This is a genomic window from Sphingomonas sp. GW821-FHT02B09 (assembly GCF_059421875.1).
This window is the reverse complement of sequence record NZ_JBWKVV010000001.1, coordinates 512,228-962,762: the sequence shown is the minus strand read 5'-3', so window position 1 is coordinate 962,762 and position 450,535 is coordinate 512,228. Positions and strand designations below refer to the sequence as shown.

Genomic DNA, 450,535 nt, shown 5'->3' with positions numbered 1-450,535 from the left:
CTGGCTCAATTTGTCGGACGACTATCAGCCGATGAAGGACGGCAGCCTGATCTGGCGTTCCGAGCGCGACGGCTACGGCCATCTCTATCGCTGGACGCCGGGCGGCAAGTGGACGCAGCTGACCAAGGGGCCGTGGGTGGTCACCGGGCTGGTCGGCGTCGACGAGCAGAAGGGGCGGCTGTATTTCACCGGGCTGAAGGACGACGTGCTCGAACAGCATCTCTATGCGGTCGACATCGCCAAACCCAATGCGATCGAACGGCTGACCGAGCGCGGCTGGACCAACAGCGCGACGATGGACAAGGCGGCGAGCCGCTTCATCGTGTCGCGGTCCAATTCCGCACAGCCGACGCAGGTCTATATGGCCGACACCAGCGGCAAGCGGATCGCGTGGATCAACGAGAATGCGGTGGTCGCGGGCCATCCCTATTTCCCGTTCCTCGCGCAGCATCAGCCGACCAAGTTCGGGACGATCAAGGCCACCGACGGCACGACGCTCTATTGGGAGATGATCACGCCGCCGCTCGTCGCCGGGAAGACGTACCCGGTGTTTTTCGAACATTATGGCGGCCCCGGCACCGGCCAGCAGGTGACGCGCGGCTGGCAGGGGGCGCTGCCGCAATATCTGGTCAGCCAGGGCTGGGTCTATTTCAAGATCGACAATCGCGGTTCGTACAATCGCGGTAAGGCGTTCGAGGACCAGATCTATCATGCGATGGGCACGGTCGAGGTCGAGGATCAGCTCGCCGGGGCGAATTACCTGAAGTCGCTGCCGTTCGTCGATGGCGGCAGGATCGCCACTTATGGCTGGTCGTATGGCGGCTATATGTCGCTCAAGATGCTCGAGAAGACGCCGGGGGTCTATGCCGCGGCGGTATCGGGCGCGCCGGTGACCGACTGGCAGCTGTACGACACGCATTACACCGAACGCTATCTCGGCGATCCGGCGAAGGACCCGCAGAGCTATGCGGGTTCGGCGGCGGTCGAGGAGGCGTCGAAGATCCGCGATCCGCTGCTGCTGATCCACGGCATGGCGGACGACAACGTCTTCCTCGACAATTCGACCAAGGTGGCGGCGCGGATGCAGGCGACCGCGACGCCGTTCGAGATGATGTTCTACCCCGGCTATACGCACCGCGTGGCGGGGCCGGGGGTGAGCCAGCATCTGTGGGGGACGATCCTCGAATTCCTCGACCGGAATGTGAAGAACAAGAAATAGGAGCGCGTCATTCCTCCCTCGCTCCGCGGGGGAGGAATGACTGGTGACATGATTTCGTCGTTTCGCCCCGCTACACGAGGCCGATGCGTTTCCTGACCCTCTTCCATCTCTGGCCGTTCCTCGACACGCTCGTCAGCTACGTCACCGCCTTCGTGCTCGGCACCGCGATCGGCGCCGAGCGGCAATATCGCCAGCGCACCGCGGGGCTGCGCACCAATGCGCTGGTCGCGATCGGCGCGGCGGCGTTCGTCGACCTCGGCCAGCGGCTGGGCGGCGATGTCGAGTCGATCCGCATCATCGCCTATGTCGTGTCGGGGATCGGCTTCCTCGGCGCCGGCGTGATCATGAAGGAGGGAATGAACGTCCGCGGGCTCAACACCGCGGCGACCTTGTGGTGTTCGGCGGCGGTCGGTGCGATCGCGGGATCGGACATGGTCGTCGAGGCGGTTCTGCTCACCGTCGTCGTGCTCGCCGCCAACACGCTGCTGCGACCACTGGTCGATGCGATCAACCGCATCCCGCTCGTCGGCCATTCGGTCGAGGCGACCTATACCGTGACGATCACCGTCGATCCGGCGCAGGCGGGGCCGATGGGCGATATGCTCGTCGCGCATCTCGAAAATGCGCAACTGCCCGTCGCCGAGCTGGACAGCGAGGCGCGCGGCGACGATCTGGTCGAGGTGACGGCGACGCTGGTCAGCACCAATGTGCCGGACAAGGAGCTGGACGCGCTGGTCGACCACCTCGCCCGCGTCCACGGCATCGGCCACGCGACGTGGCAGCTCAGCACGCACGATTAGCAAAGCCGATGGACGTGGCCACGCAACCGTATTAGGCGGCGCTGCAACGCAGCGGAGGGTTTCATGGGTTATCGGGTGGTGGTCGCGGGGGCGACGGGCAATGTCGGGCGCGAGATGGTGAACATCCTCGCCGAGCGCGAATTCCCCCTCGACGAGATCGCCGTGCTGGCGTCGAGCCGCAGCCAGGGCGAGCAGATCGAATATGGCGACACCGGCAAGATGCTCAAGGTGCAGAATATCGAGCATTTCGATCCCGCCGGCTGGGACATGGCGCTGTTCGCGATCGGCAGCGAGGCGACCAAGGTCTATGCGCCCAAGTTCGCCGCCGCCGGCTGTACGGTGATCGACAATTCGTCGCTCTACCGGATGGACCCCGACGTCCCGCTGATCGTGCCCGAGGTGAATGCCGCGGCGATCGACGGCTACAAGGCCAGGAACATCATCGCCAACCCGAACTGCTCGACCGCGCAGATGGTGGTGGCGCTCAAGCCGCTGCACGATGCCGCGACGATTACCCGCGTCGTCGTCTCGACCTATCAATCGGTGTCGGGCGCGGGCAAGGTCGGCATGGACGAACTGTTCGAGCAGAGCCGCAACATCTTCGTCGGCGACAGCGCCGAGGCGAAGAAGTTCACCAAGCAGATCGCTTTCAACGTCATCCCCCACATCGACAGCTTCCTCGACGACGGGTCGACCAAGGAAGAGTGGAAGATGGTGGTCGAGACCAAGAAGATCCTCGATTCGAAGATCAAGGTGACCGCGACCTGCGTGCGCGTGCCGGTGTTCGTCGGCCATTCGGAATCGATCAACATCGAATTCGCCAACGAACTGTCCGCCGACGACGCCAAGCGCATCCTGCGCGAGGCGCCCGGCGTCATGCTGATCGATAAGCACGAGGACGGCGGCTATATCACCCCGATCGAGGCGGCGGGCGACGATGCCACCTATGTCAGCCGCGTGCGCGAGGATCCGACGATCGAGAACGGCCTCAACCTGTGGTGCGTCAGCGACAATCTGCGCAAGGGTGCGGCGCTCAACGCGGTGCAGATCGCCGAACTGCTCGGCCGGCGGCACCTCAAGAAGGACGGTTGAGGGGCTGACGGGGCGATGATAGCATCGCCCCTATGGCGCAGGTGCTGATCCGGAACCTCGATGACGCCCTGCTTCGCGACTATCAGCGGGCAGCCGATGGCAACGGGCGGTCGCTCGAAGCCGAGCTGCGCGCGGCGTTGCAGCGGCTGCGGCCAGATGCTGGCGAGGGACATCGTGACGTGCGGGCGAGGCTCGCCGCGATCCGCGCGATGACGCCGGATGTGCCGCGGACGCCGGCCGAGCGGCTCGTCCGCGAGGATCGCGAGGGCTTTCGCGAGGCTTGACCTGGATCGTCGACACCAGCGTCGCCGTCAAATGGGCGGTCGCCGAGGAGAGCGCGGACCTTGCCGCGTCGTTCCTCGGTGGCGATGTGGTAGCACCGGATCTGTTGCGGAGCGAACTTGCCAACGCGCTCTGGAAAAAGGTGCGGCGCAACGAAATCGATGCATTGCAGGCGGTCGCCGGATTCACGGCGATCGAGGATACGCTGACATTTCTAGCGACCGATCGCCTTGCCGCCCGCGCGCTGGATATCGCGCTGGCGATCGCCCACCCGGTGTATGATTGCCTGTATCTGGCGCTGGCGGAATTCACCGGCATGCGAATCCCGACGGCCGACCGCAAGCTGATCGTCAATTGTCAGGGTACGCCCTACGGCAAATGGCTGGTATCGTTGGAGGAGGCCAGCGCCGCGGGCTAATGCCCGATATAGCGCCCCGGTCGGTGCCAGGCGATCAGGATGAGGCTCATCGCGGCGGCGCTGAGCGCCGACCAGGCGAGCTGCGTGCCGGTGATGACCGGCGCGGAGACGGCGAGAATCACCACGTCGATCGCGATCTGCGAGCGGCCGGCGTTCCAGCCGCGGGTGCGTTGCAGCCATAAGGTCAGCACGCCGGTGCCCCCGACGCCGGCCTGATGCCGGGCGAGCGACAATATCCCCATGCCGATCACCGTGCCGCCGACAACCGCGGCGAAGGCGGGGTGGATGTCGACGACGTGGATCGACGCGCGCGCGAGGGCGGACAGACCGGCGATACCGAGATTGACCAGCAACGACTTCACCGCGAAGCGCGCGCCCATCACCTTGTGCGCGAAGGCGAAGAACGGGATGTTGATCAGCGTGAACAGCACGCCCGCGGGCAACGGCACCTTGTAGGAGATCAACAGCGCGATACCGGCGACACCGCCGGTGACGAGACCGGCGGCCTTCAGGAAGATCAGCCCGACGACGATCAGGATACACCCGATCAGCAGAGCATAGGCGTCTTCGGCGACGCTGTGCGGGCGGCCGTGGGAGAAGGCAATGTCGCGGGACTGCATCGGACCTCATGCGTGATGGGTCAGGCGCCTCTCCCGGCGATACCGCTCTCGGGGACGGTATCGTGCGCTATACAGTTTCGGGCGGTGAACGGAAGACGGTCAGATCCGGCGGTGCTTGCCGCCATAGCGATGGCCGACGTAATCGCCGATCCGCGCCATCTCGCGCGCCGCGCCCTGCGTCGCCTCGGAACAGCAGGGCAGGGGATCGCGCTCCGCCTGTGCGGCCCGCATCGCGACGCGGTCGGTCAGTTCCTCGATATCGGCGCGGCTGAGCACGTTCTTCTCGCGCAACAGGCACAACAGGCTCTGGAGGATCACCAGGCTCTCGTCGCCCGCCGGCGTCATGCCGTGGGTTTGCAGACCATTGTCCATCATCGCTCTCCTACAAGCTTTGAAGGCAGAGTATGCCTGTTTCACCCCTTTGGAAAGATCGATTTTCGACGGTCTCGTCCGGCAATCCCGGTGCCCTCCGACCGCACCGGCGGCGATCGAGGCTGGACATCGCGTCGCCCGCAACCCAACGGGTATCGCCATTCCGTATCCGCAGCAGCAGGACCCTAGATCGTGGCCGACTCGCCGACCGACCCGCAGTATTTTGAAAGTTTCGACGGCACCCGCATCGCCTGGCGCGAGCTGGGCGAGGGGCGGCCCGCCGTGCTGATCCATGGCTATTTCTCGACCGCCGAGGTCAATTGGCTGAAATACGGTCATGCCGCCAAGCTCGCCGCGCGCGGCTTCCGGGTCATCATGCCCGACCTGCGCGGCCATGGCCTGAGCGACCGGCCGCATGACGTCGCCGCCTATCCGCCGGACGCGCTGATGCGCGACGGCATGGCGCTGATCGCGCATCTCGGTCTCACCGATTACGATCTTGGCGGCTATTCGCTCGGCGGGCGGACGACGATGCGGATGCTGGTCAATGGCGCGACGCCGCGGCGGGCGGTGATGGCCGGCATGGGACTGACCGGCATCCTCACCACCTCGGGCCGCGGCGACTATTTCCGCAAGGTGCTGACCAACCTCGGAAGTTTCGAGCGCGGCAGCAACGAATGGTTGACCGAGGCCTTCCTCAAGACGACCAAGGGCGATCCCGTCGCGCTGCTCAACGTGCTCGAGACGTTCGTGGATACGCCGCTGGACGCGGTCGAGGCGATCGCCGTGCCGGTCGCGGTCATCACCGGCGCGGAGGACGACGACAACGGTTCGGGTGCGGCACTCGCCGACGCCATCCCGCAGGCGGTCTTTCGCGAGATCCCCGGCGGCCATATGAGCGCGGTCGCCAAGCCCGAACTGGGGCAGGCGATCGCCGACTATCTCGCCGGCTGAGCGATGGCTTGACCCGCGGACGATGACGCGGCCATCCTGACGACAATCACAGGATCGTCAGGGGGTTTCCATCCATGCGTCTCGTTTCCACCGCCGCGCTCGCCGCGGCCCTGTTCGTCATGCCCGCCGCCGCCCAGACCGGCGCCAACACTGGCGCCAGGCCGACCGCGGCGGAGGCCGACGCCTATGTCGCCGCGGTCGAGAAGGAGGCCGCCGACCTCTCGGTGCCGGCGCAGCAGACCGCCTGGGTCAACGCCACCTATATCACCGACGACACCGACGCGCTCGCCGCTAAGTCCGGTGCCGAATTGACCGAGAAGGCGGTGCAATGGGCGAAGGGCGCGGCGCGGTTCAACGGCGTGTCCGGCGTGTCGTTCGACACGCGGCGCAAGCTCGACCTGATCAAGAACGGTGTCGGCCTGCCCGCGCCGACCACGCCGGGCGCCGCCACCGAACTCGCCACGCTGACCACGCGGATGTCGTCGAGCTACGGCAAGGGCAAGGGCACGCTCGACGGCAAGCCGATCAACGGCTCCGATATCGAGGCGGCGATGGGCACGTCGCGCGATCCCGCCAAGCTCAAGGAAATGTGGGTCAGCTGGAACGACAATGTCGGCGCGCCGATGCGCAAGGACTATACGCGGATGACCGCGATCTCCAATGCCGGTGCCAAGGAACTGGGCTTCGGCGACGTCGGCGCGATGTGGCGCTCGGGCTATGACATGACGCCCGCGCAGTTCGAGACGCTGACCGACCAGATCTGGAAGGAGGTCGAGCCGCTCTATTTGTCGCTGCACACCTATGTCCGCTGGAAGCTCAACGCGAAATACGGCGATGCGGTGCAGCCGAAGACGGGGCCGATCCGCAGCGACTTGCTCGGCAATATGTGGGCGCAGGAATGGGGCAATATCTACGACATCGTCGCGCCTAAGGGGGCGGGCGACGTCGGCTACGACACCGGCGAACTGCTTACCGCCAAGGGCTATGATCCCGTGCGGATGGTGAAACAGGGCGAGGCCTTCTATTCGTCGCTCGGCTTCGCGCCGCTGCCCAAAACCTTCTGGGAGCGGTCGCAGATCGTCAAGCCGGCCGACCGCGAGGTGATCTGCCACGCCTCCGCCTGGGATATCGACAATGCCGACGATATCCGCATCAAGATGTGCACCAAGGTGAACGGCGACGACTTCGTCACCATCCACCACGAACTCGGCCACAATTACTATCAGCGGGCGTACAAGGCGCAGCCCTATCTTTACAGGAACGGCGCCAACGACGGCTTCCACGAGGCGATCGGCGATACCGTCGCGCTGTCGATCACGCCCGATTACCTCGTCAAGATCGGCCTGCTCGCGCCGGCGCAGGTGCCGAGCGCGGACAAGGACATCGGTCTGCTGCTGCGTCAGGCGATGGACAAGGTGGCGTTCCTGCCGTTCGGCCTGCTGGTCGACAAATGGCGCTGGGACGTCTTCTCGGGCAGGATCGGCAGCGGCGATTACCAGAAGGGCTGGGATGCGCTGCGCCTGCGCTATCAGGGGATCACGCCGCCGGTGGCGCGCGACGAGAGCAAATTCGACGCCGGCGCCAAATATCATATCCCGGCGACGGTGCCCTATACGCGCTACTTCCTCGCGCGGGTGCTCCAGTTCCAGTTCTACAAGGCGGCGTGCGATCAGGCCGGCTGGAAGGGACCGCTGCACCGCTGTTCCTTCTACGACAACAAGGCGGTGGGGACGAAGCTCAACGCGATGCTGGCGATGGGCCAGTCGAAGCCATGGCCGGATGCGCTGCAGGTGATGACCGGATCGCGGCAGATGTCTGGCAAGGCGCTCGTCGACTATTTCGCGCCGCTGAAAACGTGGCTCGACCAGCAAAACAAGGGCAAGCCGTCGGGCTGGTGAGGGACAAGGGTTCTTCGCCCCTGCAAGAGCAGGGCTGTCGCATATGAGCGATCGGAATGTTGCAACTGCGCCTACATCACCGTCATGCCGGACTTGATCCGGCATCCCGCTTCTTCTCGCCCTCAAAAGAAGCGGGACCCCGGCGCAAGGCCGGGGTGACGGAGCGGGGTTGGCCACCCGCATACTCGGACCCTCGTTCGCGATAGCCCTCCCCCGCAAAGGGGAGGAATCGGGTCAAGTCTTGTCCGGGATCGTATTCTCGTCGGCGATGCCGGCTTCAAACGACTTGGAGGCGTCCTCGCCCGCCGGGCCGTGCGCCTTCTTGCCGTCCTTGGGCGTGCTGCCGCGCAACGACAGCAGCGCCGCCGCCGCCACCGCGCCGACCGTCGCGACGCCTGCACCGATCGCGGCGATACCCCATTTGCTGGTGCCGTCGGACTCGCGCTTCTTGGCGGCGGGCTTCTTCGTCGCGGCGCGGGGCGTGGCGCGCTTGGTCGACCGGGGCTTCACCGTCTTGGCGGCGGCGGAGACCGCGCCTTCGGCCTTGGTCACCGCGGCCTTGGCGCGGCGCGTCGTCTTGGCGGCGGCGTCGCTCACCGCAGTCTCGACCTTCTCGACCGCCGAGGGTTCGGCTGGCTTGGCACGCGGTCCGCGCGGCTTTGCCGGAGCCTTGGTCGCCGCCGCTCGGGTCGTGGTCGTCTTGCGCGGCGCACGGCGGCGCGGCGTCACCGCGGGCGTGTCGGACTTCGGCGTGTCGTCGGTTTCATCGGCCACGGCAGCAACTCCCTGATTGGTTCGCAAGCGTAACGCATTAGCCCGGGTTGGTTTCCGAGTCCGCTGACGACCCTGCTCGACTCAGCGGAACGGCGGCTCGTCGAAGGCGCGGAGCTTGCGGCTGTGCAGCTTGGCGCCTTCGAGGCGAAGCTGTTCGCAGGTCTCGATGCCGATCCGCATATGCTCGCTGATCGCCCGCTCGTAGAAGCGGTTGGCCTGACCGGGCAGCTTGAGTTCGCCGTGGAGCGGCTTGTCCGAAACGCAGAGCAACGTGCCGTAGGGCACGCGGAAGCGATAGCCCTGTGCCGCGATCGTCGCCGACTCCATGTCGATGCCGACCGCACGGCTGAGCGAGAAGCGCAACGCCGAGGCGGAATAGCGCAGCTCCCAGTTGCGATCGTCGGTGGTGACGATCGTGCCGGTGCGCAGCCGGCGCTTGAGTTCCTCGCCCGACTGGCCGCTGACGATCTCCGATGCGCGGGCGAGGGCCTGCTGCACCTCGGCGATCGCCGGTACGGGGATCTCGGGCGGCAAGACGTCGTCGAGGACGTGGTCGTCGCGCAGATAGGCATGGGCGAGGACATAGTCGCCGATCCGCTGGGACGGGCGCAGGCCGCCGCAATGGCCGATCATCAGCCACGCCTCGGGGCGCATCACCGCGAGATGGTCGCAGATCGTCTTGGCGTTGGACGGGCCGACGCCGATGTTGACGAGCGTGATGCCGGTGCGATCGTCCGCCATGAGGTGATAGGCGGGCATCTGGTGCCGCCGCCACGCGCTGTCGTTGACCAGTTTGTCGACGTCGCCGGGATGGTCGATGACGATATTGCCGGCGCCGGACAGCGCGGTGAAGCGGCTTTCCGGCCCGAGCTGCGACGCGCCCCAGCGGACGAATTCGTCGACATAGCGGTGGTAGTTGGTGAACAGCACGAAGCGCTGCGTATGTTCCGACGGCGTCCCCATATAATGGCGCAGCCGCGCGAGGCTGAAGTCGGTGCGCAAGGCGTCGAACAGCGCGAGCGGGCGCGTGCCGCCGTCCGAGATCCACAGGCCGTCGGCGATCTCGTCGCCGATATGCGCGAGCTCGGTGGCGGGGAAGTGACGCGACAATTCGGTCGCCGAGACGGTGTCGAGGCTCAGCGCATGACCCGGATCGAGGACATAGGGGAAGGGGATTTCCTGCCGGCCCGGCACCGCCTCGACCTCGACGTCATAATCCTCGAGCAGCAGCGTCAGCTGTTCGGTGAGATAGTCGGCGAACAGCGCCGGCTTGGTGACGCTGATCGTATAGTCGCCGGGCGAGACGAGCCGGCCGAACGAGCGCAGCGGCGCCGGTCGGTCGCCGACGCTGGCGTAGCGCAAATGGATGACGGGATAGGCGAACGACCCGTCGACCCGGCTTTCGGGCGAGGGCGGCGTACCGTCGGTCAGATAGGCGTTGAGTGCGGTCTGCAACCGTTCGACGGAGGCGCGGTAGAGGGTGTCGAGGTCGGCGACGATCCGGGATGCGAGTGTCATCCCGGATGGTTACGCGGCGGTGGTGACGCTGGCAAGACAATGGCATGCCCGCAGGCCCTCCCCCTTGGGGGCAGGCAGTCGCCTATGAGCGTCAGAGTGGTTCGGACGCATTCCAAACCCGATCCGTCACCCCGGACTTGATCCGGGGTCCCGCTTCTTCGGGCGGTGCCGAGAAGCGGGATGCCGGATAAAGTCCGGCATGACGGAGATATCAGGGCAGGTGCGATAACCCTCGCTGCCCCCTTTGCGGGGGAGGACGATGGGGTCAGAGTTCGCCGAGCAGATATTCCGCGCTGCTCACCTTGAACTCGCCGGGGGCCTCGACGTGGAGCTGCTTCACGACGCCATCCTCGACCAGCATCGTGTAGCGCTGGCTGCGCTTGCCCATCGCGAACTTGCTGCCGTCCATCGTCAGGCCGATCGCCTCGGCGAAATCGGCGTTGCCGTCGGCGAGCATCGTGATGCCCTCCGCATTCGCAGACTTCGCCCAGGCGCCCATCACGAAGGGGTCGTTGACCGAGATGCAGGCGATCTCGTCGATGCCCTTGGCGGCCAGTTCCTCGCGCTTGTCGACGAAGCCGGGCAGGTGCTTGGCCGAACAGGTCGGGGTGAAGGCGCCGGGCACGGCGAACAGCGCGACGGTGCGGCCGTCGAACAGCGCGTTGGTCGTGATCTGGTCCGGGCCATCGGAGGTGACCTTGGTCAGGGTGGCGGCCGGTATCTTGTCGCCGACGGTGATCGTCATCTTGGGTCTCCGATGCTGGAATGCGGGTGGTCGCCGGACGGCGCCACGCCGCGGGAGGTCGGGCATGACGGCGTTGATTTCAAGCATGGCAGAAGCCGTGGCGCAGCTTATGTTCGCCGCGATGCACTATCGACCCTTCCTTGCCGGCCAGTTCCTTCTCGCGATGCCGGGTATGCGCGACCCCAGCTTCGACCATGCGGTGATCGCGATGTGCGCGCACGACGCCGACGGCGCGATCGGCATCGGCGTCGGCGCGACGATCGAGGGGCTGAGCCTGCACGACCTGCTCGACCAGTTCGAGATTCCGCACGGCGTCGCGCCCGACGCGCCGGTGCATTTCGGCGGCCCGGTCGATCCGCGGCGCGGCTTCGTCGTCCATTCGAGCGACTGGAGCGGACAGGATACGATCGACGTCGCCGGCCGCTGGTCGCTGTCGAGCACCGTCGACGTGCTGCGCGCGATCGCCGAGGGCAGCGGTCCGACGCGCTATCTCGTCGCGCTCGGCTATGCCGGCTGGGGCGACGGGCAGCTCGAAGGCGAGCTGACCCGGCCGGGCTGGTTCCATGTCGCCGGCGACGAGGATCTGCTGTTCGACACCCCCGCCGGACGGCGCTGGACCGCGGCCTTCGGCAAGGCGGGGATCGACGCGCGACTGCTCGTCCCCGACGCCGGCACCGCCTGACCGCGCCGCGGCCGACGACATATAAAGATATCTTTATATTTGATCCGCGCGGCCGGAGCGGCTAAGGGGCCGGCATCCATCTTCTTCAGGAGCATGACACGTGGCTACTGCGCTCGCGGTCGAACAGAACGATTACGTCATCAAGGACATCGGCCTCGCCGATTTCGGCCGCGCCGAGATCCGCATCGCCGAGACCGAGATGCCCGGCCTGATGGCGCTGCGCGACGAGTTCGGCGCGAGCCAGCCGCTCAAGGGCGCGCGCATCACCGGTTCGCTGCACATGACCATCCAGACCGCGGTGCTGATCGAGACGCTGACCGCGCTCGGCGCCGACGTGCGCTGGGCGACCTGCAACATCTTCTCGACGCAGGACCATGCCGCCGCCGCGATCGCCGCGACCGGCGTGCCGGTGTTCGCGGTGAAGGGCGAGAGCCTGGCCGAATATTGGGATTATGTCGGCGACATCTTCTCGTGGGATCGTGACGTCGAGGGCCAGACCGCCAACATCATCCTCGACGACGGCGGCGACGCCACGATGTTCGCGCTCTGGGGTGCGAAGCTCGAGGCCGGCGCGACGCTCGGCGAGCCCGAGAATGAAGAAGAGGTCGAGTTCCAGCGCGCGCTCAAGGCGTTCATCGCCAAGAAGCCGGGCTATCTGACCGAGACGGTCAAGAACCTGAAGGGCGTGTCCGAAGAGACGACGACCGGTGTCCACCGCCTGTACGAGATCGCCAAGAAGGGCGAGCTGCCGTTCCCGGCGATCAACGTCAACGACAGCGTCACCAAGTCGAAGTTCGACAACCTCTACGGCTGCAAGGAATCGCTGGTCGACGCTATCCGTCGCGCCACCGACGTGATGCTCGCCGGCAAGGTCGCCGCCGTCGCCGGTTTCGGTGACGTCGGCAAGGGCTCGGCGCAGTCGCTGCGCAACGGCGGCGCCCGCGTCATGGTCACCGAGATCGATCCGATCTGCGCGCTGCAGGCGGCGATGGAGGGCTTCGAGGTCGTGACGATGGACGAGGCGGTCAAGCGCGCCGACATCTTCGTCACCGCGACCGGCAACGCCGACGTCATCACCGCCGATCACATGAAGGCGATGAAGCCGATGTCGATCGTCTGCAACATCGGCCATTTCGACAGCGAGATCCAGATCGCCGCGCTGTCGAATTACAAGTGGAGCGAAGTGAAGCCGGGCACCGACCTGGTTGAATTTCCCGACGGCAAGCAGATCATCGTCCTCGCCAAGGGCCGCCTGGTCAACCTCGGCTGCGCGACCGGCCACCCGTCGTTCGTGATGAGCGCGAGCTTCACCAACCAGACGCTCGCGCAGATCGAGCTGTGGACCGCGGGCGAGAAGTACAAGAACGAAGTGTACGTCCTGCCCAAGCATCTCGACGAAAAGGTGGCCGCGCTCCACCTCGAGAAACTCGGCGTCAAGCTGTCGAAGCTGTCCGAGAAGCAGGCGAGCTACATCGGCGTGCCGGTCGAGGGGCCGTTCAAGCCGGATCATTATCGCTATTGATCGTCCGCGATCGTGGTGGGAAGGGGCGGTGCCGAAAGGCGCCGCCTTTTTCTTTGCACGCGCCCCGGCGGAGACGCTGCCACCAACTCTCATTGCTGCTGCCGTAGGTTGCGTTCTACACTCGGGCCGTGCACGCCGTGTCGGGCGTGACGAGGGGTAAGCGTTGATCCAGCTTTCGGTGATGGCGGCAGTCCTGTGTGGCGCGGTGCTGGCGGCGCTGGTCGCCGCCGGCGGCTTCGCGCTGTTCGTCGGCTGGCGGCTGCGCGGCGAGGCCGCCGCGGTGATCGCGCGCAGCCGCGAGGCCGAGGTGTTGCGCAGCGTCTCGCCGGCGATGGCGATGCTGGTGCGCGCCGATGGGCGAATCGAGATGCCGCCGCGACTGGTGGAATGGCTGGGACTGTCCGTCGCGCCGCGCTTCCTGGGCGATCTTGCCGCGGAAGGGGCGGGGCTGCCCGCCGAGGAGGCCGAGGCGCTCGCCACCGACGTGCAGGCGGCGCAGCGCGCGGGACGCGGCTTCGTCCGGGCGCTGCATCCGATCGGCTCGGGCCGGGCGATCACGATCCGCGGCAGCCGTGCGCCGGGCGAACTCGGCGCGACCGGGGCGGTGGTCATCTGGACGCTCGACGCCACCGACAGCGAGGCGGAGATCACGCATTTGCGCGATCAGGTCGAGCAATTGTCGATCGCCTTCGAGGCGCTGACCGGGCTGATCGAGGCGGCGCCGTTGCCGATGTGGTATCGCAGCGGCGACATGCGGTTGGCGATGGTCAACAGCGCCTATGTCCGCGCGGTCGACGGCGTCGACGCCGCCGACGTCATCGGTCGCCAGCTCGAGCTGGTCGAGGGATCGGGGCGCGGCGGTCCGCGCGCCGGCGCCCATGCCGCGCGGGCATCGGGAGCGCCGCAACGCGAGGTCCTGCCCGCGACCATCGGTGGCGAGCGCCGCTCGCTCGAAGTGCACGACGTGCCCTTGCCGACCGGCGGGGTGGCGAGCTTCGCGGTCGACATCGAGGACCTCGAACAGTCGCGCGCGGGCGCCAAGCGCTTCGCCGACGCGCAGCGCGCCCTGCTCGACCGCCTCTCGGCCGGTGTCGCGCAATTCGGCCCCGACCGCGGCCTCGTCTTCTGCAACCAGCCGTTCCGGCGGATGTTCGCGATGCGCGCCGAATGGCTCGCCGATCGGCCCGAATTCGACCGCGTGCTCGAACGGATGCGCGAGGCGAGCCGCGTGCCCGAGGTGCGCGACTTCCCGAGCTGGAAGGCGGAACGGCGCGGCTGGTTCGTCCCCGGCGAGACGGCGAGCGAGGAGAATTGGCATCTGCCCGGCGGCACCCATCTGCGCGTCGTCGCGCAGCCGCTGCCCGACGGCGGCCTGCTGACGATCTTCGAGGACCGTACCGAGGAGGTGCAGCTCGCCAGCGCGCGCGACACGCTGCTGCGCGTGCGCACCGCCACCTTCGACAATCTGTTCGAGGCGCTGGCGGTGTTCGCCGCCGATGGCAAGTTGCAGCTCTGGAACAACCGCTTGCGCGCGGTCTGGGGGTTCGAGGAGGAATTCCTCGCCGGTCATCCGCGCGTTGATGCCTTCGCGGCCGCGGCGGCGTCGAAGCTCGCGACGCCCAATCGCGCCGCGCTGATCCCCGAGCTGGTCCGCTCCGCCACCACCGAACGCCAGCAGCGCGGCGGCCGCGTCGCCTTCGCCGACGGACGGCATTTCGCCTTTGCCGCGGTGCCGTTGCCCGACGGCAATGCGTTGCTGACGATGCTCGACATCACCGATAGCCGGCGCGCCGAGCAGGCGTTGCGCGACCGCGCCAATGCGCTGGAGGCGGCGGATCGCGTCAAGACGCAATTCGTCGCCAATATGAGCTACGAATTGCGCACCCCGCTGACCTCGATCAGCGGCTTCGCCGAGATGCTGCACGCGGGATTCGCCGGCAAGCTGACCGCGGACGCGGACGGCTATGTCGAGGCGATCCTGCAATCGGTCGAGCGGCTCGGGCTGCTGATCGACGACGTGCTCGATCTGACGCAGGGCGGCGACGATGCCGAGATCGAGCGGGTCGACGTCGACCTCGCCGCCACCTCGCGCGCCGCGGCGGAGACGATCCGGCCCGCGGCGAAGCGGCGCAAGCTCGACTTCGCGGTTGAGCTGGCGCGCTCGACCGGCCGGGTGCGCGGCGATCCCAAGCGGCTGAAGGAAGTGGTCGAGCATCTGCTGCGCCATGCGGTCGCCTCGACGCCGGAAGGCGGGCGCATCCTGCTGCACGCCGACGGCAGCGCGACGGGCGCGCGGATCGTCGTCTCCGACAATGGGTTCGGCATGGATGCGGAGAGTATCGCGCGTGCGTTCGACCGGTTCGGCGAGCCCGGCATGCAACCGACCGGCGAGCGTGCGCTGGGGCTGGGCCTGCCGCTCGCGCGCCAATTCGTCGAGGCGCATGGTGGGCGGATCGAGCTGGTCTCGCAGCCCGGCGAGGGCACGCTGGTGACGGTGGAGTTGCCGCGGCGATGAGGGGGCTGGGCGTGAGCACGACCGGCATCCGGTTTGCCGATCCGGCCGCGATGGAAGCGTTCGATGCGTCGTTTGCGGCTACCGTGTTCCTGCGAACGCAGGAACCCAGGGCCAAGCAGAGCAACGGGTGGCGGGTCGCGGGACTCCTGGGCTCCTGCGTTCGCAGGAGCACGGTGGAGTGGCGTACGACCCGGCTCGGTGCATTCCGGAGGTCGGCATGACCGGTATCCGGCTTGCCGATCCCGCCGCTACCGAGGCGTTCGGCGCCTCGCTCGCCGCGCGCGTCCGGCTCGGGGACGTCATCACGCTGCAAGGGGATCTCGGCATGGGCAAGACGAGCGTCGCGCGCGGCCTGCTCGCCGCGCTCGGCCTCGCCGGCGAGGCGCCGAGCCCCAGCTTCGCGATCGTCCAGCCCTATGAGCCGCCCGAGGTCCGTCTGCCGGTGCTGCACGTCGATCTCTACCGGATCGAGGATGCGGAGGAACTGGAGGAACTCGGGCTCGCCGAGGCGCTGACCGATACGCTGCTGCTGGTCGAATGGCCCGAGCGGGCGCCGGGCTATTGGCCGCAGGCGCTGGCGCTCACCTTGCAACCGGGGCCGGACGGCGGACGGATCTTGACAGCGGACGTCCCGGCGTCATGGAAGCCGCGATGGCCGATATGACCCCGCCCGCCGGCGCGCCGGCGTTCCTCGCTACGCATGGCTGGTCGGGGGACATATCCCCCGTCGCCGGCGACGCCTCGTTCCGCCGCTATTTCCGCGTCGCCAGCGCCGGGCGCAGCGCGATCCTGATGGACGCGCCGCCGCCGCACGAGGACCCGCGGCCGTTCATCCGCATCGCGCAATGGCTGACCGACCACGGCTTCGCCGCGCCCGCGATCCACGCCGCCGACCTTTCGCAGGGCCTCGTCCTGCTGGAGGATTTCGGCGACGTGCGGCTGCGCGAGACCGCCGATGCCGGCGAGGCGGCGGCGTTGCCGCATTATGCCGCGGCGATCGACCTGCTGGTGGCGCTGCGCGCGCATCCCGCCGGCGACCTGCCGCCATATGACCGCGCGGTGCTGCATCGCGAGGCGGGGCTGTTCGTCGACTGGTATTGCCCCGCGGTCGGGCTCACCGTCGACGAGCCGGGTTATCGCGCCGCCTGGGACGCGGTGTTCGACCACGCGCTGACCGAGTCGCCCGTCACCGTGCTGCGCGATTATCATGCCGAGAATCTGATGCTGGTCGGCGCGGAGCGGCGGCTCGGGCTGCTCGACTTCCAGGACGCGCTCGCCGGTCATCCCGCCTATGATCTCGTGTCGCTGCTGCAGGACGCGCGGCGCGACGTCGATCCGATGCTGGAGGCGGCGATGCTGACGCGCTACCGGAGCGCGACGGGGGCGGGCGACGATTTCCTCGCCGCCTATCACGTGCTCGGCGCGCAGCGGAACGCCAAGATCATCGGCATCTTCACCCGGCTGTGGAAGCGCGACGGCAAGCCGCGCTATCCGACCTTATGCCCGCGCGTCTGGCGCTATCTGGAGCGCGACCTGGCGCAACCGGCCCTGGCACCGGTGGCGCGCTGGTTCGATGCCAACGTGCCGCCTGCCTTGCGCGGCGATCCGGCGGCGTTGAGCGCATGACGCGGCAGCGCATCCTGCGTCCCGATCCCGGCGGCGTCGTGCCGGCCACGGCGATGGTGATGGCCGCGGGGCTCGGCAAGCGGATGCGGCCGCTGACCGCGACACGGCCCAAGCCGTTGGTCGAGGTCGCGGGCAAGCCGCTGATCGATCACGTTTTCGACCGGCTCGCCGCCGCCGGGGTGCAACGCGCCGTGGTCAACGTCCATTATCTCGCCGATACGCTCGAGGCGCATGTCACCAACCGCGACGACGGCATCGCGGTGGCGATCAGCGACGAGCGCGCGCAATTGATGGAGACCGGCGGCGGATTGGTGCAGGCGCGCGGCCTGCTCGGCGACGATCCGGTGCTGGTGATCAACAGCGACAATCTGTGGTTCGACGGACCGGTCGACACGCTGAAATTGCTCGCGTCGCGCTGGGACGATGCGACGATGGACGCCTTGCTGCTGGTGGTGCCCTATGCGCGTGCCAACAACCATCGGGGGCAGGGCGATTTCCGCATCGGCGCGGACGGCCGGATCATCGCGCGGCGCAAGGCGGCGACGGTCGCGCCCTTCGTCTATACCGGCATCCAGATTCTCCATCCGCGCCTGTTGCGCGACTGGCCGGAGGGGCCGTTCTCCACCAACCTGTTCTGGAACCGCGCGATCGAGGCGGGGCGCGCCTATGCGCAGGTCCATCAGGGGCTGTGGTTCGACGTCGGCACGCCCGCGGCGATCCCGAAGACCGAAGCGCTGATCGCCAATGGCTGAGGCGCGCAGGCCGCAGCTCTATTCGATTCCCTCGCACAAGGCGTTCGCCGACACGCTCGTCGCCGGGTTGCTGCGGCGGGCGGGGGGCGATGCGATGACATTGGCCCGCGGGCTGGTGCTGCTGCCCAACAATCGTGCGGTGCGCGCGGTGACGAGCGCCTTCGTCCGCGCGAGCGGTGGCGGGTTGCTGCTGCCGCGGCTGGTGACGCTCGGCAGCCCCGATCTCGGCGAGGCGGTCGGCGCGGCGCTTGATCCGGCGGACGAAGGCGCACCGCCGCCGCCCGCGGTCGCGCCGATGCAGCGGCGGATGATCCTCGCCCGGCTCGTCTTCGAGGAGCGCGCGCGCGCCGGTGCGGCGATCGACGCGGCGGAGGCGGTGCGCCTCGCGGGCGAGCTCTGCCATACGCTCGACCAGTTGCTGGTCGAGGAGGTGCCGCCGACGGCGCTGCGCGATATCGACCTCGCCCCCGAACTGACCGAACATTGGCAGCGCGCATTGTCGACCTTCACGATCGTGCTCGAACGCTGGCCCGCGGAACTGGCGCGGCTCGGGCTGATCGACGCAGCGACGCGGCGGCGGATGCTGCTCGACCGGGTCGCCGAGCGGTGGCGCCAGCAACCGCCGCAGGGGATCGTCTGCGCGGCGGGCGTCACTGATCCGGCGCCGGCGGTGGCGCGGCTGCTGCGCTGCGTCGCCGAGGCGCCGCAGGGCATGACGGTGTTCGCGGGGCTCGACCTGGCGATGCCGCAGGAGGAATGGGATGCGCTCGGGCCGCACCGGCCCGATCCCGTCACCGGCCACATCCGCCGCTCGCTCGAGACGCATCCGCAATATCACCTCAAGCTGATGCTGGAGCGGATGAGCGTCGGCCGCGGCGAGGTGGCCAATTGGCCCGGCACCGCGGGGCCGGATGCCGGCGCGGTGCGCGGGCGGGCGATCGCCAACGCACTCGCGCCCGCCGCCTTCACCGGCAAATGGACCGAGCTGAAGGCGGAGGACCGCCGGCTGACCGGCGTCGCCGCGGCCGAGCTGGCGACGCCGGCCGAGGAGGCACAGACGATCGCGCTCGCGCTGCGCGGCGCGCTGGAGGAAGAGGGGCGGACCGCGGCCTTGGTCACGCCCGACCGTGCGCTGGCGCGACGGGTGGCGGTGCATCTGCGCCGCTGGGGGATCGAGGCCAACGATTCGGCGGGGCGGCCCTTGTCGATCCTGCCGCCGGGGACGCTGCTGCTCGCGCTCGCCGAGGCGGCGGCGCAGCGTTTCGCGCCGATGGCGTTGCTCGCGCTGCTCAAACATCCGCTGGTCCGCAACGTGCCGGGCGACCGCGCCATCCGCGGCGCGTGGCTCGACGGCGTGCGCGGACTCGACCGTGGCCTGCGCGGGCCGCGACCGGCGGCGGGGCTCGACGGGATCATGGGCCATCTGATGACCAACAAACGCGATCGCGCCGCGGCGTGGTTCGCCGAGCCGGTCGGGTTGCTCAAGCCGATCGAACTGGTCTTCGAACAGGGTATGCAGCCGCTGCCGGCCTTGCTCGCGGTGCTGCGCGAGACGGCGCAGGCGCTGTGCGGCGACGATCTGTGGTCGGGGCCGGCGGGGCGTGCTGCCGCGGAGTTTCTCGACGCGCTCGAAGCCGATGCGCCCGCCGGGCCGCCGCGGATCGCGCCCGATGGACTGGCGCCACTGCTGCGCGGGTTGCTCGACGAGGTCGCGGTGCGGCCGGGGTCGGGCGTCGGCCATCCACGTATCGCCATCTATGGCCTGATCGAGGCGCGGTTGCAGACCGCCGACCTGATGGTGCTCGGCGGGCTCAACGAGGGCGTGTGGCCGGGGCGACCGGCGCCCGACCCGTGGCTGGCGCCGCGCATCCGCGCGACGTTGGGATTGCCGGGGCTGGAGCGCGCGGTCGGCGTCGCGGCGCATGAATTCGGCCAAGCGCTCGGCGCGCCGCAGGCGATCGTGACGCGGGCGCGCCGCGATGCCGCCTCGCCGGCGCTCGCGTCGCGATTGTGGCTGCGCCTGCAGGCGATGGCGGGCGAGCGCTTCGTCCGCGCCCACGATCTCGAACGCTGGGCGCATGCGCTCGACGATCCGCGCGAGCATCTCCCCGCCGACCGGCCGGCGCCGCTGCCCGATCCGGCGCGCCGCCCCAAGGCGATTTCGGTCACCGAGATCGACCGGCTCAAGGCCGACCCTTACGCCTTCTACGCGCGGCGGGTGCTCGGGCTGATGCCGCTCGAACCGGTCGATGCCGATCCGAGCGCGGCGTGGCGCGGCACCGCGGTACACGACATCCTCGAACAATGGTGGAAGCTCGACCGTTGCGCCGCCGACGCATTGCTGCCGCGCGCGACCGCGATGCTCGACGACGAGCGGACGCATCCGATGATGCGCGCGCTGTGGCGGCCGCGGCTGGTCGAGGCGATCGACTGGATCGCCAAGACGGTCGCCGCGCAGGACGCCGAAGGCCGCAAGGTCGCCTCGGCGGAGGGCAAGGGGCATATCGAGGTGGCGGGGGTGAAGCTGTCCGGCCGCTACGACCGCGTCGATCGCCTGCCCGACGGCAGCCTCGCGATCGTCGACTATAAGACTGGCAAGCCGCCGTCCGCCGCCGCGGTCAAGGCCGGCTACAGCCTCCAGCTCGGCCTGCTCGGCGCGATCGCCGAGCGTGGCGGGTTCGGCGACATCTCGGGCCGTGCGGGCGGTTTCGAATATTGGTCGCTCGGCAAGAAGCGCGATCAGTTCGGCTATATCGAATCCCCGGTCGACGCCGAGGGCAAGCGCGACCGGATCGTCACCACCGACTTCACCACGATCGCGATGAGCAACTTCATCGAGGCGGCAGGCCATTGGCTGACCGGCAATGCGCCGTTCACCGCCAAGCTCGTGCCGGAATATGCGCCTTATGCCGAATATGACCAACTGATGCGTCGGGACGAATGGTATGGCCGGGACTGACCTCGCCACTTTGCCGCGGCTGAAGGGCGCACAGGCGGCGGCGAGCGATCCGCGCGCGCACGTCTGGCTCTCCGCCTCCGCCGGCACCGGCAAGACGCAGGTGCTCGCCGCGCGCGTGTTCCGGCTGCTGCTGGGCGGTACCCAGCCGGCCGCGATCCTGTGCCTGACCTTCACCAAGGCGGGCGCGGCGGAGATGGCGCAGCGGATCAGCAACCGGCTCGCCGCCTGGGTCCGGATGCCGGGGCCGCAGCTCGCCGCCGATCTCGAAGCGCTCGGCGAGCGCGCGACGCCCGACTTGCAGGCGCGCGCGCGCACCTTGTTCGCCGGCGTGCTCGACGCGCCGGGCGGCGGCCTGCGCATCCAGACGATCCACGGCTTCTGCCAGAGCCTGCTCGCCGCCTTTCCGGTCGAGGCGGGGCTGACCCCCGGCTTCCGTCCGCTCGAAGCGCGCGAGGAGGCGGTGCTGGCGCGCGAGACGCTGGCGGCGCTGCTGGTCGAGGCGGAGCGCGACGGCCGCGTCCGACCGATCGAGACGATCGGCGCGCTGTCGTTGCGCCTAGGCGAGGGCGGGGCGGAGAGCTTCCTGCTCGCCTGCGCGCGCTCGCTGATCGCGCTGGAGGCGCTGCCGAGCGGCATCCAGCCGTGGCTGCGCCGCACGCTCGAGTTGCCGCAGGGCGATATCGGCGAGGCGCTGGCGTCCGGCTGCGACGCGATCGACGTCGAACTGGTGGAGCGGCTGGCGGCGGCGAACAAGGCGTGGGGCGCGGCGACGGGCCTCGGCCATGCCGAGACGCTCGACCGCTGGCTCGCCGCCGCGCCCGAGGCGCGTGCGGCGACCTTGCAGGAGCTGGCCGGCGTGGTGCTGACCGGCAAGAACGAGCCGCGCAAGGCGTCGAAGAAGCTGGTCGATGCCGAACCCGATTATCCCGAACTCGCCGCGGCGCTCGGCGACCATTGCCTCGATCTGCTGTCGCTGACGCAACGCGCGGCCTATGCCGATCTGCTCGCCGATGCGCTCGACGTCGGGCGTGACTATGCCCGCGCCTATGCCGCAGCGAAGCGGCGCAGCGGCGCGGTCGATTTCGACGATCTGATCGGCGTGACGGTGCGGCTGCTCGAACAACCCGGCATCGGCGAATGGGTGCGCTACAAGTTGGATCAGGCGACCGAGCATGTGCTGATCGACGAGGCGCAGGACACCAACCTCAACCAATGGCGGATCGTGACCGCGCTGGCGGGCGAGTTCTTCGTCGGCCGCGGCGTCCATGCGCCCTCGACGCGCACGCTGTTCACCGTCGGCGATTTCAAACAGGCGATCTTCGGCTTCCAGGGCACCGACCCGATCAACTTCCGCTGGGCGGAGGGCCATTTCGCCACCCGCGCCGCCGAGGTGGAGGGGACCGAGGACTGGCCCGAGTCCGAACGCGGCCTGCCGTTCCAGCGCCTGTCGCTGACCCATTCCTTCCGCTCGACGCGGCCGATTCTCGAATTCGTCGATGCCGCGGTCGCGGCGGCGGGCGAGCCGGGCCTCGGCGCGATCGGCGCGCTGGAGGATCATGCCAGCGAGGTGCCCGGCCCCGGCACGGTCGAGCTATGGCCGCCGGTGGTGGCGGGCGGCAGCGACGAGGACGAGGAAGCGTGGATCGACGACGCCGTCCGCGAACAGGCGGTGCGGATCGCGCGCGCGGTGCGCGACTGGATCGACGGCGGGCTGATGCTGGAGAGCAAGGGGCGGCCGCTGCGCCCCGAGGATGTGATGATCCTCGTCAAGCGGCGCGGCGATCTCGCATCGCTGATCGTCGCGCGCCTCTATGCCGAGGGCGTACCGGTGGCTGGCGTCGACCGGTTGCGGCTCAACGCGCCGCTGGCGGTGCAGGATCTGCTCGCCGCGGTGCGCTTCGCGTTGCAGCCGGAGGACGATCTGTCGCTGGCGTCGCTGCTGGTATCGCCGCTGATCGGCTGGACGCAGGACGAATTGATGCACGCCGCGCCGCGCGATCACGGCAGCCTGTGGCGGCATCTGACGCTCACCCAGTCGGACGAACGGCTGGCGCCGCTCCGCTCGATGCTGCTGCGTGCAGATATCGCCACGCCCTATCAGTTCCTCGAAGAGCTGTTGTCCGGTCCGCTCGACGGACGGCGCAAGCTGCTGCGCCGGCTGGGTGCCGAGGCGCGCGATCCGATCGAGGAATTACTCAACGCCGCGCTCGCCTTCGAGACGACCTCGACGCCGTCGATGCAGCGTTTCCTCGACTGGTTCGATCGTGGCGATGTCGAGATCGTCCGCGATCCTTCCGCGCCGCTCGACGCGGTGCGGGTGATGACCGCGCATGGCGCCAAGGGCTTGCAGGCGCCTTTGGTGATCCTCGCCGACGCGACGGTCGATCCGACCGCCGCGCCTCGCGCGCTGGTGCGCTGGTCGCCCGAGCCCGGCGCGCAGCCGATCCCGATCTTCCGCCCGCGCTCCGCCGAGCGCGGTGGGCCGCTCGACGTGGCGATCGGCGAGGTCGAGCGGCGCGAGCTGGAGGAACATTGGCGGCTGTTCTACGTCGCCGCGACCCGCGCCGAGGAACGGCTGGTGATCGGCGGTGCGCTCGGCCCGCGCGCCAAGGGCGAGCCGCCGGTGGCGAGCTGGTATGCCGCCGCGTCGCGCGCCTTCGATGCGCTGGGCGTCGCGGGGGAGGGGCCGCGCGTCTTCACCGGCCGGATCGTGCAGGCCCCGGTCAAACCGCGTGCCGCCGCCAAGGTCGAGCGCGTCGAGACCGTCGTCCTGCCCGACTGGGCGCAGCGCCCCGCGCCGATCGAAAGCCGGCCGTCGCGGCCGCTCGCGCCATCCGCGATCGGCGAGGACGAGGTCAGCGATCCGCCGCCCGGCCCGGCGCTACGCGCCGCCGCGGAGCGCGGGCGGCTGTTCCACGCGCTGTTCGAGCGTCTTCCGGCGGTCGCACCCGAGGCGCGCGCCGCCAGTGCCGAACGCTGGCTCGCCACCGCGGGCGGCGTCACCGACCCTGCGGTACGCGCGGAGATCGCCGCCGGCGTGCTCGCCGTGCTCGACGATGGGCGTTTCGTCGACCTGTTCGGCGGCGACGCGCTCACCGAGGCGCCGATCGCCGCGACGCTCGCCAACGGCCTCGTCGTGTCGGGGACGGTCGACCGGCTGCTGATCGCGCCGGATCATATCCGCGTCGTCGACTTCAAGACCGGCCGGCGCGTGCCGGACGCTGTCGCGGACATCCCGCTTTATCACCTCGATCAGATGGCGGCCTATGCCGCCGCGCTCGCCACCATCTTTCCCGAACGGCGGATCGAGGCGGCGTTGCTCTATACGAGCGGCCCCCGGCTGTTCGCGCTCGACCCGGCGCTGCTCGACGCGCACAAGCCGCGCTTTCGCCTCCGGGAGCAAAGCTAGGGCGCCGACGGTTGAGCCGGGGTCCGCGCCATCCTAGATGGGCTGCAAAGGAGATTGAAATGGCTACCAAGGCGATTACCGACGCGAGCTTCGACACAGACGTGCTCAAGGCCGACGGTCCGGTGCTGGTCGACTTCTGGGCGGAATGGTGCGGGCCGTGCAAGATGATCGGGCCGAGCCTCGAGGAACTGTCGGAAGAGCTCGGTGAGCAGGTGACGATCGCCAAGCTCAACATCGACGAGAACCCGGATGCGCCGGGCAAATATGGCGTGCGCGGCATCCCGACGATGATCCTGTTCAAGGGCGGCGCCCCGGCGGCGACCAAGGTCGGTGCCGAGCCCAAGGGCCGGCTGAAGGCCTGGCTGGAAGGCGCGCTGGCGTAAGCGATGCAAGTCCCTCCCCTTTGGGGGAGGGGTAGGGTTTGTATCACGGAGGCCTGTTCTTAGTGTCCTCCACCCCAACCCCTCCTCTGAAGAGGAGGGGCTTTTGCTATCCGAACAGCAGCTTCGCCGCTTGGTCCCACAAGGCGGGCGATGCGGCGGCGAGCATGCCGCGGCGCTGATCGCCGACCTGATAGTCCTCGCCATCCGGCCAGCGCACCACGCCGCCCGCCTCGCGCAGGAACAGCGAGCCCGGCGCATGATCCCACGGCAGCGTCTTCTGGAACAAGGCGACGTCGTTCGTCCCCAGCACCAGTCGCGGATATTGCTCCGCCGCGCAGCGCGGCATCGGTGCGACGGTGAACGCGCGCTCGGCGCGGGCGTAGAGTGCCGCGATCTCCGCCTCGCTCATATAATAGGTGGCGAGCACCGCCGACGGGCGCTCGCCGCCGCTCGGCCGCGCCTGCACGCGTACGTCGTCGATATAGGCGCCGCCGCCGCGCACGGCGTGGCAGAGCCGGTCGGCGACCGGATCGAGGATCCACCCCGCCTGCGTCCCGCCATCCTCGACCAGCGCGATCATGATCCCGAAGGTGGCGATGCCGCTCGCGTAATTGTTGGTGCCGTCGATCGGGTCGATGATCCACACCCGGCCGTGCTCGATGCCGTCGACCAGCGACGCATCCGCCGCGACCGCTTCCTCGCCGACGACGCGGATGCCGGGATCGAGCGCCGCCAGCCCCGCGGTCAGCGCCGCCTCGCTCTCGCGATCGGCGACGGTCACCATATCGTCGGCGGCCTTCTCCTCGATCTCGTCGGCGGCGAGATTGCGGAAGCGCGGCAGGACGATCTCCGCCGCCACCCGGCGCATCAGGGTGACGACCGAGTCGTGGTGCGGATGATGCATGTCAGCTCCGATAGTCGGCGTTGATCGAGATATAGCCGTGGGTGAGGTCGCAGGTCCAAACCGTCGCCACGCCGTCGCCGAGTCCGAGATCGACGCCGACCTCGATCTCCTGCCCCTTCAGATGCGCGGCGACCGGCGCCTCGTCATAGCCTTCGACCGCCAGCCCCTCGCGCGCGACCTGCGTCTCGCCAAAGCGGATCGACAATTTGTCGCGCTCGGCGGGCTCGCCGGCCTTGCCGACCGCCATGACGACGCGGCCCCAATTGGCGTCCTCGCCCGCGATCGCGGTCTTCACCAGCGGCGAATTGGCGATCGACTTGGCGATGCGATGCGCCGAGGCGTCGCTTTCCGCGCCGGTGACCGCGATCTCGATCAGCTTGGTCGCGCCCTCGCCGTCGCGCACGACCAGCAGCGCGAGCTGCGCGCAGAGGTCGGCGAGCGCCGCGGCGAAGGCGTCCGCACCGTCGCTGTCGGCATCGCCGAGCGGCGCATTGCCGGCCGCGCCGGTGGCGAAGGCGAGCACCGTGTCGCTGGTCGAGGTGTCGCCGTCGACAGTAATGCACGAGAAGGTGTTGCGGTTGGCGGCGTTGAGCGCGGCCTGCAGGAAGCCGGGCGTCACCGCCGCATCGGTGAAGACGAAGCCGAGCATCGTCGCCATGTCCGGCGCGATCATCCCCGAACCCTTGATGATGCCGACCAACGTCACCGTGCGACCATCGACGATGGCGGTCGTCATCGCACCCTTGGGATAGGTGTCGGTGGTGCCGATCGTCTCCGCCGCGGCGCGCCAGTCGCACGGCGTCGCCGCGAAGGCGGCGTCGAGCCCGGCCTCTGCCTTGTCGATCGGCAGCGGCACGCCGATCACCCCGGTCGAGGCGACGAACACGTCCGATGGCTGGCAACCGAGATGCTGCGCGGTGCGCGCCGCGATCGCCTCGACGGCAGCGCGGCCGCGATGGCCGGTGAAGGCGTTCGAATTGCCCGCGTTGACCACCAGCGCGCGCGCCGTGCCGAGGGTCAGCGCCTTGCGGCACCATTCGACCTCGGGCGAAGGGCATTTGCTCTGCGTGACGACGCCGGCGACGCTGGTCCCTTCGGCGAGCGTGACGAAGGTGAGATCGCAGCGGTCCCACGTCTTGTAGCGCGCGCGAGCGACGTGCGGCACCACGCCGGCGATCGCGGGCAGGGCGGGGAAGGGGGTGGCGAGCGGGGAGATGGACGAAGACATGGCGCTGCCATAGGCTGCTTCCAAGACAGGGCAAAGACGGATGATCGACGAACCCTCGCATGCTTGACCACCGGCACGTGCCGCGCCACCTATAGGTCATGGCGATGCACGTCCCTATCGGTGAGGCGAAGGCGCGGCTTCCGGAGCTGATCGCGGCGGCGATGCGTGGTGAGGATGTCGTGCTCGATAGTGTCGACGCACCCCAGGTTCGCCTCGTGATGGTCCCGCCGTCCGATGTGGAGCAACGTGCCGCGAAGCGGCGGTCCGCGATCGGGATGTTTGCAGATCTCGTCGGGGATCGTGACATCGACATCCGCTCTCTAAAGGCGGACGATCGTTGGAATGAACATTACGGGCGCAAATTTGGCGATCCTGATTGATACGCAGGCGCTCGTCTGGATCGCTACCCGTAGTCCGCGGCTCAGTTTGGCGGCGACGGCTGCGATCACCGATGGTGCTACGCCGCTGTGCATCAGTGCGGTAACCGCATATGAATTTGCCGATCTGAACCGCCGCGGCAGGTTTGGCGCTGATCTTCCGTTGGATTCGCTCGTCGCCCGCCTCGATGCCGAGATACTCGAATATCCGGCATCCGCGTGGCGGATCGTAGATACGCTGCCAGACCTGCACCGCGATCCGGTGGATCGCATGCTAATCGCCCATGCGCTGCATCTCGATGCGACGTTGGTCACCGCGGACGTCACGATGCGTCGCTATCCGGTACGTTGCTTGTGGTAATACAGCCGCTTCGCATGTGGACGCCCGCGGACCTTGTCCTTATGGCGAGGCTGCGATGAATTTGCTGCTGCTCCTGTCCGCGCTGCTGTCCGCCCTTACCGGCGGTGGTTCGGCGATGCGTACGCCGGCGGCAGCGCATGCGGTCGCGAGTGCGGCGGCCGTGGTCGAAGCGCAGGTGCGCCCCGCGGCCGTCGCCAGCCGGCCGCAACAGGCGCTGCCGACGCTGGTCGCGTCCGCGGCCTGGGGCCTCGCCGCCGCCGCTCCGGCCGTAGCGCCGGGCGAACCGCTCTACGCGCGCCGCCGGCGCGAATAGCGCCCGTCGCAGCCCGGCTGCGACCCACATCTTCGTGACCAACGACGCTGCGCGCCCCCGCATCCCTGGGGCCGCGCGCGCTTATCCAGGAACCATCCCTATGTTCGGCGGCTTCGCTAAATCGCTCTTCGGCTCGTCCAACGACCGCTACGTCAAATCGCTCAACCCGATCGTCCAGAAGATCGCCGCGTTCGAGCCGACGCTCCAGGCGCTCTCCGACGAGCAGCTCGCCGCGCAGACCGCCAAGTTCCGCGAGCAGCTCGCCAATGGCGCCAAGCTCGACGACCTGCTGCCCGAAGCGTTCGCGACGGTGCGCGAATCGGCGGTGCGCGTGCTCGGCATGCGCCATTTCGACGTGCAGATGATCGGCGGCATCGTCCTCCACCGCGGCGAGATTGCCGAGATGCGCACCGGCGAGGGCAAGACGCTCGTCGCGACGCTGGCGACCTATCTCAACGCGCTGCCCGGCGACGGCGTCCACGTCATCACCGTCAACGACTATCTCGCCGCGCGCGACGCCGAGTGGATGGGCCAGGTCTATCGCTTCCTCGGCCTGACCGTCGGCACGATCATCCCCAACCTCACCGACGAACAGCGTCGCGCCGCCTACAACAGCGACATCACCTACGGCACCAACAACGAATTCGGCTTCGACTATCTGCGCGACAACATGAAGTACGAGCGCAGCTCGATGGTGCAGCGTGCCTTCAGCATGGCGATCGTCGACGAGGTCGATTCGGTGCTGATCGACGAGGCGCGCACCCCGCTCATCATCTCCGGCCCGACCGACGACAAGTCGGAGCTGTACATGAGCGTCGACGCGATCGTGAAGCAGCTCGAGGCCGACGATTACGAGAAGGACGAGAAGCAGAAGTCGATCATCCTGACCGAAAGCGGCACCGAGCGGATCGAGCGGATGCTCGAGGCGGCGGGCCTGCTGGAGGGCGCCAACCTCTACGATTTCGAGAACACGCAGGTCGTCCACCACGTCAACCAATCGCTGCGCGCGAACATGATGTTCAAGGCGGACACCGATTACATCGTCAAGGATGGCAAGGTCATCATCATCGACGAATTCACCGGCCGCATGATGGACGGGCGCCGCTGGTCCGACGGCCTGCACCAGGCAGTCGAGGCGAAGGAGGGCGTGACGATCGAGCCCGAGAACCAGACGATGGCGTCGATCACCTTCCAGAATTATTTCCGCATGTACCCGAAGCTGTCGGGCATGACCGGCACCGCGGCGACCGAGGCGGCGGAATTCTACGACATCTACAAGATGAACGTCGTCACTATCCCAACCAACGTCGGCGTCCGCCGCGTCGACGAGGAGGACGAATTCTACAAGGACACCACCGACAAGTTCCGCGCGATCGCCAAGAAGATCCGCGAACATGCCGCGCTCGGCCAGCCGGTGCTGGTCGGCACCGTGTCGATCGAGAAGTCCGAGCTGCTCAGCGAATTCCTCACGCAGGAGGGCGTCGATCACAAGGTGCTCAACGCGCGCTACCACGAGATGGAGGCGCATATCGTCGCGCAGGCCGGTCGCAAGGCGGCGGTGACGATCGCCACCAACATGGCGGGCCGCGGCACCGACATCAAACTCGGCGGCAACCTCGAATTCCGCATGCTCGACGAGCATCCCGATCTCGTCGAGGGCACGCCCGAATATGAGACGGAGGCGGCACGGATCCGTGCCGAGATCGAGGTGGAGAAGCAGGAGGTGCTCGCCGCCGGCGGTCTGTTCGTGCTCGGCACCGAGCGGCACGAGAGCCGCCGCATCGACAACCAGCTCCGCGGCCGTTCGGGTCGTCAGGGCGATCCCGGCCTGTCGCGCTTCTACCTCAGCCTCGACGACGATCTGCTCCGCATCTTCGGCCCGGACACCTTGTTCGCCAAGATGATGCGCAACAATATCGAGGACGGCGAGGCGATCGGCAGCAAGTGGCTGTCGAAGGCGATCGAGACCGCGCAGAAGAAGGTTGAGGCGCGCAACTACGACATCCGCAAGCAGGTCGTCGAATATGACGACGTGATGAACGACCAGCGCAAGGTCATCTACGAACAGCGTGCCGACATCATGGACGCCGATGCGGTCGGCGATGTGGTCAGCGACATGCGCACCGAGACGGTCAACGTCATCGTCGGCGGCGCCTGCCCGCCCAACTCCTATCCCGAGCAATGGGATATCGCGGGGATGAAGGCGGGGCTGACCGAGATCCTCAATCTCGACCTGCCGGTCGACGACTGGCTGACCGAAGAGGCGATCGATCCCGAGATCGTTGAGGAGCGCGTCCGCGAGGCCGCCGATGCGGCGATCGCCACCAAGGCCGCCGAGCTCGAGCCGGAGACCTGGACACAGGTCGAGAAGTCGATCCTGCTCCAGAACCTCGATCATCACTGGAAGGAGCATCTCGCGACGCTCGACGCGCTGCGTCAGGTCGTCCACCTGCGCGCCTATGCGCAGAAGACGCCGATCAACGAGTATAAGCAGGAGGCGTTCTCGCTGTTCCAGCGCATGCTCGACTCGATCCGCGAGGACGTCACCAAGACGATCGCGCACGCACAATTCCAGATGCAGGAAGCACCCGACCTGCCCGAGCTGCCCGATTTCATTACGACGCACTTCGACCCGTTCACCGGCGAGGACAATTCGAACGATATCGATGCCGGGACGCTGGGCCGGATCACGACGCAGATCCCGCCGCTGCAGATGATGCAGCCGGATGCGGAGGCGATCCTCGGCGACAATCCGGAACATTGGGAAGGCCGCGTCAACCGCAACGCGCCATGCCCGTGCGGCTCGGGCCGAAAATATAAGCATTGCCACGGTGCCGTCACCGCCTGACGCTCCGGCGGCATTCCCACCCCCCGTCACCCCGGCCTTGCGCCGGGGTCCCGCTTCGTCTCCGCGACGGCTGACGAAGCGGGATGCCGGAGCGCACGGCAGCCGTCGCTGTCACCATCTCACGAAAAAGGCCGGATCACCGCAAGGTGACCCGGCCTTTTGTCGTTACGCGAACGGCACGTTACTTCGGCAGAACCACCGTCGGGCCGATGCTGTCGACCACCGCGCGGGCGTTGAACGCGCGCAGATTGTCGCGCGGGATCGGTCCCTTGCGCATCACGATCTCCGCGGTTGCCTCGTAGCGGTCGATCGTGCGGATGTCGAAATCGTTGCCCCACGGGCCGCCGCCGAAGCCGCCGCCGAACCACGGGTCCCAGCTGCGCCAGCCGAAACCGCGGCCGTAATAGCGCCACGACGGACCCCAATAGCCGCCGAAGCCGCCATAGCCCCAGCCGCCGCCGACTCCGGGCGTGCTGTACGTGCGCGACTGCAAATCGGTGTCGCGATTGGCCATGACGAAATAATCATAGCCGTTCTGCAGCGTCAGTTCGGCGGCGCGGAACAGCAGATAGCGTTCCACCGTATCGCGCGAGGTGACGCTGTTGCCGGCGAAGCTGACGAGATAGCGGTCGGGTTCGATCCGGCGATCGCTGTAGCCGGTGCGGTTGAAGCCCTGCCCGGTGGCGGGGCGATAGGTGGTCTCGGTCGCGCAGCCGGCGACCATCAGCGTGGAGGCAGCGAGTGCCGCGACCACGGCCTTGCGGCCCAGATGACTCATGACTCCAATACTCCATTCGCTCGCGGATGCGGCGAACCGTGCCGCCTATACATCGTCCGAGTGGAACGAGCGATGAACGACTTGGCTCCCGTCTGCAACGCTTCGCCGCGGTTCACGCGCCGATCAGGTGCAGCGCCAGGCTGCGCCGATGCGGACTGGTGCGATGTTCGAACAGATAGATGCCCTGCCACGTCCCCAGCGCAGGCGCGCCCTCGATGACCGGGATCGACAGCTGCACGCCGGTCAGTGCGGTGCGGAGATGCGCGGGCATGTCGTCCGGCCCCTCGTCGTCATGTTCATAATCGCGGCTTTCCGGCGCGAGGCGGGCGAAATAGGCCTCCATGTCGCGGCGCACCGCCGGCGCGGCATTTTCCTGGATCACGAGCGACGCCGACGTATGCCGGCAGAAAACCGTGAGCAGCCCGGTATCGATGTCCTGCGCCGCCACCCAGCGGATGACCTCGCCAGTCACCTCCAGCAGGCCCTGCCGCCGCGTCTCGACGCTCAAGGTAGTCGTGGCTTGCCGCATGTCAGCTCCCGTTCCGGTTCGGGCCACGCGGCCCGGCCGCCGCCCGCTCAGGCAAGCTTGGCGATCTCGGCGGCGTTGAGCGTGCGGCGGAGGTTGGGCTCGGGCCCCTCGAGCACGAGATAGGCCGACTCGCGTGCCGTCGAGTCGAGGCGCAGCCAGCGGTCGAGGCATTCGCGCACCGATGCGCGCCAGGGCTGGTGAATCGAGGCGACGAGCTGGGCGGTAACGGGGCAGGGCGAATCCACGATGAGGTCCTGTGCCAGGGTGGTGCGGTAGCGACCATCCTAGACCCAATTCGCGACGCATGCATTAACGCTGGTGACCCCGCCGCCGCGGGGCGGCGTTTATTCCGGTCTGGTCATCTTACGCTTGTCGGCCAGCGCGATGAAGACAGGCGTGGTCAGCAGCGCGAGACCGAGGGCGCCGATCGCGACTTCCAGGAAGATCATCATGCATCTCTCTCCGGCGGGAACGTGTCGTTCCTCATTCGGCTGGATGATGTCGCGTTCGCCATAGGGGTGCAAGTGCTATTATTGCCGGTGTATTTGGTGCGCTGCAATATAATTGCTTGGGATGACTGCTCCGACACATTCCTTATAGCGAAGATGGCACGTTCGCTGACCGGACGGGCGGCCGCCGCCCGATCGCCTATCTGCCGTAACGCTCACCGATCATGACGGACCAGCCAGTCTCGCACCCCTTGCAGGGTTCGGAACTGATCGACGGCACGGACGTGCGCGTCGGGTATCGCCGCGGATGCCATCTCGGCGAGGGCGGAGCCCGGGCCGAGGTCGAGGACCTGATCGACGCCGCGCTCGGCCAAAGCGTCGAGCAGCGCGGCCCAGTCGATCGTCGTCATGACCTGTCCGGCGAGGCCCGCAATGGCGCGGGCGGGCAGGCTGACGAGGCTCTGGTCCGTCGCGGTCATCAAGCGGAGCGTCGGCCGGGCCATCGCGATGGAACCCAGCATTTGCGAAAATGGCGCGACGGCGGCGGCGAGACGCGGCGTGTGCGAGGCGACGTGAACCGGCAGCGGGGCGGCGCTGACCGCACCATCGGCGAGTGCCGCCGCGCATAATGCTATGATAGCGTCGCGCGTGCCGCCGCAGACGAACAGGCGGCCGGGATTGACGATCGCGACGGCGCAGCCGAACCGGTCGGCCAGCGCGGCGACATCGTCGTGCGGCAGGCCACGGATATAGCCGAGCCCGTCATCCGGCCCGCTCGCGGCGTCCATCGCGACGGCGCGCGCATCGACGACGGCGAAGGTATCCGCCGGCGACCAGACGCGCGCGATCCCCCATGCCGCGATCTCCCCGACGCTATACCCCGCGACGATCGTATCCGCCGGTGCGCCATCCGGAAACAGCGCCTCCGCCACCGCCATCGCGCCGGCGACGCAGACGATCTGGCCGGCGCGATTGGCATGCAGATCGGCGTCCGACGCCGTCCGCACGAAATCGCGGACGTCGGTCCCCAGCGTCGCCGATGCGGCGGCCAGGACCGGGGTCGCGTGATCGGCGACGAGGTCGAACATCGCGCGATGCTGCCGTCCCTGACCCGAACAGAGCAAGGCGAGGCTCACCGCTCGACCGCTGCGACGAACAGCGCCATCGCGAGCAGATCGGCGCAGCCGCCGGGGCTCAGCCGCCGCGCGACGAACGCCGCGTGGATCGCGGCCGCGCGAGCGCGCCAGCCGGCGGCGCCAACCCCGCCATCGGCGAGAAAGGCGCTTGCCTGCCGCTGCGCGAAGGCGAGGCCGGCGGGGCCGCCGCGATAGAGGAGGTTGCTGTCCGCGACCCCGGCGATCAGCGCCATACACGCCTGTACGCGGGCGGCTTCGTCTCCGTCGGCGATCCGGCGCGCGTCGGCGAGCGCGGGCAGGGCGACGTCATAGACGGCGGGGAAGCCGGCCGCCGCTTCGGCGCGCGCGCCGCCCGCGCGATAGCGGCGCGCGACGACGCTGCCATGGCTGTGCAGATCGACGGGGCCGCCGAGAATGCCCGTACCCCAACGCGCCGCGACGATCCGTCCGAGCGGTGCCGCGACGCCGTACCGGGTGCGGAACCCTGCCGCTGCCGCGAGCAGGCCGAGCCCGAAGATCGCGCCGCGATGCGTGTTCACCCCGGCGGTCGCGGCCAGCATCGCTGCCTCCGCCGCCATGCCGATCGTGCGCAGCCGGTCCATGTCGCCCCCGGCCGCCCCGGCGGCGGCGAGATCGGCGAAATAGGGCGCGAGCACGCGGGCGCTACGGCGGAGCAGGTCGGCGTCCATGTCGTCGTGCGCGCCCTGGTCGACGTGGCTGACCAGTCCGGGCTTGGGCCAGGTCTCGACCTCGCGGATCAGGCAGTCTGCGGCGGCGTCGCCGATCGCCGCGGCGCTGCGATCCTCGCCGTGGCGGGCAACGGCGATCATCGGAAGATCGCCGCACGATCGACGAGGCGCGCCGCGTCGGGCGATTTCGCGAGCACGTCGGGCGCGCCCGACCGCCATTCGCGCCATTGCACGGCGGCGCCGTCGGCCGCGACCAGTTCGGCATCAATGCGCATCGGCGCATCGGCGGCGATCACCGCGAGCTGCGCCGCGCGGGCGTCCGCCTCCGCGGCGGTGGCGCAGGCGAGGATGAGGTCGATGTCCGAGCTTTCGCCGAGATAGGCTAGCCCGGTCAGATACTGCCACGCGAGGCTGCCGAAACAGCGCATCGCCGGATCGCACAGCAGCAGCGCGGCGATCGTCACCTGCCATTCGCGCGGCGCGGCGGCGGCCGCGTCGCGGAGCAGCGGCGGCGCCGCGGTGCGCAGGATCGCGTGCGGCGGGCAGCGCAGCGCCACGCGCCGCTTGCCGAGCGCGGGTGGCAGCGGCACGCCGAGCGGCACCGCGTCGCCATCGTCGCACAGCGTGCGCCGGACGATCGCCGGCCGCCCCGCCGCGGCCCAGTCGCGCAGTGCCGCCGGCTCGTCGGCGCCGATCATCGTCGCCCAGGCTTCGGGCGCGACATAAGCGAGCATATGGCGCGGCAGCTCAGCCATGCGCCAGCGCCAGCCGCTCCACCTCCGCCGCAATCGCCGCGGCCTTGGGCCGGCCGCCACGCGCGGCGCCGAGCCTGGCGCGCGCGTCGCCGGCCAGTGGTTCGGCGAGCAGGGCCGCGAGCTGGTACGAGAGCGGCCGGTCCGGGTCCCAGACCGCGGCGATGCCACCCGTGGCGACGATATTGTCGAGCCCCGGCGCGAACACCGGGGTCGCCGCCGCCTTCTCCTCCAGCACCGCGAGCGGCAGCTTGGTGACGCGCGCCATCGACGGCAGGTCCATCACCGCCGGATGCGCGCCGGGCAGCGCGACCAGCGTGTCGCAGGCGAGCGCGGTGGCGATGAACGCGCCCGCCGCGGTGCCGCCATAGAGCAGGCCGATCGTGCGATGGCCGCGCGCCGCCGCCAGCCGCAGCGCCTTGGCGAGATGCGCCAGCGTCTCGCTGAGCCCGAGCAGCTCGTCGCGGCGGCTCATCCGCTGGCTGCCGGAATCGAGCAGGAACAGGATCGGCGCGCCGTCGCCGCGCGCGGCGATGGCGAGCACGTCGCCTGCGAGCGCGACCGCCTCGTCGACGCCGGGAAAGGCGCCGTCGACGATGCCGAGGACATGGATGCGGCCGCCATCGCCGGCGCCGCGCAACAGCGCGCCGGTCGCCGTGACGTCATGGCCGGCGGGGAAAAGCGAGGCGAGGATATCAGCGGGCGTCATCGGCACTCTCCCGGTGGCCGGCGGCAGCGGCGAGGAAATCGTTGGTCGCCAGATCGGGGACGGTCGCCGCATCGGCGATGCCGAGTGCGGTCCACACGTCGCGACCGTCGGGCGCGTCGCCGAAGCGCGCCAGCCGGCGTTCGAGCCGCGCCTGTTCGGCCGCGAGCATGGTGGCGTCCAGCGTCGCGGGGCGAAGCAGCGCGTCCAGCGTCGCAGCACGGAAGGCCGCGGCATCGTCGTCGACGTACAGGTCCACCCCGCCGATCAGATAGCGATGCTTGCCGCCCATCGTCCGCCACACCAGCGCGCGGTCGCGCGAGTCGAATTCCTCGACGCCGCGATTGGTTTCGATCACCTCCGGCCCCGAGACGCTGAGCCGCCCCTGTTCGGAGATGACCAGCGCCGAGCAGCAGCCGGCGATCAGGCTGCCGCCGCCATAGCAGCCGGAGCGCCCGCCGATCAGCCCGACGACGCGTACGCCCGCCAGCCGTGCGTTGAGCACGGCGCGCATGATCTCGGCGATGGCGAGTTCGCCGGCATTGGCCTCCTGCAACCGCACGCCGCCGGTGTCGAAGGCGATCACCACGTCGCGGCGCAGCGTCGCGGCGGCGCGGAGCAGGCCGGTGAGCTTGGCGCCGTGCACCTCGCCGAACGCGCCGCCCATGAAGCGGCCCTCCTGCGCGGCGACCAGTATCGCCTTGCCGTCGATCGTCGCCGCGCCGACCGCGATGCCGTCGTCGAACTGGCGCGGCAGGTCGAAGATCGGCAGGTGCGGGCTGGTCTCGCGCCGCTCGGGACCGACGAACTCGACGAAACTGCCGGGGTCGACCAGCGCGTCGAGGCGTGCGCGGGCGCTTGCCTCATACCAGCTTTGGCGGAGATGGCTCATGCGACCGGCTCCTCGATCAGGCGAATGCCCTGCGCCAGCCGCAGCGCGACGGTATCGGGCCGCGCGCCGCCATCGTTGATCGCGATGCGCAGGCCGCCGCCGCCGCGCGCCGCGACCACGTCGGCGGTCACCGCCGCCCATAGCTCGGCGAAGCCATGCGCCGCGGTCGCGATCTCGATCGTGCAGCGATCGGGTGCGCCGCCGCGTTCGAGCAGCACCTCCAGATTGCCCGAGGCGACGACGCCGACCAGCGCGGTCTGCCGGTCGCCGCCGGCGGCGCGCGGCGCGGCGATATCGTAGCGAAGCGTTTCCATGTCCCGCGTCCCCTTACCAGTTCCGGAACCGGCTCGGCGGCCGGTAGAGCCCACCCGAGGCGAGCATCAGATCCTTGATCGAATGCGCGGCGAGCAGGCTGCGGTCGGCGTCGAGCGGATCGATGCCGAGATCCTGCGGCCGCTGGATGATCCGCCGTTCGCGCAGCCGCTCGACCATCGCCTTGTCGCGGCCGCGGCCGATGTCGGTATAGCCCGCGACGCCGCGGATCGCCTGTTCGCGCTCGTCCTTCGTCCGGCACAGCAGCAGATTGGCGATGCCCTCCTCGGTGACGATATGCGTGACGTCGTCGGCATAGACCATCACCGGCGCCAGATCGAGATCGAGCTTTTCGGCAAGGTCGAGCGCGGCCAGCCGCTCGACGAACATCGGCGTGTTGCCGTCGCCGAACGTCTCGCCGATCTGGACGACCAGCTTGCGCCCACGGCGCAGCGGGGCGGGGCCGTCAGGATCGGCCTCCGCCCCGGCGCGCAGCCAGGGTTCGCTCGGATGCCGCCGCCCGCGCGCGTCCGATCCCATATTGGGCGCGCCGCCAAAACCGGCGATGCGGTTGGCGGTGACGGTCGAGCTATGCCCCATCAGGTCGATCTGCAGCGTCGAGCCGATGAACATGTCGCAGGCATAGAGGCCAGCAGTCTGGCAGAAGGCGCGGTTCGAACGCAGCGAGCCGTCCGGGCCGGTGAAGAAGATATCGGGCCGGGCGCGGAGATAGTCCTCCATGCCGACCTCCGAGCCGAAGCAATGGACCTGCTCGACCCAGCCCGCCTCGATCGCCGGGATCAGCGTCGGATGCGGATTGAGCGCCCAATGCGTGCACACCTTGCCCTTGAGGCCGAGCCGCTCGCCATAGGTCGGCAGCAGCAATTCGATCGCGGCGGTGTTGAAGCCGATGCCGTGGTTGAGCCGGCGGATGCCATAGGGTTCGTACAGCCCCTTGATCGCCAGCATCGCGGTGAGGATCTGCGTCTCGGTGATCGCCGCCGGGTCGCGGGTGAAGAGCGGCTCGACATAGAAGGGCTTGGCGGCGTCGACGATGAAATGGACCTGATCGCCCGGGATATCGACGCGCGGCACCGTGTCGACGATCTCGCCGACCTGCGCGATCACCAGCCCGTTGCCGAAGGTCGTCGCCTCCACCACGGTCGGCGTGTCCTCGGTATTGGGGCCGGTGTAGAGATTGCCGTCGCGGTCGGCGCTGACCGCGGCGATCAGCGCGACCTGCGGCGTCAGGTCGATGAAATAGCGCGCGAACAGTTCGAGATAGGTGTGCACCGCGCCGAGCTCGATCGTGCCGCCGAACAGCATCTTGGCGATCCGCGCCGATTGCGGCCCCGAATAGGAGAAGTCGAGCCGCCGCGCGATGCCGCTGTCGAACAGGTCGAGATGCTCGGGCAGCACCACGCCCGACTGCACCATGTGCAGATCGTGGATGCGCGCCGGATCGACCGCGGCGAGCGCGCGGGCGATGACATCGGCCTGTTTCTGGTTGTCGCCCTCCAGGCAGACGCGGTCGCCGGGACGCAGCACCGCCTCGAGGAACGGCGTCAGGTCGGCGGGGGCGACCAGCTTGCCCGTGGCGAAACGGCTGCCCGCTTCGATCCGCGCCGTGCGCGCCGCTTGTTTGCTGTGCCAGTCGCGCATCGCCCGTCCGTATCCAAACATTGCTCCGAATGCCCTCTTTGTATTGCCTATTGCGTCGAATGCAAGAGTTTGCATACAATGCGATGTGCCGACGACAGATCGGCGTACATGGAAGGATGCGAAGCGTGACGATGCATACGCATGGGCCGATCTGCGCGTTCCCGCAGGTGCCGGCATGACGATCTCCGGCGTGGCGCTGCTCGCCATCTGCACGCTGATCGGCGTGTTCCTCGGCGATCTGCTCGGGGTCGCGCTGGGCGTGAAGGCCAATGTCGGCGGGGTCGGCATCGCGATGATCCTGTTGATCGCGGCGCGGCTGTGGCTCGGCGCGCGCGGGCTGATGAGCCATGGCCTCAAGCTCGGCGTCGAATTCTGGGGTGCGCTCTACATCCCGATCGTCGTCGCGATGGCGGCGCAGCAGAATGTCGTTGCCGCTGCCGAGGGCGGCCCGGTGGTGGTGATCGCCGCGGTCGGCGCGTTGCTGCTCTGCTTCGGCATGGTCGCGATCCTCAGCCGGCTGGGCGGCACCAACGAGACGATGGACGAGATCGAGGCGAGGAGCGCCACCGCGCGCGAGGCGGCGCGCGTCGCCGCGGGAGACCCCGCATGACCGCGATGCTCACCCATGTGTTCGCCGCCAATGCGCTGCTCACCGCCTTCGCGGTCGTCGGGCTGGTCATGTGGCTGTCCAATGCACTTTCGAAACATGTGACGCGTGGCCGCGTCCACGGCTCGGCGATCGCGATCATCATCGGTCTGGCCGGCGCCTTCGCCGCCGGACTGTGGACCGGCGGCGAGAAGGGCGTTGCCGATATCCCGATCCTCGCCGGCATCGGCCTGATGGGCGGCGCGATGCTGCGCGACTTCGCGATCGTCGCCACCGCCTTCGAGGTCGACGTCGTGCAGGCGAAGAAAGCCGGGCTGATCGGCGCGGTCGCCTTGGCGCTCGGCACGGTGATTCCGTTCGTGTTCGGCGCGCTGGTCGCCGCGGCGTTCGGCTATACCGATGCGGTGTCGATGACGACGATCGGCGCGGGTGCGGTCACCTATATAGTCGGTCCGGTCACCGGCGCGGCGCTGGGCGCCAGTTCGGCGGTGATCGCGCTGTCGATCGCCACCGGCGTGCTGAAAGCGGTGCTGGTAATGATCGGCACGCCGCTGGTGGCGCGCTTCATCGGCCTCGACAATCCGCGCAGCGCGATGGTGTTCGGCGGGCTGATGGGTACGGTGAGCGGCGTCTCCGGCGGGCTCGCCGCGACCGACCGGCGGCTGGTGCCTTATGGCGCCTTGACCGCGACCTTCCACACCGGTCTTGGCTGTCTGGTCGCGCCGTCGATCCTCTATCTGGCGGTGCGCGGGATCGTGGGGGGCTGACGATGGCGAGCGACGTGGACGAGCTGGGCGAGGAACGGACGTTGCTGTCCGACCGGATCCGCAACGCACTGACCGACGAGATCGCCAGCGGCGCGCTGCGTGCCGGCACGCAGCTCGACGAGCAGCAGCTCGCCGACCGGTTCGGCGCGTCGCGGACGCCGGTGCGCGAGGCGCTGCGCCAGCTTGCGGTCAGCGGCCTCGCCGAGATGCGCCCGCGCCGCGGCGTCGTCGTCACCCGGCTGACCCCCGAGCGGATCATGGACATGTTCGAGGCGATGGCGGAGATCGAGGCGATGTGCGTGCGGCTCGCCACCAACCGCATGACGCCGCTCGAGCGCAGCCGGCTGATCCAGCTCCACGATTCGTCGCTGGCGATGGTCGAGGCGGACGACGTCGACGCCTATGACACGTTCAACCGCGCCTTTCACGAGACGCTGTACCATGCGACGCACAACGCCTTCCTCGCCGAACAGGCGATCGCGACTCGCACCCGCCTCAACGCCTTCCGCCGCACGCAATTGCGCCAGGGCCGCCGCATCGTCCGCTCGCGCGAGGAGCATGACGGCGTGATGGCGGCGATCGCCGAGGGCGATGGCGAAACCGCGGCGCGCCGGATGCGCGCGCACATGCTCAACGCGGCGAGCGCGCTCGACCGCTATATCGCCGATCACGACGCGATCGGCTGAACGCCAAGGAGAGATGCCATGTCGACCGCCACCCCGCTCGCCGACCGTCAGGCCGTCCACGCCCGCTCGCTCGCCGATCCCGATGGCTTCTGGCTGGAGGCGGCGACCCGGCTCGACTGGATGACGGCGCCGACGCGTGCGGGCGACTGGTCGTTCGATCGCGACGATTTCCATATCCGCTGGTTCGAGGACGGCGTGCTCAACGTCGCCGCCAATTGCATCGACCGCCATCTCGCGACGCGCGGCGATCAGGTCGCGATCCTCTGGGAAGGCGACGATCCCGCCACCGCGCCACGCCGCATCACCTATGCCGAACTGCACCGCGAGGTGTCGCGCTTCGCCAACGTGCTCAAGGGGCTCGGCGCGGGGAAGGGCGACCGCATCACCCTCTATATGCCGATGATTCCGGAGGCGGCGTTCGCGATGCTCGCCTGCGCGCGGATCGGCGCGGTCCATTCGGTTGTGTTCGCCGGCTTTTCCGCCGAAGCGCTCGCCGGCCGGATCGCCGATTGCGACAGCCGGATCGTCATCACCGCCGACCAGGGCCGCCGCGGTGGCCGCACGATCGCGCTCAAGGCTTGCGTCGACGAGGCGCTGGCGATCGCGGGCGCCGTCGATCACGTCCTTGTCGTCCGCGCGACCGGCGCCGCGGTGCCTATGACCGCGGGCCGCGACGTCTGGTATCACGAGGCCGTCTTGGGCGTCGCCGCCCACTGCCCGCCCGAGCCGATGGCGGCGGAGGACCCCTTGTTCATCCTCTACACCAGCGGTTCGACCGGCAAGCCCAAGGGCGTCGTCCACAGCACCGGCGGCTATCTGCTGTGGGCGGCGATGACGCACGCCACGGTGTTCGATTATACCGCGCCCGACGTCTATTGGTGCGCCGCCGATATCGGCTGGGTCACCGGCCACAGCTATATCGTCTACGGCCCGCTCGCCAATGGCGCGACGACGCTGATGTACGAGGGCGTCCCCAACTGGCCGACCCCGGCGCGGATTTGGGAGGTGGTCGACCGGCATCGGGTGACGACGCTCTATACCGCGCCGACCGCGCTGCGCGCGCTGATGAAGGAGGGGGATGCCTATGTCACCGGCACCAGCCGCGCCTCGCTCAAGATGCTGGGCTCGGTCGGCGAGCCGATCAATCCCGAAGCGTGGCGCTGGTATCACGACGTCGTCGGCGGCGGCCGCTGCCCGGTGATGGACACCTGGTGGCAGACCGAGACCGGCGGCCATATGATCACGCCGCTACCCGGCACGCCGGCCAAGCCCGGCTCGGCGAGCCTGCCCTTTCACGGCGTCGATCCGCGCCTGCTCGACGCCGAGGGCCGCGAACTGGATGGCGCGGCGGAGGGCAATCTGGTCATCGCCGCTTCCTGGCCCGGTCAGATGCGCGGCCTGTGGGGCGATCCCGCCCGTTTCTTCGACGCCTATTTCAGCCTCTATCCGGGCGTCTACACCACCGGCGACGGGGCGCGGCGCGATGCGGACGGCTATTGGTGGATCACCGGCCGCGTCGACGACGTCATCAACGTCAGCGGTCATCGCATGGGGACCGCCGAGGTCGAGAGCGCGCTCGTCCTCCACGCCGATGTCGCCGAGGCGGCGGTGGTCGGCTTCCCGCACGACGTGAAGGGGCAGGGGATCTATGCCTATGTCACGCTGAACGCCGGCGTGGCCGCCGACGAGACGCTGCGCGCGGGCCTGCGCGACTGGGTGCGGCGCGAGATCGGCCCGATCGCGACCCCCGACGCGATCCAGTTCGCTCCCGGCCTGCCCAAGACCCGCTCAGGCAAGATCATGCGCCGCATCCTGCGCAAGATCGCCGAAGGGGATACGGCAAGCCTCGGCGATACCTCGACGCTCGCCGATCCCGGCGTGGTGAAGGCCCTCCTCTCCGAATCGCAGGCCAGAGTGTAGGGCTAGAAGCGCCAGCACTGGCTCGGGAAGGTGGGCTCTCCTATCTGCCGAATACCCATTGGCCTTTCTGCAAATGGCCATCTTTGACCCACGCGAGTATGAAGCGCTCCTTCTTCGCCGAGCTGAAACGGATGCAGTTGTCGACGGGCAGATGTTCGTTGGGCGACAGTTGCTCGATGGCCGCCCCGCCGCTCGCAGAGCGCCAGCATCTGCGGTTTGCGGTCGTCGGCCTCGCCGGCGCGCCAAACCTTGTTCTCGAACGTGACCCTCGCCCAGTCCCACGTCATCGGCACGAGCCGGCGGTGATGGTCCGCGAAAATCTCCACCGTCTCCTATGTCACCGCTTTCACGCCTAGCGAGAAAACCGGAGAAGCCCCAATAATCCAGGCCGAGTTGCGAAAAGCCGATGCGGTGCCGGCCGTGTGCCGCAACATCGGTGCACGGTTAGGAATGGGCGGGGTTCAAAGCGGTGCGGTGAGCAGGCCGGAATAGAGCGAGGTGGATGCAGGGTGGAGCACACAGCTCTAAACACCCACTTCGACACCCGGCAGCGGACCTAAAAAGGGCAATCATTTCTGCGGTGGAGAGTGGTAGACGCACTTGGGTTCGAACCAAGGACCCGCTGATTAAGAGTCCGTCATTGCACACTGATTTCATTGCATAAAGACTGTAAACTTCGATGCCCTACGTGCCGGGATATAACTAAGTTTCTGGTCAAGGTGTAAACCAGGTTTGAGGAACGAGAAATCCAGTTTTCTCCGACATCCCGTTGTCGAACTTTGGTGGAGAACGGTCCGACCGCTTTCGGGAGTTCCGTTGGCATAGGCAGCCCTTCGTTCAGGCTCACTTGGTCGACAGCTCGACGCCCCTCCTCGGTCATCCAGTTGGATTCGGGGTCATCCCGAAACCCGCCATTGGAAGCGCGTCCGTTGAGAAGCGCGATCGATCAATATGCGCGCAGTTCGCGCCAGCAATTCGAGGTGGGCAGCCGCCAACAGCCTTCACCGGCCTTCAGCCTGGTGCTGGAAGCGCTGCGGTATCGGACCTGACGCCGTAAAGATTTCGGATGCGTCAAATGCGGTTCGCTCTCAAATCCATCCAGGTGCAATCGTCAGATCCGTCTATCTGTGCAAAAGCTGTCTCCAGTGGCGCCGTGCTGAGCGAAGTGATCGCAACCTGACGTTACCTCGCCAAGAAGAAACAGTCTCGGAGACCGGCTTTGACTTTTCCTCGACGTAGCCTGTTGAAGGCAGCGCTAGCTGGTCCGCTGGTGCCTGCTATGTCTGCGATCCCCAGTGATCCTGCATACGCGGCAGCAGCCGAGAGCGGCAAGCGTTGGGGCGTCGGGTCTGACGGACAACGCAAGGCCGACCTCGGCAATGGCATGTTCCGCAATCCGATCGTGGCAGGCGACCATCCCGATCCCACCATCCTGAAGGATGGCGATGATTACTACATGACGTTTTCGTCTTTCTATTCCTATCCTGCCTTGGTCATCTGGCACTCGACCGACCTGGTGAATTGGGCGCCGATCGGCCCGGCGTTGCACGACAATCTCGGCGTGATCTGGGCGGTGGATCTGGTGAAGCACAATGGCCGCTACTTCATCTACATTCCCGCCGATCCCATGGGGAAGGGCTGGTCGATCTTCGTGATTTGGGCCGACGACATCCGCGGGCCGTGGAGCAAGCCCATTGACCTTGGTATAATGGGGCAGATCGATCCGGGGCACATTGTCGGCGAAGACGGCCGGCGCTACCTTTTTACCAATGGCGTGAAGCGGATCAGGCTGCGCGCCGATGGCCTGGCGACGGATGGCGTCCTCGAAGCCGCTTATGCGCCATGGCACTATCCGGATGACTGGGTGACGGAAAACTTCGCACCCGAAGGGCCCAAGCTGCTGCGACGGAATGGCTGGTTCTATCTCGTTACCGCTGTTGGTGGCACCGCCGGTCCGGCGACGGGGCATATGGTCATCGCGGCCCGATCCCGCTCCGTGAACGGACCGTGGGAACACTGCCCCCATAACCCCCTGGTGCGTACCACCTCGACGGACGAACCATGGTGGTCGCGCGGCCACGCCACGCTGGTAGAAGGGCCGGGTGGTGACTGGTGGATGGTCTATCACGGTTACGAGAACGGGTTCAGGACGCTGGGTCGTCAGACCTTGCTCGCGCCGATCGAATGGACCGCAGACGGCTGGTTCAGGGCAAAAGGCGGCGACTTGTCGCAACCCATGCCCAAGCCGTTGAAGGGGCAGGGTGGCCCTTCCACGCCGGCACTGACCGACGATTTTTCGCGTGATCGCATGGGCGTACAATGGAGCTTCCACGAGCCGGCCGCAGGCGAGGCTGGGCGCGCCCGATACGAGCCCGACGGTCTCCTCATCCGCGCGACGGGGGCGTCGCCTGGCGATTCATCGCCGCTGACCTGCATCGTGGGCGACCGCTCCTATGAAGCGGAGGTTTCCCTCGATCTCATCGGAGACGCGGAAGCGGGGCTATTGTTGTTCTACAACCACAAAGCATACGTCGGGATGGGGTTTACCGCCGACACGCTCAAGCTCTTCGAGTATTCGGATGAGCTTCGCTGGGCACGCAAACCGCATAAGACGCGGACGCTGCGCCTTCGTCTAAGCAATGACGAGCATGTCGTTACGCAATCCTACTCTACCGATGAAGGGCGGAACTGGACGCGGCACGACACGCGCATGGAGGTCTCGGGGTTCCACCATAATGTGTTCGGCAGCTTCCTCAGTCTGCGGCTCGGTATATATGCGGCCGGTAAAGGCGAGGTGCGCCTTCGCGACTTCCGCTATACGGCTGCGCTGGCGTAAGGATCGACCTTCGTCCCTGATACTCCGGTACCCGACGGGCGATGTCGGACCCTGCCATCTTTTCCAATGCCCGGCGGGTGTTGCTGCGGTGACGGCCTGAAGCAGCGCACGGAAGTGCGGTTCGCCGCTCGACTCCTCCAGTTCCCAATTCGACCCTTTCGCAGTCGATTGCAGAGAAATTTTTGACGTCTATGGATGAGGCTCGATGGGCATCGGAATGCGCACGAGGGGATACCGAAGGGGTAAGCGGCGTGGATGATACGAATGCTGCAATTCGTTCCGTTCTGATCGTCGGGGGTGGTACGGCCGGATGGATGACCGCCGCGGCATTGTCGCATGCCCTTGGCGAGCGGTGCCAAATCACTCTTGTCGAGTCCGATGAGATCGGGACCGTCGGCGTAGGTGAGGCGACGATCCCGCCGATCAGGCTGTTCAATGACACGCTTGGCATCGCGGAGGCGGACTTCCTTCGCGAGACCAAAGGTAGTTTCAAGCTCGGCATCGAGTTCGTTGATTGGGCCAAGCTGGGGCATCGTTATTTCCACCCCTTCGGTACGTTCGGCAAACCGTTCGATCTGGTCGCGGTGCATCAGCACTGGCTGGCGGCACGCGCGGCGGGATCCACGATCCCGCTCGATGATCTCTCGATGGCTTGGGCCGCCGCCAGCCGGGGGCGGTTCGCCGCGCCGATGACGGACCCGCGCAGCGTCGCCTCGACGTTCGATTACGCTTATCATTTCGATGCCGGCCTCTACGCCGCCCTCCTGCGCCGCTATGCCGAAGCACGTGGCGTCAGTCGCGTGGAGGGCAGGGTCGGCGACGTCGCGCTGCACGGGGAAACCGGCCATGTCGCGCACGTCAGTTTACGGGAGGGGCGGCGGATCGATGCGGATTTCTTTGTCGATTGCTCGGGCTTTCGAGGCCTGCTGATCGAAGGGGCGCTGGCCACAGGTTACGAGGACTGGACACATTGGCTGCCGTGCGACCGTGCGGTGGCCGTGCCTTGCGCCACAGGGGGTGACGGTATGACGCCCTATACACGATCCACCGCACGCGCGGCCGGATGGCAATGGCGTATCCCGCTCCAACATCGAACCGGCAATGGCTATGTCTATTGCAGCCGCCATATCTCCGACGACGAAGCCACGGCAACGCTCATGGCGAACCTCGACGGAGAGGCGCTGTCCGAGCCCCGCCTGCTGCGTTTCACCACCGGCCGCCGTCGCACGTTCTGGAACAGGAACGTGATAGCGATCGGACTGGCAAGCGGCTTCATGGAGCCGCTTGAGTCTACGAGCATACACCTCATTCAAACCGGTATCGCCAAACTGCTCGCCTATTTTCCAACACGAGATTTCAGTCCGCTACTGATCGACGAGTACAATCGCGTGGCTATCACCGAATATGAGCGGATCCGTGATTTCCTGATCCTGCATTACAAGCTGACGTCGCGTGACGATGCGCCGCTGTGGAGGGACTGCGCGGCGATGACGATACCCGATACGCTGGCACTGAAGATTGCTCATTTCCGGCAGGGCGGCCGTCTCATCGCCCGAGATATGGATCTATTCGGCCCCGCGAGTTGGCTGGCCGTCCACATCGGCCAATTGAACCATCCCCTTGGTTCCGACCCTCTGCTGGACAGTTCCAAAGCCGCGGCGGCAAGCACCACGTTTATCGGTCGCCTGTCGGAAGCAATGGCGACGATGGCACGGTCGATGCCGACCCATGAGAGCTACCTCCAGCGTCTTACGCGGTCGATGGCATAAAATGTGAGGCAAGCATGCTGCAATCCTTTGCACAATGTGTTGCAAACGATTGTGAAGCTGGTATGTGCGATTCCATAGCCCCCGGAGCGGGGCGTTCGAGGAGGGATTGCCATGAAGATGAAGGTTCTGCTGGCCTGCACGTCGCCGATCGCGATGCTGGCGGCGTCTCCTGCTTTTGCAGGGCAGACCGCCGATCCTCAGGCGACCAACTCCACCGCCAATCCCGTCGCCACCGGTGCGGACACCGTGACCCAGGCGGGCGATATCCCTGACGCGGGCCTGCAAAGCGACGACATCGTCGTCACTGCGACCAGCGGCGAACGCTCGCGGTTTCGCAGCTCAATCTCGGTATCGCAGATCAGCCAGGAAGCGATCCAGAACTTCACGCCGCGCTCCGAAGCCGAAGTGCTCCGCAACATCCCGGGCTTGCAGCCTTCGGATACCGCCGGTCCGGGCGGCAATGCCAATATCGGCGTACGCGGCATCCCGGTGTCGACCGGTGGTTCCGAATATGTCGCCTTGCAGGAGGACGGCCTGCCCGTCGTGCTGTTCGGTGACATGAACTTCGGTAACAACGATTACTGGCTGCGCTTCGACCAGAACGTCCAGCGCGTCGAGGCCGTCCGTGGCGGTTCCGCCTCGACCTTCTCCAGTCAGGCACCGGGCGCCGTCGTCAACTATCTCAGCAAGACCGGCGACAAGGCCGGCGGCCAGGTCGCGTACAGCAACGGCCTCGGTTATCGCGAACATCGCGTCGACTTCGATTACGGCGCTCCCATCGACGACACGACGCGCTTCCATATCGGTGGCTATGCCCGCAACGGCGGCGGGCTGACCAACGAGAATTTCAACATTCTTCGGGGTTACCAGATCAAGGCGAACCTCACCAAGGACTTTGCCGACAATCGCGGCTTCATCCGGCTGAACTTCAAGCGGCTCGACGAACAGGCACCGACCAACACCACGACGCCGTCGCTCGCAACCTATAGCGGCACGAAGATCACCGGGTTTTCACCGCTGCCGACCTTCGACGGTCGCGATGGTTCGTCCTATTCCATCTACAACCGCAGCTTCCAGTATCTCGATTACGATGGCGGCGGCGTGAAGAATGCCGAGGTGCAGGGCATCCACCCGCGCGTCACCGGCATGGGCGCGCAAATCCACTACGACCTGACCGACAATATCACGATCGACGACAGCATCCGCTATCAGTGGATCAACGGCAATTTCACCACCCAGTTCATCAACGTCGCGACCCGTACAGGCGCGGGCGGCGTGATCGGTTCGACCGTGAACGGCAGCACGGTGGGCTCGCTTCGCTATGCCGCGGGTCCGAACGTCGGACAGGTCTATACCGGCACCTACGTCAACACCAATCCGAACATCAACACGTTGATGAAGAACATGAACAACTTCGTCAACAACCTGACGTTGAACGGGAAGTTCGATGTTGGGCCGGGCAAGGCGACGGTGACGACCGGCGTGTTCCTGATGAAGCAAAACATCGTGCAGGACTGGCACGTCAATCGCCAGTACAGCGAGTTGAACGGCGAGAACGCCGCGCCGCTCGACCTGTTCTCGACCACCGGTACGCAGCTGACTGCCGCGGGCCAGGCCGGGTTCAACGACAATTGGGGCAGCTGCTGCGCGCGGCGCGTCGACCTGACCTATACCGACACCGCGCCGTTCCTGCAGGTCGGTTACGAGCTCGGCGGACTGAACCTCGATGCCAGCATCCGCTATGACAGTGTACATGGCGAGGGCACCGCGCAGGGTGGCGTCGCCGGGCCGACGACGCGTGTCGCCGATGCGCTGGGATCGGCGCTGATCCCGTCGCTGGTGCTGAGCAACACGGTCGAGAACATCGACTACACGGACCATTATGTCAGCTGGTCGCTGGGCGCGCTCTACGCCTTCGATACCAGCACCAGCGTGTTCGCGCGCGCCAGCCGCGGCGGCCGCTTCAACGCCGATCGCCGGGTACTGTCCGGCAATTTCAACGCCGACGGATCGCTGAACGCGCAAGGCCAATCGACGTCGGTCAATTTCCTCAATCAGCAGGAAATCGGGCTGAAGCAGCGTGGCGGAGTGTTCGGTGGATCCTATTCGGTTGAGATCACCGGCTTCCACTCCACGCTGACCGAGAACAATTACGACTTCACCCGCATCAGCCTGCCGGCCCCGAACAACGATCCGAACATCTCGAACGGCTATCGGTCTTACGGTATCGAATTTACCAGCCGGGTCACCGCGGGCAACTTCCACCTTGCCGCGGATGCGACCTATTCGAATTCCAAGATCACCAGCAGCGGCACGGCCGCGCTGGTCGGCAATCGTCCGGGCGGGCTTCCCGAATTCCTCTTCGTCGTTTCGCCATCGTACGACGCCGGGATCGTGGCCTTCGGCGTCAGCGTGAATGGTCAGACCAGCACCAAGTCGGACGATTTCAACCTCTACACGATCAAGGGGTCGACCTTCGTCAACGGCTTCGTGACGGTACGCCCGGTCGAGCGCGTCGAGCTGGGCCTCAACGTCAACAACCTGTTCGACAAGCTCGGCTTCCGTGGTGGCGGCAGCCTCAGCCCGATCCTGTCCTCCTCCAGCGCCGTATTCAGCAATACCGCTCTTTATGGCCGTACGGTCACGGGCTCGGTCCGTTACCGCTTCTGATCCTCCCCGGTGGACGGAGTGCGGCAACGCCGTGCTCCGTCCTTTTGTTTGGATTGTCGCCGGGTTAGTGCTGGCCACATGACGAAAGCAAAGCCCGGCGTCACCATTCGAACCCTTGCGGATCTCGCGCGTCTCGCCGGTGTCCACGCGGGTACGGTATCGCGCGCGCTCGCCGGCAGCACGGTGGTGAACGACGAAACGCGATTGCGGATCGAGGCGCTCGCGGCGCAGCACAACTTCCAACCCAATCAGATGGCTCGCCGGCTGCGAACGCAACGTACGGGTGTGATCGGCATCGCCGTGCCGCTCGGTCACGAACGCCGTCAGCATGTCTCCGACCCGTTTTTCCTGACGCTGTTCGGGCATCTTGCCGATGCGCTGACCGAGCGCGGCTATGACATCATGCTGTCGCGCATCATCCCCGATGCCGAAGACTGGCTAAGCCGAGTGGTCCGATCCGGGATGGTCGATGGCGTCCTGCTCATCGGGCAATCCGACCAGTTCGACGTCATCGAAGCCGTCGCACAGGATTACCAGCCGTTGGTCGTATGGGGCAGTCATGTGCCGGGCCAGCGGCACTGCGCGATCGGCGTCGACAACTTCGGTGGCGGCCGATTGGTCGGCGAGCATCTGATCGCCCGGGGCTCGACCCGCATCGCCTTCATGGGCGAAATCCGCACACTCGAGATTACGGAACGCCACCGCGGTTTATGTGCCGCGGCCCAAGCGGCGGGCATTGCGCCGCCGATCCAGCTGGACACGCACATGGCATCCGACGTGATGGGCGAAGAGATCGCCGCGAACCTCGACCGGGTTTCGGGAAAGATCGACGCGATCGCCTGTGCCTCCGATGTCATAGCGCGTCAGACGATCCGCACGTTGACCGAACGCGGCCTTTCCGTACCGGGCGACATCAGGGTCACCGGCTTCGACGATCTGCCCTTTACCGAACAGATGATCCCGTCGATCACGACGGTCCGCCAGGATCTCGCGATCGGCAGCACCGCCATGATCGACGCGCTTTTCGCGCGGATAAAGGGTGAAGACACACCGTCTCTGGAAATGACGCCTCGCCTGATTGTTCGCGACAGTGCCTAGGGTGCCGCCTCGAAAACGAAGGCCGCTCCCACGAAATCACCCTTGAGCGGCGCACGAATGCCCTGCGTCATCCAATAGCGTCCGCTAGCGATCGTGGGTATGCCTGCCGGCAGTGCACCGCCACCAAGCATCCGCACCCTGTAGCGCTGTTCAGGCGCCAGCCCCAACGGCAGGATCGCACCCGGGTTGTCGCGCCACATCGATGAATGCAGCATCTGGAACAGCACCGCCTGTCGCTGATCCCGGCCCACGTACATCGTCGCGGACGTCGAGACCGACGCATCGGGGCTTACCAAGCGATAGAGTTTTCCGCGCTGCACGGTCGGGCGAATGGTCTTGTAGGCAGCGATCCATTTCGTCGCGGTCGCAAAGTCCTCCGCCTGCCATTTGATCAAGTTCGCGCCGATCCCAAGCCCGCCCTGCATCGCGGACAGGAACCGATAGTCGAGCGAGGTGACACGCGTGTTCGCCCAATTGGGACTGTCGGTCACCCACGCCATCATCGTTGCCGGCGCATAGGCGCGGGTAAAGCCGTCCTGGATTGCGAGCCGGTCCGATGGATCGGTATTGTCCGATGGCCAAACCTCGTCGACCCGCGCCATCATCCCCAGATCGACGCGGCCGCCACCCCCCGCGCACCCCTCGATTTCCAGGCCCGGATGGCGCTGCCGCAGCGTATCGAGGATCGCGTACAGGTTGCGGACATAGTCCACGTAAAGCCTTTGCTGATCCTCGGGTGCCTGCCCGGGCCAGCCCGGTTCGGTCCAGCGGCGATTGACGTCCCATTTGAGGAAGGCGATGTCGTTCTCGCTCACCAGCCGGTCGAGCCAGCCGAGGACATGCGCGCGGACATCGGCACGCGCGAGGTTCAGGACGAGCTGGTTGCGCGCTTCGGTGCGGGGACGCCCGGGGAAGGCAATCACCCAATCGGGATGCCTTCGATACAGGTCACTGTCGGGATTGACCGACTCCGGTTCGACCCACAGGCCGAAATCCATACCGAGCGACTTCACCTTATCGATCAGCGGCTTCAGCCCATTGGGGAATTTGCGCGGGTTGACGGTCCAGTCGCCCAGTCCGGCGCGGTCGCTGTCGCGTGCGCCGAACCAGCCATCGTCCACCACAAACCGCTCGGCACCGATCGCCGCCGCCTTCTCCGCGAGCGCCATCTGCCCTGATTCCGTTACGTCGAACGCGGTCGCTTCCCAGCTGTTGTACAGCACCGGGCGCAGCTTCGCGCGGGCATGGTCCGGTAAAATATGTGCGAGTTGAAAATCGTGGAAGGTACGCGATGCGCCGCCCATGCCATGATCCGAATATCCGGCATAGAAGACCGGCGTCTCCAGCGTTTCGCCCGGTTTCAATCGCCACGCGAAATCATAAGGATTGTACCCCGCCGCAATCCTCACCCGACCAAGCACGTCTTGGGCGACGCTGATCCGGAACGAGCCTGACCAGGCGAGGGCGCCGAACCACACGGGACCGCTTTCCTCGGCGGTCTTGCCCTCTTTGCCGATCGCGAACCATGGGTTGTTGCCATGGCCGGTCAGGCCGCGCCGGCTTTCGATCGCCGTCAGGGCCGGCGTGACCGGCACCGTCTTCAACGTCCATTCCGCGGCATGCCGCCCGGTCAGATAGTTCAGACGATAATCGTCGCCGCTCGGCAGCGTGAACACCGCCGCGGCGAGCTGATCGACCCGCACCGGGCGACGGCTGCCGTTGTGGATGGTCGCCGAGCGCGCGAGGATGCCCGTGTCGGGATCGATCGTGTAGCGCAGGGTCGCCGTGAAGGGCTGCGCGATATCGGCCAGTTCGACCGTCAGCGTTTCGCCATCGACGCGGTGGCTGCGGTATTTGAGGACGAGGTCGCGATTGCCGTCCGCAAACGCAACTTTGACGCCCGGTTCGGTGACCAGCCCTTCGCCTTGCCCCGGAAACTCCTGCGCCGTCACGGTGGGTGTCGGATCGAAGCTCGACGGTTCGGTGACGATCGGCACGACGATGGGATCGCTCTTGGCTATGGCACCGCCCCAGTGGATCGATCGCAGATAGCCCTTGTCGTCGATACCGAGCGCATAGGTCACGCCGTTGCCATCGAGCCGGAACACCCGCGCGCCCGGCGCTGCCGTAACCCGCGCCTGCGCCGGTATCGCCAGAACCATGAACGGCAGGCCGAGCCACAGGCGTCGCATCACCGCGGCACCACGACGGTCGCCGTATCGCCCTGCAACGCCAGCCGGAACCAGGGCGCCGCCGTTCCGCCGAAATGCGCGCGGCGGACCGTCGCGTCATCCAGCGGCTTGCAGGCCAATCCCCAGAAATCGACGAAGCTGATGACGTCGCCTTCGCCCGTCACCCACCAGCAATAGCCCTGATACGGCTCCGCCGGCGGATTCGCGGCGACGAGGCCCGAACCGTTGAGCGGACGCCAGGGGCCCGACATGTCGGATGCGACCATGCCGTACAATCCGGTTGGCGCGCCAAGGCCATCGGCGAAGCGCTTCGCCTGGGTCGACCAGAACAGATAATACAGGCCGTCGCGGTGCACGATGTGCGGGCGTTCCAGCTCGCTATTGACGCCGATCGCTTCGACCAGCGGCGGTGCCAGCGTCCACGCATCGTCGCTGCTCGCCCGGCGCGCGACACCGACAACGCCATCATGCACGTCGTCGACCCGGCCCGCCGATCCGCTGAACAGCAGATATTCGGCGTTATCCGCAGGGTCGCGGAAATATCCGGGATCGCGGAAGCCCTTGATGCGGCCGTCCACTGCGTCCTCCTGGTCGGCGCGGAGGTACAATTCGCCATCCGCCGCGATGGACTCGACCGGCATACTCCAGTCGCCAACCCGCCCGTCGGCGAAGCGCCCGCGCGTTTCGAACAGCCGCTGTTCGAAGGTGCGCGGTCCGCCTTTGCGCCCCGATGCGGTGAAATACATCGTCAGCGTGACGCCATCGTCGTCCAGCACTGCCGACCCCGACCATTCGCGGCTGCCCGGCGTGAACCCGTCCGGAAAGGCATTTCCATGATCGCGCCAGCCGTCCGCGCCATGGCTGGTCAGCCGGATGCGCGCCGCGTCGTGCCGGTCGTCGGGATCGGCGAACCGCGGCGTCGCGAGGAAGAACCACCAGCTGCAGCCCTCGACGATCACCGTCCGGCCGTCGGCATCGGCGATCTGCCACATATCCCACAGGTCGTGACCGGCGATGATCGGAACGACATCGGCCGCCGTGATGACCGGAAGCGCCGCGGCGGGCTGGTCCGCCGCCCTTCGTGCCTGCGCCGCGGTCCAGGGCGTCGGGATTTCAGGATCATCGCGAAAAGCCGGGGAGGGAGCGGTCGGGATCATGGTGTCTCCAGTGCGAACAGCGCGACGCTCTCCGCCTTCATCATCGGGATCGGGAGACCGGCCTGTGCCAGCCAGTCGCCGTCGAACAGCACGCCCTCCGCCCGCATCCGGGCGAACAGAGGGGCATCGGGCGGCGGGTGTCCGTCTTCGCTCGCAAGGTCGATCAGGCGGACACGCACCGGCCCGGCACCGGCCAGCGGCGGCAGCGTCACCGCGGGCGGACGGCGGACGATCGTGGGATCGATCCGCGTCACGCTCAGCAACAGGTCGCCGATGTCACCATGCATCTGCCAGACCAGCCCGTCGGGTCCGTCGCCCAGCCAGACGCGGCCCGTGTGAAGCCGATCCCGTAGCGTCTTGTACCGCGAGATCGCCTCGCCGAGCACCGCCGCATCCCGATCGGTCAGCGTCGCGGGATCCAGCTCGACCCCGAAATGCCCGGGAAGCGCGACCGCAGCGCGGAACGCCATGCCCTGTCGCCGCCCGGTGGAATGTGCCGGGCTGGCGCCGACATGGCTGCCCATCATCTCCGGCGGCATGAAGTGCAGATACCCCCGCTGCATCCGCACCCTGCTGACCGCGTCGATACAATCGCTGGTCCAGAACCGGTGTGTCCGCGCCGCGATACCGGCGTCGATGCGCCCGCCGCCGCCTGCACAGGCCTCGATCTCTACTGCCGGATGCGCCACCCGCAGGCGGTCGAGCACGGCGTAGGCGCCGACGACCTGTGCATGATAGCCGGGCCGTCCGTCCGCGCCCCCCGCGGGTGCCAGGTCGCGGTTGTGATCCCATTTCAGATAAGCGATCGGTAGATCCCGCAGCAGGGCATCGATCGCCTCGAACAAATAGTTCCGCACCTCCGCCCGACCGAGATCCAGCACCAGCTGATGCCGCGACGTCAGCAACGGAACGCCATCCGCCTGCAATGCCCAATCGGGATGTGCCCGCGCCAGATCGCTGTCCGGGTTGACCATCTCCGGCTCGATCCACAGCCCGAACGTCATGCCGAGGGCCACGACGTGATTCGCCAGCGGCGCCAGTCCGTTCGGATATTTGGTGCGATCCGTCACCCAATCGCCCAACGCCGCGGTGTCGTCGTCGCGCCCCTTGAACCAGCCGTCGTCGAGCACGAACCGCTCGACGCCCAAGGCGGCGGAGCGATCCGCGAGCGCCATCAGCGCCGCCTCGTCATGGTCGAAGTAGAACCCTTCCCAGCTGTTCACATGCACGGCGCGTGGCGGCATACCCGTTGCCGGCCAGGGCGCACGGCCACGGATCGCCGTGTGAAAGCCCTGCATCGCTCCGTTCAGCCCGGCGACCGAACAGATCGCCAGCATGTCCGGCGTGTCGTAGCGCTCGCCCGGTGCGAGCCGGCATTCCCCCGGTGCCGGCGCCTCGCCCATCTGGAGCAGCCATACGCCATCGTCGTCGCGCTCGATCGACAGCCGGTGGTTGCCCGACCAGGCCAGTTGGGCCGCATGCACGCGGCCGCCGTGCCATCCCGCATCCGGTCCCATGACGAACAGGCCCGGTGGCCCGGCGTGCCCGGTCAGCCCGCGCCGGTTCTCGCGCAACCAGCCGTGCGACGGCATCGGTTCGACCTGCGGGACGAACTCGGCGTTGTGACGGCCCTGGAAGCTGCGGATGCCGGTGCAGTCGGCCGGCAGCGGCAGGGTTCCCGCGGCGAGCCATTCGACGTCGAGCACACCGTCGCCATCGTTGATCACGCTCGCCGAAAGCGTGATGCCGTCACCGTGGACGGAAATCCGCTGAACCACGGTGACACGCGCGGTCGGATCGACCAGCGTGACGACGATCCCGTCGTCCGTCGCCACGATCGACCGGGTCTCGAACCAGTGCGCGAAGGCCCGTCCCGCCCGATGCGCGCGCAGTGCCGGCGATCCGAACCAGCCGGAGCCGAACGCCGGCGTCACGGTCAGCGGCTGATCCACGTCGAGCGAGAAGGACGTCGGCGGACGGATGTCGGCAAGCGGCGGCAAGGCCGCGGCATCGACCTTTGGTCCCCACCACCGCCATACCGGCGGCCGATCGCCACGTGCTTCCAGCACCAGACTGGTGGTTGGTCCGTTGTGTACGATCATCGGGCGCTGGCTCCGACGGGGAGTCCCTGAGCATTGCGCTCGCGCACGCTCCAGACCGCTGCGGCTGCCGCGAACATGAGCACACCGCACAATGTCAGGACGTTCCGCGGGTCACTGCCGAGCAATCGGTCGTAGAACAGCCACATCGTACCCGAGAAGACCAGCATCGGGATTACGATCATCATGTTGAAGATGCCCATATAGACGCCGGTTCGTTCCGCCGGGATCGCCCCGGCCAGAATGACGTACGGATTGCCCATGATGCTGGCCCAGCCGATGCCGATGCCGATCGCGGGCAGAAACAGCATGGCTTTGTCCGTGACATGCGGCAGCCACAGCATGCCGGCACCCGCCAGGATCAGGCAGGCGGCATGCAGGCTCGCCGCGCCCATTCGCTTCGCCAGCGGCACCATCGCGAATGCCGCGACGAAGGCGACGCCGTTATACCACGCCGCCATCTCGCCGTTGGTCAGCACCGCGGAATGGAAGCCGGAGGATGTCGGTACGTCGGTGCGGTACACCGATCGCCCGACCGAATAGATGACATAGGCCCAGTATGCGGCCATCGCATACCACTGGAACAAGCTCATCAGCGCCAGCTTGCGCATGGCAACGGGCATGTCGTGGATCGCCGATCCGATCTCTGCCAGCATCGCGCCGAACCCTTTGGGCTCGGCGGCGATCCGAAGCTTCTCCTCCGCCGACAACGGCAGTTCGGGAACCCGGCGGATCGACCAAAGGATCGTCGTGAAGCTCAACGCCGCGCCGACCATGAAGGCGATCCGCGCCGTATAGGGGATGTTGTGCGCATCGACCCAGTCCTGGTTCATCCCCGCCCAGACCAGCAGCGACGGGGTAAGGAACGCCAGCATCTGCGCGAGGCCGGTGAAGGCGCTCTGCGTCAGGAACCCGATCTGGTGCTGGTCCTCGTTCAGCCGGTCGGAAACATAGGCACGATACGGCTCCATCGTGATGTTGTTGCCGGCATCGAGGATCCACAGCATCGACACCGCCATCAGCAGCGACGAACTCAGCGGCATGAAGAACAACCCTGCCGCGCAGAGCAGCGCTCCCATCAGGAAATACGGCGTTCGTCGCCCCCAGCGGCTGTCGGTCCGGTCGCTCATCGCACCGATCAGGGGCTGGACAAGCAGACCGGTCATCGGTCCCGCCAGTTGCAGGAGCGGCAGCGACGCCTCCGAAGCTCCTAGATAGCTGTAGATCGGCGCCATATTCCCCTGCTGCAGCCCGAACGAGAACTGAAGACCGAGGAAGCCGAGGTTCATCTCGAGGATTCGCGGTAGCGATAGGTGTGGCTTCGAACCGGGCAGGGGCATCGACATCCTCAATGGCTGATGCCCATCTTCGCAGGCGTTAGCGGGGCATATCAGCAATAAGCCAAGGTGCACAACAATCGATTGCGAAAAGTTTTAACCGGCATGTCCGGATCGTTTGGCGCACATGAGAAGAGGGTCTGGCGGGACTGCCAAGGCAGGATCGGTCTTCTCGATGCCGCCGGGGTCGGCCGTTTTCCGTAACCTGTTCCCGACTTCGTCGTCCTGAAGCGCGTGTCGGAGAGGGATCGGGAGGCAATGTGCAGGAAAGGTCCGCCTACGTGAGCAATCCTCACGAAGACGCGCGATAGCTGCGTGATTGCACTGCCCCCAATCTAAGCCGTTCCGCGTGGCCAATTGCGCTCCCGGGGGGGCTCCGCTCGCATAAATCGGCGGCAGGACTCGAGCAGCGAAAAAATGTGCTCGAATGGCCGGGATTGGGTGATGTTGACCGTAGACTGCGACGTACCTCATCAGTCGCGGCAGAGGCGCATCCAGGTTATCCCAGCGGTAGCGGCGCACACCGATGCGAAGATCCAGCGAGCACGCCATCGCCTTTCTGCGTCCGTGGCTCGTCAGGTGTCTGACCGACGGCGCTACTAACGCTGCATCCGTGTCGATGGTACTCTCGGCCATGACCTTCTTCGAGAGCCTGCTGGCACTGTTATTGGTTGCCATCCTCCTGCTGCAAATTGCTCGCCGCATCGGGCTACCGTACCCGGCGATGCTTGCCATTGCGGGCATGGCAGTGGCGTTTGTACCAGGGGTCGCGGCGATCCGACTGGATCCGGGCACCGCGCTGGCACTGTTTATCGCTCCGGTGCTGCTTGACGCGGCGTTCGACTTCCCGCTCGTGACGGCCGGGCGGCTGTGGCGCCCGCTGGTGATCCTGATCGTCGGCGCGGTACTCGCGACGACCGCGATAGTCGCATGGATCGGATGGGCGGTGGCCGGGCTGCCCATCGCAGCGGCTATCGTGCTCGGTGCGATCGTGGCGCCGCCCGATGCCGCGGCCGCGACCGCGGTGATCGGCGCGTTGGCGCTGCCGCGAACGACGGTGTCCGTCCTGAAAGGCGAGAGCCTGCTCAACGACGCCACCGCACTATTATTGTTCTCGGGCGCGCTCGCGTTTCAAATGGCGGAGGGATCGCCGGGGGCAATCGGACTGCACGTGGCGATTGCGGTACCCGGTGGGATCTTGCTCGGCGTGGTGCTCTCGTGGCCGGTACGGTGGATCCAGCGCTTCGCGGGCAAGACGCTCGGCGCCAACCTCCTCCAGTTCGTCACCGCCTGGGTGATCTGGCTGATCGCGGACCATCTCGATCTGTCGGCTGTGCTGGCAGTCGTCGCGTTCGCAGTGACGGCGGCCCATTCGCCAAACGCCGGCTCGTCGCCGCGGATGCGCGTTCACTCCTTCGCGGTCTGGGCAGCAGTGGTCTTCCTGCTCAACGTCACCGCGTTCCTGGTGATGGGAATGCAGGCGCGCTCGATCCTGGAGCGGCTGCCGGGCGACGGGATCTGGCCTGCACTACGGTTCTCAGGACTGGTCGTGCTGGCGGTGATCGCGACGCGCTTCGTCGTGGTGATGGCGTGGGGGCAGGTCGCTCGTCGATCGGAAAGCGCACGCGGCGCGCTGCCGCCCCCGACGATCGGGCAAAGCGTCCTTGTCGGCTGGTGCGGGATGCGCGGGCTTGTCACGCTGGCGACCGCCTTCGCCCTTCCCGCGACGTTTCCGCAGCGCGACCTCGTGGTGCTGACGGCGTTCTCGGTCGTGCTGGCGACCTTGGTAGGGCAGGGGCTGACGCTCGCACCGCTGATCCGCTGGCTGGGCTTGGACCGGATGGAGAATCCCGCGGACGAGATGTGGGCCGCCCGTACCCGGCTGGTCAATGTCGCGCTCGACGAGCTGCGGAGCCATCCCCAGGCGGAAGATCTCGCTCGGTTGTTCGAAGCCAAACGAGATAAGCGCGACCGTCCAGAGTTGCTGGACTGGATCAAGGGGCAGCACAGCGCCGGGCTTGCCGTGGTGTCGGCACAACGGGCCGAGCTGGCCCGGCTACTGGATGGCGAAGAAGTTGGGATAGATAGCTTCTACGTTCTGCAAGAGGAACTCGACTGGAGGGAGCTAACCTTATTGCCCGAGGAGGAGCGGCGGATCGCCGAGACATGAACGTCTCCCGTCATCGGGATGTATTGGATGCGGCCCACACGGGTCCACGCTTGAACGAATGGCCAGTTTCAAGGCTCATTGCGACGTCGTGAATGTCGTTTCTTGGGTCGACAGCGTCGAGCTGCTGAATGCGTCTACCGTATGGCAGCCAAGACGTCGTCGAGTTGCTCGATTTGTGGAAAGTGGCCGGCCGCTGCGATGGACTGCATCCGCGCGTGCGGGATCAAAGTTGCAAACTGCTGGCCATAAGCCGGGGTCACGATCCGGTCACTTTCCCCCCAGAGCACCAGTGTCGGAATGTTGACGCTGGAAAGGCGGCCTCGCAGCGATGGATCGTGCATGAACGGCTCGCCGGCATAGACGCGCAACGCACGTTGATTGTTCGCCATGGCCGTTGCCGCCGCGGCATCCCTCGGCACCAATGCGCGTGATGGGTCATGGAATGAGTGTGCAAGCAGCACGGCGGGCGGCAGTGTGGCGGGATCGACGATTCCACCGCCTTCGGGCGTCGGGTCGAGCCCCACAGCATCGATGATGACCTGCTCGGCGATGCGCGGACTGCGGCGAAGCCCTGTCTCGATCGCCAGCCATCCGCCAACCGAGTTACCGATCAAGCTGACATCGCCGATCTCGAGCCACTCGATCAGCGCGAGTGCCATGATCGCCAGATCGTCAATGCGGTGAAACCAACTAGGCCGAGGTTCACCGTCGAAACCTGGATAGACCGGGATGATAGCGCGCCTGCCCCGTGCGGCCAGGCCCGTGGCAAGGCCCATCATCGATCCTGGGCCGGCACCACCATGCAGGAGCAGCGTAGGACGCCCGCTTCCCATCTCGTACCAGGCGATCGGGAGCGCATCCGCAAACAGCGTAGTACGGGAGATCTCAATCATCGTTCGTCACCCTCACACTTCGACGTGATAGCTGTCGCGCGACACTGCTCTTGTCCAAAGCCGGCAGGGCAGGGGCAGCTTGATGCCGGCGTCGTACACTGCTCATCCGCAATTGTTCGTTGCGCAGCCATCAATCAATTTTGCCGCTGGCGATTGTCCTACCCTATTGGCGACCACCGTAACGTCGCAGCAGGAGTTCAGCGCTCCGCACTTTCGTCGCTTCGATCGAGTTCGCACGGTCCTGTCCAATTCGATCGCTCCGTCAGCGGTAACGCGACAACCAGGTTGTGCGCCGCCTGGTTTGCGTCGCCAGGCATCCGGGATGGTTCAACCTCTCGATCGTGCCCGCTCCGGGGGAGTTGTCGAGCGGGCAGGCCCGATCACGCTGTGCGATCCACGCGCGCTGCGACGCGCGCAATGCCGCCTGACGGGATGCGGGCAGTCGTTTCATGGTCTCCGCATAGGTAACGTTGAGCGTCGCATCGGCACGCTCGAAATCCGCGACGAAGCATGCCGCCATGTCCGTCGTCACGCCGCGTGCCGCTTCGCCGGTGTTGAGGCAACGGTCGAGTTCACCGGATGCGACAAGCGCGAAGGCGAGTAAGAGCATCGCAAATTCCTTCTATTGGTTGGCGGCGCCGAACATCGTGCGCCACTGCGGAACATACTGGCGGAGCTGCACGGTCGAGACGTGATAAGGATTGCCGTCATCCGGTGACTTGCCGGGTGGAAGTCCACCGTCGAACAGCAGGATGTGGTCTCTTGGTATACGCAGAGCGTCATAGGCGTTCGCGATCAGTCGCGTTGTATTCTCGCGAATGTGTCGCTCTGCCCACCAGCGTGCGGGCGGCGTTGCCGAGGCAGCGAAGAGCCACGGCGCGGGACGCTGATCCGGTCCGGTGACGTCCCAGGGACTCGAGAACAGCACGACCCGGCTGACGGGATATCGCTGCGCCATGAAGGCGGCCATGCCGGCGCCCTGCGACAGCCCTGACAGGATAATCCGCGGCCAGGCCGGACGGCCCTCCGCGTCTAAATATTCGCTCCATCCCGCGTCGGGATGGGTCCGTTGCAAATAGCGGAGCAGATCGCCCAGACGATTCGCGATGGCCTCCGGTGCGGGTGTCGCGACCGGCGGTCCGTCGCCCCCGAACGCACGACTTTCCCGGAAACGGGCCGAGCAGGCCGGGGGGCGTGAAGGGCACACCTGGGCAACGGCGGGCATGTCGTTGTAGGTCAGGAACACGACGCGATAACCCTGGCTCGCGATCGTATCGAGGAGCAGGCGCGGCGCTGTTTCCGAACGGCCGCTGGTGCCGGGCATGAACACGACGAGCGGCGCGTTGCGCGATGGCGCGCCCGCGTAGACGAGGTTGGGATCGTCATATTGTCGCACCTGCGGGTTGGCCGCCGACGGACGGACCAGTTCCTGCGCCGAGACGCCGGAAAGTGATAAGGCGGCGGCGGCTAACGCGGTGCCGAACTGCTTACAAGCCGTCTTCAGCATTCGCATCTACTCCATCATCCACGGCTCGACCGGTCGATCACAGCGCGATCTCGTTCGCCGCGATCTTGCGGTCCCGCTCGGCAAGTTCGTGGGCACTGGCGGGAAAGATGACTGCCATGCCCTCGGTCGCTGCCCGGGTTTGGACCTCTTCAACGAACGGACGCAGTCCGTCTTCGTACGCACGGAAGGCTGCGGCATGGTCGTCTGCGTGCTGCGCCAGCGCATCTGCGAGCCTGGCGGCACCGATGATCGCCATTGATCCGCCCATGCCCGCTATAGGGGACACGCAATAGCCCGCGTCGCCGACCAGCGCGGTGCGACCCTTCGACCAGTTCGGCATCCTGATCTGCGTCGCGCGGTCGAAATAGAAGTCTTCCTCGTCATCGACATGCGAGAGCATCTGCGGCACCTTCCATCCGAGCCCGTCGAAATGCTCGTGCACCAGACGTCGCAGCCGTGCCCGGTCGCGATAGTCGTACGCGATCTCGCTGTCGGCTCGGAACGCCAAGCAGATGTCGGTCCGATCGTCGTAGCCGTTCAGCATGGCAGTGCGCCCAGGCACACTGAACACCTCCGACGTGTCGGGGGGTAGCAGCCCGGTTTCCCGCACCACCTTGAGGTAGAAATAGCCGCCCATGAAGTAGGATGCGGCATCACAGTCACCGAATACCAGATTCCGGGTGTTCGAGCGGTTGCCATCGCAACCGAAGACCAGCGTTGCATCGTGCCGACTACCGTCGTTCAGGGTCGCGGACATTTGATCTGCATGTTCCTGCAGTCGAGCGATCGAACGATCGTAGATTATGTCGACGGAACCATCCACCGCGTCCAGCAACAGATCGAGAAGGTCGTCGCGATGGATCTCGAAGTCGTGCGGCCTGTCTGTCGGCGCCGTGTGATCGATGGCACCCAGCGTCTCATTATCGGCGCCCCGGAAGGTGAAGGCGCGGGGCGGCAGCCTCTTGGCCCAAGTCCGATCAAGCAGGCCCATCCGCTCAAGGATTCCGACCGTTTCGCCTTTTATGTCGACCGGAGTGCCGCCGCGACGAACTCCTGCCGCCGTCTCAACGATCGTAACGCGATAGCCCAGTCTCTTCAGCCAGAATGCGGTGGCAAGACCGGCAAAGCTAGCGCCGCTGACAAGCGCTGTCCGAAGTTCCGTATGCGTCATCGTAGTTGACTGAACGTCCATTGGTCCCTCTACCATCACCAACTATCCAATCGATATGCAGTCCATTTGTATACCGAGTATAGAATGCTGGATTGAGACGATCGTTCCAATGGTGGACAGACGGACACGCAAGCGACTGGCAACACGGCGGGCAATCTCCGACGCCGCGACGCGAATGATATTCGACAAGGGCTTCGACAACGTCACGATCGACGAGATCGCTCATGCCGCCGACGTGGGTCGCATGACGGTGTTCAACCACTTTTCGCGCAAGGAAGACCTGTTCCTCGATCGCGAGCAGGAAATCCACGACCTCGCCTTCGATGCTGTACGCACCCGGAGCGGCGGCACGTCTCCGATCGAGGCGCTGCGGCTCCTGGCGCATCGTCTTATCGAACAGCCGGACCCGCCGTTTCCGTTATTCGATGGGACCGAGCGATTTGTCGAAACGGTGCTTGAAAGCGAGGCTTTGAAGGCACGAGCCCGGCAGATGCGCGATGATTTCGTCCGTGCCTTGGCGGTGATCCTGGCGGAAGTCGCTGGCCGCCCCGAGCAGGATTCCGATGCGGCGTTCGCCGCGGCGCTTCTGGCAGCTGCCTGGGCCAGCGCATTCCTCCAAGCGCATGCGCTGCTGCTCAGGAGCCACGACGTCGTGGCCGCCAAGCGCCTGTTCCTCGATCTTGTCGATCGCGGTACGATCGGAACGAAGGCAGCGCTCTCCGGCACGGCCTATTGCTGAAGATAGCCAGCTACGATGGAAAACAGGGGGCGAGCGTCAAGCCGGTGCCGCTCCCTCCTGACTTGGGCAGCGTCGGGTCAGACGAAGTGCTGGTCGCCGGTCTGCGATCGGTGGGGTGCCGAACATCTCCTTATACTCCCGGCTGAACTGGGAACTGCTCGCGTAGCCTGAGGCAAAAGCCGTGCCGGTCACATCGGCCTCTCCGGAGACGATCATGCGTCTGGCCTCGAGCAGGCGGATGTAGCGTTGGTAGGCGAGCGGACTGCTCCCGGTCGCCGCCTTGAAGTGACGGTGGAACGAGGTGCCGCTCATTCCGGCTGCGTCCGCGAGATCGGCGACCCGCATCGGCTCGCGGGCATTCTGTCGGATCCAGGCGATCGCTTGTCTGATCCGGGCCGCACGAGTGCCCTTCTGGACGGTCTGACGAAGCGTGTCGCCCATCGGCCCCTGAAGCAGACGATAGCAGAGCTCGCGTTCGGCCTGTCCAGCCAGCGCCGGGATGTCATCGGGACGTTGTAGCAGGCGGACGAGGCGATCGACGGCGTCCATCACATCCTCGTTCAGCGGCGCGGTCACGAACGTCGGCGCGGTGGGCGTCTCTCCGGCCGATGCATCGCCCATCAGCGTGGCGATCACATCCGCATCGAGGTTGAGCTCCAGCCCTATGTACGGCGCCTCGTGCGTCGCCTCGATCACCTGGGTCGAGAAAGGCAGCCCGACCGCGGATATCGCGCAATCGCCGGCTCCGAACTCGAGATCCCTGCCACCGATCAGCAACCGTTTTCGGCCTTGTAGAAGCAGGTAGAACTTCGGTTCGAACAGCGCCAGTCTCGCGTCCGTCGGCATCCGGCTCGACCAGATCATCACGTGCGGGATCGCCGTTCTGATCGGCAAGCCTGGCGGCGATCGATCCGCAAGGCGCATCAGCGCGGCCACGGTCTCCTGGCGTATCATGGCCTGCCGGTCGGCGGCGGAGCGGACGTGAAGCTGGCAGGATCGGGCACGTCATTGGCAGGATTGCACATGGCTCGGCTCCGGTTTCGACTATCTTTCTCGCGTGTAATTGGGAGAATGTCGATGCCGAACTCAGACCGCCTGATCGCCCGCCTCGTGGACGAGGCCGCCATCCGCGACGCTACTGCCCGCTTTGCGGATGCTGGAACGTTTGGCGACTATGATGCCTTTCGCGACCTGTGGGCAGAGGATGGGGTCTGGGCCATCGGCAAGCCCTTCGAGGCACGCGCCGAAGGACCGGACGACATCGTCGCGATGTTCAAGAAGCTGAAGGAGCCGAAAGAGTTCTTCGTCCAGTTCGCGTTCCAGGGACCGATCGTGATCGACGGTGACATTGCGCGGGCTCGAACCCTGGTCCACGAGGAAGGACGAGGCCCCGGAGACACCGGCTTCCGCTGTCACAGCGTAACGAACGATCTGCTGCGCCGGACTGGCGATCGTTGGCTGTTCGTGCGCCGTGACTTCCAATATATCTGGCTCGACACCGCGAATTTCGCCGGCGACGTCTTCGAGGTCTCGCCAGCAGTATAGATGTGAGCGAACACTCGCTTCGAAGGAGCTTTCGGCGTGAGGGAAGATGATCCGGTCTGGCTCGATCGACGGCTGTTTCCCTATGACAGTCGTTTCGTCGACGTTGGCGGCCATCGTCTTCACTACATCGACGAAGGGTCGGGCCCGGTGTGCTGTTCCTGCACGGCAATCCGACTTGGTCGTTCCTATACCGGCACATCGTTCGGCGACTGTCGCCGCATTTTCGGTGTATCGCGGTCGATTATCCCGGCTTCGGCCTCAGTGTCGCGAGGCGTGGCTACGGCTTCACGCCTCGCGAACATTCGATGGCGATCGAGGGGTTCGTCGACGCGCTCGATCTTTCCCTGATGTCGATCATGGTTCAGGACTGGGGCGGCCCGATCGGATTGGGTTTTGCGGCGCGCCAGCCCGACCGCGTGCAATCGCTGATCATCGGCAATTCGTTCGCCTGGCCCGCGACGCCGAGGATGAAGGGGTTCTCCTACATCTTCGGCAACCCGTTCGCGCGTTACCTGATCCGGCGGACCAACGTCCTCGCACGCTGGCTGATCCCCGCAGGGATCAGCAGGACGTTGTCGGCGGCGGAACTCGCGGCGTGTCTCGGACCTTTCCCAACCCCTGCGTCGCGTCTGCCGACATGGATCTTCGCCCGCCACATTCGGGCGAGCGCGCCCTATCTGGCCGAGGTCGAAAGGGGCCTGAATAGGCTAAGCGACAAACCGGCGCTGATCCTTTGGGGCAGCGCCGACGGCGCGTTCCAGGCGGCGGATCGCGACCGCTTCGCGAGCCTGTTTGCCGACCGTCGCATCGTCGATCTCTTCGACGCCAAGCACTTCATCCAGGAGGACGCCGCGCCGGAAATCGCCGCGGCGATCCTCGATTGGCGTTCGCGCCTCATCGTGTCCGAGGAGGCGGTCCGGTGAACATTCCGCTCACCCTGGCGCTTCACCTCGGCATCGTGCTCATCGGCGTGATCGTCCTGCGGCTCGCGGGGGTACGGACGCGCCGCGAGCCATTACTCGCCGGGTTCGGCGTCGTGATCCTGTACTGGATCGTTTCTCCCCTCGGGCTCCGGCTTCAGGAGGCCGTCCCGATCTCTGCCGGGTTGCACTGGAACTGGCTCGGCAAGGTCTTTGCTTTGGCCGTCGCCCTATTCGTCTGGCGGCGATCGGGGCTGTCGCGCGACGACATCGGGCTGACGATGCGGCAGCAGGCGGGATCGCTGCTGCCGGCAGGTATCGTCGTCGTGCTGATCTGCGCCTTCGCGTGGACCTACGGGGCAATCAGGTCCGACGGGAGCAGTCTCTCGCCGGAACGACTGCTGTTCCAAGCCATCATGCCGGGGCTCGACGAGGAATTGGTCTTTCGCGGCCTGCTGTTCGCGTTCTTGATTCGCGCGTTCGGAAACGGCGGAGAGATGACACGGGCGTCGCTTTGGTGGGCAGGAACGGCGGTCACCTTCCTCTTCGCAGCCGGGCACGGACTGTTCGTTGTGGAAGGGGCGATCCAGGTGGACTGGCACGCACTCGTCGAAAGCGGCACGATCGGCGCGGGGCTGCTGTGGCTGCGTGTGAGGACCGGCTCACTGGTGATGCCGGTCCTCGCCCACAACCTCTCCAATTTCGGAGACTCGTTTTTCTAGCGGCTGTCTGCTGGACACGCGATCTGTCCGCGTGTCGGTCCAATGCCGGTTAGGCGACGCAAATGCCGGGCACTTCTATCTTGCGGAACAGGTGCGGGCTGACCGCGGCTTCGTCCGGGTAATCTGCCAGGCGCGCCTGAAATGCGGGACTGGCGAACGCCGCGCGAAAGTGGCCGACCGACTGCCAGACGGCGTAGTTCAGGAAAACGCCGCTTCCAGCAATGCCGCGGTGAAGCTGGGTCGAGATGAAACCCGGCTGTGCCTTCATGTGTCCGGCATCGCTCGACCACGCCGCCAGCAAAGCGTCGGCGAGACTCGGCGGAACCACGAAGGTGTTGATGAGGACCACGGCCTCGTCCTCGGACTTCAGTTGATCGGTCAGCGTGACGGCCTGATCCATCTCTACTAGTTTGGGCATTAGTTTACTCCACGAAGGTATTGCACGGTGGTTTCAGGGACCGATAGCGGTCCAGGACATTGAGAATGCTGCGCCACATCATGTCGCCCTGCTCCCAAGGCGTGGCATGTGAGCCGGAACACCGCCAGCCTTCAACAACATCGAACACAGTCGCATCGATGATATGACGCGCGAGCTTCTCACGTTGATTCATCGGCACCAGCTGATCGTCCGGACTCTGCTCGAGCAGGATTGTGGCAAGGCCGCCTAAACGACGCAGGCGGCTAGCTGTCGTACCCAACTCGAACCGAGCGGGACTGCCGGCCGCCCACACTTGTTCATCGGCCCCGAACGCAATGGTCAACAGGTCTCGGTACTCGGCCTCGAGATGCGCATGCGACGGGTCGAGGTGATGCACCAGGCCGGGCAGGTCGTATAGGCCGTTGACGCCGACTACGGCGGCCGGCGTCGGCGGTGCACATACGTCCAACAGCCCGAACTCGGCAGGCTCCGTCAGGACCGCTTCAAAAGCCAGGCAGGCGCCGCAACTATGGCCCGACAGGACGTATGATCCGTCGGACAGACCGAGAGATCGCAGCATCTCGAAGGCGCGAAGCACGTCGTCGAGATGCTGGGGGTGGACCGCTTCGCGGGCTGGATCCGAGTGACCGTCCACGCGCGGATCGTAGGAATCGCTCGGCGCGCTTGGGAACGGGGAGATGGTATAGTCGATCGAGGCGACCACCTTGAGCGGTGTATCGTCAGGCGTGGCGAACGCGCAGGCAACCGTCGGTTCGATCGACGCGGCCGTCACGTCGGGACTGCGCCAGGCGCCGCCGTGGATGTGCACGAGAGCGACCGGACAGCCCGAGTTCGTACCGAGGCAAGGTAGTTCACACACCGGCATACTAACCAGCGCCTCGGTTTCGTCCGTCTGGGGCAGGTATAGGCTGAGTGTCTGCAGTCGATTGCCATCGGCCCGGTAGGAAAGGTCGGTGGCGCAAATGACCGGGACGGGGTCGGGAAGCGCAGGGCTGATGACACACTTGCGTCGCCACTTCCCCGGCTGCTGATGACCATGATCCATGATATGCAGTTGGTTATCGCTGGCATTGATCACATCCATGATCCTGCCAATGACTTGCCTGATCCTGCCGTTGATGCCGCGATCGCTACGCTCGTTCGCCAGTGCTTCGACAACGGATCACCGCCTTGCTGGTGACGCCGGCAAGGTCGCGCGTCCGCGGGTGCAGCGTTACCGTTAGTCGCCACGGTCCGGCCCCGACCGTCCGCCGTCATGCCCGCAGGTCGAGGAAGCTCACGCTTGTTCTCCGGTTGCAGGAATGACTCGAACTGTCGAAATCGTACCGCCATCGACGGCGACGATCTCGACGGCGAAGTTGTCGAAGGCGACGTGGTCTCCTGCCCGGGGCAGTCGCCGCGTCCGTTCGATGACCAGCCCCGCGATCGTCTTGAATCCGCGATCGGGCGCGATGGCGAGGCCGAACTCCTCGATGAGGTCGTCGACCGGCTGGGCGCCGGGCATGACGATGCTGCCGTCGGATTCGTGACGGAAGCCCTGTATCTCGCAGTTGGCGGCTGCGGGATCGGCCGACGGGATGTCCCCGGCGATCGCTTCCAGCACGTCGGCGAAGGTGACGATCCCCAGCATCGAGCCGAGCTCGTCGGCGACCACCGCAACGCCGGCAGCATCCGCCTTCAGCGACGCGAGGGCGCCGAGGACGCTGGCGCGTTCGGCGACATAGTGGACCGGGGAGGCGAGCGCGAGCAGGTCGACGATTTAGTACCACAGAAGGCGCAGCAGCTTTACGGAGGCGTGCGCACCGACCTTGACCGCTTCGACGCCGATCTCAGCGTGCTACTCGCCGGCTGGGGCGAGCAGGCTGCGCGTAAGGCTCTCTCCGACCATTCGGGTATATTTGCAAACTATCCCGAGGGCAGCAGTGCCGTCGCGCCTGATGCTACGCAATCCGCGGTACTCGGAGCCGCTGGCAAGCGTGACCTCCGCACGGTTATGTCGGCGCAAGGGGACGCCGGCTGGGCGTGGGCGTTACGCGGGACTGTGTTGTCGCTGCTGTTCCTCTGCGTCGTCGTGCCGATCGGTTTGGCTGTCGCAACGGTCACGACGCTGGTGCAGAACGCACGCGCCGCAGAGCGAAAGGCGGCAGCCGTCGAGGCGGACGTAAAGCGCGACGATCTCATCGAAAGCTATAACAATGTCTACGGTGAGATTGCCAACGCCGTCGTGGATAACGACCTTTCCCGCATCAGGCGCATCCTTGCCCGAGAGCGTGCCGGCCTGTTCGCCAAGAAAGTCGCGGTGCAGGAGCGCGTCGCAGTTCTCGATGAGGCATCCGACACCCCGTCCACCACTACCGTCACTAGCCCGGTTGCCGCGGAAAGGGTCACCTTTCCGCAACGGGTCTTCATCCAGTTCGCGGGCACCTATACACGCGCGCAGATGACAGCTCTTAACGCCAGTCTGCGCGCTGCTGGCTGGGACATGCAGAGCACGAGCGGCGAACGAACTACAAAGGCCATAGGCGTGAACCAGGTCCGTTACGGCGACGGAGGCGCGGCGGCCGCTGATGCTTTGGTCAAGGCGCTCGCTGCAAGCACCGACACGCCAATCCGCGGTGTGGAGCCCAAATCCATGCGGTTCGTCGGCAACCGCAACTTGGAAATATGGATCAGCAACTAAGGCGCGAGCAAGCCACTGCCAGACGCACGTGGCTCGCGGCTGAGGTTCCTTGACGTTAACGAGTGACCGGAGTCGGGGAGTCGCTACACCCACCGGAGCGTCCAATTCCTGGTCGATCAGGACGTGGGGTGGCCGCAGAAAAGTTCTTGAGGAGCTGGTATAAGGCGAACTAGCGTGTCGGGATCTCTTTAACTGGCTTCACCCGTGTCGCCACCTACTGCTTGCCTGATCGTCTCGCCAAGCATTCGGAACTCGCTCGTACGTGGATGGCCGCGACGCCACACTAAGGCGATCTGCCGCTCCGCGCGGACGGTCTGCAGCGGATACGCCTCGACCCGGGTCCCCCCGAGGATGCCGGCATCAATCGCCATCTGCGGAATCAGGGTGTAGCCAAGTCCCGCGTCGACAAGTTGGACGAGCGTGTGCAGCGTGGATGCCACCAGCAGCCTTTCGGTCTCCGTGGCGGTACGGTGGCAGGCCGCGAGGGCATGCTCTTTGAGGCAGTGCCCGTCCTCTAGCAGGAGCAAGCGCTGGTCTTCCGCCTCACATAGCGGGGATGCGGACTGGTCCTGTCCCTTGGCGGTGACGAGGATCAGGCGATCGACCGCGACGTCAACCTTCTCGATATCGCCGCACTCCACCGGCAGAGCCAATAGCACGCAATCGATCTCGCCACGTCCGGTCGCGTCGCACGCAACGCTGGTCAGCATCTCGCGTACGTACAGCTTCAGCCGCGGCCAGTCCCGGGCGAGCACCGGCAGTATGCTGGATAGCACAAACGGTGCGATCGTTGGGATCGCCGCGAGCCGCAACGGCCCCACGAGCGGCTCGTGGGACCGTTGTGCGACGAGTTGGAGGTCCTCGGCGGCTTGTACCATCCGTCGGGCGCGGGACACGATCTCCTCTCCCAGCGGGGTGAAGCGCACATGGCGTTTTGAGCGCTCGACCAAGCTCGCCTCCAGCACCCGCTCGAGTTCAGCGATGCCCACCGAAAAGGCTGACTGCGAGACAAACAGGGCGGCAGCCGCACGCCCGAAGTTGCCATGCTCATGAAGCGCGAGGAGATATGACAACTGTCTGAGCGAGGGGATAGGCTTCATCGGTTCAGGTGATAGCAGAAATCGTTTCAATCCATTGGATAAATTTATCGGCCCCATTAGGGTACCCCGATAGCACAAGTGGAGTGAGAAGATGGCTGACGAAGATCCCAGCGAGCGCTGCCCGATGGGCAGGAATGGCGGTGGCGCAGGCACGGTCCGTTCGCTCCTCGGCCGTACCAACAAGGATTGGTGGCCCGACGTTCTGCCGGTCGAGATCCTGCATCAGCATGGCGTGTCGCCGAACCCCATGGGCGAGGATTACGATTATGCCGAAGCGTTCCGGACGCTCGACTACGCCGCGCTGAAAGCTGATCTCACGGCGTTGATGACCGATAGCAAGCCATGGTGGCCCGCCGATTATGGGCACTACGGTCCCTTTATGATCCGCATGGCCTGGCATGCTGCGGGCACTTACCGTGTTACCGACGGCCGTGGTGGTTCGTCCTCGGGCCAGCAGCGGTTCGAACCGCTCAACAGCTGGCCGGACAACGGCAACCTCGACAAGGCACGGCGCCTGCTGTGGCCGCTCAAGCAGAAGTACGGGAAGCACATCAGCTGGGCGGACCTGTTCATCCTGGCCGGCAACGTCGCCATCGAGAGCATGGGCGGCCCGACCTTCGGCTTCGCTGGCGGCCGTAAGGACGTTTATCAGTCGGAAGGCGACACCTATTGGGGCGCCGAGGAGCAATGGATCGGGCATGCGGAGCACAAGAGCCGCATTCGCCCCGACGAGGAGCTCGATCTGGAAGGTCCGCTCGCCGCGGATTCGATGGGCCTGATCTACGTGAACCCCGAAGGACCGGGCGGCAATCCCGATCCGCTCGGCTCGGCGCGCGACATGCGGGCGACCTTCTCGCGGATGGCGATGAACTCGGAGGAGACCGTCGCGCTCACCGCCGGTGGCCACGCGTTCGGCAAGACTCACGGGGCAAAGCCTGCGGAGAACTTCGGCAAGGAACCAGCCTCGGAAGCCGTGCACATGCAGGGTCTCGGCTGGCTCACGGACAGCGAGGAGATCGGCAAAGGCCATATCACCACGTCGGGGATCGAGGGTTCGTGGTCGAATAATCCGACGAAGTGGACCGGTGACTATTTCCGCCTGTTATTCAAGTACGAGTATGAGCTAACGTCCAGCCCGGCTGGTGCGAAGCAGTGGACCCCGATCAATCCCGAGTGGGAGGACATGGCACCCGACGCACGCGATCCCAACAAGCGCGTGCCGACGATCATGACGACCGCCGACATGGCGCTGAAGCTGGATCCCGAATTCCGCGCGATCTCCGAACGCTTCCGCGACGATCAGGCGGCGCTCGACGACGCCTTCGCACGCGCCTGGTTCAAGCTGACCCATCGCGACATGGGGCCGAAGGTCCGCTATCTCGGGCCAGAGGTGCCGGAGGAGACGCTCATCTGGCAGGATCCGGTGCCCGAGGGAACGGCGCCGAGCGATGCCGAAGTAGCGGCATTCGCAGACAGCGTACTGCGCTCCGGCCTCAGCATCGGTCAGCTCGTCAAGACCGCCTGGGCCTCCGCCTCGACCTACCGCAAGTCCGACCATCGCGGCGGAGCCAACGGTGCGCGTATCGCATTGGAGCCTCAGAAGAACTGGGCGATCAATGAACCCGCAGAACTGGAAACGGTGCTCGCCAAGCTCAACGAGCTTCGCGGAAGCATGTCGCTTGCTGACGCGATTGTCCTTGCAGGCTCGGTGGCGATTGAGAAGGCGGCGAAAGATGCCGGTTTCGAGGTCAAGGTACCGTTTACCGGTGGGCGCGGTGACGCGACGCAGGAATGGACCGATGTCGAGAGCTTCGCATGGATGGAGCCGCAGGCTGATGGCTTCCGCAACTACCTGCGGACGCGGCAGTCCGTGAAGACCGAGGAGCTGCTGCTCGACAAGGCGTCGCTGCTTGGTCTGTCGGCTCCGGAGATGACGGTGCTGCTGGGCGGGCTCCGCGTGCTGGGTGCCAATCAAGGCGACAAGCCCGAAGGAGTACTGACCGACCGCAAGGGTCAGCTGACCAACGACTTCTTCGTCAACCTCTTCGACAACGAGACCTTCTGGGAGCTCGTGGATCCGTCGAGCGACGAGGAGTTCATCGGTCATGATCGCGGCGGTAAGGGCGAGAAGTGGCGCGCCACCCGTACGGACCTGGTGTTCGGCTCGAACTCACAGCTGCGCGCGACGGCGGAAGTCTATGCCGAAAATGGCAATGAAGAGAAGTTCGTCAAGGACTTCGTCAAGGCCTGGGTAAAGGTCATGGATGCCGACCGCTTCGACGTGACTGACAAGCCGGTGACTTCGAACATCGCAACCTGACCAAGGTTCGTTTTCGAATAAAAGGCGGTCGCGAGAGCGATCGCCTTCTTTTTTAGAACGTCGAGCGCATCGCCTACAGGTCCGCTGATCCTTAGAACGGAAGGATTGTGAAGGACCTCCTTCTTTGATGCGAGATCATATATCCTCCGGCGTTATCGCGGCGGACATCGCTGGCGCGCAGATTCGCACTAGTCTTGCTGATAGCAGTGTCGGCTTCGTGCTTTATCTGACAAAAAAGCCATGATCCGGTCAGCCCTCGATCATTGAGACCGGCCCCCGAACATCATCCCCCATTGGGTGGAGCCGCATCAAGCTGAACCAACGGCTGAAGTTGGGAGGCAGGGAAGGGTGCCGGGACGACTGTATTTGGGTCGGCTCAGACCTCAGTGCGTTCGGCCAGTTCCAAAGCGTCCTCCACGTCAACGCCCAAGTAGCGGACCGTGCTGTCGATCTTGGCATGGCCGAGCAGGATCTGAACCGCGCGGAGATTGCCGGTCGCCTTGTAGATGATCGATGCTTTCGTGCGCCGAAGCGAGTGCGTCCCGTAATCCTGAGCCGGAAGGCCGATGCCGACCACCCACTCGTGCACGAGGCGGGCATATTGCCGCGTGCTCATGTGAGCCATGTAGTCGTTTCGGCTCGGGAAGATGAAGTCGTTCAGTGTGCCGCCGCGTCGCTCCAACCATGCCCGCATCGTCTTTCGTGCCGTATCCATCAGCTCGAACTGGACCGGTCTTTTGGTCTTCTGCTGAACCACGACGGCGCGGTCACGGACGCGCCCGCCGGAAACTACATCGCCGATCCGCACCTTGACCACATCACAGCCGCGCAGCTTGCTGTCGATGGCGAAGTCGAACAGCGCTCGGTCGCGCAATCGTCTATGCTGGTCGAGCCAGAAGCGAATGGCCCAGACCTGTTGCTGTTTCAACGCCCGCTTCGCACCGATAAGCCGGCCCTCGTTCCAGGGTCGAAGTTCGTGAAAGGCGGGGTCCATCGACGAGTGCCCCATCGATCATCTCCATCGGGACGGACCGGCCAATCGAGCGTACGCAGGCGCGGTAAACCGACGGTTCGGAAATGTGGTTGATCGGCCGTCGGTGATGCTGAACGAGCGGCCGGTTTCGCGCGGCGCCTCGTAGTCTCCGAGCGGCCCAAAGTGGGTCTCTGCGTCGGCATTGGTCATCCCAGAATCTCATGGGATTGCTCGCGGCTCGGATTGTCGTCACAGCGCCATAGCTGCCCCGGGTGCGGCGTGGAAGCGTTCGATGTCCATGCGAGGAGGCGCACCGAACAGTCGCCTGTATTCGCGGCTGAATTGCGACGGACTCTCGTAGCCGACTGCAAAGCCCGCCGTGCTCGCCGTGGCACCCCCCACCAGCATCAGTCGCCTGGCCTCCTGCAACCGCAACTGCTTCTGATATTCGAGCGGCGTCATGCGGGTAATCGCCTTGAAGTGCGCGTGCAGCGAGGAGGGGCTCATACCCGCTTCTGCTGCGACCTCCTCGATGCGGATCGGCGCATCGAAACGGCGGCGGATCGCCGCGATCGCCCGGCTGACCTGATTGATGTGGCTGCCTGCGGTCGCAACATGGCGTAGCATCGGCCCGTGCGGCCCGGTGAGCAGACGGAACAGGATCTCGCGCTCGATCAGTGGTGCCAGAACGCGGATGGTCTCGGGTCGGTCGAGCAGCCCGACCAGCCGGCACGCCGCGTCGATCAGGTCGGGATCGCTGGGGTAGACGCCGAGTACCGGCAGGTCGGTGCGCTGCATTGCGCCGCCCTCGCTCACCATGAGATCGGCTAGCATCGCGGGATCCAGATCGACCTTGCAGCACAGATAGGGCCGTTCGGGGCTTGCATCGAGGACGTGGCCGACCAGCGGCAGGTCGACCGATACGAGGAGATAATGGGCGGCGTCATAGACGACGCTGCGTTCGCCAATCGACACGCGCTTCGATCCTTGGGCGATCAGGCAAAGCGAAGCCTCGTAGACGGCAGGCGTGGAGGTGCTCGGCGCGTCGGCGCGGATCAGCGACACATGCGGCATTGTCGTCGTGCAAATGCCTGTGCCGACGACGTGCCGATCGATGACGGCGGCGAGTTCGGCGATCCGATCCATACCAGCTATCCTTCCTCAGCCGAACCGCGCAGGCAAGAATGCTGTTTCGATTTTGGAGGATCGTGCAAGCTACTTGGATGATCACTCTACCGTCCAGCGCTGTCCTCGGACCATCTGTCTGCCATCACTGCAACGAAAGGACTGCATCATGGCAGCAAGCATCGACAAGGTCGTCCTCATCACCGGCGCCTCGAGCGGAATCGGCGAGGCAACCGCGCGCGAATTGGCGAAAGCCGGCGCCCGGCTGTTCATCGGCGCGCGTCGCGGGGACCGTCTGGAGGCGCTGGCGGAGGCATTGGGCGAAAACGTCGCCTGGCGCGAACTTGACGTCACGGACGGCGACGACTTCGACGCGTTCGTCGCGGCTGCCGAAGCGCGGTTCGGGCGCATCGACGTGCTGGTCAACAATGCGGGCGTGATGCCGTTGTCGCCGCTTGCTGCGCTCAAGCGCGATGAGTGGAAGCGGATGGTCGACGTCAACATTCATGGCGTCCTCAACGGCATCGCTGCGGTCCTGCCGCGGTTCGTGGCGCAGCAGAGCGGGCATGTCGTCAACGTCGCGTCTGTCGCCGCGCACATGGTGATGCCGACGGCTGCCGTTTATTGCGGCACCAAACACGCGGTGCGCGCGATCACGGAGGGGTTGCGGCAGGAGCATGACGAGATCCGCTCGACGTTGATCTCGCCGGGCGTGGTTGCGACCGAGTTGGGCCATGACATCACCGATCCTGAAGTCGCAGCAGCACTGACGGGGTGGCGAAAGAAGTCGCTGACACCGGACGCGATCGCGCGGGCCGTCCGCTTTGCGCTGGAGCAGCCTGAGGGTGTCGACATCAACGAGGTGATCGTACGTCCGACCGCAGCGGACATGTGAGCGCGTGGGCGCGCCGGTGCTGGAGCCGGCGCGCCCACGCGGTCGGTCGGTCCACATGAACAAGCGGCAGGTGTCAGGCCGCTACAAGAGTGTCGGGAACGGCCGGAAGTGGGTCGCCTAGACGCACGGTCTCAACCGTGCGCTCAACAGCCACGTCCTGCTCCTATCATTTGGTAGGGAGTTCCAAAGGTCGGATGCGAAGCTCGCCCGGTAAGCGCTGCGGATGCCAAGGGCGCCCCTTCCCGGTGATGCCAAGCGTCAACAATTGCACTCGTGCATCGCGTTCCGTGTCAGAGAGCCAGCGTTTCAGCTTCGGCCCGCTGTCACCCCAAGCAAGTAGGACATCTCGCTCCTTCTCCTCGGGGTGCAAGCGCCCAAACACTCTCCTGAGCTGCTCGGTGTTGAGTGGGCCGTCCGGACGACCGGCACTGATCCATGCGCGCGAATCGGTCTCCATCTGGGCTGCGGAATTGACCCAGAAGAGACCACCGAACTGATTGTCACGCTGGACCGCGCGGATGACCCTGTTGACGGTGATATCGCCTTCCTGTTCGTCCGCTTTGCTCGGATTGAGGCCGATGCCGAACAGAAGCGGCAGGCTCTCGTCCCAGAGTGCCGAGAGCGAATAGCGGACCTTCTTGCCGCCTAAGGTTTGCCGATCGAATACTGCTCGCCCTTCACAGTCGGTATCGCGCCGGTGGCCTCTTCTGACCTCGACATCCATCGTTGGTGGAAGTTCGCAGAATTCGATTAATTCACGTGATCCGACCATCATCAGGCTGTAGCTTGGGCGGCCGGGAGAGGACACCATCAATCGGCCCGAGGCACGAAAACTCAACGCGGTATCGCGGCCAGTTTATTGGCGATGCTCCCCAACAAGTGAAGGCCATCTGGGGACGGCGCCTCAGTGCGGGATTAGTTCAATCGCCGAAGGTCTCTATGAGGAGGATGGGAAGGCCCTCTCCATCTTCGTCGGGGTCTTCCGAAGCCGCCCCATCGGGCGGTTCCTCGCCCGGATCCGGCCGGGATGGTAGGTCGCTGAAGGGATTTCCGGGATTGGGAATGGGAAGCGTTCCGTCTTGGAACGCCATGATGCCCCGACGCAGGCCGCCCCAACTCTGCATGGAATTCGCAACTCGTTTCGCCGTGATGTCGAGTAGCTCCTGGACCGTGATGTCGAGGTCTTGGCCAGATCCGAGGGTCGCGGCGGCTAGATTGAGGACTGGTGAGATGGCTTGGCCTCGTGCCGGGTAGGTCTCGAAGAGCATGCTGCTGAGAAAAGATCCGAGCATTTCCGAGCCGACCGTGGTCACCGGGTGTTGCTGCGGGTATGCCACGGACCAAGGTGGCCTCAGTTCCGCGAAATCACTCGGAAGAAGCAGCAGTCCGCTGCTCCGGGGGTGGTGAGAAAACACCCAGCGGCAGGTGTGCGCGTCATCGGCCACCAAAGCAAACCGCGCGAAGTCCTTCGCGGCACCGACGTCGCGCACGCCCTTTTTTAGGAGCGTGCTCTTGTAACCCGTGCGGCTCAGCGAAAATGGAGGAAGTCGACGGTAGAGGTCGTTCTGCACGGGGTCGGTTGCGGTGGCGCTGCCCCGATTTGTTCGCTTCGCCTGCAGGATCGCCGCGCGTCGGCGTGGCCGGTGCCCCAGATGATCGTGCACTACCAGCAGATCGCCTAGTTCGCATGTGTTCTTCTTACCGTTCACGTCGTCGAAGGTTGCCAGCGGCGTCTTGTGACAGAACACGCCCGTGATCCGCAACGCGATACCCCTTCGGGCAAAGACGGGCTGCCAGAGTTTCGCCAAGTGGCGGGTCGACCAGCGCATCAGGCGATAGGTGTGGTCGACCTCGTCGGGGGCGGCGGTGGCAGATATGCTTCGTCGCCAGCCCATGCATACGGCGGCTTCGGCCTGCCAGCGCAACTCCTCATGATCACTTGGCAACAGCATTCGACCCCTCCTCGGCGCTCGGGGTCCCCACGCGATCTGACATCACGTTGCCGACTGCCCCCAACTCGACCTTTCAATTCCTGCCGCCTAGGGTAGCGCGCCGAAGGCACGGTGCAAATCCGACATTTATCCGGTGGATGCGGCATAAGCACGCCAGCTTCCCGACAACCCGGGTGTCGTCCAATCGGCCTTCGTGAACGGAGAGGGATGGCGCGATGCTTACGATGAGTTCGGACCCGGTGGTCGTCGGCCGCGCCTTCGAGACATGGCGTTTGGCGCTTCTAGACGCCGGCATTAGGGACGGTGCTCTCTGGCGTCTGTCCGAGCAGCGCTCGTGTTCCGGAACCAGGCCGATAGTCGAAGCGATCTACTAGGCCGTCGAACCGCGCTCGGGACGGACCCGACCGGCGGCTACTGGGCCGTGCAGATCAACGAGGCGGACACGCCCGGTGACGCCAATGTCACATCCGGCATCGCTGTCGATGAGCAGGGAACGCCGTTTTTAATCAGGCAGGGGCGGCTCAACTCGCCCGTAGCAGGTAACCCGCCCATTCTAGAGGCCGAGTTCCGCCGCCTTACCGGCCTCGAACCCACGCCCATGCTGCGGGGGGACACGAGTGGAAAGAGGCGTGAGTGGCACGTCGTAACGCGCCTGGATGTCGGCGCGGAGCAAATTCGGGACGCGACCGGTCTTTTCGTCGATCGTTGTGCGTTGGCGCGGCTCCGCGACGCCGAGGCTGAGGGCGACCTGCCTGACACGGCTCCCGTCGAGGGGGTCGGGCGCGACGAGAATGCGGAAAGCTACACCGTTGGCCCCCGTGACGCTGTCGACGAAAGGGAGGTACGGCGGCTGCAAGGGGAGGTCTGGCAGCAGCTCGCGGTTCTTCTACGATCCGCGAGCATAGCGATCGACAAGCCGAGGCACGCCGCGGGCTATGAGGTCGACGCCGTCATCGCGGCGCCTGACGGTGCGCTCCTGGTTGAGATCAAGACGGGCAGCTCGGCCGCCGACGTCTACGGTGGGATGGGGCAGCTCCAGCTTTATCCGAGACTGTTGCCGCGATTAGGTGACCACGAGCTCGTGCTGCTGCTTCCCGCGCTTCCTCAGCCAGCGCTCGTGCGCGCGATCGGAGAGTGTGGCGTTCGTCTCCACACCTATCGTCGCTTGCCTTCTCAGGCAGATGCCGCGGTTAAGTTCGACGACGCGTTCCTGCGGCTGTGCGGTCTGAATTGAGAGGCTGCGCGACGTAGCCGGTGCAGCCTGGAAACCATTCTCGATTATCCATAAAACGGCGGGTAGGCGCAGCCTCGCGCTTGTCTTGGGCCTGAACGAATGACCGGGATTGGGAAACCGGCGGGGTGCCCTGAACGACCGTAAGTGGGTCTGCCCTCGGCAGTTCGGCCGCGGCAGCTCGCGATCAGACCCGGCCGTTCAGCTTGGCCACAGCGAACATCTGCTCATGATAGAAGCTGCCATGCGGTCGCCTGTCGCGCGGCACCAGCACTACTTATGCTATCTTGGCGCCATTTTCGGCGTCTGTGATCGCGACCCGAATGATCGGTCCTCTTCAGACTCGATCAACGCGCTTACGGTTCTGGCTGCCAAGTTATCCACCGGCGAGGTGTCTGTTGCGGTTTCGATCTGCGATGTGTTCAGCTAATGTTTTCGAGATGGACGAGGGTCCTCTTGACGTTGCCGAAGCGCGGCAAGCTGACACCAGCCTCAAGGTGCTAGCCTCGGCGCGCGCCAACAGGCGTGGACTCGAAAGCGCGAGGTCGGCGATTGCGTCGGTGCGGGTTGGTTTTGACTTCCCATGAAGCGCCTGGCGTTGCTCTTGCTGTCTGTTGCTACGATCCCGCTCGTCGCTATCGCGCAAACGATGCCGGAGACGTCTCGATCGCGCGATGACGACATCATTCTCGCCTTGAGCGTCGACGCTTCGATCACGACCGTGGCGCTTCAGAAAGCGAACCGCGTAGTCCGCGAAGCAAGGGACCGGCTCGTCGCAACGGAATACAGATTACGCCTGGCGCTCCGGCGTGTGTCGCTTGGCGAGCGAAAGCGCGCAACACTGAAAGCGGAGCTTGCGCGCGTACAGGTTGATGAGCGGCGGTTGATCGAAACGCTGCGCGTCAAGGACGTCGAATTTGCTGCGGCGCTTGCCGAATATCGCAATGGCTTGATGGGGCTTCTCAATCAGCGAGATCCCCGCATCACCGCCGGCTTGGAGCGTTACGCCGCTGGCCATGTCACAGCGCTCGACAATATCCAGGAGCTGACACGGATCATCCGACGCGCGCGAGAGATGGGTGCACGCGCCAATCTCGCCGCCCAAAACGCTCAAAGTGCAGCCGATCAGCGCACTTTCGCCAGGCTGATGCTCGATGCGGTCGGCAAGGGACAGAAGCGGATAGAGGATGCCCTTCATGCCTGGACCGAGGCGGCCGAGCTAGAGCCGGGCAATGCCGATCAGTGGCTGGAAATCGCCCGGCTGAAGCGCTCGCTCGGCGACACCGAAGGCATGATGAAGGCTGCCGTCGAATTTTTCGAGCTCGGAACGACGGATGAGCAACGCGCGAATGGGTGGGTGTTCTTCTCGTCTATGGGACAGATACCGACGCCCTCATCCCGGCAGGGCGGCGAAGGATACGGCGAGGCGCTCAAGCTGCTTCGGCGATTAGCAGAGCAGGATCCGCAAAACCTCGGCATCAAGATCACCATTCTCTCCGTGCTCGACGTGGCCGTCTCAAGCGAAATATCTGGGCTCGACGTCTACCCGACGACGCGGCGCGAAGCGGCGAAGAGCTTTGCGACCGGCAACGCCTTGAGGGCGGAAGGCGACGGCTATGCAGCGAGGCTGATCGAGAGTCATCCCACCGATGACAATGTGCTCAAGGCCGTCTGGCAGCATTGGCACACCGCAGCGCGCTTCACCTGCCGCTCGACGGACGCCGCGGCGAGCATTGCCCTCTATGAGAAATCGTTCGCGATTGCTCGGTCCCGCCGGGCTACCGCATCCGACAATCTGGCCCGTATTCTCGATGACGCCATCGAACTGGAGGACCGTGCCGAGGTCGCGCGCATGCGCAGCGATTATGCGATGATGCGGACATCTCTGCTTCGCGCTGCGATGCTAAGGCAGCAGCTCGCGAGAGCGGATCCCGGCAATGTCCTCATCCAACGGGATTTCTGGAAGGCAAACATTCGGGTTGCGATCGTCGCCACGGCATTCGAAGATTTAAGGACGGCCCTGGACGCGCTCGCCGCAGCCCTTGCGATCGGCAGGCAAGTCGTGCCGCCCCGCAACGGGGTCAGCGTCGAGACCCTCGCTCGCATCGCGCTGACCCAGGCGAGCACGGGAGATCTCAAGGCAGCGACCGTCACGCTTGGTCAAACAAAGGCCCTGCTGGACAACAACCGGCCGACTCCCGATTTTTTAGCCGGGGATGACGGCGCGGTGACGATGATGCTCGGCGATCTTGCTCTGTATCGCCACGAATATGACGATGCCGAACGCCTGTACTCGACGCTGACGACGGAGCCGGCACTACCCATCAGTCCTGTCGCAACGCTCATGGATCAAGCGAGCTCGCTCCGGCTGGCGGCGCGCATGCGGCTTGCAGAGCTGGCGCTGGAGCGCGGCCGGATCACCGCAGCGCGCGGCTATTACGAAGCTATCCGCGATGACGTGAGAGCACGGTCGGCGCTCGATGATGGCACTACGATCCTGTCGATGGTCGCGATCATGATCGGCCATCTCACACCGGGGTTTACCGGTTGGCAGGAGATCGCAGACAGTATCGACCGCGACCGTGGCTTGCCCGATGCACCTTATGCGCAGCAACCACAGCTCTCCGCGCTCTCCGGTTTGATCCACGCACTTGCCGCCGGGCCGCGCATCCCTGAACAACGCGAAAGCGCTTTTGCCCTCGCGTCGTTCGACGCTTCCGCGCAGATCGCCGGAAAGCTGGCTAACGATCGCCCGGACGACCGAGCGGCGGCGATGCTTGCAATTTCAATGAGCGTGGCACGGGCAAAGGCGAGGGGCGGCCACAATTGGACTGAGCCGCTTGCCGCTCTGAGGAAAGCGTCAGCGCGCGGCTGGATCTTGGACGACGTGCTTGCGGACGCGACCTTGCTAATGGTTCTGGCACGGACCTCCCCGGAGGCTAAAGGCTATCGCTAGTGCTTCGCGGGAGGACACTCGCGTGCTACATTCGCGACTTTGAAGCGACATGTCGCCGCCCCCGTGGTCTCGCAGACCCATCCTCCGCCGGCCTGAGAGCAGCGCGGCAGCCCGTTGGGCGTGAACACGCCGGGCAACGCCTCGCCATCAAAATTACGCGCGTTGCTGGAACACTGGGAGCGCGCATCGCGCGCTGCCGCGGTCCGCGCCTCTGCCTCCGCGTCCGCCTGAGAGATTCTCGGCGTGCGATCGAAATCCGGCACGAAGATCGGAAAGTTTACCCTGCGCTCGCCGCCGACCGGGATAGAAAGCTCAAGGCGCTGCCTGGCATCGGCCGAGTAAGCCGCATTTGGTCCGTGCGCTTCGAGATAGTCGTTGAAAGGCTTGCAGGCCTTTCCGGCCGCCGCGCGGTTCCAGTCCTGCTCCTCCTCACGTGTCGGCACACCGCTCCCCTCGAGATAGCGGCACGGTTCCCGTAGGATCGAAAACTTGCAGACGTTTTCGACACTGTTTGCGTAGTTAAGGCCGAATTCGAGCAACACGACAAAAAGAGCAACGACCGGCACGGCGACAAGCCAATGCCACCATGTTCGCGCGCCAACAGCCAAGCGTGAGAGCCAGTCGATCGCGCTCGCGGGTCCCGTCCAAAGCGTGCTCAACGCATCTTGCCCACGGGTTGCGAGCATCGTGTCCAGATCGGGGAGCGACCTCGCGTCCAATCCGGCGGGAGCAACAGTCCCGTCGAGCGAGATACCAAGATATCGATCGTCCTGCTGAAGCCGACGCGCGAGCGCGTGCAGCCGCGGATAGTCAAGCGAAACACTTGTGCACGACCAACAGACAGCGATCGGTGGCGGGCGCTGCCGATCGAGCGTAGGATTGGCGTCGCCGCCGCCCTTGGTCCACGGTGTTACGATGCTGTCGATGGCGTGACTCGCGAGCAGATCCCGAACCGCCCCCATCGCGGCCCGGTCACCATAGGCGCCGGTCAGATGGAGGACTGGCTTTCGAGAAAGTGGTCCGGTGGCGCTCACCGTCAGAGCATAGGCAGCACCAGTGCCAGATCAAGCGCGCCAGCCCAATTCTACAGCCGGCTCAGCTTCAGTCGCAACGCCACGCCGCGCAAACGAGCGCTGAACGTCGGCTTTTGACAAGAGCTCATACTCAATCTGCTGCATGGGAATGACGGGTTTGTCCTCATTTTGCCCACTCTAGTGGCTCTGTGGCGCAATCGCATACGACTGAATGAGCTTAGTCCGGCGAGGCGGGCTGCGCCGGCCAGTATTGCAAGGCATCTTTGCCGACAGCCCGGCCGCTGCCATGATGCCGTGATGGCTCACGCTACCGATCCGCTCACCATGTACGACGAAGACCTGTTCGATGCGGACTTGTCAGCCGCGCGGGCGTGGCTGCGGCGCGGCCGTGCCGCGACTGCCGGACAATACGCGGTGTTGGCCGCGTTCGGATCGTTCGCGTCTTGGATGGCGTTCGGCGCATACGCGGAAGTGTTCGGGCTGCTGTCCGGCGGCGGCGACTTTTCCAGCGACGCCCAACCCCTCTTCGGGCTCGCGATTTTTGGTACGCTCGCCATTGCGTGCGTCCTCGGCATGTTCGTGCTTCCGCGGTGGGAGCCTCAAATCGTGGGGAATGGCGCGACTCGTTACCTTACGCATGTGCGGGCGGCGGTCATTGCCACTGCGATCCTGATCGCACCCTGGTTCGACTTCAAGGTACCGCTCGCTCTCCTCGTTCCTCTGATTGTCGCTGGCGTCTATACGAAATCCGGAACCGAGGCCGGAGGCATTGATCCGGCCGCGTTCCTCCTGAACCTCGTGTGCCAGTCCACATGGGCTTTCCTTTCAATGACCTGGCTCGTGCTGTGGTGTGATATGTGGCTCCACATCGCTGATTTTCGGCTGCCGCAGGCCACTGCCGACGCTGCGCCTTTGATCATGGTCTTAATAGTCTTGTCTGGCTGCGTCGTGCAGTCCGTGATGCGGCTACGCGACCGCCGCTGGCCGTTGGCTGGCCTCGCATGTGTCGCCGCCGCGATCGGCCTCGCTAACCCCGGTGTATCGGGCCTCGTCGGCGTCATGCTGTACAAAATGGATGTAGGCGGGGGGGTCTTCGACGTCGGGGCGTCGGCGGTAGGGCAGCCGGTGTGCGACATGGGCGCACCCGGCCGACACTATTATATCCTCGCCGGCGACGAGGGCTGCACGTTGAAGAGGGCGAACCGCCTGCTGGGCACACTCCGAAGGATGCCCGATCGCGAACGCGTCGCCTTCCTGTTGGCCAACCGCGTCCAACCCGCACCTGCAACCCAATAGATGGTGTGTCGACGTTAAAAAGGAGGACGCGGGTGTCACGCGTCCGGTCTTCCCCGTTGCGAGTTCGTCCACGAAGGTTGATGATCGGCGTGCCGCACTTCGGACGCAATGGCCGTCACTTCAGTGGTATGTCGATCCTGTCGAAGAGGGCGTCCGCCCGCAGCCGTTCCGTCGAGTACGGATCGCTTAGCATGAGTTCGGCGATCAGCGGGCGCCTCGGTCAGCTAATGAACAACCTGTTGATGCTCCACATTTAGTCGGGTTCTGCGGTAACGTGGTGGAGTGTGGCAGCGTTTTTTGGCCTGTGGTGAACCAATGACCGAATTTGGGGTGACGAAAGCTGACCGTGAACGGCCGGAATTGGGTCTTTTACTAAAGAGCCAGCACATCCGATATTAGCGGATCACCACGACTTTCACGCCGGCATCGCTTGCAATATCCTTCCATGCCGTGTCCGCCGTGTAGGCAGGCGCGCCAAGGTGTTTCGCCAGCGCGAGACAAAACCGATCGCCCAGCGACAACCCGGCCGATGAGGTGGCAGCGCGCAGATTACCGGCTTCCCAGGCGAGCGCATCATCCGCCGCAACGATGGTATAGGGCAGGGCCGCCAGCATCGCCCGCACGTCGTCGAGCGGCGCGCCGAGATGGACGAAGTGGCTGATGACCTCGGCTTGGTTGATCGCGCACGCAGATGCATCCGCGATCACGCCGCCCACCTTGCTGGCCCCGCGCTCGCCTTTAAGCAATGCGAGGATCGCTGAGGCATCGAGAACGACATGGGTCATTCGCCGCTATCCTCGCGCCGTGCCGCCAAGAAGTCATCAACCGACGCACCGGGCTGCTGAGCGTACCGTTTGGCAATCGCCTGTGCCTTGGCCACGGCCTGCTCGACGGTTCGGAGAATAACACCATCAGGTGTTTCTTCGACCAGAACCGCACCGCCATCCTCAAGCCCCAGACGCTTGCGAATACCGACCGGCAGGCTCATGCGCCCGTTAGGTGTGATGTTAAGCTGTAGCGTCATATGACGGCATCCGCGTGAAATGGCATTGAAGGCCGGTTATGCCACAATGGCTGGCAAGAGGCGAGAGACAAGTGAATGCCGCCAACTAGCCCACAAGCCATAATGGTACTAGCGATAAGAGTCATTTCTACTACTACGACGCATTGATGAAATTGTGGTCGTAACGGAGGCGGAACGGTGATTGTTGATGTGCCGACGCCGGGTGAATTCCACACTGCCGGGGTCAACCAGCTCTACCTGGCGTGGAAGATTACCATCGGCGCGCAGCAGGCGCTAACGAGGATCGGCGCTGCGGCCGATGACCGGGAGGCGGCCGAGGATTATTGGCGCAGCGTCCAACCCGAATTGGCCAACGCCTACAGCCTGATCCAACAGGCAATGGAAATGGCGCTGAAGGGGCGGATTGCTTCGGTGTCGCCCTTCCTTCTGCTCGGCAATCCGGCCGACTGGCCGGCGAGGGGGGCGGCCGAACCGCTGTCGTTCGGTGAGCTGCCGACGCTCGATGCGTCCAAGCTCGTGAAGGTTCACAACCTGCTGATCGCCCCACCGCTGGACGCCGCGTTCGCGACCTATTGGGAGACGGTCCGTCGCGATCGGAACCGGATCATGCATTCGACGTCGCGCACGACCTTCACCGCGAGCCAGGTCGTCCTCGCCATCCTGCGCGCGGCGAAGACCCTCTTCGCAGGTATACCGTGGCCCGATCGCCTGCTCGCCCAGGAAGCAGGGCAGAAATACGCAATCTTCGGCATGGACGATCACGTCTACAGCGAGGTCGTCGGCGAGATCGGCTGCGCGATCGCGTTGCTGACGCCGGCCGACGCCTTGGAGCTCCTGGGCTTCGACCATCGCAGGCATGCATATGCCTGCCCGCAATGCTTTGCCAATGCCGAGCGTGATTTCGCGACAGGCCCTCCCAAGCTCGCGCAGTTCCCGGCCAAAGAGGCCGGCGCGACGACACTTTGCTGCATCTTCTGTGATACGGTCAGCGTGGTCGAACGCCACGATTGCGCCTATCCGGACTGTCGAGGCACGGTTATCAGCCACAATTTATGCCTGACATGCCTTCGGGAACAGGACGAACATCTTGCGGTCGACGCTGACTTCATTGATGCCGCGATCAATCGCCATCACGGATACGAGTTTGTCGTCGGACGGGAAACGAAGAGGCGTCGTAATGAATACCAATGGCATCGCGCGAAGGCGGCGGATGACGACGCCGCCATCGCTTACGGGCGGCTGATGCTGGATGCTGTCCATCTACGAAGCTGGCAAACTGTTTCCATCTTCCAGCGTGAGGGCTCTTCAATCCTGCTGGAATCAGTAGGCTGTCGCCCGCTCGGCTATTGGGCATGGGGGGACGGCGGATTGATCTGGCATGCTGGCGTGCTCGCCTACGACTATTCTACCCACGGACCGGTAGGATGACGAACGACGCGCCAATGACGGACCAGGCGTCCGGCGGGGAGGGTAGGGCATCAACGGCATCCACCGCCGTCACTCTGCTTCCGGTGTCTCGCATCGACCCCGCACAGTTGATCGACCGTATCACGTCCGACGACGAGGCGCGGGTGGCGGCGTATGTCGCGCGCGCCTCGGCCGCGTCGACCGTCCGCGCCTATCGCTCCGACTGGCGACTGTTCACCGATTGGTGCGCCACGCGTGGATATCGGCCGCTGCCGGCAACCCCCGCGGTGACCGCCGCCTATCTCGCCGAAATCGCGGACGTCGGCACGACCTTCTCTGCGGGGCGTCCATTATCCAAGGCGTCAATCGAGCGCCGCCTCGCCGCGATCGTGTTCGTCCATCGCGCGGCCGGACATGAGCCGCCTACCACGCAAGCCGGCGCCGCCAGCCTCAGTGCGATGATGCGCGGCATCCGCAACGCCAAGCGCTCGGTCCGGCGCGCCGTTAAGCGGCCCGCCGACGCCGATGTCCTGCGCGACATCGTCCGCGGGATCACCGGCGAGACGATGCTTGATCTGCGGGACCGCGCGTTGCTCACGATGGGCATGATGGGCGCGTTCCGCCGCTCCGAGCTGGTGCGGATCCGGCTCGAGGACATCGCCCCGCATCCGCGCGGGCTGTCGATCACCATCCCGTTCTCCAAAGGCGATCAGGCGGGCGTTGGCCAATCGGTCGCCATCCTGGAGGGGCGTCGCATCGAACCGGTACGTCACCTGCGGGCCTGGATCGAGGCCGCCGGGATCACCGCGGGGGCGGTCTTTCGTCGGCTGACCCCGCACGGGCGGGTCACCGACGCGGCGCTGAGCGAGCAGTCGGTGGCGCTGGTCGTCAAGAAGCGCGCCGCAGCCGTGGGCTACGACCCCACGCTATTCGCTGGTCACTCCTTTCGTACCGGCTTCCTGACCGAGGCGGGGCGCACCGGTGCGACGCTGTTCAAGAAGCAGGAACACAGCCGGCACAAGTCGATCGAGATGCTCAGTACCTACGTCCGGGACGAGGAAGCTTTTCGCAACCACGCCGCGGAAGGATTTGCGTGATGGGAGAGGGACCGCGACGGGGCCGGCGTGTTGGGGGGAGAAGCGATGGACTATTTAGCCCGGTTCCTCACCCGTCGGTGAGCATCCAGGTTTGCAAATGACGCCTACATCACCGGAAAATAAGACAATGACGAACGGGACATGTGATGAGCCGGTAATGGTGCATCATCGGGAATGGTCGCGCGACGGCACGCATGTGTTGACCCTGTCCCATCGACCGGGTTGGTCCAACAATGCGTGGCAGATCCGTCACCACCACGCCTATGAAAGCGGGGGCGGCTCCGGATATAATCCCAGCTTCAACGAAGAAAGTGAAGCGCGGGCGTACTTCGCCAGTAAGGCGGAAGAGGAGGACGCCAAGCACGCCGAGTGGCTGGCCGATGAGGCAGCAAAAGGCGCATGAGCAGCCTGCGATCGATCGACCTCAGTCTCATCGATGAGGTGTTTCGCGGCGACAGCGGTAAGGGATGGGTACTCGACTTCTCCAATCGTACCTTCGCCGTGTTTTTCGCGCGCGAACTCGAGGTTGATATCGACGCTCCGCAATATGCGAAAGATGGCGATTCCAAAGGGAAGCGCTTTCGATGTTTCCTGGGGCAGCTTGATGACAGGACCGCCGCCAGGACGCTGCGTGTCTTCTGGGAACAGCGCGAGGCATTACGAGGCGCAAGCATGGCTGACCCGATGCCTCGTGCAAGCGGTCAGATCGCCGCGTTGATCGGTCGCTTGGAGGGCACGATCTCTACCAATCCGGTCAACGTCGTGCCGGCGCCGCTCCTTGATACTATCGACTTCCTCCGGCTGCGCGACGAGCTCCTCGCGGTTCGCGATCTCGTCCCGCATCAGCGCGGCTATGCCTTTGAGCGCTTCCTGACCACCGCCTTCGAGGCGTTCCGGCTGCGGCCGCGTGAACCGTTCCGGCTGTTCGGAGAACAGATCGACGGTAGTTTCGAACTCGCGAACGAAATCTATCTCGTCGAGGCCAAGTGGCTGAACAGAAAGATCGGTGCGGCCGAGTTGCACACGTTCCATGGGAAGGTCGATCAAAAAGAGGCATGGGCGCGCGGCGTGTTCATCAGCTTCGGCGGCTTCACGGATGAGGGCCTTCACGCCTTCGGTCGAGCCCGGCGCGTCATCGGTGTCGACGGCAAGGATCTGTACGACGCCCTCGATCGGGGCATCGGGGTCGATCAGGTCATCGCAGGAAAGGTTCGGCACGCTGCCGAGACAGGTGAGGTGTTCGCACCTGTCAGCCAGCTATTCCCTGATGGAATTATTTGGCATAGTGACTGTAGCGCTAAGTCAGGCGACCGAGCCGGCCGCGTCGTCGAGCTGTGATGGTCGCCTAGCAGTAGCGGTCTTTATTGGGTAGGTGCTCGATGGTCCTCGATACCTCTAGGTTGTGTTGACAACACGGCCTAGGTTGTGAACTCATAAAGGTTGCGCGTTGGCTGAGGTGTTGATTCAAGGCTTTCGAAGGAGGCTTTGGATGGCGCGCTATGATCTGAGCGAGACGGAGTGGCGGTTGATCGAGCCATTGCTGCCGAACAAGCCGCGCGGTGTGGCGCGCGTGGATGACCGGTGAGTGTTGAACGGTATCTTCTACGTCCTGCGGACAGGATCGCCGTGGCGCGATTTGCCGGCGCGCTATGGTCCGCATACGACGGTCTACAACCGGTTCAACCGCTGGGCGAAGGCGGGCGTGTGGGTGCGGGTGTTCGAAGCCCTTTCGACGGGGTCACCTGCATCCATGCATCTGATCGACAGCTCGATCATCCGCGCCCACCAGCACGCGGCCGGCGGTAAAAAGGGGGCGAAGATCACGCCATCGGCCGTTCTTGTGGCGGACTAAGTACCAAAATCAACGCGCTGGTGGATCAGGACGGCCTGCCACTCAGGATCGTGCTCTCGGCGGGACAGGCATCCGACAAGGCGGCGGTAGAGGCACTGATCGATGGCCTGCCGCCCGCACCTGCGCTCGTCGCCGACCGCGGATACGACGCCAAAGCAATCATCGACCTCGTCCGCTCGCGTGGCGGTCATGCGCACATCCCGACCCAGCGCGATCGCAAGATCCAGCGCCCGGTCGATCCGCACCTCTACCGCCAACGCAACGTCGTCGAGCGCTACTTCTGCAAGCTCAAGCACTTTCGCCGTGTCGCCACCCGCTTCGACAAGCTTGCCCGCAACTTCCTCGCCGTCGTCCTACTCGCCTCCTCCCGCCTTTGGCTCAGAACTTATGAGTCCAGAACTTAGAGCATGGCCCTATCCCACCCGCTTCGTTGCCGATTTCACGGAGGCCGAACGGATCGGTCGCGCGGCGCTTGCCAGAATCGAAGCAACGGGGACAATCGACACTGGTTTCCAGGCGACGGGCGGGTAAGGCAAGCGCCTATGGGGTTCCAGCCGGTGAGGATCGAAGGTGAATTCGTTCCGCTCGACATCGTCCGCGCAGCGACGTTCACCGCCGGGCCGGATGACGACGTCATCCCGCATTGGCGCACCCTGGAAGGGCAGTTTCGGGGGTGGATGTGGATGGACGCAGTCCATCCGGGGCTGATCGGATCGGCCTGCGATATGATGGCGGTCAGCGATACCGTCATAGATCAGGCGGTGGAACGTTCGGTCATGGTGTCGTTGCTGCTCGAAGGCGAGAATGGCACGTTCCAGCCGGACGGTTATGATGCGATTACCAACCGGGTGGAACGCCCCCAACTTGTCAGGTTCGGGGAACCGCGCCGCTGCGCGCGTAGCCTCGCCCGAGGAAACCATTGCGTCCGCGTCGGGCTGATCGTCCTGCCCGCCTTTGTCGAACATCATGCCGCCACGATGGCGGAGGATGACGCGGATCTGCTGGGCGCTTTGCTCGAACCGGCCTTCCAGAGTTGCTGCCTGGCGCGTTCGGATGCGATGGTGCGGCTGGCCAAAGCCTTGGTAGCGGCCCCCTATCAAGGGACGCTCGGCCGATTGTATCGCGAGACCCTCATTGCACAGATGCTGTTCGAGACGCTCGCGCACCTGCGGGCGGATCGACGGGTTTTGCCGGGCGGCGCGCCGCTGCCTCGCAAACATCGCGACGCGATCCGCCGGGCGCGCGAGTTGATCGACGCGAGCCTGCTATCGCCGCCAGGGACGATCGAGCTGGCGCAGGCCGTCGGCGTCAACCGGAACATCCTTCAGGCCGGTTTCCGTTCCCTGCTGGGCACAACCGTATTCGGCTATGTGCGCGAACGACGACTGACGATGGCACGCCTGCTCCTCGAGGAAGAAGGCGCGGGTGCGGCGGAGGCGGGCTACCGGGTCGGTTTCGCCAGTCCTTCCGCCTTTGCTGCCGCGTACAAGCGGCGGTTCGGGTTTCCGCCGACCGGACGCAAGCCCGGTTAGTCGCGTCGTTTCGCACCAACATGCCGTCGGCGACAGCATTCGTGCCGCAAGCGACAGCCAACCAGATTGCCCTGCCTCCCTCCGAGATAATAACGCGAGTGAGTTGCAAGTCGGGTGATCAGGGGGGCTGTGAATGTCGAGGTTGGATCGTGTCGTCTGGGTGTCATGTATCGCGCTCGTGGCAGCGCTCGCCCCCTCGTCCGCCAGCGCCCGGCAAAAACCACGAAACCGGCAGGACGGATGCACCATTCAAAGCGCCGACATGGGTTGCGACATCGTCGTGATCGCCACCGGCAAGTCCATCGCCGCCGCCACCACCAAGACCAGAACCCCGATCATCGAATCGCCGCAGCAGATATCGATCGTCAGCCGCGACGAAATCGAAGTGCGGGCATCGCAGACGGTGGCCGATGCCCTGTCCTATACCGCCGGGGTGCAGGCTCAGCCGACCGGTGTCGACAGCCGGGTGGACGAGGTGAGCGTGCGCGGCTTCGGGGCCGGCGGCTTTTCGACCAACAACAACTTCCTCGACGGACTGCGCATTGCGTCCGGGGGCGAAGGGACGTGGATCAGGCCCGCCTTCGACCCCTTCTCGCTGGACCGGATCGACGTGCTGAAGGGCCCCTCGGGCGCGCTGTACGGTCAATCCGCGCCCGGCGGGGTGGTCAATCTCGTGACCAAACGGCCCGACTTTGCGCCGCATGGCGAAATCCAGTTCCAGGGTGTGGGGTTCACCGACCTCGATCGCCGGGCCTGGCAGGCGGGCGCCGACATCACTGGCCCGCTCACCGCCGACCACAAGCTGGCGGGGCGGCTCGTCGGTCTGGCGCGCTACGGCGACACCCAGATCAGACAGGTGAAAACCGGCCGCTATTATATCGCGCCAAGCCTCGCCTGGCAGCCCGACGAGAGGACCCGGTGGACGCTTCTCGCCCAATATCAACGCGACGAAGGCGGTTCGTCCTTCCAGTTCCTGCCCGCGCTCGGCACGCTCTACGCAGTCTCCGGTCGCTATCTCGACAATGGCGCCTATCTCGGCGAGCCCGACTGGAACCGCTTCGATCGCAACCAGTATCTGGTCGCGTCGCTGTTCGAACGACAGTTCGGTTCGGCGATGACGGTGCGCAACAATACGCGCTACGCGCATATCGGCGTTCTGTATCGCGGCGTGGTTCCTGCGGGTAACACGCTGACGACCTGTCCGGCCAAACTCGCGGGCTGTACCGTGGGCCACACGCTCAACCGCCGCGCCGTCGAGGGAGATGGCGAGACCGATGGGATCGCCACCGATACCCAGGTCGAATGGCATGTCGCGACCGGAGCTGTCGGCCATGTCCTGCTGGGCGGCGTCGATCACTTCCATACCGAATGGAACAACACCTATAACATGGTGCGTCCGGCGCTGGTCTTGCCGCTGCTCGACATTTTCCACCCGGTGCCACGCAGGGCAGCGGGCTTCGCGAACAATCTGACGCCGCTCATCCGGACCGAGACGGTTAGCCTCCAGACCGGTGCCTATCTTCAGGATCAGGTCAGTGCCGGTCCCTTGCGCCTTACGGTCAGTGGACGGCAGGACTGGGCAGAGGATCGCAGCCACAATCCGCTGACCGGCGGACGGCTGACGACGCGGAGCAACGCCTTCACCTGGCGCGCGGGCGGGGTCTGGCTGTTCGACAATGGACTGGCGCCCTATCTCAGCTATTCGGAAAGTTTCCAGCCGATGGTGTCCAACCGTGATCCGGCTGCGAGCCAGGTCGCGGGCGGCAAGCCGTTCGTCCCCACGACGGGCCAGCAATATGAAGCCGGCCTGCGCTTCCAGCATGGCAAGGCGATCTATGTGACGCTGGGTGCCTATCAGATCACCCAGCAGAATATCACCACACCCGACCCGACCGGGACCTTGTGCGGGCTGTCGGTCTGTCTGGTCCAGACCGGAGAGGGCCGGATTCGCGGCGCGGAACTGGAGGGCAAGGGAAGTCTGCCGTGGGGGCTGACGGTCATCGCCACCGCGACGCGCAGCGAGGCCAAGGTGACACGGAGCGGCATCACGGCTCAGGTCGGGAATCATCTGCCTCAAATACCGGACTGGATGGCCTCGCTGTTCGCCGAACAGCGTTTCCGGTCCGGTGCGCTTACCGGGTTCGCGGTGGGTGCCGGAGCCCGCCATACCGGACGCAGCTTCGGCGATACCGCCAACAGCCTCCGCATCTCCGGCTATACGCTGTTCGACGCCAGCCTGCGTTTCGATGCCGGGGCGATCGATCCGCATTATGACGGATTGTCCTTCTCGATCAACGCCCGCAACCTTGCAGACCGGCGCTATCTGGCCAGTTGCATCGCGCCCGGCTGCTACATCGGGCAGGGTCGAACGGTCGCGGCGCGGCTCCAGTATCGCTGGTGATCGTTATGGTCGGGATCGGAGAAGCCGTCACGGCGGTGGCGGCGCTGTTACTCTATCTGGCGTCGTCATGGGCGCCGGTCGCGTCGACCGTGGCCGTTCGTCGCATGCTGGGGGTGGCAGGGATGGTTCTGTTCCCCTGCGGCGTGGCGATGTTGATCGCGGGGCGTGACGTGCGGCTTGCGCTGTTCATCGCAGTGACCATCGCGATGCTGGTGTGGTCGCTGGTTCCATTGGTGTTCGGATGGAGCCTGCGGTCGCGAAAGACCAGGCCATGACGCCGCCGCTGACGACGCATGGCTGGCCGAGCAAGGTCGGTGCCGCATTGGTCCCCGGATTCGCGTTGGCGCTGGGTGTCGCGGGGCTGATCCGCGTGATTGCCGCACCGCACGGCCCGCCCATGTCCACCGTGGCGCAATTCGCGATGTGGATGACCGCGCCGGTCTGGGCGCTGGTCCTGTCCTTGTGCTTCCTGTTCCGCAGCGGCGCGCGCGCCTGGGGCTGGTTGACCGCCGCCGCCATCGTCCTGTGGGGCGTCGTGATCCTGCTGAAGAGGATGTCGGCATGAAAATCGCGACCGACATCCTGAAGGCCTATAAGGCCGTCCATGGCTGGGTCGGCATTATCTGTGGCCTGATGCTGTTCATCGCCTTCTTCGCCGGCGCGGTGACCATGTTCGAGGCGCCGTTGCAACAATGGGCATCGCCGCCCGGCCGGCTTTCGCCGCCGCCCTCGCTGGAGCGAACTCCCGAGCTTCTGGCGCGCGTGGCGGTCACGCATCCTGAAGCGATGGCGGCCTATGACGTCAATCTGGTAATCGATCCACAGCATCCGGCGCGCGTCTCCTGGCGGAGCGGCGATCCCGAAGAAATCGAGCATGGCGGCGGCGTCGCACATTATGCCTCGCTCACCCCCGATGGGCGGTTGCAGGTCGAGATGCGAGGCCCCTCGCCGGTCGCCCAGTTCATCGACGATCTGCATCGCAAGGTGGGCCTGCCTTTCGGCCCCGCGATCGCGACCCCGATCATGGGCGGCGTGGCGCTGCTCTATTTCGTCGCGCTCGTATCGGGCATCATCGTCCTGCTGCCGAGCCTGGTTCGCGACCTGTTCGCGCTGCGGTTCGGCCTTAATGTGAAGCGGATGTGGCTCGACGTGCATAATCTGCTCGGCGTGTTCAGCCTGCCGCTGCACGTCGTGATGGCGCTGACCGCGATCGTGTTCGCCTTTCACGACCAATTCTACATGGCGCAGGGGCTGGCGTTCGGCGGCAGGCGTCCGCCGATGAGCGTCCATGCGCCCCGTCATGCATCTCCTTCACCGGCCCCGCCCGCGACACTGGTCGGGCGACTGCGCGCTGAGGTGCCGGAGTTCATGCCCTATACGCTGAGCTATACGACCGTGCCGGGCGGCAGGACGGTCGTGCGCGCCCTCGGCGGCGATCCCGATTATCCGGTACGCACGCCCATCTATGGTGTCGTGACGATGGACCCGGCATCGGCGAAGGTGCTCAGCGTCGATTACATGCCTGGTCGTCAGGACGGCTGGTCGACCGCCGTTACAAGCTTTTTCGCGCTGCACTACGGTAGCTTCGGTGGATGGCCGATCCGTTGGTCCTATTTCCTGCTGGGCCTGTCGGGCGCGTTCCTGTTCTACACCGGCAACTTGTTGTGGATCGAATCCCGTCGCTGTCGCGAACGACGCGATGGCGCGGTCCAGCAGACCCGCGCGACCCGTCTATTAGGTGCCTTGACGGTGGGCGTATCGCTAGGGTGCGTCGCGGGGATCGCCGTGACGCTGGCGGCGGCGCGATGGCTCGGCGATGCGGCCACGATAGAGACGCACGGCCGAATCTATTACGCGGTTTTCCTGCTATGGACCGGATGGGCCTTGCATCGCGGCGCGGCGCGCGCTGGATGTGAACTGGCGTTCGCTACCGGTCTGGCGGTGCTGACGATTCCTACGGCAAGCCTAGTGACGATGATCCTGCGATCGGCACCGCCCGCTCTGATGCTCGTCGATGGTATCGCAACCACGCTGGCCGTCATTCTATTTACCGCATCTCGCACCGCCCGTAAGCGCGCTCGTACAGGCGTGCGAGATAGCATCTGGTCTTCACCTGTGACCAACGATTGATGGGTTCCCCGGCTATGGATGGTCCCAAGTGTCGGTATCCTCTTCGGGAGGTCGTCCTGTGCTTCTCCGAAGTGGACGTCGTAAAGGCGACGACTTGCAATTCCCATCGTCTTCCGGCCTGTGTCATAGGGCGGTAGCGAAAACGTAGTGATCATCTTCATCGGACGTGGCCCGCCATACGCCGCCGTTTAACGTCGGTCGATAGGAGCGGCGCAGAAGCTCTAGAGCCCAAGACGACTTTGCGTAAAACCGAGTGCTTTTTTCTGAAGCTTATTCGCTACGGAAAAATGACCCACGCCATGCGGTGCCATAAGGGTATATTCAATGCGCACTGGAGCAATGAGGCGCTTCGCGCGGTGCTGTCGTGGTAGGGGCTTGCCGAAACGTTGCTTTCCGGCGTCAGGCTCAGTTAAGCTGCTGTCGCCGGGGTGAGTCGAGTGCTTCGAGTGCCTTGGATCGTCGATCAGGGCGTTTGCCGTAGCACGAGATGCCAGATGGCCGGGGAGGCGATCATGCAAGTCATCGACACCATTAAGGACCTCTACCGGTGGCTAGACGAAGGTGCGTCGGAGCCTGCTGCAATACTCGGGCTTGATCTCACGCAGCGCAGCGCAGCGTTCGTCGGGGTATCGCTAGTAGGCAGCTTCTTCCTGGGCTGTAGGATGGACGAGGATCTCGTCGTATCAGCCCACAGGCAAGGTGTTTCAATGATCTCCGAAACCGGCGTTCTGCCACTGGCGCTGCCGGCGTTCGGCACCGGTATCTATACGGTCAATGACCTCTATGCCGGCCTTGCCCCGGACGGTTCGTCTTGGGAGAGCACACCAGACTACGCGGGCTACCGCTGGTTCATGAAGGGGCCGGGCGAGCCTAAGGTTTTGGATCTCGTCCAGATGCTGTCGGCGAGGCTTCACGACAGCGTTCAGGAGCGAGAAGTCGCCATGCTGCTCGAGGGACGTAGGGTCGTCGCGATCATGGGTGGCCATGATTTCGCGCGCGAACTCGATCCGGCCGAAGCTGCCAAGGGCAAGCCCGACGTGTATTGGCAGTGCGTGGAGATCGCGAAGTCGCTTGCCGAGGCCGGGTTTCTGGTCCTGTCGGGCGGCGGGCCGGGCCTCATGGAGGCGGCCAATCTCGGAGCACTGCTCGCCGGCGCGGACGTGGCCAAGGTCGCGGCGGTCCGGGCAATCCTCAAAAATTACAAGTTCGGCTCGGCCGAATGGCGGGCGACCGGGCTCGCGGCGCGCAAGTTCATCCTCGGCGGCGCGGTTCCATCGCCGCAGCAGCAGAGCCTGGGCATCCCGACTTGGTTCTACGGCCATGAACCGCCAAACATGTTCGCCAGTCACCACGCGAAGATGTTCTACAACAGTCTGCGTGAGGACGGGCTCGTCACTTGGGCCAACAGCGGCATACTCTATTTTGAAGAAAACGCCGGTACGGTTCAGGAAATATTCCAGGACGTATCGCAGAATTACTATCCGACTCCGGGCATCACCCCCACGCCGATGATATTCTTCAACACCAACGGCTACTGGGACCGCGCCTGCGACGCGTTGTCGAAGCCCGGTGACAAGCCGATGGACAAGCGCAAGCCGCTCCTACCGTTGGTCAGGCAGCTTGCAGCAGAGAAAGATTTTGCCAATTCGATCCTCATAACGGACAACTCTGGGGCCGCAGTGGATTTCATCGTAGCCGCCGCTAGGCACGCTGCTCCAACGAAGGCCGACATGAACCTGCACAACGCGTGACACGATCGTGCCGCGGAGCGACCGCGGCTACGACGCCGACTGGTTCAGGAACGCCCTCCAGGCCAAAGGCATCCAGCCCTGCATCCTAGGCCGCAGGTCGCGTAACGAGCCGGTCCGGTACGACAAGCGCCGGTACCGGCGCCGCAGCCGCATCGAGATCATGTTCGGCCGTCTCAAGGACTGGCGCCGGGTCGCCACGCGCTACGACCGCTGTCCCACCGCCTTCTTCTCCGCCATCGCCCTCGCTGCCACTGTCATCTTCTGGCTGTGACCAACGAGTACTGACCCTAACACAATGATCATCCGCAGGCGCCGTCGCAATCCGAGCCGCTACAGGAACGGTCGTTAAAAAGCGACACAACGACCAGCATGATCCCGATCAATGCATAGGGTGCGCCGATATCGATCGTATAGGCGAACATCCCCACGATCGGCCCAAGGATGATGCCGAGGCCGTTCGCGGCGGCAATCGAGCCGGCGGCCGCGCCCTGCTCCTGCGACCGGACCGAATTGGCGGCGAGAGCGGAAACCGAGGGATAGACCCACCCCAGGCCGAACGCGGCGACCGCGTAACAGGCCCAGAGCGACGGCGCGCTGTCCGCCACCGTGACGGCCAGGAACCCCGCCGCACCGATCAGGCCGCCGATCCGGATCAGCCTGGCCGGCGCCCAACCGAGCTGGCGCAGCACGACCTGCGCGATGACGAGCGCGACGCCGACTGCCGCCAGCGCAATGCCGGCGGCCCGCGCTGCGGCGCCGGTGGACAGATGCAGCCGGTCGAGCGCGTAGAAACCGACGGTTACCTGGGCGACGGCGACGCTGAACGCGGCGATCGCGGCGACGGTCATCGGACGGCGGATGCGGCGATCGGTCAGGCGGAGCGGCTCGGGGTTGGGCGGGGCGTGATGCTCGCGCTGCGGCAGGATCCGCCACAGGACGACCAGCGCGAGGATCGGCAGCGCGGCGGTCAGGTAGAGCGGCAGGCTGAGGCTCCATGGTGCGATCAGCCCGGCGGCGCCGGGTCCGATCACCATGCCGGCGGCACTCGACGCGCCGATCGCGGCCATCGCCTTGCCGCGATCGGCAGGTGCCACGTGATCGGCGACCAGCGCCGCACTGGTTGCGGGCACCGCGGCATAGAAGACCCCGGCGATGCCGCGGCCGATCACCAGTCCGATGAAGGTCAGCGCCGGCAGCATCGCCGTCCGCAGCGCGACATCGATGAACAGCGACAGCAACAGATAGGTCAGCGCGAACCCGCCGAGGCCGAACAGGATCACCGGCCGCCGGCCGCGCCGGTCGCTCGCCGCGCCCCACACGCGCGCCATCACCGTCCAGGCCAGTCCCGCCACGGTCATCGCCGCGCCGATCTGCCACGGATCGAGCCCGATCCGCCGCGCGATCGGGCCTGCCAGCGCCACGAACGCCATCATCGCCATCGTGCAGACGAAGGTCTCGAACATCAGCGGCGCGAGGCTGAACCGGGGCAGGTCGGGTGCGGCCTGGATCGGCTCGATCTCTGTGATGATCCTCGTCATGCTGGCAGCTTTCCGTCGATGATGTTTGGAGCGATCCGTTCGGGCTCTTCGAACGGCGGCGCCGGGGTGCCCGCCACGTCAAAAGTACCGCTGGAGCGAGAGCCGGAAGGTCCTTGGTTCGCCGGGCGTGGTGCGGGTCAGCGAGGCGGTCGGAAAATACCGGGCGTCAAAGATATTGCGGACATTGGCTTGTGCCGACCAGTCGCCGAACCGGTAGAAGACCGCGCCATCGACCAGCGTATAGCCATCCAGGTAGAAGGGCTGGGTCGCGCCCGGCACAGCCGACGCCGTGCTGGCGGCACGGTCGCTTTCACGATGCAGGCCCACACCGGCACCCAGATCGGCAAGCGGTCCGTCCGGAATCGTGTAGCGCGCCCACAGATCGATGATGTGGCGCGGCACGCTGCCCAGCCGCGATCCGACGCGGAGCCGGTTGTCGGCGGTCACCTTCGCATCGAGCACGGTGTAAGCGGCGGTGAGGTCGATGCCGCTCGCCGGCCGCCACGCCCCCTCCGCCTCGATGCCGCGGGTGCGCTGCTCGCCGGTCAGCACATAGACGTTGGGCAGCACCGCATCGGCAGTGGCGACATTGGCGCGGGTCAGCGAGAACAGGGTCAGCATGCCGGTCACGCGGCCATCGCCGCGCGCGATCTTCACTCCGCCTTCGTGATTGACGCCGCGTTCCGGCGGTAGCACGCGCTGCTGGACGTCGCGGTAGCTGAATTGCGGCGTGAAGGATCGGGAATAGTTCACATAGAGCGACGACCAGTCGTTCAGCGCCAGCGTTGCACCGGCGCGCGGGCTGAACGCCGTCGCACGGGACTTTGGGCTACGCACGCCGCTGCTCAGGTTGATCGCCGACGCGTCGTCCCAGCGGCCGCCGACCGTCACCGCCAGCGCGTCGCCGAGCTTGATATGATCCTGGACGTAGAAGCCCAGTTGCTTCGTCCGGCTGCCGGCACTGGACGCGGGGACGGCCGGGTTATGGGCGCTGACCGTGCCGTAGACCGGCGCGTAGAGGTCGAGATAATAGGGCTTGCTGGTATCGTAGAGGTTGACGTTGTCCGCCTTGCGCCGACCATAATCGACCCCCGTCAGCACATAATGGTTCAGCGGTCCGGTCCCGAACCGCGCGCTCACGTTGGTATCCACTCGGAAATAGGTCCCGTCTTCCTCGAAGGGGCCGTAAAAGGCGCGGCTGATCCGGCGATAGGCGGGGATCGAAGGGGCCGTGGCGGTGGCCGGGATGGCCTGTGTGTTGATCCCGGTGACGAACAGCCAATTGTCCCAGCTGTTGTGGAAATCCTGATAGCGCAGCGACTGGTGGAGCGTGATCGCGTCGCCGATCCGGTGATCGAGCACGTAGCCGATGTTCCAGTAATCGTTCTTCTGCACGGCGGGATAGGCCGTATCGTTGATCGAGAGGTCGATCGGCAGCGGCCCATTGGGGTTGGGCAGCGCGGTGCCATAGGCCGTGGTCGGCGACCATGGCCGGATATCATCCTTCTGGTAGCGGCCCAGCATGACGAGCGAGGTGCGGGGCGTGATCTTCCACGCGACCGAAGGCGCGAGAAATATCCGCTTCTGGCCTGACGAGCGCACGAAGAAATCCTGATCGCGATAGATCCCGGCCAGCCGCGCCGTGAGCGTGCGGTCGCGGGTGAGCGGTCCGTTGGCATCGGCGCGCAGCTCGACCAGATCATAGGATCCGGCGCTGCCCCCGATATCGAGGAACGCCTCGTCCTGCGGTCGCTTGCTGACGAGATTGACGATGCCGGACAGCGGGCCCTGTCCGAACAGGCCCGACGCCGGGCCCTTGACCACCTCGATCCGTTCCAGCCCGGACATCTCCGACGTGCCATAGCCCGTATCGTCGAGCAGCCCGTCCAGATAGGTGGCGCCCGACGAGGCGTTGAACCCGCGGATGTTGAAGCCGTCGAAGAAGCCGTAGGTGTTGTTGCGCGAGACCCCCGCAACCCCGGCCAAAGCATCGCCGAGCCGCAGCACGCCGCGGTCGAGCAACGTCTGTCGCGAGACGATCGAGATCGCCTGCGAGTTTTCCAGCGGCGGGATGTCCGCCTTGGATGCGACCACCGCGCCGCCCTCCTGGTGTCCGGTGACGATGATGTCGCCCTGCTTTTCCTCCGCCTGCGACGCACCCTGCGCCACCGCGTCGGCCGGCAACGTGAGCGACGACGCGCATAATAGTGCACCGGTTACGCGCGCAAATACCCTCGTCAACGGCACCCCCTCCCGTTCAGGCAACCGTTATAAGCAAACCTGCAATTGAATCGCAATAGCTATAAAAAACGATTGCTGCAGGCGTGCGGCGGTGCTCACCCGCAGACATGCGAGTTGCGGTGACTCGGTCGGCACGTTTAACCCATCCCCTTGCGGCACCGGGCGCTTGACGTCCTCGCGTTCTTTTTATCCGTGCTGAATGAGAGTTTTCCGGCCCTTTAACACTTGCGGGCAAGGAGCCGGACATAAAGCAGTCGCTGCTAATGGGCGAGGCGGTGCCCAACGCCATGCTCACGCTGCTCGCCGATCAGATGGGGTGCACGGTCGACGATTTTGCCGGCTACGCCATCGGCGCCGATCGAGGTGTGGTCGATGGATTTTGTTTCGGACGCGCTGTTCGATGGCCGTCGGCTGCGAGTGCTGATGGTGGTCAGTTATACCGTCGAGGCGGTCCACGCCCGCCGCGTTCGTTGGCGTGGACAGGCCGACGACGGCTTCGGGCGCTGATACGCAAGGTCTATTTTCATGAACTTCTTCGACTATCGTGACGGCATCCTGCATGCCGAGGGAATCGCACTGCCGCTATCGCCGATGCGGTCGGTACGCCCGTTCACGTCTATTCTGCAGGTGTGCTTCGGCATGCCGCCCATGCCTTCACCTCAGCCTTACGCGAACTGCCTGCCGCCCGGTTCGCGCTCGCCATCAGTCAAACCCCAATAGAGCTGTCCTGCGCCTGCTCGCTGGGTGCGGCTAAGGGGCTGACATCGTATCGGGCGGCGAACTACGTCGGACCTTGAGTGCAGGTGCCGCGCCCGATGCCATCGTCTTTTCTAGCGTCGAAAAGACCGGTCGGGAGCTGATCGACGCGTTGAAGGCCGGCATCGGCCAGTTTAATCTGGAGCTTGAAGAGGAGGGCCAAGTCCTCGCGCAGCTCGCGCAACACCGCCGGGTGCAAGCACCGACGGTTTTGCGCGTGAACCCCGATGTCGACGGCGGAACGCACGCCAAGATCACGACCGGCAAGCGGACAAGTAAGTTCAGCGTCGATATCGCTGGTGCGCCGGACATGTATGATCGGCTTGCACAACTCGACGGCCTCGATCTGCAGCGCGCCATAGACCATGTGACCGGCATTATGGACGAGCACGTCGATCTTGCCGTGGCGGCGATGATCCTGTCCACGGCGGCGGCGATGCTGGCTTCGTCCTGCACGTCGAGCTTGATGGTCCGCAGGTCAATGGCGCGGGATGTCGCTTCGCTGGCGCTCTCTTCGACCGCCTGGGCGTTATGTTCCTTCGTGCCGCGCATAAGGGTAGCTGGTCAGGCCGAAGCAGCTCGGTGCGCCGGTGACGAGGGCGATACGGGTCATGGCGATGCTCCTCAGATGATGCCGCCGTTGGCGCGGAGCACCTGGCCGTTGATCCAACCGCCATCGGGGCCGACAAGGAACAAGATCGCCTTCGCGATGTCGTCGGGCTCGCCGAGCCGGGCGAGCGGAGTCCGGCCGACGAGCGGTTTGATGTCGTCTTCGCTCTTGCCGTTCAGGAACAGATCGGTCGCGACCGGCCCGGGGGCGATGACGTTGACGGTGATCCTGCGCGGCCCCAGTTCCTTGGACAGGATATGGCTCATCGCCTCGATGCCCGCCTTCGTGGCGGCATAGGCGGCGTAGGTCGGCGCGTAGAGGCCGACCACGCTCGACGAGAAGCTGACGATCCACCCACCGTCGCGCGACGCCGTCGCGGCCTTGCGCAGGCCGTTGAAGGCACCGGTCAGGTTGATCGAGATCGTCTGCGACCAGAGCCCGTCGCTGGTCTCGGCGAGCAGCGCGAGCTTCATGATGCCGGCGTTGTTGATGAGCACGTCCACGCCGCCGAACGCCTGTGTGGCGGCGTCGAACAGCGCGGCGACCTGGGCCGGATCGCTGACGTCGGCCTGCACGGCGATGGCTTCGCCGCCGGCTTTCCTGACGTCGGCGACCACCTCGTCGGCCAGTCCGGCTCCGGTGGCATAGTTGGAACCCGTCCTGCCCGGTAATCGCGACGCGATCGCGCGTGGGAGGGGAGCAGGGGGAGGGCCGGTCGGGGAACACGGGTTGGTGCGACGCTTGTGACAGCGTATCGATCGATGCCTAGACCGCTCGCGGGCACGCCGCGACGCCTTAGTCTGGCGCAAGCGATCAGGATGGCCTGCGAAAACGGGCTGCCGATCGTCCGCACCGAAATCCACCCGGACGGGCGGATCGTTCTCGTGCATCTGGAAACGGAACCATCCGCGGTTTCGTCGACCCCGTTCGACGAATGGAAGGCGCGGTGTGATGCGCGTCAATCTTAAAGGTGTGCATAGGGTTCGCAAGAAACTGGCGAGCGGCCTGTATGCGACCTATTATTATGCATGGCGCGGCGGCCCGCGAATCAACGCCTCATTCGGCACACCCGCGTTTCACCAAGCTTACGTCGCGGCGCACGACGCGCTCAAGAACCGGCCGAAACCCACCAACACGTTAAATGGCATATTCCGGGCGTTCGAGCAGTCTTCCGATTATACCCGGCTCGCTCCACGCACCCGGACGGACTATGCCAAGCACCTTGCATTCATCGATGCGGAATTTGGCGACCTCCCGATTGCTGCCCTCGGAGATCCGCGTACGCGTGGCGAATTGCTGGCCTGGCGTGATCGCATCGCCGCCCGATCGGAACGGACGGCGGACTATCGCTTTGCCGTCCTGGCGCGCATCCTCGCATGGGCCTTGGACCGCGGGCTGGTCACCGCCAATCCGTGCAAGCGTCCCGGACGGCTGTACCAGTCGGGCCGGATCGACTCCGTCTGGAAGGATGGCGACGAGGAAGCCTTTTACACGCATGCGCCGGCCCATCTTCATCTGGCGATGACGCTGGCGCTCTGGACCGGTCAGCGTCAAGGTGATCTCATCGGTCTCCCATGGACGGCCTATGACGGAAAAGAAATCCGGCTCGTCCAGGGCAAGACGAAAAGCAGGGTGAGGAACCGGAAGCCCAAGCGGATTGAGATCCCCGTGGGTGCGCCGCTCAAGCGGCTGCTGGATGCGCGCAAAGCTTCGTACGAGGACGCAGGCAGGCCACTCCCTGCGACCATCCTGCTTACCGAACGCGGCCAGCCATGGACGAGCGATGGGTTTCGTACGTCATGGCGCAAGGCCTGCGGCAAGGCCGGCATTGCTGGGCTGACATTTCATGACCTGCGCGGCACCGTGGTGACCCGGCTGGCGATCGCGGGAGCGAGCGTTCCGCAGATCGCCACGATCACCGGGCACAGCCTCAAGGATGTCGAGTCGATCCTCGACACGCACTATCTCAACCGCGATTCCGGGATGGCGGAAACGGCCATTTCGAAGCTCGAAAAGCGAGGCAAAATGTAAACTGCGCTGTAAACCGGAGGGGGTGGGTCGGGCACGAAGTGCCGCCTCATCCCGTAAGTCATTGAGAAGGGTGGTGGACGCACTTGGGCTCGAACCAAGGACCCGCTGATTAAGAGTCAGCTGCTCTACCAACTGAGCTATGCGTCCATGACTTGGCCTGTTGTTGGCGCTTTGGAGAGGCGCCGGCCCCGTCGGGAGGCGGCCAATTAGCAGTCGTGCCGCAGGTTGCAAACCCTTTTTTGCACCTGCGGCATTTTTTGTCTCACCAGCGTACCGCACGGCGGTTTTGGCGGTCGATCGACATAAGAACGCCGATGCAAAGCAGGACGGTCATCTGCGCGGAACTGCCGAAACTGACGAGGGGCAGGGGGATGCCGACCACCGGCGCGAGGCCCATCACCATCGCGAGATTGATCGCGACGTAGAAGAAGATCGTCGTCGCCAGCCCGGCAGCCGTGAGGCGCGCGAAGCGGGTGGTGGCGTGCTGGCCGACGTTGACCCCCCAGCGCACCACCAGGATGAAGGCGAGGATCAGCAGGCAGCCGCCGACCAGCCCCCATTCCTCCGCCATCGTCGCGAAGACGAAGTCGGTGTGACCTTCAGGGAGATAATCGAGGTGGCTCTGCGTGCCGTTGAGGAAGCCCTTGCCCCATATCCCGCCAGACCCGATCGCGATCTTCGACTGGCTGATGTGATAGCCGGTGCGCAGCGGGTCGCTCTCGGGATCGAGGAAGATCAGCACGCGGTTGCGCTGATAATCGTGCAGCACGTAGTTGAAGGCGATCGGCGCGGCGACCGCGAGGGCCAAGGCGCCGCCGATGAACAGCCGCATCGGTACGCCCGCCAGGAACATGACGACGACGCCGCCGCCGCAGACCATCAAGGCGGTGCCGAGATCGGGCTGTTTGGCGATCAGCGCGGCGGGGATGCCGACCAGCAGCGCGGCGGGCCAGATCGCGCCGAACCGCCGCGTCTCGTTGGGCGGCAGCATGTCGTAGAAGCGCGCGCAGGCGAGCACGATCACCGGCTTCATGAATTCGGAGGGTTGCAGCTTGATGCCGACGTCGAGCCAGCGCTGGCTGCCGCCGCGCACCGCGCCGACCAGCTCGACCAGCACCAGCGCGACGACGATCACGACATAGGCGGGCAGCGCCGACGCCTTCCAGATCCGCTCGGGGACGTAGGAGATGCCGAGCGCCGCGCCGAGCAGCACGAAGAAGCGAATGCCCTGCGACAGCGCCCAGGGCTGGAGCGAGCCGCCGGCGGCGGAATAGAGCACGATCTGGCCGAACGCACCGATCGCCACCACCAGCAGGATGACGCGCCACGGCTGGCGGGCGATGGGATCGGGGACGATACGGCTGCGGGTCATGGTTCGCTTCGTTCGGTCGTGCCGTCTTCGGCGACGGTGTTGCCGACCGGACCGGGGGTGGCGAGCGCCGCCTGGGTCTGGTTGGCGAGATCGGTCGCCGCCTCCACCGCATCGGAATCGCTCGGCACGGTCGCGTCGGTCTTGGTGGCGTTGGCGGCGGGCGGCGGCGATTGTGCGGCGCGGTAGGCGGCAGCCTGCGCCGCCATGCGCGTGCCGATGTCGCCGCCCCAGGTCGGCTCGACGTCGGCGAGGCTCTTCATCGCGCGGTCGCGATCGAACAGATAGGTCATGATGTCGCGGCCGATCATCGGCGTGTCGAGGTTGCGGACGGTGTGGCCATTGTGTTCGAGCACCACCGCGATCGCGTAGCGCGGGTTGTCGGCGGGGGCGAAGCCGACGAACAGCGCGTGGTCGCGCATCTTGAAGGGCAATTGGCCGTTCTTGATCACGCCGGTGCTGCGCCGTTCCGCCATGGTGATGCGGCGGACCTGCGCGGTGCCGGTCTTGCCGGCGATGGCGACGCCGGGCACCAGCATCCGCGCGGCGGCGCCGGTGCCACCCTGGTTGATCACGCCATACATCGCATCGCGGACGATCGCGAGATGCTCCGACGCGACGGGCAGGGCGGGGGCGTCGAGGTGGACGTGGTTGGCGAGCAGGCTCGGCTGCAGCGTCCGCCCGGAGGCGATGCGCGCCGCCATCACCGCGAGCTGGAGCGGGTTGGCAAGCACATAGCCCTGGCCGATCGACGCGTTGAGGCCGTCGGCGACGGTCCAATTGTGCTTGTACTTGCGCAGCTTCCACTCGGAATCCGGTACCGTGCCATAGCGCTGCGTGGCGATCGGCAGATCGAACTTCTGGCCGAGCCCGACCAGCCGGGCGATGGGCGCGATCTTGTCATAGCCGAGCCGGCGGATCATCTCGTAGAAATAGATGTCGCAGCTCTGCTCAATCGCGCCCTTGAGGTCGAGCGGGCCGTGGCCCCCCTTCTTGTGGCAGTGGAAGATGCCGGTGCCGACGCGCAACGCGCCCGAGCAGACGATGCGGTCGTGCGCACCGACGCCCGCGGCGAGCAAGGCGAGGCCGTTCATCGGCTTCACCGTCGACCCCGGTGGATACAGACCCTGCGTCACCTTGTTCATCAGCGGCACGTGGTCGTCGTCGGACAGCATCTTCCATTCGAGATGGCTGATCCCGTCCGAGAAGCTGTTGGGGTCGTAGGCGGGCATCGACACCATCGCCAGCATCTCGCCGGTGCGGCAGTCCATCACCACCGTCGAGCCCGAATTGGTGCCGAGCCGGCGCGCGGCATATTCCTGCAAGCCGGCATCGATCGTCAGCCGCTGCGTCTTGCCCGGCACGTCGGCGCGGGTCGGCAATTCCGCGACGACCTTGCCGCGCGCGGTGACCTCGACGCGCTTGGCGCCCGGCGTACCGCGCAATTGCGTCTCGAGCTGCTTTTCCAGCCCGTCCTTGCCGAGCTTGAAGCCGGGGGTGACGAGCAGCGGGTCGCGCGTCTTCTTGAACTGTTCGGCGTTGGCGGCGCCGACATAGCCGGTGAGATGCGCGACCGCGGCACCGGCGGGATAAGCGCGCGCGAAGCCGCGGGTCGGCGCGACGCCGGGCAGCTCGGGCTGGCGCAGGCTGATCGCGGCGAACCGGTCCCAGCTGATGTTCTCGGCGACCTGGACGGGCTGGAAGCCGGCCGCGCCCTTGAGGTCGATCCTGATCCGCTCGACGTCGTCCGGGGTCAGATCGAGCAGCCGCGTGAGCAGCCCGAGCACGCGGTCGCGACCGGCGTCGCCGCCTTCGAGGCGATCCGGGATGATGTCGATCCGGAAGTCGGTGCGGTTGTTGGCGATCGGCGCGCCGTGGCGGTCGATGATCCAGCCGCGGCGCGGCGGGATCATCGTCAGATTGACGCGGTTGCTCTCGGCGAGAAGGTTGTATTTCTCGTTCTGCGCGATCGCGAGCCAGCCCATCCGCGCGGCGAGCAGCACGCCGACCCCCGCCTGTGCGGTGCCGAGCAGCCAGGCGCGGCGCGAGAAGCTGTACGTCTGCATCGCCTCGGTGACGATGCGGGGCGAGCGGCGGATCATGCCGCCGGTCCGCGCTTGCGGTCGATCCAGGCGACGAAGCGGACCGAGAGGGGGAAGAGCATCACCGCGATCATGATCTGCGCCAATAGCACGGGATCGACGTGCGCGCCGAGCGGAAGCGCGATCCAGCGCCCGACGGTGAGGCAGAAGGCGAGCGCGCCGCTGGCGATCAGCCAGTCCTGCCAGAAGTCGCGGAACACCAGTCGCTGCTCGATGAGGTCGATGGCGATGAAGCAGAGCGACCAGAGCAGCACCGCAGAACCGAGCGGCTGGCCGCTGACGAGATCGTCGAACAGGCCGAGCGGCGCCGCGGCCCAGGGGCGCAGCGCGAAGCGCGCGAGCAGCCGCCAGGTCAGCAGCATCAGCAGCCCCAGCGGCGGCACCAGCGCGAGGCTGGCGACGACCGGCAGCACCGCGGTGAGCGCCGAGCCGCCGAGGACGCTCATCCACGGCACCGCCCGCGCCCGGCCGGGCGGCAGCGGCGGTTCGAAGGGCCGATAGTCGATCGTGGAGCGGGACATGGGAGTCACCCCGCTCAACGGGCTGGCGCGGGCGCGGACGGCGTCGCGGGGGGGGCGGCGGCACGCGGCGGCGGGGGCGGCGGCAGCGGCATGAACGGGCGTTCGACCAACGCGAAATCGAGCGAATCCGGCGCGGCGAACGGAATGGCGAGGACGCTGTCCGACCCCGTCGCCTCGACCTGCGCGACGGGTACGCCCGGCGCGTAGAGGCCGCCGGTGCCCGAGGTGACGAACATGTCGCCGGCCGCGAAGCGGACATTGGCCGCGTTGACCGAGCGGATGTCGACGCGGCCGTCGCCGCGGCCGGCGGCGATCGCCGGCATGCCGTCGCGGGTGCGGCGTACCGGCACCAGGCTGTCGGGATCGGTGATCAGCAGCACGCGCGCGGCGAACGGCCCGGATTCAAGCACGCGGCCGACCAGCCCTTCGGGACCGCGGACGGGCATGCCCGGGGTGACGCCCTGCACCCGCCCGGCGTCGAGCAAGGCGAAGCGCCGGCCGCTCGATGCGGTCGAGGCTACGAGCCGCGCCGCGACGACCGGTTCGGGCGTGCGGTCGCGTACCTTGAGCAGCGCGCGCAGGCGGCGGTTGTCATAGGCGATGACCCGCGCCTTGGTGAGCAGCGCGCGATGGCGCTTGGCCTCAGCGCGCAGCGTGGCATTCTCGCCATGGACGTGGAACCAGGTGCCGATCGCCTCCGGCACCGACGCCACCGCGTCGACGCCGGCGTCGAGCACGCTGGCGACGGGCGCGGTGACGCTCGCCACCGCCATCCGCGCCGCGCTGAACGCGGGCGGATTGAAGATGGAGGCGGCGAGCAGCGCGGCACCGACCACCGCGCCCGCCACTGCGAGCACGTAGCCGAAGAACGTACTATACTGCCGTCGCCGCGAGAAACCCGTGCGACGGTCGCGGGCAGGCGCCATGCGCCGATGTCCCCCCGTCTCGTGTGAAAGAACGTCCGCGGCTTAGCCGGTCTGCAGCACGCCGCGGAACATCGGATCCTCGAGCGCGCGACCGGTGCCGAGCGCGACGCAGGTCAGCGGGTCCTCGGCGACGGTCACCGGCAGGCCGGTCTCGTCGCGCAGCACCTCGTCCAGCCCCTCGAGCAGCGCGCCGCCGCCGGTGAGCACGATGCCCTGGTCGACGATGTCGGCGGCGAGTTCGGGCGCGGTATTCTCGAGCGCGACGCGGACGCCCTCGACGATCGTCGCGACCGGCTCGCTCAGCGCCTCGGCGATCTGGCCCTGATTGATCTGGATCTCCTTGGGCACGCCGTTGACGAGATCGCGGCCCTTGACGAAGATGATCTTGCCGATGCCGTCCGCGGGCGGCCGGGCGATGCCGACCTCCTGCTTGATCCGCTCGGCGGTGGCCTCGCCGATCAGCAGATTGTGGTTGCGGCGCACGTAGCTGACGATCGCCTCGTCCATCTTGTCGCCGCCGACGCGCACCGACGTGGTATAGGCGAGGCCGCGCAGCGACAGCACCGCGACCTCGGTGGTGCCGCCGCCGATGTCGACGACCATCGAGCCGATCGGCTCGGTGACGGGCATGTCGGCGCCGATCGCCGCCGCCATCGGCTCCTCGATCAGATAGACCTGGCTCGCGCCAGCATTCGACGCGGCGTCGCGGATCGCGCGGCGCTCGACCTTGGTCGAACCCGACGGCACGCAGATGACGATCTCGGGCCAGCGCGCGAACTTGCGCGGCCCGTGCACCTTGCGGATGAAATGCTTGATCATCTCCTCGGCCACGTCGATGTCGGCGATGACGCCGTCGCGCAGCGGCCGGATCGCCTCGATCGAGCCCGGCGTCTTGCCCATCATCAGCTTGGCGTCGTCGCCGACCGCCTTCACCCGGCGCACGCCGTTGATCGTCTCGACCGCGACCACCGACGGCTCGTTGAGCACGATGCCGCGGCCGCGGACGTAGACCAGCGTGTTCGCGGTGCCGAGATCGATCGCCATGTCATGGGACATGAATTTGAAGAAGCGAGGAAATGCCATCGAGCGCTAGGTTCCGTATGCGGGACGCGGGAGTTCCAGGAGACCCGCCGCAGACCGTGTCGGTCACGAAGTTCGTCACGTCTGGCGGAGGGGCTCGCGGGATGCGTTCGCTTGGTATAGAGCTTGCGCGGTGTCAATACGCCGTCTGCCTGAACATCTCGTCAACCGTATCGCTGCCGGTGAAGTGGTGGAAAGGCCCGCCAGCGCGTTGAAGGAGCTGGTCGAGAATGCGATCGATGCGGGTGCCCGGCGGATCGCGATAACCCTCTCCGAGGGCGGCCTTTCACGGATCGAGGTGGCCGACGACGGGTGCGGCATGACCCCCGCCGACATGGCGCTGGCGCTGGAGCGGCACGCGACGTCGAAACTGCCGGATTCGCTGGTTGGCGACGAGGGCGCGCTCGAAATGGTCGCCACGCTCGGCTTCCGCGGCGAGGCGCTGCCGTCGATCGCCAGCGTCGCGCGGCTGACGATCGAAAGCCGAGTCGCGGGGGCCGAGGGCTGGGCGCGGACGATCGACAATGGTGCGCTGCTCCGCGAGGGGCCGGCCGCGTTGCCGCCGGGGACGCGGGTGATCGTCGAGGCATTGTTCGGCCGGGTGCCGGCACGGCGCAAGTTCCTGCGCTCGCCGCGCGCGGAATATGCCGCCTGCCTTGATGCGGTGCGGCGGCTGGCGATGGCCCGCTGCGACATCGCCTTCACGCTCGAACACGACGGCCGCCGTGCGCTGGCGGTGACGCAGGCGGAGGAGCGGCCGGAGCGCGTCGCGGCGCTGACCGACCGCGCGCTCGCCGACAATGCGGTGCCGATCGACCTCGAGCGGCCGACGGACGCCGGGCCGCTGGTGCTCGGCGGGGTGGCGAGCATCCCGACCTACAATCGCGGCGTCGCCGATCACCAATATCTGTTCGTCAACGGCCGGCCGGTGCGCGACCGGCTGCTGATGGGCGCGATCCGCGGCGCCTATGCCGAGATGTTGCCGCGCGACCGCCATGCGGTGGTGGCGCTGTTCCTCGACGTGCCGGCGAGCGAGGTCGACGTCAACGTCCACCCCGCCAAGACCGAGGTGCGCTTTCGCGATCCCGCCATGGTGCGCGGGCTGATCGTGTCGGGGCTGCGGCGGGCGCTGGACGCTGCCGGGCATCGCAGCGTGCAGCGGCCGAGCGCGGATGCGCTGGCGATGTGGCAGCCCGAAAGCCCCGCTCCTCCCGCAGAGGGGCCGAGTTGGGGGCTGCCGGAGACGGTCGGTATCGGTGAGGTGTCCGCGGCCCTCGACACCTCGCCGCGCGGGGAGGGGCTTTACGGGGCTGTGCGCGACTATCGGCCGACCTTCTTCACCGCGCCGCCGGCCGCGCGCGCCGAACCCGCCTGGGCGCCGCCGCCGCAGACCGCGTCGCATCCGCTCGGGGTCGCGCGCGGACAGGTCGCCAAGACCTATATCGTCGCCGAGGCGGAGGACGGGCTGGTGCTGGTCGACCAACATGCCGCGCATGAACGGCTGGTGCTCGAGCGGATGCGCGCCGCGCTCGCCGGCGGGCGGGTCGCTTCGCAGGCGCTGCTGCTTCCCGAGGTGGTCGAGCTGGAGGAGCCCGCCTGCGACCGGCTCGAGGCGCGGGCCGCAGAACTCGCCGAACTCGGCCTCGACCTCGAACGGTTCGGGCCGACCGCGATGCTGGTGCGCGCGACGCCGGCGCTGCTCGGTCAGGCCGACCCGACCGGGCTGGTCACCGACCTTGCCGACGAACTCGCCGCCTTCGATCAGGCGCTATCGCTGCGCGAGCGGCTCGACGCGGTGGCGGGGACGATGGCCTGCCACGGCTCGGTGCGCGCCGGCCGGGTGCTCGGCGTGACCGAGATGAACGCGCTGCTCCGCGAGATGGAGGCTACGCCGCACTCTGGCCAATGCAACCATGGTCGTCCGACCTGGGTGAAGCTGGCGCATGGCGATATTGAAAAACTGTTCGGCCGCCGGTGAGCGAGTCCTCGAACAGCCAGGCTTCCGCCGCGGCGCGCTCGGAGAAATAGCCGACGCCCTCGCGGCCCGGCTCGGGCAGGCGGCGCATCTGCTGGCGCGACAGCGACATGCCGACGACGAACGCCATGCGGCGCGAGCGCAGCGTGGGATCGCGCGTCATCGCCATGAACGCCTCGACGACCTCGCGGCTCTGGATACGCATTCCCGACGCATCGGTCAGCGTCAGATGCTGGTTGGGACCGCAATGCAGCAGCTCGAGCGCATCGCGATAGGACTCCCGGAACGCCGCAACGTCTTCCACCAGGAAGAACCCCGCCGAGGTGACGGTGACGAGATGCCGGACGGGGTCGACGGCGATGCTGAAACGGGCTGGCATGAATCAGTCCATAATGGTCTAGGTCTTTCGCGTGTGTTAACGCGTTGATTAGCACTGACCATTTTGCCCCGGCTGGGAATGCTGCCGTCGGCGTCCGATGCCATGGAAAAAGCCGCCCGGATCGCTCCGGACGGCCTCTTTGTCTTCGCAAAGGCGAACGCGGGGCTCAGCCCTGCGCCGGTGCCTCCTCCGCGGTGTCGGCCTGCACTTCGGCAGTCGCGCCCGGCTCGGCGTTGGGATCGTAATCCTCGACGAAGCCGGCTTCGTCGCGCTCGAACATCGACGACATCACGTCGACGCCCGATGCCTGCATCTCGGCCTCTTCCGGCGAGCGGGCGACGTTGACCTTGACGGTCACGGTGACCTCGGGGTGCAGCGCGACGCGCACGGTGTACAGGCCGATCGACTTGATCGGCTTGTCCAGCACCACCTGGCTCTTGGTGACCTTGTGGCCGTCGGCGACGAGCGCCTCAATCAGATCGCGGACCGCGACCGAACCGTAGAGCTGGCCGGTGTTCGACGCCTGACGGATCAGGGTGACGCTCGCGTCCTTGAACGAACCCGCTTCCTTCTCGGCCTCGCCGCGACGGTTGGCGTTGTCGCTCTCGATGCGGGCGCGGTTCGCCTCGAACACCTTGCGGTTGGCTTCGTTGGCGCGCAGCGCCTTCTTGTTCGGCAGCAGGAAGTTGCGGGCGAACCCGTCCTTGACCTTCACCACGTCGCCGATGGCGCCGAGCTTCTCGACGCGCTCAAGCAGAATGACGTCCATGTGTCCGTTCCTTACTTAACGACGTAGGGCAGCAGGCCCAGGTGGCGGGCGCGCTTGATCGCCTGGGCGAGCTCGCGCTGCTTCTTGGCGCTCACCGAGGTGATGCGCGACGGCACGATCTTGCCACGCTCGGACACGAAGCCCTGGAGCAGACGGACGTCCTTATAGTCGATCCGCGGCGCATCCTTGGCGCTGAACGGGCACGACTTGCGGCGGCGGAAAAACGGGCGAGCCATTATGCGGCCTCCTCTTCACGGTCACGACGGGGGGCACGGTCCGGACGATCGCCACGGTCGCCGCGCGGGCCGCCATCACGGCCGCCTTCGCGGTCGCCACGACGCTCACGATCGCGCTCCTGCTTGCGCATCATCACGGTCGGACCGTCTTCCAGCGCATCGACCTTGACGGTCATGTAGCGGATGACGTCTTCGTTGATCTGCGTCTGGCGCTCCAGCTCGGCGATCACGGTGCCGGGGGCATCGATCTCGAGCATGACGTAATGCGCCTTGCGGTTCTTGGCGATGCGATACGCGAGGCTGCGCAGGCCCCAGGTCTCGGTCTTGACGACCTTGCCGCCATTGTCTTCGATGATCTTGGTGGCGGTTTCCGCCAGCGCGTCCACCTGCGCCTGTGCCAGATCCTGGCGCGCAAGGAACGTGTGCTCGTACAGAGCCATGCCTTGTCCTTCGTTGGCCGATCGCTGACGCCGCCCCATGCGACGCCCCTCCGACTGTCGTCTCAAACATAAAAACCGGGGCGGAGAGACTGGCTCTCCACCCCGGATATCGATGCTCATACGCCTTGCGGGCGAAAAGGCAAGCCTTGGCGCTTAGCGGAACGAGCGCTGGATCACCCGCACGACGGTGCCGTTGTCGCGGACGAGCACCGCGTCGTTGCCCGAGCGCGCCCAATACTGGCCGCGCGGCGGGGCGGCGAGGCGATAGGTGCGATAGTCGCGGACGACGCGGTAGTTGGTCGCATAGCGGCGATCGAAACGCTGGCCGGCCCGCCAGGCGCGCGGACCGTTGTTGCGGACGGTGGTGCGCTGGGTGACGACGGTGCGGCCGTTCGGACGCTCCTTGACGGTGGTGACGGTGCGCTCGCGCTGCACGGGGGCGGCGTCGGCGGCGGCGACCGCCAGCGGGCTGGCGACGAGGGTCGCGGCAATCGCGCTCAGGATCAGCTTCTTCATTGTAATCACTCCCATTTGCATACCGGCGCCGTGTCCGGCGTCGATACGAGAGATAGGGGCGACTTGTCGCACACCTCTCTCGTCGATCCCGGAAAACGGTCGCAAGGTGTCGCAACTCCGGGAGGTTCGTTCAGGTTGCGTGAGGGCCACTGCGGTCCTAGTGGCGCGCTCCTGTTGTTCAGAGGAGACGCGTGATGCGGGCATTCATCTTTCCCGGCCAGGGCAGCCAGGCGGTCGGCATGGGCAAGGCGCTGGCCGAGGCGAGCCCGGTCGCGCGCGAGGTGTTCGGCGAGGTCGACGAGGCGCTCGGCCAGCATCTGTTCCGGCTGATGGCCGAGGGGCCGGGCGAGGACCTGCAGCTCACCGCCAATGCGCAGCCGGCGATCATGGCCAATGCGATCGCCACGCTGCGCGTCGCCGAGCGCGAGGGCGGCCTCCGTCTCGCCGACAAGGCCGATTATGTCGCGGGCCACTCGCTGGGCGAATATGGCGCATTGTGCGCGGCGGGGGCGTTCGACCTCGCCACCACCGCGAGGCTGCTGCGGCTGCGCGGTGAGGCGATGCAGGCGGCGGTGCCGGTCGGCAAGGGGGCGATGGCGGCGCTGCTCGGTGCCGATCTCGCCAAGGCGCAGGCGATCGCCTCCGCCGCCGTCGCGGCGATCGCCGCGGAGGGTGGCGGCGATCTCGTCTGCACCGTCGCCAACGACAACGATCCCTCGCAGGTGGTGATCTCGGGCCACCGCGCCGCGATCGAGCGTGCGGTCACTTTGGCCAAGGACCATGGCGCCAAGCGCGCGCTGCTGCTGCCGGTGTCGGCGCCGTTCCACTGTCCGCTGATGCAGCCCGCCGCCGAGGCGATGGAGGCCGCGCTCGCCGATGCACGGATCGCCGCGCCGCTGGTGCCGGTCTACGCCAACGTCGACGCCGCGCCGATCGCCGACCCCGACGCGATCCGCGCCGCTTTGGTCCGTCAGGTGACGGGCATGGTGCGCTGGCGCGAATCGGTGCTGGCGATGGCCGAGGCGGGGGTGACTCACTTCGTTGAATTCGGCGGCAAGGTCCTCGCCCCGATGGTCAAGCGCATCGCCCCGGACGTCGAGGCGGCCAGCGTCGTGACGATGGACGACATCGAGGATTTGCTTAAAAAGGTGTGATGTTCACGCGAAGACGCGAAGACGCGAAGATGGTGGATCTCGAGGCCGCCGCCTCGGATGTCATCGACGTTTCTTTTCGTCTTCACCGTGATTTGGGACCCGGCTTATTAGAGAGCGTATACGAGACCGTTCTGGCCGCGAAGCTCACGCATCTCGGTTATGAGGTCCACCGGCAGATGCCGGTATCCTTTTCGTTCGAGGGGCTCTCGTTCGACGCTGCGTTCAAGGTCGATCTGGTCGTCGCCCGGGCGTTGCTCGTCGAAATCAAATCGGTCGAGCGGCTTAACGCCGCTCACGCCAAGCAACTGCTCACCTACCTTCGGCTGACCAGCCAGCCCCTTGGGCTGCTTATCAACTTTGGAGGCGCGACGCTCAAGGAAGGGCTGCGACGTATCGTCAACGGCCACACCGTCTTCGCGTCTTCGCGTCTTCGCGTGGATCAATAAGGATTTCGAAGAATGTTCAATCTGACAGGCATGACTGCGCTGGTTACCGGCGCTTCGGGAGGTATCGGGTCCGCCATCGCGAAGGCGCTGGCGGGGCAGGGGGCGACGCTGGCGGTGTCGGGGTCCAATGCGGAGAAGCTCGAGGCGTTTCGCGCCGGGCTTGGCGGCGCGCATGTCGCGGTGCCGTGCGACCTGTCGGATGCCGCCGCGGTCGACGCGCTGGTGCCGCAGGCGGTGCAGGCGCTCGGCGGGCGGCTCGACATCCTCGTCAACAACGCCGGCGTGACGCGCGACAATCTGGCGATGCGGATGAAGGACGACGAATGGGATCAGGTGATCCGCGTCAATCTGGAAGCCGCGTTCCGCCTCGTCCGCGCCGCCGCCAAGCCGATGATGAAGCAGCGCTTCGGCCGCGTCGTGTCGATCACCTCGGTGGTCGGGCAGACCGGCAATCCGGGGCAGGCGAATTATGCCGCATCGAAAGCCGGCCTCGTCGGCATGTCGAAGGCGCTGGCGCAGGAGCTCGCCAGCCGCAACATCACGGTCAATTGCGTCGCGCCCGGCTTCATCCGCTCGGCGATGACCGACGTGCTGCCCGAGGCGCAGAAAACCGCGCTGTTGGGGCGGATTCCGGCCGGCGATCTCGGCACCGGCGAGGATATCGGTGCCGCCGTCGTGTACCTCGCCAGCCGCGAAGCCGGATATGTCACCGGCCAGACCTTGCACGTCAACGGCGGCATGGCCATGATCTAGGCGGGTTGGGGCTGATCACAACGATCGACCTTAACAGACGCTTGCCACCCGAACCGCCCCGTTCTACGGGCGTTTGGTAACTGACAAACACCCCCCAAAGCGAAGAGGGACTATACCATGAGCGAGACCGCCGACCGCGTGAAGAAGATCGTCGTCGAGCATCTCGGCGTCGAAGCCGACAAGGTGACCGAGGACGCGAGCTTCATCGACGACCTGGGTGCCGACAGCCTCGACATCGTCGAGCTCGTCATGGCGTTCGAGGAAGAGTTCGGGGTCGAGATCCCCGACGATGCCGCCGAGAAGATCACGACCGTCAAGGACGCGATCACCTATATCGACGAGCACAAGGGCTGAGCCTTCGGCTTGCCCGCGCCCGCTAAGGGCCGGATCTGAACGGCTCCCCGTCCCCGATTGTGAGGGCGGGGGGCCGTTTTTCGTAACAGCCGCCCGCTTCCGTCGGACGGCGACCTGTTTGGACTGGATGGAGTAAGGGTATGCGGCGCGTTGTCGTAACCGGTTTGGGTCTGGTGACCCCGCTTGGCGCGGACGTCGAAACCGCCTGGGCGAACCTGATCGCGGGCAAGTCGGGCGCCGGCCCGATCACGCGCTTCGACGCGTCGGACCAGAAATGCCTGATCGCCTGCGAGGTCAAGCCGGCGGATCATCCTTACGGCTTCGACCCCGACAAGCGCGTCGACCACAAGGTCCAGCGTCAGGTCGATCCGTTCATCGTCTATGGCATCGATGCCGCCGGCCAGGCGCTCGAGGACGCCGGCCTCACCGAGATGAGCGAGGCGGAGCGGTTCCGCACCGGCTGTTCGATCGGTTCGGGCATCGGCGGTCTGCCGGGGATCGAGAGCGAATCGCTCGTCCTCGCCGAAAAGGGGCCGAAGCGCGTCAGCCCGCATTTCGTCCACGGCCGGCTCATCAACCTGATTTCGGGTCAGGTGTCGATCAAATACGGGCTGATGGGGCCGAACCATGCGGTGGTCACCGCCTGTTCGACCGGTGCGCATTCGATCGGCGACGCGGCGCGGATGATCGCGCTCGACGATGCCGACGTGATGCTCGCGGGCGGCGCGGAAAGCACGATCTGTCCGATCGGCATCGCCGGCTTCGCCGCGGCGCGCGCGCTCAACACCAGCTTCAACGACCGGCCCGAACAGGCCAGCCGCCCCTATGACCGCGACCGCGACGGCTTCGTCATGGGCGAGGGCGCGGGCGTCGTCGTGCTCGAGGAATATGAACACGCCAAGGCGCGTGGCGCGAAAATCTATTGCGAGGTCGTCGGTTACGGCCTGTCGGGTGACGCCTATCACGTCACCGCACCGGAACCCGAAGGATCGGGTGCGTTTCGCTCGATGGAAATGGCGATGAAGCGCTCGGGCCTCGCGCTCAGCGACATCGACTATATCAACGCGCACGGCACCTCGACGATGGCCGACATGATCGAGCTGGGCGCGGTCAAGCGCCTGTTCGGCGATGCGATCGGCGGCCTGTCGATGAGCTCGACCAAATCGGCGATCGGCCATCTGCTCGGCGGCGCCGGCGCGGTGGAGAGCATCTTCTGCATCCTCGCGATGCGCGACCAGATCGTGCCGCCGACGCTCAACCTCGACAATCCGTCGGAAGGCGCGGAGGGCGTCGACCTCGTCCCCCACGTCGCGCGCAAGCGCGAGGTGCGCGCGGTGCTCAACAATTCGTTCGGTTTCGGCGGCACCAACGCCTCGCTGGTGATGAAGGCGATCTGATTCCATGCGCAAGGTCGGTTGCCTCGGTCTGCTGATCGGCCTCGTTGCGATCGTCGCGGCGTTCCTGGTGGTGCAGGGCTGGGGTGGCAGCGGTCCGGCGCCGCGGACGCTGACCGTGCAGGTGGCGGAGGGCAGCAGTCTCGCCTCCGCCGCGCGCGAACTCGAGAAGGCGGGGGCGATCCGCTCGGCCGGGCGCTTCCGCCTGCTCGCCCGCGTGTTCGGTTCGGGCGAGCCGATCAAGGCGGGCGAATATCGCATCCCGGCGCACACCAGCCCGGCCGACATCCTCAAGATGCTGCAGGGCGGCAAGGTGTTGCAGCGGCTGGTGGTGGTGCCGGAGGGCTATCCTTCTGTGCTCGTCCACGACGCGCTGATGAAGGCTGACGGATTGACCGGCGACGTGCCGGTGCCTGCCGAGGGCTCGGTGCTGCCCGACAGCTATGCCTTCCAGCGCGGCGACACGCGCGCGAGCGTGATGGCACGGATGCAGACGGCGATGCGCGACTATCTCGCCGCCGCCTGGGCGAAGCGCAAGCCGGGGATCGCGGTGACGACCCCCGAACAGGCGATCATCCTCGCCTCGATCGTCGAGAAGGAGACCGGCAAGCCTGCCGAGCGGCGCACGGTGGCGGCGGTCTATGGCAACCGGTTGAAGCAGGGGATGCCGTTGCAGGCGGATCCGACGGTCATCTATCCGATCACCAAGGGGCGGCCGCTGGGCCGGCGCATCCTGCGCTCGGAGCTGCATGCGAAGAACGGTTATAACACCTATGCCGAGGCGGGCCTGCCCGCCGGGCCGATCGCCAATCCCGGGCGTGCCTCGATCGATGCGGTGCTCGACCCGGCATCGTCGAAGGCGTTGTATTTCGTCGCGGACGGCACCGGCGGGCACGTGTTTGCGGACACTTTGGCGCAGCACAACGCCAATGTGCAGAAATGGTATGCGATCAGGCGCCAGCGCGGCGAGATGTAGCGCGGGTCACCGCGTCGCCCGATCCTCGCGCAGGCGCGCGTCGAGCTTGCGACGTGACGAGGCGGCATAGGCACGGCAGGCGCCGGGTGTCGTGCGGAAGCGATCGGTGGCGCCGTCCTGATCGGCGTGGGCGGTGATCAGCAGATCGCACGGCAGGGCCTGCATCACCCTATAGCTCTTGCGGAATCCGGCGACGATCGGGCGGCTCGTGGCGGCGGTGTAGCGATAGCCGTCGCTCGAGACGGGATTGAGGCTGGCGGCGAAGACGATCGTCCTGCACCCTTGGCGCGCGCAAGACTGCCAGCTCCAGCTCGTGCTGCCCATCGTATGGCCGGGCGTCGCATGCGCGGTCACCGTGGTGCGCCCCACCGTCAGCCGCTCGCCGTCCCCGATCACCCGCACCGCGGAAACGGCGGGAAAGCGGCTGTCGTAACCGCGCTGCGGATCGTCTGCGGCGAGGCGGCCGGATCGCAGCCCTTCGGCAGCACGGGCGCTGGCGATCACCGTCGCGCCGGTGGCGCGGGCGAGCGCGGCGATGCCACCGGCATGATCGAAATGCGGTTCGGTGCTGAGGATGTAGCGAATGTCGCGCGGCCGGAAGCCAAGCTTTCTGACATTGGCAAGGATCGCGGGCGCGGCTTGCGGCAGGGCGCCGTCGATCAGGATTAGCCCCTTGCCCGTGTCGATCAGTGCGACGTTGAGGCCGCCGAAGCCCACCAGATAGCTGTCGCCGAACACCCGCACCGGCGGCCGCGGCGCCAGCCATTCGGCGACATGCTCGCCGACGATCGGCCGGGTGAGGGGATCGTCGCGCTGCGTTGTGGCGACGGGCGTGGTCTGCGCGGCGAGCATGGCGGCAACGAGGCTGGCGATCATGGACGGGTCTCCTTCGTTCCCGGAATGCCCGTCACGGCGATGCCATACAAACCATCTTCCCTCGCGTTAGCCATGAGGTTTACTCATGACCGATGGATCGCGCCCAGCTCCCGCTCAACGCTTTGCGCGCCTTCGAGGCGGCGGCACGGCATCTTAATTTCACCCGCGCCGCGAGCGAATTATTCGTCAGCCAGGGAGCGGTGAGCCATCAGGTCGCCGCGCTCGAAGAGAGGCTGGGTACGAAGCTGTTCCGGCGGCTGCCGCGCGGACTGGCGTTGACCGACGAGGGGCAGGCGCTGGTCCCGGTCCTCGCCGAGACGTTCGACCGGATCGGCGCCACGCTCGACCGGTTCGAGGGCGGACGCCTGCAACATCCCCTCGCGCTCGGCGTGGTAGGCACGTTCGCCACCGGCTGGCTGCTGCCGCGGCTCGATCGCTTCGCCGCAAGCCATCCGCACGTCGATGTCCGGCTGTCGATCAACAATAACCGCGTCGATCTGGCGGGCGAGGGGCTCGACGGCGCGATCCGCTTCGGCGACGGCGCGTGGCACGGCACGCAGGCCGAGCCGTTACTCGCCGCGCCGCTGACCCCGCTTTGCGCGCCGCGTATCGCCGCGCGGTTGCGTGACCCGGCCGATCTGCTGCGCGAACCTCTGCTGCGCTCGTACCGGACCAGCGAGTGGGAAGGGTGGTTCACCGAGGCGGGGCTGTCGCCGCCGGCGCTGCGCGGGCCGTTGTTCGACAGTTCGGCGGTCATGGCGAGCGCGGCGATGGCGGGGCTGGGCGTCGCGCTGGCGCCGCGCGCGATGTTCCTGCGCGAACTCGCCGCGGAGCAGCTCGTCCAGCCGTTTGCGGTCGAGATCGATGCCGGCCGCTACTGGCTGACGCATCTGCTGTCGCGCAAGCCGTCGCCGGCGATGCGCGCGTTCCGGGACTGGCTGGTGACGGAGGCGGGGGAGTGATCCGCCCGCCTCCGCCCTGCCGTCAGCGGCGCAGGCCGCTCGCGGCGCGCGCCTTGGCCTCGACCTCGGCCATCGAGCCGCCGGTCACCCAGCTGCCGCCGACGCACAGCACCGGCGCGAACGCCAGCCAGTCGGGCGCGCTCACCTCCGTGATGCCGCCGGTCGGACAGAAGCGGCACTGATAGAAGGGTGCCGCCAGCGCCTTCAGCGCCTTCAGCCCGCCCGACGTCTCGGCGGGGAAGAACTTGAAATGGGTGAGGCCGAGGTCGAGCCCGCGCATGATGTCGCCCGCGGTCGCGGTGCCGGGCAGATAGGCGACGCCCGCGTCGAGGATCGGCGTGGCGAGCCGCTCGGTAAGCCCCGGCGAGACGATGAACTCGACGCCGGCGTCGATCACCTGCCGTGCCTGGCTCTCGTTCACCACGGTGCCGGCGCCGACGATCGCGCCGGGAACCGTCTTCATCTCGGCGATCGCCTCCATCGCCGCGCCGGTGCGCAGCGTCACCTCGAGCACCTTGAGCCCGCCGGCGACGAGCGCCTCGGCCAGCGGCCGCGCGGTGGCGGCGTCGTCGATCACCAGCACCGGGATGACGGCGCTGGTCTGCATGATGGTGGCGATGTCGGTCATGACGCAGGAGCCTCTTATGCGTGTTCTTGGGCGAAGGCCGCGGCGGCGCCGAACAGGCCCGGCTGCGGATGGGTGATGAGCTTGACGGGGATACCCGCCATCATGTTCTGGAACCGGCCCTTGGCGACGAAGCGCTGATCGAAGCCCGACCGGATCAATTTGTCCTTGATGCGCAGGCCGAGCCCGCCGGCGATCACCACCGCCTTGGCGCCATGTGCCAGCGCGAGGTCACCCGCCACCGCGCCGAGCGCGAGGCAGAAGCGGTCGAGCGCGGCGAGCGCGATCGAATCGGTGCCGTCGACCGCCTCGGTCCAGATCGTCTTGTCGTCGCGGCTGGGAACGGCGCGGCCTTCGAGCTCGGCGAGCGTCTCGTACAGCGCGACGATGCCGGGACCGGAGCAGATCCGCTCCGCCGAGACGCGCGTATAGGTTCGGCGCAGGCGCTTGACGAAGGCGTCCTCGATGCCGTCGAGCGGCGCATAGTCGACGTGGCCGCCCTCGGTGGGCAGCACGTGATAGCGGCCCTTGGTCTTGAACACCTGCGCGACGCCGAGGCCGGTGCCGGGGCCGCAGACCGTCGTCACCCCCTCGGTCGGCAGCGCGATGTCGGGGCCGCAAAGGTGCTCGAAATCGTCGTGCGGCAATTGCGCGACGGCGTGACCGACCGCTCCGAAATCGTTGATGACGGTATAGATGTCCGCGCCAAGCCGCTCGGGGATCAGCGACGGGCGGATCACCCAGGGATTGTTGGTCAGGCGGATGATGTCGCCGGTAATCGGCGAGGCGACCGAGATCGCCGCCGCCTTGGGCAGGGGCGCGCCGTGGCGGGCGGCGAACGCCTGCCACGCGGTCTGCAGGCTGGCGTGTTCGGCGGTCTTGAGCGTCACCGGTTCGCCGAGCGCGACGACATGGCCGTCCTCCACCTCCGCGATGGCGAAGCGGGCATGGGTGCCGCCGATATCGACGCTGACGAGCTGCATTTCTATTCTCTCCTGACGTTCCGCTCTCACCCTCACCCATTGCCGGCTTCGCCGTCTCTCCCTCTCCCGGCGGGAGAGGGAAGGGGCCCGCCGCCGCAGGCGGTGGGAAGGGTGAGGGTGGTTGGTGTTGCTATAGACCCGCCGCCGCGAGCATGCCCGATGCGCCCTTCTCCGCCTCGTCGGCGAGGCCGCGGAACATCGCGAACAGCTCGCGGCCGGTGCCGCTCGCCGCGCCGGGGGCGTCGCACAAAGGCCGCGCCAGCCATTCCGCCGCGTCGACCAAAGCGTCGAGCGTGCCGTTGACCGCATCGACGCGGATGATGTCGCCGTCGCGGATCTTGCCGATCGCGCCATGGCCGAGGGCCTCGGGCGAGCAGTGGATCGCGCACGGCACCTTGCCGCTCGCGCCCGACATGCGGCCGTCGGTGACCAGCGCGACCTTGAAGCCGCGATTCTGGAGCACACCGAGCGGCGGGGTCAGCTTGTGCAGCTCGGGCATGCCGTTGGCGCGCGGCCCCTGGAAGCGGACGACGACGACCATGTCCTGCTCCAGCTCGCCGCGCTTGAACGCCTCGAGCACGTCGAGCTGGTCGTGGAAGACGCGCGCCGGCGCCTCGACCACCCAGCGTTCCTTGTCGACCGCCGAGACCTTGATACAGGCGCGGCCGATGTTGCCGGCGAGGATGCGCATGCCGCCATCGGGCGAGAAGGCCTCGCCGACGGGACGCAGGATGCTGGTGTCGCCGCTGTCGCCGACCGGCTGCCACGTGAGCCGATCGTCGACGATCGCCGGCTTGTTGGCATAAGCGGCGAGGCTGTCGCCGCTGACCGTCGTGATGTCGCCGTGCAGCAGCCCGGCCGACAGCAGTTCGCGGATGACGAAGGGCATGCCGCCCGCCGCCTCGAACGCATTCACGTCGGCGGCGCCGTTGGGATAGACGCGCGCGATCAGCGGCACCGCGCGGCTGAGGCGATCGAAATCCTCCCAGTCGATCACGATCCCCGCCGCGCGCGCGATCGCGGGCACGTGAAGCAGATGGTTGGTCGAGCCGCCGGTGGCGAGCAGCCCGACCGCCGCGTTGACGATCGCGCGTTCATCGACGCAATGGCCGAGCGGGCGATAGTCGTTGCCGCGCCAGCCCATGCCGGCAAGGCGATGCACCGCGGCGCGGGTCAGCTCCTGACGCAGCTTGGTGCCGGGATTGACGAAAGCGGCGCCGGGCATGTGCAGGCCCATCACCTCCATCATCATCTGGTTGGTGTTGGCGGTGCCGTAGAAGGTACAGGTGCCCTTGGAATGATAGGCCTGGATTTCGGCGTCGAGCAGTTCCTCGCGCCCCGCCTTGCCTTCCGCATAGGCCTCGCGCACCGCCGCCTTGGCCTTGTTGGGGAGGCCGGAGGGCATCGGCCCGCCGGGGATCAGCACCATGGGCAGGTGACCGAAGCGCAGCGCGCCCATCAGCAGCCCCGGCACGATCTTGTCGCAGATGCCGAGCAGCGCCGCGCCCTCGAACGTGCCGTGGCTGAGCGCCACTGCCGTGGCGAGCGCGATCGTGTCGCGGCTGAACAGCGACAACTCCATGCCGGCATAGCCCTGCGTCACGCCGTCGCACATCGCCGGCACGCCGCCGGCGACCTGTGCGGTGGCGCCGGCCTCGCGCGCCCACACCTTCATCAGCTCGGGGTAGCGGTAATAGACCGCATGCGCCGACAGCATGTCGTTATAGGCGGTGACGATGCCGATGTTCATGCCGGTATCGGCGCGCAGCGTGTCGCGATCCTCCTCGGTGCCGGCATAGGCATGGGCGAGGTTGGCGCAGCCGAGCTGCGGCCGGCGCGCGCCGCTCTCCCGCTCGCGCTCGATCAGTGCAAGATAGGCGGCACGGCGCTCCCGCGATCGTTCGATGATGCGGTCGGTGACGGCGGAGACTTCGGGGTTCATGACGCGGATCCTGGGGAGGGGGCGTTAGGTGCCTGAGGTGTCACCATAAACCATATCGGGACGAACGACGGAAGCGGATCGGGACACAGGCCCTTCGACAGACTCAGGGCGAACGGGGCGGGAGCGATTCCCCTTCACCGTTCGTGCCGAGCCTGTCGAAGCACGGTGGGTCTCAACCCCGCTCCGTCACCGGCGTTACGGCGCCCAGTGGATATCGACGGGCAATTCGGCGTCGGCGAGCACGCGGCCGATCGGATAGGGCGACGACGGCCCCTGCTTGATCGCCTGTTCGATGACGTCGCGCTTGGCCTGGCCGGTGACCGCGATCATCAGCGCGCGCGCCGTGACGATGCCCTCGCGCGACAGCGTCACGCGGGCGACGGGGGCCTCGGGCGGCAGCGGTTCGGGCATCACGCCGAGCGCGCGGCGTTCCTTGGGGCCGGACAGCGCCTCGTCGAAATCGGGGCCGGGAAAGATCGACGCGGTATGGCCGTCGCCGCCGACGCCGAGCAGGCACAGGTCGAGCGGCCAGTGCAGGTCCTGCATCAGCGCATCCGCCGAGCGGCCGGCGGACTTATAGTCGGCGGTCGCCTGCGGCACGATCGGCATCACCCGCGCGCCCTTGGGCAGGAAGGTCTTGGCGATCATCGTCACGTTCGACAAAGCGTCGCCGAGCGGCACGATACGCTCGTCGGTGGGGACGATCGTCACCCGCTTCCAGTCGAGCTTCGCCTTGGACAGCGTGTCGTAGATCGGGATCGGCGTCTTGCCGCCCGACAGCGCGATCACCGCCGCGCCGCGTGCGTCGATCGCCGCCTCGATGATGAACTGGATGTCGCCGGCGACCGCCTGGGCCATTTCGGCGGCGTCGTCATATTCCCACCATTCGATCTCGGTCATGTGTTTGCTTTCGTTCGGTCGGCGTCCCGCCCGATAGACCGGGCGGACGCGCAAGGTAAGAGGCCGCGCATACGTATGAGCGACGGAATCGACTGTATGGTGACCCAAAACACACCCCATATCCCGTCACCCCGGGCTTGACCCGGGGTCCCGCTATTGGCCGACCGCGGGAGAAGCGGGAGCCCGGGTCAGGCCCGGGGTGACGGGGGTGAACGGCTCGGCCTGAAGCCTCAATCGTCCTGCCAGGTCACGCCGTCGCGCTCGGTCAGCGCGATCGCGCCGGCGGGGCCCCAGGTGCCGGCGGCATAATGTTTGGGCTTGGTCTGGTTGGCATCCCAGCCGGCGCGGATCGCGTCGATCCACGTCCATTGCGCCTCGACCTCGTCGCGACGGACGAACAGCGTCTGGTCGCCCTCGATCAGGTCGAGCAGCAGCCGCTCATAGGCGATGCGCCGCCGCGAGCCGGCGAATTCGGCGTCCATGCTGAGGTTGAGCGGCACCTCGCGCAGGCGGATGCCCTCGCGGTCGAGCCCCGGCTCCTTCGCCATCACCAGCAGCTGGACATATTCCTCCGGCTGCAACCGGATCACCAGCGTGTTCGGCTGGAGGATGCCGCCGCGGCCCGAGAACATCGAATGCGGCACCGGCTTGAACTGGATCGCGATCTCGCTGCGCCGCTTCGCCATCCGCTTGCCGGTGCGCAGATAGAAGGGCACGCCCTGCCAGCGCCAATTGTCGATATGCGCCTTGATCGCGACGAAGGTCTCGACGTTGCTGTCATAGCCCAGCTCGTCGTCATAGCCCTTGACGACCTTGCCGCCGACCGCGCCCTCCTCATACTGGCCGGTGACGGTGCAGATCGGCACGTCCTCGGGCGCGATCTTGCGCAGCGACCGGAACACCTTCGCCTTTTCGTCGCGGATCGCGGCGCCGTCGTAGAGGGCGGGGGGCTCCATCGCGATCAGCGCGACGAGCTGGAGCATATGGTTGGCGACCATGTCGCGCAACGCGCCCGCGCCCTCGTAATAGCCGGCGCGATCCTCCAGCCCGACCGTCTCGGCGATCGTGATCTGGACGTTGTCGATCCCTTGCGCGTTCCACACCGGCTCGAAGAACGAATTGCCGAAGCGCAGCGCGAGGATGTTCTGGACGGTTTCCTTGCCGAGATAATGGTCGATGCGGAAGGTCCGCTCCTCGGGGAAGGCGGACGCAACGGTGTCGTTGATCTCGCGGCTGGAGGCGAGATCGTAGCCGAGCGGCTTCTCCAGCCCGATCCGCACCGTCTCGCCGGCAAGGCCGACGCTTTCCAGCCCCTTGACCGCCGGCTCGAACAGCGACGGCGCGGTCGACAGATAGATGGCGAGCCCGCCCGACACGTCGCCGATCTTTTCGGCGAGGCCGGCGAAGCTCGCCGGATCGGACAGGTCGGCGGGCTGGAAGAACAACCGCTCGAGGAAGCTGGCGATCTTGTCGTCGTCCTTGCGGTCGGCGGCGAGGAACTGGCCGAGCGCCTTCTGCACGAAGGCGCGGAAGGCGTCGTCATTCTGCTCGCCGCGGGCCGAGCCGACGATCGTCAACGCCTCGGGCAGCAGCCCGTCGGCGTGCAATCCGTACAGCGACGGCCACAGCATGCGCTGGGCGAGGTCACCGGTCGCTCCGAACAGGAGCAGCTTGCCGACGGGATTGCGCTGCATGACGGTCCTTCTGTTAAACGATCAGGCCGGCCAGGGGATCGAGCCCGGCCATGATGTTGAGATTCTGCACGGCGGCGCCACCGGCGCCCTTGCCGAGATTATCGAGCGTGGCGATCAGCCGCACCTGGCCGCTGTCGGCATTGCCGCAGACGCGCAAGGTCATCCGGTCGGTGCCGCTGTTTTCCTCGATCGTCACCGCGGCGACGTCGCCACTCGCGACCGTGATCAGCGCGCTGTCGGCATAGGCCGCGGCGAGCGTCTCCTCGACCGCGGCGAGGCTTGGCAGGCCGGGTAGCTGGGCGAGCGCCAGCGGCACCTCGCCGAGCATGCCGCGGTTGAGCCGCGCCACCGCGGGCGCGAACACCGGCGGATGGGCGAGGCCGGCATGCGCGCGCATCTCGGGCAGATGCTTGTGCGACAACGTCAGCGCATAGGCGCGCAGCGCTGTATCGACTCCGCCGCCCTCGAATTCCGCGATCATCGCCTTGCCGCCACCCGAATAGCCCGACACCGCATTATAGGTCAGCGGCCAGTCGGCGGGGATCAGCCCCGCGCGCACCAGCGGCGCAACCAGCGCGAGAAAGGCGGTGGGATAGCAGCCGGGGTTGGACACGAACCGCGCCGCGGCGATCCGCGCCGCCTGACCCTCGGTCAGTTCGGGGAAACCGTAGGTCCAGCCCTCGGCGACCCGATGCGCCGACGAGGCGTCGATCAGCCGCGTCGTGCCGCTGCGCACCAGCGCCGCCGCCTCGCGTGCCGCCTCGTCGGGCAGGCAGAGGATGGCAATATCGGCGTCGTTGAGCGCCTCGGCGCGAGCATCCGCGTCCTTACGGCGCGAGTCGTCGAGCGTCACGACATCGATGTCGGTGCGGCCGCTCAACCGCTCGCGGATGTCGATGCCGGTCGTGCCGACGGCGCCGTCGATGAACACGGTGACGCTCATGCTGCGCTCGCCTTGTCGAGGATGGAACGGTCGACATAGCCGACCAGATTCTGGCCGATCGCCCGGCCCCAGGCGTGGCGCCCGGCGAGTTCGAGCACCTCGAACACGTCGCCGGTTGCGAGCGTCGCGATCGGCTCGCTCAGATTGCGATCGGCGAACAGGCGGGCATCGCCCAGTGCTACCGCGGCCATCGGCGCGGCATAATGCGGCGCGAACACCTGTTCGGCGAGGCGGACGTCGGCGAGATCGCCGCGCACCGCGTGCGTCCGGGGATCGAGCGTGACCGACGGGCCGGTGAGCGCGAACGCCCTACGCGAGGGCTGGCTGGCGCGACCGGGCGTCGCCTTCGCCAAGGAATTGCCCGAACTCTTCAAGAAACTCTGCCCCTTCGGAAGTACGCGCGACGAAGATGTTGCGCTTGTCGCTGTCGTCGCGTTGCCGGCGCAGATAGCCGAGCGCACCCAGCCTGTTCAAGGCGCGCGTGACGACGGGCTTCGATACGTTGAGGGCCCGGGCCAGGCCCCGCACCGTATGCGGGCCGGGATTGAGGTAGACGAGAAGGAGCAGCGCCATCTGCCGGTTGGTGAGATCGGGTTCGCCCGAGCGCACGTAATCCACCAGGGCCGTCATCCACGTCGCGAGTGATTGCGCGGCAGTTCCCACGTTCAAATATCCGTTTCTGCGCCGTTTTCGGGGCTTTGTTTCGCGGTCATAACGCCCCCGCACGGTGCAGGTTTCCGGTAAACGGACGGGTAGGGTGAATAAGTGGCCTGGGTACGGTTGCGGACCGGCGGGTGGCCCCCGGCATCGATGCCATCATCGTCGCGCACACCCGCACGGTTGATCGTTTCGCAGCCCTCGCCTATGTGCGCGCCTTCATACGCGTTTCCGGGACCATAGATGTTCACCTTCCTCCTCGTCGTTCATGCCATCATCGCCGCGGCGCTCGTGACGGTGATCCTGATGCAGCGGTCGGAGGGTGGTGGCCTCGGCATGGGCGGCAGCCCGTCGGGGCTGATGTCGGCGCGCGGCGCGGCCGATTTCCTGACCCGGATGACGTCGATCCTCGCGACGGTGTTCGTCGGCATGTCGATCGCGCTCGCCTTCATCGCGGCGCATCGCCAGACGCAGACGATCGACACCTCGCTCGCCCGCACGCCCCCGGCGGCGGCACCGGCCCCTGCGCCCGCGCAGGATGCGGTGCCCAACGCTCCCGCCGACAATGGCGCGGTGCCGCTCCAGCGCTAACCCGCTGATCCGTTCATCGTGAATCGCGCGCGGGGCCGACCCGCGCGCTCTTGTCGTTCGACCCCATAACACGCTAGGCGATTTCTCCCATGGCGCGGTACATCTTCATCACCGGCGGCGTGGTTTCGTCGCTCGGCAAAGGCCTCATGGCGGCCTCTCTCGCAGCTTTGCTCCAGGCGCGCGGCTACCGCGTCCGGATTCGCAAGTTCGATCCCTATCTCAACGTCGATCCCGGCACGATGAGCCCGTATCAGCACGGCGAGGTCTACGTGACCGACGACGGTGCCGAGACCGACCTCGACCTCGGCCATTACGAGCGATTCACCGGCGTCGCCTCGCGCCAGTCGGACAACGTCACCTCGGGCCGCATCTACAAGACGATCATCGAGCGCGAGCGGCGCGGCGACTATCTCGGCGCCACCGTGCAGGTGATCCCGCACGTCACCGACGCGATCAAGGCCTTCGCCCGCGCCGAAACCGATGACCTCGACTTCGTACTCTGCGAGATCGGCGGCACCGTCGGCGACATCGAGTCGCTGCCGTTCATCGAGGCGATCCGCCAGCTCAAGAACGAGGTCGGCCGCGGCAATGCGATCAGCATCCACGTCACGCTCGTCCCCTATATCGCCGCCGCCGGAGAGCTGAAGACCAAGCCGACGCAGCATTCGGTGCGCGAACTCGCCGCCTTGGGCGTGCAGCCCGACGTTTTGGTCTGCCGCTGCGAACATCCGCTGCCGCCGTCGGAGCGCGCCAAGATCGCTTTGTTCTGCAACGTGCCGGAGACGGCGGTCATTCCGGCGCTCGACGCCAAGAGCATCTATGCCGTGCCGCTGCAATATCACGGCGAGGGCCTCGATTCGGAGGTGCTGCGCGCCTTCGGCATTACGCCGTCGTCGGCGCCCGACCTCAGCCGCTGGACCGACATCATGGACCGGCTGACCAATCCGGAGGGCGAGGTGACCGTCGGCGTCGTCGGCAAATATGTCGGCCTGCAGGATGCGTACAAGTCGCTCAACGAGGCGCTCGTCCATGGCGGCATCGCCAACCGGGTCAAGGTCAACGTCCGCTGGATCGACGCCGAGATCTTCGAGAACGACAATGGCGAGATCGTCAGCCAGCTCGAGCCGTGCGACGCGATCCTCGTCCCCGGGGCGTTCGGCGAGCGCGGTGCCGAGGGCAAGATCAAGGCGGTCAAATTCGCCCGCGAGCGCGAGATCCCCTATTTCGGTATCTGCTTCGGTATGCAGATGGCCTGCGTGGAGGGCGCGCGCGACCTCGCCGGTATCGCCAATGCCTCGTCGACCGAATTCGGCCCGACCGACGAGCCGGTCGTCGGCCTCATCACCGAGTGGATGGGTCGCGACGGGCTCGAGAAACGCGAGGAGCAGGGCGATCTTGGCGGCACGATGCGGCTCGGCGCCTATGAGGCATCGCTCGACGGCAACAGCGTCGTGTCGTCGATCTACGGCGATACGGTGATCCACGAGCGCCATCGCCACCGCTACGAGGTCAATACGCATTACAAGGATGCGCTGGAGAAGGGCGGGCTGGTGTTCAGCGGCATGTCGCCCGACGGCACCCTGCCCGAGATCGTCGAGCGGCCGGATCATCCGTGGTTCGTCGGTGTCCAGTTCCACCCGGAGCTGAAGAGCAAGCCGTTCGATCCCCACCCGCTGTTCGCGAGCTTCATCCAGGCGGCGCTGACGAAGAGCCGCTTAGTCTGATCTTGACGTCGATCGTCGTGTACGTACATTCCTGTACGGCATGACGGTCTTCGAGTTCGACCCGGCCAAGGCGGCAGCGAATGTCGCCAAACATGGCGTGTCGTTCGCGTTGGCGCAGGCGGTCTGGGACGACCCGTTGCATGTCATCGTGCCGGATCGCGTGACCGATGGAGAACGTCGGTATCACGCGATCGGCATGATCGGTCATGTCGTCTTGCTGGTCGTCGTCCATATGTACCCCGATGGGGAGGATGCGGACCGGGTGCGTATCATCGGCGCGCGCCGTGCGACGCGTCATGAGAGGAGGCGATATGAAGAAGACGCGACTTGATTGCGCCTTGCAGCGCGAAGCCGAGCGACTTGCGGCGCTGACGGACGAATCGATCGATACCGTGGACATTCCGGAGGCACCCGCGGCGGCGTGGCGCGATGCGGTGCGTCCCGGACTGTATCGGCCGGTCAAGCAGCCGGTGACCTTGCGGCTCGACGCCGATATCGTCGCCTGGTTCAAGGATCACGCCGCCGGGGCGGGCTATCAGACCGAGATCAATCGCGTGCTGCGCGATCATGTCGCCAGCGAGGATCGCCGTGCCGCCAAGGGCTCATCGGCCTGATATAGAAAGGCGCCCGGACCGATCGGCCCGGACGCCCCGAGGATTACGCGGCCGCGGCCACGTCCTTGTTCTCCACCGCGGCGAGCGGTGCGCCGGTCTTGATCGCGATGGTCTTCGGCTTCATCGCCTCGGGCACTTCGCGGACCAGATCGATGACGAGCAGGCCGTCGTTGAGACGGGCATCCTCGACGAAGACGAAATCGGCGAGTTCGAAGCGGCGCTCGAAGCTGCGGTTGGCGATGCCGACGTGCAGGAAGTTGGCGTTGCCGGCCTTGTCGTCCTTCTTGCCCGAGACCAGCAGCAGGTTCTGCTGCGCGGTGATCTCGATCTCGTCCCGCGAGAAGCCGGCGACCGCGAGCGTGATGCGATAGCGATCCTCGGCGAGGCGTTCGAGGTTGAAGGGCGGGTAATTCTCCGCCGTGGCGGCGCGCGCGTTGCTTTCCAGCATGTCGAACAGGCGGTCGAAACCGATGGTCGAGCGGCGATAGGGGGTCAGGTCGAGTCGCATGTCAAATCCTCCGCGAGAAGCGAGTTGAACGACGGCATCCACGAGCGTGCGATGCCGGTGCACGGCCCGTGATCGGCGCCGTGCAGCCCCGATTTTGGATTGCTCCGGCCGCGGTTCAAGAGGGCCTCTGTTCGCCCGATCCGTAATTTTCGGGGTTGGCGCCGAAGCCCCGCTTTGTCGCCGCGAAGCATCTCCATCTTTGAACATCCCCCGAACCAGTGGAGTTTGCGGCGAAAATAACATCAGGGAAACCGCATGTCGCTGACGCTCGCCATTCTTCTCGCCGGCCAGACCGCCGCTGCCGCCACCGCACCCGCCGCAGCGCAGGACGATGCCGCACCCGCGCCGGTGACCGCCGGGGGAAGCGAAGACGCCCGGCCGGCGGCTTCGGCACCGGGCGGCGGCGACATCCTCGTCACCGCGCGCCGGCGCGCCGAATCGGTGCAGCGCGTGCCGATCGCCATGTCGGTGGTCGGCGGCGCCGACATCGACAAGACCGGCGCGTTCAACGTCAACCGGCTGCAGCAGCAGCAACCCTCGCTGCAATTCTTCTCCAGCAACCCGCGCAATTCGGCGATCAACATCCGCGGTCTCGGTGCACCGTTCGGCCTGACCAACGACGGCATCGAGCAAGGCGTCGGCTTCTACGTCGACGGCGTCTATATCGGCCGGATCGGCGCCTCGACCTTCGATTTCGTCGACGTCGACCGGGTCGAGGTGCTGCGCGGCCCGCAGGGTACGCTCTACGGCAAGAACACCACCGCCGGCGCGCTCAACGTCACCACCCGCCCGCCGAGCTTCACGCCGGAGGGCAGGGCCGAGGTCAGCGTCGGCAATTACGATTTCGTGCAGGCCAAGGCGTCGGTGTCGGGGCCGCTATCCGACACGGTGGCGCTGCGGCTGTCGAGTTCGGCGACGACGCGCAAGGGGACGATCCGCGACGTCACCTCGGGTGAGGACCTGCATCGCCAGCGCAATCTGGGGGTGCGCGGCCAATTGCTGTGGAACGCAAGCCCGTCGCTTAATTTCACGCTGTCAGGCGATTTCAACGTCCAGAACCCGGAATGCTGCGTGCAATATTATGCCCGCGTCGGCACCACGCAGCGGCCGCTCGCACGGCAATATAATGCGCTCGCGGCGGCGCTCAATTATACCCCGCCCAGCAGGGACCCGTTCGATCGGCGCACCGATCTCGATGCGGCGATCAATTCGCGGCAGGAGGTCGGCGGCGCCTCGCTGGTCGCCAATTGGGATCTCGGCCCGGCGACGCTGACCTCGGTCAGTGCGTGGCGCTACTGGGACTGGCAGCCGCAGAATGATCGCGACTTCACCGGCCTGCCGATCACCACCGTCTCGCAGAATCCGTCGCAGCAGAAGCAGGTGTCGCAGGAATTCCGTTTCGCCTCGAACGGCACCAACCGGCTCGACTACACGGTCGGCGCCTTCCTGTTCCACCAGACGATCGATACCCAGGGGTCGCAGGTGCAGGGATCGGCGGCGAGCCGCTTCCTGCTGTCGGGCACCGACGCCAACAATCCCAACGTCCTCAACGGCCTGACCTCGACCAATACGATCAGCTTCGACAACACGAGCTTCGCGGTGTTCGGCAAGCTCAACTGGGCGCTGACCGATGCGCTCCACATCCAGCCGGGGCTGCGCGTCAATTACGACCGCAAGTCGGGTTTCTACGAATCGGTCGTCAGCATCGCCAACAGCCAGTATAATTTTACCGCCACGGCGGATAACGTCGCGACGCTGCTGGCCGCGCAGCCCACCACGGCGGCGCGCACGACCTTCCAGAACCAGATCAATACACTCGCACCGCAGCGTTACAGCCCGCGGTTCAGCGCCTGGAATACGTCGGGCGATATCACCGTATCCTACGATTTCGCGCCCGAGATTCACGGCTACGCCACCTATGCGCGCAGCTTCAAATCGGGCGGGATCAATCTATCCGGCCTGCCGCTCAATTCGAACAGCACCGGCGTCGATCTGACGACGCAGACGGTGAAGCCTGAGAAGGTCAACAATTACGAGATCGGCCTCAAGACGCAGTTCCTCGACCGGCGGCTGACGCTCAACCTCGCCGGCTTCTGGACCGACGTGTCCGACTATCAGGCGACGGTGAACAATAATGCGATCAACGTGATCCGCGGCTATCTCGCCAATGCCGGCAAGGTGCGGTCTCGCGGCGTCGAGTTCGATTCGAGCTTCCGCCCGAGCAAGCGGTTCAGCGTCTACGTCAGCGGGGCCTTTACCGACGCCAAATATGTCGACTTCAAGAACGCGCCGTGCCCGCCCGAACTGTCGGGTGGCACCGCGACTGCGCCCGGTGGCGTGACCGATCCGGCGGGGACGCCCGGCGGGCGTAGCCCGGCCTTTTGCGACATCTCCGGCCAGCGCCTGCCGGGCATCTCGAAATGGTCCTTCTCCTACGGCGGCGAATATAACCTCCCGGTCGATGGCGCGGGTGGTGAAGTCTATGTCGGCTATGACGGCAATTACCGGTCGCGCTTCTCGTCCAACCCGTCGCCGTCGGCCTATACGTGGATCGAGGGCTATTCGCTGTCGAACGTCCGCGCCGGCTATCGCAAGAACGATTTCAACGTCTTCGGCTGGGTGCGCAATGCGTTCGACCAGAACTACTTCGAACTGCTGTCAACGCAGTCGGGCAACACCGGCCTGATCGTCGGCCAGCCCGGTGATCCGCGCACTTATGGCCTGACGGTGTCGAAGCGGTTCTAGGCGTTCGATACGTTCGGGAAGGGCGGGGATCGGAGAATGTTGCGACACGTTCGGCCGGTCTGCCAACCGCCTGAGCTACCCACAGTGTCGTCACCCCGGCGAAGGCCGGGGCCCATGGTTTCGGTGATTTCAAAGGCAGCGCATACCGTTGTCGCCATCGCATCCATGGGCCCCGACTTTCGTCGGGATGACGAAGCGGGGGAGGGATGACGCCACGCCCGCATTGTGTGTGCCAAACGGTTCGGAATCGCAGATACTTCGGTCCGCGTTATGACCCGGTTCAGAATTGATCGGCAATAAAGACGATCGCCGGACAGGGGGCGCGACCTGGAAGCTCCCACCCTCTGCCCGGCTACTCTGGTCTAAAACTGCGGCGGACAAGCAAACGCCCGGACCGTTGCCGATCCGGGCGCCTGCGTGACGAGAAAACCCGTCAGCCCCCTTAGGTCGCTTTCCGACAATCGCGCGTTGTTTCGCTGCGCTGTCGTTCCGCTCTTCCCCGAACCACGGCCGTTGCCTGTGTCTCAGTAAGTCTTTGCTAGGCAGCACTGCCGGCTTTGTCACCGGCTATGTGGAGGGGCGGAATCGATTGACCGAAACCTGTGTCGAATCCGCAACATTTGTTGCTTGTGACTCGCACGTCACCTAGAGGTCCGGCCATGCTCCTCTCACGCTACGAACGGATGATCGCCCGGCGCTACCTGCTCCCGGGCAAGGGCGAGGCGTTCATCTTCCTGGTCGCCTCGATCAGCCTCGTCGCGGTGATGCTCGGCGTCGCCGCGCTCGTCATCGTGATGAGCGTGATGAACGGCTTCCGTGCCGAGCTGTTCGACAAGATCGTCGGGCTCAACGGCCATGCCGTGATCCAGGGCGTCGGCGGCCGTCTGCCCGACTGGCGCGAGATCGTCGCCGAGGCGCGCAAGACGCCCGGCGTCACCTCCGCCACGCCGATGGTCGAACAGCCGCTCGCCGCGACCTATAACGGCCGCGCCGAAGGGGTGCTGGTCCGCGGCGTCCGCCTCGCCGACGTCAAGCCGGTGATCGGCGACAAGCTCGTGATGGGCACGCTCGCCGGCATCACGCCGGGCAGCGGCCGGATCGCGATCGGATCGCGGCTTGCCGAGGCGCTCGGCGCGCAGGTCGGCAGCGAGATTTCGCTGTTCAACCCGCAGGGGCAGGCGACTCCGTTCGGCACCGTGCCGCGTATCGTCAATTATACGGTCGGCGCCATCTTCGAGATCGGCCTGTACGATTACGACAAGGCCTATGTCATCATGCCGATCGAGGACGCGCAGACGCTGCTGCTGCTCGGCGACAACGTCAGCCAGATCGAATTGCAGACCGTCGATCCCGACAAGGTCGCGCCGATCCTCGCGCCGCTCGCCGACCGTCTGCGCGGCGGCGCGGTCATCGCCACCTGGCGCAGTATGAACGCGCAGCTGTTCCAGGCGCTCGAGGTCGAGCGGGTCGCGATGTTCACCGTGCTGTCGATCATCATCCTCGTCGCGGTGTTCAACATCCTGTCGTCGCTGATCATGCTTGTCCGTGCCAAGACGCGCGACATCGCGATCCTGCGGACGATGGGTGCGACGCGGGTCGGATTGATGCGCATCTTCATGGTCGTCGGCACGACGATCGGCGCGCTCGGCACGCTCGCCGGCCTCGTGCTCGGCTTCGTCTTCCTCTTCTATCGCCAGGCGGTGGTGAACCTCGTCCAGCTCGTCACCGGGCAGAATCTGTGGGACCCGTCGATCCGCTATCTCACCGAGCTGCCGTCCAAGCCCGACCCGGTCGAGATCGTCATCATCGCGCTGATGGCGCTGGTGTTCAGCTTCCTCGCCACGCTCTATCCGGCGTGGAAGGCGGCGAGCACCGATCCGGTACAGGTGCTGCGCTATGAATGACGTCCTCCGCACCACCGGCCTGACCCGCAGCTTCCGCCAGGGCGAGGAGACGATCCACGTCCTGCGCGGCGTCGACCTCTCCGTCGCGCCAGGCGAAATCGTCGCGCTGGTCGGTCCGTCGGGCTCGGGCAAGTCGACGCTGCTACAGGCAGTCGGCTTGCTCGAGGGCGGCTTCCAAGGCTCGATCATGATCGGCGGCGAGGAAGCCGCGAAGCTCGACGCGCATGGCCGCACGATCATGCGCCGCGACCGGCTCGGCTTCGTCTACCAGTTCCACCATCTGCTGCCCGACTTCAACGCGACCGAGAATGTCGTGCTGCCGCAGCTCGTCCACGGTGCCGAGCGCAAGCCCGCCGACGATCGCGCGATATCGCTGCTGACGGCGCTCGGTCTCGGCCACCGGCTGACGCACCGGCCGAGCCAGCTCTCCGGCGGCGAGCAGCAGCGCGTCGCGGTGGCGCGCGCGCTCGCCAACCGGCCGGCGCTGGTGCTCGCCGACGAACCGACCGGCAATCTTGACGAACATACCGCCGACGTGGTGCTTGCCGAGTTCCTGCGGCTGGTGCGCGGCGAGGGCTCGGCGGCGTTGATCGCGACGCACAACGAGCGGCTGGCGCAGAAGATGGATCGCGTCGTCCGCCTGCACGAAGGCGTGCTCACGTGACGGCGTGGGGCGAGACGCCGACGCTCGTCGGGCGTCACGTCACGCTGCGGCCCCTGGAGCGCGCCGACCGGGACGCGCTGGTCGCGGTCGCCGCGGCGGACGATCTGTGGAACACCTTTTACGCCAACGTCTCGCAGCTCAAGGATGCGGACCGTTGGCTCGACGCGTCGTTCGAGCAGCAGGACATCGGCCGCGCCCGCCTGTTCGCGGTGTCCGATCCGGCGGGGCAGGTGGTCGGCACCACCCGCTATATGCGCATGGCGCCGGCGCATCGCCGGCTCGAACTGGGCGGCACCTTCTACGCCAAGGCGGTGCAGCGTACCGGCGTCAACACCGAGGCCAAGCTCATGCTGCTCACCCACGCCTTCGAGGCGCTGGATTGCCAGTGCGTGCAGATCCGTACCGATTCGCTCAACAAGCGCAGCCAGGCGGCGATCGAGCGGCTCGGCGCAAAGCAGGACGGCGTGCTGCGCGGCCACCAGCAGATGGCGGACGGGCGGCTGCGCGACAGCATCGTCTATTCGATCCTCGACCGCGAATGGCCGGGGGTGAAGCAGAACCTCCTCTTCCTGCTCGCGAGGCACGCATGACCGCGATCACCGACTTTACCGTCACCGGCGCCGACGGCGCACCGATCCCGCTCGATCGCTGGGCGGGGCAAGTGCTGCTGATCGTCAACACCGCCTCGAAATGCGGGTTCACCCCGCAATATGAGGGGCTCGAGGCGCTGCATCGCCGCTTCGCCGAGCGGGGGTTCGAAGTCCTCGGCTTCCCCTGCAACCAGTTCGGCGCACAGGAACCCGGCGACGCCGCCGAGATCGCCAGTTTCTGTTCGCTGACCTATGACGTCACCTTTCCGGTTTTTGCCAAGGTCGAGGTCAACGGGGCAGGGGCCGATCCGCTATTCTCGCGGTTGAAGATCGAGGCACCGGGGCTGCTCGGCTCGAAGGCAATCAAGTGGAACTTCACCAAGTTTCTGGTGAACCGCGAGGGCAAGGTGGTCCATCGCTACGCGCCGACGACCAAGCCCGAAGAGATCGCCGCCGATATCGAGGCGCTACTCTGACGCTTGCAACGTCCAGTACCCCGGCCTCCGCCGGGGTACGGGTTTCGCGCTCACACCTCCGGTGCGGCGAAGGGCTTCGCGCCCGTCTTGTGGTTGAGCGCCGACGCCACCGAGGCGACGCCGCCGAGCAGGAAGCTGATCCCGAGGATGAACCCCGGCAGCGTCAGTGCCGACCAGGGCAGGGTTGCGAGCACGTAGATCGCGAGCAGGATGTTGACCACGCCGAGCACGATCATCAGCGCGCGCCCGCGCTTGAATCGCGCGCCGAGCCCGATCTCGAGCGCCCCGCGGATGCCCAGCCAGATCGCGACCAGCAAGGTCAGCGAGATCGCCGCGGTCGCGGGCGCGAACGCCATCAGCAGCCCGATGACCAGCGACAGCACGCCGAAGCCGATCGCATAGCCGCGCCCTTCGTGATCCCTGCCGGCAAATCCGGCCGCGATCGACACCAGCCCGGCGGCGATGAAGAAGGCGCCGATCACCAGCGTCGCCGCATAGGTCGCGGCGAAGGGATTGAGGAAGGCGAGCACGCCGAGCACGATCGACAGCACGCCATAAGCGAGGATCCAGCCCCAGCCGGCACCGGCGGCACGCGGCGCGAGCGGATCGGTGAATACAGTGTCCGACATTGACGTAACCTCCTCCGTTATGCCCGCGTAACGGAGTTATCCACCGCAGGTTCCTTGGCCCGCCCTGTTCGAATCGGGGTTGAGCGGCTAAGTCTCCGCAATGGCTCATTCCGGTTTCGTACCGCTCCGCATTTTCTCGTCCTACACGATGCTCGACGGGGCGATCGAGCCCAAGGCGATCGCCAAGCAGGCGAAGGCGATGCGCTTTCCCGCCGCCGGTTTGACCGATCGCAACGGCCTCTATGCGGCGATGGCCTTTTCGGATGCCGCCAAGAAGGACGGCGTCCAGCCGGTGATCGGCACGATGCTGTGCGTCGCGCGGCCCGGCATGCCCGACGGCGTCGCCGTGCCGCTCGACTGGATCGCCCTCTATGCGCAGGATGCGACGGGCTATGACAATCTGTGCGCGCTGGTCAGCCTCGCGCATCTCGAACGGCCGATCGAACTGCCCGCGCATGTCGATTTCGCCGCGCTGGAGGGGCGCACCGACGGCCTGATCGCCCTGACCGCGGGTGGCGAGGGCGCGCTGGCGCGATTGATCCACGAGGACCAGCCGGATCGCGCCGCCGCCTATCTCGACCGGTTGCAGGCGCTGTTCCCCGACCGCCTCTATATCGAGCTGGCCCGCCGCAGCGACGTGATCGAGGAGGCCGCCGAACAGGCGCTGGTCGACTTCGCTTACGATCGCAACCTGCCGCTGGTCGCGACCAATCCCTGCTGTTTCTCGGACAGCGCCTTTCTCGACGCGCATGATGCGATGCTGTGCATCGCGCATTCGACCTATGTCGAGAGCGAGGACCGCATCCGCTCCTGTCCCGACGCATGGCTCAAGCCCGCCGAGACGATGCGCGAACTCTTCTCCGACCTGCCCGAGGCGATCGACAATACGTTGGTCGTCGCGCAGCGCTGCGCGGTAATGGCGCCCTATCGCAAGCCGATCCTGCCCAGCCTCGCCGGCGATCGCGAGGGCGAGGCGGCGATGCTGCGCGCCGAGGCGGCGGCGGGGCTGGAAAAAAGGCTCGACCGGATCGAGGCACTCGGCACCCAGCCCGCCGATGATCCCGACTGGCGCGACGTGTATCGCAAGCGGCTCGCCTTCGAGGTCGACGTCATCGTCCAGATGGGCTTTCCCGGCTATTTCCTGATCGTCGGCGACTTCATCAAATGGGCGAAGGATCACGACATTCCGGTCGGGCCGGGGCGCGGTTCGGGCGCCGGCTCGGTCGTCGCCTGGGCACTGACGATCACCGATCTCGATCCGATGAAACTGGGCCTGCTGTTCGAACGCTTCCTCAACCCGGAACGCGTCTCGATGCCCGACTTCGACATCGACTTCTGCGAAACCCGGCGTGGCGAGGTCATCCGCTACGTGCAGGAGAAATACGGCCGCGATCAGGTCGCGCAGATCATCACCTTCGGTAAGCTCAAGGCGCGCGCGGTGCTCAAGGACACCGGCCGCGTCCTCCAGATGAGCTACGGCCAGGTCGATCGCCTCGCCAAGCTCGTCCCCAGCCATCCGACCGATCCCTGGGACCTCAAGCGCGCGCTCAACGGCGTGCCCGAGCTCGCCAAGGAATATTCGAACGACAATCAGGTCCGCCGCCTGCTCGATCTGGCGACGAAGCTGGAGGGCCTGCCGCGCCACTCGTCGACGCACGCCGCCGGCGTGGTGATCGGCGACCGCCCGCTCGCGCAACTGGTGCCGCTCTACCGAGACCCGCGGTCGGACATGCCGGTCACCCAGTTCGACATGAAGTACGTCGAAGGCGCCGGCCTGGTGAAGTTCGACTTCCTCGGCCTCAAGACGCTGTCGGTGCTCAAGAAGGCGGTGCAGCTGCTCGCCAAGCGCGGCATCACCGTCGATCTTGACGCTTTGCTGTGGGACGACGAGGCGGTCTACAAACTGCTCCAGAAGGGCGACACGGTCGGCGTGTTCCAGCTCGAATCGGAGGGGATGCGCCGTACGCTTAGCGCCGTGCGCCCGACCAATTTCGGCGACATCATCGCGCTCGTCTCGCTCTACCGGCCCGGCCCGATGGACAATATCCCGAGCTTCGGCCGCCGCAAGCAGGGCACCGAGCCGATTGTCTATCCCCATGACCTGCTCGAACCGATCCTGTCCGAAACCTACGGAATCTTCGTCTATCAGGAACAGGTGATGCAGGCGGCGCAGATCCTCGCCGGCTTCTCGCTCGGCGGCGCCGATCTGCTGCGTCGCGCGATGGGCAAGAAGATCAAGGCGGAGATGGACGCGCAGCGCGCGATCTTCGTCGAGGGCTGCGCCAAGGTGAACGGCATCCCCAAGGCCAAGGCGAACGAATTGTTCGACTTGATCGACAAGTTCGCCGGCTATGGCTTCAACAAGAGCCACGCCGCCGCCTACGCCCTGCTCGCCTATCAGACCGCATGGCTGAAGGCGCATCATCCGGAGGAATTCTACGCCGCGTCGATGTGCTACGACATGGCGCAGACCGACAAGCTCTGCATCTTCGTCGACGACATGCGCCGGCTTGGCGTGACGATCTGCGGCCCCGACATCAACAAGAGCGACGCCGAATTCGACGTCGAGGCGACTGAGGACGGCGGCCTCGCCGTCCGCTACGCGCTCGCCGCGCTGAAGTCGGTCGGCGAGGGGGCGATGGAGAAGCTCGTCGTCGAGCGCAGCACCAACGGTCCGTTCAAGAGCATCGACGATCTCGCCACCCGCGTCGATCCGCGCCTCATCAACAAGCGCCAGCTTGAAACGCTCGCCGCCAGCGGCACGTTCGACTGTTTCGATGCCAACCGCGCGGGCATCCACGCCGTTGCCGAGACGATCCTCGCCGTCGCCGCCCGCACCCACGAGGGCAAGACCAGCGGCCAGCACGGCCTGTTCGGCGCCGAGGATGTCGCGGGCGATGCAATCAAGCTGCCCGCCAACGTGCGTTGGTCGATGGCCGATGCGATGGAGCAGGAAAAGGAGGCGTTCGGCTTCTATTTCTCCGCCCACCCGGTCGACCGCCACGCGCATCTCGCCAAGATGCACGGTGCGCGCCAATATGTCGCGCTGACCGAGCTCAACATCCCCGAGGACGGCACCCGCGCCGGCGCGACGATGGCGGTGCTGGTCGAGGATGCGCGCTGGCGCACCTCGGCGCGTGGCAAGCGGTACATGATGGCGACCTTGTCCGATGCGAGCGGCCAGTTCGTCGCCACCTGTTTCGACGATTCGGTCGCCGCCGAGCTGGAGGATGCCGCGCGCTGCGGCGGCTGCGGCCTCATCACCGTCGAGCTCGACCGCCGGCCCGGCGAGGAGACGCCGCGCGTCTCGGTGAAGCGCATCCAGCCGTTCGAGGGGCTCGCCTCGATCGCGCGCTTCACCATCGCCGCCAGGGTGGCGCATGCCACCGCCTTCGAGGCGCTGTCGGCGCTGCTCGCGCATCACCGCGGCGCCCGCGGCGAGGTGCGTGCGCATATCCCGGTCGGGGAGGGCGAGGCGACGGTGCTGCTCGGTCGCGATTTCCTGCTCGACATGGAGTTGGTCGAGACGATCCAGGCGATCCCCGGCATCAGCGACGTCGCGCTCGACCGCGTCGCCTCGCAACTGCGCTCGGTGGGCTGAACCATGCCGATCGACACCAGCCTCGCCTTCCGCCCGGTCAACATCGCGGTGCTTACCGTTTCGGATACGCGCGGGCTCGCCGAGGATCGCTCGGGCGATACGCTGGTCGGACGGCTCGAGGCCGCGGGCCACGTCCTCGCCGAGCGCGTCATCCTGCGCGACGATGCCGACGCGATCGTCGCGCAACTCCATCGCTGGATCGACGACGAGAGCGTCGATTGCGTCATCACCACCGGCGGCACCGGCGTCACCGGCCGCGACGTCACCCCCGAGGCGGTCGAGCGCGTCGCCACCAAGATGATCCCCGGCTTCGGCGAGCTGTTCCGCTATCTGAGCTACGCCAAGATCGGCACCAGCACCGTCCAGTCGCGCGCCTGCGCCTGCGTGGCGCGCGGCACCTATATCTTCGCGTTGCCCGGCTCAACCGGCGCGGTGAAGGACGGCTGGGACGGCATCCTGCAGGACCAGCTCGACAGCCGCCACCGCCCCTGCAATTTCGTCGAACTGATGCCGCGGCTGATGGAGCGGTGATCGGTCCGCGACCGTAAGCGCGAGTCGGGTGTGCCGACGTCGCCCCGAACTACCCGTCACCCCGGACTTGTTCCGGGTCCACCGGCCCGCAGGACCAACAGCTTTTGCTCCTGCGGAACAGTGGATGCCGGAACGAGTCCGGCATGACGGACGTGTGGGTCGGCCGGCCCGTGACGACGGACCTAACCCGCGTCGACCTGCATCACCGCCAGCACGTGCCCATCCGGATCGGCGAAGTGGAACCGCCGTCCGCCCGGGAAGGCGAAGACCGGCATCGTCACCCGGCCGCCGGCCGCCTCGACCGCGGCGAGCGCTGCGTCGACATCCGCCACCTCGATCACCGGCAGCGCTGCCGCGGTCTGCTGCGCGGGATCGGCCTGGAAGCCGATATCGGTATCGCCGCTGGTCGTCGCCGCATAGCTCGGCCCGAAATCGCTGAACGCCCAGCCGAACGCTTCGCCGTAGAACGCCTTGGCCCGCGTCGTGTCGGCCACCGGCAGTTCGAGATAGTTCAGCCTTGCCATACCATATCTCCCATCATGTTCTTGATATGTTCTAGTCAGCTGCCTACCATCGCGCAATGGCCAAGCCGCTCGTCAAACGCGCCGTTCGCGGTGCCACGGTCAACACCGGGAGCCGCCGCTTTAACCTGCCCGAGCGCGAGGCGGATGGCGACTGGCTCGATGCGCAGGGCGAGATCGATGGCGCGCCCGCACCGTTGCGGACCAGCGTCACCGTCGAAACCCCGCGCACGATCATCACCCGCAACAGCTCGCCCGACGTCTTCTTCGATCGCTCGATCAACCCGTATCGCGGCTGCGAACACGGCTGCATCTATTGCTTCGCCCGGCCGACGCATGCCTATCACGATCTCTCGCCCGGTCTCGATTTCGAATCGCGGCTGTTCGCCAAGCCGCAGGCCGCCGAGCTGCTCCGCGCCGAATTGCGCAAGCCCGGCTATGTCGTCGCGCCGATCGCGCTCGGCACAAATACCGATCCCTATCAGCCGATCGAGCGCGACTGGCGGATCACCCGCGGCGTCATTGAGGTGCTCGCCGAGACGCGCCATCCGCTCACGATCACCACCAAGTCCGATCGGGTGACGCGCGATATCGACCTGCTTTCGGCGATGGCGGCCGAGGGGCTGGCCGGCGTCGCGATGTCGATCACCTCGCTCGACCCGACGATCGCCGCGACGATCGAGCCACGCGCGCCGCATCCCGAACGGCGACTGCGCGCGGTGCGGATGCTCGCCGATGCCGGCGTGCCCGTCTATGTCTCGATCGCGCCGGTGATCCCGTCGATCACCGACCATGAACTCGAGCATCTCGTCGAACGCGCCGCGGAGGCGGGGGCGAAATCCTGTTTCTTCATCCCCGTCCGCCTGCCGCACGAGGTCGCGCCGCTGTTCCGGGCGTGGCTCGACGCACATTTCCCCGATCGTGCCGGCAAGGTGATGGCCATCATCCAGTCGCTGCGCGGCGGTCGCGACAACGATCCCGATTTCTTTACGCGCATGCAGGGCGCCGGCCCCTGGGCCGAGCTGATGCGCACCCGCTTCCGTATCGCCTGCCGCAAGCACGGCCTCGGCAATCGCGGCGCGCCGCTGCGCACCGACCTGTTCCGCCCGCCCGCCGGGCCGCAGGGCGAGCTGTTCTGACCGCGTTAGCGCGCCGCTAACCCTCTTTGCGCCATGACGCATGGCGCATGACGCAACGGCTTTCCTGGCTGATCCTGATCCTCGTCGCAGTGGCGTTGCGCCTGCCCGATATCGGCAACCCGCTGATCGACGTCGACGAACAGATGTACCTGCTCGTCGGGCAGCGGATGTGGGAGGGGGCGATCCCCTATGTCGACATCTGGGACCGCAAGCCGATCGGCCTGTTCCTGATCGCAGCGGCGGCACGGGGCCTGCCCGGCGATCCCGTCGTCGCCTATCATCTGCTCGCGCTCGCCGCCGCAGCGGCCACCGCCGGCCTGATCGCGACGATGGCACGAGGCCATGCCGGCGCCGCCGGTGCGCTGGTGGCGGGCCTGCTCTATCTCGTCTGGCTGGAACTGCTCGGCGGCCGCGGCGGCCAGTCGCCGGTCTTCTACGATCTCGCCATCGTCGCGGCGGCGCTGCTGACCCGCGACACGATCGCCGGTCGCCGCCGCGCCGCGATCCCGGCGATGCTGCTCGCCGGGCTGGCGTTGCAGATCAAGCCGACCGCCGTCTTCGAAGGCTGTTTCTTCGGCGTCGCGCTGCTCGGCGCTACATGGCACCGCCATCGCAACCCGGCACGGCTCGCCGCTGCGGCAGCGCTCTATGCCGCCAGCGCGCTGCTCCCGACGATCGCCGCTGCCGCCGCTTATGCCGGCATGGGGCACGGCGGCGCCTGGTGGTTCGCTACGATCGAATCGATCTTCCTGCGACAGGCGACCCCCGGCGATCCGATCGCGGCACGGCTGGCCGGCGTCGCCGTCGTCCTGCTCGTCCCCGCCGGGCTTGCGATCCGCGGGCTGATCGTGCGCCCCGATCGATTCCTGACCGGTTGGCTCGCCGTCGCGGTGGTCGGCTGGCTGCTCGTCCCGCCCTATTTCAACCATTACGCGCTGCCGCTGCTCGTGCCGATCGCGATCTGCGCCGCCGCCGCGCTCGACCGCCGCGCGATGCGGGCGCTCGCCGCCGTCGCGGGGGGCGCATTGCTGCTGTTCAGCGGCTATCCGCATCGCGGCGAGACCGCCGACATGCGCCAGCGCGTCGCCACGCTCGCCCGGGTCATCGATCGGATGCGCGGGCAGGGCTGTCTGTTCCTCGTCCAGGCCCCCCCGGCGCTCTACGACGCGACGGAGAGCTGCCTGCCGACGCGCTATCCATTTCCGTTCCACCTCGTCGAGGCAAGCGAGGCGCGCGCGATCGGCATCGACCCGACACAGGAGGTCGCCCGCATCCTCGCCGCCCGCCCGCCGGTGATCGCGGTCGGCGACATCCCCCGCAACCGCCGGCGGCCCGGCGTGATCCTCGTCCACCGCGTGCTCGCGCGTCATTATCGCGCCGTCGCGCGCGAGCTCGGCGTGACCGTCTATCGTCGCCTGCCGGCCGCCGCGCCGCCGGCGAGACCCGGAAACACGCACGGAACGTAGCGGCCGACCGTCGGTTGGTCCTCCACCTCCGCGCTGCAGAAGGACTGACGATGACCGACCCCGACCGCACCGACGACCAGGACAAGAACGACCACAATATCGATCCGCTCGCCCCGACGGAAAATACCGACACCGAGGAATCGGGTGCCGGCTACGGCAACCACGGCGAGGGCCAGGGCGGTGTCAACGACAACGGCTGATCGTCCTCCACCGTCGTCCCGGTACCTGCCGGGATGACGGACGGGGATCAGGCCGCCCCGTCCCGCCGTTCGCGCGCATCCGCCATCAACCGGTCGCGGCTCGACAGGAACGGTCCCTCCGGCCGCCGCGCCGGTGCGAAGGCGCCGAGCCCCACGGGAGCGTCGATCGCGACATAGATCGCCTCGATCCCGCCCTTGGCGCTATAGGCCTCGTGCCAGAAGCCGCAGCCGTGGCGATCGTTCAGGAAGTCCCGCCACCAGCCGCTATGCGGCGCCGATCGGGTGAAGCGGCCGAGGCTGTCGAGATCGCGCCAATAATGGCGGATGCCGACGTGGTTCCACGCGAACATCATGCCGTCATTGCCCAACAAGCCGTCGGGCGGCGTACGGCCGATGGTGGCGAGGCCGCGACCGATCCGCATCAGCGCGGGCAATCCGCGCAGGCTGCCGACCCGGAAGCCGAGCAACACCATCACCAGATCGGGATAGTCCGACAGATCCACCGTCGCGCGGGCCGTGGCGGCGCGCCCATCCATTTGCATCATCCCACTCCTTTGTTTACACCGTAAGCTAACATCAAATGCTTACAGTGTAAACACGCCGGATGACGTCGACTCCCTCTTTGCGCCAGTCGCTTGTCGAGCACGCGATGCGTCTGCTCGATGCGGGCGATCACGACCCCTCGCTCCGCGCCGTCGCGCGCGCCGCAGGGGTATCGGCGATGGCGCCCTATCGCCATTTTCCCGACAAGACAGCACTGCTCGGCGCGGTCGCGGCGGAAGGCTTTGCGATGCTGCACGGCCGGCTCGTCGTCGCCGACGCGCAGGGGAACGCCATCGCCCCCGAACAGGCGCTGGTCGAACAGGGGCTGGCCTATGTCGCCTTCGCGCAGGCGCATCCCGCGCTGTTCCGGCTGATGTTCACCGATGCGATCGCCACCGCCGCGCACGTCAGCCCGGATCACGCCGTCGAGGGCGATGCCTATGGCATACTGGCCGCGCGCGTCGCGACGCTCTGTCCCGGTACCGCGGCGACCGCGACGATGGCGGCCTGGGCGCTGGTCCACGGCTTCGCGACGCTCGCGCTCGACCGCCGCCTGCCGCCCGACCCGGAGGCCGCCCGCGCAGCGCTCGCCTTGTTCGTCGCCGGCCTTACGAAAAAGGGCCCGGAAGCCTAAGCCTCCGAGCCCCCGATCGTCTCAGGCGAAGCGGATCAGCCCCAGTTCGCCATCTTCTGCTCGAGGTTGGCGCGCACCGCCTCGAAGAACTGCTCGGTGGTCATCCACGGCTGGTGCGGCCCGATCAGGATCGCGAGATCCTTGGTCATCTGGCCGTTTTCCACGCACTCGATGCAGCAGCGCTCCAGCGTCTCGGCGAACTTGGTCACCTCGGGGGTGCCGTCGAACTTGCCGCGATACTTCATGCCGCCGGTCCAGGCGAAGATCGACGCGATCGGGTTGGTGCTGGTCGCCTTGCCCTGCTCGTGCTGGCGATAGTGGCGCGTGACGGTGCCGTGCGCGGCCTCCGCCTCGACCGTCTTGCCGTCCGGCGTCAGCAGCACCGAGGTCATCAGGCCGAGCGACCCGAAGCCCTGCGCGACCTGGTCCGACTGGACGTCGCCGTCGTAGTTCTTGCAGGCCCAGACGAACTCGCCGTTCCACTTCAGCGCCGAGGCGACCATGTCGTCGATCAGGCGATGCTCGTAGACGATGCCCGCTTCCTTGAACTTGTCCTTGAACTCGGTCTCGAACACCTCGGCGAACAGGTCCTTGAAACGGCCGTCATAGGCCTTGAGGATCGTGTTCTTGGTGCTGAGATACACCGGCCACTTGAGGTTGAGGCCGTAATGCATCGACGCGCGCGCGAAATCGCGGATCGAATCGTCGAGGTTGTACATCGCCATCGCGACGCCCGAGCTCGGGAAATCAAAGACTTCGCGGTCGATCGTCTGGCCGTCGACGCCCTCGAACACGAGGCGCAGCTTGCCGGGGCCGGGGACGAGAAAGTCGGTCGCGCGATACTGGTCGCCGAAGGCGTGACGGCCGACGACGATCGGATGCGTCCAGCCCGGGATCAGGCGGGGGACGTTCTTGATCACGATCGGCTCGCGGAAGATCGTGCCGCCGAGGATGTTGCGGATCGTGCCGTTGGGCGACTTCCACATCTTCTTGAGGCCGAATTCCTCGACGCGCTGTTCGTCGGGGGTGATCGTCGCGCACTTGACCGCGACACCGTGCTTCTGCGTCGCCTTGGCGGCGTCGACCGTCACCCGGTCTTCGGTCGCGTCGCGATTCTCGATGCCGAGATCGTAATAGTCGAGCTCGATGTCGAGATACGGCTTGATCAGGCGCTCGCGGATCCATTCCCAGATGATCCGCGTCATCTCGTCGCCGTCGATCTCGACGATCGGGTTCTTCACCTGAATCTTGGCCATATGCGCTTCCTGCGAGAGGGGATTTGCGCCGTCGTCTAGGCACAAGCGGGCAGGGGATCAACCATCTCGGGCGGATTGGCCGCGCGGTGAACGTCGTCGCCGGCAAACGTTGTGTTGCATGAACGACACGGTTACACCCCGTGGTTATGCCATCGCTCGAAAAGCCACCGACCAGCCCGCTGCCGACGACCACGGTGAAGTGGCGCTTCCCTTCGGTCCACCCCGAAGGCCATAAATACGCCGCCATCGCGCTTGGGCTCACGCTGATCGCGACGATCGTCACCAAGGTGCTGTTCTGGCCGCTGCTCGCCGTCGTCGTCTGGGTGCTGACCTTCTTCCGCGATCCGATCCGGACCACGCCGGTCGGCGACGGCCTCGTCATCGCCCCCGCCGACGGGCTCGTCACGATGATCCAGCGGGTGGCGGTGCCGCGCGAATTGGTCGGCGAACTGGGCGAGGTGCCGTTGACGCGGGTGTCGATCTTCATGTCGGTGTTCGACGTGCACATCAACCGGACGCCGATCGCGGGTACGATCCGCCAGGTCGTCTATATCAGCGGCAAGTTCCTCAACGCCGATCTCGACAAGGCGTCCGACGAGAACGAGCGCCAGCATATCGTTGTCGAGGGGCGGGATGGCCGCCGCATCGGCTTCACCCAGATCGCCGGGCTGGTCGCGCGCCGCATCGTGCCCTTCGTCAAGCCGGGCGACATGGTCGCGACCGGCCAGCGGATCGGCCTGATCCGCTTCGGCAGCCGCGTCGACGTCTTCCTTCCGGACGACATCATCCCGCAGGTGACGCTCGGCCAGCGCACGATCGCCGGCGAGACGGTGGTCGGCCGTATCGGCGGCATGGCCGTCACCGGCATCGCACAATGATCGGCAAGTAAATGGAACCGCGCGACTCCACCCCCGATCCCGCCCGCCGCCTGCCGCGTCGCCTGCCCCGCCGTCCGCGCGGGCTGCCGCTGCGCGCCGTCGCCCCCAATGCCGTCACCGCGCTCGCGCTCTGCTCGGGCCTCAGCGGCGTGCGCTTCGCGATCGGCGGCGAATGGCAGAGTGCGGTGACGATGATCATGATCGCCGGCGTGCTCGACGGGCTCGACGGGCGCATCGCCCGCATGCTCCACGGCGAGAGCCGCTTCGGCGCCGAACTCGATTCGCTGTCCGATGCGATCTCGTTCGGCGTCGCACCGGCGCTCATCATGTATCTCTGGTCGCTCGCCGCGCTGCCGCGGCTCGGCTGGATCAGCGCGCTGATCCTCGCGGTCTTCTGCGCGCTTCGCCTCGCGCGGTTCAACGCGGCGATCGACGCCGACGATCAGCCGCACAAATCGGCGGGCTTCCTCACCGGTGTGCCGGCACCAGCCGGGGCGGGTCTCGCGATGCTGCCGCTCTATTTCTGGTTCTGGACCGATCAGCCGATCTTCGCCAACCCGTATCTCGTCGCGCTCTGGGTGGCGTTCATCGCGCTGCTGATGGTGTCGAGCGTCGCCACCTTCTCGTGGGGCTCGCTGCGCCTGCGCCGGACGATCCGGTTCGAGGCGATCGCCGGCGTCGTCCTGCTCGGCGCGGCGCTCGTCTCGGCGCCATGGCATACGCTGAGCGCGATCTGTGTCGGTTACCTGATCACGATCCCGTTCAGCGTCGCCAGTTATGCTAAGATCAGGCGGCAGCGCGCAGGCGGCGAACGCCAGCGGGAACCGGAGCCGACGCCCAGCGCCTGACGGCGATGCGGCGTTCGGCCGAGGCGAGCTGCGACAGCGGAGCGAAGGCGGGCTCGACGTTGCCGGCGGCGAGGCGGACGATACGCTGCCACTGGGGCGCGACCGTCGCGGCGATCACGCCCGCGGCAACCGCGAACGCACCGGCAAAAACGAGAACACTGACGACTGCAACCATCGAACCGACTCCCTGGCAGGCGAGCGAGCAGCCTGTGGATAACTCGCTTAACCATTGTTTAATCAGTGAGTTCCGCGCTGGGTCCATTTTCGCCGATTTCGCTTCGCCGCAGCGCCGCTAAACTGGGTTAGACTCACCGTGTCCACTGTCTGGACGCTTTATGTTCCACCTACGTTCTACCTGTCAAGCGGGTTGGAACGACTTGCGTTCTGCGTCCGCTGCGGCTAATGGCGCAGCCCTCTAACCCCGCATGGGAAGCATCATAGCCCGGTGCGTGCGGCCGCAAGGCCCGCGTCATCCGCTTCCCAGAGGCATTAACCGGAAAGGACTCATCCTATGGCGGCTCCCGTCGTCACCATGCAGCAGCTCATCGAGACCGGCGCGCACTTCGGCCACCAGACCCACCGCTGGAACCCGAAGATGAAGCCCTACATCTTCGGCGACCGTAACGGCGTCCATATCCTCGACCTGTCGCAGACCGTTCCCCTCTTCGCCCGCGCGCTCGAGTTCGTCTCGTCGTCGGTCGCCGGCGGCGGCAAGGTTCTGTTCGTCGGCACCAAGCGCCAGGCGCAGGACGCCGTCGCCGATGCGGCGCGTCGTTCGGGCCAGCATTTCGTCAACCACCGCTGGCTGGGCGGCATGCTCACCAACTGGAAGACGATCAGCAACTCGATCAAGCGCTTGAAGACGCTGGAAGAGCAGCTTTCGGGCGACACGCACGGCCTCACCAAGAAGGAAGTGCTCCAGCTCACCCGTGAGAAGGACAAGCTCGAAATGTCGCTCGGCGGCATCCGCGACATGGGCGGCGTGCCCGACGTCATGTTCGTGATCGACGCGAACAAGGAAGAGCTGGCGATCAAGGAAGCCAACACGCTCGGCATCCCGGTCGTCGCGATCCTCGATTCGAACGTCTCGCCCGACGGCATCGCATTCCCGGTGCCGGCGAACGACGACGCCAGCCGCGCCATCCGCCTGTATTGCGAAGCGATCGCCATCGCGGCGACGCGCGGCAACCAGGAGCAGCAGTCGCGCCGCGGCGTCGATCTCGGTGCGCAGGATGTCGCCCCGGTCGAGGAAGCGCTGACCGTCCCGACCCCCGAGCCCGAGCAGCAGGCTGCCGGCACGGTCGAGGGTGCGGGCGCCGAGGCCGAGCGTCAGATCGACGCGTAACCGCCGTCGTCGAACCGTCATGCGGGCGGGGTAGGGCGGCGCCCTGCCTCGCCCGTAAACACATTCAGAACAAGGAATATGCAACATGGCTGATATCACCGCAGCGATGGTCAAGGACCTGCGCGAGAAGAGCGGCGCGGGCATGATGGATTGCAAGAAGGCGCTCAACGAGACCTCGGGCGACATGGACGCCGCGCTGGACTGGCTGCGCACCAAGGGCCTCGCCGCCGCGCAGAAGAAGTCGAGCCGCACCGCCGCCGAAGGTCTCGTCGGCGTCGCCACCGCCGGCACCAAGGGCGCCGCGGTCGAGGTCAATTCGGAAACCGACTTCGTCGCCAAGAACGACCAGTTCCAGCAGTTCGTCCGTGAAGTGACCCAGATCGCGCTCGCCACCGGCGGCGACATCGAGGCGCTGAAGGCCGAGGCGATGCCGTCGGGCACCACCGTCGCCGAAGTGCTGACCAACAACATCGCCACGATCGGCGAGAACCAGTCGCTGCGCCGCGCGCGTCGCCTCGAAGTGTCGCAGGGCGCGGTCGTGTCCTACGTCCACAATCAGGCGTCGCCGGGTCTCGGCAAGATCGGCGTGCTCGTCGCGCTCGAATCGGATGCCTCGGACGAGGTGCTGCAGGGTCTCGGCAAGCAGATCGCGATGCACATCGCCGCGGCCTTCCCGAAGGCGCTCAACGAGGAAGACCTCGACGAGGCCGAGATCGAGCGCGAGCGTGCGATCGCGACCGAGAAGGCCGCCGAATCGGGCAAGCCCGCCGATATCATCGCCAAGATGGTCGAGGGCGGCATCGCCAAGTTCCGCAAGGAGCATGCGCTGGTCAGCCAGCTGTTCGTCATGGACGGCAAGACCAAGATCAGCGACGTCGTCGCCAAGGCGGCCAAGGACGCCGGCGCGTCGATCGTGCTGAAGGACTATGTCCGCTTCCAGCTCGGCGAGGGCATCGAGAAGGAAACGTCCGACTTCGCCGCCGAAGTCGCCGCCGCCTCGGGCGTCGCGCAGAAGGCCTGATCCGGCCGGCGCGCTGCGGCGCGCCATGGCATCCAGCGAAGGGCGTCGCGCATCCCGCGCGGCGCCCTTTGTCGTTGCCATGACCGTCGGGCGGATCGGCATCCTGCACCGGCGCACATAACCCCGGATCCGATCAGGCGAAGGTTGCCCCGGCGCGCGCGTCGGCCTAAGGTCCGACCCGCTTTCTCCCACCAGCGATAGGAACTTATGACGTTCGCGCCGCGCTTCAAACGCATCTTGTTGAAACTGTCCGGCGAAGTGCTGATGGGCGAGGGCGGTGGCCTGTCCATCGATCCCGCCGTGACCGCGCGCGTCGCCGAGGAGATCGCCGACGTCAAGGCGCAGGGCTATGAGCTCTGCATCGTCGTCGGCGGTGGCAACATCTTCCGCGGCATCTCCGGCGCGGCGCGTGGCATGGAACGCGCGACCGGCGATTATATGGGGATGCTCGCCACGGTCATGAACGCCCTCGCGGTGCAGAATGCGCTTGAGCAGATCGGCGTCGAAACGCGCGTCCAGTCGGCGATCCCGATGGCGTCGGTGTGCGAGCCGTTCATTCGCCGCCGCGCCGAACGCCACCTCGAAAAGGGGCGCGTGGTGATCTTCGCCGCGGGCGTCGGCAGCCCGTTCTTCACCACCGATTCCGGTGCCGCGCTGCGCGCCGCCGAGATGAAGTGCGATGCCTTGTTCAAGGGCACTTCGGTCGACGGCGTCTACGATGCCGATCCCAAGAAGGTGCCGACCGCGACGCGCTATGCCACGGTCAGCTATTCGAAGGTGCTGTCCGACGACCTCAAGGTCATGGACGCCAGCGCGATCGCGCTGTGCCGCGACAACAACATTCCGATCGTCGTCTTCAACATCCGCGAACACGGCAATTTCGCCGCGGTTCTCAACGGTGATGGCATCTCGACGGTCGTCCAGAACGAACAGGAGTAGACCATGGCAGCCTATGACAAGGCCGATCTCGAGCGCCGGATGGCCGGCGCCGTCGAGGCGCTCAAGCACGACCTCAACGGCCTGCGCACCGGCCGCGCCTCCACCGCCCTGCTCGATCCGGTGACGGTCGAGGTCTATGGCAGCCACATGCCGCTGGTGCAGGTCGCCACCGTCTCGGTACCCGAGCCGCGCATGCTGTCGGTGCAGGTGTGGGACAAGTCGAACGTCGGCCCGGTCGAGAAGGCGATCCGCTCCGCCGGCCTCGGCCTCAATCCGATCAACGACGGCCAGACGCTGCGCCTGCCGATCCCCGATCTCACCGAGGATCGCCGCAAGGAACTCGCCAAGCTCGCCGGCAAATATGCCGAGGGCGCGCGGATCGCGGTCCGCAACGTGCGGCGCGACGGCATGGACGCGTTGAAGACCGACGAGAAGAAGGGCGTCATCAGCGAGGACGAGCGCAAGCGCCACGAGACCGAGGTGCAGAAGCTCACCGACGCGACGGTCGCCGAGCTCGATGCGGCGGCGGCGGCGAAGGAAAAGGAAATCCTCGGAAAGTGAGTCCGATCGCGGCCTCGGTTGCGTCGCTGGCGGCGGTCCCGGACACGGGGCCGGTGCCGCGTCACGTCGCGATCATCATGGACGGCAACGGCCGCTGGGCGAAGGCGCGGCATCTGCCGCGCGTCGCCGGTCACAGGGCCGGGGTCGAGGCGGTGCGCCGCGTCACGCGCGCCGCGCGCGCGATGGGCGTCGAGGCGCTGACGCTCTACGCTTTCTCCAGCGAGAACTGGCGCCGTCCCGAGGATGAGGTCGGCGCGCTGATGGGGTTGCTGCGGCTGTTCATCCGCAGCGATCTCGCCGAGCTGGTCGCCGAGAACGTGCGGCTGCGCATCATCGGCGACTATCGCCGCTTCGCACCCGATCTGGTCGCGCTGGTCGACGATGCGATGGCCAAGACCGCCGCCAACACCGGTCCGATCCTGGTGATCGCGCTCAACTACGGCTCGCAGGCCGAACTGGTCGCCGCCACCCGCCGGCTCGCCGCACGCGCCGCCGCGGGCGAGATCGACGCGGCCGCGATCACCGCCGAGCATATCGAGGCGGAGCTCGACACCGCCGACCTGCCGCCGCTCGACCTCGTGATCCGTTCGTCGGGCGAGCAGCGGCTGTCCAATTTCCTGCTATGGCAGGCGGCCTATGCCGAGCTGCTGTTCGTCGACACGCTCTGGCCCGATTTCACCGCCGACACGCTCGGCGACGCCATCGCCGCCTTCGGGCAGCGCCAGCGGCGCTACGGCGGCCTGTGAGCGACGCGCCCGCCGGCAAGCGCCCCTCGGAGCTTGCGACCCGTACGCTTACCGGTCTGGCCCTGATCGCGCTCGCGCTGGTCGCGCTGGCACTCGGCGGCTTCGTCTTCTGGCTGCTTGCCGTCACCCTCGGCGTCTTCATGATGGCGGAGTGGAGCGACCTCCACGGCGCCGATTCGAAGACCAAGCGGCTCGGCCAATATGTCCTGTCGGTGCCGCTTGCGATCATGTGTCCGCTTGCCGCCGGCCCTGATTTCTTCGCGCTCGGGCTGCTGGTCGGCGCCTTCTTCTTCCTGACGATCATCAGCCGTCGCCCGCAACTGGGCGCCGGCGTGCTCTATTGCGGCCTGCCGATCTACGCGCTGCTGCTGATCCGCCACGAACCCGATGGCCTGCGCAACGCTTTATGGGCGCTGAGCCTCGTCTGGGCGACCGACATCGGTGCCTATTTCGCCGGGCGCAGCATCGGCGGCCCCAAGCTCGCGCCGCGGGTCAGTCCCAACAAGACCTGGGCCGGCCTGATCGGCGGCATCGTGCTGGCGACGGTCGTCGCCGCGGTGATGGGCCAGGTCTACCTTCTCCCGTTGCGCTTCGTGATCGCGACGCCGCTGCTCGCGATCCTCGCGCAGGCCGGCGACCTCTACGAGAGCCACCTCAAGCGCCGCGCCGGCGTCAAGGATTCGGGCAGCGTCATCCCCGGCCACGGCGGCTTCCTCGACCGTCTCGACGGCGTCGTCCCGGTTATGCCGGTCGCGGCGCTGCTCGTCGTCGTGCCGCTCGCCTTCTGATATGAAAACCGTCTCCATCCTCGGTGCGACCGGCTCGGTCGGCACCTCCACGCTCGATCTCGTCGAGCGCGAACCCGACCGTTTCAGGGTCCGCGCGCTCACCGCGAACGGCGACGTCGGCAAGCTCGCCGCCGCCGCGCGCCGCACCGGGGCGGAGCTCGCGGTGGTCGCCGACGAATCCTGCCTGCCTGCTTTGCGCGACGCGCTCGCCGGCACGGTCACGCAGGTCGCCGCGGGGCGGCAGGCAATCTGCGACGCCGCGGCGGGCGCCGACTGGACGATGGGCGCGATCGTCGGTTGTGCCGGGCTCGAACCCGTCATGGCGGCGATCCGCCACGGCGGCACGGTGGTGCTCGCCAACAAGGAGCCTTTGGTGTCGGCGGGCGAGGTGATCCTCGCCGCCGCGGCGCGCTCGGGGGCGACGCTGCTGCCCGCGGACAGCGAACATAACGCCATCTACCAATGTTTCGACTTCGCCCGGCCCGAGGGGGTGCGACGCATCATCCTCACCGCCAGCGGCGGCCCGTTCCGCGACTGGTCGCGCGAGCAGATGGCGGACGTCACCGTCGAACAGGCGGTCGCGCATCCCAATTGGTCGATGGGCGCCAAGATCAGCATCGACAGCGCGACGATGATGAACAAGGGCCTCGAGCTGATCGAGGCGGCGCGGCTGTTCCCGGTGCCGCACGAACGGATCGAGGTGGTGATGCACCGCCAGTCGGTGATCCATTCGATGGTCGATTACGTCGACGGCTCGATGCTCGCGCAGCTCGGCCCCTCCGACATGCGCGTGCCGATCGCGCATACGCTCGCCTGGCCCGAGCGGATGGCGACGCCGATGGCGCCGCTCGACCTCGTCGCGATCGGCCGGCTCGACTTCGAGGCGTGCGATCCCGTCCGCTTCCCGGCGATCAAGCTGGCGCGCGACGCGCTGGAGGCGGGTGGCGCGCGTCCCGCCATCCTCAACGCCGCCAACGAGATCGCCGTCGCCGCGTTTCTCGACCGGCGTATCGGCTTCCTCGAAATTGCCGCAATCGTCGCCGATACGCTGGATCATTACGATCCGCCGGCTCCGGAAACGCTGGAGGCGGTCCTCGCCATCGACGGCGAGGCGCGACGAATGGCGGACGAGCGTATTCGGGACCATGCTAAGGGGCGTGTAAGGGTTCGCGCGTGAAGGATTGCCTAGCTTGATCCAGTCTACCGGCGTTCTGATGGCCGTACTCGCGTTCCTCTGCGCGATCGGCCCGCTCGTCTTCATCCACGAGATGGGCCATTATCTCGCCGGCCGGCTGTTCGGCGTGAAGGCGGAGGCCTTTTCCATCGGCTTCGGGCGCGAGATCGCGGGGATCACCGATTCGCGCGGCACCCGCTGGAAGTTCGGCTGGCTGCCGCTCGGCGGCTATGTCCGCTTCGCCGGCGACATGAACCCGGCGAGCCAGCCCGACGCCGCGTGGCTGGCGCTCCCCGCTGCCGAACGTGCGCTGACCTTCCAGGCAAAGCCCCTGTGGCAGCGCGCGATCATCGTCGCCGCCGGGCCGGCGATCAACCTGATCCTCGCGGTGCTGATCCTCGCCGGCTTCGCGCATCATTACGGCGTCGACCGTACCCCGGCGGTGGTCGGCACGGTGATCGCCGGCGCGCCCGGCGCGAAGGCGGGCCTGCAACCGGGGGATCGCATCCTGTCGATCGACGGCCGCGCCATCCAGACCTTCACCGACGTCGCGCGCTATGCGCTGATCCGGCCGGGCGAGCAGGTGACGTTGCGCGTCGTGCGCGGCGGCACGACGTTCGACCGCCCGCTCGCGATCGGCGTCGTTCACCAGCGCGACCGCTTCGGCAACGAATATCGCATCGGGCGGATCGGCATCGGCAGCGGCGATCCGGTGCTCGCGCCGGTCGGCCTCGCCGAGGCGCCGGCGGCGGGCGTGCGGATGACCGTCGACATCATCTCGGGCACGCTCGAAACGCTCGGCCAGATCATCAGCGGCCGCCGCTCGATCGACGAACTCGGCGGCCCGATCCGCATCGCCAAGATCTCGGGCGAGCAGATGGCGCTCGGCGTGTCGGCGTTCGTCTGGCTGGTGGCGATGCTGTCGATCAATCTGGGGTTCATCAATCTGCTGCCAGTACCGATGCTCGATGGCGGACACCTCTTCTTCTATGCGATCGAGGCGATCCGCCGCCGGCCCCTCGAACCCAGGGTGCAGGAATGGGCATTCCGTGGTGGACTCGCCGCGGTATTGGCGCTGATGCTGATCGTGACCTTCAACGATTTGAGTGCAGTCGGTCTGTGGCAGCGGCTGGCCGGCTTGATCGGCTGACCGGCTTGGGGCAGGGCAGGCGCCTGCGTCCCGGCGGATATTGGTATCCTGACGTATTTGGGGTGGGTTGAGTGACAGCGATGAAGAGTACCAAGTTCGCGCCGGTGAGCGCCGCGTTGCTGGCCGGCACGATGCTGTCGGGCATGCCGGCGATGGCGCAGACCGCGCCCGAACCGGCGGCGCAGCAGCCCGCCGCGCCAGCCGCCGACTCGCCCGCCGCGACACCGACGCCGGCTCCGGCGCCCACCCGCGCATCCGCCACCGGGCGCACGCCGGCCCGCGCCGCCCGCACGCCCGCCGCCCCGGCCGCCCCGGCGACGGCGCAGGCTGCGACTCCGGCCGTGGCACGCACGATCAAGACGCTGCGCGTCGAGGGTTCGCAGCGCATCGAGCCCGAGACGGTGCTGTCCTATACCAAGCTGCGCGTCGGCATCCCTTATACCGCCGAGACGCTCGATCAGGCGTTGAAGGATCTGCAGGCGTCGGACCTGTTCGTCGACTTCTCGATCTCGGGCGTCGAGACCGGCGACATCGTGCTGCGCATCCGCGAGAATCCGATCATCAACCGCGTGATCCTCGAGGGCAACAAGGCGCTCAAGAGCGACAAGATCACCAAGGAGATCAAGCTCGCGCCGCGGCAGATCTTCACCCGCACCGCGGTCCGCCAGGACGTGTCGCGGATCATCGAACTGTATCGCCGCCAGGGCCGTTTCGCCGCGGTGATCAGCCCGAAGATGGTCAGCCTCGACCAGAATCGCGTCGACGTGGTGTTCGAGATCACCGAGGGGCCGAAGTCCAAGGTCCGCCAGATCAACATCATCGGCAACGAGATCTTCAACGACGGCAAACTGCGCGGCGAGATGGTCACCAAGGAATCGCGCTGGTTCCGCCTGCTCTCGTCCAACACCTCCTACGATCAGGATCGCCTGAATTACGACCAGCAGAAGCTGCGGCAATTCTATCTGACCGAAGGCTATGCCGATTTCCGCGTCACCTCGGCGGTCGCCGAGCTGACCCCGGACAAGCGCGACTTCATCATCACTTATGTGGTCGAAGAGGGTAAGCGCTACAAATTCGGCGACGTCACCGTCGACAGCGAGATCCGCGACTTCGACAACAAGAAGCTGGCGGCGTCGCTGCCGGTCAAGAAGGGCGACTGGTACAACGCCAAGCTGGTCGAGACGTCGATCGACCAGTTGAGCGAGGCAGCCGGCCTGTTCGGCTACGCCTTCACCGACGTGCAGCCCGATTATGCGCGCGACGCCGACACGCTGACGATGGGGCTGAACTTCCACATCGCGCAGGCGCAGCGCACCTATGTCGAGCGGATCGACATCAACGGCAACACGCAGACGCAGGACAAGGTCGTCCGTCGCGAGATCCGTCTCGCCGAGGGCGATGCGTTCAACAGCTTCCAGGTCAAGCGCTCGCAGGATCGCATCAACTCGCTGGGCTTCTTCCAGGACAAGATGGAGATCAAGCAGACCCCCGGCTCGACCCCCGATCGCATCATCCTCGACACCACGCTCGAAGAGAAGAGCACCGGTGAGCTCCAGCTCTCGGTCGGCTATTCCAGCCTCGAACGCTTCATCATCCAGGCCAACATCACGCAGAACAACTTCCGCGGCAAGGGTCAGGTGCTGCGTGCCGGTGTCAATTACTCGACCTATTCGAAGTCGGTCGAGCTGGGCTTCACCGAGCCCTATCTTTTCGACAAGAACGTCGCGGTCGGCGTCGACGTGTTCCGCCGCGACTATAATTCGTTCAACTATATTGGCACGCAGCGCCAGACGACCTATTCGCAGGTGTCGACCGGCTTCCAGGTCCGCATGGGCGTGCCGCTGACCGAATATTGGTCGCTCGCCGGCCGCTACGGCCTGTCCTACGACGAGGTCGGGCTCGACCAGTCGACCTATTTCACCGACGGCGCCTGCGACCCGCTCAAGGCCGGCCGCTATCTCTGCGAGGCGATCGGCAACCGCTGGACCTCGTCGGTCGGCTATTCGCTGATCTACGACAGCCTCAACAGCCGCCTGCGCCCGACCGCGGGTCAGCGGCTCAGCTTCAGCCAGGATTTCGCCGGTCTCGGTGGCGACGTGAAGTACATCCGCACCCGGCTCGAAGGCTCGAAGTTCGTCAACGTCGGCTCGGGCTTCATCGGCTCGCTGGTCGGCGAGGCGGGCTATATCAAGTCGCTCGAAGGCAGTCGCGGCGAGGGCGTCGACCGCATCCGCATCACCGATCGCTTCTATCTCGGCGAACCGCAGTTCCGCGGCTTCGACATCCGCGGCGTCGGTCCGCGCGTCCAGCGCCAGCAATATACGGTCGATACGACGACGGGTAAGCAGATCCTCGTCACCGACCGCGACCAGCTCGTCGACGACGCGCTCGGCGGTCGTGCTTACTATCTCGCCCGCGCCGAGCTGGAGATCCCCTTGGGCGCCGGTGCGCGCGAACTCGGCCTGCGTCCGTCGATCTACGTCCAGGCGGGCAGCCTGTTCGGGCTGACCCGACCGCTGCCGACCGCGAACTTCCCGACGATCACCGACGCCGCAGGCAACGTCACCGTACTGCCGATCCAGCGCCTGCTGCTCGATTCGTCGGGGCGGCAGCTGTATCAGGTGCCGACCGGTGCCGCGACCGGCGCCACCGATTTCACGACCTGCGCGATCGGCTATTCGGCGACGCTCGGCGGCGTCTGCTCGGGCAGTTCGACCAACGCGATTGCCTATCAGTCGCCGATTTCGCCGTTCAAGGAAACCTATTACGCCAGCAGTGCGACGCCGCGCGTCAGCATCGGCGTCGGCGTCAACTGGACTTCGCCATTTGGTCCGTTGCGGATCGACCTTGCCAAGGCGCTCGTCACGCAGAAGGGTGACGATCCCAAGCTTATTACCTTCAACGTGGGGACTCAGTTCTAATGAAGACGATCACCAAGACCTCGCTGGCGGCACTCGCCGGCGCCTCGATCGCGCTGGCGGCCGGCGCCGCGACCGCGCAGACGGCCGGTATCGCCACGGCGCAGGCCGATGCGGCGATCTTCAGCGCCAAGGCGTTCGACGCTGCCAATCAGCAGATCTCGACCACCTACAAGACCCAGCTCGATCAGGCCGCTGCTGCGCAGACCGCGCTGAACACGCAGCTGCGCACGCTGCTCGACACCAACAAGGACGGCCAGGTCAGCCAGGCCGAAGCCGCCGCCGCCGAGGCGCAGAACAGCGCGATCGGCAACCAGGTCCGTGCCGCGCAGCAGAAGGCGCAGCCGAACATCGAATCGCTGCAGGGTCCGGCGATCAAGGCGCAGGCCTATGCGCTCGAGCAGATCACCGCCAAATACGATCCGGCGCTGCGCGCCGTCGTCGCCGCGAAGAAGATCACCGTAGTGCTCGCGCCCAATGCGATCCAGTACGCGCCGCCGGCGACCGACGTGACCCGCGACATCATCGCCGAGCTCGACCGTTCGACGCCGACCGTCTCGATCACCCCGCCGGCGAACTGGCAGCCGCAGCAGCAGACCGTCGAGCTGCTGCAGCAATATCGCCAGCTCGTCTATGCGAACGCCGCCCGTCGTCAGCAGGCCGGTGCGCCCGCTCCCGCCGCCGGCACCCCGGCACCGGCCGCCGGCGCCGCGCCGCGCGCCACGCCGCAGGGCCGCTAAGGCTGCACGGGTGAGCGACGACGCACCCCAGCAGCAGGGCACGGCCATGGGGCCGCTCGATATCGGGCGGGTCATGGCGGCCCTGCCGCATCGCTACCCGATGCTGCTGGTCGACCGGGTCGAGGAGATCATCCTCGACCGGTCGATCGCGGCGATCAAGGCGGTGACGATCAACGAAGGCTTCTTCCAGGGGCATTTTCCCGGTCGGCCGATCATGCCGGGCGTGCTGATCGTCGAGGCGCTGGCGCAGGCCGCCGGCATCCTCGCGGTCGAGAGTCTCGGCCTCGCCGGCTCGGGCAAGCTCGTCTATTTCATGGCGATCGACGGTGCCAAGTTCCGCAAGCCGGTCGAACCGGGCGTGCTGTTGCGGCTGGAAGCGACCTTCGTCCAGAAGCGCAGCTCGGTGTGCAAGTTCGCCGGCGTCGCGAAGATCGACGGCCAGGTCGTCGCCGAAGCCAATTTCACCGCGATGATCGCCGATCCGCCCAAGGCCTGAGCAGCGGACCGGCCCCCTCCGTTTGCCCTGAGCCTGTCGAAGGGCAGGTGAGACCCACCTGTGCTGCGACAGGCTCAGCACGAACGGGGAAGGCATCACATTTTGACAATCCCGCGGCGCTCCTCTACGGGCGCCGCTTCCCTTCCAGGCTGGTCGGAACCAGCCGCATCCGGAGCATTGTGACGTGAAGAAAGATACCCATCCCGACTACCACATGATCAAGGTCCAGATGACCGACGGTACCGTGTTCGAGACCCGCTCCACCTGGGGCAAGGAAGGCGACACGATGCAGCTCGACATCGATCCGCTGGCGCATCCGGCGTGGACCGGTGGTCGCGGCACGATGCTCGACGCCGGCGGCCAGGTCGCCCGCTTCAACAAGCGCTTCGGCGGCGGTCTCACGCTCCGCAAGAGCTGATCCGCGCGTTAACGCGAACATAACCATGGTCTAGATAGACCGTGGCTATGTTCGCGGCAGAGTTCGAACCTGCACTGACCTACGGCCGGCGTCGCGCCTCGCGCACGCCGGTTTCGTTCGATGGCGATATCGGCAAGGCCAACCGCGCCTTGTGCAAGGTCGTCGACATCTCGATCCACGGCGCACGCCTCCAGACCTATTGTCCGCTGACCCGCCACAGCATGATCTGGCTGACGCTGCCCGGCGAAGCGCCGATCGCCGCCGAGGTCCGCTGGGCCGAGGATTTCGCGGCCGGCTGCCGCTTCAAACAGGCGCTCGATCTCGACGTGTTCGAAAAGCTCGTCGCATTGAATCGGGCAGGGCGTTGATCCAACTCACCACTTGATCCCGCGGCCCGACGTCGCCATAGGCTTGCGCGGGAGTCGGGCGGACGTGGTCGTCGCCAACCCGGTCAGGTCCGGAAGGAAGCAGCCGCAACGATTTCGCCGCGGGTCGTCCCGGCTCCCACCCTATAGCATCGGGTCAATTGGATCGCTTGAGCCAGGAACGCTCGCGGAACCACTTGGTGACGATATATTTCGTCCCCTCCACCACCGCCGTCCCCTCGTGCAGCGTCGCCGTATTGGGCGTGCCGTCGGGGTTCATGTTGTTCCAGGCGAGCAGCAGCCCTTGCCGCGGTGCGATCTTGAACCCGGCCTGCGGAAACCAGGTCGCGCCCCCCTCGGCGACGTCGTTGAGATAGATCATCGTGGTCCACGTCCGCTGCCCGCCGGACGCCTGCATCTGCTCCCAATAACTCTCGGTCTCGTGGAAATAGTCGTGATGCGCGCGGAACTGCTGTCCGGCGGCGTAGCGCTGGCCCTGCAGCGTCTCGCCATGGTCGGCGGGCAGGCCGAGCAGCGCCGCGATCGCCTCGTCGATCGGCTGCACCTCGGGCGCATAGCGGTTCATGTCGCAGCTCTCGCTGGTGCGGAAGCCGGGGTCGGCGCGATCCGACAGCAGCGACGATGGCCGGCGATTGGCGTCGATCATCGCGATCAGCGTCGCGCATTGCGCCGCATCGAGGAAATCGAGCTGATAATAGATCTGGATCGCCGGCACCTCGGCCCGGACGACGGCGGGATTGCCGTCGAGCCGCTGCGCGACGCGGGCACCGGCCTGCTGGCGCAGCGGGGAGGGGGCGGGCGCTTTGCGACGGGCGAACATGGCGGGAAAATGCCGTCGCCGCGCCGCAAAGACAACCGTCAAAGCAGGCTAACGCCCCGCCCGATCAATAGAAGATGCCGTACACCGTATCGATCACCAGCCCGCTGCGCAGGTCGACCAGTAGCGCATCGTCATAATAGCGCACCCAGCGATACGGACCATAGGCTTCGGGCAGGCGATAGGCATAGGGATCGCCGATCCAATAGGCGCGGCTGAACAACACCGGCGACAGCGGCACGCCGACCCCGAACCGGCGATAGCCGCGGCCCCAGCCCGACGGCGCGTAATAGCGCGGCAGGCGATAGGCGCCGCGGTTCACCGCGCGATAGCGGTTCCAGTCATACCGGTCGTCGTCGCGCCAGCGCCGGTCCCAGGCGTCGCCCCGCTGCCCCGCGCGCCAGTCGCGCGCCGCGGGGCCGCGATCGTCGAACCGGCGCTCGTCCCAGCCGCGGCCATCGTCGGCGCGGCCGACATTGCCCCAGCCGACGTTGGGGCCGCGATCAGGACGCGGGTCGTCGCGATCCGGCCGCGGCCCGCGATCGGGACGGTCGTCGCGAAAGCCCGGTCCCCCATCGCCGGGGCCGCGCCCCGGACCATCGTCGCGCCGCTCGCGCGGTGGCGGCGGACCACGATCCGGCCCGAAGTCGCCCGGCTGCGGCCGCTCGGCGCGTCCCTGGCCCTGCCATCCGCGATCGCCCGAGGGCTCCGGCCGCTCCCCGGCATCAGGGCGTGGGCCGCGGTCCGGCCCCGGCCCGCGCTGGTCCCAGCCGCCGCGTCCGTCCTGCGCCTGTGCGGCCACCGGCATCAGCATCGATGCCGCCAGCAACGCCTTGATCACGGTCTTCATCCTGTTCGTCCTCAACCCGCCGGCGCACGAGCCGACTCCGATGATGACTCCTTCTAGCGACGACGCGATGTGACGAAGCTGAATTGGATCGTCAGCGTTCCGACAGCTTGTCGCGCGCGGCGTCGGCCGGCGGGGGCACGAGCGCCGGGACGACGCGCGCCGCGTCGGCGGGATCGATACCGGGTCGCGCGCCGGCGGGGATCGTCTCCTCGCCGCGGGCGGCGCGACCGGCACGCTGGATCGCCTCGATCAGCCGCGGATAGATGCCGCAGCGGCACAGGTTGCGGATCGCGCCGCGGATATCGGCCTCGCTGGGATCGGGACTGCGCTTGAGCAGCACCGCGGCGGCCATGAGGATACCGGGGATGCAGAAGCCGCATTGCGGCACGTTTGCGGCGATGAAGGCGAGTTGCAGCGGATGGTTGCGCTCGCGCGACAGGCCCTCGATCGTGGTGACGTAGCTGCCCTCGACCGATCCGATCGCGACCCGGCACGACAGCACCGCGCGCCCGTCGACATCCACCGTGCACGCGCCGCAATCGCCTGTGCCACAGCCATATTTGGTCCCGGTCAGGTTCGATGCGTCGCGCAACGCCCACAGCAGGGGCGTGGCGGGATCGAGCCGGTATTCGACCGGCTGGTTGTTGACCGTGAGGCGCGACATGGCGCCTCTTAGGCGAAACGCCGCGTTTCGATCCAGATGATTGCGGTACGCCCCGCGAGGCACGACCTTGCCGGCATGACGCTTCCGACGCTGTTCGTGCCGCATGGCGGCGGCCCCTGCTTCTTCATGGACCCGGCCGGCGGGCCGCCCGATCCGATGTGGCGGCCGATGCAGGCCTATCTCGCCGGCCTGCTCGCCACGCTGCCGGAGCGGCCGCGCGCAATCCTGATGGTCTCGGGCCATTGGGAGGCGCCGGACCTCACCGTCCATGTCGGCGAGCGACCGTCGTTGCTGTACGACTATTACAACTTTCCCGCGCACACCTACCGCCTGCGCTGGGATGCGCCGGGGGCGCCCGAGGTCGCCCGCCGCGCCGCGACGTTGCTGCGCGGTGCAGGTCATGCGGTCGGCGAGGAGGCGGCGCGCGGCTGGGACCATGGCGTGTTCATCCCGATGATGGTCGCCGATCCCGCCGCCACCATCCCGCTGGCGCAACTGTCGCTGCGCGCCGACCTCGACCCGGCGGCGCATGTCGCGATCGGGCAGGCGCTCGCGCCGCTCCGCGACGATGGCGTGCTGATCGTCGGATCGGGGATGAGCTTCCACAATCTGCGTGCCCGCGGCCCGCAGGTGACGCCGGTCGCCGCCGCATGGGACGCGGCGCTCACCGACGCGGTCACCGATCCCGATTCCGCCCGCCGCGCGGCGCGGGTGATCGACTGGGAAAGCCTGCCGCACGCCCGCTTCGCCCATCCCGAGGCCGAGCATCTGCTGCCGCTGATGGTCGCGCTCGGTGCAGGCGGCGAGGCGGCGGCGGTATGCGACTATCGCGACGTCGTGCTCGGCTGGGCGGTGTCGGCCTATCGCTTCGGCTGAGCCGCATCGGCGCGGTCGCCCGCGCCCAGCCGCGGCGCCGGCCGGTCGGTGGCGAGCGCGGCGTCGGAAAAGCGGATCGGCGTCCGCAGCCCCCGGATCGGCGGCTGGTCAAGCACCATGGCCCGCGCCAGCACCTGCGGATCGGTGAGCGCCTGTTCGACGGTATTGATCGGCCCCGCCGGCACGCCCGCCGCCTCCAGCCCGCCGAGCAGGTCATTGCGCGCGAAGGTCCGCGTCGCGGCGGTGATCTCCGCGAACAGCGGCACCTTATGTTCCAGCCGCAACGCGTTGGTCGCATAGCGCGGATCGTCGGCATTCAGCCCGACGACGGCGCAGAAGCGCCGGAACTGGCCGTCGTTGCCGACCGCGAGGATGAACCAGCCGTCCGCGGTCTCGAACACCGCATAGGGGCAGACGTTGAGATGCGCGTTGCCGACGCGTGCCGGCGTGACGCCGCTGGCGAAGTAATTCGCCGCCTGATTGGCGAGCACCCCGGTCATCGTGTCGAGCAGCGCCATGTCGATCCACTGGCCGCGCCCGGTCCGCTCGCGCATCGCCAGCGCCGCCTGGATCGCGATCACCGCATACAGGCCGGTGGTAATATCGGCCATCGCGACGCCGATTTTCTGCGGCGCACCGTCGGGGTCGCCGGTCAGGTCCATCATCCCGCTCATCCCCTGAACGATGAAATCATAGCCGGCGCGCGGCGCATAGGGGCCGTCCTGCCCGAAGCCGGTGATCGAACAATAGACGAGGCGCGGGTTGAGCGCCGACAGGCTGGCATAATCGAGCCCGTATTTGACTAGCCCACCGACCTTGAAATTCTCGATCAGCACATCGGCGTCGGCGGCGAGGGCGCGGACGCGCTGCTGACCTTCGGCCGTGGTGAAGTCGATGACGTGGCTCGTCTTGCCGCGATTGCAGGCGTGGAAATAGGCGGCGTCGCGCGTGCCGTCGTCATAATCGACGAACGGCGGCCCCCACGTCCGCGTGTCGTCGCCCGCAGGACTCTCGATCTTGGTGACCTCGGCACCGAGATCGGCGAGCACCTGTCCCGCCCACGGGCCGGCGAGGATACGCGCGAGTTCGAGCACCTTGAGCCCGGCCAGCGGGTGGTCAGCCACCGCGCTGCTCCTGCGTCAGCCGCAGGTTCAAAACGCCGCTATCCCGGTGATCGCGCGGCCGAGGATCAGCGCGTGGACGTCGTGTGCGCCCTCATAGGTGTTCACCGTCTCGAGGTTCATCATATGGCGCATCACCTGATATTCGCCCGAGATGCCGTTGCCGCCGTGCATGTCGCGGCTCATCCGCGCGATCTCCAGCGCCTTGCCGACGTTGTTGCGCTTGACGAGGCTGACCATTTCCGGCGCGAACCGGCCTTCGTCCATCAGCCGCCCGACGCGCAGCGACGCCTGCAACCCGAGCGCGATCTCGGTCTCCATATCGGCGAGCTTCTTCTGGTAGAGCTGGCGCCCGGCGAGCGGCGTGCCGAACTGCTTGCGGTCGAGGCCATATTGGCGCGCGGCATGGAAGCAGAATTCCGCCGCGCCGAGCGCGCCCCAGCTGATTCCGTAACGCGCGCGGTTAAGGCAGCCGAACGGCCCCTTCAATCCCTCGACGCCGGGCAGCAACGCATCCTCGCCGACCTCGACATCCTCCATCACGATGCCGCCGGTGATCGAGGCGCGCAGGGAGAGCTTGCCCTCGATCTTCGGCGCGGACAGCCCCTTCATGTCCTTGGTGAGCACGAAGCCGCGGATCGCGCCATCATGCGCCTCCGACTTGGCCCAGACGACGAAGACGTCGGCGATCGGACTGTTCGAAATCCAGGTCTTGGCGCCGGAGAGGACGTAGCCGCCATCGACCTTGCGCGCCCGCGTCGTCATCCCGCCGGGGTCGGAACCGGCATCGGGCTCGGTCAGCCCGAAACAGCCGATATATTCGCCGCTCGCGAGCTTGGGCAGGAAGGCGCGCTTCTGCTCCTCCGAGCCGTAGGCGAAGATCGGATACATCACGAGGCTCGACTGCACGCTCATCATCGACCGATAGCCCGAGTCGATCCGCTCGACCTCGCGCGCCACCAGCCCATAAGCGACGTAACCCGCGCCGACGCCGCCATAGTCCTCGGGCAGCGTCGGCCCAAGCAGGCCGAGCTCGCCCATCTCCCGGAAGATCGCGGGATCGGTGTGCTCGGTGCGGAACGCCTCGACGATCCGCGGCGCAAGCTTGTCCTGCGCATAACCGCGCGCAGTATCGCGGATCATCCGCTCGTCCTCGCTCAACTGATCGTCGAGCAGGAAGGGATCGGCCCAGTCGAACTTGCCCATGCCGGCCATCGCATCGTCTCCTTTTGAAGGTGCGGTACGGGAGGACGGTGAGCGACGCAAGCTCCTCCCCGGCACGGGGAGGGGGACCAGCGAAGCTGGTGGAGGGGGGCTTCCACAGACGATTCACCTGGTGGAAGCCCCCCTCCGTCACGGCTTCGCCGTGTCACCTCCCCGTGCCGGGGAGGAATGCGATGTTTACAACCCGAAGCGCAGCGTCACGCGGATGTCGCGCCCGGCAAGCGGTGCGAAGTCCTTCAGGAAGCTCGAATGCCTCCGCGCGACGACGTCGAACAGATTGTTCGCCGACAGCAGCAGGCTGGTCTTGCTGTCCTTGCCGAACGGGCTGATCGAGGCCGAGGCGTTGACCATCGTATAGTCGCTGGTCGGCGTCTCGAACGCGGCGATGCGGTTCTGCTCGAAGACATGCTCCACCTCGACGCGCCCGCCGAGCCGTTCGCCCTGCGCCTCGATGCCGCCGAGCACGCGCGCCGGCGGGATGCGCGGCGCCGGCCCGAGGTCGACGATATTGGCATGGACGTAATCGCCGAGCAGGTCGGCGTTGATCGTGTAATCGCCGATCCGCGCCAGCCGCACCGAGGCATCCGCCTCGAAGCCATAATAGCGCGCGTCGCCCTGCTGGTACTGGAAGCAGGGCAGGCCATCGAGTTCGTCGGTGCGCGTCAGGCAGACCGAGGGATCGACGCGGTTCTCCGAGATATAGTTGGTGAACCAGTTGTAATAAGCCGACGCGTCGAAGCTGTAGCCGTCGCCATGCGCGTGCAGCGTCGCTTCCAGCCCCCAGGATTTCTCGAGCCGGAAATCGGGATCGCCCAGCTCATAGGCCTGCGTGCCGGCATGCGGCCCGTTGGCGAGCAGTTCCTCCGCCGACGGCGCGCGTTCGGTCCGCGAGCCGTTGAGGCCGATGCGGATGCCGTCGCCAATCGCATAGGAGGCGCCGATCGAACCCGACAGCGCCTCGAAATGGCGCGTGCCGCCGAAGAACCGGTCCTCGCCATAGGGCACGCGGCCGGCGACGTCGGTCAGTTCGTAGCGCAGCCCGCCCTCGGCGCGGAACGGTCCCGCGCTATATTGTTGCAGCGTGAAGAAGCCGGTCTGGTTGGTCTCGTTCTTGGGCAGGAAGGCTTCGTCGCCGACGACGTTGAAGATGCGGTTGAAATACTGGACGCCGCTCGCGCCCTGCCAGCCGCCGCGGTTCGCCTGGACGATCTCGAGTCGCCCTTCGAGCCCCTTGTTGTAGAAGGCGGTGCCGACGCTGCCGTCCTCCTCCAGCTCGAAATGGCGATAGCTCGCCTGGCCGGCGCGGATGCGGATCTTGTCGAGCCATTCGCCGCCGGTATTCACCTCGCCGCGTAGGTCGACGCGGTTCTGCACGACCGACAGCCGCGGCGCCTCCTGCTCCTGCCCGACCGCAGTCGCATAGCGGATCGGCACGCCGTAGAGGCTGTCGTAATGGCTGTACGACACGCCGAGATTGCCGGTGTCGGTGATGATCGACGCGCCCGCGCCCGCGGTCCAGGTCTCCGCCGCCGAATTGGGCAGGCGGTTGCGCAGGCCGGCGGAGGCGGCGAAGTCGATCGGCTCGTCGGTATCCTGCGGCAGGCCGACCTGGCTCAGCGCCGCCGCGCGCGCGCTGGGCGACAGCAGATAGCCGCGGCCGGTGCGCAGATCGTCCGCCTTGAGGTACGAGCCATCGGCATGCAGCACGAGATGCTCGCCGACCGCGACGTCGCCCGCCGCGCCGCCCGACCGCTCGTTCGCCGCGGAGCCGTAATTGGCGATGCCGTTCAGGCGGTAGCCGTTCTCGGGCACCGTCCGCGGGATGCGCGTATCGATGACGTTGACCACGCCGCCGACCGCCGACGAGCCGAACAGCAGCGCGGAGGGGCCGCGCAGCACCTCGATCCGCTCGGCGAGCAGCGGATCGATGATGACGGCATGGTCGACGCTGGTGTTCGACACGTCGATCGAGCCGATACCGTCGGTCAGCACGCGGATGCGATCGCCCTGGAAGCCGCGCAGGATCGGCCGCGACGCGCTCGGCCCGAACGAGGTCGCCGACACGCCCGGCTGGCGCGCCAGCGTCTCGCCGATCGTCGGGCGCAGGTTGCGGGTCAGTTCATCGCCCGAGATCACCGAAGTGCCCTGCAACACGTCGCGCTCGCTCTGCGGCACCGCCGCGGTGACGATGATGTCGCGGCTCTGCGGCGCCGGGGTGGCGGTCGGGTCGGTCTGGGCGAGGGCGGGGGCAGCGATCAGGGCGGCGCCGGCCAGCAGGGAAAACTTCAGCATCGAAACTCCGCGGTGCACGATAGAGAACCCGCGATTGTGCAGGTGCGAAGCATCTAAGCGATATGTTACATTATATCCAAGCGCATTCGCTCGCGGTTCGTCGTGCCCATATCTCGCTTCGTCGCGCTACAAACTCGTGCGCACGTCGAGCAATTCGGGAAAGAAACGCTGTTCCACCACCTTGGCGAGATAGGGCACGCCGGCGGTGCCGCCGGTGCCGGTCTTGAACCCGATCACCCGCTCGACCGTCTTGAGATGCCCGAACCGCCAGAGCTGGACGTGATATTCCAGATCAACGAGCTTCTCGGCGAGTTCATAGAGATCCCAATGGTCGTGCGGCCGGCCGTAGACGATCGCCCAGCAAGCCTCGACCTCGCGCGACGGCGGCGCGATCTGTGCGAAGTCGCGTTCGATCCGTCCCGCGGGCATCGGCAGGCCGCGGCGCGCGAGCAGCCGCAGCGCCTCGTCGTACAGGCTCGGCACCGCGAGCTCCGCCGTCAGGCGCGCGCGCACGGCCTCTTCCTCGAACAGCGCGAGCATCGCCGCATTGCGATTGCCCATGATGAACTCGAGGCAGCGATATTGGTCGGACTGAAAGCCCGAACTTTGCCCCAAGCTGCCACGCATCGCGGCATAATCCGCCGGTGTCATCGTCGCCAGCACCTCCCACGACTGGATGAGCTGCGTCTGGATGCGGCTGACCCGCGCCATCATCTTGAGCGCCGGCGGCAGATCGTCCGCCGCGATCCGCCGCCGCGCCTCGCCGAGTTCGTGCAGGCAGAGCTTCATCCACAGTTCCGACGCCTGATGGATCGTCACGAACAGCAATTCGTCATGCACGCCGCTCAGCGGCGTTTGCAGGTCGAGCAATTCCGGCAGGCGCAGGTAGCTGCGATAAGTGATCGTCATTGCAGCAGCTTAGCCGAAGCCGTCACCGCCCTCCAGCAGCAGCACCGCCAGCGTCGCGCGCGCGCCGGCGGCGTGCGTCACCACCAGGTCGGCGACCAGCCGGCCGGGCACCGCCAGATCCTCCTCGGGCAGCGCCGCCAGCCAGTCGCCGGGATCGCCACCGGCGATCGCCACGTCGAGCGTCAGCCGCCAGCCGGTGAAGGTCGCGCTCGACCACGGCCGCTCGTGCACCGTGACGGGGTGCACGGTCAGCCCGTGACAGGCGGCACTCGCCGCCAGCGCGCGATGCAGCCGGGTCTGTTCGTCGGGATGGCGCATCATGCCTCCGTCCCGTCCATGAACCGCGTGATTCGCGCCGCGACCGCTGGGCCGATCACGCGACCGCGCACCATGTCGGTGACCAGCCTCGGATCGTTGACCGCGAGCCGGCCGAACTGCGTCCGCGACATGTTGGTCCGCCGCAGATAGCGGTCGATCTTGAGCAGCAATGACATCGTTCCCTCCCGAATCCTTGGGTGATGTTCTTGATCTGTTCCGGTCGATCCAACTTGTCTAGGAAAATTTCCTACGCTACATCCGTCGGCATGGCACAAGGCGAGGCAGGGCTGCGGCTGAAGGCATTGGCGGCGGCGCGGGGCGACAGCCTCGCCGCGCTGTCGGCGATGCTCGGCCGCAACGCCGCCTATCTCCAGCAATTCGTCGCACGCGGCTCGCCGCGCCGGCTCGCGCCCGACGATCGCCGCCGGCTCGCCGATTATTTCGGTGTCGATGAGGTCGAGCTCGGGGCGGACCCCGGCCGCCGGCCGTTCACGCTGCCGCGACTCGACGTCGCCGCTTCGGCTGGCCCGGGCGCGTTCGTCGACGGCGAGGTGACGCTCGGCGCGGCGGCGATCGATCCGGCGCTGGCGACGCGGCTCGGGTTGCGCGAGGGGATGGCGGCGATCGTCCGCGTGCGCGGCGATTCGATGGAGCCGGGGCTGGTCGACGGCGACCTGATCGTCGTCGATCAGGCGCGTCGCACGCCGGATGCGCAGGGGCGGGTCTTCGTTATCCGCATCGACGACGCCGTCATGGTCAAGCGTATCGCGCGGCGCCGTGAGGGGCTGACGATCGCCAGCGACCATCCCGCCGCGCCGCCGGTGCCGGACGGCAAAGTGGAGGTGATCGGCCGCGTCGTCTGGCTGATGCGCGAGCCGCGCTGATCAGCGGCGGCTGTCGCGCAGCCACACCGCGACCGCACCTGCCGCGCCGATCGCCAGCCCAGCGAGGAAACCGATCGTCACCTGACCCTGGATCAGGCCGACGACTGCGCCGCCGATCGAGCAGATCGCCACGAGAATGCCGCCGGCGGCGGAAGGAGGAGTTTCGGCCATGCCGCGGTCCTGCCACGTCCCGCCGCGAGACGCCAGATCGCCCTCCACGCCCGCGCCGGGGCGGCCGGCGATGACCCGGTAACCCGATCCCCGCCTCTCACCCTTGCCCGCGCCCGGTCGCGGTCCAGTAGATGCCTCCCAGCAGGTGTTGCAGGTAACGGTCGTCGCGGTACATCTCGACATTGTGGCCGAGCAGGGTGACGAAGACGCGCCCCTTCTCGTAGGAATGATACCAGGCCTCGGGATGGTCCTTGCCCATCCGCCGGCCGATCTGCCCCGGCCAGATCCGCGTCGGATCGTAGCTCGTCTCGTCGGCGTTCAGCACCGGATGGATCGTCACCTTATAGGGGTTGGCGGTGACGTAATATTCGTCGCTCCAGATCCAGCGATCGGGCAGGCCGAAGGTCGCCGGGAAGCTTTTGTCGGTCACCGTCACCACGCCGGTCTGCAGCATCGGGTGGTTGACGAAGGAGCGGCCGACCAGTTGCTCGTACCACGGCCACGCCGCCGGCGGGATGATCGCGGCGCGATGCACCACCATCGCATTGCCGCCGCCGCGCATATAGGCCTCGAACCGCCGCCGTCGCGGTTCGCTCAGCGTTTCGGCGGGCGTGTTGAGGAACATCACCGCGGCATATTGGCCGAGATCGCCGTCGAACGCCGCGCCGTCGCTCGTCCAGGTAACCGCAAAGCCGTGCAACCGCCCCAGCCGCTCCAGATTTTCCCGCGCGACGGGGATGTATTCATAATGATAGGTGCTCGGCGCGGCGATCACGAGCAGCTTGAACTGGTCCTCCGCCACCGCGGCGGCGGGGACGAGCGACACGGCCAGCGCGGCGAGCAGGGGCAGGGCCTTCATGGCGTTCCTTTCATCGGCGAACGTTCGCTCGCATGCCCGCGCGGGGTGCGACGGCGCAACCGCAACCTTGGTCGGGCTCGCCGTCGCGGCCATACCGCGCCCGGCCGGGCGATATGCGAGCCCGATCGAGCGCAAAAGCGTCGGAAATGGGACTGTTGCGAGCCACGGACGCGCGCTAGGACGGCGCTATGCTGTTGCGTTTGGGGTGGTTCGGGCTTGGCGCGACTGCCGTGCTCCTTCTTCCCGGACAAACCGCGGCGCAGACCATGCCGGCGGAGGCGACGCCGCTCGATCCCAATGCACCGCTCGCGCCGCTGCCCGACATCGGTGTCGCCTGGCCCGAGCTCGGCGCCGACCCCGCCGGCGCGGCGGCCGCGGCGGCGACCGACGGGGCCGCCGAACGCCGCTATAGCTGGCGGATCGACGGTATCGACACCGCCGCGACGCCGCTGCTGCGCAAGCGCTTCGAGGAACTCTCGACGCTCGATGCCAACGACGGCAGCGTTGCCAATGCCGCGCAGCTCGACCGCCGGGCGCGCGAGGACGCCGACCTGCTCCAGACGCTGCTGCGCGGCGAGGGCTATTACGACGCGCGCGTGACGACGCGGGTCGAGGCCGGCGCCAAGCCGCTCGTCGTGCTCGCCGCCGAGCCCGGCACGCTCTATCGGCTCAAGGACGTGACGCTCGGCGGCATCGCCGCAGCGGGCACCAAGGCGCAGCCGCTGCGCGAGGCGTTCGGGGTAAAGCCGCAGGATCCGGTCAATGCCGATGCGATCGTCGCCGGCACCGCGCGCCTCACCGCGAAGATCGGCCAGTCCGGTTTCCCCTTCGCCGACGTCGGCGAACCGCAGGTCGTCGTCGACCACGCCAGCAAGAGCGCGACGCTCGACCTCCAGGTCGCGCCCGGCGCCGAGAGCCGCTTCGGCAAGTTCGTCGCGCTGCCCGGCAACCGCGTGTTCGACGCCGAACACGTGCAGGAAATCGCCCGCCTGTCCCCCGGCGACACGTTCGACGCGACGACGCTCGACGATCTGCGCCGCGCGCTGATCCAGACCGGGCTCGTCTCCTCGGTCGAGGTCAAGCCGATCCCCGGCGACGCGTCCGGCACCGTCGACATCGGCGTCAAGCTCGCCGCCGCGCCGCCGCACACCATCGCCGGCGAGCTGGGCTACGGCACCGGCGAGGGCGCCCGCGCCGAATTGAGCTGGACGCACCGTAACCTGTTCCCGCCGGAGGGCGCGCTGACGCTGCGCAGCGTGCTCGGCACCCGCGAACAGCTCGGCAGCGTCGTCTTCCGCCGCAACAATTTCGGCGACCGCGATCGCGTCTTCACCGCGCAGATCTCCGCCAGCCACGTCCAGCGCGACGCCTATGAGGCCAAGACCTATACCGTCGCCGCCAATATCGAGCGGCAGACGACGATCTTCTTCCAGAAGACCTGGACCTGGTCGATCGGCGGCGAGGTGCTCAGCTCCGACGAACGCGACGTCATCGCCGCGACCGGCGAGCCGCGCCGCCGCACCTTCTACATCGCCGCCGCGCCGACCAGCCTCAATTACGACGGCTCGGACGATCTGCTCAACCCGACCCGCGGCTTCCGCCTCGGTGGCCGGTTCAGCCCGGAATTCTCGCTCGAGAACGACGCCTTCGGCTATGCGCGCGTGCAGATCGACGCCAGCGCCTACCAGCCGGCGCACCGCGGCGTCGTGCTGGCCGAGCGTATCCGGCTCGGCTCGATCCTCGGCGCATCGCGCGACAGCATCGCGCCGTCACGGCGCTTCTATGCCGGCGGCGGCGCCTCGGTGCGTGGCTATGGCTATCAGGCGATCGGCCCGCGCGACGTCAACAACGACCCCATCGGCGGCCGCAGTCTCGCCGAATTCTCGATCGAGGCACGGGTCAAGACCTTCGGCAATTTCGGCATCGTCCCCTTCCTCGACGGCGGCACGATCTACACCAGCGCGATCCCGAAGCTCGGCGATTTCCAATACGGCGCCGGCGTCGGCGTCCGTTATTATTCCAATTTCGGCCCGATCCGCTTCGACGTCGGCACCCCGCTCAATCCGCAGCCGGGCGACAGCCGCATCGCCGTCTACGTTTCGCTGGGGCAGGCGTTTTGAGGCGCTGGCTGCGGCGCATCGCGACTGCGCTGGTCGCGCTCGCCGCGATCGCCGCGCTGGCGCTGCTGATCGTCGACACCGACGTTGGCCATCGCTGGGTGGCGCAGCGGATCGGCGCGATCCGCACCGCCAACGGGCTGCGCTTCACCATCGGCCGGATCGACGGTTCGCTCTACGGCCGGTCGCGGCTCAAGGACGTGCGCGTCTACGATCTCGACGGTCTGCTCGTCCAGGCGCCCGCGGTCGACCTCGACTGGGCGCCGTGGCGCTGGGCGCGGCACCAGCTCGTCATCAAGCGGCTCGCGATCGCGCAGGCGACGCTCTTTCACGTTCCCCATACCCGACCGTCGGCGCGCTCGGGGCCGATCCTGCCGGATTTCGATATCCGCATCGGGGCGCTGGGCGTCGATCGGCTGGTGCTCGCCCGCCGCGTGCTCGGCAGCGAGCGGGTCGGCCGCGTCGCCGGCCGCGCCGACATCCGCCACGGTCGCGCGCTGGTCCGGCTCGACGCGCGCATCGCCGGCTCCGACCGGCTCGCGCTGCGCCTCGACGCCGAGCCCGACCGCGACCGGTTCGACGTCGACGTCCGCGCCGCGGGCGCCGCCGGCGGCGTGCTCGCGCGCAGCCTCGGACTGAAGCGCAGCGTCGCGCTCGACATCGACGGCGACGGTCGCTGGTCGCGCTGGCGGGGCAGGGCGACCGGCCGCGTCGGTGCCGCGCGCGCGCTCGACCTCGCGCTGGCGGCGACCGACGGCCGGTACACGCTGTCCGGCGAGATCGCCCCCGCCGGCATCGTGACCGGCGCCGCGCTGCGCCTCGCCGGCCTGCGGATGCGCGTCCGCGGCGACGCGACCTTCGCCGACCGTCGCCTCGACGGCCGGCTCGACCTGCGCAGCCCGGCGCTCGCGCTCGACGCGGTCGGGCTGGTCGATCTCGGCGCCAACGCCTGGCGCAACGTGCGGCTGCGCGCGCGGCTGCTCCGCCCGGCGGCGGTGATCCCGGCGATGTCCGGCAGCGGCGTCGAGCTGCGTGCCGTGCTCGACGGCGGCTTCCGCACCGCCCGTTTCGATTATCGCCTGAAGGCGGACCGGCTCGCGATCGACCGTACCGGGCTCGACACCGTCCGCCTCGCCGGCAGCGGCCGGCTCGGGCCGGGCAAGCTGACACTGCCGACCCGCTTCACCGCGGCGCAGGTCACCGGCATCGGCACCGTCGCCGGCGGTATCCTGCGCAACTTCAGCCTCGACGGGCCGCTCGTGCTCAACGGGTCGCTGCTGACCGGCGACGCGCTGCGGCTGCGCTCCGACAAGCTGGCCGGCCGGCTGATGGTCGCGCTCGACCTCGCCACCGGCCGCTACGAGGTCGGGCTCAACGGCACGCTCAACCGCCTGTTCATCAAGGGGCTCGGCATCGTCGATCTGCGTTCCGATCTGCGCGTCGTGCCGGGGCCGGGCGGCCGGGGCACGCGCATCGTCGGTCGCGGCACCGCGCAGGTGGTGCGGCTCGACAACGGCTTCCTGCGCGGCCTCACCGGCGGCCTGCCGCGCATCGTCACCAACCTCGAACGCAGCGCCGACGGCCTGCTCCATTTCTCGAACATGGTGCTGACCTCGCCGCTGCTCACGCTGCGCGGCAATGGCTATCGCCGCGTCGACGACACCTTCCATATCGAGGCCAGCGGCCGCCACGGCACCTACGGTCCGGTGACGCTGCGCCTCGACGGCAAGATCGATCGCCCGACGCTCGATCTCCAGTTCGCCGCCCCGAATGATGCACTCGGCCTGTCGCAGGTGCGCGCGCATCTCGATCCCACCCCGACCGGCTTCACCTGGCGCGGCGAAGGCGGGTCGCGGCTCGGGCCGTTCACCGCGGCGGGATCGATTCTGCTGCTACCGCCCGGCGTCGACGACATCCTCGTCGTCGATCGCATCGCGGTTAGCGGCACCACCGCCGCCGGCCGGCTGGCGATGGGCCATGGCGGCTTCACCGGCCGGCTCGCCGTCACCGGCGGCGGACTGGCGGGGGAGCTGCTGTTCCGCCCGGTCGGCACCGTGCAGCGTATTGAGACACATCTCGACGCCACCAACGCGCGGCTCGGCGCCGCCACCCTGCGCCGCGGCCATGTCGATGCCGCGCTGCTGCTCGACCCCGCCGGCACCGCGCTCGACCTCACCGCGACCGGCGCCGGCGTCCGTCAGGGCCGGCTCAGCCTCGCCCGCTTCGCCGCCAATGCGAAACTGCGCGGCGGCGTCGGCGAGGTGCGCGCCTCGATCGCCGGCTCGCGCGGCCGCGCCTTCGACATCCAGACGGTGACGCAGGTCGCCCCTGGTCGGTTCTCGGTCGCCGCGCAGGGTACGCTCGATCGCCGTCCGCTGCGCCTGCTCTCGCCCGCCGGGATCACCCGCGACGGCGACGGCTGGACACTCGCGCCGACCCGCCTCAGCTTCGCCGGCGGCGAGGCGCAGGTCGGCGGCCGGTTCAGCGACACCGCTTTGGCCGTCGACGCCTCGCTCACCCGCATGCCGCTGGCGATCCTCGACATCGGCTATCCGCGCCTCGGCCTCAGCGGTACCGCCTCGGGAAGCGTCAGCTATGCGACCGCCGCCGGCGCCGCGCCGACCGGCAAGGCCGATCTCACCGTACGCGGGCTCAGCCGCGCCGGGCTGGTGCTGGCGTTGCGACCGATCGACCTCGGCCTTGCCGCCGTACTGTCCGCCGACCGGCTCGGCGTGCGCGCGGTGATGGCCTCGGGCGGCAGGACGATCGGCCGCGCGCAGGCGCTGCTGCGGCCGTTGGGGGAGGGCGATCTCGCCAGCCGCATCGCCGCCGCGCCGCTGTTCGCGCAATTGCGCTACCAGGGTCCGGCGGACACCGTCTGGCGGCTGACCGGGATCGAACTGTTCGACCTCTCCGGCCCGGTCGCGATCGGCGCCGACGTCAGCGGCCGGATCGGCGCGCCGGTGATCCGCGGCGTGCTCCAGGCCAATGGCGCGCGCATCGAGAGCGCCAATACCGGCACCGTCCTCACCAACGTCCAGGCGACCGGCCGTTTCGGCGGCTCGCGCCTGCAGATCGACCGGTTCGCCGCCGACGCCGGCAAGGGCGGCCGCGTCACCGGCAGCGGCGGCTTCGACTTCGCCGCGGCGCACGGCATCGGCCTCGACCTCAAGCTGCGCGCCGATCACGCGGTGATGATCAACCGCGACGACATCGGCGCGACCGTCACCGGGCCGCTCACCTTCACTTCCGACGGCGCCGGCGGCACGATCGCGGGTGACGTCGTGCTCGACCGCAGCCGCTACCGGCTCGGCCAGGCGAGCGCCGCCAGCGCATTGCCGCAGCTCAAGATCCGCGAGATCAATCTGCCCGAGGGCGGCGAGGAGGACGAGGCGCCGCCCGCGCCGTGGACGCTGGCGATCAAGGCGAAGGCGCCCGACAAGGTCATCGTCAGCGGCCTCGGCCTGTCCAGCGAATGGTCCGCCGACCTCGGCATCGCCGGCCAGCCCGGCAATCCCGCGATCACCGGCCAGGCGAACATGATCCGCGGCGATTATGAATTCGCCGGCCGCAAGTTCCAGCTGTCGCGCGGCGTCATCCGCTTCGCCGGCGAGGTGCCCGCCAATCCGGTGCTCGATATCGAGGCGAACGCCGACAGCACCGGCCTCAATGCGACGATCCGCGTCACCGGCACCGCGCTCAAGCCCGAGATCGGCTTCACCAGCACGCCGGCGCTCCCCGAGGACGAACTGCTGTCGCGGCTGCTGTTCGGCACCTCGATCACGCGATTGTCCGCGCCGGAGGCGTTGCAGCTCGCCGCGGCGGTGGCGGCGTTGCAGAACGGCGGCAACGGCCTCAACCCGATCAACGCGGTACGCCGCGCCGCCGGGCTCGACCGGCTGCGCATCCTCCCCGCCGATCCGCAGACCGGCCAGGGCACCTCGATCGCCGCCGGCAAATACGTGACCCGCCGCCTCTATGCGGAGATCGTCACCGACGGTCAGGGCTATTCGGCGACGCAGGTCGAATTCCAGGTGACCCGCTGGCTCTCGCTGCTGTCGAGCATCTCGACGCTCGGCCGACAGAGCGCCAACGTCCGCGTGTCGAAGGATTATTGAGGTCATTGCGGCAGTCGCCCGTCGGCCGCGCGGCGGTGAGCCGGCTGTAGCATCTTTGCAACAATTTGAAACAAATCGTGCTATGTCGGTCAGTCAGATTGACCCATCGGGCGTCCCAAACCTACCAGTGGCGTTGAGCTACAAAACATTGGTTCAGGGGCAGTTTTATGATTTTCCGTGCTTCCCGGTCGCGGGTCCTGCTGAGCGCGAGCGCCATTGCTCTCGTCGGGTTGACGAGCCCGGCAGGCGCGCAGACGGCCACGCCGACGACGACCAGCCCCGATCAGGCCGATGCTGCTACGCCGCTCAATCAGGCCGACGCGCAGGCCCAGCAGGGTGAAATCGGCAATACGCCGCCGAGTGATGCGGCGACCGGCGAGAACGACATCGTCGTAACCGGATCGCGCATCCGTCGGCCCGATTTCGCCAGCCCCAGTCCGATCGTCTCGCTGGGCGCGGAGACGATCCAGTCGTCGGGAACCAGCAATCTCACCGACTTCCTGACCGGTTATCCCGCGCTGATAGGGTCGTCGACGTCGGGCGATAACGCCGGCTCCAACGCCGGTATCGGTGCGACCGGTCTCAATCAGCTCAATCTCCGGAATCTTGGGACGCAGCGGACGCTCGTGCTGATCGACGGTCGTCGTCAGGTGGCGGCCACGCCCGGCGAACAGTCGGTCGATATCAATACCATTCCGACAGACCTCGTTGAGGGGATCGACGTCCTTACCGGCGGCGCATCGGCGATCTATGGCGCCGACGGCGTCAGCGGCGTGGTGAACTTCCGCCTGAAGCAGAATTTCGAGGGCGTCTCGGCGCGGGCGCAGGCGGGTATCTCGACGCGCGGCGACGCGGCGCAGCGGCTGCTCGATTTGACCGTCGGCCGCAACTTCGCCGACGGCCGCGGTAACATCGCCTTGTCCTACGAGCATGGCGAAGAGGACCGTCTTCAGGCGAAGCAGCGTGCGCGGTATCGCGAGGGCAATCTGCAAACTTTCGTGCTCAACCCCAACGATCCCAGCGACGATCCGAAGCTTCCCGATCGCGTGCCGCTGCGCGACATCCGGTATGACGGCTCGGCGCCGAACGGTGCGGTCGACACCACGTTCGACGGCTACCCCGATTTCGACGGGTCGGGTGCCGTATGGAACAGCGGCCTTCAGCTCGGCGAGGGCTATACGCAAGGCGGGTCGGCGACCTCCGTTGCGAGCTACGCCAACGATCTGCTGCCGCAGACCAATCGCGATATCATCAATGTTCTCGGCCATTTCGACGTCAGCGACAAACTGACGATCTTTGCCGAAGGCAAATATGCGAACATCAACACCTTCACCTTCGGCCAGCCGAGTTTCGATTATAATATCCTCGTACCTCAGGATAATCCGTATCTGCCCGCGAGCATCCGCGCGGCGATCGATCCGGAGATCGGCGGCGTGCTGGTCAGCCGGGACAATTTCGATCTCGGCCAGCGCGGCGAGCGCATCCGGCGCGAGACCTATCGTGGCGTGATCGGCGTTCGCGGTGATATCTCGCCGTCGTTCCATTACGAGCTGTCGTACAATTACGGTGAGACAAAGGTCCGCAGCCGGTACCTTGGCGACGTCTACAGCGACCGGTTCTTCGCGGCGCTCGACGCGGTCCGCAATCCGGCGAACGGTCAGATCACCTGCCGGATCAACGTCGATCCGACGTGGGAGCCCGATCAGCCCTATGCGTCGCGTCGGGCCAATCCGGTGACGACGTTCACGCCCGGCCAGTGTTCGCCGCTGAACCTGTTCAACAACGGGCAGAGCGCGGAGGCGGTCAATTTCATCACCGCCGCGACGACCGATTATTCGACCATTCGGCAGCAGGTGGTATCCGGTTCGATCAGCGGCGATACGAGCCAACTCTTCGAGCTTCCCGGTGGTCCCGTCGGCTTTGCGATCGGCGGTGAATATCGCAAGGAGAACAGCAGCTTCTAGCCTGACCCGATCATCCAGCAGGGGCTGACCTATACCAACGTGCTGCTGCCGACGAAGGGCGAGTTCGACGTCAAGGAGATCTTCGGCGAACTCAACCTGCCGATCGTCAAGAACCGGCCGTTCTTCCATTCGCTAGAGCTGGGGGCGGCGATCCGTTATTCCGATTATTCGACGATCGGCCGCACGACGACGTGGAAGGTCGACGGCATGTACGCCCCGATCCGCGACATCACTGTCCGTGGCACCTATTCGGTCGCGATCCGCGCACCCAATATCAGTGAATTGTTCGGTGGCCAGTCGCAGACCTTCGCCTTCTTCCAGGATCCCTGCACGACGCAGAACCTGAACAATGGCACGTCGTCACGGGCGGCCAATTGCCAGACGCTGCTGAGCGGTCTCGGCGTCGCCAATCCGGCGGCGTTCACGGATTCGCGCTCGACCAACATCCCGGGTCTGTCGGGTGGCAATCCGTCGCTGTCGCAGGAAAAGGCGAAGACTTGGACCGCGGGCCTCGTGCTGGCGCCAAGCTTCCTGCCCGGGTTCACCGCCTCGGCGGACTGGTACGACATCCGTCTGACCAATGCGATCAATACGGTCGCGCCGCAGCAGCTTGCCGAATTGTGCGTCGACCAGCCGTCGCTCGACAATGGCTTCTGTTCGTCGATCACGCGCCAGAACGGCGGTGCCACCGCGGGGCAGATCACCGGCTTCGTCGTCGGCCCGCAGAACGTCGCCGCGTTCCGCACCGCCGGGCTCGACGTCAACGTCAACTATCGCCTGCAAACCGCCAAGATCGGCACGTTCAACCTGAAGCTCGTCGGCGGCTATCTCGACAAGCTCAACTTCGTCGGCACCCCCGGCGCTGATCCGACCGACTCGCGCGGCACGGCCTATGCGCCGAAATATCAGGCGACGGGCGATCTCACCTGGTCGTCGGGCGTCATCACGCTCAACTATGGCCTGTCGTGGTTCGACAAGACGCTCCGCTACTCGAAGCTGATCGTCGCCGGTGATCCGGACTATGTCGCACCCGAATATCTGTATTATAAGGAGCGCTGGCAGCACGATCTGTTCGCGTCGGTCGACGTCAACAAGTCGTTCCAGATCTATGGCGGCGTCAACAACGTCTTCGACCAGAAGCCGGATGTCGGGGCGACCACCTATCCGATCAGCTCGGTCGGTCGGTTCGCCTACGCCGGCGTCCGCGTGAAGACCGGCCGCTTGTTCTGATCGCGTCGAGGCGTGCCGTGAACCCGGCACGCCTCGCGATTGCACGATGCACCTAAAGAAATGGCCCGGACCAACCGCTGTTGGTCCGGGCCAGTCGCTTTCCGGACTAGCGTCCGAAAGGCTTACTTCTTCCCCGCGCGCTGCTTGCGGGCGGCGTAGCGGGCGTCGCGCGCCGCCTTCATCTCGGCCTCGGTCGGCATCTTGGGCTTGGCCTTCGCGGCGGCCTCGGCGGCTGCGAGCGCGGCGGCTTCGGCGGCGGCCTTCTTCTCCGCGATCGCCTGTTCGCGCGCGGCCTGCTTGTCGGCGCGCGCCTTGGCGAGCGCGGCTTCCTTGGCTTCGGCGGCGGCGACGCGGGCGGCCACCACGGCCGGGTCGAGCGGCGGCTTGGCGCGCAGCTTCTCCAACGCCGCCTGCTTGGCTTGGGCGGACAGCGCGGCGCGCTCTTGGAACGTCTGGGGCTTGTAGGCTGACATGTGGGGCGTGATGATCCTGTCGATTCGATATGGACGGCGCGCAGCAGGCACGCCGTCTCGGCGACGCCCGTTAAAGCAAAACGCCCGATTCTGCAAAAACGCCCATCGCGGCGCGGCGATCGTCGCGGTAGAGGCGCGCTTTGTGCGCAGCAGGAGCGAGCCGGCATGACGCCACGCGAATTGATCGACACCGCCCCGGTCCCCGGCGGCGAGCCGCTGCGCCTGTTCCGCCGCGGCGGCGACTATATGATCGTGCTCGACCGCAACGAGCTGATGAACAGCCGGATGAGCGGCTCCGAAGAGGCGCTGGCGACGATGACGATCGACCGGCTCGCCGGCCGGGCCGCGCCGCATCTGCTCGTCGGCGGCTATGGTATGGGCTTCACGCTGCGCGCTGCGCTCGCCGCGCTCGGCCCGCAGGCGCGGGTCACCGTCGCCGAACTGGTGCCGCAGATCGTCGACTGGGCGCGCGGGCCGATGGCGGCGCTGACCGCCGGCTGTCTCGACGATCCGCGCGTCGCCGTCACCTTCGCCGATGTCGCCGAGGTGATCGCCGCGACGCCGCGGACCTATGACGCGATCCTGCTCGACGTCGACAACGGCCCCGACGGGCTGGTCCGCGCCGCCAACGACCGGCTGTATGCGGCACGCGGCCTCGCCGCGGCGCGCGCGGCGCTGACCCCCGGCGGGGTGCTCGCCATATGGTCCGCCGCGAAGGACGCCGCCTTCGCCCGCCGGCTGCGCGAGGGCGGCTTCGCCGTCGACGAGGTCACCGTCCGCGCGCGCAGCAACGGCAAGGGCGCGATGCACACGATCTGGTTCGCGGTGCCGCGCTGACCGTGCAACCCCGCGCCGGCCGGACGGTTCGGAAGGCGTGGACGAAGGAGGATGAGATGAGCGAACGCGTAGCACGCATCACCCGCACCGGCGGGCCCGAGGTGATCGAATGGGTCGACGCCGACCTGCCGCCGCCCGCCCCCGGCGAGGTGCGGATGCGCCACCACGCGGTCGGCCTCAACTATATCGATACCTATCACCGCAGCGGCGTCTATCCGGTCGACCTGCCCGCCGGCCTCGGCAGCGAGGCGGCGGGCGTGGTCGAGGCGGTCGGCGACGGCGTCGAGGGCTTTGCGGTCGGCGATCGCGTCGGCACCTTCGGACCGGCGCGCGGCGCGTACGCCACCGCGCGCAACGTCGCCGCGCAGCAGCTTCTCCACCTCCCCGACGACGTCGACGACGAGGCCGCGGCGGCGTTGCTGCTCAAGGGCTGCACCACCGAATGCCTGGCCGATCGCTGCGCGCGGGTGCAGCCCGGGCAGACGGTGCTGGTCTGGGCGGCGGCCGGCGGCGTCGGCCAGCTGCTGGTCGGCTGGCTGAAGGCGATCGGCGCGACGGTGATCGGCACCGCGGGCAGTGCCGACAAGGCCGAGCACGCACGTGCCGCCGGCGCCGACCGCGTCATCCTCCACCGCGACGAGGATGTCGCCGCGCGGGTCCGCGCGCTGACCGATGGCGATGGCGTCGCGGTCGTCTTCGACGGCGTCGGCAAGGCGACGTGGGACGCGACGCTCGCCGCCACCGCACGACGCGGGCTGATCGTCAGTTACGGCAATGCCGGCGGCCCGGTCACCGGCGTCGCGCTCGGCACGCTCGCCGCCAAGGGCTCGCTGTTCGTCACCCGCCCGACGCTGTTCGACTATTACGTCACCGCCGAGGAGCGCCGCGCCGGTGTCGACCGCGTCTTCGCAATGCTGCGCCGTGGCGCGATCCGCCCGCACATCGGCCAGCGCTTCGCGCTCGAACAGGCCGCCGACGCGCATCGCGCGCTCGAAGCCGGCGACACGCACGGCAGCACGGTGCTGGTCGTACCGCACCGATAGCGCCGCATCGACGAGGGGGATCCGAGCGGAATTGCTCCCCTCGGCGGGGTAAGACGCTCACATATAAAGGGTCGTGTGAGCCCGCCGTTTTCCAAACCCACCCCGTCACCCCGGACTGGTTCCGGGGTCCACCCTGCGGCGGGGAGAAAGGCTGTATTCGACGACATTCCCTTTCGGCCCGGTGGACCCCGGAACCAGTCCGGGGTGACGAATCTCATGTGGAAACCGATCGAGCCCCATCAACATAGCCACATGCAATAGCCCTGCTCGCCAGAGGGGAGGAGTTTGACCGAACGTCGACCTAGCGCCGCGCCCAACCGCCGCCCGTGACGGCTTTGTCATCGGCGCGTCTTGATAGCGGCACCCGGTCTGGCGCATGTGGGGCGGGGGGGAAGTGCCGTATCATGTCTCAACATCCCGTGTTCTATGACGCCAGCGGGCGGCGCAAGCGGCGCTTCACGCTCGGCGTCGTCGCGTTCGTCGCGCTGGTCATCCTCGCGGTCGCGGTGTTCGCGGTGTCGATCGGCGCCGTTCCCGCGGCGCCGCTGCTGCCGGTGGACGTCGAGCGCCCGGTGCTGCGCCGGCTCGCCCCCCCGCACGGCGTCATCCGTCGCGCCAAGCGCGGCCTCAATTATTATGCCGGCGAATTGCTCGGCACCGGCCGGGGCAAGGATGCGGCGGCCAACCCCAACCTCGCCATCGCCTTCCACACCCCCTGGGACCCGTCGAGCGCCGCCAGCCTCGAACGCCATGTCGAACAGCTCAACTGGGTGATCCCCGGCTGGGTCTCGGTCACCGGCGCCGATCATCACCTCACCGTGTTCCGCGACACCGCCGGCCGCGCCATCCTCAACCGCGCGGTGCATCGCCCGGTCGTCATCCCGATGATCCAGAATGCGACCAACGGCACCTGGGACGGCGCCGGCACCGCCGCGCTGCTCGCCGACCCCAAGGCGCGTGCGGCCTTTCTCGACCGGCTGATCCCGTGGCTGGCGGCGAACGGCGCCGGCGGCGCCTTCTTCGATCTCGAGGACCTGCCGGCAAGCGCGCAGGCGAATTATCGCACCTTCCTCGGCGAGGCGCAGCGCCGCTTCGCGCCGCGTGGCTGGAGCGTGTCGATCGCCGCGCCGGTCGCCAATCCCGAATGGAACCTGCCCGCCTACGCCCGGGTCACCGACAAGATCTTCCTGATGGCCTATGACGAGCATGAGACGAGCGGCCCCGCCGGTCCGATCGCCTCGCAGCATTGGTTCGCCGAGACCGTCGCCAATGCGGCGCGCGGCATCCCCGCCGCCAAGCTCGTCGTCGCGATCGGCTCCTACGCCTATGACTGGCACGACGGCAGCGGCGACCCGCTCGGCGTCGAGGAGGCGTGGCAGGCGGCGCGCGATTCGGGGACGATGCCCGCCTTCGACCGCGCCAGCGGCAACAGCAGCTTCGCCTATAGCGAGGGCGGCACCCGCCATGTCGTCTGGCTGCTCGACGCCGCCTCCGCCTATAACCAGATCGAGATGCTGCACCGCGCCGGCGTCGGCAGCGTCGCTTTGTGGCGATTGGGCTCGGAAGACCCGGGCCTGTGGTCGCTGTTCGGGCGCGATCACCGCACCTTGCCGCCGCCCTCGGCGATCGACGCCATCCCCGCCGGCACCAACGTCGACATCGAGGGCGCGGGCGAGATCCTCAAGATCGCCGCCACCCCCGTGCCCGGCGCGCGCCATGCGGTGGCGGGGCCGGGTGGCGCGATCACCGACGTGCGCTTCGATCGCCTGCCCAAGGCCTATGAGGTCGATCGTACCGGCTATCGCAAGACCCAGCTCGCGCTGACCTTCGACGACGGTCCCGATCGCACCTGGACGCCGCAGATCCTCGACGTGCTCAAGCAGAAGCACGTCGCCGCCACCTTCTTCATCGTCGGCGAGAATGCGCTGACCCAGCGTTCGCTGCTGCAGCGGATGGTCGCCGAGGGGCATGAGATCGGCAGCCACACCTATACCCACCCGAACCTCGCCACCGTCTCGCCGGGGCAGGTGTGGTTCGAGCTCAACGCCACGCAGCGCCTGTTCCAGGCGTTCACCGGCCATTCGCTGCGCTTCTTCCGCGCGCCCTATTTCGGCGACGCCGAACCCTCCACCGCCGACGAGATCGAGCCGGCTCTGCAGGCGCAGGAACGCGGCTACGTCTCGGTCGGCCTGCACGTCGATCCCGGCGACTGGAAGCGGCCCGGCGTCCAGCAGATCATCGACGCCACCATCGCCCGGGTGACCAGCGGCCCCGACCATTGCGACGAGGATTCGGATGCGGATTGCAGCCGCAACGTCATCCTGCTCCACGACGCCGGCGGCAATCGCGCCGAGACGGTCGCGGCGTTGCCGGTGATCATCGATCGGCTGCGCGCGCTCGGCTATCAGTTCGTGCCGGTGTCGACGCTCGCCGGCCTGTCGCGCCACGCCGCGATGCCGCCGATCAGCGCGAGCGACCAGCTCGCCGCCAATGTCGATCTCGGCCTGTTCACCATGCTCGGCGCGATGGCGATCGGCCTGCGGTGGCTGTTCGCGATCGCGATCGCGATCGGCATCCTGCGCGCGCTGGCGCTCTCCGCGCTGGCGCTGATCCAGGCGCGGCGCGAGGGGCGCACCGTCTTCCCGCGCATCGACCCGGACCGCTTCGTCACCGTGCTCATCCCCGCCTATAACGAGGAGCGCGTCATCGAACGCGCGGTGCGCGGCGTGCTCGCCTCCACCGACGTCCGGATCGAGGTGATCGTGATCGACGACGGCTCGAAGGATGCGACCTCCGCGATCGTCGCCGCCACCTTCGCCGATGATCCCCGCGTGCGCCTGCTGACGCTGGAGAATGGCGGCAAGGCGCGCGCGCTCAACACCGGGCTGGAGCTGGCCAAGGGCGAGATCGTCATCGCGCTCGACGCCGACACCCAGTTCGAGCCGACGACGATCGCCCGCCTCGCGCGCTGGTTCGATGATCCGCAGCTCGGCGCGGTCGCCGGCAACGCCAAGGTCGGCAACCGGGTCAACCTCGTCACCAAATGGCAGGCGCTCGAATATATCACCGCGCAGAACCTCGAACGCCGTGCCTTCGCCCGCCTGAACGCGATCACCGTCGTGCCGGGGGCGGTCGGCGCGTGGCGGCTGGCGGCGATCCGCGCGGTGGGCGGCTATCCGCACGACACGCTGGCGGAGGATCAGGACCTCACCATCGCGATCCAGCGCGCCGGCTGGCGCGTGCAATACGACCAATATGCGATCGCCTGGACCGAGGCGCCCGAGACGTTCCGCGCGCTCGCCAAACAGCGGTTCCGCTGGGCGTTCGGCACGCTGCAATGCCTGTGGAAGCATCGCTCGGCGATCGGCCGCAGTGCCCCGCGCGGGCTCGGCTGGGTCGGCCTGCCGCAGGCGATCGTCTTCCAGATCCTGCTCGCCGCGATCAGCCCGATCATCGATCTGGCGCTGCTCGTCAGCTTCTTCGTCACCTATCTCGACATCCAGGCGCACGGCTGGGCGCAGACCAGCCACGACGTCTATACGATGCTCGGCTTCTGGCTGGTGTTCACCGCGATCGACCTGCTCGCCGCGACGATCGCCTTCGCGCTCGAACGCCGCGAGAAATGGCGTCTGCTCTGGCTGCTGATCCCGCAGCGGATCGGCTATCGCCAGATCATGTATTACGTCGTGCTCAAGGCGATAGCGCAGGCGCTGCGCGGCCCGATGGTCGGCTGGGGCAAGCTCCAGCGCACCGGGCGGGTAAGCGCGACGTGAGGCGGTCGCGGGGAAATGGCCATCTTGTGGCTATGTCACCCCGACGTGTTCGAATCCTCCGCGAAAGTCCACTCGCCTTCCGATGTAGTACAGTGTTCCGGCGAAAGCCGGAACCCAGGGCCAAGCAGTACACCAGCCTATAGTGTTCCGGACTCTTGGGCTCCTGCTTTCGCAGGAGCATTGGTGGGCTCCCGCAACGGTTTCGAACACGTCGGAGGTCACGGATGACTGTGGGGAAGGGGTAGCGAATGACCACGAAGCGCATCACCGTCGCGGCGCTCGGCGTCGTCGCGCTCGCTGCGTGCACGACGACGCGCGGCGAGAAGCCGGTCCTGACCGCGTCGGCGGCGAAAGCCATCGCGCGCGCATGTCATGCGGTCAGCGGGACGATCGGCCACGACCGTCAGTCCGCATTGCCGTCGGCGCAATTCGTTCTGCCGCCAGGCGCATCCTCGGCCGGCGACCGCGTCGCGCCGATGGTGGCCTGCCTCGGCGCGCGGCTCGCCGCCTATCGATACGCGATGATGAGCCTCGACGAAGTGCGTTGAAAACGCCGGTCGCGCCGGACGAAACCCTTGTATACGACGGTATATATTCGTTGGTTCGAGGTGCCGTCATGATCCGTTCCCTGCTGCTCCTGTCGCTCGCGATCACCGCGCCCGCGGCGGCGCAGCGCAAGCCGCCGCTGGTGCTCGCCGCCGCCAGCCTTCAGGAATCGATGAACGCCGCCGCCGACGCTTGGGCCAAGCAGGGCCATCCACGCCCCGTCGTGTCCTTCGCCGCCTCGTCGGCGCTGGCGCGGCAGGTCGAGGCGGGCGGTGCCGCCGATCTGTTCGTCTCCGCCGATCAGGAGTGGATGGACGCGCTCGCCGCCAAGCGGCTGATCGTCGCGAGCAGCCGCGTCACCTTCCTCGGCAACCGCCTCGTCGTCGTCGCGGCGAAGGGCAACCCGGTCCGTATCCCCGTCCGCCCGCCCGCCGCGCTGGCACGGGTGCTCGCCGCCGGGCCGCTGGCGATGGCCGACGCGCCGGTCCCCGCCGGCCGCTACGCCGAGGCGGCGCTGCGCAGCCTCGGCGTGTGGAGCGCGGTCGCCGCCAAAATCGTGCGCGGCGACAGCGTCCGCGCCGCCCTGACGCTGGTCGAGCGCGGCGCCGCGCCGCTCGGCATCGTCTACGCCACCGACGCGAGGGCCTCGTCCAATGTGCGCATCGCCGGCGTCTTCCCGGCGCGCAGCCATCCGCCGATCACCTATCCCGTCGCGCGCCTCGCCGCCTCGCGCAATCCGGAAGGCGAGGGCTTCCGCCGCTTCCTCGTCAGCCGCGCGGGCAAGACGATCTTCGCGCGCTACGGATTCACCCCGCGCTGATGCTGTCGCCGGCGGAATGGACGATCGTCGCGCTGTCGCTCAAGGTCGGTGGCGTCGCGATGGCGGCGGTGCTGCCGCTCGCCTTCGCGCTGGCATGGCTGCTCGCGCGTGGGCGGTTTCCCGGCAAATTGCTGCTCGACGCGCTCGTCCATCTGCCGCTCGTGGTGCCGCCGGTGGTGACCGGCTGGCTGCTGCTGCTCGCCTTCGGTCCCAACGGCCCGCTCGGCAGCCTGCTCGAACGCTGGTTCGGCGTGACCGTCCTGTTCCGCTGGACCGGCGCGGCGATCGCCGCGGCGATCATGGCGCTGCCGCTGATGGTCCGCGCGATGCGGCTGTCGATCGAGGCGGTCGACCGCCGCCTCGAAAGCGCCGCGCGCACACTCGGCGCCGGGCCGTGGCGGGTGTTCTGGACGCTGACCCTGCCGCTCAGCCTGCCCGGCATCCTCGCCGGCGCGGTGCTCGGCTTCGCGCGCTCGATCGGCGAATTCGGCGCGACGATCACCTTCGTCTCCAACGTGCCGGGCGAGACGCAGACGCTGCCGCTCGCCATCTATTCCGCGCTCCAGCAGCCCGGTGCCGAGGCGACCGTCTGGCGCCTGTCCGCCATGTCGGTCGCGCTCAGCCTCGCCGCGCTGCTGATCTCCGAACTGCTCACCCGCCGCGTCCGCCGGGGCCTGCATGTCCTTTGAGATCCGCGTCGAGAAGCGGCTCGGCGAGGCCCCGGTCGCGCTCGACCTGCATGCGGGCGAGGGGCTCACCGTCCTCTTCGGCCCGTCGGGGATCGGCAAGACGAGCGTGCTCAACATGGTCGCCGGCCTGCTTCGCCCCGATGCCGGCCGCATCGTGGTCGCCGGCCGCACGCTGTTCGATTCGGCGCAAGGGGTGGACGTCGCCCCCGAGCACCGCCGCGCCGGCTACGTCTTCCAGGACCCGCGGCTGTTCCCGCATCGCCGCGTCCGCGCCAACCTCCTCTACGGCGCCGCCGACGACAGCGGCCTCGCCGCCACCGTCGCGATGCTCGGCATCGGCCATCTGCTCGACCGCTGGCCGCGCACCCTGTCGGGCGGCGAGGCGCGCCGCGTCGCGATCGGCCGCGCGCTGCTCAGCGACCCCGCCTTCCTGCTGCTCGACGAGCCTTTGTCCTCGCTCGACCGGTCGCGCCGCGGCGAGATCATGGACGCGCTGCGCCGCGTCCGCGACGAGGCCGACCTGCCGATCCTGATGGTCACCCACGATCCCGAGGAAGCCGAACGGCTCGGCACCCGCATCGTCACCGTATGATCCCTCTTTGCCGCAAAAGCGTAACATGCCATGCGTAGGCGGACGCTGCGGGACGGGATGACTTCATGCGCTTGAAACTCGACGCGCGCACGCGGCGCCTTTTGCGCCGCTTGCCCGTCGTGAACGTCTATTCGCTGGCCGAGCTGATCCTGATCGCAGGACTGGCGACGCAGAGCGCGCGACTGGTGTGGACGCTCGTCACGCCGGTGTCGCCGCTCGGCGACTGGCGCCCGGCGGCGGTCACCGTGCCCGGCCGCCCCTATGACGTGCTCGCCGGCTTCGATCCCTTCTTCCGTCTCGGCGGGCCGCAACAGGGTCCGGCGACCGTCACCTCGCTCCAGCTGACGCTGTTCGGCATCCGCGTCGACGAGGCGTCGGGCCGCGGCTCGGCGATCCTTGCCGGTCCCGACAACGTCCAGAAGAGCGTCGTCGTCGGTGAGGAGATCCAGCCCGGCGTCCGGCTCAAGGCCGTCGCCTTCGACCATATCACCATCGATCGCGGCGGCACCGCCGAGGATCTGTTCCTCGTCCAGTCCGACGCGCCCGCCGGCGCCCAGCCCGCCGCGCTCGGCGCCCCCGGCACGCCGCCCGCGCCGCCGTCGCCCGGCACCGGCGCCCCCGCGGCGATCCGCGCCAACCAGATCCGCAACGAGATCGGCTTCATCCCGCGCATCGATTCGGGCCGCATCTCCGGTCTCGTCGTCCGCTCGCAGGGGTCGGGCGCGCTGTTCCGCAACGCCGGCCTGCGCGACGGCGACGTCGTCACCGCGATCGGCGGCCGGCCGGTCAGCGGCCCGCAGGACCTCGACCGCGTCACCGCCGATTTCGCCGGCGGCGGCAACATCCCCATCACCGTCGAACGTGGGTCGCAGACGCTTGCGCTCGCCATCACGATCGCGCCCAATTGATGAAGACGGTTCCCATGAAGACGCTCGCCTCCGCCCTGCTGCTGTCCACCGCCGCGCTCGCGCTGCCCACGACGGTGCTGGCCCAGACCACGCTCAACGTCCGCGACGCCGACATCCGCGCCTTCATCGCCGACGCCGCCAAGGTGACGGGTCGCACCTTCATCATCGACGCGCGCGTCAACGGCAAGGTGACGGTGGTCACCGACCGGCCGCTCAGCCGCTCCGAATATTTCGAGACCTTCCTGTCGACGCTGCGCGCCAACGGCCTCGTCGCGGTGCCGACCGGCAACGGCGCCTTCCGCATCCAGCCGATCGACAATGCCGCCTCGCAACCGAGCCGCATCGGGTCGGCCGGCGCCAACCGCAACAGCTTCGTCACCGAGATCGTCCGCCTCCGCTCGATCGACGCGACGCAGGCGATCGAGACGGTGCGCCCGCTGGTCAGCGCGCAAGGGTCGGTGAGCGCCAATCGCGGCTCGAACAGCCTCGTCGTGGTCGATTTCGGCGACAACATCCGCCGCATCCGCGAGGTGCTGCGCCGCGTCGACGCCGACAATGCCTCGACCCGCGTCGTCGCGCTGAAGAACGCCTCCGCCAAGGAGATCGCCGCCGCCTTGCAGGGCCTCGCCACCGGCGCGCCCGGCGGGCAGGGCGGCGGCGGTGCGCAGGGCGGCGTCGGCACCAGCGTCACCGCGGTCGACAGCAGCAATTCGGTCATCATCCGCGGCGACGCCAACAGCGTCGCGCGCCTCGTCCAGGTCGCGCAGGACCTCGACCAGAAGGCGAAGAACGGCACCGAGATCCGCGTCGTCTTCCTCGAAAATGCCGACGCCGCGCAATTGCTCCCCGTGCTCCAGCAGCTCGTCGGCCAGACCCCCGATGCGGTGCAGGAGACGCAGCTCTCGCGCACCCAGACCGGCTTCGGCAGCAGCACCGGCGGCAGCGGCGGCCAGAGCCAGCAGCGTCAGGTGACGCAGGCACCGGTCCAGCAGCCGAGCGGCGGCGGCAGCGCCAACGGCCCCAACCAGCCTGCGATCACCACCCAGGGCGGGCGTACCGCCGCGGTCGTCACCCGGTTCCAGGGCGCGAATGCGATCGTCATCGCCGCGCCCGCCGATATCCAGCGGCAACTCGCCGACGTCGTCCGCCAGCTCGACACCCGCCGCGAACAGGTGCTGATCGAGGGGATCGTCGCTGAAGTCTCCGATTCGACGGTCAACAAGCTCGGCGCGCAATTCGTCCTCGCCAACCCGTCGGGCGGCGCCTTCGCGGCCTCTACCTTCTCGAACAGCGCGCCCAATATCCTCCAGATCGCCGGCGCAATCGGCGCGCGCGAACTGTCGAACAACACCACGACGACGGTCTCGAACGGCGTTGTCACCACCGTGACCAACAATACCGCGTCCGATACGCTCACCCAGTCGGCGCTCAATTCGATCCTCAGCTCGACCGGCGGCTTCGGCGGTTTCGGCGGCAAGATCGGCGACGTCCTGTTCGGCGCGATCATCAACGCGGTGAAGAGCGATACGACGTCGAACCTGTTGCAGGTCCCGCATCTGGTGACGGTCGACAATCAGGAAGCGCACAGCCTCGTCGGCCAGGAGATTCCGATCACCACCGGCCAGGCGCTGTCGAACAATTTCGACAACACCTTCCGCACCACGCAGCGCGAGAATGTCGGTATCGAGCTGACCGCGCGGCCGCAGGTCAATTCGAGCGGCACGGTCAAGCTCAACCTGCGCCTCGAGGTCAGCTCGATCGCCGGCCCGGTGTCGAGCGACAACAGCGACCTCATCCTCAACAAGCGCGAGATCGAGACGACGCTGACCGTCGACGAGGGCCAGATCGCGGTGATGGGCGGCCTGCTCAGCGACGAGGAGCGCCGCACGATCGAGAAGATCCCGCTGCTCGGCGACATTCCGGTGCTCGGCAACCTGTTCAAGTCGAAGGCCAAGTCGCGCAACAAGACCAACCTCATGATCTTCATCCGGCCGACGATCCTGCGCAGCGCCGCCGACAGCCGCCGGGTCGCCGAGCAGCGCTACGGCTACATCCGCCTGCAACAGGGGCTGCAATCGCCCAACGAGGAGCCGTCGATCGACCAGCTGGTCCGCGACTATCTCGGCGCGGCGCCACCGATCCCCTCGGCACCGATCCCCGGCAACATCGAGGACCCGCGCATCGCGGTGCCGATCCAGCACAATACGACGAAGGTCATCCGCCCGAGGGACCGATGAGGACCACGCCCGCCGCGCATACCCCCCCATCGTCATCCCGGCGACAGCCGGGACCCATGGACGCGGCGCGGTCGGCGTCGGCGCGCGCCACCGGCGTCCCGCACCCATGGCTCCCGGCCTTCGCCGGGATGACGAAGGAAGAGGGCGCATCTCTCACCCCCAAGACCGTCATCCCCGCGCAGGCGGGGATCCAGACGCGCGGACCTCGCGGTGCTATCGCAACACCTGTGCGTCTGGATCCCCGCCTCCGCGGGCATGACGAAAAGGGGGAGGCGCCCGCCGCGATTCTCCCCACCGCCACGGGACTATCGGGGAGGACGCTCCCCCCATCGTCATCCCGGCGAAAGCCGGGACCCATGGACGCGGCGCAACCGGCGTCGGCGCGCGCCATCAACGACCCGCACCCATGGGTCCCGGCCTCAGCCGGGATGACGAAGGAAGAGGGCGCACCTCTCACCCCCAACACCGTCATCCCCGCGCAGGCGGGGATCCATACCCGCGGACCTCACGGCGCCATCGCGGCACCTGCGCGTCTGGATCCCCGCCTGCGCGGGGATGACGAAGGGGAGGCGGCGGCCGTCAGGGACATCGACTCCACCACGGAAATGACGAACCCGGTTAGGCACCAGCAATGATCATCCGCACCGGCGACGCCCTCGACGCCCTCGACACCGCCCCCGAGACCCTCGTCCTGCCCGAACCCCCCGCCGCGGCCGAGCCGCTCCCGATGCTCGCCATCCCCTACGCCTTCGCCCGTAAGCATGGCGTCGTCGTCACCCATACCGACACCGACACGCATCTCACCGTCGCGCTGCGCGCCGGCGCCAATCCCAAGGCGCTGATCGAGATCCGCCGCTATCTCGCCCGCCCGTTCGACGTATCGATCGTCGAGGCGCCGCAGTTCGACCGGCTGCTCTCCGACAATTACGCGATGGACGGCCAGGCCAATGCGCTCGCCGCGGTCGGCATGGGCGACGAGCTCGACAGCCTCGCCGAGGGGCTGCCGACCGCCGAGGACCTGCTCGACACCGCCGACGACGCCCCCGCGATCCGCCTGATCAACGGCATCATCGCCGACGCCGCGCGCAACGGCGTCTCCGACATCCATATCGAGCCCTATGAGACCGGCCTGATCGTCCGCATGCGCATCGACGGCGTGCTGCGCGAGACGCTGCGCATGCCGCCGCACGTCGCCCCCGTCGTCGTCAGCCGCATCAAGGTCATGGCCCGCCTCGACATCGCCGAGCGGCGCGTGCCGCAGGACGGCCGCATGGGCCTCACCCTCGGCGGCAAGCTGCTCGACGTCCGCGTCTCGACCTTGCCGAGCCGCGCCGGCGAACGCGTCGTGCTGCGTATCCTCGACAAGGACAATGCCGGCATCGATCTCGAGGCGCTGGGCCTCGATCCGGCGATGTACGCGCTGCTGCGCGGCGCGCTCGCCGAGCCCAATGGCATCATCCTCGTCACCGGCCCGACCGGTTCGGGCAAGACGACCACGCTCTACGGCGCGCTGCGCCTGCTCAACGACGGCAGCCGCAACATCCTCACCGTCGAGGACCCGGTCGAATATGCCGTCGAGGGCGTCGGCCAGACGCAGGTCAACCCCAAGGTCGGGCTGACCTTCGCCGCGGGTCTGCGCGCGATCCTGCGCCAGGACCCCGACGTCGTCATGGTCGGCGAAATCCGCGACCGCGAAACCGCCGAGATCGCGGTGCAGGCGTCGCTGACCGGCCATCTCGTGCTCTCGACCGTCCATACCAACGACGCGATCGGCGCGATCACCCGCATGCGCGACATGAAGGTCGAGCCGTTCCTGCTCGCCTCGACCTTGCGCGCGGTGATCGCGCAGCGGCTGGTGCGCCGGCTCTGCCCGGTCTGCCGCCATGCGGTACCCGGATCGCATGGCGTCGCCGGCCTGCTCGGCATCGAGCCCGACGCGACCGTCTACGAATCGGTCGGCTGCCCCGAATGCAACCACACCGGCTTCAAGGGCCGGATCGGCGTGTTCGAGGCGGTGCGGGTGGACGACACGATCCGCCGCATGATCAACGACGGCACCGACGAGACCGCGATCGCCGCCCACGCCTTCGCCCGCACGCCGAGCCTCGCCCAGGCCGCCGAGGCGCTGGTCCGCCGCGGCCTGACCACGCCGGAAGAGGCGGTGCGCGTCTCGCGCAGGGACGCGACCGATGTCGTGGTGGTGGACGATGCGTAACTGCGCGACCATCGTTCCCGGCAGGGCATCGCCATTGGCTATGGCGGCGCCCGTGAGGCTCGATCGCTTCGTCCACAATATTCCGTCACCCCGGACTTGTTCCGGGGTCCACCCCGCGGCGAGGAGAACGGCTGGAGGAGCCTGCCGCACCCCTGCGGCCCGGTGGACCCCGGAACAAGTCCGGGGTGACGATGGAATTGAGGACATGTCCCGCGCAAACACGCGCCATAAGCCATCGCTCTCTCCTCGCAGGCGTAAATGGCATGGCTGACTTCGACTATCTCGCCATCGACACCCGCGGGCAGGAGCAGCGCGGCCACGTCGCCGCACCGTCGCTCGACGCCGCGCGCGCGCAGCTCGACCGCCGCAAGCTGTACGTCGTCCGCCTCGACCCCGGCGCGCCGCCCGCGGCGACCAGCCGCCCGCTGTTCGGCATCAAATTCGGGTCGAGGAAGATGAGCGTCAAGCAGCTCACCCTCTTCACCCGCCAGCTCGCGACGCTAAACCGCGTCTCGCCGCTCGAGGAATCGCTCCGCACCATCACCCGCCAGACCGAACAGGACAGCGTCCGCACCATCGTCGCCCACGTCCACGCCGGCGTCGTCGAGGGCCGCCGCCTCGCGGATTCGATGGCGCGCGAGGGCAAGAGCTTCCCGCCGCTCTATCGTGCGATGGTGTCGGCGGGGGAAAGCTCGGGCAGCCTGCCGACGATCCTCGACCGGCTCGCCGCGCTGCTCGAACGCCAGGCGGAAATCCGCGGCAAGCTCATTACCGCGCTCGCCTATCCGACCATCCTCGCGGTCGTGGCGATGGGCGTCGTCACCGCGCTGATGATGTTCGTCGTCCCGCAAGTTGTCGAGCAATTCGATACGGTTGGACAGCAATTGCCGCTGCTCACCCGGATCGTCATCGGCCTGTCCGACTTCCTCGTCGGCTATTGGTGGCTGATCGCTCTATGCGTGGCGTTAGTGGCGTTAGGCAGCTGGTACGCGCTGCGCGACCCCGCGCTGCGCCTCGCCTTCGACACCGCTTTGCTGCGCCTGCCGCTGCTCGGCCGGCTGTTCCGCGACCTCCACGCCGCGCGCATGTCGCGCACCTTGAGCACGATGATCGCCAGCCGCCTGCCGCTGCTCGAAGGGCTCGCGCTCACCGCCTCGACGATCCACAACCGCCGCCTGCGCGCCGCCTCCGACGAGATCGTCGACGCCATCCGTGGCGGCGGCAGCCTGTCGGCGGCGATGCGCCGCGCCAACGTCTTCCCGCCGCTGCTGACCTATCTGGCGGCGTCGGGCGAAGCGGCGGGGCGGCTCGACGAGATGCTCGAGCGTGCCGCCGACTATCTCGAACGCGAGTTCGACCGCTTCACCGCCACCGCCTTGTCGCTGCTCGAACCGGCGATCATCGTCGTGATGGGCGGCGTCGTCGCGACGATCGTGCTATCCATCCTGCTCCCCATCCTCCAGCTCAACACGCTGGCAGGACAATGAGGCAAGTCATGCGTACACCCAAGAAGAAGCCGCACCGCCGCGAAGAGGGCTTCACGCCCGTGAGGCGTTCCGCCGAACACGGCTTCACGCTCGTCGAGCTGATGGTGGTCATCGTCATCATCGGCCTGCTCGCCGCGATCGTGACGTTCAACGTCCTGCCCGCCGGCGACAAGGGCAAGATCACCAAGGCCAAATCGGACATCAGCACGATCGAGGGCGCGCTGGAAATGTACCGGCTCCAGATGAACAGCTACCCGACCACGTCGCAGGGCCTGCAGGCGCTGGTCACCGCGCCCGCGGGCGTCAACGCCGCCGAATATCAGCGCGGCGGCTATATCAAGAAGCTGCCGCCCGATCCCTGGGGCCGCCCGTATCTCTACGCCTCGCCCGGCCAGCACGGCGAGGCCGACGTCTGGAGCCTCGGCGCCGACGGCAAGGACGGCGGCGAGGGCGTCAACGCCGACATCACCAGCTGGCAATAGCCATGGCCTCGCGCCGCAACGGTTTTACGCTGGTGGAGCTGATGGTGGTGGTGACCATCATCGGCCTCGCGGCGGCCGTCGCGGTGTGGAACATGCCCGATCCGCGCGGCCGGGTGGCGGACGAGGCCGCGCGCTTCGCCCTGTGCGCCCGCGCCGCGCACGATGCCGCGATCGTCGACGCCCGGCCGGTCAGCATCTGGGTCACCGCGGGCGGCTATGGCTTCGACCGGCGCGGCGCCGGCCAGTGGGTGGCGATGGCGGAGAAGCCGCTGCGCGTCGAACGCTGGACCGAGGGCACCGTCGCCGCCACCGGCGAGGCGAGTGGCCGCCTGCGCATCGTCTTCGACCCCACCGGCCTCGCCGACCGCCCCGCGCAGATCACGCTGACCCGCAGCGGCGCGCGCGCGGTGATCGACATGGCCGCCGACGGTTCGGTCCGGGTGGCGAGCTGATGCGGACGCGCGGCTTCACGCTCATCGAGATCATGGTTGCGCTCGCGGTGTTCAGCCTCGCGGTGCTCGCGCTACTGCGGCTCGAGACCGCGACGATCCGCGGCGCCCGCACGCTCGACGAGAGCCTCGTCGCCGGCCTCGTCGCGCGCAACGTCGCCAACGACGCGGTCACCGAGGCACAGCCGCCCGTCGCCGGCCGCACCACCGGCAGCGAGGTCAATGGCGGCCGGACGTGGACCTGGGTGCGGCAGGTGCGCGGCACCGGCAATGCCGCGATCGTCCGCATCGACGTCGCGGTGACCAACCGCGCCGGCCAGATCGTCGGCCGCACCACCGCGATCCGCCCGCCGGACCAGCCGTCGTGATCGCCATGCCGCCGTCCCGCCCGATCACGCAAGCCGGCTTCACCCTCGTCGAGGTGATGATCGCGCTGATGATCTTCGGTCTGATCGCCGCCGCCGGCGTCGCGATCCTCACCTTCAGCGTCCGCGCGCAGACCGCCACCGGCAAGCGCTTCGACGATATCGCCGCGCTCAACCGCACCGCGTCGCTGCTCGCCGGCGACCTTGGCCAGGCGATCGACCGGCCCGCGCGCGACGAGGGCGGCACCCTGCTTCCCGCCTTCACCGGCGAAAGCGACGGCCGCATCCGCTTCGTCCGTACCGGCTGGGCGAACGTCGACGCCGCCCCCCGCGCCAGCGCGCAGAAGGTCGCGTACCAACTCGATGGCAACACCCTGTTGCGCGTCGCCTATCCGATGCTCGATGGCGCCGTGCCGCTGCCCGCGGTGACGTTGCTCGACAAGGTCGCCGGCGTCGCCGCGCGCTATCGCTACAAGGGCGCGTGGAGTGACCGCTGGGACGGCACGCAGGGCGCCGCGCTGCCGCAGGCCGCCGAGATCACCGTCCGCCGCACCGACGGCACCGCCTTCCGCCTGATGCTGCTCGTCGGCGCGGGCAGCAGCGCGAGCCCGCTCCCGGGTGCATCGCCGACCCCCAATCCGACGGCGACGTCGGGTGGCTGACCGCGAGCGCGGCGCCGCGCTGCTGACCGTGCTGCTGCTCGTCGCGATGATCGCGGTGCTCGCCGGCACCGCGCTCGAACGGCTGCGGTTGACGACGCGGCTCGCCGGCAACGCGCTCGCCGGTGAACAGGCGCGCGGCTATGCCCGCGCCGCCGAGGCGCTCGCCACCACCAAGGTCACCGATATGCTCGGCTCCAGCCGCGACCGCGTCACGCTCGCCGGCGGCTGGAGCAACCGCCCGTTCGGTCTGCCGCTGCCCGGCGGCGGCCTCGCGGTGGCGCGGGTGCGCGACGGCGGCAATTGCTTCAACCTCAACGGCCTCGTCACGAAGCTCGGCCCCGGTGTCTACACTTCGACACAGGCGATCGCGTCGCGCATCCAGTTCGTCCGGTTGATGCGCGCGATCAACGTCCCCACGCAATCCGCCGAACGGATTGCCGCCGCCACCGCCGACTGGATCGACAGCGATCAGGACCAGCAAGGCAACGGCGCCGAGGACCCCGTCTATCTCGCCCGCGCCACCCCGTATCGCACCGCCGGCACGCTGATGGCCGACCCCAGCGAGCTGCGCGCGGTCGACGGCGTCACGCCCGACATCTACGCGCAGCTCCGCCCGTGGATCTGCACTTTGCCCGATGCCAAGCCGGCGGCGATCAACATCAACACGCTCACCCCCGAACAGGCGCCGCTGGTCGCGATGCTCTTCCCCGGCAATCTGTCGGCCGATGCGATCCGCGGCATGCTGCTCCGTCGCCCGCCGCAGGGGTTCAAGGACGCCAGCACCTTCCTCAATCTCGCCGGTAACGGCGCCACGCCCGACAGCGGCAGCGGCGGCCTCGCCGTCACTTCGACCTGGTTCGCGCTCGCGATCGACGTCAGTACCGGCGGCGTGCAATTGCAGGAAAGGGCGCTGATCGACGCAAGCCGACTTCCCGCGCGGCTCGTTGCGCGGCAATGGGGCGACGAATCATGACGACGCTCCTGTTCCTCCCGTCCGGCGACCGCGGCTATCGCTGGCTCCGACTTGCCGATGGCGCGATCCGCGAAAGCGACGGCGTGCCGCCGGCAAGCGACGATCCCGTCATCGCGATCGCGCCCGCCGAATCGGTCGCGTTGCACTGGGCCGAACTGCCGGTCCGTTCGCCCGCGCAAGCGGTCGCCGCCGCACGCCTGCTCGTCGCCGAGGCGAGCGCCACCCCGCTCACCGAACTCCACGTCGCGGTCGGCGACGAAGGCGAGGGCGAACGCCCGATCGCCGTCGTCGCGCTCGCGCAGATGGCGCAATGGCTCACCGACCTCACCGCGCATGGCATCGACCCGCTGGCGATCCTGCCCGCGCCGCTGCTGCTGCCGCGTCCCGAGGAAGGCTATGTCCGCGCGACGATCGCCGGCGCGGCGCTGGTACGCAGCCGCACTACCGGCTTCGCCGACGAGGCGCCGCTCGCCGATCTGGTCATCGGTGACACGCCGCAACACACGCTGGACCGGGACGGGATCGATGCCGCGCTCGCCGCTGCGCTCGCCGCGCCGGTGCTCGACCTGCGTCAGGGGGCCTTCGCCCGCCGTCGTCGCCGCATCGGCATCGACTGGGCGCTGGTCCGCCGGCTGGCGGTGCTCGGCGCCGCGATCCTGCTGGTGACGCTCGCCATCGATCTCGTCCGCATCGCCAAATACAGCTTCGGCGCCGACGCGCTGGAAAGCCGCGCCGAGGCACTCGGCCGCACCGGCCTCGCCCGCGGCGAGACGGTGACCGACGTCGACCGCCAGCTCGCCGAACGGCTGGCCGCGGTGCGCGGCCCCGGCCTCGGTTTCACCACGACGGTCGCGGCGATCTACGACGCGGTGCGAGCGACACCCGGTACCGAGCTGACATCGCTCGATTTCCAGTCGAACGGCAGCGTCCGCATCGGCGTCGGCGCGGCGCGCGAATCGCTGCCGACCGATCTCAAGCGCACGCTCGAGGCGGCCGGCTTCACCGTCGAGGCGGGGACGTTCCAGTCCGCCAATGGAAGGGTGACGGGCGAGATGACGGTGAGCCGGCGATGAGGTCCTTGCGCAACTGGTTCGCGGGACGATCTTTGCGCGAACGGCGGATGATCCTCGTCATGCTCGCTTTGCTCGTCGTGACGATCGTCTGGGGTGGGATCATCCTGCCCGTCCGCGACGGCCTGTCGGGGGCCCGCGAACGCTATGCCGACGGGGTCGTCCGCTTCGCCGCGACGCAGGACGAGGTCGACCTGCTCCGCTCCGCCGGCCGGCGCGTGCCGCTCAACGGCTCGCTCGCCGACACGCTGCGGCTGCGCGCCGATGCCGCCGGTCTCGCGCTCGCCACCGTCGACGACACCGGCGGCGGCCGCGTCCATGCGACGATCCAGGCGGCCAAGCCCGCTGCGCTCGGCCGCTGGCTCGGCGGGCTCGAGGCGAACGGTATCCTCGTCGAATCGGCGACGTGGCGCGACAATCAGGACGGCAGCGTCGCCGCCGACCTCGTCGTCCGGGCGCGTGCGGCATGAGGCGCATCCGGCTCCGCACCGGCCCGGTCGCGCTGTTCGGCGCGCTGCTGCTGCTCACGCTGCTCGTCTTCCTGCCGCTGCGGCTGGTGCTCGGCGCGGTCGGGCTCGGCGAACAGGGCTTTTCTGCGCGCACCGTCACCGGTAGCGTCTGGGACGGCCGCCTCAACGAGGCGCGGTTCGGCGATCTCGCGCTCGGTTCGCTCGACGCCAGCCTCTCGCCCTTCGCCCTGCTGCTCGGTCGCGCCCGCGTCGCCGTCGACGGCGCCCCCGGTCTGATCCACGGCGCGATCACGCTCAGCCGTCACGGCCAGGGTATCGACGACATGACCGCGACGCTGCCCACCGGCGGCGCCTTCGCGCCCTTGCCGGTCAACCAATTGTCGCTGGAAGGCTTCACCGTCCATTTCACCGATACCGTCTGCGACAAGGCGGAGGGTCGCGTCCGCGCCCGGCTGATCGGCGAGGCGGCGGGCGTGCCGCTGCCGAGCGAAGTGTCGGGCGTCGCGCGCTGCGACGCTGGCGCACTGCTGCTGCCGCTCGCCAGCCAGGCCGGCACAGAGAGTATCGAGCTGCGCATCACCGGCGCCGGCCGCTACACCGCGGCGCTGCGCATCGCGCCCGGCGACCCCGCTGCGGCACAGCGTCTCGCCGCCGCCGGATTCGTCGGCGGGCAGGGGGGATATCGACTTTCCGTCGAAGGAAGCTTCTGACGGCCTTGACGCGGGGCGTTCGCCCCCGCTAGGGGCGCATGCGTTCGCGGCGACCGTAGTTCAATTGGTTAGAGCGTCGGCTTGTGATGCCGGAAGTTGCGGGTTCAAGTCCCGTCGGTCGCCCCATTCTCCGCCCTGTCGGCATCTGGTCAAATCCTGACTAGCCAAGCGCGTCGAGAAATAATATTACGGCCTTCCGCAATTTTCTGGCGGGGCAATTTCTGGCAGCGGAGTGAGCTATGACCTCGGTGTGGGACCTTCCCGATTTCGATTCGCATGAGGGCGTCCACGCCTTCACCGATCGGGAGTCCGGTCTTCGCGCCATTATCGCCGTCCACTCCACCCATCTCGGGCCGGCGGCGGGCGGCGCGCGCTTCTGGCATTATGCCTCCGGCGATCAGGCGGTCACCGACGCGCTGCGCCTGTCGCGCGGCATGAGCTTCAAGAACGCCATGGCCGGCCTCGCGCTCGGCGGCGGCAAGGGCGTCATCCTCGCCGATGCGCCCGGTGCGGTCATCAGTGAAGACCGGCTCAAGGCGTTCGGCCGCGCGGTCGAATCGCTCGGCGGCAAATACGTGACCGCCGAAGACGTCGGCATGTCTGAGGCGCGGATGAAGGTCATCGCCGGCGAGACGAAGTTCGTCAGCGGCCTGCCGGTGGCGAGCGGCGCAGCGGGCGGCGACCCCGGCCCGTATACCGCGCATGGCGTTTATCTCGGCGTCAAGGCGGCGGCAAAGCGCGGCCTCGGCACCGACGACATGAAGGGCGTCCACGTCGCGATCCAGGGCGTCGGCTCGGTCGGCGGCGGGCTTGCCAAATTGCTCGCGAAGGACGGCGCGCGCCTGACGCTCGCCGATGTCGATGCCGAGCGCGCCAAGGCGCTCGCCGCCGAACTGGGCGCCGAGACGGTGGCGGCCGGCGCGATCCTCGGCGTCGAGGCGGACATCTTCAGCCCCAATGCTTTGGGTGCGATCCTCACCGAGGCGACGATCCCGACGCTGGTCGCCAAGGTCGTCGCCGGCGGCGCCAACAACCAGCTTGCGACGCGCGAGGATTACGATCGCCTCCACGATCGCGGCATCCTCTACGCGCCCGATTACGTCATCAACGCCGGCGGCATCATCAACGTCGGCCTCGAATATCTCGGTCAGGGCGACGAGGCTGAGGTAATGGCACGCATCGCCAAGATACCCGCCCGCCTCGACGAGGTCTGGGACGAAAGCGAGCGCACCGGTCGTCCCGCCGCTGAAGTGGCGGACACGATTGCCCAACGGCTGATCGGGCGGGGGTAAACCGCGGGGGGCAAAGGCGCGTTGGTGCGTATCCCCCCTTCCGTCACGGCTTCGCCGCGCCACTTCCCTCTGGCGTGGAGGGCAATTGCATATGGCTGCAGGGATGAGGACCGATTGCTTTCCTCATGAGGTTCGTCACCCCGGACTCGTTCCGGGGTCCACCGGGCCGCAAGGGAGCGGTGTCGAATCAAGCCTCTCCCCTCGCCGCAGTGGACCCCGGAACAAGTCCGGGGTGACGGGATGGGCGTGGAAGACGACAGGCTCGCGCGAGCGTCCATATGCGATTGCCCTGCCACGGCGGGGGAGGAATGAGATCAAGTCCTCCCCCGCTTTAGCGGGGGAGGGGGACCGCTCGCCGTAGGCGAGTGGTGGAGGGGGCGTCTCCGCACGCGTCAATGCCGCGACATGTCACGCCGCCAACGCCCCGCCTCTGTCCTACACCCCGCCATATCGCTATCACCGACATCACGCTCTTTCTCATCGTGACGATCGGTGCAATTTCGGAAACGATCAGGCTCGATCGTTTCCGTTAAGGTGTCCATGTTGTCCATGTCGTCCAACACCCGACGACAACGGGTGACGCCGCCCGCAAAGTTTCCTATGGCTCGCACAGCCGTGCCGACCCTCCATGCCCTTGCCAATCCTGCGCGTTTCGTCGCCCTCGCGCGTCCGGCGACGCCGATGCTGCTGTGGACTGGAATCGTGCTGCTGGCGATCGGCTGCTGGGCCGGGCTGACGCAGACGCCACCCGATTATCTCCAGGGCGAAAGCGTTCGCATCCTCTACATCCATGTCCCCGCCGCCTGGCTCGGCATGGGCGGCTGGAGCGGGCTGGCGATCAGCAGCATCGCCTTCCTCGTCTGGCGTCATCCGCTCGCCGATGTCGCGGCGCGTGCGATCGCCATGCCCGGCGCGGTATTCGCCGCGGTCTGCCTCGTCACCGGCTCGATCTGGGGCCGGCCGACCTGGGGGACGTGGTGGCAATGGGACGGGCGGCTGACCTCCATGTTGCTGCTGTTCTTCGTCTATTGTGGCTATATGGCACTCGCCCGCGCCGATGCCGACCGCGGCGGCGACGGCCGTATCCCGGCGCTCTACGGCATCGCCGGCACCATGCTGCTGCCGATCATCCGCTATTCGGTGGTGTGGTGGAACACGCTCCATCAGGGGCCGTCGATCGGCCTCACCCGGTCGAGCATCGCCGGCAGCATCCTCTGGCCTTTGGGCTTCACCATGGCGGGCTTCACCCTGCTGTTCGCGGCGATCGTGCTGATGCGGATGCGCGCCACGCTCGCGCGGCTCAAGGCGGAAGCGCGGCTGCGGCGGATGGCCCGGCCGTGAACGCCTGGCCGTTCGTCTTCGCGGCCTATGCGGTCGCGCTCGGCGCCGCCGCCGCCCTCACGCTGGCGAGCTGGCTGGCGATGAAGCGCCTCGAGAAGTGAAGGCAAAGCATCAACGGCTGACGCTGGCGCTGCTGGCGCTCGCGGCGGTGGTCGCCGCGGCGCTGCTGGCGATGTCGGCGCTCAAGGATCAGGCGTCCTTCTTCTACGCGCCCTCCGACGTCGCGCGACAGGGCTTGCCACTCGGCCGGGCGGTACGGCTCGGCGGGATGGTACAGGCAGGCTCGATCAAGCGCGCTCCCGACGGCGTCACCGTCCATTTCGTCGTCGGTGACGGCATCGCGACCACGCCCGTCACCTTCGCCGGCATCACCCCCGATCTGTTCCGCGAACGCTCGGGCGTCGTCGCCGAGGGGCAGTTCAACCCCGATGGCAGTTTCACCGCCACCAATCTGCTCGCAAAGCACGACGAAAAATACATGCCCCCCGAACTCGCTGGCAAGATGCACGAGACGCGGACGCTGAAGCCGTGATCGCCGAGGCAGGCCTCGCCGCTTTGTGGCTCGCCGCCGCGCTCGCCGCGGTGCAACTGGCGATGGCGGCGCTCGGGTTGACGCGCGGCCAGCCGGCATTGGTCGCCGCGGTACGGCCGATCGCGATCGTCCAGGGCGGGCTCGCTGCGATCGCCATGGCGGCGCTGATCGCGCTGTTCCTCGGCTCGGACATGTCGGTGAAACTCGTCGTCGAGAACAGCCATTCCGCCAAGCCGTGGCTCTACAAATTCGCCGGCGCCTGGGGCAATCACGAAGGGTCGATGCTGCTCTGGGTGACGATCCTCGGTCTTGCCGGCGGCGCGGTGGCGATCCTCGAACGGCGCCTGCCCGAACGCACGCTGATCGCGACGCTGGCAGCGCAGGCGGGAATCGCACTCGGCTTCTACGCCTTCCTGCTCTTCGCCTCCAACCCCTTCGCCCGGATCAGCCCCGCGGCCCGCGACGGCCTCGGCCTCAACCCCTTGTTGCAGGACCCGGGTTTGGCCTTCCACCCGCCGACGCTCTACATCGGCTACGTCGGCATCTCGGTCGCCTTCTCCTTCGCGGTCGGCGCGCTAATCACCCGCGACGTTGGCCCGGTCTTCGCCAAGGCGATGCGCCCCTGGGTGCTGGGCGCGTGGATCTTCCTGACGCTCGGCATCACCGCGGGCAGCTATTGGGCCTATTACGAGCTCGGCTGGGGCGGCTGGTGGTTCTGGGATCCGGTCGAGAATGCCTCGCTGATGCCGTGGCTCGCGGCGACCGCGCTGCTCCATTCGGTGACCGTCCTCGCCACCCGCGACGGCCTGCGCGCCTGGACGGTGATGCTTGCGGTGGTCGCCTTCTCGATGTCGATGATCGGCACCTTCCTCGTCCGCTCCGGCATCCTGACCAGCGTCCACGCCTTCGCGGTCGATCCTGAGCGCGGCGCGTTCATCCTCGTGCTGCTCGCGCTCTATATCGGCGGCGCGTTGGCGCTGTTCGCGGCGCGGATCGGCACCGTGCGCGCCGGCACGACCTTCGAATTCGTCAGCCGCGAGGGCGGGCTGGTCATCAACAACCTGCTACTGTCGGTGATCCTCGGCGTCGTGCTGATCGGCACGCTCTATCCGCTCGTCGCCGCGAGCTTCGGCGTCCAGCTCTCGGTCGGCCCGCCCTTCTTCAACGCCGCGGCGGGGCCGATCGCGCTCGCTTTGGTCGTGGCGATGGCGGTCGGTCCGCTGCTGCGTTGGCGCCGTGACGAGGCGGGCGCGCTGCTCGACCGGCTGATCTGGCCGATCGCCGCGGCGGGCTTCACCGGCGCCGGACTGATCGCACTGGCGCCGCCCGGGGTGATGCCGCTGCTCGGCCTGTCGCTCGCCGCCGGGCTTGCGGTCGCGAGCGTGCTGCCGACGATCGGCCGCAACCCGTGGCGCACGCCCCTGTTCACCTGGGGGATGGTCGTCGCGCATCTCGGCATCGCGGTCAGCCTTGCCGGCATGGCGTGCGACAGCGCCTATACCGCCGAGACGCTGATCGCTGCGCGCGTCGGCCAGCCGGTGCGCGTCGGGCCCTATGTGGTCCGGCTCGACGGCATCAAACCGGTGGTGGGCGAAAACTGGTCGGCGCTCGAGGCGCGGCTCAGCGCCACCCGCAACGGCGAACGGATCGTGCTACGCCCGCAATCGCGCTTCTTCTCCGATCCGGTGACGACCACCAGCGAGAGCGCGATCGCCACCGAATGGGACGGCCAGCTCTACACCGTGCTCGGTCAGCCGGACGGGCAGGGGCGCTGGCAATTGCGCTTGTGGTGGAAGCCGTTCGTCACCCTGATCTGGTTCGGCGGTGCGCTGATCGCGCTGGGCGGCGCGCTGTCGCTGGTCGGTCGCTGGCGCCGCGAGCGCCGAGCGGCGGCGCGCGAGGCCTATGCATGAGGCGGTGGCTGCTCTGGCTACCCTTTGCGGTGTTCGCTGCGATCGTCGTGGTGGTGGCGAGCGGCCTGTTCGCTCCCGCCGATCGCGCCGTACGGTCCGCGCTGATCGGCAAGCCGCTCCCGGACTTCGCGCTGCCGCCGATCGTCCCGGGCAAGCCCGGCCTATCCACCGCGGACTTCCGACGGGGCCAGCCACGTTTGCTCAACGTCTTTGCGAGCTGGTGCATCCCCTGCGCCGCCGAATCGCCGCAGCTGCTGCGGCTGGAGGCGATGGGGGTCCAAGTCGACGCGATCGCGATCCGCGATACCGCGCCGGCGTTGCGCGACTTCCTCGCCCGCTACGGCGATCCCTACGAGCGGATCGGCGCCGATGCCCAGAGCGCCGTGCAACTCGCGCTCGGCTCGTCAGGGGTGCCGGAAAGCTTCGTGATCGACGGCGAGGGGCGGATCGTCCTCCAGCATATCGGCGACATCCGCGCCGAGGACGTCGACGCGATCGCCGCCGCGGTCAGGAGCGCGCGATGAAGCATGCCCTGCTCCTGCTGGCGCTGATCGCGGCGCCGGTCGCGGCCGATCCGTCGACGCCGCCCGCAGCGCTCGCCAACACGCAATTGCGCGACCCCGCACAGGAGGCGAAGGCGCGCGACCTGATGGCGACGCTGCGCTGCCTCGTCTGCCAGGGCCAGTCGATCGCCGACAGCGACGCGAGCATGGCCGGCGACATGCGCGCGCTCGTGCGCAGCCGCATCGCCGCGGGCGAGACGCCCGATTCGGTCCGCGCGTGGCTGATCGAACGCTACGGCGATTACGTCAGCTACGATCCGCCGCTCGGCGCGGCGACCTGGCCCTTGTGGCTCGCGCCGATCGCCTTGCTGGTGCTCGGTGCCGTGATCGCGCGGTCGAGTTTTCGGCGGCGGAGGCGCTGATGGGCTGGCTGATGCTCATTCTGATCGCGGCGGCGGCAATGGCCGCGCTCGTGCTGCTGCGGGTCGACAGGCTGTTGTGGTCGATGATCGGCGCGGCACTGATGCTCGGCGCGGCCGGCTACGCGTGGCAGGGCTCGCCGACGCTGCCGGCCAGTCCGGCACGGCCCGAGGCCTTGCGCGTCGCCGACGATCCGTCGCTGGTCGACCTGCGCGAGCGGATGCTCGGCCGGTTCACTGCCGACGCGGCCTATCTGATCGCGTCGGATGCGATGGCGCGGTCGGGAGACCGACGGTCGGCGGTGCGGGCGATCCTCGGCGGGCTCAACCGCTATCCGCGCAGCCTGATGCTGTGGACCGGGCTCGGCACCGCGCTGGCGACGCATGACGGCAATATGCTGTCGCCGCCGGCGCTGTTCGCCTTCCGTCAGGCGATCCGGATCGCACCCGAGCATCCGGCGCCGCTGTTCTTTCTGGGCCTCGCCTATGTCCGCGCCAACGACTATCCGGCGGCGCGGCAGGCGTGGGCAAAGGCGCTGGCCTTGTGTCCGGAGGGGGCATCCTATCGCCGCGACATCGCGGTCCGGCTCGACTTGCTCGACCGTTTGCTGGCGACGCAAGGGCCGCAGTAATTGCGGCGAAATCGAGGCAACATGGACAAGATGGACACCTGAACGGAAACGATCCGGCCTCATCGTTTCCAATTCTGTGCTGATCGATCACGATGAGAAAGAGCGCCGAATGACGGCGATCCCTAGCATCTTGGTTGTGGCGTAGGACAGCGCGGCGAATTTGCGCTGTGGATGCAGTCGCTTGAGACACATGCGATCCTATCGGGTGCGCGTCCCGTCTGCGTCGCCGGGCAGGATCATGCGAAACGGGCCCCGGCGTCAGGCCGAACGGCCGTTCGTGCCTGAGCGCCGAGGCCCGTCTTCCGCTAACGGCGTGATTACTTGCCGCGGCCGGTCTTGCCCTGAAGTTCGTCGATGCGCTTCGATGCGTCCGCCTTGGTCAGCGAATCGTCGAATTCCTCGCCGGCTTCCTCGGACAGCGTCTTGAGGTAGCTCGCCTGCGCGCCGGTCATCGTCTCGTCGCCGGTGGTCCAGTCGCTCGGATCCTTTTCGGCGTTCGAGGTCGGGTGGGTCTTGGGGTTTTCGGTCTCGGACATGGTTGGAGCCTCTCTTGGTATCGGAGGCTTCAACCACCCTGTTCCACGTTCGTTCCGCTTAGCCGTTCCACGCCTCGAACGGCAGGTCGAGCGCTTCGGCGACCGCCTGATGGCGGATCTTTCCGCCCGAGACGTTGAGGCCGTTGGCGAGATGCGGATCGGCCGCCATCGCCGCCTCGGCGCCGAGGTTGGCGAGCTTGAGCGCGAACGGCAGCGTCGCATTGTTGAGCGCGAAGGCCGAGGTGCGCGCGACCGCGCCCGGCATGTTGGCGACGCAATAATGGGTGACGCCGTCGACCTCGAACACCGGGTTCTCGTGCGTCGTCGCATGGCTGGTCTCGAAACAGCCGCCCTGGTCGATCGCGATATCGACCATCACCGCACCGCGCTTCATCGTCTTGACCATCTCGCGCGTCACCAGCTTGGGCGCGGCCGCACCCGGCACCAGCACCGCGCCGATGACGAGATGCGCGCTCTTCACCGCCGCCGCGATCGCCGCCTTGCTGGCGTACGCGGTCTTGATCTGACTGGAGAAGAACATGTCGAGCTCGGCGAGGCGATCGTTCGAGATGTCGTAGATCGTCACGTCGGCGCGCATGCCGACCGCCATCTGCGCGGCGTTGACGCCCGAGACGCCGCCGCCGAGGATCGCGACCTTCGCCGGCGCCACGCCCGGCACGCCGCCGAGCAGCACGCCGCGGCCGCCCTGTTCCTTCTCGAGATAATGCGCGCCGACCTGCACCGACATGCGGCCCGCGACTTCCGACATCGGCTTGAGCAGCGGCAGGCCGCCGCGCGCCGCGGTCACCGTCTCATAGGCGATGCAGGTCGCGCCCGACCTGATCAGCCCCTCGGCCTGCGGCTTGTCGGCGGCGAGGTGGAGATAGGTGAACAGCAGGTGGCGCGGTTCGAGCAGCGCGATCTCGCTCGCCTGCGGCTCCTTGACCTTCACGATCATGTCGGCGGCGGCGAACACCGCGGCGGGATCGGGCAGGATGGTCGCGCCCGCGTCGATATAATCCTGATCCTCGAAATCGATGCCGGCGCCGGCCTTGGTCTCGACGACGACCTCATGGCCCGCGGCGACCAGCTCGGCGACCGACGGCGGGGTCAGGCCGACGCGATATTCGTGATTCTTGATTTCCTTGGGGACGCCGATGCGCATCATTGTTCTCCTCTTCTGCGCTACCCATAGCCGCGACCGGGCGGGAGAAGGTCGCAATGTTTTGCGACAGTGACATGGCTAGCAGGATTTTCTTGCGCAGAATGGCAGTGTAGCGGGAAATCCATGATCGACGCCCTCGACCGCAAAATCCTGTCCCATCTGCTCGCCAATTCCGACCTGACCAGCGCCGAACTCGGCGAGGCGGTCGGCCTGTCGCCGAGCGCGGCGCATCGCCGCGTCGGTTCGCTCAAGGAGCGCGGCTATATCGCCGGCTTTCGCGCGGTGCTCAGCAAGGCGGCGCGTGGCAACCCCAGCGTCGTCCTCGTCAACGTCACGCTGCGCGACCAGCGCGAGGAGACGATGGCGGCGTTTGAGCGCGAGATCGGCGACGTTCCCGAAATCCGCGACTGTTTCCTGATGAGCGGCGAGGCCGACTATATGCTCCACGTTGAGGTGCGGCGCGACGACACGTTCGAGCGCATCCATCGCGAGACGCTGGCGCGGTTGCCCGGCGTCACCCGGCTCGCGTCGCATTTCGTGATTCGCGAGGTGTTTAGACGTCCCTGATCGATACGGCGCCGCCGCGACGCCGTTGCCCGCATCGTTCAGCCCATGCTAAGGCCCGCGTCTATGGAACAGGTTGGGAACAGCGCCGGTCTCCGCAGCGCGTCGGATCGGTCGTACCGCTCGTGAGTGGCCCCGTACCGGCCGCCGTCCCGAGTGCGCGGGACGATTCGGGCGATCACGGCCATCACGACGGCCTGCTCAAGCTGGCGGTGGGGGCGATCGGCATCGTCTTCGGTGATATCGGCACCAGCCCGCTCTACGCCTTTCGCGAGACCTTCGCCGGGCATCATCAACTGACACTCGATCCGCTGCACATCATGGGCGTGCTCAGCCTGATGTTCTGGTCGATGATGATCGTCGTGACGATCAAATATGTCGCGATCATTATGCGCGCCGACAACAAGGGCGAGGGCGGCAGTCTCGCGTTGCTCGCGCTCGTCTCGGGGCGGACCAAGAGCCGGCGCTGGTCGGCGGGGATCATCCTGCTCGGCGTCTTCGCGACGTCGCTGTTCTACGGCGATTCGATGATCACCCCGGCGGTGACCGTGCTCGGCGCGGTGGAAGGTCTGGCGATCGCCGCGCCGGCCTTCGCCGGGCTCGTGCTGCCGATCGTCATCGCCATCCTGATCGCGTTGTTCTGGGTGCAGAAGAGCGGCACCGCGCGGATCGGCCTCGTCTTCGGACCGATCATGCTCGTCTATTTCGCGGTGATCGCGGTGCTCGGCATCATCAGCGTCGTCCAGACACCCGAGGTGCTCTGGGCCTTCTCGCCGCATCACGCGGTGCATTTCTTCATCGCCGATCCGGTGCGCGCTTTCCTCGCGCTCGGCTCGGTGGTGCTGGCGGTGACCGGCGCCGAGGCGCTCTACGCCGACATGGGGCATTTCGGGCGCAAGCCAATCGGCCTGTCGTGGCTGGTGTTCGTGCTGCCGGCGCTGATGTGCAATTATCTGGGGCAGGGCGCGCTGCTGTTCCGCGACGGGCAGGAGGCGTTGAAGAGCCCCTTCTACATGCTGGCGCCGGACAGCCTGCAGCTGCCGCTGGTGCTGCTCGCGACGATGGCGGCGATCATCGCCAGCCAGGCGGTGATTTCGGGCGCCTTCTCGGTCACGCAACAGGCGATCCAGCTCGGCTTCATGCCGCGGCTGCGCATCGAACATACCAGCGCGGCGACCGCCGGCCAGATCTACATCCCGATCGTCAACTGGATGCTGATGGTGATGGTGATCCTGCTGGTGCTGTTCTTCCGCACCTCGTCCAACCTCACCTCGGCCTATGGCATCGCGGTGACGGGGGCGATGTTCATCGACACCTGCCTGCTCGGCGTCGCGCTGACCCGGCTGTGGAACTGGCCGATCTATGCCGCCGCGCCGCTGCTCGCGGTCTTCTTCCTCGTCGACGGCGCCTATTTCTCGGCGAACCTCACCAAGGTGCCCGATGGCGGCTGGTTTCCGCTGATGGTCGGCTTCATCGTCTTCACCTTCCTCACCACCTGGTCGAAGGGGCGGCAGCTGATGATGGACCGGCTGCGCGAGGCGGCGATGCCGATCAAGGTGTTCATCACTTCCGCCGCCAGCTCGGCGAGCCGGGTGCCGGGGACGGCGGTGTTCATGACCTCGTCGTCGGACGGCGTGCCGCATGCGCTGCTGCACAATCTCAAGCACAACAAGGTGCTGCACGAGCGCGTCATCCTGCTCACCGTCAAGATCGTCCAGCAGCCCTATTGGCCCGAGGCCGAGCGCGCGAGCAACGAGGAGATGGGCGACGGCTTCTTCCGCCTGATCCTGCGCTACGGCTTCATGGAAGAGGTCGACGTGCCGGCGGCTTTGAAGCGCGTCCATAGCTGCGGCACCGACTTCAAGATGATGGACACCAGCTTCTTCCTGTCGCGCCAGACCTTGCTGCCCTCCGAGCGGCCCGGCATGATGCTGTGGCGCGAGAAATTGTTCTCGTGGATGCTGCGCAACGCCGAAAGCGCGATGGAATTCTTCCGCCTGCCGACGAACCGGGTCGTCGAGCTCGGCAGTCAGGTGGAGATTTGACCGCGCCGATCATCGTGACCGCGCTCTTCGGTCGGCAGGATCAGGGCTGGTTCGACGCGCAGCGCGCCGCGCATTTTCCGCCGGAGCGCAACCAGCTCTCCGCCCATCTCACCATGTTCCATCATCTGCCGCCGTCGGCGGAGGCCGAGCTGAAGCATCGGCTCACGGGCATGACGCGCGGCGTGGCGGCGCCGGTGGCGCGGGTCGGCGGGTTGATCTCGCTGGGGCGCGGCGTCGCCTATCGTATCGAATCGCCCGAGCTGGTCGCGATCCGCGCCGAACTCGCCGACGCCTTCGTCGGGATGCTGACGCCGCAGGACGCGGGCGGCTGGCGACCGCACGTCACCATTCAGAACAAGGTGCAGCCCAATATCGCCAAGCTGCTGCTGACCGCGCTCAGCCGCGATTTCCGGCCGCGCGAGGTCGAGATCGCGGGACTTGCGACCTGGTGGTATCGCGGCGGACCATGGGAAGCGCTTTCCCGGCATATGTTCGCTTGACGGCTGCTGCATCGCACACTTATAGGCGCCACCTCACACGGCGGGGCGGAGTAGCTCAGCTGGTTAGAGCACGGGAATCATAATCCTGGGGTCGGGGGTTCAAGTCCCTCCTCCGCTACCATTTCTTCGGTAGCGCCCGCCGGTGTGAGCGATACGGACAGCGATAACGCTTTGTAAACGTTCGGTGTGCGACGCCGGGCGGTGCTGCGCAGCGAGACCGGTCATGCCCTATCACCATCCCCCAGAACGACGCCGCAGCGAGCGGCGCGCCGCGCCGGTCGCGCGCCCGGCGCTGCCCGAGCGACGGCTGGCCGACCGCCGCGCGAGCGAGGTGAAGCTGGTCCGCAAGCCCGAGCCGATGCACCGCGGCGTCTTGTGGGCCGCGGTGGTGATGGTGATGATCGTCGCCGATGGTGCGTTTCTGGACGGCGCCTACCGGCACATGGTGATCGACTGGTTCGCGGGGATCGCGGCCGGGGTGCGCGACTGGTCGGCGCACGTCTGGGATTGGGGTCACTGAGCGAACAGCGACCAGGGATCGCTCAGCACCAGCATCGCATCGGACCGGGCCAGCGCCACCAACGTCAGGCCATGGGCGCGCGCGTGGTCGATGCCGAGGCTGGTCGGGGCGGAAATGCCGACGAGCAGCGGCGTGCCGGCAACCAGCGCCTTGTCGACCATCTCGAAGCTGATCCGCGAGGTCACCAGCGTGAACGCGCCCGGCATCCCGCGGCCGATCAGCTTGTCGAGCGCATTGTGACGGCCGACGTCCTCGCACAGCGCGAGGATCGCGCCGTCGGCGGCGCAGGCGGCGGCGGCGTGGACCGCGCCGGTTTCCCGGTTGAGCTGCTGGTGGTCGCGGACGGCGGCCAGCGCGGCGAAGATCGCGGCGGGCGACACCGTCGGGCGGTCGGGGCGGCGCGCCACCGGGCGGGCGAGCTGCTCGAGGCTGGCGATGCCGCACAGGCCGCAACTGGTGTCGCTGGTGCGGTGGCGGACGCGGTCGTGGATGCGGCCGCGGCAGCGGTCGGCGAGCGCGATGCGGACGATCCAGCCCGCCTCGGCGTGATAGGCGTCGATATCGAGGATGTCGGCCGGGGTGTCGGCGAGCCGCTCGGTGAGCATGAAGCCGGTCGCGAACGCCTCCAGATCCTGCGGCGTCATCATCATCACCGCATAGCCGAGTCCGTCGACCTCGATCGCGACGGGCGTCTCGACCGCGATCGTGCGCGTGCCGGGGGTGACCGAGCCGTCAGGGCGCAGGATCAGCGTCGCTTCCAGTCGCGCCGCGGTCATAAAGCGGCGAGGTCGGCGGGAGTGTTGATATTGGCGAGCGGCTCCGGGCTGGCCACCGGCAGCGCGCCGATCGCCCGGGCCCAGCCGGTCACCGAGCGGCGTTCGGAGCGGCCGAGATGCGCGAGCAGATCGGGGGCCAGCGCGGCGGGCCAATGGCCGATCACCGGCGCATCGCTGCAATAGCTCGGCGCGCGTCGCAGCAGCGCGTCGAGCAATGCGGCGGGCAGCCGGGGCATGTCGCAGGGGAGGGTCAACACCGATTCGAAACCCTGCGCGGCGGCATAGGCGAGCGCGCCAGCGATGCCGCCGAGCGGACCGAGGTCCGGGCCCGGCAGGTCGGGCACACCGCCGTCACGCCCGACGACGACGACCGCATCGGCGCGGGCCTCGCCGAGGTCGCACATATGGTCGAGCAGCGGCCGGTCGCCGAACAGGGCGGCCGCCTTGTCGCGTCCGAATCGACTGGAGCGGCCGCCGGCGAGGATAGCGGCGAGGATCAGGCGGTGCGCTCCACCCGGACGGGCACGGATTTGCCAGCCGGAACATGGCTTTGCTCGGCCTTGTGGGTCACCGGCATGAGGATGTTGCACTCCGGATAATAAGCGCCCAGGCACCCCTGCGGAATGTCATAGGGCACGACGAGCAGTTTGTTGACCCGGCGGTCGCCGTTTTGCCCGGCATCGCCGACGAGATCGACGAGGTCGTGCTCTGCCAGCCCCATGTTCGCCATGTCGGCGCGGTTCATGAAGACGATGTCGCGCGTGCCTTTGATGCCGCGGAACCGGTCGTGATAGCCGTAGACCGTCGTGTTGAACTGGTCGTTCGAGCGCAGCGTCATCAACCGGAAGCGGCCCGGTGCCTCCTCGAAGCCGGTGGCGTTGAGCGTCGTCGGCACGTTGAACTCGGCGCGGCCGCTCTCCGTCAGCCACTGGCGATGCGCCGCCTCGACGCCCTTCCAGAAGCCGCCCGGCACCCACATCCGCTCGTTGAAGCGGGTGAATTTGTCCGGATAGGTCGCCTCGATCGCGTCGCGGACGAGGCCGTAATCGCCCACCCAGGCGTCCCAGTCGACCTTCGGGTTGGGATCGAGCGTCGCCTTGGCGATGCCGGCGAGGATCGCGGGTTCGGATAGCAACGTCTCGGCCGCGGGCGTCGCCTTGCCGCGCGAGCCGTAGATGCGGCTGAAACTGTCCTCCATCGTCACCGCCTGCGGGCCGCTCGCCTGATCGTCGGTCTCGATCCGGCCGAGGCAGGGGAGCAGATAGCAGGTCTTGCCGGGCAGCAGGTGCGTGCGGTTGAGCTTGGTGGCGATGCTGACGGTCAGGTCCATGCCCTGCCACGCCGGCTCGATCTCGGCGGTGGCGGGGACGGCGCGGGCGAGGTTGCCGCCAAGGCCGATGAACGCCTGCGCGGTGCCGGCGATGATATGCTCGCACGCCTCGACCGTGTCCCAGCCCTTTTCGCGCGGCGGCTCGAAGTCGTAGAGCTCTTTCAGCCGGTCGAGCGGCGCCAGTTCCGGCTTTTCGGTGATGCCGACGGTGCGCTGGCCCTGGACGTTGCTGTGGCCGCGCACCGGGCCGAAGCCCGCGCCGGGCTTGCCGACGTTACCGCGCAGCAGCATCAAGTTCACCAGCGTGTGCAGATTGTCAATGCCGTGGACGTGCTGGGTCAGGCCCATGCCATAGACGCAGATCACGCGCTTCGACTTGGCGTAGATGGCGCCGACGCCTTCCAGCTCGGAGCGGGTGAGGCCGCTCTCATGCTCGATCCGATCCCATTCCGTCGCGCGGACCATCTCGGCGAACGCCTCGAAGCCTGTGGTATGGTCGGCGATGAAGGCGTGATCGAGAATCGCGGGCGCGCCGATCCGCCGGCACTGGTCGTCCGCCTCGATGACATATTTGCAGATGCCCATCATCGCGGCGATGTCGCCGCCGGTCTTGACCTGATGATATTGGCTGGCGATCGGCGTCGACTTGCCGGTCACCATCTCGATCGGGTTCTGCGGGTCGGTGAAGCGTTCGAGGCCACGCTCCTTGAGCGGGTTGAACACGATGATCTCGACGCCGCGCTTGGCGCAGGCGCGCAGGGGGTGCAGCGCGCGCGGGCTGTTCACGCCGGGGTTCTGGCCGAAATAGAGGATCATGTCGCAACTGTCGTAATCCGAGAGGTGGATCGTGCCGACCGGCGAGCCGATCGCCGACTTGAGCCCGACCGACGTCGTCTCGTGGCACATGTTCGACGAATCGGGCAGGTTCTGGCTGCCGTACATCCGCGCCATCAACGCCCACATATAGCTCGTCTCGAGGCTCGCGCGGCCCGAGGCGTAGAAGACGACCTTGGTCGGGTCGTAGGTCTTGAGGTGCGCGCCGATGTCCTGGAACGCCTCGTCCCAACTCACCGCGACATAGCGGTCGCTGGCGGCGTCGTATTTCAGCGGATGGGTGAGACGGCCGGCCTGTTCGAGGTCGAAGTCTTTCCAGCCGCGCAATTCGGTGACGGTATGTTTGGTGAAGAATTCGGGCGTGGTGCGATAGGTGGTCAGCTCCCAGGCCGTCGCCTTGGCGCCGTTCTCGCAGAATTCGGCGATATGCGGATGCGCGGGTTTGCCCCAGGCGCACGAGACGCACATCACGCCTTCGGGCTTGTTCTGCCGCGCGAGCTCGCGGACCGTCTCGGGATTGACCTTCTCGCGCAGATTGATCCGGGCGACCGATTTCATCGACCCCCAGCCGCCGGACGGACCGGTATAGGGTTCGGTACTGATCTTGTCGTCGGCCACTTGGGTTATCCCTCTCGCTTCGCAAACGGGAACGCGCGGGGCGTGGGTTGGATGCAGGAGAAACCGTCAGATATCCGTACCATGCCAGCGCTCCTGCCGCCGCCCGTGGTCGGTGATCCGATCGTAGGCGCGCGTGGCGGCATTAAGCTGCTCGCCGAGCGCCGCAGCAACGGGATCGGCGGGCGTACAGGTCGAGTGGCGCAGCGCCTGCGTCACGCGTCGTACGTAAGTGAGATCGAGGCTGACATGCCCCGCCTCGTGCACGCGCAAATGCATGACCCGACGATCCCAGCGCCGTCGCAACAGGGGCGACACCGCGTCGCGATCATGCAGGCGGGGCAGCGTCACCGTGATCCGGTAGGTCACCTGCGGATGTCGCACATTGCATCGGCCGTCGCGGCCGATCGGCCAGCGCCAGCGGATGCGCAGGCGGGTGAACGCGTCGTACCGCTGGCCGTCGGCGGGATCGACCGGACCCCGCCGCCGCTGATCGTCGTCGATCTCCCGATAGCGTGTTCCGTGCACGTCGTAATAGACGATGCGGACGGCGGGCAGGCGCTCCAGTGCCGCCGGATCGACCGGCATCGTTGCCGCAACCAGGATCAAGCGCCATGTCATCGTCGTCCGCTCCGGCCAGCAGGCTCATGATAGACGTTTCTCGCCATCGACGTGGCCGGACGGCGGCGATTTGCCGACGGCATTCAAATTCGCGTTGCGATCCCCTAGATCAGCATCCGAATCTTCCACTTCCCCGACAGGCGTTGTTTCCATGACCACTCATTCCACGCGTATGCTGATCCTCGGCTCCGGCCCGGCGGGGCTGTCGGCGGCGATCTATGGCGCGCGGGCCGGGATGGCGCCGATCGTGGTGCAGGGCATCCAGCCCGGCGGACAGCTCACCACCACCACCGACGTGGAGAATTATCCCGGTTTCGCCGACGTCATCCAGGGGCCGTGGCTGATGGAGCAGATGCAGAAGCAGGCCGAACATGTCGGCACCCGGCTGATGTGGGACACGATCACGCAAGTCGACCTGTCGCAGCGGCCGTTCCGGCTGATCGGCGACGGCGGCGACGTCTATGAGGGCGAGGTGCTGGTGATCGCCACCGGCGCGCAGGCCAAGTGGCTCGGGCTCGAGTCCGAGGAGGCGATGAAGGGCAAGGGCGTGTCCGCCTGCGCGACCTGCGACGGCTTCTTCTATCGCGGCAAGAAGGTGGCGGTGATCGGCGGCGGCAATACCGCGGTCGAGGAGGCGCTGTACCTGACCAATCACAGCGACGACGTGACGCTGATCCATCGCCGCGACACCCTTCGCGCCGAGCGCATCCTGCAGGAGCGGCTGCACGCGCATCCCAACGTCAAGGTTCTGTGGAACAAGGAAGTCCGCGAGTTCGTCGACGGCGGCGGTAATGCCGGGCTGGTGGCGCTGACGCTGGAGGATACGGTGACCGGCGAACAGTCGCGGCTCGACGTCGAGGGCGGGTTCGTGGCGATCGGCCATCATCCGGCGACCGAGCTGTTCCGCGGGCATCTCGCGCTCGACGACGACGGCTATATCGCGGTGGAGACGGGCTCGACGCGGACCAGCGTGCCGGGCGTATTCGCCTGCGGCGACGTGGCGGACAAGGTCTATCGTCAGGCGGTGACCGCGGCGGGGACCGGGTGCATGGCGGCGCTGGACGCCGAGCGGTTCCTCGCGGCGGCGGAGTTCGAGGAAATGGCCGAGGCAGCGGAATAGGATTTTCGCGCGAAGACGCGAAGACGCGAAGATGGTTCGTGTGGGGTGGCCGCCTGCGCGGATATAGTCGGAGGCGGCCGGCCTACCTTTTCATCATTCCGACGAAAGTCGGAACCCATGGACACGCAGTCGCCTGGGGTCGCGCGCGCGATCTGGACCATCGTTACCATGGGCCCCGGCTTTCGCCGGGGTGACGATTGGGGGGGCGGAGAGCGGAGCGACGTGACGGCGCGCAGAGCATTCCTGAACGCAACATCTCTGCGTCTTCGCGTCTCTGCGCAAATCATCTTCGCGCCTTCGCGCCTTCGCGTCTTCGCGCCTTCGCGTCTTCGCGTGAACTAAACCTCGGCACCCGCCAGCGCCGCCAGAACGGCGGCACGGAGCTGGCGCTGGTCCTCATCGCGGGCGAAGCTGTGCGAGGCGGTCTCGATCGATCGCGCGGGCAGGTGGCGGGCGGCGGCGCGATAGGCTTGAGCGGTGGCGTCGCCGGTAGCGAGGATGACCGTCGCCACGTCGCCCCATTCCTCGATGGCGGTGACCATCTGCGTCGCCAGCGGTTGCGGCATGGTGCGAGAAGCCTTGCGTAAGCCATCGATTGCTTTGACCAAATCTATCTTGCCACTGAGCAATCTGGCCCATGCCGCGGGACTGGTCAGGCGCTGGCGATAGGTTGTACGGATCGCTGCGGCGGGGGGCATGTCGTCCGTGTCCTCGATCGTCCACGGATTGGCGAGCAGGAGGCGGTCGATGCCCGCGGCGCGGCCGTAAAGCGCAAGCGTGCTCGCCGCATCGCAATTTCCATAAGCGAGGATCGTCGTGAGCTGCGGCGCCTGCCTCCGGAAAGTGGTGGCGGCCGCGATGAGATCGTCGGCGCTCGAAAGGTAGCCGTTGTTCTCACCGGTCGAGTCGCCGACGCCGCGACGGTCGTAGCGGAAAGCGGGATATCCCGCTGCGGCGACATGGGCGGCGAGCAGCGCCATGCCGCGGTGCGCGCCGCAGCGGATCTCGTTGCCGCCGGAGACGATCAGCAGGCCGGTCCGGCCGGGGGCGGCATCGAGCGTGCCGACCAACGTCTCGCCCGCACAGGGGAAGGCGATCAGGCTGCGCATCGGGTCAGCCACGCCGCGATGTCATCGGCGAGTATCTCGACCAGCTGGAGATCGTTTCCCGGTTCGCTGCGCCGCCAGAGGGGCGCGGCGTCGATCTTGCGATCGGCCTCGGCGGGGTCGGTCGTCAGACGGACGACACGATCGGCCGGGGCCGGCTTCGCCGCGCCGAACGATGCCAGCAGCGTCTGCGGGATCGGATTGCCGGCGATCTCGATCGGGTCGGGCTGCGGCACGCTGTTCCCCGCCGCCCGCCATGTGCGGAGCAGAAGGCGGGCGAGCTCGTCGCCGGTCTGCGGCGCGAAATGCCAGCGCGCAATGCGGGGCGCGGCGGTGTCGAGGAGCGCGCCGCTGCGGATACCGATCGCATAGGTGGGGCGCCGCTCGGCCGGGATCGCGGCGAGCGCTTCGGCCATGCGCGGCAGCGTCGTGAGTGGTGCGAGGCTCTCGCCCTGGCCCGGCACGTCGGGCAGCACGCTGGCGATGCCGCGCGCGGCCAGGGCGCGCAGCAGCGTGACGGTGAAGGTGCGCGTACGATTGGCTTCCTCGAACAGCGGTAGCGCGGCGACGAGCAGGGGGCCGGTATCGGGGCCGAAGCGCAGCATCGCCTCGCGGCCGCCGGCCCAGTCGTAATGATCGATGCGCGGCGCCATGCCGCGCGACGCTAGACGAGCGCCTTGCTCGCCGCAAATTCGACGAGCGCGCCGAACGTCTCGAGCATGTCGCCGTCGACCTCGTCGTCCTCGATCAGGATGCCGAGCCGGTCCTCGATCTCGGTGAGGACGCCGGCGACGGCCATCGAATCGAGTTCGGGCAGCGCGCCGAACAGCGGCGTCGTCGCGGTGAATCCCGCGACGCGGTCCGCGGAGAGGCCGAGCACGTCGCGCAGCACGGCGCGGACGGTGGTTTCAACGGTATCATAGCCTTCGGGAAGCAAAGCGGCGCCCTTACCGGTTGCGGATCGACGCCCGTTAGAGGCTGGGGCTGCATTCGGCAACGGGGTGGCGCTATGAGGGGCCATGCCGACACCCGATCCCACGCCGTTTCCGATCGACCATCTGCTGCGCGGCGCGCCGCACGCGCCGGCGCTGATCGAGCGCGAGCGGTCATGGACGTTCGCGGAACTGGAGGCGGCGGTGGCGAGCGCGGCGGGGTGGCTCGGCGGGCTCGGGCTGGCGGCGGGGGAGCGGGTGGCGACGTGGCTGCCCAAGACGGCGCTCGCCTGCGTCATGCCGCTGGCGGCGGCGCGGGCGGGGCTGGTGCATGTGCCGGTCAATCCGGCGCTGCGGCGCGCGCAGGTCGCGCATATCCTCGCCGACAGCGGCGCGGCATTGCTGGTGACGCAGGCAGCGCGGGCGGCGACACTGGAGGCGGGCGACGTGCCGGCGCGATGCCGGGTGGTCGAGGGCGTGCCGCTGGACGGCGACGGGCCGGGCCGGTCGGGGGCGGACCCGCAGACGTTGGCGGCGATCCTCTATACCTCGGGGTCGACCGGGCGGCCGAAGGGGGTGATGCTCAGCCATGCCAATCTTTGGCTCGGCGCGGTGTCGGTCGCGCAGTATCTGCGCATCGCGGCGGACGATCGGGTGCTCGGCGTGCTGCCGCTGTCGTTCGATTACGGGCAGAACCAGCTTTTTTCGAGCTGGTATGCGGGGGCGGCGGTGGCGCCGCTCGACTATCTTACCGCGCGCGACGTGATGAAGGCGGTCGAGCGGGTCGAAGCGACGACGCTCGCCGGGGTGCCGCCTTTGTGGGTGCAGTTGCTCGATGTCAACTGGCCGGCGGCGACCGCGGCGCGGTTGCGGCGGCTGACCAATTCGGGCGGGGCGCTGACCGAGCGGCTGGTGCGGGGGCTGCGGTCGCAATTCCCGCGGGCGGAGCTGGTGGCGATGTACGGGCTGACCGAGGCGTTCCGCTCGACGTGGCTCGATCCGACGCTGATCGATGCGCATCCCGATGCGATGGGGCGGGCGATCCCGTTCGCCGAGGTGATGGCGGTGCGGGCGGACGGTGTGCGCGCGATCGGCGAGCCGGGCGAGCTGGTCCATGCCGGGCCGCTGGTCGCGCAGGGCTATTGGTGCGATCCCGAGCGGAGCGCGCAGCGTTTCCGGCCGGCGCCGGACTGGTCGGCGAGCGGCGGGCTGGCGGTCTGGTCGGGCGATACCGTGATCGAGGGGGCGGACGGGCTGTTCCGCTTCGTCGGGCGCGACGACGAGATGATCAAGAGCGCGGGCAATCGCATCAGCCCGCTCGAGATCGAGGAGGCGGTGCTCGCCGGCGGCGAGGCGCGCGAGGCGGTGGCGGTCGGCGTGCCGGACGCGCGGCTGGGGCAGGGGATCGTTGTGATGGTCGCCGGCGATGCCGCGCAGGAGGAGGCACTGCGGACGCGGTTGCGCACGCTGCTGCCGAGCTTCATGCAGCCGGCGCGTTACGTGTGGCGGGACGAATTGCCGCGCAACGCCAATGGCAAACTGGATCGCGCCGCGATCCGCAGCGAGGTGACGGCATGAAGCCGATGGGACCCCTGCCGGCGGAGTTCGCCGCACAATCCGGCATGCTGACGATCGCCGGGACGTCGGCCGCCGACTGGGCGGTGGAGACGCCGGTGTTCGTCTACGACGTCGGGATCGTGACGGCGCGGGTGGAGCGGTTCCGCGCGGCGTTTCCCGGGATCGACCTGCATTACGCGATCAAGGCCAATCCCTTGCCGGCATTGCTCGAACGCGTGGCGCCGCTGGTCGACGGGCTCGACGTGGCGTCGGGGGGCGAGCTGGAGACGGCGCTGGCGGTCAAGCCGGCGGCGGCGATCAGTTTTGCCGGGCCGGGCAAGCGCGATGCCGAGCTGATCGGCGCGATCCGCAGCGGCGCGACGCTCAATGTCGAATCGGCGGGCGAGGCGGAACGCGCGCTGCGGCTCGGTGACGAGCTGGGCGTGGCGCCGCGGCTCGCGGTGCGGGTCAATCCGGATATCGAGCTGCGCGGATCGGGGATGAAGATGGGCGGGCGACCGTCGCCGTTCGGCGTCGATGCGGTGCGCGCCGCGGCGCTGGTGCGGCGGATCGTCACCGCCGGCGCGGACTGGCGCGGCTTCCATATCTACGCGGGCAGCCAGGCGCTCGACGCGGGCGCGATCATCGAGACGCAGGCAGCGACGCTGGCGCTCGCTGCGCGGCTGGGCGAGGAGGCGGGGGCGGCGCCGCCTCTGGTCAATCTCGGCGGCGGGTTCGGCGTCCCCTATTTCGCGGGCGACGTGCCGCTCGACGTCGAGCGGGTCGGGGCGGCTTTGGCAGAAGTGCTCGACCGGCGCGCCGAGGTGCTGCGCAGCGCGCGGTTCGCGATCGAACTGGGGCGGTGGCTTGTCGCCGAGGCGGGCGTCTATCTGACGCGGATCATCGATCGCAAGGAGAGCCAGAGCGAAACCTTCCTCGTCACCGACGGCGGGCTCAACCATCAGCTCGCGGCGAGCGGCAATTTCGGAACGGTGGTGCGGCGCAATTATCCGCTGGCGCTGGCGTCGGAGATCGGCGGCGCGGCGGCGGAAGAGGTTTCGGTGGTCGGGCCGCTCTGCACGCCGCTCGACCGGCTCGGGGATCGTGTCGGCCTGCCGCATGCCGAACCGGGGGACGTGATCGCGGTGTTCCTCGCCGGCGCTTATGGCGCGTCGGCGAGCCCGGCGGGGTTCCTCGGCCATCCGCCGGCGGTGGAGATCGTCGCGGGCTGATCTGCCGCGGCGGCTATCGCAGCACGATCTCCGCGTCCAGCGTCCGGGCGGGAAGCGCGGCGGACGTGTCCTGTACGCCGATCCGCGTCCCGGACGGCAGCGGACCTAGATGATAGGTGACCTCGATGCCGGTGGCGGGGTCGCCGGGGTGGCAGGCGCCGGCGGTCACCGCGGCGCCGCAGAGCGGGCGCTGGGTCGCTTCCGCCGCCGCGACCTCGCCGTCGATGCGAAGCAGGCGGGCGCGGCCGATGCCCCTCTCCGTCACGACCACGCTGACCGGGCCGCTGTGGCGGCGGACGGTCAGCTGCTGGCCGGGGACGATCCGTTCCGACTGGGTGGCGGAACTGACCCCGGTGATCTGGAGATCGGTCAGCGGCGGCAGCGACTGTGCCGAAACGGGATCGGCGAAGGTGAACGACGCGGTCACCAAAAGAAGAGCACGGATCATCGCTTCATGATAACGAAGGCCGGCGGCCTTGGGGAGGGCGTCGGCATGTCGGCGAAATCGTTGACCTAGCGTTCCTAACGCTATCTTCACCTCTCCCGCCCCATGACGTGCCGCACGCGCCCCGCATCGCAATGCGGTCCTGCGTCTGGGGGTCAGGAGAAGATTATGCGTTCCGGTGTTCCCGTCCGTGTCCTGCTCGCCGTCGGTGCCGCGGCGTCGGTACTCGGCGGCTGTGCGAGCAGTGCCAGCGGACCCGTGCTGCCGCCGGCGACCTATGTCGCGAGCAAGGAGCAGCCGGGCGAGGAATATGTCATCGGCCCGCTCGACCAGCTCAACGTCTTCGTGTGGCGCAATCCGGAATTGTCGGCGAAGGTGCAGGTGCGCCCCGACGGCCGCATCACCACGCCGCTGATCAACGACATGCCCGCGGTCGGCAAGACGCCGTCGGTGCTCGCCGCCGACATGAAGCAGGCGCTGGGCCAATATGTGAAGGACCCGATCGTCTCGGTGATCGTCGAGAATTTCTCGGGCACCTACAGCCAGCAGGTGCGGGTGATCGGCGCGACCGAGAAGCCCGCGTCCATCCCGTATCGCGCCAATATGACGCTGCTCGATGCGATGATCGCGGTGGGCGGGCTGAACCAATATGCCGCGGGCAACAAGGCGAAGCTGGTGCGCCACGATCGCAAGACCGGGGAGCAGCAGGAATATAAGCTGCAGATCGCCGATCTGCTCAAAAAGGGCGATTCGAGCGCCAACGTCAGCCTGCAACCGGGCGACGTCATCATCATCCCCGAATCGATGTTCTGAGCGTGGGCGTGGGTGTCCTGAACCGGCCCGGCGGGATCGGCGCGCGATGAACGGCCTCTACGACGAGGTGCGGCTGGCGCTGCATGCGATCTGGACGCGGCGCTGGCTCGCGCTGGCGGTGGCGTGGGGGGTGTGCGTCGCCGGCTGGTTCGGGGTCAGCCAGATGCCGAGCCGCTACGAATCGCGCGCGCGCGTCTTCGTGCAGATGCAGTCGATCCTGCCCGCGTCGATGGACGCGCCGGCGCAGACGCAGCAGAAGGACGTCGACACGATCCGCCAGACGCTGATCAGCGCGGTCAACCTCGAGAAGGTGGTGCGCGGCACCGATCTGGCGCAGACGGTGTCGAGCGATCGCGACGTCGCCGATCGCGTCGCCGGCCTCGCCAGCGCGATCAAGGTCGAGAGCCAGCAGGACAATCTGTTCCAGATCACGACGACCGCCGCCAGCCCCAAGCTGGCGCGGGCGATCACGCAGAAATTGATCGACATCTTCGTCGAGCAGAACCTCGGCCGCGACCGCAGCCAGACGACGCAGAGCCTCGATTTCCTCAACAAGCAGCTCGACCAGTTGCAGAAGCAGCTCGCCGACGCGGACGCCAAGCGCGCCGACTTCCAGACGCGCTACCTCGGCTCCCTGCCGGGCACCGGATCGGTCGGCGACCGCATCGGTGCGTCGCGCAGCCAGATGGCGCAGGTCGACGGCGATCTCGCCGCGGCGCAGTCGAGCCTCGCGGCGGTGCAGGGGCAGATGGCGGGGACGCCGGCGTCGATCCCGGGTGCGAGCGGCGTCGCCGCCGGGCCGGCGCGGGCGGCGCTCAACGCGATCCAGGGCCAGCTCGCCGATGCGCGGGCGCGCGGCTATACCGACCAGCATCCCGATGTGGTGGCGCTCAAGCGGCAGCTCGCCGCGGCGCAGGCGGCGGCGCGCGGCGAGCCGGTCGGCGCGGGTGGCGGCGGTACGCCCAACCCCTTGTACCTCTCGCTGCAGTCGATGATGGCGGACAAACAGTCGGCGGTGGCGGCGCTCAAGATGCGCAAGGCGCAGTTGCAGGGCGACCTCGACCAGCTCAACGCCAAATTGTCGGGCGATCCCGAAGTGGCGGCGGAGCAGGGCCAGATCGACCGCGACTATCAGGTGCTCAAGGATCAATACGACCAGTTGCTAACCCAGCGCCAGCAGATCGCATTGCGCGGCCAGGCGCAGACGCAGACCGACAACGTCAAATTCTCGGTGATCGACCCGCCGACGATGCCGCGCGCGCCGACCGCGCCCAACCGGATGCTGCTGCTGACCGGCGTGTTGATCGCGGGGCTCGCCGCCGGGATCGGTGCGGCGTTCGCGCTCGGCCAGTTGCGCGCGACCTTCGCGACCGGTCCGCGGCTGGAGAAAGCGACCGGCATGCCGGTGATCGGCTCGATCGGCGAGGTGGTGACGCGGATGCAGGCGGACCAACGTACCAAACGGCTCAAGCTGTTCCTCGGCGGCACCGCCGGACTGGTCGCGGCCTATGTGCTGCTGCTCGGCGTCGAAGTGCTGCAACGGGGGATGGCGGCATGAACGGGTTGCGACGGGACGACGAGATGACGCCGACGCCGGATCGTGGCGAATCGCTGCTCGAGCGCGCCGCGCGCGTCTATGACTTCGGCACGCACCTGCGTCGCCGGGCGCCGGCGCTCGACCTGCCGGTGCTGGAGGCGGTCGCCGCACCGCCGCCGCCACCGCCGCCGGTCGACGCCTGGACCGCCGCCGATCCCGGTGCGGACCCGACCTTCCTCGCGATTCCGGCGGAATTGCGTGCGCCGGTCGGCCACGAGCTGCCCGACGCCTTCTACGAAACGCCCGAGCTGACCGATATCGCCGGGATCGACCGCGGCATGCTCGCCGAGGCCGGGATGATCGTCCCGGGCGCGCCGGTCGGCCCGCTCGCCGAGGAATTCCGGCTCATCAAGCGGCAGTTGCTCATCACCCGCGAACGCGTCGCGCGGGCCGGGCGCGACGATCCCGCGGCGCGCGACCGGGCGCGTACCGCGCTCGTCTGTTCGGCGCGGCCGGGGGACGGCAAGACCTTCTGCGCGGTCAATCTGGCGCTGTCGATGGCGGCTGAGCGCGACACCGAGGTACTGCTGGTCGATGCCGATTTCGCCAAGCCCGACGTGCTCGCCCGGCTCGGCCTCGCCGAACAGCCGGGACTGCTCGACGCGCTCGCCGACAGCCGGATCGACGTTGAGAGCCTGGTGATCCGCACCGATGTCGGCGGGCTGGCGATCCTGCCGGCGGGGACCAAGACCGCGACCGACACCGAGCTGCTCGCCTCGGCGCGGACGCGCGAGGTGCTCGCGCGGCTGCTCGAAGCCAATCCGCGGCGCATCGTGATCTTCGATTCGCCGCCGGCGCTGGCGGCGTCGCCGGCGGCGGTGCTGGCGATGCTGGTCGGGCAGGTGGTGCTGGTGGTGCGCGCCGACCGCACGCCGGAGAATGAGTTACGCGAGGCGGTGCAGCGGCTCGACGGCTGCGACGAGATCGCGCTGGTGCTCAATGCCGTGTCCTTCGTCCCCGGCGGCCATCGCTACGGCACCTATTACGGGCAGGAGCCCGGCAAGTGATCCGGATGCTGTCGGTAGGGGTGGCGCTGGCCGCGCTGGCGGTCGCCGGTCAGGCCGAGGCGCAGAGCCGGCGGCTGAATGCCGTGCCCTATATCGAGCTGGGTCAGGTGCTCGACGCCGATCTCAATTCCGGCGACGTGCTGACCTATTCGACGATCGCCGCGGGGATCGACGTCGCGGCGAGCAGCGCGCGGCTCACCGGACAATTGTCCTATCGCTACGAACGGCGGATCGCCTGGGACGATCGGATCGGCGACGACGACATCCATACCGGGCTCGCCCGGGTGTCGGCGCAGGTCGCGCGCGGGCTGACGCTGGAGGCGGGCGGCATCGCGACGCGCAGCCGCTCCGACATCCGCGGCGCGGCGCCGGGCGTGCTGGTCGGCAATGTCGACAACATCAGCCAGGTCTATGCGGTCTACGGCGGTCCGAGCTATGCGACGCAGGCCGGGCCGGTGGCGATCGCGGCAAGCTATCAGGCGGGCTATACCAAGGTCGAGAGCCCGAGCTTCACCGCGGTGCCGGCGGGAGAGCCGCGGCTCGATAATTACGACGATTCGTTCGGCCAGGCAGCCGGAGTCAGCGCCAGCGTGCGGCCGGGGCAGGTTCTGCCGGTCGGTCTGACCGCGAGCGGCGGCTGGGAGCGCGAGGATGCCGGTCAGCTCGACGGCCGCTACCAGAGCTGGCGGGTACGCGGCGACGCGCTGCTGCCGGTCTCGCCCTATGTCGCGCTGACCGGCGGAATCGGGTACGAACGGGTCGAGACGAGCAACCGGGCGGCGCTGACCGATGCGGCGGGGGCGCCGGTGGTCGATCGCGACGGACGGTTCGTCACCGATCCGGCGGCACCGCGCCAGATCGCCTATCGTACCGACGGCGTCTATTACGATGCCGGCGTGGTGTGGCGGCCCAACCGGCGGCTGTCGGCGGAGGCGCATGTCGGCAAGCGTTACGGCTCGCTGAGCTATACCGGGCTGCTGACCTATCAGGCGTCGGAGCATGTCGGCTTCGCCGCCGACGTCTATGACAGCGTCACCACCTTCGGCCGGCAGTTGCGCACCGGGCTCGCCAATCTGCCGACCAGCTTCCTGTCGGCGCGCGACGCCTTCACCCAGCAATATAACGGCTGCATATTCTCGACCAGCGGATCGACGCCGGGTGGCTGCCTTAACGACGTGTTCCAGTCGATCTCGACCGCAAGCTATCGCGCGCGCGGCGTCGACGCGGTGCTGTCGATCACGCGCGGACGGTCGACCTATGGCGGCGGCGTCGGCTATGCCAACCGCAAGCTGTTCAACCGCGACGACGTGCCCGGCGTGACGCTGTACGGGATCGAGGACCAGAGCGCCTATGCGCAGCTGTTCTTCAACCGCACGCTGACCGCGCTGTCGACGTTCGACGCCAATCTGTTCGTCAATTACTACGAATCGGGGATCGCACGCAGCGCCGGGCTCTGGTCCTATGGCGGTACGGCGAGTTATGGTCACAGTTTCGGGCGGATCACCACCACGGCGAGCGCGGGCGTTTACGCGTTCGATACCGGTGACGTGGATACCGCTTGGTCGGCGCAGGCACTGCTTGCCGCGCGCTACTCGTTCTAAGGGCATCGGCTTATGTACGACGCGCATTTCGGATTATCGGGGCGGCCGTTCCAGCTGACGCCCGACGCGCGCTTCTGGTACGAGACGGCGACGCATCGCAAGGCGATGGCCTATCTCGGTTACGGTCTGGCGCAGGGCGAAGGCTTCGTCGTCGTCACCGGCGACATCGGCGCGGGCAAGACGACGCTCGTCGGCCATCTCACCGCGCAGATCGATCCCGAGGCGCTCAACGTCATCACCATCGTGTCGACCGCCGTCCCCGCCGACGACCTGCTGCGCATCGTCGCGACCGGGCTGGGCGTCGACCCGCAGGGCCTCGCCAAGGCGCAATTGCTCACCGCGATCGAGCGCGGACTGCATGCGGTGGCGCGCTCGGGACGGCGGACGCTGCTGATCGTCGACGAGGCGCAGGCGCTGCCGATCGATTCGCTCGAAGAGCTGCGCATGCTGTCCAACTTCCAGGCGGGCGGGCATGCGCTGCTGCAGATCCTGCTGCTCGGCCAGCCGGAATTCCGCGAGCGGCTGCACGGTTCGGAGCGGCTGGAGCAATTGCGCCAGCGGGTGATCGCCATCCACCATCTCGACCCGATGGAGGCGCATGAGGTCGCCGATTACGTCGCGCACCGGCTGTCGGTGGTCGGCTGGCAGGGGCGGCCGGATTTCGCCGCGGATGCCTTTGCGGCGCTGTACGAGGGGTCGGGCGGCGTGCCGCGGCGGCTCAACCAGCTCGCGGGACGGGTGATGCTGCACGCTGCGGTCGAGGGGGCGGAGATCATCGACGGCGCGGTCGTCCGGCAGGTGCTCGGCGACCTCCACGGCGATCTGCCGATGCCGGCGAGCGAACCGTCGGCGGCCGCTGCGCCGCCACCGGCGCCGGTCGAGCAGGAAAGTTCGGTGCGGCGCTTCGTGCCGCGCGCCGCGCCTTCGGAGCCGGTCGCGGAGCCGGTGCCGGATCGTGCCGCCGCGGCCGAGGGACTGTCTGCCGCCGCGGAGGCGCGGATCGCGGCATTGGAGGCGCGGATCAACCAGCAGGAGGGCGCGCTCCGGCGCGTGCTGACGCTGCTGGTCGACTGGGTCGAGGCCGATCGTGACGAGGCGGCGGCAGCCTCCGCGGCGATGGCCGCTGGCGCATCCGACATCCGCGACGATCACGTCCCGATCCGTCCTCCGGCGGCGTGGGACCATGCCGCGTAGCGCGGTGCGCAACGGCCTGTCGGTCGACGTCGAGGAATGGTTTCAGGTCGGCGCGTTCGAGCGGGTCATCGACAAGAGCGACTGGGCGACGATCGCCAGCCGCGTCGAGGCGAACACCGGCGCGGTACTCGACCTGTTCGCAGAAAGCGGGGTCAAGGCGACCTTCTTCACGCTCGGCTGGGTGGCGGCGCGGCAGCCGCGGCTGATCCGGCGGATCGCCGAGGCGGGGCATGAGATCGCCAGCCACGGCTGGGACCATCAGCGCGTGTTCACGATGGATGCGGCGGCGTTCCGCGCCGATCTTGCGCGGGCGCGAGCCGCGCTGGAGGATGCCGGCGGGCAGGCGGTGACGGGCTATCGCGCGCCGAGCTTCTCTATCGACACGCGCAACCTGTGGGCGTTCAATGAGCTCGCCGAGGCGGGCTATGCCTATTCGTCGAGCGTCGCACCGGTGGCGCACGACCATTATGGCTGGCGCGATGCACCGCGCTATGCGTTCCGGCCGCTCATGGACTCGCCTTTGATCGAACTGCCGGTGACGGTGGCGCGGATCGGCGGGCGGCATCTGGCGACGGGGGGCGGGTTTTTCCGGCTGCTGCCGTCGGCGCTGACCGATTTCGCGGTGCGGCAGGTCAATCGCGAAGGCCATGCCGGCATCTTCTATTTCCACCCCTGGGAGGTCGATGCCGACCAGCCGCGGGTGCGGCAGGCGCCGCTGCGATCGAAGGTGCGGCATTATTCGCGGCTGGGGGCGATGGCGGGCAAGCTGCGCGGGCTGATCGCGCGGCACGATTGGGGCCGGGTCGATACGGTCGTGGCGCGCGAGGCGGCGCTGCTGTCGTGACCGCGATCGGCGTGCGCGAGGCCGATCTGCGCGATAGCGGGGAGAGCGCGGCGGTGGACGACTTCGTCCGTCGTAGCGCAGGCGCGACGCCGTTCCATCTCACCGCTTGGAGCCGCGCTGTCGAACGCGGCTGCGGCCAGCGCGCGCGCTATCTCGTCGCCGAGCGGGGCGGGGCGATCGTCGGCGCGCTGCCGCTGACCGTGATGCGCTCGCCGCTGTTCGGCAAGGCGCTGGTGTCGACCGGCTTCGGAGTGGATGGCGGGGTGCTCGGCGAGGGCGTCGATGCGCTGGGCGATGCGGCCTGGGCGCTGGCGCGGCGGATCGGCTGTCCGGGCGTCGAGCTGCGTGGCGGGCCGGCACCGGCGGGATGGGAAACGGACGACACCTCCTATCTCGGCTTCGTGCGCGATCTGGCGGCGGACGACGATGCCGAATTGCTCGCCGTGCCGCGCAAGCAGCGTGCCGAGGTGCGGCGGGCGCTCGGGTTCAATCTGACGGTGCAGACGGGAGGGGCGGCGCAGCTCGGCGATCACTATCGCGTCTATGCCGAATCTGTGCGCAATCTCGGCACGCCGGTGTTTCCGGCGAAACTGTTCCGCTGCGTCGCCGAGGCGATGGACGCCGACGTGCTGACCGTGCGCCATGAGGGGCGGGTGGTGGCGAGCGTGCTCAGCCTGTATTTCCAGGGGACGGTGTTTCCCTATTGGGGTGGCGGCACCGCGGCGGCGCGGGGGCTGCGCGCCAACGACCGGATGTATTTCGCGCTGATGGGCCATGCGCGGGCGCGTGGCTGTACGCGGTTCGATTTCGGGCGATCGAAGACCGGGACGGGTGCGGCGGCGTTCAAGAAGAATTGGGGCTTCGCCGGCGTGCCGCGGCTCTATGCCAAGCGCAGCGAGGGGGGGAGCCGAGAGGTCAACCCGCTCAACCCGAAATATGCGCTGATGGTGCGGACGTGGCAGCGGTTGCCGTTGCCGGTCGCCAATGCGCTGGGGCCGTGGATTTCGCGCGGGCTGGGGTGATGGAGCTCCTCTTCCTCGCCCATCGCGCGCCCTTCCCGCCCGATCGGGGCGACAAGATCCGCAGCTATCACGTGTTGCGCTATCTGATGGCGCGGGCGCGGGTGCATCTGGTCGCGTTCGGAGAGGGCGAGGCGGATTTCGACGTGCCGGCCGCGCTCGACGGGCTGGCGAGCGTGACGATCGTGCGGCGGCGCAAGCCGCAGGCGGTGGCGGCGGTGGAGGCGCTGGCGCGTGGCTTGCCGGTGTCGTTGACCGCCTTCGGGTCGGGGGACATGCGGCGGGCGGTCTCGGCGGCAAGGGCCGATGCGGTCTACTGTTTCTCGGGGCAGATGGCGCAATATCTGCCCGCCGACGTGCCGGCGGCGATGGACTTCGTCGATGTTGATTCAGCCAAGTTCGCCGGCTTCGCCGAGGCGGGATCGGCACCGATGCGGTGGATGATGCGGCGCGAGGCGCGGATGCTGGGCGCGTTCGAACGGCGGGTTGCCGCGGAGGTTTCGGCGAGCCTGTTCGTCAGCGAGGCGGAGGCGGCGTTGTTTCGCTCCGGCGGCGCGACCGGGCGGATCGTGGCGGTCGATAACGGGATCGACGCCGCGGCGTTCGATCCAGGCGTGGTGGCACGGAAAGCCGGCCCCACCCACGCCGTCACCCCGGGCTCGTTCCGGGGTCCACCCGTCTCCGGGAGAACGGTCGCGGCTCATGCGCCGCTCTCCTCGCCGCGGAGTGGACCCCGGAATGAGTCCGGGGTGACGGGGGGATTGGGGGGCGGGTCCGCGCCTCACGGGCCGCTGATCGTCTTTACCGGGCAGATGGATTACCGACCCAATATCGACGCCGTCATCTGGTTCGTCCGCGACGTCCTGCCGGGCTTGCGGGCGCGCTATCCCGGCCTGCGCTTCGCGATCGTCGGGCGGGCGCCGACCGCGGCGGTGCAGGCGCTCGCGTCCGACGCCGTGATCGTCACCGGCGCGGTGGACGACGTGCGGCCGTGGCTCGCGGCGGCGGACGTGTGCGTCGCGCCGCTGCGGCTCGCGCGCGGTATCCAGAACAAGGTACTCGAGGCAATGGCGATGGCGCGGCCGGTCGTCGCCTCCGTCGCCGCAGCCGAGGGGATCGATCACGGCGGCACGCTGCGTGTCGCCGACGACGCCGCGACGCATGTCGCGGCGATCGGCGCGCTGCTCGACGATCCAGACGCAGCTGTGGCGCTTGGTGCCGCGGCACGGGCGCGGGTGATCGCACGGTACGACTGGGAGGCGCGGCTCGCGCCGCTCGATGCTCTGCTGGGGCTGGCGTGACCGGCGCACAATGGCGGCGGCATGCCATCGGGCTGGCGCTGGCGGCGGCGGCGATCCTGCTGCTGCTTCATGACGACGTCGCGCGGCTGGTGTCGATCTGGTGGACGAGCACGACCTTCGGCCATTGCCTCTTCATCGGGCCGGTGATTGGCTGGCTGGTGTGGCAGCGGCGGCGCGAGCTGGCGGTGCTGACGCCGGTGGCGTGGTGGCCGGGGCTGGCGCTGGTCGCGGTCGGCGGGGCGGGGTGGCTGATGGGTGACGCCGGCTCGGTCAGCTTCGCGCGGCAATTGGGGCTGGTCGTCATGCTGCAGGGCGCGGTGGTGACGCTGCTCGGGCCGCAGGTGGCGCGCGGGCTCGCCTTTCCGCTCGGCTATGCGCTGTTCCTCGTGCCGTTCGGCGAGGAGATGGAGCCGCTGCTGCAAGCCGTGACGGTGCGGATGGTGATGCCGCTGCTGCATCTGGCCGGCGTGCCGGCGAGCTCGAACGGCGTGCTGATCCACGCGGGCCGCTATTGGTTCGAGGTGGCGGAGGCGTGTTCGGGCGCCAAGTTCGTCATCGCGATGCTCGCCTTCGGCGTGCTGGTCACCGACGTCTGTTTCGTGTCGTGGCGGCGGCGGGCGTGGTTCCTGCTCGCCGCGCTGGTCGTGCCGGTGCTCGCCAACGGGCTGCGCGCGTTCGGAACGATCTATGCCGCGCATCTGACCAGCGTCGAGGCGGCGACGGGCTTCGATCATATCGTCTACGGCTGGCTGTTCTTCGGGCTGGTGATGGCGGCGGTGCTGGCGATCGGCTGGCGCTGGTTCGATCGCGCGCCCGATGCGCCGGCGTTCGATCCCGCCGCGTTACCGCCGGTCGCCGGCGGGCGGATGGGGCTGCCGATCGGCGTGCTGCTCACCCTGGCGGTGGCGGGCGTCTGGCCGATGTGGAGCGCGGGAATCGCGCATCGCGCGACACCGCTGCCCGCGCGGATCGAACTGCCGCAGGTGACGGGGTGGACGCGCGCGCCGCTCAGCCGGCGGGCGCCGTGGATGCCGTATTATCCGGGTGCCGACCATATGCTGTTCGGCCGTTATGCGCGGGGCGGGGCGGCGGTCGATCTGGGAATCGCGGTCTTCGGGTCGCAGGGCGAGGGGCATAAGATCGGTGCCTTCGGCACCGGCGCGATCCGCGAGGAGGACCGCTGGGTGCGCGTCGCCGACGAAGCCCCGATCGCCGGCGGCAAGGCGATGCGGATCACCGCCGCCGGGCCGGTGGAGCGCGTCGTCGCGACATGGTACGTCGTCGCCGATACGGTAACGTCGGACGAGCGCGTGGTGAAGATCGAGACGATGAAGGCGAAATTGTTCGGCGGCACGCAGCGCGCGGTGGCGGTCCATCTCTCCGCGGAGGTGCTGCCGGGGCGCGATGCGCGCGCCGATATCGCCGCGCTGGCGGCGGCGCTCGGCCCGGTCGACGGCGTGAGCGATGCCGTCGTGGCGCCGCGCTGATGTGCGGCATCGCCGGTATCTTCCATCCCGAGACGCCCAAGCCGGTCGATCCGTCGCGGATCGGCGCGATGATCGCGGCGCAGGCGCATCGCGGGCCGGATGGCGAGGGGATCTGGACCGCACCCGGCGTCGGGTTGGGCCATCGCCGGCTGTCGATCATCGATCTCGACGGTTCGCCGCAGCCGATGCAGGCGGGCGCGCTGACGGTCACCTATAACGGCGAGATCTACAATTTCGCCGAACTGCGTACAGAACTGGAGCGCAAGGGCGCGCGCTTCGTCACCGAGGGCGATACCGAGGTGCTGCTGCATGGCTGGCGGGCGTGGGGGCCGGCGCTGCTCGACCGGCTCAACGGCATGTTCGCCTTCGCGCTGCACGATGCCGACCAGGGGACGCTGTTCCTCGCGCGCGACCGGATGGGGGTGAAGCCGCTCCATTACGTCGAACTGTCCGACGGCAGCCTCGCCTTCGCCTCGGAATTGAAGGGCTTGCTCGCGCATCCCCTGCTGCGGCGGGTGCCGGACGTGACCGCGGTCGAGGATTTCCTCGCTTATGGCTATGTGCCGGACGATGCCTGCCTCGTCGCGGGCGTCCGCAAGTTGCCCGCCGGCCATTTCCTCCACGTCCAGCGCTGGCAGGGCGTGCCGCGGCCGCGGCGCTGGTGGTCGCTGAGCTTCGCCGATCGCGCGGGCGGATCGGCCAAGGCGCTCGGCGAGGAATTGCTGGCGCGGATGCGCGACGGGGTGCGCAGCCGGATGGTCGCCGACGTGCCGCTCGGCGCCTTCCTGTCGGGCGGGGTCGACAGTTCGGCGGTGGTCGCGCTGATGGCGGAGGCGAGCAAGGCGGCGGTCAAGACCTGCACGATCGGCTTCGACGAGGCGGGACACGACGAGCGTGCCCATGCCGCGCTGGTGGCGCAGCGTTTCGCCACCGATCATCACGCGCAGGTGGTCCGGCCCGACGATTTCGCGCTGATCGACACGCTGGTCCACCATTTCGACGAACCCTTCGCCGACGGCAGCGCGCTGGCGACCTATCAGGTCGCGGCGCTTGCGCGGAAGAGCGTGACGGTGGCGCTGTCGGGCGACGGCGCCGACGAGATGCTGGCGGGCTATCGCCGCTACAGATTCCAGGCGGCGGAGGAACGGGTGCGCGGGATGCTGCCCGATCGGTGGCGGCGCGCGGCGTTCGGGACGCTCGGGCGCTATTACCCCAAGGCCGACTGGGCACCGCGACCGTTGCGCGCCAAGGCGACGCTGCTTGCGCTGGGGACGGACGGCGACGAAGCCTATGCACGCGCCGTGGGCGTGACCTCGCCCGAGCTGCGCGCGCAATTGCTGAGCGCGGAGGCGCGGCGGGTGCTCGGCGGACATCGCGCCGAGGATCGCTACGTCGCGGCGATGCGGGCGGCGCCGGCGCGCGATGCGCTCGACCGCGCGCAATATGCCGACATGATGATCTGGCTGCCTGGCGACATCCTCACCAAGGTCGATCGCACCAGCATGGCGGTCGGGCTGGAGGCGCGCGAGCCGTTGCTCGACCACCGGCTGGTCGAATTCTGCGCGACGCTGCCGGCCGGCATGCGGCTGCACGGCGGCGAGGGCAAATGGCTGATGAAGCGCAGCCTCGAACGCCATCTGCCCAAGGAGATCCTGTATCGGCCGAAAATGGGCTTCGTGACGCCGATCAGCGCGTGGTTCCGCGGCGCGCTGGCGGCGGAAGCGGAGGGGCTGGCGCGGTCGCGGACGCTGGTAGAGAGCGGCTGGCTCGACATGGCGCAGGTCGCGCGGCTCGCCGATGCGCACCGCAGCGGCCGGGCGGACCATGGCCGCACCCTTTGGCAATTGCTGATGCTGGAGCGCAGCGCGAAACGGTTGTTCGGGTAGGCGTCGTCCGGTTCGGGAGGCGTCTAGCGTAGCTTGGCGATCGACAGATTGTCTTCCTTGGCGCGATCCTTGGTCGATTCCTCGCTGCGCTTGAGCGCCTTGGCGATCGCCTTGAGCGCCATGCCCTTCTTGGCGAACTGGTGGAGCTTCTGGATCTCGTCCTGCGTCCACGGCTGGCGGTGGCGTTCGAACACCTCACCCTTGGCCATCAGAACACCGCCATGACGGCGTGGAGGGTGAGCGCGGCGAGCGCGAGGCTGGAGGCGATGAAGAGCATGAAGCGAGGCCCTACCTTGTTCGTGGTCGCCTGTACCAGCGAATGTATGACGCGCAGGCCGACATAGGCCCATGCGATCGCGGCGTTGACGCCGTTGCCGGTGCCGCTGAGCGCGATCACCGTGCAGATCGCGTAGAACAGCGTCGGCTGTTCGTGGAGATGATTGTAATTGTGGGCCTTCCACTGCGCCTGGGGTGGCAGGCCGCGGTCGGCATCGGATGGCTTGGTGCCGACGAGTGTGCCGAGACGAAGGCCGGCGGCCTTCATCGCCGGCAGGCGGGTGGCGAGCATCCAGACCAGCATGACGAGCGTCCAGGCGACGAGCGCCGCCATCGGGCGGAGGATTTCGGCGTGCATCGGTGGCTCCCTTTCGCTTGAAAGTGCCGGATTGGAAGGGCGGGCGCAATATCCGCCATTCCGCCCCCGCAAGGGGGAGGGGAACCGTTCGGCGTCAGCCGAATGGTGGAGGGGGAGGACAGGGTGGCAGCTCCAGAACGAAGCTTTGCCCTGTCCTCCCCCTCCGTCACGGCTTCGCCGTGCCACCTCCCCCTGGCGGGGGAGGACTTAGGTATGGCTTACTTGTCGAAGATCGCGCCCCAGCGGTGGACCGGGCGGTCCTTCCACAGGCCGCGGTGATAGGCGTCAGACGCCAGCAGCGGCATCACCGAGCCGGCCTCGGCGAACACCATCTGCTCGATACCGGTGTTGACCTTGCCCCAGCTCGCCGCTTCCTGCAGCGTCGAGGACGAGCAGGCGCCATCGCGGACGTCGGCGACGGTGATCTGCACCGCATATTTGTGGACCTGGACGTCGTCATGGCCGAGGATTTCGGCGCAGACGACGGTGTCCTGGATGAAGTTCTTCGGCACGCCGCCGCCGATCATCAGCAGGCCGGTGGTGCCCGCCTGGATCTTGATCTCGGTCAGCTCGCGGAAATCCGCCACCGCGTCGATCATCAGATACGGACGGCCCGCCTTGGCGGCATCGACCTGATGCTTGACGAGGCCGAAGCCCGCCGACGAATCGACGAACGCCGGGCAGAAGATCGGTACGTCATGCTCATAGGCGAGCTTGACGAGGCTGTTGTCCTTCTTGCCATGCTCGACGAGATACTTGCCCATCTCGCGGATGAATGCGCGGCTCGAATAGGCGCGCGGCTCGAGGCTCTCGGCGATCTCGAAGATCGTATGGTCGACGTTCTGGAGCGCTTCCTCGTCGATATAGGTATCGTAGATACGGTCGATGTAGAGCGAGCGCAGCGTATCGTCGTCGGGGATCTCGAGCGCCTGATAATGCTTGTGGCCGAGCCCTTCGAAGAAATCCATGTCGACGATGGTCGCGCCAGTCGCGACGATGCCGTCGACCATGTTGTTGCGCACCAGTTCGGCATAGAGATCCATGCAGCCGCCCGCCGAGGTCGAACCGGCGATGACGAGGAAGATCGAGCAATCCTTGTCGGCCAGCATCTGGTTGTAGATGTTGGTCGCGCGGCCGAGATCGCGGCTGGTGAAGCTCATGTCGGCCATCGCGTCGACGATCGGGCGCGCGTCGAAGCTCTTGATGTCGATATGCTTGACCTGCTTCGAGAGCAGTTCGGCCTTGCGGTTGTCGTTGATCGGCGCGTCGGCGCCGGCGGTCTTGTTCAGCGTGTCGGTCATGGTTCGCCTTTGGCTATCCAGCCGTCGTCGTTCAACATTGGGGACGCGGAAACCCAGGGGCCGCCCCTCCCGCCGAAGCGGGAGGAGGGAAGACAATCGGTTATAGCGTTGGCGTTACAGCTTTACGACGTTGTTCGTGCGCACGTCGGCGATCTCGTCGTCGAGATAGACCGAGAGCATCGGCTCGTCGGACGCGACGACCGTGTCGCCGGTGCCGAAGCCGTTGAACGCGGTCCGCATCGCCGAGCCATATGCCCCGAGCATGCCGATCTCGAAATAATCACCGGCGACCGTGTCCGCGGGCAGCGGGAACGGGCCCTGCATGTAATCGAGATCGTCGCAGGTCGGACCCCAGAAGGCGAAGTCCATGTCGCGCGCGTCCGAATCCGGCTCGCGGAGCAGCTGTACCGGATATTTCCAGCCGATGTGCGCCGCATCGAACAACGTGCCGTAGGCGCCGTCGTTGATGTACAGCTCGGTGCCGCGGCGACGCTCGACGCGCACCACGACCGAGGCATATTCGGCGCTCAGCGACCGGCCCGGCTCGGCCCACAATTCGGCCGAATAGCTGATCGGCAGGCTCTCGAACGCGCGGTGGATCGTCTCGAAGAACCGCTCCAGCGGCGGCGGGGTCATGCCGGGATAGGCCGAGGGGAAGCCGCCGCCGACGTCGATGACGTCCACGGTCACCGCCGCCTCGACGATCGCCGCGCGGGCGCGCTCCATCGCGTTGGTATAGGCGTCCGGCGACATCGTCTGGCTGCCGACGTGGAAGCAGATGCCGAGCGCGTCCGCGACCTGGCGGGTGGCGATCAGCAATTCCTTGCTCTCGCCGGGACCGACGCCGAACTTCGAGCCCAGGCTGAGCTTGGCATATTCGGACGAGACGCGCAGGCGCACGCAGAGCGTGAGGTCGGCGGCGCCGTCGGTCGCACGGACGATCTTCGCCAGCTCTTCCATGCTGTCGAGCGAGAACGTCTTCACGTCGTGGACGAAATACGCCTCGGCGATCGCCTCTTCCGACTTGACCGGATGCATGAAGCAGCAGGTCGCCTCCGGCAGCGTCGCCTTGACCAGGCGCACTTCCGCGATCGATGCCGTATCGTAATGCGTGATGCCATTGTCCCAGAGGACCTTGAGCAGGTCCGGGCTGGGGTTCGCCTTCACGGCATACATCGAGCGGCCCGGAAACTTCTCGACGAAGAAGCGGGCGGCGCGCGCAGCGGCGTGCGGGCGAACGAGCGTGACCGGATCGACCGGTCGGCTCTTGGCGATGTCGATGCCCGTGCGGCTAACGGCGGAACGGGCGGTCGAGAGGGGCGCTAACCCCAGCGCGCTATGGTGCTTGGCCAATTCAAGGGACCTCCAATTGCCTTTCGGCATACGGTGACAAAAGCTGCCTTGCGGTTGGAAGTCCCATGGGGCAGCGGAGGCGCGATCTATGGTCGTCCGACCCCCATGTAAAGTGGGTTAGCGTAGGAAAGGACGAAAAGTGACGTTTTTGCGACAACCGACGCGCGCCGGGGTGCGCGACGCGGCCGAAAAGATCGCCAGAATCCTGCCGCCGACGCCACTTTATGTGCGCCAAATCAACGGCTTGGAGGTGGCGTTCAAGGCGGAGTCGCTGCAGCCGATCGGGGCGTTCAAGATTCGCGGCGCCTGGCATCGGCTCACCGCATTGGACGAGGATGCGCGGCGGCGCGGGGTGGTCGCCTTCTCCTCGGGGAATCACGCGCAGGGGATCGCCTGGGCGGCGCGGCGGCTGGGCATCGCCGCGACGATCGTGATGCCCGCGGATGCGCCGCACGCCAAGCTGGCGGCGACGCTGGCTCTCGGCGCCGAAGTGGTGCGCTACGATCGCGCCACCGAGAGCCGCGAAGGCATCGCTGCCCGACTCGCCGAAGCGCGCGGCGCGACGCTGGTGCCGAGCTTCGACGATCCGTGGATCATCGAGGGGCAGGGCAGCGCGGGCATCGAGGCGGCGGCGCAGATGACGGCGCTGGGGCTGAGCGTTCCGACTCGCGTCGTCGTACCCTGCGGCGGCGGCGGGCTGGCGGCCGGGCTCGCGCTGGCGCTCAAGGACAGCGCGGTGACGGTCGTCGAGCCCGAGGGCTGGGACGACATGCGCCGCTCGCTGGAGGCGTCGTGGATCGAGCCGGTCGGCCCCAATCCGCCGCCGACCGCCTGCGATGCCTTGCAGACGCAGCGCGTGTCGCCGCTGACCTTCGACGTGCTGTCGCGGCGCGATGCGACCGGCGTGGCGGTGAGCGAGGCGGAGACCGCGGCGGCGCAACGCTGGGCGGCGGAGAATTTGCGGCTGGTGGTCGAGCCGGGCGGTGCGGTGGCGCTGGCAGCGGTGCTCGCGGGCAAGGTGGCGGCGGCGCCGGGGCTGCTGGTGATCCTGTCGGGCGGCAATGTGGATATCGACGCTTATGCACGGACGATCGGCTAGCGCGCTACGCGGTCACGCGCCCGCGTTGCCTCGACATTGCAGGCGGTGAGAGGCAAATTATCGTAATGCAAGCGCTTCTCGGATCAATCGCCAACGCCGCCCCGGCTATAGCCATGCTCGGCTGCTTCGCCTGCCTGATCGGCGGTGGCGCGCTGCTCGCCCGCGGCGGGGATCGCCGGAAGGCGATCCTGTTGCTGGTGATGGCGGCGGTATTGCTCGGCAATGTAGTGATCTGGCAATTGTAACGGCCGAGTCGCCGGTCACGCGCATCGACCGTCGACGATAAGAGCAAAGATAGAATCTTAGGATATCAACCACGTCGGCGATCTGTTGCCAGCGCGCCAAAATACACATTTGCTTTGTTGGAAAATGTTGCTGATATGTTCCTGCCGTAACCGGAAGGGGCGGCGGGATGCAACTATCGACGAGTGAGAAACGGCAGGCATTTTCATGATGGCTGAGGACGGGCCGCCTGCCGACCGTCAGGTCGGCGGCGGGGCTGGAGCTCAAGTTCAACCCCTATCACGATCCGAAAGACGGCCGATTCACCTTCGGTCCCGGAGGGGCTGGGTCCGTCGCCGCTTATGGCGAAGGGCAAGGGCCACGAATGGGGCGCGGCGGCAACAGCCGGGCGTTCGAAGACCCTATGACGGTGGAGCAGGCGTTTCCCGAGATCAATGATCCTGCGCTGAAAACATTCGCTGCAATCACCGGGCCATTATTAGACATCGTCGGGCCAGCCGCTGAAGCGCAAATCCAAGTACTCGATCGGCACTCGAAGGAGGTGCTTAGCGATATAAAGAGATTAGACCCGAATTTCGTTTATCAGTACATGAACTCGGGTCACCCCAGCGTCGAAGGGAGCGCCAACAGGCTTGACGATCTGTTAATGTGGCAAGCCGCGACGCATGCAAGGGTTTTAGCCGACTACGCGCCGCTGCGCGCACAGATGATCCGTCGGGTGCAGCGAGAGGTGGATAAAGCTTATAAAGAAGGATTGGAGCGGCTTAATAAGGGAACGCTAAAAAATCGTGGTGTGAACAACGGCATGAAATTAGGAAATTTCATAGATGTTCACGTGAGAGAAAACATTCGAGAAACGTTAAATCAATATGGTATAAAAATGTCTAGCAATGGAATGGTGAGAGTCAATCGGCGGGAATATGTAACATCGAAAGGCTCGTACGGTCTGCCAGATATTCGGATTGCTGATACCTATATTGAAGTCAGTATAACTAGAAAAACGATGGCCGATGAGCAACTACGGCGTTTTTCTGAAACCAGTCCAAAGCCACGCTATATCGTTGTCGTCACCCCCAGCGGTACGCATCCTAACCATACATATGTCATAAAACAGTGAGGCAATATGGAACCGCAACGCAAGGAAGGCGGGCGTTTGTACGTCCCCCAACAGTTGAGCGAAATCCAAGATTTCCTGATCTGCACGATGGCGGCGGCGCCGTATTTCAACGAGGTGACGTTCTACGGCTATCATCGATCGATCGATAACCAGTTTGCAAGTATTGAACTGGGGCTAGCCGCCGTCGCGGATAAGGTCGGCGAAGAGCGCTACCGGACGGTTCTCGCTGATGCGGATGAAGCCAAATCACTGTTTCTAGCCGATCCCGACGACACGAATGGCAAGACGGCCGAGGGATGCGACAAGCTCATGGCGATCTATGACATCCTCGAAGAGGTGCGGGGCGAACGATATCACGCCGGCATTCGCGATTTTGAGGGTCTGCTGACCGGCGACTGATCGAGACCAGTGACCGCCAGCGTGGCCGGGACCGCATCATCGTGCGGTCCCGGCGTCGACGTCACCGGATCGGCGAATTCGGGTCGAGCCGCATGTCGAGGTACTTGTCGACCGAGCGCATCAGCTCCGGCGTCTCGTTCTCGAAGAAGTGGTTCGCCTTCGGGATCGTGTCGTGATGGATGGTGATGTGCTTCTGCGTGCGCAGCTTGTCGACGAGCTTCTGCGTCGCGCCCGGGGTGGCGACCTCGTCGGCCTCGCCCTGGATGATGATGCCCGACGACGGGCAGGGTGCCAGGAACGAGAAGTCGAACATGTTCGCGGGCGGCGCGATCGAGATGAAGCCGCGGATCTCGGGACGGCGCATCAGCAGCTGCATGCCGATCCACGCGCCGAAGCTGACCCCGGCGATCCAGGTGGTCGACGCCTCCGGATGGAAGCTCTGCACCCAGTCGAGCGCGCTCGCCGCGTCGGACAGTTCGCCGATGCCGTTGTCGAACGTCCCCTGGCTCTTGCCGACGCCGCGGAAGTTGAAGCGCAGCGTCGCGAAACCGCGGCGCTGAAAGGTCTTGTAGAGCTCCTGCACGATGCGGCTGTTCATCGTGCCGCCGGCGGCGGGATGCGGATGCAGGATCATCGCCACCGGTGCGCGCGGACGGGGAGCGGGCGCGAAACGGCCTTCGAGACGGCCTTCGGGGCCGGGAAAAATGACTTCGGGCATGGGTCTCGCCACGTAAGAAGGGGCGCGCTGTGCAGCGCAGAACGTTGCGCGCTATATAGGCGTCGGGCTCCGACACGCAATTGGAACGAATCCTGTCCCAACGTCTCTATCTGGATCACGCCGCCACCACGCCGATGACCGATGCCGCACGCGCGGCCGTCGTCGACGGATTGATGCGCTGGGCGAACCCGTCGTCGCCGCATGCCGAGGGGCGCGCGGCGCGGGCGGCGCTGGAGGCGGCGCGACGCGCCATCGCCGCGGCGTACGGCTGGCGGGGCGAGACGCTGCTGACCAGCGGCGCGAGCGAATCGCTTGCGATCGCCTTGGGGCGGACGACGCTGCCGCGGCGGATCGTCACCGCGGTGGAACATGATGCGGTGCTGCGCGCCGGCGGCGATGCCGCCGTGGCGCCGGTGGCTGCGGACGGGATCGTCGATCTGGCGGCGCTTGCGACGCTGCTCGCGGCGGGGCCGGCGCTGGTCTGCGTGCAATGGGCGAACAGCGAGACGGGGGTGCGGCAGCCGCTGGCACCGATCGCGGCGCTGGTGCGCGACGCCGGCAGCCGATTGCTGGTCGATGCCGCGCAGATGCCGGCGTCCGTCGAGCTGGCCGAGGTTGCGGATATGGTGGCGCTGTCGGCGCACAAGCGCGGCGGCCCGCCGGGGATCGGGGCGCTGCTGGTGCGCGATCTCGCGCTGCTGCATCCCAGCGGCGGGCAGGAGCGCGGCTATCGACCGGGGACGGAGAATCTGCCCGGCGCGCTCGGCTATGCCGCGGCGCTCGGCGAGGCGGAGCCGGATCATGGCGTGCTGCGCGCGCGGCTCGACGATGCGATCCTGCGGTCGGGGGGCGAGATCGTCGCCGCCGACAGCCCGCGCCATCCGGCGATCGGATCGTATCGTCTGCGCGGGGTCGCGGCGGCGGCGCAGCTCATCCTGCTCGACAGCGCCGGCTTCGCGGTCTCGGCGGGCAGCGCCTGTTCGAGCGGCAGCATGAAGCCGAGCCATGTGCTCGGTGCGATGGGCTGGGACGCGGCCGCCGGGCGCGAGGTGATCCGGGTGAGCTTCGGCCGCACCACAAGCGAGGCGGACGTCGACGCCTTCGTCGCGGCGTGGCGGCAGATGGCGAAGACGACGCGGCGCGCGGCATGATCTATCTCGATTATCAGGCGACGACGCCGCTCGCACCCGAAGCCTTGGCGGCGATGCTGCCATGGCTCGAATCGCAACATGCCAATCCGCATTCGCCGCATCGGCCGGGCCGCGCCGCCCGGGCGACGGTCGAGGTCGCGCGCGATGCGGTGGCGGCGCTCGCGCCGGCGGGGGGCGCGCTCAGCTTCACCAGCGGCGCGACCGAGGCGCTCAACTGGGCGATCAAGGGGACCGGCGGCGCGATCGTCACGCTGGCGACCGAACATGCCGCGGTGCTCGACACCGTCGCGGCGGAGGCGGCCCGTGGACGGCAGGTGACGGTGCTGCCGGTCGGCGACGACGGGCTGGTCGACCTCGATCGGGCCGCGGCGGCGATCGGGCCGGGGGTGGGACTGGTCGCGGCGATGCTGGTCAATAACGAGATCGGCGTGATCCAACCGATCGCGGCGCTCGCCGAACTGGCGCATGCGGCCGGCGCGCTGATGCTGTGCGATGCGGTGCAGGGCTATGGGCGTATGCCGGTGCCGGTGGGATGCGATCTGATCGCGGTGTCGGCGCACAAGCTGCATGGGCCGAAGGGGATCGGAGGCTTGTGGATTCGCGACGGCGTGACGCTGGCGCCGCTGATCCACGGCGGCGGACAGGAGGCGGCGGGACGCTCGGGAACGCTATCGCCGGCGCTGTGCGCGGGTTTCGGTGCCGCGGCGCAGCTGATGACGGAGCGGGCTGCGGCCGATGCGGCGCATGTCGATCGGCTCTGGGCGATCGCGACCGCGGCGCTGGCGGGATGGGATGTCAACGGGTCGGTGACGCGGCGGTATCGCGGTAATCTCAACGTGCGACGCGACGGGCTCGACGTGGCACGGCTGATGAGCGACTGTCGCGATCTCGCCCTTTCGGCGGGATCGGCGTGTGCGAGCGGCTCGAGCCGGTCGAGCCACGTGCTGCGCGCGCTCGGCCTGACCGAGGCGCAGGCGCGGTCGAGTATCAGGCTCGGTTTCGGGCGCTATACCGGCGAGGACGCGCTGCGGGACGGACTGGCGGCCATCGTCGCGGCAGCGGCGCGGCAGGGGGGGATGGCATGATTCGCGTGGTGTTCGTCGATCCGGATGGCCGCAGCCGACAGGCGGAAGGCGCCGAGGGCGCCCGATTGCTCGATCTCGCGCAGGCGGATGGCCATCCGCTCGAAGGGACGTGCAACGGCGACATGGCCTGCGCGACCTGCCACGTCGTCATCGCCGCGGAGGATTTCGCCCGCATGCCGGCGGCGCGCGAGGAGGAGGAGGACCTGCTCGATCTGGTCCCCGCCGCGTCGCGGACGAGTCGCCTCGCCTGCCAGGTGCGGCTGACCGCGGCGCTCGACGGGCTGACGGTGCGCCTGCCCTGACGGGGTGGCGGGGCAGCGATCCTGACATTTTCACAACCGCGGGTTCAGATCGCATGCATGGCGCCCACGCCATGGTGCGGACATGCCCGATGTCGGGCGTGTGAGGAGTAACCCCATGAAGCTCATTGCTTTGTTCAGCGCCGCGGCGCTCGCTGCCGGCACCTTGATGACCGCCGCGCCCGCCGAGGCGCAGCGCTACGGCTACGATCGCGGCTATGACCGCGGGTACGATCACCGCGGCTACGACCGGCGCGACGACCGCCGCTGGCGTGATGGTCCGCGATTCCACGGGCGCGGTTACGATCGTGGTCGCGGTTATGGCTATGGCCGGGGTTATGGCGGCGGTTACGGGCGGGGCTATGGCCGCGGTTATGGTCGCGGCCGCGTCGTCTGCCGTGTGCATCGCGGCTATTACGGACCGCAGCGGCGCTGTTTCACCGTCTATCGCTAAGGCGGACGGCGGCCGGCGGGGCGATCCGCCGGCCGTGAAACATCGTTAACGGCAAAGCGTTCTTGCTGCGACGCAACACGAACGTTTATGGTGCCGCCGATGACCCAGACCGAAGCCGCGACTGCCGCACCGACGGGACCGGTGCCGACGATGTTCGAAGCGATCGTGCGCCTGCTGACCGTGACCGCCACCTACAACAAGGGGACGGTGACGATCGCGCCGCATATTCTCTACACGCGCCATGGCGAGATCTACGTCGACGCGGTGACGGTGGAGCGCGACGGCAAGCCGCCGCGCGAGGAGAAGGTCGGCACGTTCAAGATGGACGGACTCGGCGAGCCGACGCTGACCGACAAGGCGTTCGCACCGAGCAGCCTGTTCGAGCCCGAAGCCGAGAAATATGCCGGCGTGACGCTGATGGCGGTCGAACGGGCCTGACCGTTCGACCGCCGCTCGCTCAGCGGCAGCGCACCTGCGCCTGATTCTGGTCGATCGCCTTGCCGGCGAGCGCGCCGACCGCTCCGCCAAGCAACGTGCCGACGATCCGGCTGTGGCCGCCGTCGATGACGTTGCCGAGGATGCCGCCCGCCGCACCGCCGGCGATGAGGCCGGTCGTGCCGTCGCTGCGCTTGCAATAATAGCGGCCGTCATTGCCCGCATAGACGCGGTCGTTGGGGCTCAGCACGCGCTCCTGCGCGCCCGGACGATAATAGCGGGCGGGATCGTAGCCGTTTTCGTACCGGTCGTCGTCGCGATCGTCGTAACGCTGGTCGTCATAGCCGCCCGGCACCGGCGCCTGGCGATAGCCGCCCGGGCCCGGCGTGCCGCGCAGCGCGCGATAGCGGTCGAATTCGGAACGGTAGCGCGCCATCTCGGCATCGAACCGCTGTTGCGCGGCGGCGAAGCGGGCATCGTCGGCGGCGGACTGGGCGATCGCCGGGGCGGTCGCGGCGAGGCTCGCGCAGACCGCGGCGGACAGCAGAAGGGACCTGAACATCGGGATGATCCTCTAAGGGACCCGTGGAGTCGGGTCCGCAACGAGCATAATCCGATCCGACCTTGGCGGTTCCTGAACGACCCTCACCCGATCGTGACGAAACTGTCCATCACGCGCTTGCGCCCCGCCGCCTCGAAGTCGATCTCGAGCTTGTTGCCTTCGATCTCGGCGATCGCGCCATAGCCGAACTTCTGGTGGAAGACGCGCAGGCCGACCGACAGGTCGCTGCGTCCCTTGTTGCCGATGCTGACCGCGCTCGACCGGCTTTCGACGACTCGCGTCGGGGCGGTCGAAAAGCCCGAGCCGCTGCCCGCCGCGCGCTGCCAGCCGGGACCGCGCCCGGTGCCGCGACCGACGTCGGCGAAGGGGTCGGCGCGTTCGCTCCAGTTCGCGCGCCACAGGCTCTCGCCGCCCGACATCGTCGTCTCGGCGTCGGTATGTTCGGGCGGCAGTTCGCCGACGAAGCGGCTGGGAATGCTCGACGTCCACTGGCCATAGATGCGGCGGTTGGCGGCGTGGAGGATCGTCGCGCGCCGCCGCGCGCGGGTGATCGCCACATAGGCGAGGCGGCGTTCCTCCTCGAGGCTCTTGGTGCCGCCCTCGTCGAGCGAGCGCTGCGACGGGAACAGCCCCTCCTCCCAGCCGACGAGGAAGACGGTGTCATATTCGAGGCCCTTGGCGGCGTGGATCGTCATGATCGTCACCTGCGGGTCCTGGACGCCGCCCTCCTTGTCCATGACGAGGCTGACGTGTTCGAGGAAGGCGCCGAGCGATTCATATTCCTCCATCGCGCGGACGAGTTCGGAGAGGTTCTCGAGACGGCCGGCGGCGTCGACCGATTTTTCGGCCTGCCACATCGCGGTATAGCCGCTCTCGTCGAGCAACTGGCGGGCGAGCTCGGCATGCGGCAGGTCGCGCGCCATGTCGCGCCAGCGGGCGATGTCGCCGACGAGGTTGCCGAGCGCGCGGCGCGCCTGCGGAGTGAGTTCGTCGGTGTCGAGGATGCGCGCCGCGGCGATGGTCAGCGGTATGCCCTCGATCCGCGCGAGTTGGTGGATCTTGGCGAGCGCCTTGTCGCCGAGCCCGCGCTTGGGGACGTTGACGATCCGTTCGAAGGCGAGGTCGTCGGACGGCTGGTTGACGATGCGCAGATAGGCGAGCGCGTCGCGAATCTCGGCGCGTTCGTAGAAGCGGAAGCCGCCGATGATGCGATAGGGCATGCCGATCGCGATGAAACGGTCCTCGAACTCGCGCGTCTGGTGCTGCGCGCGGACGAGGATGGCCACCTCGTCGAGGCTCTTGCCGCTGCGCTGCGCCGCCTCGATCTCCTCGCCGACGCGGCGCGCCTCCTCGGGGCCGTCCCAGACGCCGAGCACGCGCACCTTCTCGCCCGCGTCGAGCTCGGTCCACAAGGTCTTGCCGAGCCGGCCGCCGTTGTTGGCGATGACGCCCGAGGCGGCGCCGAGGATATGCGGGGTCGAGCGGTAATTCTGTTCGAGCCGGATCACCTTCGCGCCCGGAAAATCCTTCTCGAACTTGAGGATGTTCTCGACCTGCGCGCCGCGCCACGAATAGATCGACTGGTCGTCGTCGCCGACGCAGGCGATGTTCTTGCGCGCCTGCGCCAGCAGCCGCAGCCAGAGATACTGAACGACGTTGGTGTCCTGATATTCGTCGACCATGATGTACTTGAACCGCTCCTGGTACATTTTCAGCACCTCGGGATAGGTCTTGAGCACAGTCAGCATGTGGAGCAGCAAATCGCCAAAATCACAGGCGTTGAGCGCGCGCAGCCGCTCCTGATATTGCGCGTAGAGTTCGCCGCCGCGGCCGTTGGCATAGCGCTCGCTTTCGCCGGCATCGATGTCGGCGGGCACCAGCCCCTTGTTCTTCCAGTCGTCGATCAGCCCCGCGAGACTGCGCGCGGGGAAGCGCTTCTCGTCGAGATCGGCGGCCAGGATGAGCTGTTTCAGCAGACGGAGCTGGTCGTCGGTGTCGAGAATGCTGAAATTGCTCTGCAACCCGACCAGCTCGGCGTGGCGGCGCAGCATCTTGGCGCCGATCGCGTGGAACGTGCCGAGCCACGGCATGCCCTCGACCGCGTCGCCGACGAGCCGGCCGACGCGCTCGCGCATCTCGCGCGCCGCCTTGTTGGTGAAGGTGACGCTGAGGATCTCCGACGGCCACGCCTTGCGCGTCCACAGCAGATGCGCGAGCCGGGCGGTGAGCGCGGCGGTCTTGCCGGTGCCGGCGCCGGCGAGCATCAGCACCGGGCCTTCGGTGGTTAGGACCGCGTCGCGCTGCGGCGGGTTGAGCCCCTTGAGATAGGGCGGGTCCTGCAAGGCGTTGGCGGGGGCGCTAAGATCGGTCACCGGCGAACAGGTAGGGAACGGCGCGCGAGCGGGCAAGTCCGATCGGCCACCGGTCGTCATCAAGGCGACACCGGTATGTAACGCATGCGTAACGACCGACTGCTAGGGCGACCCCGCCGGCGGAATGGTCGGCTTCGTCCAGCCGGCGCCCGGGAGGCGCGCGGGGATCGAGCCGGCCCGCTGCGGCGAGTCCGATTTGCAGGAGTGTCATCATGAAGACGTCGCATCACGCCGCCATCGCGGCGGTCGCCTTGTCGTGCCTGTTCGCCGCGGTTCCGGGCGCCGCCATCGCCGCGGAGCGCGAGCCGGTGCAGGTCAAGGTGTCGGCCAAGGGGCTCGACCTGCACAGTGAATCGGGCCGGCGGTCGCTGCAAGGCCGCATCGTCCGCGCGGCGCGCGCGGCATGCATCCCCAATGGTGCGACGCTGGAGATGCGACTCGACGCGCTGCGCTGCGTCAGGGAGATTCGCGACGACGGCACGCGCCAGCTCGCGGCACGGGCGGGCGACGTGCGACTCGCCGGTCTGCACGACGCCGATCGTTCGGAATAAGGATTTCGCTCGGCGGCGCCGCGCTTGCCGGCGCGTTGCGACAAGCGGTCAAGTCCATGAAAAATCGGGGCAGCCGCAAAGCGACCGCCCCGTAGTTCAGGGAGGGTCGGCCGACAGGGGAGGCGACCGACACGTCGCTACCCACAGGGGGAGAGGAGCAGCGACGTTCTCTCTCTAGGCGTGGATTGTTGCGAACGGATTTCACAACTGTTGCCCGCGACGATTTTTTCGCGATTAGAGTGACGGCATGAGTTCGCCGTCCGCCACGCCGCCCGCGCCCGCCTCCGCCCGACGCATCCTGACCGCCAGCCTGGTCGGCACCGCGGTCGAATTCTACGATTTCTACATCTACGCCACCGCCGCCGCTCTGGTGTTCGGCGAATTGTTCTTCCCCGCCGAGAGCAAGACCGCGCAGCAGATGCTGAGCTTCGCCAGCTTCGGCCTCGCGTTCATCGCGCGGCCGGTGGGCGCGATCGTGTTCGGTCATTTCGGCGACCGCGTCGGGCGCAAGTCGACGCTCGTCGCCAGCCTGATGCTGATGGGCGGGTCGACCGTCGCGATCGCCTTCCTGCCGACCTACGATCAGGTCGGCTGGGTCGCGCCGCTGCTGCTGTGCCTGCTGCGGCTTGGGCAGGGGTTCGGGCTCGGCGGCGAATGGGGCGGGGCGGCGCTGCTCGCGGTCGAGAACGCACCGCCGCACCGCCGCAACACCTGGGGGATGTTCCCGCCGCTGGGTGCGCCGGTCGGCTTCCTGATGGCGAACGGACTGTTCCTCATCCTCGGGCTGGCGCTCGACGAGGCGCAGTTCCGGGCGTGGGGCTGGCGGCTGCCGTTTCTGGTCAGCGCGGTGCTGGTCGTGCTCGGGCTATGGGTGCGGCTGAAGCTCACCGAGACGCCCGCGTTCGTCGAGGCGGAGCAGGCGGAGGCGCTGCCCAAGGTGCCGATCGCGACGCTGATGCTGGACCATGGCCGCGCGGTGCTGGCGGGGACGGGCGGGGTGATCGCCTGTTTCGCGCTCTTCTATCTCGCGACCGCCTTTACGCTCGGCTACGGGACCAAGACGCTGGGATACGGACGCGAAGCGATGCTGGCGGTCGAACTGGTGGCAATCCTGTTCCTCGCCGCCGGGGTGATCGTCGCCAGCGTCACCGCCGATCGCACCGGTGCGCGACGGATGCTGGTGATCGGGTTTCTCGGCTGCATGGCCGCGGGCCTCGCGATGGGGCCGATGCTCGGCGCAGGCTCGCTCTTCGTCGTCTTCCTGTGGCTCGCCTTCGCTTTGTTCGTGATGGGCTTCGCCTACGGGCCGCTCGGCGGGTGGCTGCCGAGCCTGTTTCCGGCGGGGGTGCGCTATACCGGCGTGTCGATGACCTTCAACCTCGGCGGCATCCTCGGCGGCGCGGTCGCACCGATCGCCGCAGAGGCGCTGGCGCATCGCGGCCTGGGGTGGATCGGCCTGTATCTGGTCGGCGCGGGGCTGCTCAGCCTGGGTGGGCTGGCGCTGTTGCGGGGACGGCCCGCGGCGTAACGGCGCTACGCCTGCCGCAGCAGCGTCAGCCGTGCCTTGCCATGAGCGCGGGTCGCATCGACGGTGAAGCCGGGCGGGGCGATCTCTTCCGCCTTGGCGGTCTCGATGCTGACCCAGGTCGCCGGCGAAACCCAGCCGAGCCGCGCCAGCTTGTCGAGCGCGACGAGGCCGGCGCCGGTGCCGTAAGGCGGGTCCATCATGATGAGGTCGAGCGCCGCCGGTGCGGGACCGAGCCCCATCACCGAGCCGGCCCGCACGTCGGCGCGGGTGCCGAGCTTGGCGAGATTGCCCTTGAGTGCGTCGAGCGCCGCGCCGTCCTGTTCGACGAACAGGCACGAGGCGGCACCGCGCGACAGCGCTTCGATGCCGAGCGCGCCCGAGCCGGCGAAAAGGTCGGCGACGGCAAGCCCCTCGAAACTGCCGAGCCGGCTGGTCAGCATCGAGAACAGCGCCTCGCGCGTCCGGTCGGCGGTGGGGCGGGTGGCGTCGCCCTTGGGCGCGACGAGCGGGCGGCCACGCCATTGGCCGGCGATCACCCTCATCGACGGCCGCCCTTCGGCGCGCCACGTGGCGTGCCGCCGGGGGTCTTGGGACGCGGCGAACCGCGGCCGCCGGCGGGACCTCCGCTCCGGGGCGCATCGCCACGCGGCGGGCGGGCGCCCGCGCGCGCAGGACGACTGCCGGCAGTGGACGAGCGCTGGCCGTCATTCGATCGGGTGCGACCGCCGTTGCGATCGTCGCCCTGCTCCCACGGCTTGATCGCCGAGCCACCGGTCGGGACTTTCGGCCGGTCGTCGTCGCGGGGCGGGCGGGTGCTCGATCGGGGCGGACGCGCGCCAGCGAGTTTGGCGTCGCCGGCACGGACCGCGCGGCGGGCATCGCCGAACCGACCGCGGCCCGCCTCACGCTCGTCGCCGCGATCCGCCCGTGGCGCGAAGCGGCGGCCTTCCTGACGGGAAGCGTCACGCTCGCCGCCGCGATCGGCGCGCGGAGCGAAGCGACGGCCTTCCTCCGAACCGGAGCGTTCGGCGCGGGGTGCGACGCGACGGGTGTCCTGACGGCCGCCTGCCGACGACGCCGGCGTCGCGCCGGGACGCGCTGGACGCGTGGCGACGCCGGCCGGTGCCGCATCGCTGCGGCGTGGCGCGCGGCGACCCTCGCCGGCGACCGGAGAGCGCGCCTGGGCCGGGCGTTCCTGCACATCGCGTGGTGCCGGCACGTCGACGGGGCGCGGCCGGGCACGCGCCGGCCGGTTGGCGGTCGGTGCGGTGCGGAAGCCGTCGCGCGGTGCCTCGATCATCGGTTCGTCGGGCGCCCCGCCCTTCAGCGTGCGGCGGAAGGCGACGACCTCATGCTGCTTGACCTCGCCGACGCCGCCCACCGGCAGGTCGCCGAGGATGAACGGGCCGTAGCGGGTGCGGATCAGCCGGCTGACCTGCAATTCGAGATGTTCGAGCACGCGCCGCACCTCGCGGTTCTTGCCTTCGGTGATCGTGATCTCGATCCAGACGTTGGCACCGGTGCGCCGCTCGATATTGGCGTCGATCGGACCGTAGCGGATGCCGTCGATCTCGATGCCCTCGGCCAGTTCCTCGAGCTGTTGCTGCGTGACATTGCCGTAAGCGCGCGCGCGATAGCTGCGCTCGACCCCGGTCGCCGGCAGTTCGAGCTGGCGCTTGAAGCCGCCGTCGGTGGTCAGCAGCAGCAGGCCTTCGGTATTGAGGTCGAGCCGGCCGACCGGCACCAGCCGCGGCAGGTCGTCGGGCAATCGGTCGTAGATCGTCGGCCGCCCCGCCGGGTCATGCTCGGTGACGAGCAGGCCGGTCGGCTTGTGGTAGAGGAACAGACGCGTCGGTTCGGGCGGCGCGACCGGCTCGCCGTCGACGGTGACGCCGGCGAGCGAGCGCAGCACCGTCGCGGGCGTGTCGAGCGGCTTGCCGTCGAGCGCGACGCGTCCGTCGGCGATCATCCGTTCGATTTCGCGGCGGCTCGCGACGCCGGCGCGGGCGAGCAGTTTCGCGATCCGGTCGCCGGTGCGGGGTTCGGGGGTTTGGGCCATGGTCCGCCCATAACGCGCATTCGTCCAAGCTGCGAAAATATTTGCGTCCGAAGCTGCGTGCGTGCGTTATGTCGCGGAGGCGTAACGAATACCCTGACGCCACGCGGAGCGCATCGATGCTGTTCGGGAGGAAGAAGCGCCAGATCGTGCGCCTGCTGGTCGTCGAGGACGAACCGCTGATCGCCTTCGACGTTGAGCATCTGCTGACCGATGCGAGCTATCAGATCGTCGCGACGGTGGACCGTGTCGCCGATGCGGTTCGTGTGCTGCGTTCGGATGCGGAGGTCGATCTGGTGCTGGTCGACGTGCATCTCGCCGACGGATCGGGGCTCGACGTCGCGCGCGCCGCGGGCGAGGGCGGCGTGCCGGTGCTGTTCGTCACCGGCAATTTCCCCGCCGAGGCGATGTCGCTGGCGGCAGGCTGCCTCGCCAAGCCCTACCAGCAGCGCGACCTGATCGGTGCGATCGAGGCGATCGAAGCCAAACGCGCCGGCCGCAAGACCAAGCGCCTCCCGTCGGGGTTCCAATTGTTCGAGGCGCCGGCGGGATAAGACGGGCTGGCATACATCCCGACGCCGTTCGTGCTGAGCTTGTCGAAGCACGGTGGGTCCTGCCGCCCTTCGACAGGCTCAGGGCGAACGGTATGAGATGGGGTGATCGACTTCGGCCCTCGCCCCATTCGCAAAGCCGCTAGGCGCACGCGAAATTGGCGTTAGTGTCGCGCCGATGACCGGCAATAACCTGTATTTCCTGATCGTCGTCGCGCTCGTGCTTGTGCTGATCGTCGCGATGCGGCGCTCCGCGGCGCTGCGGGCGCGGCTCGCGCCGCTGGCACCTTATGCCGAGCGTGGCCCGATCGCCGTGTTCTTCATGGGGATATCCTCGGGCCTCGCCTTCACGATGATCGGCGCGACGCTGACCACGCGGCTGAAGCAGGACGGGCTCGACAAGAGCACGATCACCGCCTTCACGCTCGGCTTCCTCGTCTACAATCTCAAACCGTTATGGGCGTGGATGGTCGATGGCGTGCGGCTGCCGCTGATCGGTCGGCTGGGCCAGCGGGTGTCGTGGGTGTTGCTATCGGGCGTGCTGGTGATCCTTGCGGTTGCCAACCTCGCCTTCGTCGATCCCGCCGCCAGTCTGCAGGCGACGATCATCGCGACGGTGCTGGTCGGCTTTGCCGGCGCGACCTACGACATCGTCATCGACGCCTATCGCATCGAGACGCTGGAACCCGAGCAGATGGGCATCGGCTCGGGCATGACGCAATATGGCTGGCGGATCGGTTCGGTACTCGCCGGCGCGCTGGCGTTGGTGATCGCCGCTCGCTCGAACTGGCATGTCGCCTATCTCGCCTGCGTGCTGTTCGCCTTCCCGGCGATGATCGTCGCGCTGGTCCGCGGCGAGCCGCATCGGCGCCGCGAGCCGATCAAGCGGCATGGCGCACGCGACATCGCTGCATCGATCGTCAGCCCGTTCCTCGAATTCTTCCGCCGCCACGGTGCCTTCATCATCCTCGCCTTCATCCTGCTGCACAAGATCGGCGACACTTTGGGGCAGCAGGCGCTGCGGCTGTTGCTCGACGACCTGCACTTCAGCAACGACGAGATCGCGCTGTACGATGTCGTCATCGGCTTCTGGGCGTTCTGGATCGGTATCGCGGTCGGCGGCGTGCTCTACGCGCGCATGGGGCTGAAGCGCTCGGTGATGCTCAGCCTCGTGCTAATGATGGTTTCCAACGCCGCCTTTGCGCTGCTCGCCGGGGCGGGGCACAGCAACCTCGGTCTGGCCGGGGCGATGGCATTCGAAAATCTCGCCAGCGGCATCGGCGGCGTAACCGTCGTCGCCTATTTCTCGGCATTGTGCGACCTGCGCTTCACCGCCGCGCAATATGCGCTGATCTCGGCGGCGGCGAGCATCGTCGGCCGCGTGCTGACCGCGACGACGACCGGGCGGCTGGTGGACAGTTTCGGCTATGTCGCTTTCTATTGGGGGACGACGGTCGCGGCGCTGCCCGGCGTGCTGCTGTTCTGGTGGATGTGCCGGTCGGGGCTGATCGACCGGTCGATCGGCAGCGCCGGCGTGGCGGGCGAAGGCGACGTGCGCGACACGCCCCAGGCCTAAACGCAGATCGGGCGGCCGTCGTCGGCGAAGGCGGTCGCCACCGCCGCGACGCTCGCCAGCACCGCGTCGACGCGGCGGACGCCGAGCAGGTCGCCGAGCAGCAGCCGGGCGGTATCGGGCGCGGTCTCGACGCGGGCGAGGATGGTGAGCATCGTCCGCTCCGCCGCGGTCATCCGCGCGCAGCAGCAGGGCGCGATCGCGATCGTCCCCGCCGCGGTGCCGGCGAGGTCCGCCATCAGCGCGCGCATCAGCACCAGCGGCCGGCGGAATTCCTGCCCGAAGGCGGTGAACAGCGCGTGGCTGGCGCGCGCATCGTGCAACCCCTGCGCGCCCATCCGGCGCAGCGCGAACAACGCGATCCGCGCATTGGGGCAGGCGGGAAGCGCATAGGGCAGGGCTGCGATCGTAGTGGTCAGGTCGGACATCGGGGGCAACTCCTGTGGTCGTCCCGAACACTCGACAATCCGCTATTGCAAGTCAATCGCAATCAACGCGTCATTGCGGATACTCGTCGTTCAGGCGGAGCGCTTCACCGGCAAGATACAGCGAACCGGCGATCAGCACGACCGGCGCGGCGGTTTCTCCCGCCAGATCGAGCGCTTGCGGGAGGTCGTCGGCGACTCCGGCGGCGACGCCGAACTCCTCGGCCAGCGCGGCGAGCGTGGCGGGGGCGTGACAGGCGTGACCGGGAACCGGCACCGCGATCATCCGCGACACCGCGGGGGCGAGCAGGCGCAGCACTCCGCGCGCATCCTTGTTGGCGAGCATGCCGAGGACGAGCACCACCGGCCGCTCGCCGGCGAGCGTGCGCAGCGCGCGTGCCACCGGCTGCGCGGCGGAGGGGTTGTGCGCGCCGTCGAGCCACAGGTCGCTGCCGGCCGGCAGGTGATCGTGGAGCGGTCCGGCGCCGAGTCGCTGCATGCGCGCGGGCCATTGCGCCCAATCGGCCGCGGCGCGCATCGCCGCTTCGGGGATCGCCAGCGCGCCCTGATGGCGCAGCATCGCGATGGCGAGCGCCAGATTGCGCGACTGATGCGGGCCGACCAGTCGGGGCCGATCGGTGACGACCGCAAAGCCGCCGTCGCGATAGCGCATCGTCTGGCGCGCGGTTTCGCTCCACCAGTCGACGTTGCGCGCGATGACGGGAGCGCCGGCGGCGGCGGCGACCGCCGCGACGCGGGCGCGGCAGGGGGCGGGATAGTTCATCGTCACCAGCGGCACGCCCGGCTTGGCGATCCCCGCTTTCTCGCCGGCGATGTCGACGATGCGGCTGCCGAGAAAGGCTTCGTGGTCCATGCCGAGCGCGGCGACGCCGGTGACCGCGGGGCGGGGGATGACGTTGGTCGCGTCGAGCCGGCCGCCGAGACCGACCTCGACGATCGTCGCGGCGGCGGGAGTGCGCGCGAAGGCGAGGAAGGCGGCGGCGGTGGTGACCTCGAAGAAGCTCGCGCCGATGCCGCCGGCATGGTCGAGCACCTCCGAAAGCAGGCTGGCGAGCGCGGCGTCGTCGATCAGCCGCCCGGCGATGCGGATGCGCTCGTTGAAGCGGACGAGATGCGGGCTGGAGAAGACGTGGACGTCATGCCCCGCCGCCTCGATCGCCGCGCGCAGAAAGGCGCAGGTCGAGCCCTTGCCGTTCGTACCGGCAACGTGGAACACCGGCGGCAGCGCCAGATGCGGGTCGCCGAGCCGGGCAAGCAGCGTCGTGATGCGGTCCAGACCGAGGATGTCGGCACCGGGGGAGAGCGACCACAGGCGGTCGAGCTGCTGCTGGACCGCGGGATCGGTGGAGGTGGCGTGGTCTGGCATTTATTGGAGTCCGAGGGTCCGCTTGCCAAATTCCCTTCGTCACCCCGGAATACGTCCGGGGTGACGACGTGGGTGGGACAGCGTCCCCCCGGTTACGCCGCCTGCGCCACCGACAGATAGCCGATCACCGTCGCCAGCCGCTCGCGCAGCTCCTTGCGGTGGACGACCATGTCGAGCATGCCGTGGTCGAGCAGATATTCGGCGCGCTGGAAGCCCTCGGGCAGTTTCTCGCGGATCGTGCTCTCGATTACGCGCTGGCCGGCGAAACCGATCAGCGCATTGGGTTCGGAGATCTGCACGTCGCCGAGCATCGCATAGCTGGCGGTGACGCCACCGGTGGTCGGATCGGTCAGCACGACGACATAGGGCAGGCCGGCGTCGTGCAGCATCTGGATTGCGACCGTGCTGCGCGGCATCTGCATCAGGCTGAGGATGCCCTCCTGCATACGCGCGCCGCCCGCGGCGGTGAAGATCACATAGGGAGCCTTCTCGCGGATCGCTTCCTCGACGCCGCGGACGAACGCCTCGCCGACCGCGAGCCCCATCGAGCCGCCCATGAAGGCGAAATCCTGCACCCCCATCACGACGCGATGGCCGAGGATCGTGCCGCGCGCGTTGATCAGCGCGTCCTGTTCGTGCGCCGAGGTGCGCGCCGCCTTGAGCCGGTCGGTATAGCGCTTGGAATCGCGGAACTTGAGCGGATCCTCGGGCACCTTGGGCACTGGCAGTTCGGCGCAGCTGCCCTCGTCGAGGATCTGTGCGAAGCGCAGCTTGGGGCCGATGCGCTCGTGATGATCGCATTTCGGGCAGACGTAGAGGTTCTCCTCCAGCTCCTTGGTGAAGACCATCTGCCCGCAGCCCTTGCACTTGTGCCAGAGATTCTCGTCGGACGATTCACGCTTGGCGACGAAGGGCAAAGCGTTGCGGACGTTGGTGATCCAGCTCATCGGATGACCTTTCGCGACGAGGCCAGCGCCTCGCTGAGGGAGTGGACATAGGTGCGCACCGCATCGGGCGCGGCGGCGCCATGGGTGGCGACCAGCTCGACGATCGCCGAGCCGACGACGACGCCGTCGGCGACGGCGCCGATCGCGGCGGCCTGTTCTGGGGTGCGGACGCCGAAGCCGACCGCGACGGGCAGGTCGGTAGTCGCCTTGAGCCGCGCGACCGCCTGGTCGATCGAGCCCTGCGCCGCCTGCTGCAGCCCGGTGATGCCCGCGACCGAGACGTAATAGAGGAAACCGCTCGCGCCATCGAGCACGCGCGGCAGGCGCGCGGCATCGGTGGTCGGCGTGGCTAGGCGGATCGGATCTACGCCGCGCGCGCGCAGCTCCGGCCCCAGCGCATCGTCTTCCTCCGGCGGGATGTCGACGCAGATCACGCCATCGACGCCCGCCGCCGAGGCCGCCTCGGCAAACCAGTCGGGGCCGCGACGCAGCATCGGATTGGCATAACCCATCAGCACCAGCGGCACCTCGGGATGCCGGGCGCGAAAGGCGGTGGCGATGGCGAGGATGTCGGCGGTCCGCGTGCCGGCGGCGAGGCTGCGCAGGTTCGCCGCCTGGATCGCCGGGCCGTCCGCCATCGGATCGGTGAACGGCATGCCGAGCTCAATCACGTCGGCGCCGCCCGCGACGAGCGCGTCGAGGATCGCGCCGGTCGCATCAGGCGTCGGATCGCCGGCGGTGACGAAGGTCACCAGCGCCGGGCGGCCCTTGGCGAAGGCGTTGGCGAGCCGCTGGCTCATATCGCCACCCCGAGAGCGTCGGCGACGGTAAAGATATCCTTGTCGCCGCGACCGCAGAGGTTGGCGAGGATGATCTGGTCGTCGCGCATCGTCCGCGCGCGCACCGCCACAGCGGCGATCGCATGCGCCGGCTCGAGCGCCGGGATGATCCCCTCAGTGCGGCAGAGCAACTGAAAGGCGTCGAGCGCGTCCTTGTCGGTCGCGCTGGTATATTCGACGCGGCCGATATCGCGCAGCCAGGCGTGTTCGGGGCCGATGCCGGGATAGTCGAGTCCCGCCGAGATCGAATGACCCTCGGCGATCTGGCCGTCCTCGTCCTGCAACAGATAGGTCTTGTTGCCGTGGAGCACGCCCGGGAAACCGCCGGCGAGGCTGGCGGCATGTTCGCTGCCGTCGAGCCCGTGGCCGGCCGCCTCGACCCCGAGCATCCCGACCGCGGGATCGTCGAGGAACGGGTGGAACAGGCCGATCGCATTCGATCCGCCGCCGATCGCCGCGCAGAGCAGGTCGGGCAGGCGGCCGGTGCGGGCGAGCATCTGCTCGCGCGCCTCGCGACCGATGATGCTCTGGAAGTCGCGGACCAGCTCGGGATAGGGGTGCGGGCCGGCGGCGGTGCCGATGATGTAGAAGGTGTCGTGGACGTTGGCGACCCAGTCGCGCAGCCCCTCGTTCATCGCGTCCGACAGCGTCGCCGCGCCGCTGGTCACGGGACGGACCTCGGCGCCGAGCAGCTTCATGCGGAAGACGTTGGGCTGCTGCCGCGCGACGTCCTTCGCCCCCATGTAGATGACGCAGGGCAGGCCGAAGCGCGCGCAGACCGCGGCGGTGGCGACGCCATGCTGGCCGGCGCCCGTCTCGGCGATGATCCGCGTCTTGCCCATCCGGATCGCGAGCAGGATCTGGCCGATGCAATTGTTGATCTTGTGCGCGCCGGTATGGTTGAGCTCGTCGCGCTTGAACCAGATCTGCGCGCCCATGCCGGGCCCTGCGCCCTCGCGCACCGCCTCGCTCAGCCGTTCGGCGTGATAGAGCGGGCTGGGGCGGCCGACATAATGTTCCATGAGGTCGTCGAACTGCGCGGCGAAGGCGGGATCGGCCTTGGCGGCGCGATATTCGCGATCGAGGTCGAGGACCAAGGGCATCAGCGTCTCGGCGACATAGCGGCCGCCGAACTGGCCGAAGTGGCCGCGCTCGTCGGGCTGGGCGCGATAGGTGTTGGGGGCGTTCATGACTGCGTCGCTTTAAGGAAGGCGCCGATCTTGTCCATATCCTTGACCCCCGGCGCAGACTCGACGCCCGACGACACGTCGACCAACGTCGCGCCGGTGCGCGCGATCGCCTCGCCGACATTGGCGGGGTCGAGCCCACCCGACAGCGCCCACGGCATCGGATGGCGGAAGCCGTCGAGCAGCGCCCAGTCGAAGCGCAGCCCCATGCCGCCGGGCAGCTTCGCGTCGTCCGGGGTCTTGGCGTCGTAGAGGATGCGATCGGCAGCGCCGGCGAAAGCGCGGGCCGCGTCGAGGTCGGCGCGGGTCTTCACCGCCACCGCGGCCCAGCTTTCGAGGCCGGTGCGGGCACGGATCGCGGCGACGCGGGACGCGGCGGTCTTGTGGAGCTGCACCGCGTCGATCGTGCCGCTGGCGACCGCCTGTTCAACCAGCGCATCGTCGGGATCGACGAACACGCCGACACGGCGGACGTGCGCAGGAACGCGCGCGGCGAGCTGCGCCGCGTGCGCGAAATCGAGGTGGCGCGGCGACGGTGGAAAGAAGACGAAGCCGACATGGCTCGCGCCGTGCCGCAACGCGGCATCGAGCGTCTCGGGCTTGGAGAGGCCGCAGATCTTGGTGTGGACGGGCATGATTGCGCGTGTCGGCGTTCGGCGGGGGAAGTGCAAGGGTTCGGCGGCGGCTGCAGACCGATCGCATTCAGCCGTCACCCTCACCCGTCGCCGCCTCCGGCGGCTTTTCCCTCTCCCGGCGGGAGAGGAAAGGGGCCCGCCACCGTAGGCGGTGGGAAGGGTGAGGGTCGATCGGGTCCTACAGCGTCCCGCCGATCGCCCGTGCGGCGGCGTCGGGATCTTCTGCCTGCGTGATCGGGCGGCCGATGACGAGGATCGACGCGCCCGCATCGAGCGCGGCGCGGGGCGTGACGACGCGCTTCTGGTCGCCGGCCGCGCCATCGGCGGGGCGGACGCCGGGGACGACGAAGAAGCCCTTGGGCCATGCCTTCTTCGCCGCGGCGACTTCGGCGCCCGAGCAGACGATGCCGTCGATCCCCGCCTCATGCGCCAATTGGGTAAGACGCAGGACCTGGTCGTGCGCGCTGCCGCCGATGCCGGTGGCGGCGAGATCGCTCGCGTCGAGGCTGGTCAGCATCGTCACCGCGACGACCTTGGTGTTGAGCGGTGCCGCCGCCTTGGCGTCCTCGAGCATCGCGCGGCCGCCGCTGGCGTGGACGGTCAGGATCGCGGGCTCGATCGGGCTCAAGGCCTGCACCGCCTTGGCGACGGTGTTGGGGATGTCGTGCAGCTTGAGATCGAGGAAGATCGGCAGGCCGAGCTCCGCCATCTCGCGCACGCCGGGCTGGCCGTGCGCGCAGAAGAATTCGAGGCCGAGCTTGATGCCGCCGATATGCGCGCGGGTGCGGGTGGCGATCGCCTTGGCGCGGGCGAGATCGGGCGTGTCGATCGCGACGTAGATCGGGCTCATGCCGGGCGTCCGTCGAGCGTCGGGTCGGCCGCAACGGGTGCGGGCATTGCCGGTGCGGCACGCTGGTCGACCAGCAGCCGCTCGCACGCCGCGAGACGCTGGCGCAGTCGCCAGCGCGCCGTGCCGAGGTATAGATAGGTCGGCAGGAAGCCGAGCAGGAAAGTGACGAGCAGCAGCAGCGGCAGGTTCACGTCCGCGATCAGGCCGCTCCACAGATTGATCTGGACGCCGGTCCAATTGCCATAGGTGAACAGCGCCGCGACGAACGCGAGCAGGAACCAGAACAGGATCTTGAGGAACTGCATGCAACACTCCTGAGGAGTAGCAAGGGTAGCCGGGGCGCGCGCCGATGGCCAGAGGGGGCGGTCCTCTCCCGGAAGGGCAGGACTATCGCATATGACTACGGTAATGAGGCTCGACCGGTTTCCCTGCTAGATTCGTCACCCCGGACTGGTTCCGGGGTCCACCTGGCCGCAAGGGAATGGTGTCGCCTCAAGCCTTTCTCCTCGCCGCGGGGTGGACCCCGGAACCAGTCCGGGGTGACGGATCATCCGGAGAAACCGATCGAACCTCGCCGCCCCAGTCCGTCCTTGCAGGCGGGGAACCGCGTCACCCCACCTCCACCCGCAAACTCGCGATCAGCGCCGGGATCGCCGTCAGCCGCGGTTCCTCTTCGTCGAGGATCGCGCGGAACGCGGCGCGCTTGATCGCGGCGACGCGGCCGGGCTTCATCCGCACCTGCGCGGGCAGCGTCGAGACGCAGATGTCGATCATCCGCTCGGCACCGTGCAGGCGGCCCCAGAGATAGTCGTTCTCGCGATAGGCGCGGCTGAAGAACGCGCCGAAGCTGTTGAACTGAATGCCCTTCAGCGTCGCCTCCGCACCGCCCGCGCGGATCGCGGTGGCGTCGTCGGGGGCGATGCGATCGACCTTGATCGGATCGAACTCGTCCAGCCCCTCGCCCTGTAATAAGGGCAAGGTCGCGGTGTCGAAATAGGGGAAGCCGAGATAGGCGAGCAGCAACGCCCGCCGCATCGGCCGGTCGAGCGTCGCGAAGGCGTGCGCCAGCCGCCGGTCGGTATCGCCGTCCAACGTCGTGAGGTCCAGCGCCGCGCCGAGCGCGTCGAGCATCGGCGCGGCATCGCCGCTGCGCAGGCGGCGGACGTGATGGCCGAGCTCGGGATGCTGGTCGGCGCGCTGGCGGTCGAGATAGGCAGCGAGCGAGGCATAGATCGCCTCGCGCATCGCGCTCGCCTCGCCTGCGGCACCCTCGTGCTGCGCCTCGATCTCCTCCAGCCGCCGCGCCATCAGCCGCAGCCGGCGGATGCGGAAGCCGAGGTCGAAGGTGCGCAGGAAGTCGATCGTCGCGGTGCTCTCCTTGCCCGAGAAGCTCGGTGCGAGCCCGCCGAAGCCGCGTTCGGCGATCGCCGCCTCGATATTCGTGCGGATGCGGCGCCAGCGTTGCTGGCCGGGCTCGCCGCCGACTTGGTAGAGCAGGCCCGTGATCGTCTCGACCACGCCGCTGAGCTTGAGATGGCCGTAAGCGGCGTAGCTGTAGCCGGCGCGGGTCGCCGCCGCGGTCTGCGCGCGTCGGCGCCAGGCGACCAGCCGCGCCGGCGTCGGCCGGTTGAGGAACAAGGTGTGGCCGAAGAGCTGCTCGATCTCCTCCTCCACCGCGGGGCGCAGCGCGGTGACGATGCCGCGCATCCGGTCGATCCGGCCGGAGCGCTCGGCGAGCGCATCGAGATTGTCGCGGATCGGCTGCTGGCGTGGCAGGTCGCTGAGGGCGCCGAGGATCGTCTGGAAGAAGCCGGGCTTCTCGCCGCCCGAACCGAGCCGGATCTTGATGCCCGGCGAGGGATCGATGTAGACGAAGCGGCGATCGATCTCGCGCCGCGCCGGCCGCTCCTTGAGCGCGTCGATCGCCGGCCGGAACGGCGCGTTGGCGAGCACCGATCCGTCGATCAGCACCGCTTTGTCGACCTGGTTGGCGGCGAACTGCCGCGGCAGCGCGCGCTTGAGGAAGGCGGCGCGGCCCGGCCAGTCGATGCCGCGCGCCGCGAGCACGTCGTCGAGCTCGCCGACGGTGAACGGCGGGAAGGCCCCCGGAAAGCTCGACGTCGCGCGCGCGGCGAAGGCGAGATCGGGCATCGCGCCGATCACGCCGCCGCTGGCATGATCGGAGAAGCCGAGCACGACGCGATGCTCGGTCTCCATCACCTCGGGTGGCGAGTTGAGGCGCAGCCGTTCGGGATGGCCGGTGAAATCGGTGCAGGTGACGAACAGGTCGAGCGGCTGGCCGTCGGGCAGCAACCGCGGTCCCGCCGTCGATCGTTCCATCGCCACGAAGGCGTCGAGCAGCAGCCCGGTGAAGGTCGCGCCGCCGAACGGCGGCTCGAACCAGCGCGAGCGGACGAAATGCGACAATTTGGTCCGCACCTCGTCCTGCGTCGCCTCGTCGAGCGCCTCGACCTTGTCCTTGCTGCGCCCCGCCGCGACCCAGGCGAGCGGCAGCGCCCATAGTTTCGAGAAGCGGCTGGCGGGTGCGGCATCGGGATCGATCAGCGCCTCGACGTCGGCGGAGGTCAGCCACAGATCGGTGAGCGGTTCGAGGCTCTGCCCGGTGGCGATCGCCTGCGCGAGGAAGATGCCGTTGATCCCGCCCGCCGACGCACCGGCGATGATGTCGGCGAGCACGCGCAGCCGGATGCCGGCGAGTGCCTCGATCTCCTCGATCAGCGCGGCATAGACCGCTTCGCTGCCGCCCTCGCGCGCATCGCCGGCATGGTAGGCGCAGCTCGCGCGGACCAGATGCCATACCTCCTTGGTGATGCCGTGCATATAGACCGCGAGGCTGATCCCGCCGTAGCAGACCAGGGCGAGGCGCAGTTCCTTCTCGCGCATCAGGCGGGCGCCAGCGTCGCCCAGATCGGCAGGTGATCCGAGGTCTTGCGCGCCGCGGCGCTGGCATGGACGCCGCACTCGGCGACGGTCAGCTCGGGCGACACCATGATCCGGTCGAGCCGCCCGACCGGCCGGCGCGCGTGGAAGCTCGGCCCGGTCGCCGCCATGCGATAGTCGCGGCAGAAGTCGCGCAGGCACCCCGCCGCGGCGGTCCATTCGTTGAGGTCGCCCATCAGCACGGTCGGATGGCGCAGCGTCGCGGTCTCGACATGCGCCATGATCGCCGCCGCCTGCCGCCGCCGCCACAGGCCTGACAGGTCGAGGTGCATGCCGACGACGCGCAGCATGCCGGCATGCGTCTCGATATCGGCCATCACCGCGCCGCGCGGTTCGAGCGAGGGCAAATGGATCGGCGCGCGCTCGACGACCCGCGCCGACTTGCGGACGAGGATGACGTTGCCGTGCCAGCCCATCGACAGCGCGCGCATGCCGAATTCGACCGGCTTCCAGTCGCTGTGCTCGTCGAGCAGATGCGTAGGCAGCACCGATTCGCGCGTGCCGAAGCGGCGGTCCGCCTCTTGCAAGGCGATGACGTCGGCGTCGATCTCACGCAGCACCTCCAGCACCCGTTCCGGGTTGCGGCGACGGTCGAGACCGACGCCCTTGTGGATATTGTAGCTGGCGACTTTCAGGTGGCGGGAAACCATTGCGCGATCGTAACGCCCGTGCGCCGGTTTGGTGCCGACCCGGTAATCGGGCGCGTCACGTCTGCGAAATGCAGTATCATCAATGTATTAGGCGAGCGACCCATACTTTGTGGCTCAACACTTAAGCAATATTAAGAAAGTAGAACCAGAGGCGCAGTTATAAATCTCGCCTCGGTGTGATATGCAGAGTTGCGAGTCGGGTAGCAATCCGATGGCCGGGGGCGATAACTTGCGGATTGTTCGGATCATTATGGTGGTCTGGTTGCTGGTCGGGGCGTCGTCGGCGTCGGCGCAGGAGAAGTCCGGCGTCAAACCGGGTTTCACGCTGACGCCGGGATCGGCGCATATCGTGCTGATCCGGCCATCGATTCAGGTCGGGGCGCAATCAACCGCGGGGATGTTCGAACCCAATGCCGACTGGACCGCACAGGCACGCGACGCACTTGGCGCCGCGTTGCGTACGGCGGAGCGGCGGCTCGGCAACGACGTGACCGATTATGTCGAGCCCGTCGGCGCGGACGCCGCGCGGCCTGCCGAATATCAGGCGCTGTTCGATACGGTCGCGGCGTCGGTGATCGAATATCAGTTCTTCGTCGGCAACCGGCTGCCGACCAAGAAGCGCAAGGACCAGTTCGCCTGGAGCCTCGGGCCGGAGGTTGCGACGCTGCCCGGCCTCGCCGGCGCCGATTACGCGCTGTTCGTCTCGACCGAGGATCATTTCGGTTCGACCGGACGCAAGGTGTTGCAGATCTTCGCCGCACTCGCGCGGGTGCCGGTCACCGCCGGGGTACACCGGGGGTTCGCCGGGCTGGTCGATCTGCGTACCGGCGATCTGGTGTGGCTCAACGCCGATTGGCAGATGGGCGGGGACGTCCGCGATGCCGCCGGCGCCGAGAAGCGCGTGCGGCAGTTGCTCGCCGGCTTCCCCGGCAAGCCCGCAGCAGCGCCTTGAGATGCGCCGCCTGATCGCCGCCGCGCTGATCGTCTCGACCGCGACTGCGGCGTCCGATCCGGTGCTGCCGCCCTATGTTCCCGCCTATCAGCCCAGCGATGTCGACGAGCGCGGTGCGTGGATGATCGCCGACGAAGAGGAGCGGCGGCTGCGCGATGCGCCGGAGGTGATCCGCGATCCCGCGCTCAACGCCTTCGTCCGCGACGTCCTGTGCCGCACCGTCGGTGCCGATCGCTGCGCGGCGATCCGGCTCTACATCGTGCGCATCCCGGCGTTCAACGCGACCACCTATCCGAACGGGATGATGACGGTGTGGACGGGTGCGCTGCTGCGGCTGCACAGCGAGGCGGAGCTCGGCGCGATGCTCGGCCACGAATTCGGCCATTTCGAGCTGCGTCATACCGTGGCAAGCTTCCGCCACCGGCGCAGCGGCAACGCTTTGCTCGCCTGGGCCTCGATCCTCGGCGGCGGCTTCGCCTTGCAGGTGGCGACGATCGGCGGCTTCTACCGCTTCGATCGCGCGCAGGAAAAAGCGGCGGACCTGTTCGGCCTGCGCTACCTCGCGGCCTCGTCCTATCCGGCATCGGCGGCGGCGGACATCTGGGTGCGCGCCATGGCGGAGACGGACGCGAGCGCGATCGGCCGCTATCGCAAGCCCGACCAGCGCTACACCGCCGGTTTCTTCGCGACGCATCCGACCGATCTCACCCGCGCCACCTATCTGCGTGCCGCGGCGGCGGCGATCGGCGTTCACGGCGCGGACGAGGCGGCGCGGTATCGCGCGGCGCTCGCGCCATGGCTGCCGCGCCTGCTCGCCGACCAGATCAAGCGCAACGATTTCGGCGGCAGCGAATATCTGCTCGCGCAACTGGCGGCGGACGGCTGGACGACGCCGCTGCTGTTCGCGCGGGGCGAATTGTATCGCGAACGCGGCAATCCGCGCGATCTGGTGAGCGCCGCTGGTTTTTATCGCGACGCGATCGGCCGTGGCGACGCGCCGCCGGAAGCCTATCGCGGGCTCGGTCTCGCGCTGCTGCGCGGCAACCAGGCCGAGCCGGGCAGAGCGGCGCTGCGCGACTATCTCCGCCGCAAGCCCGATGCGGGCGATGCGCCGCTGATCTCCACCCTGATCGCTTCATGAGGCTTGCCGATGACGTTGCGCCGCTTCCCCTCCATCGCGCTCGCCGCCGCGGCGCTCGCCCTCGCGGCGCCGGTCCACGCCGGCAACACGCTCATCCCGGCGGGGCAGCGCGTCGCCGTCGCCGGATCGGCGTTGACCGTCCAGCCCGACGCCGAATGGAACAGGCTCGGCGCACGCCCCGGACGCTATGCGGAACGCTGGACACGCGACGGCGACCAGCTCGACGCGCTGACCTTCTACGGCGGGATCGCCGACGGCAAGACGCTGTTCCGAGAGGTCAACCGGAAGGAGCGGCCACTGCCGCGCGTGGCGGCGACGATGCTGGTCACCGACATCCCGATTTTGCTGGAGAACAGCTATCGCGTCGCGCGCGGCATCGCGGCGATGACGATCGAACGGGTCGAGCCGGCACGCTTCGCCGGCAGCGACGGCGTCCATTTCACCTATAGCTATATCCGTCTCGACGAATCGCTGCACCGGCGCGGCGAGGCGTTCGGCGCGATCATCCGCGGCCGCCTGTATCTGATCACCTATGAGGCGCCGGCGCTCTATTATTACGAGCGGAGCGCACCGGCGGCGCGGCGTGTCGTCGACAGCGCACGGGTGTGACGGGCGCGGCAGGGCAGGGGCCTGTGGGTAGACTGACCCACCCACCAGATACTGGGCGGGCAGGTCAGTCCGGCAATCCCTTCCATGGTCTTTCCGACCAAGTATGCGTGTAGTTGGAAAAGGTTAACGTCGCGTTCCGTATGTTCGCGGCCATCGGATTGCCATGCGATCGACCGTGACGCCGATCGGACAGAATCATTTGACTGATGACAAAATGGGTCTGTAGCTTTAGGACAACATTCGTGCCCGAGTTCCGTCGAAAACGACGATGACCGTAGTGTGCCGGGAGACAGCCGATGACCCAGATTCGTTGGAAACGAACGAAGCTGCGCGCCCTGATCCTGCGCATCCAGGGCTCGGTGTTCATCTCCGACGGCTTGCGGCGGCGCCTGCTCAATTTCGCGGGCGCGCGGATCCACCCGACCGCCACCATCCGTCACTCCTGCTGGCTCGACAGCGCCGACATCGTGATGGGACCGGATGCGATGCTCAACTGCTTCGCCCGCTACGACGGAGCCGCGCCGCTGATCTTCGAAGCGGGCGCGCGCGTCTCGTCGGGCGTCACCTTCACCACCAGCACGCATCATCACACCGGCAATCCGAAGCGGCGCTCGTCGCAGGAGACGATCGACTCCCCAATCACGATCAAGGCGGGCAGCTGGGTGATGACCGACGTGACGATCAATCCCGGCGTCACGATTGGCGCGGGCTGCGAGATCGGCGCCAAGGCGCTGGTCGTCGAGGACACCGAACCCAACGGTCTGTACGTCAACATGGCCGGTCCCTCCGGCGCCATCCGCGCGCGACGGATCAAGGACCTGCCCGTGCCCGGCGTCGCCGCGACGCCGGTTGTGCTGGCGACGAAGCGCGCCTGACGCCCGCTGCCGGCGATGATCGGCAGCGACGCGCCGGGCGGAGCGAAGCGGTGCGGCGTGAGTTGATTTGTTTCGGAACGGGATTCCGGCGCAAGACCCTATAGCGATTGAGGTTGCTCGCCGGCGTCCCGACCGGCATGTCTGTACCACGCCCTGCCGGCGGGCTCGTCAACTCCCGGGCCGGCAGGGCGCCCGATGGGGCGCTTGAGAATGTATTGGGAACATCTTTCCGCAAGCGATGCCCTGATCCTCGCCGCAATCGCGGTGCTGATCGCCAGTCTGTATCTCGCGTTGCGCTACGACCGGCGCGTGCAGCAGCGGCGCGCTGCCGAGTGGCACGATGCCTATTACCGGCGCGGCGGACTGGTGCGCGCGCTGATGGGCCGATGGGGCCGCGGACCGGCGCGCCTGACCGATCAGCGCGACGACGTGTCCCGTCCGCAGACACAACAAAGGGGGCCGTAGCCCCCTTTGCGAGCGCCCGTGGCGCTGCCGTGACCGGCGGCCGCGCCCGCAGGCGACGACCGCGGAAAACGGATCTTAGTTGCTGTCGGCCTTGTCGTCGTCCGAAGCGACGGCGACGATGCCGGCTGCCACGGCAGCGACCGCCAGCACGGCGATGATGACGCCGCCACCGGCGAGCTCGTTCTTCTTGGCCGAGGTGGAACCGGTGCGCACCGACTTGGCGACCGACAGGCTCGCAGCGGGGTTGGCCGGTGCCGCAGCGACCGGTGCAGCGACGAGGGCCGTAGCGGCAACGGCGGTGAGGTACTTACGAATCACGCTAATCTCCTATTGTAGGGTTACCCCTCGGCCATCCCTGGCACGAGGAGGCTACCATTGGGTTAATGCAGGCGATTTTGCAATCTCGGGCAACGGGGGATGGCGGCGTCGCCACCGTCGCGGCCGACATCCGACATGATCGGCCCGGCGGCATCGAACTTCGAATAAAGCACGCGTGCTCAACTGCTTACTAGCGGAACGCCGGGCGTGATTCAGGAGGTCACACTGGCCTGCGCTGATGCAAATCGACCCATGACACTGACGTTAAACATGCGTCCCCGCCATGATCGGACGTTGCGGCACAAGTCATTGCGAACGCACATAAAATAGAATCCGGCTTCACCAGTCGCCTGCCATACGCAGATGATCGAAGACGTTCTCATCGTATAATATATTTGACGGGCTAAAGTCGAAATGATGGAATGGCGATCCGATCAACCGACGGAAGGACGCCTTTTGAGCCACCCGCACCGCCGCGCGCTCCTGAAGACCGGCGGCGCCTCCGCCGTCGCGGCGCTGTTGCCCGCCGCGCCGCTCGCTGCGGCGGCTCCGGCCGCTTCTCCGAGCCCGCGCATCGTCGAGCCGCTCGATACCGACTGGCGCTTCCACCTCGGCCACGCCAGCGACCCGGCCAGGGATTTCGGCTTCGGCCGCAGCCACGATACCTATGCCAAATCGGGCGACGCCGGCACCCCGGCCGCCGAAGCCAGGTTCGACGCCAAGGATTGGGCGACGGTGTCGCTGCCGCACGACTGGGCAGTCGACCTGCCGTTCGAGCGGTTCGGCGCGCCGGGCAGCGACGCGGACAAAACCGGCGCCTATCAGGGCTTCAAGCCGCTCGGCCGGATGTGGCCGGCGACCAGCGTCGGCTGGTACCGACGCATCATTCGCCTGACGCCGGCGGATGCGACGCGCCGCCTGCTGCTCCAGTTTGACGGCGTGTCGCGCGACTGCCTCGTCATCCTCAACGGCTTCGTCGTCGGGTCGAACGAAAGCGGCTATACGCCGTTCGAGATCGACATCACCGACTTCGCCAAGCCGGGCGAGGATAATGTGCTGCTCGTCCGCTGCGACGTCAGCCTCGGCGAGGCATGGTCGTACGAGGGCGCCGGCCTCTATCGCCACGCGCGGCTGGTCAAGACCGCGCCGGTGCACGTCCGGCAATGGGGTGCGACCGTACGCACCACCGTCGCCGCGGCGAGCGCGCAGGTGGCGATCGCGACCGAGATCGTCAACGACGGCCCCGCCACACGCGTGCGGCTGCGCTCGACAATCGCCGCGCCGGACGGACGGGTGGTGGCGCGGTTGACCTCCGATCCGCTCGCGCTGCCCGCCTGGGGCGAGACGATCGCGGCGCAGCAGACGCTGCTCGCCAGTCCGGCGCTTTGGTCGCTGGAGACGCCGCACCTCTATACGCTGACCAGCGAGATCCTGATCGACGATGCGCCGGTCGACCGCGACGAGACGCGGTTCGGCATCCGCACGATCCGCTTCGATCCCGACCGCGGTTTCTTCCTCAACGACCGTCCGGTGAAGATCAAGGGCACCTGCAACCATCAGGATCATGCCGGCGTCGGTTTCGCGGTGCCCGACAGCCTGCACGTCTGGCGGCTCGAACAGCTCAAGGCGATGGGCGCCAACGCCTATCGCTCGACCCACCATGCCCCCGCGCCGGCGATCCTCGACGCCTGCGACCGGCTCGGCATCCTCGTGATGAGCGAGACGCGGCAGATGTCGAGCAATGCCGAAGGCCTGTCGCAGCTCGATCGCGTCGTGCGGCAGGGCCGCAACCACCCCAGCGTCTTCATCTGGAGCATCGGCAACGAGGAGATCCACCGCGGCACCGAAAACGGCGCCCGCATCGCCGAGACGATGAAGCGCCGCGTCCATGCGCTCGACGGCACCCGTCCGGTGACCGAGGCGTTCAACGGCAAGCTCGGGCAGGGCGCCTCGCGTGTGCTCGATGTCATGGGCTGCAATTATTATCTCGGCGAGATCGACGGCTATCACGCCAAGCATCCGACCGTGCCGATGATCGGCACCGAGACGGGCAGCACGGTGATGACGCGCGGCGAATATGTCCGCAACGACAAGGAAGGGCTCGTCCCCGCCTATGATCAGGACTATCCGGTCTGGGCGACGACCGCGGAGAAATGGTGGTCTTTCTACGACGCGCGGCCGTTCCTCGCCGGCGGGTTCGTCTGGACCGGCTTCGACTATCGCGGCGAGCCGACGCCGTTCGAACGCTGGCCGGAAAACGTCTCCCACTTCGGACAGATGGACCTGTGCGGCTTTCCCAAGGACAATTTCCATTATTACCGCGCCTGGTGGGGGGCGGAACCGGTGATCCACCTCTTCCCGCACTGGAACTGGCCGGGTCGAGAGGGGCAGACGGTCGCGGTCTGGGTGCACAGCAATTGCGACGCGGTCGAATTGTTCCTCAACGGTCGCAGCCTCGGGCGGCAGACGGTGGCGCGCAACACGCATCTCGCCTGGCAGGTGCCGTACGCGCCGGGCCGGATCACCGCGCGGGGTTTCCGTGATGGTCGCCCTATCCTGACCGCCGAACGACAGACGACCGGCGCACCCGCAGGGATCGGCCTGTCGAGCGACCGACGCCAGCTCGCGCCGGGCGAGGTCACGGTGGTCCGCGCCGCGATCCTCGACGGACAGCGCCGCGAGGTGCCGACCGCGAGCAACCGCATCACCTTCGCGCTGAGCGGCGACGCGGTGTTGCTCGGTGTCGGCAACGGCGATCCGCGCAGTCTGGAGCCTGATCACGCCACGACGCGATCCGCGTTCAACGGCCTGGCGATGGCGCTGATCCAGGCAGGGGAGAAGGGTGGTCCGATCCGGCTCGAAGCACGCGGCGACGGCCTCGCCGCGACGATGCTGGCCCTGATCGGAAGCGCGAAGCGCGCCTGAACGCTCAGCCGCTCAGTCGTGCCGCCAGAGCGCGGATCGCCTGCCCGGCGAACACCGCGACCGGCTCGCCGTCGACGGCGACCGGGCGTTCGGGGCGCAGCACCGCGTCATTCTGCAAGCCGTTGTCGAGCGCCAGCCACGCCCGCACCGCATCGGCGAGATTGGTCACCTCGGGAACCTCGTTGCCGCCGCGGTCGACGTTGGCGAGGACGGCGCTCATCTGCCATTCGATATCGCTCACGCCGCATCCTTCCGGCCGTAGAGGAAGGCGCCGGCGCCCGCCGCGGCGATCGCGACCAGCGCCGTGGTCAGCCCCGAATGTTTCGCCGCGGCGGTATACAGGCTGGTCTGCCGCGCCGCCGGATGCTCGCCCGAATGGACGCGGCCGGTATCGGTGGTGGTGAACAGATTGCTCGGCGCTGGCTGGTCCTTCTTGGGGTCGACGAACATCGTCGCCGCCAGCGGCGCGAGCCGGTCGAACAGCTTGGGGAAATGCGCGGCGAACAGCGCTTGCGCGCGGCCCGCCCCGCCGACGGTGATGTCGCGCTTGGCATGCGTCGCGCAGAACAGGATCGCGTCCGCGACCAGCTCGGGCGCATAGACCGGCGGCGGGATCTGCGCCTCGCCGGGCTCGTGATTGGCGGCATGCTGGGCGATCGGCGTGTCGATCCCCGACGGTTTGACCAACGTCACCTGGATCGGCACCCCGTCGCTGGCCAGCTCCATGCGCAGCGCGTCGATATAGGCCCTGGTCGCGTGCTTGCTCGCGGCATAGGCGCCCATGATCGGGCTCGGCATGTCGGACGCGACCGACCCGACCGTGATCAACGTGCCGCGCGACGCGGTCAGATACGGGATGGCGGCGAGGCAGCCGTGGACGGTGCCGAAATAATTGGTGCGGAACAGCTGGCGATGTTCGTCGTCGGGCAGCTCGACCAGCTTGCCGTAGATGGCGGTGCCGGCATCGTTGACCCAGGTGTCGATCCGTCCGAACCGCTGGTTGGCATGCGCGGCTGCGGCGCGCATCGTATCCGCGTCGCCGATGTCGGCGGCATAGGCGTCCGCCGTCCCGCCCGCCGCGACGATGCCCTGTACCGCCTCGCGTAGCGCCGCTTCGTCGCGGGCGATCAGCAACACCTTGGCGCCGCGCGCCGCCGCCATCCGCGCGGTGACGAGGCCGATACCGGAGCTTGCTCCGGTGATCACGATCACCTGCTCGGCGAGAGGCTTTAGCGCTGGCTTCATGAGATCATCTTTCGCTGGGGTGCGCCACAAGCGCGCCACCACGGCGGCGGGTTCCGCCGAGGTCGGGAACCTCGGCGGGCCACGGGGGTTCGCCGCGACATGACCGATAGCGCCCGCCAAAACGTCGCCAGCAAATACCCCCTGCTGGCCTTCCCGCACATCCAGCTCCACGGCACCGTGGACGACATGATGTACGCCCGCTTCAAGACGCAGCTCGCCGAAGCGCCGCAGGACGGCCCGCTCGTCGTGTCGATCACGACGCTCGGCGGCGACCCCGAGATGGGCCGCGCGATGGGCGACGATATCCAGCTGCTGCGCGACTATACCGGCCGCGAGACGCTGTTCCTCGGCAAGGTCGCGGTCTATTCCGCCGGTGCGACCTTCATGGCGGCCTTCCCGGTCGAGAAGCGGTTCCTCACCCGCGGCACCCGGCTGATGCTGCACGAGCGGTTGATGACCAGCACGGTGCAGCTCTCCGGTCCGCTCACCACCTTGCCCGCGGTGCTCAAGGCCAAGCTCCATGAGATCGAGGAGTCGATCAAGATCCAGGAAGAGGGCTTCCGCGAGATCGTCCGCGGCTCGTCGGTGACGCTGGACGAGCTGCGCAGCAAGGCGCCGTCCAACTGGTATATCGAGGCCGAGGAGGCGCGCCAGCGCGGCCTTGTTCTTGATGTGATCTGATCGCCGCCTATCTCTCGGGGGTTGCACTCGCCCGACGAAAGGCATAGCCGCAACGCAGCATATAGAGGAGCGTTGCGGCGATGGCCGAGTTCACCCTGCCCAAGAACAGCAAGGTCAAGGCGAAGGGCAAGGTTCATAAAGCGACCGGTGACGCGCAGCGCATCAAGACCTTCAAGGTCTATCGCTACGATCCCGATACCGCCGAGAACCCGCGTTACGATACGTTCGAGATCAACCTCGACGAATGCGGCCCGATGGTGCTCGACGCGCTCATCAAGATGAAGGCCGAGCAGGATTCGTCGCTCACCTTCCGCCGGTCGTGCCGCGAGGGCATCTGCGGCTCCTGCTCGATGAATATCGACGGCCGCAATGGCCTCGCCTGCACCACCGCGATCGAGGACGTGAAGGGCGAAGTAAAGATCACGCCGCTACCGGCGATGGACGTCATCAAGGACCTCGTCCCCGACTTCACGCATTTCTATGCGCAGTATAGCTCGATCAAGCCGTGGATGCAGACGGTCAGCCCGCCGCCCTCGGGCAAGGAGCGGCTGCAGTCGCCCGAGGATCGCGCCAAGCTCGACGGCCTCTACGAGTGCATCCTGTGCGCCTGCTGCTCGACTTCGTGCCCGAGCTATTGGTGGAACGCCGACAAGTTCCTCGGGCCGGCGATCTTGCTCCAGGCCTATCGCTGGCTCGCCGACAGCCGCGACGAGATGACCGGCGAGCGGCTCGACCAGCTCGAGGATCCGTTCCGCCTGTATCGCTGCCACACGATCATGAATTGCGCGAACACCTGTCCCAAGGGCCTCAACCCGGCCAAGGCGATCGCCGAGATCAAGAAGATGGAAGCCGAGCGCATCCTGTAAGGCGCGTCGCGTGACGGAGTCGCCGGTCTTCGTCTACGACGACGATCCGGAGCTGCCCGGCTGGAAGCGCTGGCAGTTCCGGGACGTGTCGCGCTTCAACGCGTTCGTCGAACCGCTGCACGTCCGTGTCGAGGACGGCATCGCCCGCGTCCGCATGCAGCCGCGGCGCGACCATTCCAATATGCGCGACAACGTCCATGGCGGGGCGCTGCTCGGTTTCATGGACGTCGCGCTGTTCGCCGCGTCGCGCGGCTTCGGCGTTCTCGGCGCAGGGGGCGCGGTGACGGTCGATCTGTCGGCGCAGTTCATCGATGGCGGCGCGATCGGGGTGCCGCTGGAAGCACGCATCGAACTGCTGCGTGAAACCGGGCGCATGCTGTTCCTGCGCGGGCTGATCGTGCAGGAGGCGCGAACGATCGCCAGCTTCACCGGCACGCTGCGCAAGGCGACGGCCTGAGGCGAACGCTTTGGCCGATCGCGCTTGCCCGCACCCGGCGCCGCCTGCGGCATCTATCCCTCTCCCGCCGACCGACAGGTGAGGGTGAGGCGAAACGCCTATAATGACCATGAGCGCCCCGGCGTTCGCAGGAGCTCCCCATGACCAAAGTCCTCAACGCCTATGACGCGCTCGTCGCCGCGGGCGAGCTGCGCCCCGACGCCGAACAGCGCGCCGCCGCCACCCGCCTCGACGAACTCGCCGCCGCGCTCGAGGCGCCGCGCAAGAAGGGCCTGCTGAGCCGCCTTACCGGGCGCGGCGGCGGCGGCCCGCGCGGCGTCTACATGTTCGGCGACGTCGGCCGCGGCAAGTCGATGATGATGGACCTGTTCTTCGCCAATGTCGCGGTGGACAGGAAGCGCCGCGTCCATTTCTCCGAATTCATGCTCGAGGTGCACGGCCGCATCGCGATCGAACGCCGCCGGGAAGCGGGCGACCCGATCGCCCCCGTCGCCGCGGCGCTTGCCGCCGAGACGCGATTGCTCGCCTTCGACGAGATGATGGTCACCAACTCGCCCGATGCGATGATCCTCAGCCGCCTGTTCACCGCCTTGCTCGAAGCCGGCGTGACGATGGTCACCACCTCCAACCGCGCGCCCGCCGACCTCTACAAGAACGGCCTTAACCGCGAGCATTTCCTGCCCTTCATCGCGCTGATCGAAAGCCGGCTCGACGTGGTGACGCTGAACGGACCGATCGACTATCGCCGTGACCGGCTCGGCCAGCAGAACACCTGGCTCGTCCCCAACGGCGCCGAGGCGACACGCAACCTGTCCGCCGCCTTCTTCCGCCTGACCGATCACGAGGTGACCGAGCCGATCCCGTCGGAGGAGATCGAGGTGCAGGGGCGCACCCTGCACGTCCCCAAGACGCTCAAGGGCGTCGCCGTCTTCTCCTTCAAAAAGCTGTGCGGCGAGGCGCGCGGCGCCGCGGACTATCTTGCGGTGGCACGCCGCTATCATACGGTGATCCTCGTCGGCATTCCGAAGCTCGGGCCGGAGAACCGTAACGAGGCGGCACGGTTCGTCGCGCTGATCGACGCGCTCTACGAGCATAAGGTCAAGCTGCTCGCGGCAGCCGATGCCGAGCCCGACGCGCTCTATCCCGAGGGCGATGGCCGGTTCGAATTCCAGCGCACGGTCAGCCGGCTTGAGGAAATGCGCTCCGAAGACTATCTGGCGCAAGGCCATGGCACGACCTAATGCACTTGCGAACCATTATCAGATAAACTCTTAACCCATGCCGTTTAACGGTTGCCGGGCGCGCAAAACGGGCGTAACCGGCGTGGCCAATCACGCCCTGCCTGTAACGGAGATGGATTGGATGGCTCGCAAGAAGATCGCGCTGATCGGCGCCGGTAATATCGGCGGCACGCTCGCGCACCTCGCGGCATTGAAGGGCCTTGGCGACATCGTCCTGTTCGACGTCGTCGAAGGCGTGCCGCAGGGCAAGGCGCTCGACCTGTCGCAGTGCGGCCCGGTCGAAGGTTTCGATGCCAGGATCACCGGCTCGAACGATTATGCCGATATCGCCGGCGCCGACGTCATCATCGTCACCGCCGGTGTCGCGCGCAAGCCCGGCATGAGCCGCGACGATTTGCTCGGCATCAACCTCAAGGTGATGAAGGCGGTCGGCGAGGGTATCAAGGCCAACGCGCCCGACGCGTTCGTGATCTGCATCACCAATCCGCTCGATGCGATGGTCTGGGCGCTGCGCGAATTCTCGGGTCTGCCGCACAACAAGGTGGTCGGCATGGCCGGCGTGCTCGATTCGGCGCGCTTCAGCCACTTCCTCGCCGACGAGTTCCAGGTTTCGGTCAAGGACGTCACCAGCTTCGTGCTCGGCGGCCACGGCGACACGATGGTCCCGGTCATCTCTTATTCGACCGTCTCGGGCATCCCGGTCCCCGACCTCATCAAGATGGGCCGCTCGACGCAGGACAAGATCGACGCGATCGTCAAGCGCACCCGCGGCGGCGGCGGCGAGATCGTCGGCCTGCTCAAGACCGGCTCGGCCTATTACGCCCCGGCGACCAGCGGCATCGCCATGGCCGAAGCCTATCTTTACGACCAGAAGCGCGTCCTGCCCGCCGCGGCCTATGTCGACGGCCAGTACGGCGTGAACGACCTCTATGTCGGCGTGCCGGTGGTGATCGGTGCCGGCGGCGTCGAGCAGATCGTCGAGATCGCGCTCGACGACGAGGCGAAGGCGAACCTCACCGTCTCGGTCGATGCGGTCAAGGAACTGCTCGAGGCGTGCAAGGGCATCGACAGCTCGCTGAATTAAGGTGCAACCCGCTGCCCCTTTGTGCTCCCGCGAAGGCGGGAGCCCAGACTGGGTCCCCGCCTTCGCGGGGACACAGGGGGGCGGGCGGTGAGCAAGCCGGGCTACGTCTATATGATGGCGAGCCAATTGAACGGCACGATTTATCTCGGTTTTACCAGCGACCTTCCTGCCCGCGTGTACCAGCACCGCAACGGCTTGGTCGAAGGCTTCACCAAGAAATATGGTTGCAAACGTCTCGTCTGGTACGAGGTCCACGACGAACTGGAGAGTGCGCGATACCGCGAACTCCAGCTCAAGAAGTGGAACCGCCAGTGGAAGTTGCGGCTGATCGAAGAGAAGAACCCTGACTGGGACGATCTGTTCGAGTCGCTGTTCTAGATATCAAGTGTTCCCGCCTCGGCGGGGGCCATAAAGAGTGGGAGCACCAATGAGCATCCTCGTCAACAAGAACACCAAGGTCATCACCCAGGGCATGACCGGAGAAACCGGCAGCTTCCACACCAAGGCGGCGCTGGATTATGGCACGCAGATGGTCGGCGGCGTGACGCCGGGCAAGGGCGGGACCGAGCATCTCGGCCTGCCGGTGTTCAACACCGTCGCCGAAGCCAAGTCGAAGACCGGCGCCGATGCGTCGGTGATCTACGTGCCGCCCCCCTTCGCCGCCGATTCGATCCTCGAGGCGATCGACGCCGAGATCCCGCTGATCGTCGCGATCACCGAAGGTATCCCGGTGCTCGACATGGTCCGCGTCAAGCGCGCGCTGTCGGGCTCCAAGTCGCGGCTGATCGGCCCGAACTGCCCGGGCGTGCTGACGCCGGGCGAGTGCAAGATCGGCATCATGCCCGGCAGCATCTTCAAGCAGGGCTCGGTCGGCGTCGTGTCGCGCTCGGGTACGCTGACCTATGAGGCGGTGTTCCAGACCTCGAACGCCGGCCTCGGCCAGACCACCGCGGTCGGCATCGGTGGCGATCCGGTCAACGGCACCAACTTCATCGACGTGCTCGAACTGTTCCTCGCCGACGAGGCGACCCAGTCGATCATCATGATCGGCGAGATCGGCGGCGACGCCGAGGAGCAGGCCGCGCAATTCCTGATCGACGAGGCCAAGCGTGGCCGCAAGAAGCCGATGGCCGGCTTCATCGCGGGCCGCACCGCGCCTCCGGGCCGTCGCATGGGCCATGCCGGCGCGATCGTGTCGGGCGGCAAGGGCGACGCCGAGAGCAAGATCGCGGCGATGGAAGCCGCCGGCATCAAGGTCGCGGCGAGCCCGTCGGAACTGGGCTCGACGCTGCTGGAAGTGCTGAACGGCTGATCTGACCCTTCTCCCCTCGTGGGAGAAGGATACGGAGACTTGGCGGCGCAGCCGCCTAGTCGAAGTTGGATGAGGGGGATGTTGAGCGACACCCTTTCCCCTCACCCTCCCACCGCCTGACGGCGGCGGGCCCCTCCCTCTCCCACAAGGGGAGAGGGGTTGAAGGAAGAAGACCATGGGCTACGAAGGTCAGGATTTCGGCGACATCGCATCCGGCGTGTCGCCTGCGTTCATCGAAGCGCTCTACGCCAAATATCAGGCCGACCAGTCGTCGGTCGATCTCGGCTGGCGTGGCTTCTTCGAGGGTCTCGAAGCCGGCACCGGCGGTCCGAGCTGGACCAACAAGCGCTGGCCTTTGTCGACCACCGACGACCTGACCGCGGGCCTCGACCCCACCCAGATGGAGCCGGCGCCCAAGCCGGCCAAGGGCGGCAAGCCCGCCGCGGCGCCGACCGCGGCGCCCTCCAAGGACGACATCATCAAGGCGGCGGGCGACGCGATCCGCGCGCAGATGCTGATCCGCACCTATCGCGTCCGCGGCCATCTCGCCGCCAACCTCGATCCGCTCGGCCTGTCGCACCGCGACATGCCCGAGGATCTGCGCACCGAATATCACGGCTTCACCGACGCCGACATCGACCGGCCGATCTACCTCGGCGGCACGCTCGGCTTCGAATGGGCGACCGTGCGCGAGCTCGTCGACACGCTGCGCCGCAATTACTGCGGCAACGTCGGCCTCGAATATATGCACATCGTCGACGTCGAGGAGCGCCGCTTCCTGCAGGACCGCATGGAGGGCAAGGACAAGGCGATCGAGTTCAGCAGCGACGGCAAGCGCGCGATCCTGAGCAAGGTCATCGAGGCCGAGCAATGGGAGAAGTTCCTCGGCAAGAAGTACGTCGGGACCAAGCGCTTCGGCCTCGACGGCGGCGAGAGCATGATCCCGGCGCTCGAAAGCGTCATCAAATACGGCGGCCAGGCCGGCGTACGCGAGATCGTCTACGGCATGGCGCATCGCGGCCGCCTCAACGTGCTCGCCAATGTGATGGCGAAGCCGTTGCGCGTGATCTTCCACGAATTCGCCGGCGGTTCGGCCAACCCCGACGAGATCGGCGGTTCGGGCGACGTCAAATATCACCTCGGCACCTCGACCGACCGCGAGTTCGACGGTCACAAGGTCCATATGTCGCTGGTCGCCAATCCGTCGCACCTCGAGGCGGCCGATCCGGTCGTGCTTGGAAAGACGCGCGCGATCCAGACGCTCGCCAACGACCTCGTCGAGCACACCGGCTCGCTGCCGGTGCTGATCCACGGCGACGCGGCGTTCGCGGGGCAGGGGATCGTCTGGGAATGCCTCGGCTTCTCGGGCATCCGCGGCTACAACACCGGCGGCTGCGTCCATTTCATCATCAACAACCAGGTCGGCTTCACGACCTCGCCGCAGTTCGCACGCTCGTCGCCCTATCCGTCCGACGTGGCGAAGGGCGTGCAGGCGCCGGTCTTCCACGTCAACGGCGACGATCCCGAGGCGGTGACCTTCGCCACCAAGATGGCGATCGAATTCCGCCAGAAGTTCCATCGCGACATCGTGATCGACATGTGGTGCTACCGCCGCTTCGGTCACAATGAGGGCGACGAGCCGGGCTTCACCCAGCCGCTGATGTACAATGTCATCCGCCAGCATCCCGGCGTCAGCGAGATCTACGCCAAGCGCCTGATGTCGGAAGGCGTCATCGATCAGGCATGGCTGGACGACAAGGTCCACCAGTTCACCACCCTGCTCGAAGGCGAATTCGAGGCGGGCGCGAGCTACAAGCCCAACAAGGCGGACTGGTTCGCCGGCCGCTGGTCGGGCCTGTCGGCGCCGACCGATGGCGGCAGCGAGCGTCGCAACGTCGAAACGGGGATCGAACTCAAGCTGTTCGACGCGCTCGGCCGCACGCTGACGACGGTGCCCGAGGGCATCCAGATCCACAAGACGCTGTCGCGCGTGATCGACGCCAAGCGGCAGATGTTCAAGACCGGCGAGAATTTCGACTGGGCGACCGGCGAGGCGCTGGCCTTCGGCTCGCTGCTGTCGGAAGGCTATGGCGTCCGTCTGTCGGGGCAGGATTCGGGGCGCGGCACCTTCTCGCAGCGTCACGCCGTCTGGGTCGACCAGACCGACGAGCATAAGTACGTCCCGCTGACCACGGTCGAGCACGGCCGGTTCGAGGTGCTCGACAGTCCGCTCTCCGAATATGGCGTGCTCGGGTTCGAGTACGGCTATGCGCTCGCCGATCCGAAGACTTTGGTGATGTGGGAGGCGCAGTTCGGCGATTTCGTCAACGGCGCGCAGATCATGATCGACCAGTTCATTACCAGCGGCGAATCCAAGTGGCTGCGCGCCAACGGCCTCGTGATGCTGCTGCCGCACGGCTACGAAGGGCAGGGGCCGGAGCATAGCTCGGCACGTCCCGAACGCTTCCTCCAGTCGTGCGCGCAGGACAATATCCAGGTCGCCAATTGCACCACGCCGGCGAACTATTTCCACTTGCTGCGCCGGCAGATGCACCGCAACTTCCGCAAACCCCTGATCGTGATGACGCCCAAGTCGCTGCTCCGCCACAAATTGGCGGTGTCGGCCGCGGCGGACTTCCAGGGCGACAGCCACTTCAAGCGCATCCTGTCCGACACCAATGGTGCGGCGGATGCCGAGACGAAGCGGCTGGTGCTGTGCACCGGCAAGGTCGCCTATGATCTGATCGAGGCGCGCAACGCCGCGGACGATACCGGCACGCAGATCGTGCGGATCGAGCAGCTCTATCCGTTCCCCGGCGATGCGCTCGCCCGCCGGATCGCGCGGATGCCGCAGCTCGAGGATGTCGTCTGGTCGCAGGAAGAGCCGAAGAACAACGGTTACTGGTTCTTCGTCGAGCCGCTGATCGAGGAATCGCTCAAGGCCGCCGATTGCGCGGTCAAGCGGCCGCGCTATGCCGGCCGTCAGTCCGCTGCCTCGCCGGCGACGGGCCTGATGAAGCGCCACACCGCGGAACAAGGCGCGCTGGTCGCCGATGCGCTCGGCCACAACGTCCGCGAGGAAATTCGCCGCACCCGCAGCGAGGCGTCCACCACCACCGCCCGGCCCACCCAGGCCCCCAGCAGCTAACAACGTTCCCCGATTGAGACCCCTCCCCGGGGAGAAGGATGCAAGAGATGGCAACCGAAGTTACCGTGCCCGTTCTGGGTGAATCGATCACCGAAGCCACCGTCGGCGAATGGCTCAAGCAGCCCGGCGACCCGGTCAAGGTCGACGAGCCGATCGCCAGCCTCGAGACCGACAAGGTCTCGGTCGAGGTGCCGTCGCCGGTCGCCGGCGTGATGGGCCAGCATGCGGTCAAGGTCGGCGACACGGTCGAGGTCGGCGCGATGCTCGCGACGATCGAGGCGGGTGACGGTTCGGCTGCCGCCGCGCCGGCCCCGGCCGCCGCTCCCGCTGCCGCGCCGGCACCCGCTGCGGCACCTGCCGCCGCGCCGGCGCCTGCCGCGCAGCCGGAAGCGTCGAGCGATTCGCCCGCGGCGCTGTCGCCGTCGGTGCGCCGTGCCGTGCTCGAATATGGCCTCGATCCGTCGTCGATCACCGGCACCGGCAAGGACGGCCGCATCACCAAGGAGGACGTCGCCGCCGCCGCCGCGTCGAAGCCCGCGACGCAGGCCCCCGCCGCCGCGCCGGCGCCCGCCGCTGCCTCCACGGGCGGCCGCAAGGAAGAGCGCGTCAAGATGACGCGCCTGCGCCAGACGATCGCCAAGCGCCTCAAGGAAGCGCAGAACACCGCCGCGATGCTGACGACGTTCAACGACGTCGACATGACCGCGGTGATCGAGGCGCGCGCCAAGTATAAGGACCTGTTCGAGAAGAAGCACGGCGTCCGCCTCGGCTTCATGGGCTTCTTCGTGAAGGCCGCGACGATGGCGCTGAAGGACATCCCGTCGGTCAACGCCTCGATCGAGGGCGACGAGATCGTCTATCACGATTACGCCGACATCTCGGTCGCGGTCAGTGCGCCCAACGGCCTCGTCGTCCCGGTGATCCGTGACGCGCAGGACCTGACGGTCGCGGGCATCGAGAAGACGATCGGCGACTTCGGCCGCCGCGCCAAGGACGGCACGCTCAAGATGGACGAGATGAAGGGCGGTACCTTCACCATCTCCAACGGCGGCGTGTTCGGTTCGCTGATGTCGACCCCGATCATCAACCCGCCGCAGGCGGCGGTGCTCGGCCTGCATCGCATCGAGGAGCGCCCGGTGGTGGTCGGCGGCCAGGTCGTCGTGCGCCCGATGATGTATCTCGCTTTGTCCTACGATCACCGCCTGATCGACGGCCGCGAAGCGGTGACCTTCCTCGTCGCGCTCAAGAACGCGATCGAAGACCCGACCCGCATCCTGATCGACCTGTAAGAATCGAAACACCAACTCACCCCGGCGAAAGCCGGGGCCCAGTTGGGAAGGCGGCGGTGACGAAGCGCCACGCTCTTCCCATATGTCCCCCAACTGGACCCCGGCCTGCGCCGGGGAGGAGACCTGAAGATGGCTGACGAACAGCAATACGACTATGACGTCCTCGTGATCGGTGCCGGCCCCGGCGGCTATGTCGCGGCGATCCGCGCCGCGCAGCTCGGGCTCAAGACCGCTTGCGCCGAGAGCCGCGAGACGCTGGGCGGCACCTGCCTCAACGTCGGCTGCATCCCGTCGAAGGCGATGCTGCACGCGTCGGAGTTCTTCGATGCTGCCTCGAACGGCACGATGGCCAAGATGGGCATCAAGGTCACCGCCGAACTCGATCTCGACACGATGCACGGCCAGCGCCGCGACGCGGTCAACCAGCTCACCGGCGGCATCGAATATCTGTTCAAGAAGAACAAGGTCGAATGGCTCAAGGGCCGCGCCAGCTTCACCGGCAAGGACAGCGTCGAGATCGACGGCAAGGCCGTTCGCGCCAAGAACATCGTCATCGCCACCGGCTCGTCGGTCACGCCGCTGCCCGGCGTCACCGTCGACCAGAAGGTCATCGTCGACAGCACCGGCGCGCTCGAACTCGCGAAGGTGCCGCAGCATCTCGTCGTCATCGGTGGCGGCGTGATCGGGCTCGAACTCGGCAGCGTCTGGCGCCGGCTCGGCGCGAAGGTCACGGTCGTCGAATATCTCGACCAGATCCTGCCCGGCTTCGACGGCGACGTCCGCAAGGAAGCGCAGAAGATCTTCAAGAAGCAGGGTTTCGAGTTCAAGCTGTCGACCAAGGTCACCGGCGTGGCGGTGAATGGCGACGCGGCGACGCTGACCGTCGAGCCCGCCGCCGGCGGCGAGGCGCAGACGATCGACGCGGACGTGGTGCTGCTCGCGATCGGCCGCAAGGCGAACACCGATGGCCTCAACCTCAACGCCGCCGGTCTTTCGGTCAACGCGCGCGGCCAGGTCGAGATCGACCATGACTTCGCCACCAGCGTCCCCGGCATCTGGGCGATCGGCGACGTCGCCCCCGGCCTGATGCTCGCGCACAAGGCCGAGGACGAGGGCATTGCGGTCGCGGAGAACATCGCCGGCCTGACCGGCATCGTGAACCACGACATCATCCCGAGCGTCGTCTACACGCTGCCCGAATTCGCCGGCGTCGGTCTGACCGAAGAGGCCGCCAAGGCGAAGGGCGAGATCAAGGTCGGCAAGTTCCCGATGATGGCGAACAGCCGCGCCAAGACCAATCACGAGCCCGACGGCTTCGTGAAGATCATCGCCGATGCCAAGACCGATCGCGTCGTCGGCGTCTGGGCGATCGCCAGCGTCGCGGGCACGATGATCGCGCAGGCGGCGCAGGCGATGGAGTTCGGCGCGACATCGGAGGATATCGCCTATACCTGTCACGCCCATCCGACGCATTCCGAAGCGATCAAGGAAGCGGCGATGGCGGTGACCGGCAAGCCGATCCACATCTGATCGTGGCGGGCGCGGACACCCGCCGCGCCGCGCTGGAGGTCGCATGGCTGACGCTGACCCGCGGGACCCTGCCCGGTCTCGCGGGTCTTCGTATGTGGCCGGTACGCGCGGATCATTGTTTCCAGCGCATCCTGCTCGACGCGGCGGTAGGCGGAATCTGGTATGACGCGGTCGAGGGGCGGCCGGCGTATCGGTTCATCGCGGTGGACCTGCTGGAGCGGGCGGTGTCGCTCGGGCAGGGGGCCGCCGAAGGGACGGTCGATCTCGCCGCGCTCAACCGCCAGTCGCTGACGTGGCGGCGCGAGAGGAAGGCTGCGGCTCCCACAATGCTCTGATATCTGGTGCAGGGCCACCTCATCGATGATCGACTCGAACGGGTGCGCCACCAGCAATAGTTCGTCACCCGACGAAACCACCCGCATCGCCATCCGTTTGCCAGATGAAGGAGAACCGTCACGACGGCTCCGCAAAGGGATTCGATGATCTGCTCGCCGTCGACCGCATGTTGAAACCGCTCGCTGTTGCCGCGACCGTGCTCGGACTGGGCGGTTGCGCGCCCGCGCTGCTCGATCCCGCCGGACCGGTCGCCGCGGGCGAGAAGACGCTGCTGATCAATTCGCTCGCGGTGATGCTCGGCATCGTCGTACCGGTGATCGTCGCGACCGTCGCCTTCGCCTGGTGGTTCCGCGCCGGCAATGCGCGCGCCAGGCGGCGCCCGGACTTCGCCTATTCGGGCAAGCTCGAACTGCTCGTCTGGTCGGTGCCGCTGCTCGTCATCATCTTCCTCGGCGGGATGGGCTGGATCGCCGCGCACGATCTCGACCCGCGCCGGCCGCTGGCGTCCAGGCAGAAGCCGATCGTCGTCCAGGTCGTCGCGCTCGACTGGAAATGGCTGTTCGTCTATCCCGAACAGGGGATAGCGACGGTCAACCGCGTCATCGTCCCCGCCGGCACGCCGATCGACTTCCGCATCACCTCGGCGACGGTGATGAACAGCTTCTTCGTGCCGCGGCTCGGCAGCCAGATCTACGCGATGTCCGGCATGGAGGCGAAGCTCAACCTGATGGCGGACAAACCCGGCCGATATCCCGGCCTGTCGGCGCATTATAGCGGCGAAGGCTTTTCGGACATGGACTTCGTCGTCGACGCCGTACCGCCGCAGCAATTCGCGGCCTGGGCGGCGGGCACCAAGGGGCGGGGGCCGGCGCTAAACGCCGACAGCTATCACGCGCTCGCGCGCCGGCGGGGCAATCTGAAGCCCTTCGCCTACGGCAGCGTTCCGACCGGCTTCTTCGCCGCCGCGGTGCGCGAGGCGGGCGCGCCGGTGCACGAGGTCGATAACGGCGGACGGGAGAATTGAGCATGTTCGGCAAGCTCAATTGGCATTCGGTCCCCTGGGACCAGCCGATCCCGTTGATCGCCGCCGCCATCGTCGGCAGCGGCATCCTCGCGGTGCTGGTCTGGACGTGGCGCGCCGGTCACGTCCCCTATATCTGGAACGAGTGGATCACCTCGGTCGATCACAAGCGGATCGGCATCATGTATTGCATCTTCGCGCTGCTGATGCTGATGCGCGGCTTCGTCGATGCGGCGATGATGCGCAGCCAGCAGGCGATCGCCTATGGCAATCCCGGCTATCTGCCGCCGGAGCATTACGACCAGATCTTCTCGGCGCATGGCACGATCATGATCTTCTTCGTGGCAATGCCGTTCGTCATCGGGCTGATGAACTTCGTTGTGCCGTTGCAGCTCGGCGTGCGCGACGTCGCCTTCCCGACGCTCAACAACGTCAGCTTCTGGCTCACCGCGAGCGGCGCGCTGCTGATCAATCTCAGCCTCGTCATCGGCGAGTTCGCCAAGACCGGCTGGCTCGCCTATCCGCCGCTGTCGGAGCTGCGCTTCTCGCCCGGCGTCGGCGTCGATTATTATCTGTGGGCGCTGCAGATTTCCGGCGTCGGCACGTTGCTGTCGGGGGTCAATCTCGTCACTACGATCCTCAAGATGCGCGCGCCGGGCATGGGCTATACCCGCATGCCGATGTTCTGCTGGACCAGCCTCGCGTCCAATCTGCTGATCGTCGCCGCCTTCCCGATCCTCACCGCGACGCTCGCGATGCTGCTGCTCGATCGCTACCTTGGCTTCCACTTCTTCACCAACGACGCCGGCGGCAACCAGATGATGTTCGTCAACCTCATCTGGGCGTGGGGCCATCCCGAGGTCTATATCCTGATCCTGCCGGCCTTCGGCGTGTTCAGCGAGGTGGTCTCAACCTTTTCGAGCAAGCCGCTGTTCGGCTATCGTTCGATGGTCGTCGCGACGATGGTGATCTGCATCCTGTCGTTCATCGTCTGGCTGCATCACTTCTTCACGATGGGCGCGGGCGCCGACGTCAACGGCTTCTTCGGCGTGACGACGATGATCATCGCGGTGCCGACCGGGGTGAAGGTCTTCAACTGGCTGTTCACCATGTACGGTGGCCGCATCCGCTTCCACGTGCCGATGATGTGGGCGGTGGCGTTCATGATCACCTTCGTGATCGGCGGCATGACCGGCGTGCTGCTCGCCGTGCCGCCCGCCGATTTCGTGCTGCACAATTCGCTGTTCCTCGTCGCACATTTCCACAACGTCATCATCGGCGGCGTGCTGTTCGGTGCCTTCGCCGGTTACAATTACTGGTTCCCCAAGGCGTTCGGCTTCACCCTCGACGAACGCTGGGGCAAGCGCGCCTTCTGGTTGTGGGTGATCGGCTTCTACGTCGCGTTCATGCCGCTCTACGTGCTCGGACTGATGGGGATGACGCGGCGGATGCAGCATTACGACGTCCCCGGCTGGCAGCCGTGGCTGATCGCCGCCGCCTTCGGTGCGCTGATGATCGCCGGCGGCATGGCGTGTCAGGTGATCCAGCTCTACGTCTCGATCCGCAACCGCAAGGACCTTGCCGACATCAGCGGCGATCCGTGGGACGGGCGCAGCCTCGAATGGATCACCACCTCGCCGCCGCCGCCGTTCAACTTCGCGGCGCTGCCCGACGTGAAGGGCGAGGAAGCCTATTGGGACATCAAGTCGACCGCGCGCGAGAATGGCGAACTCTCCGAACGCCCCAAGTACGAGGCGTTCCACATGCCGCGTAATTCGCCGACCGGCGTCGTCACCGCCTTCTTCACCACCGCGCTCGGCTTCGCCGCGGTGTGGCATATCTGGTGGCTGTTCGGACTGGGCTTCCTCGGCGCCTGGGCGACCTTCGTCGTCTTTGCCTGGCGCGACGAGAATGAGACCGAGATCAGTGCCGAGGAAGCGGAGCGGCTCGACCGCGAGCGGCGCGCCGCCAAGGCGCAATTGCTCGATATCCCTGCGGACCAGCCGGCATGAGCGGCGATCCGCACAAGCTCGGCCGCGGCGAGACGGCGCCCAGCGAACGCGGCCCCGCGCCCAAACGGATCGTCGTGGCCTATGGCTTCTGGATCTTCCTGCTCACCGACTTCATCATGTTCGCCGGCTTTTTCTCCGCTTATGCGGTGCTGGCCCAGGCGACCGCGGGCGGCCCGGCGGCGCGCGACATCGTCGAACTGCCGCTGGTCGGCGCGGAGACGGCGCTGCTGCTCGCGTCCAGTTTCGCCTGCGGCATGGCGGGGATCGCGACCGCGGCGCAGAACCGCTTCTGGTTCCAGATCGCGATGGCGGCGACCGCACTGCTCGGTGCCGGCTTCCTCGGCCTCGAAGCCTTTGAATTCCTGCGCCTCATCAACGAGGGCAACGGGCCGCAGCGCAGTGCCTTCCTCTCCGCCTTCTTCGCGCTGGTCGGCTGCCACGGCCTGCACGTCACGCTCGGGCTGATCTGGCTGACGACGATGATGGCGCAGGTCCAGGCCAAGGGCTTCCGCGACGAGATCGTCCGCCGCATCGCCTGTTTCAGCCTGTTCTGGCACGCACTCGACATCATCTGGGTGGCGCTGTTCACCACCGTCTATCTGCTGGGAGTGGCGCGATGAGCGACCGGAGCGACCTGGACGATGATCGCGCGCCCGGCGAGGGCAGCAGCGACGCCGGCGACATCCGCGCCAAGGTGCTGACCTATGTCGCGGGTTTCGTGCTGGCGGCGGTGCTCAGCATCGCCTCCTTCGCGGCGGTGCATAGCGGGGTGATTTACGGTCCCGGCATCCCGGTGGCGCTGATCGCGCTGGCGATCGCGCAGATGGGCGTCCACCTCGTCTTCTTCCTCCACGTCACCAGCGGGCCGGACAATACCAACAACGTCCTCGCGCTGGCGTTCGGCGTGCTGATCGTCGGATTGGTGCTGATCGGCTCGATCTGGATCATGGCGCACCTCGACCACAATCTGATGCCGGCGAGCATGCCGGCGATGTAGCGCCTATCGCGGCGGCGCATAGCCCGCCGCGAGCAGCGCGCGCGTCACGCCGTTGGTCCAGCCAAAGCCGTCCTGCAGCGGATATTCGCCGCCGCCACCGGGCAACCGCTCGACGACATTGTATTTTTCGAGCAGCTTGCCGCTCGCCGCATACTCCCGGTCCACCGTCGCCAGCCAGTTGGTCGCGATCCGCTTGGCGAGCGCATCCTCGCGATAGCGGCGCAGTCCGTCGATCGCGACCCATTGCAGCGGCGCCCAGCCATTAGGCTCATCCCATTGCTGCCCAGTCCTCACCGCGGTCGTCCCGAGCCCGCCCTCGCCGACCAGCGGCGTCAGCGCCTGCGCGGTCGCCTTCGCACGCTCCGGCGAGGCGAGGCCGACGAACAGGGGGAAAGCCATCGCCGCGGTCCGCCCGTCGGCGACCCGGCGCGCGTCGAGATCGTAATCGGCATAATAGCCCGCGCCGTTCCACAGATGCGCCGCGATCGCCTTCGCGCGCGCATCCGCGGCCGCAGCGTAGGTGGTGACGCAGGCGGCATCCTTCAAAATGCGGCAATTGTCGGCGATGCTGCGCTCCATCCCGTACATCAGGCTGTTGAGATCGACCGGCACGATCCGCGTCGTCCGGATCGTCGCCAGCGTCTTGCCGTCGCCGAGCCAGCGCGAGCTGAAGTCCCAGCCGCTTTCCGCCCCGGCGCGCAGGTCGCGGTACATCGCCTTGGCATCGCGTCCCGGCGTCGCCGCGACCAGCGCCGCATCCTCGCGATAGCTTTCGTCGCGCGGATCGTCGCGATCGTCCCAATAGCGGTTGAGCAGCGACCCGTCCGCCAGCCGCACCACGCGTGCGCGCTCGCCGCCCGGCCGCAATCCGGATTCGCCCGCCATCCAGAAGTCATGCTCGGCGCGCATCCATGTCGTACGTTGCGCCAGCGTCGCGGCATTCTTCGACAGGCCGGCGATCAGATAGAAGAACGGCGGCTGCGAGCGGCTGAGATAATAGCTGCGCGTGCCATTGGGGATGCGGCCGTAGCGATCGATCAGGCTGCCGAAGTCGGTCACCATGTCCTCGACCAGATCCTGCCGGCCCGACACCTGCAGCCCGAGCATCGTGAACCAGCTGTCCCAATAATACATCTCGCGGAACCGCCCGCCCGGCACCACGAAGCGCTTCGGCAGCGGCAGCGCCGACGATCCCGCCGGCACGGTCGGCAGCGTCCGGGTAAGCTGCGGCCACAGCGCGTCGATATGCTCGGCCAGCCCCAGCTTGCGCGACGGCGGAGGCGCGGCCGGTGCCACCGGCACGTTGAAATTGGCGAGCACGAACGCCTTCAGCGCGGCATCGTCCTTGCAATCGCAACGGCGGTAGGCGGCGAGGATCGCGGCATCGCCGCGGCGCGGTTCGGCATCCGCGAAGGTCTTCGAATCGGGAAAGATCTGCCGCATCTGCACGTCGCGGAACAGCGCGCCGAACCGCTGCGCCGGCGATGGCGGCGCCGCCGCGACGAGCAGGCCGGCGAGCGCCAGCATCAGGGGACGGATCATGCGCGACTCTCCAACAGCGTGCCCTGCGTCAGCGTCACGCGCCGCGCGCGGCGATCGAACCGCAATGTGACGCACCGCTCGCCGTCGGGCAAGCGCAGCGCGAAGCCGTCGGCGCCGGCCCAATCGTCCGGCCGCATCGGCGCGTCGTCGAGCCGCCGCCAGTCTGGTGCCTCATACGGCGCGACGCGATCGAGCCCGGCCGCCGCCCGGAACGCCGCCAGATCGCGGGCGAAATCCTCCAGCGCCCGATCACGCCCGTGCCAATCGACCCAGCCGATCGCATTGTCCTGCGCATAAGCGTTGTTGTTGCCCCGCTGCGTCCGTCCGAATTCGTCCCCCGCGGTCAGCAGGATCGTACCGCGCGATGCGAACAGCGTCGCCAGCAACGCACGCCGGTCGGCATCGCGCCGGGCCGTGACGACGGGATCGTCGCTCGGTCCCTCGACGCCGTTGTTCCAGCTGTGATTGTCGCCATGGCCGTCGCGATTGTCCTCGCCATTGGCGTGATTGTGGCGTTCGGCGAAAGCGACGGTGTCGGCGAGCGTGAAGCCGTCGTGCGCCGCGATGAAATTGACGCTGCGCGTGTCGCCGCCGCCGAAGACGTCGTCCGAGCCGGCGAGCCGCGTCGCCAAAGCGCCCGCGCTGCCGTCGCCTTTCCAGAAGCGCCGTACGTCGTCGCGATAGCGGTCGTTCCATTCGAGCCAGTGCGCTGGAAACCGCCCGAGCTGATAGCCGTCCGGGCCGATGTCCCACGGCTCGGCGATCATGATGCGGCTGGACAGCAGGGGATCGGCGGCGATCTCGGCGAAGATCGGCGCATGCGGATCGAACCCCGGCCCGCGCGCCAGCACCGGCGCCAGATCGAACCGGAAGCCGTCCACGCCTAGCCGCGCGAAATGGCGCAGGCTGGCGAGGATCAGCGCGCGGACCTCGGCTCGCGAACAGTCCAGCGTATTGCCGGTGCCGGTGTCGTTGATCAGCGTGCCGTCCTCGGCCTGCGCATAATAGAGCCGCTCGTCCAACCCGCGCAACGACAGCGTCGGCCCGTGCACGTCGCTCTCGCCGGTGTGATTGAAGACGAGGTCGAGGATCACGCCGATCCCCGCCGCCCGCAGCGCCGCGACGGTCTCGCGCAGCTCGGCGATCCCGCCCGGCGCCAACCGCGGATCGATCGCCATCGGCACCACCGGATTATAGCCCCAGGCGTTGCGCAGCCCGAGCGGTGGCAGATGCCGCTCGTCGATCCACGCGACGATCGGCATCAATTCGACCGCGCTGACCCGCAGCCGCTGCAGATGCGCGATGATCGCGGGATGCGCCAAGGCCGCGATCGTTCCCCGCTGCGCCGCGGGCACCTCGGGGTGCAGCATCGTGAACCCGCGGACGCTGAGTTCGTAGATCAACCCGCCCGGCGTGAAGAGCGGCGGGGGGAGAAGGCTCGCGTCCTCCCCCTTATCGGCAACCCCTTTGTTGTCATCCCCGCGAAGGCGGGGATCCATACCCACGGACCTCGCGGCCCCTTCGAGGACCTGCGCGTCTGGATCCCCGCCTTCGCGGGGATGACGATGAGGGAAGGGTGTCGCAACACCCACACCCCAAGGCACCAACCCACCCGTCTCGACTCCCGGCTGACCCAGCCGCTGGTCAAAAATGAACGCCCGATCCAGCTCGACGGCATAGGGATCGACCAGCAGCTTCGCCGGATCGGCCGCCGCCCGGAAGCCGTAGCGCTGGCCCGCCCCGATCCCCGGCACATCCACCGACCAGATACCGTCGGCACCGGCCATCGCCACCCGCCGCTCGACCGCGCCGTCCCACAGGCACAGCGTCACCGCCGTCGCCGAGCGCACCGCGAACCGCACTTCGCCATCGTACGAGATCGCGCCCAGCGCGGGCGCGTCGCTCACGTGATGACGTCCGGCTCGGTCCGCCCGCTATGCCGCACGATGCCCGCGATCTCGTCCGCCGCCGCGACGATATCCGCCAGCATCTCGCCGGTCTCGCGATCGAGATCGCCGCCCGCCGGCTCGTAGCGCTCCAGATATACCCGCAATGTCGCACCGCTGGTGCCGGTCCCCGACAGCCGGAACACGACGCGGCTGCCGCCCTCGAACAGCACGCGCACGCCCTGGTTGCGGCTCACCGAGCCGTCGGTCGGATCGGTATAGGCGAAATCGTCCGCCGCCGCGATTTTCAGCCCGCCGACCTGCGTCCCCGCCAGTGTATCCAGCTTGCCGCGCAGCTCGGCCATCAGCGCATCGGCGCGCGCGCTCTCGACGCCTTCGTAATCGTGGCGGGCGTAATAGTTGCGGCCATAGGTCGCCCAGTGATCGCGCGCGATCGCATCGACCGACTCGCCGCGTACGGCGAGGATGTTGAGCCACAGCAGCACCGCCCACAGCCCGTCCTTCTCGCGGACGTGATCCGATCCGGTGCCGGCGCTTTCCTCGCCACAGATCGTCGCCATGCCCGCGTCGAGCAGATTGCCGAAGAATTTCCACCCGGTCGGCGTCTCGAAGATCGGCAGGCCGAGCTTCTCCGCGACACGGTCGGCCGCCGCACTGGTCGGCATCGACCGCGCGATCCCCTTGAGCCCGTCCTTGTAGCCCGGCGCGAGATGCGCGTTCGCCGCCAGCATCGCGAGGCTGTCCGACGGCGTCACGAACCGCGCCCGCCCGATGATGAGGTTGCGGTCGCCATCGCCGTCCGACGCCGCGCCGAAGTCCGGCGCATCCGCCGCCATCATCGTCTCGTAGAGTTCGTGCGCGTGGACGAGATTGGGATCGGGGTGATGCCCGCCGAAATCCTCCAGCGGCTCGCCGTTGCGGACGGTGCCGGCGGCGAAGCCGAGCCGCGTCTCGAGGATCTCGGTCGCATAAGGCCCGGTCACCGCGCTCATCGCGTCGAACGCCATCGTCAGCTTCGCGGCGCGGATCGCGTCGAAGTCGAACAGCCGCTCCATCAGCGCGGCATAATCGGCGACCGGATCGACCACCTCGACCGTCATCCCACCGACCGTCACCTCGCCGAGCGTATCGAGATCGACGTCTTCGGCATCGACTGTCAGCCAGCGGTCGATCGTCTTCGTCCGTTCGTACAGCGCCTCGGTCACCTGCTCCGGCGCCGGGCCGCCATTGGCGATATTGTATTTGATGCCGAAATCTTCGGTCGGGCCGCCGGGATTGTGGCTTGCCGACAGCACCAGCCCGCCCAGCGCCTTGCGGATGCGGATCATGTTGCTCGCCGCGGGCGTCGATAGCAGCCCGCCGCGGCCGACGACGACGCGGCCGAAGCCGTTCGCCGCGGCGATGCGGATCGCCTTCTGGATCACCTCCCGATTGAGGAACCGGCCGTCGCCGCCGATCACCAAGGTCGCGCCGTCCTTGCCGTCGATGACGTCGAACACCGCCTGGACGAAATTCTCGGCATAATCGGGCTGCTGGAAGACGGTGACCTTCTTGCGCAGACCGGAGGTGCCGGGCTTCTGGTCGGAATAGGCGTGGCTGGCGACGGTACGGATCATGCGGTTCCTGTCAGGCTCTTGTAGAGGTCGGCATAGCGGCGGCCGCTTTCCGACCAGGAGAAATCGGCGCGCATCCCGTTGCGCTGGATGGCGCACCATAGATCGGGGCGCGCGTAGGCGGCAATGGCACGACGGATCGCGTGGCCGAGCGAATGATGGCTCGCCTCGCCATGCTGGAAGCCGGTCGCGACCCCGGCGGCGAGCGCCGCCTCGTTGGCGTCGATCACCGTATCGGCGAGCCCGCCGGTGCGCGCGACGACCGGCACGCAGCCATAAGCGAGGCCGTAAAGCTGAGTCAGCCCGCACGGTTCGAACCGCGACGGGATCAGGATCGCGTCGGCACCGCCCTGCAACAGATGGGACAGGGGTTCGTCATAGCCGATCCGTACCGCGATCCGCCCCGGATAGCGCGCCGCCGCGGCGAGCAGCGCCGCTTCCAGATGCGCATCGCCCGAGCCGAGCAGCGCCAGCCGCGCCCCGCCCGCGACCAGCTCGTCGAGGCAGGTGACGAGCACGTCCATGCCCTTCTGCCACGTCAGCCGGCTGATGACGGTGAACAGCGGCCCGTCGTCGCGATCGAGCCCGAACATCTTCTCGACCGCGCGCTTGTTGGCCTTGCGCCGGCCGAGCGCACGTGCGGTGAAGCGGCTCGGCAAGGCGGCGTCAGTCTCGGGATTCCACACGGCGGGATCGATGCCGTTGACGATGCCGTGCACGCGGTCGCGTCGAGTGTCGATCAGCCCTTCCAGCCCCATGCCGAACCGCGGCTCGCGGATCTCGGCAGCATAGGTCGGGCTGACCGTGGTGATCGCATCGGCCGCCTCCAGCCCCGCCTTCAGGAAGCCGACACCGCCATAATATTCGACGCCGTCGATCGCATAGGCCTCGTCCGGCAAATCGAGCCCGGCAAATATCTCCGCACCGAACTGGCCCTGGAAGGCGATGTTATGGACCGTCATCACGCTGGCGGTCCGGCGCTGCGCCGTACCGCAATAGCGCAGATAGGCCGGCGCCAGCGCGGCCTGCCAGTCGTGCGCGTGAAGCACGTCGAACCCTTCCGCGACGTCGGCGGCGGCGCGCGACAGGGCCGCGAACCTGTACCAGTCGTCGGTCTGGTCGTAGAGCCCACCCGCCCGCGCGAACAACGCCGGCGCATCGAGCACCAGCAGCGGATGCTCGCCCAGCCGCGCGCCGAGCAACCGCGCCTCGACGCCGAGCAGATCGCGCCAGCGCCGCACCACCTTGGCGCCCTTCACCGCCTTGCCGACCGCCGGATAGCCCGGGATCAGCGTCGTCGTCGCGACGCCATGCGGCGTCAGCGCATCGGGCAACGCCCCCACCACGTCGGCGAGCCCGCCGGTCTTGACCAGCGGAAACGCCTCCGAGGCGACCGAGAGGACGGAGAGCGTCACAGCCCGAGGCGGTCGATCATCGGCTGGGTGATGAGGCAGATGCCCTTGTCGGTCCGCCGGAACCGGCGCGTATCCAGCTCGGGGTCCTCGCCGACGACCAGCCCGTCCGGAATCACCACGCCGCGATCGATCACGACCCGGCTCAGCCGCGCGTTGCGGCCGATATGGCAATAAGGGAGGACCACCGCCTCATCGAGCGACGAGAAGCTGTGTGCCCGCACCCCGGTCGACAACAGGCTGCGATGGATCGCCGAGCCCGACACGATGCAATTGCCCGAGACGAGGCTCGACACCGCCGAGCCGCGCCGCCCGTCCTCGTCATGGACGAACTTGGCCGGTGGGGTGATCTCCGAATAGGTCCACAGCGGCCATTCGTGATCGTAGACGTCGAGCTGCGGGATGATGTCGGTCAGGTCGATGTTCGCCTCCCAATAGGCATCGACCGTTCCGACGTCGCGCCAATAGGCCGCCGGCTCCTCGCTGGTCCGCACGCAGCTCTTCGAGAAGCGATGCGCCTGCGCCACGCCGTGCTCGACGAGATAGGGGATGATGTCCTTGCCGAAGTCGCGCGCCGAGCCTTCGGTCGCGGCATCGCGCCGGAGCTGCTCGATCAGGAACTTGGTGCGGAAGACATAGATTCCGAGGCTGGCGAGCGCGATGTCGGGCTGCCCGGGGATCGCGGGGGGATCGGCGGGCTTCTCGACGAAGTCGATGATCCGGTCGGTCTCGTCGACGTGCATCACGCCGAACGCCACCGCCTCCATCCGCGGCACCTCCATACAGGCGACGGTCACGTCCGCACCGCTGTCGCAATGCTGCTGGAGCATGATCTCGTAATCCATCTTGTAGATGTGATCCCCGGCCAGGATCACCATATACTCGACGTTATACGTCTCGATGATGTCGATGTTCTGGAACACCGCATCGGCGGTGCCCTCATACCATTGGAATTCCGACACGCGCTGCGAGGCGGGCAGGATGTCGAAGCTCTCGTTGCGCTCCGGGCGCAGGAAGTTCCAGCCACGCTGGAGATGGCGGATCAGCGAATGCGCCTTGTATTGCGTCGCGACGCCGATCCGGCGGATGCCCGAATTGATCGCGTTCGACAGCGCGAAGTCGATGATCCGGCTCTTGCCGCCGAAATAGACCGCCGGCTTGGCGCGGGTGTCGGTCAATTCCATCAAGCGGCTGCCGCGCCCGCCCGCCAGCACGTACGCCATCGCGTCGCGCGAAAGCGGCTGTCCTCGTCTGTCTACCATCGGCTCCCTCCATTATCGTCGTTATCGGTGCGCGCGGGGCGCGATCAGCCGTCGAATTGCAACATGACCGTCGCCAGCGGCGGCAGCGTCACCCACGCCGCACCGTCCTTGGCCTCGACCCCGCCGAGATTGCCGAGGCCGGAACCCCAATAGTCATGCGCATCGGAATTGATGATCTCGCGCCAGCGTCCGTCCTGCGGCAGCGGGATGCGATAGGGCGCGCGCGCCACCGGCGTCAGATTGGCGATCACCGCGACCGGCTGCTCACCCGGCGCCTTGCGCAGCCAGGCGAACACCGAATTGGCGGCGTCGTCTCCGATCAGCCATTCGAACCCCTCGGGCTCGCAGTCGCGCGCATGCAAGGCCGGGGTGTCGCGATAGAGCCGATTGAGATCGCGGACGAGCTTGCGCACGCCGCCATGCGCCGCCGAATGGCCGAGATGCCAGTCGAGCGCCCGCTCCTCGCTCCATTCCTGCCGCTGTGCGAACTCCTGGCCCATGAACAGCAGCTTCTTGCCCGGATAGCCCCACATGAAGGCATAATAAGCGCGCAAATTGGCGAATTGTTGCCAATCGTCGCCCGCCATCTTGGTCAGCAGTGATCCCTTGCCGTGAACCACCTCGTCGTGGCTGAGCGGCAGCACGAAATTCTCGTCGAAGGCATAGACGAAGCCGAAGGTGATCTCGCCGTGATGATGGCGGCGATGCACCGGCTCGCGCGCGAAATACTGGAGCGTGTCGTGCATCCAGCCCATGTTCCACTTGAAGCCGAAGCCGAGCGCCTCGCGCGGCCCCTCCTCGAACGCGGGCATCGACACGCCCGGCCAGCTCGTCGATTCCTCGGCGACGGTGAAGACGCCGTCGTCCTTGCCATAGACCGCGCGGTTCATCTCGCGCAGGAAGCTCACCGCCTCCCAATTCTCGCGACCGCCGTCCTCGTTGGGGATCCATTCGCCCGCCTCGCGGCTGTAGTCGCGATAAAGCATCGAGGCGACCGCATCGACGCGCAGCCCGTCAACATGATAGCGTTCCGGCCAGAACAGCGCGTTGTTGATGAGGAACGAGCGCACTTCGCGGCGCCCGAAATTGTAGATCGCGGTTTTCCAGTCGGGATGGAAGCCGAGCCGCGGATCCTCATGCTCGTACAAAGCGGTGCCGTCGAAGCGGGTGAGGCCGTGCGGGTCGACCGGGAAATGCGCCGGCACCCAGTCGAGCAGCACGCCGATGCCGGCACGGTGCGCGCCGTCGACGAAGCGGGCGAAGCCGTCGGGATCGCCGAACCGCGCCGAGGGCGCGTAGAGGCCGGTCGTCTGATAGCCCCATGACGGATCATAGGGATGCTCGCTGATCGGCATGAACTCGATATGCGTGAAGCCGAGATCGACGACATAGGGGATCAGCCGGTCGGCGAGCGCGTCCCACGACAGATACCAGCCGTTCTCGTCCTTGTCCCAACTGCCCGCATGGACCTCGTAGATGCTGACCGGCACGCGCCGCGGATCGACCTTCGCCCAGGTCGCGCGATGCGCCTCGTCGCCCCAGACATGCGCGGGCGGCGCGGTGGTGATCGACGCGGTCTTCGGCCGCAGCTCCGCGGCGAAGGCGAAGGGATCGGCCTTCAGCGGTTGCAGCGTGCCGTCGGGGCCGACGATCGCGAACTTGTAGCTGCGTCCCGCGCCGACATCGGGCAGGAAGATCTCCCACACGCCGATGTCGCTGCGGCGGCGCATGACGTGGCGCGTGTCGTTCCAGTCGTTGAAGTCGCCGACCACCGAGACGCGCCGCGCGTTCGGCGCCCAGACCGCGAAATGCACGCCGCTCGCGCCCTCATGCGCGATCAGATGCGCGCCCATCTTGTCGTAGAGGCGGAAATGCGAGCCTTCGGCGATCAGATAATCGTCGGTCGGGCCGAGCACCGGGCCGAAGCTATAGGGATCGGTGACCCACCATTCGGCGCCGAACCCCTGCGCCTTGTATTTCACCGGCTGCGGATCGCCGGCGATCGGCCCCTCGAACAGGCCGGCAGCCTCGATCCGCGTCAGCGCGCCGAGCGGCTTGCCGGCCAGATCATGCGCCTCGGCGGTTTCGGCACCGGGGATCCAGGCGCGTCCGAACGTCCCCTGCGGCCCGGCGAACGTGCCGAGCAACGAAAACGGATCGTCGTGGCGCCCCTCCAGCAATGCGGCGATGGCGCCACGCGGTGGTTTCACATCACCCCCCAGATTTGTTTCGCATATTCGCCGATCGTCCGGTCCGACGAGAACCAGCCCATATTGGCGACGTTGAGCACCGCCGAACGGCCCCACGCCGCCGTGTCGCCGAACTTGGCGTCGACCTCGCGCTGCGCGGCGGCATAGGCGTCGAAATCGGCGGCGAGCATGAACCAGTCATGCTCGTACAGCCCGTCCATCAACCCCTTGTAGCGATCGGGATCGTCGGGCGAGAACACCCCCGACGCGATCGCATTGACCGCCTGCGCCAGCTCGCGCGATCCCTCGATCACCTGGCGGCCGCGATAGCCGCTGGCGCGCTTCTCAGCGACCTCGTCGGCGGTGAGGCCGAAGATGAAGATATTATCGTCGCCGACATGATCCATGATCTCGATATTCGCGCCGTCGAGCGTGCCGATGGTCAGCGCGCCGTTGAGCGCGAACTTCATATTGCCGGTGCCCGACGCCTCCATGCCCGCCGTCGAGATCTGTTCGGACAAATCGGCGGCGGGGATGATCTTCTCGGCGAGGCTGACGTTGTAATTGGGGACGAACGCGACCTTGAGCAGGTCGCCGACCGCGGGGTCGGCGTTGATCCGCTTGGCGACGTCATTGGCCAGTTTGATGACGAGCTTGGCGGTATGATAGCTCGACGCCGCCTTGCCGGCGAACAGCTTGACGCGCGGCGTCCAGTTGCGTTCGGGATGGCTGCGGATCTGGTCGTACAGCGCGACCGCCTCGACGATGCCGAGCAACTGGCGCTTATATTCGTGGATCCGCTTGATCTGCACATCGAAGATCGCATCGGGGTCCAACGTCAGACCCATGCTGTCCTTGATGTAGGTCGAGAGCGTCACCTTGTTGGAACGCTTAACCATAGCGAAACGCTCCCGGAACGATGAATCATTCGCGAAGGGCGCGAGCGCGGTCAGGCGGGCGGCGTCGTCCTTGAAATCCTCGCCGATCGCCTCGACCAGCAGGCTGGTCAGGCCGGGATTGCATTGCTGCAACCAGCGGCGCGGCGTGATGCCGTTGGTCTTGTTGTTGATCCGGTCGGGATACAGCCGGTGAAGGTCGGCAAAGACCGTCTTTTTCATCAATTCGGTGTGCAGCGCCGCGACGCCGTTGACGCTGTGGCTGCCGGCGAAGGCGAGGTTCGCCATCCGCACGCGCCGCTCGCCGCCCTCGTCGATCAGGCTGATCGCGGCGATCGCATTGCCGTCGATGCCGTCGACCTTGCTCGCCTCGCGCAGCAGCCTGGCGTTGATCGCATAGACGATCTGCATGTGCCGCGGCAGCAGCCGCTCGAACAGCGGCAGCGGCCAGCTCTCCAGCGCCTCGGGCAGCAACGTATGGTTGGTATAGCCGAAGGTCGCGCGGGTGATGTCCCACGCCTCGTCGAACGACAGTTCGTGGAAATCGGTGAGCAACCGCATCAGCTCGGCGACCGCCACCGCCGGGTGCGTGTCGTTGAGCTGGATCGCCGCCTTGTCGGGCAGGGTGCGGATGTCGCCGAAATATTGCAGGTGCCGGCGGACGATGTCCTGGATCGAGGCGGAGGAGAAGAAATATTCCTGCCGCAGCCGCAATTCCTGCCCCGCCGGCGTGCTGTCGTTGGGATAGAGCACGCGGGTCAGCGTCTCGGCGCGCATCTGTCCGGCGAGCGCGCCCTCGAAATCGCCGGCGTTGAACCGGTCGAGCTTGATCGGGTCGAAGGCGCGGGCGTTCCACAGCCGCAGCGTGTTGACGCGTTTGCCGCGCCAGCCGACCATCGGCGTGTCGACCGCGACCGCCTCGACCGCTTCGATCGGCGACCAATGGACCTGGCCCGACGCCGTCGCCGTCACCTCGCCACCGAAGCCGACGAAATAGGCGCTCTCCCGCCGCTCGAACTCCCACGGATTGCCGTGCGCGAGCCAGTTCTCCGGCAGCTCGACCTGCCAGCCGTCGTCGAGCCGCTGGCGGAACATGCCGTTCACATAGCGGATGCCATAACCGTAAGCAGGCAGGTCGAGGCTGGCGAGGCTCTCCATGAAACACGCCGCCAGCCGGCCAAGCCCGCCATTGCCCAGCGCCGCATCGGGTTCGATCTCCTCGATCGCTGCGAGGTCGACGCCGAGACTGGCCAGCGCCGCCGCCACCTCGTCGTTATGGCGCAGGTTCGACAGCGCATCGCGCAGCAGCCGGCCGATCAGGAATTCGAGGCTGAGATAATAGACGCGCTTCGCCCCGGCGGCATGCGCCGCCTTGGTCGATTCCATCCAGCGTTCGATGATCTCGTTGCGCAGCGTCAGGATCGTCGCGGCGAGCCAGTCGTGCGGCCGCGCCGCCTGCGCGTCCTTGCCGATGCGGTGGACGAGCGTGTCGACGATCGCCGAGGCGAGGGCGGGGCGGGGGTCGAGTGCGGTCGGTGCGGCGGCTTGGCTGTCTGTCACGGCATATCCGATGCAAGAGGAAGGCGAAGGAGAGGGCGGGGCGGAGAGGGCGGTGCGATCGTCCGCGAATGCCGCCGACCCGGACTTAGAGCATGCCGATCAGCAACGTCAGGTTAAGCCCGATGATGATCGCGGCGATCGTCCAGGCGACGATGCGCAACCATAAAGGGCTGACGAACCGCCCCATCACCCGCGTCTGGCCGGTGAACAGCACCAGCGGCACCACCGCGAACGGCAGTTGCAGGCTGAGCACCACCTGGCTGAGCACCAGCAATCTGGTCGCACCGCCATCGCCCGACAGGCCGACGACGAACACCGCCGGAATGATCGCGAGCAGCCGCGTCACCATCCGCCGCAGCCACACCGGCAGCCGCAGATTGAGGAACCCCTCCATCACGATCTGTCCGGCGAGCGTGCCGGTGACGGTCGAATTCTGCCCCGACGCGAGCAGAGCGACGCCGAACACGACGCTGGCGGCGCCGACGCCCATCATCGGCGCGAGCAGGCGATAGGCTTCGTCGATCTCGGCGATCTCGGTGCGGCCGGCGGTGTGGAACACCGCGGCGGCGACGATCAGGATCGCGGCGTTGATGAAGAAGGCGAGGCCGAGCGCGATCGTGCTGTCGATCGTCGCCAGCTTGGCGGCCTCCGCCTTGCCCTCGTCGGTCGGCGCGAAGGCGCGGGTCTGGACGATCGACGAATGGAGGTAGAGATTGTGCGGCATCACCGTCGCGCCGAGGATGCCGATCGCGAGATAGAGTTTGGCGGGATCGGTGACGATCCCCGGCGTCGGCACCAGCCCGGCGAGCACTGCGCTTATGTCGGGCTTGGCGTAGAACAGCTCGAAGGCGAAGCAGCCGGCGATGATGACGAGCAGCGCGAGGATGAACGCCTCGATCTTGCGGAAGCCGTAGCGTTGCAGCGCGAGGATCAGGAACACGTCGAGCGCGGTGACGATCACTCCCCAGACCAGCGGAATCCCGAACAGCAATTGCAGCGCGATCGCGGTGCCGAGCACCTCGGCGAGATCGCAGGCGATGATCGCCACTTCGGCGAGCAGCCAGAGGACGAGCGACACCGGCTTGGAATAATAGGCCCGGCACGCCTGCGCTAGGTCGAGCCCCGCGGCGACGCCGAGCCGCACCGACAGCGCCTGCAACACGATCGCCATCAGGTTGGACAGCAGGATGACCGACAGCAGGGTATAGCCGAACGCCGAGCCGCCGGCGATGTCGGTCGCCCAATTGCCCGGGTCCATATAGCCGACCGCGACGAGGAAGCCCGGCCCCATGAACGCCGCCAGCCGCCGCCAGCCGGCGCCGCCGACGGGCAATGCGATGCTGCGATGACTGCCACTGAGGGAAACGGCTGGGGCAGAAGCGGGTGGCGTCATGGCGCCGGTGTGTGGCGGAAGCCGCGCGCGCGGGCAAGGTGCGAGAGCGCCCGCTGGATCAATCGGCTGCAACGATCGGACGAGGGAGAGACGACGGATCAGAGACTTGCGCCCGCCCACACCCACTACGCGGCTGCCGGATCGACGTTCACTCGCACGCGGCCTCGCCATCCCAGCCTCGTCACCCCGGACTTGATCCGGGGTCCCGCTACGTTCGTCGAGGACCGATCGCGAAGAAGCGGCACCCCCGAGCCCAGACATCTGCGAGAGCCCAGTGCTCCTGCGAAAGCAGGAGCCCAGGAGTCGCGCACACCATAAGACGGTGTTGCACTTGGCTCTGTGCTCCTGCGTCCGCAGGAGCACTGCGCTGATCTAACCGATGATGAAGACTTCCGCAGGGGTGTTAGTCGACCCGCGGTCACGAAAGGGCGACGGAAACAGCGAATATCGAAAATCGACCCCGCCTAGACCGGCGCCGCATCCACGTCGGGGCCTGCACCATAATGGTGCCATGTGAAGATCGCCAACGCGCCGCGATGCGGCCGCCACGCCTCGGCCAGCGCGCGCGTCACTTTCTCCGACGGCCGCTCGTCATGGCCGAGCAGCCGCCCGACCTCGATCTGCACCGCGAGGTCGCCCGCCGGCCAGACGTCCTCGCGCCCCTCGGCGAACAGCAGATAGATTTCCGCCGACCAGCGGCCGATCCCCTTCACCCGGACGAGCTGCGCGATCGCCTCCTCGTCGTCCGCGGGTAAATGGTCGAGATCGAGCCGCCCGCTGGTCACCTCCTCGGCGAGGCTGCGCGCATAGCTCGCCTTTTGCCGCGACAGGCCGGCGGCGCGCAGCGTCTCGTCGCTCGCGGCGAGGATGGTATGCGGATCGCCGGGATCGCCGACCAGCGTCTCGAGCTTGCGATAGACCGCCGCGGCGGAGGCGACGCTGACCTGCTGGCCGAGGATCGTGCGCAGCAAGGTCGCATAGCCGCGCTCGCGAATGCGCGGCGGCGGATAGCCGACGCGGGCGAGGCCGGCGGCGAAGGCGGGTTCGGTCAGCGCAAGTGCGTCCATCGCCGTGCGAATCTGTTCGGCGCTCAGGCCCATGCTTGATCCTTGACCCGTCGCGCGGCATGGCCGGCGACACCTTTATCGGAGACTGTCATGCCCAAGCTTATCGTCGTCACGCGCGAGGGGGAAGAACGCGAAATCAACGGCGAAGCCGGCCTGTCGGTGATGGAAGTGATCCGCGACGCGGGGATCGACGAATTGCTCGCGCTGTGCGGCGGCTGCTGCAGCTGCGCGACCTGCCACGTCCATGTCGATCCGGCCTTCGCGGACCGGTTGCCGGCGATGGGTCCGGACGAGGACGACCTGCTCGATTCGAGCGACGAGCGCAACGCGACCTCGCGCCTGTCGTGCCAGATCCAGATGACCCCGGCCCTCGACGGCCTGAAGGTGACGATCGCGGGGGAGGATTGATCGGTATCTCGTCTAGGATCGTAGTCTAAATCCCTACCGTCATCCCCGCGAAGGCGGGGATCCATACCCTCTGACCCGGCTTGAGCCGCGGCGTCAGCGTATATGGATCCCCGCCTTCGCGGGGATGACGATCAAGGCGAATGCGTCTACCGCGCCGCCACCGCGTACAGCGCGATCGCCGCGGCGTTCGAGACGTTCAGACTCTCCACCTTCTCGCTGATCGGCAGCTTGGCGAGTTCGTCGCAATGCGCCTCGGTATTCTGGCGCATGCCCTCGCCCTCGGCGCCGAGCACGATGCAGATCCGCTGCGTCCCCATCGCCTGCGCCAGCGTCTGCTCGGCATGGCCGGTGAGGCCGATCCGCCAGAAGCCCGCCTCGGCGATCTCCTCCAGCGCGCGCGCGAGGTTGACGACGCGCACCCACGGCACCGTCTCCAGCGCGCCCGAGGCGGCGCGTGCCACCGTGCCGCTCTCCGGCGGCGCATGGCGGTCCTGCGTGACGATGCCGAGCGCGTCGAACGCCGCCGCCGAGCGCAGGATCGCGCCGACGTTGTGCGGATCGGTGACCTGATCGAGCACCACCAGCGGTCTTTGATCGTCCTTGCCCTCGATCAGCAGATCGGCGAGCCAGCTATCCTCGAGCGGTTCGACCTCGGCGACGAGGCCCTGATGCGGCGCGTCGGACGGCACCAGCCGGCCGAGATCGGCGACATCGGCATAGACGACGGGCATCGACGCCGGAATGTCGAGCGAGGTGAGCGCCTCGCGCGTCCCCCACAATTTGCGCACGACCCGGTTCGGATTGGCGAGCGCCGCCGTCACCGGATGGCGCCCCCAGAATTTGGGGCGGTTGGCGGTGCCGGTCGACGGGCGGTGGCCACGGCGCGCCATCAGCGGGCGCTCGCGGGGATCGGGGTCATGGTGTCAGTCATCATTGGCATCGCTATAGGCAAAGGGGTCGGTGACCACCGGCTGCGTCGGCAGCGGCGGACGGGGCAGCGCCTTGTCGGCGTTGGCGGCGGAGAGCAGGACCGAGGCGAGGACGATCGATCCCTGCCGCAGATCCTCGGGCTTGAGATGGTCGAACGTGTCGACCGACGAATGATGGACGCGGCTGCCGTAATCGAGCGGGTCCTGGACGAACTGGAAGCCGGGGATGCCGACCTGCTGGAGCAGCACGTGATCGGTGCCGCCGGTCTGCCGCGCGACGACGTTGGCCGCGCCCATCGAGGCGAGCGGCGCGAGCCATTCGCGGAAGATCGGCACCACCGCGGGATTGTTCTCGGCATACAGGCCGCGCAGCTTGCCCGAGCCGTTGTCGATGTTGAAATAGGCGGCGAGCTCGCCATGGCCGGGCAGCGGCACGATCGGCCAGCGATCCGAGAAACCGTAATCGGCGCCGGCCGGCTGTTCAGACGGCGCACCGCGGCGGGCGAGATGCGCCTTGGTATAAGCGAGGCTGCCGAGCAGCCCTTCCTCTTCCGCGCCCCATAGCACGAAGCGGATCGTCCGCTTCGGCCGCACGCCGCTCGCGGCGAGGATGCGCGCCGCCTCCATCACCTCGGCCGAGCCCGCGCCATTGTCCGCCGCGCCGTCGCCGGCCACCCAGCTGTCGAGATGCGCGCCGGCCATGACATAGCCGGCCTTGGGGTCGGTGCCGGGGATCTCGGCGATGACGTTATAGGCGTTGACGTCGCCATCGTCGAAACGGACGTCGCTAATGATCTCCAGCGTCGGCGCCGGGCCCATCTTGGCGAGCCGGGCGAGGCGCAGATAATCCTCCTGCGCGATCTGTACCGCGGGCAGCGTGGCGGTGTCGCCGACACCGAACAGATAGCCTTCGCCATGGACGAGCTTGCCGTCGCGATACGACATCGTCGCCATCGCGACGGCGCCCTCGGCCTTCAGGAAGGCATCGAGCTTCTTGGTGTAATCGAGCCGCTTGGCGCGGCGGTTGATGCTGGCGGGGTCGTATTCGGGCTGCTGGAACTGGTCGAGCTTCGCGATATCGTCGCCGGTCAGCCGGCGGAAATCGGGATCGGTCGGGTCCTTGGCGGCGCGGGGCAGCGTGACCATCACGATCTTGCCGCGCAACTGGCCGCGATATTTGGCGAAGTCGCGTTCGCGCGCGATCGGCGCGACGACGACGGGCGCGGTGATCGTGCCGTTGGTCCCCGGCGTCCAGGCGACCGGGATAGCAGTGAGCTGGACCGCGCGCGGCGTCACCATCCGCACGCTCGCGCGTTCGATCGCCCAGCCGCGGCCGAAGGCGAAGCCTTCCTTACGGACGTTGCGCAGTCCCCATTCGCGGAACTTGCCCTGCGTCCATGACTCGGCGGCGCGCGCACCCGGCGAATTGGCGAGGCGCGGGCCGATCACGTCGGTGAGATATTGCGCGGTCTGCACCACCTGGCTGTGATTGGTGCCCTGATCGATGATCGTCGCCAGCGCGGCGCGATCCTGCGCCGCGGCGGGCAGGGCGAGGCAAAGGGCGGCGGTGGCGAGCAGGAAGTGGCGCATGAAGGTCCCCGGCGAACGTTGCGGCCGGTGCTAGGCGGCGGTCGCGGTTCGCGCAAGCCGGCGAGGGCGATGCGAAAAACCGCCGCGGGCGCGTTGACAGCCGCGTTTCGCTTCGCCAATAGGCCGCCTCGCTTCAGCGAAGCGGCCCATCTGGACAGGTGGCCGAGTGGTTAAAGGCAGCAGACTGTAAATCTGCCCGTGCAAGCGTACGCTGGTTCGAATCCAGCCCTGTCCACCACCTCCCCGCTTCGGCGGGGAGGGCCTGCACCCAGCGCCGCCGCCGATCGGAAACGCCCCGCGCCGCATGGTAAAATCAGCTTTATCTATTTGAATCCACACGCGTAACGATAGGAACGGGTGCGACTCCAGACGGGTTGGAGCGGTCTTGCGCAGGGAGACCAGCATGACCGACCGACGCGATGACGCGCCCTCCACGACCTACAAGCACGGCGACGCCGCCGACGCCACCACCGCCTCGCTGATCGAGGGGCAGGGCAGTGCGGTCGCCGGCCGATCGGTGACGATCAACCGGCCTGTGCGTGAACTTTATGACTTTTTCCGCGACTTCACGAACCTGCCGCACTTCATGGAGAACGTGGTCTCGATCGATGTCGTCGACGCCAAGCTGTCGCATTGGGTGGTCAAGGCCCCCGCCGGCGCGACCGTCGCATGGGACGCGCGGATCACGCAGGAGGAGCAGGACCGGCTGATCGCCTGGACCACCGAACCCGGTGCCGACGTCGCCAACTCCGGCCGCATCGAGTTTCGCGACGCCGGTCCACGCGGCACGGTGGTGACCGCGACGATCGCCTACGACCCGCCCGGCGGCATCGTCGGCAAGTTGATCGCCAAGATGTTCCAGCGCGAGCCCGCGATCCAGGCCCGCCGCGACCTGCGCCGCTTCAAGCAGCTCATGGAAACTGGCGAGATCGCCACGCCCGCGATGAACCCCAAGCAGTTCGAGGAGATGGGGCTGTGAAAGCACTCGCCTGGCACGGTAAGCACGACGTCCGCATCGATACCGTCGACGATCCCGAGATCGTCAACGATCGCGATTGCATCATCAAGGTCACCTCGACCGCGATCTGCGGCTCCGACCTCCATCTCTACGACGGCTACATCCCGACCATGCAGGCGGGCGACATCCTCGGCCACGAGTTCATGGGCGAAGTGGTCGAGGTCGGCGCGAAGTCGACGCTCAAGAAGGGCCAGCGCGTCGTGGTGCCGTTCACCATCGCCTGCGGCAGCTGCTACCATTGCGGCAAGCATCAATATTCGGCCTGTCCCAACGGCCTGCCCGCCGACAATCAGGATATCGCGCAGGAGCTGTACGGCCATGAGATGTCGGGCCTGTTCGGCTACAGCCATATGACCGGCGGCTATGCGGGCGGCCAGGCGGAGTACGTCCGCGTGCCGTTCAGCGACGTCGGTCCGATCGTCATCCCCGACGGCGTGTCCGACGATAAGGTGCTGTTCCTGTCGGACATCCTGCCGACCGGCTGGCAGGCGGCCGAATATGCCCAGATCGAACCCGGCGACACGGTCGCGGTCTGGGGCTGCGGCCCGGTCGGGCTGTTCGCGGTGCAATCGGCGTTCCTGATGGGCGCCGAACGCGTCATCGCGATCGACCATTTCCCGCATCGCCTCGAACTCGCCAGGCGTTTCGGCGCCGAGACGATCAATTTCGAGGAAAGCGCCACCTACGAGGCGCTGATGGAGATGACCGGCGGCATCGGCCCCGATGCGGTGATCGACGCGGTCGGGCTCGAAGCGCACGGCATGTTCGTCGACAACATCATCGACCAGATCAAGGCGTCGACCTTCCTCGGCACCGATCGCCCCCATTCGATCCGTCAGGCGATCATCGCCTGCCGCAAGGGCGGCCGCGTCTCGATGCCGGCGGTCTATGGCGGCTTCGTCGACAAATTCCCGCTCGGCGCGTTCATGGAAAAGGGGCTGACGCTCAAGACCGGCCAGACCCACGTCCAGCATTACATGCCGGCGCTGCTCAACGCGATACTGGAAGAAAAGATCGATACCGAGTTCCTGATCTCGCACCGCATGCCGCTGACCGATGCGCCCAAGGGCTACGATTTGTTCAAGAACCACCAGAACGAGACCACCAAGATCGTACTGAAGCCGGACATGGTCGGCTGACCTCAACGCCCTGCAAGGATAATCGAACATGGCTGACAAATTCGCGATCATCACCGGCGCATCGACCGGCATCGGCTTCGAACTCGCCTCGCTCGCGGCGCGCAACGGCTACGACATCCTCGTCGTCGCCGACGAATCGCTGATCGAATCGGCGGCGGCCGACTTCCGCCAATATGAGCATGACGTACAGGCACTCGAGGCCGATCTGTCGACGCCCGAAGGTGTCGATCGCCTGCTCGACGCCGCGGGCGGGCGGCGGATTGACCTGCTCTGCGCCAATGCCGGCCGCGGTCTCGGCCACGCCTTCCTCGACCAGAAGGTCGAGGATTGGCGCGCGGTGGTCGACACCAACATCACCGGCACAGCCTATCTGCTGCAGAAGGTGCTCCGCGACATGGTCGCGCGCAACGACGGCAAGGTGCTCGTGACCGGCTCGATCGCCGGCTACATTCCGGGCGCGTTCCAGGCGGTCTACAACGGCAGCAAGGCATTCCTCGACAGCTTCGTCGCCGCCCTGCAGAACGAGATCAAGGATGCCGACGGCGTCACGCTTACCAATCTGATGCCGGGGCCGACCGACACCGAGTTCTTCGCGCGCGGCGACATGCTCGACACCGATGTCGGCAGCGATCCCAAGAAGGACGACCCCGCCAAGGTCGCCGCCGACGGCTGGGACGCGCTGATGGAGGGCAAGGCCGCGATCGTCTCCGGCTGGAAGAACAAGATCCAGTCGGCGGTGGCGAACGTCACCCCCAATGCGGTGCTCGCCGAACAGCATCGCAAGATGGCGGAACCCGGTACCGCCGACCATTGATCGTGTGGCGGCTGTGGCCGGTCGTCGGCCGCAGCCGTCCGCGCTCAGGAGGGTGGAGCGGGTAACGGGAATCGAACCCGTGTATTCAGCTTGGAAGGCTGCTGTACTACCATTGTACTATACCCGCACGACCTGACGGCCCGCAGGCGTCGATCGAGCGGCGGCTTATCGTCGCGCGGCATGCGGGGTCAAGACCCAAGATCGTGGCATGCTGTGGTTCATGGCTTGCTTACCGTTGCCGCGCTAAGCCACCGGCATGGAGCACGACACCGAGCAGGCAGCCGCACCGGCCGAGGGACGACCCGCATCGGTGGTCGGCCATGGAGTCGGACTTGCCGGTATCGCCGGGCTGTTCGGCTGGCTGGTGGCGGCGCTCGCGATCGGCATGGACGGCCCCTATGCGGCGCTGGTCGCGCTCGTCGCCTGCGCGCTGCCGATGATCGGCTGGTCGCTGCTGGTCGACAAGGTGCATCGCCGCGCCAGCACCGGCATCGATTGGCATAACCCACGCCCGCTGGTCGAACGCCGCGACGTCAGTCTGACCAAGCTCGCCGGCCTGTATCTCACCTGGGGCGGTATCGCCTTTCTCTACGGTGTCGGCCGCTTCTATTGGGACGGCAATTTTGCGTTCGCCATGTGGTGCTTCGGCTGGGTCATGCCGATCGTTGCGGTGCTCGCAATGCCCTATGTGCTCTGGATCGACCGCTATCTGATCGAGCCGCGCGACGGCGCCTGGCACCTCGGCGCGTGGCTCACCGGCCAGCCCGGCGTCATGCCCGAGGCGATCTACGGCCATCTGCGCGCCTGGGCGGTCAAGGCGTTCTTCCTCGCCTTCATGCTCGCGGTGCTGCCGGGCAATTGGGCGGGCTTCATCCACACCGATCGGGCGAGCCTCCGCGATCCCGTCGCGCTCGCGCAATGGCTGATCGGGCTGATGTTCGTCATCGACGTCAGCTTCGCCACCGTCGGCTATATCCTGACGCTGCGCCCGCTCGACGCGCACATCCGCAGCGCCAACCCCTATGCCGCCGCCTGGACCGCCGCGCTGATGTGCTATCCGCCGTTCATCCTGATGGAGGCGGGCGGCCCGCTCGACTATCATCCGGGGACGCAGGACTGGACGTCATGGTTCGCCGGCCACCCGACCGTCCTGACGTCATGGGGCGCGATTCTCGTGCTGCTGACCGCGGTCTATGCGTGGGCGACGGTCGCATTCGGGCTGCGCTTCTCCAACCTCACCCACCGCGGCATCCTGACGCACGGTCCCTATGCCTGGTCGCGTCACCCGGCCTATCTGTCGAAGAACCTGTTCTGGTGGCTGTCGACCGTGCCGATCCTGACGACGGGCAGCCTGGTCGACGCGGTGCGCGCGACCGCGCTGATGGGCGTGGTCAGCGGCATCTATTACTGGCGCGCGCGCACCGAGGAACGCCACCTCGGCCTCGACCCGGTCTATCGCGCCTATAGCGACTGGATGACGCGGCACGGCGCGGTGCCGCGCTTCGGCCGCTGGCTGGTCGGACGCTAGACCTTCGGCTTATCCTTCGTCCACAGCGCGTCGACGCGCTTCTGGTTGCCGCCGGTCTCGCGCAGCCGGAGGTCGAGCAGCTCGACCTTGCGGCCCTGGAAGCGCTGCGGCCGGGTATGCCAGACGATGTCGTAAATCGCCTGCCGCGTCGTCGGCTGGTCGTCGGTGAAATAGGTGTAGCGGATCAGCACCGGCAGCCGCCCGGTCAGATCGTCCGCGCCACCGTCGGTCGCCTGGCGCAGCGCCTTGTCGAACCAGTCCGCCGGGATCGTCTGCGTCACCGAATCCTGCGGCGACACGCCGAGCGCGGTGGGGAAACTGACGCGGATGTCGCCGAGCGGATGCGCCTCCTCGCGCGCCAGCACGATCGTCCGCTTGTCCTTGTCGGGCGCGCCGCGCAGCACGAAGCGCGTCTTGTCGCGTGTCGCGCTCGCCTGTTCGATCGCCTTGTCGGCCGCCGCCTGCCGCCGGTCCTGCCAGTTGCTGTAGAGCGTCAGCGCGGCGATGACGACGCCGGCGACCGCGACCACCTCGGCCAGCGTGATCCAGCGCCGGCGGGTCTGCGCCTGATCGCGCGTCTCGCTCATCGCCCGCCCGCTTCGAGCAGGTCGCGCGGCGCGGCCAGCTCCCAGCTGTGCGCGATCCGGTCCTCGACCAGCGTCCAGTCGGTATCCTCGCCGATCGCGACATCGGCCCAATGGTCGACGTCGTCGAGCACCTGCACCACGGCCGCACCATTCTCCCCATCGCGCACCCGCACGAAGGCGGCGTCGCCGACGACGAAGCTGTAGCCGTCCTGCGTACGCTCCTCGACATCTGGCAGCAGCAGGGCGACGGCGCGTACCCGCGCCAGGACAGGAGAAACGTCGGTCATCGCGTCACGAATTCCTTGAGGATCTGGGGATACAGACGGTGTTCGGCGGCGAGCACCCGCGCGGCGAGCGTATCGGGGGTGTCGCCGGCCAGCACCGGCACCTCGGCCTGGCCGAGCAGCGCGCCGCCGTCCAGCTCCTCGGTGACGATATGCACCGAACAGCCGGCGACCGCATCGCCGGCGGCGATCGCCCGCGCATGGGTGTCGAGCCCCTTGTACTTGGGCAGCAGCGAGGGGTGGATATTGACGATCCGGTCGCGCCATCGTGCGACGAATGCGTCCGACAGCAGCCGCATATAGCCGGCGAGCGCGATCACCTCGCACCCCGCCTCGCGCAACGCCGCGTCGAGCTGCGCCTCATAGGCGGCCTTGCCGATTCCCTTGGGCGACAGGGCGAAGGTCGCGATGCCGCGCCCTCGCGCCCAGCCAAGACCGGCCGCGTCGGGCTTGTCGGAGGCGACCAGCGCGACGGGGATCCCCGCCTCGACCAGCGCCATCATGTTCGAGCCGCGTCCCGAGATCAGGATGCCAACCGTCTTCGCATCAGCCATGGTGGTGCGTAGCCGTCCAGTCGCTGCGCGCGCTCCACGTCTCCGTCGATCCGCGCACGGTGCAGCCGCGCGTCCCCGCCTCGACCATGCCGATCCGGTGCACCGTCTCGCCGGCCGCGGTCAGCGCCGCCGCGACCGCCTCGGCGCGCTCCGCCGCGACGACCACCGCCATGCCGATCCCGCAGTTGAAGGTGCGCGCCATCTCCTCGGGCTCGATCGCGCCCTGCGCCTGGAGGAAAGCCATCAGCCGCGACTGCTCCCACGCATCGGCATCGACCACGGCATGCGTTCCCTCGGGCAGCACGCGCGGGATGTTCTCGAGCAGACCGCCGCCGGTGATATGCGCCAGCCCCTTGATCGCGCCCTCGCGCAGCAGCGGCAGCAGGCTGGCGACGTAGATACGCGTCGGCGCCATCAGGATGTCGATCAACAGCCGGTCGGCATCGAACAGCGCGGGACGGTCGAGCTTCCAGCCGCGGTCCGCCGCCAGCCGGCGGACGAGCGAGAAGCCGTTCGAATGGACGCCCGACGAGGCGAGGCCGAGGATCACGTCGCCCGCGGCGATCTCGCGCCCGGTCAGCACGCGGTCGCGCTCGACCGCGCCGACGCAGAAGCCGGCGAGGTCGTAATCGCCCGGCGCATACATGCCGGGCATCTCGGCGGTCTCGCCCCCGATCAGCGCGCAGCCCGCCTGCCGGCAGCCCTCGGCGATCGACGCGACGACGCGCTCGGCGATGCCGTTGTCGAGCTTGGCAGTCGCATAATAATCGAGGAAGAACAAAGGCTCGGCGCCCTGGACGATCAGATCGTTGGCGCACATCGCGACGAGGTCGACGCCGACGCCTTCGTGCCGGTCCCATTCGATCGCGAGCTTGAGCTTGGTGCCGACGCCGTCGTTGGCGGCGACGAGCAGCGGGTCGTTGAACCCGGCCGCCTTGAGGTCGAACATGCCGCCGAAGCCGCCGAGCTCGGCATCGGCACCGGGCCGGCGCGTCGCCTTGGCGAGCGGCCCGATCGCGCGGACCAGCGCGTTCCCCGCGGCGATCGACACGCCGGCATCGGCATAGGTGTAGGACTGGTCGGACGGGGAGGGCGGGTTGCTCATCCGGCCAGCCTGCTACGATTTGCGATGGTTGCTGGCAATGCCGAACCGAATACCGCTCCCGCCCGGCGGAGGAATGACGGTCGCCGCACATCCCGCTTGGCATCGCCCGCCGGCTTCGCCAAAAGGCCCGCGACATGCGCATCCCCCTGTTTCCCTCGCTCGCCGGTGCGGCCCTGCTGCTCGCCGCCGGCGCCTATGCGCAGATCGAGGGCGGGCGCGGCGTCGCGCCGGTCGACAGTTCGGGCGATTTCGAGGTCAGCGGCGTCGATGTCGACGTCGCCGCCAGGACGGCGCAGGCGGCGCGGCTCGGCGGCTGGCGGCTGGCGCAGCGCAAGGCCTGGGTGCAGCTTTCGAAGCGGCTCGGTGGCGACGGTGGCCTCGTCTCGGACGGCACGCTCGACCAGCTCGTCTCCGGCATCGTCGTCGAGAACGAACAGATCGGCCCGACCCGCTATATCGCCAAGCTCGGCGTGCTGTTCAATCGCAGCCGCGCCGCCTCGGTGCTCGGGATCAGCGCCTATTCGGACCGGTCGCGGCCGATGCTGCTCCTGCCGCTGCAGGTGTCGGGCGGGGTCGAGACGGTGTTCGAACAGCGCACCGACTGGCAGGAGGCCTGGGCACGCTTCCGCACCGGCAACAGCGCCGTCGATTACGTCCGCCCCTCGGGCAATGGTGCCGATTCGCTGCTGCTCAACGCCGGCCAGATCGCGCGACCGGGGCGCGGCTGGTGGCGGACGGTGATCGACCAATATGGCGCCGCCGACATCCTCATCCCCGTCGTCCGCCTCTATCGCAGCTATCCCGGCGGACCGGTGATCGGCGTGTTCCAGGCGCGTCACGGCCCCGACAACGAATTGATCGGCAGCTTCACGCTGCGCGTCGGCAGCGCCGCCGGCCTGCCGCGACTGCTCGACACCGGCGTCACCCGCATGGACGCGCTGTTCCAGCAGGCGCTGCGCGGCGGCGCGCTGGGCGTCGACCCGTCGCTGTCGCCGCCGCCGCCGCCCGAGCCGGTGGTCGACCCCGATGCGATCGACGACGCGGCGAGCGGCGAGACGCTCGCCGAGATCGTCGGCGACACCGGCGCTGCCAATGCCGGCATCGCGCTCACCATCCAGTTCGAGACGCCGGGCGCGAGCGCGGTGGCGAATACCGAAGGGCTGGTGCGCAGCATCCCCGGCGTCCGCGCGGCGAGCACCACCAGCCTCGCGCTCGGCGGTCTGTCGCTGATGCGCGTCACCTATGACGGCGATCCCGATGCGTTGCGGGCGGCGCTGGAGGTGCGCGGTTATCAGGTCAGCGGTTCGGGCCAAACGCTGCGCATCCGCCGTGCGGCACCGGCACCCGCCGCCTCCGCCAGTCCGACCGGCTGACGCATGAGCAACCAATTGGCGCTGCCCCTCGGGTGGCCGGCCGACCCCAAGGACGACGCCTTTCTCGTCACCCCGTCCAACATCCGCGCCGCGCAGGTGCTGGAGCAATGGGCGAGCTGGCCGGTGATGGCTGCGGTGCTGACCGGCCCGCGGAAATCCGGCCGCAGCCTGCTCGCGCGCATCTTCGCCGCCAAGAGCCAGGGCCGGATCATCGACGATGCCGAGGCGGTGCCCGAGGCGCAGATCTTCCACGCCTGGAACCAGGCACAGGCGGAGGGTCGGCCGCTGGTCATCGTCGCCGACGCGCTGCCGCCGAGCTGGGCGGTCAAACTGCCCGATCTGCGCTCGCGCCTTGCCGCCAGCCCGCATGCCGCGATCGGCGCGCCCGACGACGAACTGATCGCCGCATTGCTGGCGCATCTGTTTAACCGTCGCGGGCTTGACGCACGACCCGATCTGGTGAGCTGGCTCAGCACGCGGATCGAACGCAGCCACGTCATCGTCCAGCGCGTCGTCGACGCGCTCGATCAGGAGGTACTCGAAAGCCGCCGCCGCCTGTCGATTCCGCTCGCGCGCACTGTTTTGACCGCGGCGGGGATCGTCACGCAACCGCAACCGTTGCTACCTATGACCGAAGTATGACACGCCCAATCCACCTCTCGCATCTCGCCGCTCCCGATGACGATCCGTTTGTTCCCGAAGTGAACGATCGCTATTTCAATCGCGAGCTGTCGTGGCTCGCCTTCAACCGGCGCGTGCTCGAGGAAGCGTGCAATCCGGCGCATCCACTGCTCGAGCGGCTCCGCTTCCTGTCGATCTCGGGCAACAATCTCGACGAATTCTTCATGGTCCGCGTCGCCGGCCTGAAGGGGCAGCAGCTCAAGGACGTCGACCGCCGCTCGTCGGACGGTCTGACGCCGGGGCAACAGCTTGCCGCGATCACCCGCGAGGCGGATGCGCTGATGGCGAGTCAGCAGGCGGTATGGGGCGACCTGCGCACCCTGCTCGACGAGGCCGGCCTTCACGTCCTGCGCCGCGACGAGGTCGACGCCGAAGACGCCGAATGGCTCGAGGCGCATTTCCGCGAACAGATTTTCCCGATCCTCACGCCGCAGGCGCTCGATCCCGCGCATCCTTTCCCGTTCATCCCCAACAAGGGGCTGTCGGTGATGTTCGACGTCGTCCGCGATTCGGACGGCGAGCCGGTACGCGAGCTGGTGATGATCCCGGCAAGTGCGCCGCGCTTCGTCCGCCTGCCCGGCGAGCCCGCGCGTTACGTGTCGATCGAGGCGCTGCTCAAGCGCTTCGCCCCGGTACTCTTCCCCGGCTATACGCTGGTGGGTGCCGCCGCCTTCCGTGTACTGCGCGACAGCGACATCGAGATCGACGAGGAGGCGGAGGATCTCGTCCGCTACTTCGCCAATGCAATTAAGCGTCGCCGCCGCGGCCGCGTCATCCGGCTCGAACTCGAGACGGGAATGCCCGACGCGCTCGCCAAGGTGCTGCGCCACGAGCTGGGCGGCGCCGATGCGACGATCACCGAGAGCGGCAATCTGCTCAGCATCGGCGATCTCGACGCGGTGATCGACGAGGATCGCCCCGACCTCAAGTTCCTGCCCTTCGTGCCCCGCTTCCCCGAGCGCATCCGCGAATTCGGCGGCGATTGCTTCGCGGCGATCCGCGCGAAGGACATCATCGTCCATCACCCCTATGAGACGTTCGACGTCGTCCTCGCCTTCCTCAAACAGGCGGCGCTCGACCCCGACGTCATCGCGATCAAGCAGACGCTGTATCGCGCGGGCAAGCAGCCCGCGGTGATCAACGCGCTGATCGCCGCCGCCGAGGCGGGCAAGTCGGTCACCGCGGTGGTCGAACTGCGCGCTCGCTTCGACGAGGAGCAGAACATCCTGTGGGCGAGCGCGCTCGAACGCGCCGGCGTACAGGTCGTCTACGGCTTCCTCGAATGGAAGACGCACGCCAAGGTTTCGATGGTGGTGCGCCGCGAGGATGGCCGGTTTCGCACCTATTGCCACTTCGGCACCGGCAATTATCACCCGGTCACGGCGCGCATCTATACCGATCTCAGCTTCTTCACGGCCGATCCGCGGATGGGGCGCGATGCGGCGCAGATGTTCAACTACGTCACCGGTTATGTCGAACCGACCGACATCACCAAACTCAGCCTCTCGCCCCGCGACCTGCGCCAGAAGCTGCTCGACCTCATCGACGTCGAGATCGCCAATGCGCGGGCCGGCAAGACCGGGGCGGTATGGGCGAAGATGAACAGCCTCGTCGATCCCGCGATCATCGACAAATTGTACGAGGCGAGCGGCGCGGGGGTCGAAATCGACCTGATCATCCGCGGCATCTGCTGCCTGCGCCCCGGCGTGCCGGGCATGTCCGAACATATCCGCGTCAAGTCGATCATCGGCCGTTTCCTCGAACACAGCCGCATCTTCTGCTTCGGCAACGGCGCGGCGCTGCCCAACGACGGCGCGAAGGTCTTCATCTCCTCGGCCGACTGGATGCCGCGCAATTTCGACCGGCGCGTCGAATATATGCTGCCGATCGAGAATCCGACGGTGCACGACCAGGTGCTCGACCAGGTGATGGTCGCCAACCTCATCGACACCGAACAAAGCTGGGAGCTGGAATCGGACGGCCGCTACGTCCGCGAGACGCCGGGCGACAAGCCGTTCAACCTCCACCGCTATTTCATGACCAACCCGTCGCTCTCCGGCCGCGGCGCGGCGCTGGCGGAAAGCAACGCGGTGCCGACGCTGGCGCTGCGGCGGCGGCGATGACGGCGGATCGGGGCGGGGTTCGGGGTGTGCGGCCCGCCGCGGATGCCCGCTGATGGTCCGTTTGCCGTTCATCACGACATTGCGCGACAAACCCGCATCTGAACACCAGCTCGCGCCGGCCGTTGAACCTGCAATGACCGCCCCCTATCCCCGCACCGGCATCATCGACATCGGCTCCAACTCGGTGCGGCTGGTGGTGTATCAGGGCCATCCGCGCATCCCCGCGACGCTGTTCAACGAAAAGGTGATGGCCGGGCTCGGCCGCAGCCTCGCCGCGACCGGTGCGATCGACGCGGACAGCATGACGCTCGCGATCGGCGCGCTGCGCCGCTTCGCGATGGTCGCCCGCGAAATGGACGCCCCCGTCCGCACCGTCGCCACCGCCGCGGTGCGCGATGCGAGCAACGGCGCCGCCTTCATCGCCGCCGCGAAGGACCTCGGCCTCACCGTCGAGCTCCTTTCCGGCGAGCAGGAGGCGACCGCCGCGGGCATGGGGGTGCTGTCGGCGATCCCCGATGCGGACGGCATCGTCGGCGATCTCGGCGGCGGCAGCCTCGAACTCGTCCGCGTCGTGGCGGGCACCGTCACCGACCGCATTTCCTTCCCGCTCGGCGTGCTGCGTATCGCCGCGCTGCGCGCCAGCCGTGGCCCGGCGTTCGACCGCCACGTCACCCGACTGATCGCCGAGGCGGGCTGGACCGGGCGGGGCAGGGGCCTGCCGCTCTACATGGTCGGCGGATCGTGGCGCGCGCTGGCACGGCTCGACATGAGCCTGACGCATTATCCGCTGCCGATCATCCACGGCTACAGCCTCGCGCCCGAAACCGTCGGTCGCCTCGGCCGCAGCATCGCGCACCTCTCCCGCCCGCGGCTGCGCAGCGTGCCCGGCATGTCGTCGGTCCGCGCCGCGCAGCTCGGCGACGCGACTGCGCTGCTGTCGGTGGTGATGCGCGAACTCGGCTCGGCGAGCGCGATGGCCTCGACCTTCGGCCTCCGCGAGGGGCTGCTCTATGCGACGCTCGATCCGAAAACGCGGGCGCTCGACCCGCTGATCGTCGCGGCGCGCGAGGAGGGCAAATTGCTCGGCCGCTTCGCCGAGCACGGCGACCTGCTCGCCGCCTGGATCGCACCGCTCTTCCCCGACGATATGCCGGAGCTGGCGCGGATCCGCCATGCCGCCTGTCTTCTCGCCGATACCGGCTGGCGCGCCAATCCCGAATTCCGCGACGAGCGCGGGTTCGAGGTCGCGCTGCACGGCAATTGGGTGGCGATCGACGCGCCCGAACGGGCGATGCTCGCGCAGGCGCTGCACACCAGCCTCGGCGGCAGCACGACGCCGCATCCCCTGCTCGCCGGTCTCGCCAGCACCGGCCAGATCGCGCTGGCGATCGACTGGGGGCTGGCGATCCGCTTAGGCCAGCGGTTCAGCGCCGGTCTCGCCGGGCCGCTGCAGCGCGCGTCGCTGGCGCTGGTCCCCGGCCACGTCGCCTTGTCGCTGACCGAGGCGGACCGGCCGCTCTATGCCGAGACGGTCGAGCGCCGCCACGCCGCGCTGGCCACGGCGCTCAAGCGCAAGCCGCGCCTCGCGATCAGGTGATCAGCCGCACTTCAGTCCGCTGATCAGCCCGCCGTCGTCGAGCAGGATGTTCAGCCGGTCGACGCGGAAATCCTGCGTCGTGACGTCGTCGGGATGGATCAACCGCGAGATCGCCGAATGCGTCATATGCTCGATCTCGGGCCGCATCCGCTCGCGGAATTTGACGCCTGCGAAGCGGATCTTGACCGCCTCGTCGATCACGCACGGGCCGCGTTCGGGCTCGGGCGCGGGCATCGTCGCACATCCTGCCGCAAGCACCGGCAGTAGAAAGGCCAACCGCATCATGCTGCTTCCTCCGTTCGCGTCATCTTGAGCTTGCCGCCGCGCACTGCGAAGCCGAGCCGCCCCTCGACCAGATCGAGCGCATCGCGCCCGAACTGGTCGAACCGCCAGCCCTCCAGCATCGGCAACCCGGTGCGCACCCCGGCGGCGAGCGCTTCCAGCTCTTCCGACCGCGCCAGCAGGCGCGACGCGACGTCGATATCGCGCGAGCGGATCTTGAGCAGCAGTTTGAGCAGATCGGCGACCAGCGCGCCCTCCTTGCCCAGCCCCGGCTTGCGGTCGTCGCGCGGCGGCAGCTCGTCGGCGCCAAGCGGTGCCGCCGATTCGATCGCCGCCATCAGCCGCCCGCCGATATCGTTCGACGCCCAGGTCGCCGACAGGCCGCGCACCTTGGCGAGATCGGCCTGTTTGCGCGGCGGATGGCCGGCGATGTCGCCCAGCGTCTCGTCCTTGACGATCCGCCCGCGCGGCAGGTCCTTCGACTGCGCCTCCAGCTCGCGCCAGCGCGCCAGCGCCTTGAGCCGCCCGAGCACGTCGGGCTTGCGCCCGGAGATGCGCACGCGCTTCCACGCCTGATCGGGATCGTTGGCGTAATTGGCCGGGTCGGCGAGCCGCTCCATCTCCTGGTCGAGCCACACGCCGCGCCCGGTCTTGCGCAGCCGTTCGAGCATCTTGGGGAAGATCACCGCGAGATGCGTCACGTCGCCGATCGCATATTCGATCTGCCGCGCATCGAGCGGCCGCCGCGCCCAGTCGGTGAAGCGCGCGCCCTTGTCGACGACGATGCCGAGCCAGCTGTCGACTAGGTTGGAATAGCCGATCTGCTCGCCTTGCCCCAGCGCCATCGCCGCGACCTGCGTATCGAACAGCGGATGCGGCGTCTTGCCGGTGAGATTGTAGATGATCTCGATATCCTGCCCGCCGGCGTGGACCACCTTGAGCACGTCCTGATTCTCGGTGAGCAATTCGAGCAGCGGCGTCATGTCGAGCCCCGGTGCCATCGGGTCGATCGCCGCCGCCTCGTTCACGTCGGCGATCTGGATCAGGCACAATTCGGGGTAATAGGTACTCTCGCGCATGAATTCGGTGTCGACGGTCACGAAGTCGGCATTGGCGAGGCGGGCACACAGATTGGCGAGGCTGGCGCTGTCTGTAATCAACGGGTGGATATGCATGGCATTGCCATAGCCACACGCGGCCGGGTTGACAAAGCCAAGTGAGACGGGGAAGCGCGACCCCTCGCACAACGCCATTATCCGGCCGGAAGAAACGATCATGCACGCCTATCGCTCCCACACCTGCGCCGCGCTTACCGCAGGCAACGTCGGTGAGACCGTCCGCCTGTCGGGCTGGGTCCATCGCAAGCGCGACCACGGCGGCGTGCTGTTCGTCGACCTGCGCGACCATTACGGCATCACCCAGATCGTCGCCGACAGCGATTCGCCGGCGCTGCCGACGCTCGAATCGCTGCGCGTCGAGTCGGTCGTCACGATCGACGGCGTGGTGAAGGCGCGCTCCGACGCGACGCAGAACCCCAATCTCGCCACCGGCGCGATCGAGGTGTTCGCGCAGGTCGCGACCGTGCAGAGCCACGCGCAGGAGCTGCCGATGCCGGTGGCGGGCGACGCCGAATATCCCGAGGATATCCGCCTGCGCTATCGCTTCCTCGACCTGCGCCGCGAGCGGCTCCACCAGAACATCATGCTGCGCTCGAAGGTGATCTCCTCGATCCGCCAACGGATGATCGGCCAGGGCTTCACCGAATTCCAGACGCCGATCCTCACCGCGTCGAGCCCCGAGGGCGCGCGCGACTATCTCGTCCCCAGCCGCGTCCATCCGGGCAAATTCTACGCGCTGCCGCAGGCGCCGCAGATGTTCAAGCAGCTCCTGATGGTCGCCGGTTTCGACCGCTATTTCCAGATCGCGCCCTGCTTCCGCGACGAGGACGCGCGCGCCGACCGTAGCCCCGGCGAATTCTACCAGCTCGATTTCGAGATGAGCTACGTCACGCAGGAAGACGTCTTCCAGGCGATCGAGCCCGTCCTCCACGGCGTGTTCGAGGAATTTGCCGACTGGCAGGGCAAGGGCCGCACGGTCAGCGCGCTGCCGTTCAAGCGCATCCCCTATCGCGAATCGATGCTGAAATACGGCAACGACAAGCCCGACCTGCGCAACCCGATCCTGATCAGCGACGTCTCCGACCAGTTCGTCGGCTCGGGTTTCGGCCGCTTCGCCTCGATCGTCGAGGCCGGCGACGTCGTCCGCGCGATCCCCGCGCCCGGCACCGCCGACAAGAGCCGCAAGTTCTTCGACGACATGAACGCCTGGGCGCAAGGCGAGGGCTTCGCCGGCCTCGGTTATGCCACCCGCAAGGGCGGCGAATGGGGCGGCCCGATCGCCAAGAACCATGGCGAGGACAAGATGACCGCGATGGCCGATGCGCTCGGCCTCGGCCCGGACGACGGCCTGTTCTTCGCGGCCGGCAAGGAAGGGCAGGCGGCCAAGCTCGCCGGCCTCGCCCGCACCCGCGTCGCCGAGAGCCTCGGCCTGATCGACCAGAGCCGCTTCGAATTCTGCTGGATCGTCGATTTCCCGATGTTCGAGTATGACGAGGACAACAAGAAGGTCGACTTCAGCCACAACCCCTTCTCGATGCCGCAGGGCGAGATGGCGGCGCTGGAGACCAAGGACCCGCTCGACATCCTCGCCTATCAGTATGACATCGTCTGCAACGGCGTGGAGCTGTCGTCGGGCGCGATCCGGAACCACCGCCCGGAGATCATGTACAAGGCATTCGAGATCGCCGGCTATTCGCAGGCCGAGGTCGACACCAATTTCGCCGGCATGATCAACGCGTTCAAATTCGGCGCGCCGCCGCACGGCGGTTCGGCGCCGGGTATCGACCGGATCGTCATGCTGCTCGCCGACGAGCCCAACATTCGCGAGGTCATCGTCTTCCCGATGACGCAGAAGGCGGAGGATCTGATGATGGGCGCGCCCAATTTCGCGACGCCCAAGCAGCTCAAGGAACTCAACCTGCGCGTCGCGCCGCAGGCCGGTGCCGCCGCCGCCGACGTCGACAAGGCGGTCGCGCCCAAGGCCGGCTGATCGATCGGCCGACGGGTATCCTTGCGGTGCCCGTCGGCCGGACCGGCTCAGAACGCCCCGTGCACGCGCGCCCCGATCACGTTGGCGGGGCCGCGGTCGCGATTGTAGCCGGGATTGCCGATCCGCTGATAATCGAGCGTCAGCTCGAACCGACGGGTCGCGGCGAGCTTGTAGAAGGCCTCGCCGATATATTCGTCCCCCGGATGCGGCAGCCGGCCGTCGCCGACCAACACACCCAGCCCGCCCGCATCGAGATAGCGTTGATGCGCCGCGCTGATCCCGTTGACGATCAGCGCCGCCCCCACCGTGTCGACGGTACGGTGCCAGCCCGCACCTTTCAGCGACAGACCGAGCTGCGCCGTCCGGTCGATATCGGTGAAATCGTAGGGCTCGATCGCGCCATCGGCGACGCCGGCGCGCGCGAACAGCCCGAGCGTATCGGTGACCGCCTGTTCGCCGTTGACGCTCGCGCCGAGCCGCGTCCGCCGCGCCCGGACGAGTGCGGTGTCAGCATCGCCGCCGGTCGCCGCCGCCAGCGCCAGCGCATCGTCGAACCGGCCGAACCGCCCGCGGTTGCGGAACAGCGTCAGCCGCAGCGCGCCGTCGTGGCCGCCGATGCGGTGGCGGCGCTCGATCTCGCCATCGACTTGATATTGCCGGAAGCGCGTCTCCAGCGTCTCGCCATTGGGCACCTTCGACAGGTTGAACAGGCCGAGCCGCAGCGTCCAGTCGCCGCGATACAATTCGCCCGCGATCCCGGTCGAATAGCCCCAGGCATCCGCGGCATAATCGAAACTGCCCGCATCCACCGCCGACCAGTTGAGGAAGTCGCTGCGCGGATCGTGCGCATAGCTGTTGGTGTCGAACACGTCGCCGACGCCGAACTTGCCCGCGGTCAGCACCAGCCGGTCGCTGTCGCGCGTGCCGGCGAGCTGGTTCATCGCGCCGGCCACCGCCTCGCGCCCGCCGCCCAGCCCGATCGTCTGGTGGAAGAACAGCCGCTGCAGCCGGAGATACGGGCTCTTGCGTCCGACCTTATACGCCTCAGCGCTCGGGAAGCCCGCGGCGCCCAGCGTGTTGGACAGGCCGAACCCCTGGTCGATCTCCGGATTGATCCAGAGTTCGCCGCCGCGCCAGGGCCGCACCCCGGCATAGAGCGTGACGTCGACCGTCTCCTTGATCTGCCGCGGCGTCAGGCTGTTCGTCCCCTGATAGGGCGAAGCGAAGCCGGGCGTGCCCTGCAGCACGCCGGTCGCCTGGCCGTGGATCGCCCAATCCTGATCTGCCACCGCGGACTCGGCGATCGTTTGCGCCCGTGCCGGGGCGTGGAGGGTCAGGCCGGCGAGCGCGCAGGCGCCCGCCAGCAGGGTTGCGATACGAGTCATGTTGGTCCCCCTAGGCGCGCTTGATTACAATTGGCGGGTCAGCGCGAGCTGGCCGATACGGATCAGCACCAGCCCGCCGGCGACGGCGAGGTAGAGGCGCAGCACCGTCAGCCACGCTTTCTCGCCCCGCCGCAGCGTCGCCGGGGCCAGCGCGTCGAGCGGCGGCATCCTCCAGTCGTCGCGACCGGTGCGATCGATCGGCGCGGCACGGACCGGCGCGACCAATTGCTGCACGCCCCATCCGAGCAGTGCGATGCCCAGCCCGCCGCCGAGGATCGACAGCATCGCGCCCGCGCCGAGGTCCGGCACCAGCACCGATGCGGTCAGGATCACCGACAGCAGCACCAGCACCGCGATCACCGCCCCGGTGAACAGGTTGAGCCAGCGGCCGTTGCGCCATGGCCCCAGCACCGCCTTGTCGTTGCACAGCAGCAGCAGGAACACCGTCGCGCTCGGCAGCAGCACGCCCGCCAGCGACTGCACCGCATTGGTCAGCAGCCCCAGCGGCGTTCCCGGGATCAGCACCAGCGCCGCCGCCACTGCGATCAGCCCGGCGAAGACGAGGTAGAAGGCGATCGAATCGCGGGGCGAGCGGTGCAGCGAATGGCGGATGCCGAACGTGTCGCCGATCGCATAAGCGGTGCTCAGCGACACCGCCGACGCGCCGATGATGGAGGCGTCGATCAGTGCCACGGCGAACAGCACGCCCATCAGCCGCCCGCCGTGCGCCGCGATGCCGCGCGCCACCGCGCCGGCGTCGGTGAAATGACCGGCCCCGGCAGTCCCGGCAAAGGCGGCGGCGGTGAACGCCATCATCGCGACCCCGCCGGCGATGACGACGGCGATGCCGACCCACAAATCGATGCGGCTATAGGCCATGAACCGCGGCCCGATCCGTTTGTCGATCAGATAGCTCTGCTGGAAGAACAGCTGCCACGGCGCCACCGTCGTGCCGACGATCGCGATGATCAGCAGCATCACCTCCGACAGCCTGCCGTGCGCGGGCAGGCCGGGGATGAGCACGTCATGGGCGATCTGCCCGGCCGGCGGATGGATGGTCAGCGCGACCGGGATCAGCAGCAGCGACCCGAACACCAGCACCATCATGAACCGCTCGAAGCGGCGGAAGCTGCCGGTGCTCGCCGCCGCGACGATCAGCACCGCCGCCACCGCGACGCCCGCCACCTTGGGCACGCCGAGATGATCGAGCCCCAATGTGATGCCGATGAACTCGGTGACGATCGTCAACGCGTTGAGCAGGAAGAGATCGATGACGCTGAACGCGCCCCAGAAGCGGCCGAACCGCTGGAAGATCAGCCGGGCGTGACCGACCCCGGTCACCGCGCCCAGCCGCAGCACCATCTCCTGGTTGACGTAGAGCACCGGCACCAGCAGCAGCAGCGTCCAGAGCAGGCTGGTGCCGTAATTCTGCCCGGCCTGCGTATAGGTGCCGAACGCACCGGCGTCGTTGTCGCCGACCATCACGATCAGGCCGGGACCGATGATCGCGGCCAATGTCAGCAGCTTGCGCCGCCAGGTCGGGCGGGTGCCGGTATCGTCCCGGGCGATCGTGCCGAAGGCGCCGATGATGTCGCCGAGATGGGCGTCGTCGAGATGGGCGGTGGCGCGCGGCGGCGCCCCGTTTAATGCGAGGTTGGTCATGGCACGATCTCCGCGTGCGTCGTTCGATAAGGCGGCGAGGGGGGAGGGGCGGCGCTCAGGCCGCCGCGGTTCGCCGCTCGCGCAGGTCGCGGTCGTGCTGCAGGCGGCACGCGGCCAGCCGGATGCGACGGTTGAGCGGCTCGCTACGGCCGGCATCGGCGCGCGGATGGGCGCGTCGTATCGATAGGATCATGGCGACCTCCTTGGTCCGGATAATTGGGTCCGGCCGGGAGGGACGCCGCCGCGCTCAGGCGGTGGGCGTGCGCTCCCCGACCGGGGCATGTCCGACGACGTGGATCAGTGGAGCGGCGCTCCTACTGTCCCCTTCGCTGGACACGGGCGTAGATCGGGGTTTCATCATCGTCCTTCGTCTGGCGAGCGGGAGATCCGCTCTGTCGACTCGCGTCCACCGCGATGCCGATGGACGCCACATACCCCTCCGGAGTATAGGTTCAAGTCCAAATGGAGCATGCATGAGCCACGTCGAAAAAGAGAAGAAGAAGCTGCTCAACCGGCTGGCCCGGCTGCGCGGACAGATCGCCGCGATCGAGCGCGCCGTCACCGAGGATCGCGAATGTGCGCGGGTGCTGCAACAGGCGACGGCGTGCCGCGGCGCGCTCGACGGTTTCATCGCCGAGGTGATCGAGGATCATATCCGCGAACATCTCGTCGACCCCGCCGCCGCCGACGACAGTCCCCGGCGCCGCGCCGCCGACGAACTGATCGACATCGTCCACGCGTACCTGACGTGAGCGGCTGATTGAGCAAGCGACGATTGCGGATCGCAACTCACAGCTCAAGGTTTTCGTTTTTGTAACAGAATCGGAAATCGTTCTCGTGCAGGATCTTGCAAGGCATATGCTCCAACATCCCAGAATAACTGCCTTCGCACCTATACAGGTTTAACCTTTCGTTATCGTTTGTTACGGCAATCGCGCCCCGGTTAACTCGAACCGGGGGCGGTAGAATGCGTAAATGGGTATATCTTCTGGCAGCGGCTGGCTGCGCAGGAGCGATCGGCCATGCCGAGGCGCAGGGGTTGCGGGGGCTGGCGCCGACGACCAAGCAAGGCGAACAGGACAAGGCCAAGCCGGCCGTGGCGGAAAATACCTCGGACATCGTCGTCACCGCGACGCGGCGTTCGCAGCGATTGTCGAACGTGCCGATCGCCGTGAGCGCCTACGGTACCACCGCGCTCCGTCATTCGGGTGCGACGGATATCCGTCAGATGGCGCAGCTCGTGCCGTCGCTCCTGGTCACCTCTACCGGCTCGGAAGCCAATGCCACCGCGCGCCTGCGCGGCATCGGTACGGTCGGTGACAATCCCGGACTGGAAAGCTCGGTCGCGGTATTCATCGACGGCGTCTACCGCAACCGCACCGGCTCGGGCCTCAACGATCTCGGCGAGATCGAGCGGATCGAGGTCCTGCGCGGTCCGCAGGGCACTTTGTCCGGCCGCAATTCGTCTGCCGGCGCGATCAGCATCTACACTAAATATCCGGCATTCGACTTCGGCGGCTATGGCGAGGCGAGCTACGGCAATTACAATGCGGTACGGCTCGCCGGCGGTCTGACCGGCCCGATCGTCAAGGACGTTCTCGCATTCCGCATCGACGGCGTAATCGGCAAGCGCGACGGCTTCCTGTACGACGTCGTCAACAAGACTGATTTCAACGACCGCAACCGCTATTTCGCGCGCGGCCAGCTGTTCTTCAAGCCGAGCACGGACCTGTCGCTACGCGTGATCGGCGATTACACCTATCGCAAGGAAAAATGCTGCGGCGCGGTCTACATGGACACACGCGAAAAGCTCGATCCGACGCGCGGTGTACCGGGTGACTTCGTCTATGCGCCGCAAAACCGCGTCGTCTCGGTCTTGCAGGGCCTCGGGGCGGTGCTGCCGAGCGCGGGCAATCCCTACAACCGCCAGATCGCCCAGACGCCGGGGCGCGCCTATGCCAATGTCGTCAAGGATTACGGCATCTCGTCGCGCATCGGCTGGATGATCGGTGGCGTGCAGCTCATTTCGATCAGCGCCTATCGCGAATATAAGGCGGGCGACGCGGGCGATCCCGACTATGGCAATCTCGACCTGTCCTATCGCGCGGATGACGGCAATGCCTACCGCCGTTTCCGTACCTACACGCACGAAACCCGGCTCAGCGGCGGCCTGTTCGACAATCACCTCGACTGGCTCGTCGGCGGATATTTCGCGCACGAGCGGCTCGAGGTGTCGGACAATTTCAAGTTCGGCAGCCAGTTCGGCAAGACCGCGACGTGCACCATCATCGCCCGCTTCGCACCGGTCCAGGCCTATCGCGATCCGGCCCGACCCGGCTGTCTGAGCGATCGCGGTCGCGCGGCGATAGGGCAGGCGCTCGGCCAGGACTTCGTCCGCGGGTTCGAAACGCTCGGCACCGCCAACAATGTCGGCACGACGCGCGATCTGTTCGCCCAGTCGAGCACCAATTTCGCATTCTTCACGCACAACATCTACCGCATCACCAACACGCTCAGCGTCACCGGCGGCCTGCGTTACACGAACGAGCACAAGGTTCTCGACGCGGCGCTCAACAGCAACAATTTCGTCTGCCAAGCGCAGCAGGCGGCGCTGGGCAGCTATCTCGGCGACGGCAACGTCACGCGGCGCAGCGCGGCGGGGCTGCTCATCGGCTATGCATGCGCGGGCAATTCCGGGGGCGGCCTCAACGGCGTGCCGCTGCACGATTCGCTAAACGAGGGCCAGTTCACCGGCACCGCGGTGCTGTCGTGGCAGGCGACGCCGAGCACATTGCTCTATGGCTCCTATGCGCGCGGCTACAAAGCGGGCGGCTACAATCTCGCCCGTTCCGGCCTCGTCCCCGGTCGCATCCGGGCGTCCAACCTGCGCTTCGATCCGGAGACGGTGCAGGCCTATGAACTCGGCGTCAAATACAGCACCGAGAAGTTCAGTGCGAATCTCGCCGGCTTCCGCTCGAGTTTCCGCAACTTCCAGCTCAACACGTTCAACGGCACGGCGTTCGTCGTACAGAATATCGGCAGTTGCGCCGATTCGCTCGGCGGGGCGGATCGCGACGAATCGTCGACGACCGGTGCCTGCCCGGGCAAGATCGGGCCGGGTGTCGTGACCCAGGGATTCGAGATCGAGGCCGGTGCCTATCCGACGCCGGACGTCACCTTCAATCTTGGCTACACCTACGCCCATACGCAATATCGCGACGATCTGGTGGGCGGCGCGTCGGGCGCACCGTTGAGCTCCAGCCTCTTCATGCTGCCGGGCAATCAGATGTCGAACGCGCCGCGGCACGTGGTCACCAGTTCGGCGACGTGGACGCCGGCGATCGGCCATGACGGGCTGACCGGCCTGTTCTACGTCGATAGCCGCCTGACCAGTGACTATAACACCGGCTCCGACCTGTTCGCCGAGAAGCGGCAGGACGGCTACATATTGGTCAACGCACGGATCGGCGTGCGCGGACGCGATCAGCGTTGGGCGGTGGAATTCTGGGGGCAGAATGTCTTGAACACCAATTATGAGCAGATCGCCGCGGCGGCCTATCTGCAGGGCACCGGCAGCCAGTCGCAGGTGCAGGCTTTCGGTTGGCCGCGTTATGAGGTCGGCAATGCGCTCACCACCGCCTATCTCGCCGAGCCGCGCACCTACGGCGTCACGCTCCGCTCACGCTTCTGACCTGCCCGGCGTAGCGGCGCGCTGCTCCTCGCGTCGCTGCGCCGGTCGATCCTGCCCGCACCACCCGGCTGTCGAACGGACTCCACATCTTTTTGGGCGTGACGAATGCGTCGCAGGCCAAGCCGGGGCCAAGTGGATCAGCGGAGCAACGCTCTTACTGTCCCCTGCGCCGGACACGGGCGTAGATCAGGGTTTGATCATCGTCCTTCGTCAGGCGAGCGGGTGTTTCGCTCCATCGACTCGACGTGATCGAGGATCATATCCGCGAACATCTCGTCGACCCCGCCGCCGTCGCCGACAGTCCCCGCCGGCGCCCCGCCGACGAACTGATCGACGTCGTCCACGCATGCCTGACGTGAGCTTGCAGACGCGTGGTATCGTCCAAAAATCTTACGGCCTCGCGCGAGGTCAACACTGTGACATCACCGCACAATGTGCTCAAGCCTCCCGTAATCCTCTATGACTCTATTATGGAATTAACCTTTCGTTAGAATTCACCCCGCATTCGCGCTGCTCCAACAGCGTAGCCGGGGGGTAACGAATCAATGCGAAAGTGGATGTTTCTAGTCGCGGCGGCGACCAGCGTGGGCGCGGTCGCGCCGGTTGATGCACAGGGATTGCGCGGCGTAGCGCCATCGCCGAAGCAGGGCGAGAGAGACAAGCCCGTCGCCGAGAATAGCACCGACATCATCGTGACGGCGACGCGCCGGTCACAACGTCTGTCGCAGGTGCCGATCACGGTCAACGCTTACGGCGCCAACGCACTGAGCCATTCCGGCGCCACCGATATCCGCCAAGCCTCGCAGCTTTCGTCGTCGCTCTCGGTGTCGTCGACCGGATCGGAGGCAAATGCAAGCGCGCGGCTGCGCGGCATCGGGACGATGGGCGACAATCCCGGACTGGAGAGTTCCGTCGCGGTGTTCATCGACGGCGTCTATCGCAATCGTACCGGATCAGGCCTTACCGATCTCGGCGAGGTCGAGCGGATCGAGGTGCTGCATGGTCCGCAGGGGACCCTGTCGGGCCGCAACGCCTCCGCAGGCGTGATCAGCATCTATAGTAAGTATACGGAATTCCAGTTCGGCGGCTTCGGCGAGGCGGGTTACGGCAATTACAATGCGGTTCGGCTTGTCGGTGGGCTTACCGGGCCGGTGATCAAGGATACGCTCGCGTTCCGGATCGACGGCTTGGTGAACAAGCGAGACGGTTTCTACCGCGACACCGTCAACGCCACCGATTATAACGATCGCAACCGCTACTTCCTGCGCGGCCAGTTGTTTTTCCGGCCGCAGCCCGATCTGTCGTTGCGACTGATCGGCGATTATACCTATCGCAACGAGAAATGCTGCGGCGCGGTCTATTACGATACGCATGCGAAGGTAGATCCCACGCCGAATGTGCCGGGCGACTATGCGATCGCGCCGAGCAATGGCGTGGTCACGATCATGAAGGAACTGGGTGGCCTATTCCCCAGCGACGGCCATCCCTATAATCGCCAGATCGCCCAGACGCCCGGCCGCGCCTACGGCAACGTCGTAAAGGATTATGGCGGCTCCGCACGTATCGGGTGGACGATCGGCGGCGTCCAGCTGATTTCAATCAGTGCCTATCGCGAGTACAAGGCGGGCGGCGCCGCCGATCTTGATTATAGCAACCTCGATCTGGTCTATCGCAGCGACGACGGCAACGCCTATCGGCAGTTCCACACCTTCACGCAGGAGACGCGGCTGAGTGGCGCGCTGTTCGGCAACCGGCTCGACTGGCTGGTCGGGGGCTATTTCGCCCATGAAACGCTCGACAATATCGACAATCTGAAGTTCGGTTCGCAATATGGTGCCTTCGCGGCCTGCCGCACGTTGGTCGCGATCAACAGCGCGTCGGGGTTGCGCGATCCGTCGGCGCCCGGTTGTCTTAGCCGCGCCGGCCGCGCGGCGCTGACGGCGAGGCTCGGTAAGGACATCGTCGGTGGCCTGGACCGGCTAGGCACGATCAACGACGTCGGTACCGTGCGTGACGCCTTTCGCCAGACGAGCGACAATTTCGCGTTCTTCACGCATAACATCTACCGTCTTACCGACACGCTCAGCCTGACCGGGGGGCTGCGCTACACCAATGAATACAAACGCCTGGCCGCCGATTTCAATAACAACAACGTCGCTTGCATCGAACAGCGCACGAATCTGCGCGCTGCCATGCGCAGCGACGATGGTACGCGCAGGCGTATCGCGCGTGCACTGAGTGACCTGAGCTGCGCCGGAAGCGCCACGCCGGCGCTCAACGGCATGCGGATCAACGATTCCATTCGCGAGGGGCAATTCACCGGCACGGCCGTCGTGTCGTGGCAGCCGCGGAGCAGCACGCTGCTCTACGGGTCCTATGCCCGTGGCTACAAGGCGGGCGGCTTCAACCTGACGCGGTTCGGCCTCACCAGGGCGGCCTACAATTCGTCGGCAGAGGCGGGACGTCAGCTACGCTTCGATCCGGAGACGGTGCAGGCCTATGAACTTGGCATCAAGTACAGCGTGCCAAAGTTCAGCGCCAGTCTTGCGGCTTTCCGCTCGGCCTTCCGCGACTTCCAGCTCAACACCTTCAGCGGCAACGCCTATGTCGTACAGAACGCCAGTGCGTGCAGCCATTCGCTTGCCGGTGCCGATCGCGATGAAGACTCCACGACTGGTGCCTGTTCGGGCAAGGTTCGCGCCGGTGTGATCACCCAGGGCATCGAACTGGATGCCGGTGCCTATCCGACGCCCGACCTCACCTTCAACCTCGGCTATACCTATGCGCATACGCAATACAGGGACGATCTGGTCGGTAGCGCGTCCGGCACGCCGCTGGCGGGAACGCTGTTCATGCTGCCGGGCAACCAGATGTCGAACGCGCCGCGCCACGTCGTGACGGGTTCGGCGACGTGGACGCCGGCGTTGGGTAGCCAGGGCCTGACCGGCCTGTTCTACGTCGATAGCCGGATGACCAGTGACTATAACACGGGCTCGGATCTGTTCCTCGAAAAGGCGCAGGACGGCTTCGTGCTCGTGAACGCGCGCATCGGCATCCGCGGTCGCAAGCAGCGCTGGGCGGTGGAATTCTGGGGCCAGAACCTCTTCGACGCCGATTATCAGCAGCTCGCTTTCACGCCCTATCTGCAAGGGACTGGCACTGCCTCTCACGTCCAGATGTTCGGCGCGCCCAAATATGCGACCGGCGATGCCGTCACCAGCGCCTACCTCGCCGAGCCGCGTACCTACGGCGTCACGCTCCGCTCGCGCTTCTGACCTGCCCGGCGTGGCGACGCGCGATTCCTTGCGTCGCCACGCCGGTCGGAACGGCCCGTACCACCCGGCTATCGAACGGACTCCACATCTTAGCGGCGCGACGAATGCGCCGCAGGTGCCAGCCGGGGCCGACGAGCAGCTATAATAGGAAAACCAACCCGTCGCTGGGACCGATCGGCGAGAGCATGGGCACCGACGGGGATGGTGGAAGCGACGGCGCCGTACGCCGGCGTCAATCCGCGACGTGAGATCGCTCTCATCCTGCCCCGAAGGAACGACGACCATGAAGATACCGCGCAAACTCGGCCTGTCCTTTCTGGCGATCAACGCGTCCGCCGCGGTCGTGATGCTGGTGTTCCTCGCCAACATCCTGTCGATCCAGCGCTCGACCGAGCGCAACAACGTCAGCCAGACGATCTACGCCAAGGCGCTGACGCTGGAGACGTCGATGCTGCGGCAGAACAGCCAGTTCCGCGGTTTCCTCGTCACCGGCGACCCCAGCTACCTCAAATCCTACGAAGAGGGGCGCAAGGAGTTCGACGACACCGCCGTCGATCTCCAGCGGCTGCTCACCGACCCGGTCAAGCTGGATCAGGTGCGCAGCGCCGATCGCGAGGCGCTCGCCTGGCGGCGCGACTGGGGCGACCGGCTGATCGGCTGGGTCAAGGCCGGCCGTCGCGAGGAGGCGGAGGCCGCGGTCCGGGCCGCCGGCGACAAGGTGCTGGTCAGCAAGGTCGCGCTGCCGCTGCGCGACCTGCGCAAGGCCGAGACCGAGGAGATGGAGCAGAACGCCGCCAGTCAGGATGGCGCGATCCGCACCGCGCTGATCACGCTGGTGATCGGTGGCATCGCGCTGATCGGGATCGCCATCACGCTCGCGATGATGCTGAGCCGCCAGCTCGCCCGGCCGATCACCGCGCTGACCGAGGCGATGGCCGATCTCGCCAGGGGGCGTCACGACATCGCGATCACCGCGACCGACCGGACCGACGAACTCGGCGACATGGCGCGGGCGGTGACCGTCTTCCGCGACGCCGCCAGGGCCAAGCTCGCCGACGACCGCGACCGCGATGCGGCACGCGAGACGATCGGCGTAGCGCTGCATCGTCTGGCGGAGGCTGATCTCACCGTCCGCATCACCGACGTGCCCGAGGCCTTCCAGAGCCTGTCGCGCGACTTCAACGGCGCCACCTCCAGCCTGTCGCGCGTGCTCGGCGAGGTCCGCGGCGGCGTGCTGGCGATCACGCACAATTCCGAGGAGATCAGCCGCGCGACGCTCGATCTGTCGCAGCGCACCGAACAGCAGGCGGCGGCGATCGAGCAATCCGCGGCGGCTCTCGACGAGGTGACCAAGTCGATCCGCGAGGGCGCCGGCGCGGCGATCGGCGCGAGCGGCTCGATGACCGAGACGCGCGGCGAGGCGGAGCGCGGCGGCGCGGTCGTCAAGGAGGCGATCGGCGCGATGCAGGGCATCGAGAAGGCGAGCAAGGAGATCGCCGAGATCATCAGCCTGATCGACGGCATCGCCTTCCAGACCAATCTCCTCGCCCTCAACGCAGGCGTCGAGGCGGCGCGCGCGGGCGATGCGGGCCGCGGCTTCGCCGTCGTCGCGCAGGAGGTGCGCGCGCTCGCCCAGCGCTCGGCCAATGCCGCCACCGAGGTGAAGAACAAGGTGACCTCCGCCTCCGTCCATATCCGCACCGGCGTCGATCTGGTCGATCAGACCGGCCAGGCGCTGGCGCGCATCATCGAGCGCGTCGGCACGGTCAGCGTCGCGATCGACGCGATCGCGACCTCCTCCGATCAGCAGGCCAAGAGCCTCGGCCAGATCAACGTCGCGATCAGCGAGATGGACACGATGACGCAGGAGAATGCCGCGATGGTCGAGGAGACCTCGGCGGCGGCGCGGCGGCTGGCGGAGGAGGCGGACCATCTCAACCAGTCGGTCGGCGCCTTCGTCATCGATCATGAACCGGCGCTCGCGGCACCGCCGCCGCCGCCGGTGCGGGTTCTAACCCCGTCGAAGCCCAAGGTCGGTCGCCTGCCCAAGGCGCCATCGCGTCCGCGCCTCGTCGCCAATGGCGATTGGGATACGTTTTGACCGTCCTGACCGGGATGATCGCCACGTCTGACGACGCCGCCGACCGCGGGCCGCTGCGACGGCAGGCCGCCGCGGTGCGCGAGATGGGATCGAGCTTCGTCGCCACCGTGCTGGAGGCGGCGGAGCGCCAGTTGCATCAGGCGCCACGCACTGCCGCGCTGATCGCCGCCTGGCCGCGCGACGTCGCCGCCGACGCGTTGGCGATGCGCTTCAACGCCGCGCTCCATGCGGTCGCGCGCGGCGAGACCTTGCCCGCGCTCGCCGCGCTGTACCGCGATCAGGCGGGCGACTTCGATCGCGTCATCGGCGAGGCGCTGGCGGTGGCCGACGACGTCATCGTCGAATGGATGCGCGACCCGCCGCAGACCAACGAGGTCGGCCGCACCGCGGCGATCATGGCGGCGCTGATGGTCGTGCGCGCGCATCACGACATGCCCTGCGACCTGCGCGAACTCGGCGCCAGCGCGGGACTCAACCTCAATCTCGATCGCTATGTCTACGACCTCGGCGGCCGCACCGTCGGCCTGGCGGGATCGCCGGTGCGCGTCGCGCCGGCGTGGCGCGGCGCGCCGCCGCCGGTTCGCCCGGTCGAGATCGTCTCGGCATGCGGCGTCGACCTGCGCCCGGTCGACATCGGCGATGCCGCCGCCCGCGCGCGGCTGATGGCCTATATCTGGGCGGACCAGCACGATCGCGCCGCGCGGCTCGCCGCGGCGCTGGCGATCGCCCGCGAACGGCCGCCGCAGGTCGATGCGGGCGACATCGCGCTCTGGCTGCCCGACCAGCTCGCCCGGCCGCAGCCGGAGGGGCGCTGCCGGATCATCGTCCATTCGATGGCGCTGCAATATCTTGATCCGGTCCGCCGCCAGACCGTCGAGGCGGCGTTCCGCGACGCGGGCGCGCGGGCCACCGCGACGCGCCCGCTCGCGCGCATCGGCTTCGAATGGACCACGCCGCGCGATGCCGTCCATTTGTCGCTGACCGTCTGGCCGGACGGCGCCACGCATCATCTCGCCACCTGTCACGCTTATGGCGCCTGGATCGACTGGCACGGCCCGACCGACTGACCGTCGCTATTTCTCGACGCATCGCTGAGCCGCACGCGCGACTGGTGCGTTCGACGCAGCGATGCCAAGGAGGATGCCGCGCGTGATCGATCTTGCCGACTTCGAGAAGACCAAGCCCTATAAGGGCCATTACAAACGCGATCTCGCCGCGTTGCAGGACCGGCTGGAGCGCATCCTCGTCGCGCATATCGTCCACGACCGCCGCGCCGTCGTGATGTTCGAGGGCTGGGACGCGGCGGGGAAGGGCGGCATCATCCAGCGCCTCACCGCCGACTGGGACCCGCGTCACTTCGCCGTCCACCCGATCGCCGCGCCGACCGACGAGGAAAAGGCGCACGACTTCCTGTGGCGGTTCGGCCGCGCGCTGCCCGCGCCCGGCGACATCGCGATCTTCGACCGCAGCTGGTACGGCCGCGTCCTCGTCGAGCGCGTCGAGGGCTATGCCAACGAGGCCGAGTGGCATCGCGCCTATGAGGAGATCAACGCCTTCGAGGCCGATCTGATCGCCGGCGGCACCACGCTGATCAAGCTGTTCGTCCACGTCTCTCAGGCCGAGCAGGACCGCCGGCTCGAGGACCGGCTCGACGACCCGTGGAAGCGCTGGAAGACCGGCCTCGACGACTATCGCAACCGCGCCCGCCGCGCCGATTATCTGGCGGCGATGCACGACATGTTCGCGCGCACCGACACCGGCGGCGCGCCGTGGACGGTGATCAACGGCAACGACAAGAAGGCCGCACGCATCCACGCGCTCACCGCGATCGCCGACCATCTCGAGGCGAACGTCGACATGACCCCGCCGGCGCTCGACCCGGAGGTGGAGCGCGTCGCGCGGGCGGCACTGGGCCTCGACTGACGGTTAGAAGCTCGCCTCGTCATAGACGCGCGACAGGTCGCCCGCCCATTCGCCGTGATAGCGGTCGAGAAGCACCTGCGCCGGCACCTTGCCCGATCGCACCACCTCGCGCAGCGGGTCGAGGAAGCCGGTCTCGTTGTCGCCCATGCCGTTGCCGCGGCCCCGCGCCGCAAGACCGGCGTGGGCGATGTCGAGCACCTGCCCGGCGATATCGCCGAGCCGCCCGCCACCTTGCAGTGGCGCGTCGAGGGCCAGCTTCGGCACCGCCGAGCGCAGCGCCTCGCGATCCTCCATCGACCAGTCCTTGACGAGGTCCCACGCCGCGTCGAGCGCGCCCTGGTCGTAGAGCAGCCCGACCCAGAAGGCGGGGAGGGCGCAGATCTTATTCCACGGCCCGCCATCGGCGCCGCGCATCTCGAGGAAGGTCTTGAGCCGCACCTCGGGAAAGGCGGTCGACAGGTGGTCGTTCCAGTCGTCGATGCTCGGCTTCTCGCCGGGCAGGACGCTGAGTTCGCCCTTGAGGAAGTCGCGGAACGACAGACCCGCAGCGTCGATATAGCGGCCGTCGCGATAGACGAAGTACATCGGCACATCGAGCATGTAATCGGCGTAGCGCTCGTAGCCGAAGCCGTCCTCGAACACGAACGGCAGCATGCCGGTGCGCGCCGGATCGGTGTCCGACCAGATATGGCTGCGATACGACAGGAAGCCGTTGGGCTTGCCCTCGGTGAACGGCGAATTGGCGAACAGCGCGGTCGCCATCGGCTGCAACGCAAGCCCGACGCGGAACTTCTTCACCATGTCGGCTTCCGAAGCATAGTCGAGGTTGACCTGGATCGTGCAGGTGCGCAGCATCATATCGAGCCCCATGCTGCCGACCCGCGGCATATGTCTCAGCATGATCGCATAGCGGCCCTTGGGCATGATCGGCAGCTCGTCGCGGCGCTTGTCCGGCCACATGCCGAGCCCGAGGAAGCCGATGCCGAGCTTCTCGCCCGCCGCCTTCACCTGCTCCAGATGCCGCCCCGTCTCGGCGCAGGTCTGGTGCAGATTGTCGAGCGGCGCGCCCGACAGTTCGAACTGGCCCGCCGGCTCGAGGCTGACGCTGCCGTCGGCGCCGTTGAGCGCGATGATCTTGCCGCCTTCCTCGACCGGCTGCCAGCCATATTGCTGGAGCTCGTTAAGCAGGTCGCGGATGCCGCCCGGCTCGTCCCAGCTCGGCGCGGCATGATCGCTCTGGCGATAGACGAATTTCTCGTGTTCGGTGCCGATCCGCCAGCGGTCGGCGGGCTTCTCGCCACGCGCGAAATGCGCGATCAGCTGGTCGCGCGACTCGATGATGGGCGAGGTCGTGGCGCTCTCGGTCTTGGTCGTCATGATCGCGCCCTTACGCGGGGATGAACGGCGGCGCCAGTCAGTCTTCCTGCCAGTCCCCGCAAGCCGCCATCCATAAGGAAACCGCCGCCGCCGCGGCGGTATCCGCACGCAGGATGCGCGGGCCGAGGCCGATCCCCACCGCCTGCGGCAACGCACGGATCGCGGCCCGTTCCTCCTCGGTGAAGCCGCCCTCCGGCCCGATCAGAATCGCCGCCGGCCCGCGCCGCGCGCGCATCGCCGCGAAGGCGGGCAGCCCGCCGGTCTCGTCGGCGAAGAACAGCGTCCGCTCCGCCGGCCAGTCGCGCAGCAGCGCCGCCAGCTTCAGCGACTCGGCGAGCACGGGCAAAGCGGTCCGCGCGCATTGCTCCGCCGCCTCGATCATATGACTGCGCAGCCGGTCGAGCTTGGGCCGGTCGACGATCGTCCGCTGCGTCACCACCGGCACCAGCCGGTCGACGCCCAGTTCGCACGCTTTCTCGACCAGCCAGTCGATCCGCCCCTTCTTGAGCGGCGCCGCGCACAGCCACAGATCGGGCACCGGCTCACGCGGCCGCAACCGTGTCGACACGTCGACAATCAGCTCGCGTTTGCCGACGCTGGCGGCCGTCGCGAGCCATTCGCCGGTGACGTCGTCGAACACTTTCACCGGATCGCCGGGCGCCATCCGCATCACCGCGACGAGATAATGCGCCGCCGGTCCGTCGATGCGCAGCGGCCCCGGTGCCAGCTCGGTCTCGACGAACAGCCGCGGCGTCGATTGCGGCGGCCAGGCAGGGGTGGCGGTCATGATCCTCTTTTGCGGCGTTGCCGCGCCCATAATTTGCGTGCGACGATCCAGGCCAGCAACGCCGCCGCCGCCACCGCGACGACCGCGACGGTGATCACGCCGGCGACGCGCAGGATCGCCCAGAAGAGCGCCTCCACGAACCGTCCCACCGCTACCGACAACCCGATCATCCATTGCGATTGCCGCAAGTCCGCCGCGATAGCGAGGCAAAAGCACGCCCATGCCCTTGCCCGCGGCGGCGATTGCACGGCAAAGGCGGGCCATGTCAGCCGAGATCGTCCCCGACAGCGAACACCGCGGCCTCGTCGGCCGCCTTCCGCCGACCGCACGCGGCCTCGCGCTGCTCGCCCGGCTCGACCGGCCGATCGGCTGGTGGCTGCTGTTCTGGCCGGGGGCATGGGCGGTGGCGCTCGCCGGCGGCACGCTGACGCGCTGGCCGCTGATCCTGTGGATCCTCGCCGGCAGCATCGCGATGCGCGGGGCGGGGTGCGTCTACAACGACATCGTCGATCGCGATCTCGACGCGCAGGTCGCCCGCACGCGTGCGCGGCCCATCCCGAGCGGTCTCGTCTCGCTCAAGCTCGCCTGGATCTGGCTGCTCGTCCTCTGCCTGATCGGCCTCGTCGTCCTCGTCCAGCTCCGCCCGCTCGCCGCCGGCGTCGCGCTGGCCAGCCTCGCGCCGGTCGCCGCTTATCCCTTTATGAAGCGGATCACCTGGTGGCCGCAGGCGTGGCTCGGCCTCGTCTTCTCCTGGGCGGCGCTGGTCGGCTGGAGCGAGGTCGCCGGCGACCTGTCGCTGCCGATGTGGCTGCTCTACGCCGGCTGCATCGCCTGGACGATCGGCTATGACACGATCTACGCACTGCAGGACCGCGAGGACGACGCGCTGATCGGCGTCCGCTCGTCGGCGCTGCGCATGGGCGCGCACGTCAGGGGCGGCACCGCGCTGTTCTACGCGCTGGCGCTCGCCTGCTGGGCGGCGGCGATCTGGCGCGTCCAGCCGGACCCGGTCGCCTTGCTCGCGCTGCTCCCGGTTGCCGCGCATCTCGTCTGGCAGGTTGCGACGCTCCGCCCCGACGACGGCGGCAACGCGCTCGCCCGCTTCCGCAGCAACCGCTTCGCCGGCCTGCTGATGTTCCTCGCCTGCGTCGTCGTGGGGACATCGGCGGCGGGATGAGGGGGGCGATTGCCGCTGTCTATCCCGCGCCGACCCGCGTCACGGCATCCAGCCAATCCCGGACCGCAGCGATCTCCGGCCGCACCGCCGCAGCGCGCGTCGTCAGGACATGATAGGAACCGCCGACGATCACCGGGCCGAACGGATGCACCAGCAGCTCCGCCGCCAGATCGGGCGCCGCCAGCGTCAGGCTGCTGACGACCGCGCCATGACCGGCGATCGCCGCTTGTAGCGCATGGCCGTCGTCGGTGAAACGCGGCCCGGTGGTGACCGGCAGCCCTTCGATCCCGGCGAGCCGCGCCCAGCTCGCCCAATCCGGCCCGGCGACCGGGCTCGTCCATTCCGAATGGAGCAGCGGTACGTGCCGCAGATCGTCGGGCGTCGCGACGGCCAGCGCGGGGCTGCACAGCACGCCGACGCGCTCGGCCAGCAACGGCGTCGCGACGAGGTCGCCGAACGGGCCATCGCCATAGCGTATCGCGATGTCCGCGCCTCCGCTGGTAAGATCGACCAATAGGTCGCTGGCATGCAGATGCAGGTCGATCGCCGGATGCGCCGCCGCGAAGCCGCCGACCGCTGGGACGAGCAGCCGCGCGGTGAACAGCCGGGTTGCCGACACGACCACTGCCGTCCGCGCACGGGCGCGGCGGAGCTGCGTCACGCCGCGGGCGAACGCGTCGAAACCGTCGCGCAAGACGGGATAGAGCATTGCCCCGGCCGGGGTCAGCGATACCCGCCGCACATGGCGGACGAACATCGCCTGACCCAGCGTCTCTTCGAGCAGGCGCACCTGATGACTGATCGCGGTCGGCGTCACGCCGAGCTCCGCCGCCGCCATGCGGAAACTGAGATGTCGCGCGGCAGCTTCGAACGCGCGCAGCGTCGCCAGTGGCGGGAGGTCGCGGCGGCTGACGATGGATGAAGGCATCTCAGCTACCCCCTGAGCGATTCGCGTTCGTCGCTGACGAAGCGGAGCGATAAATTAGCGGCATCATGGATGAGGACAATATGACGATGTACAGCGATGCCGATAAGCCCCGCCGCCTGCTCCACATCGATGCGAGCGCCCGGTTCGGCCGTTCGGACGATCAACCCCACGGCTCACACAGTCGACGATTGTCGCATCGCTTCGTCACAAGGTGGCAGGCACGGCGACCTGCAGATATCGTCCTCCGCCGCGACGTCGCTGCCCATCCGCCGACACCTGTCGACGCCGCCTGGATCGACGCGAGCTTCACGCCGGTGGAGCGCCGCTCTATCGAACAGGCCGCGCGTCTGCGCGAAAGTGACGCGCTGACTGAGGAGCTTCTCGGTGCCGATCTGCTGGTCGTCGGCGTCCCCATGTACAATTTCGGGGTGCCGTCGCAGCTGAAGGCGTGGATCGACAACATCGTGCGGGTCGGTCTCACCTTCGGCTTCGATCGCTCGCGCGACGGCGAACCCTATTGGCCGATGCTGCCCACCAGCAAGCGGCTCATCATCCTCACCGCGCGCGGCGATCACGGCTATGGACCCGGCGAACGGCTCGCCGGCATGAATCTTGTAGAGGCCGGGCTGACCGTACCCCTCGGCTATATCGGCCTCACCGGCAGCCGGACCATCGCGATCGAATATGACGAATTCGGAGACGAACGCCTCGCCGCCTCGATCGCCGCAGCGGAAACGGCCGTCGACGACTTGGTCGACACGCTCTGCGCGACCGAAGGCCAAGCCCTTCCTGCCGACTGACCGTTCCCCCTATGTCCTACAGGGCGATGTCACCGTATACTGCCGGCCATGTCGCACCTGTTCTTCTCCCATCATCGCAAAAACGGAAACGATGGGGCCGGATCGTTTCCGTTAAGGTGTCCATCTTGTCCACGTTGCCTTAATTCGCCACAATTGCGGGGCCTAGCATCCCGCCGGTTGGCCCCCTAAGTCGGAACGATGCTGACCCCCGATCAGGCGCGCGATCGCGCCGCCGATATCGTCGCCCGTGCCGTCCGTGCCGGAGCCGACGCCGCCGATGCCGTCTTCGCCGCCGACGCCTCGCTCGACCTCTCCGTCCGCCTCGGCGCGCTGGAGGATGTCGGCCGCTCGGAAAGCGAGGAACTCGGCCTGCGCGTCTTCGTCGGCCAGCGGTCGGCGAGCGTCTCCACCTCCGATCTGTCGACCGACGCGACCAATGCGCTGGTCGACCGCGCCGTCGCGATGGCACGCGAGGCGCCCGAGGATCGCTGGGCCGGGCTCGCGCCGCAGGACCGGCTGATGCACGGCGCGCCGCCGCTGCTCGACCTTGCCGACGGCGACGAGCCGACCCCGGCCGAATTACGCGAATGGGCGCTGGCGGCGGAGGATGCCGCCCGCGCGGTGCCCGGCGTCACCAACAGCGAGGGCGGCGGCGCCAGCGCGTCGCGCTCGATCTGGGCATTGGCGACCAGCCACGGCTTCGCCGGCGCCTATGCCGCGACCGCCTACAGCCTGTCCGCGAGCGTGCTGGCCGGCGATGCCGCGACCGGCATGGAACGCGATTATGCGTACCACGCCGCCCGCAAGCGCGCGCATCTCGACAGCCCCGACGCGATCGGCCGCCGCGCCGGCGAACGCGCCGTCGCGCGCCGCAACCCGGGCCGCGTCGCGAGCGGGCCGATGCCGGTGGTGTTCGACCCGCGCGTCGGCTCGTCGCTGCTCAGCCATCTCACCGGCGCGATCTCCGGACAGGCGATCGCGCGCAAGACCAGCTTCCTGCTCGACGCGCTCGGCACGCAGGTGTTCGCCGGCGGCGTGTCGATCTGCGACGATCCCCATCGCCCGCACGGGCTGCGCTCGCGGCCGTTCGACGGCGAGGGGCTGCCGGTGTCGCCGGTCGCGATCGTCGAGAACGGCATGCTGGAGACCTGGCTGCTCGACAGCGGGTCGGCGCGGCAATTGGGGCTGGAGCCGACCGGCCATGCCGCGCGCGGCGTCGGCGGCGGTCCCGGCGTGTCGCCGAGCAACCTCTATATGGCCGCCGGCATCGTCCCCGTCGCGACGCTGATCGCCGACATCGCCGATGGCGTCTACGTCACCGAGCTGATCGGGCAGGGCATTAACGGCGTAACCGGTGATTACAGCCGCGGCGCCGCGGGTTTCCGCATCGTCGGCGGGCAGATCGCCGGCCCCGTCGCGGAATTCACCGTCGCCGGCAATCTCAAGGACATGTTCCTTGCGCTCACCCCCGCGAACGATCTCGAATTCCGTCACGGCATCAACGTGCCGACGGTGCGGGTCGACGGCATGACGGTCGCGAGTGGCTGAGGCGATCGCCGACCTGACCGCCGCGGTGGTCGCGGTGACGCGCGAGGCGGCGGCGATGGCGTTCGCCCGCTGGCAGACCGATTTCGCGCGCTGGGAGAAAACCCCGGGCAGCCCGGTGTGCGAGGTCGATCTCGACGTCGACCGGATGCTGCGCGCCCGGCTCGCCGGGCTGCTGCCCGATGCCGGCTGGCTGTCGGAAGAGACGGTCGACAGTCCCGACCGGCTCCGGCGGTCGCGCGTCTGGGTGGTTGATCCGATCGACGGCACCCGCGACTATATCCGCGGCCGGCCGGGCTGGGCGGTCTCGGTGGCGCTGGTCGATGACGGCGAGGTGGTGCTCGGCGTGCTCGACGCCCCGGCGCGCGATGAGCGCTGGCATGCGACGCGGGGGCAGGGGGCGTGGCGCAACGACGTGGCACTCCACGCCGGCGACCGCAACGTGCTGGCGGGGGCACGCGTGCCGACCGATGCGCTCCCCAAGATCGACCGGCATCTCACCCCGGTCCACAAGCCCAATTCGATCGCCCTGCGGATGGCGATGGTCGCCGCCGACGAGGCCGATCTGCTGACTACGCTGCGCTGGGGCAACGAATGGGACATTGCCGCCGCCGCGCTGATCGCCGCGGAGGCGGGCGCAACGGTCAGCGACGCGCTGGGCGCCCCGCTCCGCTACAACAAGCCCGATCCCACCGCCTTCGGCGTGATGGTCGCCGCGCCGGGCATCCATGCCGAGGCCCTGGCCTGGCTGGCGGATCGCGCCCACGCCGCATTCGGCCACTGAGCCGTGCCGTTCCAATTGGTTGATCGGCCAACGGAACATGCAACGCCTGCGTAACGTTTTATTCCGCACGACGGCCCGTTGGCCGCTCGCCTTGGAAGGGAAGCCGTACAATGTTGTGGACGATTGCCGTAATCCTGCTGATCCTCTGGCTGCTGGGCTTCTCGCTCCACATCGCCGGTGGTCTCATCCACATCCTGCTGGTCGTCGCGATCATCGTCGGCCTGATCCAGCTCTTCACCGGCCGCAAGGCACTCTGACCCGCCGGCGACGGCTTCCCGGGTGGAGGCCGTCGCCGTCCGTATCAATGCACGAAGCGCGCGACCACGTCGCGGTAGCTGCGGCTGACCTTCACGCTGGCGCCCGAGTTGAGCACCAAGAAGCATTCGCCATTCGTGTGCGGCTTGACCTGCTTGACGAGATCGAGATTGACGATCGTCGACCGGTGCACCCGCTGGAAGCGCCGCGGATCGAGCCGCTTCTCCAGATCCTTCATCGTTTCGCGCAGGATCAGCGTGTTGTCGCCGGTGTAGATGCACATGTAGTCGCCCGCCGCGTCGATCCGCTCGATCGTATCGACGTCGACGCGGAAGATCTGACCGCGATCCTTGATGTTAATCAGCTTTTCGAAGCGATTGGCGCTGACCGCATCGCCGCCCTCGACCATATCGGCCGCCGCCTCGGGGGCATGCTCGGCGAGCACCTCCTTGAGCTTCTCGACCTCCTCGACGCCGCGCTTCTCGGACAAGCGCTGCCGCACCCGCTCGATCGTATCGGCGAGCCGCGCCTCCTCGACCGGCTTCATCAGATAGTCGACCGCCTGCGCCTCGAAGGCGCGGAGCGCATGGTCCGAATAAGCGGTGACGAAGACGAACAGCGGCGGCTCGACCTCCATCAGCCCCTGCACCACCGAAAACCCGTCGAACCCCGGCATCTGGATATCGAGGAAGACGAGGTCGGGCTTGTGCGTCTTGATCGCGCGGATCGCCTCGCGGCCGTTGGAGCATTTCTCGATGATCTCGATATCATCATGCGCCTGGAGCCGGAGCTCCAATCCCTGGATCGCGAGCGGTTCGTCGTCCACCAGGATGGTTCTGATCGTCATGCGGCCTCTCTACTCAGATCGTCGAGCTGGAAGGGAATTTCGATCTCCACCGAAAAGCCTCCAGCCGGCGCGGTACGCGTCTCGAAGCGGTGGTCCGGGCCATAGGCCTGGATCAGCCGCTCCCTAATATTGGGGAGACCCACGCCGGTTGAAAGGCTTGGCATCACACGGCCGTCGAGCAAACCCGGTCCGGTGTCGGATACGCCGATCTGCACGCGATCCCCGGCGAGCCGCACGCGAACACAGATTTCGGCGCCTTCCTCCTGCGTGCTGACCGCATATTTGATCGCATTCTCGACCAGCGGCTGGAGCAGCAGCGACGGCAGCCGCGCGCGTTCGGCCGCCTGATCGATGTCGAACACCGGCCGCAGCCGCTCCTCGAACCGCATCTTCTCGATCTCGAGATAGAGTTTCAGCGTCTCCACTTCCTGCGCCACGGTGACATGCGCGGTCGGCTCGTTGGCGAGCGTGTAGCGCAGGAACGACGACAGCCGGCTCAGCATCGCATTCGCACGCTCGGTCTGTTTGAGCAGCACCAAGGTTGAGATCGAGTTGAGCGTGTTGAACAGGAAATGCGGGTTGAGCTGGTAGCGCAGCATCGCGAGCTGCGCCGACGACGCCTGATTTTCGAGATGCTGCATCTCGTCGATCTGCTGCTCAACGATCAGATAGAAATTGATCCCGAAATACAGCGCCGACCATCCCGCCATCACCGTGAAGGCGACGTAGAAGGAGACGAGCAGCCGCGGCAGCGTCACGCCGGGCTGGCCGTTCTGGATCAGCGACCAGGTGAAAGCGTCGAGAAAGGCGAAGAACAAGGTTGCCGCGGCGAAGGCGAGGACGGTCAGCAACAGCCCCGGCGCGCGCGCCAGCCCACGGAAATAGCCGTAGAAGGTCGAGAGTAGCAGCGTGACGCAATAACCGACGATCGCCTCGACGATCACCGGGATGATCGCGTCGAGCGACAGATTGGTCAGCGTCGAGGCGCCGCGGAGCAGCAGATAGCCGGTCCAGCCGACCGCCTGCAACGTCCAGAAGGCGCGGCTTTTGTTCTCGAAGAACGGACGCACGTTGAGCGCCGGGCGGGATGGGGCGGGAAGGGTCGCCATGTCGGGGCGTCTCTACACGGGTGATCCCGCCGGTGCAAAAAAGAAGGGCCGCCGCTCCCGAGGAGGAGCGGCGGCCCGATGAGCCGTGCGGCTGGCGCTGTCCTTAGAAGGAGAAGCGGGCGCCGACGCGGATAAGGTAGAGCGAGTTGTTGATGCTCGGGATCGCCGTGTTCGGCGTACGATAGCTCGAATAGCGATATTGGGCACAAGGCTGCGCCGTGCTGGTGGCGACCGCCGGGTTCGGATTGGCGGCGGTAGCCGCGGTGGTGAGACACTGAACCTGCACGACCGACGCGTATTGCGGGAAAGCGAGCTGACGCAGGCCACCCCAATTGTGGTTGATCAGATTGGGCAGGTTCTCGATGTCGCCGAAAATCGACAGTCGCGACTTGCCGATGAACGTTGGGATTTCCTGCTCGAGATGAAGGTCGATACGGGTGAACGCGCGATTCCGATCGATATTCCGCGCCGCGATCCTGCCGCGATAGTCCTTCAGCTTGGTGTTGTTGATCAGGCCGTCGAGCGCCGTTGCGGTCGCTGCGCTGTCATAGCTGACCAGAGGATCGGTCGTGCTCGTCGGCACGTACATCAGATAGCGCTGATCGGAGTTGGTACCCAGGTTTGCGCCGCCGATCACGCCGAAGACGGCCGAGCGACCGCTGCCGGCGCTCTGCATGGTGTAGCTGAACGGCCGTCCCGCGCGCGTCTCGCCGAACAGCTGCAGCGTCGTCTTGTAGTCACCGAAGAATGCGTGATCATAACCGAGGCTGTATTTGAAGGCCCATTTCGTCTGGTCGGCCGAAATACCCAGCGTCGCATTGTTGGGGTCCGACATGGCAACGTTGAAATAGTTCGAGGACGCCGTCGAGGACGAGGCCGGGCTGACGTCCTTGACGTCCTGGTAGGTGTAGCTGCCGCCAAGCGAGAGACCGAAGTCGAACGTCTTGTCGAAATGGCCAACGAAGATGTGGCTGCGCCCCTTCGTCGTGTTGGTCAGCAGGATATCCTGATTGGTATCGCCGAACGTCGTGCGGCTGCCGTAACGGGGGCGGCCATCCGGCAGCGTGCCGACGACGATCGAACGGATATCCGTGAACGTCACCGCCTGGTTCGTCTTGGTGTAGAGGTAGGTGACTCCGACGTTGAAGCCGAAGAGCTTGTAATCCGCCGATGCGGTCAGCTTCGTTACCGACGGCAGCTTGAAGTCCTGCGCCAGTTCGTTGGTCGGCGCGGTCGACAGGCCTGCGATGTTGGTCGCGAGATAATTGTTGACGACCGTCGGGATGGACGTTCCCGTCACGCCGTTAAGCGCGGCGGTGCAGACGCCCGCATTTGCGCCGGTATAGGCCGTGCAGGTCGCCGTGTTCTGCGATCCGGCAACGGCGCCAGCCGCCGCCGCTGCCCGCGTGACCGTGGTGATCCGGTTGGTGAGCACGCCGGTGTTCGAGTAGCTGTTCGACAGATAGATGTCCGGCGACCCGCCGCCATAGACCGCGGCCGTCGCGCGCAACGCGAGGTCATGGATCGGCTTCCACTGCGCCATGATGCGCGGCTGGAAATTGTCGAGGCCCTTGAACGTCTTCGTATTGTAGAAGCCGTAGCGATTGAAGAAGGCGTTGTTCGGAGCGACTGGCGACCGTTGTGCGTAGAGATCGTAACGGGCGCCATAGGTCAGCTGCAGGGTATTCGTGATGTCCCACGTATCCTGCAAGCCAAACGTATATTGCTGGTACTTGAAGTCCGCAGCCGCGTCGGTCGGGGTAAGCGATACGGCGTTGGAGTAATCGAACTGCGAAGCCGACCGGTTCTGAAAATCAGCGATCGAGTCGAAATAATAAGCGCCGTTCACGCGCTGGAGGAAATAGTTGTACGTGCGGTTCGCGTTGACTTCGGCGAGCAACTTGATCTCATGGCCTTCGGCCGTGTAGCGCGCCTGGATCGATCCGCCCCAGGTATCGAAGAACAACTGGTTCGCCTGCCGGCTGATATCCGGACCGAAGATGATCTGCGGAACGCCGGTGCCGCAGCTGCTGGCCGAATTCGTCGACGACGATCCATTATTGATGCTCGTCGGCGCGGTGCAAACGGCAAACTGCGCGAAATTGGTGCCGAGGAGCGAGTCCTGACCGACCTTGTTCGACTTGTAGAGGAAGCGCGTCTCGGTCGAGAAGTTGTCGGTCCAGTCGGAATTCAGCTGCGCGATGCCGGCGCGAAGCAGCACGCTACGCTGATAATAGTTCGACGCCAGGCCGACTGCGGGCGCCGTCGTCGAGGCGCTCGTTCCCTGTGCAACGGTGCTCGATTCATAGGCGTTGATATAGGACAGCGACAGCTTCTGGCGGTCGGTGATGTTCCAGTCGATCCGACCGACGATCTTCTCGTCTTTCTGATTGTTGATCGATACGAAACCGCCCGGATCGTAATTGTAGACGCTCTTGGCGATATTGGTCACCTGATCGACCTGCGACTGCGTCACGCCGTTGATCGAGGTGAAGTTGGTCACGCTGAGCGGACGCGGATCGGTGTTACGCTCCGCCGACACCATGAAGAAGAGCTTGTCGGCGATCAGCGGTCCCGAAAGCGTCGCCCCGTAGGTCTTCGAATTGTAGCTGGGCAGCACGACCCGGTTCGATCCGATGCGGTTGCCCTGCCACTTGTTGCGACTCTCCGAATAGAATCCGGTGCCATGAAACTCGTTGGTGCCGGACAGCAACACGGTGTCGATCGCACCGCCCTGGAAATTGCCCTGGCGGATGTCGATAGGTGCGACGGAGACGGACACCTGGCTGATGGCGTCGAAGGGCACCGGACCACGGCCGGTCGGGTTCGCATCCGAGTTGAGGCCGAAATTGTCGCCGACCTGCACACCGTTGATGGTGAACCGGTTGAAGCGCGGATTGACGCCGGCGAAGCTGACCGCGCGGCTGTTCGACAGATCGAGCGTCGCAAGCGGATCACGGCGTTCGATATCGCGGATGTCGCGGTTTACCGACGCGACCTTCCGAATGTCCGCCTGGGTCAAGACCGTACGCAGCGCGGTGCCGACCGTACCGGCGCCGGCGATCGATCGCGCCGTGACGACGATGTCCTCACCGGCGGCACCCGAGGCCGTCGCTCCGGCGAGTTCGACGGGCAGCTCGAACGCCTGCTGCGCGACGGTATACACGTCCGTGACCGTCGTGTTGCCCTGGGGGCTGGTGACTTCAACGGTGAACGGCCCACCGACGCGAAGGCCGGACTGCGTGAAGGCGCCATCGGCTCCGGTCGTGGTTTCCGCCCGCGTGTTCGACGGGACGTTGATGATGACGACCGACGCGCCCGCGACGGGCGCACCATTGGCAGTCACGGTGCCGCGAATGGTCGACGTCGTCTCCTGCGCCGATGCGGCGGCCGGAACGATGAGCGCGACCGCAGCCGCGCCCAAAAGTAGGTTGTTTCGCATCGAATAAGTCCCCTTTGAGCTTCTGCTCGGAATCGCGGTCGGCTGTTTGCCGTTGCCGCGGCCCTTGGGTTCTTAATATTGCGAGTTTGTGACAATCGCGAGGTCGGCGGTGCGGCTGTGATCGTTCAATTTTTTGCGTTGCAAAAAAGCCACGCCGAGGTCGCGCAACTCAGATGGTTTCACCAACGATTTCAGCCCATTGCGCCTCGCTGATCACGGTCACGCCGAGGTCGCTCGCCTTCTTGAGCTTGGACCCCGCATCCGCGCCTGCGACGACCAGATCGGTCTTGGCCGACACCGATCCGGAGACGCGCGCGCCCAGCGCCTCGGCCTGTGCCTTCGCCTCGTCACGCGACAGGGTCTCGAGTTTGCCGGTGAACACCACGGTCTTGCCGCTCACCTGCGACGCGCGCGTTTCCCACACCAATTCGGTCGGGCGCACTTCGCGCAACAGGTCGAAGACGACATCGCGGTTGTGGCGCTCGGCGCAGAAGCCGATCAGCGCGCCCGCGACTTCGGGGCCGATCCCCGGCGTCTCGATCGCCGCGACGAGCAACCGGTCGCGGCGCAGGACGAACTTGCGTTCGGTCTCGCCGATCACCGGCTCGATCCGGTGGTGGAGGAAGACCGCGTGGCGCAGCATCGCGCCGAGCGCGCGGATCGAGCGATAGCGGCGGGCGAGATCGCGGGCGGTGATCTCGCCGACGTGGCGGATGCCGAGCGCGAACAGGAAACGGTCGAGCGCAATCTCGCGCCGCGCGGCGATCGCCGCGACCAGATTGGCCGCCCACGTCCGCCCATCCTTTTTGCGCGCGGCGAGCTGGTCCTCGGTGAGACGGAAGATGTCGGCGGGCGACTGGATCAGGCCGTCGGTGAAGAAGGCCTCGATCAACGTTGCGCCGAGCCCGGTGATGTCGAAGGCGTGGCGCGAGACGAAGTGGATCAGCCGCTCGACCCGCTGCGCCGGGCAGATCAGCCCGCCGGTGCAGCGATAGACGACCTCGCCCTCGTCGCGTTCGACGGTCGATCCGCAATCGGGGCAGCTGCGCGGGAAGGGCCAGGCGGGGCGGTCCGCCTCCGGCGTGAGGTTGCGGACGATCTGCGGAATGACGTCGCCGGCGCGCTGGACGACGACGCGATCGCCCTCGCGCACGCCGAGCCGCTCGATCTCGTCGGCATTGTGCAGTGTGGCGTTGGTCACGACCACACCGCCGACGGTGACCGGTGCGAGTCGCGCGACGGGGGTCAGCGCACCGGTGCGGCCGACCTGGATGTCGATCCGTTCCAGCGTGGTCTGCGCCTGTTCGGCGGGGAATTTGTGCGCGATCGCCCAGCGCGGCACGCGGCCGACGACGCCGAGCCGCTCCTGCCAGTCGAGCCGGTCGAGCTTGTACACGACGCCGTCGATGTCGAACGGCAAATCGGCGCGCTGCGCCTCGATCCCCGCATAGGTGCGCAGGACGTCGGCCGCATCGCCGGCGACGGCGATATTGGGGGTCAGCGGCGTGATCAGATCGTCGTCGGCGACGCGAAAGCCCCAGTTGCGGACATGCTGGACCATCGCCGACTGCGTCGGCTCGGGCAATGTGTCGTGATCGCCCCAGCCCCAGGCGAAGAAGCGCAGCGGCCGGGTGGCGGTGACGCGCGCGGCCTTCTGGCGCAGCGAGCCGGCGGCGGCATTGCGCGGATTGGCGAACTGGCGTGCCTTGCCGGGGTCCTCGGCCTCGTCGAGCAGGCGCCGGTTGAGCGCGGTGAAATCGGCCTTCGCCATATAGACCTCGCCGCGGACCTCGAACACCGCCGGGGCGTCGGCGGGGAGGCGGTGCGGGATGTCGGCGATATGGCGGACGTTGGCGGTGACGTCCTCGCCGATCCGGCCGTCGCCGCGGGTGAGGGCCTGTTCGAGCACGCCGTCGACATAGCGCAGCGAGCACGACAGGCCGTCGATCTTGGGCTCGGCGGTGAGCAGGACCGGCTCGTCGGCGTCGAGCCGCAGGAAGCGCCGGATACGCGCGACGAATTCGACGACGTCTTCCTCGCTGAACGCATTGTCGAGGCTGGTCATCGGCCGGGCATGCGGCGCCTTGGCCAGATGCGCGGCGGGGGCGGCGCCGACCTGCCGGTTCGGCGAATCGGCACGGACGAGCTCCGGGAAGGCCGCTTCGATCGCGGCGTTGCGCCGGACCAGCGCGTCATAGGCGGCGTCGGAGATCTCGGGCGCATCCTCGCTGTGATAGCGCTGGTTGTGATGGGCGATCTCGGCCGCGAGTGTTTCGAGCTCGGCGGCGGCGTCCGGCGCGGTCTTGGGCAGGTCGGTCATAGCAGCGGGGTAGGGGAGCAAGGGCCGGTCGGGCAAGGCTCGCCGCGACTGGGCGATCCCGTCATCGAATATCTTGCTGTAAAACCGCAATAATCTTCCTCGATCGATGAACTATCGGGGCGTGCGGGAGCTTTTCCTACCAACGCCTTCCGGAGCCCTGCCATGACCGATCAGACCAACCGCCGCGACCTGTTCAAGGGTGCCGCCGTCGTCGGCGCCGCTGCCGTCGCCGGATCGGCGATCGCGCAGACCGGCCCCGCCGCGGCGCCGGCCGACCCGCGGACGAAGTTCACCAACCAGCCTTTCCCCGAACAGAAGCAGAAATGGCCGGCGTTGCAGCGCGAGATGAAGCCGGTGCCCGACTGCGGCGAAACGAGTTACCGCGGCTCGGGCAAGCTGACCGGGCGCAAGGCGCTCGTCACCGGCGGCGATTCGGGCATCGGCCGCGCCGCGGCGATCGCCTTCGCGCGCGAGGGTGCCGACGTCGCGATCAACTATTTCCCGACCGAGGAGCCCGATGCGCAGGACGTCGCGCGGCTGTTGCGGGCGGAGGGGCGCAAGGTCGTGCTGATCCCCGGCGACCTGACCGACGAAAAATTCTGCCGCGACCTCATCGCCCGCGCCAATCGCGAGCTGGGCGGAATCGACATCCTCGTCAACAACGCCGCCTATCAGCAATCGAAGCAATCGATCGCCGAGATCACCGCCGAGCAATTCGACCGGACGATGAAGACCAACGTCTATGCGATGTTCCATCTCAGCAAGGCGGCGATCCCGCTGATGAAGCCGGGTGCAGCGATCATCAACACCGGCTCGGTCAATTCGGTCGCGCCCGAGGAGGAGTTGCTCGATTACGCCTCGACCAAGGGGGCGATCCTGATCTTCACCAAGGCGCTCGCCAAGCAGCTCGGCAAACAGGGTATCCGCGTCAACATGGTGGCACCCGGACCGATCTGGACGCCGTTGCAGGTCGCCGGCGGGCAATTGCCCGGCAAGATGCACGAATTCGGGCAGGACACGCCGATGGGGCGGGCGGGGCAGCCGGCGGAGCTCGCCGGCCTCTACGTGGCGCTGGCGGATAGCGGCAACAGCTTCACGACGGGCAGCGCGTTCGGCGCCAATGGCGGCACGGGTGCGATCTGACCAGTAGCGCGGGGCCGATTCGCCGGCCCCGCGGTCAGGCCGTTTCGAGCAGCCGTTCCGCCTGTGCGCGCGCCTCATCGGTGACGGTCGCGCCCGACAGCATGCGCGCGATCTCCTCGCGCCGTTCCGCTTCGTCGAGCACGCGGACGCCGGTGCGCGTCACCGTGCCGTCGTGGCTCTTGGCGATCAGCAGATGCTCGGCACCGCGCGCGGCGACCTGCGGCGAATGGGTGACGACCAGCAATTGGGTGTGTTCGGCAAGCCGCGCCAGCCGCTCGCCGATCGCGCTCGCCACCGCCCCGCCGACGCCGCGGTCGATTTCGTCGAAGATCATCGTCGCCGCGCCACCTTCCTCCGCGAGCGCGACCTTGAGCGCGAGGATGAAGCGCGACAGCTCGCCCCCCGAGGCGATCTTGGCGAGCGGCGCGAAGGGCGCGCCCGGGTTGGTCGCGATCTCGAACTCGACCCGATCCTTGCCATGCGACGACCAGCCGTCCGGCGCATGCGTGACGACGACGGTGCGGAAGCGCGCCGCGTCGAGCTTCAACGGCGCCAGCTCGCCGGCCACCGCAACGTCGAGCCGTTCGGCGGCGGCATGGCGACGCCGGGACAGGATGTCGGCGGCGGCGTCGTAATCGGCCCGTGCCGCGGCAACGGCGGTCTCCAGCACGGCGATGCCGTCCTCGCCGGCTTCGAGCCGTTCCAGCTTGGTTTGAAGATCCTCCGTCAGCGCCGCGAGTTCGTCGGGTTGGACGCGATGCTTGCGCGCCATGCCACGCAGCTCGAACAGGCGTGCCTCGTCCTCCTCCAGCGCGCGCGGGTCGAAGGCGAGGTCGCGTCGCGCCTCGGCCAATTGCTCTTCGGCAACAGTCGCCTCGATCACCGCGCGGTCGATCGCGGCGAGCGCCTCGCCCAGCGCGGCATGATCCTCGGCGATCCGTTCGAGGACGCGTGCCGCCTGGCGCAGCTGCGCGAGGCCGCCGTTCGATCCTTCGAGATAGTCGTCGATCGCGGCAAGCTCGTCGGCAATCTTCTCGGCGCGCTGCATCCCGCGCCGCTTGTCGGCCAGCGCTTCCTCCTCGCCGGGCTCGGCGGCGAGCGTGGTAAGTTCGCCGACCGCATGTTCCAGCCAATCGCGATCCCGCGCCGCGGTCTCGATCTCGGCACGCGCGGCGGCCAGCTTGGTCTCCGCCGCGCGCAGCGTCGTCCAGGCGCGCGCGGTGTCGCCCGGATCGACCCGGCCGAACGCGTCGAGCAAGGCGCGATGGCCGCGCGGATTGAGCAGGCCACGATCGTCGTGCTGGCCGTGGATCTCGACGAGCATCGGCGCCATCTCGCGGAGCAGCGCAGCGCCGGCGGGCTGGTTGTTGACGAAGCCGCGGCTGCCGCCGTCGGCCTTGACGATCCGGCGCACCAGCAACGGCTCTCCCGGCTCGATCTCCACGCCATTGTCGTCGAGCAACGCGGCAAGCGGGCCGTTCGGCGGATCGAAGGTCGCGGTGACGACCGCCTGGGTCGCGCCATGACGGACGAGACCCGTCTCGCCACGGCCGCCGAGCGCCAGCCCCAGGGCATCGAGCAGGATCGACTTGCCCGCCCCGGTCTCGCCGGTGAGCACGTCGAGCCCGTGCCCGAATTCCAGGTCGAGCGCCTCGATCAGCACCACATCGCGAATGGACAGCGCGGTCAGCATCGCGGTCGATATAGCGCGGCGTTACCGGGATGTTGATCCCTAAACGTTCCGGTCCGTCACGAAAGTGTCGGCCGGCGCGCCGCGATCCATCAGCTCGTCGGCGTCTCGGTGCTCGGCACCGGCCCGCCGGTGGTGCCGCCGGTCGTCCCGACCGGGGTGGGCGCACCGGGGGCCTCGGCCTTGGGCGTCGCGGTGCCCGATTCGCCGGGCAGCGTCTGTGCCTTCGCACCAGGCGTGCCGGCCGGGATGATCGGCTGCCCCGCCGGGATCGGCGCAACGGGCTTGACCGGATGCTTCTGCATCAACTCGTAAGCGTGATTGTACCAGTCGCTTCCCGGATAATTGGCGCCGAGCACCGCGGTCGCCTTCTGCGCCTCGTCGGGCAGGCCGACGGCGAGATAGCTCTCGGTCAGCCGCATCAGCGCTTCGGGCGTGTGCGTGGTCGTCTGGAACTTGTCGATCACGGTGCGGAACCGCAGCGTCGCGGCGAGCCACTGGCCGCGCGTTTCGTAGAAGCGGCCGACTTCCATCTCCTTGCCGGCAAGGTGATCGTTGACGAGGTCGATCTTCAGCCGGGCGTCGGAAGCATAGCGCGTGTTGGGATAGCGGCGGGTCAGTTCGCCGAGCGCGTCGAGCGCCTGGCGGGTGATCTTCTGGTCACGCGTGACGTCGCGGATCTGCTCGTAATAGCTCAGCGCGACGAGGTAATAGGCATAAGGGGCGTCGCGGTTGCCGGGATGGACCGACAGGAAGCGCTGCGCCGACTGGATGCTCTGCGTGTAATCCTTGTTCAGATAATAACTGAACGCGCTCATCAGCTGCGCGCGGCGCGCCCAGATCGAATAGGGATGCTGGCGCTCGACCTCGTCGAACAGCACCGCCGCTTCCTTGTAGCGCCCTTGATCGAGCCGCTTGCGCGCGGTCGAATAGAGCGTGCCGACGTCGCGCGCGACATAGGGCAGGTCGGACTTCGCACGATTGCGGGCGCAGCCCGCGACGGGAAGCGCGAGGACGGCGATCAGCGCTGCGGCAAGCGCCTTGGACTGGGGGATACGCATCGGCTAAGGCTCTTAGCGTAAGGCCGCCCGTGCGAACAATCCCCCCTGTCGCACGTTGGCGCCGAGTTGATACGATCACGAAAGGACCCGCATGCCTGCTACCCTGCTCCACACCCATCGCGTCGAAAAGCCATGGGGCCGGCATGATCTGGGCTTCGGGTTCGAGGATGCGCCCGCCGACGGCGAGCCGATCGGCGAAATCTGGTTCCAGGAGCCGGGTGACACGTCCCCCGACCTGCTCATCAAATATCTGTCCACCGGCCAGAAACTGTCGGTGCAGGTCCATCCCGACGACGAGCAGGCGCATGCCCGCGGCCTGCCGCGCGGCAAGGACGAATGCTGGACGATCCTGGCGGCGCGTCCCGATTCGACGATCGCGCTCGGCCCCAAGGCGCCGATCTCTGCCGAGCAGCTGCGCACCGACGCGCAGGACGGTTCGATCGAGGACGATCTCGACTGGGTGCCGGTCAAGGCGGGCGATTTCTATTATGCGCCATCAGGCACGATCCACGCGATCGGCGGCGGGCTGACGCTGATCGAGGTGCAGCAGAATAGCGAGACCACCTATCGCCTGTACGATTATGGCAGCGACCGCGAATTGCACCTCGATGACGGCGTCGCGGTGGCGCATTTGACCCCCTATCAGCCGATCACCTCGCCGGGCACGGCCGGGGAGGGGCGGACGATCCTCGTCGAGGGGCCGAAATTCGTCCTCGAACGCTGGTCCGCCGGCAGCCATGACGTCGCCTTGGCCGAAGGGCAGACGGGCTGGCTGGTGCCGATCAGCGGCTCGGGCGAGGTCGCCGGTACCGCCTTCAAGGCGGGCGAATGCCTCACCGTCAGCGGCAGCGAGACGATCACCACCAGCGCCGACGCCGACCTGCTGTTCGCCTATCCGGGCACCCGGCGCATCTGACCGGACGGGTCGGGAGAAAGCTTTAACTTCGAGTGGTTAGTACGCGGGTCATGCTCCGCGTACTGACGCTCTCGACCTTGTTTCCGGACGCTACCCGACCGAACTTCGGGATATTCGTCGAACGGCAGACGCATGGCCTCGCCACTGCCGAGGATGTCGAGGTTCGCGTCGTCGCGCCGGTCGGCCTGCCGCCCGGTCCGCTGGCACTGATCCATCATGCCGACAAGCTGACGCTGCCCTTGCACGAGATATGGCACGGGTTGCCCGTCCATCGGCCGCGTTTCACCTCGATCCCCGGCGTCGGCGGGCGTTGGCACGCACACCATCTGGTCCGCGCGCTCGTGCCGCTGCTCGACGACATCCGCACCGACTTCGCCTTTGATGTCATCGACGCCTCCTTCTTCTTTCCGGACGGCCCGGCCGCGGTGACATTGGGCGAGCGCTATGGCGTGCCGGTGTCGATCAAGGCGCGCGGCGCCGATATCCACCATTGGGGCACCAGCGGCCCGACCGCCGCGCAGGTCATCGCCGCCTCCCACGGCGCCGACGGCCTGCTCGCGGTCAGCGCCGCCATGCGGACGGACATGGCGGCGCTCGGCATGCCGGAGGAGCGTATCCGCGTTCATCTCACCGGTGTGGATCTGGCACGGTTCCGGCCGGTCGCGGACCGCCCGGCCGCGAGGACGGCGCTGGGGCTGACGGGGCCGCTGGTGCTGTCACTCGGCGCGCTGATTTCACGCAAGGGCCACGATCTGGTGCTCCGGGCCGTGGCGGCCTTGCCGGGAGTCGCATTGGCGATTGCAGGCGATGGACCGGAGCGCGCGCGGCTGCTGGCTCTGGCCGACGAATTGGGATGTGCGGATCGCCTGCACCTGCTCGGTGCGGTGCCGCACGGCGAACTTCCGGCGATCTGTGCGGCGGCGGACGTCATGGCGCTGGCCTCCACGTCCGAGGGGCTGGCCAACGCATGGCTGGAGGCGCTCGCCTGCGGGACGCCGATCGTCATCTCCGATGCGGGTGGTGCACGCGAGGTCGTTGCCTCGCGCGCCGCCGGGCGCATCGCGCACCGCGATCCGGCATCGTTCGCCGTGGCGATTGCCGACCTGCTCGCGGCGCCGCCGGAGCCGGAGGCGGTGCGCGCCACCGCGTCGGCCTTCACCTGGGAGGCGAATACCGCCGCCTTGGTCGATCATCTACGCGGGCTCGTTCGCCACGGCCGGCGCAGGACGATCCGGACGCGTCAGGCGTCGAGCGGGTAGAGCGCCGCACCGATCACGCGCCCCTCGCCACGCAGCACGCCCCAGGCGCGCGCGGCGGCACGGCTATCCATCGCCTCGACGCCGATCCCGCGATCCTCGAGCGCGCTGACCAGCGCGACCGGCGGCCGCACCAACGTCGCCCCGGTGCCGATCAGGATGAACTCCGGATCGGCGTCGATCAGCAACTGCAACGCATCCTCGCCGAGCACCGAAAGCGCCGGCGGGGTCCATTCGACCGCCGTCTCATGCGTCATCAACAGAGCGCGTACCACATGCTCGTCGTCGACGCGAAACCCACTGCCAACGAAGCCGCGGACGATCGGGCCGCCGGTCTGCGCGTCTGCCTGCATCCGCATCGCCTCAGCCCTCGCGCGGGCCGACGCGCTCCGCATTGTCGGCGACGCCGCGGGTCGGCTTGTCGGCGCCGGTCGGCTCGGCGCGAAGACCCAGCGTGATGAGCATCGACGACGATACGTAGATCGACGAATAGGTGCCGACGACGATGCCGAGGATCATTGCGGCGGTGAAGCCGCGCAGCACGTGGCCGCCGAGCAGCAGCATCGCGACGAGCGCGAGCAGGATCGTCACGGAGGTCATCACGGTGCGCGGCAGCGTTTCGTTGACCGACAGGTTGATGATCTCGCGCATGTCCATCTTGCGATAGCGGCGCATGTTCTCGCGGATGCGATCGTCGATGACGATCTTGTCGTTGATCGAATAGCCGATGATGGTCAGCACCGCGGCGATGATGTTGAGGTCGAACTCGAACCGAGACAAGGCAAAGAAGCCGACCGTCATCAGCAGATCGTGGACGATCGCGACGATGGTGGAGACGCCGAACTGCCATTCGAAGCGCAGGATCGCGAACAGGCCGATGCCGAGCACCGCCAGCACGACGGCGAGCACGCCGTTGCGGATCAGCTCGCCGGACACCTTGCCGGACACGGTCGAATAACGGCTGAACGTCGCCCCGGGGAAGGCGCGTGCCAGCGCGGTTTCCACCTTCTTCACAACGGCGTTGGTCGCACCTTCGTCCGCACCTTCTTGCACCGGCAGGCGGATGATCAGCGTCTGCGGACCGCCCTGCTGCTGCAACGCGGCTTCACCGACGCCGAGGCCGTCGATCACCGAACGCACCTTGTTCTGATCGGGCGGGGTGGCGAACTTCTCCTCGATCATCAGGCCGCCGACGAAGTCGACGCCGAAGTTGAGGCCCTTGTAGACGGTCAGCCCGACCGCGATCACGCTCAGCAGCAGCGTCAGCCCGAAGGCGAGGCCGCGCAGCCGGACGAAGTCGATGTTGGTGTTGTCGGGTACGATTTTCAGGAGGCGCATGTCTTGGCCTTTCGCCTCAGATGTTGATCGTCTTGGGCTTCTCGCGCCGGATCCACTGCGCGACGAGCATGCGCGTGAAGGTGACGGCGGTGAAGACCGAGGTGGCGATGCCGATCAGCAGCACGACCGCGAAGCCCTTGACCGGACCGGAGCCCAGCGCGAACATGATGATGCCCGAAATGGCATGCGTCATATTGGCCTCGAAGATCGTCCGGCTGGCTTCCTTGTAGCCGAGTTCGACCGCCTGGACGACCGAGCGTCCGCGCCGGCGTTCCTCGCGGATACGTTCGTTGATGAGCACGTTGGCGTCGACCGCCGTGCCGATCGTCAAGACGAAGCCGGCGATGCCCGGCAGCGTCAGCGTGCCGTTGAGCAGAGCCAGCACGCCGAGGATGACGAACACGTTGATGACGACGGCGATGTTCGCATAGAGGCCGAACCGCCCATAGGTCAGGAACATGAAGGCGACGACCAGCGCGACCGCGACCGAGCATGCGAGGATGCCGGCCCGCACCGAATCCGCGCCCAGGTCGGGTCCGACGGTCGATTCCTCGATGACCTTGAGGTTGATCGCCAGCTTGCCCGAACGCAGCGCGATCGCGAGCTGGTTGGCACTGTCGACGGTGAACCCGCCGTTGATGACCGCCGAGCCGCCGAGGATCGCGGTCTCGATGTTCGGCGCGGTGACGACCTGATTGTCGACGATGATCGCGAACGGCTTGCCGACATTGGCCTGCGTCACGCGCGCGAACCGGTTGCCGCCCGCCGCGTTGAACGTGATCTGGACGTTGGGCTGGTTGGTCTGCTGATCGAACGCCTGGCGTGCGTCGGCGAGCTGGTCGCCCGAGATCATCACCGAGCGTTTGACGGCGATGAAGGGCACGCCCGACGGGTTCTTCGGATAGGGCAGGATCTGGCTGCCGATCGGGGCGATGCCCTTGACGAGATCCGCCGGGTTGGTGACCGTCTGATCGACCAGCTTGAATTCGAGCTTGGCGGTCTTGCCGAGCAGGTCCTTCAGCGCCTGCGGATTTTGCAGGCCCGGCACCTGGACGAGGATGCGGTTGTCGCCCTGGCGGACGATGGTCGGTTCGCGCGTGCCGAGCGCGTCGATGCGCTTGCGGACGACGTCGGTGGCGTCTTCCATCGCCGTCTTGATCGCCTGCTGCAGGCCGGCCTGCGTCGGCGAGAGCACGAACCGGCTCGAATCGACGACCTGGATGTCCCATTCGCGCTGGCCGGTCATCCCCGCGCCGCCACCGGTGATGCCGAGCAGCCGCTCGCGCGCGGCATCGACCTGGCTGGGGTCGCGCAGCATGAAGCTGATCTGGTTGTTGCGCGTCGAGACGTCGCCGATGTCGATCCGCGGCGTGCCGTTGCGCATCGTGCCCTGGATCTGTTCGCGCATCGCCTCGATCCGCGTGTTCGCGAGATCCTGCGTATCCGCCTCGAGCATCAGATAGCTGCCGCCCGCAAGGTCGAGGCCCTTGTTGATGCGCGGGTGGAACGGCCAGTTGTTGGTGACGGACTCGGGCAGGAAGCTGGGGATCGACAGCGCGCAGAGCAGCGCGAGCACCGCCCAGATCGACGCTACCTTCCAGCGCGGAAAGTCGAGCATCAGTCGTTCGCCGGCTTCGTGTTGAGGCCGGTCACCTCGGCGAGCGTCGCCTTGACGACCCGGATGCGGGTGTTCGGCGCGATCTCGACCTCGACGAACGCATCCTCGACCTTGGTGACCTTGCCCATCACGCCGCCGGCGGTGACGACGCTGTCGCCCTTCTTCACCGCGGCCACCGCCTGCTGCAACGCCTTCATGCGGGTCTGCTGCGGGCGAATCATCAGGAAGTAAAAGACGATGAAGATGAGAAGCAGCGGCGCGAAGCTGATGAGCGAGGCGTACCCGCCGGCATCAGCGGCGCTGCCGGCGGTCTGGGCATAAGCTGGAGAGATCAACATCGTATCCGTGCATGGCTGATCGGCGGGGGAAATCCTCCGCACAAGATAATCCGCGCGCTAGCATCGGTTAGGGCGGCGCGCAATGTTGCGCCGCTGCAACGGCTCTTCCCGGCGCAGCATCGATAAAGGCCGCTTGCATCCCCCGGCGGACCCGCCTACAGGCCCCGCTCCGGGATCGATGGCCATGTGCCGACGGTCCCTCGGTCGGGGCGTAGCGCAGCCTGGTAGCGCATCACACTGGGGGTGTGGGGGTCGCAGGTTCGAATCCTGTCGCCCCGACCATTTCATTCGCTCGGGACGGGCGAGCCGGATCGATCCCGCGGGATCTCCAGCCAATGACATTGCAGATTGCGTAAGTGGCGTCGCGGCGCAGACCTATCGGTTGCGCAGGTGTTGCAGCTCGGCCTGCAGATCGGCGCGGGTCAGTTCGAGATGCTGGATCATGAGCTGCTCGACCGTGTCGCCGTCGCCGTCGAGCCAGGCGGCGAGCAAATCGCGATGTTCGCGGTCGGCACGCGCGAACCGGCCGGCAGGCTCTAGATGCGCGATGACATAACGTTCGGCGAGCATCGCCAGCCGCTCGATCAGCTGGGTCGTCAGCATGCGGTCGCCGGGCCGCACCAGCGCAACGTGAAATCGGCGATGGCGCACCGCGATCTCGGTCGGCGCAGCGCCGCGCGCCTCTTCGAGCGCGGCAAGCGAGGTCGTCGCATAGCTGCGGTCGTCGCCATCCGCCTCCGCCGCACCGATCGCCGCGGCGCGCGGCTCGATCGCCAGCCGCAACGCATAGATCTCATCCGCCTGTTCCGCCGATAGCGCACGGACCGAATAGCCGCGGTTCGCCTGGCTGTGGATCAGCCCTTCATGTTCGAGCCGGACGAGCGCCTCGCGCAGCGGGATCTTGCTGACCCCCAATTCCGCGGCAAGCGCATCCTGCCGGATCGGCGCTTCGGCGCGGATCGATCCATCGACGATCCGTTCGCGGACGATTTCGAAGACCTGATCGGAAAGGGTCCGTACGACGATGCTCATCGGCTTGTTTCCCAGCGCGACGATCGCGACGCGTATACGGTCCTCTTCCAGAATCCGGCCGCAAGATCAATATATTGCAAATCGGATCACACTGCTCGCGGCGCTGCCCCCCAGCCCAGGCCGAGCGCTTTCTGCAAGGCGATGAAGTCGCCGGTCAGCCCCGCCGTGCCCGCCGACAGATTCTGTTCGGCGGCGACCCGCTGCCGCTCGGCGTCGAGCGTGTCGATCAACGTCGCGGTGCCGGCGCGGAAGCGTTGCTGCATCAGATCGGCGGCACGATCGGCACTCGCCTTACTGCGCAACAGGCTGGCGACCGTCTCGCGGCGATGGCCGAAGCGGGAGAGGGCATCCTCCGCATCCTTCAGCGCGCCGAGCACGGTGCCGCGATATTGCGCCTCGGCCTCGTCGCGCTGGCCCTCGGCCTGATTGATCCGCGCGCGGTTGCGACCGAAGTCGAGGAAATTCCATTGCAGCATCGGCGCGGCGAGGCCGACCAGCTTGTCCGGGCTGATGTCGGAGAGCTTGGTCCCGCCGAGGCCGATCAGCCCGAGGATGTTGAGCCGCGGGAAGCGCGCCGCGTCAGCGACGCCGACCTGTGCGGTGCGCTGCGCCAACTGTCGTTCGGCCGCGCGGATGTCCGGACGTCGCTTGAGCAAGGCGGCGGGATCGCCGACCGCGACCGCGGCGGGGGGCAACGGCACTGCGCCGATCGGGCTCAGTCGCGCATCGAGGGCGCCTGGCTCCTGTCCGGTCAAAACCGCCAGCGCGTTGAGGTAGCTTTCGAGCTCGGCCTGGAGCGGCACGATCTGGCCGTTGGTCGACTCGACCTGGCCACGCAGCCGCTCGACATCGAGATCGGAGGCGGCGCCTTGCCCGAACCGCTGCTGGGTAAGCATGAGCATCTGCTGCTGCATCCGCGCCGCGTCGCGCGCCAAGGCGATGCGGCGCTGGACGTCGCGCAGATTGACATAGGCTTGGGCGACGTCGGCGGTGAGGCTGACCTGCGCATCGGCGACGTTTGCCTCCGCCGCCTCGGCCTGCGCCCGTGCGGCCTCGACCGAGCGGCGGCGGCCACCGAACAGATCGACCTCCCAGCTCGCATCGAAGCCGAGGTTGTAGACGTCGACCGCGCTGGCGCCGGTGTCGCTGCCGCTCGTGCCGCCGAAGTCGAACCCGGGAATGCGCGCGTGCAGATAGACTGCCGACGCATTCGCGCTCGGTGCCTGATTGGCGCGCTCCAGCCGCAGCGAGGCGCGCGCCTGCCGCAACCGTGCCGTCGCCACCGCAATGTTCGGGTTGGCGGCGAGCGCCTGCGTCTCGAGCTGGGTGAGCAGCGGATCGTTGAGCTGCGTCCACCAGGCGGCGACGCCCGGCGCCGCCGGCGAGGCGAGCGGGCCGCCGCGCTTGAAACCGGCGGGGGCGGCGGTGTCGGCGAGCGTCCTGGGCGGACCGGCGTAGTTTGGGCCGACCGTACAGGCGCCGAGCGCCAGTGCCGGGATGAGCAGAAGGGAAGGGGAGCGGAGAATTTGCATCATCGCCTCAATGCATCGCCACGGGGCCGCCCTGCGGCAGCGGGCGGAGGAACAGGACGAGCGGCACGACGCAGCAGATGCCGACCGACAGGAGCCAGAACAGGTCGTTATAGGTCATCACCAGCGCCTCGCGCCGGATCGTGCCGCCGAGCGACTGGATCGCGGTGGCGGCGCCGCCGAGCGACCGGCCGGTGGCGGCGAGATAATCCTGTAGCGCGACCGAATTGGCGTTGAGCACTTCGTCGATCCGCCGGCTGTGCAGATAGCTGCGCTGGTCCTGCAACGTCGCGATGCCGGCGAGTGCGAACGAACCGCCGATATTGCGCGCCGCGCTGAACAGGCCGGCGGCATCGCCGGCTTCCTCTGGCCGCACCGAGGCGATCGCCGCCTGGTTGAGGAAGACGAAGCCGAGGATCGTGCCGACGCCGCGCAGCAATTGCGAATCGGTGAAGGCGCTGCCGACCGATTGCGCGGTCAGCGTCGTGTCGAGGTGGCAGCTCAGCGCCATCAGCAGCAGCCCGGAGGCGACCGCGACGCGGATGTCGAGATGGCGGATCATCAGCGGCACCAGCGGCATCATCAACAGGCTGGGAATGCCGCTGAGCAGCACCACCTTACCCGATTGCAGCGCGTTATAGTCGGCGATCGCCGCCAGGAACTGCGGGATGACGTAGCTGCTGCCGTACAGCACCATGCCGAGCACCAGACCCATGATGGCGACGCTGCCGAACTGGCGGTCGATCAGCAGGCGCAGCTTGACCACCGGCTTTTCGGCAATGAACTGCCCGGCGAACAGCATCGCGAGCCCGAAGACGGTGAGCACGGTCAGCTTGATGATCAGCGCCGACTGGAACCATTGCTCGCGCTGTCCCTCTTCGAGAACGACGGTGAGGCCGCCGAGACCCAGTGCGAGGCCGGCGATGCCGAGCCAGTCCGCCTTGAGCAGTTCGCGCAGATGCGGCTTCTGATGCGGCAGGCCGACGAGGAGCAGCACCAGCAGCACCGCGCCGACGGGGACGTTGAGGAAGAAGGCATAATGCCAGCTGACGTTCTCGGTCAGATAGCCGCCGATCAGCGGCCCGAGCACCGGGCCGAGGATCGCGGTGACGCCGAAGAGCGCGGTGCCGATCGGCTGTTGCGAGCGCGGCAGGCGGGTGGCGATGATCGTCATCGCGGTGGGAATCAGCGCGCCGCCGGTGATCCCTTGGCCGGCGCGGCCGATGATCATCATCGTCAGCGTCGTCGACAGGCCGCAGACCACCGAAAAGGCGGTGAACAGGATCGATGCGATCAGCAGGAAGGTCCGCAGGCCGAGCACGCGCTCAAGCCAGGCGGAGAGCGGGATGATGATGATCTCGGCAACAAGATAGGAGGTAGCGATCCACGTACCCTCGGTGCCGCTCGCGCCGATCTCGCCCTGGATCACCGGCAGCGCCGAATTGACGATCGAGATGTCGAGCGTCGCCATCAGCGCGCCGAGGCTGCCCGCCGCCACCGCCAGCCAGGCGGCGAGATCGGCGCGTTCGGGCGTGGCGGCCCGCGCCCGATTGCCCTGAGCCGCAGGAGCGGCGGCCGCGCTCATCGGCCGCGCCGCTCGTTATGCTGGTCCTGCTCGTCGCGGATGCGCTGCACGCTGCCCTTGGCGGAACGGGTATCGACCGTCACGTCGACCGACATGCCGGGAACCAGCAGCTTGCGCGTTTCGGGCCCCGCGTCGAGCGCGATGCGGACGGGTACGCGCTGAACGATCTTGGTGAAATTGCCGGTCGCATTCTGCGGCGGCAGCAGCGAGAATTGCGCACCGGTGCCCGGCGAGACGCTCTCGACGCGGCCGTGGATCTCGACACCGGGCAGCGCGTCCACGTCCAGCGCGACCGGCTGGCCGACGCGCATCAGGCCGAGCTGCGTTTCCTTGAAATTCGCCTCGACGTAGATCTGCTGGACGGGGACGATCGACATCAGCCGCGTTCCGGCCTGGGCGAACTGGCCGATGCGCACCGTCTTGTCGCCGACGCGGCCATCGATACTGGCCCGCAGGATCGTCGCACCGACGTTGACCTTGGCGGCGGCGAGCTGCGCGCGGCTGGCCTCGCCCTGCGCGTTCGCCTGCTGGACTTGCGCCTGCAACGTGCCGACGCGGCGCGTCGCGCTGGTCAGCGCGGCCTGCGCCGAGGCGACCTGCGCATCCGCCTGACGCGCCTGGTTCAGCAGCTGCGACAGCTTTTCACGCGTTTCGGCACCGGAGGCGGCGAGCGGCTGGTAGCGGACGACCTCGGCATGCGCGAAGGCGGCATCGCTGCGCGCCGCGCTGAGGTCCGAGCGCGCCTTGTCGATCGCCGCCTGTTGTTCGCGGATCTGCGCGCGGACGCCCTCGGCATTGGCGCGGGCGACATCGATCTGCGCCTCCACCTGCGCCGCCTGCGCATTATAGTCGCGCGCGTCGATCTGGAGGAGCGGCGTGCCGGCCTTCACCTGCTGGTTGTCGGCAACAAACACCTTGTCAACATAGCCCGACACCTTGGGCGAGATCGTCACCGCATCCGCCTGGATATAGGCGTCGTCGGTGCCCTGCATGAACTTGCCGACGCTTTGATAGCGCACGTACCACAAGACGCCGCCGATCACCGCGACGGCGATCACGATCAGCAGGATAATCCGCACCCGCGGGTTCTTGAGCGGCGAAGGCTTGCTTCGCGCTTGGTCCGAGTCGCTCTGCGACTCGGCGCTATCATCCCGATTTTGCTCGTTTTCGGCCATCAGCTTCATCTTCTTGCTTGGATCAGCGTCGTGATGCTCGCACTTGCAGCATTGTGCAAGACCATTTAATGAGGGTCCTCACATATGTCTGATTGCGAACCCCTTGCCGCCGAGCTGTTCCGGCTTTTCTTCCGGATGCAGCGTCTGATGAACCGGCGGATGGCGGAGCAGGGCGCGTCGCTGGCGCGGACCAAATTGCTGCTGTTCTTGTACAAGCGGGGGCCGTCGCGGGCGGCAGACATCGCCGACTTCTTCGATTACGCGCCGCGGACGGTGACCGAGGCGATCGATGGGCTCGAACGCGACGGGCTGGTGATGCGCACGCCCGACGAGCGGGACCGGCGCGTCAAACAGGTGTCGATCACCGACGAGGGGCGGCGGGTGATCGGCGAAACCGAACCGCTGCGCCACGAGCTGATCAACGGCGTGTTCGGCGCGCTTACCGTCGAGGAACGGCTCGCGCTTGCCGGCATGGTCGACACCCTTTCGACGGCGCTCGACGCGGAAGAGGCGCGTCCACGGCGCTGACGCCTATTGCATCCGGATCGGCCTGTGTTAGCCTCTGTTCGTCGCCGGAAGAGCGACGATGAGGAGAGGTGCTATGGACCGGTATCAGCCGACCTTGTGCCAATGCGGTTTCGGCATCCTGTGCTGCGCGAGCGGCGCGGCGCTGTCGATCTGCGCGGTGACGTTCGCCCTGCTGGGCTGATCCGCCCGGCGGTCGCGCTGCGCGTCAGCAGCAGCGACCGCCGTTGCGCCCGCCATAGCGGGCTTCCTGCCGGTTGCGGAAGAAGGCCGCCTCGCTCATCACCGGCGCATCGGGGTGCGCCGCCGCCATATGCGCCACATAGGTGCGATAGGACGGCACCCCGACCATCAGCCGGCCGGTCTCGGCGATAGCGCGCAGGATCGTCCCGACGTTCATTCCGCTGCCAATGCCAGCGCGGGGATCTCGCTGACGCTCGGCGCGTCGAGACGGCGCGCGATCAGGCAGGTGCGGATGCCATAGCCGATGATCGACACCACCACCGCGAGGAACAGCGCGCAGAGCGCCGCGTCGATCCGGTCGTTCATCACGATCCGGCCCATCTCGCCGAGTGACTTGGCGGGCGCCAGCGTCTCGCCGCGCGCCGCCGCGTCGGCGAAGCGGCGGGCGTGGGCGAGGAAGCCGACCTTCGGATTGCCGGAGAAGAGCTTGAGCAGGCTGGCGGTCACCGTGCACAGCACCAGCCACGCCGCCGGCAGGATCGTCACCCAGGCATAACGCTCGCGCTTCATCCGGAACAGCACGACGGTGGCGAGCACCAGCGCCACCGCGGCGAGCATCTGGTTCGAGATGCCGAACAGCGGCCACAGCGTGTTCACCCCGCCGAGCGGATCGGTAACGCCCTGATAGAGGAAGAAGCCCCAGGCCGCGACGCATAGCGCCGTGCCGATCAGTCCCGGGACGAACGAGGTCGAGTTGCGGAAGCGCGGCACCGCGAGGCCGATCAGGTCCTGCAACATGAACCGGCCGGCGCGGGTGCCGGCGTCGACCGCGGTCAGGATGAACAAGGCCTCGAACAGGATCGCGAAATGATACCAGAAGGCCATCATCGCGCGCCCGCCGATCAAATGGCTGAAGATCTGCGCCATGCCGACCGCGAGCGTCGGCGCGCCGCCGGCGCGGCTGATGATCGTCGTCTCGCCGACGTCGCGGGCGGTGGCGGCGATCGTCTCGGGCGTGATCGCGAACCCCATCGCCGATACCGCCGCGGCGGCGCTGGCCGGGTCGGTGCCGACGACCGCGGCGGGGCTGTTCATCGCGAAATAGACGCCGGGATCGATGATCGACGCCCCGACCAGCGCCATGATCGCGACGAAGCTCTCCATCAGCATGGCGCCATAACCGATGAAGCGCGCATCGCCCTCGCTGGCGATCAGCTTGGGCGTGGTGCCGCTGGCGATCAGCGCGTGGAAGCCGGACACCGCGCCGCAGGCGATAGTGATGAACAGGAAGGGGAAGAGCGATCCCGACCAGACCGGGCCGCTGCCGTCGATGAACCGGGTCAGCGCCGGCATGCGCATCGGCGGCGCGACGACGACGATGCCGATCGCCAGCGCGGCGATCGCGCCGATCTTCAGGAAGGTCGACAGATAGTCGCGCGGCGCGAGCAGCAGCCACACGGGGAGCAGCGCGGCGACCGCGCCATAGCCGATCAGGATCCAGCAGAGCTGCACCGGCGTATAGGTGAACCACGGCGCGAGACTGGCCGAGGCGGCAACAATCTGGCCGTAGACGATCGCGAGGATCAGCCCAACGAGGCCGAGCAACGAGACTTCGCCGATCCGGCCGGGCCGGATCCAACGGGTATAGACACCCATCAGGATCGCGAGCGGGATCGTCGCTGCGACGGTGAACATCCCCCAGGGGCTGTCGGCGAGCGCCCGCACGACGATCAGCGCGAGCACCGCCAGAATGATGATCATTATCATGAACGCGCCGAACAAGGCGATCGTCCCCGGCACATCGCCCATCTCCATACGGATCAGCTCGCCGAGCGATCGACCGTCGCGGCGCATCGACAGGAACAGCACCATGAAGTCCTGCACCGCACCCGCCAGCACGACACCGGCGAGGATCCACAACATGCCCGGCAGATAGCCCATCTGCGCGGCGAGCACCGGGCCGACCAGCGGCCCCGCGCCGGCGATCGCAGCGAAATGATGGCCGAACAGTACGCGACGGTCGGTCGGGACGAAGTCGAGCCCGTCGGGGTGGCGCTGCGCCGGGGTGGGGCGCGCCGGATCGATGCCGACCACGACCTTGGCGAGATAGAGCGAATAGAAGCGATAGGCGATCAGATAGACCGACACCGCCGCAACGACGATCCACACCGCATTGACAGTCTCGCCGCGGGCGGTCGCCACCACCGCGAGGGCGCTGGCACCGAGCAGCGCGACGACGATCCAGCCGATCCTGCTTGCGAAGGTCATCGATCCGTCTCCCTTTGGCGGCGTGCCTAAAGGGGGCGGGAGGAGAGGGCAACCCGCTCCCCTCCCGGTCGAGGACGATCAGACGATGCGGTTCGCCACCAGATCGTCGACCACCGCCGGGTCGGCCAGCGTCGAGGTGTCGCCCAGCGCGGTCACGTCGCCCTCGGCGATCTTGCGCAGGATGCGGCGCATGATCTTGCCCGAGCGCGTCTTGGGCAAGGCCGGCGCGAATTGCAGCTTGTCGGGGCTGGCGATCGGGCCGATCTCCTGCCGCACCCAGGCCACCAATGCGCTGCGCAACGCCTCGTCGCCCTCCCGTCCGGCGTTGAGCGTCACATAGGCGTAGATGCCCTGACCCTTCACCTCGTGTGGCATGCCGACCACCGCCGCCTCGGCGACCGCCTCGTGCAGCACCAGCGCGCTCTCGACCTCGGCGGTGCCCATGCGATGGCCCGAGACGTTGATAACGTCGTCGACCCGGCCGGTGATCCAGTAATAGCCGTCGCCGTCGCGGCGGCAGCCGTCGCCGGTGAAATATTTGCCGTCGTAGGTCGTGAAATAGGTCTGGAAGAAGCGTTCCTCATCGCCCCAGACGCCGCGCATCTGGCCGGGCCAGCTTTGCGTGATGCAGAGGTTGCCCTGCGCCGCGCCGGTCAGCACCGTTCCCTTGTCGTCGACGAGCTGCGGCACAACGCCGGGCAGCGGTTTCGAGGCGGACCCCGGCTTCATCGGCACCGCGCCGGGCAGGGGGGCGATCATGATCCCGCCGGTCTCGGTCTGCCACCAAGCGTCGACGATCGGCGCGCGGCCTTCGCCGACGACGTCGTGATACCAGCGCCACGCCTCCGGATTGATCGGTTCGCCGACCGAGCCGAGCAGCTTGAGCGACGAGCGATCGGTCTTGCGGACGAAATCGTCGCCCTCCTTCATCAGCGCGCGCAGCGCGGTGGGCGCGGTGAACAGCGTATGGACCTTATGGCGGTCGACGACCTGCCAGATGCGGCTGGCGTCGGGCCAGGTCGGCAGCCCCTCGTACATCAGCGTCGTACCGCCGTTGGAGAGCGGGCCGTAGAGCAGATAGGTGTGGCCGGTGACCCAGCCGATATCGGCGGCGCACCAGAAGACCTGACCCGGCTTGTAATCGAACGCGATCTTGAAGGTGAAATCCGCCCACAGGAGATAGCCGGCGGAGGTGTGGAGAACGCCCTTCGGCTTGCCGGTCGAACCGCTGGTATAGAGGATGAACAGCGGATCTTCCGCCGCCATCGTCTCCGCCGGGCAGTCGCTGCCGACGCCGGCGGCGGCCTCGTGATACCAGACATCGCGCGCGCCCATCGTAACGTCGGCACCGGTCGCCTTGACGACGATGACCGTCTCCAGCGTCGGCGCACGCGTAGCGGCCTCGTCGACGCACGCCTTGAGCTTGATCCTTTTGCCACCGCGACGGCCTTCGTCGGCGGTGATGACGATCTTCGAGCCGCAATCCTCGATCCGGCCGGCGAGCGCGTCGGCGGAGAAGCCGCCGAACACGACCGAATGGATCGCGCCGATCCGCGCACAGGCGAGCGCGGCATAGGCCGCCTCGGGGATCATCGGCATGTAGAGCGTGACGCGGTCGCCCTTGCCGACGCCATGCGCCTTGAGCACGTTGGCGAAACGGCCGACCTCGTCATGGAGCTGGCGATAGGTGATGCGACGCGGCTCTTCCGACGGCTCGTCGGGCTCCCAGATGATCGCGACGGTATCGCCGTGTTTGGCGAGATGGCGGTCGATGCAATTCGACGCGACGTTGAGCTGGCCGTCGGCGAACCATTTGATGTGGAAGTCGGCCTTGGCGAACGACCAGTCGCCGCCGATCGTCGGCGCCGTGATCCAGTCGAGCCGCTTGGTCGCCTGATCGAGCCAGAAGCTGCCCGGGCTGCTCGCCGCGGCTTCGTAGAGGTCTTCGTATTTCTTGGGGTCGAGGCTGGCGTTGGTCCAGTCGCCGGTGATCGGGTAGATTTCAGGATCGGTCACGCAACGCATCCCCGCCATGATGATGAAGCGGGCGCCGTCGGGCGCCCGCGAGGGTGGATAATGGAGCGGCCGGCAGGATGCCAGCCGTTACCGGCCGAGGAAGGTCAGCAGGTCGTTGGTCAGGCGATCGCCGTGCGTGGCGAACAGACCGTGCGGCGCGCCGTCATATTCGACGAGCTGGCTGTTCGCGATGCCGAGCGAGGCGGGACGGCCGGCCGCGTCGATCGGTACCGTCTGGTCGGAGGTGCCATGGATGATCAGCGTCGGGACGTTGAACGACGCGAGGTCGGGTCGGAAGTCGGTATGGCCGAACGCCTCTGCGCAGGCGAGCGTCGGCTTGAGCCCCGCCTGCAACGCGGTGGTCGTCGCCCAGTCGAGCACGTCGTCGCTGACCGGATGGCTGATCACGCCGACGCCGAAGAATTGCTTGAAGAAAGTGTCGCGGAAGAAATGCGCGCGGTCCTTCTGGATGTTCTCGCCGATCTCGGCGAGCTTGTCCTCGGGCGTGCCGTGCGGATTGTCCTCGGTCTTCAACATGTACGGCACGACCGAGGCGACCAGCGCCGCGGCGATCACGCCTTTGCCGCCGTGGCGGCTCATGTAGCGCGCGACCTCGCCGCCGCCCATCGAGAAGCCGACGAGCGTGGCGTCGGTATCGGCGCCGGTCGCCGCCATCACATCGGCGAGATCGTCGGCGAGCGTGTCATAGTCATAGCCGCTCCACGGCTGACTCGACCGGCCGAAACCGCGGCGGTCGTAGGCGATCGCCCGGAAACCGGCGTCGGCGAGCGCCATCATCTGCGGGTCCCAGCTGTCGGATGACAAGGGCCAGCCGTGCAGCAGGATGACCGGGCGGCCCGATCCCCAATCCTTGACGTAGATGTCGGTGCCGTCGCGCGTTTTGACGTAGGGCATGAAACCGTCCTCTCGTAGTGTCAGCGCGGTCAACGTGGCGCGCCGCGGGCCGTTCCTCGCCCGGGCTGGCGTTCGCGACGGCCGGATGCCAGCATCGCGGCGAAACACGAATCAGGGGATCAGGTTATGCGTATCTTCGTGGCGGCCTCGCTGCTCGCGCTCGCCGTAGCAGGCTGTTCGGGCGGCGCGCCCTCCGCGACCAACGAGAGCGCGGCGGCGCAACCGGCGCACAGCAACGGCTTCGCGCACTTCCGCGACGGCTTCATCGAGGGCTGGTTCAAGCTCGATCCGGCCAATGCGGTCTATCAGGGCCGCCACGATTTCGACGGCCAGTTGCCCGACTGGAGCGGCGCCGGGCTGCAACGCCAGTCCGCCTTCCTCCACCACGCCATCGATCGTGCTCGCGCGTTCGGTGATGCTGATCTCAGCCCCGACGAACGGTTCGAACGCGACTATCTGATCCGCGTCGCCGAGGGGAAATTGTTCTGGCTCGAGGATGCCGACCAGCCGCATAGCAACCCGGCCTATTACGTCGGCGGCGGGCTCGACCCCAACGTCTATATCGCCCGACCCTATGCCGACGCGCCGACGCGGCTGAAGGCGCTGATCGCCTTCTTCGGGCGGGTGCCGGCGGCGGCGCAGGCGATCCGCGCCAATCTCAAGACGCCGATGCCGCGGTCGTTCATCGATTACGGCGTCGCCGGGTTCAACGGCTTCGCGGATTATTACGTCGGCGACGCGCGCAAGGCGTTCGCGGACGTCCGCGATCCGGCCTTGCAGGCGCAACTCATGACCTCCTCTGAGGCGGCGAGCAAGGCGGTACGCGAGCTCGGCGGCTGGCTCGCGGCGCAGCGCGGAACCGCGACGGGCGATTTCGCGCTTGGCGCCGATCGCTTCCAGCGGATGGTACGCGCCACCGAGGGCGTCGACGCGTCGCTCGCGACACTTGAGGCGGCGGGCCGCGCCGACCTCAAGCGCAACCAGGATGCGCTCGCCGCCGCCTGCAAGCAGTTCGCGCCGGGCCAGACGATTCCGGCCTGCATCGACAAGATGAACGCCAACAAGTCGGCGGATGGCCCGGTGGCGGAGGCGCGGCGGCAGATCCCGACGCTGCGCGCCTTCGTCGTCGCCAAGGACCTCGTCACCATTCCCGGCACCGAGGAAGCGAAGGTCGAGGAAAGCCCGCCCTACAACCGCCAGAACTCGGCCTATATCGACCCCGCCGGTCCGTATGAGAAGAACGTGCCGTCGGTCTATTACATCTCGCCGCCCGATCCGTCGTGGGACAAGAAGACGCAGGACGCCTTCGTGCCGGGCAAGAAGGATCTGCTGTTCACCTCGGTGCACGAGGTGATGCCGGGGCATTTCCTCCAGTTCCTCCACGCCAACCGGTCCAAGTCGATGTTCGGCCGGGTCTTCGTCGGCTATGCCTTCGCCGAGGGCTGGGCGCATTATGCCGAGGAGATGATGTGGGAAGCGGGCCTCGATAACGGCGATCCCGAGACGCATATCGGCCAGATCAGCAACGCGCTGCTGCGCGACTGCCGCTTCCTGTCGGCGATCGGCATGCACGCGCGCGGCATGACGCAGGAGCAGAGCCTCAGGATGTTCCGCGAGCAATGCTATCAGGACGAGGGCAACTCGCGCCAGCAGGCGGCGCGCGGCACCTATGATCCGGCCTATCTCAATTACACGCTCGGCAAGCTGATGATCCGCAAGCTGCGCGACGACTGGACCGCGACCCGCGGCGGCCGCAAGGCGTGGAAGGCGTTCCACGACCAGTTCCTGAGCTACGGCGGCCCGGCGATCCCGCTGGTGCGGCAGCGGATGATGGGCGAGGAAACGCCGCGGGCTGTGTTCTGATATCCCCTCCCCCGCGAAGCGGGAGGACAAGGCATCACCGCGATACCTGCGTCCCCGGCTGCTCGTCCTCCGCCTCGTCGCTCGACGGATTGCGGATCGACGGGCGCAGCCGGGCGAGGCTGCACAGGCCCGCCACCAAAGCGAGGCCCGCGGCGACCAGCGGCGGCGCCATCCCCGCGCCGACGTTCATCGCGAGCAGCGCCGCGACCAGCGTCGCGCCCGTCGTCTGCCCGACCAGCCGCACCGTGCCGACGAGGCCGCCCGCCGCCGCGGCGCGCTCGCGCGGGGCGGAGCCGATGATGAGTCGCGCATTGGGCGGCAGGAACAGGCCGAACCCCGAGCCGCACAACGCCATCCGCCACGCGATGTCGAAATAGGCGGCATCGGCGGGCAGGGTCGCGATCAGCAGCAGCGCGACGATCGACACCGCCATGCCGATGCCGCCGAGCAGCCCCGCCGGCACCCGGTCGGACAGCCAGCCGGCAAGCGGCGCGACGATCATGTTGGTGAGCGGCCAAGGCGCGATCGCCGCGCCGACCTCGGCCGCGCTGAAGCCATAGCCGTGCTGCAAGCGGAACGGCGTCGACAGCAGCAGCGTCATCGAGGCGGTGAACGCCGTATAGGCACCGATCGCCGATAGCGCGATCACCGGCCGCGCGAGCAGGTCGATCGGCAGGATCGGTTTTTCCTCGCCGCGCTCGCGCCGGACGAAGATCCAGCCGATGCCCGCACCGACCGCGACGATCGCCGCCGACACCACCGGGCTGTCACCATGCACCGCGCTTTCCGCCCCCGAGATGACGAGGCCGATCATGCTCGCACACATCACCGCGCCGAGCACGTCGAATTTTTCGTCGCGCGGCTCGGGCGCGGGCAGCGCGCGTCCGAGGACGAGGCTGAGCAACGCGAACGGCACCGCACTGGCGAACACCCAGGGCCACGGCGCGATGCCGAGCACCAGTCCGCCGATCGTCGGCGCCAGCGCCGCCGAACTCGACACCACCACCGAATTGATCCCGAGCCCGCGCCCCAGTTGCTTGGCGGGATAGATCGAGCGGATCAGCGCCGACGAGACACTCAGCGCCGCCGCCGCGCCGAGCGCCTGCGCCGCGCGGACGACGAGCAGGAACGGCAGGCTCTTGGCGAAGAAGCAGAGCAGCGTCGCGACGGTGAAGACGAGCTGGCCGAACTGATAGGTGCGCTTGAGCCCGAATTTGTCGCCGAGCCCGGCGAAGGGCAGGATCATCATCGCCAGGATGAGCTGATAGATGGTGACCACCGCCACCACCGCGCTGTTGCCGACGTGGAGGTCGTGCGCGATCGTCGGCAGCGCCACCGTGGCGATGCCGCCGTCGATGATGACCAGCGCGGTCCCCGCGGAGATCGCGCCGATCGCGACATAACGGCGGGGCAGGGGCAGGCCATCGGTCATCGGATAGGGTCCAGGCATACGGGCGGATTGCGCGCCAACGCATTGCCCGGCAAGACCGGTCCATCACAGGGAGAAACCGCGCCGATGATCCTCCGCACGCTGCTGATCGCCTCGACGATCCTTGCCGCCGCGCCTGCGCTCGCGCAGAGCAAGCCGATGACGACCACGCCGACCACCGAAACCGACCCCTATATCTGGCTCGAGGACAAGGACGGCGCCAAGCCGCTCGCCTGGGTAGAAGCGGAGAACGCCAAGACGCTGCCGCGGCTGCAGAACGATCCGCGCTACCGGACCTTCTATGCCGAGGCGCTGGCGATCGCCTCGGCCAAGGATCGTATCCCGATGCCGAGCCAGCTCTTTGGCCGCATCTACAATTTCTGGCGCGACGCCGATCATCCGCAGGGCATCTGGCGCTGGACGACCGAAGCGAGCTACGCCCAGCCGCAGCCGCAATGGACGACGGTGCTCGACCTCGACTCGCTGTCGAAGGCGGAGGGCAAGAAATGGGTGTGGAAGGGCGCGTCCTGCCTGCATCCTGAGGAACGCCTCTGCCTCGTCGCACTGTCCGAGGGCGGCGAGGACGCAATCAGCTATCGCGAGTTCGATCTCGCCACCGGCCAGTTCGTCGCCGGCGGGTTCGCGTTGCCCAAGTCGAAGCAGGGCGCGAGCTGGCTCGACAAGGACACGCTGCTGGTCAGCCGCGACTGGGGGCAGGGGACGATGACCGCGTCGAGCTATCCCTTCGTTGTCAAGCTGGTGAAGCGCGGCCAGCCGCTCGACGCTGCGCAGGAGATTTTCCGCGGTCAGCCGACCGACCAGCTCGGCACCTATGCCGGCGTGATCACCGATGGCCAGGGCAACCGGCTGGTCGCGATCGAACGGCGCATCACCTTCTTCGGCGGCGAGACGCACGTCTGGACGCCGGAGGGGACGAAGAAGCTCGACATTCCGGCGCGGACCAGTCCGGTCGGCATGGTCGCGGGGCAGGTGCTGTTCCAGACCAGCGATCCATGGGGTGCGGTGACCGCCGGATCGGTCGCGTCGGCGCCGCTCGCCGAGGTGCAGGCCAATGCGATCCGGCCCGTCGTGCTGTTCGCGCCGACGCAGCGCCAGTCGGTCGACGAGGTGGTGACGACCAGGGACCATGTCGTCCTGATCTACAACGACAACGTCCGGGGCCGCGCGTCGGTCTACACGCCGGGCAAGACCGGCTGGACGTCGAAACCGATCGCCTTGCCCGACAATGTCTCGCTCGGCGTCGCCAGCGCCGACGACAAGAGCAATCACGGCTATCTCACCGTCACTGGCTTCCTGACGCCGACGACGCTGCTGCCGCTCGACGCCGCCACGGCGAGCGCCGCGAGGCCGGTCAAGACGCTGCCCGCCAAGTTCGACGCGAGCAATCTCGTCGTCGAGCAGCATGAGGCGACCTCGACCGACGGCACCAAGGTGCCGTATTTCATCGTCCACAAGAAGGGTATCGCGCTCGACGGCACGACGCCGACGATCATGACGGCTTACGGCGGGTTCGAGCTGCCGATGCTGCCGGGCTATTCGGCGATCACCGGCAAATTGTGGCTCGAGCGCGGCGGCAGCTACGTCCTCGCCAACATCCGCGGCGGCGGCGAGTTCGGCCCCAAATGGCACGACGCCGGCCGCAAGACCAAGCGGCAGGTGATCTACGACGATTTCGCGAGCGTCGCGAAGGACCTGATCGCGCGCAAGCTGACCAGCGCGCAAACGCTCGGCATCTACGGCGGCTCGAACGGCGGCCTGCTGATGGGCGTCGAGTTCAACCAGTATCCCGATCTGTGGAAGGCGGTGACGATCCAGGTGCCGCTGCTCGACATGCTGCGCTACGAACAGATCGCCGCGGGCGCGTCATGGGTCGACGAATATGGTTCGGTCTCGGTGCCGGAGGAGAAGGCGTTCCTCGCGACGATCTCGCCCTATCAGAATATCAAAAAGGGCGTGGCCTATCCCGAGCCCTATATCTGGACGACGACCAAGGACGACCGTGTCGGCCCGCAGCACGCGCGCAAGTTCGCCGCGCGGCTGAAGGAATACGGCCTGCCGTATCTGTTCTACGAGGATACCGCCGGCGGCCATTCGGGCGATGCCGACATCGAACAGGGTGCGCGGTTGCAGGCGCTCCAGATGACCTATTTCGCGCAGAAGCTGCTCGGCCCGGCGAAATGATCCAGCAATGCCCCTCCGGCCTGACGGCTGGAGGGGCATTGCTACCGTCATTTCTCTGTTGGCAGTGAAACGTGTCCCACGGCATACATCTGAGTGTCTGGCTGCGGCTGTGCTGGGGGATTGCGCCAAAGGTCAAATTTAACTTGTGTCCAACCGGACGGATCGAAACCGACCACGCTGGCGAGCGCGCCGTTCTGCACGGCAGAGTGAACGTTGGCGGACGCAGTTTCGCGTTGTGCGGCCAGATCGGAATAGGCGCTGATCGTTGTGGTGCGTCGGCTAGCGTATCGGGCGCTTTTGATTTCCAGTCCGATTTCCGCATGCCAAACTATCCATGTCCGCACCGCCGGCCAGCCGAAGTCTCGGCTGAGCGTCGCAAAGCCCGGCCCGGATAGGAAGCCGTCGATCCCCTCAGGGGCATCCCAAAGGTAAAAGGGCGCATAGAGATTTTCGACGCTGGTAAAGCCGGCGTCGTTTTTGCGCGCGGAAAGATAGGCTTTGAAGCGTAAGCGCGGGAAACCGTCGAGCAGCGGTCCTTTCGTCCGGATTCGCTCGTCGATGATCGCCATGTCGTAGTCGGCGGGCAGGGTGAAACCATATTGCATCGCGATCACGGCTGCGTCTCCCGTTCGACTTTGCCATACCAATGAACCGCTGTTCCATCTTTCACCGGTTGCACGCTGAGATAGCCGAACGGGCTTGCAGGGGCAGCGCCATGCCAGTGCACTTCATCCGGCGCGAACCAGATGCTGTCGCTTGTACGGACCTCGATCACCTCGCCGCCCTCGCGCTGAACCATTCCGACGCCGTCCAATACGAAGAGTAGCTGCCCCCGCGGATGGCTGTGCCAATGGGTGATCACGCCTGGACCGAGGAATGCGCGCATTGCGGTCATCTCGCCCTCGGTCCGGCTCGACAGGATCATCTGGACGAGGAAAAGGCTGCTCGAAACACCTGCCGGTGCAGCGACGATGCCACTTCCGGCCTGCCAGACGGTCATGGCCGACGGACAGGCGGCGTCCATGTCGAAAGGATCGCTCATCGCGCTGCATCTCTTCCGGCAGGGGCTGCCCGATCACTGCCATGCGCTAGCAGGGCATATTGGGTGGAAAGCATGATGCGCTCCTTGCATCTGTTGACACATGCATCGTGCGGTATCAGCGTCGTCCTGAAAATTGGAAAGATCGGGATCGTCGATCCTGAGATTCGGGATTGTCGATGCGCCTGACTAATCTGGACATGGATGCTCTGCGCACCTTCGTCGTCGGGATGGACGCTGGCTCGTTCGTTCGAGCCGCACATCGGCTGGGACGGTCTACATCTGCCGTGAGCGCGCATCTCAAGAAGCTGGAGGCACAGGCAGGGGTGCCCTTGTTGCGCCGTTCCGGGCGCGGTCTCTCGCTTACGGAGAACGGTGAAATCCTGCTTACCCACGCAAGGCGGTTGATTCACCTCAATGACGAAGCGGTCGCGGCCGTGCGCGGCATGGAACTGGAAGGCTGGGTTCGTCTCGGTCTTCAGGAAGATTTTGGTGAGGCGGTCCTCCCACAAGTGCTCGGCCGGTTTGCCCGCGCGCATCCGAAGGTCAGAATTGAGGGCCGCATCGCACGTAACAGCGAACTGACTGAAAAGATCGCATCGAACCAGCTCGACCTCGCACTTGCTTGGGACAGCCGGGGCATACCATATGGCGAACGAATTGCCGCCGTACCTTTACGTTGGCTCGGAAGCGCCCGTCACGACACGCATTGGCCTATCGACCACGATCAGCCTCTTCCGATCGTTGCTCTACACACGCCGTGCACGCTGCGTGCGATCGCATGCGAACATTTGGACCGGCACGGCATCGCTTGGCGGCTCGCGTTCGTCAGCCCAAGTCTTGCTGGCATGTGGGCGGCAACCGCGGCAGGATTAGGAATCGCGCTGCGTACGCATATTGGCCGCCCCGCCTCAGTGTGCATCCTCGATCCTGCCGTCCACCGTCTACCCAGTTTGCCTTCGCTCGACCTTGTGCTGCTCCGCTCCGCCAAGGAGGCGGACCCGGTGACAGATCGTCTTGCGCTCATCATCAAGGAGGCGTTGCGCGAGACGCTGCCGAATACCTTGAGCGAACATTGAATGGCGGCGTGCCGAGCCGGCGTCGATAGTGGCGGAGGGAGTGGGATTCGAACCCACGGTAGGCTTCCACCTACGGCGGTTTTCAAGACCGCTGCCTTAAACCACTCGGCCATCCCTCCGTGGTGACCCCGGATAGTCGCACCGCGGCTGCCCGTGCAACCCCTGCGACGATAAGAGGTTCACGCCACCCGCCCGCTGTGGCACCACGGCCGGCATGTGGGGGCAACGACTGCGACGCGCGCTGACGACCGGCGTAATGGCAACGACCTTGGCGCTCGGCGGCGCCGCGCCCGTCGCGGCGCAGGACGAAGCCGGGTTCCAGACCTATCTGCAGGAGCTTCGCCGGCAGGCGCTGGCCGAGGGCGTGACGCAGCGGACGGTCGATGCCGTCTTCCCGACGTTGACGCTCAGCGACCGCACGATCCAGCTTGATCGCGCCCAGCCGGGCAATCCCGGCAGCACCGCGACGCCGCCGTTCGCGCCGTATAAGGCGAGCCATGTCGACGCCGCGCGGATCGGCCGCGGCCGTACCACTTATCAGGCGCAGCGGGTGCGACTGGCGCGCGTCGAGCGCGAGACGGGCGTCCCCGAATCGATCATGGTCGCGATCTGGGGCCATGAGACCAATTACGGTGCCTATACTGGCAATTTCGATTTGCTGCGCAGCCTCGCCAGCCTCGCCTATGAGGGGCGGCGGCGCAGCCTGTTCGCAGGCGAGTTCATCGCCGGTCTCAAGATCCTCGACCGCGGCATTCCGCGCGAGCAGTTGAAGGGCAGCTGGGCGGGCGCGACGGGCAATCCGCAGTTCCTGCCCTCCGTCTATCTCCGCCTCGCACGCGACGGCGATGGCGATGGGCGGGCCGATATCTGGACCAGCCCGGCGGATACGCTGGCCTCAATCGGCAATTATTTTGCCAATGCTGGCTGGCGTCCCGGTCAGCCATGGGGCCTTGCGGTCAGCGTTCCGGCGGGGCTCGACCGTAGCGGCCTGACCAGCCGGCTCGTGTCGCCGCGCTGCCCGCGCGTGTTCGAGCGGCACAGCCGCTGGCGGACGATGGCGGAGTGGCGCGCGCTGGGCGTGGTGCCGCAGGGCAGGGGATGGCCCGCCGACAGCGTGCAGGCGACGCTGATCGAGCCCGACGGTCCCGGTGCGACCGCCTATCTGCTCACCGGCAATTATCGGGTGATCCTCGATTACAATTGCTCGAACTTCTACGCGCTATCGGTCGGCCTGCTCGCCGATGCGGTTGAGGGCTGACGCCGCCCGCGCGCGGCGCTATGCCAGCATCATTCCCGCTTAATCTCCCGGAAAGCCCCATCGCCGTCATGAACAAGCTGCTCGCCGCCCCCCTCGCGATCGTCGCCGCCGCCGTCCCGTCGGTCGCCGCCGCGCCCCAGTTCCAGGGGACCGCGCCGATCGCCTATATGGAAGACCTGTCGTCGGGCGCGGTACTCTATCAGCGCGATGCCGACCGTCGCATGCCGCCGGCGTCGATGGCGAAGATGATGACCGTCTATGTCGCCTTCGACATGATCAAAAAGGGCGAGTTGAAGCTCGGCCAGACGTTTCAGGTCCGGCCCGAGACGTGGCAGCGCTGGCACGGGCCGCAGGCCGGCTCGACGATGTTCCTGTCGACCGGCGAGAACGTCAGCGTCGAGAACCTGCTCAAGGGCATCGTCACGCTGTCGGGCAACGACGCCTGTGTCGTGCTCGCCGAGGGCATTTCGGGGACCGAACAGACCTTCACCGACCGGATGAACGATCAGGCGAAGAAGCTCGGCCTGACCAACAGCCATTTCGGCACGTCGAACGGCTGGCCCGACAATGGCGTGACCTATGTCACCGCCAAGGATCTCGCGCATCTCGCCAGCGCGACGATCAAGGACTTCCCGGATCTCTACAAGCGCTTCTATTCGCTGCGCAGCTTCACCTGGGGCAAGACGCTCGGCGCCGGTGCCGACATCACCCAGGCCAATCGCGATCCGCTGCTCGGCCGCGTCGCCGGCGCCGACGGGCTCAAGACCGGCCATACCGAGGAGGCGGGTTTCGGCTTCACCGGTTCGGCGGAGCAGAATGGCCGGCGGCTGGTGATGGTCGTCGCCGGGCTGACCTCGTCGAACGGCCGCGCCGAGGAATCGGTGCGCTTCATGGAATGGGGCTTCCGCGCCTGGCAGGCCAAGCCGGTCGTCGCCGCGGGCAAGCAGGTGTCGACCGCCGAGGTGCAGATGGGCAGCGCGAGCAGCGTCGGCCTCGTCGCGCCGCGGCAGCTCACCGTCACCGTGCCGGCGGGTGCGGTGCCGCATATGAGCGCCAAGGTCGTCTACGAAGGGCCGATCCGCGCCCCGATCAAGGCCGGCCAGCATATCGCCGATCTCGTCGTCAAGGCGCCTGACCTGCCCGAACAGCGGCTGCCGCTGGTCGCCGACAAGGATATCGGCGAGGCGGGCTTCTTCGGTCGCGCCTGGGCGGGGCTGACCTCGCTCTTTGGCTGATGCCGCGGCCGTGACCGAATTGTTCGGCAACGCCGACGCGCAGGCCGCCTTCGTCGCGGCGCTGCGCGGCGGCGCCCTGCATCACGCCTGGCTGCTGGTCGGGCCGGAGGGCGTCGGCAAAGCTTGCTTCGCGCAGGCCGCGGCGCTGCGCATGCTTGCCGAGGCGAGCGCGACCGGCGTCTCGGCGCCGGGGCTGGTCGTGCCGGAGGGCCATCCGACCCGCGCGCTGGTCGATGCCGGCTCGCACCCCGATCTGCGCGTGATGCAGCGTCTGCCCAAGGATCCCGACAAGCCCGATCAGGATTTGGCGCGCAGCATCACGATCGCGCAGGTGCGCAGCCTCCAGCCGCTGTTCGCGACGACGCCGTCGATGGGCGCGCGCCGCGTCGTCATCATCGATTCCGCCGACGATCTCGAGCGCAACGGTGCCAATGCGTTGCTCAAGAATCTCGAAGAGCCGCCGGCGGGCACGATCTTCCTGCTCGTCAGCCATGCGCCGGGCCGGCTGCTGCCGACGATCCGCTCGCGCTGCCGCGTGCTGCGCTTCGCCGCGCTCGACGACGACGATATGGCCAAGGCGCTGCGGCAGGCGTTGCCCGAGGCCGATGCGGATGAGATCGCCGCGCTGGTGCGAACCGGGGAGGGGGCGCCCGGCCGTGCTCTGCGTTATGCCGGGCTTGATATCGACGGGCTCGACCGGGCGATCGCAGGCATCGCCGAGGATGGCGATCCGATGAATGCGCGCCGCGCCGCGCTCGCCAGGGCGCTGGCGGGGAAGGGCAATGCCGCGCGCTACGAAGCCTTCCTCGATCGCGTGCCGGCGATGATCGCGCGCGAGGCGCGGACCCGGTCGGGCGCGCGGCTCAAGACGGCGCTCGACGCGCAGGCGGCCGCACGCGATCTTGCAGGCGCGGCGCTTGGCCTGTCGCTCGATGCGCAGGCGACGGTATTCGAGATGGCGGCGATCGTCGCGGCGCTGCGCTGACCCCGCTTCACCTCGCCCGGAGGATCGACTAGGAGGCCCGGCATGGCCGATCCTTATTATATCACCACTGCAATCCATTACCCGAACGGGCGTCCGCACATCGGCCATGCCTATGAGATGATCGCCGCCGACGCGATCGCGCGCTTCCAGCGGCAGGCAGGCCGCGACGTCCGCTTCCAGACCGGCACCGACGAGCATGGCCTCAAGATGGCGCAGACCGCGCGGGCGCGGGGCGTCGAGGTGCGTGCTTTCGCCGACGAAATGTCGTCCCATTTCAGCGAGATGGCGGACACACTTAACATTTCCTACGATCGCTTCATCCGCACCGTCGAGCCGGCTCATTATGCCGCGAGCCAGGCGATCTGGCGCGCGATGCGCGACAGCGGCGACCTATATCTCGACCGCTACGAGGGCTGGTATTCGGTTCGCGACGAAGCCTTTTACGACGAGAAGGAGCTGATCGACGGGGAGGGGGGACAACGCCTTTCGCCGCAGGGCACGCCGGTCGAATGGACCGCGGAAGAGACGTGGTTCTTCCGCCTGTCGAAATATCAGCAGCCCTTGCTCGACCTGTACGCGGCCAATCCCGATTTCATCCGTCCGGAGACGCGGCGCAACGAGGTGATGCGCTTCGTCGAGGGCGGCCTGTCCGACCTGTCAGTGTCGCGGACCAGCTTCGACTGGGGCGTGCCGGTGCCGGACAGCCCCGGCCACGTCATGTACGTCTGGGTCGATGCGCTGACCAATTATCTGACCGGTGCCGGCTATCCGGACGACAGCGAAGCGCTGGCGCGCTTCTGGCCGGCCGATCTGCATCTGATCGGTAAGGATATCACGCGCTTTCACACCGTCTACTGGCCGGCGTTCCTGATGTCGGCGAACCTGCCGATCCCGAAACAGGTGTTCGCGCATGGTTTCGTGCTTCATCGCGGCGAGAAGATGTCGAAGTCGGTCGGCAATGTCGTCAGCCCCGACGAACTGACGCAGGCGTTCGGAGTCGATGCGGTCCGCTATTTCCTGCTCCGCGAGGTCAGCTTCGGGCAGGACGGCAGCTATTCGGCCGAGGCGATCGTGACGCGGGTCAACGCCGAACTCGCCAACAGCTTCGGCAATCTTGCGCAACGGACTTTGTCGTTCATCGCCAAGAATCTCGGCGGTGCGTTCCCCGATGCGGGCCGCAGCGATCCCGCCGATGCGATGCTGATCGAGGAGATCGTCGTCGCCTGTGCCGGGCTCAAGACCGCGTTCGACGATCTGATGCTGAGCCAGGGGATCGAGGCGTGGATGCGCGGTGTCTTCGCTTGCAACCAATATATCGATGCGCAGGCGCCTTGGGCGCTGCGCAAGACCGATCCCGAGCGGATGCATGCCGTGCTCAGCACGCTGGTCCGCGCGATCCGCATGCTGGCAATCGCGATCCTGCCGGTGGTGCCGGATGCGGCGGCCAAGGTGCTCGACCAGATCGGCGCCGATGCGCGCGATCACGCTGCGATCGATGACGACGGCTGGTATGCGCGTCAGGCGGCGTCCGGCTTCGTGATCGCACCGCCGTCGCCGGTCTTCCCGCGGCTCGAGCTGCCGGTGACGGAATGATGTTCGCCGACAGCCACTGCCACCTCAACTACAAGGGCGTGTTCGAGCAGCAGGGCGAGGTGCTGGCCCGGGCGCGGGCGAGGGGCGTCGGCGCGATGCTCAACATCTCGACGCGCGAGAGCGAATGGGATGCGGTGGTCGCCACCGCCGAGCGCGAGCCCGACGTCTGGGCCGCGATCGGCATCCACCCCAACGAAGCCGACGCCTATCCGGATGTCGGGCGCGCCACGCTGGTCGATCGCGCCGCCCATCCGCGTGTCGTCGCGATCGGTGAGTCGGGACTGGATTATTACTACGAACATTCCGATCGGGCGCGGCAGCAGGCGAGCTTCCGCACGCATATCGCCGCCTGTCGCGAGACGGGATTGCCGCTGATCGTCCACACCCGCGACGCGGAGGAGGATACGCTGGCGATCCTGCGCGAGGAGATGGAGCAGGGGGCCTATCGCGGTGTCATCCATTGCTTCACCGCGAGCGGGGCGTTCGCCGACGGGGCCCTTGAACTGGGCTTCTATATCTCGATTTCGGGGATCGTGACGTTCAAGAACGCGCGCGATCTGCAAGAGACCGCCGCACGGCTGCCGAGCGACCGCTTGCTGATCGAGACCGACGCGCCGTTCCTCGCGCCGGTGCCCAATCGCGGCAAGCCGGGCGAACCGGGGTTCGTCGCAGACACGGCCGCCTTTCTTGCCAAGCTGCGCGGCGAGCCACTTGAAGAGCTGGCCGCAAGAACCGCCGACAACTTCTTCACTTTGTTCAATAAAGCACAGCGGTGAAGGTCCGTATCCTCGGCTCGGGCACCTCGTCTGGCGTGCCGCGGATCGGCAACGACTGGGGCGCCTGCGATCCCGGGGAACCACGCAACCGGCGTACCCGCGCGTCGCTGCTGGTCGAGCATGACGGCACGCGCATCCTCATCGATACCGGGCCCGACATGCGCGAGCAATTGCTTGCCGCCGACGTCGCGGCGGTCGACGCGATCATCTGGACGCACGATCACGCCGATCACTGTCACGGTATCGACGATGTCCGCCAGATCTACCATGCGCTCGGCAGACCCGTGCAAGGCTTCGCCCGGCCGAAGACGCTGGCGGCCCTGCACGAGAAGTTCACCTATGTCTTCGCCGGCCGGCAGGGGTATCCGCCGACGGTACAGGCGGCGGAGCTGCCCGATCGACTGACGATCGGCAGCATCACGATCGACGTGGTCGACCAGCCGCATGGCCATATCACCTCGGCCGGATTGCGGTTTTCAGCCGGCGACGCGGTGGTCGGCTATGCCACCGACTTTCACGAACTCACTCCGGCGATGCGCGCACTTTATACCGGGCTGGACGTCTGGATCGTCGACGCGCTGCGCCATGCGCCGCACCCGACGCATCCCGACGTACCGGCGGTGCTCGATTGGATCGAACAGCTTCGTCCGAGGCGGTCAGCGTTCATACATATGGACCATAGTATGGACTATGCGACGTTGATGGCGACGCTGCCGCCAGGCGTCGAACCTGGCTACGACGGACTCGAATTCACGCCATGAACACGGATCTGGGCGGCTCGGCGCTCTTCTATCTGGTGCTGCTCATCCTCCCGATCTCGGCGTTGATCGCCCGACGCGTCCCGATCCTCCGCATCGTCCTGTCGCTGGCAAGTTGGGCGCTCATCATCGGCCTGCTCGTCATCGTCGTCGGCCAGCGCGAACGGTTCGATCCGTATCTGCAGCGGATCGCCAGCGTGCTGAAGATCGCCGACCAGACGGTCGTCGGGCGCGAGACGCGGATTCGCATGGCCGCCGACGGGCATTTCTGGGCGCGGGTGACGCTGGACGGCGTGCCACGGCGGATGCTGATCGACAGCGGCGCGACGGTGACCGCGCTGTCGACGCACACCGCGCAGGCCGCCGCGCTCGACGTGCGCAACAGCGCGTTCCCGATGATCCTCAACACCGCCAACGGCCAGATCAGCGCACAGACCGCAACCGTGCGCGAATTGCGGCTCGGCGACATCGCCGCGCGGGGCCTCGGCGTCGTCGTCTCGCCGGCATTCGGCGATACCGACGTGCTGGGCATGAACTTCCTGTCCAAGCTGAAGTCGTGGCGGGTCGAGGGGCAGACGCTGATCCTCGAACCCCACCACCATCAGGATTTTACATAATGTCTATTATCGATCCCAAGCTTGGGTCGGTGAGAGGGGGCGCATGACCATCGAACGGCTGGTAGCGATCATGGCGCGGCTGCGCGACCCCAAGCGTGGCTGCGACTGGGACGTCGCGCAGACCTGGGCGACGATCGCGCCGTACACGATCGAGGAAGCCTATGAGGTCGCCGACGCGATCGCCCGCGACGATGCGGTCGATCTCAAGGACGAGCTCGGCGACCTATTGCTTCAGGTCGTCTTTCACAGCCGGATCGCCGAGGAAGCCGGCGCATTCACGCTTGACGATGTCGTGGCGTCGATCAGCGACAAGATGGAACGTCGCCACCCCCATATCTTCGGCGATGCGGCGCAGAGCCCCGGCTGGGAGGAACTCAAGGCGGCCGAGCGCAGCGGCAAGAGCGATGCGAGTGCACTGGCAGGCGTCGCTGCCGGGCTGCCGGCGTTGATGCGCGCAGTGAAGCTCCAGAAGCGTGCCGCCCGCGTCGGCTTCGACTGGCCCGACGCAGACGGTTCCCGCGCGAAACTGCACGAAGAAATCAAAGAGGTCGATGCCGCGACCGGCGATGAGATCGAAGACGAGATCGGTGATCTGCTCTTCGCCGCGGTCAACTGGGCGCGGCACCTCGGCGTCGATCCGGAAACGGCATTGCGACGTGGCAATGCCAAGTTCGAACGCCGCTTCCGGGCGATGGAGGCGATCGCCGGCGAGGGCTTTCCGACGCTCAGCCTCGACGACAAGGAAGCGCTCTGGCAGCGGGTGAAGCGCGGCTAGGCCGCGCCCTCACCGCTGCAAAAAGCGTTCGTAATCGCGTTCTGCGAGGCGAACCTCATATTGCGTCTGAAGATCTTCGCTGATCTGGCCGAGCACTTCGCCATGTGCGTGGAGCCAAGCCGCCCCCGCCCCGTCGCCGGCGTCGAGCGTGATCCAATAGCGGCGATGGCCGGCGGTGAGCTTGGCGGCGACCTGCTCGACCAGGTCGTCGATCCCCTCCCCGCTGAGCGCCGAGATCGCGACGACATCGCCGCGATGCCCCGCCTCGACCAGCACGTCGTCGTGCCGCTCGGGATCGAGCAGGTCGAGCTTGTTCCACGCCTCGAAGCGCGGCGTCAGCTCGGACACGCCGATCTCGGCGAGCACCGCCTCGACGTCGCTGCGCTGCGCCTCGGTCTCGGGATGCGCGATGTCGCGGACGTGGATCAGCAGATCGGCCGACACCACTTCCTCCAGCGTGGCCTGGAAGGCGGCGACGAGCTGCGTCGGCAGGTCCGAGACGAAGCCCACCGTGTCCGACAGGATTGCCTTGTCGATCCCCGGCAGCGAGATCTGCCGCAACGTCGGGTCGAGCGTCGCGAACAACAGGTCCTCGGCCATGACATGCGCGCCGGTCAGCCGGTTGAACAGCGTCGACTTGCCGGCATTGGTATAGCCGACGAGCGCGATGATCGGCCACGGCGCGCGCTGGCGCCGGTCGCGATGCAGGCCGCGGGTGCGGCTGACCTGCTCCAGCTCGCGGCGCAGCCGTGCCATGCGGTCGCGGATCAGCCGGCGGTCGGCCTCGATCTGCGTTTCGCCGGGACCACCGAGGAAGCCGAAGCCGCCGCGCTGCCGCTCGAGATGGGTCCAGCTCCGCACCAGTCGGCCGGCCTGATAGTCGAGATGCGCGAGTTCGACCTGCAACCGCCCTTCGGCAGTGGCGGCGCGTTCGCCGAAGATCTCGAGGATCAGCCCGGTACGGTCGATCACCTTGGCCTCGAGCGCGGTTTCGAGATTGCGCTGTTGCACGGGTGTCAGGCTCGCGTCGAAGACGACGAGATCGGCCTCGTTCTGGCGAACCTGCACCGCAAGCTGCTCGACCTGACCGCTGCCGATCAGCGTCGCCGCCTTGGGCGCCCTCACCCGCACCGCGACCTTCTCGGTCACGACGAGACCGATCGCAGCGGCCAGCCCCGCGGTCTCGTCGAGCCGGGCGTCGGCATCGCGATGCGCATCGCCCTGATCGGGCAGGACGATCAGCGTGCGGCCGCCGCGGGCGAAATCGTCACGATCGCGATTGAAGCCATTGGTCACGGTCAGTCTTCCGTCTCCCCGTCATCGGCAAGGTTGAGCGCGCGCGCCGGCTGTATCGTCGACACGGCATGTTTGTAGACGAGCTGCGCCATGCCCTCGCGCTGGAGCAACATGCAGAACAGGTCGAAGCCGGCGATCTGGCCCTGCAGCATGACGCCGTTGATCAGGAACATCGTCACCGAATCCTCGGACTTGCGCACCGCGTTGAGGAAGATCTCCTGCAACAGCGGCTGCTTGCGCTGCGCCTCGCCGACCGATTCGATCAGCGCGGCGATATCCATCGGCCCCGACGGCATGATCGTCGAAATGGCGTGCTTGTAGATGAGCTGGGACTGGCCGTCGCGGCGCAGCAGCACCGAGAAATTGTCGAACCAGGTGACGATGCCCTGCAATTTGACGCCCTTGACCAGGAACATGGTCACCGGGGTCTTCGAGCGGCGAAGGGCATTGAGGAAGAGGTCCTGCAGGGACCCTTGTTTTTCGGCCATGATGAGCCTTTCGGTTCTTGGCGAGCCGTTTGCCCGCTATTGCGCCGTTTCCCGGCGTCGGATCGCCGCCCGGGTCGGGCGGCACTTTGCATCTATGAACGAAGGAGCGCTTCGTCCAGCGCTCAATCCTCGCGCACGTCGGTGATGCCAAGCAGCTTGAGCTTCCGGTGGAGTGCCGAGCGCTCCATGCCGATGAAGCTCGCGGTGCGGCTGATGTTGCCCGAGAAGCGGCGGATCTGGACGCGGAGATATTCGCGCTCGAACGTCTCGCGCGCCTCGCGGAGCGGCGCGCCCATGATCGCGCCCCCGCCCCCGCTGCCGAGATCGCCCTGATCGCCGAGCACTTCGGCGGGAAGCAGGTCGAGATCGATGCGGCCGATGCGGTCGCCGGGGGCGAGGATGATCGTCCGCTCGACGACGTTGCGGAGCTGGCGGACGTTGCCTGGCCAATCGTAGGATTGCAGCGCGACCATCGCATCGGGTGCGATCTCGGGCGTCGGCACGCGGCGATCGGCGGCATAATGCGCCATGAAATGCTCGACCAGCGCGGGAATGTCCTCGCGGCGTTCGGACAGGGCCGGCAGCACGACGGGGACGACGTTGAGGCGGTAATAGAGGTCCTCGCGGAAGCGGCCCTCGGCGATCTCGTGCGTCAGGTCGCGCGAGGTGGCGGACACGACACGGACGTCGACCTTGACGATCCGCGTGCCGCCGATGCGGCTGAAGCTCTGGTCGGTGAGCACGCGCAGGATACGCGCCTGCGTCGCGACCGGCATGTCGGCGATCTCGTCGAGGAACAAGGTGCCGCCATGCGCCTGTTCGAGCAGGCCGGGGCGGACGAGGTCGCCGCTTTCCTCGACGCCGAACAGCTCCTCCTCGACGCGTTCGGGGGTCATGCGCGCGGCGCTGACGATGACGAAGGGCGCCTGCGCGCGGTTGCTCCAGCCATGGAGCAAGCGTGCGGCGACTTCCTTGCCGACGCCGGCGGGCCCCATGATCAGCACGCGGCTGCCGGTGGCGGCGACGCGCTTGAGCGTCGCGCGGACGCCGTTGATCGCGCCCGAGCTGCCGGTGAGGTCGCTCTCGCGTCCTGCCGAGACGCGGAGGCTGGCGACCTCGCGGCGCAGGCGCTCGGTCTCGGTCGCCCGGGCGACGAGGAGCAGCAGGCGCTCCGCCTCGAACGGCTTTTCGATGAAGTCGCTGGCGCCGCGGCGGATCGCGGCGACGGCGGTGTCGAGATTGCCGTGGCCCGAGATGACGAGCACGGGGATCGACGGATCGCGGCGCTTGATCTCGTCGAGTAGCTCCAGTCCGTCGAGCCGCGAGCCCTGCAGCCAGACGTCGAGCAGCACCAGCGACGGGCGGCGGGTGGCGATCGCCTCGAGCGTCGCGTCGCTGTTGGCGGCGGAGCGGGTCTCATAGCCCTCGTCTTCGAGGACGCCGGCGACCAGTTCGCGGATGTCGTGTTCGTCGTCGACGACGAGGATGTCGAGCGGCATGTCTTAATTCCGATTGCGTGTGAGGGCGGCGAGCTGGCCTTCGTCAGCCGGCTCGGGCGCCGCGGCCCCCTGGTCGAGGGCGGCGAGCGCCGCGGCGTCGAAGGTCATGCGGACGACGGTCCCCCCGCCGTCGCGGTCGGCGAAGGTCATGGTGCCGTGATGCTCCTCGACGATCTTCTTGACGATCGCGAGGCCGAGGCCGGTGCCGCGGGCGCGCGTCGTCATATAGGGTTCGACGATCCGGTCGCGGTCGGGCGGCAGGCCGACGCCGGTGTCGGCGAGCTCGACCGTCGTAACATCACTATCCTCACGCACATGCATCATCACGGATCCACCGCTTTCGCCTTTGCTTTCAATGGCTTCTACGGCGTTCTTGACGATGTTCGTGAACGCCTGGCCGAGCTGGCGGCGGTCGCAGACGAGCGTGGGTGCGGGGATGCTGTGGTCGAGCTCGAAGCGGATATTGGGATGCGCGACCTCGTGCAGGAACAGCGCCTGCCGGGCGATGTCGACGAGCGATTCCTCGCGGAACACCGGCTTGGGCATCCGCGCGAAGGAGGAGAATTCGTCGACCATCCGGCGCAGGTCGCCGACCTGGCGGACGATCGTGTCGGTCAGCCGCGCGAAGGTGGTGTCGGCGGGATCGATCTTGCTGCCGTAGCGGCGCTGAAGGCGCTCGGCGGCGAGCTGGATCGGGGTGAGCGGGTTCTTGATCTCATGCGCGATCCGCCGCGCGACGTCCGACCAGGCGGCGCGGCGCTGGTCGAGCAATTGCTGGGTGATGTCGTCGAAGGTGAGGATCGGACCGGCATCGGTGCGCGCGATGCGCACTGCGAGCGTCCGCGTCTCGCCGTTGCGGATGACCTGGACGATCGCCTCGCGTTCATGGCCGAGGACGAGGTCGGCGAGTTCGGGCGCGATGGTGGTGAGCGGCCGACCGATCAGCCCGTCCGCCCCCGTTCCGATCAATTCGGTGGCGGAGCGATTGGCGAGGCGGATCGTGCCGTCCTCGGCAGTGGCGACAACGCCGGCGGACACGCCGGCCATCACCGCCTCGATCAGCGCGCGGCGATTCTCGAGCTGGTCGTTGGCGGTGACCAATGCGCTGTTCTGCTCCTGCAGGCGGCCGGTCATCTGGTTGAAGGCGTTGGCGAGCGTGCCGACTTCGTCCTTGCGACGCGGGTCGGGAACCCGCGCGGTGAGATCGCCGGTGGCCACCTTGCGTGCGGCCCCCACCAGTTCGGCGACCGGACGGACGAGTCGGTCCGCCACCGCCAACGCCGCCCAGACCGCGATGCCGACGATGAGCAGCGATAGGATCAGCAGCGCGGCGTTGAACTTGAGCTGCAACGCGCGTGAGCGGCTCTGCAGCGCCTGATAATCGCGGATGATCGCGTCGCCGCGGCGGATCTGGCTGGCAAGCTGCGGGTCGAAGATGCGTGACGAATACAGATAGGCGCCATTGCCGTAGGCAATCGGGACGACGGCACCGATCCGGTCATCGTTGCGGACGAGCACGTAGCGTGCCCCCTTGTCGATCGCCTGTTCGACCGCAGGCGTGACGACGTTCTGAAGCGGCTTGTCGTAGGGATTGAGGACGATCAGGGGATCGCTATCGTTGCGGCCGATGATCATCGCCTCCGACTGCTCACGCCGATAGGTCTGGAGCAGCAGCGCATTCTGGAAAAATGCGCTGTCGATCGCATGGGTCCTGAGATCGATGGCGAGATCGCCGCTCATCGCCTGCACCTGCGAGATGACCCGGTTCGCCTCACGCTGATAATTTTCGCCGACCAGCTTGCGGGCGTTCTCCAGCATGCCGCTGGCCCGGTCGGAGGACCAGAATTCGACGCCGATCTGGAAGAGCAGCGAGGCAAAGACGGTGACGAGCAACGCCGGGACGGCGGCAATGATCGAAAAGATCGCCACCAGCCGGACGTGGAGGACCCCCTCCCCGCCGACCAGCGACGCCGCGGCGCGCTTGCGGGCGATGCGGCGGCCGAGCAGCATCAGCAACGCGATACTGGGGACGAGGTTGGCGACGAGCAGCGAGGCGATCGCGGGCGGGGAGAGTGGCTGTGCCGGCTTGCTGCTGCCGGTGATGACGAAATAGGTCGCCGTCGCGATGGCGATGGCTAGCGCGAGCACCAGCGCCTCGACGGCGGGCGTGATGCGCAGCCGGCGGTCCGGGGCGGGTGCGATCAGATCGGGCATGGGGGCCGCGTTCATTCGACCCTTCGTACAACGTGGATTGTTGCACGGAAACCACATAATTTATTGGCAACGGTGGTTTGTGGTGACAGTAAGATGAGCGGGGCGTCGCTGGTGGGGCGTGCCGTGGATTTGTTCGCGCGGAGGCGCGGAGGTGTCGCCCCCGGTGCGGCGGCAGCGCTTTCCATCGCACCTCCGGCGCTGACAGGCCACGTTGCCGCGGGCGGTCATCTCCGCGCCTCCGCGCCTCCGCGTGAACCGATCCCGCTTTCCTTTCGAACCCCGGGCAATCGCATATGGCTGCGTTGATGAGGCTCGATCGGTTTCCTTATCGAAGCCGTCACCCCGGACTCGTTCCGGGGTCCACCGTGCCGCAGGGAAACGGCGTCAAATCAAGCCGTTCTCCTCGCCGCAGGGTGGACCCCGGAACAAGTCCGGGGTGACGGGGTAAGCTTGGAACACGGCAGGCTCGAATGAACGATTGGCGTTCCGGACTCCTGGGCTCCTGCGTTCGCAGGAGCACGGGGGGACGGCGCGCGGGTGGTGGCGGATGACCCACGCCTCCGCGGCAGGATCACGAGGCCCTATTCCGTCATTCCTCCGCCCGTGCGCTGATGCCCAATGTGTCCAGTCGCTTGCGCAAGGTGTTGCGGTTGAGGCCGAGTGCGCGCGCCGCGCGGAGCTGGTTGCCGGCGTGGCGGGCGAGCATCGCCTCGATCAGCGGGCGTTCGACCTCGCCGATGACGCGGTCGTAGAGCGTGCCGTCGTCGAGTGCGCCGGGACGCTCGCGGGCGATACGCTCGACCAGATGACGGACCGCTTCGGCGATGCCGGGATCGGATGTCTCGCCGCTGGTGCCGGGGGCGCCGAGCAGGTCGCGGATCGTCGCGGCGTCGATCAGTTCGTCGCGGGCGAGCACCGCCAGACGGCGCATCAGATTTTCGAGCTCGCGGACGTTGCCGGGCCAGTCGTGCGCGGTGAGCGATGCCTGCGCCGCATCGCTGAGCTGACGGCGCGGCAGCCCCTGTGCCGCCGCCATTTCGAGGAAATGGCGGGCGAGCAACGGAATGTCCTGCCGCCGTTCGCGCAGCGCCGGCAGGGCGATCGGCACGACGTTGAGCCGGTAGAAGAGATCCTCGCGGAACTGGCCCGAGGCAACCTGCTGGGTGAGGTCGCGGTTGGTCGCGGCGACGACGCGGACGTCGGCGCGCATCGTTCGCGCGCCGCCCACGGTGGTGAACTCGCCCGACTGGAGGACGCGCAGCAGCCGCGTCTGCGCCTCCATCGGCATGTCGCCGATTTCGTCGAGGAAGAGCGTGCCGCCGGCGGCCTGTTCGAAGCGGCCGGCGTTGCGCACGGCAGCGCCGGTGAAGGCGCCGCGTTCGTGGCCGAACAATTCCGCCTCGATCAGCTCGCGCGGGATCGCGGCCATGTTGATCGCGACGAAGGGCGCGGCGCGGCGCGCGCCGAGATCGTGGATCGCGCGCGCGACCAGTTCCTTGCCGGTGCCCGATTCGCCCGAGATCAATACGGTGAGGTCGTTGGAGAGCACGCGCGCGATGATGCGATAGACGTCCTGCATCGCCGGCGAGCGGCCGATCAGCGGCAGCGCCGGATCCTCGCTCGCCTCGGGCTGCGGCATCACCGCGCCGCGGGCGAGCGCACCGGTCACCGCGCGGGTGAGATCGTCGAGGTCGAACGGCTTGGGGAGATATTCATACGCCCCGACCTCGGCCGCGCGCACCGCGGTGGTCAGCGTGTTCTGCGCCGAGAGGATGATGATCGGCAATTGCGGCAGGCGCTCGCCGATCTCCTTGGCGCGGGCGATGCCGTCGCCGTCTGGCAGGATGACGTCGGTGATCAGCACGTCGGGGACGCGGGTGGCGAGCATGCGGTCGACCTGCGCCAGCGTCTCGGCGGTCTGCACGTCATGGCCGGCACGGCGCAGCGCCTGCGCGACGACGGTGCGGATCGCGGCATCGTCGTCGACGACGAGGATGCGGGTCATGCGGCGGCGCGCGGCAGCAGGAGGCGGAGCGTCGTCATTTCCGGGGTTCCTTCGCGGGCATATTGGACGATGCCGCCCATGTCGCGGACCAATTTGTCGACCAGCGCGAGGCCAAGCCCCTGCCCCTCCGGCCGGCCCGAGACGAAGGCGTCGAACAGATGATCGGCGATATCGGCGGGGGCGCCGGGACCGTTGTCGATCACGCAGATCTCGATGGGGAGCGGCGTGCGCGGTTTGCCGGGGGCGGCCGCCACCGACATGCCGTGGCGGTAGGCCGTAGTGATGAGGATGCGTGGATTGCGCACCGATCGACTGGCTTCGACCGCGTTCTTGAGAAGGTTTATGAGGATTTGCAGCAGCGCGTCGCGATTGATCGCGGCGGGCGGCAGCGACGGGTCGAACCGCTCCTCGATCGCGACGCCGCGCGCGAAGCCGGCGAGCGCGAGGCGGCGGGCGTGGCCGATCAGCGGATAGATGTTCTCCGGCACGATCGGCAGCGGGCGGGTGTCGCTGAAATCCTGCATCCGGTCGATCAGCGCGGCGATGCGGTCGACCTCGGTGACGATCAGCGTGGTCAGCTCGCCGGTGCCGAGCAATTGCGCGGCGCCGCGGATGCCCGACAGCGGGTTCTTGATCTCATGCGCCAGCATCGCCGCGGCACCGCTCGCCGCGCGCGCGCCGGCGCTGCGACCGGTCTGGGTGAGGCCGCGGGTACTGGCGGCGGTGTGGAGCGTGATCGCGCGCCAGCCGGGATGGTCGGGGACCGCCGCCTCGACGAAATCGACGCGGATCTTCGGGCCGTGCGGCGTCGCGATCTCGGTGTCGTAGAAGGCGAAGCCCTGCCCGTCGCGGCGGTCGTCCGCGGCGGGCGGCGGCAGGATCGCCGCGAGCGGCTGGCCGCACATCACCCGTTCGGACAAATTGAGCAATTGTTCGGCGAAGCCATTGGCATGCGCGATGCGATCGTCGGGATCGACCACCACGACCGCGACCGGCAGCGCCGCGAACAGCTCGGCGAAACCGGGCCGGCCGGAGGTGTAGCCGGTGCGCTGCTCCATCGACGCGTCAGGCGGCCTGCCGGATCGGTTGATCGCGATGCGGCGCGTAGAAGTCGGCGAGCATGCGCTTGACCACCGCGGCGTCGGGCTGCTGGTTGACCGCGTTGCGGAACTCGGCGGAGCCGGTCAGCCCCTTGGTGTACCAGCCGATATGCTTGCGTGCCATGTTGACCCCGGTGACGTCGCCATAATGGTCGAGCATCGCATCGTAATGCTCGGTGATGACGCGATATTGTTCGTCGAGCGACGGGTCGGGACGGCGGTTGCCGGTGGCGAGAAACTCCATCACCTGGCCGAGCAGCCACGGGCGGCCATAGGCGCCGCGGCCGATCATGATGCCGTCGGCGCCCGACTGGTCGAGCGCGGCGACGGCGTCGTCGATCGTGCAGATGTCGCCGTTGGCGATGACCGGAATCGTCACCGCATCCTTGACGGTGCGGATGAAGCGCCAGTCGGCCTGGCCCTTGTACATCTGGTTGCGCGTGCGGCCGTGGACGGTGATGAGCTGCACGCCGAGATCCTGCGCGATGCGCGAGAGTTCGGGCGCGTTGAGGCTGTCGAGATCCCAGCCCATCCGCATCTTGAGCGTGACCGGTGCCTTGACCGCCTTGACCACCGCATCGACGAGTTGCGCGGCGAGCTTGAGGTCGCGCATCAGCGCCGAACCGGCATCGCCGTTGGTGACCTTGCGCACCGGGCAGCCCATGTTGATGTCGATGATCGCGGCGCCGCGATCCTCGGCGAGCTTCGCCGCCTCGGCCATCTCATAGGGGGTGCAGCCGACGAGCTGCATCGAGACGGGCTCTTCGGACAGATGCCACGCCGCCTTCTGGATCGACTGGCGCGTCTCGCGGATCGCCGCCTGACTGGCGATCATCTCGGTGACGTTGAGACCCGAGCCGTAGCGGCGCACGAGCGTGCGGAACGGCATGTCGGTGACGCCGGTCATCGGCGCCAGGACGACGGGCTGGTCGATCCGCACGGGACCGATCTGGATGGGCGTGAGAGCTGCCATGATCTGCCTGAAAATTGGGCATCGTCCTAGCGGCTTGCGGCGGTGCTGGCAAGGTTGCGGGCGGGCGGCTAGAGCGACGCGATGACGGATCGACCTTCGACGACGGCGCTGATCGTGGCGGCGGGCAGCGGCTCGCGTGCCGGCGGCGCGCTCCCCAAACAATATGCGATGGTGGCGGGCAAGCCGCTGGTCGCGCATGCCTATGCCGCCTTCGCAGGCCATCCCGCGGTGGACGAGGTGGTGGTGGTGATCGCCGCGGGGGCCGAGGCGATGGCCGAAGCGGCCCTCGGCGACGTACCGATTGTGATCGGCGGCGCGACGCGGCGCGAGTCGGTGGCGCGCGGGCTGGCGGCGGTGCGCGGCGCACGCGTGCTGGTGCACGATGCGGCGCGGCCGTTCGTGCCGGCGGCGGTGATCGACCGCGTGCTGTCGGCGCTCGACGATGCCGAGGCGGCGATGCCGGTGCTGGCGGTGGCGGATACGCTGGTACGCGACGGCGCGGTGGTGCCGCGCGACGGCCTGGCGCGGGTGCAGACGCCGCAGGGCTTCCGCGTCGACGCCTTGCGCGCGGCGCATGCCGGCTGGCCGGCGGGCGACGAGGCGACCGACGACGCGCAGATGGTGCGGCGGCTTGGCGGGAGCGTCGCTTTGGTGCAGGGCGATGCGATGCTCGACAAGGTAACGCATCCAGACGATTTCGCCGCCGCAGAGGCCCGTGTGACCCGGGAGACACGCAGCGCGTCGGGGTTCGACGTGCACCGGCTAGAGGCGGGCGAGGAATTGTGGCTCGGCGGGGTGCTGATCCCGCACGACAAGGGGCTGTCCGGCCATAGCGACGCCGATGTCGGCCTGCATGCGCTGACCGATGCGTTGCTCGGGACGATCGCGGCGGGGGATATCGGGACGCACTTTCCGCCTTCCGACCCGCAGTGGAAGGGCGCGGATTCGGCGCAATTCCTCCAGCATGCCGCGACGCTGATCGCCGACAAGGGCGGCCGGATCGACTTCGTCGACCTGACGCTGATCTGCGAGGCGCCCAAGATCGGGCCGCATCGCGAGGCGATGCGCGCGCGGATCGGCGCGCTGCTCGGCCTGAGCGAGGATCGGGTGAGCATCAAGGCGACGACGACCGAGCGGCTCGGCTTCACCGGCCGCGGCGAGGGCATCGCCGCGCAGGCGGTCGCGACCGTGAGCCTGCCGCGATGAGGGCGCTGCTCGCGATCGTCGCACTGCTCGCCGCCTCGTCGGCCGAGGCGCAGACGCGCTGCATCACCACCCCCGAGGCGGAGGCGATGACGCTGGTGGCGCTGCCCGACATCATCCAGCAGACCGGGATCATCTGCACGACGCGCCTCCCCTCCTCCAGCCTGATCCGGCGCACCGACAGCGAGTTTCTCGACCGCTACCGCGACGCCGCGGACCGTGCGTGGCCGAATGCGCGCGCGGCGATCGTCAAACTGTCCGATCCGATGATCGATTCGCTGCTCCAGTCCGAATTCGCGCGGCCGCTGCTCACCGCAGCGCTGGCGCCGTTGCTGGTCGGGCGGATCAATCCGGCGGATTGCGGGACGATCGACCGCTTCGTCACCCAGCTCGCGCCGCTGCCGCCGCAGAACACCGCGGGGGTGATCGTCACCACCCTGCGCTATTTCAAGGCGGAGAAGGCGAAGGGCAAGGCGATCGCGGTGCCCGACCTGCCGCTCTGCCCGGAGGGCCAACGCTGATGGACACCGTCCTTCCCCGCGAGCTGATCGAGGCGGCGACCCGCGTCGTCGAGGCGAACCGCGCCGCCGGCCGCACGATTGCGGTGGCGGAGAGCTGCACCGGCGGGCTGGTCGCGGCGGCGATCACCGAGGTGCCGGGCTCGTCCGACGTGTTCGGCGCCGGCTTCGTCACTTATTCGAACGACGCCAAGATGAAGCTGCTCAAGGTGAACAGCGACGTGCTCGAGACGTTCGGCGCGGTATCGATCGCGGTGGCGTGGAGCATGGCGCAGGGCGCACTCGCCAACAGCGGCGCGGACGTCGCGGTGGCGATCACCGGCGTCGCCGGGCCGGGCGGCGGCTCGATCAAAAAACCGGTCGGCACCGTCGTCTTCGCGCGCGCCGAGAAGGGCGGCGATCCGTCCGACGTCCATGCCGATCGCAAGGCGTTCGGCGATCTCGGCCGCGGCGGGATCCGGCTTCAGGCGGCGCTGGTCGCGCTCGAACTGCTGCTGCCGTAGAGGACCTTGGCGCGATCCTCGAACGCGCCGATCATCCGGCGCAGCGCGACGCCGAACACCTGCCCCGCCAGCATCTCGAACATCCGGTTCTTGAACTGGAAGTCGACCGCGAAATCGACCGCGCAGCCGCCCGCCTCGGGGCGGAAGCGCCAGTCGTTGTGCAGATATTTCAGCGGCCCATCGACATATTCGACATGGATCGTCTCGGCACGCGTCTTCTCGACCTTCGAGGTGAAGGTCTCGCGCAGCCCCTTGAAGCCGACGATCATGTCGGCGAGCGTCGCGGTGTCGCTGTCCTGGCGCACGCGCATCGCGCTGACCCAGGGCAGGAACTCCGGGTAGCGCTTCACGTCGGCGACCATGTCGAACATCTGCTCCGGCGTGTAGGGCAGATGGCGCGTCTCGGAATGTTTAGGCACGAACGCTCGCGGTCGGCGCGACCGCGCTCTGCGCGAGCTTGGCGGCACGGGCATCGCGCATTTTCGCGAAATCGTCACCGGCGTGATAGCTCGACCGGGTCAGCGGCGACGAGGCGACCAGCAGGAACCCCTTGGCGCGCGCGATCGCGGCATAGCTGTCGAACGCCTTGGGCGTGACGAACTCGGCGACCTTGGCGTGGCGCGGCGTCGGCTGGAGATACTGGCCCATCGTCAGGAAATCGATGTCCGCCGAGCGCATGTCGTCCATCACCTGATGCACTTCGAGCCGCTGTTCGCCGAGGCCGAGCATCACGCCGGACTTGGTGAAGATCGACGGGTCGAGCTTCTTGACGCTCTCCAGCAGGCGGATCGACGCATAATAGCGCGCACCGGGCCGGATCGTCGGATAGAGCCGCGGCACCGTTTCGAGATTGTGGTTGTAGACGTCGGGTCGTGCCGCGACGATCGCCTCGACCGCCGCCTCATGCTTGTTGCGGAAGTCCGGGGTCAGGATCTCGATCGTCGTCTTCGGGTTCGACCGGCGGATCGCCTCGATCACCTTGACGAACTGCTTCGCGCCGCCGTCGGGCAGATCGTCACGATCGACCGAGGTGACGACGATATGTTCGAGGCCCATCTGCGCCGCGGCATCGGCGACGTTGTTGGGCTCCATCGGATCGACCGCGCGGGGCATGCCGGTCTTGACGTTGCAGAAGGCGCAGGCCCGCGTGCAGGTGTCGCCGAGGATCATCACCGTCGCATGCTTCTTCGACCAGCATTCGCCGATATTCGGACAGGCCGCCTCTTCGCAGACGGTGGTCAGGCTTTTCGAACGCATCAATTCGCGCGTCGCGGCGAAGCCGGCGCTGGTCGGCGCCTTGACGCGGATCCAGTCGGGCTTGCGCAGGCGTTCCGGACGGGCGAGCGGGGTCATCTCGTTCATGATCCGCGAGATAGCGACTCCCGGGTTTGTGAACAACCGTCATGCCGTTTGTGAAGAAGCTTTGCCCGCCGCGCGTCGGGGGGACCCTCCCCGCAAATATGCGTTATAGCAGCCGAAACGGACACATGATGGAGGTACAATGACCGATTTCGCCGATATGGTCGAAGGCTATCGCCGGTTCCGCGCCAAGGGCTGGACCGAACAGCGCGAGCGCTGGAGCCAGCTCAGCCAGGGCCAGGACCCCAAGGTGATGGTGGTCGCCTGTTCGGACAGCCGCGTCGACCCGATGCAGATCTTCGACGTCGCGCCGGGCGAGATCTTCACGGTGCGCAATGTCGCCAACCTCGTGCCGCCGTTCGAGACGAGCAAGGGCTATCACGGCGTTTCGGCCGCGGTGGAATTCGCGGTGACGCAGCTCGAGGTGCCCGAGGTGGTGGTGATGGGCCACGCCTCGTGCGGCGGTTGCGCCGCGGCGCTGTCGGGCGGGTTCAAGGACAGCAAGCCGGGCGAAGGCGGCTTCATCTCCGACTGGGTCGGACTGCTCGACGATGCGCGCGACAAGGTGAAGGCGGAGTTCGGCGACGGCGCCGATGCGAAGCGCGAACTGGAGCATGAAGCGGTGCGGGTCAGCATCGCCAACCTGCGCACCTTCCCGTTCGTCGCGGACCGCGAGGCCGCGGGCACGCTCAAGCTGCGCGGGGCGTATTTCGCGATCGCCGACGGCCAGCTGCACGTGATGGACGACGACGGAGTGTTCGCACCGGCGTGACGAGGTGATCCGGTCCGCCCCCAAAAAAGGGGGGTGACCGCGCAGCGGTGACGGAGGGGAGGATAGGACGGAGCGCTATAACAGGGCTGCCGCCCTTTCCTCCCCCTCCACCATTCGGCTTTCGCCGAACGGTCCCCCTCCCCCTGGCGGGGGAGGACTTTGCCGATCACATATTCGCGTGGGCGCGATGCAACGCCTAATTCCTCCCCCGCAAGGGGGAGGTGGCGCGCCGAAGGCGTGACGGAGGGGGAGGATGGGGTGAAGCTTTCTAATCAGGCGCCCGCCCTTTCCTGCCCCTCTGTCAGCGCTCTGCGCTGACACCTCCCCCTAGCGGGGAGGATTTATAAGGCGCGCGCGTAGATGAAGTCGTCGCACAGCGTCGCGCCGACCCGGTATTGGCGGCGGCCGGCGATCGCGAAGCCCTGTCGTTCGTAGAAGCGCCGCGCGCGATCGTTGCCGCCGTAGACGCCGAGGAGCAGGCGGGTCCTGCCCATCGCCCGCGCGTCGTCGACCGCGCGCGCCATCAGCGCCTGCCCGAGGCCCGAGCCATAAGCGGCCGGCAGCGTGTAGATGCGGCGGAGTTCGATATCGCCCGCATCGATCGTCAGCGGAAGATCGGGCGTGGTGAGCAACGTATAGCCGACCGGCGCGGCGCCATCGGGATGCTCGGCGAGCGTCACCACGCTGGCCGGATCGTTCGTCCATGCGGCGAAGCGCGCGGCCGAACTGTTCTTCGCGACATGCGCGACGATGTCGGCACCGTCGAGGATGCCGGCGAAGGTGGTGAGAAAGCTTGCGGCCGCCACCAGTGCGACCGCGGGCGCATCCTCCGGGGACGCGCGCCGCAGCCGCCAGGTCATCAGCCGACGATCTCTTCGGGCTTGAAGAAATAGGCGATCTCGATCTCGGCATTCTCGTCCGAATCCGAGCCGTGCACGCTGTTCGCCTCGATCGACTCGGCGAGTTCCTTGCGGATCGTGCCGGGCTCGGCGTTCGCCGGATTGGTCGCGCCCATGATGTCGCGGTTGCGCTGCATGGCATTCTCGCCCTCGAGCACCTGCACGACGACCGGACCGGAGATCATGAAGCTGACGAGGTCGTTGAAGAACGGACGCTCGCGGTGGACGGCGTAGAAGCCCTCGGCCTGCTCGCGGGTCATCTGGATGCGCTTGGACGCGACGACGCGCAGGCCGGCCTCTTCGAGCATCTTGGTGACCGCACCGGTCAGGTTGCGGCGGGTGGCATCGGGCTTGATGATCGAAAAGGTACGGTTCGCGGCCATGATGGTCACGGGCTCCTGTCTTGAACGGGCGGAAAGTGGCGCCGCCCTAGTCGGGGGGCGCCGGCTTTGCAACCGCTTCGGCGGGGCCGGGAAACCAGCGCCGGACCGCGACCTAGGCCGCCTGTTCCCAGCGGCCGGCGTCATTCTGTTTCCAATAGCGCCGCTCGACGCCGTCGCGACCGCCGAGCGCGCGCCACGCGTCGCGCGCCGGGCGGATGAACTCGTCTTCGAAGACATGGAAGGCGCGGTCGAAGTCGAGCGCGGCGTCGCGCCATTCGCCGTCGACCAGCGCGACGTAGCGGGCGCCGTTCGCGGCGCGAACCTCGGGTGCGATGAGGATCGGCTGGCGGGCGTCGTCGCCGGCGCCGAGTTGGGCGTGCGGCAGGAAGCTGTCGGGCCGATAGACCCAGAGCAACCGGTCGAGTTCGGCGCGCTGCTCGTCGCGGGCGCTGACGATCAGCAGCCGGTTGCCGGTCTCGACCACCTTCGCGGCGATCTGCGGCAGCGCGCGGTCGAGCGGGGTTGCGGTGAGATGGTAGAAGTCGACCTGCATCGGGGCGAGGTAGCGTGGCGGTGCGGCGACGTCACCCCTCGTGGTGACGCGTGGGTCGGTGCGGTCGGTGGTTGGGGGGGGGGGCTACGGCGGTCGCTTTCAAATGCGCTTCGTCACCCCGGGCATGCCCCGGGGTCCCGCTTCTACCGACGATAGGGAGAAGCGGGATGCCGGATCAGGTCCGGCATGACGGGGCGTGTGAGGACGGTCGCGCCGTCCCGATCAGCGATCTGCACCAGCTCTGCCCCTCCCGTGCAGGAAGGGGCGCAACGGCGGTCAGGCTTCGAAATGATCGGCGATGGCGCGGTCGAGGAGGCGGACGCCGTAGCCGGTGGCGCCCTTGTCGTAGGTGGCGCCGGCCTTGTCGCTCCACACCATGCCGGCGATGTCGAGATGCGCCCAGGCGACGCCCTCGTCGACGAAGCGCTGGATGAACTGCGCCGCGGTGATCGAGCCGGCGCCGCGCGGGCCGACGTTCTTCATGTCGGCGATCGGCGAGTCGATCAGCTTGTTGTAGGCGTCCGACAACGGGAAGCGCCACAATTTGTCGCCGGTCGCGAGGCCGGCGGCGAGCAGCGTGTCGGCGAGGCCGTCGTCATTGGCGAAGACGCCGCCATATTCGTTGCCGAGGCTGACGATCATCGCGCCGGTCAGCGTGGCGAGATCGATGATCGTCTTCGGGCGGAAGGTCTTCTGCGTCCAGGTGATCGCGTCGGCGAGCACCAGCCGGCCCTCGGCATCGGTGTTGAGGATCTCGATCGTCTGCCCCGACATCGAGGTGACGACGTCGCCGGGACGCTGCGCATTGCCGTCGGGCATGTTCTCGACGAGGCCCATCACGCCGACGACGTTGAGCTTCGCCTTACGCGCGGCGAGCGCCTTCATCGTGCCGGCGACCGCACCGGCGCCGCCCATGTCCCACTTCATGTCCTCCATGCCCGCGCCGGGCTTGAGCGAGATGCCGCCGGTGTCGAAGGTCACGCCCTTGCCGACCAGCGCGAGCGACGGATCGCCCTCGCCCGCCCCGTTCCACTTGAGCGCGAGGATGCGCGCCTCGCGCACCGAGCCCTGGCTGACGCCGAGCAGCGCACCCATGCCGAGTTCGGCCATCTCCGCCTCGTCGACGGTGATGATCTCTAGGCCCAAGCCCTCGACGCTGGCGCGTACCTGTTCGACGAAGCTTTCGGGATAGAGGATGTTGGGCGGCGCGGCGACGAGGTTGCGGGTGAGGTCGAGGCCCTGGGTGACCGCATACTGCGCCGCCCAGGCGGCGTCGGTGTCGGCGGGGGCGCCGACGATGGTCAGCGTGGCGAGCGTCGGCTTCTGCTTTTCGGGCAGCTTGGTGCGATATTGGTCGAAGCGCCACGCGCGCTGCGCGGCGGCGGCGGCGAAGCGCGCGGCGGCCTTCGCGGTCGGGCTGGCGGCCGACAGGTCGGCGGTCACGTCGGTGGCGCCGGAGGTGAGCAATCTGGCGACGAGCGCGCCGCCCGCTTTCTCCCAATCCGCCTCGCCATTGGCGCCGACGCCGAGCAGCAGCACCTGGCGCGTGGCGTCGCCCTCGGCGACGAACAGCTCGACGATCGCGCCGGCCTCGCCGTCGAAGCGCGCGGCGCGGGCCGCGGCGGTGGCGAGCGCCTGATGCCCGTCGCCGAGCCCCGCCCAGCTGGCGCGGCCGGCGAGATCCTTCTCGATCGGCAGCGCGAGGATCGCAGGGGCGGTGGAAGCGGCGGACGAGAAGGCGATCTGCATATAGGGTGACTTCCTGGGACGAGAACAGGCGCATGATCTAAGGTCGCCGGGCGGCAAGCACAACGATTGCAGCGCCGCGCGGGTGATGCGATAGGCGGGCGTGGGTGCGGCACCGTTCAGGGCGGGGCCGGCCACGCCGAAAGGGTATTCGGATAATCGTGTTGCGTTTCGACCTTATGGCCGGCTGTGCGCTCGCCGCGGCCCTTCTCGTCGCACCGGCGGCGGCGCAGGACCTGCAGAACCGCCCGGTCGCGCCGCCACCGGCGAGCGATCCCGCCTTGGCGACGCCCGCCGGCGACGATCAGGTGCAGTTCAGCGCCGGCAGTCTCGACTATGACAGCAATGCCGACATGGTCACCGCGCTCGACGAGGTGCGGATGTTCCGCCAGGGCGACCGGCTGCGCGCCGACAAGGTGGTGTGGAACCGCAAGACCGGCAAGGTCGTCGCGACCGGCAACATCGCGGTCACCAATCCGCAGGGCGACGTCGCCTACGGCGATTCGATCGAGCTGACCGATTCGCTGAAGGACGGGGTCGTCCAGAACATGCTGGTCGTGCTCGAACAGGGCGGCCGGATGGCGGCGGAGCGCGGCACGCGCCGCACCGACGGCTCGATGCAGCTCGACAAGGCCGCATATACGCCGTGCGCGGTGCAGACCTCCGAAGGCTGCCCGAAGACGCCGTCGTGGCAGATCACCGCAGTGCGGATCACCTATCGGCCCGATCGCGAGCGCGTCTATTTCGGTGGCGGCCAGTTCCACCTGTTCGGATTGCCAGCGCTCCCCCTGCCCGCTTTCTCGATGCCGGTCGGCGGCGGTTCGGAAAGCGGCCTGCTCGCGCCCGACCTCCAGCTCGACCGGGTCAACGGCCTCGAACTGGTGACGCCTTATTATTTCCGGCTGGCGCCCAACAAGGGGCTGACGCTCACCCCGCACGTCTTCTCCGCGGTGCTGCCGATGATGCAGGCGCGCTACGAGGCGCTCGGCACCAATGGCGCCTTCCAGGTGACCGGTTACGTCACCGAGAGCCGGCGCAGCGACGATCTCAACACCGTGACGCCGACCGATACCGAGCGCGCGTTCCGCGGCTATATCGACGGTATCGCACGCTACCAATTGACCCCCAATTGGAGCGTCAGCGGATCGGCGCGCATCGCCAGCGACCGCACCTTCCTGCGCCGCTACGACATCTCGCGCGACGACCGGCTGCGCACCACCGCCTCGCTCGAGCGGATCGATCCCAACACCTATTTCGCGCTGACCGGCTGGTACATCCAGACGCTGCGGGTCAACGATCCGCAGGGCAACCAGCCGATCGCGCTGCCCGAGATGGACTTCCGCAAGCGGATCGATCTCGCCGGCGGCAAATTGCAGTTGCAGGCGAACACGCTGGCGATCACCCGCACCGAGGGACAGGACACGCAGCGCGCGTTCGTCGCCGGGCAATGGGACCTGCGGCGGCTGACCAACTGGGGCCAGGAGGTGACGTTCACCGCCTACGCCCGCGCCGACGCCTACAACACGCACAATTCGCTGCTGACGACGGTCGCCAGCTATCGCGGCATCGACGGCTTTCAGGCGCGCGCGATCGGCGCGCTGGCGGCGGACATCAAATGGCCGTTCGTCGGCGAGTTCCTCGGCGGCACGCAGCGGCTGACGCCGCGGTTGCAGATCGTCGCCAGCCCCAAGGTCGCCAATCTCGACGTGCCCAACGAGGATGCGCGGGCGGTCGACCTGGAGGATTCGAACCTGTTCGCGCTCAACCGCTTCGCCGGCTACGACCGGTGGGAGGACAGCAGCCGCGCCACCTATGGCGCGGAATGGGCGGTGGCGGTGCCCGGCGTGACCTTCGACACGGTGATCGGCCAGAGCTATCGCCTGTCGGAGCGGCCGACGATCCTGCCGAGCGGTACCGGGCTGAGCGACCGTTTCTCCGATTTCGTCGGGCGCACGACGCTGCGCATCCGCGACTTCGTCTCGATCATCCACCGCTACCGGCTCGACAAGGACGGCCTGGCGGTGCGCCGCAACGAGGTGGATGCGACGATCGGCTCGCGCTCGACCTATGTCCTCGCCGGTTATCTGCGGCTCAACCGCAACATCTTCCCGGCGATCGAGGATCTCCAGGATCGAGAGGAGGTGCGGCTCGCCGGCCGCGTGCAGTTCGCGCGCTTCTGGTCGGTGTTCGGCTCGACCGTCATCGACCTCACCGACCGCAGCGAGGACCCGCAGTCGCTGTCCGACGGCTTCGATCCGATCCGCCATCGGCTCGGCGTCCAATATGAGGACGATTGCCTGCGGCTCGGCATGACGTGGCGGCGCGATTATCAGGATACCGGCGACGCGCGCTCGGGCAACAGCTTCCTGTTGACGCTGGCCTTGACCAACCTCGGTCGCTAAGCCGCAGTTCAGATGGATCGGGGCATGACCGGAACAGGCGTGGTGCCCGATGCGCGACGCCGAGCTTTGGGGTAACGGAAGAACGTGACGCAGAACAATCGACGCAGCGCCCGGATCGGTCGCACCATGAGCTGGCTCGCGCTGGCGGCGATCGCCACCGGCGCGGTCGCGCAGACGGTGCCCGACCAGCAGGTGCCCGAGACCAACCTCAACATCCCCACCAATCTGCAGATTTTCGGCAAGCTCGACCCCAACGTGCGCAAGCCGACCGCGATCGTCAACGACACGGTCATCACCGGTACCGACGTCGACCAGCGGCTGGCGCTCACCGTCTTCAACAACGGCGGCCGCGGCCCGGCGGCGGAGCAGGTCGACGAGTTCAAGTTGCAGATCCTGCGCCAGCTGATCGACGAGACGCTGGAGATCCAGGAGGCGAAGACCGCCGAGATCACCGTCACCGCGGCCGAGCTCGACCAGAGCGAGGCGGGTCTCGCCAAGCGGTTCAACATGACCGTGCCGCAATTGCGCGTCGCGCTGCGCAAGGCCGGATCGTCGGAGCGGTCGCTGCGCCGTGCGATCGAGGGCGAGCTCGCCTGGAGCCGCTATCTGCGCCGCAAGATCGAGCCGTTCGTCAACGTCGGCGACGAAGAGGTGAGCGCGATCCAGAAGCGGATCGAGGCATCGCGCGGCACCGAGGAATATAATCTGCGCGAGATCTACCTGAGCGCGAACGACGCGAACCGCGCCGAGGTGTTCGCCAAGGCCAAGCAGATCATCGGCGAGATCCAGAAGGCGCAGCAGCCGTTCGAGCTGTTCGCGCGCAACTATTCGGAAGCGTCGACGCGCGGCGTCGGCGGCGATCTCGGCTGGATCCGGCTGGTGACGCTGCCGCAGCCGCTCGCCGATGCGGCGCAGCAGATGCAGGTCGGCCAGGTCGCCGGCCCGATCGAGACGCCGGGCGGCTTCTCGATCCTTTATCTCACCGACAAGCGCACGATCGGTGCCGCCGACCCGCGCGATGCGCGGCTCAGCCTGAAGCAGCTTACCGTCGGCTTCCCCGCCGGCACGACGCAGGCGCAGGCGCAGGTGCGCGCCGCGACCTTCGCCAAGACGGTCCAGTCGATCCAGGGCTGCGGCACGGTCGAGAAGGTCGCCGCGACGATCGGAGCCGAGGTGGTCGACAACGATTCGGTCCGCATCCGCGACCTGCCGCCGCAGTTGCAGGAGATCCTGCTCAAGCTGCAGGTCGGTCAGGCGACCCCGCCGTTCGGCTCGCCGACCGAGGGCGTGCGCGCGCTGGTGCTCTGCGGTCGCGACGATGCGCAGCAATCGGCGGTGCCGGGTGCGGCGCAGATCCAGGGCCAGCTCGAACAGCAGCGCGTCAACCTGCGCGCGCAGAGCAAGCTGCGCGATCTGCGCCGCGACGCGGTCATCGAGTATCGTTGACATGAGCCAGGCGCCGCTCGCGATCACGATGGGCGATCCCGCCGGGATCGGACCGGAGATCGTCGCCAAGAGCTGGGCGGTGCGGGCGCTGCGCAGCCTGCCGCAGTTCGCGCTCGTCGGCGATCCCGCGGCGGTGCGGCGGGTGTGGAGCGGGCCGGTCGAGGCGATCGACGATCTCGATGAGGCCGCGGCGGTGTTCGACCGTGCGCTGCCGGTGCTGGCGGTCGGCGATGCCGGACCGGTGACGCCGGGCGCGCCCGAGGTCGGCGGGGCGAAGGCGGCCTTGCAGGCGCTGGAACGGTCGATCGCACTGGTCCGCAGCGGCGCCGCGCGGGCGCTGGTCACCGGTCCGGTATCCAAGGCGCAATTGTACGGCATCGGCTTCAACCATCCCGGCCAGACCGAATTCGTCGCCGAACGCTGCGGCATCGCCGCGGAGGATGCGGTGATGATGCTTGCCGGGCCGAGCCTGCGCGTCGTGCCGATCACCGTCCACGTGCCGCTGGCGCAAGTGCCGTCGTTGCTGTCGGTCGAGCTGATCGTCGCCAAGGGCCGCGCCACGGCGCTGGGGCTGACCCGCGATTTCGGGATCGCCGCGCCGCGGCTCGCCTTCGCCGGGCTCAACCCGCATGCCGGCGAAGGTGGTGCGATCGGGCGCGAGGAGATCGACATCCTCGCACCGGCGATTGCGCAGCTGCGTGACGAGGGGATCGACGCGACCGGGCCGTTCCCCGCCGATACGCTGTTCCACGCGCGGGCCCGCGCCGGCTATGACGCGGTGCTCTGCTGCTACCACGATCAGGCTTTGGTGCCGATCAAGACGCTGCATTTCGACGAGGGCGTCAACATCACTCTTGGCCTGCCGATCGTGCGGACCTCGCCCGATCACGGCACCGCCTTCGGCATCGCCGGCCGCGACGAGGCGCATCCCGGCGCGATGATCGCGGCGATCGCGCTGGCGGGTCAGGCGGCGGACCGGCGCGCGCGGGCATGACCGACGCACCCGCGGGCGGCAAGCTGCCGCCCCTGCGCGAGGTGATCGCACGCTACGGGCTCAACGCCAGCAAGGCGCTGGGCCAGAATTTCCTGTTCGACGGCCAGTTGCTGGCACGGATCGCGGCGGTGCCGGGAGATCTCGATGGCGCGGAGGTGCTCGAGGTCGGGCCGGGGCCCGGCGGGTTGACCCGCGCGCTGCTGGCGGCGGGGGCGAACGTCACCGCAATCGAGCGCGACCGGCGCTGCATCCCGGCGCTGGCGGAATTGGGCGAGGCCTATCCCGGCAAGCTGCGCGTGATCGAGGGCGACGCGCTGGCAGTGGATGCGCCGGCGCTGTTCGCCGGGCGGCCGCATATCGTCTCCAATCTGCCGTATAACGTCGGCACCGCGCTGCTGGTCGGCTGGCTGACCGCGGCGTGGCAGCCGTGGTGGCAGTCATGCACGCTGATGTTCCAGAAGGAGGTTGCCGAGCGGATCGTCGCTACGGCGAACGACGACGCCTACGGGCGGCTGGCGGTGCTGAGCCAATGGCGCTCGTCGGCGCGGATCGCGATGCCGGTGCACCGCTCGGCTTTCACCCCGCCGCCCAAGGTGATGTCTGCCGTGGTGCATATCGTGCCGGGCGAGGCGCCGGAGGGGGTCGAGGTGCGCGTGCTGGAGCGGATCACCGCGGCGGCGTTCGGCCAGCGACGCAAGATGCTGCGGCAGAGCCTGAAGGGCGTGCCGGGGGCTTTGGCCGGGCTGGAGCAGATCGGGATCGATCCGACGCGACGGGCGGAAACGGTGGGCGTCGACGAATTCGTCGCGCTGGCGCGGGTGGTGGGCGGCGCGAGTTGAGCCTAGAGGCCCAACGCGTGCCACACCGAGCCTCTCCTATGGCTGCGGTATGAGGCTTGATCGGTTCCCTAATTAGATCCGTCACCCCGGACTTGTTCCGGGGTCCACCGGGCCGCAGGAGAACGGTGTCCGCTCAAGCCTTTCTCCTCGCCGCGGAGTGGACCCCGGAACAAGTCCGGGGTGACGAGGTGGGTTTGGAACACGAGGGACTCACACTAACAACCATATGCGGTCCCCCGCCCCGTGCCGGGCGTTTATTCCTTCGGCGCGGTCGGCTTGGTTTCGGTCTGCGCGGTGGTGACCGGCGGTCCCTTGGCGATCGCCGCGGCGAGCTGGTTCGCCTCCGGGCAGCCGGCCTTGCAGAGCGTGCGGATCTTGGCGAGATTGGTCTTGGCGATCGCCACCGCGCCCTTGGCGACCAGCGCCTCGCCCTGCCCGCGCAACGCGACGACGTCATTGGGTTCGAGCGTCAGCGCCTCGCGGTACAAGCGGATCGCCTTGCCGGGCAGGCCACGGCTCTCAGCGACCTCGGCAAGCGTGACGAACGCCTGACGGTTGCGCGGATCGACCGCCACGGCGGTCTCGAGCAGGTCGGTCGCGCCGTCGAGATTGCCGGCCGCTTTGGCGGCGCGGCCCTGCGCCAGCAATTGCAGCGAGCGCGCGTCGATCTGGTCGTCGGGTCGCTGGCCGCTGAGCGAGGTCGAGACACAGACGAGGGTCAGCGCAGCGGCAAGAGCGACGGACGTAACGCGCATGAAGGTCTCCACTGGGGGCACGGCTGCCGGATTAGCAGGGGCGGGTCAGCCGCGCGACAAAAAAGCCGTCGGTGTCGTCGCTTGCCGGATCGAGCCGATAGCCCGATCCGCGCGGCGTGCCGGCGGGCAGGTCGAGCGGCGCGGCGGTCCAGCCGGGATGATCGGCGAGGAAGGCGTCGACCTGATCCATGCCCTCGGCATCGAGCAGCGAACAGGTGATATAGACCAGAGCGCCGCCGGGCCGGACCAGCGCCGCGCCGACGGCGAGGACGTGCCGTTGCTGCGCGGCAAAACCGGCGAGCCGGTCTGGGGTCAGCCGCCAGCGCGCCTCGGGATTGCGCCGCCACGTGCCCGTGCCCGAGCAGGGCGCGTCGATCAGCACGCAATCGGCGGCGTCCTGCCAGTCGGCGAGCGCCTCGGCTTCCCGCCGGGGGTCGAGCAGCCGCGTCTCGACGATGGTCACGCCGGCCCTGGCGGCGCGGGGCGCGAGGCGCGACAGGCGGCCGCGGTCGATATCGGCGGCGAGAATCTGCCCCTCGTTGCGCATCGCCGCGGCGAGCGCGAGCGTCTTGCCGCCGCCGCCGGCGCAGAGATCGACGATCCGCTGGCCGGGCTGCGCCAGCGCGGCGAGGCTGACGATCTGGCTGCCGGCGTCCTGCACCTCGGCCTGACCGGCGAGCGTGTCGATATTGGTGCCGGCGGGCAGCCGCAGCGCGTCGGGCAGACCGGGGATCGGTGTGCCGCCGAGCCGTTCGGCGAGCGTCGCCGGATCGGCGAGCAGGCGGTTGACGCGCACGTCGAGCGGGGCGCGACCGATCAACGCCGCCTGCTGCTCGGCGCCGATCCCCGAGGCGGCGAGCGCATCGGCGAGCCAGGCGGGCATGACGCCGCCGGCGGCCGCGCCCTCGCCGGCGGCGATCGGTGCGGGGCCGTGCGTCGAGCCGTCGAAGGTGGCGGCGATCACCGCGTCGTCGGCGGCGACCGCGAGCAGCGCGGCACGGCCCGAGGCGGGCACTTCGCCGGCGCGGCGGATCGCGGCATAGACGAGCTCGCGCACCGCGCGGCGGTCCTTCGACCCGGCGTAGCGGCGGGTGGCGAAATAGCGCGCGATGAGCGTGTCGGCGGCGGCGCCACCGCCGCGCGCCGCGGCGATGACCGCGTCGAGCAACTCGATCGCGGCCTGGGTGCGGGCGGCGGGGGTCACTTAGCGGGTCGGGTAATTGGGGGCTTCCCGCGTGATGGTGACGTCATGGACGTGGCTTTCCTTGAGGCCCGCGCCAGTGATCTGGACGAATTGCGCGCGCTTCTGCAGATCGGGGATCGTCGCCGAGCCGGTATAGCCCATCGCCGCCTTGATGCCGCCGACGAGCTGGTGGATGACGTCGCGCGCCGGCCCCTTATAGGCGACCTGCCCCTCGATCCCCTCGGGGACCAGCTTCATCTGGTCCTTGATGTCGCCCTGGAAATAGCGGTCGGCCGAGCCGCGGCCCATCGCGCCGACCGAGCCCATGCCGCGATAGCTCTTATAGGCGCGGCCCTGATACAGGAACGTCTCGCCCGGCGCCTCCTCGGTGCCGGCGAGCAGCGAGCCGACCATGCACGTCGAGGCGCCCGCCGCCAGCGCCTTGGCGAGGTCGCCCGAGGTGCGCAGGCCGCCGTCGGCGATCACCGGCACGCCGTGCTTGGCAGCGGCTTCGGCGCAATCCATCACCGCGGTGAGCTGCGGCACGCCGACGCCGGCGACGACGCGGGTGGTGCAGATCGAGCCCGGGCCGATGCCGACCTTGATGCCGTCGGCGCCGGCGTCGATCAGCGCGCGCGTCGCCTCGCCCGTCGCGACGTTGCCGGCGACGACCTGCACCGAGTTGGAGAGCTTCTTCACCCGCTCGACGGCGCGCGCGACGTCGCGATTGTGGCCGTGCGCGGTGTCGATGACGATCAGGTCGCATTCGGCGTCGACCAGCGCCTCGGTCCGTTCGAACCCCTTGTCGCCGACGGTGGTCGCAGAGGCGACGCGCAGCCGGCCGGAGGCGTCCTTGGTCGCGGTGGGATAGGTCACCGCCTTCTCGATGTCCTTGACGGTGATGAGGCCGACGCAGCGATAGGCCTCGTCGACCACCAGCAGTTTCTCGATGCGGCGCTGGTGGAGCAGCACGCGCGCCTCCTCCTGCCCGACGTCGGTCGAGACGGTGGCGAGATTGTCGTGCGTCATCAGCTCGGCGACCGGCTGTTTGGGATCGCCGGCGAAGCGGACGTCGCGGTTGGTGAGGATGCCGACGAGCTTGCCGTCGCGCTCGACCACGGGGATGCCGCTGATCTTGTGGTGCGCCATCAGCGCCTGCGCCTCGCCCAGCGTCGCGGTCGGCGCGATCGTGATCGGATTGACCACCATGCCCGATTCGAACCGCTTGACCTGGCGCACCGCGGCGACCTGTTCCTCGATCGACAGGTTGCGGTGGAGCACGCCGATGCCGCCCAATTGCGCCATGACGATCGCCATGTCCGCCTCGGTCACCGTATCCATCGCCGAGGACAGGATCGGGATGTTGAGCGCGATGCCGCGCGTCAGCTGCGTGCGCGTGTCGGCGGTGCTCGGCAGGATGTCCGACTCGCCGGGTACGAGCAGAACGTCGTCGAAGGTGAGGCCGAGCCGGATGTCCAAGGTGCCGTTTCCTCGCGGGAGGGATAAGTGGCGGGCCATGTAACCGCAGCGCAGCATCTGCGCTAGAGGGCGGCGAGATGCGCCGTGACGTATTCCGTCACCACGCCGACCAGCGAGCCGCCGAAACGCGGGTTGAGTTCGAGGACGCGCAAGGCGCCCTCCTCCCATTTGTAGTTGAAGCAGCAGGTGCCCTCATAGCCGAGCGCTTCGAGGATCGCGGTGCAAGGGCCGAGCGCCGGGCCGGGATCGGCGGGGGTGATGCTCGCCGGGCGATCGACCGCGCCGCGGACGCCGAGCGACTGGCCCATGTCGTAGCGATAGGCGACCTGGAAGCGGATCGCGCCGCCGACGCGGAGCAGGTGGAGGACGTATTCGTCGGCACCGGCGACCGCGCGCTGGCGGAAGACGTCGGGATGATCGCTGCCGTCATCCTCGCCGGGACCGCGGATCATCGCGCAGCCGAAGCCGAAATCGCCGCGCCGGGTCTTGCGGATATAGGGATAGCCGGTCGGCCGCGCGCCAAGCAGCGTGGGCACGGTGTCGCCGAAACCGTGATCGATCAGCCAGAGGTTGAGCGCCAGTTTGTCGTCGCACAGCGCGACGAGGTCGGCGGTCGGGAGCACCGTGCGGCCGCCACGCGCGCCCTCGATCTGTTCGACGCGCAACGGCACGACGAGATCGAAGCGCGACAGGTCGACCGCGTCGAAGGGGGCGAAGCTCGCCTCGTACCGATGATGATCGATATGGCGGGCGATCGCGGGCATCTGTGTGGAATGGTTGCCGAAAAGAATGCGCTGCATGGTGACCTTTGTCGGACGTCGAGCTGTGCTAGGATCGTGCAACGGCGCAGGGATTCGCGCCGGCGGGAGGGCTCATGGGTATCACGATTGCTGCATTCGCACTGGTCCTGGTGCTGTTCTATCTGTTCACCAGCATCAAGATCGTCCGGCAGGGCTATCAATATACGATCGAGCATTTCGGCCGCTACACCGCCACCGCAAGCCCGGGCTTCAACTTCTACCCCGCCTTCTTCTACCGGGTGGGGCGCAAGGTGAACATGATGGAGCAGGTGATCGAGATTCCGGGTCAGGAGATCATCACCAAGGACAATGCGATCGTCTCGACCGACGGCGTGGTCTTCTTCCAGGTGCTCGACGCGCCGAAGGCGGCCTATGAGGTGTCGGACCTGTATGTCGCGTTGCTCCAGCTCACCACCACCAACCTGCGCACGGTGATGGGATCGATGGACCTCGACGAGACGCTGTCGAAACGCGACGAGATCAACGCGCGGCTGCTGTCGGTCGTCGACCATGCGACGGTGCCGTGGGGGGTCAAGATCACCCGCGTCGAGATCAAGGACATCCGCCCGCCCGCCGATATCGTCACCGCCATGGGCCGGCAGATGAAGGCGGAGCGCGAGAAGCGCGCCAACATCCTCGAAGCCGAGGGCACGCGGGCGTCAGAAATCCTGCGCGCCGAAGGGCAGAAGCAGGCGCGCATTCTCGAATCGGAAGGGCGCAAGGAATCCGCCTTCCGCGATTCGGAGGCGCGCGAGCGTGCCGCGGAAGCGGAGGCGAAGGCGACGCTGGTGGTGTCCGAGGCGATCGAGCGCGGCGGGACGCAGGCGATCAACTATTTCATCGCGCAGAAATACGTCGAGGCGATCGGCAAATTCGCGACCAGCCCCAATGCCAAGACGATCCTGTTCCCGGTCGAGGCGACGCAATTGATCGGGACGCTCGGCGGGATCGGCGAGCTGGCCAAGGATGCGCTCGGCAAGGCCCCTGCCCCGACCGCCGCCACCGGGGCGGCCAGGCCCGGGGCGAAGCGCGGGCCGTTCGAACTGCCGCCGGCGTGACGCTGGACACGATCGGCGGAGCGGGCGGCGCGTGGCTGATCGCGGCGCTGTTGCTGGGGATCGCCGAGCTGGTGATCCCCGGCGTCTTCGCGGTGTTCCTCGCGATCGCCGCGGCGGTGGTCGGCGTCGCGGTGCTGGTATTGCCCGGGCTGCCGGTGGCGGCGCAGATCGTCGCCTTCGCGTTGTGGAGCATCGTCACCGTCCTGATCGGCAAGCGCTGGTACGTGGATTTTCCGGTGCCAAGCAGCGATCCGCAGCTCAACGACCGCGTCGCGCGGCTGATCGGCACCACCGCGGTGGTGCAGGTGGCGATCGGTCCCGAGGGCGGCCGCGTCGTGGTCGGCGATGGATCGTGGCCGGCGCGCGGCGTGGTCGCGGAAGCGGGCGCACGGGTGCGGATCGTCGCGATCCGCGACGGGATCGCGATCGTCGAGCCGGCGGGCGGTTAATTCGCTGCGCACCACGCTTGCCGGGTGTAAGCGGCACGGCGATCTGCTATATGGAGCCTGTGACCCAGAGCATCCCCCACAGCTTCCCGATCGGCATCGATCCCGCCGACATCGATTTCATGGGGCACGTCAACAACGCGAGCTACCTGAAGTGGGTACAGGACGCCGTGGTCAGCCACTGGCAGAAGCTCGCGCCGGCGGAAGCGGTCACCGCGCATCTGTGGGTCGCGCTGAAGCATGAGATCACCTACCGCAAGCCGACCTTCCTCGGCGACGACGTGATCGCGACGGTGCTGCTCGAAAAGGTGCAGGGCGCGCGCGCCTTCTACGAGACGGTGATCCGGCGCGGCGAAGAGGTGCTCGCCGAGGTCAAATCGAGCTGGTGCTGCCTGGATGCGGAAACGTTGCGGCCGGCACGGCTGGCGCGTGAGATCGTCGAGCAATTCTTCCAGCGGGGCGATGGGCCGTTGCCGGCGACGGGGCCGGTCGAGCGCGGCTGACCGGGGTCGGGACAGCGTCGGTTACGCGACCCACGCCATCTGCGAATAGTCCCGCCAGAGCATCCGGGTATCGCATGTGCGGCCCTGGCTCGTGGCGAGTCGCGCGACCTCCCCTGCCAGTTCGGCGCGCGGCGTGACGTTGAAATGCGCGAGCCATGCCAGAAACGGCTTGCGCCATATCGCCGGCCAGCCCGACTGCGTGCCGAAGTCCACCACCACCAGCCGTCCCGTATCGCGCGTCACCGCCAAGCCCTGCGCGAGCGCCTCCCGCCATGGCGGGATCATCGACAGCGTGTAGCTGAACATCACGCGATCGAACCGCGCCAGCCCGAACAACATCTGCGGATCGAAACCGGCGGCATCGCCCTGCGCCAGCACGATCCGGTCCGACAGGCCGGCGGCGGCGACGTTGGCGCGTGCGGTGGCCAGCATCGCGGCGGAGATGTCGATGCCGTAGAGCCGGGCGGCGGGCCAGGCGCGGGCCGCGCGGATCAGATTGCGTCCCGTGCCGCAGCCGATCTCCAGCAGCGTACCGCCCGCATGCAGGTCGAGCCCGTCGATCAGCCGGTCCCGCCCGAACAGATAATATTTGCGGGTGAGATCGTAGATATGTCGCTGCCCGCCGTAGATGCGATCCATCCGGCCGGCATGGTCCCCCTCAACCATCGGCGAGTACGTAGAGATGGACGCCGCCATAGATCGCCGACCGGTCCTGCGCGGTGAACCGACGCGACGCCTCCGCCTGATAGCGCCAGCGCGCGACGATCGCGCCGGGAACGCGACCGGGGATGATGTCGGCCTCGCCGGCGGTGCGGAACAGGATGCGTGCACCGGGCCGCGCGGTGCGGGTGATCTGCGCCCATAGCTCGCCGAGCTGTTCGTCGGTCATCCAGTCCTGCGCGTCGAGCAGGATATAGCGGTCGCGCGATGCGGCGGGCAGGCCGGCGAGATGTTTGGTCATATTGGCGTGGCGGAGATCGACGCGGCCGACGCGGGCGACGATCGCGTCATAATGCTCCGCCTGTAGATAGGGCGGCAGCGGCGCGGCCGGTCCCTCGCCGTAACGTCGGCCGAACGCCTGCCAGGCGAAATAATTGTCGCGCAGGTCGAAGCCGCAGGCGAGCTTTTCCAGCCGCTGGCGCAGCACCGCCGCCATCCGCCCGTCGCCGGCGAGCGCCTCGAACTGCGCGGGCGGGATGCCGAGGCCGAACAGCGAGGCGGGCTGGTCGGTCAGCCATTTGACGAAGCCGCGGTCGAACACCGGCGCGAAATCGCGTTCGAAGATGGCGCGCTGCTCCTCGATCGTCTCGGCTTCGAGCAGCAGCCGCGGATCGACGCCGTTGAGCCTGGCGAGCAGATGCGCCGCACCGATGAAGCGGCCGAGCAGCCCGCGCTTGTGGACGCCGCTGGCGAAACCGGCGATCCGGCGCCGGCCGCTGAGATCGCGCCCTTCCCAATAGCGACGCGTCGGCTCGTCGATATGCGGGCGCACATGCCGTTCGTACGCCGCGAGATTGTCGCGGCTGGCGGCGTGCCCGAAGAAGCGGTGGAAGCTCGCATGATCGGGCAGATGGCGCGCCGCGGCGAGCTTGAGCGTGCCGAGCGCGATATGCGCGGTGTTGAGGTCGACCGCGTCGATCGCCTTGGGGTCGGCGGTCAGATAGGACAGCATGTTGCAGCCGCCCGAGGCGATGGTGACGACATGGCTGTCGGGCGTGATCGCCAGCGCCGCCATGTCGACCACCGGATCTTCCCAGATCTGTGCATAGACGAGGCCGCGGAACGCCCAGGTGAAGGCGCGTTCGAGCAGGCCCTGTCTGGAAAGATGGCCGTGCCGCTGCATCGCGGCTGCCACTGCCTTTTGCGTTCCGCTCATCGTCCGCCCCTGATTGTCCTGGGGCGGGCCCATGCGCCGCCAATGTGACGGCGCATGGTCGGTTGCGCGATGCTATCGTGACAGCATCACGCCGCTTCGGTCACCTGCGGTGCCGATCGGCGCACGCCGGCATCGACATGGTCGTCGAATTGCGCGAAATTCTCGACGAACAGGTCGACGAGCTTCGCGGCGGTGGCGTCATAGGCGGCGGTATCCGCCCAGGTGCTGCGCGGGTCGAGGATCGCCCCGTCGACGCCCGGCACCGCGACCGGCACCTGGAAGCCGAAATTGGGATCGGTGCGGAACTCGCCGTGCTTGAGGCTGCCGTCGAGCGCGGCGTTGAGCAGCGCGCGCGTCGCCTTGATCGGCATACGATGACCGACGCCATATTTGCCGCCGGTCCAGCCGGTGTTGACCAGCCAGCAATCCACCCCGCCCTCGGCGATCCGCTCCTTGAGCAGATTGCCGTAGACCGAGGGATGCCGCGGCATGAACGGCGCGCCGAAACACGTCGAGAAGGTGGCGTCGGGTTCGGTGACGCCGATCTCGGTGCCGGCGACGCGCGCGGTATAACCCGACAGGAAATGGTACATCGCCTGATCGGGGGTCAGCTTGGCGATCGGCGGCAGCACGCCATAGGCGTCCGCGGTCAGCATCACGATGTTCTTGGGCACCCCGCCCATATTGTCGCGCGAGGCATTGGGGATGAAGTCGATCGGATAGGCGCCGCGGCTGTTCTCGGCGAGGCTGTTGTCGTCGAGGTCGAGTTGGCGGGTGACCGGGTCCATCACGACATTCTCGAGCACCGTGCCGAAGCGCTTGGTGGTCGCGAAAATCTCCGGTTCGGCGTCGGGCGACAGGCGGATCATCTTGGCGTAGCAGCCGCCCTCGAAATTGAACACCGCCGTGTCGGACCAGCCGTGCTCGTCGTCGCCGATCAGCGTGCGGCTGGCATCGGCGCTGAGCGTCGTCTTGCCGGTGCCCGACAGGCCGAAGAACACCGCGGTCGAGCCGTCCGCGCCCATGTTGGCCGAGCAATGCATCGGCATCACGCCGCTCTTCGGCAGCAGATAGTTGAGCAGGCCGAACACCGACTTCTTCATCTCGCCGGCGTAGCGGGTGCCGCCGATCAGGATCAGCTTCTCGGTGAAATTGACCGCGATCACCGTCTCGCTGCGCGTGCCGTGGCGGGCGGGATCGGCGCGGAAGCTCGGCAGGTCGATGATCGTATATTCGGGGACGAAGCCCTGCAGCTCATGCTCCTCCGGCCTGACCAGCATCGTGCGGATGAAGAGGTTGTGCCAGGCAAGCTCGTTGACGACGCGGACGCGGACCCGGTTCTCGGGCTGCGAACCGCCGTAGAGATCTTGGACGAACAGATGCTCCTTGTCGCGCAGCGCGGCGAGGAAATCGGCCTTGAGCGCGGCGAAATGCGCCGGGTCCATGCCCTTGTTGGACTTGCCCCACCAGACGCTGTCCTCGGTCTCGGCGTCGCGGACGATGAACTTGTCCTGCGCCGAGCGGCCGGTGTGCGCGCCGGTTTCGACCACCAAGGGCCCGTCGGCGCTGAGCTTGCCCTCGCCGCGGGCGACCGCGGCCTCGACCAGCCGCGCGGTGACCAGGTTCCAGTGGAGATCGGCTCTCGTTTCGATAGACTGGCTCGCGAGACCTGCGTGCGGAATGCGCTCGTTCACGTACATCCTCCCAATGCGTTCGGCCCGGCGCGCGCATCCTGGGGAGGGTCTGCACGCACGCCGGTGATCGGCCTGCGCATAAGCCAGCCGCGACGTAGCGTCAAATCGCCGCGCGACGGACGGTGGGTCGTTACGGGACGGAATGATGGCCTTTCCGGCGTTTGTGGGCCACTACACAGGGGAGACTATCGCCCGGTTGAGCCTCGCGCCGCTTTGCCCTACCGCAGGCCGATGATGCCGAGGGTCCCCCACGTATGACGGCGACGATCGCGCTGGTCGACGACGACCGCAATATCCTGACCTCGGTCTCGATCGCCCTGCAGACCGAGGGGTTCCTGACCCGCGTCTATTCGGACGGCGAGACCGCGCTCAAGGCGCTCACCGACAATCCGCCCGATCTCGCCATCTTCGACATCAAGATGCCGCGGATGGACGGACTCGAGCTGCTGCGTCGGCTGCGCGAGAAGAGCCAGATCCCGGTGATCTTCCTGACCAGCAAGGACGACGAGCTCGACGAGGCGCTCGGCCTGGCCATGGGTGCGGACGATTATATCGCCAAGCCGTTCAGCCAGCGGCTGCTGATCGCCCGCATCCGCGCGATCCTGCGCCGGACCGAGGTCGCCGCCACCACGGCGGAGGATCCGGCAGCGACCGGCAGCGAACCGCTGGTGCGCGGGCGGCTGTCGATGGACCCGGCGCGGCATCGCACCACCTGGGGCGGCGAGCCGGTGACGCTGACCGTCACCGAATTCCTGATCCTCGAAACGCTCGCGCAGCGGCCGGGCATCGTCAAGACGCGCAACCAGCTGATGGACGCCGCCTATCAGGACGACATCTACGTCGACGACCGCACCATCGACAGCCATATCAAGCGCCTGCGCCGCAAGTTCCGCGGCGTCGATCCCACCTTCGACGCGATCGAGACCCTGTATGGCGCCGGATACCGATTCTCCGACGAGTGAGCCGCGACCGGAGGGCGGCGATCTCGCGCTGCGCTGGTCGGGGCAGATCTCGCTTACCCGCCGCATCCTCGCGGTCAACATCATCGCGCTGCTGCTGCTCGCCGGCGGCTTCTTCTACCTCGATTCGTATCGCAGCCGGATCGTCGACAGCCGCGTCGCGCAGGCGGCGCGCGAGGCGCGGCTGATCGGCGAGGCACTGGCGATGGTCGCCCCCGACCAGCGCGACGACCTGCTGCTGCGGCTGGCCCGTGACACCAGCGCGCGGCTCAGGGTGTTCGACGCGACGGGGCGGACGATCGTCGACAGCCGCGCGCTGGGATCGCGCAACGCGGTGCTGCTCGATCCCGACAAACAGGCCTGGGACCAGGTGGTGGCGCGCTGGCTCGACGCCGGGATCGACATCATCGTCGGCGCGGCGCGCGCGCCGCTCTACCGCGAGCGGAGCGACGGGCGGCAATGGCCCGACGTGCGGCGCGCGCGTACCGGGCTGAGTTCGGCGAGCGTATGGCGGGCGCCCGACCGGACGCCGGTGATCACCGCCGCGGCGCCTTTGCCGAGCGGCGGGGTGGTGATGACGACGATCAACGCGCGCGACATCACCCAGACGGTGCGGATCGAGCGCTTCCGATTGAGCCTCGTACTGCTGCTGGTGACGATCGTCTCGGTCGCGCTGTCGCTGTTCCTCGCGCGGACGATCGTGCGGCCGCTGCGCCGGCTGGCGCGGGCGGCGGTGCGGGTGCGCCTCGGCCGGGCGCGCGAGGTCGTCGTCCCCCGTTTGCCCTCGCGGCGCGACGAGATCGGCAGTCTGGCGCGCGCGCTCTCCGACATGAGCCTCGCGTTGCGGGCGCGGATCGATGCGACCGAGGCGTTCGCCGCCGACGTGACGCACGAGATGAAGAACCCGCTCGCCTCGCTGCGGTCGGCGGTCGAGGGGCTCGACGCGGTCAGGGACCCCGACTTGCGCGCGCGGCTGCTGTCGATCGTCCGCGACGACGTCCATCGGCTCGACCGGCTGATCACCGACATCTCCGAGGCGTCGCGGCTCGATGCGCAGCTCAGCCGCGCCAAGTTCGAGGCGATCGATATCGCGGCGATGATCCGCGCATTGGTCGACCAGCGGCTCGCCCGCGAGGTGGAGCGCGGCGTGCGGCTGCGCTTCGATCATGCCGGGGCGCCGCTGGTGACGCTCGGCGAGGGCGCGCGGCTCGAACGCGTGTTCGACAATCTGATCGACAACGCCCTCTCCTTCTCGCCCGACGGTGCGCTGATCGCGATCGCGGTGGCGCGCGAGGGCGACGATCTCGTCGTCCGCGTCGAGGACGAGGGGCCGGGCGTGCCCGAGGAAGCGCGCGAGGCGATCTTCCGCCGGTTCCAGTCGATCCGCCCCGAATCGGAAGCGTTCGGCCAGCATTCCGGCCTCGGCCTCGCGATCGCGCGGACGATCGTCGAGGCGCATCAGGGCAGCATCGCGGTCGAATCGCGCGAGGACCGGTTGGGCGGTGCGCGCTTCGTCGTCCGCCTGCCGCTCGTTGCCGAATGATCGCGCGCGAACGCCGCCACGCGACCTGCGTCGCGATCCACGGCCGCGCGGTGCTGCTCGAAGGGCCGCCGGGGGCAGGCAAGTCCGACCTCGCATTGCGGCTGATCGATCGGGGCGCGATACTGGTCAGCGACGACCAGACATTGCTGGTGCGCGACGGTGCGACGCTGCTGGCCAGCGCGCCGGCGACGATCCGCGGCCAGATCGAGGTGCGCGGGATCGGCATCGTCCGCATGGCCTCGGTCGACGACGTGCCGGTCGCGCTGATCGTCCGGCTCGACGGCGCGCCCGTCCGCATGCCAGAGCGGCAGCGGCGCCGGCTGGCGGGACTCGACGTGCGCGAGATCGGGCTCGACGCGTTTCACGCCGCGACGCCGCTCAAGATCGAATGGGCATTGCGTCAGCCCGAGGCGACACCGGAATGAGGTTCCTGCTATGACCAAGGACATATTGCTCGTCACCGGCCTGTCCGGCGCGGGCAAGTCGACGGTGCTCAAGACGCTCGAGGATCTCGGCTGGGAGGTGGTCGACAATCTGCCGCTGGTGCTGCTCGACCGGCTGCTCGACGCGCCGCTCGCCGCGGGGGCGGCGGACGACAGCCAGCCGCTGGCGATCGGCATCGGCGCGCGCACCCGCGATTTCGACCCGACGCGGATCGTCGAGCGCATCCGCTCGCTGCGCGACGATCATGGCCTCGATATCGGCATGCTGTTCCTCGACTGTTCGGGCGCCGAGCTGGAGCGGCGCTATTCGGAGACGCGGCGGCGCCACCCGCTCGCCCCCGACCGGCCGGCGGGCGACGGCATCGCCCGCGAGCGCGAATTGCTGCGCCCGCTGCGCGACTGGGCCAACCGGTTGATCGACACCACCGATCTCACCGCCAATGCGCTGGCGCAGCAGGTGCGCACGACCTTCGCCGGCCACGGGCGCGACGCGCCGGTGCTGTCGATCCAGTCGTTCGGCTTCGCGCGCGGGCTGCCGCGCAACGCCGACCTCGTCTTCGACATGCGGTTCCTGCGCAATCCGCATTGGGACCCGGTGCTGCGACCCGGCACCGGCCTCGATGCCGACGTCGCCGCTTATGTCGCGGCGGACCCCGCCTATCCGGCGGCGATGGAACAGATCGGCGGCCTGCTCGAATTGCTGCTGCCGCGCTATCGCGCCGAGGGCAAATCCTATGTCAGCGTCGCGATCGGCTGTACCGGAGGGAGACACAGATCGGTCCATGTCACCGAGCGTCTCGCTGACCGGTTGCGCAAAGCGGGTTTTTCGCCCACCATTACGCATCGCGACCTCGGGGCCGCACCGCAGGACTCGCTCGAGGGGCCGCCGGCCAGCAAATGAGTAACGTATCTGAGATGATTGGCCTCGTTCTGGTGACGCACGGGCGGCTTGCGGAAGAATTCGTGACCGCGATGATCCATGTCGTCGGCCCGCAGGATCGCATCGCGACGATCTCGATCGGTCCCGACGACGATATGGAGGAGCGGCGCGCCGATATCGCCACCGCGATCGGCGCGGTCGATTCGGGGCGCGGCGTGATCGTGCTGACCGACCTGTTCGGCGGCACGCCGTCCAATCTCGCCATCTCGCTGATGGAGCGCGGCCGGGTCGAGGTGATCGCGGGGATGAACCTGCCGATGCTGATCCGGCTCGGCTCGGCGCGCAAGTCGATGAAGGTCGTCGAGGCGGTCGCTGCGGCGCGCGAGGCGGGGCGCAAATATATCTCGGTCGCCTCCGAAGTGCTCGGCGAGGCGGCGGCGTGAGCGACGAGATCGCCCGCACCGTCCTCATCAACAACAAGCGCGGGCTCCACGCGCGGGCGAGCGCCAAGTTCGTCACGCTCGCCTCGACCCAGCCGGTCGAGGTCAGGGTGCGCAAGGACGACGGCGCGGTGACCGGCACGTCGATCATGGGGCTGATGATGCTCGGCGCCGCCAAGGGCGATTCGATCACGATCAGCGCGAGCGGCGACGGCGCCGAGGCGGCGGTCGGCGCGCTGTGCGAGCTGGTCGAGGCGAAGTTCGGCGAAGATTGACGGCGGTGGCGCCGCGGCAAAGCCGCGTCGTCGGACGCGGCCGATGCCGCGCCGGCCGGGCGCGTCGTTTTCGCCTTGCGCCAGCCTTCGGCTAGCGCGAAGGCCGACGCGCCATGCCCCGTGAAATCACCGCCTTTTCCAACCCGCTCGTCAAATATGCCCGCGAGCTGCGCGACAAGCGCCATCGCCGCGGCGCGCGCCAGTTCATGGCCGAGGGGCTGCGTATCCTTACCGAGGCGCGCGAGACCGGGCGGCTGCCGCGCATCCTGTTCTATGCCGCGGGGAATGCCGATCATCCGCTGGTCCATGCGCTGTCGATCGACGTCGAGATGGCGGGCGGCGAGTCGATCCAGACGACGCCCGACATCCTGTCCAAATTGTCGGGCAAGGACAATCCGCAGGCGGTGGTCGGCGTGTTCGACGAGTTCGACCGGACGCTCGCCGATCTCGATCGAACCACGGCCAAGATCTGGCTGGTCGCCGAGCGGCTGCGCGATCCCGGCAATCTCGGCACGATCCTGCGCACCGCCGATGCGGTCGGCGCCGGCGGGCTGATCCTCATCGGCGAATGCGTCGATCCCTTTTCGGTCGAGGCGGTACGCGCCAGTATGGGGGCGCTGTTCACCATTCCCGTCGTGCGAAGCGAGTGGGCGCCGTTCCTTGGCTGGCTGCGCGAGGGGCCGGGGCAACTCGTCGGGCTGAGCCTCGACACCGAGCATGATTATCGCGCGGCGCGCTACGCGGCACCGACCTTCCTGCTGACCGGCAACGAGGCGCAGGGGATGCCGGCCGACTATGCCGCGGCGTGCGACCTGCTGGTCAAGATCCCGATGCTGGGCAAGGCGGACAGCCTCAATGCCGCGGTGGCGACGGCGGTGATGGCCTATGAGGTGCTGGCGCAGCTCGGCTAGGGCTCATCCTCGCGTCTTGCCGGGCAGCGAACATGGACGAGTTGGACGCCTTAATCGAAACGATCGAGAGCCCTATCATTCCGATATCTGCGACGATCAAAAAGAGCCATTCGGGTACCACCACGGTCCCCTGTAGGACAGCAGCGCCGGGTTCGGCCGCCGCATCAACGCCTTGCCGATCGGCCTAGCCTCCGACCATGCCGCTGACCCGAATCGCGCCGCCGCGGTCGATAATGCGGCCGGACACCATGCCGCTGATCCGCGCCCGGGCGCCGGCCTCGACATAGACGTCTCCCGCGACCATGCCGCTGATCCGGACATCGCAGCCAGAGCGAACGATCACGTCGCCCGCCACCATGCCGGACAGCCTGCCCTCGTGATCCATGATGACGTCGCCATGATGCATGCCCTTCATCGCCCGCTCCTCTATTCCGCCGCATCCGGCAGGCGCAGCGCTTCCTCGCCGTAGCGCGCCAGGGCCTCGACGGGTTCCGCGACGCCGATCTCACGCGCACCGGGCTCGATATTGAGATCGCGGAACTTGCGCGCCGACACCAATGCGCGGCTTTCGAAGCTCGAGACGAAATTGTTGTAATTGTTGACCGCGGTGGTGAGGCCCCCGCCGACCTTGCGGAGATCCTCGCCGGCCTTTGCGAGCCGGTCGTAGAGTTCCTTGCCGAGCGCGCCGATGGCACGGGCTTCGGTCGCAAGTTTCTCCTGCCGCCAGACCGCCGCCACCGTGCGCGCGATCGCGATCAGGTTGGTCGGCGTGGCGAGCAGCACCCTTTTGTCGAACGCATAGTCCCACAGACCGGCATCATGCTCCAGCGCGGCGGACAGGAAATGCTCGCCGGGAACGAACATCACGACATATTCGGGCGTATCGTCGAACTGCGACCAATAGGCCTTTGCCGACAGGCCGTTGATATGCGCGCGCATCGAGGCGGCATGCGCGGTGAGTCCGATATGGCGCTCGCTCTCGTCGACCGCGCCGAAAGCGTCCTGATAGGCGTTGAGCGAGACCTTGGCGTCGATGATCAGCGACTTGCCGCCGGGGACGCGGACGATCGCATCGGGGCGCAGGCGGCCCCCTTCCCCGTCGGCGACGCTGACCTCCATCGCGAAATCGGTATGTTCGGCGAGGCCGCAGGTTTCGAGCACGTTGCGGAGCTGCTGCTCGCCCCAGCGACCGCGCGCCTTGGGGGCGTTGCGCAGCGCGTTGACCAATTTGGCCGCCTCACCCGAGACGCGTTCCTGACCGAGCCGCATCTGTTCGATCTGGCCCTTGAGATCGCCGAAGGCGTCGCGCCGCTCGGCCTCGACCTTGGCGACGCCCTCCTCGTAACGGGCAAGGCGGTCGTTGACCGGCTGGAGCAAGGATTTGAGGTTGGTGCCGGCGAGTTCCTCCGACTGGCGGAAGCGCGCTTCGGCGCGGTCGAGGAACGCCTTCTGCGCGTCGGTCAGCGCCTTGTTGGCGAGGTCGTTGAACTGCGCCGCCATCTGCTCCTTGGCGTCGCGCATGTCGAGCAGGCGCGCTTCGAACGCCTCGACCTGCGCGCCGGTGCTGGCGAGCGCGGTGCGGGCGGCGTCGCGATCGGCGCGGATCGTCGCGAGTTCGTCGCGCAGCGCGTCGAGGGTAGCCGCGCGGTCCTCCGACTGGGCGCGCAGCGCGGCGAGGTCGCGCATCGCCTCGTTGCGCTCGCGCTCGACGGCGTCGCGGGCGCGGGCGACCAATTCGGCGTCGGCGGCCTTGCTCTGCGCCACGGCGAGATCGGCCGCGAGGCTGCCGGCCTTGCGGTTGGCGAGCAGCGCGCCGACGAGCAGGCCAGCGGCCAGCGCGAGGATGGCGATGATGACGATCGTCAGGTCCACGTTCATTCCCTTTGGCGGCCGGCAAACCGCGCCGGCAGTCTTGTCGTGGCGAGGAACATAGATCGAACGTCGGGGGGAGGACAGTCCCTAAATACGGCAGACGGGATGCGAGAGGCTACCAAGGCGCGGCCCCTTCCTTCAGGGAGGGGGACTTGGCAAATGCCTTAGCGGCGCATCTTCGCCAGCTTCTTCATGACCATGTCGCGCTTCAGGCGGCTGATATGGTCGATGAAGAGCACGCCGTTGAGATGATCGACCTCATGCTGCATGCAGGTCGAGAGCAGGCCGGTGAGCTCTTCCTCGTGGCGCTCGCCCTGTTCGTCGAGCCAGCGGACGCGGCAGCTCGCCGGGCGGGCGACGTCGGCATATTGTTCGGGGATCGACAGGCAGCCTTCGTTGTAGCTGCTCGTCTCTTCGCTGACCGAGAGGATTTCGGGGTTGATATAGGCGTGGGGCGCCTTGATCGGCTTGTCTTCCTCGTCCTTCTCGTCCTGCAGGTCGATGACGAGGATGCGGCTGTCGATACCGACCTGAATTGCGGCGAGGCCGATGCCGTTGGCGTCATACATCGTGTCGATCATGTCCCGGACGAAGGCGCGCGTCTCGTCGGTGACCTGCTCGACGGGCTTGGAGATCAGGCGCAGGCGCGGATCGGGGACTTCGACGATGGGGAGGACTGCCATGCCCGGTCAGCTAGGTGGCGAGGGGTTTGGCGTCAAGTTCGAGCGTAATCGTCCCCCGGCACGGGGAGGAATTCAGACCGGACGCCGCGCGCGCAGCGCCTGCGCGAGCGTGCCTTCGTCGAGATAATCCAGTTCGCCGCCGACCGGCAGGCCGTGCGCGAGCTGGGTCACGCGTACCGGGAAGCGTTCGATGCGGTCGGCGAGGTAATGCGCGGTGGTCTGGCCCTCCAGCGTCGCGTTCATCGCGAGGACGACCTCGTCGATGCCGCCCGCCTCGATGCGCGTGACCAGCGCGTCGATCGCGAGATCCTCCGGGCGGATGCCTTCGAGCGCCGACAGCCGGCCGCCGAGGACGTGGAAGCGACCGGGGAACAGCCGCGAGCGCTCGAGCGCCCACAGGTCCGCCACTTCCTCCACCACGCAGAGCGAGCGCTGGTCGCGGCGCGAGTCGGCGCAGATCGCGCAGGGGTTGGCGGTGTCGACGTTGCCGCAGGTGGCACAGGTCTCGAGCCGTTCGTCGACCGCCTCGAGCGCGGCACGCAGCGGACCGAGCGCCGCCTCGCGCTTCTTGAGCAGATGCAGCACCGCGCGGCGCGCCGAACGCGGGCCAAGGCCGGGGAGGCGCGCGAGCGCCTGGGTCAGGGCTTCGATTTCGGGAGAGGCCATGACGGAACAGATAGGGGGTTGCGCCGCCGCCCGCCAGCGCGTTGAAGGCAGGCCATGCGGATCATCTTCATGGGAACCCCCGACTTCGCCGTACCGACGCTGGAGGCGCTGGTCGCGGCCGGGCATGACGTCGTCGCGGCCTATAGCCAGCCGCCACGCCCCGGCGGGCGGCGCGGGCGCGAGACGGTCGCCTCGCCGGTGCACCAGCGCGCCGAGGCGCTCGGGATTGCGGTGCGGCATCCGGTCAGCCTGAAGGGCGCGGAGGAGCAGGCGGCGTTCGCGGCGCTGGACGCGGATGTCGCGGTGGTGGCGGCGTACGGGCTGATCCTGCCGAAGCCGGTGCTGGCGGCGCCGCGGTTGGGGTGTCTCAACGTGCATGGCTCGCTGCTGCCGCGCTGGCGCGGGGCGGCGCCGGTGCAGCGCGCGATCCTCGCCGGCGATGCCGAGACCGGGGTCGGCATCATGCAGATGGAGGCGGGGCTCGATACCGGGCCGGTGCGGCTGGAAGGGCGCGTGGCGGTCGATCGCAAGACCGCGGGCGAGCTGACCGCCGAGCTGGCGGCATTGGGCGCGCGGCTGATGGTCGCGGTGCTCGGCGATCTGGACGCGCATCCGCCGGTGGCGCAGCCCGAGGCGGGCGTCACTTATGCCAGCAAGATCGACAAGGCGGAGGCGCGGATCGACTTCACGCGCAGCGCGGTCGAGGTCGAGCGGCTGGTGCGCGCGATGCACCCGGCGCCGGGGGCGTGGTTCGAGATCGCGGGCGAGCGGGTCAAGGTGCTCGCCGCGGACGTGCTGCCGTTCAGCTTCCCTGGCGGCGAGGGGACGACGGTGGACGATGCGCTGACGATCGCCTGCGGCGACGGCGCGATCCGGCCGACGCTGGTGCAGCGCGCCGGGCGCGGCGTGACCAGCACCGCCGAGTTGCTGCGCGGCTTTCCGGTGCGATCGGGTATGCAGCTTTGACGCGGTTCGCGCTGACGGTGGAATATGACGGCCGGCCGTTCATGGGCTGGCAGCGGCAGAAGCACGGACCGAGCGTGCAGCAAGCACTTGAGGAGGCGGTGTTCGCGGTGACCGGCGAGCGGACCGCAGTGCATGCGGCGGGGCGGACCGATGCCGGGGTGCACGGGCTGGGGATGCGCGCGCATGTCGACATCGCCAAGGATTTCGCGCCGTTCCGGTTGATGGAGGCGCTCAATGCGCGGGTGCGGCCGGCGCCGGTGGCGGTGCTCGATTGCGTCGTGGTGGCGGACGACTGGCATGCGCGGTTTTCGTGTCTGGGGCGGGCGTATGACTATCGCATCGTCAACCGGCGCAGCCCGCTGACCTGGGAGGCGGGGCTGGCGTGGCAGGTGCCGCAGCTGCTCGATGCCGACGCGATGGCGGCGGCCGCGGCGGTGCTGGTCGGGCGGCACGACTTCACCACATTCCGCTCGGCGCATTGTCAGGCAGACAGCCCGGTGCGGACGCTCGATCGGCTGTCGGTGACGCGGGCGGGTGAACGGATCTCGATACGCGCGGCGGCGCGGTCGTTCCTTCACCATCAGGTGCGCTCGATGGTCGGGTGTCTGGCGCTGGTCGGTATGGGGCGCTGGTCGGTGGACGACGTGCGGGTTGCTTTGGAGGCGCGGGACCGGGCGCGTCTGGGGCTCAACGCGCCGCCGGACGGGCTATTCTTCGTGTCAGCGGTATATTGAGTTCACGCGGAGGCGCGGAGGCGCGGAGATCCCGCCCTTGGCGCAAGTTGCGCGATCGGGAGACGTTGGCGTTTGTGGCTGCCGCGAGCGGGAGCTGGCGACGATCGTTGATCTGGCCGCGGGCGCAACATCTCCGCGCCTCCGCGCCTCCGCGTGAACCATTCTTCTTTTCAGGCCGATGATGGTTTCGCGCGAAGACGCGAAGACGCGAAGGTGTTGCGATCGGGATAGCTGGGGCGCGTTCCCCATGCGGCGCATTGTCTTCCGGTCGCTTCGGTCGCCCCTTGGCGGAACCTCTTTGCGTCTTCGCGTCTTCGCGTGAAATCACCGCACGAAGCGGGCCGTGAGTTCGACGTGGGTGGACCAGCGGAACTGGCCGACGGGCTGGACCCAGTCGATCCGCCAGCCGCCGTCGATGAGCAATTTCGCATCGCGGGCGAAGCTCGACGGGTTGCACGAGACGTAGCCGATCACCTTCGCCTGACAGGCGGCGAGCGCCTCGACCTGCTCGCGGGCGCCGGCGCGCGGCGGATCGATGACGATCGCGTCGAACCGGTCGAGCTCGGCCACCGTCAGCGGGCGGCGGTAGAGATCACGGTGCTCGGTGAAGACGGGAAGCTGGCCCCTGCCCGCCGCCGCCTTGAGCGAGAAGAGCGCGTCGCGCGCGCCCTCCGCCGCGTAGACGCGTGCCGGCAATGCGAGCGTGAAGGTGCCGAGGCCGGCGAACAGGTCGGCGATCGTCGCGGCGCCCTTGGTCGCCTCGCGCATCGCGGCGACGAGCGCGTCCTCGCCCTCCTGCGTCGCCTGCAGGAATGCGGCGGGGGGCAGCGGCACCGGATGGCCGCCGAGCGTGATCGTCACCGGTTGCGGCTCCCAGCGGGTCTCGGCGCCGATGCCGCTGTCAAGCGTGAAGCGCGCGATGGCGTGGCGTTCGCAGAAGCTGGTGATCGCCTCGGCGGCGGCGAGGCCGTCGGCGGTGAGGTTGGTGACCATAACGTCCGGCCCCTGGTCGGACAGGGTCAGGTGGACGTCGCCGCGCCGCTTGAAGCCGAGCTTCTGGAGCAGGGTGCGCAACGGGGCGACGACCGCGAACAAGGCGGGCGCGAGGATATGGCATTCGCGCATGTCGACGATCGCATGGCTCTTCTCGGCGGTGAAGCCGAGCGTGACGCGGCCGCCCTTCCCCTCCGCATGCAGCGTCGCGCGGCGGCGGGTGTTGGGCGGCGAGACCAGCGGCGGGCGCAGCGTGGCGGTCAGTTCCTGCCCGTCGAGCGCGCTGGCGACGCGGTCGGTGACGAAGGCGGCATAAGCGTCGTCGTCGAGATGCTGGAGCTGGCAGCCGCCGCAGTCGGGGAAGTGGCGGCAGGGCGGCGCCTGATGGTGCGGGCCGTGGGTCAGCGTGCCGTCGTCGTTCAGCAGGTCGCCGGGCGCGGCGAAGGCGGCGTGGCGGCCATCGGCGGTGACGCCGTCGCCGCGCGCCGCGACACGCAGGATCGTATCGGTGGAGGTCATGCGCCGGCTCTGGCGGGGGTGAGCGCATTTGCCAAGTCGTCGGCGATGAAGCTTTGCCCTGCGATCCGCGCGGCGCGGGCGTGGAGCCAGACGCCGGCATCGGCGGCGGCGAGCGGATCGGCGTGGGGTTGCGCGAGCTGCGCGGCGATCGTGCCGGCGAGGACGTCGCCGGTGCCGGCGGTCGAGAGCCATGGATTGCCGGCGGGGTGGACGCGCGCGCAGGTGGCGTCGGCGACGATCGTCGTGGGGCCTTTGAGCACGACGATGGCGGCGGCGCGGGCCGCGGCGCTGCGCGCCTGATCGATCAGCGCGCCGTCGGGGGTGCCGAACAGCGCGCGGAACTCGCCGGCGTGGGGGGTGAGGACGACCGGATTGCGACGATCGTGCAACGCGTCGGGGTCGAGCAAGTGAAGCGCGTCGCCGTCGATGACGAGCCGGTGCGTGTCGGCGGCGACCAGCGCGGCGAGCCGCGCGCGTGCCTCGTCGTCACGGCCGAGACCGGGACCGATCAGGATCGCGCCGATGCGGTCGTCCGCCAGCGCGTCGCGGCCGTAGGGGCGGTGGACGATCGCATCGGGACCACCCTGCCCGCTGCCGCCGTAGAGAGCGACATAGCCCGCACCGCTGCGCAGCGCGGCAACGGCGGCGAGGCGAGCGGCGCCTTCCATCGCCCCCGTGACGATCGCGACCATGCCGCGGGTATATTTGTGCGAGGCGGGGCCGGGTTGCGGCAGCATCGGCCGGCCGGCAACGGCGACCGTATCGGGGCGGTCGATAGCAAGGTCGATCAGGCGGACGGTGCCACAGGCGGCCGCAGCGGGGTGGAGGACGTGTGCCGGTTTGAGCGCGCCGAGCGCGAGCGTCAGCGTGACGGGGTGGTCCGTGGCCCAATCGGGGGCTCGGGCGGTGTCGCCATCGGTGCCGCTGGGCAAATCGGCGGCGATGACGAGGCGCGCGGCGCGCGACAGGCGAGCGAGCGCCGCGTCGATCTCGGGTGCGAGCGGACGCGTCACGCCGGTGCCGAACAGGCAATCGATCAGGAGCGGCGCGGGTGCGGCGTCGGCGAGCGGCTCGATCGGGCCGGTCCAGCCGGCGCGCGCGGCGATGGCGGCGTCGGTCTTCGGCGGGACGCCGGCGGCGACGCGGACCGGGTGGCCGAGGCGGGCGAGCCTCGTCGCGGCGACATAGCCGTCGCCGCCATTGTTGCCGGGGCCGCAGACGACGAGAACGTCCGCGCCGGCGGCGAGGCGCCGCGCGGCGGCGGCGATGCCCTCCCCCGCCCGCTGCATCAGCGCCGTGACCGACGTGCCGGCGGCGACCGCGGCATCTTCCGCGGCGCGCATCTGCGCGGCGGTGAGGATCGGCTGGCCGTCGATCGCGATCATAGGGCGGGCTTGATCGTCGCGGGGAGACGAAAGCGATCGGTGCCAAGCGCGACGTCGATCACACCCGGCTCGGGGATCGTGACCTTCGCTGGTTCGGCACCGTCCGCCGCGACCACGCCGCGGCCGTCGCGCGTCACCAGCAAACGGTGAAAGCCGCCATCCGCATGACGCACGGTGAGGATCAGGCCGCGCCCGCTCTGCGTCTGCTCGACGGTGCAATCGCGCTTCAGCGCCGCGCCGCCGCGGGCGCAGAGGATGTTGCCGTCGTCCTCTGCCGCCTCGGCCTGCGCCGATTCGACCTGCGCCAGCGTGTTGCCGTCGGTACGTGGATCGCTGCACGCGGCGAGGAGCAGCAGCGCCGCCCCCGCCGCGGCGCGATCAGATATCCGCATAGACGTGCGTTTCGGCCTTGGCGCCGGGATGGGTGACAGCGCCCTGCCAGGCAGGACCGACGTTCTGGGCATAGCGCCACAATGCGCCCGAACCGTAATCGTTCACCCGCGGCTGCCATGCGGCGCGGCGTGCGGCCATCGTGGCGTCGTCGACGATCAGGTCGATCGTGCCGGCCTCGGCGTCGATGCGAATCGTGTCGCCATCCTGGACCAGCGCGATCGGGCCACCCTCGGCGGCTTCGGGACCGACATGGCCGATGCAGAAGCCGCGCGTCGCGCCCGAGAAGCGGCCATCGGTGATGAGCGCGACCTTCTCGCCCATGCCGAGGCCGTAGAGCGCGGCGGTGGTCGACAGCATCTCGCGCATGCCGGGGCCGCCCTTCGGCCCCTCGTAGCGGATGATGAGCACCTCGCCCTCGTTGATGCTGCGCGCCTCGACCGCGGCGAAGCAATCCTCCTCGCAATCGAAGACGCGCGCCGGCCCCTCGAACTGGAGGCGGTGCATGCCGGCGACCTTGACGATCGCGCCATCGGGGGCAAGGCTGCCGCGCAGGCCGACGACACCGCCGGTCGGGCTCAATGGCGTGGCGACGTCGTAGATGACCTTCTGGTTGGGGTTCCACGTCACCTGATCGATGTTCTCGCCCAGCGTACGCCCGGTGACGGTCATGCAATTGCCGTCGAGCAGGCCGCCGGCGAGCATCGTCTTCATCAGCATGTAGACGCCGCCCGCCTCGTACATGTCCTTCGCGACATACCGCCCGCCGGGCTTGAGGTCGGCGATATACGGCGTCGACTTGAATGCCTCGGCGACGTCGAACAGGTCGAAGTCGATGCCCGCCTCGCTCGCCATCGCCGGCAGATGCAGCGCGGCGTTGGTCGAGCCGCCGGTGGCGGCGACGACGCGGGCCGCGTTGATGAACGCCTCGCGCGTGCAGATGTCGCGCGGGCGGAGTTGCTTCGCGACCAGCTCCATCACCTGCGCGCCGGCGGCGACGGCGATCTGCTCGCGCGTCGAATAGGGCGCCGGGACCATGTTGCTGTTGGGCAGGCTGAGGCCGATCGCCTCGCCGACGCAGGCCATGGTGTTGGCGGTGAACTGGCCACCGCAGGCGCCGTGACCGGGACAGGCGACCTTTTCGAGCTCGTGGACTTCCGACAGCGGACAGGCGCCGGCGGCATATTTGCCGACCACCTCGAACACGTCGACGACGGTGACGTCGCGATCGTGGAAGCGGCCGGGCAGGATCGAGCCGCCGTAGACGAAGATCGACGGGATGTTGAGGCGCAGCATCGCCATCATCATGCCGGGCAGCGACTTGTCGCAGCCGGCGAAGCCGACCAGCGCGTCGTAACAATGGCCGCGCACCGACAGCTCGACCGAATCGGCGATCACCTCGCGGCTGACCAGCGACGCCTTCATCCCCTGATGGCCCATCGCGATACCGTCGGTGACGGTGATCGTGTTGAAGCGGCGCGGCATGCCGCCGCCCTGGATCACGCCGGCCTGCGCGGCATCGGCCTGACCGTCGAGCGTGGTGTTGCACGGCGCCGAATTGTTGCCGGCGCTGGCGAGCGCGACGAAGGGCTTGGCGATATCCTCCTCGCCGATGCCCATGGCATAATAATAACTGCGATGCGGGGCGCGTTCGGGGCCGACGGAGACGTGACGGCTCGGCAGGCGGGACTTGTCAAACTGGGTCATGGCGACGCCCTATGTCGCGGGAGGCCCCTTCAACGCAAGCTTGTTACGCGTAATATCGGATGCGCGCGCGGCGCAGGATGCGGTCCTCCAGCGAAAAGTATAACGATATCATGCCGTTCTCGATGATCGTCGATGCAGCGAAGGCGATGTCGGTCTTGGCGCGATCCTCGGGCGGCGGCGGCAGGATGACGGGTTCGAGGCCGCGGCCGGTGACGTGCGCGAAGTCCGGCGAGAAACTGATCCAGCCGATCCGCCAGCGCGCGTCGAGCGTCGCGCCATTGTAAAACATCACCGGATCGGCGCCGGGCAATTGGCAGACCGGGCCGGTGGAGAGGTGCCAATTGTCCCAGGAATCAGCGCGGATCGGAAACGGATCGGCGAGCGACGTCCACGGATCGCCGAGCATTTCGGCCCGGGCGATGCCGACGCGCGACGCGCCGATGCCTCGGTCCTCCGCGGCGGCATATTCGTAGAACAGGCGCCAGTCGCCCGCCGGGGTCTGCGCGAAGGTCGCCTCCTTGATATTGCCTTCGCCTGCCGGTGCGGCGAGCGCGACGCGGCGTTTGACCAACGTATCGAGCGACGGGCCGCTGGCGGCGATCAGCACGCCCTGCGAGCGGGCGGCGTCGACGCCGGTGTAATAGACGACATAGCTGCCATCGTCGGCGATCAGCACGGTCGGGTCCTCGCAACCGCCTGCGTCGGCGTCCTGCGGATCGGTCCCCGGCGCAATGGCGAGTTGCGCGTCGAGCGTGAAATGGAGGCCGTCGTCGCTCCAGCCGCTGGCGATCAGCCCGGTCGGATCGTGCGGCCCGAGCGGATCGGGGACGCCGCGCACCAGCATGCGGTAGCGGCCGTGCTCCTGCCACACGAACGGGCTCATCAGGTCCATGCCGTCGATCGGCGAACCCGGGGCGATGGTGACGGTGTCGAGCGCTTCGACGGCGTAGGTGGGCATCGGGCGCTCCTTATGCGCCCTGCGCGACGACGAGCGACAAGGCGCCGTCGATCGTCACGGTGGTGCCGGTGATGTAATCGGCGGCGGGCGAGAGCAGGAAGGCGACGAGCGTCGCAACCTCGTCGGCGGTGCCGGCGCGGCCCCAGGGGATGTTCGCCTCCAGCTTCGCGCGATAGTCGCGATCCGCGACCGCATGCGCGTTCATCGGGGTCAGGATCATGCCGGGGGCGATGCCGTTGACCGCGATCCGCGACGGCGCCAGCTCGAGCGCCAGCGTCGCGGTGAGCTGGGCGAGGCCACCCTTGGCCGAATCGTAATCGGCGCCGCCAGGACGCGGCGCGCGCTCGTGAATCGAGGAGATGTTGACGATACGGCCGCCGGCCTTCGCGGCCTCGGCCGCGCGGACGAAGCGGCGACAGGTGAGGAACGGGCCGTAGAGGTCGGAGCGGATCACCCGATCGAACTGGTCGAGCGGCATGTCGACCAGCTTGGTGCCGGCCATGTTGAGCCCGGCGGAATTGACCAGCCAGGTCGCGGTGCCGAAGCGCGCCTCGGCCTCGGCGAAGAGGGTCTCGACCGCGGCTTCGCTGGAGACGTCGCATTGGACGGCATGCGCGAGGGCCTCGCCGCCGGCAGCCTGCACCACCGCCTGCGCGGCGGCGGCGTCGCGGAAATAGGTGAAGACGACGCGGGTGCCAGCCTTGGCGAGCGCCGCGACGCAGGCCGCGCCGATGCCGGATTCCCCGCCGGTCACGATCGCAATCGGTTCGCCTGCCACGCCTGTTCCCTCCTGAAAGCCTGGACCGTCAATGCGATCCGCAGGGCCTTCGTTCCGGTGACAAATGCGTCATGCGCGGGGGCGCACCTGTCGCTTCGCGCGATCGCCTGCCCGTGTTCCCGCGAACGCGGGAACACGGACCCAAACAGAGAAACGTTCGGTAGCGCACGCGACTCCTGGGCTCCCGCCTGCGCGGGAGCACTGGCAGGATTTGGCAGAGGCCCCGCTTTAGAGCGCTTCGAGGGCCTTCGCCACGCCGTCCATCGTGAACGGCTTCTGCAGCACCGGCCGGTCGCGGAACTGCGCGTCGACGCTGTCGTCGCTGCCGCCGGTGGCGAAGATGAAGGGGATGTCGCGCGCCGCCAACGCTTCGGCGATCGGCGTGCTCTTCTCGCCGCCGCGCAGGTTGACGTCGAGGATCGCGGCGTCGATGCCGCCGTCCTCGACCCGCGCCAGCGCACCGGCGACCGTGTCGACGGTGCCGGCGGACGTCTTGTCCAGGACCTCGAGGAAATCCTCGAGCATCATCGCAATGAGGGGTTCATCCTCGACGATGAGGATCTGCGTAGGAGAAGCCATCCCGCGCCCTTACCCGCGGTCATTGTGCAATGCCAACATATGATTTCGCGCGCGGTGTCCCGTTCCGGCGGCGAACCCGCGATCAGCGTCCAACCAGCACGTCCCTCGCCGCCTCGGCAAGCTGCTGCACGCTGAACGGTTTGGGCAGGAAGGCGACGTTGTCGAGGTCGATCGAGCGGCGCAATTGCTCCTCGGCATAGCCCGACATGAAGATGATCGGCAGATCGGGATAGCGGTCGCGGGCGTGGCGGACCATGGTCGGGCCGTCCATCGTCGGCATCACCACGTCGCTGATCAACAGGTCGGGGCGGCCGTTGCGGTCGAGCAGTTCGAGCGCCGCCTCGCCATTCTCCGCGGTCATCACGGTATAGCCCTGGCGGGTCAGCGCGCGTTCGGCGACGGCGCGGACCATGCCTTCGTCCTCGACGAGCAGGATCGTGCCGGTGCCCCACATCTCGACCGGCTTGGGGCTCGGCCGCGAGGCGGGGACGCGGCTGACGGTGCCGGCGGCATGGACCGGCAGGTACATGGTGAAGGTCGCGCCCTGGCCCGGTTTCGATTCGGCGAAGATCCAGCCGCCCGATTGCTTGACGATGCCGTAGACGGTCGACAGGCCGAGGCCGGTGCCCTTGCCGACCTCCTTGGTGGTGAAGAAGGGTTCGAAGATCTTGGGCAGGATCTCCGGGGGAATGCCGCCGCCCTCGTCGCTCACCACCAGCGCGGTATAATCGGCGACGGGCAGGATGTCGGACGCCATCGCACGCACCTCGGTGGCGGTGACCGACTTGGTCTGGATGGTCAGCGTGCCGCCGCCGCCCGGATTATGCGCGAGCATCGCGTCACGGGCGTTGACGGCGAGATTGACGACGACCTGTTCGAGCTGGCCCGGATCGGCGCGCACCGCCCCGAGGTTGCGCCCGTGGGTGACGTCGAGGCGGATCTGTTCGCCCATCAGCCGCTTGAGCAGGTTGGAAACCTCGGCGACGACGTCGGGCAGTTGCAGCGTCTGCGGCCGCAGCGTCTGCTGGCGACTGAACGCGAGCAACTGGCGGGTCAGGCTGGCGGCGCGGTTCGAATTGGTGCGGATCTGCTGGATATCGTCGTAATCGCTGTCGCCGGGCGAATGGCGCATCATCATCAGGTCGCAATGGCCGATGATCGCGGTCAGGATGTTGTTGAAGTCGTGCGCGACGCCACCGGCGAGCTGGCCGACCGCCTGCATCTTCGTCGCCTGCGCCACCTCGCGCTTGAGGCGGCTCTCCTCGCTATTGTCCTTGAGGCTGAGCAGCACCGCGGCATCGCCGAGCCCGCGCGCGCCGGCGATGGTGAGCGCGACGGGCTCGTCGGGATGGCTCTTGAGGCGGACCGCCATGTCGGAGGAATGCGTCGCGCCGCCGGCGAAGCGGCGGATCGCATCGGCGACCGCGGCCTTGTCCTCGCGCACGACGAGATCGCCCGGGTAGAGCGGCGGCGCCTTCGGCTCGACACCCGCGGCGCGGATGAAGGCGTCGTTCATCTGCAGGAACTTGCCCTCGCGGTCGACGAGCGCCATGCCGAACGGCATCAGGCTGACGAGGCTGCGCACATGCGCCGAGGCCGAGGCGCCGATCGCCGGCGCGCTGTCCTCGTCGTCGAGCAGCGCGACGAGCACCGGGGCGTCCTCCGAATCCATGAAGGGGATCTGGACGACGCGCAGCGGCGTGCCGTCGAGCCCCTCGCGTTCGAAGCGGACGAGGCCGCGGCTGTCGGTGATCAGCAATCGCGCAAAGTCGCGCCCCTCCAGCCGCTCGCCGCCGCCGAGCGCGCGCTGGGCCAGCACCCGGTTGGCGGCGCGGACGCGGCCATCGGGGCAGATCAGCGCCGCCATCACGCCGGCACCGCCGAGGCGATCGCCGGTCGCCCCCTCGATCAGCGCCTCGGTCGAGGCGGCGACGTCCTGCTCTTCGGTCACGCTGAAGCGCCAGACGAGCATGTCGCCTTCGTCGCCGGCGCGGGTGATGCGCGCGCAGACGCGGTGGACGCCGACCTGGAGATTGCGGACGACGCCATTGCCCTCGCGCCAGGCGATGCGGCCGGCATTGCCGAGCAGGGCGACGCCGTCATTGTCGAGCGGCAGGCCGGGCGGGGTCGGGAAGCCGGCGAACAGCGCCTCATAGGCGTCGTTGGCGCAGACCAGCCGACCGGCGCGGTCCGTGATCGCCACGGCGTCGCTGCTCGCCTGCGCGACGGCACGGGTGAACTCCCAGTCGACCGCGCGCGCCTCGCCGGCGTGTTGCGGGGTCAGCAGGCGCCAGGCGAAGACCATGCCGGCGGCAATGATCCCGACCGCGAAGAACCCCGCCGCGGCGACGAGGCTGCCGACGACGGCGAGGATCAGTGCCGCCGCGGCAAGCGTGATCACGCCGGCGATCAACGCGGCGGTGCGGGTGGGGTTATCGAGGATCGGGGACGAGGCCATCTCCGCGCCGTCATCGCGGGATCGGGCCGGTCAGGTCAAGCGATTGGTAGCAGTCCGGCGCAGGAGTAAGCCGTTGCGGCGTATTGGTTCCTGTTTGGCATTGGCCAAATGTCCCGGCCGGCGGGCCGCCCGCTCGTGGCGGCCCGCCGGCCCCCTGCCCTTACGACACCCCGCCATGCCGTCGTTGCGGCATGGCGGGGCAGGACGCAGCTACCAGATGCGCACGCGCTGTTCGGGCGGCAGGACGATCTTGCCGGTCGGTGCCGGCTTGTAGGCGGCATACCAGGGGTCGAGGTTGCGGACGACCCAGGTGCGCTGCTGCGACGGGCTGTGCGGATCGGTCATCAGCCGCTGCTTGAGATTGGCCTCGCGATAATTGCGGCGCCAGACCTGCGCCCAGCCAAGATAGAAACGCTGGTCGCCGGTCATGCCGTCGATCACCGGTGCCGCGCGGCCGCCCAGCGACGTCTTGTACGCGTCATAGGCGACCGACAGGCCGGCGAGATCGGCGGTGTTCTCGCCGAGCGTCAGCGCGCCCTTCACGTGCATGCCGGGCAGCGGTTCATAGGCGTCATATTGCGCGACGAGCTTGCCGGTGAGCGCCTTGAACCGCGCCACGTCCTGCGGCGTCCACCAGTCGGTGAGTTGGCCCTTGGCGTCGTATTTCGAGCCCTGATCGTCGAAATGGTGGCTCAGTTCGTGGCCGATCACCGCGCCGATGCCGCCGTAATTGACCGCCGGATCGGCGTTGGGGTCGAAGAACGGCGGTTGCAGGATCGCGGCGGGAAAGACGATCTCGACCATGCCGAAATTGGCATAAGCGTTGACCGTCATCGGCGTCATGCCCCATTCCCAGCGCTGCAACGGCTTGCCGAGATGGCCGATGTTATAGGCGTAGCGCCATTCCGCGCTGCGACGCTCGTTGCCGAAGGCGTCGCCGGCGACGATCTTCAGCGCCGAATAATCGCGCCAGCGATCGGGATAGCCGATCTTGGGGGTGAAGGCGGCGAGCTTGGCATGCGCCTTGACCTTGGTTTCGGGCGCCATCCAGTCGAGCTTGTCGATGCGCGTGCCCATCGCCGCCAGCACGTTCTTGACGAGGCTGTCCGCCGCCGCCTTGGTCTCGGGCGGGAAATATTGCGCGACATAGACCTTGCTGACCTCGTCGGACAGCGCGCCACTGGTGAAGCCGACCGCGCGCTTCCAGCGCTCCTCCTGCTGCGGCGTGCCCGAGAGCAACGTGCCGTAGAAGGCGAATTGCTCCTGATCGAAGGCAGCAGGCAGCACGTCGGCATAATTGTCGAGGCTGCGGATCAGCAGTTGATCCTGTAGCACCGCGACCGGTGCATCGGCGATCAGTCTGGCGATGCCGGCGATCGCCGACGGCTGGCTGACGTTGAGGCTGTCGACCGGCGTGCCAAGCGCTTTCAGGTAAGTGACGAAGTCGAAGCCCGGCGCGCTGCGCGCCAGATCGGCGACATTGGTCTTGTTATAGGTCTTGTTGGCGTCGCGGCTGTCGATCCGCGTCCAGCTCACCTGCGCGATCTGCGTCTCGAAATCGACCAGCGCCTTCGCGCGCGCCGCCGCATCGCGCTCGCCGGCGAGGGTGAGCATCTTCGCGATATGCGCCTCATAGCCCGCCTTCTCCTTGGCGTTCTTGGCGTCGAGGTAATAATCGCGATCGGGCAGGCCGAGGCCGGCCTGACGAACCCCGACGATATAGATTTCGGGGTTCTTGGCGTCCTGACCGACGCCGGTGCCGAAGGGCGTGCCGACGCCCTGCCTCGCCGCCTTGGCGATCAGCGTCGGATAGTTCGCCTTGGTCACCGCCTTGATCTCGGCGAGCCACGGCTTGATCGGGGCGAGGCCCTTCTTCTCGATTCCCGCGGTGTCGAGATAGGTCGCATAAGCGGTGCCGATCTTCGACCCGCTGGTCTTGGCGGCGGCGTCGAGGATGCCGCGGGTACGGTCGCGCGAGCGGTCGGCGAGCACGTCGAACGCGCCGAAGCTCGACTTGTCGGCGGGGATCGCCGTGGTCTTCGCCCAGGTGCCGTTGGCATAATCGTAGAAATCGTCGCCCGGCGCAACCGCGGTGTTCATGCCGGCGGTGTCGAAG

The 450,535-nt window shown here is 67.6% G+C and carries 418 protein-coding genes, 7 tRNA genes, 1 other RNA gene and 3 pseudogenes (2 of these 429 cut by a window edge); 238 read left to right on the top strand and 191 right to left on the bottom strand.

The genetic code is table 11. The annotated features are described in order from the left end of the window. From AC07U4_RS04420 to AC07U4_RS04400, 5 genes are all read left to right on the top strand, one after another. A protein-coding gene (locus tag AC07U4_RS04420; RefSeq protein ID WP_495194572.1) for a S9 family peptidase crosses the window boundary here: on the top strand, positions 1 to 1,219 show its 3' portion. Its footprint begins 1,043 nt before the window's first position; the window shows 1,219 of its 2,262 coding nt (coding positions 1,044–2,262); its start codon lies off the left edge, out of view; it ends in the stop codon at positions 1,217 to 1,219. Positions 1,220 to 1,302: 83 nt separating this feature from the next. After that, positions 1,303 to 2,019 carry an MgtC/SapB family protein gene (locus AC07U4_RS04415; RefSeq protein WP_495194571.1) on the top strand — a complete coding sequence of 239 codons (717 nt, stop codon included), beginning with the start codon at positions 1,303 to 1,305 and terminating at the stop codon, positions 2,017 to 2,019. Positions 2,020 to 2,082: 63 nt separating this feature from the next. After that, positions 2,083 to 3,111 carry an aspartate-semialdehyde dehydrogenase gene (locus tag AC07U4_RS04410; RefSeq protein WP_038660187.1) on the top strand — a complete coding sequence of 343 codons (1,029 nt, stop codon included), beginning with the start codon at positions 2,083 to 2,085 and terminating at the stop codon, positions 3,109 to 3,111. Positions 3,112 to 3,143: 32 nt separating this feature from the next. After that, positions 3,144 to 3,395 carry a FitA-like ribbon-helix-helix domain-containing protein gene (locus tag AC07U4_RS04405; protein WP_495194570.1) on the top strand — a complete coding sequence of 84 codons (252 nt, stop codon included), beginning with the start codon at positions 3,144 to 3,146 and terminating at the stop codon, positions 3,393 to 3,395. Then, complete coding sequence (locus AC07U4_RS04400) at positions 3,392 to 3,811, top strand: type II toxin-antitoxin system VapC family toxin (RefSeq protein ID WP_495194569.1); 420 nt, start codon at positions 3,392 to 3,394, stop codon at positions 3,809 to 3,811. Before AC07U4_RS04405 ends, AC07U4_RS04400 begins: the two co-directional genes overlap by 4 nt. Here AC07U4_RS04400 and AC07U4_RS04395 read toward each other — a convergent pair. Together AC07U4_RS04395 and AC07U4_RS04390 are read right to left on the bottom strand one after the other, a co-directional pair. Then, positions 3,808 to 4,431, bottom strand: coding sequence for a YitT family protein (locus tag AC07U4_RS04395; RefSeq protein WP_495194568.1), 624 nt, complete (start codon positions 4,429 to 4,431; stop codon positions 3,808 to 3,810). The genes AC07U4_RS04400 and AC07U4_RS04395 overlap by 4 nt on opposite strands. A gap of 99 nt (positions 4,432 to 4,530) precedes the next feature. Beyond that, on the bottom strand, positions 4,531 to 4,803 hold the full coding sequence (locus AC07U4_RS04390; RefSeq protein WP_495189825.1) for a hypothetical protein: 273 nt from the start codon (positions 4,801 to 4,803) through the stop codon (positions 4,531 to 4,533). A gap of 192 nt (positions 4,804 to 4,995) precedes the next feature. Here AC07U4_RS04390 and AC07U4_RS04385 point away from each other — a divergent pair, with 192 nt between their 5' ends. Both AC07U4_RS04385 and AC07U4_RS04380 read left to right on the top strand, forming a co-directional pair. After that, positions 4,996 to 5,757, top strand: coding sequence for an alpha/beta fold hydrolase (locus AC07U4_RS04385; RefSeq protein ID WP_495194567.1), 762 nt, complete (start codon positions 4,996 to 4,998; stop codon positions 5,755 to 5,757). A gap of 74 nt (positions 5,758 to 5,831) precedes the next feature. Continuing rightward, positions 5,832 to 7,655, top strand: coding sequence for a M2 family metallopeptidase (locus tag AC07U4_RS04380; RefSeq protein WP_495194566.1), 1,824 nt, complete (start codon positions 5,832 to 5,834; stop codon positions 7,653 to 7,655). A 234-nt stretch (positions 7,656 to 7,889) separates the two neighbouring features. Here the strand turns inward: AC07U4_RS04380 and AC07U4_RS04375 are convergent, their stop codons facing one another. The 3 genes from AC07U4_RS04375 to AC07U4_RS04365 form a co-directional block, all read right to left on the bottom strand. Beyond that, positions 7,890 to 8,429, bottom strand: coding sequence for a hypothetical protein (locus AC07U4_RS04375; RefSeq protein ID WP_495194565.1), 540 nt, complete (start codon positions 8,427 to 8,429; stop codon positions 7,890 to 7,892). Between the two features lie 81 nt (positions 8,430 to 8,510). Continuing rightward, positions 8,511 to 9,947, bottom strand: coding sequence for an AMP nucleosidase (locus AC07U4_RS04370; protein ID WP_038660170.1), 1,437 nt, complete (start codon positions 9,945 to 9,947; stop codon positions 8,511 to 8,513). 265 nt (positions 9,948 to 10,212) lie between these two features. Beyond that, positions 10,213 to 10,692 carry a peroxiredoxin gene (locus tag AC07U4_RS04365; protein ID WP_038660167.1) on the bottom strand — a complete coding sequence of 160 codons (480 nt, stop codon included), beginning with the start codon at positions 10,690 to 10,692 and terminating at the stop codon, positions 10,213 to 10,215. Between the two features lie 121 nt (positions 10,693 to 10,813). Here AC07U4_RS04365 and AC07U4_RS04360 point away from each other — a divergent pair, with 121 nt between their 5' ends. From AC07U4_RS04360 to trxA, 9 genes are all read left to right on the top strand, one after another. Then, positions 10,814 to 11,374, top strand: coding sequence for a YqgE/AlgH family protein (locus AC07U4_RS04360; protein WP_038666475.1), 561 nt, complete (start codon positions 10,814 to 10,816; stop codon positions 11,372 to 11,374). Positions 11,375 to 11,474: 100 nt separating this feature from the next. Next, on the top strand, positions 11,475 to 12,896 hold the full coding sequence (gene ahcY, locus AC07U4_RS04355) for an adenosylhomocysteinase (RefSeq protein ID WP_038660164.1): 1,422 nt from the start codon (positions 11,475 to 11,477) through the stop codon (positions 12,894 to 12,896). A gap of 163 nt (positions 12,897 to 13,059) precedes the next feature. Continuing rightward, complete coding sequence (locus AC07U4_RS04350; protein WP_495194564.1) at positions 13,060 to 15,411, top strand: sensor histidine kinase; 2,352 nt, start codon at positions 13,060 to 13,062, stop codon at positions 15,409 to 15,411. 217 nt (positions 15,412 to 15,628) lie between these two features. Continuing rightward, complete coding sequence (gene tsaE / locus AC07U4_RS04345) at positions 15,629 to 16,075, top strand: tRNA (adenosine(37)-N6)-threonylcarbamoyltransferase complex ATPase subunit type 1 TsaE (protein ID WP_495194563.1); 447 nt, start codon at positions 15,629 to 15,631, stop codon at positions 16,073 to 16,075. Further along, positions 16,072 to 17,037 carry an aminoglycoside phosphotransferase family protein gene (locus AC07U4_RS04340; protein ID WP_495195011.1) on the top strand — a complete coding sequence of 322 codons (966 nt, stop codon included), beginning with the start codon at positions 16,072 to 16,074 and terminating at the stop codon, positions 17,035 to 17,037. Before tsaE ends, AC07U4_RS04340 begins: the two co-directional genes overlap by 4 nt. Then, positions 17,034 to 17,789, top strand: a complete 756-nt coding sequence (locus AC07U4_RS04335; RefSeq protein WP_038660155.1) for a nucleotidyltransferase family protein — start codon at positions 17,034 to 17,036, stop codon at positions 17,787 to 17,789. Before AC07U4_RS04340 ends, AC07U4_RS04335 begins: the two co-directional genes overlap by 4 nt. Further along, entirely contained in the window at positions 17,782 to 20,748 is a 2,967-nt protein-coding gene (gene addB, locus AC07U4_RS04330) for a double-strand break repair protein AddB (protein ID WP_495194562.1), read from the top strand. The genes AC07U4_RS04335 and addB overlap by 8 nt, the downstream gene beginning before the upstream one ends. Beyond that, the gene (gene addA, locus AC07U4_RS04325) at positions 20,735 to 24,157 is read left to right on the top strand and encodes a double-strand break repair helicase AddA (protein WP_495194561.1); all 3,423 of its coding nucleotides are present in this window, start codon (positions 20,735 to 20,737) and stop codon (positions 24,155 to 24,157) included. Before addB ends, addA begins: the two co-directional genes overlap by 14 nt. 59 nt (positions 24,158 to 24,216) lie before the next feature. Beyond that, positions 24,217 to 24,540, top strand: a complete 324-nt coding sequence (gene trxA / locus AC07U4_RS04320) for a thioredoxin TrxA (RefSeq protein ID WP_038660146.1) — start codon at positions 24,217 to 24,219, stop codon at positions 24,538 to 24,540. A gap of 106 nt (positions 24,541 to 24,646) precedes the next feature. Here trxA and AC07U4_RS04315 read toward each other — a convergent pair whose 3' ends face one another. Further along, complete coding sequence (locus AC07U4_RS04315; RefSeq protein WP_495194560.1) at positions 24,647 to 25,444, bottom strand: inositol monophosphatase family protein; 798 nt, start codon at positions 25,442 to 25,444, stop codon at positions 24,647 to 24,649. Position 25,445: 1 nt separating this feature from the next. After that, positions 25,446 to 26,672 (bottom strand): bifunctional glutamate N-acetyltransferase/amino-acid acetyltransferase ArgJ, encoded by a 1,227-nt coding sequence (gene argJ, locus AC07U4_RS04310; protein WP_495194559.1) that lies wholly within the window; start codon positions 26,670 to 26,672, stop codon positions 25,446 to 25,448. A gap of 98 nt (positions 26,673 to 26,770) precedes the next feature. Between argJ and AC07U4_RS04305 the strand changes: the two genes are divergently transcribed. The 4 genes from AC07U4_RS04305 (at position 26,771) to secA (ending at position 30,571) form a co-directional block, all read left to right on the top strand. Beyond that, complete coding sequence (locus AC07U4_RS04305; RefSeq protein ID WP_495194558.1) at positions 26,771 to 27,052, top strand: type II toxin-antitoxin system Phd/YefM family antitoxin; 282 nt, start codon at positions 26,771 to 26,773, stop codon at positions 27,050 to 27,052. Next, entirely contained in the window at positions 27,015 to 27,410 is a 396-nt protein-coding gene (locus AC07U4_RS04300) for a type II toxin-antitoxin system VapC family toxin (RefSeq protein ID WP_495194557.1), read from the top strand. Before AC07U4_RS04305 ends, AC07U4_RS04300 begins: the two co-directional genes overlap by 38 nt. Before the next feature lie 55 nt (positions 27,411 to 27,465). After that, positions 27,466 to 27,723, top strand: coding sequence for a hypothetical protein (locus tag AC07U4_RS04295; protein ID WP_495194556.1), 258 nt, complete (start codon positions 27,466 to 27,468; stop codon positions 27,721 to 27,723). Positions 27,724 to 27,823: 100 nt separating this feature from the next. Then, on the top strand, positions 27,824 to 30,571 hold the full coding sequence (gene secA / locus AC07U4_RS04290) for a preprotein translocase subunit SecA (RefSeq protein WP_495194555.1): 2,748 nt from the start codon (positions 27,824 to 27,826) through the stop codon (positions 30,569 to 30,571). A gap of 181 nt (positions 30,572 to 30,752) precedes the next feature. Here secA and AC07U4_RS04285 read toward each other — a convergent pair whose 3' ends face one another. From AC07U4_RS04285 to mdcA, 10 genes are all read right to left on the bottom strand, one after another. Further along, positions 30,753 to 31,349, bottom strand: a complete 597-nt coding sequence (locus tag AC07U4_RS04285; protein WP_038660133.1) for a CC0125/CC1285 family lipoprotein — start codon at positions 31,347 to 31,349, stop codon at positions 30,753 to 30,755. A gap of 112 nt (positions 31,350 to 31,461) precedes the next feature. Then, positions 31,462 to 31,878, bottom strand: coding sequence for a secondary thiamine-phosphate synthase enzyme YjbQ (locus tag AC07U4_RS04280; RefSeq protein ID WP_038660130.1), 417 nt, complete (start codon positions 31,876 to 31,878; stop codon positions 31,462 to 31,464). A gap of 47 nt (positions 31,879 to 31,925) precedes the next feature. Then, entirely contained in the window at positions 31,926 to 32,123 is a 198-nt protein-coding gene (locus tag AC07U4_RS04275; protein WP_038660127.1) for a hypothetical protein, read from the bottom strand. Positions 32,124 to 32,542: 419 nt separating this feature from the next. Next, a complete protein-coding gene (locus AC07U4_RS04270; protein ID WP_495194554.1) occupies positions 32,543 to 33,463 on the bottom strand; it encodes an ACP S-malonyltransferase in 921 nt (306 codons plus the stop codon). Continuing rightward, complete coding sequence (mdcB, locus tag AC07U4_RS04265; RefSeq protein ID WP_495194553.1) at positions 33,460 to 34,293, bottom strand: triphosphoribosyl-dephospho-CoA synthase MdcB; 834 nt, start codon at positions 34,291 to 34,293, stop codon at positions 33,460 to 33,462. Before mdcB ends, AC07U4_RS04270 begins: the two co-directional genes overlap by 4 nt. Beyond that, positions 34,290 to 34,907, bottom strand: coding sequence for a malonate decarboxylase holo-[acyl-carrier-protein] synthase (mdcG, locus tag AC07U4_RS04260; RefSeq protein WP_495194552.1), 618 nt, complete (start codon positions 34,905 to 34,907; stop codon positions 34,290 to 34,292). The genes mdcB and mdcG overlap by 4 nt, the downstream gene beginning before the upstream one ends. After that, positions 34,900 to 35,613, bottom strand: a complete 714-nt coding sequence (locus AC07U4_RS04255; RefSeq protein WP_495194551.1) for a biotin-independent malonate decarboxylase subunit gamma — start codon at positions 35,611 to 35,613, stop codon at positions 34,900 to 34,902. Before AC07U4_RS04255 ends, mdcG begins: the two co-directional genes overlap by 8 nt. Then, positions 35,600 to 36,502 (bottom strand): biotin-independent malonate decarboxylase subunit beta, encoded by a 903-nt coding sequence (locus AC07U4_RS04250; RefSeq protein ID WP_495194550.1) that lies wholly within the window; start codon positions 36,500 to 36,502, stop codon positions 35,600 to 35,602. Before AC07U4_RS04250 ends, AC07U4_RS04255 begins: the two co-directional genes overlap by 14 nt. Then, positions 36,499 to 36,816: a malonate decarboxylase acyl carrier protein gene (mdcC, locus tag AC07U4_RS04245; RefSeq protein WP_038660098.1), complete on the bottom strand. Its 318-nt coding sequence runs from the start codon at positions 36,814 to 36,816 to the stop codon at positions 36,499 to 36,501. Before mdcC ends, AC07U4_RS04250 begins: the two co-directional genes overlap by 4 nt. A gap of 13 nt (positions 36,817 to 36,829) precedes the next feature. After that, entirely contained in the window at positions 36,830 to 38,476 is a 1,647-nt protein-coding gene (gene mdcA / locus AC07U4_RS04240) for a malonate decarboxylase subunit alpha (protein WP_495194549.1), read from the bottom strand. A 175-nt stretch (positions 38,477 to 38,651) separates the two neighbouring features. On the opposite strand from mdcA, the gene madL reads away from it, so the two are divergent. From madL to AC07U4_RS04200, 8 genes are all read left to right on the top strand, one after another. Beyond that, positions 38,652 to 39,086, top strand: a complete 435-nt coding sequence (gene madL / locus AC07U4_RS04235) for a malonate transporter subunit MadL (protein ID WP_137897041.1) — start codon at positions 38,652 to 38,654, stop codon at positions 39,084 to 39,086. Further along, positions 39,083 to 39,850, top strand: a complete 768-nt coding sequence (madM, locus tag AC07U4_RS04230; protein WP_495194548.1) for a malonate transporter subunit MadM — start codon at positions 39,083 to 39,085, stop codon at positions 39,848 to 39,850. The genes madL and madM overlap by 4 nt, the downstream gene beginning before the upstream one ends. Positions 39,851 to 39,852: 2 nt before the next feature. After that, positions 39,853 to 40,536, top strand: coding sequence for a GntR family transcriptional regulator (locus AC07U4_RS04225; protein ID WP_495194547.1), 684 nt, complete (start codon positions 39,853 to 39,855; stop codon positions 40,534 to 40,536). Positions 40,537 to 40,554: 18 nt separating this feature from the next. Next, a complete protein-coding gene (gene acs / locus AC07U4_RS04220) occupies positions 40,555 to 42,456 on the top strand; it encodes an acetate--CoA ligase (RefSeq protein ID WP_495194546.1) in 1,902 nt (633 codons plus the stop codon). Positions 42,457 to 43,735: 1,279 nt separating this feature from the next. After that, positions 43,736 to 45,292 (top strand): family 43 glycosylhydrolase, encoded by a 1,557-nt coding sequence (locus AC07U4_RS04215; RefSeq protein WP_495194545.1) that lies wholly within the window; start codon positions 43,736 to 43,738, stop codon positions 45,290 to 45,292. Between the two features lie 251 nt (positions 45,293 to 45,543). Next, positions 45,544 to 47,061, top strand: coding sequence for a tryptophan halogenase family protein (locus tag AC07U4_RS04210; RefSeq protein WP_495194544.1), 1,518 nt, complete (start codon positions 45,544 to 45,546; stop codon positions 47,059 to 47,061). A gap of 111 nt (positions 47,062 to 47,172) precedes the next feature. After that, positions 47,173 to 49,731 (top strand): TonB-dependent receptor domain-containing protein, encoded by a 2,559-nt coding sequence (locus AC07U4_RS04205; protein ID WP_495194543.1) that lies wholly within the window; start codon positions 47,173 to 47,175, stop codon positions 49,729 to 49,731. A gap of 78 nt (positions 49,732 to 49,809) precedes the next feature. Next, positions 49,810 to 50,829 (top strand): LacI family DNA-binding transcriptional regulator, encoded by a 1,020-nt coding sequence (locus tag AC07U4_RS04200; protein ID WP_038658566.1) that lies wholly within the window; start codon positions 49,810 to 49,812, stop codon positions 50,827 to 50,829. Here the strand turns inward: AC07U4_RS04200 and AC07U4_RS04195 are convergent. From AC07U4_RS04195 to AC07U4_RS04180, 4 genes are read right to left on the bottom strand one after another with little or no spacing between them, the layout of a single operon-like run. Next, positions 50,826 to 53,021 (bottom strand): alpha-galactosidase, encoded by a 2,196-nt coding sequence (locus AC07U4_RS04195; protein ID WP_495194542.1) that lies wholly within the window; start codon positions 53,019 to 53,021, stop codon positions 50,826 to 50,828. The two genes, AC07U4_RS04200 and AC07U4_RS04195, sit on opposite strands and share 4 nt — an antisense overlap. Beyond that, positions 53,021 to 54,178 (bottom strand): glycoside hydrolase family 68 protein, encoded by a 1,158-nt coding sequence (locus AC07U4_RS04190; RefSeq protein WP_081974277.1) that lies wholly within the window; start codon positions 54,176 to 54,178, stop codon positions 53,021 to 53,023. The genes AC07U4_RS04195 and AC07U4_RS04190 overlap by 1 nt, the downstream gene beginning before the upstream one ends. After that, positions 54,175 to 56,280: an alpha-galactosidase gene (locus AC07U4_RS04185; protein ID WP_495194541.1), complete on the bottom strand. Its 2,106-nt coding sequence runs from the start codon at positions 56,278 to 56,280 to the stop codon at positions 54,175 to 54,177. Before AC07U4_RS04185 ends, AC07U4_RS04190 begins: the two co-directional genes overlap by 4 nt. Next, positions 56,277 to 57,566 (bottom strand): MFS transporter, encoded by a 1,290-nt coding sequence (locus AC07U4_RS04180; protein ID WP_495194540.1) that lies wholly within the window; start codon positions 57,564 to 57,566, stop codon positions 56,277 to 56,279. Before AC07U4_RS04180 ends, AC07U4_RS04185 begins: the two co-directional genes overlap by 4 nt. Positions 57,567 to 58,248: 682 nt before the next feature. On the opposite strand from AC07U4_RS04180, the gene AC07U4_RS04175 reads away from it, so the two are divergent. Beyond that, a complete protein-coding gene (locus AC07U4_RS04175) occupies positions 58,249 to 59,784 on the top strand; it encodes a cation:proton antiporter (protein ID WP_495194539.1) in 1,536 nt (511 codons plus the stop codon). Between the two features lie 134 nt (positions 59,785 to 59,918). On the opposite strand, the gene AC07U4_RS04170 is transcribed toward AC07U4_RS04175, so the two are convergent. The 4 genes from AC07U4_RS04170 to AC07U4_RS04155 all read right to left on the bottom strand — a co-directional run bounded on the left by AC07U4_RS04170 (position 59,919) and on the right by AC07U4_RS04155 (position 63,355). Further along, positions 59,919 to 60,677 (bottom strand): alpha/beta fold hydrolase, encoded by a 759-nt coding sequence (locus tag AC07U4_RS04170; protein WP_495194538.1) that lies wholly within the window; start codon positions 60,675 to 60,677, stop codon positions 59,919 to 59,921. 262 nt (positions 60,678 to 60,939) lie between these two features. Continuing rightward, entirely contained in the window at positions 60,940 to 61,287 is a 348-nt protein-coding gene (locus AC07U4_RS04165; RefSeq protein ID WP_495194537.1) for a lysozyme inhibitor LprI family protein, read from the bottom strand. A gap of 12 nt (positions 61,288 to 61,299) precedes the next feature. Further along, positions 61,300 to 62,184 carry a BPSS1187 family protein gene (locus AC07U4_RS04160; RefSeq protein ID WP_495194536.1) on the bottom strand — a complete coding sequence of 295 codons (885 nt, stop codon included), beginning with the start codon at positions 62,182 to 62,184 and terminating at the stop codon, positions 61,300 to 61,302. 37 nt (positions 62,185 to 62,221) lie between these two features. Continuing rightward, positions 62,222 to 63,355 (bottom strand): FAD-dependent monooxygenase, encoded by a 1,134-nt coding sequence (locus tag AC07U4_RS04155; protein ID WP_495194535.1) that lies wholly within the window; start codon positions 63,353 to 63,355, stop codon positions 62,222 to 62,224. Positions 63,356 to 63,410: 55 nt separating this feature from the next. Between AC07U4_RS04155 and AC07U4_RS04150 the strand changes: the two genes are divergently transcribed. Next, on the top strand, positions 63,411 to 64,094 hold the full coding sequence (locus AC07U4_RS04150) for a TetR/AcrR family transcriptional regulator (RefSeq protein WP_495194534.1): 684 nt from the start codon (positions 63,411 to 63,413) through the stop codon (positions 64,092 to 64,094). 36 nt (positions 64,095 to 64,130) lie between these two features. On the opposite strand, the gene AC07U4_RS04145 is transcribed toward AC07U4_RS04150, so the two are convergent. After that, positions 64,131 to 65,030, bottom strand: coding sequence for an AraC family transcriptional regulator (locus AC07U4_RS04145; RefSeq protein ID WP_495194533.1), 900 nt, complete (start codon positions 65,028 to 65,030; stop codon positions 64,131 to 64,133). Between the two features lie 141 nt (positions 65,031 to 65,171). Here AC07U4_RS04145 and AC07U4_RS04140 point away from each other — a divergent pair, with 141 nt between their 5' ends. The 3 genes from AC07U4_RS04140 to AC07U4_RS04130 all read left to right on the top strand — a co-directional run bounded on the left by AC07U4_RS04140 (position 65,172) and on the right by AC07U4_RS04130 (position 67,281). Then, on the top strand, positions 65,172 to 65,639 hold the full coding sequence (locus tag AC07U4_RS04140; protein ID WP_169742508.1) for a nuclear transport factor 2 family protein: 468 nt from the start codon (positions 65,172 to 65,174) through the stop codon (positions 65,637 to 65,639). Between the two features lie 149 nt (positions 65,640 to 65,788). Beyond that, positions 65,789 to 66,562 carry an alpha/beta fold hydrolase gene (locus AC07U4_RS04135; protein ID WP_495194532.1) on the top strand — a complete coding sequence of 258 codons (774 nt, stop codon included), beginning with the start codon at positions 65,789 to 65,791 and terminating at the stop codon, positions 66,560 to 66,562. Then, entirely contained in the window at positions 66,559 to 67,281 is a 723-nt protein-coding gene (locus AC07U4_RS04130; RefSeq protein ID WP_038658579.1) for a CPBP family intramembrane glutamic endopeptidase, read from the top strand. The genes AC07U4_RS04135 and AC07U4_RS04130 overlap by 4 nt, the downstream gene beginning before the upstream one ends. Positions 67,282 to 67,330: 49 nt before the next feature. Here the strand turns inward: AC07U4_RS04130 and AC07U4_RS04125 are convergent, their stop codons facing one another. The 3 genes from AC07U4_RS04125 to AC07U4_RS04115 all read right to left on the bottom strand — a co-directional run bounded on the left by AC07U4_RS04125 (position 67,331) and on the right by AC07U4_RS04115 (position 69,374). Beyond that, on the bottom strand, positions 67,331 to 67,681 hold the full coding sequence (locus tag AC07U4_RS04125; RefSeq protein WP_218916692.1) for an antibiotic biosynthesis monooxygenase family protein: 351 nt from the start codon (positions 67,679 to 67,681) through the stop codon (positions 67,331 to 67,333). A gap of 22 nt (positions 67,682 to 67,703) precedes the next feature. After that, positions 67,704 to 68,804, bottom strand: coding sequence for a hypothetical protein (locus AC07U4_RS04120; RefSeq protein ID WP_495194531.1), 1,101 nt, complete (start codon positions 68,802 to 68,804; stop codon positions 67,704 to 67,706). A gap of 192 nt (positions 68,805 to 68,996) precedes the next feature. After that, positions 68,997 to 69,374: a transporter associated domain-containing protein gene (locus AC07U4_RS04115; protein ID WP_495194530.1), complete on the bottom strand. Its 378-nt coding sequence runs from the start codon at positions 69,372 to 69,374 to the stop codon at positions 68,997 to 68,999. Positions 69,375 to 69,443: 69 nt separating this feature from the next. Between AC07U4_RS04115 and AC07U4_RS04110 the strand changes: the two genes are divergently transcribed. Next, positions 69,444 to 70,400 (top strand): hypothetical protein, encoded by a 957-nt coding sequence (locus tag AC07U4_RS04110; protein ID WP_495194529.1) that lies wholly within the window; start codon positions 69,444 to 69,446, stop codon positions 70,398 to 70,400. Between the two features lie 188 nt (positions 70,401 to 70,588). On the opposite strand, the gene AC07U4_RS04105 is transcribed toward AC07U4_RS04110, so the two are convergent. After that, positions 70,589 to 71,500: a hydrogen peroxide-inducible genes activator gene (locus AC07U4_RS04105; RefSeq protein ID WP_495194528.1), complete on the bottom strand. Its 912-nt coding sequence runs from the start codon at positions 71,498 to 71,500 to the stop codon at positions 70,589 to 70,591. Positions 71,501 to 71,591: 91 nt separating this feature from the next. Here AC07U4_RS04105 and katG point away from each other — a divergent pair, with 91 nt between their 5' ends. After that, entirely contained in the window at positions 71,592 to 73,820 is a 2,229-nt protein-coding gene (gene katG, locus AC07U4_RS04100; protein ID WP_495194527.1) for a catalase/peroxidase HPI, read from the top strand. Between the two features lie 376 nt (positions 73,821 to 74,196). On the opposite strand, the gene AC07U4_RS04095 is transcribed toward katG, so the two are convergent. Together AC07U4_RS04095 and AC07U4_RS04090 are read right to left on the bottom strand one after the other, a co-directional pair. Beyond that, entirely contained in the window at positions 74,197 to 74,829 is a 633-nt protein-coding gene (locus AC07U4_RS04095) for a tyrosine-type recombinase/integrase (protein WP_495194526.1), read from the bottom strand. Positions 74,830 to 75,042: 213 nt separating this feature from the next. Continuing rightward, the gene (locus tag AC07U4_RS04090) at positions 75,043 to 75,939 is read right to left on the bottom strand and encodes an AraC family transcriptional regulator (protein WP_495194525.1); all 897 of its coding nucleotides are present in this window, start codon (positions 75,937 to 75,939) and stop codon (positions 75,043 to 75,045) included. A gap of 148 nt (positions 75,940 to 76,087) precedes the next feature. Here AC07U4_RS04090 and AC07U4_RS04085 point away from each other — a divergent pair, with 148 nt between their 5' ends. Further along, positions 76,088 to 76,813 carry an SDR family oxidoreductase gene (locus tag AC07U4_RS04085; RefSeq protein WP_495195010.1) on the top strand — a complete coding sequence of 242 codons (726 nt, stop codon included), beginning with the start codon at positions 76,088 to 76,090 and terminating at the stop codon, positions 76,811 to 76,813. 166 nt (positions 76,814 to 76,979) lie between these two features. Here AC07U4_RS04085 and AC07U4_RS04080 read toward each other — a convergent pair whose 3' ends face one another. Further along, positions 76,980 to 77,588: a DUF1643 domain-containing protein gene (locus AC07U4_RS04080; RefSeq protein ID WP_495194524.1), complete on the bottom strand. Its 609-nt coding sequence runs from the start codon at positions 77,586 to 77,588 to the stop codon at positions 76,980 to 76,982. A gap of 145 nt (positions 77,589 to 77,733) precedes the next feature. Then, entirely contained in the window at positions 77,734 to 78,765 is a 1,032-nt protein-coding gene (locus AC07U4_RS04075) for a hypothetical protein (protein WP_495194523.1), read from the bottom strand. Between the two features lie 421 nt (positions 78,766 to 79,186). Between AC07U4_RS04075 and AC07U4_RS04070 the strand changes: the two genes are divergently transcribed. Both AC07U4_RS04070 and AC07U4_RS04065 read left to right on the top strand, forming a co-directional pair. Then, positions 79,187 to 79,999: a hypothetical protein gene (locus tag AC07U4_RS04070; protein WP_495194522.1), complete on the top strand. Its 813-nt coding sequence runs from the start codon at positions 79,187 to 79,189 to the stop codon at positions 79,997 to 79,999. Between the two features lie 580 nt (positions 80,000 to 80,579). Continuing rightward, positions 80,580 to 82,952 (top strand): hypothetical protein, encoded by a 2,373-nt coding sequence (locus tag AC07U4_RS04065; RefSeq protein ID WP_495194521.1) that lies wholly within the window; start codon positions 80,580 to 80,582, stop codon positions 82,950 to 82,952. Here the strand turns inward: AC07U4_RS04065 and AC07U4_RS04060 are convergent. Then, entirely contained in the window at positions 82,949 to 83,986 is a 1,038-nt protein-coding gene (locus tag AC07U4_RS04060; protein WP_495194520.1) for a hypothetical protein, read from the bottom strand. The two genes, AC07U4_RS04065 and AC07U4_RS04060, sit on opposite strands and share 4 nt — an antisense overlap. Before the next feature lie 297 nt (positions 83,987 to 84,283). On the opposite strand from AC07U4_RS04060, the gene AC07U4_RS04055 reads away from it, so the two are divergent. Next, a complete protein-coding gene (locus AC07U4_RS04055; RefSeq protein WP_495194519.1) occupies positions 84,284 to 85,282 on the top strand; it encodes a hypothetical protein in 999 nt (332 codons plus the stop codon). Positions 85,283 to 85,677: 395 nt separating this feature from the next. Here AC07U4_RS04055 and AC07U4_RS04050 read toward each other — a convergent pair whose 3' ends face one another. Then, a complete protein-coding gene (locus AC07U4_RS04050; protein ID WP_495194518.1) occupies positions 85,678 to 86,067 on the bottom strand; it encodes a type II toxin-antitoxin system VapC family toxin in 390 nt (129 codons plus the stop codon). Then, entirely contained in the window at positions 86,064 to 86,306 is a 243-nt protein-coding gene (locus tag AC07U4_RS04045; protein ID WP_495194517.1) for an AbrB/MazE/SpoVT family DNA-binding domain-containing protein, read from the bottom strand. Before AC07U4_RS04045 ends, AC07U4_RS04050 begins: the two co-directional genes overlap by 4 nt. Before the next feature lie 177 nt (positions 86,307 to 86,483). On the opposite strand from AC07U4_RS04045, the gene AC07U4_RS04040 reads away from it, so the two are divergent. From AC07U4_RS04040 to AC07U4_RS03985, 12 genes and pseudogenes are all read left to right on the top strand, one after another. Then, positions 86,484 to 87,734, top strand: coding sequence for a hypothetical protein (locus tag AC07U4_RS04040; RefSeq protein ID WP_495194516.1), 1,251 nt, complete (start codon positions 86,484 to 86,486; stop codon positions 87,732 to 87,734). Then, a complete protein-coding gene (locus AC07U4_RS04035; protein ID WP_495194515.1) occupies positions 87,731 to 88,810 on the top strand; it encodes a site-specific integrase in 1,080 nt (359 codons plus the stop codon). The genes AC07U4_RS04040 and AC07U4_RS04035 overlap by 4 nt, the downstream gene beginning before the upstream one ends. A gap of 127 nt (positions 88,811 to 88,937) precedes the next feature. Beyond that, complete coding sequence (locus AC07U4_RS04030) at positions 88,938 to 89,213, top strand: hypothetical protein (RefSeq protein ID WP_495194514.1); 276 nt, start codon at positions 88,938 to 88,940, stop codon at positions 89,211 to 89,213. Beyond that, a complete protein-coding gene (locus AC07U4_RS04025) occupies positions 89,210 to 90,148 on the top strand; it encodes a restriction endonuclease (protein ID WP_495194513.1) in 939 nt (312 codons plus the stop codon). Before AC07U4_RS04030 ends, AC07U4_RS04025 begins: the two co-directional genes overlap by 4 nt. Positions 90,149 to 90,299: 151 nt before the next feature. After that, positions 90,300 to 91,066 (top strand): annotated as a pseudogene (locus tag AC07U4_RS04020) (IS5 family transposase). A gap of 138 nt (positions 91,067 to 91,204) precedes the next feature. Then, positions 91,205 to 92,194 (top strand): helix-turn-helix domain-containing protein, encoded by a 990-nt coding sequence (locus AC07U4_RS04015; protein WP_495194512.1) that lies wholly within the window; start codon positions 91,205 to 91,207, stop codon positions 92,192 to 92,194. A gap of 262 nt (positions 92,195 to 92,456) precedes the next feature. Further along, entirely contained in the window at positions 92,457 to 94,595 is a 2,139-nt protein-coding gene (locus AC07U4_RS04010) for a TonB-dependent siderophore receptor (protein ID WP_495194511.1), read from the top strand. Next, positions 94,592 to 94,870 (top strand): hypothetical protein, encoded by a 279-nt coding sequence (locus AC07U4_RS04005; RefSeq protein WP_495194510.1) that lies wholly within the window; start codon positions 94,592 to 94,594, stop codon positions 94,868 to 94,870. Before AC07U4_RS04010 ends, AC07U4_RS04005 begins: the two co-directional genes overlap by 4 nt. After that, positions 94,867 to 95,160 (top strand): hypothetical protein, encoded by a 294-nt coding sequence (locus AC07U4_RS04000; RefSeq protein ID WP_495194509.1) that lies wholly within the window; start codon positions 94,867 to 94,869, stop codon positions 95,158 to 95,160. Before AC07U4_RS04005 ends, AC07U4_RS04000 begins: the two co-directional genes overlap by 4 nt. Continuing rightward, positions 95,157 to 96,725: a PepSY-associated TM helix domain-containing protein gene (locus AC07U4_RS03995; protein ID WP_495195009.1), complete on the top strand. Its 1,569-nt coding sequence runs from the start codon at positions 95,157 to 95,159 to the stop codon at positions 96,723 to 96,725. Before AC07U4_RS04000 ends, AC07U4_RS03995 begins: the two co-directional genes overlap by 4 nt. A 512-nt stretch (positions 96,726 to 97,237) precedes the next feature. Next, the gene (locus AC07U4_RS03990; protein ID WP_495194508.1) at positions 97,238 to 98,476 is read left to right on the top strand and encodes an LOG family protein; all 1,239 of its coding nucleotides are present in this window, start codon (positions 97,238 to 97,240) and stop codon (positions 98,474 to 98,476) included. A 16-nt stretch (positions 98,477 to 98,492) separates the two neighbouring features. Further along, positions 98,493 to 98,747, top strand: a pseudogene (locus tag AC07U4_RS03985) (transposase); the annotation flags it as partial. Positions 98,748 to 98,775: 28 nt separating this feature from the next. On the opposite strand, the gene AC07U4_RS03980 reads toward AC07U4_RS03985, so the two are convergent. After that, complete coding sequence (locus AC07U4_RS03980; protein ID WP_495194507.1) at positions 98,776 to 100,014, bottom strand: MFS transporter; 1,239 nt, start codon at positions 100,012 to 100,014, stop codon at positions 98,776 to 98,778. Positions 100,015 to 100,092: 78 nt separating this feature from the next. Next, the gene (locus AC07U4_RS03975; protein ID WP_495194506.1) at positions 100,093 to 102,255 is read right to left on the bottom strand and encodes a TonB-dependent siderophore receptor; all 2,163 of its coding nucleotides are present in this window, start codon (positions 102,253 to 102,255) and stop codon (positions 100,093 to 100,095) included. 372 nt (positions 102,256 to 102,627) lie between these two features. Here AC07U4_RS03975 and AC07U4_RS03970 point away from each other — a divergent pair, with 372 nt between their 5' ends. The 3 genes and pseudogenes from AC07U4_RS03970 to AC07U4_RS03960 all read left to right on the top strand — a co-directional run. Then, positions 102,628 to 102,762 carry a hypothetical protein gene (locus AC07U4_RS03970; RefSeq protein WP_495195032.1) on the top strand — a complete coding sequence of 45 codons (135 nt, stop codon included), beginning with the start codon at positions 102,628 to 102,630 and terminating at the stop codon, positions 102,760 to 102,762. An 18-nt stretch (positions 102,763 to 102,780) separates the two neighbouring features. After that, positions 102,781 to 102,975, top strand: coding sequence for a hypothetical protein (locus AC07U4_RS03965; protein ID WP_495194505.1), 195 nt, complete (start codon positions 102,781 to 102,783; stop codon positions 102,973 to 102,975). 73 nt (positions 102,976 to 103,048) lie between these two features. Then, a pseudogene (locus AC07U4_RS03960) lies at positions 103,049 to 103,360 on the top strand (diaminopimelate decarboxylase); the annotation flags it as partial. Between the two features lie 275 nt (positions 103,361 to 103,635). Here the strand turns inward: AC07U4_RS03960 and AC07U4_RS03955 are convergent. Further along, positions 103,636 to 104,238, bottom strand: a complete 603-nt coding sequence (locus tag AC07U4_RS03955; RefSeq protein WP_495194504.1) for an SDR family oxidoreductase — start codon at positions 104,236 to 104,238, stop codon at positions 103,636 to 103,638. 334 nt (positions 104,239 to 104,572) lie between these two features. Here AC07U4_RS03955 and AC07U4_RS03950 point away from each other — a divergent pair, with 334 nt between their 5' ends. Continuing rightward, complete coding sequence (locus tag AC07U4_RS03950) at positions 104,573 to 105,652, top strand: tyrosine-type recombinase/integrase (protein ID WP_495194503.1); 1,080 nt, start codon at positions 104,573 to 104,575, stop codon at positions 105,650 to 105,652. Positions 105,653 to 105,723: 71 nt separating this feature from the next. On the opposite strand, the gene AC07U4_RS03945 is transcribed toward AC07U4_RS03950, so the two are convergent. The 6 genes from AC07U4_RS03945 to AC07U4_RS03920 form a co-directional block, all read right to left on the bottom strand. Next, positions 105,724 to 105,799, bottom strand: a tRNA-Lys gene (locus AC07U4_RS03945). 115 nt (positions 105,800 to 105,914) lie between these two features. Then, on the bottom strand, positions 105,915 to 107,024 hold the full coding sequence (gene rodA, locus AC07U4_RS03940; protein WP_038660025.1) for a rod shape-determining protein RodA: 1,110 nt from the start codon (positions 107,022 to 107,024) through the stop codon (positions 105,915 to 105,917). Then, positions 107,021 to 109,123 carry a penicillin-binding protein 2 gene (gene mrdA, locus AC07U4_RS03935; RefSeq protein ID WP_495194502.1) on the bottom strand — a complete coding sequence of 701 codons (2,103 nt, stop codon included), beginning with the start codon at positions 109,121 to 109,123 and terminating at the stop codon, positions 107,021 to 107,023. Before mrdA ends, rodA begins: the two co-directional genes overlap by 4 nt. After that, the gene (gene mreD / locus AC07U4_RS03930; RefSeq protein WP_038660022.1) at positions 109,120 to 109,644 is read right to left on the bottom strand and encodes a rod shape-determining protein MreD; all 525 of its coding nucleotides are present in this window, start codon (positions 109,642 to 109,644) and stop codon (positions 109,120 to 109,122) included. The genes mrdA and mreD overlap by 4 nt, the downstream gene beginning before the upstream one ends. A 14-nt stretch (positions 109,645 to 109,658) precedes the next feature. Beyond that, a complete protein-coding gene (locus AC07U4_RS03925; protein WP_495194501.1) occupies positions 109,659 to 110,570 on the bottom strand; it encodes a rod shape-determining protein MreC in 912 nt (303 codons plus the stop codon). Positions 110,571 to 110,612: 42 nt separating this feature from the next. Then, positions 110,613 to 111,653, bottom strand: a complete 1,041-nt coding sequence (locus AC07U4_RS03920; RefSeq protein ID WP_038660014.1) for a rod shape-determining protein — start codon at positions 111,651 to 111,653, stop codon at positions 110,613 to 110,615. A gap of 130 nt (positions 111,654 to 111,783) precedes the next feature. On the opposite strand from AC07U4_RS03920, the gene mutL reads away from it, so the two are divergent. Beyond that, positions 111,784 to 113,628 (top strand): DNA mismatch repair endonuclease MutL, encoded by a 1,845-nt coding sequence (gene mutL / locus AC07U4_RS03915; protein WP_495194500.1) that lies wholly within the window; start codon positions 111,784 to 111,786, stop codon positions 113,626 to 113,628. Here mutL and AC07U4_RS03910 read toward each other — a convergent pair. The 5 genes from AC07U4_RS03910 to AC07U4_RS03890 all read right to left on the bottom strand — a co-directional run bounded on the left by AC07U4_RS03910 (position 113,537) and on the right by AC07U4_RS03890 (position 115,965). Next, positions 113,537 to 114,004 (bottom strand): hypothetical protein, encoded by a 468-nt coding sequence (locus AC07U4_RS03910; RefSeq protein WP_038660008.1) that lies wholly within the window; start codon positions 114,002 to 114,004, stop codon positions 113,537 to 113,539. The two genes, mutL and AC07U4_RS03910, sit on opposite strands and share 92 nt — an antisense overlap. A gap of 166 nt (positions 114,005 to 114,170) precedes the next feature. After that, positions 114,171 to 114,773, bottom strand: coding sequence for a 50S ribosomal protein L9 (gene rplI, locus AC07U4_RS03905; RefSeq protein WP_038660005.1), 603 nt, complete (start codon positions 114,771 to 114,773; stop codon positions 114,171 to 114,173). A gap of 11 nt (positions 114,774 to 114,784) precedes the next feature. Then, positions 114,785 to 115,009, bottom strand: coding sequence for a 30S ribosomal protein S18 (gene rpsR / locus AC07U4_RS03900; RefSeq protein ID WP_007403456.1), 225 nt, complete (start codon positions 115,007 to 115,009; stop codon positions 114,785 to 114,787). After that, positions 115,009 to 115,449 carry a 30S ribosomal protein S6 gene (gene rpsF, locus AC07U4_RS03895; protein WP_495195008.1) on the bottom strand — a complete coding sequence of 147 codons (441 nt, stop codon included), beginning with the start codon at positions 115,447 to 115,449 and terminating at the stop codon, positions 115,009 to 115,011. The genes rpsR and rpsF overlap by 1 nt, the downstream gene beginning before the upstream one ends. A gap of 153 nt (positions 115,450 to 115,602) precedes the next feature. Next, positions 115,603 to 115,965 (bottom strand): RcnB family protein, encoded by a 363-nt coding sequence (locus tag AC07U4_RS03890; RefSeq protein ID WP_495180045.1) that lies wholly within the window; start codon positions 115,963 to 115,965, stop codon positions 115,603 to 115,605. Between the two features lie 194 nt (positions 115,966 to 116,159). Here AC07U4_RS03890 and fabD point away from each other — a divergent pair, with 194 nt between their 5' ends. From fabD to mltG, 6 genes are all read left to right on the top strand, one after another. Next, on the top strand, positions 116,160 to 117,119 hold the full coding sequence (gene fabD, locus AC07U4_RS03885) for an ACP S-malonyltransferase (RefSeq protein WP_495194499.1): 960 nt from the start codon (positions 116,160 to 116,162) through the stop codon (positions 117,117 to 117,119). Between the two features lie 29 nt (positions 117,120 to 117,148). Further along, complete coding sequence (locus AC07U4_RS03880; protein ID WP_495194498.1) at positions 117,149 to 117,565, top strand: GxxExxY protein; 417 nt, start codon at positions 117,149 to 117,151, stop codon at positions 117,563 to 117,565. A gap of 12 nt (positions 117,566 to 117,577) precedes the next feature. Beyond that, on the top strand, positions 117,578 to 118,318 hold the full coding sequence (fabG, locus tag AC07U4_RS03875; RefSeq protein ID WP_495194497.1) for a 3-oxoacyl-[acyl-carrier-protein] reductase: 741 nt from the start codon (positions 117,578 to 117,580) through the stop codon (positions 118,316 to 118,318). 117 nt (positions 118,319 to 118,435) lie between these two features. After that, positions 118,436 to 118,672, top strand: coding sequence for an acyl carrier protein (locus AC07U4_RS03870; RefSeq protein ID WP_019515010.1), 237 nt, complete (start codon positions 118,436 to 118,438; stop codon positions 118,670 to 118,672). A 140-nt stretch (positions 118,673 to 118,812) separates the two neighbouring features. Further along, positions 118,813 to 120,069: a beta-ketoacyl-ACP synthase II gene (gene fabF / locus AC07U4_RS03865; RefSeq protein ID WP_137898682.1), complete on the top strand. Its 1,257-nt coding sequence runs from the start codon at positions 118,813 to 118,815 to the stop codon at positions 120,067 to 120,069. 4 nt (positions 120,070 to 120,073) lie between these two features. Next, on the top strand, positions 120,074 to 121,042 hold the full coding sequence (gene mltG / locus AC07U4_RS03860) for an endolytic transglycosylase MltG (protein WP_495194496.1): 969 nt from the start codon (positions 120,074 to 120,076) through the stop codon (positions 121,040 to 121,042). A gap of 6 nt (positions 121,043 to 121,048) precedes the next feature. Here mltG and bla read toward each other — a convergent pair whose 3' ends face one another. Further along, positions 121,049 to 121,918 carry a subclass B3 metallo-beta-lactamase gene (gene bla / locus AC07U4_RS03855; RefSeq protein WP_495194495.1) on the bottom strand — a complete coding sequence of 290 codons (870 nt, stop codon included), beginning with the start codon at positions 121,916 to 121,918 and terminating at the stop codon, positions 121,049 to 121,051. Positions 121,919 to 122,010: 92 nt separating this feature from the next. Here bla and AC07U4_RS03850 point away from each other — a divergent pair, with 92 nt between their 5' ends. After that, the gene (locus AC07U4_RS03850) at positions 122,011 to 122,880 is read left to right on the top strand and encodes a LysR substrate-binding domain-containing protein (RefSeq protein ID WP_495194494.1); all 870 of its coding nucleotides are present in this window, start codon (positions 122,011 to 122,013) and stop codon (positions 122,878 to 122,880) included. A gap of 22 nt (positions 122,881 to 122,902) precedes the next feature. On the opposite strand, the gene eda is transcribed toward AC07U4_RS03850, so the two are convergent. The 9 genes from eda to AC07U4_RS03805 form a co-directional block, all read right to left on the bottom strand. Next, positions 122,903 to 123,508, bottom strand: coding sequence for a bifunctional 4-hydroxy-2-oxoglutarate aldolase/2-dehydro-3-deoxy-phosphogluconate aldolase (gene eda, locus AC07U4_RS03845; protein WP_495194493.1), 606 nt, complete (start codon positions 123,506 to 123,508; stop codon positions 122,903 to 122,905). A 14-nt stretch (positions 123,509 to 123,522) separates the two neighbouring features. Beyond that, positions 123,523 to 124,488: a glucokinase gene (gene glk, locus AC07U4_RS03840; RefSeq protein WP_495194492.1), complete on the bottom strand. Its 966-nt coding sequence runs from the start codon at positions 124,486 to 124,488 to the stop codon at positions 123,523 to 123,525. 130 nt (positions 124,489 to 124,618) lie between these two features. Next, the gene (edd, locus tag AC07U4_RS03835) at positions 124,619 to 126,430 is read right to left on the bottom strand and encodes a phosphogluconate dehydratase (RefSeq protein WP_495194491.1); all 1,812 of its coding nucleotides are present in this window, start codon (positions 126,428 to 126,430) and stop codon (positions 124,619 to 124,621) included. Positions 126,431 to 126,625: 195 nt separating this feature from the next. Continuing rightward, positions 126,626 to 127,330 carry a 6-phosphogluconolactonase gene (pgl, locus tag AC07U4_RS03830; RefSeq protein ID WP_495180054.1) on the bottom strand — a complete coding sequence of 235 codons (705 nt, stop codon included), beginning with the start codon at positions 127,328 to 127,330 and terminating at the stop codon, positions 126,626 to 126,628. Positions 127,331 to 127,560: 230 nt separating this feature from the next. After that, positions 127,561 to 129,024, bottom strand: a complete 1,464-nt coding sequence (zwf, locus tag AC07U4_RS03825) for a glucose-6-phosphate dehydrogenase (protein ID WP_038659959.1) — start codon at positions 129,022 to 129,024, stop codon at positions 127,561 to 127,563. A gap of 13 nt (positions 129,025 to 129,037) precedes the next feature. Further along, entirely contained in the window at positions 129,038 to 129,967 is a 930-nt protein-coding gene (gene argC / locus AC07U4_RS03820; RefSeq protein ID WP_495194490.1) for an N-acetyl-gamma-glutamyl-phosphate reductase, read from the bottom strand. After that, on the bottom strand, positions 129,964 to 130,320 hold the full coding sequence (locus AC07U4_RS03815) for an SH3 domain-containing protein (RefSeq protein ID WP_495194489.1): 357 nt from the start codon (positions 130,318 to 130,320) through the stop codon (positions 129,964 to 129,966). The genes argC and AC07U4_RS03815 overlap by 4 nt, the downstream gene beginning before the upstream one ends. Next, a complete protein-coding gene (locus AC07U4_RS03810; RefSeq protein ID WP_038659952.1) occupies positions 130,277 to 130,597 on the bottom strand; it encodes a MarR family transcriptional regulator in 321 nt (106 codons plus the stop codon). Before AC07U4_RS03810 ends, AC07U4_RS03815 begins: the two co-directional genes overlap by 44 nt. Before the next feature lie 35 nt (positions 130,598 to 130,632). Further along, positions 130,633 to 130,875: a hypothetical protein gene (locus AC07U4_RS03805; RefSeq protein ID WP_495194488.1), complete on the bottom strand. Its 243-nt coding sequence runs from the start codon at positions 130,873 to 130,875 to the stop codon at positions 130,633 to 130,635. Here AC07U4_RS03805 and secG point away from each other — a divergent pair. The 4 genes from secG to AC07U4_RS03785 all read left to right on the top strand — a co-directional run bounded on the left by secG (position 130,868) and on the right by AC07U4_RS03785 (position 133,553). Then, positions 130,868 to 131,215, top strand: a complete 348-nt coding sequence (gene secG / locus AC07U4_RS03800; protein WP_038659948.1) for a preprotein translocase subunit SecG — start codon at positions 130,868 to 130,870, stop codon at positions 131,213 to 131,215. The genes AC07U4_RS03805 and secG overlap by 8 nt on opposite strands. An 89-nt stretch (positions 131,216 to 131,304) precedes the next feature. Next, positions 131,305 to 132,939 carry a CTP synthase gene (gene pyrG / locus AC07U4_RS03795; protein ID WP_038659946.1) on the top strand — a complete coding sequence of 545 codons (1,635 nt, stop codon included), beginning with the start codon at positions 131,305 to 131,307 and terminating at the stop codon, positions 132,937 to 132,939. Between the two features lie 40 nt (positions 132,940 to 132,979). Then, on the top strand, positions 132,980 to 133,270 hold the full coding sequence (locus tag AC07U4_RS03790) for a BrnT family toxin (RefSeq protein WP_495194487.1): 291 nt from the start codon (positions 132,980 to 132,982) through the stop codon (positions 133,268 to 133,270). Next, complete coding sequence (locus tag AC07U4_RS03785; RefSeq protein WP_495194486.1) at positions 133,251 to 133,553, top strand: BrnA antitoxin family protein; 303 nt, start codon at positions 133,251 to 133,253, stop codon at positions 133,551 to 133,553. The genes AC07U4_RS03790 and AC07U4_RS03785 overlap by 20 nt, the downstream gene beginning before the upstream one ends. 43 nt (positions 133,554 to 133,596) lie before the next feature. On the opposite strand, the gene AC07U4_RS03780 is transcribed toward AC07U4_RS03785, so the two are convergent. Continuing rightward, positions 133,597 to 134,061 (bottom strand): Hsp20 family protein, encoded by a 465-nt coding sequence (locus AC07U4_RS03780; protein WP_038659940.1) that lies wholly within the window; start codon positions 134,059 to 134,061, stop codon positions 133,597 to 133,599. 255 nt (positions 134,062 to 134,316) lie between these two features. Between AC07U4_RS03780 and AC07U4_RS03775 the strand changes: the two genes are divergently transcribed. The 5 genes from AC07U4_RS03775 to AC07U4_RS03755 all read left to right on the top strand — a co-directional run bounded on the left by AC07U4_RS03775 (position 134,317) and on the right by AC07U4_RS03755 (position 140,440). Beyond that, positions 134,317 to 136,806 carry a TonB-dependent receptor gene (locus AC07U4_RS03775; protein ID WP_495194485.1) on the top strand — a complete coding sequence of 830 codons (2,490 nt, stop codon included), beginning with the start codon at positions 134,317 to 134,319 and terminating at the stop codon, positions 136,804 to 136,806. 659 nt (positions 136,807 to 137,465) lie between these two features. After that, positions 137,466 to 138,710, top strand: coding sequence for a lipoprotein-releasing ABC transporter permease subunit (locus AC07U4_RS03770; protein ID WP_495194484.1), 1,245 nt, complete (start codon positions 137,466 to 137,468; stop codon positions 138,708 to 138,710). Next, a complete protein-coding gene (locus AC07U4_RS03765) occupies positions 138,703 to 139,374 on the top strand; it encodes an ABC transporter ATP-binding protein (protein ID WP_495194483.1) in 672 nt (223 codons plus the stop codon). Before AC07U4_RS03770 ends, AC07U4_RS03765 begins: the two co-directional genes overlap by 8 nt. Beyond that, positions 139,371 to 139,964 carry a GNAT family N-acetyltransferase gene (locus tag AC07U4_RS03760; protein WP_495194482.1) on the top strand — a complete coding sequence of 198 codons (594 nt, stop codon included), beginning with the start codon at positions 139,371 to 139,373 and terminating at the stop codon, positions 139,962 to 139,964. Before AC07U4_RS03765 ends, AC07U4_RS03760 begins: the two co-directional genes overlap by 4 nt. Next, positions 139,961 to 140,440 carry a glutathione peroxidase gene (locus AC07U4_RS03755; RefSeq protein WP_495194481.1) on the top strand — a complete coding sequence of 160 codons (480 nt, stop codon included), beginning with the start codon at positions 139,961 to 139,963 and terminating at the stop codon, positions 140,438 to 140,440. The genes AC07U4_RS03760 and AC07U4_RS03755 overlap by 4 nt, the downstream gene beginning before the upstream one ends. 50 nt (positions 140,441 to 140,490) lie before the next feature. Here the strand turns inward: AC07U4_RS03755 and AC07U4_RS03750 are convergent, their stop codons facing one another. After that, entirely contained in the window at positions 140,491 to 141,069 is a 579-nt protein-coding gene (locus AC07U4_RS03750) for an HdeD family acid-resistance protein (protein WP_137898669.1), read from the bottom strand. A 100-nt stretch (positions 141,070 to 141,169) separates the two neighbouring features. On the opposite strand from AC07U4_RS03750, the gene dnaE reads away from it, so the two are divergent. Together dnaE and moaB are read left to right on the top strand one after the other, a co-directional pair. Beyond that, on the top strand, positions 141,170 to 144,670 hold the full coding sequence (gene dnaE, locus AC07U4_RS03745; protein ID WP_495194480.1) for a DNA polymerase III subunit alpha: 3,501 nt from the start codon (positions 141,170 to 141,172) through the stop codon (positions 144,668 to 144,670). Between the two features lie 3 nt (positions 144,671 to 144,673). After that, positions 144,674 to 145,201: a molybdenum cofactor biosynthesis protein B gene (moaB, locus tag AC07U4_RS03740; RefSeq protein ID WP_495194479.1), complete on the top strand. Its 528-nt coding sequence runs from the start codon at positions 144,674 to 144,676 to the stop codon at positions 145,199 to 145,201. A gap of 182 nt (positions 145,202 to 145,383) precedes the next feature. Here the strand turns inward: moaB and AC07U4_RS03735 are convergent, their stop codons facing one another. After that, the gene (locus tag AC07U4_RS03735; protein WP_495194478.1) at positions 145,384 to 145,725 is read right to left on the bottom strand and encodes a VOC family protein; all 342 of its coding nucleotides are present in this window, start codon (positions 145,723 to 145,725) and stop codon (positions 145,384 to 145,386) included. A gap of 56 nt (positions 145,726 to 145,781) precedes the next feature. Between AC07U4_RS03735 and AC07U4_RS03730 the strand changes: the two genes are divergently transcribed. Genes AC07U4_RS03730 through AC07U4_RS03720 form a run of 3 tightly spaced genes read left to right on the top strand, consistent with a single transcriptional unit; the run spans position 145,782 to position 148,527 of the window. Further along, positions 145,782 to 146,861, top strand: a complete 1,080-nt coding sequence (locus AC07U4_RS03730; RefSeq protein ID WP_495194477.1) for a PA0069 family radical SAM protein — start codon at positions 145,782 to 145,784, stop codon at positions 146,859 to 146,861. Positions 146,862 to 146,908: 47 nt separating this feature from the next. Continuing rightward, a complete protein-coding gene (locus tag AC07U4_RS03725; protein ID WP_495194476.1) occupies positions 146,909 to 148,327 on the top strand; it encodes a hypothetical protein in 1,419 nt (472 codons plus the stop codon). Positions 148,328 to 148,377: 50 nt separating this feature from the next. Further along, the gene (locus tag AC07U4_RS03720) at positions 148,378 to 148,527 is read left to right on the top strand and encodes a hypothetical protein (RefSeq protein ID WP_495194475.1); all 150 of its coding nucleotides are present in this window, start codon (positions 148,378 to 148,380) and stop codon (positions 148,525 to 148,527) included. Between the two features lie 47 nt (positions 148,528 to 148,574). Here AC07U4_RS03720 and AC07U4_RS03715 read toward each other — a convergent pair whose 3' ends face one another. Next, entirely contained in the window at positions 148,575 to 149,072 is a 498-nt protein-coding gene (locus AC07U4_RS03715; RefSeq protein ID WP_495194474.1) for a monooxygenase family protein, read from the bottom strand. Positions 149,073 to 149,176: 104 nt separating this feature from the next. Here AC07U4_RS03715 and AC07U4_RS03710 point away from each other — a divergent pair, with 104 nt between their 5' ends. After that, positions 149,177 to 149,704: a TetR/AcrR family transcriptional regulator gene (locus AC07U4_RS03710; protein ID WP_495194473.1), complete on the top strand. Its 528-nt coding sequence runs from the start codon at positions 149,177 to 149,179 to the stop codon at positions 149,702 to 149,704. A 35-nt stretch (positions 149,705 to 149,739) separates the two neighbouring features. Here AC07U4_RS03710 and AC07U4_RS03705 read toward each other — a convergent pair whose 3' ends face one another. Next, a complete protein-coding gene (locus AC07U4_RS03705) occupies positions 149,740 to 150,960 on the bottom strand; it encodes an NADP-dependent isocitrate dehydrogenase (RefSeq protein WP_495194472.1) in 1,221 nt (406 codons plus the stop codon). A 146-nt stretch (positions 150,961 to 151,106) separates the two neighbouring features. Here AC07U4_RS03705 and AC07U4_RS03700 point away from each other — a divergent pair, with 146 nt between their 5' ends. Next, entirely contained in the window at positions 151,107 to 151,838 is a 732-nt protein-coding gene (locus AC07U4_RS03700; RefSeq protein ID WP_137898661.1) for a phosphatidylserine decarboxylase, read from the top strand. Positions 151,839 to 151,849: 11 nt separating this feature from the next. Further along, on the top strand, positions 151,850 to 152,686 hold the full coding sequence (locus tag AC07U4_RS03695; RefSeq protein WP_052075505.1) for a CDP-alcohol phosphatidyltransferase family protein: 837 nt from the start codon (positions 151,850 to 151,852) through the stop codon (positions 152,684 to 152,686). Here AC07U4_RS03695 and AC07U4_RS03690 read toward each other — a convergent pair. Further along, the gene (locus AC07U4_RS03690) at positions 152,625 to 152,861 is read right to left on the bottom strand and encodes a hypothetical protein (RefSeq protein WP_081974326.1); all 237 of its coding nucleotides are present in this window, start codon (positions 152,859 to 152,861) and stop codon (positions 152,625 to 152,627) included. The two genes, AC07U4_RS03695 and AC07U4_RS03690, sit on opposite strands and share 62 nt — an antisense overlap. 336 nt (positions 152,862 to 153,197) lie before the next feature. Between AC07U4_RS03690 and rpsB the strand changes: the two genes are divergently transcribed. The 14 genes from rpsB to ffs all read left to right on the top strand — a co-directional run bounded on the left by rpsB (position 153,198) and on the right by ffs (position 165,494). Next, entirely contained in the window at positions 153,198 to 154,031 is an 834-nt protein-coding gene (rpsB, locus tag AC07U4_RS03685; protein ID WP_322849520.1) for a 30S ribosomal protein S2, read from the top strand. An 85-nt stretch (positions 154,032 to 154,116) separates the two neighbouring features. Beyond that, positions 154,117 to 155,052 carry a translation elongation factor Ts gene (gene tsf / locus AC07U4_RS03680; protein ID WP_038659892.1) on the top strand — a complete coding sequence of 312 codons (936 nt, stop codon included), beginning with the start codon at positions 154,117 to 154,119 and terminating at the stop codon, positions 155,050 to 155,052. Positions 155,053 to 155,259: 207 nt separating this feature from the next. Then, positions 155,260 to 155,991, top strand: coding sequence for a UMP kinase (gene pyrH, locus AC07U4_RS03675; RefSeq protein WP_038659889.1), 732 nt, complete (start codon positions 155,260 to 155,262; stop codon positions 155,989 to 155,991). A gap of 3 nt (positions 155,992 to 155,994) precedes the next feature. Next, entirely contained in the window at positions 155,995 to 156,552 is a 558-nt protein-coding gene (frr, locus tag AC07U4_RS03670; RefSeq protein ID WP_038659886.1) for a ribosome recycling factor, read from the top strand. Then, entirely contained in the window at positions 156,549 to 157,298 is a 750-nt protein-coding gene (locus AC07U4_RS03665) for an isoprenyl transferase (protein ID WP_495180072.1), read from the top strand. The genes frr and AC07U4_RS03665 overlap by 4 nt, the downstream gene beginning before the upstream one ends. Further along, positions 157,295 to 158,086 (top strand): phosphatidate cytidylyltransferase, encoded by a 792-nt coding sequence (locus AC07U4_RS03660; protein WP_495194471.1) that lies wholly within the window; start codon positions 157,295 to 157,297, stop codon positions 158,084 to 158,086. The genes AC07U4_RS03665 and AC07U4_RS03660 overlap by 4 nt, the downstream gene beginning before the upstream one ends. Before the next feature lies 1 nt (position 158,087). After that, entirely contained in the window at positions 158,088 to 159,263 is a 1,176-nt protein-coding gene (locus AC07U4_RS03655; RefSeq protein WP_038659881.1) for a 1-deoxy-D-xylulose-5-phosphate reductoisomerase, read from the top strand. A 13-nt stretch (positions 159,264 to 159,276) separates the two neighbouring features. Further along, positions 159,277 to 160,410, top strand: a complete 1,134-nt coding sequence (gene rseP / locus AC07U4_RS03650; RefSeq protein WP_495194470.1) for an RIP metalloprotease RseP — start codon at positions 159,277 to 159,279, stop codon at positions 160,408 to 160,410. Between the two features lie 80 nt (positions 160,411 to 160,490). Continuing rightward, a complete protein-coding gene (bamA, locus tag AC07U4_RS03645) occupies positions 160,491 to 163,331 on the top strand; it encodes an outer membrane protein assembly factor BamA (protein ID WP_495194469.1) in 2,841 nt (946 codons plus the stop codon). Further along, the gene (locus AC07U4_RS03640; RefSeq protein WP_038659872.1) at positions 163,331 to 164,068 is read left to right on the top strand and encodes an OmpH family outer membrane protein; all 738 of its coding nucleotides are present in this window, start codon (positions 163,331 to 163,333) and stop codon (positions 164,066 to 164,068) included. The genes bamA and AC07U4_RS03640 overlap by 1 nt, the downstream gene beginning before the upstream one ends. Positions 164,069 to 164,114: 46 nt before the next feature. Then, positions 164,115 to 164,564 (top strand): 3-hydroxyacyl-ACP dehydratase FabZ, encoded by a 450-nt coding sequence (gene fabZ, locus AC07U4_RS03635; protein ID WP_038659868.1) that lies wholly within the window; start codon positions 164,115 to 164,117, stop codon positions 164,562 to 164,564. 184 nt (positions 164,565 to 164,748) lie between these two features. Then, the gene (rpmE, locus tag AC07U4_RS03630) at positions 164,749 to 164,982 is read left to right on the top strand and encodes a 50S ribosomal protein L31 (RefSeq protein WP_037535430.1); all 234 of its coding nucleotides are present in this window, start codon (positions 164,749 to 164,751) and stop codon (positions 164,980 to 164,982) included. A 47-nt stretch (positions 164,983 to 165,029) separates the two neighbouring features. Then, positions 165,030 to 165,350 carry a PilZ domain-containing protein gene (locus AC07U4_RS03625; protein WP_038659864.1) on the top strand — a complete coding sequence of 107 codons (321 nt, stop codon included), beginning with the start codon at positions 165,030 to 165,032 and terminating at the stop codon, positions 165,348 to 165,350. 46 nt (positions 165,351 to 165,396) lie between these two features. Further along, an RNA gene (ffs, locus tag AC07U4_RS03620) (signal recognition particle sRNA small type) lies at positions 165,397 to 165,494 on the top strand. 10 nt (positions 165,495 to 165,504) lie between these two features. On the opposite strand, the gene AC07U4_RS03615 is transcribed toward ffs, so the two are convergent. The 3 genes from AC07U4_RS03615 to AC07U4_RS03605 all read right to left on the bottom strand — a co-directional run bounded on the left by AC07U4_RS03615 (position 165,505) and on the right by AC07U4_RS03605 (position 167,699). Continuing rightward, positions 165,505 to 166,188, bottom strand: a complete 684-nt coding sequence (locus AC07U4_RS03615; protein WP_495194468.1) for a 2OG-Fe(II) oxygenase — start codon at positions 166,186 to 166,188, stop codon at positions 165,505 to 165,507. Between the two features lie 64 nt (positions 166,189 to 166,252). Continuing rightward, the gene (locus tag AC07U4_RS03610) at positions 166,253 to 167,035 is read right to left on the bottom strand and encodes an RcnB family protein (protein ID WP_495194467.1); all 783 of its coding nucleotides are present in this window, start codon (positions 167,033 to 167,035) and stop codon (positions 166,253 to 166,255) included. Between the two features lie 91 nt (positions 167,036 to 167,126). Next, positions 167,127 to 167,699: a (2Fe-2S)-binding protein gene (locus tag AC07U4_RS03605; RefSeq protein ID WP_495194466.1), complete on the bottom strand. Its 573-nt coding sequence runs from the start codon at positions 167,697 to 167,699 to the stop codon at positions 167,127 to 167,129. A 75-nt stretch (positions 167,700 to 167,774) separates the two neighbouring features. Here AC07U4_RS03605 and AC07U4_RS03600 point away from each other — a divergent pair, with 75 nt between their 5' ends. Beyond that, entirely contained in the window at positions 167,775 to 168,575 is an 801-nt protein-coding gene (locus tag AC07U4_RS03600) for a DODA-type extradiol aromatic ring-opening family dioxygenase (RefSeq protein ID WP_495194465.1), read from the top strand. Here AC07U4_RS03600 and AC07U4_RS03595 read toward each other — a convergent pair. The 6 genes from AC07U4_RS03595 to AC07U4_RS03570 form a co-directional block, all read right to left on the bottom strand. Continuing rightward, positions 168,560 to 169,699, bottom strand: coding sequence for a CaiB/BaiF CoA transferase family protein (locus AC07U4_RS03595; protein ID WP_495194464.1), 1,140 nt, complete (start codon positions 169,697 to 169,699; stop codon positions 168,560 to 168,562). The genes AC07U4_RS03600 and AC07U4_RS03595 overlap by 16 nt on opposite strands. 27 nt (positions 169,700 to 169,726) lie before the next feature. Next, positions 169,727 to 170,911 (bottom strand): acyl-CoA dehydrogenase, encoded by a 1,185-nt coding sequence (locus AC07U4_RS03590; protein ID WP_495194463.1) that lies wholly within the window; start codon positions 170,909 to 170,911, stop codon positions 169,727 to 169,729. A 186-nt stretch (positions 170,912 to 171,097) separates the two neighbouring features. Beyond that, positions 171,098 to 173,212, bottom strand: coding sequence for a TonB-dependent receptor (locus tag AC07U4_RS03585; protein WP_495194462.1), 2,115 nt, complete (start codon positions 173,210 to 173,212; stop codon positions 171,098 to 171,100). A 126-nt stretch (positions 173,213 to 173,338) separates the two neighbouring features. Continuing rightward, positions 173,339 to 174,121, bottom strand: a complete 783-nt coding sequence (locus AC07U4_RS03580) for a tryptophan 2,3-dioxygenase (RefSeq protein WP_495194461.1) — start codon at positions 174,119 to 174,121, stop codon at positions 173,339 to 173,341. A 9-nt stretch (positions 174,122 to 174,130) separates the two neighbouring features. Beyond that, positions 174,131 to 174,442, bottom strand: a complete 312-nt coding sequence (locus tag AC07U4_RS03575) for a hypothetical protein (protein ID WP_495194460.1) — start codon at positions 174,440 to 174,442, stop codon at positions 174,131 to 174,133. Further along, entirely contained in the window at positions 174,439 to 174,615 is a 177-nt protein-coding gene (locus AC07U4_RS03570) for a hypothetical protein (RefSeq protein ID WP_171009450.1), read from the bottom strand. The genes AC07U4_RS03575 and AC07U4_RS03570 overlap by 4 nt, the downstream gene beginning before the upstream one ends. 90 nt (positions 174,616 to 174,705) lie before the next feature. Here AC07U4_RS03570 and AC07U4_RS03565 point away from each other — a divergent pair, with 90 nt between their 5' ends. Then, positions 174,706 to 175,323, top strand: coding sequence for a LexA family transcriptional regulator (locus AC07U4_RS03565; RefSeq protein WP_495194459.1), 618 nt, complete (start codon positions 174,706 to 174,708; stop codon positions 175,321 to 175,323). On the opposite strand, the gene AC07U4_RS03560 is transcribed toward AC07U4_RS03565, so the two are convergent. After that, positions 175,324 to 175,494: a hypothetical protein gene (locus AC07U4_RS03560; RefSeq protein WP_171009451.1), complete on the bottom strand. Its 171-nt coding sequence runs from the start codon at positions 175,492 to 175,494 to the stop codon at positions 175,324 to 175,326. 97 nt (positions 175,495 to 175,591) lie between these two features. Then, a complete protein-coding gene (locus AC07U4_RS03555) occupies positions 175,592 to 176,353 on the bottom strand; it encodes a ThuA domain-containing protein (RefSeq protein WP_495194458.1) in 762 nt (253 codons plus the stop codon). A gap of 188 nt (positions 176,354 to 176,541) precedes the next feature. Between AC07U4_RS03555 and AC07U4_RS03550 the strand changes: the two genes are divergently transcribed. The 4 genes from AC07U4_RS03550 to AC07U4_RS03535 all read left to right on the top strand — a co-directional run bounded on the left by AC07U4_RS03550 (position 176,542) and on the right by AC07U4_RS03535 (position 185,782). Then, positions 176,542 to 178,473 carry an autotransporter assembly complex protein TamA gene (locus AC07U4_RS03550; protein ID WP_495194457.1) on the top strand — a complete coding sequence of 644 codons (1,932 nt, stop codon included), beginning with the start codon at positions 176,542 to 176,544 and terminating at the stop codon, positions 178,471 to 178,473. After that, entirely contained in the window at positions 178,470 to 182,588 is a 4,119-nt protein-coding gene (locus tag AC07U4_RS03545) for a translocation/assembly module TamB domain-containing protein (RefSeq protein WP_495194456.1), read from the top strand. Before AC07U4_RS03550 ends, AC07U4_RS03545 begins: the two co-directional genes overlap by 4 nt. Before the next feature lie 167 nt (positions 182,589 to 182,755). Continuing rightward, positions 182,756 to 184,552: a TonB-dependent receptor plug domain-containing protein gene (locus tag AC07U4_RS03540; protein WP_495194455.1), complete on the top strand. Its 1,797-nt coding sequence runs from the start codon at positions 182,756 to 182,758 to the stop codon at positions 184,550 to 184,552. A gap of 39 nt (positions 184,553 to 184,591) precedes the next feature. Then, positions 184,592 to 185,782, top strand: coding sequence for a TonB-dependent receptor domain-containing protein (locus tag AC07U4_RS03535; protein WP_495194454.1), 1,191 nt, complete (start codon positions 184,592 to 184,594; stop codon positions 185,780 to 185,782). Positions 185,783 to 185,904: 122 nt separating this feature from the next. Here AC07U4_RS03535 and AC07U4_RS03530 read toward each other — a convergent pair whose 3' ends face one another. Then, the gene (locus AC07U4_RS03530) at positions 185,905 to 186,255 is read right to left on the bottom strand and encodes a DUF6481 family protein (protein ID WP_038659824.1); all 351 of its coding nucleotides are present in this window, start codon (positions 186,253 to 186,255) and stop codon (positions 185,905 to 185,907) included. Between the two features lie 165 nt (positions 186,256 to 186,420). Between AC07U4_RS03530 and AC07U4_RS03525 the strand changes: the two genes are divergently transcribed. From AC07U4_RS03525 to AC07U4_RS03395, 27 genes are all read left to right on the top strand, one after another. Next, positions 186,421 to 187,092, top strand: coding sequence for a spermine/spermidine synthase domain-containing protein (locus tag AC07U4_RS03525; RefSeq protein ID WP_038659821.1), 672 nt, complete (start codon positions 186,421 to 186,423; stop codon positions 187,090 to 187,092). Between the two features lie 56 nt (positions 187,093 to 187,148). Then, positions 187,149 to 188,135, top strand: a complete 987-nt coding sequence (locus tag AC07U4_RS03520; RefSeq protein WP_495194453.1) for a quinone oxidoreductase family protein — start codon at positions 187,149 to 187,151, stop codon at positions 188,133 to 188,135. A gap of 404 nt (positions 188,136 to 188,539) precedes the next feature. Continuing rightward, a complete protein-coding gene (locus tag AC07U4_RS03515; protein ID WP_495194452.1) occupies positions 188,540 to 191,908 on the top strand; it encodes a glycosyltransferase in 3,369 nt (1,122 codons plus the stop codon). Between the two features lie 248 nt (positions 191,909 to 192,156). Then, a complete protein-coding gene (locus AC07U4_RS03510) occupies positions 192,157 to 192,456 on the top strand; it encodes a hypothetical protein (protein WP_495194451.1) in 300 nt (99 codons plus the stop codon). 68 nt (positions 192,457 to 192,524) lie between these two features. Then, positions 192,525 to 193,274, top strand: coding sequence for a molybdate ABC transporter substrate-binding protein (modA, locus tag AC07U4_RS03505; protein ID WP_495194450.1), 750 nt, complete (start codon positions 192,525 to 192,527; stop codon positions 193,272 to 193,274). Continuing rightward, complete coding sequence (modB, locus tag AC07U4_RS03500) at positions 193,274 to 193,963, top strand: molybdate ABC transporter permease subunit (protein WP_495194449.1); 690 nt, start codon at positions 193,274 to 193,276, stop codon at positions 193,961 to 193,963. Before modA ends, modB begins: the two co-directional genes overlap by 1 nt. After that, positions 193,953 to 194,555, top strand: coding sequence for an ATP-binding cassette domain-containing protein (locus AC07U4_RS03495; RefSeq protein ID WP_495194448.1), 603 nt, complete (start codon positions 193,953 to 193,955; stop codon positions 194,553 to 194,555). The genes modB and AC07U4_RS03495 overlap by 11 nt, the downstream gene beginning before the upstream one ends. Positions 194,556 to 194,620: 65 nt before the next feature. Next, positions 194,621 to 195,463 carry a type II secretion system protein N gene (locus tag AC07U4_RS03490; protein WP_495194447.1) on the top strand — a complete coding sequence of 281 codons (843 nt, stop codon included), beginning with the start codon at positions 194,621 to 194,623 and terminating at the stop codon, positions 195,461 to 195,463. 14 nt (positions 195,464 to 195,477) lie between these two features. Further along, a complete protein-coding gene (gene gspD / locus AC07U4_RS03485; protein ID WP_495194446.1) occupies positions 195,478 to 197,700 on the top strand; it encodes a type II secretion system secretin GspD in 2,223 nt (740 codons plus the stop codon). Between the two features lie 727 nt (positions 197,701 to 198,427). Beyond that, positions 198,428 to 199,915 (top strand): GspE/PulE family protein, encoded by a 1,488-nt coding sequence (locus tag AC07U4_RS03480; RefSeq protein ID WP_495195007.1) that lies wholly within the window; start codon positions 198,428 to 198,430, stop codon positions 199,913 to 199,915. A 263-nt stretch (positions 199,916 to 200,178) separates the two neighbouring features. Next, complete coding sequence (gspF, locus tag AC07U4_RS03475) at positions 200,179 to 201,402, top strand: type II secretion system inner membrane protein GspF (RefSeq protein WP_495180096.1); 1,224 nt, start codon at positions 200,179 to 200,181, stop codon at positions 201,400 to 201,402. A gap of 8 nt (positions 201,403 to 201,410) precedes the next feature. Next, entirely contained in the window at positions 201,411 to 201,884 is a 474-nt protein-coding gene (gene gspG / locus AC07U4_RS03470) for a type II secretion system major pseudopilin GspG (RefSeq protein WP_081974322.1), read from the top strand. Between the two features lie 2 nt (positions 201,885 to 201,886). Further along, entirely contained in the window at positions 201,887 to 202,336 is a 450-nt protein-coding gene (locus AC07U4_RS03465) for a GspH/FimT family pseudopilin (protein ID WP_495194445.1), read from the top strand. Further along, on the top strand, positions 202,336 to 202,701 hold the full coding sequence (gene gspI / locus AC07U4_RS03460) for a type II secretion system minor pseudopilin GspI (protein ID WP_038659787.1): 366 nt from the start codon (positions 202,336 to 202,338) through the stop codon (positions 202,699 to 202,701). Before AC07U4_RS03465 ends, gspI begins: the two co-directional genes overlap by 1 nt. A gap of 5 nt (positions 202,702 to 202,706) precedes the next feature. Then, a complete protein-coding gene (gene gspJ, locus AC07U4_RS03455) occupies positions 202,707 to 203,360 on the top strand; it encodes a type II secretion system minor pseudopilin GspJ (protein WP_495194444.1) in 654 nt (217 codons plus the stop codon). After that, entirely contained in the window at positions 203,353 to 204,333 is a 981-nt protein-coding gene (gene gspK, locus AC07U4_RS03450) for a type II secretion system minor pseudopilin GspK (RefSeq protein WP_283214453.1), read from the top strand. Before gspJ ends, gspK begins: the two co-directional genes overlap by 8 nt. Beyond that, positions 204,330 to 205,406: a type II secretion system protein GspL gene (gene gspL / locus AC07U4_RS03445; RefSeq protein ID WP_495194443.1), complete on the top strand. Its 1,077-nt coding sequence runs from the start codon at positions 204,330 to 204,332 to the stop codon at positions 205,404 to 205,406. Before gspK ends, gspL begins: the two co-directional genes overlap by 4 nt. Then, a complete protein-coding gene (locus tag AC07U4_RS03440) occupies positions 205,403 to 205,873 on the top strand; it encodes a type II secretion system protein M (RefSeq protein ID WP_495194442.1) in 471 nt (156 codons plus the stop codon). Before gspL ends, AC07U4_RS03440 begins: the two co-directional genes overlap by 4 nt. Further along, positions 205,870 to 206,583 (top strand): type II secretion system protein N, encoded by a 714-nt coding sequence (gspN, locus tag AC07U4_RS03435; RefSeq protein WP_495194441.1) that lies wholly within the window; start codon positions 205,870 to 205,872, stop codon positions 206,581 to 206,583. Before AC07U4_RS03440 ends, gspN begins: the two co-directional genes overlap by 4 nt. A 49-nt stretch (positions 206,584 to 206,632) precedes the next feature. Continuing rightward, a tRNA-His gene (locus AC07U4_RS03430) sits at positions 206,633 to 206,709 on the top strand. Positions 206,710 to 206,822: 113 nt separating this feature from the next. Then, positions 206,823 to 207,875 carry a Glu/Leu/Phe/Val dehydrogenase family protein gene (locus tag AC07U4_RS03425; protein ID WP_495194440.1) on the top strand — a complete coding sequence of 351 codons (1,053 nt, stop codon included), beginning with the start codon at positions 206,823 to 206,825 and terminating at the stop codon, positions 207,873 to 207,875. 600 nt (positions 207,876 to 208,475) lie between these two features. Then, on the top strand, positions 208,476 to 209,216 hold the full coding sequence (gene ccmC, locus AC07U4_RS03420; protein ID WP_495194439.1) for a heme ABC transporter permease CcmC: 741 nt from the start codon (positions 208,476 to 208,478) through the stop codon (positions 209,214 to 209,216). A 97-nt stretch (positions 209,217 to 209,313) separates the two neighbouring features. Beyond that, entirely contained in the window at positions 209,314 to 209,748 is a 435-nt protein-coding gene (ccmE, locus tag AC07U4_RS03415) for a cytochrome c maturation protein CcmE (RefSeq protein ID WP_038659768.1), read from the top strand. Further along, entirely contained in the window at positions 209,745 to 211,661 is a 1,917-nt protein-coding gene (locus tag AC07U4_RS03410) for a heme lyase CcmF/NrfE family subunit (RefSeq protein WP_495194438.1), read from the top strand. Before ccmE ends, AC07U4_RS03410 begins: the two co-directional genes overlap by 4 nt. Next, entirely contained in the window at positions 211,658 to 212,185 is a 528-nt protein-coding gene (locus AC07U4_RS03405) for a redoxin family protein (protein ID WP_495194437.1), read from the top strand. The genes AC07U4_RS03410 and AC07U4_RS03405 overlap by 4 nt, the downstream gene beginning before the upstream one ends. Beyond that, positions 212,182 to 212,586: a cytochrome c-type biogenesis protein gene (locus AC07U4_RS03400; protein ID WP_495180109.1), complete on the top strand. Its 405-nt coding sequence runs from the start codon at positions 212,182 to 212,184 to the stop codon at positions 212,584 to 212,586. Before AC07U4_RS03405 ends, AC07U4_RS03400 begins: the two co-directional genes overlap by 4 nt. An 11-nt stretch (positions 212,587 to 212,597) precedes the next feature. After that, complete coding sequence (locus AC07U4_RS03395) at positions 212,598 to 213,215, top strand: tetratricopeptide repeat protein (protein WP_495180110.1); 618 nt, start codon at positions 212,598 to 212,600, stop codon at positions 213,213 to 213,215. A 317-nt stretch (positions 213,216 to 213,532) separates the two neighbouring features. Here AC07U4_RS03395 and AC07U4_RS03390 read toward each other — a convergent pair whose 3' ends face one another. Together AC07U4_RS03390 and ald are read right to left on the bottom strand one after the other, a co-directional pair. Continuing rightward, a complete protein-coding gene (locus AC07U4_RS03390) occupies positions 213,533 to 213,751 on the bottom strand; it encodes a DUF3072 domain-containing protein (protein WP_038659752.1) in 219 nt (72 codons plus the stop codon). Between the two features lie 58 nt (positions 213,752 to 213,809). Then, positions 213,810 to 214,916 carry an alanine dehydrogenase gene (ald, locus tag AC07U4_RS03385; RefSeq protein ID WP_495194436.1) on the bottom strand — a complete coding sequence of 369 codons (1,107 nt, stop codon included), beginning with the start codon at positions 214,914 to 214,916 and terminating at the stop codon, positions 213,810 to 213,812. Between the two features lie 123 nt (positions 214,917 to 215,039). Here ald and AC07U4_RS03380 point away from each other — a divergent pair, with 123 nt between their 5' ends. The 5 genes from AC07U4_RS03380 (at position 215,040) to AC07U4_RS03360 (ending at position 218,545) form a co-directional block, all read left to right on the top strand. After that, positions 215,040 to 215,483 (top strand): Lrp/AsnC family transcriptional regulator, encoded by a 444-nt coding sequence (locus AC07U4_RS03380; RefSeq protein WP_137898596.1) that lies wholly within the window; start codon positions 215,040 to 215,042, stop codon positions 215,481 to 215,483. A 122-nt stretch (positions 215,484 to 215,605) separates the two neighbouring features. Continuing rightward, entirely contained in the window at positions 215,606 to 217,525 is a 1,920-nt protein-coding gene (locus tag AC07U4_RS03375; RefSeq protein ID WP_038659746.1) for a potassium transporter Kup, read from the top strand. Next, complete coding sequence (locus AC07U4_RS03370; protein ID WP_495194435.1) at positions 217,522 to 218,025, top strand: 2'-5' RNA ligase family protein; 504 nt, start codon at positions 217,522 to 217,524, stop codon at positions 218,023 to 218,025. The genes AC07U4_RS03375 and AC07U4_RS03370 overlap by 4 nt, the downstream gene beginning before the upstream one ends. 44 nt (positions 218,026 to 218,069) lie before the next feature. Then, positions 218,070 to 218,146: transfer RNA gene (locus tag AC07U4_RS03365), tRNA-Met, on the top strand. Positions 218,147 to 218,248: 102 nt separating this feature from the next. Next, the gene (locus AC07U4_RS03360) at positions 218,249 to 218,545 is read left to right on the top strand and encodes a hypothetical protein (RefSeq protein WP_495194434.1); all 297 of its coding nucleotides are present in this window, start codon (positions 218,249 to 218,251) and stop codon (positions 218,543 to 218,545) included. Here AC07U4_RS03360 and fdhD read toward each other — a convergent pair. From fdhD to AC07U4_RS03340, 4 genes are all read right to left on the bottom strand, one after another. Next, positions 218,539 to 219,321, bottom strand: a complete 783-nt coding sequence (gene fdhD, locus AC07U4_RS03355) for a formate dehydrogenase accessory sulfurtransferase FdhD (RefSeq protein ID WP_495194433.1) — start codon at positions 219,319 to 219,321, stop codon at positions 218,539 to 218,541. The two genes, AC07U4_RS03360 and fdhD, sit on opposite strands and share 7 nt — an antisense overlap. Then, positions 219,318 to 219,806 carry a molybdenum cofactor guanylyltransferase gene (mobA, locus tag AC07U4_RS03350; protein ID WP_495195006.1) on the bottom strand — a complete coding sequence of 163 codons (489 nt, stop codon included), beginning with the start codon at positions 219,804 to 219,806 and terminating at the stop codon, positions 219,318 to 219,320. The genes fdhD and mobA overlap by 4 nt, the downstream gene beginning before the upstream one ends. Positions 219,807 to 219,817: 11 nt before the next feature. After that, entirely contained in the window at positions 219,818 to 222,103 is a 2,286-nt protein-coding gene (locus AC07U4_RS03345) for an FdhF/YdeP family oxidoreductase (protein WP_495194432.1), read from the bottom strand. A 66-nt stretch (positions 222,104 to 222,169) separates the two neighbouring features. Continuing rightward, complete coding sequence (locus tag AC07U4_RS03340) at positions 222,170 to 222,721, bottom strand: DUF922 domain-containing protein (RefSeq protein ID WP_495194431.1); 552 nt, start codon at positions 222,719 to 222,721, stop codon at positions 222,170 to 222,172. 151 nt (positions 222,722 to 222,872) lie between these two features. Between AC07U4_RS03340 and trxB the strand changes: the two genes are divergently transcribed. Beyond that, a complete protein-coding gene (gene trxB, locus AC07U4_RS03335) occupies positions 222,873 to 223,841 on the top strand; it encodes a thioredoxin-disulfide reductase (RefSeq protein ID WP_495194430.1) in 969 nt (322 codons plus the stop codon). Between the two features lie 338 nt (positions 223,842 to 224,179). Here the strand turns inward: trxB and AC07U4_RS03330 are convergent, their stop codons facing one another. The 3 genes from AC07U4_RS03330 to AC07U4_RS03320 are packed head-to-tail and all read right to left on the bottom strand — an operon-like array spanning position 224,180 to position 225,884. After that, complete coding sequence (locus tag AC07U4_RS03330; RefSeq protein WP_495195005.1) at positions 224,180 to 224,950, bottom strand: hydrolase 1, exosortase A system-associated; 771 nt, start codon at positions 224,948 to 224,950, stop codon at positions 224,180 to 224,182. After that, complete coding sequence (locus AC07U4_RS03325) at positions 224,938 to 225,600, bottom strand: hypothetical protein (RefSeq protein WP_495194429.1); 663 nt, start codon at positions 225,598 to 225,600, stop codon at positions 224,938 to 224,940. Before AC07U4_RS03325 ends, AC07U4_RS03330 begins: the two co-directional genes overlap by 13 nt. 11 nt (positions 225,601 to 225,611) lie before the next feature. After that, positions 225,612 to 225,884 (bottom strand): acyl carrier protein, encoded by a 273-nt coding sequence (locus AC07U4_RS03320; RefSeq protein WP_495194428.1) that lies wholly within the window; start codon positions 225,882 to 225,884, stop codon positions 225,612 to 225,614. A gap of 82 nt (positions 225,885 to 225,966) precedes the next feature. Between AC07U4_RS03320 and AC07U4_RS03315 the strand changes: the two genes are divergently transcribed. Continuing rightward, complete coding sequence (locus AC07U4_RS03315) at positions 225,967 to 227,457, top strand: AMP-binding protein (protein WP_495194427.1); 1,491 nt, start codon at positions 225,967 to 225,969, stop codon at positions 227,455 to 227,457. Next, positions 227,454 to 228,668: a pyridoxal-dependent decarboxylase, exosortase A system-associated gene (locus AC07U4_RS03310; RefSeq protein ID WP_495194426.1), complete on the top strand. Its 1,215-nt coding sequence runs from the start codon at positions 227,454 to 227,456 to the stop codon at positions 228,666 to 228,668. Before AC07U4_RS03315 ends, AC07U4_RS03310 begins: the two co-directional genes overlap by 4 nt. Positions 228,669 to 228,681: 13 nt before the next feature. On the opposite strand, the gene AC07U4_RS03305 is transcribed toward AC07U4_RS03310, so the two are convergent. Beyond that, a complete protein-coding gene (locus tag AC07U4_RS03305) occupies positions 228,682 to 229,116 on the bottom strand; it encodes a DUF4879 domain-containing protein (protein WP_495194425.1) in 435 nt (144 codons plus the stop codon). A gap of 165 nt (positions 229,117 to 229,281) precedes the next feature. Between AC07U4_RS03305 and AC07U4_RS03300 the strand changes: the two genes are divergently transcribed. Genes AC07U4_RS03300 through AC07U4_RS03255 form a run of 10 tightly spaced genes read left to right on the top strand, consistent with a single transcriptional unit; the run spans position 229,282 to position 241,862 of the window. After that, complete coding sequence (locus tag AC07U4_RS03300) at positions 229,282 to 229,926, top strand: XrtA/PEP-CTERM system exopolysaccharide export protein (protein ID WP_038659714.1); 645 nt, start codon at positions 229,282 to 229,284, stop codon at positions 229,924 to 229,926. Positions 229,927 to 229,972: 46 nt separating this feature from the next. Further along, positions 229,973 to 231,484, top strand: coding sequence for an XrtA system polysaccharide chain length determinant (locus AC07U4_RS03295; RefSeq protein WP_495194424.1), 1,512 nt, complete (start codon positions 229,973 to 229,975; stop codon positions 231,482 to 231,484). Positions 231,485 to 231,507: 23 nt separating this feature from the next. Next, positions 231,508 to 232,530 (top strand): AAA family ATPase, encoded by a 1,023-nt coding sequence (locus AC07U4_RS03290; RefSeq protein ID WP_038666386.1) that lies wholly within the window; start codon positions 231,508 to 231,510, stop codon positions 232,528 to 232,530. Between the two features lie 5 nt (positions 232,531 to 232,535). Further along, the gene (locus AC07U4_RS03285) at positions 232,536 to 234,131 is read left to right on the top strand and encodes a hypothetical protein (protein WP_495195004.1); all 1,596 of its coding nucleotides are present in this window, start codon (positions 232,536 to 232,538) and stop codon (positions 234,129 to 234,131) included. A 12-nt stretch (positions 234,132 to 234,143) separates the two neighbouring features. Beyond that, on the top strand, positions 234,144 to 235,325 hold the full coding sequence (locus AC07U4_RS03280) for an ExeA family protein (RefSeq protein ID WP_495194423.1): 1,182 nt from the start codon (positions 234,144 to 234,146) through the stop codon (positions 235,323 to 235,325). Next, entirely contained in the window at positions 235,315 to 236,169 is an 855-nt protein-coding gene (locus tag AC07U4_RS03275; protein ID WP_495194422.1) for an XrtA system polysaccharide deacetylase, read from the top strand. Before AC07U4_RS03280 ends, AC07U4_RS03275 begins: the two co-directional genes overlap by 11 nt. Beyond that, positions 236,166 to 237,191 (top strand): FemAB family XrtA/PEP-CTERM system-associated protein, encoded by a 1,026-nt coding sequence (locus AC07U4_RS03270; protein WP_495194421.1) that lies wholly within the window; start codon positions 236,166 to 236,168, stop codon positions 237,189 to 237,191. The genes AC07U4_RS03275 and AC07U4_RS03270 overlap by 4 nt, the downstream gene beginning before the upstream one ends. Further along, positions 237,191 to 238,489, top strand: coding sequence for a glycosyltransferase (locus tag AC07U4_RS03265; RefSeq protein ID WP_495194420.1), 1,299 nt, complete (start codon positions 237,191 to 237,193; stop codon positions 238,487 to 238,489). Before AC07U4_RS03270 ends, AC07U4_RS03265 begins: the two co-directional genes overlap by 1 nt. Next, positions 238,486 to 239,976 (top strand): exosortase A, encoded by a 1,491-nt coding sequence (gene xrtA / locus AC07U4_RS03260; RefSeq protein ID WP_495194419.1) that lies wholly within the window; start codon positions 238,486 to 238,488, stop codon positions 239,974 to 239,976. The genes AC07U4_RS03265 and xrtA overlap by 4 nt, the downstream gene beginning before the upstream one ends. Continuing rightward, the gene (locus AC07U4_RS03255; RefSeq protein WP_495194418.1) at positions 239,976 to 241,862 is read left to right on the top strand and encodes an XrtA/PEP-CTERM system amidotransferase; all 1,887 of its coding nucleotides are present in this window, start codon (positions 239,976 to 239,978) and stop codon (positions 241,860 to 241,862) included. The genes xrtA and AC07U4_RS03255 overlap by 1 nt, the downstream gene beginning before the upstream one ends. Before the next feature lie 23 nt (positions 241,863 to 241,885). Here AC07U4_RS03255 and AC07U4_RS03250 read toward each other — a convergent pair whose 3' ends face one another. The 4 genes from AC07U4_RS03250 to AC07U4_RS03235 all read right to left on the bottom strand — a co-directional run bounded on the left by AC07U4_RS03250 (position 241,886) and on the right by AC07U4_RS03235 (position 245,150). Continuing rightward, the gene (locus AC07U4_RS03250) at positions 241,886 to 242,071 is read right to left on the bottom strand and encodes a hypothetical protein (RefSeq protein WP_137899689.1); all 186 of its coding nucleotides are present in this window, start codon (positions 242,069 to 242,071) and stop codon (positions 241,886 to 241,888) included. Beyond that, positions 242,071 to 242,496, bottom strand: a complete 426-nt coding sequence (locus AC07U4_RS03245) for an MAPEG family protein (protein WP_038659686.1) — start codon at positions 242,494 to 242,496, stop codon at positions 242,071 to 242,073. Before AC07U4_RS03245 ends, AC07U4_RS03250 begins: the two co-directional genes overlap by 1 nt. A 218-nt stretch (positions 242,497 to 242,714) precedes the next feature. Further along, a complete protein-coding gene (locus tag AC07U4_RS03240) occupies positions 242,715 to 243,797 on the bottom strand; it encodes a 1,9-bis(guanidino)-5-aza-nonane synthase (RefSeq protein WP_495194417.1) in 1,083 nt (360 codons plus the stop codon). Between the two features lie 114 nt (positions 243,798 to 243,911). Then, the gene (locus AC07U4_RS03235; RefSeq protein WP_249340749.1) at positions 243,912 to 245,150 is read right to left on the bottom strand and encodes a type III PLP-dependent enzyme domain-containing protein; all 1,239 of its coding nucleotides are present in this window, start codon (positions 245,148 to 245,150) and stop codon (positions 243,912 to 243,914) included. Positions 245,151 to 245,289: 139 nt separating this feature from the next. On the opposite strand from AC07U4_RS03235, the gene AC07U4_RS03230 reads away from it, so the two are divergent. The 4 genes from AC07U4_RS03230 (at position 245,290) to AC07U4_RS03215 (ending at position 248,008) form a co-directional block, all read left to right on the top strand. After that, positions 245,290 to 246,249 carry a threonine ammonia-lyase gene (locus AC07U4_RS03230; RefSeq protein WP_495194416.1) on the top strand — a complete coding sequence of 320 codons (960 nt, stop codon included), beginning with the start codon at positions 245,290 to 245,292 and terminating at the stop codon, positions 246,247 to 246,249. A gap of 65 nt (positions 246,250 to 246,314) precedes the next feature. Beyond that, positions 246,315 to 246,494 (top strand): hypothetical protein, encoded by a 180-nt coding sequence (locus tag AC07U4_RS03225; protein ID WP_495194415.1) that lies wholly within the window; start codon positions 246,315 to 246,317, stop codon positions 246,492 to 246,494. 362 nt (positions 246,495 to 246,856) lie between these two features. Next, the gene (locus AC07U4_RS03220; protein WP_495194414.1) at positions 246,857 to 247,609 is read left to right on the top strand and encodes a hypothetical protein; all 753 of its coding nucleotides are present in this window, start codon (positions 246,857 to 246,859) and stop codon (positions 247,607 to 247,609) included. Positions 247,610 to 247,615: 6 nt separating this feature from the next. Beyond that, a complete protein-coding gene (locus tag AC07U4_RS03215) occupies positions 247,616 to 248,008 on the top strand; it encodes a hypothetical protein (RefSeq protein ID WP_495194413.1) in 393 nt (130 codons plus the stop codon). Positions 248,009 to 248,069: 61 nt separating this feature from the next. On the opposite strand, the gene AC07U4_RS03210 is transcribed toward AC07U4_RS03215, so the two are convergent. Continuing rightward, positions 248,070 to 248,726 carry an alpha/beta hydrolase gene (locus AC07U4_RS03210; protein WP_038659670.1) on the bottom strand — a complete coding sequence of 219 codons (657 nt, stop codon included), beginning with the start codon at positions 248,724 to 248,726 and terminating at the stop codon, positions 248,070 to 248,072. Positions 248,727 to 248,860: 134 nt separating this feature from the next. On the opposite strand from AC07U4_RS03210, the gene AC07U4_RS03205 reads away from it, so the two are divergent. The 5 genes from AC07U4_RS03205 to AC07U4_RS03185 all read left to right on the top strand — a co-directional run bounded on the left by AC07U4_RS03205 (position 248,861) and on the right by AC07U4_RS03185 (position 252,153). Continuing rightward, complete coding sequence (locus AC07U4_RS03205) at positions 248,861 to 249,877, top strand: aminotransferase class V-fold PLP-dependent enzyme (protein ID WP_495195003.1); 1,017 nt, start codon at positions 248,861 to 248,863, stop codon at positions 249,875 to 249,877. After that, positions 249,874 to 250,962: a cysteine desulfurase family protein gene (locus tag AC07U4_RS03200; protein WP_495194412.1), complete on the top strand. Its 1,089-nt coding sequence runs from the start codon at positions 249,874 to 249,876 to the stop codon at positions 250,960 to 250,962. The genes AC07U4_RS03205 and AC07U4_RS03200 overlap by 4 nt, the downstream gene beginning before the upstream one ends. Then, positions 250,959 to 251,264 carry a 2Fe-2S iron-sulfur cluster-binding protein gene (locus AC07U4_RS03195; protein ID WP_137899682.1) on the top strand — a complete coding sequence of 102 codons (306 nt, stop codon included), beginning with the start codon at positions 250,959 to 250,961 and terminating at the stop codon, positions 251,262 to 251,264. Before AC07U4_RS03200 ends, AC07U4_RS03195 begins: the two co-directional genes overlap by 4 nt. A 115-nt stretch (positions 251,265 to 251,379) precedes the next feature. After that, entirely contained in the window at positions 251,380 to 251,715 is a 336-nt protein-coding gene (locus AC07U4_RS03190; protein WP_495194411.1) for a hypothetical protein, read from the top strand. A 99-nt stretch (positions 251,716 to 251,814) separates the two neighbouring features. Continuing rightward, positions 251,815 to 252,153, top strand: coding sequence for a hypothetical protein (locus AC07U4_RS03185; protein WP_081974524.1), 339 nt, complete (start codon positions 251,815 to 251,817; stop codon positions 252,151 to 252,153). Positions 252,154 to 252,172: 19 nt separating this feature from the next. Here AC07U4_RS03185 and AC07U4_RS03180 read toward each other — a convergent pair whose 3' ends face one another. Both AC07U4_RS03180 and AC07U4_RS03175 read right to left on the bottom strand, forming a co-directional pair. After that, positions 252,173 to 252,712 (bottom strand): glycine zipper 2TM domain-containing protein, encoded by a 540-nt coding sequence (locus tag AC07U4_RS03180; protein ID WP_038659658.1) that lies wholly within the window; start codon positions 252,710 to 252,712, stop codon positions 252,173 to 252,175. A gap of 83 nt (positions 252,713 to 252,795) precedes the next feature. Further along, positions 252,796 to 255,084, bottom strand: a complete 2,289-nt coding sequence (locus AC07U4_RS03175; protein WP_495194410.1) for an ATP-dependent helicase — start codon at positions 255,082 to 255,084, stop codon at positions 252,796 to 252,798. Positions 255,085 to 255,296: 212 nt separating this feature from the next. Here AC07U4_RS03175 and AC07U4_RS03170 point away from each other — a divergent pair, with 212 nt between their 5' ends. Beyond that, on the top strand, positions 255,297 to 255,635 hold the full coding sequence (locus tag AC07U4_RS03170) for a UrcA family protein (protein ID WP_495194409.1): 339 nt from the start codon (positions 255,297 to 255,299) through the stop codon (positions 255,633 to 255,635). A gap of 247 nt (positions 255,636 to 255,882) precedes the next feature. Next, positions 255,883 to 257,163, top strand: coding sequence for an MFS transporter (locus AC07U4_RS03165; RefSeq protein WP_495194408.1), 1,281 nt, complete (start codon positions 255,883 to 255,885; stop codon positions 257,161 to 257,163). A gap of 5 nt (positions 257,164 to 257,168) precedes the next feature. Here AC07U4_RS03165 and rsmD read toward each other — a convergent pair whose 3' ends face one another. Both rsmD and AC07U4_RS03155 read right to left on the bottom strand, forming a co-directional pair. Further along, positions 257,169 to 257,705, bottom strand: coding sequence for a 16S rRNA (guanine(966)-N(2))-methyltransferase RsmD (gene rsmD, locus AC07U4_RS03160; protein WP_495194407.1), 537 nt, complete (start codon positions 257,703 to 257,705; stop codon positions 257,169 to 257,171). Further along, positions 257,702 to 259,222: a pseudouridine synthase gene (locus tag AC07U4_RS03155; RefSeq protein ID WP_495194406.1), complete on the bottom strand. Its 1,521-nt coding sequence runs from the start codon at positions 259,220 to 259,222 to the stop codon at positions 257,702 to 257,704. Before AC07U4_RS03155 ends, rsmD begins: the two co-directional genes overlap by 4 nt. Before the next feature lie 116 nt (positions 259,223 to 259,338). Here AC07U4_RS03155 and AC07U4_RS03150 point away from each other — a divergent pair, with 116 nt between their 5' ends. Together AC07U4_RS03150 and AC07U4_RS03145 are read left to right on the top strand one after the other, a co-directional pair. Beyond that, on the top strand, positions 259,339 to 259,773 hold the full coding sequence (locus AC07U4_RS03150; protein ID WP_495180144.1) for a response regulator: 435 nt from the start codon (positions 259,339 to 259,341) through the stop codon (positions 259,771 to 259,773). Between the two features lie 238 nt (positions 259,774 to 260,011). Beyond that, positions 260,012 to 261,346 (top strand): AmpG family muropeptide MFS transporter, encoded by a 1,335-nt coding sequence (locus AC07U4_RS03145; RefSeq protein WP_249340715.1) that lies wholly within the window; start codon positions 260,012 to 260,014, stop codon positions 261,344 to 261,346. Here AC07U4_RS03145 and AC07U4_RS03140 read toward each other — a convergent pair. The 10 genes from AC07U4_RS03140 to AC07U4_RS03095 form a co-directional block, all read right to left on the bottom strand. Continuing rightward, positions 261,343 to 261,771, bottom strand: a complete 429-nt coding sequence (locus tag AC07U4_RS03140) for a DUF6628 family protein (RefSeq protein ID WP_038659638.1) — start codon at positions 261,769 to 261,771, stop codon at positions 261,343 to 261,345. The two genes, AC07U4_RS03145 and AC07U4_RS03140, sit on opposite strands and share 4 nt — an antisense overlap. A gap of 70 nt (positions 261,772 to 261,841) precedes the next feature. Continuing rightward, positions 261,842 to 263,155, bottom strand: a complete 1,314-nt coding sequence (locus AC07U4_RS03135; protein WP_495194405.1) for a bifunctional folylpolyglutamate synthase/dihydrofolate synthase — start codon at positions 263,153 to 263,155, stop codon at positions 261,842 to 261,844. 92 nt (positions 263,156 to 263,247) lie between these two features. Continuing rightward, entirely contained in the window at positions 263,248 to 264,102 is an 855-nt protein-coding gene (gene accD / locus AC07U4_RS03130; protein WP_038659632.1) for an acetyl-CoA carboxylase, carboxyltransferase subunit beta, read from the bottom strand. Beyond that, positions 264,099 to 264,902 carry a tryptophan synthase subunit alpha gene (gene trpA, locus AC07U4_RS03125; RefSeq protein ID WP_495194404.1) on the bottom strand — a complete coding sequence of 268 codons (804 nt, stop codon included), beginning with the start codon at positions 264,900 to 264,902 and terminating at the stop codon, positions 264,099 to 264,101. Before trpA ends, accD begins: the two co-directional genes overlap by 4 nt. Further along, positions 264,899 to 266,131: a tryptophan synthase subunit beta gene (gene trpB / locus AC07U4_RS03120; RefSeq protein WP_495194403.1), complete on the bottom strand. Its 1,233-nt coding sequence runs from the start codon at positions 266,129 to 266,131 to the stop codon at positions 264,899 to 264,901. The genes trpA and trpB overlap by 4 nt, the downstream gene beginning before the upstream one ends. Further along, a complete protein-coding gene (locus tag AC07U4_RS03115; RefSeq protein WP_495194402.1) occupies positions 266,128 to 266,763 on the bottom strand; it encodes a phosphoribosylanthranilate isomerase in 636 nt (211 codons plus the stop codon). The genes trpB and AC07U4_RS03115 overlap by 4 nt, the downstream gene beginning before the upstream one ends. A 178-nt stretch (positions 266,764 to 266,941) precedes the next feature. Then, on the bottom strand, positions 266,942 to 267,613 hold the full coding sequence (pyrF, locus tag AC07U4_RS03110; RefSeq protein WP_495194401.1) for an orotidine-5'-phosphate decarboxylase: 672 nt from the start codon (positions 267,611 to 267,613) through the stop codon (positions 266,942 to 266,944). Then, on the bottom strand, positions 267,610 to 267,918 hold the full coding sequence (locus tag AC07U4_RS03105) for a lipopolysaccharide assembly protein LapA domain-containing protein (RefSeq protein ID WP_495194400.1): 309 nt from the start codon (positions 267,916 to 267,918) through the stop codon (positions 267,610 to 267,612). The genes pyrF and AC07U4_RS03105 overlap by 4 nt, the downstream gene beginning before the upstream one ends. A gap of 304 nt (positions 267,919 to 268,222) precedes the next feature. Next, on the bottom strand, positions 268,223 to 270,517 hold the full coding sequence (locus AC07U4_RS03100; RefSeq protein WP_495194399.1) for a patatin-like protein: 2,295 nt from the start codon (positions 270,515 to 270,517) through the stop codon (positions 268,223 to 268,225). After that, on the bottom strand, positions 270,517 to 271,224 hold the full coding sequence (locus AC07U4_RS03095) for an endonuclease/exonuclease/phosphatase family protein (RefSeq protein ID WP_038659610.1): 708 nt from the start codon (positions 271,222 to 271,224) through the stop codon (positions 270,517 to 270,519). The genes AC07U4_RS03100 and AC07U4_RS03095 overlap by 1 nt, the downstream gene beginning before the upstream one ends. A gap of 250 nt (positions 271,225 to 271,474) precedes the next feature. Here AC07U4_RS03095 and AC07U4_RS03090 point away from each other — a divergent pair, with 250 nt between their 5' ends. The 5 genes from AC07U4_RS03090 (at position 271,475) to AC07U4_RS03070 (ending at position 275,266) form a co-directional block, all read left to right on the top strand. Beyond that, positions 271,475 to 272,176 (top strand): hypothetical protein, encoded by a 702-nt coding sequence (locus AC07U4_RS03090; RefSeq protein WP_495194398.1) that lies wholly within the window; start codon positions 271,475 to 271,477, stop codon positions 272,174 to 272,176. Between the two features lies 1 nt (position 272,177). Continuing rightward, positions 272,178 to 273,317, top strand: a complete 1,140-nt coding sequence (locus AC07U4_RS03085; RefSeq protein WP_495194397.1) for a M48 family metallopeptidase — start codon at positions 272,178 to 272,180, stop codon at positions 273,315 to 273,317. A gap of 9 nt (positions 273,318 to 273,326) precedes the next feature. Then, a complete protein-coding gene (locus AC07U4_RS03080) occupies positions 273,327 to 273,926 on the top strand; it encodes a hypothetical protein (protein WP_495194396.1) in 600 nt (199 codons plus the stop codon). A gap of 296 nt (positions 273,927 to 274,222) precedes the next feature. Then, positions 274,223 to 274,801 carry an acyltransferase gene (locus AC07U4_RS03075; protein ID WP_137899381.1) on the top strand — a complete coding sequence of 193 codons (579 nt, stop codon included), beginning with the start codon at positions 274,223 to 274,225 and terminating at the stop codon, positions 274,799 to 274,801. A gap of 195 nt (positions 274,802 to 274,996) precedes the next feature. Further along, entirely contained in the window at positions 274,997 to 275,266 is a 270-nt protein-coding gene (locus AC07U4_RS03070; RefSeq protein ID WP_495194395.1) for a hypothetical protein, read from the top strand. 75 nt (positions 275,267 to 275,341) lie between these two features. On the opposite strand, the gene AC07U4_RS03065 is transcribed toward AC07U4_RS03070, so the two are convergent. Next, positions 275,342 to 275,584: a hypothetical protein gene (locus AC07U4_RS03065; protein ID WP_137899379.1), complete on the bottom strand. Its 243-nt coding sequence runs from the start codon at positions 275,582 to 275,584 to the stop codon at positions 275,342 to 275,344. Between the two features lie 456 nt (positions 275,585 to 276,040). Here AC07U4_RS03065 and galA point away from each other — a divergent pair, with 456 nt between their 5' ends. Next, positions 276,041 to 278,509 (top strand): beta-galactosidase GalA, encoded by a 2,469-nt coding sequence (gene galA, locus AC07U4_RS03060; RefSeq protein ID WP_495194394.1) that lies wholly within the window; start codon positions 276,041 to 276,043, stop codon positions 278,507 to 278,509. A 4-nt stretch (positions 278,510 to 278,513) separates the two neighbouring features. On the opposite strand, the gene AC07U4_RS03055 is transcribed toward galA, so the two are convergent. After that, a complete protein-coding gene (locus AC07U4_RS03055) occupies positions 278,514 to 278,750 on the bottom strand; it encodes a hypothetical protein (protein ID WP_495194393.1) in 237 nt (78 codons plus the stop codon). Then, a complete protein-coding gene (locus tag AC07U4_RS03050) occupies positions 278,747 to 279,754 on the bottom strand; it encodes an SDR family oxidoreductase (RefSeq protein ID WP_038659590.1) in 1,008 nt (335 codons plus the stop codon). Before AC07U4_RS03050 ends, AC07U4_RS03055 begins: the two co-directional genes overlap by 4 nt. Positions 279,755 to 279,853: 99 nt before the next feature. On the opposite strand from AC07U4_RS03050, the gene AC07U4_RS03045 reads away from it, so the two are divergent. From AC07U4_RS03045 to cyoD, 15 genes are all read left to right on the top strand, one after another. Further along, positions 279,854 to 280,435, top strand: coding sequence for a ClpP family protease (locus AC07U4_RS03045; protein ID WP_137899377.1), 582 nt, complete (start codon positions 279,854 to 279,856; stop codon positions 280,433 to 280,435). An 80-nt stretch (positions 280,436 to 280,515) separates the two neighbouring features. Further along, positions 280,516 to 281,301 carry a succinate dehydrogenase iron-sulfur subunit gene (locus tag AC07U4_RS03040; protein ID WP_038659584.1) on the top strand — a complete coding sequence of 262 codons (786 nt, stop codon included), beginning with the start codon at positions 280,516 to 280,518 and terminating at the stop codon, positions 281,299 to 281,301. A 10-nt stretch (positions 281,302 to 281,311) separates the two neighbouring features. Continuing rightward, entirely contained in the window at positions 281,312 to 281,758 is a 447-nt protein-coding gene (locus tag AC07U4_RS03035; RefSeq protein WP_495194392.1) for a PaaI family thioesterase, read from the top strand. Between the two features lie 140 nt (positions 281,759 to 281,898). After that, positions 281,899 to 282,999 (top strand): cell division protein ZapE, encoded by a 1,101-nt coding sequence (gene zapE / locus AC07U4_RS03030; RefSeq protein WP_495194391.1) that lies wholly within the window; start codon positions 281,899 to 281,901, stop codon positions 282,997 to 282,999. A 121-nt stretch (positions 283,000 to 283,120) separates the two neighbouring features. After that, the gene (gene mdh / locus AC07U4_RS03025; RefSeq protein WP_495194390.1) at positions 283,121 to 284,083 is read left to right on the top strand and encodes a malate dehydrogenase; all 963 of its coding nucleotides are present in this window, start codon (positions 283,121 to 283,123) and stop codon (positions 284,081 to 284,083) included. A gap of 87 nt (positions 284,084 to 284,170) precedes the next feature. Next, positions 284,171 to 284,461, top strand: coding sequence for a GIY-YIG nuclease family protein (locus AC07U4_RS03020; RefSeq protein ID WP_495194389.1), 291 nt, complete (start codon positions 284,171 to 284,173; stop codon positions 284,459 to 284,461). Positions 284,462 to 284,510: 49 nt separating this feature from the next. After that, positions 284,511 to 285,395, top strand: coding sequence for a succinate--CoA ligase subunit alpha (gene sucD / locus AC07U4_RS03015; RefSeq protein ID WP_037536645.1), 885 nt, complete (start codon positions 284,511 to 284,513; stop codon positions 285,393 to 285,395). A gap of 175 nt (positions 285,396 to 285,570) precedes the next feature. Beyond that, on the top strand, positions 285,571 to 288,543 hold the full coding sequence (locus AC07U4_RS03010) for a 2-oxoglutarate dehydrogenase E1 component (RefSeq protein WP_495194388.1): 2,973 nt from the start codon (positions 285,571 to 285,573) through the stop codon (positions 288,541 to 288,543). Between the two features lie 47 nt (positions 288,544 to 288,590). Next, a complete protein-coding gene (gene odhB, locus AC07U4_RS03005; RefSeq protein ID WP_495194387.1) occupies positions 288,591 to 289,832 on the top strand; it encodes a 2-oxoglutarate dehydrogenase complex dihydrolipoyllysine-residue succinyltransferase in 1,242 nt (413 codons plus the stop codon). Positions 289,833 to 289,961: 129 nt separating this feature from the next. Beyond that, on the top strand, positions 289,962 to 291,362 hold the full coding sequence (gene lpdA, locus AC07U4_RS03000) for a dihydrolipoyl dehydrogenase (RefSeq protein WP_038659567.1): 1,401 nt from the start codon (positions 289,962 to 289,964) through the stop codon (positions 291,360 to 291,362). A gap of 2 nt (positions 291,363 to 291,364) precedes the next feature. Next, on the top strand, positions 291,365 to 291,697 hold the full coding sequence (locus tag AC07U4_RS02995) for a GCN5-related N-acetyltransferase (RefSeq protein WP_245640830.1): 333 nt from the start codon (positions 291,365 to 291,367) through the stop codon (positions 291,695 to 291,697). A gap of 104 nt (positions 291,698 to 291,801) precedes the next feature. Continuing rightward, entirely contained in the window at positions 291,802 to 292,722 is a 921-nt protein-coding gene (gene cyoA, locus AC07U4_RS02990) for a ubiquinol oxidase subunit II (RefSeq protein WP_495194386.1), read from the top strand. Between the two features lie 2 nt (positions 292,723 to 292,724). After that, positions 292,725 to 294,731: a cytochrome o ubiquinol oxidase subunit I gene (cyoB, locus tag AC07U4_RS02985; RefSeq protein WP_495194385.1), complete on the top strand. Its 2,007-nt coding sequence runs from the start codon at positions 292,725 to 292,727 to the stop codon at positions 294,729 to 294,731. After that, the gene (locus AC07U4_RS02980) at positions 294,728 to 295,351 is read left to right on the top strand and encodes a cytochrome (ubi)quinol oxidase subunit III (protein ID WP_495194384.1); all 624 of its coding nucleotides are present in this window, start codon (positions 294,728 to 294,730) and stop codon (positions 295,349 to 295,351) included. The genes cyoB and AC07U4_RS02980 overlap by 4 nt, the downstream gene beginning before the upstream one ends. Then, complete coding sequence (cyoD, locus tag AC07U4_RS02975; protein ID WP_038659559.1) at positions 295,348 to 295,728, top strand: cytochrome o ubiquinol oxidase subunit IV; 381 nt, start codon at positions 295,348 to 295,350, stop codon at positions 295,726 to 295,728. Before AC07U4_RS02980 ends, cyoD begins: the two co-directional genes overlap by 4 nt. Before the next feature lie 3 nt (positions 295,729 to 295,731). Here cyoD and treA read toward each other — a convergent pair whose 3' ends face one another. The 9 genes from treA to AC07U4_RS02930 all read right to left on the bottom strand — a co-directional run bounded on the left by treA (position 295,732) and on the right by AC07U4_RS02930 (position 310,602). Next, positions 295,732 to 297,270 carry an alpha,alpha-trehalase TreA gene (gene treA, locus AC07U4_RS02970; RefSeq protein WP_495194383.1) on the bottom strand — a complete coding sequence of 513 codons (1,539 nt, stop codon included), beginning with the start codon at positions 297,268 to 297,270 and terminating at the stop codon, positions 295,732 to 295,734. Beyond that, a complete protein-coding gene (locus AC07U4_RS02965) occupies positions 297,267 to 299,177 on the bottom strand; it encodes a glycogen debranching protein (RefSeq protein WP_495194382.1) in 1,911 nt (636 codons plus the stop codon). Before AC07U4_RS02965 ends, treA begins: the two co-directional genes overlap by 4 nt. Beyond that, a complete protein-coding gene (locus AC07U4_RS02960; RefSeq protein ID WP_495194381.1) occupies positions 299,174 to 300,793 on the bottom strand; it encodes an alpha-D-glucose phosphate-specific phosphoglucomutase in 1,620 nt (539 codons plus the stop codon). Before AC07U4_RS02960 ends, AC07U4_RS02965 begins: the two co-directional genes overlap by 4 nt. Continuing rightward, positions 300,790 to 302,205: a glycogen synthase GlgA gene (gene glgA / locus AC07U4_RS02955; RefSeq protein ID WP_495194380.1), complete on the bottom strand. Its 1,416-nt coding sequence runs from the start codon at positions 302,203 to 302,205 to the stop codon at positions 300,790 to 300,792. Before glgA ends, AC07U4_RS02960 begins: the two co-directional genes overlap by 4 nt. Continuing rightward, the gene (glgC, locus tag AC07U4_RS02950; RefSeq protein WP_038659547.1) at positions 302,202 to 303,464 is read right to left on the bottom strand and encodes a glucose-1-phosphate adenylyltransferase; all 1,263 of its coding nucleotides are present in this window, start codon (positions 303,462 to 303,464) and stop codon (positions 302,202 to 302,204) included. The genes glgA and glgC overlap by 4 nt, the downstream gene beginning before the upstream one ends. Before the next feature lie 44 nt (positions 303,465 to 303,508). Next, the gene (gene glgB, locus AC07U4_RS02945) at positions 303,509 to 305,674 is read right to left on the bottom strand and encodes a 1,4-alpha-glucan branching protein GlgB (RefSeq protein WP_495194379.1); all 2,166 of its coding nucleotides are present in this window, start codon (positions 305,672 to 305,674) and stop codon (positions 303,509 to 303,511) included. Continuing rightward, on the bottom strand, positions 305,671 to 308,046 hold the full coding sequence (locus AC07U4_RS02940; protein WP_495195002.1) for a glycogen/starch/alpha-glucan phosphorylase: 2,376 nt from the start codon (positions 308,044 to 308,046) through the stop codon (positions 305,671 to 305,673). Before AC07U4_RS02940 ends, glgB begins: the two co-directional genes overlap by 4 nt. A gap of 148 nt (positions 308,047 to 308,194) precedes the next feature. Beyond that, positions 308,195 to 309,502: an Nramp family divalent metal transporter gene (locus tag AC07U4_RS02935; protein WP_137897361.1), complete on the bottom strand. Its 1,308-nt coding sequence runs from the start codon at positions 309,500 to 309,502 to the stop codon at positions 308,195 to 308,197. Positions 309,503 to 309,966: 464 nt separating this feature from the next. After that, positions 309,967 to 310,602: a DNA-3-methyladenine glycosylase family protein gene (locus AC07U4_RS02930; RefSeq protein ID WP_495194378.1), complete on the bottom strand. Its 636-nt coding sequence runs from the start codon at positions 310,600 to 310,602 to the stop codon at positions 309,967 to 309,969. 57 nt (positions 310,603 to 310,659) lie between these two features. Here AC07U4_RS02930 and AC07U4_RS02925 point away from each other — a divergent pair, with 57 nt between their 5' ends. Continuing rightward, positions 310,660 to 310,977 (top strand): 2Fe-2S iron-sulfur cluster-binding protein, encoded by a 318-nt coding sequence (locus AC07U4_RS02925; protein ID WP_038659532.1) that lies wholly within the window; start codon positions 310,660 to 310,662, stop codon positions 310,975 to 310,977. A 146-nt stretch (positions 310,978 to 311,123) separates the two neighbouring features. On the opposite strand, the gene rlmB is transcribed toward AC07U4_RS02925, so the two are convergent. Further along, positions 311,124 to 311,867 (bottom strand): 23S rRNA (guanosine(2251)-2'-O)-methyltransferase RlmB, encoded by a 744-nt coding sequence (gene rlmB / locus AC07U4_RS02920; protein ID WP_495194377.1) that lies wholly within the window; start codon positions 311,865 to 311,867, stop codon positions 311,124 to 311,126. A gap of 33 nt (positions 311,868 to 311,900) precedes the next feature. Continuing rightward, positions 311,901 to 313,496 (bottom strand): M20/M25/M40 family metallo-hydrolase, encoded by a 1,596-nt coding sequence (locus AC07U4_RS02915; RefSeq protein ID WP_495194376.1) that lies wholly within the window; start codon positions 313,494 to 313,496, stop codon positions 311,901 to 311,903. Positions 313,497 to 313,648: 152 nt separating this feature from the next. Between AC07U4_RS02915 and AC07U4_RS02910 the strand changes: the two genes are divergently transcribed. The 4 genes from AC07U4_RS02910 (at position 313,649) to AC07U4_RS02895 (ending at position 316,467) form a co-directional block, all read left to right on the top strand. Further along, positions 313,649 to 313,734: transfer RNA gene (locus tag AC07U4_RS02910), tRNA-Tyr, on the top strand. A 165-nt stretch (positions 313,735 to 313,899) separates the two neighbouring features. Further along, positions 313,900 to 314,475: an SRPBCC family protein gene (locus tag AC07U4_RS02905; RefSeq protein ID WP_495194375.1), complete on the top strand. Its 576-nt coding sequence runs from the start codon at positions 313,900 to 313,902 to the stop codon at positions 314,473 to 314,475. Next, on the top strand, positions 314,472 to 315,653 hold the full coding sequence (locus tag AC07U4_RS02900) for a zinc-dependent alcohol dehydrogenase (RefSeq protein ID WP_495194374.1): 1,182 nt from the start codon (positions 314,472 to 314,474) through the stop codon (positions 315,651 to 315,653). The genes AC07U4_RS02905 and AC07U4_RS02900 overlap by 4 nt, the downstream gene beginning before the upstream one ends. Positions 315,654 to 315,681: 28 nt before the next feature. Then, positions 315,682 to 316,467 (top strand): SDR family NAD(P)-dependent oxidoreductase, encoded by a 786-nt coding sequence (locus tag AC07U4_RS02895; protein ID WP_495180180.1) that lies wholly within the window; start codon positions 315,682 to 315,684, stop codon positions 316,465 to 316,467. 53 nt (positions 316,468 to 316,520) lie between these two features. Here AC07U4_RS02895 and AC07U4_RS02890 read toward each other — a convergent pair. Further along, positions 316,521 to 316,594 (bottom strand) — tRNA-Gly (locus AC07U4_RS02890). 129 nt (positions 316,595 to 316,723) lie between these two features. On the opposite strand from AC07U4_RS02890, the gene AC07U4_RS02885 reads away from it, so the two are divergent. After that, positions 316,724 to 317,995: a methyltransferase family protein gene (locus AC07U4_RS02885; protein ID WP_495194373.1), complete on the top strand. Its 1,272-nt coding sequence runs from the start codon at positions 316,724 to 316,726 to the stop codon at positions 317,993 to 317,995. Here AC07U4_RS02885 and AC07U4_RS02880 read toward each other — a convergent pair. The 4 genes from AC07U4_RS02880 to purM are packed head-to-tail and all read right to left on the bottom strand — an operon-like array spanning position 317,992 to position 320,525. Beyond that, entirely contained in the window at positions 317,992 to 318,582 is a 591-nt protein-coding gene (locus tag AC07U4_RS02880; protein ID WP_495194372.1) for a hypothetical protein, read from the bottom strand. The two genes, AC07U4_RS02885 and AC07U4_RS02880, sit on opposite strands and share 4 nt — an antisense overlap. Beyond that, the gene (locus AC07U4_RS02875; RefSeq protein ID WP_495194371.1) at positions 318,579 to 318,869 is read right to left on the bottom strand and encodes an MmcQ/YjbR family DNA-binding protein; all 291 of its coding nucleotides are present in this window, start codon (positions 318,867 to 318,869) and stop codon (positions 318,579 to 318,581) included. Before AC07U4_RS02875 ends, AC07U4_RS02880 begins: the two co-directional genes overlap by 4 nt. After that, positions 318,866 to 319,420, bottom strand: coding sequence for a phosphoribosylglycinamide formyltransferase (purN, locus tag AC07U4_RS02870; RefSeq protein ID WP_495180184.1), 555 nt, complete (start codon positions 319,418 to 319,420; stop codon positions 318,866 to 318,868). Before purN ends, AC07U4_RS02875 begins: the two co-directional genes overlap by 4 nt. After that, positions 319,413 to 320,525: a phosphoribosylformylglycinamidine cyclo-ligase gene (gene purM, locus AC07U4_RS02865; RefSeq protein ID WP_495194370.1), complete on the bottom strand. Its 1,113-nt coding sequence runs from the start codon at positions 320,523 to 320,525 to the stop codon at positions 319,413 to 319,415. Before purM ends, purN begins: the two co-directional genes overlap by 8 nt. A 134-nt stretch (positions 320,526 to 320,659) precedes the next feature. Here purM and AC07U4_RS02860 point away from each other — a divergent pair, with 134 nt between their 5' ends. The 4 genes from AC07U4_RS02860 to AC07U4_RS02845 all read left to right on the top strand — a co-directional run bounded on the left by AC07U4_RS02860 (position 320,660) and on the right by AC07U4_RS02845 (position 326,299). Next, the gene (locus AC07U4_RS02860) at positions 320,660 to 321,898 is read left to right on the top strand and encodes a heavy-metal-associated domain-containing protein (protein ID WP_495194369.1); all 1,239 of its coding nucleotides are present in this window, start codon (positions 320,660 to 320,662) and stop codon (positions 321,896 to 321,898) included. Between the two features lie 3 nt (positions 321,899 to 321,901). Next, positions 321,902 to 322,540 (top strand): HdaA/DnaA family protein, encoded by a 639-nt coding sequence (locus tag AC07U4_RS02855; RefSeq protein WP_038659502.1) that lies wholly within the window; start codon positions 321,902 to 321,904, stop codon positions 322,538 to 322,540. Then, complete coding sequence (locus tag AC07U4_RS02850; protein WP_038659499.1) at positions 322,537 to 324,702, top strand: RNA degradosome polyphosphate kinase; 2,166 nt, start codon at positions 322,537 to 322,539, stop codon at positions 324,700 to 324,702. The genes AC07U4_RS02855 and AC07U4_RS02850 overlap by 4 nt, the downstream gene beginning before the upstream one ends. Positions 324,703 to 324,835: 133 nt before the next feature. Further along, the gene (locus tag AC07U4_RS02845; RefSeq protein WP_495194368.1) at positions 324,836 to 326,299 is read left to right on the top strand and encodes a Ppx/GppA phosphatase family protein; all 1,464 of its coding nucleotides are present in this window, start codon (positions 324,836 to 324,838) and stop codon (positions 326,297 to 326,299) included. Here the strand turns inward: AC07U4_RS02845 and AC07U4_RS02840 are convergent, their stop codons facing one another. Continuing rightward, a complete protein-coding gene (locus tag AC07U4_RS02840) occupies positions 326,300 to 326,584 on the bottom strand; it encodes an I78 family peptidase inhibitor (protein WP_038659494.1) in 285 nt (94 codons plus the stop codon). It lies immediately after the preceding gene. Further along, positions 326,581 to 327,756, bottom strand: a complete 1,176-nt coding sequence (gene rnd / locus AC07U4_RS02835; RefSeq protein ID WP_038659490.1) for a ribonuclease D — start codon at positions 327,754 to 327,756, stop codon at positions 326,581 to 326,583. The genes AC07U4_RS02840 and rnd overlap by 4 nt, the downstream gene beginning before the upstream one ends. A gap of 100 nt (positions 327,757 to 327,856) precedes the next feature. On the opposite strand from rnd, the gene aspS reads away from it, so the two are divergent. Next, positions 327,857 to 329,689 (top strand): aspartate--tRNA ligase, encoded by a 1,833-nt coding sequence (gene aspS, locus AC07U4_RS02830; protein WP_495194367.1) that lies wholly within the window; start codon positions 327,857 to 327,859, stop codon positions 329,687 to 329,689. Between the two features lie 47 nt (positions 329,690 to 329,736). Here aspS and AC07U4_RS02825 read toward each other — a convergent pair whose 3' ends face one another. Genes AC07U4_RS02825 through AC07U4_RS02815 form a run of 3 tightly spaced genes read right to left on the bottom strand, consistent with a single transcriptional unit; the run spans position 329,737 to position 332,929 of the window. Continuing rightward, positions 329,737 to 331,074: a carbohydrate porin gene (locus AC07U4_RS02825; RefSeq protein ID WP_495194366.1), complete on the bottom strand. Its 1,338-nt coding sequence runs from the start codon at positions 331,072 to 331,074 to the stop codon at positions 329,737 to 329,739. A gap of 24 nt (positions 331,075 to 331,098) precedes the next feature. Continuing rightward, positions 331,099 to 332,736 carry an NRAMP family divalent metal transporter gene (locus AC07U4_RS02820; RefSeq protein WP_495194365.1) on the bottom strand — a complete coding sequence of 546 codons (1,638 nt, stop codon included), beginning with the start codon at positions 332,734 to 332,736 and terminating at the stop codon, positions 331,099 to 331,101. A 55-nt stretch (positions 332,737 to 332,791) separates the two neighbouring features. Beyond that, a complete protein-coding gene (locus tag AC07U4_RS02815) occupies positions 332,792 to 332,929 on the bottom strand; it encodes a hypothetical protein (RefSeq protein WP_495194364.1) in 138 nt (45 codons plus the stop codon). A 280-nt stretch (positions 332,930 to 333,209) separates the two neighbouring features. On the opposite strand from AC07U4_RS02815, the gene AC07U4_RS02810 reads away from it, so the two are divergent. The 7 genes from AC07U4_RS02810 to AC07U4_RS02780 all read left to right on the top strand — a co-directional run bounded on the left by AC07U4_RS02810 (position 333,210) and on the right by AC07U4_RS02780 (position 343,726). Next, positions 333,210 to 333,488 (top strand): metal/formaldehyde-sensitive transcriptional repressor, encoded by a 279-nt coding sequence (locus AC07U4_RS02810; protein WP_038659480.1) that lies wholly within the window; start codon positions 333,210 to 333,212, stop codon positions 333,486 to 333,488. Positions 333,489 to 333,703: 215 nt separating this feature from the next. Continuing rightward, positions 333,704 to 336,427, top strand: a complete 2,724-nt coding sequence (locus tag AC07U4_RS02805; protein ID WP_495194363.1) for a TonB-dependent receptor — start codon at positions 333,704 to 333,706, stop codon at positions 336,425 to 336,427. 245 nt (positions 336,428 to 336,672) lie between these two features. After that, positions 336,673 to 336,786 (top strand): metal-sensitive transcriptional regulator, encoded by a 114-nt coding sequence (locus tag AC07U4_RS02800; RefSeq protein ID WP_495194362.1) that lies wholly within the window; start codon positions 336,673 to 336,675, stop codon positions 336,784 to 336,786. 186 nt (positions 336,787 to 336,972) lie between these two features. Next, positions 336,973 to 339,702: a TonB-dependent receptor gene (locus AC07U4_RS02795; RefSeq protein ID WP_495194361.1), complete on the top strand. Its 2,730-nt coding sequence runs from the start codon at positions 336,973 to 336,975 to the stop codon at positions 339,700 to 339,702. A gap of 283 nt (positions 339,703 to 339,985) precedes the next feature. After that, complete coding sequence (locus AC07U4_RS02790; protein ID WP_495194360.1) at positions 339,986 to 341,803, top strand: HAMP domain-containing methyl-accepting chemotaxis protein; 1,818 nt, start codon at positions 339,986 to 339,988, stop codon at positions 341,801 to 341,803. Beyond that, the gene (locus AC07U4_RS02785; protein ID WP_495194359.1) at positions 341,800 to 342,870 is read left to right on the top strand and encodes a DUF2332 domain-containing protein; all 1,071 of its coding nucleotides are present in this window, start codon (positions 341,800 to 341,802) and stop codon (positions 342,868 to 342,870) included. Before AC07U4_RS02790 ends, AC07U4_RS02785 begins: the two co-directional genes overlap by 4 nt. Before the next feature lie 73 nt (positions 342,871 to 342,943). Next, positions 342,944 to 343,726, top strand: coding sequence for a polyphosphate kinase 2 family protein (locus AC07U4_RS02780; protein ID WP_495194358.1), 783 nt, complete (start codon positions 342,944 to 342,946; stop codon positions 343,724 to 343,726). 3 nt (positions 343,727 to 343,729) lie between these two features. On the opposite strand, the gene AC07U4_RS02775 is transcribed toward AC07U4_RS02780, so the two are convergent. Genes AC07U4_RS02775 through AC07U4_RS02765 form a run of 3 tightly spaced genes read right to left on the bottom strand, consistent with a single transcriptional unit; the run spans position 343,730 to position 346,060 of the window. After that, positions 343,730 to 345,103, bottom strand: a complete 1,374-nt coding sequence (locus tag AC07U4_RS02775) for a glutamate--cysteine ligase (RefSeq protein WP_495194357.1) — start codon at positions 345,101 to 345,103, stop codon at positions 343,730 to 343,732. A 37-nt stretch (positions 345,104 to 345,140) separates the two neighbouring features. Further along, positions 345,141 to 345,890, bottom strand: a complete 750-nt coding sequence (locus tag AC07U4_RS02770) for a 16S rRNA (uracil(1498)-N(3))-methyltransferase (RefSeq protein ID WP_495194356.1) — start codon at positions 345,888 to 345,890, stop codon at positions 345,141 to 345,143. Continuing rightward, on the bottom strand, positions 345,887 to 346,060 hold the full coding sequence (locus tag AC07U4_RS02765; protein ID WP_169742517.1) for a hypothetical protein: 174 nt from the start codon (positions 346,058 to 346,060) through the stop codon (positions 345,887 to 345,889). The genes AC07U4_RS02770 and AC07U4_RS02765 overlap by 4 nt, the downstream gene beginning before the upstream one ends. A gap of 92 nt (positions 346,061 to 346,152) precedes the next feature. On the opposite strand from AC07U4_RS02765, the gene ubiA reads away from it, so the two are divergent. Then, positions 346,153 to 347,067 carry a 4-hydroxybenzoate octaprenyltransferase gene (gene ubiA / locus AC07U4_RS02760; RefSeq protein ID WP_495194355.1) on the top strand — a complete coding sequence of 305 codons (915 nt, stop codon included), beginning with the start codon at positions 346,153 to 346,155 and terminating at the stop codon, positions 347,065 to 347,067. 19 nt (positions 347,068 to 347,086) lie between these two features. On the opposite strand, the gene AC07U4_RS02755 is transcribed toward ubiA, so the two are convergent. Continuing rightward, a complete protein-coding gene (locus AC07U4_RS02755) occupies positions 347,087 to 347,995 on the bottom strand; it encodes a LysR substrate-binding domain-containing protein (protein WP_495194354.1) in 909 nt (302 codons plus the stop codon). 80 nt (positions 347,996 to 348,075) lie between these two features. On the opposite strand from AC07U4_RS02755, the gene AC07U4_RS02750 reads away from it, so the two are divergent. The 4 genes from AC07U4_RS02750 (at position 348,076) to AC07U4_RS02735 (ending at position 351,381) form a co-directional block, all read left to right on the top strand. Then, positions 348,076 to 348,795 (top strand): FMN-dependent NADH-azoreductase, encoded by a 720-nt coding sequence (locus tag AC07U4_RS02750; protein WP_495194353.1) that lies wholly within the window; start codon positions 348,076 to 348,078, stop codon positions 348,793 to 348,795. Between the two features lie 198 nt (positions 348,796 to 348,993). Next, a complete protein-coding gene (locus AC07U4_RS02745) occupies positions 348,994 to 350,343 on the top strand; it encodes a TldD/PmbA family protein (RefSeq protein WP_495194352.1) in 1,350 nt (449 codons plus the stop codon). Beyond that, positions 350,336 to 351,124 (top strand): 3'(2'),5'-bisphosphate nucleotidase CysQ, encoded by a 789-nt coding sequence (locus AC07U4_RS02740; RefSeq protein WP_495194351.1) that lies wholly within the window; start codon positions 350,336 to 350,338, stop codon positions 351,122 to 351,124. The genes AC07U4_RS02745 and AC07U4_RS02740 overlap by 8 nt, the downstream gene beginning before the upstream one ends. A gap of 110 nt (positions 351,125 to 351,234) precedes the next feature. Then, on the top strand, positions 351,235 to 351,381 hold the full coding sequence (locus AC07U4_RS02735; RefSeq protein WP_137897336.1) for a lmo0937 family membrane protein: 147 nt from the start codon (positions 351,235 to 351,237) through the stop codon (positions 351,379 to 351,381). Between the two features lie 44 nt (positions 351,382 to 351,425). On the opposite strand, the gene AC07U4_RS02730 is transcribed toward AC07U4_RS02735, so the two are convergent. From AC07U4_RS02730 to ligA, 4 genes are all read right to left on the bottom strand, one after another. Then, positions 351,426 to 352,226 (bottom strand): LytR/AlgR family response regulator transcription factor, encoded by an 801-nt coding sequence (locus AC07U4_RS02730; protein WP_038659443.1) that lies wholly within the window; start codon positions 352,224 to 352,226, stop codon positions 351,426 to 351,428. Continuing rightward, positions 352,223 to 353,335: a sensor histidine kinase gene (locus tag AC07U4_RS02725; protein ID WP_495194350.1), complete on the bottom strand. Its 1,113-nt coding sequence runs from the start codon at positions 353,333 to 353,335 to the stop codon at positions 352,223 to 352,225. The genes AC07U4_RS02730 and AC07U4_RS02725 overlap by 4 nt, the downstream gene beginning before the upstream one ends. A gap of 103 nt (positions 353,336 to 353,438) precedes the next feature. Beyond that, positions 353,439 to 356,777, bottom strand: a complete 3,339-nt coding sequence (locus tag AC07U4_RS02720) for a TonB-dependent receptor (protein ID WP_495194349.1) — start codon at positions 356,775 to 356,777, stop codon at positions 353,439 to 353,441. 169 nt (positions 356,778 to 356,946) lie between these two features. Then, positions 356,947 to 359,097, bottom strand: coding sequence for an NAD-dependent DNA ligase LigA (gene ligA / locus AC07U4_RS02715; RefSeq protein WP_495194348.1), 2,151 nt, complete (start codon positions 359,095 to 359,097; stop codon positions 356,947 to 356,949). A gap of 162 nt (positions 359,098 to 359,259) precedes the next feature. Here ligA and AC07U4_RS02710 point away from each other — a divergent pair, with 162 nt between their 5' ends. Further along, complete coding sequence (locus AC07U4_RS02710; RefSeq protein WP_495194347.1) at positions 359,260 to 360,240, top strand: SDR family oxidoreductase; 981 nt, start codon at positions 359,260 to 359,262, stop codon at positions 360,238 to 360,240. A gap of 34 nt (positions 360,241 to 360,274) precedes the next feature. Here the strand turns inward: AC07U4_RS02710 and recN are convergent, their stop codons facing one another. Both recN and AC07U4_RS02700 read right to left on the bottom strand, forming a co-directional pair. Beyond that, the gene (gene recN, locus AC07U4_RS02705) at positions 360,275 to 361,933 is read right to left on the bottom strand and encodes a DNA repair protein RecN (RefSeq protein WP_495194346.1); all 1,659 of its coding nucleotides are present in this window, start codon (positions 361,931 to 361,933) and stop codon (positions 360,275 to 360,277) included. Positions 361,934 to 362,022: 89 nt separating this feature from the next. Continuing rightward, positions 362,023 to 362,991 carry an outer membrane protein assembly factor BamD gene (locus AC07U4_RS02700; RefSeq protein ID WP_038659425.1) on the bottom strand — a complete coding sequence of 323 codons (969 nt, stop codon included), beginning with the start codon at positions 362,989 to 362,991 and terminating at the stop codon, positions 362,023 to 362,025. A gap of 91 nt (positions 362,992 to 363,082) precedes the next feature. Between AC07U4_RS02700 and AC07U4_RS02695 the strand changes: the two genes are divergently transcribed. Continuing rightward, positions 363,083 to 363,907, top strand: coding sequence for a phosphoheptose isomerase (locus AC07U4_RS02695; RefSeq protein WP_495194345.1), 825 nt, complete (start codon positions 363,083 to 363,085; stop codon positions 363,905 to 363,907). A gap of 50 nt (positions 363,908 to 363,957) precedes the next feature. Further along, positions 363,958 to 365,166 carry a glycosyltransferase gene (locus AC07U4_RS02690; protein WP_495194344.1) on the top strand — a complete coding sequence of 403 codons (1,209 nt, stop codon included), beginning with the start codon at positions 363,958 to 363,960 and terminating at the stop codon, positions 365,164 to 365,166. Here the strand turns inward: AC07U4_RS02690 and AC07U4_RS02685 are convergent. Genes AC07U4_RS02685 through yajC form a run of 4 tightly spaced genes read right to left on the bottom strand, consistent with a single transcriptional unit; the run spans position 365,148 to position 368,457 of the window. Next, on the bottom strand, positions 365,148 to 365,516 hold the full coding sequence (locus tag AC07U4_RS02685) for an Mth938-like domain-containing protein (RefSeq protein ID WP_495195001.1): 369 nt from the start codon (positions 365,514 to 365,516) through the stop codon (positions 365,148 to 365,150). The two genes, AC07U4_RS02690 and AC07U4_RS02685, sit on opposite strands and share 19 nt — an antisense overlap. A gap of 10 nt (positions 365,517 to 365,526) precedes the next feature. Continuing rightward, positions 365,527 to 366,501 (bottom strand): protein translocase subunit SecF, encoded by a 975-nt coding sequence (secF, locus tag AC07U4_RS02680; protein ID WP_495194343.1) that lies wholly within the window; start codon positions 366,499 to 366,501, stop codon positions 365,527 to 365,529. A 16-nt stretch (positions 366,502 to 366,517) separates the two neighbouring features. Continuing rightward, complete coding sequence (gene secD / locus AC07U4_RS02675; protein WP_495194342.1) at positions 366,518 to 368,119, bottom strand: protein translocase subunit SecD; 1,602 nt, start codon at positions 368,117 to 368,119, stop codon at positions 366,518 to 366,520. Continuing rightward, positions 368,119 to 368,457: a preprotein translocase subunit YajC gene (gene yajC, locus AC07U4_RS02670; RefSeq protein ID WP_038659408.1), complete on the bottom strand. Its 339-nt coding sequence runs from the start codon at positions 368,455 to 368,457 to the stop codon at positions 368,119 to 368,121. Before yajC ends, secD begins: the two co-directional genes overlap by 1 nt. 205 nt (positions 368,458 to 368,662) lie before the next feature. Between yajC and AC07U4_RS02665 the strand changes: the two genes are divergently transcribed. Continuing rightward, positions 368,663 to 368,739: transfer RNA gene (locus AC07U4_RS02665), tRNA-Pro, on the top strand. A 93-nt stretch (positions 368,740 to 368,832) separates the two neighbouring features. On the opposite strand, the gene AC07U4_RS02660 is transcribed toward AC07U4_RS02665, so the two are convergent. The 4 genes from AC07U4_RS02660 to AC07U4_RS02645 form a co-directional block, all read right to left on the bottom strand. Next, positions 368,833 to 369,489, bottom strand: a complete 657-nt coding sequence (locus tag AC07U4_RS02660; protein WP_495194341.1) for a GntR family transcriptional regulator — start codon at positions 369,487 to 369,489, stop codon at positions 368,833 to 368,835. Positions 369,490 to 369,575: 86 nt separating this feature from the next. After that, positions 369,576 to 371,021 (bottom strand): efflux transporter outer membrane subunit, encoded by a 1,446-nt coding sequence (locus AC07U4_RS02655; protein ID WP_495194340.1) that lies wholly within the window; start codon positions 371,019 to 371,021, stop codon positions 369,576 to 369,578. A 7-nt stretch (positions 371,022 to 371,028) separates the two neighbouring features. Continuing rightward, a complete protein-coding gene (locus AC07U4_RS02650) occupies positions 371,029 to 372,603 on the bottom strand; it encodes an MDR family MFS transporter (protein ID WP_495194339.1) in 1,575 nt (524 codons plus the stop codon). Then, the gene (locus AC07U4_RS02645) at positions 372,600 to 373,787 is read right to left on the bottom strand and encodes an HlyD family secretion protein (RefSeq protein WP_495194338.1); all 1,188 of its coding nucleotides are present in this window, start codon (positions 373,785 to 373,787) and stop codon (positions 372,600 to 372,602) included. The genes AC07U4_RS02650 and AC07U4_RS02645 overlap by 4 nt, the downstream gene beginning before the upstream one ends. Before the next feature lie 75 nt (positions 373,788 to 373,862). Between AC07U4_RS02645 and AC07U4_RS02640 the strand changes: the two genes are divergently transcribed. Further along, a complete protein-coding gene (locus tag AC07U4_RS02640; protein WP_038659399.1) occupies positions 373,863 to 374,306 on the top strand; it encodes a MarR family winged helix-turn-helix transcriptional regulator in 444 nt (147 codons plus the stop codon). A 205-nt stretch (positions 374,307 to 374,511) separates the two neighbouring features. Here the strand turns inward: AC07U4_RS02640 and AC07U4_RS02635 are convergent, their stop codons facing one another. The 4 genes from AC07U4_RS02635 to AC07U4_RS02620 all read right to left on the bottom strand — a co-directional run bounded on the left by AC07U4_RS02635 (position 374,512) and on the right by AC07U4_RS02620 (position 379,685). Next, positions 374,512 to 374,703 carry a YbdD/YjiX family protein gene (locus AC07U4_RS02635; RefSeq protein ID WP_137897326.1) on the bottom strand — a complete coding sequence of 64 codons (192 nt, stop codon included), beginning with the start codon at positions 374,701 to 374,703 and terminating at the stop codon, positions 374,512 to 374,514. After that, positions 374,700 to 376,754 (bottom strand): carbon starvation CstA family protein, encoded by a 2,055-nt coding sequence (locus AC07U4_RS02630; RefSeq protein ID WP_495194337.1) that lies wholly within the window; start codon positions 376,752 to 376,754, stop codon positions 374,700 to 374,702. Before AC07U4_RS02630 ends, AC07U4_RS02635 begins: the two co-directional genes overlap by 4 nt. 78 nt (positions 376,755 to 376,832) lie before the next feature. After that, positions 376,833 to 378,770: an acetate--CoA ligase gene (gene acs, locus AC07U4_RS02625; protein ID WP_495194336.1), complete on the bottom strand. Its 1,938-nt coding sequence runs from the start codon at positions 378,768 to 378,770 to the stop codon at positions 376,833 to 376,835. A gap of 87 nt (positions 378,771 to 378,857) precedes the next feature. Next, a complete protein-coding gene (locus AC07U4_RS02620) occupies positions 378,858 to 379,685 on the bottom strand; it encodes an alpha/beta fold hydrolase (protein WP_495194335.1) in 828 nt (275 codons plus the stop codon). Positions 379,686 to 379,811: 126 nt separating this feature from the next. On the opposite strand from AC07U4_RS02620, the gene AC07U4_RS02615 reads away from it, so the two are divergent. Further along, the gene (locus tag AC07U4_RS02615) at positions 379,812 to 381,548 is read left to right on the top strand and encodes a DUF885 domain-containing protein (protein ID WP_495194334.1); all 1,737 of its coding nucleotides are present in this window, start codon (positions 379,812 to 379,814) and stop codon (positions 381,546 to 381,548) included. Positions 381,549 to 381,582: 34 nt separating this feature from the next. On the opposite strand, the gene AC07U4_RS02610 is transcribed toward AC07U4_RS02615, so the two are convergent. Continuing rightward, positions 381,583 to 382,980 carry an MFS transporter gene (locus AC07U4_RS02610; protein ID WP_495194333.1) on the bottom strand — a complete coding sequence of 466 codons (1,398 nt, stop codon included), beginning with the start codon at positions 382,978 to 382,980 and terminating at the stop codon, positions 381,583 to 381,585. Between the two features lie 84 nt (positions 382,981 to 383,064). Between AC07U4_RS02610 and AC07U4_RS02605 the strand changes: the two genes are divergently transcribed. Beyond that, positions 383,065 to 385,179 (top strand): prolyl oligopeptidase family serine peptidase, encoded by a 2,115-nt coding sequence (locus AC07U4_RS02605; protein WP_495194332.1) that lies wholly within the window; start codon positions 383,065 to 383,067, stop codon positions 385,177 to 385,179. A gap of 47 nt (positions 385,180 to 385,226) precedes the next feature. Here the strand turns inward: AC07U4_RS02605 and AC07U4_RS02600 are convergent, their stop codons facing one another. Together AC07U4_RS02600 and AC07U4_RS02595 are read right to left on the bottom strand one after the other, a co-directional pair. Continuing rightward, positions 385,227 to 385,784 carry a DUF4865 family protein gene (locus tag AC07U4_RS02600; RefSeq protein ID WP_495195000.1) on the bottom strand — a complete coding sequence of 186 codons (558 nt, stop codon included), beginning with the start codon at positions 385,782 to 385,784 and terminating at the stop codon, positions 385,227 to 385,229. Between the two features lie 5 nt (positions 385,785 to 385,789). Next, positions 385,790 to 386,221 (bottom strand): cupin domain-containing protein, encoded by a 432-nt coding sequence (locus tag AC07U4_RS02595; RefSeq protein ID WP_495194331.1) that lies wholly within the window; start codon positions 386,219 to 386,221, stop codon positions 385,790 to 385,792. Positions 386,222 to 386,397: 176 nt separating this feature from the next. Here AC07U4_RS02595 and AC07U4_RS02590 point away from each other — a divergent pair, with 176 nt between their 5' ends. Then, the gene (locus AC07U4_RS02590; RefSeq protein ID WP_038659374.1) at positions 386,398 to 387,297 is read left to right on the top strand and encodes a LysR family transcriptional regulator; all 900 of its coding nucleotides are present in this window, start codon (positions 386,398 to 386,400) and stop codon (positions 387,295 to 387,297) included. Between the two features lie 29 nt (positions 387,298 to 387,326). On the opposite strand, the gene AC07U4_RS02585 is transcribed toward AC07U4_RS02590, so the two are convergent. Continuing rightward, positions 387,327 to 387,416 (bottom strand) — tRNA-Ser (locus tag AC07U4_RS02585). A gap of 137 nt (positions 387,417 to 387,553) precedes the next feature. Here AC07U4_RS02585 and AC07U4_RS02580 point away from each other — a divergent pair. From AC07U4_RS02580 to mazG, 8 genes are all read left to right on the top strand, one after another. Next, the gene (locus tag AC07U4_RS02580; protein ID WP_245640825.1) at positions 387,554 to 388,555 is read left to right on the top strand and encodes a lytic murein transglycosylase; all 1,002 of its coding nucleotides are present in this window, start codon (positions 387,554 to 387,556) and stop codon (positions 388,553 to 388,555) included. Positions 388,556 to 388,623: 68 nt separating this feature from the next. Further along, the gene (locus tag AC07U4_RS02575) at positions 388,624 to 389,790 is read left to right on the top strand and encodes a D-alanyl-D-alanine carboxypeptidase family protein (RefSeq protein WP_495194330.1); all 1,167 of its coding nucleotides are present in this window, start codon (positions 388,624 to 388,626) and stop codon (positions 389,788 to 389,790) included. A gap of 10 nt (positions 389,791 to 389,800) precedes the next feature. Then, positions 389,801 to 390,775 carry a DNA polymerase III subunit delta' gene (locus AC07U4_RS02570; RefSeq protein WP_495194329.1) on the top strand — a complete coding sequence of 325 codons (975 nt, stop codon included), beginning with the start codon at positions 389,801 to 389,803 and terminating at the stop codon, positions 390,773 to 390,775. 42 nt (positions 390,776 to 390,817) lie between these two features. Next, positions 390,818 to 392,368, top strand: coding sequence for a methionine--tRNA ligase (gene metG / locus AC07U4_RS02565; RefSeq protein ID WP_495194328.1), 1,551 nt, complete (start codon positions 390,818 to 390,820; stop codon positions 392,366 to 392,368). Next, entirely contained in the window at positions 392,368 to 393,144 is a 777-nt protein-coding gene (locus AC07U4_RS02560) for a TatD family hydrolase (RefSeq protein ID WP_495194327.1), read from the top strand. Before metG ends, AC07U4_RS02560 begins: the two co-directional genes overlap by 1 nt. Further along, positions 393,141 to 393,905: an MBL fold metallo-hydrolase gene (locus tag AC07U4_RS02555; protein WP_495194326.1), complete on the top strand. Its 765-nt coding sequence runs from the start codon at positions 393,141 to 393,143 to the stop codon at positions 393,903 to 393,905. Before AC07U4_RS02560 ends, AC07U4_RS02555 begins: the two co-directional genes overlap by 4 nt. After that, positions 393,902 to 394,519 (top strand): retropepsin-like aspartic protease family protein, encoded by a 618-nt coding sequence (locus AC07U4_RS02550; protein ID WP_495194325.1) that lies wholly within the window; start codon positions 393,902 to 393,904, stop codon positions 394,517 to 394,519. Before AC07U4_RS02555 ends, AC07U4_RS02550 begins: the two co-directional genes overlap by 4 nt. 43 nt (positions 394,520 to 394,562) lie before the next feature. Next, positions 394,563 to 395,294 carry a nucleoside triphosphate pyrophosphohydrolase gene (gene mazG, locus AC07U4_RS02545; protein ID WP_495194324.1) on the top strand — a complete coding sequence of 244 codons (732 nt, stop codon included), beginning with the start codon at positions 394,563 to 394,565 and terminating at the stop codon, positions 395,292 to 395,294. 9 nt (positions 395,295 to 395,303) lie between these two features. Here mazG and hflX read toward each other — a convergent pair whose 3' ends face one another. The 7 genes from hflX to dusB form a co-directional block, all read right to left on the bottom strand. After that, positions 395,304 to 396,590, bottom strand: coding sequence for a GTPase HflX (gene hflX, locus AC07U4_RS02540; protein WP_495194323.1), 1,287 nt, complete (start codon positions 396,588 to 396,590; stop codon positions 395,304 to 395,306). A 2-nt stretch (positions 396,591 to 396,592) separates the two neighbouring features. Then, the gene (hfq, locus tag AC07U4_RS02535; RefSeq protein ID WP_038659355.1) at positions 396,593 to 397,078 is read right to left on the bottom strand and encodes an RNA chaperone Hfq; all 486 of its coding nucleotides are present in this window, start codon (positions 397,076 to 397,078) and stop codon (positions 396,593 to 396,595) included. A 122-nt stretch (positions 397,079 to 397,200) separates the two neighbouring features. Then, positions 397,201 to 398,577, bottom strand: a complete 1,377-nt coding sequence (gene ntrX, locus AC07U4_RS02530; protein WP_038659353.1) for a nitrogen assimilation response regulator NtrX — start codon at positions 398,575 to 398,577, stop codon at positions 397,201 to 397,203. Between the two features lie 3 nt (positions 398,578 to 398,580). Then, complete coding sequence (locus AC07U4_RS02525; RefSeq protein WP_137897313.1) at positions 398,581 to 400,806, bottom strand: sensor histidine kinase NtrY-like; 2,226 nt, start codon at positions 400,804 to 400,806, stop codon at positions 398,581 to 398,583. 574 nt (positions 400,807 to 401,380) lie between these two features. Then, complete coding sequence (gene ntrC / locus AC07U4_RS02520; protein ID WP_038659351.1) at positions 401,381 to 402,796, bottom strand: nitrogen regulation protein NR(I); 1,416 nt, start codon at positions 402,794 to 402,796, stop codon at positions 401,381 to 401,383. Then, complete coding sequence (locus tag AC07U4_RS02515; protein ID WP_495194322.1) at positions 402,793 to 403,854, bottom strand: two-component system sensor histidine kinase NtrB; 1,062 nt, start codon at positions 403,852 to 403,854, stop codon at positions 402,793 to 402,795. The genes ntrC and AC07U4_RS02515 overlap by 4 nt, the downstream gene beginning before the upstream one ends. Positions 403,855 to 403,861: 7 nt before the next feature. Continuing rightward, positions 403,862 to 404,869 (bottom strand): tRNA dihydrouridine synthase DusB, encoded by a 1,008-nt coding sequence (gene dusB / locus AC07U4_RS02510; RefSeq protein WP_137897310.1) that lies wholly within the window; start codon positions 404,867 to 404,869, stop codon positions 403,862 to 403,864. Between the two features lie 81 nt (positions 404,870 to 404,950). Between dusB and AC07U4_RS02505 the strand changes: the two genes are divergently transcribed. The 3 genes from AC07U4_RS02505 to AC07U4_RS02495 are packed head-to-tail and all read left to right on the top strand — an operon-like array spanning position 404,951 to position 407,093. Further along, positions 404,951 to 406,075 (top strand): bifunctional 2-C-methyl-D-erythritol 4-phosphate cytidylyltransferase/2-C-methyl-D-erythritol 2,4-cyclodiphosphate synthase, encoded by a 1,125-nt coding sequence (locus AC07U4_RS02505; RefSeq protein ID WP_495194321.1) that lies wholly within the window; start codon positions 404,951 to 404,953, stop codon positions 406,073 to 406,075. Next, entirely contained in the window at positions 406,072 to 406,593 is a 522-nt protein-coding gene (locus tag AC07U4_RS02500; RefSeq protein ID WP_495194320.1) for a hypothetical protein, read from the top strand. The genes AC07U4_RS02505 and AC07U4_RS02500 overlap by 4 nt, the downstream gene beginning before the upstream one ends. Then, a complete protein-coding gene (locus AC07U4_RS02495; protein WP_038659336.1) occupies positions 406,593 to 407,093 on the top strand; it encodes a CinA family protein in 501 nt (166 codons plus the stop codon). The genes AC07U4_RS02500 and AC07U4_RS02495 overlap by 1 nt, the downstream gene beginning before the upstream one ends. On the opposite strand, the gene AC07U4_RS02490 is transcribed toward AC07U4_RS02495, so the two are convergent. Together AC07U4_RS02490 and lipA are read right to left on the bottom strand one after the other, a co-directional pair. After that, positions 407,054 to 407,512 carry a type II toxin-antitoxin system RatA family toxin gene (locus AC07U4_RS02490; protein ID WP_038659333.1) on the bottom strand — a complete coding sequence of 153 codons (459 nt, stop codon included), beginning with the start codon at positions 407,510 to 407,512 and terminating at the stop codon, positions 407,054 to 407,056. The two genes, AC07U4_RS02495 and AC07U4_RS02490, sit on opposite strands and share 40 nt — an antisense overlap. Further along, positions 407,505 to 408,455 (bottom strand): lipoyl synthase, encoded by a 951-nt coding sequence (gene lipA / locus AC07U4_RS02485; RefSeq protein WP_137897306.1) that lies wholly within the window; start codon positions 408,453 to 408,455, stop codon positions 407,505 to 407,507. The genes AC07U4_RS02490 and lipA overlap by 8 nt, the downstream gene beginning before the upstream one ends. A 139-nt stretch (positions 408,456 to 408,594) precedes the next feature. Between lipA and AC07U4_RS02480 the strand changes: the two genes are divergently transcribed. After that, positions 408,595 to 409,224, top strand: a complete 630-nt coding sequence (locus AC07U4_RS02480; protein ID WP_137897305.1) for a carbonic anhydrase — start codon at positions 408,595 to 408,597, stop codon at positions 409,222 to 409,224. Between the two features lie 341 nt (positions 409,225 to 409,565). On the opposite strand, the gene AC07U4_RS02475 is transcribed toward AC07U4_RS02480, so the two are convergent. The 4 genes from AC07U4_RS02475 to AC07U4_RS02460 form a co-directional block, all read right to left on the bottom strand. Next, positions 409,566 to 410,084, bottom strand: a complete 519-nt coding sequence (locus tag AC07U4_RS02475; protein WP_495194319.1) for a GNAT family N-acetyltransferase — start codon at positions 410,082 to 410,084, stop codon at positions 409,566 to 409,568. Beyond that, positions 410,084 to 410,506 carry a nucleoside-diphosphate kinase gene (gene ndk, locus AC07U4_RS02470; RefSeq protein WP_038659321.1) on the bottom strand — a complete coding sequence of 141 codons (423 nt, stop codon included), beginning with the start codon at positions 410,504 to 410,506 and terminating at the stop codon, positions 410,084 to 410,086. The genes AC07U4_RS02475 and ndk overlap by 1 nt, the downstream gene beginning before the upstream one ends. A 112-nt stretch (positions 410,507 to 410,618) precedes the next feature. Continuing rightward, on the bottom strand, positions 410,619 to 411,059 hold the full coding sequence (locus AC07U4_RS02465; protein WP_495180230.1) for a DNA polymerase III subunit chi: 441 nt from the start codon (positions 411,057 to 411,059) through the stop codon (positions 410,619 to 410,621). A 276-nt stretch (positions 411,060 to 411,335) separates the two neighbouring features. Continuing rightward, a complete protein-coding gene (locus tag AC07U4_RS02460) occupies positions 411,336 to 412,808 on the bottom strand; it encodes a leucyl aminopeptidase (protein ID WP_495194318.1) in 1,473 nt (490 codons plus the stop codon). 176 nt (positions 412,809 to 412,984) lie between these two features. On the opposite strand from AC07U4_RS02460, the gene AC07U4_RS02455 reads away from it, so the two are divergent. From AC07U4_RS02455 to rsmA, 4 genes are all read left to right on the top strand, one after another. Next, the gene (locus AC07U4_RS02455; protein ID WP_495194999.1) at positions 412,985 to 415,207 is read left to right on the top strand and encodes an LPS-assembly protein LptD; all 2,223 of its coding nucleotides are present in this window, start codon (positions 412,985 to 412,987) and stop codon (positions 415,205 to 415,207) included. Positions 415,208 to 415,333: 126 nt separating this feature from the next. Next, positions 415,334 to 416,653 carry a peptidylprolyl isomerase gene (locus tag AC07U4_RS02450; RefSeq protein ID WP_245640824.1) on the top strand — a complete coding sequence of 440 codons (1,320 nt, stop codon included), beginning with the start codon at positions 415,334 to 415,336 and terminating at the stop codon, positions 416,651 to 416,653. Position 416,654: 1 nt separating this feature from the next. Then, on the top strand, positions 416,655 to 417,647 hold the full coding sequence (gene pdxA, locus AC07U4_RS02445) for a 4-hydroxythreonine-4-phosphate dehydrogenase PdxA (protein WP_081974315.1): 993 nt from the start codon (positions 416,655 to 416,657) through the stop codon (positions 417,645 to 417,647). Next, positions 417,644 to 418,486: a 16S rRNA (adenine(1518)-N(6)/adenine(1519)-N(6))-dimethyltransferase RsmA gene (gene rsmA / locus AC07U4_RS02440; protein WP_495194317.1), complete on the top strand. Its 843-nt coding sequence runs from the start codon at positions 417,644 to 417,646 to the stop codon at positions 418,484 to 418,486. Before pdxA ends, rsmA begins: the two co-directional genes overlap by 4 nt. Positions 418,487 to 418,740: 254 nt before the next feature. Here the strand turns inward: rsmA and AC07U4_RS02435 are convergent, their stop codons facing one another. The 4 genes from AC07U4_RS02435 to AC07U4_RS02420 form a co-directional block, all read right to left on the bottom strand. Continuing rightward, positions 418,741 to 419,241 carry a tetratricopeptide repeat protein gene (locus AC07U4_RS02435; protein WP_137897298.1) on the bottom strand — a complete coding sequence of 167 codons (501 nt, stop codon included), beginning with the start codon at positions 419,239 to 419,241 and terminating at the stop codon, positions 418,741 to 418,743. Positions 419,242 to 419,272: 31 nt separating this feature from the next. Beyond that, entirely contained in the window at positions 419,273 to 420,445 is a 1,173-nt protein-coding gene (locus tag AC07U4_RS02430) for an RsmB/NOP family class I SAM-dependent RNA methyltransferase (protein WP_495194316.1), read from the bottom strand. Next, complete coding sequence (gene guaB / locus AC07U4_RS02425; RefSeq protein ID WP_038659300.1) at positions 420,446 to 421,903, bottom strand: IMP dehydrogenase; 1,458 nt, start codon at positions 421,901 to 421,903, stop codon at positions 420,446 to 420,448. 62 nt (positions 421,904 to 421,965) lie between these two features. Further along, positions 421,966 to 422,703 carry an ATP-grasp domain-containing protein gene (locus tag AC07U4_RS02420; protein ID WP_495194315.1) on the bottom strand — a complete coding sequence of 246 codons (738 nt, stop codon included), beginning with the start codon at positions 422,701 to 422,703 and terminating at the stop codon, positions 421,966 to 421,968. A 74-nt stretch (positions 422,704 to 422,777) separates the two neighbouring features. Between AC07U4_RS02420 and AC07U4_RS02415 the strand changes: the two genes are divergently transcribed. The 3 genes from AC07U4_RS02415 to AC07U4_RS02405 are packed head-to-tail and all read left to right on the top strand — an operon-like array spanning position 422,778 to position 424,710. Continuing rightward, positions 422,778 to 423,761, top strand: coding sequence for an SPFH domain-containing protein (locus AC07U4_RS02415; RefSeq protein ID WP_038659294.1), 984 nt, complete (start codon positions 422,778 to 422,780; stop codon positions 423,759 to 423,761). Beyond that, entirely contained in the window at positions 423,758 to 424,210 is a 453-nt protein-coding gene (locus AC07U4_RS02410; RefSeq protein WP_038659292.1) for an NfeD family protein, read from the top strand. Before AC07U4_RS02415 ends, AC07U4_RS02410 begins: the two co-directional genes overlap by 4 nt. A 59-nt stretch (positions 424,211 to 424,269) precedes the next feature. Next, the gene (locus AC07U4_RS02405; RefSeq protein ID WP_038666315.1) at positions 424,270 to 424,710 is read left to right on the top strand and encodes an acyl-CoA thioesterase; all 441 of its coding nucleotides are present in this window, start codon (positions 424,270 to 424,272) and stop codon (positions 424,708 to 424,710) included. Positions 424,711 to 424,731: 21 nt separating this feature from the next. On the opposite strand, the gene AC07U4_RS02400 is transcribed toward AC07U4_RS02405, so the two are convergent. From AC07U4_RS02400 to AC07U4_RS02390, 3 genes are all read right to left on the bottom strand, one after another. After that, positions 424,732 to 425,376, bottom strand: a complete 645-nt coding sequence (locus tag AC07U4_RS02400; RefSeq protein WP_495194314.1) for a class I SAM-dependent methyltransferase — start codon at positions 425,374 to 425,376, stop codon at positions 424,732 to 424,734. Further along, entirely contained in the window at positions 425,369 to 426,586 is a 1,218-nt protein-coding gene (locus AC07U4_RS02395) for a BtaA family protein (protein WP_495194313.1), read from the bottom strand. Before AC07U4_RS02395 ends, AC07U4_RS02400 begins: the two co-directional genes overlap by 8 nt. Positions 426,587 to 426,672: 86 nt before the next feature. Next, positions 426,673 to 428,286 carry a phosphoenolpyruvate carboxykinase gene (locus AC07U4_RS02390; RefSeq protein WP_495194312.1) on the bottom strand — a complete coding sequence of 538 codons (1,614 nt, stop codon included), beginning with the start codon at positions 428,284 to 428,286 and terminating at the stop codon, positions 426,673 to 426,675. Between the two features lie 248 nt (positions 428,287 to 428,534). Here AC07U4_RS02390 and AC07U4_RS02385 point away from each other — a divergent pair, with 248 nt between their 5' ends. From AC07U4_RS02385 to AC07U4_RS02355, 7 genes are all read left to right on the top strand, one after another. Beyond that, positions 428,535 to 429,242: a response regulator transcription factor gene (locus tag AC07U4_RS02385; RefSeq protein ID WP_137897290.1), complete on the top strand. Its 708-nt coding sequence runs from the start codon at positions 428,535 to 428,537 to the stop codon at positions 429,240 to 429,242. Further along, positions 429,211 to 430,782: a sensor histidine kinase gene (locus tag AC07U4_RS02380; RefSeq protein ID WP_495194311.1), complete on the top strand. Its 1,572-nt coding sequence runs from the start codon at positions 429,211 to 429,213 to the stop codon at positions 430,780 to 430,782. Before AC07U4_RS02385 ends, AC07U4_RS02380 begins: the two co-directional genes overlap by 32 nt. Continuing rightward, the gene (locus tag AC07U4_RS02375) at positions 430,779 to 431,207 is read left to right on the top strand and encodes an HPr kinase/phosphorylase (protein ID WP_495180239.1); all 429 of its coding nucleotides are present in this window, start codon (positions 430,779 to 430,781) and stop codon (positions 431,205 to 431,207) included. The genes AC07U4_RS02380 and AC07U4_RS02375 overlap by 4 nt, the downstream gene beginning before the upstream one ends. A 10-nt stretch (positions 431,208 to 431,217) precedes the next feature. Further along, positions 431,218 to 432,126 carry an RNase adapter RapZ gene (rapZ, locus tag AC07U4_RS02370; protein WP_038659278.1) on the top strand — a complete coding sequence of 303 codons (909 nt, stop codon included), beginning with the start codon at positions 431,218 to 431,220 and terminating at the stop codon, positions 432,124 to 432,126. Positions 432,127 to 432,140: 14 nt separating this feature from the next. Further along, positions 432,141 to 432,548 (top strand): PTS sugar transporter subunit IIA, encoded by a 408-nt coding sequence (locus AC07U4_RS02365; protein WP_038659276.1) that lies wholly within the window; start codon positions 432,141 to 432,143, stop codon positions 432,546 to 432,548. Continuing rightward, positions 432,545 to 432,820, top strand: a complete 276-nt coding sequence (locus AC07U4_RS02360) for an HPr family phosphocarrier protein (RefSeq protein ID WP_495194310.1) — start codon at positions 432,545 to 432,547, stop codon at positions 432,818 to 432,820. Before AC07U4_RS02365 ends, AC07U4_RS02360 begins: the two co-directional genes overlap by 4 nt. A gap of 113 nt (positions 432,821 to 432,933) precedes the next feature. Next, the gene (locus AC07U4_RS02355) at positions 432,934 to 433,731 is read left to right on the top strand and encodes a TrmH family RNA methyltransferase (RefSeq protein ID WP_137897285.1); all 798 of its coding nucleotides are present in this window, start codon (positions 432,934 to 432,936) and stop codon (positions 433,729 to 433,731) included. A 184-nt stretch (positions 433,732 to 433,915) separates the two neighbouring features. On the opposite strand, the gene AC07U4_RS02350 is transcribed toward AC07U4_RS02355, so the two are convergent. From AC07U4_RS02350 to recR, 4 genes are all read right to left on the bottom strand, one after another. Next, positions 433,916 to 434,146, bottom strand: a complete 231-nt coding sequence (locus AC07U4_RS02350; RefSeq protein ID WP_495194309.1) for a hypothetical protein — start codon at positions 434,144 to 434,146, stop codon at positions 433,916 to 433,918. Positions 434,147 to 434,157: 11 nt separating this feature from the next. Continuing rightward, on the bottom strand, positions 434,158 to 435,609 hold the full coding sequence (locus AC07U4_RS02345) for a DNA recombination protein RmuC (RefSeq protein WP_038659266.1): 1,452 nt from the start codon (positions 435,607 to 435,609) through the stop codon (positions 434,158 to 434,160). Between the two features lie 158 nt (positions 435,610 to 435,767). Then, positions 435,768 to 436,286, bottom strand: a complete 519-nt coding sequence (def, locus tag AC07U4_RS02340) for a peptide deformylase (RefSeq protein WP_495194308.1) — start codon at positions 436,284 to 436,286, stop codon at positions 435,768 to 435,770. A gap of 72 nt (positions 436,287 to 436,358) precedes the next feature. After that, positions 436,359 to 436,952: a recombination mediator RecR gene (gene recR / locus AC07U4_RS02335; protein WP_495194307.1), complete on the bottom strand. Its 594-nt coding sequence runs from the start codon at positions 436,950 to 436,952 to the stop codon at positions 436,359 to 436,361. 54 nt (positions 436,953 to 437,006) lie between these two features. Here recR and fmt point away from each other — a divergent pair, with 54 nt between their 5' ends. Next, positions 437,007 to 437,918 carry a methionyl-tRNA formyltransferase gene (fmt, locus tag AC07U4_RS02330; RefSeq protein WP_495194306.1) on the top strand — a complete coding sequence of 304 codons (912 nt, stop codon included), beginning with the start codon at positions 437,007 to 437,009 and terminating at the stop codon, positions 437,916 to 437,918. Next, complete coding sequence (gene truA / locus AC07U4_RS02325; RefSeq protein WP_495194305.1) at positions 437,915 to 438,652, top strand: tRNA pseudouridine(38-40) synthase TruA; 738 nt, start codon at positions 437,915 to 437,917, stop codon at positions 438,650 to 438,652. Before fmt ends, truA begins: the two co-directional genes overlap by 4 nt. 324 nt (positions 438,653 to 438,976) lie before the next feature. Here the strand turns inward: truA and AC07U4_RS02320 are convergent, their stop codons facing one another. The 9 genes from AC07U4_RS02320 to AC07U4_RS02280 all read right to left on the bottom strand — a co-directional run. Next, entirely contained in the window at positions 438,977 to 440,164 is a 1,188-nt protein-coding gene (locus tag AC07U4_RS02320; protein WP_495194304.1) for a class I SAM-dependent RNA methyltransferase, read from the bottom strand. Beyond that, positions 440,161 to 441,549, bottom strand: coding sequence for an NAD(P)H-hydrate dehydratase (locus AC07U4_RS02315; RefSeq protein ID WP_495194303.1), 1,389 nt, complete (start codon positions 441,547 to 441,549; stop codon positions 440,161 to 440,163). Before AC07U4_RS02315 ends, AC07U4_RS02320 begins: the two co-directional genes overlap by 4 nt. Further along, entirely contained in the window at positions 441,546 to 441,941 is a 396-nt protein-coding gene (locus AC07U4_RS02310; protein ID WP_495194302.1) for a hypothetical protein, read from the bottom strand. The genes AC07U4_RS02315 and AC07U4_RS02310 overlap by 4 nt, the downstream gene beginning before the upstream one ends. Beyond that, a complete protein-coding gene (gene ilvD / locus AC07U4_RS02305) occupies positions 441,928 to 443,646 on the bottom strand; it encodes a dihydroxy-acid dehydratase (protein WP_495194301.1) in 1,719 nt (572 codons plus the stop codon). The genes AC07U4_RS02310 and ilvD overlap by 14 nt, the downstream gene beginning before the upstream one ends. 43 nt (positions 443,647 to 443,689) lie before the next feature. Next, the gene (locus tag AC07U4_RS02300) at positions 443,690 to 444,604 is read right to left on the bottom strand and encodes a glycoside hydrolase family protein (RefSeq protein WP_038659239.1); all 915 of its coding nucleotides are present in this window, start codon (positions 444,602 to 444,604) and stop codon (positions 443,690 to 443,692) included. A gap of 10 nt (positions 444,605 to 444,614) precedes the next feature. Next, positions 444,615 to 445,382 (bottom strand): SDR family oxidoreductase, encoded by a 768-nt coding sequence (locus AC07U4_RS02295; protein ID WP_038659236.1) that lies wholly within the window; start codon positions 445,380 to 445,382, stop codon positions 444,615 to 444,617. Positions 445,383 to 445,610: 228 nt separating this feature from the next. After that, positions 445,611 to 445,961: a response regulator gene (locus AC07U4_RS02290; RefSeq protein ID WP_038659233.1), complete on the bottom strand. Its 351-nt coding sequence runs from the start codon at positions 445,959 to 445,961 to the stop codon at positions 445,611 to 445,613. Between the two features lie 82 nt (positions 445,962 to 446,043). Further along, positions 446,044 to 448,419: a hybrid sensor histidine kinase/response regulator gene (locus AC07U4_RS02285; RefSeq protein ID WP_038659230.1), complete on the bottom strand. Its 2,376-nt coding sequence runs from the start codon at positions 448,417 to 448,419 to the stop codon at positions 446,044 to 446,046. Between the two features lie 210 nt (positions 448,420 to 448,629). Beyond that, positions 448,630 to 450,535: the 3' portion of a M13 family metallopeptidase gene (locus AC07U4_RS02280; RefSeq protein ID WP_495194300.1), read on the bottom strand. 119 nt of this gene lie beyond the right edge of the window; 1,906 of the gene's 2,025 nt are visible here — the last part of the coding sequence; its start codon lies off the right edge, out of view; its stop codon occupies positions 448,630 to 448,632.

What these genes read in the sequence shown, in the direction of transcription:
- AC07U4_RS04415 (WP_495194571.1), top strand. Translation starts at nt 1,303, where the DNA reads ATGCGTTTCCTGACCCTCTTCCATCTCTGGCCGTTCCTCGACACGCTC.
- AC07U4_RS04410 (WP_038660187.1), top strand. Translation starts at nt 2,083, where the DNA reads ATGGGTTATCGGGTGGTGGTCGCGGGGGCGACGGGCAATGTCGGGCGC.
- AC07U4_RS04405 (WP_495194570.1), top strand. Translation starts at nt 3,144, where the DNA reads ATGGCGCAGGTGCTGATCCGGAACCTCGATGACGCCCTGCTTCGCGAC.
- AC07U4_RS04395 (WP_495194568.1), bottom strand. Translation starts at nt 4,431, where the DNA reads ATGCAGTCCCGCGACATTGCCTTCTCCCACGGCCGCCCGCACAGCGTC.
- AC07U4_RS04390 (WP_495189825.1), bottom strand. Translation starts at nt 4,803, where the DNA reads ATGGACAATGGTCTGCAAACCCACGGCATGACGCCGGCGGGCGACGAG.
- AC07U4_RS04380 (WP_495194566.1), top strand. Translation starts at nt 5,832, where the DNA reads ATGCGTCTCGTTTCCACCGCCGCGCTCGCCGCGGCCCTGTTCGTCATG.
- AC07U4_RS04370 (WP_038660170.1), bottom strand. Translation starts at nt 9,947, where the DNA reads ATGACACTCGCATCCCGGATCGTCGCCGACCTCGACACCCTCTACCGC.
- AC07U4_RS04365 (WP_038660167.1), bottom strand. Translation starts at nt 10,692, where the DNA reads ATGACGATCACCGTCGGCGACAAGATACCGGCCGCCACCCTGACCAAG.
- AC07U4_RS04360 (WP_038666475.1), top strand. Translation starts at nt 10,814, where the DNA reads ATGCACTATCGACCCTTCCTTGCCGGCCAGTTCCTTCTCGCGATGCCG.
- tsaE (WP_495194563.1), top strand. Translation starts at nt 15,629, where the DNA reads ATGACCGGTATCCGGCTTGCCGATCCCGCCGCTACCGAGGCGTTCGGC.
- AC07U4_RS04340 (WP_495195011.1), top strand. Translation starts at nt 16,072, where the DNA reads ATGACCCCGCCCGCCGGCGCGCCGGCGTTCCTCGCTACGCATGGCTGG.
- AC07U4_RS04335 (WP_038660155.1), top strand. Translation starts at nt 17,034, where the DNA reads ATGACGCGGCAGCGCATCCTGCGTCCCGATCCCGGCGGCGTCGTGCCG.
- addB (WP_495194562.1), top strand. Translation starts at nt 17,782, where the DNA reads ATGGCTGAGGCGCGCAGGCCGCAGCTCTATTCGATTCCCTCGCACAAG.
- addA (WP_495194561.1), top strand. Translation starts at nt 20,735, where the DNA reads ATGGCCGGGACTGACCTCGCCACTTTGCCGCGGCTGAAGGGCGCACAG.
- trxA (WP_038660146.1), top strand. Translation starts at nt 24,217, where the DNA reads ATGGCTACCAAGGCGATTACCGACGCGAGCTTCGACACAGACGTGCTC.
- AC07U4_RS04315 (WP_495194560.1), bottom strand. Translation starts at nt 25,444, where the DNA reads ATGCATCATCCGCACCACGACTCGGTCGTCACCCTGATGCGCCGGGTG.
- argJ (WP_495194559.1), bottom strand. Translation starts at nt 26,672, where the DNA reads ATGTCTTCGTCCATCTCCCCGCTCGCCACCCCCTTCCCCGCCCTGCCC.
- AC07U4_RS04305 (WP_495194558.1), top strand. Translation starts at nt 26,771, where the DNA reads ATGGCGATGCACGTCCCTATCGGTGAGGCGAAGGCGCGGCTTCCGGAG.
- AC07U4_RS04300 (WP_495194557.1), top strand. Translation starts at nt 27,015, where the DNA reads ATGAACATTACGGGCGCAAATTTGGCGATCCTGATTGATACGCAGGCG.
- AC07U4_RS04295 (WP_495194556.1), top strand. Translation starts at nt 27,466, where the DNA reads ATGAATTTGCTGCTGCTCCTGTCCGCGCTGCTGTCCGCCCTTACCGGC.
- secA (WP_495194555.1), top strand. Translation starts at nt 27,824, where the DNA reads ATGTTCGGCGGCTTCGCTAAATCGCTCTTCGGCTCGTCCAACGACCGC.
- AC07U4_RS04285 (WP_038660133.1), bottom strand. Translation starts at nt 31,349, where the DNA reads ATGAGTCATCTGGGCCGCAAGGCCGTGGTCGCGGCACTCGCTGCCTCC.
- AC07U4_RS04280 (WP_038660130.1), bottom strand. Translation starts at nt 31,878, where the DNA reads ATGCGGCAAGCCACGACTACCTTGAGCGTCGAGACGCGGCGGCAGGGC.
- mdcB (WP_495194553.1), bottom strand. Translation starts at nt 34,293, where the DNA reads ATGATCGCCGTTGCCCGCCACGGCGAGGATCGCAGCGCCGCGGCGATC.
- mdcG (WP_495194552.1), bottom strand. Translation starts at nt 34,907, where the DNA reads ATGGCTGAGCTGCCGCGCCATATGCTCGCTTATGTCGCGCCCGAAGCC.
- AC07U4_RS04255 (WP_495194551.1), bottom strand. Translation starts at nt 35,613, where the DNA reads ATGACGCCCGCTGATATCCTCGCCTCGCTTTTCCCCGCCGGCCATGAC.
- AC07U4_RS04250 (WP_495194550.1), bottom strand. Translation starts at nt 36,502, where the DNA reads ATGAGCCATCTCCGCCAAAGCTGGTATGAGGCAAGCGCCCGCGCACGC.
- mdcC (WP_038660098.1), bottom strand. Translation starts at nt 36,816, where the DNA reads ATGGAAACGCTTCGCTACGATATCGCCGCGCCGCGCGCCGCCGGCGGC.
- mdcA (WP_495194549.1), bottom strand. Translation starts at nt 38,476, where the DNA reads ATGCGCGACTGGCACAGCAAACAAGCGGCGCGCACGGCGCGGATCGAA.
- madL (WP_137897041.1), top strand. Translation starts at nt 38,652, where the DNA reads ATGACGATCTCCGGCGTGGCGCTGCTCGCCATCTGCACGCTGATCGGC.
- madM (WP_495194548.1), top strand. Translation starts at nt 39,083, where the DNA reads ATGACCGCGATGCTCACCCATGTGTTCGCCGCCAATGCGCTGCTCACC.
- AC07U4_RS04225 (WP_495194547.1), top strand. Translation starts at nt 39,853, where the DNA reads ATGGCGAGCGACGTGGACGAGCTGGGCGAGGAACGGACGTTGCTGTCC.
- acs (WP_495194546.1), top strand. Translation starts at nt 40,555, where the DNA reads ATGTCGACCGCCACCCCGCTCGCCGACCGTCAGGCCGTCCACGCCCGC.
- AC07U4_RS04215 (WP_495194545.1), top strand. Translation starts at nt 43,736, where the DNA reads ATGTCTGCGATCCCCAGTGATCCTGCATACGCGGCAGCAGCCGAGAGC.
- AC07U4_RS04205 (WP_495194543.1), top strand. Translation starts at nt 47,173, where the DNA reads ATGAAGATGAAGGTTCTGCTGGCCTGCACGTCGCCGATCGCGATGCTG.
- AC07U4_RS04200 (WP_038658566.1), top strand. Translation starts at nt 49,810, where the DNA reads ATGACGAAAGCAAAGCCCGGCGTCACCATTCGAACCCTTGCGGATCTC.
- AC07U4_RS04195 (WP_495194542.1), bottom strand. Translation starts at nt 53,021, where the DNA reads ATGCGACGCCTGTGGCTCGGCCTGCCGTTCATGGTTCTGGCGATACCG.
- AC07U4_RS04190 (WP_081974277.1), bottom strand. Translation starts at nt 54,178, where the DNA reads ATGATCCCGACCGCTCCCTCCCCGGCTTTTCGCGATGATCCTGAAATC.
- AC07U4_RS04185 (WP_495194541.1), bottom strand. Translation starts at nt 56,280, where the DNA reads ATGATCGTACACAACGGACCAACCACCAGTCTGGTGCTGGAAGCACGT.
- AC07U4_RS04180 (WP_495194540.1), bottom strand. Translation starts at nt 57,566, where the DNA reads ATGAACCTCGGCTTCCTCGGTCTTCAGTTCTCGTTCGGGCTGCAGCAG.
- AC07U4_RS04175 (WP_495194539.1), top strand. Translation starts at nt 58,249, where the DNA reads ATGACCTTCTTCGAGAGCCTGCTGGCACTGTTATTGGTTGCCATCCTC.
- AC07U4_RS04170 (WP_495194538.1), bottom strand. Translation starts at nt 60,677, where the DNA reads ATGATTGAGATCTCCCGTACTACGCTGTTTGCGGATGCGCTCCCGATC.
- AC07U4_RS04165 (WP_495194537.1), bottom strand. Translation starts at nt 61,287, where the DNA reads ATGCTCTTACTCGCCTTCGCGCTTGTCGCATCCGGTGAACTCGACCGT.
- AC07U4_RS04160 (WP_495194536.1), bottom strand. Translation starts at nt 62,184, where the DNA reads ATGCTGAAGACGGCTTGTAAGCAGTTCGGCACCGCGTTAGCCGCCGCC.
- AC07U4_RS04155 (WP_495194535.1), bottom strand. Translation starts at nt 63,355, where the DNA reads ATGACGCATACGGAACTTCGGACAGCGCTTGTCAGCGGCGCTAGCTTT.
- AC07U4_RS04150 (WP_495194534.1), top strand. Translation starts at nt 63,411, where the DNA reads ATGCAGTCCATTTGTATACCGAGTATAGAATGCTGGATTGAGACGATC.
- AC07U4_RS04140 (WP_169742508.1), top strand. Translation starts at nt 65,172, where the DNA reads ATGCCGAACTCAGACCGCCTGATCGCCCGCCTCGTGGACGAGGCCGCC.
- AC07U4_RS04125 (WP_218916692.1), bottom strand. Translation starts at nt 67,681, where the DNA reads ATGGATCAGGCCGTCACGCTGACCGATCAACTGAAGTCCGAGGACGAG.
- AC07U4_RS04120 (WP_495194531.1), bottom strand. Translation starts at nt 68,804, where the DNA reads ATGGATGTGATCAATGCCAGCGATAACCAACTGCATATCATGGATCAT.
- AC07U4_RS04105 (WP_495194528.1), bottom strand. Translation starts at nt 71,500, where the DNA reads ATGAAGCCTATCCCCTCGCTCAGACAGTTGTCATATCTCCTCGCGCTT.
- katG (WP_495194527.1), top strand. Translation starts at nt 71,592, where the DNA reads ATGGCTGACGAAGATCCCAGCGAGCGCTGCCCGATGGGCAGGAATGGC.
- AC07U4_RS04095 (WP_495194526.1), bottom strand. Translation starts at nt 74,829, where the DNA reads ATGGGGCACTCGTCGATGGACCCCGCCTTTCACGAACTTCGACCCTGG.
- AC07U4_RS04090 (WP_495194525.1), bottom strand. Translation starts at nt 75,939, where the DNA reads ATGGATCGGATCGCCGAACTCGCCGCCGTCATCGATCGGCACGTCGTC.
- AC07U4_RS04085 (WP_495195010.1), top strand. Translation starts at nt 76,088, where the DNA reads ATGGCAGCAAGCATCGACAAGGTCGTCCTCATCACCGGCGCCTCGAGC.
- AC07U4_RS04080 (WP_495194524.1), bottom strand. Translation starts at nt 77,588, where the DNA reads ATGATGGTCGGATCACGTGAATTAATCGAATTCTGCGAACTTCCACCA.
- AC07U4_RS04075 (WP_495194523.1), bottom strand. Translation starts at nt 78,765, where the DNA reads ATGCTGTTGCCAAGTGATCATGAGGAGTTGCGCTGGCAGGCCGAAGCC.
- AC07U4_RS04065 (WP_495194521.1), top strand. Translation starts at nt 80,580, where the DNA reads ATGAAGCGCCTGGCGTTGCTCTTGCTGTCTGTTGCTACGATCCCGCTC.
- AC07U4_RS04055 (WP_495194519.1), top strand. Translation starts at nt 84,284, where the DNA reads ATGGCTCACGCTACCGATCCGCTCACCATGTACGACGAAGACCTGTTC.
- AC07U4_RS04050 (WP_495194518.1), bottom strand. Translation starts at nt 86,067, where the DNA reads ATGACCCATGTCGTTCTCGATGCCTCAGCGATCCTCGCATTGCTTAAA.
- AC07U4_RS04045 (WP_495194517.1), bottom strand. Translation starts at nt 86,306, where the DNA reads ATGACGCTACAGCTTAACATCACACCTAACGGGCGCATGAGCCTGCCG.
- AC07U4_RS04035 (WP_495194515.1), top strand. Translation starts at nt 87,731, where the DNA reads ATGACGAACGACGCGCCAATGACGGACCAGGCGTCCGGCGGGGAGGGT.
- AC07U4_RS04030 (WP_495194514.1), top strand. Translation starts at nt 88,938, where the DNA reads ATGACGAACGGGACATGTGATGAGCCGGTAATGGTGCATCATCGGGAA.
- AC07U4_RS04025 (WP_495194513.1), top strand. Translation starts at nt 89,210, where the DNA reads ATGAGCAGCCTGCGATCGATCGACCTCAGTCTCATCGATGAGGTGTTT.
- AC07U4_RS04015 (WP_495194512.1), top strand. Translation starts at nt 91,205, where the DNA reads ATGGGGTTCCAGCCGGTGAGGATCGAAGGTGAATTCGTTCCGCTCGAC.
- AC07U4_RS04010 (WP_495194511.1), top strand. Translation starts at nt 92,457, where the DNA reads ATGGGTTGCGACATCGTCGTGATCGCCACCGGCAAGTCCATCGCCGCC.
- AC07U4_RS04000 (WP_495194509.1), top strand. Translation starts at nt 94,867, where the DNA reads ATGACGCCGCCGCTGACGACGCATGGCTGGCCGAGCAAGGTCGGTGCC.
- AC07U4_RS03995 (WP_495195009.1), top strand. Translation starts at nt 95,157, where the DNA reads ATGAAAATCGCGACCGACATCCTGAAGGCCTATAAGGCCGTCCATGGC.
- AC07U4_RS03990 (WP_495194508.1), top strand. Translation starts at nt 97,238, where the DNA reads ATGCAAGTCATCGACACCATTAAGGACCTCTACCGGTGGCTAGACGAA.
- AC07U4_RS03980 (WP_495194507.1), bottom strand. Translation starts at nt 100,014, where the DNA reads ATGACGAGGATCATCACAGAGATCGAGCCGATCCAGGCCGCACCCGAC.
- AC07U4_RS03970 (WP_495195032.1), top strand. Translation starts at nt 102,628, where the DNA reads ATGGATTTTGTTTCGGACGCGCTGTTCGATGGCCGTCGGCTGCGAGTG.
- AC07U4_RS03965 (WP_495194505.1), top strand. Translation starts at nt 102,781, where the DNA reads ATGAACTTCTTCGACTATCGTGACGGCATCCTGCATGCCGAGGGAATC.
- AC07U4_RS03950 (WP_495194503.1), top strand. Translation starts at nt 104,573, where the DNA reads ATGCGCGTCAATCTTAAAGGTGTGCATAGGGTTCGCAAGAAACTGGCG.
- rodA (WP_038660025.1), bottom strand. Translation starts at nt 107,024, where the DNA reads ATGACCCGCAGCCGTATCGTCCCCGATCCCATCGCCCGCCAGCCGTGG.
- mrdA (WP_495194502.1), bottom strand. Translation starts at nt 109,123, where the DNA reads ATGATCCGCCGCTCGCCCCGCATCGTCACCGAGGCGATGCAGACGTAC.
- mreD (WP_038660022.1), bottom strand. Translation starts at nt 109,644, where the DNA reads ATGTCCCGCTCCACGATCGACTATCGGCCCTTCGAACCGCCGCTGCCG.
- AC07U4_RS03925 (WP_495194501.1), bottom strand. Translation starts at nt 110,570, where the DNA reads ATGGCGCCTGCCCGCGACCGTCGCACGGGTTTCTCGCGGCGACGGCAG.
- AC07U4_RS03920 (WP_038660014.1), bottom strand. Translation starts at nt 111,653, where the DNA reads ATGGCATTTCCTCGCTTCTTCAAATTCATGTCCCATGACATGGCGATC.
- AC07U4_RS03910 (WP_038660008.1), bottom strand. Translation starts at nt 114,004, where the DNA reads ATGCCAGCCCGTTTCAGCATCGCCGTCGACCCCGTCCGGCATCTCGTC.
- rplI (WP_038660005.1), bottom strand. Translation starts at nt 114,773, where the DNA reads ATGGACGTCATTCTGCTTGAGCGCGTCGAGAAGCTCGGCGCCATCGGC.
- rpsR (WP_007403456.1), bottom strand. Translation starts at nt 115,009, where the DNA reads ATGGCTCGCCCGTTTTTCCGCCGCCGCAAGTCGTGCCCGTTCAGCGCC.
- rpsF (WP_495195008.1), bottom strand. Translation starts at nt 115,449, where the DNA reads ATGGCTCTGTACGAGCACACGTTCCTTGCGCGCCAGGATCTGGCACAG.
- AC07U4_RS03890 (WP_495180045.1), bottom strand. Translation starts at nt 115,965, where the DNA reads ATGAAGAAGCTGATCCTGAGCGCGATTGCCGCGACCCTCGTCGCCAGC.
- fabD (WP_495194499.1), top strand. Translation starts at nt 116,160, where the DNA reads ATGCGGGCATTCATCTTTCCCGGCCAGGGCAGCCAGGCGGTCGGCATG.
- AC07U4_RS03880 (WP_495194498.1), top strand. Translation starts at nt 117,149, where the DNA reads ATGGTGGATCTCGAGGCCGCCGCCTCGGATGTCATCGACGTTTCTTTT.
- fabG (WP_495194497.1), top strand. Translation starts at nt 117,578, where the DNA reads ATGTTCAATCTGACAGGCATGACTGCGCTGGTTACCGGCGCTTCGGGA.
- AC07U4_RS03870 (WP_019515010.1), top strand. Translation starts at nt 118,436, where the DNA reads ATGAGCGAGACCGCCGACCGCGTGAAGAAGATCGTCGTCGAGCATCTC.
- fabF (WP_137898682.1), top strand. Translation starts at nt 118,813, where the DNA reads ATGCGGCGCGTTGTCGTAACCGGTTTGGGTCTGGTGACCCCGCTTGGC.
- mltG (WP_495194496.1), top strand. Translation starts at nt 120,074, where the DNA reads ATGCGCAAGGTCGGTTGCCTCGGTCTGCTGATCGGCCTCGTTGCGATC.
- bla (WP_495194495.1), bottom strand. Translation starts at nt 121,918, where the DNA reads ATGATCGCCAGCCTCGTTGCCGCCATGCTCGCCGCGCAGACCACGCCC.
- AC07U4_RS03850 (WP_495194494.1), top strand. Translation starts at nt 122,011, where the DNA reads ATGGATCGCGCCCAGCTCCCGCTCAACGCTTTGCGCGCCTTCGAGGCG.
- eda (WP_495194493.1), bottom strand. Translation starts at nt 123,508, where the DNA reads ATGACCGACATCGCCACCATCATGCAGACCAGCGCCGTCATCCCGGTG.
- glk (WP_495194492.1), bottom strand. Translation starts at nt 124,488, where the DNA reads ATGCAGCTCGTCAGCGTCGATATCGGCGGCACCCATGCCCGCTTCGCC.
- edd (WP_495194491.1), bottom strand. Translation starts at nt 126,430, where the DNA reads ATGAACCCCGAAGTCTCCGCCGTCACCGACCGCATCATCGAACGATCG.
- pgl (WP_495180054.1), bottom strand. Translation starts at nt 127,330, where the DNA reads ATGACCGAGATCGAATGGTGGGAATATGACGACGCCGCCGAAATGGCC.
- zwf (WP_038659959.1), bottom strand. Translation starts at nt 129,024, where the DNA reads ATGCAGCGCAATCCCGTCGGCAAGCTGCTCCTGTTCGGAGCGACCGGT.
- argC (WP_495194490.1), bottom strand. Translation starts at nt 129,967, where the DNA reads ATGAGCGTCACCGTGTTCATCGACGGCGCCGTCGGCACGACCGGCATC.
- AC07U4_RS03810 (WP_038659952.1), bottom strand. Translation starts at nt 130,597, where the DNA reads ATGACGGCCCTGGTGGATTACGTGCGCTCGGGCGAACCCGATCTCACC.
- secG (WP_038659948.1), top strand. Translation starts at nt 130,868, where the DNA reads ATGTTCACCTTCCTCCTCGTCGTTCATGCCATCATCGCCGCGGCGCTC.
- pyrG (WP_038659946.1), top strand. Translation starts at nt 131,305, where the DNA reads ATGGCGCGGTACATCTTCATCACCGGCGGCGTGGTTTCGTCGCTCGGC.
- AC07U4_RS03790 (WP_495194487.1), top strand. Translation starts at nt 132,980, where the DNA reads ATGACGGTCTTCGAGTTCGACCCGGCCAAGGCGGCAGCGAATGTCGCC.
- AC07U4_RS03785 (WP_495194486.1), top strand. Translation starts at nt 133,251, where the DNA reads ATGAAGAAGACGCGACTTGATTGCGCCTTGCAGCGCGAAGCCGAGCGA.
- AC07U4_RS03780 (WP_038659940.1), bottom strand. Translation starts at nt 134,061, where the DNA reads ATGCGACTCGACCTGACCCCCTATCGCCGCTCGACCATCGGTTTCGAC.
- AC07U4_RS03775 (WP_495194485.1), top strand. Translation starts at nt 134,317, where the DNA reads ATGTCGCTGACGCTCGCCATTCTTCTCGCCGGCCAGACCGCCGCTGCC.
- AC07U4_RS03770 (WP_495194484.1), top strand. Translation starts at nt 137,466, where the DNA reads ATGCTCCTCTCACGCTACGAACGGATGATCGCCCGGCGCTACCTGCTC.
- AC07U4_RS03765 (WP_495194483.1), top strand. Translation starts at nt 138,703, where the DNA reads ATGAATGACGTCCTCCGCACCACCGGCCTGACCCGCAGCTTCCGCCAG.
- AC07U4_RS03755 (WP_495194481.1), top strand. Translation starts at nt 139,961, where the DNA reads ATGACCGCGATCACCGACTTTACCGTCACCGGCGCCGACGGCGCACCG.
- AC07U4_RS03750 (WP_137898669.1), bottom strand. Translation starts at nt 141,069, where the DNA reads ATGTCGGACACTGTATTCACCGATCCGCTCGCGCCGCGTGCCGCCGGT.
- dnaE (WP_495194480.1), top strand. Translation starts at nt 141,170, where the DNA reads ATGGCTCATTCCGGTTTCGTACCGCTCCGCATTTTCTCGTCCTACACG.
- moaB (WP_495194479.1), top strand. Translation starts at nt 144,674, where the DNA reads ATGCCGATCGACACCAGCCTCGCCTTCCGCCCGGTCAACATCGCGGTG.
- AC07U4_RS03735 (WP_495194478.1), bottom strand. Translation starts at nt 145,725, where the DNA reads ATGGCAAGGCTGAACTATCTCGAACTGCCGGTGGCCGACACGACGCGG.
- AC07U4_RS03730 (WP_495194477.1), top strand. Translation starts at nt 145,782, where the DNA reads ATGGCCAAGCCGCTCGTCAAACGCGCCGTTCGCGGTGCCACGGTCAAC.
- AC07U4_RS03725 (WP_495194476.1), top strand. Translation starts at nt 146,909, where the DNA reads ATGACGCAACGGCTTTCCTGGCTGATCCTGATCCTCGTCGCAGTGGCG.
- AC07U4_RS03720 (WP_495194475.1), top strand. Translation starts at nt 148,378, where the DNA reads ATGACCGACCCCGACCGCACCGACGACCAGGACAAGAACGACCACAAT.
- AC07U4_RS03715 (WP_495194474.1), bottom strand. Translation starts at nt 149,072, where the DNA reads ATGATGCAAATGGATGGGCGCGCCGCCACGGCCCGCGCGACGGTGGAT.
- AC07U4_RS03710 (WP_495194473.1), top strand. Translation starts at nt 149,177, where the DNA reads ATGCGTCTGCTCGATGCGGGCGATCACGACCCCTCGCTCCGCGCCGTC.
- AC07U4_RS03705 (WP_495194472.1), bottom strand. Translation starts at nt 150,960, where the DNA reads ATGGCCAAGATTCAGGTGAAGAACCCGATCGTCGAGATCGACGGCGAC.
- AC07U4_RS03700 (WP_137898661.1), top strand. Translation starts at nt 151,107, where the DNA reads ATGCCATCGCTCGAAAAGCCACCGACCAGCCCGCTGCCGACGACCACG.
- AC07U4_RS03695 (WP_052075505.1), top strand. Translation starts at nt 151,850, where the DNA reads ATGGAACCGCGCGACTCCACCCCCGATCCCGCCCGCCGCCTGCCGCGT.
- AC07U4_RS03690 (WP_081974326.1), bottom strand. Translation starts at nt 152,861, where the DNA reads ATGGTTGCAGTCGTCAGTGTTCTCGTTTTTGCCGGTGCGTTCGCGGTT.
- rpsB (WP_322849520.1), top strand. Translation starts at nt 153,198, where the DNA reads ATGGCGGCTCCCGTCGTCACCATGCAGCAGCTCATCGAGACCGGCGCG.
- tsf (WP_038659892.1), top strand. Translation starts at nt 154,117, where the DNA reads ATGGCTGATATCACCGCAGCGATGGTCAAGGACCTGCGCGAGAAGAGC.
- pyrH (WP_038659889.1), top strand. Translation starts at nt 155,260, where the DNA reads ATGACGTTCGCGCCGCGCTTCAAACGCATCTTGTTGAAACTGTCCGGC.
- frr (WP_038659886.1), top strand. Translation starts at nt 155,995, where the DNA reads ATGGCAGCCTATGACAAGGCCGATCTCGAGCGCCGGATGGCCGGCGCC.
- AC07U4_RS03655 (WP_038659881.1), top strand. Translation starts at nt 158,088, where the DNA reads ATGAAAACCGTCTCCATCCTCGGTGCGACCGGCTCGGTCGGCACCTCC.
- bamA (WP_495194469.1), top strand. Translation starts at nt 160,491, where the DNA reads ATGAAGAGTACCAAGTTCGCGCCGGTGAGCGCCGCGTTGCTGGCCGGC.
- AC07U4_RS03640 (WP_038659872.1), top strand. Translation starts at nt 163,331, where the DNA reads ATGAAGACGATCACCAAGACCTCGCTGGCGGCACTCGCCGGCGCCTCG.
- fabZ (WP_038659868.1), top strand. Translation starts at nt 164,115, where the DNA reads ATGGGGCCGCTCGATATCGGGCGGGTCATGGCGGCCCTGCCGCATCGC.
- AC07U4_RS03625 (WP_038659864.1), top strand. Translation starts at nt 165,030, where the DNA reads ATGTTCGCGGCAGAGTTCGAACCTGCACTGACCTACGGCCGGCGTCGC.
- AC07U4_RS03615 (WP_495194468.1), bottom strand. Translation starts at nt 166,188, where the DNA reads ATGTTCGCCCGTCGCAAAGCGCCCGCCCCCTCCCCGCTGCGCCAGCAG.
- AC07U4_RS03610 (WP_495194467.1), bottom strand. Translation starts at nt 167,035, where the DNA reads ATGAAGACCGTGATCAAGGCGTTGCTGGCGGCATCGATGCTGATGCCG.
- AC07U4_RS03605 (WP_495194466.1), bottom strand. Translation starts at nt 167,699, where the DNA reads ATGTCGCGCCTCACGGTCAACAACCAGCCGGTCGAATACCGGCTCGAT.
- AC07U4_RS03600 (WP_495194465.1), top strand. Translation starts at nt 167,775, where the DNA reads ATGACGCTTCCGACGCTGTTCGTGCCGCATGGCGGCGGCCCCTGCTTC.
- AC07U4_RS03590 (WP_495194463.1), bottom strand. Translation starts at nt 170,911, where the DNA reads ATGGCCGGCATGGGCAAGTTCGACTGGGCCGATCCCTTCCTGCTCGAC.
- AC07U4_RS03585 (WP_495194462.1), bottom strand. Translation starts at nt 173,212, where the DNA reads ATGCTGAAGTTTTCCCTGCTGGCCGGCGCCGCCCTGATCGCTGCCCCC.
- AC07U4_RS03580 (WP_495194461.1), bottom strand. Translation starts at nt 174,121, where the DNA reads ATGACGATCACTTATCGCAGCTACCTGCGCCTGCCGGAATTGCTCGAC.
- AC07U4_RS03575 (WP_495194460.1), bottom strand. Translation starts at nt 174,442, where the DNA reads ATGATGCGCCATCCCGACGAACAGACCCGGCTGCATCGCGCGCTGGCG.
- AC07U4_RS03570 (WP_171009450.1), bottom strand. Translation starts at nt 174,615, where the DNA reads ATGTCATTGCTGCTCAAGATCGACCGCTATCTGCGGCGGACCAACATG.
- AC07U4_RS03565 (WP_495194459.1), top strand. Translation starts at nt 174,706, where the DNA reads ATGGCACAAGGCGAGGCAGGGCTGCGGCTGAAGGCATTGGCGGCGGCG.
- AC07U4_RS03560 (WP_171009451.1), bottom strand. Translation starts at nt 175,494, where the DNA reads ATGGCCGAAACTCCTCCTTCCGCCGCCGGCGGCATTCTCGTGGCGATC.
- AC07U4_RS03555 (WP_495194458.1), bottom strand. Translation starts at nt 176,353, where the DNA reads ATGAAGGCCCTGCCCCTGCTCGCCGCGCTGGCCGTGTCGCTCGTCCCC.
- AC07U4_RS03550 (WP_495194457.1), top strand. Translation starts at nt 176,542, where the DNA reads ATGCTGTTGCGTTTGGGGTGGTTCGGGCTTGGCGCGACTGCCGTGCTC.
- AC07U4_RS03540 (WP_495194455.1), top strand. Translation starts at nt 182,756, where the DNA reads ATGATTTTCCGTGCTTCCCGGTCGCGGGTCCTGCTGAGCGCGAGCGCC.
- AC07U4_RS03530 (WP_038659824.1), bottom strand. Translation starts at nt 186,255, where the DNA reads ATGTCAGCCTACAAGCCCCAGACGTTCCAAGAGCGCGCCGCGCTGTCC.
- AC07U4_RS03525 (WP_038659821.1), top strand. Translation starts at nt 186,421, where the DNA reads ATGACGCCACGCGAATTGATCGACACCGCCCCGGTCCCCGGCGGCGAG.
- AC07U4_RS03520 (WP_495194453.1), top strand. Translation starts at nt 187,149, where the DNA reads ATGAGCGAACGCGTAGCACGCATCACCCGCACCGGCGGGCCCGAGGTG.
- AC07U4_RS03515 (WP_495194452.1), top strand. Translation starts at nt 188,540, where the DNA reads ATGTCTCAACATCCCGTGTTCTATGACGCCAGCGGGCGGCGCAAGCGG.
- AC07U4_RS03510 (WP_495194451.1), top strand. Translation starts at nt 192,157, where the DNA reads ATGACCACGAAGCGCATCACCGTCGCGGCGCTCGGCGTCGTCGCGCTC.
- modA (WP_495194450.1), top strand. Translation starts at nt 192,525, where the DNA reads ATGATCCGTTCCCTGCTGCTCCTGTCGCTCGCGATCACCGCGCCCGCG.
- modB (WP_495194449.1), top strand. Translation starts at nt 193,274, where the DNA reads ATGCTGTCGCCGGCGGAATGGACGATCGTCGCGCTGTCGCTCAAGGTC.
- AC07U4_RS03495 (WP_495194448.1), top strand. Translation starts at nt 193,953, where the DNA reads ATGTCCTTTGAGATCCGCGTCGAGAAGCGGCTCGGCGAGGCCCCGGTC.
- AC07U4_RS03490 (WP_495194447.1), top strand. Translation starts at nt 194,621, where the DNA reads ATGCGCTTGAAACTCGACGCGCGCACGCGGCGCCTTTTGCGCCGCTTG.
- gspD (WP_495194446.1), top strand. Translation starts at nt 195,478, where the DNA reads ATGAAGACGCTCGCCTCCGCCCTGCTGCTGTCCACCGCCGCGCTCGCG.
- AC07U4_RS03480 (WP_495195007.1), top strand. Translation starts at nt 198,428, where the DNA reads ATGCTCGCCATCCCCTACGCCTTCGCCCGTAAGCATGGCGTCGTCGTC.
- gspF (WP_495180096.1), top strand. Translation starts at nt 200,179, where the DNA reads ATGGCTGACTTCGACTATCTCGCCATCGACACCCGCGGGCAGGAGCAG.
- gspG (WP_081974322.1), top strand. Translation starts at nt 201,411, where the DNA reads ATGCGTACACCCAAGAAGAAGCCGCACCGCCGCGAAGAGGGCTTCACG.
- AC07U4_RS03465 (WP_495194445.1), top strand. Translation starts at nt 201,887, where the DNA reads ATGGCCTCGCGCCGCAACGGTTTTACGCTGGTGGAGCTGATGGTGGTG.
- gspI (WP_038659787.1), top strand. Translation starts at nt 202,336, where the DNA reads ATGCGGACGCGCGGCTTCACGCTCATCGAGATCATGGTTGCGCTCGCG.
- gspJ (WP_495194444.1), top strand. Translation starts at nt 202,707, where the DNA reads ATGCCGCCGTCCCGCCCGATCACGCAAGCCGGCTTCACCCTCGTCGAG.
- gspL (WP_495194443.1), top strand. Translation starts at nt 204,330, where the DNA reads ATGACGACGCTCCTGTTCCTCCCGTCCGGCGACCGCGGCTATCGCTGG.
- AC07U4_RS03440 (WP_495194442.1), top strand. Translation starts at nt 205,403, where the DNA reads ATGAGGTCCTTGCGCAACTGGTTCGCGGGACGATCTTTGCGCGAACGG.
- gspN (WP_495194441.1), top strand. Translation starts at nt 205,870, where the DNA reads ATGAGGCGCATCCGGCTCCGCACCGGCCCGGTCGCGCTGTTCGGCGCG.
- AC07U4_RS03425 (WP_495194440.1), top strand. Translation starts at nt 206,823, where the DNA reads ATGACCTCGGTGTGGGACCTTCCCGATTTCGATTCGCATGAGGGCGTC.
- ccmC (WP_495194439.1), top strand. Translation starts at nt 208,476, where the DNA reads ATGGCTCGCACAGCCGTGCCGACCCTCCATGCCCTTGCCAATCCTGCG.
- AC07U4_RS03405 (WP_495194437.1), top strand. Translation starts at nt 211,658, where the DNA reads ATGAGGCGGTGGCTGCTCTGGCTACCCTTTGCGGTGTTCGCTGCGATC.
- AC07U4_RS03400 (WP_495180109.1), top strand. Translation starts at nt 212,182, where the DNA reads ATGAAGCATGCCCTGCTCCTGCTGGCGCTGATCGCGGCGCCGGTCGCG.
- AC07U4_RS03395 (WP_495180110.1), top strand. Translation starts at nt 212,598, where the DNA reads ATGCTCATTCTGATCGCGGCGGCGGCAATGGCCGCGCTCGTGCTGCTG.
- AC07U4_RS03390 (WP_038659752.1), bottom strand. Translation starts at nt 213,751, where the DNA reads ATGTCCGAGACCGAAAACCCCAAGACCCACCCGACCTCGAACGCCGAA.
- ald (WP_495194436.1), bottom strand. Translation starts at nt 214,916, where the DNA reads ATGCGCATCGGCGTCCCCAAGGAAATCAAGAATCACGAATATCGCGTC.
- AC07U4_RS03380 (WP_137898596.1), top strand. Translation starts at nt 215,040, where the DNA reads ATGATCGACGCCCTCGACCGCAAAATCCTGTCCCATCTGCTCGCCAAT.
- AC07U4_RS03360 (WP_495194434.1), top strand. Translation starts at nt 218,249, where the DNA reads ATGCCCTATCACCATCCCCCAGAACGACGCCGCAGCGAGCGGCGCGCC.
- fdhD (WP_495194433.1), bottom strand. Translation starts at nt 219,321, where the DNA reads ATGACCGCGGCGCGACTGGAAGCGACGCTGATCCTGCGCCCTGACGGC.
- AC07U4_RS03340 (WP_495194431.1), bottom strand. Translation starts at nt 222,721, where the DNA reads ATGACATGGCGCTTGATCCTGGTTGCGGCAACGATGCCGGTCGATCCG.
- trxB (WP_495194430.1), top strand. Translation starts at nt 222,873, where the DNA reads ATGACCACTCATTCCACGCGTATGCTGATCCTCGGCTCCGGCCCGGCG.
- AC07U4_RS03330 (WP_495195005.1), bottom strand. Translation starts at nt 224,950, where the DNA reads ATGCGCAGCCTGATCGCCTTCCCCTGTGCGGGCGAGACGTTGGTCGGC.
- AC07U4_RS03325 (WP_495194429.1), bottom strand. Translation starts at nt 225,600, where the DNA reads ATGGCGCCGCGCATCGATCATTACGACTGGGCCGGCGGCCGCGAGGCG.
- AC07U4_RS03315 (WP_495194427.1), top strand. Translation starts at nt 225,967, where the DNA reads ATGCCGACACCCGATCCCACGCCGTTTCCGATCGACCATCTGCTGCGC.
- AC07U4_RS03310 (WP_495194426.1), top strand. Translation starts at nt 227,454, where the DNA reads ATGAAGCCGATGGGACCCCTGCCGGCGGAGTTCGCCGCACAATCCGGC.
- AC07U4_RS03305 (WP_495194425.1), bottom strand. Translation starts at nt 229,116, where the DNA reads ATGATCCGTGCTCTTCTTTTGGTGACCGCGTCGTTCACCTTCGCCGAT.
- AC07U4_RS03300 (WP_038659714.1), top strand. Translation starts at nt 229,282, where the DNA reads ATGCGTTCCGGTGTTCCCGTCCGTGTCCTGCTCGCCGTCGGTGCCGCG.
- AC07U4_RS03295 (WP_495194424.1), top strand. Translation starts at nt 229,973, where the DNA reads ATGAACGGCCTCTACGACGAGGTGCGGCTGGCGCTGCATGCGATCTGG.
- AC07U4_RS03290 (WP_038666386.1), top strand. Translation starts at nt 231,508, where the DNA reads ATGACGCCGACGCCGGATCGTGGCGAATCGCTGCTCGAGCGCGCCGCG.
- AC07U4_RS03285 (WP_495195004.1), top strand. Translation starts at nt 232,536, where the DNA reads ATGCTGTCGGTAGGGGTGGCGCTGGCCGCGCTGGCGGTCGCCGGTCAG.
- AC07U4_RS03280 (WP_495194423.1), top strand. Translation starts at nt 234,144, where the DNA reads ATGTACGACGCGCATTTCGGATTATCGGGGCGGCCGTTCCAGCTGACG.
- AC07U4_RS03275 (WP_495194422.1), top strand. Translation starts at nt 235,315, where the DNA reads ATGCCGCGTAGCGCGGTGCGCAACGGCCTGTCGGTCGACGTCGAGGAA.
- AC07U4_RS03265 (WP_495194420.1), top strand. Translation starts at nt 237,191, where the DNA reads ATGGAGCTCCTCTTCCTCGCCCATCGCGCGCCCTTCCCGCCCGATCGG.
- AC07U4_RS03255 (WP_495194418.1), top strand. Translation starts at nt 239,976, where the DNA reads ATGTGCGGCATCGCCGGTATCTTCCATCCCGAGACGCCCAAGCCGGTC.
- AC07U4_RS03250 (WP_137899689.1), bottom strand. Translation starts at nt 242,071, where the DNA reads ATGGCCAAGGGTGAGGTGTTCGAACGCCACCGCCAGCCGTGGACGCAG.
- AC07U4_RS03245 (WP_038659686.1), bottom strand. Translation starts at nt 242,496, where the DNA reads ATGCACGCCGAAATCCTCCGCCCGATGGCGGCGCTCGTCGCCTGGACG.
- AC07U4_RS03240 (WP_495194417.1), bottom strand. Translation starts at nt 243,797, where the DNA reads ATGACCGACACGCTGAACAAGACCGCCGGCGCCGACGCGCCGATCAAC.
- AC07U4_RS03225 (WP_495194415.1), top strand. Translation starts at nt 246,315, where the DNA reads ATGCAAGCGCTTCTCGGATCAATCGCCAACGCCGCCCCGGCTATAGCC.
- AC07U4_RS03220 (WP_495194414.1), top strand. Translation starts at nt 246,857, where the DNA reads ATGGGGCGCGGCGGCAACAGCCGGGCGTTCGAAGACCCTATGACGGTG.
- AC07U4_RS03215 (WP_495194413.1), top strand. Translation starts at nt 247,616, where the DNA reads ATGGAACCGCAACGCAAGGAAGGCGGGCGTTTGTACGTCCCCCAACAG.
- AC07U4_RS03210 (WP_038659670.1), bottom strand. Translation starts at nt 248,726, where the DNA reads ATGCCCGAAGTCATTTTTCCCGGCCCCGAAGGCCGTCTCGAAGGCCGT.
- AC07U4_RS03205 (WP_495195003.1), top strand. Translation starts at nt 248,861, where the DNA reads ATGACCGATGCCGCACGCGCGGCCGTCGTCGACGGATTGATGCGCTGG.
- AC07U4_RS03200 (WP_495194412.1), top strand. Translation starts at nt 249,874, where the DNA reads ATGATCTATCTCGATTATCAGGCGACGACGCCGCTCGCACCCGAAGCC.
- AC07U4_RS03195 (WP_137899682.1), top strand. Translation starts at nt 250,959, where the DNA reads ATGATTCGCGTGGTGTTCGTCGATCCGGATGGCCGCAGCCGACAGGCG.
- AC07U4_RS03190 (WP_495194411.1), top strand. Translation starts at nt 251,380, where the DNA reads ATGAAGCTCATTGCTTTGTTCAGCGCCGCGGCGCTCGCTGCCGGCACC.
- AC07U4_RS03185 (WP_081974524.1), top strand. Translation starts at nt 251,815, where the DNA reads ATGACCCAGACCGAAGCCGCGACTGCCGCACCGACGGGACCGGTGCCG.
- AC07U4_RS03180 (WP_038659658.1), bottom strand. Translation starts at nt 252,712, where the DNA reads ATGTTCAGGTCCCTTCTGCTGTCCGCCGCGGTCTGCGCGAGCCTCGCC.
- AC07U4_RS03170 (WP_495194409.1), top strand. Translation starts at nt 255,297, where the DNA reads ATGAAGACGTCGCATCACGCCGCCATCGCGGCGGTCGCCTTGTCGTGC.
- AC07U4_RS03165 (WP_495194408.1), top strand. Translation starts at nt 255,883, where the DNA reads ATGAGTTCGCCGTCCGCCACGCCGCCCGCGCCCGCCTCCGCCCGACGC.
- rsmD (WP_495194407.1), bottom strand. Translation starts at nt 257,705, where the DNA reads ATGAGGGTGATCGCCGGCCAATGGCGTGGCCGCCCGCTCGTCGCGCCC.
- AC07U4_RS03155 (WP_495194406.1), bottom strand. Translation starts at nt 259,222, where the DNA reads ATGGCCCAAACCCCCGAACCCCGCACCGGCGACCGGATCGCGAAACTG.
- AC07U4_RS03150 (WP_495180144.1), top strand. Translation starts at nt 259,339, where the DNA reads ATGCTGTTCGGGAGGAAGAAGCGCCAGATCGTGCGCCTGCTGGTCGTC.
- AC07U4_RS03145 (WP_249340715.1), top strand. Translation starts at nt 260,012, where the DNA reads ATGCGGCGCTCCGCGGCGCTGCGGGCGCGGCTCGCGCCGCTGGCACCT.
- AC07U4_RS03140 (WP_038659638.1), bottom strand. Translation starts at nt 261,771, where the DNA reads ATGTCCGACCTGACCACTACGATCGCAGCCCTGCCCTATGCGCTTCCC.
- AC07U4_RS03135 (WP_495194405.1), bottom strand. Translation starts at nt 263,155, where the DNA reads ATGCCAGACCACGCCACCTCCACCGATCCCGCGGTCCAGCAGCAGCTC.
- accD (WP_038659632.1), bottom strand. Translation starts at nt 264,102, where the DNA reads ATGAGCTGGATCACCAACGTCCGCAACGCTTTGCCCTTCGTCGCCAAG.
- trpA (WP_495194404.1), bottom strand. Translation starts at nt 264,902, where the DNA reads ATGAGCCAGCGGCTCGCCAACGCCTTCGCCAAGGGCCGCCCGGCGCTG.
- trpB (WP_495194403.1), bottom strand. Translation starts at nt 266,131, where the DNA reads ATGAACGCCCCCAACACCTATCGCGCCCAGCCCGACGAGCGCGGCCAC.
- AC07U4_RS03115 (WP_495194402.1), bottom strand. Translation starts at nt 266,763, where the DNA reads ATGCCCGTCCACACCAAGATCTGCGGCCTCTCCAAGCCCGAGACGCTC.
- pyrF (WP_495194401.1), bottom strand. Translation starts at nt 267,613, where the DNA reads ATGAGCCCGATCTACGTCGCGATCGACACGCCCGATCTCGCCCGCGCC.
- AC07U4_RS03105 (WP_495194400.1), bottom strand. Translation starts at nt 267,918, where the DNA reads ATGCAGTTCCTCAAGATCCTGTTCTGGTTCCTGCTCGCGTTCGTCGCG.
- AC07U4_RS03100 (WP_495194399.1), bottom strand. Translation starts at nt 270,517, where the DNA reads ATGCGCGAGAAGGAACTGCGCCTCGCCCTGGTCTGCTACGGCGGGATC.
- AC07U4_RS03095 (WP_038659610.1), bottom strand. Translation starts at nt 271,224, where the DNA reads ATGGTTTCCCGCCACCTGAAAGTCGCCAGCTACAATATCCACAAGGGC.
- AC07U4_RS03090 (WP_495194398.1), top strand. Translation starts at nt 271,475, where the DNA reads ATGGTGGTCTGGTTGCTGGTCGGGGCGTCGTCGGCGTCGGCGCAGGAG.
- AC07U4_RS03085 (WP_495194397.1), top strand. Translation starts at nt 272,178, where the DNA reads ATGCGCCGCCTGATCGCCGCCGCGCTGATCGTCTCGACCGCGACTGCG.
- AC07U4_RS03080 (WP_495194396.1), top strand. Translation starts at nt 273,327, where the DNA reads ATGACGTTGCGCCGCTTCCCCTCCATCGCGCTCGCCGCCGCGGCGCTC.
- AC07U4_RS03075 (WP_137899381.1), top strand. Translation starts at nt 274,223, where the DNA reads ATGACCCAGATTCGTTGGAAACGAACGAAGCTGCGCGCCCTGATCCTG.
- AC07U4_RS03070 (WP_495194395.1), top strand. Translation starts at nt 274,997, where the DNA reads ATGGGGCGCTTGAGAATGTATTGGGAACATCTTTCCGCAAGCGATGCC.
- AC07U4_RS03050 (WP_038659590.1), bottom strand. Translation starts at nt 279,754, where the DNA reads ATGAAGCCAGCGCTAAAGCCTCTCGCCGAGCAGGTGATCGTGATCACC.
- AC07U4_RS03045 (WP_137899377.1), top strand. Translation starts at nt 279,854, where the DNA reads ATGACCGATAGCGCCCGCCAAAACGTCGCCAGCAAATACCCCCTGCTG.
- AC07U4_RS03040 (WP_038659584.1), top strand. Translation starts at nt 280,516, where the DNA reads ATGGCCGAGTTCACCCTGCCCAAGAACAGCAAGGTCAAGGCGAAGGGC.
- zapE (WP_495194391.1), top strand. Translation starts at nt 281,899, where the DNA reads ATGACCAAAGTCCTCAACGCCTATGACGCGCTCGTCGCCGCGGGCGAG.
- mdh (WP_495194390.1), top strand. Translation starts at nt 283,121, where the DNA reads ATGGCTCGCAAGAAGATCGCGCTGATCGGCGCCGGTAATATCGGCGGC.
- sucD (WP_037536645.1), top strand. Translation starts at nt 284,511, where the DNA reads ATGAGCATCCTCGTCAACAAGAACACCAAGGTCATCACCCAGGGCATG.
- AC07U4_RS03010 (WP_495194388.1), top strand. Translation starts at nt 285,571, where the DNA reads ATGGGCTACGAAGGTCAGGATTTCGGCGACATCGCATCCGGCGTGTCG.
- odhB (WP_495194387.1), top strand. Translation starts at nt 288,591, where the DNA reads ATGGCAACCGAAGTTACCGTGCCCGTTCTGGGTGAATCGATCACCGAA.
- lpdA (WP_038659567.1), top strand. Translation starts at nt 289,962, where the DNA reads ATGGCTGACGAACAGCAATACGACTATGACGTCCTCGTGATCGGTGCC.
- cyoA (WP_495194386.1), top strand. Translation starts at nt 291,802, where the DNA reads ATGAAGGAGAACCGTCACGACGGCTCCGCAAAGGGATTCGATGATCTG.
- cyoB (WP_495194385.1), top strand. Translation starts at nt 292,725, where the DNA reads ATGTTCGGCAAGCTCAATTGGCATTCGGTCCCCTGGGACCAGCCGATC.
- AC07U4_RS02980 (WP_495194384.1), top strand. Translation starts at nt 294,728, where the DNA reads ATGAGCGGCGATCCGCACAAGCTCGGCCGCGGCGAGACGGCGCCCAGC.
- cyoD (WP_038659559.1), top strand. Translation starts at nt 295,348, where the DNA reads ATGAGCGACCGGAGCGACCTGGACGATGATCGCGCGCCCGGCGAGGGC.
- treA (WP_495194383.1), bottom strand. Translation starts at nt 297,270, where the DNA reads ATGATCCGTCCCCTGATGCTGGCGCTCGCCGGCCTGCTCGTCGCGGCG.
- AC07U4_RS02960 (WP_495194381.1), bottom strand. Translation starts at nt 300,793, where the DNA reads ATGATCCGTACCGTCGCCAGCCACGCCTATTCCGACCAGAAGCCCGGC.
- glgC (WP_038659547.1), bottom strand. Translation starts at nt 303,464, where the DNA reads ATGGTAGACAGACGAGGACAGCCGCTTTCGCGCGACGCGATGGCGTAC.
- AC07U4_RS02935 (WP_137897361.1), bottom strand. Translation starts at nt 309,502, where the DNA reads ATGACGCCACCCGCTTCTGCCCCAGCCGTTTCCCTCAGTGGCAGTCAT.
- AC07U4_RS02930 (WP_495194378.1), bottom strand. Translation starts at nt 310,602, where the DNA reads ATGGGCCTGAGCGCCGAACAGATTCGCACGGCGATGGACGCACTTGCG.
- AC07U4_RS02925 (WP_038659532.1), top strand. Translation starts at nt 310,660, where the DNA reads ATGCCCAAGCTTATCGTCGTCACGCGCGAGGGGGAAGAACGCGAAATC.
- rlmB (WP_495194377.1), bottom strand. Translation starts at nt 311,867, where the DNA reads ATGGCGCGCCGTGGCCACCGCCCGTCGACCGGCACCGCCAACCGCCCC.
- AC07U4_RS02915 (WP_495194376.1), bottom strand. Translation starts at nt 313,496, where the DNA reads ATGCGCCACTTCCTGCTCGCCACCGCCGCCCTTTGCCTCGCCCTGCCC.
- AC07U4_RS02905 (WP_495194375.1), top strand. Translation starts at nt 313,900, where the DNA reads ATGACCGACCGACGCGATGACGCGCCCTCCACGACCTACAAGCACGGC.
- AC07U4_RS02895 (WP_495180180.1), top strand. Translation starts at nt 315,682, where the DNA reads ATGGCTGACAAATTCGCGATCATCACCGGCGCATCGACCGGCATCGGC.
- AC07U4_RS02885 (WP_495194373.1), top strand. Translation starts at nt 316,724, where the DNA reads ATGGAGCACGACACCGAGCAGGCAGCCGCACCGGCCGAGGGACGACCC.
- AC07U4_RS02880 (WP_495194372.1), bottom strand. Translation starts at nt 318,582, where the DNA reads ATGAGCGAGACGCGCGATCAGGCGCAGACCCGCCGGCGCTGGATCACG.
- AC07U4_RS02875 (WP_495194371.1), bottom strand. Translation starts at nt 318,869, where the DNA reads ATGACCGACGTTTCTCCTGTCCTGGCGCGGGTACGCGCCGTCGCCCTG.
- purN (WP_495180184.1), bottom strand. Translation starts at nt 319,420, where the DNA reads ATGGCTGATGCGAAGACGGTTGGCATCCTGATCTCGGGACGCGGCTCG.
- purM (WP_495194370.1), bottom strand. Translation starts at nt 320,525, where the DNA reads ATGAGCAACCCGCCCTCCCCGTCCGACCAGTCCTACACCTATGCCGAT.
- AC07U4_RS02860 (WP_495194369.1), top strand. Translation starts at nt 320,660, where the DNA reads ATGCGCATCCCCCTGTTTCCCTCGCTCGCCGGTGCGGCCCTGCTGCTC.
- AC07U4_RS02855 (WP_038659502.1), top strand. Translation starts at nt 321,902, where the DNA reads ATGAGCAACCAATTGGCGCTGCCCCTCGGGTGGCCGGCCGACCCCAAG.
- AC07U4_RS02850 (WP_038659499.1), top strand. Translation starts at nt 322,537, where the DNA reads ATGACACGCCCAATCCACCTCTCGCATCTCGCCGCTCCCGATGACGAT.
- AC07U4_RS02845 (WP_495194368.1), top strand. Translation starts at nt 324,836, where the DNA reads ATGACCGCCCCCTATCCCCGCACCGGCATCATCGACATCGGCTCCAAC.
- AC07U4_RS02840 (WP_038659494.1), bottom strand. Translation starts at nt 326,584, where the DNA reads ATGATGCGGTTGGCCTTTCTACTGCCGGTGCTTGCGGCAGGATGTGCG.
- rnd (WP_038659490.1), bottom strand. Translation starts at nt 327,756, where the DNA reads ATGCATATCCACCCGTTGATTACAGACAGCGCCAGCCTCGCCAATCTG.
- aspS (WP_495194367.1), top strand. Translation starts at nt 327,857, where the DNA reads ATGCACGCCTATCGCTCCCACACCTGCGCCGCGCTTACCGCAGGCAAC.
- AC07U4_RS02825 (WP_495194366.1), bottom strand. Translation starts at nt 331,074, where the DNA reads ATGACTCGTATCGCAACCCTGCTGGCGGGCGCCTGCGCGCTCGCCGGC.
- AC07U4_RS02820 (WP_495194365.1), bottom strand. Translation starts at nt 332,736, where the DNA reads ATGACCAACCTCGCATTAAACGGGGCGCCGCCGCGCGCCACCGCCCAT.
- AC07U4_RS02815 (WP_495194364.1), bottom strand. Translation starts at nt 332,929, where the DNA reads ATGATCCTATCGATACGACGCGCCCATCCGCGCGCCGATGCCGGCCGT.
- AC07U4_RS02810 (WP_038659480.1), top strand. Translation starts at nt 333,210, where the DNA reads ATGAGCCACGTCGAAAAAGAGAAGAAGAAGCTGCTCAACCGGCTGGCC.
- AC07U4_RS02805 (WP_495194363.1), top strand. Translation starts at nt 333,704, where the DNA reads ATGCGTAAATGGGTATATCTTCTGGCAGCGGCTGGCTGCGCAGGAGCG.
- AC07U4_RS02795 (WP_495194361.1), top strand. Translation starts at nt 336,973, where the DNA reads ATGCGAAAGTGGATGTTTCTAGTCGCGGCGGCGACCAGCGTGGGCGCG.
- AC07U4_RS02790 (WP_495194360.1), top strand. Translation starts at nt 339,986, where the DNA reads ATGAAGATACCGCGCAAACTCGGCCTGTCCTTTCTGGCGATCAACGCG.
- AC07U4_RS02780 (WP_495194358.1), top strand. Translation starts at nt 342,944, where the DNA reads ATGCCGCGCGTGATCGATCTTGCCGACTTCGAGAAGACCAAGCCCTAT.
- AC07U4_RS02775 (WP_495194357.1), bottom strand. Translation starts at nt 345,103, where the DNA reads ATGACGACCAAGACCGAGAGCGCCACGACCTCGCCCATCATCGAGTCG.
- AC07U4_RS02770 (WP_495194356.1), bottom strand. Translation starts at nt 345,890, where the DNA reads ATGACCGCCACCCCTGCCTGGCCGCCGCAATCGACGCCGCGGCTGTTC.
- AC07U4_RS02765 (WP_169742517.1), bottom strand. Translation starts at nt 346,060, where the DNA reads ATGATCGGGTTGTCGGTAGCGGTGGGACGGTTCGTGGAGGCGCTCTTC.
- ubiA (WP_495194355.1), top strand. Translation starts at nt 346,153, where the DNA reads ATGTCAGCCGAGATCGTCCCCGACAGCGAACACCGCGGCCTCGTCGGC.
- AC07U4_RS02755 (WP_495194354.1), bottom strand. Translation starts at nt 347,995, where the DNA reads ATGCCTTCATCCATCGTCAGCCGCCGCGACCTCCCGCCACTGGCGACG.
- AC07U4_RS02750 (WP_495194353.1), top strand. Translation starts at nt 348,076, where the DNA reads ATGACGATGTACAGCGATGCCGATAAGCCCCGCCGCCTGCTCCACATC.
- AC07U4_RS02745 (WP_495194352.1), top strand. Translation starts at nt 348,994, where the DNA reads ATGCTGACCCCCGATCAGGCGCGCGATCGCGCCGCCGATATCGTCGCC.
- AC07U4_RS02735 (WP_137897336.1), top strand. Translation starts at nt 351,235, where the DNA reads ATGTTGTGGACGATTGCCGTAATCCTGCTGATCCTCTGGCTGCTGGGC.
- AC07U4_RS02730 (WP_038659443.1), bottom strand. Translation starts at nt 352,226, where the DNA reads ATGACGATCAGAACCATCCTGGTGGACGACGAACCGCTCGCGATCCAG.
- AC07U4_RS02725 (WP_495194350.1), bottom strand. Translation starts at nt 353,335, where the DNA reads ATGGCGACCCTTCCCGCCCCATCCCGCCCGGCGCTCAACGTGCGTCCG.
- AC07U4_RS02720 (WP_495194349.1), bottom strand. Translation starts at nt 356,777, where the DNA reads ATGCGAAACAACCTACTTTTGGGCGCGGCTGCGGTCGCGCTCATCGTT.
- ligA (WP_495194348.1), bottom strand. Translation starts at nt 359,097, where the DNA reads ATGACCGACCTGCCCAAGACCGCGCCGGACGCCGCCGCCGAGCTCGAA.
- AC07U4_RS02710 (WP_495194347.1), top strand. Translation starts at nt 359,260, where the DNA reads ATGACCGATCAGACCAACCGCCGCGACCTGTTCAAGGGTGCCGCCGTC.
- recN (WP_495194346.1), bottom strand. Translation starts at nt 361,933, where the DNA reads ATGCTGACCGCGCTGTCCATTCGCGATGTGGTGCTGATCGAGGCGCTC.
- AC07U4_RS02700 (WP_038659425.1), bottom strand. Translation starts at nt 362,991, where the DNA reads ATGCGTATCCCCCAGTCCAAGGCGCTTGCCGCAGCGCTGATCGCCGTC.
- AC07U4_RS02695 (WP_495194345.1), top strand. Translation starts at nt 363,083, where the DNA reads ATGCCTGCTACCCTGCTCCACACCCATCGCGTCGAAAAGCCATGGGGC.
- AC07U4_RS02690 (WP_495194344.1), top strand. Translation starts at nt 363,958, where the DNA reads ATGCTCCGCGTACTGACGCTCTCGACCTTGTTTCCGGACGCTACCCGA.
- AC07U4_RS02685 (WP_495195001.1), bottom strand. Translation starts at nt 365,516, where the DNA reads ATGCAGGCAGACGCGCAGACCGGCGGCCCGATCGTCCGCGGCTTCGTT.
- secF (WP_495194343.1), bottom strand. Translation starts at nt 366,501, where the DNA reads ATGCGCCTCCTGAAAATCGTACCCGACAACACCAACATCGACTTCGTC.
- secD (WP_495194342.1), bottom strand. Translation starts at nt 368,119, where the DNA reads ATGCTCGACTTTCCGCGCTGGAAGGTAGCGTCGATCTGGGCGGTGCTC.
- yajC (WP_038659408.1), bottom strand. Translation starts at nt 368,457, where the DNA reads ATGTTGATCTCTCCAGCTTATGCCCAGACCGCCGGCAGCGCCGCTGAT.
- AC07U4_RS02660 (WP_495194341.1), bottom strand. Translation starts at nt 369,489, where the DNA reads ATGAGCATCGTCGTACGGACCCTTTCCGATCAGGTCTTCGAAATCGTC.
- AC07U4_RS02655 (WP_495194340.1), bottom strand. Translation starts at nt 371,021, where the DNA reads ATGCAAATTCTCCGCTCCCCTTCCCTTCTGCTCATCCCGGCACTGGCG.
- AC07U4_RS02650 (WP_495194339.1), bottom strand. Translation starts at nt 372,603, where the DNA reads ATGAGCGCGGCCGCCGCTCCTGCGGCTCAGGGCAATCGGGCGCGGGCC.
- AC07U4_RS02645 (WP_495194338.1), bottom strand. Translation starts at nt 373,787, where the DNA reads ATGAAGCTGATGGCCGAAAACGAGCAAAATCGGGATGATAGCGCCGAG.
- AC07U4_RS02640 (WP_038659399.1), top strand. Translation starts at nt 373,863, where the DNA reads ATGTCTGATTGCGAACCCCTTGCCGCCGAGCTGTTCCGGCTTTTCTTC.
- AC07U4_RS02635 (WP_137897326.1), bottom strand. Translation starts at nt 374,703, where the DNA reads ATGAACGTCGGGACGATCCTGCGCGCTATCGCCGAGACCGGCCGGCTG.
- AC07U4_RS02630 (WP_495194337.1), bottom strand. Translation starts at nt 376,754, where the DNA reads ATGACCTTCGCAAGCAGGATCGGCTGGATCGTCGTCGCGCTGCTCGGT.
- AC07U4_RS02620 (WP_495194335.1), bottom strand. Translation starts at nt 379,685, where the DNA reads ATGCCCTACGTCAAAACGCGCGACGGCACCGACATCTACGTCAAGGAT.
- AC07U4_RS02615 (WP_495194334.1), top strand. Translation starts at nt 379,812, where the DNA reads ATGCGTATCTTCGTGGCGGCCTCGCTGCTCGCGCTCGCCGTAGCAGGC.
- AC07U4_RS02610 (WP_495194333.1), bottom strand. Translation starts at nt 382,980, where the DNA reads ATGACCGATGGCCTGCCCCTGCCCCGCCGTTATGTCGCGATCGGCGCG.
- AC07U4_RS02605 (WP_495194332.1), top strand. Translation starts at nt 383,065, where the DNA reads ATGATCCTCCGCACGCTGCTGATCGCCTCGACGATCCTTGCCGCCGCG.
- AC07U4_RS02600 (WP_495195000.1), bottom strand. Translation starts at nt 385,784, where the DNA reads ATGCAATATGGTTTCACCCTGCCCGCCGACTACGACATGGCGATCATC.
- AC07U4_RS02595 (WP_495194331.1), bottom strand. Translation starts at nt 386,221, where the DNA reads ATGAGCGATCCTTTCGACATGGACGCCGCCTGTCCGTCGGCCATGACC.
- AC07U4_RS02590 (WP_038659374.1), top strand. Translation starts at nt 386,398, where the DNA reads ATGCGCCTGACTAATCTGGACATGGATGCTCTGCGCACCTTCGTCGTC.
- AC07U4_RS02580 (WP_245640825.1), top strand. Translation starts at nt 387,554, where the DNA reads ATGGCAACGACCTTGGCGCTCGGCGGCGCCGCGCCCGTCGCGGCGCAG.
- AC07U4_RS02575 (WP_495194330.1), top strand. Translation starts at nt 388,624, where the DNA reads ATGAACAAGCTGCTCGCCGCCCCCCTCGCGATCGTCGCCGCCGCCGTC.
- metG (WP_495194328.1), top strand. Translation starts at nt 390,818, where the DNA reads ATGGCCGATCCTTATTATATCACCACTGCAATCCATTACCCGAACGGG.
- AC07U4_RS02560 (WP_495194327.1), top strand. Translation starts at nt 392,368, where the DNA reads ATGTTCGCCGACAGCCACTGCCACCTCAACTACAAGGGCGTGTTCGAG.
- AC07U4_RS02550 (WP_495194325.1), top strand. Translation starts at nt 393,902, where the DNA reads ATGAACACGGATCTGGGCGGCTCGGCGCTCTTCTATCTGGTGCTGCTC.
- mazG (WP_495194324.1), top strand. Translation starts at nt 394,563, where the DNA reads ATGACCATCGAACGGCTGGTAGCGATCATGGCGCGGCTGCGCGACCCC.
- hfq (WP_038659355.1), bottom strand. Translation starts at nt 397,078, where the DNA reads ATGGCCGAAAAACAAGGGTCCCTGCAGGACCTCTTCCTCAATGCCCTT.
- ntrX (WP_038659353.1), bottom strand. Translation starts at nt 398,577, where the DNA reads ATGCCGCTCGACATCCTCGTCGTCGACGACGAACACGACATCCGCGAA.
- AC07U4_RS02525 (WP_137897313.1), bottom strand. Translation starts at nt 400,806, where the DNA reads ATGAACGCGGCCCCCATGCCCGATCTGATCGCACCCGCCCCGGACCGC.
- ntrC (WP_038659351.1), bottom strand. Translation starts at nt 402,796, where the DNA reads ATGACCCGCATCCTCGTCGTCGACGACGATGCCGCGATCCGCACCGTC.
- AC07U4_RS02515 (WP_495194322.1), bottom strand. Translation starts at nt 403,854, where the DNA reads ATGGAGCAGCGCACCGGCTACACCTCCGGCCGGCCCGGTTTCGCCGAG.
- dusB (WP_137897310.1), bottom strand. Translation starts at nt 404,869, where the DNA reads ATGGCAGCTCTCACGCCCATCCAGATCGGTCCCGTGCGGATCGACCAG.
- AC07U4_RS02505 (WP_495194321.1), top strand. Translation starts at nt 404,951, where the DNA reads ATGACGGATCGACCTTCGACGACGGCGCTGATCGTGGCGGCGGGCAGC.
- AC07U4_RS02500 (WP_495194320.1), top strand. Translation starts at nt 406,072, where the DNA reads ATGAGGGCGCTGCTCGCGATCGTCGCACTGCTCGCCGCCTCGTCGGCC.
- AC07U4_RS02495 (WP_038659336.1), top strand. Translation starts at nt 406,593, where the DNA reads ATGGACACCGTCCTTCCCCGCGAGCTGATCGAGGCGGCGACCCGCGTC.
- lipA (WP_137897306.1), bottom strand. Translation starts at nt 408,455, where the DNA reads ATGAACGAGATGACCCCGCTCGCCCGTCCGGAACGCCTGCGCAAGCCC.
- AC07U4_RS02480 (WP_137897305.1), top strand. Translation starts at nt 408,595, where the DNA reads ATGACCGATTTCGCCGATATGGTCGAAGGCTATCGCCGGTTCCGCGCC.
- AC07U4_RS02475 (WP_495194319.1), bottom strand. Translation starts at nt 410,084, where the DNA reads ATGACCTGGCGGCTGCGGCGCGCGTCCCCGGAGGATGCGCCCGCGGTC.
- ndk (WP_038659321.1), bottom strand. Translation starts at nt 410,506, where the DNA reads ATGGCCGCGAACCGTACCTTTTCGATCATCAAGCCCGATGCCACCCGC.
- AC07U4_RS02465 (WP_495180230.1), bottom strand. Translation starts at nt 411,059, where the DNA reads ATGCAGGTCGACTTCTACCATCTCACCGCAACCCCGCTCGACCGCGCG.
- AC07U4_RS02460 (WP_495194318.1), bottom strand. Translation starts at nt 412,808, where the DNA reads ATGCAGATCGCCTTCTCGTCCGCCGCTTCCACCGCCCCTGCGATCCTC.
- AC07U4_RS02455 (WP_495194999.1), top strand. Translation starts at nt 412,985, where the DNA reads ATGGCCGGCTGTGCGCTCGCCGCGGCCCTTCTCGTCGCACCGGCGGCG.
- AC07U4_RS02450 (WP_245640824.1), top strand. Translation starts at nt 415,334, where the DNA reads ATGAGCTGGCTCGCGCTGGCGGCGATCGCCACCGGCGCGGTCGCGCAG.
- pdxA (WP_081974315.1), top strand. Translation starts at nt 416,655, where the DNA reads ATGAGCCAGGCGCCGCTCGCGATCACGATGGGCGATCCCGCCGGGATC.
- rsmA (WP_495194317.1), top strand. Translation starts at nt 417,644, where the DNA reads ATGACCGACGCACCCGCGGGCGGCAAGCTGCCGCCCCTGCGCGAGGTG.
- AC07U4_RS02435 (WP_137897298.1), bottom strand. Translation starts at nt 419,241, where the DNA reads ATGCGCGTTACGTCCGTCGCTCTTGCCGCTGCGCTGACCCTCGTCTGT.
- AC07U4_RS02420 (WP_495194315.1), bottom strand. Translation starts at nt 422,703, where the DNA reads ATGCAGCGCATTCTTTTCGGCAACCATTCCACACAGATGCCCGCGATC.
- AC07U4_RS02415 (WP_038659294.1), top strand. Translation starts at nt 422,778, where the DNA reads ATGGGTATCACGATTGCTGCATTCGCACTGGTCCTGGTGCTGTTCTAT.
- AC07U4_RS02400 (WP_495194314.1), bottom strand. Translation starts at nt 425,376, where the DNA reads ATGGTTGAGGGGGACCATGCCGGCCGGATGGATCGCATCTACGGCGGG.
- AC07U4_RS02395 (WP_495194313.1), bottom strand. Translation starts at nt 426,586, where the DNA reads ATGAGCGGAACGCAAAAGGCAGTGGCAGCCGCGATGCAGCGGCACGGC.
- AC07U4_RS02390 (WP_495194312.1), bottom strand. Translation starts at nt 428,286, where the DNA reads ATGTACGTGAACGAGCGCATTCCGCACGCAGGTCTCGCGAGCCAGTCT.
- AC07U4_RS02385 (WP_137897290.1), top strand. Translation starts at nt 428,535, where the DNA reads ATGACGGCGACGATCGCGCTGGTCGACGACGACCGCAATATCCTGACC.
- AC07U4_RS02380 (WP_495194311.1), top strand. Translation starts at nt 429,211, where the DNA reads ATGGCGCCGGATACCGATTCTCCGACGAGTGAGCCGCGACCGGAGGGC.
- AC07U4_RS02375 (WP_495180239.1), top strand. Translation starts at nt 430,779, where the DNA reads ATGATCGCGCGCGAACGCCGCCACGCGACCTGCGTCGCGATCCACGGC.
- rapZ (WP_038659278.1), top strand. Translation starts at nt 431,218, where the DNA reads ATGACCAAGGACATATTGCTCGTCACCGGCCTGTCCGGCGCGGGCAAG.
- AC07U4_RS02365 (WP_038659276.1), top strand. Translation starts at nt 432,141, where the DNA reads ATGATTGGCCTCGTTCTGGTGACGCACGGGCGGCTTGCGGAAGAATTC.
- AC07U4_RS02355 (WP_137897285.1), top strand. Translation starts at nt 432,934, where the DNA reads ATGCCCCGTGAAATCACCGCCTTTTCCAACCCGCTCGTCAAATATGCC.
- AC07U4_RS02350 (WP_495194309.1), bottom strand. Translation starts at nt 434,146, where the DNA reads ATGAAGGGCATGCATCATGGCGACGTCATCATGGATCACGAGGGCAGG.
- AC07U4_RS02345 (WP_038659266.1), bottom strand. Translation starts at nt 435,609, where the DNA reads ATGAACGTGGACCTGACGATCGTCATCATCGCCATCCTCGCGCTGGCC.
- def (WP_495194308.1), bottom strand. Translation starts at nt 436,286, where the DNA reads ATGGCAGTCCTCCCCATCGTCGAAGTCCCCGATCCGCGCCTGCGCCTG.
- recR (WP_495194307.1), bottom strand. Translation starts at nt 436,952, where the DNA reads ATGGCCTCTCCCGAAATCGAAGCCCTGACCCAGGCGCTCGCGCGCCTC.
- fmt (WP_495194306.1), top strand. Translation starts at nt 437,007, where the DNA reads ATGCGGATCATCTTCATGGGAACCCCCGACTTCGCCGTACCGACGCTG.
- AC07U4_RS02320 (WP_495194304.1), bottom strand. Translation starts at nt 440,164, where the DNA reads ATGACCTCCACCGATACGATCCTGCGTGTCGCGGCGCGCGGCGACGGC.
- AC07U4_RS02315 (WP_495194303.1), bottom strand. Translation starts at nt 441,549, where the DNA reads ATGATCGCGATCGACGGCCAGCCGATCCTCACCGCCGCGCAGATGCGC.
- AC07U4_RS02310 (WP_495194302.1), bottom strand. Translation starts at nt 441,941, where the DNA reads ATGCGGATATCTGATCGCGCCGCGGCGGGGGCGGCGCTGCTGCTCCTC.
- ilvD (WP_495194301.1), bottom strand. Translation starts at nt 443,646, where the DNA reads ATGACCCAGTTTGACAAGTCCCGCCTGCCGAGCCGTCACGTCTCCGTC.
- AC07U4_RS02300 (WP_038659239.1), bottom strand. Translation starts at nt 444,604, where the DNA reads ATGCCCACCTACGCCGTCGAAGCGCTCGACACCGTCACCATCGCCCCG.
- AC07U4_RS02290 (WP_038659233.1), bottom strand. Translation starts at nt 445,961, where the DNA reads ATGGCTTCTCCTACGCAGATCCTCATCGTCGAGGATGAACCCCTCATT.
- AC07U4_RS02285 (WP_038659230.1), bottom strand. Translation starts at nt 448,419, where the DNA reads ATGGCCTCGTCCCCGATCCTCGATAACCCCACCCGCACCGCCGCGTTG.